This is a genomic window from Nocardia callitridis, from assembly GCF_039543305.1.
Classification (GTDB): domain Bacteria; phylum Actinomycetota; class Actinomycetes; order Mycobacteriales; family Mycobacteriaceae; genus Nocardia; species Nocardia callitridis.
The window spans coordinates 1,300,394-1,761,766 of record NZ_BAABJM010000001.1; the positions used below are offsets into that span (position 1 = coordinate 1,300,394).

Consider the following 461,373-nt stretch of genomic DNA (forward strand, 5'->3'; position numbering starts at 1 on the left):
AGGTGGCCGCGCTCGCCGAAGCCCTGCGAGGTGCGCGCACCGAGCCGATCGCACTCGGCTCGGTGAAGTCCAATATCGGGCACCTGGAAGCCGCGGCGGGCGTCACCGGGTTGATCAAGACGGCATTGTCGCTGCAACGCGGCGTACTCCCGCCGACAATCAATTTCCACACCGAGAGCCCGCTGTTGAAGCTGGCCGAGCGCGGTCTCGCGGTACCGACCGAACCGGTCGACCTGCGCTCGATCCCGGTGCACGCGCGCAGGGCCGGGGTGAGTTCCTTCGGCTTCGGCGGCACCAATGCCCATGTGGCACTGCGCGGTTTCCGCACGCGGGAACTTTCCGACGAATCGTCCCCGGTACTGATCGCCGTCACCGGCCGCGACGAGTCCCAGTTGCGCGCGCAGGCCCTGCGTTTCGCCCAGCGCCTCGACCAGGCCGCGACTGTCGTTCCGGACGTGCCCGCCTGCGCGAGAACCGAACCTGCGCCACCCACAGTGCCAATCACACGCGAGACCCCTTCCGAGCGACCGACGGAAGGGTTCGACATCGTTGCGGCACCCGACCTCGCCGCATTCGCCTCGGCCACCGCGCGTCTGCTGCCGGAAACCCATCGAGCCGCGCTCGTCGTCAGCGACCGCGCGACCGCCGTCGCGCGGTTATCCGCTCTGGCACAGGGTGATTCGTCCGCCGCGCTGATCGGACCGGTGAACGGACGGCGCCGAGGCCGCCTGCTGTTCCTCTTCTCCGGGCAGGGCGGACAGCATCCGCGCATGGGTCGTGGCCTCGCCGCACGCTACCCGGAGTTCGCCGGGGCCCTCGCTGACGCCGCCGACGCAATCGCCGCTGCGGGCGGACCCCGAGTATGGACACCGAAACACGGATTCACCCGAGCCCTTACCGCTGGTGACAATGGTGTTGCGGCAACCGATCTGGTGCAACCGGCGACCTTCGCGTTCCAGTACGCGTTGGCGCGGCTGCTCGCCACGTGGGGCGTCCATCCCGACGCCGTCGTCGGACACAGTCTCGGCGAGATCGCGGCGGCATCGGTCAGCGGCGCGCTGTCACTCGGCGACGCCGCACGCGTCGCGGTACATCGCAGTCGATGCCTGGCGACGTTGGACGGGCACGGTGCGATGGCCGTGGTCGAGGCGACACCGGAAGAAGCCAACAGCCTGGTGGAACCGATGCGCACCGAGGTCGCCGTCGCCGCGATCAACGGACCACGCTCGATCGTGGTCTCCGGTACCACCCGCTACGTCGACACGCTGGTGCGTAGGGCCAAGCGGCGCAACCTGTTCGCCACCAGGATCGCCGTGGACTTCGCCGCGCACAGTCCACAGGTCGCCGACGTTGTCGCGACATTCCTGGAGTCACTCGGTCCGATTGCCGCACGCACACCGCACACACCCGTGTACTCCACTACGATATGCGGCGCGGTGATCACCGACGCGCGCATGGATCACCGGTACTGGGCTGACAATGCTTCCAGCACAGTCGAACTGGGTGCCGCCATCGCACGCGCCGCGGACGACGGCCTGTCCACCGTGCTGGAGATCGCCCCGCACCCGGTGCTGACACCCGCCGTGCGCGAACATCCCGCCTTTCGTGCGGGCACACACGCCGTCGTCGAGCGCGAAGACGAGGTCGCCGCGCTGCTCACCTGCCTCGGACAGCTCTACACCGAAGGCAGGCCGGTCGACTGGTCGGCCCAAGGCCCGTTCAGCACCCCGCCGCGCCGGCAATGGCGCACCAGGATCTTCCCGCTCCGCACCGAAGACGAGTCGACCCACCGAGCCGTCGACCAGGCCGAATCCGGTTTTGTCACCGACGATCTCGACGACCACGTGGTGCACGGCGAAGCGATCGTGCCCGCGGTGTTCTGGCTGCGCAGGCTGCTGCACCTGGCTCGCCATCGCACGCGGCGCGCCACGATCACCGACCTCGTCGTGCACGAGCGCACCGACACCACCCTCTTGTCGGAGGTCGCCTACCACGGACACGACGGCGGTTTGCGTGCCGAGATCTCCCGAGAACAACCGGTCACCCTGGCCTCGGCACACACGGGCAACGAACCGACCACCGCCGACATCGTCGCCATGATCCGCGTGGTCGACGCGAATCGCGCCGCGCGCCACCGCATGCGGGTGATCCCCACCGCCTCGTTCTACGACGAGCTGCGCGCGCGGCTGCTGCAGTACGGGCCGCGTTTCCGCGTGCTGCGCGGCATCGCCGCCGGCGCCGATCGCGCACTCGGACTGCTCGATTCCGCCGAACTGTCGCGCACGGCCACGCTCGACGGTTGTCTGCACGTGCTGGCAGCCGCGGCCTACGACGAACTGCCCGACCACACCCTCCCGTTGCCCATCGCGATCGACCATGCCTGGCTGTCCACCGAACCCAATCGGGTTGTCGTCGAGGCACACGCGGTGATCAGGGAACGCACGGCGGCCGGGTTGATCGGTGACGTCGTGGGCACCGACCAGCACGGCGCACCGTGTCTGTCGATTTCCGGCGTGCACATTCGCTACGTCCAGGCGGACAGTCTCGCTCGGACCACGACCCTCCCCCTCGGTGCCGAGCACCGAATCGAGCCCGAGGTTCTTCGCGATACCGCGGAGCACAACGTTTTTCACGCGGAGCGATGGGAGCCCCTGCCGGTAGGTGCCGTGGCGATTCCCGCCAGTGGCGTCTCGACACACAGCCAGCGTGTCTTGGTCGTCGGCGAATCCGCTCTCGCCGTCGCCCTCGCGAGAGCCACCGACGCGACCGTGCCCACCGAACGTGTCGCGCGTGAACCGGACAGCGCGAACGCGATCGTCGCCGCTGTCCTGGCCGCACGGCCGAGCACCGCGCACGTCGCGGTGGTACTCGTGTGGCCCGACCAGAACGGTGTCCGCGAAACCGGCAGGGCGCCGGGCGAGCCAGGGCCGTTCGAACACCGCAATGGTGTCGCGACATCGGTCGGCCACGTCCTCGAACTCCTGCAGCTGCTGTATGCCGAGGACAGCGTCGCCTCGCTGACCGTCGTCCTGCCGGAACAGGCCGGACTGCAGGCGAATACCGAGCACCCCGCCGCTGTCCCGCTGGCGCTGGCCGGGCTCGTCCGCTCGCTGCAACTGGAGTCCGGGCGCGCGATCCGGCTGGTGTGGGCGGACACCGACCCGAGAAACCTGCCGACGCTGGCACAACTGATCACCACCGATCTCGGCGCGCGCATCGACGCCGACCCCGGCGGACCGGAGGAACTTCGGCTGACGGCCGGCACCGTGGCCACGCGTCGATTCCGGCTCGCGCGGCCACGCGCGACTCCTGACGTGAGCGTGGACGCCGCCGGAACCTACGTCGTCACCGGAGGACTCGGCGCGCTAGGCGCGATCGCGGTCCGGTGGTTGCTCGACGCGGGGGCACGCGACGTCGTGGTGCTCACCAGGGCACCACGGCCGGTGCCCGCGCTGCTCGACGGACTCGAGCACCGCATCGTGGTGGTCCGCTGCGATTGCGCCGACCGAGGGGATCTGACCAACGCGCTCAACGACATTCGCGAGTGCGGGTCGACGATTCGCGGCATCGTGCACGCGGCGGGCACGCTCGAGGACGCGCCCTTCGAGGCTGTCACACCCGATCAGATCGCGGGGATGTTCGCCGCCAAGCTCACCGCCGCCAGCAACCTGATCGAGCTGAGCGCCGCGGATCCGACCGATTTCGTGCTGCTGTTCTCCTCGGCCACCGGCGCGATCGGGGCACCGGGGCAGGCCGCGTATTCCGCCGCCAATGCCGCCATGGACGCGCTCGCACGGTCGACCCCTCGGCGGGTGCTCAGCGTCGGGTGGGGGGTGTGGGATACCGGCCTCGCGCAAGCGGCGGGCGGGGCCGCGCACATCCGGCGGGCGGGCATCGCCGCCTTCGATACCGGTAGGGGCGCGCTGCTGCTGTCGCGGCTGCTGCGCTTCGACGGCTCCTATGTGCTCGCACTCGACCACACACCGTCGACGGATACCTCGCCGCTGTCCACCCGGCTGACGACTTTGCTCGTCGACAACGCGGTTTCGCGGCCCGCGTCGCCCCAACCCGCGTCGCCCCAACCCGCGGCGCCCCAACCCGCGGCGCCCCAACCCAAGTCCGCAGCCCCGACGACCACGAGCCCGGTCCGCGAGTCGGCCCCTGCCACGCGCACCGAGCCGGAAGAATCACTCACCGTCACGATCCGCAGGGTGCTCGCACGCACACTCGACCTACCCGCCGAACACATCGGCCCCACCGCGGATTTCAACGAACTCGGCCTCAGCTCGCTCCTCGCGATCGAGCTGCGCCGAAACCTCGAATCCCGGCTACGCGTGCGGATCTCCACCGCCGAGCTGTTCCAGCACCCCACCATCACCGCCCTCGGCGCCGCCCTGATCGACCGCGTAACCAACAGCCGAAACCCCACGCTGCACACCGAACCCGCAACACACGCCCCCGAACCGGGCACATGAACCGGGCATATGAGCGAGCACGAACACAAACCACCGATAATCCCCGCGCCGAAAACCGCGACACCAAGACACCGGCCATGAGGACCGAAGCACCAGACCGCCGACCAAGCCGACGTCGAACGACCGAGGCGCCAGCACCCGAGCCATCGACGCAATCGTCGCCGCGCCACCAAGAATCCGAGGCACATGACCCCAAGGTCGGGAGACCTCTCCCTCGCCGAGACCGAGGCCGTGCTGCTGCGCTGCCCGGGGATCGTCGACGCCACCGTTGTCGGTATTCCCGGCCCCCGCTGCGGCGAATAGGCCACCGCCGCCGCTTCGCTCGCCGAGACCCGATACCGCACACAGCGATTCGATATGCGTCGAGGCACCAACACCAACCGATTGACCAACGCCACACATCAGCCACCAGCGAACCGACGCCGCGCCACCACGAATCCGCCATCGAAAGGCCGAGCCCGCCAACGGCCGTCGTCATTCGAGAGTCGACATCGAAGCACCGAAACTCCACCCGACCACAGAACCCCAGCGAGGCAGCGTGATACCCGTGACATCGGCACAGGACAACCGCGACGCGATGGCGCTGCGCGTGGCCGAGTGGGCGGCTACGCGGCCCGACGACGACGCGTTCACCGAGCTACGTTTCCGGCTGCGCGAACGCAGCGCACGCACCCTCAGCTATCGCCGACTACATCGGGCGGCAGGTGCCCTGGCTCAACAACTGCGCGCCGCGAGCGCGCCGGGGGACCGGGTAGCGATTCTGTGCGCACACGGCCTCGACTATCCCGTGGCCTTCCTGGCCTGCCTCTACAGCAACCGCGTCGCGGTGCCGCTGTTTCCACTGTCCGGCAGTCGGAACCGCGAGCGGCTACATACCGTGCTCGCCGACGCGCGACCGACGTTGAGCCTGCTCTCGGCGGACGACAGCGACACCGATACCGCCTTGGGCTCCGCGCTCGGCCGGGTGCTTCGCCTGCCCGTCGACCTCAACGCGTCAGCGGACGAGGCCCCCGAGCCGGTGCTCGATCCGGTGCACGGCACCCTCGCCTACCTGCAATACACCTCGGGGTCGACCAAATCGCCGAGCGGCGTCCGGGTTACCCACGACAACCTGCGCACCGCATTGGAGCAGTTGCGGGGGGCAATGCCCGCGGCCGGCGACCAACCGATCCTCACCTGGCTGCCGTTCTTCCACGACATGGGTCTGGTCTTCGGGCTCGCCCTGCCGCTGTATTCCGGGGTGCATGGACTGAGCTTGGCGCCGGTGGATTTCGTCAAACACCCGATCCGGTGGCTGCGTGCGCTCAGCGACTACCGCGCAGGGCTCAGCGGTTGCCCCAATTTTGGTCTGTCCCTTGCTGTTTCGGCCACCACGCCGGCCGAACGCGCCGATCTGGACCTGTCCGGTTTGGCCGTGCTGCTCAACGGCTCCGAGCCGGTGCGATCGGATGTCCTGGCCGAGTTCACCTCGGCCTTCGTCGGATCCGGATTCCGGCACCGGGCGCACACTCCCGGCTTCGGCCTCGCCGAGGCCACCCTCAGCGTGACCATCTGCGCCCAAGACGCCGCCCCGGTCGCCCACCGGTTCGATCGTGGTGCGCTCGCCGTCGGGCGCGTGATCGTCGACGACGCGGGGGAGGGGCGCACCTTGGTCGGTTGCGGTGCCCCCGCCGGCCAGACCGTCCGTATCGTCGACCCCGACCAACGGACCGTGCTGCCCGCCGACCGGGTCGGCGAGATCTGGGTTCGCGGCGACAATGTGTGCGACGGCTATCTCGGTAGACCCGACGCGAGCCGGACCACCTTCGCCGCCGGATTAGCGCGTGCCGAGGACGAGCGATCCGCCGCGGGCACGTGGGGGTCGGCGCGGCGGCAAAACGGCAGATCGGAGTCGCACGCTCCCACCGGCAGTCCGGTGACACCGGCACCAACCGCATGGTCGACCGACCCGATCGAAAACTCGGTGCACCCGCCGAACGACCCCTTCGACCCTGCCACGGGCGAAAAGTGGCTGCGCACCGGCGATCTCGGGTTCTGGTACGACGAGCAGCTCTACATCGCCGGGCGCCGCAAGGACATCATCGTGATCGACGGCCGCAACCATTATCCCGCCGATATCGAAGCGACCGTCGAGGAGTGCGCCGTCGAGATCCGACCCGGCCATGTCACCGCCTTCGGGCACGACGACGGGCGCCGCGAAGACCTGGTGGTGGTGGCCGAACTGGTCAGCACCACGCTGATCGACCCGACCGGCGGCATCGAATTCTCCACGCTCGCCCGCCGCATCCGCACCGCGATCGCGACCACCCACGAGGTGATGCCCGGCGCGGTAATCCTCGTCGAGCCCGGCCGAATCCCCAAGACCAGCAGCGGAAAACTGCGTCGCCGTGAATGCCGAGCACGCTACCTCGCTGGCCAACTGGCACCGATCGCGCTCATCTGAGTCGGCCCGTCGTCCGGCAGGTCTGGTCAGCCCAGTGCACACGCGATGGTGTCAGCCGTGTGTGCGAGTCGACGACTACCGCACGGACCCGACCGGAGCTCGGCGCAAGGCTGTCGCGTCCGACAGGCGGCATGCACCGAACTTGGTCCAGCGCCTTACTTCCTGAATCCGCCATCCGGCACGGGCCAATACGCGCGGTTGCCATCTGGAAGGACCACTGAATCCCAGTGCTTCGGATTCGGCATGCCCGGTCCACACTGGTTGTTGCCCTTGGTGGCGCAGTTGCTTGGTCGGGAGGCAAGTCCTGTGCCCGAACGTCATGACGTGTCCGCTACCAACGCTACTGAGCAGCCACGGCCTAGCGCGACACTGCCGGTGCGCGGGATCGATGCGGACTTCGGCTTTCCCTTCGACCGGGATTCGCGGAGACGGTGCGAATATCAGTCGTCGGTTCGGCCGAGAAGCCGATCGGTTTCCCGCCGTTCACGTTTGGTTGGCCTACCCGCGCCACGATCGCGTCGTGGCATGGCCGCCAAAATCTCCTTGGGCGGCGGGGGAGGGCTGCGGTCGATCAGACATTGCGCGGCGATCGGCGCGCCCACTCGCTTGGTGACGATCCGCTCGACAATGACGATGCGCTCGACTCCGGCCACACGAATGCGGACCTCATCGCCGGGACGCACCGGCTGTGCGGGTTTGGCTGTCGCACCATTGACGCGTACGTGCCCGCCTCGACAAGCCTCCGCCGCAGCGGATCTCGTCTTGAAAAGCCGGACTGCCCACGTCCACGAGTCGACTCGGGCGTGTGTCGCGGAATTCTGATTACCGGACGAGCCGCCACGAGATGCCGAGTTCGGCAGCGGTCACTCCATGCGACGCGCGGTCACCACGTCGTCGGATTCCAGCGAGGTGTAGGAAACCGCCTGGCCGGACTGCGGCGCGTTGAGCAGCTTGCCGTCGCCAGCGTAGATGCCGACGTGTCCACCGCCGTTGGTCACCACGATGTCACCGGCCTGCAGGTCCTGGAAGGCCACGGGAGCACCGACGTGTGACTGTTCGAAGCTGGTGCGCGGCAACTCGACACCCGCCTGACGGTAGGCCCACTGGACCAAGCCGGAGCAGTCGAAGTTGCGCGGTCCCGCGGCACCCCACGAGTACATGGCGCCGACCTTGGACTTCGCGGCATCAAGCGCGATATCGCCGGGGCCCGAATGAACGATGGGGGCGGAGGGAAGCTGAGGCGCGACGAAGCCGGGGAACAGCGGTGCGGGAGCAGGGGCAGGTCCGGCCTCGGGTGCGGGAGCCGCCTGTGGTGCGGGCATCGCCGAAACCGCGTCCTGGATCTGCTGACTCAGCTGCTGAGCCGGCTGTTCCCACTCATCTGGCACATCGACATCACCGACGCCAGGGATGTTCACGGTGGCCGCCATCGCCGGGATCGAGGGCATGGCCCCCGTCGTGGCCGCAACAGCGCCCATCACGATGACACCCTTGACGGAAGTCGGCAACCGAGATTCCCGCTGCAAGCTGTGTTTACCCACCGAGCTACGTCTCCGATCTTCGTGCTCTCCCGCCGACCGGTTCGGCTAGGGGTTCGGGCCGGGAGATCGGCCCTACCGTGCCAACCGAACTGGTCGACTCGGATTCACCCAGACAAACCTTGGTCCCCGGTGCGACTGCCAGGACGGGTAGCCCTGACGACCGCTGAGGCGGTAACTCCGTGGCGCCACTTCTCTGACGAAGCAACAGGATTCCACTAAGTCACGAGAAGATTACGACCCCTGAGCAGTGTTGTCCAGCCGAGAGAGCAGGCATTTCGCAAAAATTCAAAAAATTCCTCGCCGACCGGCCGGTCATCGCGTCACCCATCGCAGGTAACGGTCCGGTCTCAGCGCGCGGGTCGTTGGTAACGAACCAGGTGACGGCGCCGATGTTTTGGTTCGGCTCGCGCACGAGACCGGAACCGGCACGGTCGATTCCCCTCGCCGACGATGATCGCCCGCGCGAGGAGTTCCCGCGACCCGGAGCCGCCGCGAAACAGGCTCGGGGACGGTCGGCGAATCAGCGCGCGAACGATCAGCTTTCCCGGCGCGGTGGCCGACGCTCGAGTTCGCGCTCCAACTCCTCGATCCTGCGCTGTGCCTTCGCGAGGCCGACCTCGAGCCGACCGACCGCGACAACCAGCGGACCCACCGCGAGGTCGGCCACCAGTTCCGGATCGTCGTACCCGCTGTCGATCGCGACCAGGATGTTCGCGCGGATGCGGCTCGCGACGGGCGCTTCGGCAGGCACATTCCAGGACTCGACCACCTCGGTGATGGTGGCGATGGGTTCGTCGGTCATGCCCCTCCGTCTCGCGCTGCGGTCATGCGTCGGCTGCCGAAGCCGTCCTCGGGCGAGCCACGATTTCGGCGCACCGAACCGGTACCAGCGTAGAGGTTTTCGGCATGATCACCTAGCACCGCAGGCACCCGCTAGCCGCCGATAGCCGTGTCTAGCGAGTGCCGTAGACATCCTCAGATTTCTGTGCGGAAACGGGCTACCGTGTATCGGCATGGACCCCGTGCGGAATCCGTATGCTCCCGGAGCCGGACAGCGCCCACCCGAATTGGCTGGGCGCAGCAAGCAAATCGACGCGTTCGACGTGGTACTGGAACGCATCGCGCGCGGTCGTCCCGAACGCAGCGTCATGCTCACCGGGCTGCGCGGCGTCGGCAAGACGGTGCTGCTCAACCAGCTCCGCTCCGCGGCGGGCTCGCGTGACTGGGGGACAGGCAAGATCGAGGCGCGACCCGATCAGGAACTGCGCCGCCCACTGTCTTCCGCACTGCACATGGCCGTGCGCGCGATCGCCATGGCACACCGCAACCAGGAGCGCGTCGACGATTTCCTCGGCATCCTCAAGGCTTTCGCGCTGCGCGCCACCGCCGACAAGGGGATGCGCGACCGCTGGCAGCCCGGCATCGACGTCCCCGCCGTCACCGGCAGGGCCGACTCCGGCGACATCGAGATCGATCTGGTCGAGCTCTTGGTGGAGGCGGCGGCGCTGGCCAGCGATGTCGGCGTCGGCATCGCGATATTCATCGATGAGATGCAGGATCTCGGTGCCGCCGACATCTCCGCGATCTGCGGGGCATGCCATGAGCTGAGCCAGGATGCCGCGCCGCTGATTGTCGTCGGCGCGGGTCTTCCGCATCTACCCGCCGTCCTTTCTGCCTCGAAGAGCTACTCCGAACGCCTGTTCAGCTACCACCGGATCGACCGACTCGATCGCGAGTCCGCCGACCTCGCACTCCTGGCCCCCGCCGAGCGTGAAGGCGCCGGATTCACCGAGGAGGCGCTGAAGGCGCTCTACCAAAAGGCAGACGGCTACCCGTATTTCGTGCAGGCATACGGGAAAGCGACGTGGGACCAGGCGCCGGGCAGCCCGATCACCGCACAGGACGTCGAGGTCGCTTCACCGACCGCGGAGGAGGAGTTGGCGGTCGGCTTCTTCGGTTCCCGCTACGAGCGCGCGACCCCCGCCGAGCGCGAGTACATGCGCGCCATGGCGGATCTGGCGGGTGGCGACGACCCGGTAGCCACCTCCGCCGTGGCCACCGAGCTCGGCCGCAAACCCGCGTCGCTGTCACCCGCGCGCGACGGCTTGATCAAGAAGGGCCTGATCTACTCCGCGGAGCGCGGCACCATCGGCTTCACCGTCCCGCACTTCGGTCGGTATCTGCGCAGCGTCTGACGGAATCTAACGTGATCTAGCAAATATCGACGATGAGCCGATACATCCCGATCGACGGGCGCTCACAGCGATATATCGCACTCTCAGATTATTTCTAGATATACGTAGATTTTCGGATAGCACTGTTCGCGCCATCCACGGCAAGCAGCGTGGGCAACATTCGAGCAGGTCACGGGTATTGCGGGAGACGAGCCAGATCGCCAATCCTCCGGTATTGTGTGGAAGATCACGTTGTGTGGTGAGTCACACAACTCGGTGTAGTCGGAATCCGACCCGATCGGTCCCGACGAACATGGATCGCCATGCTTGTCACACGCCGAGTTCGACTGTCCGCCAGTGGAATACAGGAGGTTTGATGACACGCAGCGACATTGCGGAACTCCGCTACGCGGTAGGCCAACTTCGGCGCTCCATCGGCTCGATACGCAGCCACTACGGCGACGCCAGCATGGTGCGTCGACTCGAGAACGACCTCGAACGGCTCACGATCGACACCGACGAGCTCGAGCAGTCCCCACCACCGGAGGTGCCGCGCCGCCTCCAAGACCCCATCTACGTTCCGGACAGCAAGTCCGACGAGGCGGCATGGATGGGCGCACAGGACGAGGGGCTCGGCTTCCACTCTCGGCCGAGAACCACATAGGACTCCAGCGACAACGAGGACCTCGACCGTCAGGTCGGGGTCCTTCGCATGAGCGGACGCCATCTCCGTTTACCACAGTTCGGGTGTGCGCCAAAGTTGCCCGGGCCCCGATTTTTAGGATATCGGGTGTCCGAACTGTGTCCCAGACAATTCGATACGAGTAATCGCACTCCCCGCAGCGGTGTTCGGTGGGCATCACGACCAGCCCGGTAATCGGTCGACCCCGTGCGGCCCAGCAACTGCTACCCACCCAAATAAGCCGAGCTGCCAGCGGAAATATCAGGCACACAAGCACTCTGGCCCAACCGAGCGCCAGCCATCGTGTCCTCGGCCGAGATTCGTGGATAGCGGCACATTCACCCGATGGGCGCGCACAGTCGGCAGGGCCACCGATTCCGGGTGAATGTGTCGCACATCACTCACATTCCGGAGGGTTGGTATTCACGAGACCGCATCCAAACGATAGCGACCGTGTCGTATGGTGCTGGACATCACATTCGACTCGCGGAGGTATCGATGACCAGCCGCACAGCAGAGCAGCGAGGCATCCAGCTGTGAGTGCCGCACCGACGACCAACCCCGAAGTGCCCGAGCGGCACTCGCGAACCGGGGTATTCAGCACGACGAGGGCTCGGATCTCCGAGCGCACACTGCGCACCGACCGCTGGTGGATGCCCCCGCTGTTCACCGCCCTCGGGTTGGCCGCGTTCGTCATCTACGCGACGGTCAGATCGTATGTGCGCACGGCGTATTGGGTGCCCGACTACCACTATCTGACGCCGTTCTACTCGCCGTGCCTGAGCACCTCGTGCGTCGAGGGATCGAGCCATCTCGGCACGCCCTTCGGCGACCTGCCGGTGATTTTGCCGCTCGGATTCGTCGTGCTGCCGTTCCTGCTCGGCTTCCGGCTCACCTGCTACTACTACCGCAAGGCCTACTACCGGGCGGTGTGGTTCTCCCCACCCGCGTGCGCGGTGGCCGAACCACACGCCAAGTACACCGGCGAAACCAAACTGCCGCTGATCATCCAGAACGTGCACCGCTATTTCTTCTACGTCGCGGTCCTGGTCTCGCTGCTCAATACCTACGACGCGCTCGCGGCCTTCCACGGCAAGGGCGGCGGATTCGGTTTCGGCCTCGGCAATCTCGTGCTCTTGGTGAACGTGATCCTGCTGTGGAGCTACACCCTGTCGTGCCACTCCTGCCGCCACATCGCGGGCGGTCGACTCAAGCACTTCTCCGCACACCCCGTCCGGTACTGGCTGTGGACGCAGATCTCCAAGCTCAATACCCGGCACATGGCGCTGGCGTGGACCACGCTCGCCACGCTCGCGCTGACCGATTTCTACATCATGTTGGTGGCCAGCGGCACCATCTCGGACCTGCGCTTCATCAACTGATCCTTCGCAACCCCAGGAGTATTCGCGGCCATGCCAGAAGTGGAACGCCACACATACGACGTAGTCGTGATCGGTGCCGGTGGCGCCGGATTGCGCGCGGTGATCGAGGCACGTGAGCGCGGACTTTCGGTGGCCGTGGTGTGTAAGTCCTTGTTCGGCAAGGCACACACCGTGATGGCCGAGGGCGGCTGCGCGGCCTCCATGGGCAACGCCAACGAGAAGGACAACTGGCAGACCCACTTCAAAGACACCATGCGCGGCGGCAAGTTCCTCAACAACTGGCGGATGGCCGAGCTGCACGCCAAGGAGGCGCCGGACCGGGTCTGGGAGCTGGAAAGCTATGGCGCGCTGTTCGATCGGACCGCCGACGGCAGGATCAGCCAGCGCAACTTCGGCGGCCACACCTACCCGAGGTTGGCGCACGTCGGCGACCGTACCGGGCTGGAGATCATCCGCACCATGCAGCAGAAGATCGTTTCGCTGCAACAGGAGGACTACGCGGCCACCGGCGACTACGAGGCACGCATCAAGGTCTTCGCCGAGTGCACCATCACCGAATTACTCACCGACGAGGGCCGGATCTCCGGCGCGTTCGGGTACTGGCGCGAATCAGGTCGCCTTGTGCTGTTCGAGTCGCCCGCGGTGGTCTTGGCGACCGGGGGTATCGGCAAGTCGTACAAGGTGACCTCGAATTCCTGGGAGTACACCGGCGACGGTCACGCACTGGCGCTGCGCGCCGGTGCGACTTTGATCAACATGGAATTCCTCCAGTTCCATCCCACCGGGATGGTCTGGCCACCGAGTGTGAAAGGGATCCTGGTCACCGAGGGCGTGCGCGGTGACGGTGGGGTGCTCAAGAACACCGAGGGCAGACGGTTCATGTTCGACTACATTCCGCCGGTCTTCAAAGGGCAGTACGCCGAAACCGAGGACGAGGCCGATCAGTGGTTGCGCGACAACGATTCCGCGCGTCGCACCCCCGACCTGTTGCCGCGCGACGAGGTCGCCCGCGCGATCAACGAGGAGGTGAAGGCCGGGCGGGGCACCGAACACGGCGGCGTCTACCTCGACGTCGCCTCACGGCTGCCCACCGAGGAGATCATCCGGCGGCTGCCCTCGATGCATCATCAGTTCAAGGAACTCGCCGACGTCGATATCACCAAGGAAGCGATGGAGGTCGGCCCGACCTGCCACTACGTGATGGGTGGGATCGAGGTGGACCCGGACACCGGCGCGGCCACCGTGCCTGGGTTGTTCGCAGCGGGTGAGTGTTCCGGCGGTATGCACGGTTCCAATCGGCTCGGCGGCAACTCGCTGTCGGATCTGCTGGTGTTCGGGCGCAGGGCAGGTCTCGGCGCCTCCGCGTATGTGGAGCAGTTGCCACAGCGTCCCGCGGTGTCCGATGACGATGTGGCGCGCGCGGCGAAAGTCGCACTCGCGCCGTTCGATCCGTCCGAGGGCAGCACGGAGAACCCCTACACGCTGCACACGGACCTGCAACAGACGATGAACGACCTGGTCGGCATCATCCGCAAGGAAGCCGAGGTGCGCGAGGCGATCGCGAGACTCGATGCGCTGCGACAGCGGTTCGCGCAGGTCACCGTCGAGGGGCATCGGCAGTTCAATCCCGGTTGGCATCTCGCACTGGATCTGCAGAACATGCTGCTGGTCAGCGAGTGCGTGGCGCAGGCGGCGTTGCTGCGCACCGAGAGCAGGGGCGGGCACACCCGCGACGATCATCCCGGTATGGATGCCGACTGGCGCAACAGATTACTGGTGTGCGCGGTGGCCGAGGGGAGTGCCGGAGTATCGATCCCCAACGTCACCGTGACGCCGAAAGATCAACTTCCGATGCGGCCGGAACTGCTGGCCTTGTTCGACCTCGACGAGTTGGAGAAGTACTACACCCAGGACGAAACCGCTGGACATCCCGCCGCGGCGGGGAATTCGACAGAGCGAGAGGCGTAACGATGAGTTACGACGCCAAGTTCCGCGTGTGGCGCGGCGATATCGACGGTGGCCAATTGCAGGACTTCACGGTCGCGGTGAACGAGGGCGAGGTGGTGCTCGACATCATCCACCGATTGCAGGCGACCCAGGCTTCCGATCTCGCGGTCCGTTGGAACTGCAAGGCGGGCAAGTGCGGCTCGTGCTCCGCGGAGGTCAATGGCCGACCCCGGCTGCTGTGCATGACACGGATGTCGACGTTCACCGAGGCCGAGACCATTACAGTGACCCCGATGCGCACCTTCCCGGTAATCAGAGATCTGGTCACCGACGTGTCTTTCAACTACGAGAAGGCCAGGCAGATACCGTCTTTCACGCCGCCGAAGGGGCTCGCGCCCGGCGATTACCGTATGCAACAGGTGGACGTGCAGCGCTCCCAGGAGTTCCGCAAGTGCATCGAATGCTTCCTGTGCCAGGACACCTGCCACGTGGTCCGCGATCACGAGGACAACAAGCCCGCCTTCGCGGGGCCGCGTTTCCTGATGCGTATCGCGGAGTTGGAGATGCATCCGCTCGATGTCGTCGACCGCCGTGACCTCGCGCAAGACGAGCAAGGTTTGGGCATGTGCAACATCACGAAGTGCTGCACCGAAGTGTGCCCGGAGCACATCAAGATCACCGACAACGCGCTGATTCCGATGAAGGAGCGCGTCGCCGATCGTAAGTATGACCCGGTGGTCTGGTTGGGCAACAAGCTCTTTCGTCGCTGACTAAACGAAACATCGCCCTGGACAAGCTATTCACGAAAGAAAACGACCGGCCGGGTTCACACCCGGCCGGTTTCGCGTTATTTACAAAAACACTCAATTTGTCAAATTAATTAAGAGAATGCGCCGCTGAACACGTGGCGCTCAATGTATCTCGGGGAATCATGGCGAGTCTCGACCGAGACAGCGACACGTCGTCACAGCATCGCGACGACCCCGATGGCCACCACCAACACCAGCACACCGACGAATAGCGACGACGCTATCGAGCCGGTCAGAATGAACACACCCACCCCCGACACCGCGAAAAGCAGTGCGACGATCAGCCATTCCACCCAATCCCCGGGACGCAATTTTCGGTACCGGGAATGGGAACTCTTCAGCCCACTGTCCACAAGATGTGGTCTACCCGTAAACAACGGCGGCAAACGCGGATTCGTTGCGGAAAATGCGTCGTTTCGTGACCTAACTATCCACCCCGAGTCACACGATTCCCACGACCTGGGCTTTTGACAGATACGCACGCGCCGACGCCGTGGGCAGTACGTGCGTGCCCGCCCGACGGATCGGCGAACGGGCTCGCGCACGAATCAAGCAGGACGATCGAACTCGCCGTCCTGCACACCGGCGGTGAACGCCGCCCATTCTCCCGGCGTAAAGACGAGCACCGGCCCCTCGGGATCCTTGCCGTTGCGCAGGCCGACATGTCCGTCGGCCAGCAAGGCCACCTCGACGCTGTCGTTCTGCGCGCCGTCTGCGGCCTTACGCCAGATCGCCGCGCTCAGATCGACGTTCGCGCCACCGTTGATGCTCAAGTTGTCTCCTTCACTGAGTGATGAACTCCTTCGCCACCGCGCGCAGCAGCTGCCTGCTCGCCTGCGCGTCCAACGCGCAGTCGCGTAGCGACTCGTGCGCCCGATCGTAACGACGGACGTCCGTGCGTCTTTCGAGGTAGAGCTCCCCGCTGAGCCCCTCCGCGTACACCACCGACGGTTCGATCGGGTGCCCCTTGCTGTCGGTCCCGAACTCCAGAACGGTGAAAGGACCCGTCGATACCCCGAGCGGCACCCCGGCGGCAAACGGCAGGATACGCAGCGAAACATTATCGCGGGTACCGAAGTCCGCGAGATGTCGTAGCTGCGCCGACATCACTTTCGCGCCACCCACCACACGGCGCAGCACCGACTCGTGCAACACCACGTCGAGCAGCACCGGCGACACCTTCTTGGTGAGCATCACCTGGCGTTGCATCCGTAGGCCGACCCTGCGCTCGAGTTGCGCCTCCGAATCATCCGGGTAACCAAGGCGATTCACCGCCATGGCGTACTCCGTGGTCTGGAGAAGACCGCCGAGCGCTTCGCTCTGGTAGGAGGCGATCCGCTGCGCGCTGGCCTCGAGACCCGAGTACACGTCGAAGTTCGCCGGAATGCCGCCGCCGCTGTCGTAGGAGTGCCACCAGCTCATGGCGGGAACCTGCTGGGCGAGACCCTTCAACCCGTCCGCCAGTTCTGCGGGTATCCCGTAGATGCGACACAACTCCTGGATGTCGATGGTGCGGATACGGTCGGCCTGGCCCTTCTCCAACCGTTGCAAAGTACTTGCGCCCCACTCCATCAACCGGGAGGCCTCGGCGATGGTCAAGCCTGCCTGGGTGCGCCAATCACGCAGATACCTGCCGAGTTGCCTGCGCGGCAGGGTCGAGGAGGTGGAATCAATACCGGACGGTTTGCTGGCAACTCTCGCCGACGTCGCCGCCGGTCTCGCTGACGCTCTTGCCGAACTTTCTGACACAGCACGCTCCGTTCTGTGTTCCGTTACCACCCAGGGGCGGCCGGGAGAAAACAGCAAGCTCGGTTCCCCGGTCACTTCGCTTGGGCAGCGGGCTCTTTCGTCCACTATGGGGAATCCTCCCCTCCCAGCCGGATGTGATGCTGGGTATTCGCGCGAATTTCCTGGATCTGTTCGAAGTAGGTTGTCTCAGACATCCCCCGATGGTGTGCTGGAAGTATGCCTGAGGTCGCGAAGCGTGATCGCGCGAGACGTCTGGTCGCGCGAAGCCGCTGATGCCGCGAAACCTCCGGCTGTTCAGTAAGAGTCGCACACGCAGGAACGAGGAGTCATGGTTGTACATGTGTCGTCGTTGAGAACCAGCGACCACACCCCCCATCCGGCAGCAGACCTCACGCCGTCGAACGAACAGGTCGAGGAGCTACTACTGCGGCGCGGTGCGCACCAGCGCACCGCGCCGCAGGATCGCACCGACCGAACGGAGGCCGCGTAATGCAGATGGGACAGCGCAATACACGTATCACCGCTCTACTGACCTGCGGGGCCGATCCGGGCCCGATGACCGTCGACCAGGCTCACGCCGCCATGCAATTGCACCTCGACTGCACCGTCGATCGGTGCCGCGTGCGGCGCCGTGCCAGGGCGACCCTGGTCGACTCAGGTCGGTGCGTGCTGGATCAGCGCGCACTTCGTTGCTGAGCGACCCTGGTCGGGTCGCGGCGATATCCAATCAGTGCCACGAGTGGTCGGTCAGTGGGGTGCGCGGACCGAATTTCGGTTTGCCCGCGTACCCGCTGATCTCCAGCAGTCGCACGGCCCGATATCGATGCGGGCGCAACGGTTCCAGATAGTCGATCATTTCCTCGTCGGTCATCGGGTGGCCGAGTAGCGTCCAGCCCACGACGTCGGCGAGATGGAAATCGCCCACCGAAAGCGCGTCCGCGTCACCGAAGGCACGCTGTGCGGTCTCCGCCACGGTCCACACCCCGATGCCGGGGATCGACCGCAGCCTGCGGGCCGCCTCCGCGGGTGCCAGATCCGCGCAACGTTCCAATGCCGCCGCCGCTCGCGCGGCGCGCACAATGGTCTGCGCCCGTTGCGGTCCGACATTCGCGCGATGGAAAGTCCACGAGGGAACACGTCGCCAGGTTTCGGCGTCGGGCGCGACGAGCAGGCCCTCCGGTGCCGGCCCCGGCGCACGAGTACCGAACTGTCGCACCAGCTTTCGCCAGGACGCGCGCGCCGACACGGTGTGCACCTTCTGTTCGAGCACAGCGGGGACCAGCGCCTCGAGCACCAGCCCCGTGCGCAGCATCCGCAAGCCAGGACAGCGGCGGTGCGCCTCGCGGAGCTTGGGGTGCTCGGGGACGAAGTCCGAGATGTCCTCCTCGATACACAACATGCGTGCGAGCCCGTCGAGAAATTCCGCCGTACCCGCTCCCCACGCGGACGCCTCGATGACATGGCTGTCGACTTGGCACAGTCGGAAGGTGACGGGGCCGCTCGGCATCCGCGAGGCGTGCCACTGCGCGCCGTCGGCGGTCAGCCGATGACAGGGATCGCCAGGGCCACGGCTCAGCGGCGCGAGGGTGACGGCCAGATCGATCGGTCGACTCGTCGTGACGGTCCGCGTCGAACCGGCACGGCCAGCCCCCGACTCGACCATCACTTCGCTCATCGCCCCACATTGTGCCCTGCGCCCCGGTGGCGGCCGAGCTCGCCTCCAGCTACCCACTATTCGCATTCGATAATACGATTTCTGAATAACTCCGGGCGTATGGTGTGTAACGCCAAAAATGGCGGCTGCGATATCGATTCCGTTCGGCAAATGACGGGCAGTCGCTACACGGAGGTTTTCGATGATTACCAATCTGCTCAACCTGATCCTCAGCGCATGGGGTGGCGTCGCGGCCGGTAGCTCGGGCTACCAGATTCCGCCCGGCACCCTGCCCTTCGGCAGCTGAGCGCCTGACCCACCCGGCGCATACCTCACGTGGGAAACCCGCGCTGTCCCGCGAGAAATTGCGCTAGGTGCAGGCCGCGCCGCCCGGCGAGCTGCGCGGCCTGGGTGCGGCAGGAGAAGCCGTCGGCGAGCAGCACCGCGTCGTCCTCGGCCGCCCGCAACGCGGGCAGGATGCCATTCTCGGCCACCGATACCGAAATGTCGTAATGGCCGGATTGCATACCGAAATTTCCGGCGAGACCGCAACACCCCGTGACCTCTGTCACGGAATCTGCCATTCTGGCGAATAACTGGCGATCGGCATCGAAGCCCAGCACCGCGTGCTGATGACAATGCGGCTGAACAACAACTCGACGTGTTACCGACTCGGGCGGACGCCAATTCGGTTGCTCGGCCAAGAACTCCGCGAGCGTGCGTACCGCACGGGCGGTGGCCGCTGCCCTCGGGTCGTCGGGAAGGAGCTCGGGGAGATCGCCGCGCAGCACGGCGGTGCACGAGGGTTCCAGCCCGAGCACCACGGAGCCGCCGCGAACGTACTCGTCCAATTCCTCGACGGTGCGCCGCAATTGGGCGCGAGCGCCGTCGAGCTGGCCCGTGCTGATCCAGGTGAGCCCACAACATACGCGGCGCTCGGTGATCCGCACCAGGTACCCCAACGAGGTCAGCAGCCGCACCGCCGCGACAGCGATCTCCGGATCGAAGGTGTCGGTGAAGGTGTCGACCCACAGCACCACCGTCCGTGACCGATCCTCGGGTTCCTGACCCGGGCCAGCGGCGTCCAGATCGCGCCAGATCCGCCGGAATCGGCGACGAGCCAGCGCGGGCACCGGACGGCGCGGATCGATTCCCGCCGCGCGCAACCCGATTCGACGCAGCGGCGCGATACCGGCGAGCGCGTTCGCCACCCGAGGCATCCGGGAAGCCACGGCCAGCCAGCGGGGCAACCAGCCCAGCGAGTAATGATCGATCGGACGCGGGCGCCGCCGATAGCGCCGGTGCAGTGCCTCGGCCTTGTAGGTCGCCACGTCGACGCCCGCCGGACAATCCGAACGACACGCCTTGCACGACAGGCACAGATCCAACGATTCGGCGAGCGCGTCGGAAGAGAAGTCGAGCGCGCCGCGCGCCGCCTCCTGCAGCACCCTCGCCCTGCCACGCGTGCTGTCCTTCTCGTCCGCGGTGGCCAGATAGGACGGGCACATGAAGCCACCCGTCGCCGAGGTATCGGCGCGGCACTTCCCGACACCGACGCACCGATGCACCGCGACACCGAAATCGCCGCTGTCCTCGGCGAATGCGAATCCGCCCTCGGGCCGCACCCGTGGCAGGCCGACCAGGCGCAGATCGGCATCCACCGGACGCGGGTCGACGGCCACTCCGGGATTCAGCACGCCGTTGGGGTCGAACAATGCCTTGTAACCGGCGAATACCTCGAGGACTTCGCGGGAGTACATGACCGACAACAACTCCGAGCGCGCGCGACCATCCCCATGTTCCCCCGACAGCGAACCGTCGTGGCGCACAACCAATTCGGCGGCATCGTACAGAAAGGCACGGAACCGGCGTGGCGCGTCGGCGATCGGGAGATCCAGTCGCACATGGATGCAGCCGTCGCCGATGTGTCCGTACAGCAAACCCTCGACGCCGTGGTCGCGGGTCAACTCGCCGAAATCACGCAGATAGTCGCCGAGCCGTTGCGGGGGCACGGCCGCGTCCTCCCAGCCCGGCCACGCGGGACGACCGTCGGCGGTGCGCCCGGCAAGACCGGCGCCGTCGGCCCGGATTCGCCAGAGTGCCGCGGCGGCGACCGGATTGGTGACGATCCGAGAATCCACCGCATCCGTCGCGCGGACCAGCTGCTCGGCGACCCACACCGCCTCGGCCGCATCGACGCCCTGGGTCTCCACGAACAGCCACCCGGCGCCACGCGGCAGCTCGGGCACCACACCGTGATGGGCACGCACCACATCGACAAGCCGCGCGTCGATGCCCTCGACCGCGATCGGCGCGCTGGCCATCACCGCGGTCACGTCGTCGGCCGCGCTCGCCATGTCGGGGTAGCCGAGCACCGTGAGCACCGTCGCCTTCGGCAACGCCACGAGATCCACCGCCGCCTCCAACAGCAGCCCGCAAGTGCCCTCGGTGCCGACGAACGACTTCGCCAATGCCGACCCCCGCTCCGGCAGCAGATGTTCCAGCGCGTACCCCGAGGCCTGGCGATGGAATCGACCGAGGTCGGTACGCAGCACCGCCAGGTTCGCCGTGGTGAATTCGGGCATTCCCGGGATGGGCGCCAGCCCATCGGCGAGGACGCGCTCGACGCCCGTGCCGTCCAGAATTCGCAGCTCGCGTACGGTGTCGCCGGTGCGACCCCAGGCCACCGCGTGCGGGCCGCAGGCATTGTTGCCGATCATCCCGCCGAGTGTGCAACGGTTCTGCGTGGAAGGGTCGGGACCGAACCGCATCCCGTGCCGACCCGCGGCACGCTGTAGCCGCGACAGGACGACACCCGGCTGCACCCGCGCGGTGCCCGCCGCGCCGTCGATGTCGAGAATCCGGTTCATGTGCCTGCTGAAATCCAGGACGAGACCCGGCCCGATCGCATTGCCCGCCACCGAGGTCCCCGCACCGCGCGCGGTGACCGAAAGCCCGTTCTCGGCGGCGAAGCCCAGGGTCGCCGCGACATCGTCCTCGGTGCGCGGGAAGACCACCGCCCGCGGCGCGACGCGATAGTTGGAGGCGTCCGAGGCGTATTCCGCACGACGACGCTCGGAGGTGTCGAGAACGCCCTCGATCCGGACTGCCAGCGCCTCGACCATCGGGTCATCGGTCATTTCGCCAGCCTAGGCCGGTGTGACCCGGCGTCGTCGGCATCTACGGTGCGCGCATCGAATTTCGCTGTGCGCGGAAATTCGCCCGCCCCCCGTTCCGCGACTTGATCTCAAGTTAACTTCAGGTTTTAACGTCGGAGGCCACGGCGATCAACCGAGACCGACAGCGGCACTACCGCCGCGCCGAGGAGCCCGTAAGCAGGACACGGGAATCTGTCGGTGGTCACGGCTTGAATAGCCGAGAGCGAGAGGACAAGACGTGAGTATCGAATCCGTGGCGTGGGGCCAGATCTACCGCCAAGCGAACGCGCCGCAGGAAAAGCGCCCGTTCAATATGGCCACCGCCAAGCGCATCGGCGGGTTCGCCCGTTCACACCGGCGGCGGATCGGCATGTTCCTACTGCTGAGCGTGGTGGCCGCGCTCCTCGCGGTCGCGACGCCGGTACTGGCAGGACGGGTGGTCAACGACATCATCGGCGGGTCGGCGCCGCGCGTGGTCGTGACGGTCGCGCTGTTGATCGCGCTGCTCGCGATCCTCGACGCCGGGCTCGGCCTCGGTATCCGGTGGCTGTCCTCGCGTATCGGTGAAGGACTGATCTTCGATCTGCGCACCGCGGTGTTCGACCATGTGCAACGCATGCCGGTCGCGTTCTTCACGAGGACCCGCACCGGCGCACTGGTCAGCCGGTTGAACAACGACGTGATCGGGGCGCAGCGCGCCTTCAGCGACACACTGTCCGGCGTGGTGGCCAACCTCGTCACACTGCTGCTGACCCTGGGCGTCATGCTCGCCATCTCCTGGCAGATCACGCTGCTGGCCCTGCTGCTGCTGCCGGTGTTCGTGGTGCCAGCCCGCAGGATGGGCAACCGTTTGGCCGAATTGCAGCGCGACGCGGCCGGATTGAACGCCGCCATGAGCACGCAGATGACCGAGCGGTTCTCCGCACCCGGCGCCACCCTGGTGAAACTGTTCGGCCGCCCGCACCAGGAATCCGATGAGTTCGCGGTGCGTGCGCGCCGCGTGCGCGATATCGGGGTGCGCACGGCGATGCTGCAAACCGTCTTCGTCACCTCGCTGACCCTGGTCTCCGCACTCGCGGTCGCGCTGGTCTACGGGCTCGGCGGCTGGTACGCGCTGACCGGGCAACTGGACGCGGGTGCCGTTGTTTCACTGTCACTGCTGCTGACCAGGCTCTACACTCCGCTGACCGCGCTGGCGACCGCGCGGATGGAGGTCATGTCGGCGCTGGTCAGCTTCGAGCGGGTCTTCGAGGTGCTCGACCTGCGGCCGTTGATCGAGGAAGCGCCCGACGCGAAAGAGGTGCCAGCAGGCCCGGTCGCCGTAGAACTCGACAACGTCACCTTCGGCTACCCCTCGGCCGATCGGGTCTCCCTGGCCTCGCTGGAAGATGTCGCCACGCTCGACACCCGTGGCGGAACCGAAGTGCTGCACGGGATCTCGTTGCGGGCCGAGCCCGGTCAACTCATCGCCCTGGTCGGCTCCTCGGGTGCGGGGAAATCCACGGTGGCACAGCTGGTCTCGCGGCTCTACGACGTCGACGGCGGCGCGGTGCGGCTCAATGGCACCGACGTGCGCGAACTCAGCATGCGTTCGATCCGGGAGACGGTCGGGTTGGTCACCCAGGACGGGCACCTGTTCCACGACACCATCCGAGCCAATCTCCTGCTGGCCCAGCCGGAGGCTTCCGATGCCGACCTGTGGGACGCGTTGCGGCGGGCGCGGTTACACGATCTGGTCGATTCGCTACCCGATGCGCTGGACACCGTCGTCGGCGAACGCGGCTATCGACTCTCGGGTGGTGAACGCCAGCGGCTCACCATCGCGCGTTTGCTGCTGAAGCAGCCGAAGGTCGTGATCCTCGACGAGGCGACGGCCTCGCTCGACTCCACCTCGGAAGCCGCCGTGCAAGAAGCGCTCACGGAGGCACTGGCCGGTCGCACCGCGCTGGTGATCGCACACCGCTTGTCCACCATCCGCGCCGCCGACCAGATCCTCGTCGTCGAGGACGGGCACATCATCGAACGCGGCACGCACTCCGGGCTGCTCGCCGAAGCAGGGCGGTACGCGCAGCTCTACCGCACACAGTTCAACGAAGACCCCGACCCCGTGGCGGTATAGCAGAGTGGCGGTATAGCAGACCCCCGTGACTCGTCGCGGCGGTTCAGAATTCGCCAGCGACTCCGAAAACGGTGCGCCCCGAGTGCGCACCTTTTTGGATCGCGCGCAAGACATTCTCGGCCTCGGTGATCGGCGCGTGCTGCTCCAGCTTTGAAAGATGTTGCGGCCGTAGATCTTTACTCAACCGCGTCCACAGTTCACGGCGCTGCTCGATCGGCACGAACGCCGAGTCGATACCGAGCAGCGCGACATTACGCAGAATGAACGGCATTACCGTGGTCGACAGCTCGGATCCACCGGTGAGACCACTCACCGCGACCCCGCCGCCGTACCCGGTAGCGCTGAGAATGTAAGCCAACGAGCGACCACCGACACTGTCGACCGCGCCGGCCCACCTCGACTTGGTGAGCGGGCGCGGCCGCTCGTCAGGGTCCTCGGGGAGGCGACCGATCACCTCGCTGGCGCCGAGGGTGGTGAGGAAATCATCCGCGTCGGTCTTGCCGGTGGAGGCGACCACTTCGAAACCGAGCGAAGACAGAATGTCGACACTCACGCTGCCCACCCCACCGGTAGCGCCGGTGACCAGGATCGGACCGTCTTCCGGCACCAACCCGCGGTCGAGCAACGCCTGCACACTCAGCGCGGCCGTGAAACCGGCCGTGCCGATGACCGCGGCATGGCGCGGGCTCAAACCGTGCAACGCAACCACCCAGTCGACGGGCACTCTCGCGTACTGGGCGTAGCCGCCGTTGTGCGCGACACCGATGTCGTAGCCGTGCGCGACGACCAGGTCGCCGGGGGAGAGGTCGCCGTTGTCGGCCGACACCACCTCGCCGACGATATCGATGCCGGGAATTATCGGATAATTGCGAACCACCCCGGCCCGCGGCGTAATCGCAAGGGCGTCTTTGAAGTTGGCGCTCGAATAGTGCACCTTGATCGTCACATCGCCGGGTCCGAGGTATTCCTCGTCGACCAACTGTCGCGTGAGGACGATCCCGCTATCCGATTCGTGTGCCACCATCGCCCAGAACTCCATGCTGATCAGCATACGAGTGGGGGTGCCCGGCAGAAGAACCCGCAGATCAGGAGATTCGATCCCGGCCACGCGACCCGGTCAGGGCTCGAGCAGGTCCAGTCGCACGCCGAGTAATCGGACCGGGCGGGTCAATTCGAAGCGTTCGATCACCGCCAATGCGGTGTCCACGATCGTGGCGACATCGATGGCGGGCTGTGGCAGCTTCTGCTGTTTGCTGCGGGTATAGAAAGTGTTGGTGCGCACCGTCACCGAGACCCTGGTGGCGATCCGGTTCGCGGCCGCCATCTCCTCGGTCACCTCGGTGGCCAGCCTCGCGACCTGCGCGCGAATCTGCTCGGGTTCGGTGAGGTCGTTGGCGAAGGTCTCGGATTTACTGCGGCCCACCGGGACTCGTGGCTCGGTGCGCACCTCGGTGTCGCCCTTTCCATGACCGAGCACCCACAGATACGGCCCGGTGCTCGGCCCGAATTCGGCCGCGAGACGCTCGCGGTCGGCGGCCATCAGATCGGCGACCGTCGCTATTCCCAGGTCGGCCAGGCGCGCCGCGATGCGATTTCCGATGCCCCACAACGCATTCGTCGGCCGGTGCGCCATGACGCGCACCCAGTTCGCCGCGGTCAGCCGAAACATGCCCTCGGCGGTGGCGCCCTCGATCGGATCGGCCGAGGACTTACCGCTGGATTTCGCGAAGCCGGTCGCCAACTTGGCGGTGAGTTTATTGTCGCCGAGGCCGATCGAGCAGGACAACGCCAATTCCGCGATCGCCGCGCGAATCGCACGCGCCAAGCCCTCCGGGTCGTCGGTATCGACCGCGAGGAAGGCTTCGTCCCACCCCCACACCTCGACCCGACCGGGGAAGCGTCGTAGCACGGCCATCACTTCGTCGGAGGCTTCTTCGTAGGTGGCCATATCCAGGGGGAGGAATACACCCGCCGGACACTTGCGCTGCGCGCTGCGCAGCGCCATGCCCGCCCGCACGCCGAACGCGCGTGCCGGATAGGACGCGCAGGTGACGACCTTGCGCGCCTCGGTGGGATCGCCGTTTCCGCCAACGATCACCGGGAGGCCGCGCAGCTCGGGATGGCGGCGAAACTCCACCGCCGCCTGGAACTGGTCGAGATCGACGTGCAGCAGCCATCTGGCCATGCCTCCGTCTTACCCGCACCGGCGCGGACGCGACGGGCGTTACGGATTATCCGACCTGGTTCGAAACGTACGCTGTCCACAACGGGCCCCGGGCCGACCTGCGTCGTTCGATTGCGCGTGCGGTGCAGACAGAATTAAATTCTGTCTATGCGGATTCGGGATCGGTTACTGGCGGCAGCCGAGCGAGAATTCGCCGAACACGGCGCGCTCGAGGCAACGCTCGCGCAGATCCGTTCCGCCGCCGGAGCCAGCGTCGGCGCCCTGTACCACCACTTTCCCGACAAGGCCGACCTCTACCGCCAGGTGTGGGCGAACGCACTCGCCGACTACCAAGACCACTTCTGGGACGCGGTCGCCGACAGCGTCGGCGCCGAACAGGGCATCACGGCGGGTGTGCGCGAGCACCTGCACTGGGTCACCGAAAACCGCGACAGAGCAAGAATTCTCACCGCCGCGCGACCGCGGGGGGTGCGGGAGAACCAGGGCAATCGGGAATTCCTTACCGTCGTCGCACGCTGGTGGCGCACCCACGCCGCCTACGGCGCGGTCCGCGACCTCGGACTCGACGTCGTCTACGCCCTCTGGTTGGGCCCGGCACAGGAATACAGCAGACAGTGGCTCGTCGGCGACATACCCACCAGCCCACTCGACATCGCCGACGAACTCGCCGACGCCGCATGGCGAGCGCTCGCCTCGACACCACGACCGATCCAGACGCCATGACCGACAGACCCGAAAGGCGCGACCACATGGCCACCGAAATCACCCCGGACCTCGCCGAACAAGTGCTCGCCGCGCAACCGTTCGCCCAACACGTCGGCACGAAGATCACCGAATTCGCCGAAGGTACAGCAACACTCGTCATCCCGATTCGACCCGAACTCGGACAGCAATTCGGCTACGTGCACGGCGGCGTGCTGTCCTACGCCGCCGACAACGCCATCACCTTCGCCGCGGGCAGCCTGCTCGGCGCCAATGTGCTCACCGGCGGATTCACCATCACCTACCTGCGGCCCGCGCGCGGAACACGGCTGCGCGCGCACGCGACCGTCACCGGCTCCACTCGACGTCAAGCCGTGGTCGGCTGCCAGATCTATGCCGAAAGCGACGACGCCGAGGCGGTGCTCTGCGCGGTGGCGCAGGGCAATGCCCGCGCCGTCGAGCGCGAACTGGGATAACCACTGACGCCACGAAACGGTCACCGCACGGACAGAATTCGGTCCAGATCGTCATCGATGCCGACCCGGCCGAAGTCGAGCGCGACCGTGGTGGTGGTCTACTGAGGTAGAACAGTCGTTTGCGCCACGGCAGGCCACGGCACTACGGCAAGCCGGGGTGGGTGCGCGGCGTGGTCGACATCCCGCGTTGACGCGTTATCGATGAGGGGACGGGCCTTAGGCAACCGGTGATGCCGCCGACCAGAGCAGGTCGTCAGGAGCCACCGGACCAGGATGCCGAACGGACCGGACACCGAGAGGTGTCCGGTCCGCTGTTCGGATCGGTCAGGCCGAGAGCCTCGCGTAGTCGGCCGCCGGTTCGATGACCGGTTCGATGGCGTAGGCGAGGATATCGCCCACATCCGAGACCGGACGAACGTCCAAGGCCGCCAACACTTCCGCTGGCACGTCATCGAGATCCGGCTCGTTGCGGGCCGGGATGAACACTGTCTTCAGCCCGGCGCGCTGCGCGGCGAGCAGCTTCTGCTTCACGCCACCGATCGGCAGCACCCGACCGTTCAACGTGACCTCACCGGTCATGCCGACGTCCGCGCGGACCTGCCTGCCCAGCGCCAACGACACCAACGCGGTGATCATGGTGACGCCAGCGGAAGGACCGTCCTTCGGCACCGCACCCGCGGGGAAGTGCACGTGGATATTGCGGTCGAGCACCGACGGTTCGATGCCGATCTCCGCGAGATGCGAACGCACGTAGGTCAATGCGATCTGCGCGGACTCCTTCATCACATCACCCAGCTGGCCGGTCAGGGTCAGCGCACGCTCACCCTCGGCGGAATTCGCCTCGATGTAGAGGACGTCGCCACCGAGACCGGTCACCGCGAGACCGGTCGCCACACCGGGCACCGCGGTGCGTTCGACCGCGTCGGAGGTGAACCTCGGCCGACCCAGGTAGGACTTCAGATCGTCCACATCGATCGTGAGCGAGCCGCCCGCCGCGGTGTCGGACTCGATCAACGGCTCGTATCCCAGCGCAGCGTCGTAACCCAACTCGGTGCCGTATCCCAAGGCCGGGTCGTAACCCAGTTCGCTGAGTTTGCCCGTATCCAGGCCCGACAGCTTGGTCGCCGCCTTACGCAGCGCCTTCGCGATCAACCGTTCCAGCTGCCGCACACCGGCTTCCCTGGTGTAGTCGGCGGCGATCTCCCGCAAGGCCGCGTCGGTGACGGTGACTTCCTCGGCGGTCAACGCGTTGCGCTCCAACTGCCTCGGCACCAGGAAGTCGCGGGCGATGCCCACCTTGTCGTCCTCGGTGTAGCCGTCGACGGTGATCAGTTCCATCCGGTCCAGCAGCGGGCCGGGGATGGTGTCCATGACATTGGCCGTCGCGATGAACAACACGTCGGACAGATCCAGGTCCAGATCGAGGTAGTGATCGCGGAAGGTGTGGTTCTGCGCGGGATCGAGCACCTCGAGCAGCGCCGCCGCAGGATCGCCACGGAAATCCGCGCCGACCTTGTCGATCTCGTCCAGCAACACCACGGGATTCATCGATCCCGCTTCCTTGATCGCGCGCGCGATCCGGCCGGGCAGCGCACCCACATAGGTGCGGCGGTGACCGCGGATCTCGGCCTCGTCCCGCACACCACCCAGGGCGACGCGAACGAACTTGCGGCCCAGCGCGTTTGCCACGGACTCACCGAGCGAGGTTTTGCCGACACCGGGAGGACCGACCAGGACGAGAACCGCGCCGGAACCACGACCGCCGACCACTTCCATTCCGCGTGCGGCCCTGCGCGAGCGCACCGCGAGGTACTCGACCATCCGCTCCTTGACCTCGTCCAGGCCGTGGTGATCGGCGTCGAGCACCGCGCGGGCACCCGAAACATCGGTGTTGTCGGTGGTTTTCACCGCCCACGGCAGTTCGAGCACGGTATCGAGCCAGGTGCGAATCCAGCCGGTCTCCGGGCTCTGATCGCTGGAGCGTTCCAGCTTGTCGACCTCGCGCAGCGCGGAGGTACGGACCGATTCGGGCAGGTCGGCCTGCTCGACCCTGGTCCGGTAGTCGTCGGCGCCGTCGGGTTCGCCTTCACCGAGTTCCTTGCGGATGGCATTGAGTTGCTGGCGCAGCAGGAATTCGCGCTGGCTCTTCTCCATGCCCTCGCGGACGTCTTCGCTGATCTTCTCGCTGACCTCGGCCTCGGCGATGTGCTCCTTGGTCCACTCGATCAGCTTGGTGAGCCGTGGCAGCACGTCCGGGGTCTCGAGCAGTTCGGTCTTCTGCTCGGCCGACAGGTAGGGGGCGTAGCCCGCGGTGTCAGCGATCGCGGACGGGTCGCTGAGCTGGTTGACCGCGTCGATGACCTGCCACGCTTCCCGGCGCTGCAAGACCGAGACGATCAGCCGCTTGTACTCCGCGGCCAATTCCCTGGTGCGCCCGTCGGGTTCACCGAGCTCGACCGGTTCGGCCTCCACCCACAGCGCCGCGCCGGGCCCGGTAACGCCGTGACCGATCTTGGCGCGCCGCTCAGCCTTGAGTACCGCGGCGGCCGCACCACCGCGCATCCGTCCGACCTGCTCGATCGTGGCGACAACGCCGTAGGTCGCGTAGCCCTCGGTCAGTCGGGGAGCCAGCAGCACAGCCTCGGTGTTGGCCGCACGCGCGGCATCGATCGCGGCCTGCGCCGATTCATCCAGCTCGATGGGCACGACCATGCCGGGCAGCACGATCGGATCGGTCAGGAACAGCACAGGAAGATTCTGAGATGTGGTCACCTTTTCGGCCCTCCAAAAGTTGAGCGATGCCCAGTCAACCCCCAACCCCATCCACTTTGTTCCGACCCGGTGACGCTGTTCACCGAGGGCGAACCCGCACCAGGAAACAGGAGGTGTTTCAGCCGCGCGGCAGCACGCCAACGAGCGATGCGGTGAAGGCGACCCGCAGTGCGTCCGGTAGCTCCATGTGGAGCGCGCCGAGGGCGGGCTCGTCCGCGTAGACGGCGACGAGATTGGGCGGCGGCGGGACGTACGCCGCAAGAGCACCCGCCGAGAGCAGACTCATCAGGCAGAACAGCTGTGCGTTTTCGCCGAGCTCCGGCAGGTGACGGCACATGAGATCGGCCATGTCCGCGAGCCTCGCGAGGTAGGCGCGCTTGTATCGCTTGACCACCTCCACCGAGACGTTGCGCTCGAGGACGCCACCCTGCGCGCCGAACAGGTCGCAGAGCACAACCTCTCGCGCCAGCGACCGACTCAGGACTTCGGCCAGCTGACCGGCCCGCACGTCCTGCGCCGCCTTCGCCTCGATTTCCGAGGCCAGCTCGTCCGCGAGTTCGACCAGCCAGCTCCCCATGAAGACGTCCTGCAGTTCGAGTAGCACCGCCTCACGGGACTCGAAGTACCGCAGGACATTCGACTTGGCCAGGCCCACGCGTCGACTGAGTCCGTTGAGGCTCAGCTCGGCCACCGACATCTCGTCGAGCATCGCCGCCGCCGTATCCAGGATCGCTCGGCGACGGACCTCACGCTGCTCCTCGCTGCGTGCTCGATGAAAGCTCACGCCTTCACCCTAACTTAAAGACCACCGGTTCCTTGACAGAAGACCGACGGTCTTTTACGTTGTACCCAATAAGAGACCAGTGGTTCTTAATCAAGGAGTACGTCATGAGCGACAACTGGACCGACACGCGCATCCCCGACCAGAGCGGCCGGGTGGCGATCGTGACCGGCGCCAACACCGGGCTGGGTTTCGAGACCGCCCGAATGCTCGCCGAACGGGGGGCGACGGTGGTCATGGCCGTCCGCAACATCGAAAAGGGCAAGCAGGCGGCCGCCCGCATCACCGGCGACGTCACCGTCCAAGCGCTCGACCTGTCCTCGCGGGACTCGATCCAGTCCGCCGCAACCGATCTGCGCGCCCTACACCCGCGCATCGACCTCCTCATCAACAACGCGGGCGTGATGTACCCCCCGCGCCAGACCACCGCCGACGGCTTCGAGCTGCAGTTCGGCACCAACCATCTCGGCCACTTCGCACTGACCGGCCTACTGCTCGACCGACTGCTGCCCGTCCCAGGTTCCCGCGTCGTGACGGTCAGCAGCGTCGGCCACCGCATCCTGGCCGACATTCACTTCGACGACCTGCAGTGGAAGCACTCCTACCGGCGCGTGGCCGCCTACGGCCAGTCCAAACTCGCCAACCTGATGTTCACCTACGCCCTACAGCGCAGGCTCGCGCCACACGACACCACCATCGCGGTCGCCGCACACCCCGGTGTTTCCGACACCGAACTCGTGCGCAACATGCCCGCCGCGCTCCGAGGGCTCTTCAGCGTGGTCGCGCCACTGCTCACCCAGAAGGCCGAAATGGGCGCGCTGCCAACCCTGCGCGCCGCCACCGATCCGGCTGTCGTCGGCGGGCAGTACTACGGTCCCCGTGGCCTCGGTGAGGTCCGTGGATACCCGAAGCTGGTCACCTCCAGCACGCGCTCCCACGACGAAGCGATCCAGCAGCGCCTGTGGAGCGTCTCCGAGGAACTCACGGGCGTGACGTTCCCCTGAACCCGGCTCGCACGGTGATCAGCGGCCGGGCGCCAGAGCCGCGGACCCTTCTCGGCCGCACCCGGATTCGCCCGGTATGCCTCGCGTCGCAGGCAGCCGCCTGACCCCTCGGACAGACGAACAGGCCACTCACGACGACCGGCACAGTCGACCCCTCGAAACGGCCACTGCGGAATTCGTGGCCGCTGCGACACCATCATCGAACAAAATCACAGGTCGGGCAGTTCCGACGCCGCGGTGTAGTACACGTCCGCCCGCCGCGTTGACAGTGGCGGGCGGGCTAGGAGAATGTGGGGGTCTGGATCGCTCATACCGGTGGTTGTGCCGGGTGCCGCCGAGGGAGAACCACCGATGACGTCACTCGCCGCTGGCGTGTTCATCGACTGGGAAGACCTGACCGGGCAATCCAAATTCGTCGTCGACCTGATCACGTTCCCGATCTTCAGCGCGATCGCGGGCTGGGTGACCAACTGGACCGGCGTGCTGATGCTGTTCTGGCCGCTGCGGTTTCGTGGCTTCCGAATCCCGGGGCTCGATGTGCTGTACCCGTATTTTCCCCGGCGCGTGCAGGTGTTGCCGACATTCTCCGGTGACGGTCAGCGGCTGGGATTCCAAGGTTTCATCCCCGCGCGTGCGGAGAAGATGGCCAGCATCTGCGTGGACAAGGCGCTGATGCGCATCGGCAGTCCGAAGGACTTCATTCACGAGCTCGACCTGGACGGCATCGCCGACTACGTCGCGGTCCTCGCTCGGGGACAGGTGCGCGAGATCGTCGACGAACTGATGGAACGCGACAACCCCGATCTGTGGCGCTCGGTACCGCGTGCCGCCAAGCAGCTGATCTACCAGCGGGTGGATCGCGAACTGCCCGCGCTGTCGCGCCGGGCGTTCGAGTCGCTCGGCGACAATGTCGACCAGCTCATCGACATCAAGAGCTTCGTGATCAGGTACCTGCGGCAGAACCCGTCCATCCTCAAGGACCTGACCACCACCATCGCCGCGCCTGAGCTGCGGTTCATGGTGCGTGTCGGCCTGCTCGGCGCGCCGTTCGGCCTGCTACTGGCCCTGTATCTGCATGTGCACCACGATATTCCGGTGATCGGTTGGCTGCCCGGCTGGGTGATCGTGCTGCTCGCGGGCGCGCTGATCGGCGTGCTGGTGAACGTGATCGCGGTGAAGATGGTGTTCGAGCCCGGCGATCCGCAACCGCGCTACAAGTACCTGTGGAAGCAAGCGCTGCTGGCCAAGCGGCAACCGCAGGCGGCGGCCGATCTCGCACACATCCTGGCCTACCAGGTGCTGACACTGCCCAATCTCTCGCACGAGCTGCTGGACGGGCCCAACGGCGACAAGACCAGGCAGCTGCTGGAAAACCTGATCTCCGCGGAGATCCACCGTCAGCTCGGGCGAACCACCTCGCTGGTGCGTGCGGCGTTGGGGCGTCGCCAGTTCGAGAATCTCACGGTGGGTGCGGCCGGTGCCGCGGTGGGGCTCGCGCCGTCGTTGGTGGAGGACGAGGAGTTCACCTCCGAGCAGGCGAAAACGATCGATGAGTTCGCGGCGCGCAAGCTGAGATTCCTGACGCCGGGGGAGTTCATGGAGATGTTCTACGCCTCCGTCGAGCAGGACGCGTGGCTGTTGTACCTGCACGGTGCGGCGCTCGGTTTGTTCGTCGGGGGCGTTCATCTCGTCATCTTCGGCTGGTAGCGGCTCGAACCGACCAAAATACAAGCACACGCGCTTGCATTTTGCCGGACTCGCTGCGATGCTGAGCGACGACCAGCAGCGCAACACCTGCCGCGACGTGCAAGGGATCCGATGGCCGACCTCGAAGCGTTACTCGCCGAACTCGCCGACGAATGCGCCGATCTGGAACGACTCGTCGCGCGACTGGACGCCGAGGGAATGGCGACCCCCACACCAGCGCCGGGCTGGAGCATCGCGCACCAGATCGGCCATCTGGCATGGACCGACGAAGTCGCCACCATCGCCGCCACCGACGCCGACCGCTTCACCTCGATCGTCGGCGACGCCTTCGGCAAGGCGCTGACCTTCGTCGACGAGGCCGCCGAAGCGGCTGCCACCGCCGCACCCGAGGAACTGCTCACCCGATGGCACAACGGCCGCACGGCACTGGCGGGCGCCTTACGCGCCGTACCACCGGGCGCCAAAGTCCCCTGGTTCGGTCCGCCGATGAGCGCCGCGTCGATGGCCACCGCACGGCTGATGGAGACCTGGGCGCACGGACAGGATGTGGCCGACGCGCTCGACGTGCACCGCACACCGACCTCGCGGCTGCGCACCGTCGCCCACATCGGTGTGCGCACCAGGAATTTCGCGTACCTGGTGCGTGAAAAGCCCACGCCGAACGAAGAATTCCGGGTGGAACTCACCGCCCCCGATGGCTCGTTGTGGACCTGGGGCCCCGAAGACGCCGTCCAGCGAATCACCGCACCCGCACTGGACTTCTGCCTCCTGGTGACCCAGCGCCGCCACCCCGACGACCTCGCCGTGCGCGCGAACGGCACCGACGCGGCCGAATGGCTCACCATCGCACAGGCTTTCGCGGGTACTTCGGGCGAAGGACGCACTCCGGGACAGTTCGACCGAGCTCAATACAAGCCGTGAGCCGACGAACGCGATCCGCGACCTACGCCGGCGCCGCCGCGTAACGGAAACTCCGCGCGCTACGACGTCATGGGGGTGCGCGGTGTTCGGCGCGCAGCCGCCGAGCCTCGGCGACGCTGCTCGGCGCGCACCACGTCGACCAGACCTTATTCGCGAATTCCCGTGCGAGGGAACGGCTCCAGAACAACCGACCGGTCGGTGATCGTATCGACCGCTGACAGATCAAGCGAGGCACTCGGCCCAATAAAAAGGAAGTTTGTAGTACTTTTAGTCCAGCCGTCGAATCGGGAGAGTCGAATGGGTCGGATCACGTACGCGAACGATGTCGCAGCACCGCCCGAGATAGCCTTCGAATACACGGAAAGCCCTGCTTCAGTATCGGATTGGCTACTCGGCGTCACCGCGTTCGACGCCGAAGGGCCGCTCGAACACGGCGCGGGCGCACGCTTCATCGCCACGTTCGGACTCCTTCCCCTGCGCCCGAAAGTGACGTGCGAAATCACCAGCTATCGACGCGGGGTCGTGCTCGGGTACACCCTCCGAGGGCGCCCGAACTGCACGCTGACGGTGCGCTTCGATCCACTCGGCCATGACAGTTCGGTCATGACCATCGTGGCGGACTACCCACCGCGACACGCGGGATGGGCCGGTCGATTGCCGGGTACCGCGGTGGACGCGTTCGTCGCCTGGGCGGTGCGACGGACCGAAAACCGATTACGAAGGGAGATAGCGGAATTCCACGATACGGACCTTGTCGGTCGGATTGCGTAGGGTGCCAAGCATGATCATCGTGAGCACCGACGGGTCCTGCCTGCGTAATCCTGGCGGCGCCATCGGCTGGGCTTGGGTCAATCATCAGGGCTCCGCACGCAGCGGCGGCGCCGCGTCCGGCACCAATCAGGTCGCGGAGCTACGGGCCGTCCTCGAGGCCATCGTCGCCCACCCGGGGACCGAACCACTATTCATCGAGAGCGACTCGCTCTACGCGATCAAGTGCTCGTCGGAGTGGATCAACGGCTGGCGCACCAATGGCTGGCGTACCACCACCGGCGCCGCGGTGAAAAATGTCGAACTCATCCGTGAGATCGACACCGCGATCGTGAGCCGACCAGGGCCCGTGCGGTTCCGGTGGGTCAGAGGGCACGTCGGCAACTACTTCAACGAACAAGCCGACACGCTCGCGGGCGAGGCGGCGCGTAAGGCGGCGGTAGCCACCGAGGCCGACACCGACAGCATTCCGGTGATCAGCACCGCGAAGCCGCCGGCAGCGCCGCGCAGGGAATCCGCGGCGGCCAGCACTGGCGCCGCCGCGACAACGCCTGCGCCGCAGTCGATGACTCTGTTCTGAAATTTCCCGAATGGCCTCCGGCGGTGGACTGGGACCACCGCCGGAGGCGCACGTTCTCTCGAGTCGCCGCGATCAGTTACCCGGCGTCGGCGCGGGTGCCGGTGCACCGCCGGGAGCCGGCGCAGCGCCGCCCGGTGCCGGAGCACCGCCGGGCAGACCGCTGCCCGCGCCCTTGAGCATCGGGGAATCCAGCTTCTCCACCAACCACTTGCCGTCGATCTTCTTCAGCTGCGCGATGACCACCACGAACTGCCGTGCCGGTTCGGGCTGGGAGAAGTTCGTACGGAACTGCGTCAAGGTGACCAGCACATTCGCCGACTCCTTGTCGCCGGACTGGTAGCCGCACTGCACGTCGTCGACCCAGGACTTCACCTTGGCCTGCACCATGGCGTCCTTGAGCGCCTGGTTGGCGTCCGCGAACTCCTTCTGGAATTCACCGGTGGACCCGTCCTTGACCTTGGTGAAGTACTCGTCCAGGTTCTGCGAGTAGTCGTAGACCGACACATCGTTACCGAAAGCGCAGCCCGCGTCGGTGGCCTCGTGGATCGCGTCGAGCGAGTCGCCGCGATCCTTGCCCTGCAGGAAGAACACGACGAGCGCGGTGATCGCGGCGACCGCGACAACACCCGCGACGAACGCCGTCGCCAGTGCGCCGACCGAACGCGACTTGGCGGGGCCCGCCGCTGTCGCACCGGAGGTGCCGTTGTCGGCTGCGGCTGCCTTCTTCTCCGCGGCAGCCTGGTCTTTGTCGGCGACCTTGTCTTTGTCGGCGACCTTGGCGGTGTCGACCTTGCTGGTAGCGGCCGCACCCGCCGAAGCAGCGGACGAATCGGACTTCGCTACGGCTTCGGTCTTGTCTGCGTCGACCTTGTCGGCGTCGACCTTGCCCGCGTCAGCTTTGTCGGTGTCCGCCGTGTCAGCGTCGGCCTTGTCTGCGTCGGCGCCCCGCTGCGCGGCAGCCGTATTCTCGGCGTCGGTTTTCCCCGCCTCGGTGTTGTCCACCCCGGTCTTCTCGGCGTCCTTGGCGTCGTGGGCTTCCGTGCCGTCCTCGGCGTCCTTGCTCTTGTCGGCGTCGTCGTTAGACATCGATACAATCCTGCACTTTCCCGGCGCACGCGCACGCGCGTCGATTCGGCTGATCCGGCCCGCATTGTGAACGAACCATTCGCGAGTATGCCCCGGCCCACAGCATTGCCGCAGGGCCGGGGCTGTTACTCACTTCACCGGAGGGAGGGTCCGCTCATTCGGATCCACACCCGGCGGCATGTGCGCGCCATTGTCCGGCACGTCGGGCCTCGGCGCGTTCGCCGCGCCGCGGATCTGTTGACCGGGAGGCGGGTTGTCGCAGTAGTTCCACTTCGGAATCGTGCCGTCCTGAATGACCTCGTTGCGCACCATCGGGGTGTCGTAGGTACAGAACGGTCGCGGCCAGATATCCAACATCGCGTGGAACTCACCATCGTGCGCGGGGATACCCAGCGCCTTACCGCCCGAGGCGATCGAGGGGAACAACGCACGCAACGCGGGCAGACGCAACTGCGCCGCCTTGGTGATGGCCACGAAGTTGTTCGCCAGGTTGGTGATCGGGTCGATGTTGGAATCCACCACGTTGCCGAGGGTGTTCAACTGTCCCGGCGCCTGGTCGAGCACATTCTGCAACTCGGCGTTGGCGTTGTTGAACTGGTTGATCAACGTGCCGGAGTTGTTGGTCAAGGTGGTCAGGTCCGGCTGTGCGTTCGAGGTGGTCTGCGCGATGGTGCGCAGATTGCCGATCAGGTTCGTGGTCTGCGGCAACAACGAGTCCAACCCGGCCATCGCCAGGCTCACGCCGTTCACCAAACCACGCAGCTGATCGGGGCCACCGCTCAGCGCGGTGTCCAGCTCGTCGAGGATCACACCGAACTTGTCCGGGTCGATCTGGGCGATCAACGCACTGGAGTTGTCCAGCACCGCCGACACCGGAACCGGTGTCTTGATCTTCCCCGGATCGAACTGCACTACCGAGCCGTCGCTGAGGTAGGGACCGGCGTCGGCGGCGGGACGGAAGTCGATGTACTGCTCACCCGCACCGGACAACGCCTGCACCGCGATCGCGGTATCGACTGGAATCTTGTACCTGGTTTCGATATCGGCCTTGGCGGCAATGGCCTGGCCACCATTGGCCAGCGTGATCGAGTCGACCTTGCCGACACGGAAGCCGCGCAGGGTCACGTCGTTACCCGGCTGCAGACCGCCGGAGCGATCCAGGCTCACCGTGACGGTGTAGTGCGTGCGCAGCGGGTTCACCCGCATCACCGACACCAACAGGTACGCGCCGCCCACCACCAGCACCAGGATGAGGCCGAGGGTCGACAGCAACATCTTGCGTTGGAACAACTTCGACAGCCAGCTCATCGGCCCGCCCCTGTCACTCGGCCCTGCACGAGTTGCAGTACCTGGATGATGCTGCCCGCGAAGTCCTGCAGGTCGTTGAGATCCTGCAGGCCGCCGTGCTCGGGGTCGGTCAGCGCGCTGATATCGAGGTTCGTCGCGGTGGCGTACACCGCGAAGCTGTTGCCTCGGAAGCTCGAAGCCGCCTTCGGCGTGAGCACCTGTAGTCGATCGAGCAGCTGCCCGAACTGATCGCCGGTGGCCGCGAGCGCGTTCATCAGCTGGTGAGTGTTGTCCAACAGGTCACCCAGCTGCTGACCGGAAGTATTGGAGTAATCGCCGAGCGCGGCGCTCGTGGTGGAGAGCTTGCTCAGCAAATCACCGATGGCCTGGTTGTTCTCGGCGATGGCACCGATCATGTTCGGCAGCGTGTCGGCGACCTGGCCCAGTTCGTTGTGGCGGGTCTCGATGGTTCCCGCCAGCGTGTGGAACTGGTTGAGCACGCCGTCGATATTCGCGCTGTTCTCGTTCAAACTGCCGATCACGCCGGTCATCTCGGTGATCAGGTGGGCAAGCTGGGGGCCACGCCCGCCGACGATCGAGTCCAGCTCCGAGCCGAGCTTGCTGAGGCTGGCGATACCGCCGCCGTTGAACATCATCGACACCGAGATCAACAGCTGCTCGACCGTGGCGCCCGCCGATGTGTCCTCGAGGGTGAGCGTGTCACCGTCGTGCAGCAATTCGGTGCCCGGCTGCGTTTGCGGCTTCGACATCGCGATGAACACATCACCGAGCGGGGTGGCCTGGCGTAGTTCGGCGGTACTGCCCTTGGGCAGCTCGATGCTCTTGTCGACGGTCAGGTCGACGATCGCCTGGAAGTTCTTGGTCCTGATGTTGGAGACGACACCGACTTCCGAACCACCGATCTTCACTTTCGCCTGATCGGGCAGGTTCAACGCGTTCTCGAATACCGCGTGCAGCGTGTAGGAATCGTCGGATTGGCCAGGCTTGGGCAGTGGCAGCTTCTCCACCGTCAAGCCGCAACCGGAGGTGATACCCACACCCGCTGCGGCAGCGACGGCGATGAGCGCCCTGCGTGCCTTGATCGACATACGGTAGGTCATTTCGTCAGTCCAAGCAGCGCGGCGGTGAGCCCGTAGTCGGGCCCGAAATCGGACATGTCCCCGGTGCGGCACCCGTCGGCCTTCATCTGGACCCGCTCACAGAACACACTGATGACTTCACCCGAGAGCGCGGTGCCGATGATCGCGTGCAGTCGCACATAGCCGCCCTCCGGATTCATGATCTTCTCGACGTTCTGCAACATCATCGGCGCGACATCGGCGACCTCGGTCATGCCCCTGGAGTTGTCGCGCAACTGCTGGGTCACGTTGGTCAGCCCGTTGAGCGAGTCCTTCAACTGGTCCTGGTACTGACCGAACACCGAACTGGTGTTGTTGAGGAAGTCGTTGAGCTGATCGAGCGTCGCCTGCAGGCCGGGTGCCTGGTCGGCGAGCAGTCCGGTCATCTGGGTGGTCCGGTCGCTGAAATCGCGCACCGATTGGTCGTTTTCGGCCAGCATGCTCGTCAGCTCGTTGAGCTTGACGATGATGCTCGACACCGCGTCCTTGTTGTCGACACCGACCTTGAGCGCACCCGACAGCGCGTTGAGCGTGTCGCGGATCTTCTCGCCGTTGCCGTTCAACATCGGATACAGCGTCTTACCCGACAGCGGTCCGAGGCCGTCGGAACCCTCTTCCGGCTTCAACGCCGCGGAGAATTGATCGATGGTCTTGATCAGCGTGTCCAGCTCGACCGGCGTCTTGGTGCGCGACAACGGCAGGTGGGTGCCGTCGGTCATGGCATCGCCGCCGGTGAAGACCGGAGTGAGCTCGATGTGCCGGTTGGTCACGATCGACGGCGAGATGATCGCCGCCTGAGCGTCTTTCGGAATCTTCACACTCGGCTGCACCGAAAGATGCACCTCGATGAAGGTGCCCTTCGGGACGATCTTGTCGACCTTGCCGACATCGAGGCCGAGCACCGTCACCGGGTTGCCCTCGTAGATACCCGCGATGTTCTCGAAGTCCGCGGTGATCTGCAACGAATTGCCGATCGCGTTGTTCACCGAACTCGGGACCAGCGAACAACTCCCGACACTGAGCGCGGCCGCGCTGATCGCGAGAGTCTTCGCGATCGTCTGCCACTTGATCGGGGAGGCGCCCTTACGGAATTTGATCAGTGTCATCACTGGCACCCCTCGATCGCTTGGGCGAAGCACAACCAGTTGTCCGGGAACAGCCACGGCAGCCCGACATCACCGTATGGACCACTGCCACCCCAGGAGTTGGCGAGGTAACGCACGGTCGGCGGCATGAGCGAAAGCATCCGATCCAGGTTGTCCTTGTTCTTTTGCAGGCCCTGAGCCATGGTGTCGAGCTGGGTGATCGTGGGGCCGAGCTGATCGCCGTTCTGCGCGCCGATGTCCTGCAACTGCTTGCTCAGCGACGCGACATTGTCGAGCAACTGACGCAGCAGATCCTGGCGTTCCATCACCCGGTTGGCGATGGCCTCACCCTGGGTGATCACCAGCAGCACACTGTTGCGGTTGTCGGCGAGAATCCTGGTGACGCGGTCCAGGTCCTTGAGTAGACCGTCGACCTGATCCTTGCGCTCGTCGATGACCTTCGAGATCGCGCCGACCGAATCCAGCGCCTGGGCGACCAATTCGGGAGAATCGCCGAGCTGCTGGTTGATCGCGGTGAGCGAATCCCCCAACTGCTTGGTGTCGAGCGCCTCGAACTTCGGGGTGCCGACCTCGATCACATCGGCGAGGTTGTAAGGAACCTCGGTGTTGGACACCGGGATTCGCTTGTCCTTCAGACCCGAACCGTCGCCGGGCTGCAGGTCGACGAACCTGGCGCCCAACAGGGTCGCCATCTTGATCGAGGCGTGCGCGTCCGGACCGAGGTCGACGTCGTTGGTGACGCTCATGCTCAGCAGCACGTGGTCGCCTTCGATCTCGGCGCCGGTGACCTTGCCGACCGGCACGCCGGCGACATTCACCTTGTCGCCGACCCGCACGCCCGCGGCCTGCACGAATTCACCCTTGACGGTTTGCTCGCCGAGCCCGATGAGCTTGTAGGCACTGGACCCGACCAGCAGTACGACGATGAGCAGCGCACCGAAGAGGCCGAGCCAGAAGTTGCGGTTGTTGTTGAACCGCGATTTCAAACTAGTCATGGGCGGCACACCGCCGAGTGCGAATTGCCACCGATCTGTGAGAACAGACCGCGCGGGAACAGGATCCCGTAGAGCGACACATCGAGACCACACAGGTACGCGTTCGCGTAGCCGCCGGTGGAGGTGTGCCTACCCGCGGCCGACAACACGGTGGGGAAGTCGATCGCGGCCTGGTCCAGCTTGGCACCGTTGGCGATCAGCAGGGTCAGTGCCGCGCTGGTGGAGTTCTGGGCGACCTCCAGCTTCGGTTGGATCTGGCCGACCATGTTCACCAGAGAACTACTCGCGGTCGAGATCTGCTCCGTGGATGCGAGCAACGACTGACCCTGGTCGTACAGGCCGCCGATCAAGGCCCGGGTCTGGGTCACCAGGGTCTCCAATTCATCACCTCGTTTGGCCAACCCGGACATCACTGCCGACAGGTTGGTGATCACGTCCGACAGAATCGCGTCCCTGCGCTGGAAGTCGGTGGCCAACTGCGCCGCCTGCACGATGAACGCGCTCAGCGACACCCCGTCACCCTGCAACGCCTGGATGAAGGTCTCCGAAAGGCGGTTGACCTGTTCGGGCTGTAGTACCTGGAACAGCGGCTGGAAACCGTTGAGCAGGCCCGAGATATCGAACGACGGCTCGGTGTGCGCCAGCGGGATGGTTCCCTTGTTCTTCAGCGGCGCCGGGTTCGGCTCCGCACCGGGATCCAACGACACGTAGCGCTGGCCGATCAGGTTTTGGTAGCGAACCAGCGCCCTGGTGTCGTCGAACAGCGTCTGGTCCTGCTGCACGACGAACGTCACCGTGGCGACGGACCGGTTGCTCTCGTTGTCGCGCCCGAGCTCGATCTTGTCGACCTTGCCGACGCGAACACCCGCCATGCGTACGTCGTCGCCTTCATGGAGGCCGAGCACATCGGTGAACGTCGCCGAGTAGGACTTGGTGTCACCCTGGACGATTCGGGCCAGCGTGTTCCACACGAGCACCGTCACCAGGACCGAGACGATCGCGAAGATGCTGAATCCGATCAGCGGCTTACGAATGTTCATCGGACGGCACCCTTGTCGGATACCTGCATCGTCGCGCCCTTCATGATTGGGCCGAGCAGCAGGTACTCGGCGGTGGTCGGCTTGCGGCCGAGCAACGGGCCGATCGCGGCGTCACCCTGGTAGGAGATCGGAGCCGCAGTCGCATTCTCGGGGGCAGCACCCTCGGGAGCCGAAGCGTTGTCCTGTGCCGCAGCACCTTCGGGAGCGGGAGCCGCCGCGGGTTCCGGGGCCGGTGCCGGCGGGAACAGGCCGGGGAGCAGCCCCTGCAACGGCGGGAACAGCCCTTGCAGCGGGGTTCCCGCGAACGGCTCCGCGGGGTCGGCCGCCGCGATATCCGGGACCCTCGGCATGGTGACACCGGGGATCAACGGAAGACCGGGCATCGGCACCACCGGGGGCAGTCCCACCGCGGAGTCGACCGCGCGCGGCTTCAGCTTCTCCGGCAGCGGAGGCAGATCGTTCACCGCGGGGGCGGTGCCACAGCTCGGGCCGGCCAACTCGCCGTAACGCGGGCAGTCCTCGACTGTGTAGGGCTTGTACGGGGTGAGCGTGATGCCCGCGTCCCACACCTGCTGATTCTGCGGACCCCAGTGGAAGGTGGTGTCCATCCTGCGCACGGTCTCGTTGAGGTTCACCAGCGACGCGGTGATCGCGCTCGGGTCGGCGGCCAGCGCACCGAACATGTCGGAGGTGCCCGCGGTGACCTGCTTACCGGTATCGGGGTTACGGGCGAACAGGTCGTTGACCGTGTCCATCGTCGCCGAGGTGCCGGTGATCAACGCGACCAACTGGCTGCGCTTGTCCGCGATCGTCTGCGCGGTCTGCACGGAATTGCCGAGCACGTCCAGCAATTCGGGTGCCGACTGGTTGAGTGCCTGCACCGAGGTGGCGAAGTTGTTCAGGTCCGCGCCGAGGTCGGGGATCGAGTCGTCGACGCTCTGCAACCAACGGTCGAGCCGCTCGACCGTGGAGCCCGGCATCCTGCCGCTGCCGTCGAGCGCCTGCGAGAGGGTGCCGAGCACGCGGCCGAACTGGACCGGATCGATCTTGTCGATGATGTTGCGTGCGGTGGTGAGGGTGTCCTGCAGCGCGATCGTGCCCTGGCTGCGGTCTTCGGGAATCACCGAACCCGAGTGCACGTAGCTGTCGTCGGGACCGTTGAAGATCAACTCGACGGAGGTGACGGCGAACAGGTTGGTGGGCACCACGCGCGCGGTGACGTTCGCCGGAATGCCGCCGGCGAATTCCGGCTTCATGTCGATGTTGACCTTTTGCAGCTCGCCCTTGGCCTTCACCTCGACGTCCTTGACCGCGCCGACGAGCACGCCGCGGAACTTGACGTCGGCGTTCTCCGGCAGGCCGTCACCTGTCGTGGTGAGTTCGGCGACGACCTTCACCTTCGAGACCAAGAAGCCTTGGTAGCGCGCCATCAAGAGACCGAGCGCGAGGACGAAGACGACGAGTCCGGCCAAACCTGCCACGAGCAGCTGTCGTGTGGTGGGCCCGCGCCCACTGGGATCCATAATCATGTGCGCCTACCCCGAGATCCGAATGCCTGGGTCGACGCCCCAGATCGCCAGTGTCATGAACAGGTCGACGAAGACCACCGCGATGATCGAGGTCTTGATCGCGCGGCCGGCCGCGACGCCGACGCCTTCCGGACCACCGGAGGCGAAGTAGCCGTAGTAGCACTGGATGAACGTGGTGATCGCGACGAACAGAATCGCTTTGAGCAGCGAGTAGATCACGTCCGTCGGAACAAGGAATTGGTAGAAGTAGTGCTGGTAGGTGCCGCTCGCGGTGTCGCCGATCAGCTGCACGGTGAGGCTGCAGGAGATGTAGGCCATCATGAGGCCCAGGCAGTAGAGCGGAATGATCGCGACCACGGCGGCGAACATCCGGGTGCTGATCAGGTAGGGCAGCGGCCGGATGGCGATGGATTCCAGCGCGTCGATCTCCTCGGAGATCCGCATGGCTCCCAGCTGCGCGGTGAATCGGCAGCCCGCCTGTACCGCGAAGGCCAGCGCCGCGAGCAGCGGGCCGAGTTCACGGGTGGTACCGAATGCGGAGATCGCACCGGTGATCGGGCTCAGGCCGAGCAGGTTGAGCGAGTTATATCCCTGAATACCGACGGTCATACCGCCGAAGGCGCTGAGAATGACGACAACGCCGATGGTTCCGCCACCCACGACAAGATTACCGTTGCCCCAGGTGACGTCGGATAGTAGTCGCCACACCTCTTTCGGATAGTGCTTGAGCGCCACCGGGATCGAGCCGATCGAGCGCAACAGGAAAAACACCTGATGGCCGATCCGAGCGAGCCAATCCACTGGCGCCTTCGCTGTTTTACGGAGCTGCTGCAGCGGCCGTAGTAGCGGAGGTACATACGTTGACGACACCGGTTAGACCACCTGTGATGGGAATAGAACGTTGTACACCTGAGTGATGATCAGGTTGACGCCGAACAGCATGATCGCGGAGCTCACCACCGCGGAGTTCACCGAGTTGGCGACACCACCCGGCCCGCCTCGGGTGTTCAGGCCGGTATCGCACGCGATGATCGCGGCGAGCAGACCGAAGATCAACGACTTCACCAGCGCGACGAACAGGTCCGTCGTCACCGCGAAGGACGCGAAGGTGCCGATGTAGGAGCCGGGGGTTCCGTTCTGCGCGAAGATGTTGAAGATATAGCCGGTCAAGAAGCCGACGAAGACAACGAAACCGCACAGCAACACACTGACGAGCATCGCCGCACCCAGTCGTGGCGCGACGAGCCTGCGCATCGGGTCGACACCCATCACCTTCATGGCGTCGATTTCCTCGCGGATGGTGCGGGATCCGAGATCCGCGCATACCGCGGAGCCGACGGCGCCCGCGATCATCAGCGAGGTCACCAGTGGGGCGCCCTGCTGAATGATGCCGAGGCCGTTGGCCGCACCGATGAACGAGGTGGCACCGACCTGTTGGGCGACGGATCCGACCTGGATGGAAACGATGACGCCGATCGGAATGGCGACCATCAGGGTGGGGACGGCGGCGACACTCGCCATGAACGCGCATTGCCGAATGAACTCGCGAAACGGGAAGCGGCGACGAAAGATCGAGACGAACAACTCGGCCACGGCCGCGATACCCATCGTGATCTGTCGACCCAGCGTCTCGAAGGACGCTTTCGGGTGGCCTTCCCAGTAAGCCTTGGTCCAATCGACTGCGCCACTCAACCGTGACCCTGTGGGTGGACTCTTGGTCGACTGCACTGGCTAAACCCTCCTCGACGCCGGTTGGCTGCCCCGGCGACTCGTTTGCTTGACGCACCTTACTACGTAGTAAGCCAGAACACACCACCGACTTGTGATGACAGTCATAGCCGTTCGGGGATGTCACTGAAACGTTCGAGAGATAACGCATCGGCATTGGAGAAGGGACCAAAATCGGCAAGGTCAATGCTGGGACAAGTGACAGCTCACCTGCGTCGATCCCGCTGTGAACCACCGGCGATCGATCGGTTTATTCGGAGTGCGTTCATTCAAAACGCATGTGCGGTGAAATGGCAAACCGATGACGTCTCCAGCATCCGTCGAACAAAACTCGGACCGTCAACCAAATTTCTGATAGCGCGTCGCTATTGACCGGATTAGAGACATTAATTCATATATGTACCTAAATGAGGTTTGAATCGTGTCCCCGGTGGTCAACCGGCAAGCAGATGACGCGCCCGGCCACGTTTACTGACACGATGGGTGCGACAGATTGATATCGTGCGGGCTTCCGACGTCTGGAGGGACATGTTCAGCAAACTCGCCAAGGTGGCTCACGCCGCCTTCGCCGTGGCCTGTGGTGCGGCGCTACTCGGGACGAGCGCGGGGGCCGCGAACGCGGCTGGCCCTCCGGTCATCGGCGGCGGCAGCGGGATCGTCATCGACAACCAATTCGAGTGCACCGTCACCACCATCGGCCACGACAACGCGGGGCGACTGGTCGGACTGACCGCTGGACATTGTGGTGACCCCGGTGCCCAGGTCTACGCCGAATCCGACCGCGGCGCGGGCACGATCGGCCACTTCGTCTACTCCAACCACGACCTCGACTACGCCGTGATCGAATTCGATCCCGCCAGCGTCATCCCGGTCAACCGGGTCGGCAACGTGACCATCGCCGGAGTCGGCGGGCCGGCGAGCTTCCCCTCGATCGTCTGCAAAGAGGGCAGGACCACCGGCAACACCTGCGGCATCGCCTGGGGTGATGTGTTCCAGACCAATATCGAGACCTGGAACCAGATGTGCGTCGTCGAGGGCGATTCCGGCGCACCCGTCGTCGTCGGCAACACCTTGGTCGGCATGGTGAACGCCTACTTGGCCGTCGCCTGCTTCGGCCCCGAGGTCGGCACCAACATGAGCACGATCATGGACGACATCAATGGGCGAGGCGGCGCCGGCGCCGGATACCTCCCCATCTGACAGCGAGCACCCGAATGAGCGGGCCGACGGCAGATGCCGTCGGCCCGCTTATTTTTCGGTGTCCATCCCCGGAGAGCCCTGGAGGACTGAGCCGCTGCGGCTAGAGGTCCTGCACGCAGACCACGAAGTGGCGCTGATCGTAGACATATCCGGTGCCGCTACCGCAATCACCGACATCGGCGGTGCCGTGCTTGATATCGGTGACCTTGACGCCTTTGCCGACCGTCGCCGAGCAGTCGATCCGCTGCGGATCGTCGCCACCGACGTCCATGCAGCCCTCGACTTCCCAGTCGATATCGAGGCAGAAGGCACCCACTTCCACACCGTTGATGGTCTCGGCGTAGTAGTTGTCGGCATCGCCGATGCACTGCGAACTCTTCGGCTGCTTCTCGATCACCTTGTAGTTCGCTTCGCGGCTGCCGCATGAAGCCTTGTCGATCGTCGCATCCGTGGTGGTACCACCGAGCTTGACGCAGTCGTTGACCTCGGCCTCGAAGTCGGTCTCGCCGGGAGCCCTCGTCGTCGTGGTCGGCGCGGGCTTGCTGGTAGTCGCGAGACTGGAGGTCGGCTTAGGCGTACTGGTCGCCGACACCGCCGGAACGGTCCCGTTGTCGACGGCGGGCTGGGCGGTGCCGCTGATCGTCGAACCGCAAGCGACAGTGGTGAGCGCGGCTGCCGTCATCGCGAATGCGGCCATTGCCAGACGACCCGAGGTCAATTGACCAGGCACGTACAGTCCTCCCGAGCCGTAACGCTCCGCACTCAGGCCCCCGAGAGAATCCGAAGTTGACAAAGCTGTGCATGAGATACCTCGAAATGAATACACCATGGATCACATGCCCGTCGAGTCGGCGACGAAAATGCCCTTCCAGCAAACGAACTGGGTAGGCTGGGAACTCGGTGCGATGAGGAGCGTTTTATGAATCTGATCGGCGCAGTCCTATGTTCGGTCGCTGCTATCGGCGCGTCGGTCGCGCTCCCAGCTACCGCCTCGGCAACCAACGCGCATTGCGTCACCGACTACGGCGGCGACCTCCTGGTGCGGGAGGGGTCCACGGTGTGCCGCGCCGTCAGCGATCACGCGGGGCGCGCGCGAGCGATTGCCATCGACGGCACCGCCTACGCGAACGCGACCGGCGCGGGGACGAATACGCCGGGAGGAGCGACCGCGATCGGCATCGGCGTCAACGGCGCAGCCGCCGCGGGTGACGGTGCCGGCCTCCCGCTCGCGATCGGCATCGGGGCGGATTCGGTGGCGCTGACCGCCATCGCGGCGGATCCGGTGACATCCCCTTTCGCACTGTCGATCGCGCTCACCGGCTCCCGCGCCTCCGTTCGCACCAGTGACAACACACTGAACTGCCTGGGAGCCGCCGCGCTTGCCCTCGACCCCGGCGACGGCACGCTCGGCAGCGGCGCGGCATGCCTGGCCACACCGTTCGGCAGCTGGCGGACGCCGTGAACCCATTACGCTGATGACGGTCTGACATCCCGATATCCCGTGACACTCGGCGGTCAGGAGGTGACTCCATGGTTTCGGCTACAGCCGGAGACGACTTCACCGGCGACGACCATGCGCCGCGCGCCGCGCCCCGGGCACCGCGCGAGATGCTGCTCGACCCGCGTTTCACCCGGTTGGCCGACCAGTTCTTCGGCATCTTCCACCATCACGGTCACGGCGGCGGCGCACTCGCGCTCTACCTCGACGGACATCCCGTACTGGATATCTGGGCCGACGAGCAACGCCGCTGGGACGGCGACACCGTGGTGCTGGCGTTCTCCACCGGCAAGGGCGTCGCCTCGACCGCACTGCACCGCGTCGCCGAACGCGGACTCATCGACTACGAAGCGCCCGTCGCGCACTACTGGCCGGAATTCGCCGCCAACGGCAAGCACGACATCACCGTGCACGACGTGCTCGCCCACCGCGCCGGTCTGCACAGGGTGCGCGGCCTCGTGCCGGGCCGAGAAGGCATTCTGGATTACGAAGCCGTGGTGAGCGCGTTGGCCGCGAGCGAGCCCGACCCCCGACGCATCCACGCCTCCGGTTATCACGCGATCACCTTCGGGTGGTTGGTCGCCGAGATCGTGCGACGGGCCACCGGGAAAGAGTTCATCGAGGTCGTGCGCACGGAGATCGCCGAGCCGCTGGGCATGGACGAATTCTGGTTCCGGGTACCGGAATCCGAGCGCTCGCGGCTGGCCGCGATCACCCGCAACCTCGGCCCGCCCGGAATCCGGTGGAACACCGCGTCTTCGGTGCTCTCGCGCGTGCGTCCCATCCGTGGCCTCGCCGAAGCGGGTATGCCGGAGGGATTCGACGAACTGGTGCGCGACCCTCGAGTACACGACGCCGTGATGCCCGGCTGGAACGGCGTCTTCACCGCACGCGCGCTGGCCAGGATGTACGGCGCACTGGCCAATGACGGACTCGTGCACCCGGACAACGCTGGAGTCGGCCCGAGGTCGTCGGTTCGGCTGCTACGCCAAGAGACGATCGAGACGATCAACCGCACCCAGTTCGCGGACGGGCGCGATTACGTGCTCGGCCTGCCGCTGCGCTTTACCCTCGGCTATCACCGGCCGGTGCTGATGGCTAAACAACAGCCACGAAACGCCTTCGGCCACTACGGGGTCGGTGGTTCGGGCGCATACGCCGACCCCGAGCTCGGCATGTCCATCGCCTTCGTCACCAACCGACTCGGCAACGCGATCACCGCACTCGGCGACGCCCGGCTCGCCAAGCTGGCGGCAACGGCGACGAATACCGTCCGCCGACTGCGCGAACAGTAGCGTCGCGACGGCGGGTGGCCGCGACGAACAATCCGGCCGCGCCATTCGAGTGATCTGCGTCACCAAGATGTTTGATACCTGCCGGTAGCTACCAAGATCAGCGGGCCACCCACACCGGGAACTCGCCGGGGTGACCATCGCCTTTTCCATTTCCGACAGGCCGCTGTGACCGTCGCCACTCATCGCCGTGTCGGCGAATCACTATGGAAGACAACTAGCTTCGGCCACACCGGGACGGTAGGAATGTACGACGGGTCGGGGCCGTCGATACGGGTAGACGTTGCGCTTCGCCGTGCGCTGATTCGAGCGCAGGACCACCGGGCACAACAGGCCAACGCCGAAGCCGACAGGCCAACGCCGAACAGGTCATCGCTGGACAGGTGGAGCGCCGCTGCGCTTGGCACAGCGGAGTTCGCTCCGCGACCGAATGAGAGATGGACGAGAAGCTTATGCACGCCGCTTTGCACACCAAGTCGTCACGCGGGGACCGCGGGGACCGACAGCCCAGGCGCCTGGCTCGCCACGCCGTCATGCTGTCCGCCGCGATCGCGACGGCGGGCGCGGTCATCGTCGCGCCCGCCCACGCCGAACCGCTGCTGCCAGGCATCCCGGGAATCGACACGGGCTCCTCGTCGGCGGCCACCGACCCCGGTACCCCGCGCGCGAACTTCGCGCCGCCCTCGATCAACATCAACGACGGTGATGTCGTCGGTGTCGCACAGCCCATCATCATCACCTTCAAGGAGCCGGTGCCCGACCACGCCGCCGCCGAACAGGCCATCCACGTCACCAGCTCGAACGACGCTCCCGGCCACTTCTACTGGCGCGGCGACAAGCAGGTGCGCTGGCGGCCGAACGAATTCTGGCCGGCCAACACCGATGTTCAGGTCGAAGCGGGCGGCACGACCAGTGCCTTCCGCATCGGTGACGAGCTGATCACCACCGCCGACGACGAGACGCACACCATCACCATCACGCGCAACGGCGAGGTGGTGAAGACGATGCCGACCTCGATGGGCAAGACCAAGCACGAAACCCCCAACGGCACCTACATCGTCGGCGAGAAGTTCCGCAAGATGGTGATGGACTCCAACACCTACGGCGTCCCCGATACCGACCCCGAGGGCTACAAGCTCGACGTCGAGTACGCGACCAGGATCTCCAACAGCGGCATCTTCGTGCACGCCGCCCCGTGGTCGGTCGGCCAGCAGGGCTACTCCAACTCCAGCCACGGCTGCCTGAACGTCAGCGACGAGGACGCGCGCTGGTTCTTCGACAACACCCAGCCGGGCGACCCGGTGGTCGTGGAGAACACCCAGGGCGGGACCCTCGACGCCAGCGACGGATTGGGCGACTGGAACGACTGACCGCACCGAGGAAACGGCTGAGCGATACCAGCCGACACAAGAGCAGACGCCTGAGCGGGACCTGAATTCAGGTCCCGCTCAGGCGTTTTCGAGGTGCTATCTACCAGATCCGCACACGCTGCGCCGGTTCCAGGTACAGCTCGTCACCCGGCCGCACGTCGAACGCCTCGTGGAAGCTGTCGATATTGCGGACGACGGCGTTGCACCGGAATTCCGGCGGCGAGTGCGGGTCGGTCGCGAGCCGACGGACGGCCTCCTCGCGCCGCGCCTTCGTCCGCCACACCTGCGCCCAGCCGTAGAAGACGCGCTGTAGACCGGTCAGTCCTTCGATCACCGGCGGCTCGGCGCCGTCGAGCGAGATGCGGTAGGCGGCAAGGGCGATGGAAAGGCCGCCGAGGTCGCCGATGTTCTCGCCGATGGTGAACTCACCGTTCACGGTGTGCTCATCCGGCAGCTCCTTCGGCGAGAGCACGTCGTATTGGTCGATCAACGCCCTTGTGCGCTTACCGAATTCGGTGCGGTCGTCGTCGGTCCACCAGTCGACCATATTGCCGTCGCCGTCGTAGTTCGCGCCCTGGTCGTCGAACCCGTGGCCGATCTCGTGGCCGATCACCGCGCCGATGCCGCCGTAATTCGCGGCGTCGTCGGCGTTCATGTCGAAGAACGGCGGTTGCAGAATCGCCGCGGGGAACACGATCTCGTTCATGCCGGGGTTGTAGTAGGCGTTCACCGTCTGCGGTGTCATGAACCACTCGCCACGATCGACCGGGCCACCCAGCTTGTTCAGGTCCCGATCATGTTCGGCGGCATAACCGTTGCGGTAGTTACCCACCAGGTTGGCCGGGTGCACCACCACGGCCGAGTAGTCGCGCCAGTTATCGGGGTAGCCGATCTTCGGGGTGAACTTCTCCAGCTTCGTCAGCGCCGCCGCCTTGGTGTCGGCGCCCATCCAGTCCAGGTCGGCGATATTGCGCCGGTAGGCCTCACGCAAATTGGCGACCAGATCCACCATCCGTGCCTTCGCCTGCGGCGGGAAGTGTTCGGCCACATACAGTTTGCCGACCGCCTCGCCGAGCAGATCCTGCACCAGCGACACGCCGCGCTTCCAACGCTCCCGGTTCTCCTGCGCGCCGGTGAGCGTGCGGCCGTAGAAGTCGAAGTTCTCGGCGACCACCGCATCGGTGAGAAACGGTGCGCGCGAATGAATTACCCGCCACAGCGCCCACAACCGCCAGTCCTCCAACGACTCCGAGGCCCACACACTGGCGAAGGTACGCAGATAGTCCGGCTGGCGGACCACGATCTCGGCGAGGATCTCGGCGCCGGAGCGCTCCGCGCCCTCGGCCAGGGCATCGGCCCATGCCGCCCAGTCGAATTCGGCGTTCTCGGTGCGCAGGGCCTCGAAGGTGGTGAGGTTGTAGCTGAGCTGCGCGTCCCTGCGTCGCACCACATCCCAATGGCCCTCGGCCAGCTTGCGCTCGAGCTCGAACACTCGCTCGGCGGCTGCGGCGGGATCCTCCGGCAGCGACGGCGCGACGTGCTCGTCCTCGGCGGCGAGCGCGAACATGCGGGCGATGTGCTCGCGATACTTCGTGCGGATCTCGGCGAATTCGTCCTGCCGGAAATACGATTCGTCCGGCAGGCCGATCCCGGATTGGGTGGCGTGGGAGATGTAGCGCTGGGAATTCTTGTCGTCGGTGTCGACGTAGAAACCGACCGCGCCGCCGATGCCCGTGCGCTGCAACCGCCCGAGCAACGCGGCGAATTCGGCACGGTCGGTGACCTCGTGCACGGCGGACAACTCGGGGGCGATCGGGGTCAGCCCGGCCGAGCTCACGGTCTCGGTGTCCATGAAGCTGGTGTACAGATCACCGATCTTGCGTGCGTCGCTGCCGGGAGCCGAGCCGTCGGCCGCGGTGCGGATGATCTCCTGCACATCCAGCTCCGCCTGGTCGTACAGCGTGCGGAAGGCGCCGTCGACCGCGCGATCGGCCGGAATCTCGTAGTCGTCCAGCCATTTGCCGTTGACGTGCGCGAACAGGTCGTCCTGCGCCCGCACCCCACGATCGAGGTAGGACAGATCGATGCCGGAAGGACTGCTCAGGTCGGAAGTCACGACCTCCAGTATGCAGATCCCTCCGGCTGCCGTCTGTACACCGCCGATGACCGGGTGCGCGTCGGCCGACGAGCACCGCGGGCGGCGGCTCAGCGCGGCGCGGGCGTGACGTTGATCTTGTTATCGATCTGATCGGTCCAATCATGCTCACACTGGTCGAGCTTGGACTGATCGCTGCCCGCCTGGCGCACGCAGTCGAGGTAGTCCTTACCCCCGGAATCCTCGAAGAAGCTCCAGAACACGATCGTGATCAGCACCGCGCCCACCAAGCCGAGCACACCGAGAATCAGGCCGGTGATGGCCATCCCGGCACCGCCGGAACGCCCGGAGCGGGCGCGGATCACCGCGATCACGCCGAGGATTATCGCGAAAACACCGAACAGGTAACCGCCGATCAGGGTCCAGCAGAACAGCAGCGCGATAATGCCGAGGACCAATGCGGTGATCGCCAGCCCTTTACCCTTGGGCGATTCCTGCCAATACGCCTGCCCACCCTGCGGCGGCGGTGGATACTGCCCCTGCGGCGGCGGGGGGTACTGCCCACCCGCTGCGGGGTAGGGGTCTGGCGGCGGATACGACATGTGATTCCTCCCGGTCGGTATCGTGCCAACCGGTCTGGACGCGTGGTCCGGCCGGTCCGGCACGAAGGTCGCGTACCTGTCTATCGCACGCCCCACCTACGGATATTAATACCGATCGCCTATTGGGCACCCAGTCGTGCGTGCATCTCCCACACCAGAATCTCCGAGGGCACCCGTGCGCCGATCCGTTGCCCACCGGTCCTGGTCAGCCGCACCGCGTCGCCCTCGTACAGCGGCCCAACGCCTTCCATCTCCACCTCACCGCGTGCGACGAACACATGCAGATACGACGCGTCCGGTAACTCGAAATTCGCCTCAGGCGATCCGGACAACCGCGCCACGTGGAAGGCAGAGTGGCTGCTGTTGATGGTGATGGCCGTGCGATCGCGATAGCGTGGCAGTCCCGCGGCGACGGTCACCAGTCCGCCCCCCGCGAGCTGATCATCGATCTCCAACTGCTGATATCCGGGCGTGGCACCCGGCTCGTCGGGAACCACCCACATTTGGACGAAATGCACCGGCTCTTCGTGCTCGGGACTCGCCGAAACACCATTCGATGCCGGACCGGCGTCCAATCGCCACGAATCGTTCTTCTCCGAATGCAGAATTCCGGTGCCCGCACTCATCCGTTGCGCGAGGCCGGGATAGATGAGGCCGCTGTGACCGAGCGAATCCTGATGCACCAGGCTGCCGCCGAGCACCCAGGTAACGATCTCCATGTCCTGATGGGGATGCGTATCGAAGCCCTGGCCCGGCGACACAATATCGTCATTGTTGACCAACAACAGGCCGTGGTGAGTGTTATCCGGGTCGTAGTGTTCCCCGAAGGAGAACGAATGCTTCGAATCGAGCCAGGAGATTCGAGTTTTCATACGGTCACCCGCACGGTGGATATCGATGTGTCCAGTCGCGAGTGTGGACATCAGTGGCCCTCCTCTCTTCGACCGCGCACCGATCACCTTTCTGGCGACAAGCACCTCCATCAAGGTGCCCCACATTCCTAGTAAATTGTCCTGCACTCGGCATTTTACGCGAGCGACCGGCAGGTGAACGTAAGGCGAGGGGAAAATGACCGGTGCGCCCCACCGAGACGTCCGCACGCGTCGAGACACTCACCCTCGGCTACCGGACCGGCAGTGAGCTCCTAACTCGAAGTGTCGCAAGGGAAATCGGAGGTATCAACGGGATGCGGCCAGAGACATTCGCTCGCATCGAGCGGCAACTGCGCGCCGAGGCACAGCAGGAAGGGATCGCGCATTTCGTGATCGGGGTGGCGGTCTTCCGCGACAGCAAACTTCTCCTAGTCCGCCGGGTCCCCGACGACTATCACGGCGGCATGTTCGAACTGCCCGGTGGCGGACTCGAATCCGGGGAAACATTCGCCGAGTGCGTCGCACGGGAACTGTTCGAGGAAACCGGGTTGCGGGTACGCACCATCACCGATTACCGAGGCGGATTCGATTACGCCACGCGCACCAAGGCCAAGGTGCGCAAGTACAGCTTCGTCGTGGAAGCCGAGCCCGGCGAGATCGCGTTGGCGCCGGGGGAGCACGACGCGTACGCCTGGATCGGACCCGGTGAACTCGATGAGCTGCCGATGGCGCCGGACATGCGCAAAACGGTCAGCGCTCTGATCAGCGATACGCTCTGAAAAGCGTTGCTACCGAACCGGGTTCGCCAAAATCGGACATCTCGCCCACCGCCGTGCTTCGCGGGGGTTCCGACAACGGGCGTTCAGGAAGACCCAGTAACCTCGCCGGGTGTCCACCGGCCGTCCCGAAGATCACGCTTGCCTCGACCTGCCCCCGATCGATGAACCCACCCCCGACCATTCCGCCCCCACCAGCGCAGGGCATTCGATGAGCCACCGGCTGACCTCCTTACGCGCTGCGCTGCGCGAAAGCCCCGGCGTGCTGCGACTGGCGATCGTCCGATTCGCGGGCCAATTCGGTGACGGCATGTTCCAGGCCGCACTCTCGGGCGCGATCCTGTTCAACCCGGAACGCCAAACCGACCCCATCGACATCGCCGCAGGATTCGCGGTGCTGTTGCTGCCGTACTCACTGATCGGCCCGTACGCGGGCGCGCTACTCGATCGCTGGGACCGCCGCAGCGTCCTACTCGTCGCCAATGTGGTGCGCGCGATCTTGATCGCCGTGGCCAGCGTCGGGCTGCTCGCCGGGATCGGCGCGAAACCCCTGCTACTGCTCGCACTCGCCGTCGTCGGCATCAGCCGATTCGTCTTGGCCGGGGTCTCGGCATCGCTGCCACGAGTGCTGGCCCAGGAATGGCTCGTGCCGATGAATTCGGTGTTCGCGACCGTAGCCTCCGGGTGTGCCGGGGTCGGCGCCGCCGCCTCGGTCGCGGTGATCGGGTTGGTCGGTGCCGGTGACGCCGCTTCGGCGGCCGCGGTGGCGGTCAGCGGGATCGGCTCGATAGTCGGCGCACTGCTCGCGACACGATTCGTGCCACGGGTCCTCGGCCCAGACCTCGGCGCCGCGGCGGGACCGAGCACCGTACGCGCGATCGCCACCGGTCTGCGCACCGGTGCCACCGCCGTGTGGCGATCGGCGCACGTGAGCGCCGCCATGATCGGGATCGGCACCCACCGCATCGTTTTCGGCGTGAACACGCTGATCATGGTGTTGGTACTGCGTGAAACAGCCACCGGAGGTTCCGAACTCAGCAACGGCCTGGTCGGCTTCGGTGTCGCCATCACCGCGACCGCCTCCGGGATGCTGGTCGCGGCCGTCGTCGCGCCACTGCTCATTCCGCGACTCGGCCGACCGCGCACCGTGGTGGTCGGGCTGCTCACCGCGACGGTGGTGCAGCTGACACTGGTCACTCCCATCGCCATCGCCGAGACCGGCGCGGCGCTCGAACACGCCCACCGGCTCCTGCTGGTCGGCGCGTTCCTTTTCGGACTCGCCGGGCAGACCATCAAACTCACCGGCGATGCGACCATGCAGATCGACATCGACGACGACCGCCGAGGCCAGGTGTTCGCGTTACAGGACACCGTGTTCAACATCGCGTTCGTCTTGGCTATCGCCGTGACCGCCCTGCTGATTCCCGCCGACGGGCGCTCCTTGCCCATCGTGCTCGCCTGTGCCGCGATCTACCTCGCCGGTATCGCGGCCATCGCCGTGCGCAGCCGACTCACGGTGTGAGTGCCGCGGGATCGGTCTGCGGGGTGGACGATTTCGTGGCAGATCACGCCGTGAACCGGCTGCCGAGCACCCACGGCGGCAGCGGCCGTCGCGGCGACCCGCGTTGCCGCCGAGGTTCTTTCTCGGTACCCGGCCGCTCGCACCACCTCACCCGCCGCGATTCGATGGCCCGCACCGATTTGCGGGGCCCACCCCCGCAGCGGATTTCCGGACTCACCACTCGGCGCCGGACGACCCCGATAGGTCGTGCGCGCGGGCCACACCCGCCGCGATCGCTCCCTCGTCGAAACGACGCGCATCGCGGGTGAGCGCGTTCGCCAGATAGTCGGGTAGGTCGCTGTGGGGGATCGAATGCTCCGGTGCGGCACCGGAGTCGGCAGCGGGCGCCGCCGGATCGGCGCACGAGTCGGCGGGCAACGCCGCGTCCGGCTGCTCGGAGTCCGAGCGGACGATCCAGGCCAAACGCTCGTCGCCCGCATCGGTGGGCGAGCCGGTGATCTGGTGGTCCCAGGTGCCGAGACCCGAAGGATCGGTGAAAAAATGGTCCAACACACCATCATCGTCGAGGTCGAGTGCGGCGACATTCGCGATACCGGTGCCGCCGGAATCCCACAGCGCGTCATCGGCGCTGCCATCACCGTCGAAGTCGAGCTGTAGCGCATCGGCGATCCCCGGTGTGGCCAGCTCCAAGTCGGCGGCACCCGTCCACGTATGGACGTGGCCGTCGCCGGTGCCGAACACGTACTCGATGTCATTCATACGTGGTTGGACGCACACATCGCACCCCCGGTTCCGTTACTCGCCAGTCGGGTAGCCGCGTCCCGCGTTAGAGCAGGTGAGTCCGGTAAGTTGGTTTCGCTGCGAGTCGATTCGATGGGAGTCACACCACGACATGGGTTATCCGGCGACAGACCCCGACCCAGTCCGGGCCACGACTCGGACACGAGTACCGTTCCCGCACACACCCTGCCTGGCAACCTGATCCGGCATCGACGATGACGAACCGCGCACGTCACCGAAAGTTGCTGCTGCCAGCACTGTTCGGTGTGCTACTCACGAATGTCCCCACGCTGTCCACACCCCTGGCGCACGCCACCCAATTCCCTTGGGCGCCGCCACCGGTGAACAGCTGTGGCGAAATCGGCTACGACCCGCTCAATCGGGCCCCCGACCCGTCGCTGCCGCCGCCACCGCCGCTGCCTCCGGCGCCGCCGCAAATCGACATCCCCTACCCCGTCCCGGAATTCACGCCGGTCCCCATTCCCGACCCGCCGCAGGACAAAACGCGCGTCGCGCAGACACCGCTGCCCAGCGATCCGTGCCACAACCCGTGTCCCGACATCCGTGACAACCCGAAACCCAAGGCAGACCCCAAGCCCGAAGACGCCCCACACGGCGAAGACGCCCCCGCGCTGGAGGACGCGCCGTCCGAAGAGCCGGAGCCCGACAACGGTTCGTCGTCGGGTTCGAGCGACACACCCGATTCCGGCTCGAGCAACGGGCCGGATTCCGGCTCCTCGTCGGGCTCGAGCGACGGTCCCGATTCCGGTTCGTCCTCGGGCTCCAGCAGTGGGTCCGGCGTGCCGTTCCTGCCGCGCATCCAGTTCAACCCCGAACCGGAACCCATCCCGATCCCCGTTCCCGGCGGACCGAGCGACGAACCACAACCCGCGCCGCCCCCGGTGGTGAACCCGATCGAACCCGGCCCGCAATCGGCTCCCGTGCCACCGCCAGGAGTGCGCTCGGTGGACCTCGTCGACCAGGTCACCGGTCACGGCTCGAACAACCGCACCGACATGCGCTGGCAGGTCGACGGCACCGACCTCGGACTGATGTGGGAAACCGAACCGGGCAAGGTCGCCGTGGTCTTCGGCGACACCTTCGGCGCCGGTTCGGGTGTCGGCGGTGGTGGCGAGGACTGGCGCAGCAACATCCTCGCCTACAGCACCGATCGTGAACTGGGCGACGGGCTTTCCCTGGACACCTTCGTCCAGGACAGCCGCTGCCACGCCACCGAGATCCTCGGCAGCCGCAAGATCAAGAACTGGGAGACGACCACCATCCCCACCTCCGGGTTCGCCATCGGCGATCGGCAGTATCTGAGCTACATGTCGGTGAACCGGTGGAGCCGCGTGCCAGGCATGTGGTGGACCAATTACGGCGGGCTCGCCTACTCCGACGACGGCGGCAGCACCTGGACCAAAGATCAGCACGCCCGCTGGGAGAACTTCTTCGGGCTCGGCAAATTCCAGGTCTCGGCGATGGTGCCTCGCGGCGACTACGTCTACATGTTCGGCACACCCAACGGCCGTGTCGGCATGATCGGACTCGCGCGCGTCGCCAAAGCCGACGTGCTCAACAAGTCCGCCTATCAGTATTGGGTGGACGGCAATTGGGCACCCGCCGCCGAGAACAACGCCAGCCCCTTGGTTCTCGGGCCCGCCAGCGAGCTGTCGGTGCGCTACGACGAGGCCAATAACCAGTGGCAGATGGTCTATCTCGACGTCAGCACCAACAAGATCGTGGTCCGCAATGCGGCGAGCCCGCAGGGTAGGTGGACCGACGGCGTGCAACTCGTCTCGACCGACGACTACCCGAAGACCTACGGCGGATTCATCCACCCGTGGTCGACGGGGAAGGACCTGTACTTCACCATCTCCGAGTGGGACAGCTACAACGTGTATCTGATGCACGCACAACTGGATTCACCGAACTGACTCGGGTCCCTCGCGTACCTGTCGGTGCGCGGGGGAGCCCGTGGCTCCACCGTTTCCGCCCAGCGGAGGACTGTTACTCCGCAAACTCGGCTCGGCCGCCGGCTCAGCGGCTACCCGCCCATCAAGGAAGGGCCTCGGCCACGGCCACGGCCGGGTTTCCCGAAATCTTTCAGCGCCATCACCGACCCCGTCGTCGAACCCGTCGACTGCAACCATCTGCTCGGTGACGATGTCTTTCGTTCGCCTCGCACAGACGGCGAGGGTGTGTCCTCGTCCCACGTCAACGGATGTCTGACGAGCGTGGCGGGCCGCTCGCCACCGGCTGTCAGATCGGCGACTCTCCAACCAGCCACACTCGATCACACCGTCCAGGGTGGCGACGGGACGAAGTCGAGCCTGTTGCCGCCGATGGTGCGGACAACCTGCTCTCGAGTTGCCTACCCTGCCGGGGGCGAGTCAGGCGGTCGAGGTGACCGCGTACAAGGTGATGCGGCACCGCATGCCCGCCGAGCAGTGCGGCGCGCCGTTCGATCGAACGCCGCCGACTCACACAGGTCACCACGGAGCGGGCGGACAGCAGGGTGACCCAACTCGGATCCGGAAACCTGGCCAACGATTCGGCCAGGCGCAAGGCGTTGTCCGGTGTCGATTCGATCCGCGGAAGTGTCGCGGTACGGAGCCTGATCACGCGCTCCCGGTAGGTGTTTCAGGTGCCGAAGACGGCGGGTCGGAATCGCAGATGTTGACCAGGTCTTGCTTGGGCGATCGCCGGGACGTCGGCGGTGAGAACCACCCCGACCACCGGATACCCGCCGGTGATCGGATGGTCGGCGAGAAACACCACCGGCTGACCGCTCGGCGGAACCTGGATGGAACCGAGCGCCATACCCTCGGTCGTGAGCTCTCCGTGCCTCGCTCTGGCCAGTGGGGGACCGCGGCGTCGGTCGAGTCGGGCGCCGACGCGGTCGGTGTCGGCCGAGATCACCCAGTCGCCCTCGAAGAGCGCGGCGGCGTGCTCGAACCACGCGTCGCGGGGACCGAGCAACGCCCGTACCTCGACCCGGTCGGCGGGCAGCTCCGGAACGGGGGCCAGGTCCACGGTCGGGTAGGTGCTCGGCGCGCGCCCCACCGGCAGTTGATCACCCGGCCGCAGCGGGTCCGGCCCCAGTCCGGACAGGGTGTCCGTACTGCGAGAACCGAGCGTCGGGGGTACGGCGATTCCGCCACGCACCGCGACGTATCCGCGCAAACCGACCGGCGCCGCCGCGAGTCGAAGCACCTGTCCCGCCGCCAGTTCCAGCACGCTGGCGTGGCCGACCGGGATGCCGTCGATCGTCGCCTGCATCGGCGCGCCGGTCACCGCGACAAGCACATCCCGCAGCGCGCGCAACACCAGCCCGCCGAGCAATACCTCGATGCCCGCCGCGTCCTCGGGATTGCCGACCAACCGGTTACCGAGGCCCAGCGATGCGAGATCGGCCGCACCGGAGGGCCCGACCCCGGAATCGAACCATCCCGGCCTGCCGCGATCCTGAATGGTCGCCAGCGGCCCCACCTGCTCGACGCTGATCATCGCGGGGCCGCCACATCGAAGAACCGCACCCGCGCACCCGCACGGATCAGCGCGGGCGGATCGCGCTCGACATCCCACATGGTCGCCTCGGCGGTTCCGATCAACTGCCAACCCCCTGGCGTCGAGCGCGGATAGACCGCCGAATAACCACCCGCCAAACCGACGGCACCGGCGGGGATCGCGGTGCGCGCCGCCGCTCTGCGCGGGACCGACAGCCGCCCGTCCGGCGGCTCCAAGTATCCGAAGCCCGGCGCGAATCCCACGAACGCACAGCGCCAGATCGTGCCGGTATGCGCGGCGATCAACTCCTCGGGACCGAGGTCGAGCAGGCGCGCTGCCTCGGCGAGATCGGCGCCGTCGTAGCGCACCGGAACGGCCAGCGGCTCCTCGGCAAAATCGTTGTCCTGCAGTGTTTCACGGGAAACCGCCGCTACGCCCGACTCGGCGAGTCCACGTAACAGGCCGTCGATCTCACGACGCACCCGCTCGGACACCTTCGGCGAAAGCAAGGTCAGCAGCAAGGTATTCGCCGCGGGGAGAATATCCTGCACACCCTCGATCGGGTTGCGCCGCAACGCGTTGACCAGTCGAAGCAATGTCCCGTGCTCCCGCACATCCACCAAGAGGGCACGGTCACCCGCGTTCATGATCGAAGGTCCGGCCGCCGACGAGGTCATCGCTCGACCCCCTCGCAGCCGCCCGCGGCACGCACCAGCCTGGGCTCGGGCGAACCGCAGGAGCGAGTTGTCGACCAATGCTGTTTCAGCACAGTGTCATTCAGTGACCGCGCGGTCCCGCGTAATCCGGTGGCTCCAACGCACCGTTGCGAATAGCCGTCGCGCGACACCGGCGCGTAAGCATCGACGACGCTCGTCATCGAATCCATCTACCCGCACCCAACCTTTCGTGACGTCACGTGACCCACACTCAGCTGAACGGACGCACCTCGACACCGGCGGCAGCCAACCGTTCCCGCACCAACCGCGCCATCCGCACCGCGGCAGGCGAATCGCCATGGACACACAGGCTTTCCGCGTCGACCCGTACTCGCGCGGCATCGACGGTTCGCGCATGACCGCGCTGCGCGATCGAAACGGCCTGCGCCACCGCGTCCTCGACCGCCAACACCGCACCGGCGAGCCCGCGCGGCGCGAGCGAACCCTCGGGCGTATACGCGCGATCGGCGAACCCCTCACCGATGAAGCCGACGCCACTGGCCGCCGCCGCCTCGGCCAACTCGGTGCCCGCGGGGCCGAGCAACACCAACGTCTGGTCGAATTCCACCATCGCCGTCACCACCGCCTCCGCGACCGAACGCGTGCACGCGGCCGAATGATAAAGGGCACCATGTGGTTTCACATAGCGCACCCGATCACCCGCCGCCTTCGCGAACCCGCCGAGCGCACCGATCTGATACAGCACCTCATCACGCAATTGCGCCGGATCGACCTCGATCGCGCGCCGACCGAAACCGGCCAGATCGCGATAGCCGACGTGCGCGCCGATCCGCACCCCACGCTCGACCGCGAGTCCACAGGTACGCCGCATGATCGTCGGATCGCCCGCGTGAAACCCGCACGCGATGTTCGCGCTGGTGACGATGTCCAGCATCGCGGCATCATCACCCATCTGCCACGGCCCGAAACCCTCACCGAGATCGCTGTTGAGATCCAGCACCATCCGCGTCCTCCCAGTGCTTGTTCCGACGACACGCTTGTTCCGACGACACGAGCGCGCACTCCGGCGACCACACACGCCGTGCCGGCCTCGACCCGCACGGACAATTGTCGTCGGCGCACCCGACGCCGGACAAGGCTTCACCAGAGACAAGTCTCTCGATCTGACCGAACCGACCGCACACCGCACCCGATCGCGAACTGCCTCACAATCACGGCGACGACGCTGTCCTCGCCCGCACCGCGCCAGTAGGCTCGAACCAATCATGGCCATGTCTTTCGATCCGAAGTCCTGGTCGCCGCTACGGGCCGTCGATCTCGGCAAGCGCCTGTACGACCGGTCATGGCTGGACCAGTGGGTCGCCCTGTCCACCTCCTGGGTGGATCCGGTCGCCGATCTGGGCGCGGGCACCGTCACCGCGCTGCTGCCCGACGTCGTGATGACCGGGCTCAGCGAGGGAATCCTCAGCCGCTTCGGCGGACGCCAGATCAACGCGACCCTGCTCGAACACGAACTCGAAGCCACCCTCGACGTGCTGAAAGTGCGCAGGCGCGGCGCGCACTTCCAAACCAAGACGGTGCTGTCGCGATTGCGCTGGGACGGGCATTCGATCGAGGAGGTGACCGTCATCGCCCACGGCGTTCGCCTGATCCCCGGCGTCCCGACCAGGGTGCGCGCCGCGAGCGTCGATATCGAAGGCAGCATCACCACCGCCGCGCTGCTCGGGTGGCTCAACGCCCAACCATTGGACTGGGCCCTCGGCCTCGACCCGAGCGGACTGGTGCTGGCCAGGCACCGCACCAAACGCGTCAGCGCCCTGCTCGACGGCGCGGTCCTCGACAATCGGCTCATCCTCGACCTGCACCGCGCCAGCCGATTCGGCATCCGGCTGCCCCGGCGCATGATCGACCTACCAGCGCTGAGCCTGACCCGACTGCCCAGCGGCGCACACATCGAGCACGCCACCAGGCAGGCAGACCGTGTGCACTTCCGGGTGCGGCTACCGCAGACCGCGGGATCGTTCGACCTCACCCAGATCAGGAACGCGATCGTCGCGGGAACCCGGCTGATCGTCTTCTGACCCGCGCCTATTTCCGCGCGTTCCACCACTCCAACAGCGCGGCCTCGGCCTCGTCCCTGGTCAACGGACCACGGTCGAGCCGCAACTCCTTGAGGTAATTCCATGCCTTACCGACCGCGGGCCCCGGCGGCACACCGAGTAGTTCCATGATCGCGTTGCCATCCAGGTCGGGACGCACCTTCGCCAGATCCTCCTGCTCGCGCAGCCGGGCGATCCGGTCCTCCAACTCGTCATAGGTCGCGCGCAGGGCCGCCGCGCGACGCTTGTTTCGGGTGGTGCAATCCGCACGGACCAACTTGTGCAGGCGCGGCAACAGGTCATCGGCATCGGTGACGTAGCGACGCACCGCGGAATCCGTCCACTGCCCCTTGCCGTAGCCGTGAAAACGCAAGTGCAGGAACACCAGCCGAGCGACCTCCTCGGTGAACTGCTTCGGGAACTTCAGTGCGCGCAGCCGCCTGCGCACCATCTTCGCGCCGACCACCTCATGGTGATGGAAACTCACGCCGCCGCCCGGCTCATTGCGTTTGGTGTCGGGTTTGCCGACATCGTGCAGCAGCGCCGCCCAACGCAACACCAGGTCGGGGTCGCCGTCTTCCTGATCGATCGCCTGCTCGAGCACCGTCAGCGAATGCCAGTACACGTCCTTGTGCTGGTGATGCTCGTCGATCTCGAGCTTCATCGCGGGCACCTCGGGCAGCACCCGGTCGGCAAGACCCGTCTCGCACATGACATTGATGCCGTCGATCGGGTGCGCACCGGCGATCAGCTTGTCCAGCTCCACCCGTACGCGTTCGGCGGTGATCCGGTCGATCTGTTCGGCCATGCTCGTGATCGCCGCGCGCACCCTCGGTGCCACGTCGAATCCCAACTGCGAGACGAACCGCGCCGCACGCAACATCCGCAGCGGGTCATCGTTGAACGAATCCTCGGGCGCCGCGGGGGTATCCAGCACCCCGGCCAACAACGAGCGCATCCCGTCGAGCGGGTCGACGAACTCCAACGCGCCCTCGGCGCCGATCCGCACCGCCATCGCGTTCACCGTGAAATCGCGGCGCACCAGATCGTCGGCGAGGGTGTCGCCGAAGGTCACCTCGGGATTGCGGGAGACCCGGTCGTAATTGTCGGCGCGGAAGGTGGTGATCTCGATCTGCTGGTCGGCTTTCGAGGCGCTCACCGTTCCGAACGCCAACCCACCGGTATCCCACAGGTGATCGGCCCACCCACGCAAGATCCGCTGCACTGCCTCGGGCCGCGCGTCGGTGGTGAAATCCAGATCCGTGCCGAGACGTCCCAGCACAGCGTCGCGCACGCTGCCGCCCACGAGGTACAACTCGTGGCCTTGCGCTGCGAACAGCTCACCCAACGGCACCAACACATCCGACAATCTGCCCAACGTCACCGCCGCCCCCGCGAGCAATCGAGTCCGTCGATCCAGCTCTGTATCCGCAGTGTCCTGAGGCGAGACGTCATTGGGCGAAACCACGAATGGGCAGCCTACCGGCTGGTTTTTCGGCGTTCCCCGGCGCGCCGTCGACTACCTCGCGACGACCGTCGGAAAGTAACGGCCCCGGCACGTCAACTCCGAGGTTGAGCAGCGGTGCCGACGAGAGTGCCTCCAGCACGGCCCGCGAGGGATGCTGTCGCGGCCTGGTTTCGAACCGAGCCGAATAGTCCGCGCCGACACCGACACGCACCGCGTCTTCCGCACGGCGCGGACCGGGTGTTCTGCGCCGGGCACCGCCGGGAGGCCAACGTACCGGTCAGCTCTTCCTCACTTCCGAACAGCAGGACGCGGTGGTCACTTCACAATCAGCCACATCTGCGCCAGCCAAGTTTCCCGCTGCGCCAGCCAAGTTTCCCGCTGCACAGGCCTGTCATCGGCGCAGGTAGAACCCCTGCCACGACGTGGCACTACACGCACATCGTCATCGGCGATTTTCCACCGACCCGCGCCCGCCGAACGCAGCGAGATCGGCACGGCACGTTCACGACCCGTCGCGCACTCGCGCACCCGTTGAGTAGGCGACGAAAGAGCGGGTAACGGGTGCGCGAACACGAGACTGAAGGGGGCCGCGAACACGCGGCACCGGCCGCCGATCAACACAGTAGGATTGCTTGGTGTCTCAGGCCGATCGTGCGAACAGTCGACGCCGCCAGCCTCGGCGCCGCGGTTCGGCCTCCGGCGCGGGTAAACCCCGTATGCGCACGGTGCGCGAGACCTCCGCGGGCGGGCTCGTGGTCGACGGTCTCGACGGTCCGAAAGAGGGCCGCAGCGCCGCACTGATCGGTCGGACCGACCGGCGCGGCCGATTACTGTGGTCACTGCCGAAAGGGCATATCGAGGCGGGCGAGACCGCCGAACAAACCGCGATCCGTGAGGTCGCCGAGGAGACCGGCATCAACGGTGTCGTCGTGGACGAACTGGGGAGTATCGATTACTGGTTCGTCACCGAGGGCCGTCGGGTACACAAGACCGTGCATCATTATCTGCTGCGATGTGTCGGCGGCGAGCTTTCCGACGCCGACGTGGAAGTCACGCAGGTCGCGTGGGTCCCGTTGAGCGAATTGAACTCTCGGCTCGCCTATGCCGACGAACGGCGCCTCGCCGAGGTGGCTAACAAACTGATCGACCGGATGGAGACCGGCAAGCGATGACGCGCGGACTGTTCCGGATCATCGTGGCGGTCCTGACGATCCTCGGCTCGGTGACAACGTTTCCGTTGCTGTCCACTGCGGTGGCGGCGGCGCAACCAGCCGGGTCAGGTACCTCGTCGACGCCACAATTCTTGAAACTGTCGTTGGATTCGGTATCCCCCAACACGGTCACGACGACCAGCGATCCGGTGCTGACGGTCTCGGGCACGGTCACGAATATCGGTGACCGTGCCGTCAACGACGTCAGCATCCGGGTGCAACGAGCCGGTGCGGTGGGCAACCCCGCCGAGTTGCGTGGCGCCCTGCGCCTCGACCAGGTGAACTACGACGTGGCAACGCCATTCGAGGACATCGCCGAGCAGCTGAGTCCCGGTGAGCGCAAACAGTTCACCCTCAGTGTCGCGGTGCGCTCCGATGGCAGCGCGCCCTCGTCGCTGGAAATCGATCAGCCGGGTGTCTACCCGCTGCTGTTGAACGTCAACGGCGCACCCGAGTACGGCACGCAGGCCCGACTGGACGACGCCCGCTTCCTGCTCCCCGTTCTCGGCATTCCCCCCTCGGCCGATGTCGACCCCGCCGACCCCACCGCCCAGCCCGTAGCCGCGGCCAGCGACGCACCGGTGGCGACGACCCTGTTGTGGCCACTGGCCGACCGGCCGCGACTGGTGGCCGGGCATCCCGGCTCGGTGAAGGAGTCGGTGGAACTGACCGACGACGAACTCGCCGCCTCGCTCGGCAAGGGTGGTCGTCTCGACCAGCTGCTCAGTGCGCTGGAGGAAGCGCTCGGCGCGAGCGGCAGCCGCGATCACACACTGGCGTCGTCGGTGTGTTTGGCGATCGACCCCGACCTCCTGATGACCGTGCAGTCGATGACCAAGGGTTACCGGGTGCTCGCGAGCCCCTCCGATCCCGACGGTGCGACCAGGGAGGGCACCGGTGAACAACAGGCGCAGGCGTGGCTGGACCGTGTGCGTGCCGTCGCGGGAACGCTGTGCACGGTGGCGCTGCCGTTCGGTCAGGTAGATCTGCCCGCTTTGGCGGCGGTGAACGATCAGGCACTCACCGACCGCGCCGTGAATTCGCCCGCCGACCTGGTCGATTCGATTCTGTCGGTGCGTTCGGTACGCGGGGTGAGCCTGCCCGATTCCGGCAGCATCGACGCGGGCGCCGGAACACTGCTGCGCGACAACGGCTTCAGTACCGCCGTACTCGCCGACAATGTCACGGTGCCCGAGGGAACCTCGGGGACGTCGCAGGAACTGTTCGATGAAGACCAGAATTCCGAGGACGACACCGGCTACCACATGTCGATGGACGGCCCGACCGAACCGGCCGCGCCCGCCATGGTGCGTCTGCCCGGCGTCACCCCGACACCGCCGCCCGTCGCCGCGAACGGTCGACCCGACCCTGCCGAAGGCACGCAAACCGGCCCGGTGAACGGCACGCCGACCGCGAGCGGCGAACCGCCGACCGACCCCGCGCTGCACGCCGCGACCTTCGACATCTGGTCGGCGACAGCACTGGCCGCGATCGGCTCCAACCCGCCGACACCGTCCTTCACGCCGAACCGGGTGCGCTACGACGTCACCAACGATTCACGATCGGCACGCATGCAGGATGCGCTCGGCGCGGTGTCCTGGTCGGCACTGAACCCGCAACCGGATCGGCCGAGGTCGCTGTTGCTGGTGCCGCCGCAGCAGTGGGGTGCCAATCGCGAGGAGGCCGCCGCGCTGCTCGCGCAGCTCGAACTGCTCATGCGCAACCATCTGGCCACCCCGAAGCCGTTGCCGGAACTTCTCGCCCAGCCGGTCGACCCGCAGTCGTACGAACTCGACACGTTGCCGCAGGTGGTGCGGGACGCGGTACCCGGCCAGTTCTTGGCGCCCGTGCGCGATCAGAGTCTGCGGATCAAGGATCTGATGCGGGCACTGGTGGAGGTGCCGGAGGTCGAGCCGACCCCGCAGCAGTTCCTGGCCCCGCTGCGCGACGACCTGATTCGCGTCTTGAGCAGATCGGATCGGCGCCCCGGCGACAACACACAATCCGACACGTTCGCGCAGCGGCGACTCGATCAGACCGCGACGACCATGGAGAACCTGTATCGCTCGGTCACGGTGCTTCCGCCGGGTGGCGTGTATACCCTTGCCTCCGAACAGAGTCCGTTGCTGCTGGTCGCGCGCAACGATCTACCGGTCGCGATCAGGATCCGGTTCCGCATCGAGGCACCGGAGCAAACCAAGATCACCGACCTCGGTGAGGAGCAGTTGCCACCCCGTGGCAGCAGGTCGTTCCAGATCCCCACCGAGGTGACCGACAGCCGCAAGCTGGTCATCCCGATTTCGCTGAATACCCCCGACGGCATTCCGCTCGGCAATGCCACCTCGGTGTCGGTCCGCTCCAATGCCTACGGTCAGGCGTTGGCGATCATCACCGGCTGCGCGGGCGCATTGCTGTTCCTCCTCGCGGGACGTCGCCTGTGGCGGCGCTTCCGTGGCCGTCCCGATCCGAACGACGAGGGCTTCGACGCCGAGATCGGTCCGAGGGTCAGCAGGTATCGCCAGGCACGTAAACGCCTGCTGCGCGAAAACAAGCAGGAACAACAGTGAGCGACAAGCGCCGCCGTGGGTACCTGATGTTGGTGTCCGGCGCATCGCCGCGCCGCGGTGCGAGACAATCGCGTGCGTTGCTCGTCGAGCAGTTCGGATTCGCGCTCCGGCGAGCCCGAACGAGCGGATGAGGGACAATCACACGAGTGCCCGCATCGGCGCGGGAGCGGGTGGGGAACGTTCGGACAGATCAGGAGGCACGGTGAGCGCAACAGCGGTGGCGTCGCGCGCCGGGTCGACCGGGATTTCTGCTCCCTGCCGAGCGCAGGAGGCATGATGAGCGACGATGACTTCTCGGCGCATCGATCTGATCCAGGCGATCGACCCGACGGGCCACCGCCCCGCCGGGCACCACTCGCACCGTGGGAACGCACACCGCAGCAATCGGGGGAGGGCACGCCGATGAGCCCGGACCCGCATGATGATCGGGATCCACGTGTTCCGCGGATCAGTCACCCCGGGGGACCGAAGCCGTCGCGCCCTGCGCCGCCGACGCAGCGGCCGGAGCCAGCCCCGCCGACGCAGCGGCCGGAGCAAGCGCAGCCGTCGCGCGGTCAGCAGCCCCAGCGTCAGCCACCGCCGCATCCGGGACAACAGCAGTATCCGGCACCGCCACCGCGTCCAACGCCGCCTCGCCACACACCCGGTGAGCCACCGCGTCCGGGACCGGGGCATTCCGGTGCCATCCCGACGAGCCGACACCACCAAGAACCCGAGCCTCCCGGCGTTATCCCGGTCGACCGAGCGCGCCGTCCCGCACCGGAGCCGCCTCCGGTGAACCCGCCGCCGCCCGGCACGAACCACGCGGACCAATCCCGCCACGCACCAGGCCTTTCCGGCGAGCCCCCGACCGCTCGCCCCCGACAAGCCCCGGAGCGTCCAGCAGACCGGCCGCACCCCGCACCTGGTCAATCGGGCGCACTCCCGACAGGCCGACGCCCCGCACCCGAACCCGGTCTGCCTCCAACCGGTCGACCAAGACCCACACCCGACCAATCCGGCGCACTCCCGTCCAGCCGACGCCCCGCACCCGAACCCGGCGAGAATCCAGCCGACCGACCGGGTCCCGGCCAATCCGGCGCACTCCCAACAAGCCGACGCCCCGCACCCGAACCCGGTCTGCCTCCAACCGGTCGACCAAGACCCACACCAGACCAATCCGGCGCACTCCCGTCCAGCCGACGCCACGCACCGGACCCCGGACCGAACCCAGCCGACCGACCAGGACCGGCACCCGGCCAATCCGGCGCATTTCCCACAGGCCGACGATCCGCACCGGAACAGTCCGGTGCGGACGCGCGAGACCGCACTCGGCCAGCACCCGGCCAATCCGGCGCACACCTCGCCGCCGGTCGGCCCATCGGTACCTCGGTCGACCAGCCGCGGTTCGCGGCGGAACCTGGTGCACGCCCGACTGATCGACCACGACCGGCACCGGGTCAATCCGGCCCGCTTCCCACCGGTCGACGCCAAGCACCCGAGCCCGACGCGAACCTGGGCGAGCGACGCTCAGCGCCAGGGCAACCCGTTGGTCGTCCCGCGCCGAACCGTCAACCACCTCCGCCACCCCCTGGCCGAGAGCCAGGGCACCAGGCGCCTGCCCCTGCCGCACGCCAGGCGCCCGACGCGGTGCCGACGACGCCGACCGGGCGGCGCGGCCGTCCACCGGAGGCCGACGAGCACCGATCCAGTCGTGTGCCACCGCCCCGGTACCCCGCCCCAAAGGCGATGCCTGAGCAGTACTCGCAGCGGCGCGACGCGAATTCGGCGGTCGCCACCGCCGACGGTCCGCGCACCAAAGACTGGCCGACCACGACGAAGACCGACGAGCCGAAGAACGAGCCCAAGCAGGGCACCGCCCGACTGCTCAAGGACTCCGGCTCGATCGCCGTGGCCACGCTGATCAGCCGCATCACCGGTTTCGGCAAGCAACTCATGCTCGCCGCCGTGCTCGGCCCCGCCATCGCCAGCGCGTTCACCTCGGCGAACCTGATCCCGAACATGATCACCGAGTTGGTGCTCGGTGCCGTGCTCACCGCGATGGTCGTGCCGACGCTGGTTCGTGCGGAGAAGGAGGACGCCGACGGCGGACGAGCCTTCATCCGTCGACTCGTCACCGCGGCCTTCGTGGTCTTGGCCACCGCCACCGCGCTGGCCACGGCGTTCGCACCGCTGTTGGCCACCCATGTCTTCGTCGCCTCCGACGGCAAGGTCAACACCGCGCTCACCACCGCGCTCACCTTCTTGCTGTTACCCGCGATCCTGTTCTACGGCATGTCAGCGCTGTTCACGGCCATGCTCAACACCAGACAGAACTTCAAACCCGGCGCGTGGGCGCCGGTGTTGAACAACGTGGTCGTGCTCGTGGTGCTCGCCCTCTACGCGTTGACACCGGGCGAGATCACCCTCGACCCGGTCAAGATGAGTGATCCGAAACTGCTGGTCCTCGGCATCGGCATCACACTCGGTGTGCTCAGCCAGGCGTTGTGCCTGCTGCCCGCGATCCGGCGCGAAGGGATCGACCTGCGCCCGCTGTGGGGCATGGACACCCGGCTCAAGCAGTTCGGCGCGATGGGCGCGGCCATCATCCTGTATGTCTTGATCAGCCAGGTCGGGATGATCTTCGCCAACCACATCTCCTCCTCGGCCGACGAGGCAGGACCGGCGATCTACCAGTACGCCTGGCTGCTGCTGCAATTGCCCTACGGCGTGCTCGGTGTCACGGTCCTCACCGCGATCATGCCGAGACTCAGTCGCAATGCCGCCGACGGTGATACGCCCGCGGTGGTCGACGACCTGTCGGTGGCCACGCGACTGACGATGATCGCGCTGGTTCCTGTGGTCACCTTCCTGACCATCGCGGGCCCGCAGATCGGGCAAGCACTCTTCGGTTACGCCAAGTTCGCCGGCGACGCCGATCGACTCGGTAGCGCCGTCAGCTGGTCGGCGTTCGCGCTGATCCCGTACGCGCTCGTGCTGATTCACCTGCGTGTGTTCTATGCCAGAGAGCAGGCGTGGACACCGACCTGGATCATCCTCGGAATCACGATCGTGAAAATCCTCGTCTCGGCGCTGGCGCCGTTGCTGGCCAGCAACAGCGAACAGGTCGTCGTGATCCTCGGATTCGCCACCGGCGTCGGCTTCGCGGTCGGTGCCGCGATCGGCGGATATCTCTTGCACCGCAGCCTCGGTGACCTCCGCATGTCCAATGTCGGGCGAACCGTCACGCGGGTAGTGCTGTCCTCGCTGGCCGGTGGCGCCGTCATGTGGATCGTCGACCGGGTACTCGGGTTGGACCGTCTCACCGAGAGTTTCGGCGGCCCCGGCTCATTGATTCGCGTCGCCATCACCGGGATCGTGATGTTCGCGGTCGCGTTCGGCCTGATGCGGTTGGCCGGTATCCCGGAGATCGTCGGCATCACCGTGGCCATCTCCCGCCGCCTCGGCTGGACCCCGCCCGCACCGGATCTCGGGCTCGACGGACCCGATCTCGACGCCGAGCAGACCCAGGTTCTGCGCAGGCCGGAACCATACCTGGCCTATTCTGGGTACGACCCGTACATGGATGCCCAGACCATGGTGCTTCCGGTGATCAGAGCCGATGCCGTTGACATCACCGGCATCGGCGAGTTCCCGTACCCTGTTCGGCAGAGAAGCACAAGTGGCGAGTTCGCCGGAACGTCGACACATCAGGGCGAAGGAGGACCGAGGGTGAGCGACGACGCAGTGGGCGGCGTCCCTGCCGCCGAGCCTTCTGCGACCCCGCCGGGCGGCCTCTCCACCGACGTCGCACCCGGCGTCGGCGACGACCGTCCCGATTCCGCATACGCGAACAAGGAGACCGCCATCGGTCCATCGCCCCACAACGGGCCTTCCACGCCCGATCAGCAGGACAGCCCTGATCCACTACCCCCGCGTGATCCGGTCTACGACACCGGGATGCTCCCGATCGGCGCACCGGAAATGCCTCCCGTCGTCAACGAGCCGCAGGCCGCGCGTCCTCTTCAGCGTGGCCCCAAGCTGATTCCCGGCGCATCGGTCGCGGGCGGACGCTACCGACTGCTCGCGGGTCACGGCGGCTCGCGTGGGCTGGAATTCTGGCAGGCCCTCGACATCAAGCTCGACCGTGAGGTCGCGCTGACCTTCGTCGACGCCGATCAGAAGTCGGCGGAGAAGTCCGGTCAAGACGGGCCGCAGGCGATCTTGTCGCGCACACTGCGTCTCGGCAGGATCAATTCGCCAGGTCTGGCCCGCGTACTCGATGTGGTGCGCGGCAGCTCGGGCGGCATCGTCGTCGCGGAGTGGACGCCGGGCCGGTCGTTGCGGGAGATGGCCGAGACCGTGCCGTCGCCGATCGGTGCTGCCCGCGCGATTCGCGCGCTCGCCTCGGCGGCCGAACTGGCCCATCGTGGTGGCGGCTCATTGTCGATCGATCACCCCGACCGCATCAGAATCAGCGCGACCGGTGACGCGGTGCTCGCCTTCCCCGGCACGCTGAGCGATGCCGACGCGCAAGCCGATGTGCGTGGCCTCGGCGCCATGCTCTACGCCTTGATCACCGCGCGCTGGCCCATTCGCTCCGGTGGGGTGAGCGGTGCCGCCGCGACCGTCGGTGGCCTGCACCTCGCCGATTTCGGCACCGACGGAAGTCCGGTGGAGCCGAGACAGATTCGGCCGGAGGTGCCGTTCGAGATCTCCGCGGTCGCCGTGCGTTCGTTGGAGTCGAACAAGGGGGTACGCACCGCCGCGACGGTCCAGCATGTGCTCGAGCAGGCTTCGGTGGTCGATCAGAAGACCGATTTCATCCCCGTACTGCGGCTCGGACAGCGCCAGGGCAGCCGTGCCTACAGTCCGGACCAGGAAGATTCGCTGGCCGATCCCGAATTGATCGCCGCCGAACGCGAACGCTCGCAACGGATGATGTGGATCATGGTGGGGCTCGGCATTCTGGCCGCGCTCGTCGTGGGCATCGTGATCTGGTGGATGGTCAGTATCTTCGCGCCCGGCTCCTCCGACGCACCGCTCAACGAGCAGCGCAATATCGGATTGACCACCAACAATGTGGCGCCGGAGCAACCGCCGTCGGCCACGCCCCCGTCCCAGGCGGCGGCGCCGGGCACCGGCGTGCCGGCCGCGGTGAGCAAGGTGTCGGTGTTCTCCCCGGAGGGCACCCAGGACGGGGCCGACACCGCGGAGGACGTGCTCGACCAGGACCCGAGCACGTCCTGGCACACCGATCAGTACTTCCAGCAGTTCCCCGCGCTCAAGAAGGGGGTCGGGCTTATCGCGACGCTGGGCAGTCCGGCCAAGTTGACCAATGTGTCGATCACGTCGTCGAGTCCGGGTACCGCCGTGGAAATCCGTACGGCGCCGACGGATTCACCGTCGCTGGATCAGACGCAGTTGATCGGATCGGGCAAGTTGGGTGACGGTGTCACCGATATCGCCCTCGATTCCGACCGGACCACGCGTTACGTACTCATCTGGATCACCGAGTTGGGGAACTCGGGTGGCCAATTCGAAACCTCGATCGCCGATATCAGCGTCGACGCCGCCCAGTAGCTGGCTCCGCTCCGGTCATCTCTCGAACTCAATCACGCCTTCTATCAGGCGTTTTCCCGAACTTTTCCGGTAAACCGGACTCGGTTGCTACCGATTCGTTACGAGCGATATGATCTTCACGCGCTCTCAGCAGGGGAGCTTCCCAGGTCTGAATATTGCGATTCTGGATGCTGCGAAAGTCAGGCGATGGCCGATCGCGCTCGTCGCCGCCGTGAGCGCTGTCCAAGGGGTTGGCATTGTCCGAACTGAACGAGGATGTACATGGGGGTACAGCACGGCAGGTCGCATCCCGCGGCTCGACCGTGCCCGACGCGCCTTCCGATATCGAGCTGCTGCGCGCGCATGTCCGTGGTGAGCGGCATGCTTTCGCCGAACTGTTGCGCAGGCACAACGACCATTTGTGGCAGACGGCCTTGCGCACGTCCTACACCAGGGAGGATGCCGCCGACTCGTTGCAGGACGCACTGCTGTCGGCGCATCGACGGGCGGGTTCGTTCCGTGGCGAGGCGGAGGTGCGTAGTTGGTTGCACGCCATCGTGGTCAACGCCTGTCTCGATCGCATCCGTCGCAATAAGACTCGACGCGCTTTCTCGTTTTCCTCGGAGCATCAGCAGTCCGAGCCGAGCGAGGACCGGGACGCGATGGCGGAGTTCGAGACGTCCATGTTGATCGACGAAGCATTGTTCACCTTGCCTCCTGACCAGCGGGCGGCGCTGGTGGCGATAGATGTGGAGGGGTATAGCGTGTCCGAAGCAGCCGCGATGCTCGGCGTTCCGACCGGGACGATCAAAAGTCGGTGTGCGCGTGCGCGACAACGTCTCCAAGAACGTTTGGATTTTCTACGTGATCCGGGGAACCGGAGGTAGTTGGGGTACGTCAGTAATAGTGACGAACCACTGTGACGATGTACATGCAGCCCGGATCAAGGGGATCTCGGCCGTTCCGGAAAGCGGCGAATAGGCGCTGTCCGAATGGGAAACCCCGTGTCGAATGGGAACGCCATGCCGGATGAGAACGCGGTACGGGACAACAACGCGGTACAAGACTGCAGCGCGGTGCCACACAACACGACGGATGACAACGATGGAGGTGCGATGGCGGCTCGACCGGTACCTCAACCTCCTTTCACTCCCGAGTTTCTCGCCGATCTGCACGCGGACAATGTGGCCCCGGAGCACCGCGACGAGCTGTGGGCCGCGGTTCGGCAAGACCCGGACGCCCTGAGGTTCCTGAACTCTCTGGACGATGTGTCCGCGCGTCTGCGCGGTCTCGGCAAGGACGAGCGTCCGCTGCACACCATGCCCGACGACGTCACCGCCCGGTTGGAACAGTTCCTCGAAACCCTGGACCCTGCCGATGTCTATACCGAGGAAGATCCGGGAGACCGTGCCGTACCGCTTCTCGGTGAGCGCCGAGCCGTATCCGAATCCGGCCCGCCGCCAACGGTTTCCCCGTCCATCGAAGCGCCCGGCACTCGGCCCGATGCCGGAGCGCCCCCACCCATCTCACTCGACGCCCGTCGACGGGCTCGATGGCAGTGGTTGGCGGCTGCGGCGGCCGCCGTGGTCATCGTCGCGGGCACGGGCGTGACGTTGGCCACCCTGCGTGGCAACGACCAGAGCGAACCGACCGCCAAACCCACCGCGAGCGTCACCCAACTCGAGGGTGACGACCTCGGCTCCATGGCCATTCTCAGCGCACTCGGTCGCAATGAGGTGAGCGGCACACTCGCCGCCCCGGCAGCGCGTGAGCGGTGTGTGCAGGCCAACGGACTGCAGCGCACGGTGCTCGGCTCGAGCGACATTCGGTTCCGTGGCGAGAGCGCCGTATTGATCCTGCTCAGCGGCCCACAGACGCCACAGATCACCGCCCTGGTCGTCGGGAGAGGCTGCAGCGCAGACGATCCGCAGCACCTCGCCATCCAGGACATCGGCTGACGCGCCTCGCCAAGTCGTCTACCCGCCCGGTGGGGTTTCGTCGAGCGGGCCGCAACCGTCGCACGCCACCGGCGGCTCGAACAGTGCTGACGCGCCTACCTTCTCGAACAGCGCTGATCAACGCCGCACACTGACCACCCACCGATCGACGCGCGGCCCAGGTGCGCGCACTCGCCCGGCGTTCCCCACCGCTGGACTGTGGGGAACTCGATCCCCCGTCATTTCTCCGTCGGCACCGCACAGGAACAACTGCCATTACCCTGTTGTTGACTCACACGTCCATTTGATTTCTCCCCGGAAGGGTCACATGAGCACGCCAGTTCGCGACCTGATCATCGTCGGCTCCGGACCCGCCGGTTACACGGCGGCCGTCTACGCGGCACGCGCCGACCTCGAGCCGGTGCTATTCGAAGGAACCCAGTTCGGTGGCGCCCTGATGACCACGACCGACGTGGAGAACTTCCCCGGCTTCCGCGACGGCATCATGGGCCCGGATCTGATGGAGCAGATGCGCGACCAAGCCAAGCGCTTCGGTGCCGACATCCGCACCGAAGACGTGGAAGCCATCGACCTCAGCGGTCCGGTGAAAACCGTCACGGCGGGCGGGGAAACCTACCAGGCGAACGCTGTGATCCTCGCCATGGGATCGGCCGCGCGTTACCTCAACGTTCCCGGCGAGCAGAAGCTGCTCGGTCGCGGTGTCAGCGCCTGCGCTACCTGCGACGGGTTCTTCTTCAAGGGCCAGGACATCGTGGTGGTCGGCGGCGGCGACTCCGCCATGGAAGAGGCGACGTTCCTCACCAAGTTCGCCAACACCGTCACCATCGTGCACCGCCGCGAAGAGTTCCGCGCCTCACGCATCATGCTCGACCGCGCCAAGGCCAACGAGAAGATCAAGTTCGCACTCAACGCCGAGGTGGCCGAGGTACACGGCGATTCGACCGTCACCAGCCTCACGCTGCGTGACACGAAGACGGGGGAGACCTCCGAGCTCGCGGCAACCGGCCTTTTCGTCGCCATCGGCCACGATCCGCGCAGCGAATTGGTCCGTGGCCAAGTCGAATTGGACGACGAAGGCTACGTACGCGTAGTCGACCCCGCCACCGCGACCAATGTCGAGGGTGTCTTCGCCGCGGGCGACCTGGTCGACCACACCTATCGCCAGGCGATCACCGCCGCGGGCACCGGCTGCCGTGCCGCGCTCGACGCGCAGCACTGGCTGGCCAGCCAGGGTGACATCTCCTCGAACACCGTGGACAACGCGACCGCCGTACCGGCCACTTAATCCTTCTCTCGTTCCCTCGCTAGGAGTTCAACCATGTCCGGAAATACGGTCACCGTGACCGACGCCTCGTTCGCCGACGACGTCCTACTCAGCGAAAAGCCCGTCCTCGTCGACTTCTGGGCCGACTGGTGCGGACCGTGCAAGATGGTCGCCCCCGTCCTGGAGGAGATCGCGGGCACCCACGCGGACAAGCTCACCGTCGCGAAATTGGATGTCGACGCCAACCCCGGCACGGCCCGCGATTACGAGGTGCTTTCCCTGCCAACTATGATGCTGTTCCGCGGTGGTAAGCCGGTGAAGCAAATCGTCGGCGCCAAGGGCAAAGCCGCCCTACTGCGCGAATTGGACGGAGTAATCTGACGGCCCACCAGCCGTCAGCACCGAAAATCGCGCCCGCGCAAGACAAGTAGGAACAGGACGCCATGTCCAACCGGGCATGGCGTCCGCCACACGACAACAGAGCGTCAAAGGGCATCGCTTTCCAGCGACGCGCCGTAGGATGCCTGCACCCGGGAATGCCGAATCCCGGATCGGGTCTGCGACAATCGAGGACGCTCCGGTCGTGCGACGGTATATCCATCGCATGGGTGGGTACCCGGAATGACGGAAGGAAAGGGCTCTCACGCATGCACCGACTTCGTCACGGTGATATCGGTCCATCCGTAGCAGAGGTTCGGAGCGCCCTGGCAAGTCTTGGCTTCTTACACGCACACGTCGTGCCGGACCGCCCGGACGCGCGGGAGTACTGGAAAGACACCGCGGCCACCTTCGACCACCACTTGGATTCCGCGGTCCGCGCCTTCCAACAACATCGCGGGTTGCTCGTCGACGGAATCGTCGGTCCGGCCACCTACCGTGCGTTGAAGGAAGCCTCCTACCGCCTCGGCGCGCGCACCCTTATCTATCAGCTGTCCGCACCGCTCTACGGCGACGATGTCGCGACACTGCAACGCAAGCTGCAGGACCTCGGCTTCTACGTCCATCGGGTCGACGGCTATTTCGGGCCACACACCCATGACGGCCTGAGCGCATTCCAACGCGAGATCGGCTTGTCCGCGGACGGTATCTGCGGCCCCGACACCCTGCGCTCACTCGAACTCCTCGGCGCACGCGTTACCGGAGGCAATCCGCACCGAATCGCCGAGGAGGAAGTGGTCCATCGCGCGGGCCCGCAGCTCACCGGTAAGCGAATCGTCATCGATCCCGGCCTGGGTGGCACCGAAAAGGGACACCCGGTTCCCACTGAGTTCGGTGACGTGTACGAGTCGGAAATCCTGTGGGACTTGGCAAGCCGACTCGAGGGCCGAATGGCTGCCACCGGCATGGAGACCTTCCTTTCACGCCCATGGGGGGCCAACCCCACCGACGCGGAGCGCGCCGATACCTCGAACGCGTTCGACGCGGATCTGATGATCTCCCTACGCTGCGTGACAAACCCGAGTCCCGGCGCCAACGGCGTCGCGGGATTCTATTTCGGTAACTCGCACGGGTCGGTGTCGATGATCGGCCAAGTTCTCGCCGGCTTCATCCAGCGCGAGGTGGTGGCGCGTACCGCGCTGCAAGACTGCCGCACCCACCCGAGGACCTGGGATCTGCTACGACTGACCAAGATGCCGACCGTCCAGGTCGACATCGGTTACCTCACCAACGATTACGACGCGGTGACCCTCACCGATCCACGGATGCGCGATGTGATCGCCGAGGCCATCCTGATCTCGGTGAAACGCCTTTACCTGCTCGGTCAGGACGATCAGCCCACCGGGACGTACACCTTCGCGGAACTCCTTGCCGAAGAATTGGCAGCCGCCGACCGGATGTAGTCCGGGTCAATACTCGAGAAAGCGCTCGGCCGGACCGGCCGAGCGCTTCTTTTTATCGTCCGACCCCGACCCGAGCGGGTGGGGTCATCGAAGCGGCGGCGAGCAACTGATCCAACGCCCGTTCCACGTCTTCCTTCCAACCGTGATCGGAGTCGAGCTCCAGGCGCAACCGAGGGAACCGGTGATGTGGCGCAATCACTTCGAATCCAACGTCTTCCAAGAAGTCGGCATCGATCATGCAGGTGTCGGGGGAGCATTCGGTGCGCGGGCCAGCCGCGTTGGCGCCCTTGATAGGCGCGATGATCCGCTCCATCAGGGTCATCGAGCCGAAGCGCTCGGACAGGGCATGCGAGGGCGGATCGGTACGGACACCGAACGCCTCCAACGCGCGCACCCCTCGGCGCACCAGATCCGCCACCACGGCCTGCATCAGCTGATGCGCGATATCGGCGTGCTGGTAGGGGAATTCGGCGTGCAGGGTGGTCAGCAGGACCGCGTCCGGGCTCACCGGGGATGTGGGGAAGAGGGTGGATCGCGGTACGGCGCTCGGCGGCGAATACAACGCGCAACCGGCGACATTCCCGTCGACGTTCGCGACCTGTCCGCAGGAGCCCCACTGCAACAGCACGGTGGACAACCATGCTTCCTTCTCGAACACCGGATCGGTGAATGCCCGGGAATCCTCGGCGACGGCGGGGTCCATCTCCCAAAACACGCAACGCCGGGAATGCGACGGCAACTTGTCGAGCTCTCCGAGGGTCAGTGCTGTCACGCTGGTCGACACTGCTCTGCTCAGCCTCCAGCTATCCGATTCGTCCACGCTCATGCCGCATCACTGTTTCTTGCCTCACTCCACGTCACTGTGCTCCTGTTGGTTGGACTCGATTGGTCAGGCACACCGTCGCGGATCCGCGGAACTCGCGAACCAGCATTTCCAAGCGCTGTCACAGTGACGTTTCAGCGCCGGGTACGTGCCTATCCCCATAACGAGTTGATTTTTGCCACTTTTGTTACGCAGTGGGCTTGGTCTGCTCCATCAGGTTCACAATGCGCTCGAGGTCGTCCACCGAACCGAACTCGACGACGATCTTGCCCTTCCGCTTGCCCATGCTCACGATCACTCGAGTATCGAATGACTCGGACAACCGATCGGCAACCTTCTGAATACCGGGCGCCGTCATCGGCTTGCGTGCCGGGGGAGCGGGGGCCTGCTCCTCTTGCTCCGGCTCACGGTTCGCCAGTGTCACGGCCTCTTCCGTATTTCGCACCGAAAGTCCCTCGGCGACAATGCGCGCGGCGAGTACCTCCTGCGCATCCGCGCCCGAGTTCAGACCGAGCAGGGCACGGGCATGCCCTGCCGACAACACGCCCGCCGCGACTCGGCGCTGCACCGGGATAGGCAACTTCAGCAACCGAATCATGTTCGTCACCACGGGGCGGGAGCGGCCGAGTCGAGTCGCCAGCTCCTCATGGGTAACGTCGAATTCCTCCAGCAGCTGCTGGTAAGCGGCCGCCTCTTCGAGCGGGTTCAGCTGCACCCGATGGATGTTCTCCAGCAGTGCGTCGCGCAGCATCGACTCGTCCGCGGTCTCCCGGACGATAGCCGGAATAGCCGTGAGCCCGGCTTCCTGGCAAGCGCGCCACCGCCGCTCACCCATGACGAGCTGAAACTTTTCGACACCCGGCTCCAGCCGACGCACCACGATCGGTTGCATCAACCCGAACTCACGGATCGAATGCACCAGCTCCGCCAGCGCCTCTTCCTCGAAGACCTGGCGCGGCTGCTTCGGGTTGCGCTCGATGAGCTCGGGCGCGATCTCGCGGTAGGTCGCACCGCCTTCGGCAAGCTCGGGGTCATCTTCGGAAGGTTCAGGGATGCGGTGCAGATACGTCGAGGCCGGCTGCGGGCCAACGGGGTCCAGGCCGATCACGCTCGCCGCGGAACTACTCAGCCCCGGCGCCGCCGCCGGACCGGTCGGGATCAGCGCGGCTAGGCCACGCCCGAGTCCACCCTTTTTCGCCTGAGTCATCTGCCTACCGGCCCCTTCCTCGTTCCACCACGACCCGGATCGCGGATAACCAAGTTACTCCGCACCTTCCACTACAGCAGCCTGTTGTGACACCACAGATCGAGCCGCTATCTCGCGCCCGGCATCGAGGTAGCTCATCGCACCTCGAGAGCCTGGATCATAATCCAGCACCGTCATGCCGTAGCCCGGCGCCTCGGAAACCTTCACGCTGCGCGGGATTACCGATCGCAACACCACGTCGCCGAAGTGCCCTCGAACTTCCTCGGCGACCTGATCGGCGAGCTTGGTGCGCCCGTCGTACATCGTGAGAATCACGGTCGACACGTGAAGTTCGGGGTTGAGGTGCGCTTGCACGAGACCGATATTGCGCAGGAGCTGACCAACGCCCTCCAGTGCGTAGTACTCGCACTGGATCGGCAACAGCACTTCCTTTGCCGCCACCATGGCGTTGACCGTGAGCAAACCGAGCGAAGGGGGGCAGTCGATCATCACGTAGTCGATGTCGAATCCGGCGATATTCGCTTCCTGGATGGCGGCTTTGAGGCGACCTTCCCTGGCGACCATCGAGACGAGTTCGATCTCCGCGCCGGCCAAATCGATGGTCGCCGGAATGCACAGCAGCCGCTCGTTGTGCGGGCTGGTCTGGATGGCGTCTTGGACCGACACCTCACCAATGAGCAGCTCGTAGCTGGAAGGGACGCCCGAATAATGTTCGATCCCCAGCGCCGTGCTCGCATTGCCCTGGGGATCGAGATCGATCACAAGAACAGTCATCCCTTGATGCGCGAGGGCCGCGGCGAGATTCACCGTGGTGGTCGTCTTCCCGACGCCGCCCTTCTGGTTCGCGATCGTGATGATGCGTTGCTCACGAGGTTTGGGCACTGTCACCTTTCCTGGATGAAGGACCTGACTTGCACGCTGGGCTTCCACTGCTATCGGAGTCTCGCTGGGGGAGATGTGCCCGAACGGTGTGTTTCCGAAAGTGTCGGCGTCGAAATTGCTGGCATCCAGCATCCCCGGAACGCGCGAGGCCGTTTCCCGTGAAACATTCGCCTGACCGCTCGACATAGACAGCTCCTAACCAGAGAACTTCAACTCACGTGCTGCCCGACGAGCATCAATGCCGTGCCTGCGACAGTCGTGCCGGAGCCGGACCAGATGACTCAACCGAGTTCGCGAGGACCGATCGACCGAGCGGAGCTCTTCGTCCCTCACAAGACTCTCCGTGGCACCGCTCACGCCCGACGTCCACTAGCTTGCCAGCACTGGACGGGATAAGAAAGCTGAATCGCTGCGTAGCGCAACACGACACAAAAATCGTCGGCGATTCGCCGCGACTCGCCCATGTTTCCCGTGAAACCGTCACCCTGCGTTTCCACCAAACACCCCAGGCGTAGCGGTTTCACGGGAAACATGACCATCCGACGCATCACACCGAACCCGCACGGCAACGTCACATTCGGAAGGCAGCCTTGGGATTCGCAGCCGGACAGCGCCTTCCACGACCGCTATCGCCGACCGCCCACACGCGTCCGGAACTCACACCGTCCCGCGTCTTCGGAACCGCTCGCCCATCGTCAAGAGACGAACGGCTCCCCGCACCGGAACGTGCGGGCGGCTCATCCCCACACGCGCGGGAAGTCGTCGTAAGTACCACTGCGGGCTGTGCAGCGACCGAGGGGGAGGGTTCGCACTGCCGAATGATCAAAGCGCTGAAGATCAACGATGTTTCCCGTGAAACCGCACCCGGCAGAGTGGCGGCCGACGCAACATCTCCTCGCCCCGAACCAGACACCGCGCCCCCCAAAACATCTCGACGGCTGCCGACCTCACACCACACGCATGGCCGATGCGGACACCCGCGGCGGTGCGCCTCACAGCGCCCACCCGATGTCGCGCACCCGGAGGAACCCGACCACATCGTCCACGCCCACAGCCCGCAACACAGCCGTGTCACTCGCCGTCAGGTCCGCACCCGCAAGTTGTCCCGCAACCGCGATTCAGCTGCGAAGCGAGAAGCTGGCCGTACCGCTCAGGCGACAAGAGGCGACAGCCACCGACTCCTTACCGAGCGAAGCCATACCGACCGCGCGTGAAGCGGACTCGGAGAAACCGATTCGCATCTTTGTGAGTGCGCCGCGCGTCCGAGTGCGTGAGTGAGCCTGCGTGAGTGAGCCTGCGTGGGTGCGTGAGTGAACCGGCGTGAGTGAACCGGCGAGCGCAGCGTGCGTGCCTGTGGGTGCGTGCCTGTGGGTGCGTGCCTGTGGGTGCGTGCCTACGGGTGCGTGCCTACGGGTGCGTGCCTACGGGTGCGTGCCTACGGGTGCGTGCCTACGGGTGCGTGCCTACGGGTGCGTGCCTACGGGTGCGTGCCTACGGGTGCGTGCCTACGGGTGGGCGCGTGCGGGTGCCCCGGTGGACATGAAGTTCCGGTTGGGTCTAAGTCGTTCGCTACCGAGTTAGACCCTCGCGCGGACTGGGGTAAAGGACTCGATTACCGAACCCCCGGCGGCACGCAGACCGATACCTTGTCGCGGGTGGGCGCGTGCGGGTGGGCGCGTGCGGGTAGACATGAAGTTCCGGTCGGGTCTACGTCGTTCGCTACCGAGTTAGACCCTCGTGCGGACTGGGTAAGGACTCGATTACCGAACCCCGGCGGCACGCAGACCGATACCTTGTCGCGGCGGGGTGCGGGCGGGTGGACGCGTGGAGGGGAGCGGAGCCGAACTGAGGGGTTGTGTGTTGTGCGGCGCCCAGGTGAGGCGCAGGTGCCCGGAGTGCCGATCGCTGGCGTGTGTGAGTTCGCCGCGCAGGTCTGAATCTGTACACGGACGCAGTGCGCGACTGCCGCAGTGTTTCCCGTGAAACCGTCGACCCGGCCACGGCCTCCAACATCAGACAGACCGTCACGGCCCGGTGATGTCTAGCGTCATGGTGTGAGTCTTGACGGCCACCGACCGCCCGGCCAGGGGAGCGCGTAAAAATGCGCGCGTGAGGGGCCGCCCTCGAAGGCAGCCAACGAGTGGGAACCTGGGTGAGGCACCTGTGCCCGAAGTGTCGATCGCATGGGTGTGCGCACTCCAGCAGTCTGAATCTGTTCACGGACGCAGTGCCCGACTGCCGCAGTGTTTCCCGTGAAACCGTCGACCCGGCCACGGCCTCCAACATCAGACAGACCATCGCGGCCCGGTGATGTCTAGTGGTCCGAGTCTTGACGACTGCCACCGACCGTCCGCACGACCGTTTGCGCGACGGTCTCGAGCTCGCCGGAAGGAAAGGGACGTGTCGCGCGAGTCGGCTCCGCGCAACGGATCAGCTCGCCAACCTCTCAACGGATGAACGCCTGTGCCGATCTGCAGACACTCATGCCGGACAATGCTTTGCCCACTGTCGGTTCTCGGCGTGGAGCTCACAACGACACTGCCGCGCATCCGCTCGCCGACTGCGCCAACCACGGGCTTGTCGCGAGTTCTCGCGTACGCGTTGATGGGGGACACGCGCTCACTGTGTATGTCCCACCAAATCGACAGTCGGGATGCACCAGACGTCGCGGGTCGCTACCAACGCCCCCGACGCGGGTTCACGGTTTCCCGTGAAACATCGAAATCCACGCGGTGCGGGAGCAACACCTGCGGCACCGTCATGGATCACCTGATCTGGTTCGTCGGTAGCCCACGGCAATCGGAGACGTCCGGGCGCTAGCCAACCGACGACTGTTTAGTCGAGCACTTACACCGGGGGCATGCGGCGCGATATCGGACAAGCCCGGCACCGTCCCCTCGCCGTCAGCAACCCATCCATACACCAGAGCCATTTCGACACGTGACAGATCCCAGCGTGCGGGAGATATCCCCGGGCCTCTCCCGTGGCCAACTTCTCTGCGAACCAGGAAGGGGCGAAACCCATTCCAGACGGTTCCGTCGGACGTTCCGCTCGAACAAAGCCGAATCGCGCCCGAAGGTTGTGTCTGCGGCGAAGTCACACTTGCGCGAGCATGCGCCACCGAGCCGTTACCGCGTCAAACCGCGTCGCCAACTCCGCACTCAACCAACGAGCACTCCCTTCGAACTGACACGGCCGATCCATTGCTGGGTTCTTGCTTACGTCCACCAACGCCGCGACGCTGTTTACGGGAAACCACTAGGCGCCGCGTCGACAAGGTATCGGTCTGCGTGCCGCCGGGGGTTCGATACATCGAGTCCTTTACCCCGGTCCACACGAGGGCTCGGTAGCGAACGACTTGGACCTCGACCGGAACTCCATGTCCACCGGGGCAGCCGAACCTGCGCGTCGGGAAACTCCCACCACCGAAGGTTCACCATCTACTGCGGTCGACCGCGACGCCGCTCGATTCACATCAGCGAGCATCGATTCGCATCGGGTGGAGATGGATCGCCGATCAGACTCATCGGCTCGACTCATCCCTGGGCACTACCGAAGATCGTCAACCGCCACCGCACCACCGACAATGGCCAGTGGTCTGAGGTTGGTTGCGAACCAGGCCCCGGTGAGCGGACCTGCTCCGTGCCCAACGGGCCGCACCTCCTGAGCGACCGCAGAGAAGGCATGCGAACTATATGAAGGAGGGGAGCACCACTGATCCGCCGGGATTTCAATCAAGGTGTCACAGCGGAGCTTCGCGAAGGCCGATGGGCGTACTGGCTCACCCGTCCGTTTCATGTGAAACATCTCGGACGATCTGGCGACTTGGAACTTGGCCCGCCAGACCGCGACATCCAACATGAGCGCTCCGGATACCGGTCGCCTGCTGGACCGCGAGCCGAGTCAACTCCTGGAGCGCATCGAGCACTTCACCGCCACGGCCGACCAGCTTGGAAAGATCGCGGCCGCCGTCGATGCTCACGATCGCGCGGTCACCTTCGACGCGCCGTCGTCGGGGCCGCGTCGCCGGAAGTCGAGATCCGAGGTGTCTGCGGCGGAGTCACGCTTGCGCGAGCATGCGCCAAAAGCTGTTACCGAGTCAAAGCGCGTCGCCAACTCCACACCCCCAACGATTACTCCCTTCGAACCAACACAGCCCCATCCATTGCTGGGCATTGATCGCAGGCCAAAGGGAACTATATTTAGATCTAAATCTAAGCTAGAGGGACGGACAGAATTGGTACTCGAACCCGCCGATCCGATCGACGCTATCGCGACCGCGTGGCTGCGGGAGCGACCAGGCACCCCCATTGATTCCATCGCGATTGTCACGCGGATGTGGCGCGCGGCGAAATTGTTCGACGACGATCGGCGCCGCCTGCTGCGCGAATCGGACGCTGATCCCGCGACATTGGATCTGTTGTCGACACTGCGTCGAAGCGGGCCGCCCTACCGACTGACCACGCGAGAACTAGCGGACTCCGCACTTGTTACCGCGGGGGCGATCAGTCAACGAGTTGCCCGCGCGGAACGGCAGGGACTGGTCGCCCGGCATCCACACACGGATGGGACACGACGAGTCGACGTCGAACTCACCGAGTGCGGCCACTCGACGGTGGAGCATTTGGTGGATGCGGTCCTCGGTCGCGAGACAGATCTCCTCGGCGGACTCACCGAGCAGGAGCAACGGCAGCTCCGCCATCTGTTGCGACGACTGCTCGACGAATTGCATAGCTCCCTCGATCGACTGACGTGATTTCTGTGGTTGATTCACGTTCCCGTCCGACCCGCCAGTACCGCGGCATCCTGCCCGTCTGCCCGTCGCGGCAGCGAACGACTTCGATCCTGGACGCAGTGCGACCGAGAACAATGCCCGTTGTAGAGCACCATCAGCCCCTCGGCCAAATCGATACCGCGAGAGCGCTACTGCGGCAAACGTTCTGCGTCACTACATCAACGGCACCACGCACGCTGCGAAACAGATGCAGCGACCCGAACCAGCCGCCGAGCTATTTGGCACCGCGGGCGCGACCGCGAATCGACTCACCTCTACGCTTCGACGCCTTCACCTCGCGCCGAGCCCCTTCACGGCGTCGGTTCGGTCGCTCGGCGCGGGGGAGTCGTTCGGCACTGATCACCACCGTCGGAGTGGTGACGATCCCGGCGCCGCATTCCAGCACCTCGGCCTTGCCGGCACCGGCGCGAACGAGCGCTTCCCGGTCGCGTTCGAGTTCTTCGGCCGCGCTCGAACCTTTGAGGGCGAGCATCTGCCCATGATCGCGGAGCAGGGGCAGCGACCAGTGGACCAGTTTGGCCAGTGGCGCGACGGCGCGTGATGTCACCACGTCGGCGCCGCCTGCTTCTTTCATCACGCCGGATTGCTCCGCACGGCCTCGGACGACCGTGACATCGAGACCCGCGGACTCGATGAACTCGCTGAGGAAAATGGTGCGACGCAACAGCGGCTCCACCAAGGTGATGCGTAGGTCGGGTCGCGCGATGGCCAAGGGAATTCCTGGCAGTCCGGCGCCGCTGCCGATGTCGACCACGGATGCGTTCTCGGCGATCAGCTCACCAAGCACCGCACAGTTGAGGATGTGTCGCTCCCACAGTCGATCCAGTTCGCGCGGACCGATGAGGCCGCGCTCTACGCCCGCCGTCGCCAGTTCCGCGCAATACCGCCGCGCGAGATCGATGCGGTCGCCGAAGATCGTCGACGCGGAAGCCGGTGGTTCCAGCTCGGGAGGCAACGCACTGGCGCCCCCAAGATCTCGTTCCACGTGAAACGTCCTTCCGAACTCGATTCGATGGGGGAGTGGCGCTATTCGACATCACCGATATCGAATACGCGACAGGGCCCCCGATCCGAAGACCAGAGGCCCTATCCAACCACTATCCGGCTGCGAGCCGAAACAGGCTGCCCTACCGGGGTGAACCGTTCTACGCGGGAACTACCACCACGTGACGATTCGGCTCGGCACCTTCGCTCTCACTGCCCGCACCGTCTACCTCGGCGACCGCGTCATGCACGATCTTGCGCTCGAACGGCGTCATCGCGGGAAGCGATTCGGGCGCACCCGATTCCACCACACGCTGCGCGGCCGCCGTGCCGATCGCGCTCAGCTCTTCGCGCCGCTTGGCCCGCCAGCCCGCGACATCCAACATGAGCCTGCTCCGGATACCGGTCGCCTGCTGGACCGCGAGCCGAGTCAACTCCTGGAGCGCGTCGAGCACTTCACCGCCGCGGCCGACCAGCTTGGAAAGATCGCGGCCGCCGTCGATGCTCACGATCGCGCGGTCACCTTCGACGTCCAGGTCGATATCGCCGTCGAAGTCGAGTACGTCGAGCAACTGCTCGAGATAGTCGCCCGCGATCTCGCCCTCTTCGATGAGGGCTTCCTCGCCGTCCTCGCCCTCGTCGTCGTCCTCGCTGTCATCCGTGACGCCCTCGACGCCGTCGTCGATGACCTCATCCGTGACGGCTTCGGCTTTCGATTCCTCGTCCACCGTGGTCGTCGCCACCGTGGCGTCCCCTCCGTCGGTCTCAACAGTCATGTGCTTTTCCTTCATCTGCTCATCGCGAGCGCGGAGGCTCACTACCGAACGGTGTCGCGGTCAAAGTGGTTGCGACGGGCGTCAACGCCGGCGCTTCTGGTTCGCCTTGCCTCGATTGCCCTGCCGCTTCTGGCTGCCCGACTTGCGCTGGCCTGCGTTCTTACCGGTGTTCTTGGCGGCGCCGTTGGTGTTCTTCGCCGACCCACCGGCCGTGCCGTTCGTCGAGGGCGAGCCCGGCTCCGCGTCATCGGACGCTTCGTCGGACGCCGCCGAAGACGCCGGTTTCTTCTTCGTATTGACAGGCTTGGCGCCAGGCTTCGGCGCGTTCTGTGCCCGCTGTTCCAGCTTGACCTGCTTCTTCGCCTCTTCTTCCTTGGCGATGCGGCCGAAGACAAGATGCTGCTGACCGTAGGTCCAGAAGTTGTTGGACACCCAGTACAGCAGGATGGCGATCGGCAGGAACGGTCCACCGACCATCACACCGAGCGGGAAGACCCACAGTGCGAGCTTGTTCATCATCGCGGCCTGCGGCGCGGCGGCCGCCTCCGGCGTCTGCCTCGCGACGGACGCGCGCGCGTTGAAGTGGGTCGCGAGGCCCGCGATGATCATCAGCGGGATCGAAACCAACGCGATGTTCAGCTTGGTCGGCAGCCCACCGAAGTCGGCGAACGCCTCCAGTTGGTTGACCGGCATGGTGATGAACGCGGAGATCGGCGCACCGAAGATACGAGCGCTCAGGAAGGATTGGACGTCGTCGACACCGAAGATGTAGTTCGCGGTGTGCGCGTTCTGTTCGGACGTCATACCGAGCTGGCCGATACCGTGCCCGGTCCGGTTGAACGACCGCAGCACGTGGAACAGGCCGAGGAATACCGGAACCTGGGCCAGGATGGGCAGGCAGCCCATCACCGGATTGAAGCCGTTTTCCTTCTGCAGCTTCTGCATCTCGGTCGCCATCTTCTGACGATCGTTCTTGTACTTCTTCTGCAGCTCCTTGATTTGCGGCTGCAGCTCCTGCATCTGCCTGGTCGTGCGTACCTGCTTCACGAATGGCTTGTAGAGCACAAGGCGCAGGGTGAACACCAAGAACACCACCGCGAGTGCCCAGGCGAACCCGTTGTCCGCGCCGAACGCGAACCCGAAGACTCGGTGCCAGAACCATAAGATCCAGGACACCGGGTAATAGATGAAGTCGAGCACGGCGCTATGCACTCCCGTCGTTCGTGTCGCCGATCACCGCGCGCGGTGATCCTGTACAAGCATTCGGCCCCGACCCCGGCTCGGCCTGCGGGGTGTGTTCCCGCGGCGCCGGGTCGGTTGCTGCCTCGTCCGTTGGATCAGCGCGAAGTGTGCTCCGCTTCGGCTCTGGAACGGGGTCCCACCCACCAGGGTGCCAGGGCGCGCATTTTGCCAGTCGCACGACCGTCAGTCCGAGACCGAGAAACAGGCCTCTTGTGCGCAACGCGGTCACCGCGTATTCGCTACAGGTCGGGGTGAAACGGCAGGAAGGCAGACGTAGGGGCGACACATAGGTTCGGTACAGCTCGATCAGGAAAACCACGGACTCGGCGGGCAACCGAGTGATTCGCGTCGACACGCTCATGTTCGTCCGGCCGATCCCGCGTGTGCTTTGCGCACCGCGGCTCGCAGCTGGCGCAGAAGTTCTTCCGACGTGGCGTCGGCCGCGCCGGGAAGCGCACGAATCACCACATCGGTCTCCGGGGTCAGCTCGTCGGTCACCTGGGCGCACATATGACGCAGGCGGCGTGCCACCCGGTGTCGAATCACCGCGTGGCCCACCGCCTTGCTCACAATCAAACCGAAGCGCGGCCCACCAGTGCGGGCCAACGCGACATTCGCTGCCGGACTTTCGTTCGTATCCGAGTGCGCGTCGTACCGGTGCACGTAGATGTGCACGACAACGTCACGCCTCCCGATTCGTTGGCCGCGGCGCACCGTCCGGGAGAAGTCGGCACGATGATGCAACCGATACGGCTCAGGCAACACCCGAGCGTCCGAGAACGAAGATCAAGCAGTGAGGGACGCGCGGCCCCGACGACGGCGCGTCGAAACGATGGCGCGACCGGCGCGGGTACGCATCCGGAGACGGAAGCCGTGCACGCGCGCCCGACGACGGTTGTTCGGCTGGAACGTCCGCTTGCCCTTGGCCACGGTCAACACTCCCTCGAGTTGGTGGACACCGTACGGCGCCCGAAGTTTCGTTAGAACAGGTATTTCGCGATGATTCGCAGGTCTGGTCATCATCAGTGCGTGTCGGTCCTGGCGCACGTCGGTCTAGATCACGACCGTCGATGGGTCTACACAGGACCATCACCGCACCATGGGGTGACTGTACGAGGGTACTGACCGGCTCCGAGCAGGTCAAACTCGCCCCCTCCTGTCCGCCGGCGATCTCCGGCCGAGACGGCTAGCTCGACGGTTTGCTCGATCGCCTGGGTTTGCACCACAATGTGGAGCCTCGGCGGATCATCGGCGACACGCCGTAGACCGCGATTATCGGTGAGTTCGTCCACACCCCTGGCCACGCTCGACCTGGACGACTAGCATGCGTAACCAGAAGATTGCCACAGAACCGCAGGTCCAGGCCTCGCAGCGACTACGCGCAGGCGCGGTGGGCAGTTCCCCCAGATTTATCCACATCTGTGGATAATTGTGTGGAAAGACCCCTGGAGTGGCATATTCGTAGGGCCGACGGTGCCGACGCCGACGCCTGGAACGGGGGTCCTGGCGACGTCCGGACAGATTACGGACGTACGCAGAATCGGCGGGACTCGACCCCGAGCATGGTCGTTGTTCAGCATTCCCACCGCGTACCCCGACCGTCTGCTCCTATCGACCTACTTCTGGGGAGGAACTGCATTGGACGACGAGCAGAACGTGTTGGCGACGGTGTGGCCGGAGGTGGTCACCGAACTCACCACCGGTTCGGCCGATGGCGGGATCCCGTCGGTGACCAGAGCACAGCAGGCGTGGCTGAAGCTGGTGAAGCCGCTGACGGTAGCGCAGGGATTCGCCCTGCTCTCCGTGCCTTCGTCGTTGGCGCAGGAGGCGATCGAACGCGATCTGCGGGAACCGATCCTCCGTTCGCTGGCACGCCGGCTCGGGCCGCAGGTCGAGGGGCTCGGCGTGCGGATCGCGGCTCCCGTGACGCCCACGGTCGACCGGTCGAGCAACAATCCGAGGCACGCCAGGATGACGAGTCGGCCCGATCGCGGCCGAGAGCCCGTCCGCGAACAAGGCAACTATCCGCCGCAGGATTACGGACGCGAGGATTTCCCCCCGCCCCGCTACGCGCGCGCGCCCGATCAAACCCAGCCCGGCTACCCCGCGGCCGAGCCCGGCTATGGGGCCGGCGAGTACTCCGGGCCCGACTATTCCCGCGCCGGATACCCGCAGCAGGGTAGTTATCCACAGGCGCCTGGCTACAACCCCGCGCCCGCGTCGACGCCGAGCCCCAGCTACTCCGAAGATCGCTATTCCGATAGCTACGGTGAGGGCGCGGAGTTCACCGAGACGGCATTCTCGGATCGAGACTTCGCCGACAGCGAGTTCCCGGACGGCGAATTCCGGGACAAGGAGTATCAGCCCGCACGCGATTACCCCGCCGGGGCCGCGAGCGACGACTACCCGCGACCGGAGTTCGCGCGTGCCGAGTACCCGGCACGTGGCGATTACGGCGATTCGCCGGAGAAACCGCCGAGCAGAGACGAATCCGCCGCCGGTCAGCGCCGCGATTCCGGCCATCCACAGCGCCGTGAGCCCGGATATCCGCCCGGTCAGGAGTCACTGTTCAGCTCGGATCCGCACACCGCGCCGTTGCGCGGTCCGGTGCGCACGCCCGTCCGCGAGGCAGCATCGGCGGAGGATTCGCCGCGACGCGAAGTGGCCGATTCGGCCGAAGACGCCCCGCGTCGCGACGACGCCGCACGGGACAATCCACGCGCGGCTCCCGACGACGAGCCCGTGGTGAATCTGCGCAACTCGTGGCCGACCTATTTCGCGAAGCAGCAGCACGACACCGCTCCCGCGAACTCGGCGGCAAGCCTGAACGCCAAGTACACCTTCGAAACGTTCGTCATCGGAGCGTCCAACCGCTTCGCACATGCCGCGGCGGTCGCGATCGCGGAGGCACCCGCCCGCGCGTACAACCCGTTGTTCGTCTGGGGCGCTTCAGGATTGGGCAAGACGCACCTGCTACACGCGGCGGGTCACTACGCGCAGCGCCTCTTTCCTGGGATGCGGGTGAAGTACGTCTCCACCGAGGAGTTCACCAACGACTTCATCAACAGTCTGCGTGACGACCGGAAGGTGGCGTTCAAGCGCAGGTACCGGGAGACCGACATCTTGCTGGTCGACGACATTCAGTTCATCGAGGGCAAGGAAGGAATCCAGGAGGAGTTCTTCCACACCTTCAATACCCTGCACAACGCGAACAAGCAGATCGTGGTCTCCTCCGACCGTCCGCCCAAGCAGTTGGCGACGCTGGAGGAGCGGCTGCGTACCCGGTTCGAGTGGGGCCTGATCACCGACGTGCAGCCGCCGGAGTTGGAGACGCGGATCGCGATTCTGCGCAAGAAAGCACGGATGGATCGGCTCGATGTGCCGCATGACGTGCTGGAACTCATCGCAAGCAGGGTCGAGCGAAACATCAGGGAGTTGGAGGGCGCGCTGATCCGGGTGACGGCTTTCGCCTCGCTCAATGGGCAGCCGTTGGATCTGCCGCTGGCCGAGGTGGTGCTGCGCGACCTCATGCCGGACACCGCGACGCTCGAGATCAACGCGGCGACGATCATGGCGGTCACCGCCGAATACTTCAACACCACGCTGGAGGAGCTCACCGGCCCTGGCAAGGCGCGCCCGTTGGCGCAGGCACGCCAGATCGCGATGTATCTGTGCCGGGAACTGACCGATCTATCGCTGCCGAAGATCGGTCAGGCCTTCGGTCGTGACCACACAACGGTGATGTACGCGGAGAAGAAGGTCCGTAAGGAGATGACGGAGCGTCGCCGGGTCTATGACCAGGTGCAAGAACTAACAGCCAGAGTCAAGCAACGCTCACGCTAAAACTATCCACAGCCTGCACCGCCTCTGACCAGGGGCGGTGCTTTTTTTGGCTTGTGGATTCCTCGAGGAATCCCTGTGGAATCCTCGAGGAATCCACTGGTTTGTCCACCGGTTCATCCACAAGCTTGTGCGCAGATCGTTCATGGTCTGTTCACAGGCAGCTATCCACATCGTCCACAGGCAGACGCATGCACAGCCTGTGACCAGGGGGAGTGGTTGTTTGTGCCTGTTGATTCCTCGAGGAATCCGTGTGGAGTCCTCGAGGAAACACCGAGTTGTCCTCGAGTTAGCGCACAGGTGGAACAACTCGGCCGATCTGGTGGAACAACTCGAGGACTGCTCGAGGACAAATTTGGGATAGATCGCGGCTCTCCACAGCCGTCCACCGTTCATCCTCGAGTCACTCAGAAGTCATCCCCACGGCACCATGCATGCCGACCTGCGGATTCGCCCCCAGTCCACAGATTCCACAGCGCCTATTACTACTTCAGTTCTTCCCTTGGAAGATCTCTCTTTAAAACAGGGTGTGTGGAAAGTTCGTCGAGTCGCTTCGGCCCGAGTGCGCACCGATCCACAAGCCGCAAGGAAGCCGAGCGGGCCAGTGGCTCGAGCCCGCGCTCGCGTCCTCGACCGTCGACTCACGCGTGCTCTGCCCTGTTGGGATCGCGTTCACGCTTCACACCCCCGCTATCAGCGCGGTCCCGCGCATCGGTGATCTGACGGAGGGTCGGACTAGGCTCACGCGGCACACTGCGGGTACGGTTTGTTGTCGGTCGCCTGTGCCACACTTCGAGGCGATCGAATCCAGTACCTTTCGAGAACCCACGCTTTCGAGCACCGACGCTTTCGCACCACCTTCGGTGTGGATCACCAGTCGCCGACTGGGCGAGAATGCGTAGGCGCTTGGTCCGGCGGCTTGACACAGATCACGGAATCAGGAGAGGACAATCGGGCGATGGAGCTTGCGAGCATGAAGTTTCGGGTCGCTCGAGAAGACTTCGCGGAATCCGTTGCCTGGGTGGCGCGCAGCCTGCCGTCACGCCCTCCTGTGCCCGTACTCGGCGGTGTGTTGCTCGTGGCGGGCGAGGACGGGCTGACCGTCTCCGGCTTCGACTACGAGGTGTCCGCGCAGATGCGTGTCGCCGCCGAGGTCGCGGGCCCCGGCCAAGTTCTGGTCTCCGGTCGTCTGCTCGCGGATATCACCAAGGCGTTGTCGAACAAGCCTGTGGATGTCTCCGTCGATGGCACGCGCGTGCTGATCAGCTGCGGCAGTGCGAAATTCTCGTTGCCGACCATGCCGGTCGAGGACTATCCACAGCTGCCCGAGGTGCCGCAGCAGACCGGTGAATTGAGCGTTGACGTGTTCGCCGAGGCGGTGGGCCAGGTGGCTGTCGCCGCGGGCCGCGACGACACGTTGCCGATGCTCACCGGAATTCGGGTGGAGATCGACGGGCAGAAGGTCGTGCTCGCGGCCACCGATCGGTTCCGGCTCGCGGTGCGGCACATCGAATGGCAGCCGGCGCAGGCCGATATCGAGACTTCGGTGCTCATTCCGGCCAAGACGCTGTCGGAGTCCGCCAAGACGCTCGGGGCTTCCGATGCGCCGGTGCAGCTTTCGCTGGGGACGGGCGCGGGATCGGACGGGTTGCTCGGCCTGGTGAACGCGGGTCGGCGTACCACGACGCGGCTGCTCGACGCCGAGTTCCCGAAGTTCCGCCAGTTGCTGCCGAAGGAACACACCTCGATCGCGACCTTGCAGGTCTCGGCGCTCGCCGAGGCGATCAAGCGCGTTGCCCTCGTCGCCGAGCGTGGGGCACAGGTGCGGTTGGAATTCTCCGACGACGGCTTGCTGCTGTCGGCGGGTGGTGACGACGCCGGTCGCGCGGAGGAGTGGCTGGAAGCCGACTTCCGTGGCGAGTCGCTGACCATCGCCTTCAACCCCGGTTACCTGACCGATGGGCTTGCCGCGTTGCACGCCGACCGGGTGACCTTCGGGTTCACCACGCCGAGTAGGCCCGCGGTCTTGCTGCCCGCGGCCGAGACCGAGCCGGAGGCGTTGGATTCCGGCGCGTTCGCCGCATTGGCCAGTCCGTACATCTACCTGTTGATGCCGGTCCGGCTTCCGGGCTGATCGTCGGTGCGGGGTCGAACGGCGCACTCGGGCGTCGAACCGGCGGTGTCGGGGCGCTCGTGGATGAGTTCGCGACCTCATCGACTCGATTTGATTCACAGGTCTTCCACATGCTGTGTCAGTGCCTCCCCGCAGCGCTCTTTTTCGGAAGCACATCGGAAGAAGCCTGCATTTGTGCAGGTAGAGGCGTTATAGCGAATGTTCATTCGATCGCTGACGCTGCGTGACTTCCGCTCCTGGGAACACGCGGAACTGGAATTATCCCCAGGCCGAACGGTTTTCTTGGGATCCAACGGCAACGGGAAAACCAATCTGCTCGAAGCCGTCGGCTACCTCGCGACGCTCGGTTCGCACCGGGTTTCCAGTGACGCCCCGCTGCTGCGGATGGGGGCCGGTCGAGCGCGTATCGGCGCGACGGTGGTGAACACGGGTCGCGAGTTGCGCATCGATCTCGAGCTCAATCAGGGCGCGGCCAATCGCGGGCAGATCAATCGGTCGCCGGTGCGCAGGCCGCGCGAGCTGCTGGGCATCCTGCAGACGGTGTTGTTCGCTCCGGAGGACCTCGCGCTCGTTCGTGGCGATCCCGGCGAGCGGCGGCGCTTCATGGACGAGCTGTGCACGGCGCTGCTGCCTCGCCTTGCCGCGGTGCGCGCCGATTATGACCGGGTGCTGCGTCAACGCTCGGCATTGTTGAAATCCGCTGGTCGGCAGGCGAGGTCGCGTGCGGATCTGAGCACCCTCGACGTGTGGGACGGGCATCTGGCCGAACATGCCTCGGTGCTGCTCGCGCAGCGTTTGCGCCTGGTCCACGAGCTACATCCACACCTGGCCAGTTCGTATGCCTCGATCGCACCGGAGTCACGGCCCGCCTCGATCGCGTACCGCAGCGCGAGCCTGCCACCTGAATTTCTCGATCCCGCACGGACACCGAGTCCCGACGATGTCGAGGCGCTCGCGGAGATCATGCTGCGGGAGTTGGTCGCCGCCAGGCCGAAGGAGTTGGAGCGCGGGGTCTGTCTGGTTGGTCCGCACCGCGATGATCTCGAGCTGATGCTCGGTGCGGCACCGGCGAAGGGGTTCGCCAGCCACGGCGAATCCTGGTCGTTCGCCTTGGCTTTGCGGTTGGCCGCGTTCGAGCTGATGCGTGCCACCGGTGCGGAGCCGGTGTTGTTGCTCGATGACGTGTTCGCCGAGCTGGATCGCCGTCGGCGTGCGGCCTTGGCCGCGGTGGCGGCGGGTGCCGAGCAGGTGTTGATCACCGCGGCTGTCCCGGAGGACGTGCCAGCCGAACTCGCCGCCGCTCCGCTTCGGGTGGCGACCGTTGGCGAAGGGGACGGACGGATTTCGCAGATAGCGCCGCTCGAAGCGGGGTAAGTCTCAACCTGAGATATACACAGAAAAGGGGGGTTATCCACAGGTCCTGTGGACAAATCGATTCGCGCGGGCCGTGATTCGCCCGCCGCGTGCCGATGACGACGATCGCGTTGATGTCGGTGGCCCCTCGTAAGCTGTTGCGAGGTAAGCGTCCTCGACACCCGATGTGCCATCTGAACTGCGCCAACGCTGATTTGAGCACGGTTGTTCTTCGGTCGCCCCGCAATCTCGTTGCCCACCAAGTCGACTCGGTGCCAGACGACCAGCGGGGTGCTCGCCGCCGGAAAAATCGTGATCGATGGCGACCGCGGACCCTGATATTGTGCGTTTTCCACATGGCGCGACCCGCCTGCCGAATTCGCCCGTGTCCCCGCTGTTCCCGGAGTCGTGAGCGCCACGACGAGCAAGGAGAGGTAGCCATGAGCGATCAACCGGAGCCTCCCGCCGCCGAGGGGGCGAAGCCGGAGCTTCGCGGGGTCGATCTCGCTCGGCGTGCGCTGGAGGAGGCGCGGGCGGCGGCGAAGGCCAGCGGAAAGTCGGTGGGGCAGGGGCGATCTTCGCCGCAGCGGCGCTTGCGTTCCGGTGCGCGCAGGCGCAGCGGATGGTCGGGCCCCCGTCCGGATGAGCGTGACCCACAACCGTTGTCCCGTTTGACGGGCTCGATCGCGAAGAATCGTGGGTGGTCGACCAAGGTCGCCGAGGGCACGGTATTCGGCCGGTGGAGTGGCGTGGTCGGCGAGGACATCGCCTCGCATGCCACGCCGGTCACGCTCAAGGACGGTGTGTTGAGCATCGCCGCCGAGTCGACCGCGTGGGCGACACAGCTGCGCATGTTGCAGGGTCAGATCCTGGCGAAGATCAACGCCGCCGTCGGCCAGGGTGTGGTGACGTCGTTGAAGATCTCGGGCCCGGCGGCACCGAGTTGGCGCAAAGGCGAGCGGCATGTCCGAGGCCGGGGTCCGCGCGACACCTACGGATAGGAGTTGTGCGCGGAGACGGTGCGACCGGGATATTCGGACCGCGCCCGACGGATACCGAGTTGAGCCGTCCGTTGGTGCGATCGGCCAAGGCGGGTGCGCCGCACCGAGCTCATCGGTGCGGCGCGTGCGGAAGAACCCGCCCCGCGTCGATATCGTCGACCGGCTACGCCGAATCCGCACCCTCGGCAGGGCGAGGGCACCGTGCCTTTCGCTGGAGCAAGAAGTGGGCGACCGGACTCGGATCGATGTCATCGATGGATCTCGCTGGAGTACGGGCACGGTGTGGGATACCTCGGATCGCCGCGACGACTCGTTCGACCGTGGGTAATAGGTGCGCTTGTCCGTGCGGAAACGCAAGTGATCAACCTGGTCGCTATGTGGTACTCGGTGTTACATTGAACTCGGCTTCGCCGTTCGGGGGTATGTCGCCGGGTTCTGTCGATTCGCCCGCGTTCCACGTGAAACCGGCTGCGCGGAACCGCGCTACGCGACAACGGATTTGAAGGTCAGGCGCCGACTCGGTGCCAAAACTCCGTCGATTGAGGTTCGTTCGAATCCGAATCATGAGAGATGTGGCATCGGATCCGAACGAGTACCCGGGATAGAAGAGGTATCAATGACGATCACCACCGGCCCGTTCCCCGCGCGTCCGACCCACACGGTCCGCCGTGGCGAAGTCGAGCTCGCGGTCTTCGAGTGCGGCGATCCCGCGGCGACGCCGATCCTGCTGGCCCATGGTTGGCCCGATACCCACGTGCTGTGGAATCGTGTCGCGGCCCTGCTATCCGATCGATACCGGGTGATCGCGTTCGACAATCGTGGCGCGGGCGATAGTTCGGTGCCTACGGAGGTGGCCGCCTATCGACTCGAGGAGCTGGCCGCGGATGTTCGTGCCGTCGTCGAGGCTGTCGCGCCGGGACAGCAGGTGCATCTGGTCGGTCACGACTGGGGTGGTGTGCTGGGCTGGGAGTTGGTCGGTACGCCGGGCGCGGACTCGGTGATCGCTTCGTACACCTGTGTTTCCGGCCCGAACCTGGACTTCCTCGGTTCCTATCTGCACGGCCCGTTCTCGGCGGCTCGGTTGCGGGGTTCGCTGACGCAGATGGCCGCGTCCGCCTACACCGTCGTCTTCCAGATACCCGGCCTGCCGAATCCTGTGCTGCGCTTGTTCTCCGACCACTGGCCGCGCTTCCTTTCCTTCTTCGATGGTCTCGATCCGGCATTGGTGGAGGTAGCGCCGACGTTGCGTGCCGACATGATCAACAATTTGAAGCTCTACCGTGCGAACATCCGTGGGCGGCTGCGCCGTCCCCGTCCGCGCACGGTCGAGGTCCCGGTGCAACTCATCGTGGCCAGTGGTGACCGCGCGGTGCGTCCGGTGGTGCACGCCGAGGCCGACCGGTGGGTTTCGGACTTGACGCGCACGGGGATTCGCGCGGGTCACTGGTCGCCGATCTCGCATCCCGCCGATCTGGCGCGCCTCACCGCTGAGTTCGTCGATCGGATCGGCGACGAACCGCACCGGTGAGTCGCACCCGAAGGTCGGATCTCCCAGAAGGCATTCTCAGCACACTTCTGATGGGTCGAAACGGGCGAATGGCGGAATCGAGTCGCCGATATCCGATTTCTCGCATTCTCGGAGCCGTCAGGGGTGTCGTAGGTGCACTGTAAGTTGGGCGTACCAGTAGGATGGTGACGTAACTAGCGGCGATACCCTTCGGCGCGTTCCGCACAGACCGCGCGCGACCCCGTGAATCTCGAGTATTTCAGGACTCCGGGCTCGGCGTGTGTGTGCTCGACCGCTGCACCGAGGATCAGCAAGTAAGGAGAGCTACCGACAAGTGGCTGCCAACGACTCCAACGCATCGGGCTCGACGAACGCGAAGACAGGCAAGGGGGACTACGGTGCCTCTTCGATCACGGTTCTCGAGGGGCTCGAGGCGGTGCGCAAGCGCCCAGGTATGTACATCGGTTCCACCGGTGAGCGTGGCCTGCACCACCTGATCTGGGAAGTGGTCGACAACTCCGTCGATGAGGCGATGGCGGGCTACGCGACCAAGGTCGAAGTCACGTTGCTCGCCGACGGCGGTGTCGAGGTGGTCGACGACGGCCGTGGCATTCCCGTCGGTATGCACCAGCAGGGTGTGCCGACCATCGAGGTCGTGATGACCCAATTGCACGCGGGCGGCAAGTTCGACTCGGACTCCTACGCGGTGTCCGGCGGTCTGCACGGTGTCGGGATCTCGGTGGTGAACGCGCTGTCGTCGCGCCTGGAAGCGGAGATCGACGTCGACGGTTACCACTGGACCCAGGTCTACAAGGAAGCGACGCCGGGCAAGCTCGTACAGGGTGAGCCGACCAAGCGCACCGGTACGACCATCCGGTTCTGGGCCGACGCCGGCATCTTCGAGACGACCTCGTACACCTTCGAGACCGTGGCTCGTCGCTTGCAGGAGATGGCCTTCCTGAACAAGGGCCTCACCATCGTGCTCACCGACGAGCGGGTGAGTGGCGCCGAGGTCACCGAAGAGGTGGTCAGCGCCACCGCCGAGGTGGTTCCCAAGCCGGAGGACGCGGAGTCCGCGCCCGCTGAGCAGAAGGTGAAGACGCGCACCTATCACTATCCGGGTGGGCTGGAAGATTTCGTGCGGCACATCAACCGCACCAAGCAGCCGATCCACAACTCGGTGGTCGAGTTCACCAGCAAAGGCACCGGCCATGAGCTCGAGGTCGCGATGCAGTGGAACTCCGGGTACTCGGAGTCGGTGCACACCTTCGCCAACACCATCAACACCCACGAGGGTGGCACCCACGAAGAGGGCTTCCGCTCGGCGTTGACCACGGTGGTGAACAAGTACGCCAAGGACAAGCGGCTGCTCAAGGACAAGGACGGCAACCTCACCGGCGACGATATCCGTGAGGGTCTTGCCGCGATCGTGAGCGTGAAGGTCGGTGAGCCGCAGTTCGAGGGCCAGACCAAGACCAAGCTCGGCAACACCGAGGTGAAGTCGTTCGTGCAGAAGACCTGTAACGAGCACCTCTCGCACTGGTTCGAGGCCAACCCCGCCGACGCGAAAACCATTGTGAGCAAGGCGGTTTCTTCCGCACAGGCGCGGGTCGCCGCGCGTAAGGCGCGTGAACTGGTTCGCCGCAAGAGCGCCACCGACTTGGGTGGGCTGCCGGGCAAGCTGGCCGACTGCCGGTCCAAGGACCCGAGCAAGTCCGAGATCTACATCGTCGAGGGTGATTCCGCCGGCGGCTCGGCCAAATCCGGTCGTGACTCGATGTACCAGGCGATCCTGCCGTTGCGCGGCAAGATCATCAATGTCGAGAAGGCGCGCATCGACCGGGTGCTCAAGAACAACGAAGTGCAGTCGATCATCACGGCGTTCGGCACCGGCATTCACGACGAGTTCGACATCGCGAAGTTGCGCTACCACAAGATCGTCCTGATGGCCGACGCCGATGTCGACGGTCAGCACATCGCGACGCTGCTGCTCACCCTGCTGTTCCGATTCATGCGTCCGCTGGTGGAGCACGGGCATGTCTTCCTCGCGCAGCCGCCGCTGTACAAGCTCAAGTGGCAGCGCACCGAACCCGAGTTCGCCTACTCCGACCGCGAACGTGACGGTCTGCTCGAGGCGGGTCTCGCCGCGGGCAAGAAGATCAACAAGGACGACGGCGTGCAGCGCTACAAGGGCCTCGGCGAGATGAACGCCAAGGAACTGTGGGAGACCACCATGGACCCCACGGTGCGCGTGCTCAAGCAGGTCACCTTGGACGACGCCGCGGCCGCCGACGAGCTGTTCAGCGTGTTGATGGGCGAGGACGTGGAGGCTCGACGCAGCTTCATCACCCGTAACGCCAAGGACGTGCGCTTCCTCGACGTCTGACCCGCACGTTCCACGACGTAGACGTTTCAGCCGTGGCGCGGTCGCCGGACTACACGCACCGCGACACGGCTCCCGCTAAGGAGACTCCATGACAGACACCACGCTGCCTCCGGTCGGAGGAGAAGGCGGCGACCGGGTGGCCCCGGTCGATATCCAGCAGGAAATGCAGAACAGCTACATCGATTACGCGATGAGCGTGATCGTCGGGCGTGCGCTGCCCGAGGTGCGTGACGGCCTGAAGCCGGTGCACCGCAGGGTGCTGTACGCGATGTACGACAACGGGTACCGGCCCGACCGCGGCTATGTGAAGTCCGCGCGCCCGGTCGCCGAGACGATGGGTAACTATCACCCGCACGGCGACTCGTCGATTTACGACACCCTCGTGCGGATGGCCCAGCCGTGGACGCTGCGGTACCCGCTGGTCGACGGCCAGGGCAACTTCGGTTCCCGAGGCAACGACGGCGCTGCCGCCATGCGGTACACGGAATGTCGCCTCACGCCGCTGGCGATGGAGATGCTGCGCGAAATCGACCACGAGACGGTCGATTTCATCGCCAACTACGACGGCCGCTCGATGGAACCGACGGTGCTGCCGAGCCGGGTTCCCGCCCTGCTGATGAACGGCAGCAACGGCATCGCGGTCGGCATGGCGACCAATATTCCCCCGCACAACCTGAACGAGTTGGCCGAGGCCATCTACTGGGCCCTGGATAATTACGAGGCCGACGAGGAAGCCACGCTCGCCGCCTGCATGGAGCGGGTGAAGGGACCGGACTTCCCGACCTACGGCCTGATCGTCGGCACGCAGGGCATCCACGACGCCTACACCACCGGCCGTGGATCGATCCGCATGCGTGGCGTCGTCGAGATCGAAGAAGACAGCAAGGCCAGGACGACACTGGTCATCACCGAGCTGCCCTACCAGGTCAACACGGACAACTTCATCAACGCGATCGCCGAGCAGGTGCGTGACGGCAAGATCGCGGGTATCTCCGATATCCACGACGAGTCCTCCGACCGCGCGGGTATGCGGATCGTGGTGACGGTCAAGCGTGACGCCGTGGCCAAGGTCGTGCTGAACAATCTGTACAAGCACACGCAGTTGCAGACGAGTTTCGGTGCGAACATGCTGTCGATCGTCGACGGTGTCCCGCGCACGCTGCGACTGGATCAGATGATCCGGCTGTATGTGAATCACCAGTTGGACGTCATCGTGCGGCGCACCCGCTACCTGCTGCGCAAGGCCGAGGAGCGAGCCCACATCCTGCGCGGCCTGGTCAAGGCGCTCGACGCGCTGGACGAGGTGATCGCCCTGATCCGGCGTTCGGCCAACACCGAGACCGCGCGTACCGGTCTGATGCAGTTGCTGGAGATCGATGAGATCCAGGCGACCGCGATCCTGGACATGCAGCTGCGCCGACTTTCGGCGTTGGAGCGGCAGAAGATCGTCGACGAGTTGGCCAAGATCGAGCTCGAAATCGCCGACCTGAAGGACATTTTGGCGCGACCGGAGCGCCAGCGTGCCATCGTGCGCGACGAGTTGGCCGAGATCGTCGACAAGTACGGCGACGAGCGCCGAACCAAGATCGTCGCCGCCGATGGTGACGTGGCCGACGAGGACTTGATCGCCCGCGAAGACGTGGTCGTCACGATCACCGCGACCGGTTACGCCAAGCGCACCAAGACCGACCTGTACCGCAGCCAGAAGCGTGGCGGCAAGGGCGTGCAGGGCGCGGGGCTCAAGCAGGACGACCTGGTCAAGCACTTCTTCATTACCTCGACCCACGATTGGCTGCTGTTCTTCACCAACAAGGGCAGGGTCTACCGCGCCAAGGCCTACGAGTTGCCGGAGGCCAACCGGACCGCGCGTGGCCAGCATGTGGCCAACCTGCTCGCGTTCCAACCGGACGAGAAGATCGCCCAGATCATCAGGATCAAGGCGTACGACGACCAGCCATATCTGGTGCTCGCCACCAAGAACGGCCTGGTCAAGAAATCGAAGCTGACCGACTTCGATTCCAACCGCAGCGGCGGCATCGTCGCGGTGAATCTGCGCGACGAGGACGAACTCGTCGGCGCGGTGCTGTGCTCGTCCGAGGACGACCTGCTGTTGGTTTCGGCGCGCGGGCAGTCGATCCGATTCGCCGCGACCGACGAGGCGTTGCGTCCGATGGGACGCGCCACCTCCGGCGTGCAGGGCATGCGGTTCAATACCAGTGATGAACTGTTGTCGCTCAACGTTGTTCGCTCCGACACGTTCCTGCTTGTCGCAACCTCGGGAGGTTACGCCAAGCGGACCGCGATCGAGGAGTACACGGCGCAGGGTCGCGGTGGTAAAGGCGTATTGACCATCCAATTCGACGCGAAACGTGGCACCCTTGTCGGTGCACTCATCGTCGACGACGAGGATGAGTTGTACGCGATCACCTCCGGTGGTGGCGTGATCCGGACGGCGGCGAAGCAGGTCCGTAAGGCGGGGCGCCAGACCAAGGGCGTGCGATTGATGAACCTCGCGGATGGCGCTACGTTGCTTGCGATCGCTCGCAATGCCGACGAGCCCGAACTCATCGGTAACGATGGCGACACCGGTTCTCAGCAATAACGCAACAGCGGCGGCAACGAACGGATCTAAGGACCCCCATTGACCACTCCGAATCAGCCGAATGACGAGCGGCACCAAACGAACGGTGTGACCGAGCGGGTCGCCCCGTCGGCGATTCCGCCGCGGCCGATCCCACGCCCGAGCAACTCGGCCGACAACGGGCACGGCGGACCGCAGAGCCAACAGGGCGCGCAGGGTGGCGGACAGCCGCAAGGAAATGGTCCGCAAGGCGGTGGTTCCCAAGGCAATCCGCAGGGGAACGGTCCGCAGGGCGGACGACCGGGTAACCCGTCGAACGAACGCCACGATCAGGGCCCCGGCGACAACCACGACAGTCAGCGCCCGACTGTGTGGTCGTCGAACGAGCAGGATTCATCGGATGCGGGCCAGCAGTCCCAGCCCGGCAAGCCAGCGTCGTCGCCATACCAGGACGGCTGGTCGCAGCTTCCGCAGCGGGAGCCGCAGTCCAATCTGTACCGTCCCGGCCACAGCCCGGTGAGCGGGCGTTCCACCAGTGGTGGTGGCCTCGGCGGCGGCGCGAACGGCGGTGGTGGGGCCAACAGCGGTGGTGGGCTCAGCGGTGGTGCCAACGGTGGCGGTGGTCTCGGGGGCGCGGTGAGCAACGCGCGTACCCCCGCCGACCTCGCGGCCAAGGCGGCGCGCAAGGAGGCCGCCATGGTGAAGTCCGTCGGTATCGACGGGCCGACCCGCAGCATCGCGCGCCCCGAGCTGGTCAAGGACATGCCCGATCTCTCCGAGATTCGGCATCCGCTGCCCCAGCACCCGGAGCCGACGCACAACCAGCAGGGCCATATCTCGCCAACGGTCCCTGTCGCGGTGGCGGCGGCTGTCACCAGCGGTGAGCCCTTGCGGGCGACCGTGCAGATCCGCAGGATCGACCCGTGGTCCACGTTGAAGATCACCCTGGTGATCAGTGTGGCCATGTTCTTCGTGTGGATGCTCGCGGTGGGCCTGCTTTACATCGTGCTCGCGGGCATGGGTGTGTGGGACCGCTTGAACAGCACGTTCACCGACATGGTGGCCGGTGACGCCGGTTCGTCCGGTCTGATCACCGCGTCGACGGTGTTCGGTTACGCGGGTGTTGTCGGCCTGATCAACGTGGTCCTGTTCACCGCGCTCGGCACTGTCGGCACCTTCATCTACAACCAGTGCTGCGATCTCGTCGGTGGCATCCAGGTGACCCTGGCCGACCCGGACTAGCTCGCAGATCTCGACGAGTCCCGAGGCCACCCCTGACGCACCGAGGGGTGGCCTCGCTCGTTTCCGGGCGATTCGCGCCGAGCTGGAGCCCTTCTACCAGCCGTTTTGGTCGTAGACGGAGGTGCGGGGTAATCTTTGCTGGTCGTTGAGATCGCCACGCAGCAATGCGATGTCCGATCTCGGCAACGAATACGGGCCTATAGCTCAGGCGGTTAGAGCGCTTCGCTGATAACGAAGAGGTCGGAGGTTCAAGTCCTCCTAGGCCCACCCTTTTGGCTATATCTTTCGCGGTTCAGTGCCGAGTTCTTCTTTTTCACACAGCTTTCGGGCTGAACTTGCCATCCTACGGTCATTCGATTGCGGATAGCGGGCCTTGGCGCCGAACGCGCTCATCCCCTCTCTGGAGATTCGATACCAGTCATGCGGTGAGGCATGTTCGGTAGCGCTGCGTCGCTGTCACGCCCAGAGCCGCTCAGTCGTCCCTTGGGAGCTCTGAGAAGGCCTCGACTGGCCGGACAATTTCTTTGTATCGCGATACAACTTGCCCTCGAGGTGGATGCGGTCTACTCGCGGATCTACCGAACACCTGAGGGGTCGTTGATCTTTCGGAGGTCGGGAGCCTGGAGGCAGACAAAACTGTGCCCCGGGCGGCATGCAAGGCAGAGGCGAACCCGGGGCGTACGGATTCCACGGTACAGCGCGGCACCTCGAGCGTAAAACAATCGTGCTCATCTCGAGGTGTTCCCATGTCGACCGATATGCCCATGTGGTTTATCCAGTGTCTCGCCGCGCCGAGGCTTGCGCCTTACGTCCGCGCAGCTCAAAAGGACGGCGTGTCCGTTCAGAGCCTGTACGCGTGGAATCTCGAAGTTGCCGCGTCGTTCTACGTTCCGTTGCGCTTCCTCGAGGTCAGTATCCGCAATGCGATGCACGAACAACTCGTGGAGAACTACAGCCGACCTGATTGGTGGGAAGTCGCCCCGCTCGACAAACACAGCCGGACCATGATCGATAAAGCCGCCGCGAACGTTCGCCGTCAAGGGGGTCGGCAACCGACTACGGATCACGTCGTCGCTGCGCTGACGTTCGGGTTCTGGTTGTCCCTACTCAGCAAGCGGTACGACCGCTACCTGTGGGTGCCCGTGTTGCACAAGGCGTTTCCGTATTACCACCGTGACCGGGCAAGCTCACGAGGATTCGCGGTCCGCGGTAGCGGGGCTCAGAGATGCCTTGCTTCCCAGCCATTTCTCCGCAACGACCTCGACTCGATGACCGCGTAAGCGGGGTGTGCGAGTTCGGTTGCGGCTTCACTTGTGAAGGCACCCGGCCTTGTCGCCAGTGCGGCAGGACAGGTCCGCAACGTTTTGCCCACGACGCTTCGATTCTTCTGTTCCGCCGTTGGTGGCGGGCGTGCACTTGTCAGTGCAGGGCACGGTGCGGTCGGGATGCCATCGAGCGGACTTGTCGACCAGCGGTAACCAATCGGTGCCCGTTGTCGATTTATCAGCAACCTCTTGAAAGGGCTCTGAGATGAATAGGTTGATGGTTTCCGCCACGCGGGTGGCGGCAGCGGTGGTGTCGGTTCTCGGATTTTCGGCCGTGATCGGTGCGGGCGTGGCGCAGGCGGGGCCGGAGAACTGTGTGGTGACGAAGGGGCTGACCAGTGCGTCGGCGAGCTGTCACGATCCCGACGCGCCCGCGCGTAGGGAATACAAGGTGACGGTCGAGTGCTGGGGTTTGCATGTCATTCCGAATGCGTTCCCGTTCATGGCGATCGGGCCGTACCGGGGTGGCTGGGGCGGTTCGTTCGGGCCGACCGGTCAAGGACAGTCCTCGTGTATCACGGGCCTGGATATCGGCACCGCCACCAATGCTTGGGTCGACATCTACGTGGACGGGTAGATCGCAACGGCGACGGGTCCGTCGCGCCACGTGGCCGATCTGAGCACGTGGCGCGACCCCCGGTGATCACGCGGCGGGGAGGGCTGCGGTGATTTCTCGGACGGCGTCGGTGAGTAACGCGCAATAGGTGTCGAGGTCGGGCAGGAGGGCGGGGTCGGAGGCGGCGCTGAAGGTGCAGGTTTCCGGGGTGCCGACGAAGGATTGGGCCAGGCAGATATCGGGGTAGACCGGGGGTAGCATGCCCGCGAACCGGAAAGGTCTGCCCGACAACGACCATGGGGTATTCGGATCGCATTTGATGCTGGTGAGGGTGGTGTGTGCCAGCGCGGGCGCGGTGTCGTCGTGGGGTGGGTAGGTGCCGTAGCGGGCGCGGAAAATACGGCTGGGCAGCAGTTCGGCGTTGGCGAGGCGGTTGAGTTCCCGCGCGCTGGACGCGGAGGTTTTCCGTACGCGCAGTTCGGCGTCGACGGCCCGCACTCGTTCGGCGAGATCGGTGGTGGTGGCGGACAAGTCGACGACGTCGGAGCCGATCCGGTTGACGCCGAGCACGGTGGCCCCGGGCACCGCGATGGTGATGAAGGCGGCCAGGTCCTCGGGCACGGGGGAACCACGCTGTGCGAGATAGCGTCCCAGGGCGAAGGACACCGCGGTCAACCCGACGGCGGTGACGGTGGCCCCGGAACCCCGGAGCGAAGCCAGGTCCACGGGAACGCTCCTGACCACTCGCTCGGCGCCGACGCGCTGGTTGACGACGGTGCGGGTGCGCGGCGGGGTGTGCGGGCCGCTGTCGTCGGCCTCGCGCACGATGCGCACGTTCTCGGCGGCGACGCGCGCGTTGAACTCGCGGATCTGCCACGGCCACCGCAGCACCCCGCGCAGCGCGGTGCGCAGGAGCGGAGGGCGTGGTGTCGCTGGTCCGAGTCCCTCGATCCACAGTGGACGGTCGGCGAACAACGCCTCCGACAGCGACGTCATCGAGGGGCCCGCGATGAGCGCGTGGCTGACGAAGATCAGCACGACGGTGCCGGTACCGGTGCAGGTGGGTATGCCGGAAACGTCGGGGAATACGTGCATTTCCCAGGCGCTGACCCTGGCGTCGAGTGGGCGGGCGAGGATTTCGCCGAGTCGCTGTTGGCACTTCGCCCAGTCCAGCGCCTCGGAGTGGGTGGTGACGTGCTGGTCGATCGGACTGTTGTCGACCACCCAGAACGGGTGGCCGAGACCGTAGGGCACTTCTACGATCCTGCGGCGCAGTGGTTCGAGCAGATCGGTTCGCGCACCGAAGTATTCGGCGATATCGGCGGGTGGCATCGGCTCGGCGCTCTCGGCGGCGTTGTCGAACACCCACCACATGGGCCAATCCGTGGCGCGCCCCGCGCGCGCGAAGTAATGCCAGGCGGCGTCGTTGCCGACCAGTTGTGCGTTGTGCATCCGGCGAATCCCTCAGCCGCGTCCGAGCTTCGGCAGCCGGAAGCGGCGTCGGCCGTCGTCCTTGGCGGGTGCGCTCACGGTCGAGAGCTCCGCGTACTCGGCATCGGTGAGGGTGATCGTCGCCGCGGCGGTGTTCTCCTCGACGTGGGCGACACTGGACGTGCCGGGAATCGGCACGATCACCGGCGACCTACGCAGCAACCAGGCCAGCGCGAGCTGCGAGGGGGTGGCGTCCGCACGCGCGAAGGTGTCCAGCGGTCCGCCCGGCTTGGCGAGTTCGCCGGTGGCCATGGGGAACCAGGGAATGAAGGCGATGTTGTGTGCCTCGGCGTACTCCACCAGCGCTTCGGCGCCCCGGTTGGCGAGGTTGTACAGGTTCTGTACCGAGGCGATCTCGGTGATCTTGCGCGCCTGTTCGACCTGCTCGACGGTGACCTCGGAGAGGCCGATGTGCCGGATCTTGCCTTCGTCGCGCAGCGTGGCCAGTGCGCCGAGTTGGTCGGCGAGCGGCACCTTGGGGTCGATGCGGTGCAGTTGGTAGAGGTCGATGTGTTCGAGGCCGAGGTGACGCAGGCTCAGTTCGAGCTGCTGACGCAAATATTCTGGGCGGCCGAGCGGCAGCCATTCGCCGGGGCCCGGCCGCGACAATCCGGCTTTGGTGGCGATGACGATGTCGTCCGCGTAGGGGTGCAGTGCGCGACGCAGCAGGGTTTCGCTGACGAACGGACCGTAGGAGTCGGCGGTATCGAAGAAGGTGACACCGAGTTCGGCGGCCCGGCGCAGCACGCGCACGGCCTCGTCGGGATCCTTCGGGTCACCCCACACGCCCTCGCCGGTGAGCTGCATCGTGCCGTAACCGAGGCGGCGCACCGGGATTTCGCCGCCGAGGGCGAAGGTGCCCGACTGGGCGGCGGGTGACTCGGCTTGTGTTGTCATGTCGTCCTTCTGTGCGAGTGGCTGGTCAGCGGGTGTCCGGTTCGGGAAAGAACCCCGAGTCGACGAAGGACGCGACGTAGGCGTCGAGCGCGGCGGAACCGATTGGCGGGCACACGATCTCGGCGCCGAGCTCGGCGCGGGTCCTGGTGTCGTCGATGGGCACCGACACCCCACCGTAGTTGCCGCTGACGAGTGCGGCACGCACCAGCGAATTGTCGCCCGCGGCGTCGCGCGCCTGCGCTTCGGCGGCAAGGGTGGTGGCGATGTGGTCCAGTGGCGCGATTTCGACGGGGATGCCGTGGCGACGTAACGCTTCGAAGACCGTCCGCAGTGCGACTCGGTGGGTGTTCACCAGGTGGTAGGCCGCACCGGTGCCCGGAAGTGCGGCGAGGGCGACGAGGGCGCGCACCACGTAGGTGACCGGGACGAGCGGAATACCCGCGTCGCCGGTGTCCGGTGCGAGTCCGAGGATCGCCGCGGCGCGGATCATATTCCAGAACGAGTCGTCGGTGCTGTTCACGCCGGTGTTCGGGTCACCACAGATCAGGCCGGGACGGTAGATCGTGGTGGGGACGCCGCGTTCGGCGGCTTGGCGAACGAGGTGTTCGGCCACGGCTTTACTGGTCACGTAGCCGTTGGCGGATACGTCGTCGACGGCGACAACCGCGTCTTCGCGTCCGAGGAAATTCGGACCAGCCGACGCGGGGATCACCGCGTTGGCGGTGGAGACGAAGTGCACCGATTTGAGCGGACCGGTGGTAGCCAGCCGCAGGATCTCGGCGGTACCCAGTACGTTGGCGGCGCGCAGCCGACTGTAGGGCTCGATGTGGTTCACTCGCGCGCCGTTGTGGTGGATGGTGTCGAGGTTCTGGGCCAGTCGAGTGTAGGTCGCCTCGTCGAGTCCGAATCGTGGCGCCGCGAGGTCGCCCGCCAGCGCGATCACCCGTGCGCGCGGAAGATCCTCGGCGACACGGAATTTCTGGACGGCGCGCAGCAGGCGCTTGTGGGCGTGTTCATCGTCGTCGGCGCGAACCAGGCACCACACGCGCGCGGTGGTTGCCGCGAGCAGCTCGGCGAGCAGATGCACGCCGAGGAAACCCGTCGCGCCGGTGAGCAGCACGTTCGCCGGTTCGCCCTGGTAGGCGGGCGCGGTACCGGCGGCGTCGATGTCGGGATCGAGTAGCGCGTCCTCGGTGCGGGTGTCGGCGTCGACCACCGTGTCTGTGCCGAGGTCCACGTCGGGTTCGTCGATGCGGGCGGCGAGGCCCCGGACGGTGGGTGCGGTGAACAGCGCCGCCATCGGCACCGCGGTGCCGAGGCGGGTGGTGAGGGCGCGCTGGAGGGAGAAGGCGAGCAGCGAGGTGCCGCCGAGCTCGAAGAAGTCGTCTTCGGCGCCGACCCTGATCACGGTGAGTACGTCGGCGAATACCTCGGCGACGGCCTGTTCGGTGACGGTGGCGGGGTCGACGAAATCCCTGACCCGCAAGACCGGCCGGGGCAGGCGCGCACGGTCGAGCTTGCCGCTGTCGTTCATCGGCAGCGCATCGATCGTCGTGATGCTCGACGGCACCATGTAGGCGGGCAGTACCTGGGTGAGGGTGCTACGCAGCTGCTCGACGGGATGGTCGGTGGATTGCACCACGTAGGCGGCGAGCTGGTCGCCGGTGTCGGTCGCCGTGGCGACGACCACTGCTTGTCGCACCGAGGGTTCGGCGAGCAGGGCGGTCTCGATTTCGCCCAGTTCGATCCGGTGCCCGCGAATCTTGGCCTGGAAGTCGGTGCGGCCGAGGTATTCCAGGACGCCGTCGGTCCTGCGCCGCACCAGGTCGCCGGTGCGGTACATGCGCGCGCCTTCGGGACCGAAGGGGTCGGCGACGAACCGGTCGAACGTCAGGTCGGGTCGGCGCAGATAGCCACGGGCCAATTGGTCACCGGCCAAATACAATTCGCCCACCACGGTGGTCGGGGTGAGTCGCAGCCGGTGGTCCAGGACGTAGGTGCGGGTGTTCCATTCCGCGGTGCCGATCGGCACCGTCGTGCGGTCGGAGGGTTCGGCGCGTCGGTAGGTGACCGAGACGGCGGCTTCGGTGGGGCCGTAGAGGTTGTGCAGTGCCGCGTCGCTGCGTGCGGCGAACGCGGCGACCGTGCTGGGCGGCAATGCCTCACCGATCACGAAAACGTCGCGCAGCGTGGTCAATTGCTCGGCTTTGGCGGCGGAAAGGAAAACCTGCAGCACCGAGGGGACGAAGTCGGTGAGTGTCACCCGGTGGGTGGCGACGAGTCCGGCGATGTAGTCGGGGTCGCGTTGTCCGTCCGGTGCGGCGAGGACCAGGCGGGCTCCGGCCCAGAGCGGGACGAAGAAACCCCACAGTGATACGTCGAAGGTGGTCGCGGTCTTCTGCAGGTACACGTCCTCGGCGCGCACCGCGTACTGCTCGACCATCCACTGGGTTTGGTTGCTGATCGCGCTGTGCGAGACCAGCACGCCTTTCGGGCGCCCGGTGGACCCGGAGGTGAACAGCACGTAGGCGGGGTGGTCGCCACGCAGTGGCACGGTCAGTTCGCTCGCCTCGACCGGTTCGCGGGAGTACGCGCTCAGGTCCAGTGTCGCGAGGTCGATGATCGGCACACCCGATACCGGTCCTGGTGCACCGGCGGTGAGCACACACGTCGGCTCGGCGGTTTCGAGGACGTAGGCGATCCTGCCCACGGGGTGGCTGCGGTCCAGCGGAAGGAAGGCCGCACCGGCGGTGAGCACCGCGTACATCGCGGCAACCAGTTCCGGGGAACGTGGGATCGACAGCGCGACCACCGATTCCGGTCCGATTCCTTGGGCGATCAGGTGTCGGGCCGTGGCATTGACCTTGCCGTCGAAATCGCGGTAGGTCCATGCGGTGTCACCGTCGACGATCGCTACCGCGTCGGGTGTGGCGGTGACGGCGCGGCGGTAGCCACGCAACAGCAGATCGTCGACGACCGGACGGACCGTGCTGGACGTTTCCGACAGCAGTTGTGCGCGTTCGTCATGGTCGGTCAGGTCGACGTCGCCGACCGCGACCGTGGTGTCGCGGGCGAGGGCCGTCAGTAGTCGGACGAAGCGATCCACGAAGCGCTCGACGGTCTCGCGCTCGAAGATGTCGGCGGCGTAGGTGAGGACGCCGCCGATCCCGGTGGCCGCGCCGTTGGCGTCGTAGGTGTCGCCGAGGATCCAGTGCAGGTCGAACTGTGAGACCTCGGCGGCGAGGTTCAGGTTCGTGAGGGTGAGTCCCGGCAGTTCGAATTCCGTCGCGCCGAGATTCTGGAAGGACAAGCTGACCTGGAACAACGGATGGCGGGCGGTGGAGCGCACCGGTTTCACGGCATCGACGAGTCGTTCGAAGGGCACGTCGGCGTTGGCGAACGCGGCGAGGTCGGTTTCGCGCTGCCTGGCCAGCAGATCGGTGAACGAAGCGCTCGCGTCGTAGTGCGTGCGGAACACCAGGGTGTTGATGAACATGCCGATCAGGTCGTCGAGGTCGGCGTCGCCGCGCCCGGCGATCGGTGCGCCGATCGCGATGTCGTCGGTATTCGACAGCCGGGCCAGCAGCACCGCCAAGGCGGTGTGCACGACCATGAACAGGGTCGCGCCTTCGGCGCGCGCCAGGTCCACGAGTGCGGCGTGGGTTTCGGCTTCGATGCGCACCGGCACCTGTCCGCCGGTGTAGGAGCGTACGAGCGGACGTGATCGGTCCGAGGGCAGATCGAGTTGGTCGGGCAGTCCGGCCAGCGCGTTCTTCCAGTGGGTGAGTTGCGCGGACGCGGGGGAGTCGGGGTCGTCTTCGTCGCCGAGTACTTCGTGTTGCCAGAGGCTGTAGTCGGCGTATTGCACCGGCAGTGGTGCCCAGTCGAGGGCGGTGCCGGTGGCGCGCGCGGCGTAGGCGGTCATCAGGTCGCGGGTCACCGGGCCGAGGGAAGACCCGTCGGCCGCGATGTGGTGGACCACCATGACGAGCACGTATTCGGCTGCGGCGTCGGCTTCTGCCACGGTGTCGTGGTCCGCGTCGGCGCGGCCCGTTGTATCGATCACCGCGCTGCCGGTGCCCGCTGTACCGGTGTCGATACACAGCAGCAGTAGGCGCACCGGTACCTCACGGGTGAGGTCGAAGCTGTTCTGTGCGAAGGCGAGGATTTCCTGCTGGACCTGTGCCGGTTCGACCGCGCGCACCCGCAGTCGGGCGTCGGCGTCGGCTACGGACAGAATCTGCTGCACGGGGCCCGCGGGGTGGGTGTCGTCGGACTCGAGATCCGGGTATCGCGTGCGCAGCACTTCGTGCCGGTCGATCAGGTCGTCGACGGCCGCTACCAGTGCGTCGGTGTCCAGCGCGCCGCGCAACCGCACCGCCATCGGCACGTTGTAGGCGATCGAGGTGGGATCGAGCCGGTTGAGTAACCACACGCCGCGCTGCGCCGACGACAACGGAATGCGTTCCGGCCGTGCACGCTTGGTGAGGGCGGGGAGCGCGGCGCGGTCGGTGCACTCGTCGAGACGGTCGGCGAGTGCGGCGACGGTGGGTGCCTCGAAGAGCAGCCGTACCGGAACACGCACTCCCAGCGCGCCGCCGAGCCGTGCGGCGGCGCGGGTCGCCAGCAGGGAGTTACCGCCGAGTGCGAAGAAATCGTCGTCGGCGCCCACCGGGTCGGCGGGGGCAAGCAGGTCGGTGAATACCTGGGCGACGTTTTCCTCTTCGGGCCCGGACGGCGCGCGATATTCGGTTGTGCGCAGGCGGGGCGCGGGCAGGGCCGCGCGATCGAGCTTGCCGACCGGAGTCAGCGGGATCTCTTCGAGCACCACGACATTCGTCGGCACCATGTGTGCGGGCAGGACCTGTCGTGCTGCGGTCAGGAGTGCGTCGGGATCGACGGTGGTTTCGGGTGCGGCGTGCACGTAGGCGACCAGGATGGTCGCGCCGTTGTCCAGCGTGTGTCCCACGGTCACGGCGAAGTCGACGGTGTCGTCGGCGGCGAGGGTGGCGTCGATCTCACCGAGTTCGATGCGGAACCCGCGCACTTTGACCTGGAAATCGTTGCGACCCAGGTACTCCACCGCGCCATCGGGGCGGCGACGCACCAGATCACCGGTGCGGTAGAGCCGTCCGCCTTGGTGATCGAAGGGGTTCGCGACGAATCGGGTTGCCGTCAGCGCGCGACGTTCGTGGTAGCCGCGCGCGAGTTGTGCTCCGGTGATGTACAACTCGCCGACGGCGAGGTCGGGCACCGGCGCCAGCCGGGCATCGAGCACGTACTGCGTGATCGCGCGGATCGGCCGACCCATGGTGACGGTCGCCTCGGGGACCAACGGCTCGCTGATGTTGGTCATGATCGTGGTTTCGGTGGGGCCGTACCCGTTGTAGAACTCGCGGGTGCGGCGCCCGGAGATCGGCACGGCCCAGCGACGCACCAGATCCGGTGGGCAGGCCTCGCCACCGGCGACCACCACGCGCAGCTTGTCCAGTCCGGTCGGGTCGACCGAGGCGAGGGCGGTGGGGGTGATGAACGCGTGGGTGACGCGTTCGGTGCGCAGCAGCGCGGCCAGGTCGCCGCCACCGAAGACGCTGGGTGCGGCGACCACCATGGTGGCGGCGCCACCGACGGCCAGCAACAGTTCCAGGACCGACGCGTCGAACGAGGGTGACGCGAAATGCAGTGTCTTGGAACTGGTCGTCACGCGGTAGCGGTCGCGTTGTTCGGCACAGAAACTCGACAGTCCGGCCTGGGTGACGAGCACACCCTTGGGTTTTCCGGTGGAACCCGAGGTGTAGATGACGTAGGCGGGGTGCGTGGCGCGCAGCGGCCTGCGCAGTTCCTGGACCGTCACCGGTGTGTCGGAGTAGTCGTCGAGCAGCTGCTGGAACTCGGGGTCGTCGATGACCAACCATGCGGGGCTCACGGGCAGGTCGGCGACGGTATCGGCGACGGTGAGCCCGAGGACGGCGCGGGAGTCGGTGAGCATGTGCGCGACACGCTCGCCGGGGTAGCCGGGGTCGACCGGCACGAATCCCGCCCCGGTCTTGGCGATCGCCCACATCGCGAGAACCGACTCCGTTGACCGGCGAATACCGATGGCGACCAGGTCTTCCGGTCCGATACCGCGATCGATGAGCAGGCGGGCGATGCGGCTGGAGCGTTCGTCGAGTTCGAGGTATTCCAGTTCGGCGAGCCGTTGTTCGGCGTCGGCGAAGATTACGGCGGTGCCGTCCGGGTTCGCTTCCACCGCGTCGGCGAGCAGTTGCGGCAGCAAAGTGGTCTCGGCGGAATCGATGATTTCCGTGGGGGTGTCCGCGACGGGCAGGCTCGGTGTGGTGCGGGTTTGCGCGCGTTCGCCGTCGTCGAAGAGGTCGACCTCGCCGATGGCCAGTTGTGGTGTCGCGGCGACCTGTTCGAGGAACCGCACGAAGCGACGCGCGAACCCGGCCATGGTCGATTCGTCGAAGACATCGGTGGCGTAGGTGAATTCGACGACCACGTCGTCCGGTGTGCCGTCTTCGCGGTAACGCGGATCGACGGTCACCTGGAGGTCGAACTTCGCGAGGGTTTCGCCGGTCTCGACGCCCGCGATGGTCAGTTCCGGCAGTGCGACGGTGGGGCGCTCGGTGTTCTGGAACGAGAGCATGACCTGGAACAGCGGATGCTCGCCACCGGTGTTCGGCTGCGCGACTTGCGCGACGCGTTCGAACGGCAGGTCGGCGTTGGCGAAGGCGGACAGGTCGGTGGCGCGCACCTGGTGCACGAGTTCGGTGAACCGGGTGGTGGCATCGATGTCGGTGCGCAGGGTGACCGTGTTGACGAACATGCCCACCAGGTCGGCGAGGGCTGCGGAATCGCGTCCGGCGACCGGTGTGCCGACGGTGACGTCCGTCCCGCCGGATAGTCGGGTCAGTACCGCGGCCAGCGCGGCGTGCACGACCATGAACAGTGAGGACCGCTGCGTGCGTGCGATCTGGACCAGCTCGTCGTGCACCTGGGCTGGCAGGGTCGCCGAGGTGGTGGCACCGCGCAGGGTCGGTGTGGCGGGGCGCGGACGGTCCAGCGGTAACCGCGCGGCGCCGGCCACTCCGGCGAGCTGGGCGCGCCAGTAGGCCAACTGCGTTGCGGCGAGGGAGTTCTCGTCGCTGTCGTTGCCGATCACGCGGTGCTGCCAAAGGGCGAAGTCGGCGTACTGCACCGGCAGCGGCGCCCACTGTGGCGATGCGCCCGCGGTGCGCGCCAGGTAGGCGGTGGTGAGATCACGCGCGACCGGCGCGAACGAGACGCCGTCGGCGCTGATGTGGTGGACGACGAGCACGAAGAGGTGTTCGTTCGTATCGGGATCGGTGAACAGTCGCATCCGGACGGGCGGGTGTGTGGTGACGTCGAATCCGGTCGAGAGCAGTCGTGCGAGTTGTTCGGGGTCGACCGAGCCGGCCGCTGCTACCTGGAGTCCGTCGGGCAGGGTCTGGGCCACCGTCAGTATTTCCTGACGAGCCGCACCCTCGGTGCCGTGCGCGGGGAAGCGCGTGCGCAGTGCCTCGTGCCGTTGGAACACGTCGAGTACGGCCGCGCGCAAGGCGGCGACATCGAGGCTTCCGGTGAGGCGGATGGCGAATGGCAGGTTGTAGGAGGCGGATTCGGGGTCGATCTGGTTGAGCACCCACATGCGTTGTTGTGCTAGCGAAAGCGGGATCACTTCGGGGCGGGTGACCGGAACCAGTGCGGGACGTGGTGCGGCGGATTCAGCACCGGAGCAGATGTGGGCGGCGAGTTCGGCGACCACCGGTGCGTCGAACAGCGCACGCACCGAGACGCGGGAGTCCAGCGTCGTGCTGAGCTTGCTGACCAGTTGGGTGGCGATCAGCGAGTTGCCGCCGAGGTCGAAGAAGCTGTCGTCCAGGCCGACTCGGTCCAGGCCGAGCACCTCGGCGAACACACCGGCGACGAGCTGCTGCACCGGGGTGGCGGGCGCGCGGAACTCCCTGGCCTGGAAGGTCGGACGTGGCAGGGCTTTTCGGTCGAGCTTGCCGCTGGTGTTGAGGGGGAACTCCGACAAGGTGACCACGGCGGTGGGCACCATGTAGGCGGGCAGCGTCTCGGCCAGTGCCGAGGTCAACGCCGTGTCCTCGATCCGGTGGTGCGGTGCGGCCACCACGTAGGCGACGAGTTGGTCGCCCAGCTCCGAGGTGTACACCACGACCACGGCCTGATGCACCGAAGGCTGTGCCAGCAGCGCCGATTCGATGTCGCCCAGTTCGATACGTTGGCCGCGGAACTTCACCTGGAAGTCGGAGCGGCCGAGGTATTCCAGCACTTCGGGGTGCGCGGCATCGTCGGTGGCACGCCACAGCACCAGATCACCGGTGCGATACATCCGCTCCCCGGTTCCGAAGGGGTTGGCGACGAAGCGATCCGAGGTCAGATCGGGCCTGGTCACGTACTCGCGGGCGAGTTGCTCGCCGGCGAGATAGAGCTCACCGGTGACGCCACTCGGCACCGGCCGCAGTCGCCCGTCCAGGACGTAGACGCGAACGTTCCACTCCGGCACGCCGATCGGAATGGTGCCGGATACCTCGCCGGGGACTTTCCAGTGCGTTACCGAGACCGCCGCCTCGGTGGGTCCGTACAGGTTGTGCACAGTCGCATCGGAGATCGCGCCGAACGCGGTCACCGTCTCCGGCGGCAACGCCTCGCCGATGGCGAACACATCCCGCAGCGTCGCGATCGATGCGCGGTCGGTGTGCGCGGCGAAGACCGCGAGCATCGAGGGCACGAAATCGGTGCGGGTCACCCCCCGCTCGGCGATGGTCCGTGCCAGGTATGCCGGGTCGCGATGACCGTCGGGGGTGGCGACGACCAGTTGCGCTCCCGCGCGCAACGGCAGGAAGAAACCCCACAGCGAGACGTCGAAGGTGGTGGCGGTCTTCTGGAGGTACACGTCGTCGGGGCTGGTGGGGTATTCGGCGAGCATCCACGCCATCTGGTTGTGGATGGCGCGATGGGAGACCGAAACGCCCTTCGGACGCCCGGTGGACCCGGAGGTGAACAACACGTAGGCCGGATTGTCCGGATGGACGGGCCGCACCAGTTCATCGGAAAGCACCGGCGTCGCGCCGAATTCGTGCAACGGTTCGGTGTCGACGTACAGCACCGCGACACCGTCGGGCAGTGCGGCGTCGGCGTCGGTGGTGGTGAGTACGCAGATCGGTTGTGCCGTGTCCAGCACGTGGGCGATCCGCTCGCCGGGATGGTCGGGATCGAGTGGAACGAACGCGCCGCCCGCCGCCACGATCGCGTACATCGCGATCACCAGTTCCGGTGACCGGCGGATCGCCAGCGCTACCAGGGATTCCGCGCCGACGCCCCGCGTGATCAGCAGGCGGGTGAGGCGGTTGACCTTGTCGTCGAATTCGCGATAGGTCAGCTCGGTGCCCTCGTAGGCCACCGCCACCCGATCCTGGTGCGCGCGCACCGCGGCCCGGTAGCCGTCGAGCAGCAGTTGCGCGCCGAGCGGGTGGGCGGTGTCGTTGTGCTCGTGCAGGATTCGGTCGCGTTCGGTCGAGTCGAGGAAGATGTCGAGCGCGTCGATGCTTCGGTTCGGATGTTCCAGCAGTGCGTCCAGCACCCGGTTCATCCTGGCGTCGATCGTGGCGATCTCGGTATCGGTGAACACCTCGGCCCGGTATTTCCAGGTCAGTTCGATCGTCGACTGGGCGGTGATCAGCAGGGTCAGGGGGTAATGGGTGTCGTCCTGCATGCCGACGCCGGTCACCGAGGCGCCGTCGACATTGCTCACGGCGGCGATGGCGGCACGGTCGATGGGGTAGGACTCGAAGATGAGCAGGGTGTCGAATTGGGCTGCGGCACCTGCGGTGCGCTGGATGTCCGCGAGGCCGATGTGGTGGTGGTCGAGCAGGTCGGCCTGCTGGCGTTGGAGTTGGCGCACCATGTCGTCGGCGACCGGATGGTCGTCAAGGCGCACGCGCACCGGCAGGGTGTTGATGAACAACCCCACCATGTCTTCCACACCGGGCAGTTCGGGCGGGCGGCCGGAGACCGTCGCGCCGAATACCACGTCGTCGCGTCCGGTGAGTCGGCTCAGCGTCAGGCCCCACGCCGCCTGCGTCATCGTGTTCACGGTGACGCCGAGCGCGGCCGCGTGTTCGACGATGCGGCGGGTGCGCTCGGCGTCGATCTCGGTGACCAGCTTGCCGATTCGCGTGGATTCGGTGGCGGCGGGTCGACGGGCGAGCAGGGTGGGTTCGGTCGCACCGGACAGTGCCGTGTTCCATACCGCCAGGGAGCTGGCGTATTCGCGGCGCGACAACCAGGTCAGGAACGTGCGGTAGGAGGGGACGTTCGGTAGTGCCGAGGCGTCGCCGCGGGTGCCGTAGAGCACGAGTACGTCGCGCATCAGCAAGGGCATCGACCATCCGTCGAGCAGGATGTGGTGGGTGGTGATCACCAGGTGCCACTGTCCGCCGGTGGGTTTCGTGCCGGTGGTGTCGGGGTGCTCGAGGCGGTACAGGGTGAAACGCAGCAGCGGTGCTGTGGCGAGATCGAAGCCGCTTTCGCGTTCCGCGACAACCAGCTTGCGGAGTTCGGTGTCGCGTTCGGTCTCCGCGACCCCGGTGAGATCGACTTCCCGCCAGGGCAGTTCGACCCGATCGTGCACGATCTGTACCGGTCGTCCCTCGGCATCGGCGGCGAAGCAGACCCGCAGGTTCGGGTAGCGGTGCAGTACCGCGTCGGCCGCGGTACGCAACCGCGCGACGTCGAGGTCGCCGCCCAGGTCGACGCTGGCCTGTGTGGTGTAGAGGTCGACCGCCGCTGTGCCCTCGGCGTGCGACATGAGTGCGTGGAACAACAGTCCGGATTGCAGTGGCGAGAGCGACCACACGTCCGAGAGACCGGGGTGTTCGCTTTCCCATCGATCGATGTCGGCCTGGTTTCCCTCGACCAGTGGCAGGTCGGATGGGGTCAGTCCGCCCGCCGCCGGGTGCTGTGCGTGCTCGGCCAGCGCGTCGAGCGCGGCGACCCACCGGTCGGCGAGTTCGCGTACCTGTTCGGGGGAGAGCAGTCCGGTGGGGAAGGCGAACGACGCGCCGAGGCGAGGGCCTTCAGGGCCTTCGCCGTCGTCGGTGACGATCGCGTTGATGTCGAGCACGCCGTGCGCGGGCATTTGCGGATCCATCTGCGCGTCGAGGCGCCCCAGATCGCCGACCGGAACCCACGGTGCGGTAGCCAGTGCCGCATGTTCGGCGCCGACGGATACGCGGCCGAGGTAGTTGAACCTGATCTGCCCGAGTTCGCCGAGTTGTCCCGCGGTGTCGGGGTTCAGGTGTTGCAGCAGGCCGTACCCGATGCCCTTGTCCGGTACCGCGAGCAACTGTTCCTTCACGGATTTCACGGCGGCGGCCAGCGCGTGCCCACCCGACGACGCTTCGGCGAGATCGATGCCGGTCAGGTCGAGGCGCACCGGGTAGGCGCTGGTGAACCACCCGACGGTGCGCGAGAGGTCGGCACCGGCGATGACGGTCTCCTCGCGACCGTGCCCTTCCAACCCGACCAGCAGGGCGGCGTCGGAGGTCGGCTCGCGCCACCCGAGAACGGCAAGGGCCAGGGCGGTGAGCAGTCCGTGGTCCGCGCCGCCGCGATAGCGTTCGGGCAGGGTGGTGAGCACCGCTTCGGTGGTCGAGGCCGACAGCGTGACCTCCACCCGGTCGAGGGTGGCGAAGGTATCGGTGGCCGGATCGAACGGACGCGCCCCCAGTTGCGGATCCGCGGTCTCGGCGACCTGCTGCCAGAACGGCAGTTCGGCGCGGCGCGCGGATCCTCGGGCGGAATCGAGCAGCGCGTGGTTCCAACGCCGCAGCGACGTCCCGTTCGCGGCCAGCGAGATCGATTGCCCGGCCACCAGTTGCGACCACGCGATGGCGAGATCGGGGATGATGATGCGCCACGAGACACCGTCGACCACCAGGTGATGGGCGACGATCAGCAGCACATCGTCACGGTGACGGGATGCGGGAGTGAAGGCGAACCAGACGAATTGGAGCATCCGCCCGCTCGCCGGGTCGAGTTCGCCGAGCGCCGCGTCGTATTCGACGCTCGCGCGGCGGGAGAGTTCTTCGTCGGTGAGGTCGGCGGGCAGTTCCACGCGGCGTAGCAGGGAATCGGTGTCCGCGCTGCCACGGGGGAGTGCTTCGAAAACCCATGCGTCGGCAATCTTTTCCGACGCGGGTGACGGGTGCGCGCGCAGCCTGGTGCGCAGCGCGTCGTGGTGATCGAGTACCGCGTCGAGGGTGGCGACCAGGGTGGGTCGGTCGATGCCCTCGGGTAACCGCAGCGTCATCGACTGGGTGAACCGCTCGAAGGGCGTTCCCGCGGCGAGCAATTCGGTCATGACGGGTGTCAGCGGGATCGCGCCGATTCCGCCGCCGGGCAGCTCGGCCAGTTGGTATTGCTCGCTGTCGTCGAGGGCGGTGGCCACGGCGGCCAACCCCGCGACCGTGCGCTGATCGAAAACGTCACGCGCACTGAAAACCACGCCTTGGCGTTTCGCGCGCGACACCAGTTGGATGGAGAGGATCGAGTCACCGCCGAGTCCGAAGAAGGAATCGTCGAGGCCGACTCGTGTGGCACCGAGCACGGCGGCGAACACCTCGGCGATGATCGATTCCACTTCGGTGACAGGGGCACGGAATTCGCGCGCCTCGAGGTTCGGCGCGGGCAGCGCGGCGTGATCGAGCTTGCCCGTCGGGGTCAGCGGGAGGGCGTCCAGCGTGACGATGCTCGCCGGGATCATGTGCTCGGGGAGTCGACGGTGCAGGTAGGTGTCGAGTTCGTCGAGGTCTGGTGCCGCGGCGGTGTTCTCGTCTGTGTTGGTCGCGGCAAGCACGTAGGAGACAAGTGCCTGGACACCTGAGGGGAGGGTGCGACCGAGCGTCGCGGAGAACTCGATGCCGGGGTGTTCGGTGAGTACGGTGTCGATCTCGCCGGGTTCGATACGGAAACCGCGGATCTTCACCTGATGGTCGGAGCGGCCGTGGAATTCGAGCGTGCCCTCGCTGGTGCGGCGCACCAGGTCGCCGGTGCGGTACATCCGTGTTCCTTCGGCACCGGCGTCGGCGCCGAAGGGGTTGGCGACGAATCGTTGCGCGGTCAGCGCGTAGCGCCGCAGATACCCCTGGGCGAGGCCGGGTCCCGCGAGATACAGCTCACCGATGACTCCGGCGGGTACCGGGCGCAGGCTCGAATCCAGCACGATCGCGCCGACGCCCTTGATCGGCGCGCCGATGGTGATCGGGTCGTCGGCACGCAGTTCGGTGCTGGTGACGACGATGGTGGCTTCGGTGGGGCCGTAGGAATTGAAAATCGTGCGGTCGTCGGTGTGCCAGCGGCGCACGAGTTCGGGGCCGAGTCGGTCGGCGCCGAAGACGATGGTGCGCAACTCCGCTAGCCCGTCGGGGTCAACGCTTTCCCACGCGCCGGGCGTGATGAGCACATGGGTGACGCGCTCGCGACGCAACAGTTCGGCCAGTTCCGCGCCCGCGTACACCTGTGGCGGGGCGATCACCAGTGTCGCACCGGTGGTGAAGGCGAAAAGCAGTTCTTCCAGCGCGAAATCGAAGCTGGGCGAAATGACGTGCAGCACGCGGGAATCGGGGCCGATTCCGTACTCCCGGCCGAGCGCGGCGACAGCGGCGAGTCCCTCGTGGGTCACCACCACGCCCTTGGGCAGCCCTGTGGATCCCGAGGTGTAGATGAGGTAGGCGGGGTGCTTCTGCTGCACCTGGCGGATCCGGTCGGTGTAGGAGATCGTGTACGCGGGGCGGGTGGCGACGCGTTGCGCGCACTCGGGTGCATCGAGTTCCCACCACTGCGTGGCGGCGTCGGTGCCGAGCAGCCCTCGGAATTCGGTGGTGGTCAGGCCCAGTGCCGCACCGGAATCCGACAGAATGTGCGTGACTCGATCCTGCGGGTAGTTCGGGTCGACGGGCACGTACGCCGCACCGGTTTTGGCGATCGCCCAGACGGCGAGCACCGATTCGATGCTGCGCGCGATACCGATCGCGACCGTGTCCCCCGCGCCGATGCCGTGCGCGATGAGTTCCCTGGCCAGACGGGAGGACTGTTCGTCCAGTTCCCGGTAGGTGAGTTGGCGGGTATCGCCCGGCTTGTCCGGCTGATCAGCTCTGACAGCAACCGAATCGGCAGCCGATTCGACTGCGGAGGAGAGGAGATTTCCGAACAACACGCCGCCACGGCGACGACCCCCGCGCACCGATGCGCGTTCCCTACTCACTGTTGACATTGCCTTTCATACTGGCCACGTCGTATCAGTTGACGAAACGCGGTGCTGAATCCACCGAACGGTCCACTCGCGAGGAGAAGGCGTGGTGCAGGGCCTGCGGTACACCCTATACGTGGACGTAGCATTCGAGCTTTGTCATCTATGGGAAAGTAGTCCACGACCCCACGCCGCATCCTCGACCGTCTCCGCCAAAACCTCGACTCCCTGGAACACACCCTGGGCACCATCTGACCCGACCAAATCCCCCCGAACCCGACCGTGTAAATTGGAATCGCTCAGGGGCCTTAGCTCAATTGGCAGAGCACTGCCTTTGCAAGGCAGGGGTTAGGGGTTCGATTCCCCTAGGCTCCACTCGAAAACGCTCTCTACCTGCAATGTCGGGTGGGGGGCGTTTTTCGTTTCTCCCGGTCCTGCTGGCGGGTGGCTCGACCTCGGGTGGAATCTCGTGGTCTGCTGGCGGACGTGTTGTCGTCAACGGTCGAGCTCGGGTTCGTGGGTGCCACCGCGCGGTGTCGTCCGGCGGGCACGTTCGGTGGCGCAAGTAAGGTGAAGGTATGAAGATTCTGCTTGCGCTCGGTGTCGTTGTCCTGGTCTTCCTCGGGGTCTCCAAGCTGCGTCAGCGCAGTGACTCGGATGTGTGGCACGAGGTGACCAACCGCTGAAACCCGGTGGACTGACGTCCAATTCGGGCTGGTGGAACGGACCGCATCGTTGTCGGTGCGGTCCGTTTCCTGTCGGGTGCGCGTCAGTTTCGCAGGGGGTGCGCCTGGAAGAAGTCCCACATGACCTCGTTGGCGCTGATCGAGCGGGTGGTGTTGCCGACCAACGGTGGCGGCATGATCACCGAGGTGGAGCCCGGCCACGTGTGTCCGCCGCCGTGGACGGTGTAGAGCGCGACGGTGGCGTCCTCGGCGCACGCGTAGTCGGTGCGGGTGACATCGGGGGCGATCTGTTGTTCGCGCGGTGTCGGGTCGCATCCATTGCGTCGCGCCCATGCGGCGGCGTTGTCCGGAATGCTTTGCGGGCCAGGCCCGTTGACGGCTGGTCCGTCGTTCTGCTGTTCTACCGCCGATCCGGTGCCGTCCGGGGAGGGCAGTAGCCGCGCGTTCGGTCCTGTACCCCCGGTGTAGGCGATGATGGGGTCGTCGGTGCCGTGAAAGGCGACGACAGGGACCGGGCGGGTTGTCTGGCACCACGGAAAGTCCTGCAATCCGGCTACCGGCGCGATGGCCGCGATCCGGTCGGAGAACTGGCAGGCCAGCGAGGATGTGGTGAACGCGCCCATCGACAGGCCGGTGACGAATACCCGCGCCTGATCGACGCACAGGGTCGATTCTACGTGCGTGAGCAGCTGTTCGAGATACTCGACGTCGGCGGCGCCTTGCGCGAAATCCCATCGGGGCAGCCCTGGTTCGTTGATTTCGGGCGTGACCGTGAGAAACCCGTGCGCGGCACCGAATTCGCCGAGCGCCGCCACCGAGTGCTCGATGGCCGCCGGTTCGAGATAGCCGTGCAGATCGAGGACCACCGGCAACGGGTGGTCGGCGCCGATCGGCACGTCGAGAATGTAGCTTCCGGATTTGCCCGCGGCCGTGAACGGCACGGTTGTGTTGCCCGCTGCGGGCGTGGGTTCGCCGCAACCGGCCGACGATGTCGGTGCGGGGTCGGGTTCCTCCGCATGCGCGACACCGGTGAGCGCAGTGAGGGACACCGCCAGGGCCGCAACACCGGCCACGCGTGCCAGGTGTTCTCGCCGACGTGTCACGAGTTCAGCGTCCGCGCGCAGCCGGGACGTGAAATTTTCGATCTTGAGCATGAGAACGATGTTCTCACCGGTGGGGGTGGCGCAGGCCGGTAATGCTGGTTTCCGGAACGTAGCCGTCGAACGGGTCGCATTTTCCGTGGAGTGCTCGGATGCGGCCTCTCGGCCATTGCCACGGAGGTAGCGTTCCTACGAGCCCTACCCGACCGGGGGAGAACCGGAGGTGGACGTGCAGGTCATCGATACCCACGCTCATGTGTATCCCGCCGGATACCTGGACCGGCTCGAATCGGTCGGGATACCGGCCGCGTCGACGAAGGTCGCGCGAAATATGCAGGCGGACGACACCGCGCGCGACATGAGCGCCCGACTGGCCATGATGGACGCGGCCAGGGTGGACATCCAGGTCTTGTCGGTGAGTCCGCAGCTACCGATGGTCGATGACCGGGCAGCGGCCGCCCAGGCATGCCGTGCGGTCGATATCGAATACGCCGACATCGTCGGTGCGCACGCCGACCGTTTCTACGCCTACGGCGCCGCGCCGCTACCGCACGCCGAGGACGCCGCCGCAGAGGTCGGCTATTGTCTCGACGAGCTCGGCTTCGTCTCCGATGACCATGACCACGATCATCGGAGACGACATTTATCCGAGCGATCCACGCCTCGATCCGTTCTTCGCCGAGTTGGATCGGCGCGGTGCGGTGCTGTACATCCATCCGACCGGTTGCGGGGCTTCGAGCCCGATGATCAATGGGCAGGGTCTCGAGTGGGTGGTCGGTGCGCCGATCGAGGATAGCCTCGCGGTACTGCATCTGCTCAAAGCTGATGCGCCACGCAGGTTTCCGAACATTCGATGGCATATCGCGCACCTCGGCGGCGATCTCGCGTTCCTGGCGCGGCGAATCGAGGACAACTTCGAGGACTGGCATGCGTTCGAGTCGAGCCCGATGGCCGCGCTGCGACGAATGTGGTTCGATGCCGCGAATTTTCACGCCCCCGCGCTGCGCATGATCATGGAAACCTTCGACCCGAAGCGCATCATGTGCGGCAGCGACTATCCCTACTTTCGCGATGAGAAATACACCAGGGCTGTCGAATACATCAAGGAATCAGGCCTGCCGCCCGCACAATGCGCCGACGTGCTCGGCAACAACGCGGCCACGCTCTACCGAGCATGAGTTCTGTTCTCGCGGGCACGGTCGAACGCCGCGATGAACAAGGAAACGCAGGTTCTGGTGAGCTCGGCGGGATCGTGGCGCCTGCCGTCCATCAACCAGTGCACCAACAGATGGTTGACCCCGCCGACGAGCGCGACCGCGGTCAAACGATCGGTAGTGACCTCGACGCCCGGCGAGCGCGCGGCGGCGACGGCCGACCACGCCGCGACCACCATGTCGGTGAACTCCTGCAGCACGCCGTGCCTGCGCTGCTCCATCGCGAGGGAGACGCCGACGACCTCGATGAGCACGACGCGGGCGCGGCGGGGGTCCTTGGTGAGGTAGTCGACGAAACCGTGCAGACCCGCGTACGCGATAGCGTCGAGATCCGTCGGATTCGCCGCTGCTGCAAGGGCGGTCGCGTCGGCCGTGGCGGTGCGTAACCGATCGACGAGTGCGGTGTACAGCGCGGCGAGGCAGTCTTCTCGGTCGGTGAACGACTCGTAGAAGTAGCGCTCGGTCAAACCCGCGCGCAGGCACAGCTTCTTCACGGCGGTGGGTTGATAACCCGCGGTGCCGAATAGTTCGAGCGCGGCGGTAAGCAGTGCGCCGCGGCGTTGGCGGGTACGTTCTTCGGGAGCGAGTCCGGTGTATCGCCTGGTCAAAGCATGTCGCGTCATTGTTCTCACTCCTTCCCGCGCCCGATGAAATCGATTTTGACATGATATCGTGTCAAAAAATGGATTGGAGGGATATGCCAACTCCGCTGCATTCCCACCCTGCCATCGGGGGACGAGTCATCGCGGTCACCGGCGGCGCGCGGGGTATCGGCCGCGAGATCGCGGGACTGCTGGCCATGGCCGGTGCGCGCGTGGCCATCGGCGACAACGACCGCGACGCTGTCCGTGCCACCGCGAACGCGCTCACCGGTGCGGTCGCCCCCTTCGATCTGGACGTTACCGACACCGCGTCCTTCGCGTCCTTCCTCAACGCTGTCGAGCGGCGATGGGGGCGGGTGGATGTGCTGGTCAACAACGCGGGCGTGATGTGGGTCGGCGGATTCGACGCCGAACCCGAAACCGCGGCGGCTCGCCAGCTGGAAGTGAATCTGCACGGGGTGATTCGTGGTGTGAAGCTCGCCGGTGCCACCATGCGAGCCAGGGGTGCGGGCCACATCGTCACCGTCGCCTCGGCCGCCTCGAAACTCTCGCCTCCCGGTGAAGCTACCTACGCCGCGACGAAACACGGCGTGTACGGCTACCTGAACGCGGTGCGCGCGGAGTTGGCGGGCAGCGGTGTACAACTGTCGGTCGTCATGCCAGGTGTGGTGGATACCGAACTGGCCGCGGGTACCGCGACCGGCGCGCCGAAACTGCTGAGCCCCGAGGACGTCGCGCAGGCCGTGCTCGCCGTGATCGTGCGGCCGAGGTTCGAGGTGACGGTGCCCGGGTACGTCGGCCCGCTCACTCGCTGGGTGAACGTGCTACCGGAACGTCTGCGCGACTACGCGCTGCGCAAGATGGTCCCCGATCAGGTAGCCGCCGTCACCGGACATTCGATCCGAAACGACTATCAGGCAAGGCTTTTCCACCCTCGACCACCGAACCATCGCTAGCTCCCACCGCGGTAGGCACGCGACGCGGGGCCTGACCAGCGACGCTTGCCCCCCGACTACGCGCCGAGGCGACTACGGTGGCAGGAGTGGACTCGCTGCCCGATTTTCTGCTGACCGAGCCTGTCGTGACGACCCCGCTCGACGGCGTCGCCGCGGCGTGGACCCGGCATCGGGTGGCCGCCAACCGCTTCGGCAAGCCCGTCGACGTCGCGATCGCCGCCGGATTCGGCGCGGACCGACTGGGTTTCGCGTTCTTGTCCGGCTATCAGGAGGCCTTGCGCACCTTGATACCCGAGTTGCCCGACGACGACCTGGTGTCGTTCTGTGCGACCGAAAGCGGCGGAGCGCATCCCGCGGCGATCCATACCGGCCTCACCGAGGACGCGGGCCGATGGTGCGTCAACGGGGCGAAATCCTTCGCCACCCTGGGTTCGTCTGCGCGGATTCTCGTGGTGATCGCGAGCGCGGGGGTGTCGGCCGATGGACGAAACCGCTTGCACGCCACCATACTCAGTGCCGATGACCCGGGCGTCTTCGTCACCGACCTGCCCGCGACCGCCTTCGCTCCGGAGGTCGCGCACGCGTCGGTGACCCTGCGCGACGTGCCGGTGCGCGTGCTGCCGGGTGACGGCTACCTGGACTATCTCAAGCCGTTTCGCACCATCGAGGACATCCACGTGCTCGCCGCGACACTGGGGTGGCTGACGCGGGTGGCACGCGCGTCGCGCTGGCCGAATTCGGTGCTCGAGCGCCTACTGACCGCGGTCACGATGGTGCGCGGGCTCGACATCGACGCGCCGAGTTCGCCGGGCACCCACATCGCGTTGGGTGCGGTATTCGACCAGTTCCGTGCCTTGCTCGAGGCGCTCGGCCCGTTCTGGGCGTCGACGGATTCGGTTGTGCGACAACGGTGGGAGCGCGATCGGCCGTTGTTGGCTACGGCGGATCGGGTGCGTGCGCTTCGGTTGGCGGCGGCCTGGCGGTCGGTACTGTCGGCCGACTGAGTTTCGCCGACCCGGGCACCGCGCCGCGGTGTTCGCCAGCGCGCTGCCCTGAAGAAACATCGCCGGAACCTGCCCGGAAAATGGGGAGCGGGCCTCGGCGAAGGGGGGGAGTTAGCCGAGGCCCGCGTAGGGTCGGCCCGGGGGGGAGGGGCCGACGTGAACGATCCTACGCGATGATCGGTGATTGTGTGTGCGTGGGGACCACCACTTTTCAAGATTTCTCCCAGGCATTTTTCGGTCGCATCGTGGCCGAAGTATTCGACCGGCCGCTCCCGTCCCGCGAGCCGAACATAACGTTGGCTTGATATTTGCCAAAAACCTTGCCTGACAGGGGAAAACGTCTCGTATTGGTCATACGACCTCGTATTGGTCTCGGATCGGTAAAGGTGCCGACCGGTCGCTGTGGTCCTCGATTGGGCCGAGGCGGCGGCCGTCGGAACCCGCGCGTCGACCGATTTCACTGCGTGTCGTGCCAGGTGTGTCGCCGACCTCGGGGCGCCCGCGCCGCCGTGGCACCGCGGGCGAGGACGGCTGCCCTCGCGTGCCACCACACCGTCGAAAAATATCCGAGAATTCGTAGGGAGCGGATGTCGAGAAGGTCGGACCGGCTCCGTCCCAGGAGCACGAGCGGCCGAAGACGGCGCGCACCAGAACCGACACAGGAGCCACCACCGATGCAGCAGCACGAGATCACCGAGATCCTCCAGCGCCCGGTCAGTCAGGATTTGCTGGCCCGCGATCTGACCCGCTTGGCCTATGTCGCCAAGGACGGCACACCCCGTTCGATCCCGATCGCGTTCGCCTGGAACGGCGCGCAGATCGTCCTGTGCACCACCAAGAACGCGCCGAAGCTGCCATCCTTGCGCCATAATCCCCACGTCGCGCTGACGATCGACACGCAGGTGCATCCGCCGAAGATCCTGCTCATTCGCGGAACGGTCGAATTGGACGTCGTCGACGGAATTCCGCAGGAGTATCTCCAGATCAACGGCAGCTACCAGATGACGCCCGAGCAGCGCACGGTCTGGGAGGCGGAGGTCCGCTCGCTCTACGACGGCATGGTCAGGATCGTCGTCACTCCCACCTGGGTGAAGCTCATCGACTTCGAGACCACCCTGCCCACCGCGATCGAAGAACTGACCGCTCGGCGGGCCGCCCGAGCGTAACCGGGACCAGAATTACCGCACCCACACCAAGGAGAACACGATGACGAAGTATCTGCTGCTCAAGCACTACCGGGGCGCGCCAGCGTCGGTCAATGACGTGCGGATGGACCAGTGGGCCCCCGAGGAGGTCACCGCCCACGTGCAGTACATGGAGGACTTCGCCGCGAAACTCGAGTCCACCGGTGAATTCGTCGAGAGCCAGGCGCTCGCCCCGCAGGGGACCTTCGTCCGCTCCGACGGCGAGGGACGAGCGCCGGTCACCGACGGCCCATTCGCCGAGACCAAGGACCTGATCGCCGGGTGGATGGTGATCGACGTCGAAAACTACGAGCGCGCACTCGAACTGGCGGGCGAGCTGTCCGCGGCACCGGGCGCGGGCGGCAAGCCGGTGCAGGAGTGGCTGGAGCTGCGGCCGTTCCTGACCGAGACACACACCTGCACCGAGTGAACCCGAGCGATCGGGGCAACCCGAGTCAACAGCTGGACGCCGCGCTGCTGCGTGCGCTCGTCCCCGTGGTGATCGGCATCCTCGTCCGACGCGGTGCCGACTTCGCCTCGGCCGAGGATGCGGTGCAGGAAGCCATGATTCGTGCACTCGACACCTGGCAGGTAGACCCGCCGCGTGACCCGAAAGCCTGGCTCGTCGCGGCCGCCTGGCACAAATTTCTCGACGCCGCGCGATCCGAAACCGCACGGCGGGGAAGGGAACTCGGCGCGGACGCCGAGCCAGCCGCAGGTCAGGTGCCAGACACCGACGACTCGCTGTGGCTGTATTTCCTCTGTGTGCATCCCGCGCTGTCGCCCGGCTCCGCCGTCGCGTTGACCCTGCGCGCGGTCGGCGGCCTGACGACGCGCCAGATTGCCTCCGCCTACCTGGTGCCCGAAGCGACTATGGCGCAACGGATCAGCAGGGCCAAGCGGCGCATCGCGGGGAAGCCGCTCAACCGACCCGGCGACCTGACCACGGTGCTGCGAGTCCTCTACCTCGTCTTCAACGAGGGGTACAGCGGCGACATCGACCTGACCGCCGAAGCCATCCGCCTCACCCGTCAGCTCGCCAGTGCGACCGACGACCCCGAGGTGGCTGGACTGCTCGCGCTCATGTTGCTGCACCATGCGCGGCGCGCGTCGCGAACAGGACCGGGCGGGCGTCTCGTGCCGCTCGCCGAACAGGACCGATCTCGGTGGGACACCGGCCTTATCGCCGAAGGGATAACCCTCCTGCACGCCGCGCTCGCGCGCGACCGGCTCGGTGAGTATCAAGCGCAAGCTGCGATCGCCGCGTTGCACGCCGATGCCCCGAGCGCTGCCGAGACCGACTGGGTGCAAATCGTGGAGTGGTACGACGAACTGCTGACATGCACGGACAGTCCGGTGGTGCGACTCAACCGTGCGGTCGCGGTCGGCGAGGCCGACGGGCCGCAGGCCGGGTTGGCGGAACTGAACACGTTGGATCCTGACCTGCCCCGCTATGCGGCGGTGCATGCCTACCTGCTCGAGCGTGCCGGTGACCTCGAGCAGGCCGCGCAGCTGTACGCGGCGGCAGCGTACGCGGCAACCAGCGTGCCCGAGCGCGACCACCTCACCCGTGCGGCGGCGCGGGTTCGGCAGTCGTTGCGTTCATGACCGCTGCGGGCAACCGTGCTGTGCGCACGACCAACGGCTGGCAAACCGTGCCCTGCGGTTGTGTCTTTCCGCGCTTCGCGCGCCGTTGGGCATCCGACGAAACGAGTACCGGCGCAGCCCGATTCGAGTAGTCCGCTACCCGCGACCGCACCGTGCACTCTTCGGCATCATCGAACTCGGCCGCACCCCGATTCGGCACCCCCGAGCACCGCCGGGACCGGGGTGCGGCCCTTGTTCACGCTAGCGCCGCGAGCTGGCGCCACTTCCGTCGTCGGGCCGGAACGACCCATGGTCGGATGATTTTCGTCGCCAAAAAATACGATGCGAGCTCAGAAAATTCGGACAATACTGTTTCAAATATCGACCGGTGAACCGATATCCCGGTAGCGGCCGGTTATCGCTCGATTCCGGTCGACTCGAAGCTCGCATATCCGGCCCCGACGAACATCAGGAGAATCATGCCCGACGCAATCGTCGCAACGGGTCTGGTCAAACGCTACGGCCAGTTGATCGCGCTCGACGGTCTCGACCTGACCGTCCCCGAAGGTACCGTCACCGCGCTGCTCGGTCCCAACGGTGCAGGTAAAACCACGACGGTCCGCGTGCTCACCACCCTGCTCATCCCGGATTCCGGGAGCGCGACCGTCGCGGGAATCGACGTGCTGCGCGAACCGCAGCTGCTGCGATCCAGGATCGGTGCGTCAGGTCAATACGCCGCCGTCGATGAATATCTCACCGGTTTCGAGAACCTCGAAATGGTAGGGCGCCTGTATCACATGGGTGTGCGGCGCAGTAAAGAACGCGCACGCGAACTGCTCGACCGATTCCAGCTCAGCGCCGCGGCCGACCGTCCGGTCAAAGGATATTCCGGCGGAATGCGGCGGCGCCTGGATTTGGCGGGCGCGCTGGTGGCCAACCCGCCGGTGCTCTTTCTCGACGAACCGACCACCGGCCTGGATCCCCGCGCCAGGCTCGACCTCTGGGACGTCATCGAAGAACTCGTCGCTGGCGGCACCACCCTGCTGCTCACCACGCAGTACATGGAGGAAGCCGACCGACTCGCCGACGCCATCGCGGTGATCGACCACGGCACCGTGATCGCGCAAGGCACCTCCGACGAGCTCAAGACCCTGGTCGGTGGCGACCGCATCGAACTCACGGTCGACGACGCCGACGACCTGCCGATCGCGCAACAGGCACTGAAAGCACTGGCCGACGGCGAGATTCACCTCGAACCCACCTTGCGCAGAATCATCGTCCCCGTCTCCGACGGCGCGCAAGCCCTGGTCGAGTCGATCGGCAAACTCGCCGAACACGACGTGCGGATCCGCGACGTCGGCCTCCGGCGACCCTCACTCGACGACGTCTTCCTCACCCTCACCGGGCACGAAGCTCGAGCGCTTGCCGCCAACTCCCACACCGACGCGCTCGACGCCACGGAAGGAAAAATCCGATGACCGCGACAACAACGGCCATCATCAGGCCCTCGCTGCGCGAAAAGCTCGAGATCGTCGCCACCGACAGCACCACCATCGCCAAACGCGGAATCATCAAGATCAAACGCGTGCCCGATGTGCTGATCTTCTCGACACTCTCGCCGATCATGTTCGTGCTGCTGTTCGCCTACATCTTCGGCGCGGTGATCGACGTACCGGGACTGTCCGGCGGCTACCGCGAATTCCTGATCGCTGGCATCTTCGCGCAGACGGTCGTGTTCGGCTCGACGTTCACCGGTCTCGCACTGGCCGAGGACATGCAGAAGGGCATCATCGACCGGTTCCGCTCACTGCCGATGGCGCCGTCGTCGGTGCTGATCGGCCGCACGGTCAGCGATGTCGTGATCAACGTGGTCAGCCTCGTCGTCATGTCGTTGACCGGGCTCGCCGTGGGATGGCGCATCCGAGGGTCGTTCCTCGACGCCGTGTTGGCCTATGTGCTGTTGCTGCTGTTCGCCTACTCACTGTCCTGGGTGATGGCGGTGGTCGGCCTGTTGGTACGCACACCCGAGGTGTTCAACAACGCGAGCTTCATGGTGATCTTCCCGCTGACGTTCATCGCCAACACCTTCGTCCCCAGCGAGAAGTTGCCGACCGTGCTGCGCCAGATCGCGGAGTGGAACCCGGTCTCGGCGGTGACCCAGGCAACGCGCGACCTCTTCGGCAACACCAGCCCGCTCGCGCCACCACCCGACTCCTGGTCGATGCGCCATCCCGTCCTCACCACACTGGTCTGGGTGGTGATCATCCTGGCGGTGTTCGTGCCGCTGGCGGTGCGTCAATACAAGCGGACAGTGAGTCGGTAGGCAGGATCAGTGCGGTTTCAGCGACCGCTGTCGGCGCTGGCCAAGGGCGCTGACCCGTTGCGTGAGTAGCCGATTCGCGGTGGCTCCGGCGCTGGCGCCGGAGGCTGCGGTCGTTTACCGCGGGCGAACCAGGCAGCGCCGCCCGCCAGCGCGACGGCGGCCGCCGCGAGTAGTCGGTACCGCGAACGAGTGGATACGTGTAGGCGCCCCAAGGTCATCCGCCCATGCTGGCACAGTCGGCCGAATCGTGCAGACGGCTACGGTGGATACCGGTGGCCGACTCGCCGAGGGGCGTGCGTCGGCCGTAGTTTCGAGGAACGGATCGCGGTGTGGCAGGAACTCGCCGGGCGCCGCGACGCCGGTGGGCGGAGGAACACGTATTTGTGATGGATAACATGTCCGGCGTGACCTCACCGAATCAGACCGCCGTTGCGACGCTGCACACCAACCACGGCGACATCAGGATCTCGCTCTTCGGTAACCATGCGCCGAAAACGGTCAAGAATTTCCTCGGACTCGCGGACGGCTCCGCGCCCTACACCACCGAGAACGCGGCAGGAGGTAGCACAGGTCCGTTTTACGACGGAGCCATCTTCCACCGGGTAATGGACGGATTCATGATTCAAGGCGGTGACCCGACCGGGACAGGACGCGGCGGACCCGGCTTCGAGTTCGATGACGAATTCCACCCGGAACTGCGCTTCGATCGCGGGTACCTGCTGGCCATGGCCAATGCGGGACCGAAGACGAACGGTTCGCAGTTCTTCATCACCGTCAGCGCGCAAGCGCACCTCAACCGCAAGCACACGATCTTCGGTGAGGTGCTCGAGCCGGAATCGCGCAAAGTCGTCGACGCCATCGCGACGACAGCGACCGACCGCAACGACCGCCCGCTGGAACCCGTTGTCATCAACAAGATCACGATCGAATAAGAGGATATGAACCCGCAGCCGCCCGCACCGACGTGCGTCCGCCATCCGAATCGCCAAACCGGTCTGGCGTGCACACGGTGTGGGCGGCCAGCCTGCCCGGAATGCCTGCGACCCGCTTCGGTCGGTCAGCACTGCGTCGACTGCCTGCGTCAGGACCAGCGCGACGTGGCACCGGTACGCACCGTCGCGGGGGCGCCGACCAGCACGCGCCCGACGCCGTATGTCACCTATGTGCTGATCGCGCTGAACGTCGCGTTCTACGCCTTCACCGCGCTACAGGCGCACAACCCGGTGGACAACCAGCGTTCCTCGCTGTTTCTACGCCTGGTGTTGTACCCGCCCTACGTCGCCGACGGTGAATGGTGGCGCGTGATCGGCACGGGTTTCCTGCACTACGGGCCCTTTCATCTGCTGATCAACATGTTCGCCCTGTTTGTGATCGGCCGCGACGGCGAATTGGTGCTCGGTAGAGCGCGTTTCCTCGCGGTGTACGCGGTCTCGCTACTCGGTGGGTCGGCGGCCGTGATGGTCTTCGCGCCGGAGTCCCCGACGGCGGGTGCGTCCGGCGCGGTGTACGGGCTGTTCGGTGCGATCACCATCATCCTGCTGCGCCTGCGTCAGAACCCCACGCAGATGTTGATCCTGATCGGCATCAACGTGTTCATCAGCATCTCGCTGCCCGGTATCTCGCTGTGGGGACACCTCGGCGGCCTTGCCGCCGGCACCCTCGCGACCGTCGGCATTCTGTTCGTGCCCGCCTGGTTGCACGCGAAGACGCAGGAGAACGCCAGGGTCATCGGCTGGGTGGCGGTCGGGATCATCGCGGTGATCTCGGTGGCGGTGATCGGATCGGCCGCCGCCTCGCTCATATCGTGAGGCAGGCGGGATCGCTTCGCTTCACGTGAAACACCGCCGAAAGCGCAGCGGTTGTCGGGTGTGGCGAACGGTCGCCATCGGGACTTGGCACGGCTGGTCGTTGGGCGACGGTTCCGCCTGCGCGCGCGGCCATGCGCGATGCTCTCGGCGACCCTTCGCCTTGGGAAATTCAGGCTGTGCTCGCAGCAGGGCCGGGGCTCCGAGCAACGCACTCACGGTGACCGGTCGGGCTCGAGGCGGGGCGTGTGCGTGCTAGCTCGTTTTGTCGCGCGACAACCGCATCGCGCCGACCAGATCCTCGTACACCGCGGTGGGGTCGGCGCCCAGATCCCAACGACCGAAGATGAGCAGTCGCTCGCCCTCGTCGTCGACCACGTCGATCTCCACCATCGGCATCTTGCGCCCGAGCCGGCGGTAACCGACGATCCTGGCGCGAACGATCTGCGTGGGCACGTACTCCCTCGGCCGCAACAGGCCACGCACCACCATGCGCGGTGGTTCCCCCGCAACCACCGCAAGCCTCGGGCGTTGTCGAAATCCGAGCCCAGCCATCGCCAACAGGCCGAGCGCGGCCAGCCCGACGAGCAACCGACTCGGCCCGTCCGCGGCGAAGAAGGTCGCCACAGCCATCGCGACACCGCCCACCGCGACCGCGATCAAGGCAGGCGCCGGAGTGGACCAGGAAAGCCGGTCGGCGGGGGAATTCGGGGCGGGCAAATCAGGGTTCATGCGCGGCGATACCCACTCTTACTGGAGTTGTCCACAGGTTCATCCACAGGTGTGTATGAATGACACGTCTGTAATCCCTGGTCAGGCGGCTTCGGTCTGATCGGTCAACGCCACCGCATCGTCATGATCAGACCGATGACCATCAGACCGAAGCCGATCAGGAAATTCCATGCGTTCAGGTCGCTCAGCCAGGTGATCTTGTCGCCGGCCAGGTAGTACACCAGCAACCAGGCGAGCCCGGCCAGCATGAACCCGAGCATGACGGTGACGTACCACACCGGAGACGGGCCGAGGGCTTTCACCTTGACCGGCGTCCTGCTGGCGGGGCTGGCGCTGAAATCGGCCTTCTTGCGGACCTTCGACTTGGGCATGACGTCCTCGTATTCGGCGTTCAGGTCGGTACCGGCGGGTCGGCTGCCGCCCAGCTCGTGCGGCGGTGGCAGCGGGCTGGCGAGCTCGCCAAAGCGCCTCCGGTGTGCCTCTAGGCTAGCCCAACAGGGAATAGATGCGACGTGGTGGCGGTTGGCGACGGTAATCTCGACCCCATGCGTGTTCTCGTCGTCGACAATTACGACAGCTTCGTGTTCAACCTGGTGCAATATCTGGGCCAGCTCGGCGTGGAGGCTGTGGTCTGGCGCAACGACGACCCGAACCTCACCGACCTCGATGCCGTCGTCACCGAGTTCGACGGCATCCTGATCAGCCCCGGCCCAGGCACCCCCGACCGTGCCGGTGTCAGCATCGAGCTCGTGCACGCCTGCGCCCGCCACCGCACCCCCTTGCTCGGGGTGTGCCTCGGACACCAGGCGATCGGTGAGGCGTTCGGCGCCACCGTCATCCGTGCGTCCGAACTACTGCACGGCAAGACCAGTTCCGTCTTCCACCTCGGCACCGGCGTCCTCGCGGGCCTACCCGACCCCTTCACCGCGACCCGGTACCACTCGCTGACCGTCGCCGAAGACACCCTGCCCGAGGAACTCGAGGTACTCGGGCACACCGAGAGCGGCATCGTGATGGCCTTCCGCCACCGGGAGCTGCCCATCCACGGCGTCCAATTCCATCCCGAATCGGTACTCACCCAGGGTGGGCACCGAATGCTGGCGAACTGGCTGGCAGCCTGCGGCGAACGCCCCGCCGAGGATTTGGTGCGCACACTCGAAGCCGAGGTCGCCGCACTCGTGCCGCAATAGTCCGCGCGTCCCGGAAAAGCGCTTTTCCGTGCTTTTTCGACGCTCGGTCGAAGCGATCCTGGAATCGAGTCGGGTCAGCCACCCAGCGGTAGCACACCGATGACGATGGTGATCGTGGCGTTCCTGCCCACGGCTGATCCCGCGGACGGCTGCTGGTCGAGTACCCGTCCGACCCTGCCCGGGTCGATCGTGCCCTGCGTGGTTTGGGTGATCTGACCGGTGCTGCCGGTCCACCCCTCGGCGCGCAGCTTGTCCACCGCCTGGGCGGCCGTGAGGCCATCCAGGGAAGGCATCCTGGTCTGGTCGCCGGCGACCTGCAAGGTCACCGAGGAGCCCTTGTCGGCGTTCGAACCGCCCGCGGGGCTCGTCGCGACGACCTCACCCTTGGGCTTGGCCGAGGGAACCTCCTGGATCACGACCTTGAAACCGTTGCCCTCGATATTCGGCTGCGCGACATCCACCGTCTGGCCGACGACGTAAGGGACGCGAATGGCCTCGGGGCCGGTACCGATGGTGATCGTCACCTGACCGTTGGCATCGAGCTTGCCGCCCGGTGACGGGTTCTGGTCGGTGACCGTATCCTTCTCGGCCTCGCTCGACGGCGCGCGTTCGACGTTCGGGTTCAGCTCCAGGCCCTCGACGCTGAGCTTCTGCTGTGCCTGCTGCTGGTTGAGCCCGATCAGCTTCGGCACCTGAACCTGGGCCGGGCCGGACGACACCTGCAGCGTCACCGTGCTGCCCTTGTTGATGCTCGAGCCGCCGAGCGGCTGGGTGGCGATCACGTTGCCGGTGGGGACCTTGCTGTCGGGCTTCTCCTGCACCGCGACCGAGAAGCCGGCACCCTGCAACTGCTCCTGCGCCTGCTGGGAGGCCTTGTTCGACACATCGGGCACCTCGACCTGATCGGGTCGACTACCAGGGCCGATGAGCACCCAGAACAGGGCGAAGACCACCACGACCGCGGCGACGCCAGCGAGACCGTAATAGAGCTTGCGGCGCGGGTCCTGCTGTGGCGGCGGGTGCTGCTCGGCGGTGTCGGTATCCTCGCCGCGTTCGACCGTGCGATAGCTGCGCGGCGCCGGTTCCTCCGAACCGAGAATGGTGGTGCGGTCCTCGTCGGTCATCACCATCGGCGCGATGGGCTTCTGCCCGCCGAGCACCCTGATCAGATCGGCGCGCATATCGGCCGCGCTCTGATACCGATTCGCGGGATTCTTGCTCATCGCCTTCAACACGACCGAGTCCAGTTCCCTCGGCACGCCCGAATGCACGAGCGAAGGCAGCCTCGGGTCCTCCCGAACATGCTGGTAAGCCACCGCGACCGGCGAATCACCGGTGAAAGGCGGCTCGGCGGTGAGGATCTCGAACAGCACACAGCCGACCGAGTACACGTCCGAGCGAGCGTCGACCGTCTCACCGCGCGCCTGCTCCGGCGAAAGATATTGCGCGGTACCGATCACCGCGGCGGTCTGGGTCATCGGGTTGGCGGCGTCGGCGATCGCGCGCGCGATACCGAAATCCATCACCTTCACCGCGCCGGCCCGGTTGATCATGATGTTGGCCGGCTTCATGTCGCGGTGCACGATCCCGGCCTTATGGCTGAAATCCAGTGCCGCGCACACGTCGGCGATCACTTCCATGGCGCGCCGAGGCGGCATCGGCCCCTTGCCGCGCACAATGTCGCGCAGCGTGTCCCCGTCCACGTATTCCATGACGATGTAGGGCAGTGGGCCGCCGTCGATCTCGGCTTCACCGGTGTCGTACACCGCGACGATCGCGGGGTGATTCAGCGCGGCGGCGTTTTGCGCCTCACGCTTGAACCGCAGGTAGAACGTGGGATCCCTGGCGAGGTCGGCGCGCAGCACCTTGATCGCCACGTCTCGGCTCAGTCGCAGATCGCGTGCCTTGTGCACCTCCGACATTCCGCCGAACCCGATGATCTCGCCCAGCTCGTAGCGTTGGGAGAGATTCTTCGGGGTGGTCATCGTTGTCCTTGCGCGGAGTGTGGAGGAACGCGGGGGGTCAGCGTCGAGCCTTGGGCACCCGGAATCTCCGGCAGTTCGAACGAGGGAATCTGCGGCCGCGTGGTGACCTGCGATGTCGTCGTCCGTGTGCTACTCGGCGCGGTACTGGTCGGCGGCTCCGAGGTGGTCGTCGTCGACGGCGGCGCGGTCGTTGTCGTCGGCGCCTCGGTGGTTGTCTCCTCCTCGTAGGTGGGCTCCTGCGACACCGTCGTCGTCGTGATCGGCACGGGCGGCGGCACTACCGGTGTCGGAACAACGGAGGGGGTCGGCGGTGTCGGGCCCTTGTTGGTGTCCAAGCCGAACAGCACGAACGCCGCGATGGCCGCGAGCACCAGTGCGCCGATACCGAGACCGGCCAACCACTTCTGCGCGGGGGTGAAACGGCTGCCGTCCTGCGGCGGCTCGTCGTCATACCGCTGACCCGGCCCGGCCTGGCCCGCCACACCGCGCGGCGGGGTCGCATACCTCGGCGGCGGATTGTCGTAACCGTCGTCGTATCCCTCGTCGTAATCGTGCGAGGGCGGCGTCTGCATCGCGACCGTCGGGCCGGGGGGAATCACCCTGGTCGCGCCGGTCACCGGGACCGGGGGCGTGGCACCGCTCGGCGGCGGCGGTCGATGACCGGCGCGCACCGCCGCGACCGCGTCGGCGAACTCGCCGCCCCGCGAATACCGCAGCTGCGGTTCCTTACCCATGGTGATCTCGATGAGTTCACGCACGTTGCCCGGCAGGTTCGCCGGCATCGGCGGCGGGGTGTCGCGCACATGCTTCATCGCGACGGTGATCGCGCCGTCACCGCTGAACGGTCGTTGACCCGCGAGCGCCTCGTAACCCACAACACCGAGCGAGTAGACGTCGCTGGCCGCGGTCGCGTCCTCACCGATCGCCTGTTCCGGTGCGATGTATTGCGCCGTGCCCATCACCATGCCGGTCTTGGTGACCGGCGAGGCGTCCACGGCCTTCGCGATGCCGAAGTCGGTGATCTTCACCTGCCCGGTCGGCGTCACCAGGATGTTGCCCGGCTTGACGTCGCGGTGCACGACACCTGCCGAGTGCGCCACCTCCAGTGCGCGACCGGTCTGCTCCAGCAGATCGAGTCCCTGCACCACCGACAGTCGACCGAGCCGGTTCAGCACGGTGTTCAGCGGCTCACCCTGCACCAATTCCATGACCAGGTAGGCGGTTTCGCCGCCCTGCGGGTCGATGGTCTCGCCGTAGTCGTAGATCCCGGCGATACCGGGATGGTTCAACTGCGCGGTCGTCTTGGCCTCGGTGCGGAACCGTTGCCTGAACGTCGGGTCGGCCGAGAACTCCGACTTCAACACCTTCACCGCGACACGGCGATCAAGCCTGGTGTCCAGTGCCTCCCAGACCTGGCCCATGCCACCGGTCGCGATCAGTCGCTGTAGCCGGTATCGGTTGGCGATCATCGCCCCGTTGTTCAGCATCGAGGTCCCCGTAGCTCCACTCGCGTATCCATATCGTTCAGCCCCCTCCAAGGCCGGCGTCCAGCACAGCACGGGCCACCGGGGCGGCTACCGAGCCACCGGTTGCGGCGAGGGCCCGATTGCCGCCGTTTTCCACGATCACCGCGATGGCGATCTTGGGGTTCTGTGCCGGAGCGAAGGCGATGTACCAAGCATGCGGAGGCGTATTGCGCGGATCGTTTCCGTGCTCCGCGGTACCGGTCTTGGACGCGATCTGATTGCGAGACTGCCCACCTCCGGCGGTGTTGTTCTCCGACGCGACCATCAGGTTGGTCAGCGTTGACGCTACCTTCGCGTCCACCGCTTGCCCCACCGACACCGGCTTGGTTTTCGACAGTTCGCTCAGATCCGGCCCCTGCTGCTGATCCACCAGGTAAGGCTCCATCCGCACGCCGCCGTTGGCGACGGTCGCCGCGATCACCGCGTTGTCCAGCGGGGTCAGCGCGACGTCGCGTTGCCCGATGCTGCTCTGCGCCAGCGCGGCATTGTCCGGGATCGGTCCGACCGAGCTCTCCGCGACCTCCATCGGGATGCCGCGGTGTGGGCCGACACCGAACGCCGCCGCCATGTCCTTCAGCTTCGACGAACCCACCTTCACCCCGAGTTCGGCGAAAGCGGTGTTGCACGACAGCCGGAACGCGTCGTACAGCGAGGCGGTCGAGTTGGGCCCACAGGTGGTGCCGTTGTAGTTCTCCAGGGTGGTGTTCGTTCCCGGCAGGGTGGTGTTGGGTGCGGCGGTGAATTGGTCCTCCGGCTTGGCCGTGCCGTTGGCCAGCGCGGCGGCGGTGACCACCACCTTGAAGGTGGAGCCGGGCGGATAGGTCTGCGAGATCGCGCGATTGAGCAGGGGCTGACGCTCGTCGTCGGTCAAGCTTTCCCACGCCTGGGTGCCGCTGGCGCCGTCGTGGCCCGACAGCTGATTGGGGTCGTAGCTCGGCGTGGACACCATGGTGAGGATCTTGCCGGTGCTCGGTTCGATCGCTACGACCGAACCGGTGTAGTTCTTGCTGGTCAGTTCGTCGTAGGCGACCTGCTGCATGGTGGGGTCGAGGGTGGTGAGCACGTTGCCGCCACGCGGGTCGCGACCGGAGACCAGGTCGACGAGTCGACTGCCGAACAACTGGCTGTCGGAGCCGTTGAGCAGTGCGTCCTCGGCGCGTTCGAGCCCGGTGCTGCCGTACTGCATCGAGTAGAAGCCGGTGACGGGTGCGAAGGCCGCGGGATCGGTGGGGTAACTGCGTAGGTATTTGTAGCGGTCGTCGGTGCTGGTCGAACTGGCCAGCACGCTGCCGCCCGCGGAAATTTGGCCGCGTTGGCGCGAATACTCGTCGAGCAGCACGCGATCGTTGCGCGGGTCGCTGCGATAGTCGTCGGCCTTGATCACCTGGATGTAGGTGGCGTTGGCCAGTAGCGCGACGACCATCACCATGACCGCGATGGCTACGCGGCGCAGGGGTGTGTTCACGGCGTCGGTCCCCCTTCCGGTCGGCCCGCGTTACGGCGAAGCAGTTCGGTTTGGGCGTCCGCGATCGGTGCCTGCTCCTTTTTCCGTACCGGGGCGGGGGCGCGTGCGGCGTCGGACACTTTGATCAGCAGTGCGAGTAGGGCGTAGTTGGCCAGCAAGGACGACCCGCCGTAGGACACGAACGGTGTGGTGAGTCCGGTCAGCGGAATGAGCTTGGTGACGCCGCCGACGACGACGAACAACTGGATGGCGATGGTGAACGAAAGACCGGCTGCCAGCAGCTTTCCGAAACTGTCGCGTACGGCGAGCGCGGTGCGCAGGCCCCGCGCGATGAGCATCAGGAACAGCACCAGTACCGCGGCGAGCCCGATAAGGCCCAGTTCCTCACCGATGGTCGTGACGATGAAGTCGGTTTTCGCGAACGGCACCGTATTCGGTCGCCCGCTGCCGACGCCGGTGCCCGCGAGGCCGCCGGTGGCGAGCCCGAACAGCGATTGGGAGATCTGGTATCCGGTGTTGTTGTAGTCGTCGAACGGGTGCAACCAGGTTTCGGTGCGTACGCGGATGTGACTGAACACCTGGTAGGCGAAGAAGAACCCGAGGGCGAGTAGCCCCAGACCGATGATCAACCAGCCGACTCGTTCGGTCGCGACGTAGAGCATGACCAGGACGGTGCTGAAGATCAGCAGCGACGTACCGAGGTCCTTCTCGTAGACCAACACACCGACGCAGACGATCCAGACCACCAGGATCGGCCCCATGTCCCTGGCGCGGGGAAATTCCATGCCGAGGACGTGCTTGCCCGCGGCGGTGAACAGGTCACGGTTGGCGACCAGCACCGAGGCGAAGAAGATGATCAACAAGATCTTCGCGAACTCCGAGGGCTGAATACTGAAACCGGGTAATTTGATCCAGTTCTTGGAGTCGTTGATCTCCGAGAAACGACCAGGCAGCAACGCCGGGATCATCAGTGCGACAAGGCCGATCAGTCCGAGCGTGTAGCTGTAACGGGCCAATGTGCGATAGTCCCGCAGCACGATCAGCAGCGTCACGAAGATGATGATGCCGAGCGCGGTCCACAGCACCTGCTGGTTCGCGTCGGGGGAGGGGATGTCTTTTCCGCTGTCGATCGCCTCTTGCGCGTCAGCGAGGTCGAGTCGATGAATCAACACCAGCCCGAGACCGTTGAGCAGCGCGACGATCGGCAACAGCAGCGGGTCGGCGAACGGCGCGAATCGCCGCACGGCCAGATGCGCGACGGCCAGCAGCGCGAGGTAGGCCAGACCATATTTGGCGATGTCCCAGGTGAGTGACTGCTCCTGGCTCATCTCGACCAGGAACAACGCGATGGTCGTGATCGCCGCGGCACCCGCGAGGAGCAACAGTTCACCGTTGCGCCGAGTGCTCGGCGGCGGGGCAGGGGCGAATCCGCCTGGAGGGCTGGGGAAAGCCCCTGCGGCCGGCTGTGCCGGAGCGGACATCAGTCCGTCACCCGGCAGTTCTCCCCCGCGGTCTGGGGGGACTGGGTGGTGCTCGAAGGCGGATTCGGCGTCTTCGTCGGCGTCTTGACCTCGGTGCCCCTGGTGTCACCTTGGTCGGGCGCGGGTGAGTTGGTGGTGGTCCCCGGCACGGGCGGCGCGGGTTCGGCGGGTGGCGGCGTCGGCTCGCCCGGTGGGACGATGCCCGGCTGCGGCGCGGCGGTGGTACGGGTCTGGCAGGGCGGCAACAGCTCTCGCTGTGCCAGCACCTTCATCGAGTCCTTCGCCTTGTCCAGCGAACTCGGCGGCAGGCCGCTGTCGACCTGATCGCGACCGGTCTGCTTGAGGTCGGCCATCTTCAGTTCGGTGCACTTGGCCGGGAACTCGGCATCCGGCTCCACCAAGGTGAGGTCCCCGGTGCGCGTCACACAGCCGACGAGGTTCACGTCGTGGATCGAGTAGCCGAGAATCGAACCGGGCAGACCACGCAACACCACCACGGCGTCGTGATCGGCCCCCACGTAGTAATTGCTGCGAATCATCTTGTAACCCACCGCCAATCCGACGCAGACGGCGACGACGAGTGCCGTCGCGAGCAGGATCCAGCGCAGCTTATGGGATTTGCTCGCGGTGGGGGGCTCCGGCGCGGCGGCAGCCCGGCGCGGCGTGGTGCGCGGCGGGCGCATCGCGGCCGCGCGGCCCGCGGCGGTGTTCGGTGGCGGCGTGTCCTCGTCGACCCCGGACGCCGCGCCCGCGACGATCGGATGACTCTGGCCGTAATCCAGGTCGATGACATCGGCGACGACCACGGTGACGTTGTCGGGGCCGCCGCTGCGTAGCGCGAGTTCGATGAGCCGGTCGGCGCATTCGTCGGTGGTGCCCTCACGCATCGTGTTCTCGATGGTTTCGTCGCTCACCACATCGGAAAGACCGTCGGAGCACAGCAGATAGCGATCGCCGGCGCGCGCCTCGCGCATGATCAGCGTCGGCTCGATCTCGTTGCCGGTGAGCGCGCGCATGATCAGCGAACGCTGCGGATGAGTGTGCGCCTGCTCGGCTGTGATTCTGCCCTCATCGACCAAGGATTGGACGAACGTGTCGTCCCTGGTGATCTGGGCGAGCTCGCCGCCGCGCAGCATGTAGGCGCGCGAGTCGCCGATATGCACGAGGCCGAGTTTCTTGCCCGCGAACAGGACCGCGGTGAGCGTGGTGCCCATACCGTCGAGCTCGGGCTCTTCCTCGACCTGGTCGGCGATGGCCGCGTTGCCTTCGCGGGTCGCGCGGTCGAGTTTGCCGAGTAGGTCGTCGCCGGGCTCGTCGTCGTCGAGGTGTGCCAGCGCGGCGATCATCAGTTGCGAGGCGACTTCGCCCGCCGCGTGTCCACCCATGCCGTCGGCCAGGGCGAGCAGTCGGGCACCCGCATACACGGAGTCTTCGTTGTTGCCTCGAACGAGACCACGGTCGCTACGCGCTGCGTAGCGGAGAACAAGAGTCACGATCGCAGCTCGATCACTGTTTTGCCGACTCGGACCGGGGTACCGAGCGGAACGCGGACGGCGGTGGTGACTTTCGCGCGGTCTAGGTAAGTGCCATTCGTCGAGCCGAGGTCTTCGACGTACCAGTCGTCACCACGCGGGGAAATTCGCGCATGCCTGGTCGAGGCGTAATCGTCGGTGAGCACCAGCGTGGAGTCGTCCGCACGTCCGATCAGCACCGGTTGGGTGCTGAGCGTGATGCGGGTGCCGGCGAGTGAACCCTGAGTCACCACAAGAAATTTGGCGCCCTTCTGGCCCCGGCTGAAGGAAGGCAGCACTGCGGAACCGCGTGCGGCCCTTGGCTGTATCCGTATGCCGGATGCCGCGTAGATGTCGCTGCGCAAGGTGCGCAGCACCGCCCACACGAACAACCACAACAGCAGCAGGAACCCCGCACGGGTCAATTGCAGGATCAGTCCCTGCACGGCGTTCCACCTCCTGTTCGACCGTGTACGTCGGTGCCGTAGGTGCGGTTCGACCACCCCCACAAGCAATGCTGGCCTTGCCGACTCCGGGTCGGAGTCGTGCGTGTGTTGGCAGCATCATAAGGGTGTCGATCGACTTCGATCACGATACGACCGACGAAACCTCGGCTGTCATGTCGTGATCTGCTCCGCGAGCTTACGGGATCAGAGGATACGGATAAGGATCTCGGAATGCCCGGCACGGATGATATCTCCGTCGGCGAGCTGCCAATCCTGCACGGGTGAGCCGTTGACCAAGGTGCCGTTGGTCGAGCCGAGGTCCGAGAGCATCGCGGTCTGTCCGTCCCAACGAACTTCGATGTGTCGGCGTGACACGCCGGTGTCGGGAAGGCGGAAGTGCGCGTCCTGGCCGCGGCCGATGATGTTGCTACCTTCGCGCAGCTGGTAGGTGCGACCGCTGCCGTCATCGAGCTGGAGGGTCGCGGAGAAGGCCGAGTTGCCTTGCGGTGCAGCGCCGTATGCCTGCGCACCCGCGTAGCCCTGCTGGCCGCCCTGGGCGCCGTAACCCGGCTGCTGCGAATACGCTTGCCCGTAACCACCCTGGTCATCCGGTGCGTAGCCCCCCTGATCGGCATAGCCCTGGTCGGCGTAGCCGGGGTCGGCGTATGCCTGCTGTCCGTAGCCCTGCTGGCCGTAGCCTGGTGCTTGCTGGCCGTATGCCTGATCGGCGTAGGCCTGGTCGCCATAGCCTTGCTGATACTGGTCGCCGTACTGATCGGCGTAGCCCTGGTCGTTGTAGCCGGGGTCGGCGTATGCCTGCTGCCCGTAACCCTGGTCGGCATACTGTTGGCCGCCGTAGCCGGGGTCCGCGCCCGGCTGGCCGGGGTGCCCGGGCTGGCCGTAGCCCTGCTGGTAGTCGTACCCGTTCTGGTAGTCCCCGTACCCCTGCGCGTCTTGCGGGTAGTCACCGCCGTACGGCGCGCCGCCACGGCCGTAGTCCTCGCGGTACGCGCCGTTCTGCGGACCGCCGCGACCAGCAGGCGGTGGGGCGTACCCGCGGCTGCGTGGATCGGACTCCGCGGGCTCACGGCTCGGGTCGTAGCCTGAGTTCTGCGTCATGGGGCCAGCTCCTGGTTGCGGGTTTGCAGGTCGTTGTGGCGGTCCTGGGCGGTGATCTGGTCGAGCTGGTGTTGCTTGGCGACCCGCGTCCGGGTCGACCCGGCCGCTTGCCCTGAACTGTCCGGTGTGCAGCGTAGGGGATGCCTCGAACGCTACGTGTACTTCGCCGTAGGTCTGCCAGCCTTGTTCGCGGATGTAGTCCTGGAGGTGTTTGGCGAACGCGCGGGTGGTGATGTCGTGATCTGCGTCGAGCTCATGGTGGTCGGTCGAGCTGATGGTGATCACATAACTGTTGGGGGCCAACAGATGTCCACCATCGAGCTCCTGGATGCGATCGGCCGCTTCGCGTTGCAGCGCGGCCTCCACTTCCTGTGGCACGACGTTACCGCCGAATACCCTGGCGAACACGTCACCGACAGCACCTTGCAGACGACGCTCGAACCGCGAAACGATGCCCATCTCGGCCTCCTCTCGGTGAGCGTCACTTTCTTCTGACTTCATAACAACGACGCGCCGGTGTGGCGTGTCGTCCTTGGCGCACGGTCATTGCATGATATCCACGATCGCCCACCCTGTAACTCCTGGCGCCCCCACCAGGTTCCCCCGGCCGCTCGTATTCGCGAGTCAGGCGCGCGGCAAACCCCGCCAAAGTTCTCGCCAACGCGATTTCGTTCCACACCTCGGCCCGTGATACTGTCTTCCAGTCGCTCGGGCGAGTGGCGGAATGGCAGACGCGCTGGCTTCAGGTGCCAGTGTCCTTCGGGACGTGGGGGTTCAAGTCCCCCTTCGCCCACAGAGAGTAAACAGGACCCGCGGCCCAGAGGATAGCTCCTCCGGGCCGCGGGTTTTCTTCGTTGACAGGATCGCGCTGACGCGGCGAGCTTGACCCTGACGCCGCGTAGGGGTCGCAACCTTGTGAGATGACCAAGAACATCGCTTCCGCAGCTCGTCCCGTTCCTCCGGTCGGAGGGTTCCAGGCGATCGACGGTCGCCGCGTTTTCGTGCACCGGATGGGCGGTGGTGGACCTGTCGTCGTGTTCCTGCCGGGCGCTGGCGCGGTCGGTCTGGACTATTTCGCCGTCCAACACGAGGTTTCGCAGTTCCATACCGCGGTGGTGTACGACCGTGGCGGTAGTGGATACAGCGATCCGATCTCGCTGCCGCGCACGGGCGAGGAGGTAGCGACAGAACTGCACGAGTTGCTGCACGCGCAGCGCCTGGCCGCCCCGTACGTCCTGGTCGCGCACTCCCTCGGCGGCGGCTACGCGCATCGGTTCACCCAGTTGTATCCGCAGGAGGTGGCCGGACTGGTCTGGTTGGACGGCTTCCACCGCGATTGGGCGGACTTCATGCCCGCCGCGGCGACCCCGACCGCCGACCGGCGCTCGACGCTCGGGTCCGACCAGTTTCGGCGGCTGCGTCCAGCTTTGCGTGCGATGTTCGCCGAACTGATGGTGGACTATCCCCGGCAGCTGCGTCAGGCACTGATCGAGGCTCATGTCAGCGAGGAATGGCTTCGGGTCGCCGCCGCCGAGCGCGGCAGTCTGGTGGCCCTGGCCGACGAACTACGTGCCGGGCAGGACCTTCCTGACGTACCGATGGTCGCGCTCACCGTCGACGGCACCGACCCCGGCCCTCGGGCGCCGATACCGGAGCAGACGATCCGTGCGATGCACGAGGGCATGCGCAGGATGGCCGCGGCGATGGTGCGCACGGTGTCGTGTGGCGAACATCGGGTCGTCGCCGACGTCGGCCACAACCAATTGTGTTTCACGCGTCCCGATGCCGTTGTCCAGGCGATCCGCGACGTCGTCGACCGGGCGACTCGCGCCTAGACTCGGTCTGCCACGTTCCCAGAAGACCGGAGGCAGGACGGTGCTCACGATCGGCCAGCTCGCGGCCATCGCCCACGTGAGTGTGCGCACGGTCCGGCATTACCACCAGATCGGCCTGTTGCCCGAGCCCGAGCGTGATGCCTCCGGCTACCGTCGCTACAGCGCGCAGGCGGCGGTAGACCTCGTCCGGGTCAGGACGCTCGCCGATGCCGGGGTGCCACTTGCCCGCATCGAGATGCTGTTACACGCACAACCCACCGAATTCGCGGCGTCTGTCACCGATATCGACACCGCACTGCGGACCAAGATCGATCAGCTGGCCGAACATCGCCGCCGCATCGCCGAATTGGCCAGCGGCGAAGCACTGGTCTTGCCTCCCGAGTTGGTCGCCATGTTGGAGCGGGTGCGCAGTCTCGGAGTCAGTGAACGCACGGTTCGGCTCGAGCGCGATTGGGCGATTCTGATGCGGGCGTCGGATCCAGACGCGGTGCCGCGGTGGATAGGAGACAAGATCGCTGGCTTCGACGACCAGGACAGGATGCGTCTGTACCGCGCATTCGATCAATCGGTCGACCGGGATCCGCACGATCCACGCGTGGACCGGCTCATCGACGACCTGGAAACCTGGGAGATCGAACACGAAGGCACCGGCAGTCGCCCTGAGCGCCTTGATCCTCAGGCAATCACCGGCATGGTGCCGAATCCTCGATACCCTCGCCCGCCGCGCCGCGCGGCGCTAGCTGCCACGGATCGGCCGATTGGCTGACAACGGGTTGCACAGCGCTTGTTTCCGGGTCGATGTCTGGGCGCAGCTCATTGACCGAGAGTTTGAACGTATGTTTAATCTATTGAACACACGTTCAAAGGCGGGCGAAAGTGAGATTGGCTGGATGGCAGTTCAGAAGGTCGACTTCACCGGTGTGCAGTCGACGATGCTCGTAACCCTCTTCCTCAGGGCCTTGGACAGTCGGGAGACCCACCCTGTCCTCGGTGATCACTTCGCGGCCGAGGCCGTGGACCGGATCGACTACGACTGGGCGCGGCTCGACAAGCCGACGATCACCCGGAACCGGTTCGGACTCGCGCTGCGCGCCAAGCAGTTCGACGAGTGGACCGCGCAGTTCCTCCACCGCAATCCCGAGGCGACGGTTCTGCAACTGGCGTGTGGTCTGGACACCCGAGCCTTCCGGCTGGATCGACCGGTCGGCGTGCGGTGGTTCGACATCGACCTGTCCGATGTCGTGGCACTGCGGCGCGAGTTGTACAGCGAGACCGAGGATTATCGGATGATCGCCGCCTCGGTCACCGACGAGGCGTGGCTGACCGAAATTCCCGAGGACAAGCCGACCCTGATCCTCGCCGAGGGCCTGCTGATGTATCTGCGCGAACCCGAAGTTCGTCGGTTGTCGGCTCAGCTCACCGGTCATTTTCCTTCTGGGGAGCTGATTTTCGACGGTGTGGCACCGTGGGTCGCCACGATGACGCAGCTGCTGAAGAAGTACTTCCACCGGTGGTACGACTATCCGGCGTACTGGACCGCCACCAGGGAAGCCGAGGAGATCGAGCGGTGGGATCCGCGGCTGCGTTATCGCGACCACGTCTGCGTCGTGGGGCTTTACGAGCAGGTACCCGACCTCGCGCTGCGACGCTTCTACCGGATCGGCTCCCGGCTCCCATGGTTGCGGAACTATTTGCGCGTGTTCCGCGCCGAGTTCTGACCGAACCCTTCTTTCAGTCTTTTCCGGAGAAGACGGTGACCAAATGCGTAATGCGCCGGGCGCGCGCGAGTTTGGGGAGGTCGCTGCCGTCGGCGACGTTCTCGCCGTTGACGCCCAGGCGCGCGATGGTCTCGGCAGCCCATGCCACGTCGGTGTTTTGAGGCGACAGTTCACGGTTCACGGCGACGATGTCGTCGAGGCGCATGCAGAGCTTGCCGGTCATGCCCATGGATCGGGTGACCGCCAGCGCGGCGGAGAGGTCGGGTTCGCCGGTCAGGCAGGGGCCGTCGATCGGGCCTGGCAGGTCGGCGGCGCGACTGGCGACGACGAGTCGTCCGCGGGCATACACCAATGCTTCGGGGGTATCGCCCGCGTTGGTATCGCGCCGGAAGTCACCGGTGCCGAAGGCGATTCGGGTCGTGGCCGCTGCCGAGGCGATATCGAAAGCGAATTCGACGCCGCGCGCCGATTCGACCAGGGCGAGGATCGGGGTGCCCGGCACCTCGGCGGCCGTGCGATCGACGTGGTCCGAGGATTCGGTCTTGGCGAGCATCACGCCACGCAAGCCCGGCAGTCCGCGAATCGCCGCCAGATCGGCGGCCCAGTCTTCGGTCGTCACATTGTTGACGCGCACCCATCCGGCGCCGCCACCGGCGAGAAAACGCGTCACGTCCTCGCGAGCCTGTGCTCGCGAGGACGGTACAACGCCGTCCTCTAGATCGAGGATTAGCGCGTCGGCCGCATTCTCGGCCTCGGCGAATGCCTCTGGACGCGAGCCCGCGACCAGGAGCCAGGAGCGCGCGTGGGTGGCGGGGACCGCGGGTGCTGCGACGGCGGGTGCCGGCGAGGTGAGGGTCATCCGATTCTCGTTTCGTCTCGATCTGCTTCGTGGGGTGAGGACCGCGCTGTCCTGAATTCGAGGTGCTTGTCGGTGCGTCGATCAGTCCGCGCCGACAACGGCGGGTGTGGCCGGCGCGGACTCCACGGCGTGCGCGGTGAGCAGGCCCGCGAGTCGACGCGGGGAAAGGATGTCCTCGACCTGCGCGCGGCTGAGCAAGCCGTCCTCGACGGCGAGATCGCCGATGTAGGCGCCGGTCAGCAGCGCGCGCTTGGCGATATCGGCGCTGGCGGTATATCCGATGAACGGCGAGAGCGCGGTGACGATGCCGATCGAGCGCCGTACACCTTGCTCGAGGTGCTCGCGATTGGCGGTGATCCCGTCGACGCATTTGTCGGCCAAGGTGTCCGACGCCGCGGTCAGGTGTGTCATCGAGCGCAGCAGGCTGTAGACGATGACGGGTTCGAACGCGTTGAGTTGGAGTTGTCCACTCTCGGCGGCCATGGTGACCGTGAGGTCGTTGCCGATCACTTCGAACGCGACCTGGTTGACCAGTTCGGGGATCACCGGGTTCACCTTGCCTGGCATGATCGACGAACCCGCCTGGACCGGAGGCAGGTTGATCTCACCGAGTCCCGCGGTGGGTCCGGAGGAGGTCAACCGCAGGTCGTTGCATGTCTTGGACAGTTTCACGGCGACTCGTTTGAGGATGCCCGAGACCTGTACGAATACTCCGCAGTCCTGTGTCGCCTCGATCAGGTTGCCCGCCAAGACGATCGGTTCACCGGTCAGCTCGCGCAGATACTCGCAGGCCAGTGCCGAGTATTCGGGATGGCCGTTGATGCCGGTGCCGATGGCGGTGCCGCCGAGGTTGGATTCGAGTAGCAGGGGAACGGCTTCGGTGAGCCGGTCGCAGTCTTCGGTCAGCATGATCGCGTAGGTCGCGAATTCTTGGCCCAGCGTCATGGGGACCGCGTCTTGGAGCTGGGTACGTCCCATCTTGACGATGTCACCGAATTCGACGGACTTGCGTTCGAAGGACGCCGCGAGTCGGCGCAGTGCGCCGATCAGCTGCCGCAGGTGGGTGACCAGGGCGAGCTTGATCGCGGTCGGATACACGTCGTTGGTGGACTGGCCGAGGTTGACGTGGGCGAGCGGGCCGAGCTCGGTATAGGTGCCGCGGTCGAATCCGAGGATTTCGAGGGCGCGGTTGGCGATGACCTCGTTGGCGTTCATGTTCGATGAGGTGCCCGCGCCGCCCTGGATCGGGTCGATCGGAAACTGATCGACCAGCTGTCCTGCGCGAATCTCCTCGCACGCCGCCGCGATCGCGTCCGCGCGGCGTTGGTCGAGCAGGCCGAGGTCGCGGTTGGCCAGGCAGGCAGCGTGTTTCACCGTCGCAAGCGCGGCGATCAGTGCCGGGTACTGGCCGATGGTGGAGCCGGTGATCGCGAAATTCTCCTGAGCTCGGGCGGTGTGCACGCCGTAGTACGCCCCTGCGGGGACCGCGAGATCTCCGATCGAGTCGTGCTCGACCCGGACCGCGTCGGCTCCGGGGCGCTCGCTCAATTTTTCCAACAACGCCTGCTCCACTCTTCGACTTGACGGGCTTGGTACCGCCAATCCCATTGTCGAACAGTACACTACATCCAATATATTGGTGCGGTGAATAGTGCTGTACGGGGTACGATATCCAGTATGTTGCGCGACAATCCGGTGCAGCGGCCTCGCATGAGCGATGTCGCGTTCGAGCGGATCTGCGACGCGATCGTCACCGGTGAGCTCGCACCGGGCGCCAAGGTCAAAGACAGTGAACTGGCCGAACACCTCGGCTTGAGCCGTACTCCGGTGCGCGAGGCGCTGACCCGTTTGATCGATACGGGGCTCGTCGAGGCGAAACCCGCTTCCTTCACCCGGATCACCCTGCTCAACCGCGCCGACGTCGAAGCGACGCTCGCGGTGATGGAGGTCTTGGATCAGCTGGCGGTGAAAACGGGGGTGCCGAATCTCACCGACGACATGATCGACGTCATGCGTACCGCCAATGACGATCTCGCGCAGGCGATCAAGACCGACAATATCGGCGCCGCGCTCGCCGCCGACGACACCCTGCACGGCGTCATCGTCGAGGCGGCGGGAAACCCGTTGCTCAAGCGGCTCATTCAGCAGGTGCACCCGCAGATCCACCGGATCTACTACCGCAAGTTCTCCAGTCTGCGCGGCTGGCAGGACGCGCTCGACCACCACAACAACCTGATCGAGTTGTGCGCGAAGCGCGACAGCGAAGCGGCCGCCGAAATCTCCTCGCACCACCGACGATTCCTCGGCGGACTGATCGGTGAGCTGTTCGACATCGACGAGTCCACCACCGACGCACCGTAACTCGGCTTTCGCGAGCGATCATGACGCGCTGGCGATTCGGGTCTGTTGTCCGCGTCTCGAGCAGGCGGCGAAGCGGCGTTCGAGCCGCTCCCGGACAGTCGCGGCGCGCCCGCACCGAGCGGATCCGGGCCGACTCGCGACGAAGTCACCGCTGGCACGGGTTCATTCGAAACGCATCGCCTCCCGTGCGGACGGTATGTCTCGATCACACAGTGAGCGCTGTGAGCAACGCCAGAATCGCGGTGCGCGTGCTGGTTCCGGCTCCGCCGCGACGGAATTCGGTGGCACCTGAGCCCAAAGCATTGTCGCGGGCGCGGGTCAACGCCGTTCGGGTGTCGGGGCTGCCTACCGCTGGCTCAGGCGGTGGAAGGTCTCGACCAGCTCATGCGGTTATACCTCGGTGAGATCGGTGTCGAAGGTCCAGGACGAGGCTCCGAACGTGAAGGGCGGCACCTCCGAATTCGGGGTGTGGTTCACACGAGGTGGGAGAGGGGCGAGGTGATCCGCTGGACGATGTCGCCGGGCCAGCGGTAAGAGTGGGACAGACTGCGTTGATGGGCGAGGCCGTGCAGGCCGAGCCACAGGGCGACCGCGTCGGTGGCGGGGTCGGCGCTAGAGCAGTGTCCTTGCCGGACGCAGTCGGCGAGGCATTCGGCCAGCATGGTGACGGCTTCCTCGCCGAGCTCGGCGGAATCCTTCGCGGCGGCAACGGAATTCCATGCGGTGCCGAACATGGTGCGGTAGCGCATCGGGTGGTCTGTGGCGAAATTCAGGTACGCCGTGCAGGCGGCGTCCAGGCGGGCGTCGGGGTCCGCGCCCGCCTGATCGACCGCGGTCCGCAGTGCGCGGCAGAGTTCGGTGAACGCTTGCCGCGCGACGTCGTAGATGATGGCGGGTTGATCGAGGTAGTGCGAGTAGATCGAAGGTGCGGCGATCCCGGCCTTGCGTGCGACCGCGCGCAAGGTGACGGCTCGTTCGCCACCGTCGGCGTCGAGGAGTTCCGTTGCGGCGGCGAGGATTTCCTCGCGCAGCCGGCTTCCGGTACCGCGGGGGTTACGCCGACGGGTTGCGGTCATGACCGCGGTGCGTCCGGCACGATGACGACCTTGCCCGCGACGGTGTGGGATTCCGCGAGCGCGAGGGCGGCACCGGCCTGCGACAGCGGGAACTCCGCGGCGATCTGCGGAACCAACACACCGTCGGCGACCAGCCCGAACACCTTGGTGAGGTCTTCGCGCAGGCGCGCACGGAAAGTGTTGAGCCGGGTGCGCTTTCCCGCCCACAGGTTGTAGAAGTGGGCGCTCTTACCGTTGGGCAGGTAGTTCCATTTCGCCAGGCGCGCGAACGTGGCCAGTACCGGCAGTTGGGAGTTGCCCTCCTCGTTCTTCGTGGCCGCGGTGCCGTAGGACACCAGTGTTCCGCCCTTGCGCAGCAGCCGCCACGAGTCGACCACCCCGTCGCCGCCGACGTGGTCGAAGACCGCGTCGACACCCTTCGGCGCGATCCGCCGGATCTGCTCGTACATGTCGGGGGCGTGGTAATCGACCGGTGTGACACCCTGTTCGCGCAGTGCCTGATGGTGACGCGGGGAGGCGGTCCCGATGACGCTGATTCCGGCGTGCTGAGCCAGCTGCACCAGGATCGAGCCGACACCACCGTTGGCGCCGAGCACGACGATCGTCGAACCGGAGGCCACGGCGGCGGTCCGGTGCAGCATCTGCCATGCCGTCACGCCGTTGACCACAACGGTCTCGGCGGCCGCCGAGCCGATGCTGTCGGGCACGGCGACCAGATCCGCTGCCTCCACCAGTAGCGCGCTGGCCCATGCGCCGATCTTGGTGATCGCGGCGAACCGGTGACCGAGCAGTGCGGTGTCCACGCCGGGGCCGGTGGCGATCACAGTGCCGACGAGGTCGTAGCCGGGCACGAAGGGGAAGGGCGGCTGGTCGAAGTACTTGCCTCGGCGCATCTGCTGTTCGGCGAACGAGATTCCGGAGGCATCCATGCTGAGTACGACCTGTCCCGCGCCGGGGGCGGGCAGTTCGCGGGTGGTGACTTGAAGGCCCTCCGGTTCGACCTGCTCAGGCAGGACGATCTCGGTAACCGTGTGGGTGGCGGTGCTGTTCGTCATGATCTTTTCCGTTCTTCGAGCTGATGAGCTAACGGTTGTAACCCTACGCATGTAAGCCCACGCGGCGCAAGCCCTAACGGTTGTAAGTTTTGTTCTGTAAGGTGAGTGGCATGAAAGCCGACGGAAAACCCACCCGCACCCGCAACCCGCGAGGCGAAGGCGGTCGGCTCCGCGGCGAGATCGTTGCCGCCGCCGTCGCCCTGCTCGACGAGGCCGGCGAGCCGAGCGGCATCACGTTGCGTTCGGTCGCACGCCGCGCCGGAATCGCCGCACCCTCGATCTACCGGCACTTCCCAGACCAGCCCGCGATCATGCTCGCCCTGGTGCGCAAGACCTTCACCGAACTCGACGACCGCCTGGCCGCCGCCATGGATGCGGCCGGAGACAACCCGAAGCAGCGACTGCTGGCCGTCTGTCACAGCTACCTGGAGTTCGCTCAAACTCACCCCGGCCGCTATCGAACGATGTTCGCGGGCCTGTGGATTCCCGAATTGGGCGACAGCTCGGTGACCGAGGAGGACATGGCAACCCTCGGTGACAAAACGCTGGGACTACTCGCCGGTGCCCTCATCGACTGCGTCACCGCCGGCTACGCCACCAGCACCGACCCCGGCACCGACACGGTCGCCCTCTGGCTCGGCCTGCACGGATTCGCCCACCAGCGCGCGGTCGCCCCCTCATTCCAGTGGCCACCGGACATCGCCGACCGCATCATCACCGCGCTCGCGCACTTCACCGACAAATAGGCCGCGACGCGGTGCGGCGTCCTCTGCTGCCACGATGACGCGGCGCGCGGGTCGGCGGGAAAACGCATGGCGGCGAAGACGATCAGTCCGGTGCGGCGAGCTCAATGACCGAATCAGCCGAACGTGGGAAGTGCGCGGTGGTGGAGAACGAGCAGCCGCCGACCGCCTGTTGTGGCGCCCTATCGGTCCGGAGGAGTTGGCGCTCGTGCGGCAGTCGGGCTGGCGTTCGTGGCCACCCCATCTTCCTGGGCCGCCGATCTTCTACCCCGGGCTCAACGAGGAGTACGCGATCAAGATCGCCGAGAGCGGAACGTCGCACACAGCGGGGTGGGTTACGTGAACCGCTTTCGCGTGGAGTCGGATTCGTTCGGCGCTCCTTGGTCGGCCCGAACGAGGTTCGTGCACAAGTTCCGGTGACAAGACGCCGAACGGGCGGTCGACGCGCTCACCGCGTCGACCGCCGACAGCGCTGTTCGCTACATCTGCGCCCAGACGATCTTCGTTTGCAGGTAGGTCTCCAGGCCCGCCTTACCGGATTCGTAGCCCCATCCGGACTGCTTGTACCCGCCGAACGGCATGGAGTGGTCGAAGACCATCTGGCAGTTCAGTGAGACGGTGCCCGCTTGCAATTGCTTGGCCAGGCGGTGGGCCCGGCCGAGGTCCTTGGTCCACACCGTGGCGGCCAGGCCGTAGGTGCTGTCGTTGGCCATCGCGAGTGCCTCCTCCTCGGTGTCGAACGGCAGGATCGTGACGACGGGGCCGAAGATCTCCTCCTGGTAGAGCCGACTGGTGGCCGGGTCGACATTGGTGAGCACCGTGGGGTGCACGAAGTAGCCGCGCCGGTCGAGTCGATTACCGCCGGTGACGATCTCGACGCCGTCGGACTTGCCCTGATCGAGGTATCCGGTGACGCGGGTGAGTTGCTTGGCGCTGATGAGCGGGCCGATCATGGTGCCCTCTTCTTTCGGGCCGCCGAGCTTGAGGTTGTCGGCCAGCATCGCGATGCCCTCGACGACCCGTTCGTAGACGCCACGCTGGACGAAAATCCGGGACCCGCACACACAGGCCTGCCCCGAGTGCACGAAGCTGCCGAATCCCGCCATCGTGATGGCCATGTCGAGATCGGCGTCGTCGAAGATCACCACCGGTGATTTGCCGCCGAGTTCCAGCGTGATCTTGTTCAGGTTGCTTTCCGCCGACGCGCGCACGATTTCCCTGCCGACCTCGGTCGACCCGGTGAAGGCGACCTTCTCGACATCGGGGTGCGCGGTGATCGCCGCGCCGGTGGTGTGCCCGTAACCGGTCAGCAGGTTGACGACGCCGTCGGGCACCCCGGCTTCGCTGAGGATGCGATCGAGGACGAGTGCCGAAAGCGGCGTCTCCTCAGCGGGTTTGACGACGCTGCTGCATCCGGCGGCGAGCGCGGGGGCGAGCTTGGCACAGAAATTGAACACCGGCCCGTTCCACGGGAAGATCAATCCCACCACGCCGTAGGGCTCCTTGAGCGTGTAGGCGTGCTGATGGGATTCCACCCCGGTGAGCCCGCCGGTGTTCACGTCGTGGGCGATGCCGTCGATCTTGGTGCACCAGCCCGCGTAGTAGCGGAACCATTCGGAACCGACGGAAACGATGGTCTGCGCCTGGTTTTCCGGAATCCCCGCATTGAGTGATTCGAGTTCGGCGAGTACACCGGCGTTCTGATCGATCAGATCCGCGACCCGCCACAGCACCTTGGCTTTCTCGCTGCCCGCGAGACCCGTCCACGCACCGGACTTGAACGAGTCCTTCGCGCGCGCGACCGCCGCGTCGACGGCTTCGGGGCCGCAGTCGGTGAATTCGGTGATCTGTTCCTCGGTGACGGGGTCGACGATCGGGATCACCTCGCCGGTACCCGGGCGTTCACGGATCTCGTCCAACACAGTCTGCACCGACATGGGTATCTCTCCTCGCGTCTTCCCACCTGTTCCGATGGGCGGTCGTCAGCCGCATCTGCCGCTTCGGTCCTGGGTCCTCAGATGCGGGGAACGGTCCGAGAATATCATTCTCACTTAAAGAAAATAAGACTTCCAGGCCGACGGGACCACACCGGCCCGACAGGTCGCGGCGGTGGGTTCGTACTGTGCAGGCAGTAGCTCCGGTAGCGAGGAAGAAGGGTTGTCCCATGCTGATCGGCCTGTTCGCGGCCTTGCTCGCCTGCCTGGCCTACGGGGTGGCCTCGGTATTGCAGGCCTACGGCGCACGCCGTTCGGCCGCGGCGGCACTGGCCCGTGGCGATGGCGGCCAAACCACCGAAACCGGTGCTCCCACGGCCGGTTCCACCGTCGCCGCGGTGTTGACGGTGTGGTTCATCATCGGGACGGTCCTCGACATCGCCGGTTTCGCGGGCAACGCGGTCTCCGCGCGCTTGATCCCGCTGTTCCTCTCGCAGACGATCATGAGCGCGAACCTCATCGTCACCGCCATGCTCGGCGCTCGCGTCCTCGGAATCCGCCTGTACCGGAGGGATTGGGTGGCGATCCTCGGCGTGATCGGCGCACTGGCCGCGCTCGGTATCGCCGCGGGAAACGAGGGCGGCGGCAGCGACGACCCCGTCTTGCACTGGGGTGTGCTGCTGGTGTCGATGCTGTTGTTCGTTGTCGCCCAGTTGATCGTGCGTCGGCTCGGGTCGCGGGGTGCGGTCGCCGCCGGTCTGGCCGCGGGACTGTTGTTCGGCGCGTTGGCGATCGCGGTGCGCATCGTCGAAGGGCTGGAGCCGCTGCACCTGGCTTCGCTGCTCACCGATCCCGCCGCGTGGACGATCGCCGTCGCGGGGATCGGCGGTTTCTATCTGCACACGGTCGCGTTGCAACTCGGCTCGGTGAACGGCGCCACCGCCGCACTGGTGGTGGGGGAGACGGTGATTCCAGGAATCATCGGCGTGCTCCTGCTCGGCGATACGTCGCGGCCGGGTCTGGCCTGGCTCGCGATTCTCGGGTTCATCCTCGCCATCTGCGGCGCCGTCGCCGTCGCGGTGTTCGGCAACGCGACCTACACCGAAGAACCGGTCGAACAAGTGCCGGCCGCTCGATAAATTCGGTTGTGGCGCAAGAATAACCAACTACGATGGCGCCCGGCTTCACGACATTCCCGCAGCGCGCACGTCGGGATCCGCAGGGGTCGAGGCGCCCGTGCGGTGTCGAGAAGCGGAAATTGTCATCGATGGGACCGAGGCGGATATATGAAGAAGGCCTGCATGATCGCGGCATTGGCCGTGACTATCACCGGTTTCGCCAGCGCTACCGGCGCGGCGATCGACACGGGAAGCGCCGGTCTCGGTGCTCCCGCCCAGCAGGGCCCGCCGCCGCCACCGGACGGCCAGCAGGTCGGTGACCCGTGCACGGCGGGCGGCGGCCTCCCCGGCCACTTCGACTGGGTGCACCTGGACGACCCGGACGCGGCAGAGCACTACGGCACCGAGTGGATGTGGGTCTGCCAGGCGAACTAGCGGGTCAGCCCGGCTTCGCCGTGGCCGTTGCCGTGCAGTACTCCGGCAAGCAACGGTGCACGCGAAGCCGGACGGCCGCCCACCACGCGTGGGCCACCGCAACTATTCAGCGGCGGGTCGCAGGTCCAGCAGCTGCTCGAAGAACCCGCCGAAGTTGCCTTCGTGGTCGATCAGGTGAACCTCCAGAATCCAGTGGCAGGCGCGACCGGTGGGATCGGCGCGGCGCATCGGCGTCGTCGAGCCGGGCGCGATATACGACGTGATTTCGGTGCCGGAGATCTGCTTGTGCGGAAACTCGCCCACCAGGTGCCCCGCGATCGCGGCGGTGAAATCCCAGCCGAGTTCCCGCGCGCGACCCACCACCCAGTCGTAGAGTTGCTCGCCGGTGATATCGGGGTCGGCTTCGAAATGCTCGCGCCCCCGATGCCACAGCGGCTCCAGCGCGTCGCGGATCGCGAGCTTGGCCGGGTCGGTGCCGAGCACATAGGTGCGGCCGAAATCGGCTTCCCATTCCGCGAAGATCGGACCGAAGTCGAGGAAGCAGATATCGTCCTCGCCGAGGGTCCGGTCGGGCGGATTGGCGGCGAACGGCTCCAGCGTATTGACCCCCGACCGCACGATTCGCTTGTGCCAGAAGCGCTGTGTGCCGAACATCTCGACCGCGAGGTCACGCACCGCGTCACTCACCGACGACTCACTGCGCCCCGGCGCGATGATGCCGCGGGCGATGACCTCGTCGAACAGCGAGACCGCCTTCGCTTCGGCGTCCAGTAGCGCGGAAACCCGATCAGATTCGGCGATGCTCGGTTTGCCCATTCCTTGGACTCTAAATCACGGCCGAGTCGCGCTCGGTTCGGCCGGTATCGACCGACCTCGCCGCCAAGTGCGCGTGCCGTCGAGATTTGCGCCTCTGGTGTCACGTGCGCTGATGAACACGCGGGCGCCCGCGTGGAGACGACCCGCGACCATTCCGATGCCCCTGGTGTCACCGGTGACCCGGCCACGCTCACCACTGATATCGAAAATTCCGCATGGGTGGTCAATCGGCCACCGTGACCGGGCCGACTGCGAAATCCTCCCTGCGGGCACCGAGTGGCTGGCGGCAAGGCCGAGGGTGCCTACTTGTAGGCGGGGTACGGCTTCCCGGTGAGCACCCGTGCCAGGTGTGCGGCGTTTCTGGCCAGGGCGGCGGTGGTCGAGGCCACCGGGTCCGGTACCGAGTCGAGGTCCTTGTAGTCGGTGGAGCCCATGGCCTGATCGTTCCAATAGGTGCAGCCCTGGGCGGGAATGCTGAAACCCATGTCGTTCAAGCCCTGGAACAGGTCCGCGACGATCTTGTGCGCGCCGTCCTCATTGCCGACGACGGCGGCGGTGGCGACCTTGTCCACCAAACCCGGCCTGCCCGCGTCGTCGGTGATCGACAGTTCCGCGTCCAAGCGTTCGAGTACCCGTTGGGCCACCGAGGACATGTGGCCCAACCAGGTCGGCGTCGCGATCAGCAGAATGTCGGCCGCGACGATGCGTTCGCGAAGGGTGGGCCACTGGTCGCCCTCGCCTTCGTCGGCGGTGATGCCCGGTAGGACGTCGAAGTCGGCCACCCGCACCGTCGAGCCTTCGACCCCGTGCGTACCCAGTGCGTCGAGCACCTGTCGGGCGATGACTTCGCTGCTGGATTCGGCGGGAGATTTCTTCAAGGTGCAGATCAACGCGACAGCATTCAGTGCGACCATGGTTGTCTCCTACTCAGGGTGTCGGAACGAACGGCACGTGCGCTGACTATCCGCCGGCCGCCGCGATCTTCGAATCCGTGGCGATGGTGCGAATGAGCTTGTGGTTGGCGAACTCTCCGATGCCGAAGTGTGAGAGTTCACGGCCGAAACCGGAACGCTTCACGCCGCCGAACGGCAGTTCGGGCGCGGTCCCGGTGGGGTGGTTGATCCACACCATGCCGTTCTCCAGCCGGTCGGCCACCGCTTCCGCGGCGGCGGTGTCACCGGTGTACACGGTGGCGCCGAGTCCGTAGCTGGACGCGTTCGCCTTGTGCACGGCGTCGTCGGCGTTGTCCACCGGGTAGACCACCGCGACGGGGCCGAACAATTCCTCGTTGTAGGCACGCATGCCCGGTGCGACGTCGGTGAGCACCGTGGCCTGGAAGTAGGCGCCGGGTCGATCGACCCGGCCGCCGCCGACGACCGCGGTCGCGCCCTTGTCGAGCGCGTCGCGCACGATCTCATCGAGTTCTTCCAGCGCCTTCTGCGAGGAAAGCGGGCCAAGGGTGGTCGACTTGTCCATCGGGTCGCCCGGGCGCAGGTCGCCGAGTGCCTCGGCGAGACCCTGCACGAAATTATCGTAGAGGTCTCGGTGTACGAAGAACCGCTTCGCGGCCACACAGCTCTGCCCGGTATTGGCCATCCGGCCGGTCGCGGCACCCTCGATGAGCCTGGCGAAATCGCCCGCGTCGTCGAGGACGATGAACGGGTCGCTGCCACCGAGTTCGAGCACCGCCTTTTTCAGGTTTTTGCCCGCGCGCTCGCCGACACTGGCACCAGCGCCTTCGCTGCCGGTCAGGGAGACGCCCTTGATCTTGGGGTTGTCGACCAGCGCCGAGGTGCGCGAGCCGGAGAGGAAGAGATTGGTGTACACGCCTTCCGGTGCACCCGCGTCGGCGAACAGCTTCTCCAGCGCCAAGGCCGACTGCGGACAGTTCCCCGCGTGCTTGATCAACGTCGTGTTGCCGAGCACCAGATTCGGGCCGACGAAGCGAACCACCTGGTACAGCGGGAAGTTCCACGGCATCACTCCGAGCAGCGCACCGATGGGCGCGGTGCGCACGATGGCCGAGCCGCTCTCCACGTCGATGGTCTCGTCGGCGAGCATCGCTTCGCCGTTGTCGGCGTAGTACCGCAGAATCGAGGACGCCAGACCGACCTCCCACTTGCTCTCACCGATGAGCTTGCCCATCTCCAAGGTCAGCAACGGTGCGAGTTCGTCGGCACGATCGGCCATGAGTCGCGCGGCACGCCCGACGATCGCGGCGCGCTCGGCGACGCTGGTGGCGCTCCATGACGCATAGGCGGTGTCGGCGGCGTCGATGGCCGCGTCGATCTGCTGATCGGTGAGCTCGTCGAATTCCTTGACCGTGGAGTTGTCGGCCGGGTTGATCGTGGCAATCGGCATACGTGCCTCCTGTGATCAGTGACCCTGTGGGTCGGTGAGTGCGAGTCCTTGCTTGGCCTTGATGCGTCGACGTTCCAGGACCGCCCAGCTCACGCCGACTATCGCGCACACGGCGCCGACGATCCCCGCGATGATCGCCCAACCGGCGAACCCGTACCCGGCGGCGGTCAGTGCCAGCGCGAACGCGACGATCGCCAGGGCACACAGCACGATGCTCGGAACATTCTTGCCGTCCTGGAGCGCCTCACCGGCGTGGCTGCGCGTGGTCCTCGCGGTGTCAGGAAACTCGTCGTTGTGCTGCTGCGGCGGATAGTCGGACGCTCCGCTCGAGTGTGTCATCGCCAAACTCCTTGTCCTGCGCGTACGCGGTCGATGCGCCGTCGACGCACCTGTGCCTGACGTACTACCCGGATACAGCGAATCAATCGCTCGTCGGAGAAGTGGATCGAAACACCGCCGCCGATGCGGCTCAGCAGGCGCGCAGCCGCATCGGCGGTTGAACTTCGGGCGGTCAGACCTCTGCTGTCGTCGCACCGCGCACGTTGGGTAGACCGAGGTTGTCGCGCAACGTGTTTCCGGTGTATTCGGTGCGCAGCGCACCGCGATCCTGGAGGAGCGGGACTACCCGGTCGACGAATTCGTCGAGGCCCCAAGGCACCAGGTGGGAGCCGATGATGAAGCCGTCGGAGCCGTTGTTCTGGACGAACGCATCGATCTGCTCGGCGACCTGCGCGGGTGTGCCGACCAGGGGTCCCCGTTCGAACTGGTCGATCACCACCTCGCGGAGGGTGAGTTTCTTCGCTTCCGAGACCTGGCGCAGCCGCTCGACCGTGGCGAAGCGGTCTTGGTGCACGAACGCGCGTCCACGGATGATCGGTTCGGCGTCGGGGTCGGGGTCGATATCGGGGACGGGTCCTTCCGGGTCGTAGCCGGACAGGTCACGGTTCCAGATCTGCTCCAACAGGATGAGCGCGGTCTGGCCGGTGATCTGTTCGTCGCGGACAGCGTGGTATTTCTCGATCGCCTCGGCCTCGGTGTCGCCGAGGACGAAACTCGCCGAGGGCAGGATCTTGATGTCCTCGGCCGCGCGGCCCGCGGCGACCGCGCGCTGCTTGATGTCGTGGTAGAAGTCGGCGGCCTCGGGCAGCTTGCCGAACGGGGAGAAGATGGCGTCGGCGTTGGCGGCGGCGAACGCGCGCCCCTGCGGCGAGACACCGGCCTGGAGCACCACCGGTCGACCCTGCGGACTGCGTGGCACGGTGAATCGGCCGGAGATGTCGAACTGTTTGCCGTGGAAGGCGAAGGCTCCCGCGTCAGGGCGCGCGAGGAATCGGCCGGTCGCTGGATCGGCGACGAGATCCTCGACGTTCCACGAGTCCCAAAGCGCGCGTACGGCATTCAGGGTTTCTTCGGCGCGTACGTAGCGGTCGGCGGGGTCGAGGAAGCCGCCGCGCCGGAAGTTTCCTCCGGTGAAGGCGTCGAAGGAGGTCACCACATTCCACGCCGCCCTGCCGCCGGAGAGGTGGTCGAGGCTGGCGAAACGCCTGGCCAACTCGTAGGGCTCGTTGAAGGTGGCGTTGATCGTGCCCGCGAGTCCGAGGTGTTCGGTGACCGCGGCGAGCGAGGCCAACACGGTGAAGGTGTCGGGGCGCCCGATGATGTCCTGGTCGAAAACCTTGCCCGCGCGTTCGCGCAGTACCAGGCCCTCGGCGAGAAAGAAGAAGTCGAACTTGCCGCGCTCGGCGGTGCGCGCGGTGTGTTCGAAAGTGCCGAAGTCGATTTGGCTGCCTGCCTCGGGGTGCCACCAGGCGGTGTGCTGGTTGACGCCGCCGAGGTAGGCGCCGAGGATGACCTGCTTACGGGGAGTGCTCATGATGACCTCGCTCAGGCAGTCGCGTAGCGGTTGGGAACGTCGGTGGGCAGGCCGAGCAACGCGCGCAACGAACCGTCGGGGTAGCCGGTGCGGAAGGCGTTCGCGCGCTGCAAAGCGGGGACGAGGCGCTCGGTGATCGCGGTGAGGTCGTCGACGGCGACGCCGGGCCGTAACCGGATTCCGTCGATGCCCTGGTTCTGCCAGTGGCGCAGCAGCTCGACCAGCTCGTCGGCGCTCCCGGCGAATATCGCCGCGTCGGAGTGGAATTCGGCGCCGAAGTGTTCGTCGAGGCTGGCCAGACGCTGCTGTCCTTTCGCGCTCTCGGTGTCGAGGAAGACCACGAGATCGGCGTACACCTGGAGCGGTTCGCCGGTGCGATTCACCTGCGTCGCGGCCGCGTCGATCTGCGCGAGGATCGGGCCGGGTCCGGCTTCGCGGGTCGGGGTGATGAAGACGAGATCAGCCCCCCGCGCGGCGAATTCGTACACCAGTGGAGCGTGCGCGAGCGCGGCGATCACGGGTTGTCCCTGCGGCGGACGCGGTGTGATCGATGGTCCTCGGACGCTGAAATATTTGCCCTCGAAGTCGACGTAGTGCAGTTTGTCGCGGTCGATGAAGCGTCGGGTGGCGACATCGCGGATCTCGGCGCCGTCTTCCCAGCTGTCCCACAGTCGTCGTACCACCTCGACGGCGTCACCGGCTTCGTCGAACAGCGCGGTGAGCTGTTCGGGTGGCGTGGTGGAGTGGCCCGAGGCGGCGATCTGCTCCTGCGTGAGCCGGATCAGCTCGCGGCGACCGAAATGGCTTGCCTCGTCGACACTTCCGAAGACGCGTGCTTGCCAGCCAGCGCGCCCGCGTGAGGTGTAGTCGAGGGTCGCGATCGCCGACGAGACGTGGAACGGCTCGGTGTGGGTGGTCGTGACGGTGGGGATGAGGCCGATGTGTTCGGTGCGTGGTGCGACCCGCGCGGCGATCAGTTCGGCGTCGATCCTGGCCCTGACCTGGTCGATGGCGTCGTCGACGGGGGCATGGCGCGTAGTGGGGATGGTCAGGCTGTCTTCGATGCTCACGAAATCCAGCAGTCCGCGCTGCGCGGTGGTGACCAGATCTGTCCAGTACTCCGGGGTGAACAGTTCGGTGGGTCTCGAGTTCGGTTCCCGCCACGCGGCGGGGTGCCAACCGGCGCCGTCGAGCGCGACGCCGAGATGCAGTGGTTTCGGTGCCATCGTCTCCCGTTTCTGTGCCTGCGCGAAATGTCACGTGGTGTAACGCGGTGCGTGGGCGGGCCAGGGGTGCTCGGCGTCGGCGCACGCCGGCCGGCGCGGGCGGTTCGGACGTGGTGGCGGTGGGTGGGGTTTGATAACGCGTGGCCAGGTGGTGGACGTGGCAGTGGCCGTGTGGCACGGTTTTTCCGCGCGCGGGGTGTCAACGGTTGGGATCAGCTCGAGCCAGGAGAAATAGGGTGCGCGCGGTGGGTGTGTGCCCGTAAGTTCGGTCGGCGCAGGGGAGTTCGCGCTCGCCGTCGAGGGCGCCGCGCGTATTCCGAATTGCCGTGAGCGTAACCGGTGCGTTCCGGTCCTGTGGCTGGCTAACGTTTCGTAGTCTGCCCAGTGGATTGTGTGGAGGTGTGTGGTGACCACGGAATCGGCCGTCGATCGCGGAGTCGCTTCGGTCGCGAATGACCTGCCGCACCCGCTCGATGATCCGATTCGCACGTCGCTGCGCGGCGCGCATGCTCGGTTCGCGGTCTGGTCGGGTCGGATCGGGCGTTATGAGCCCCAGGTCGCCAAGTTCATCGGACATCCGCCGACGCTGGAGGCGCAGGACTGGGCCGACCTCGCCAGGATTCTCGGACCCGGCGGCAGTACCGCATTGCGCGGGGGCGGCTATGTCGCGCCGCGAGGTTGGCAGGTGCTCGGCGAAATGCCGACGGTGCAGCTGGAGGGCTCCGGCCTCCTGGTCGCCGAGGATCCAGGGGCGGAGGTGCTCGGCACGGCCGATGTTCCGGAAATCCTCGCACTGATCGAGCGCACACAGCCGGGACCGTTCGCGCCGCGCACCATCGAAATGGGCACCTATTTGGGCCTGCGCGTGGGTGGTCGATTGGTGGCGATGGCTGGCGAACGCATGCACCCGCCTGGTTGGACGGAGATCAGCGCGGTGTGCACCGACGCCGAATTTCGTGGCCGCGGCTTTGCCTCGCGGCTGGTCGGTGCCGTGGGAGCCGGTATTCGTGCGCGCGGCGAGACGCCGTTCCTGCATGCTCGCGCGGAAAACACCACGGCGATCAGCGTGTACGAATCGTTGGGTTTCACGGTGCGTAAGCGTTCGGTATTGACGTTGGTGCGGGCGCCGCAGGACTGATCTGCGCTCTCCGTACGAGTAACAGGCGCACGCCGATGGCTGGCCTCGTACCTATTACGTAGCGCGAAAAGGGAAGCGCGGCCTAATTCATCGACTTGGTGGCGTCTCCTGTTGCCCTAATGGGGTGGTGATTGTAATCACATAATTACTGATGCAGATAATGGAACCGGAATGTTTGATGCGTCATGTTTCCTGTGGATTTCTGTTGACAACCCCTGTGAGTGAATTGTTTTTCCGTGCCTGGCTATCTTTTGGAGAATATGTGGATAGTTTCTCAAAATGCCAGGTAATCTCCGATTGAAAGGCTGTGGAAAGCGGGTGATCATCCGGTCGTACACGGGTTTTCGCAAAGAGGCAGCTATGTTCGAGTCTCGGCTTACTTCCCCGGGATCAATGCGGTTTGCGGTGGCGGAGTTCGTGCCCGATTCATCGGCAATCCAGGTAGATGAATCCGGAACCGACCCACTACTGTCTGTTTCGCAGCCCAGTCCAAGTCGGGGCGGGCATTTTTAATGGGGAGAGGCTTCATCACATGAAGATCGGTAAATTCGGTGCCACCGCGTTCATCGCTATCGCTGCCGTGGGAATCAGCGCGGGGACCGCGAACGCTGCGCCCGAGTCGGCCAGCAAGGACGTGACGACAGCCGGCAATTACCAGGGGATCGATTACCAGTCGACGCTGGCCGACAGCACCAAGACGGTGACCACCACCGTCGAGGAGGGTCGATTCGAAATCAACGGAAACACCGCCACGCTGATTGCCGACAACGGCAGCGCGGTTACCGAAGTGCCTTTGACGTTCGAGGTTGCCGGTCGTTCCATTCCGGTTGATTCGCAGATCACCGAAGACGGGCACAGCCTGGCTCTCACGCCGAAGGTGAGCGGTGACGACATTTCCGAACTGAAGGACATCAACTCCTTCGAGAACTTCCAGGAGCAGGTGAACAAGAATCTGCTCGGCATGATCGCCGGCGGCATGATCGGTGGCTTCATCGGTGGTCTGCTCGGCTTCGGGATCTTCAGCATCGTGACCGGTCCGCTGGGCCTGGTCGGTGGCGCGCTCGCCGGCGGTGCCGCGCAGGGTGGGCAGCCCTTCATCGACGCCCTGACCGCGCTGGCGCAGGGCCAGCCCTGATCCTCGAATAGGATCCACGACCCACGCACCGACGCGGGCGCACCCGAAAGGTGCGCCCGCGTCGGTGTTCTCGTCTCTGTCGGTGTTTGGGCTGTTCAGTGATCGCCGAACCACTTCCGAACCGAACAAGAACCTGTTCTAATTCTTGCCATGCGTAGATTTGACGGCCGCCGCGTGGTGGTGACGGGAGCCGGATCGGGAATCGGGCAGGGCATCGCCATGCGGCTGCTCGACGAAGGTGCCGAATTGGTCGCCGCCGACATCAACGAAGAAGGGCTCGCGGCCACCGTCGACAAGGTGGGCGACGCCGCGGCCGACCGATTGCGCACCGTGGTCGTGAACACCGCCGACCCCGATTCGGTGCGCGCGGCGACCGCGTCGGCGCTCGAACAACTCGGCGGATTGGATGTGCTGGTGAACGCCGCGGGCGTCCTGCGGCCCGCGCACACCCACGAGTTGCCGCTCGAGGTCTGGAATCAGGTGATCGGGGTGAACCTCACCGGCACCTTCCTCATGACACAGGCCGCGTTGCCCGCGTTATTGGAAACCGGGAACGGCGTGGTGGTGAACCTGTCCTCGACCGCGGCCTTCAGCGCGGCGCCCTACCTCGCTTCCTACGCGGCGTCCAAGGGCGGCGTTACCGCGTTCACGCACGCGATCGCGCTGGAATACGCGAAGCAGGGACTGCGCGCGGTGAACATCGTGCCCGCGGGCATCGTCAGCAATATCACCACCAAGTCGATCGCCGACCAGCCGGAAGGCTTCGACCCCAGCCTGTTCGCGCGGATGATCGGCTGGTTGAACGGCGGCGCGCTCGGTCAGCCCGAGGACATCGCGGGTGTGGTCGCGATGGTCGCCTCCGACGATGGTCGGTACATGACCGGCACGGAGATCCGGGTCGACGGCGGCGCGCTGATGTGAGTCCCGAGCGGCTCGGCTAGGGCGTGGCGATCAAGAGGTGGTGTGGGATCGGCGTGTTCGGTAGCTCGCGTTGTTCGACCGCGCACCCCGCGCGTTCCAGCGCCGCGCGCACCTCGGCGACCGGACGCAGGGTGAAGCCGTATTCGGTGAACGGCGCCTTCGCCATCGCCTCCGGGTCGCCGATCCCGACGACGAGCCGCCCGCCCGGTCGCACCACTCTGGCAAGTTCGGTCGCGGCGGCGTCGAGGTCTTGCACGAAATAGACGGTGTTGACGGTGATCGCGGCGTCGAGAGCGTTGTCGGCGAGGGGTAGTTCGGTCAGTGAACCCTTGGCCAATGCTATTCGGCCCGAGGCGATCTCGGCTCCGTGGCGGGTTCGAGCTCGGTCGAGCATGTCCTCGGAGATCTCGATCCCGTGCACGGTGCCGTTTTCGCCGACTCGGTCGAGCAGCGCGGCGAGTCCGACGCCACCACCGAATCCGACGTCCGCGGCGCTCGATCCCGCCGTGAGCTGTGCCGCGTCCACCGCACCGAGTACGGCGCGTCGGTTGCCCCGGTTGAGGATGAATGCGACGCCCTTACCGAGCACGCCGCGCGGGCGACCCAGCTGACCTGCGAGAGTGGAGAGCGCACGGGCGCGGACACTTGCCATGGTGCCATCGTATCCAGCTACGACCAGAAGGACGATCGTGTCGCGTTCACCCTTGATCTTGTTGGCGGCCTGCGTGATCGCCGTACTTCCCTGCGGTGCCGCGGCGGCCACCGGTTTCGGGCCGTTGGCCGCGCCGAACCCCTACCTGGGGCCGGTCGGAACCGCGACGATGCACGGTGACGCGGGATCCTCGGACGCGACGCCGTTGCCGGGTCCCCGCTCGGCGGAGACGGTTTCGGCCTACCCACTCGCTTCCGCCTGCCCGACCTTGCTGCAAGGCCGGGACCATCTGGTGGTGGCGTTGTGCACGACGATCACTGACCGAACCCCGACCGTCCACCTGCTCGACCCCGCCGCCGAAGGCCCGTTCGCCGCGCCACTGGCGACGTTGCCGCTGACCAAGGGCAGTCTGCTCGGCGGCGTCTACGCCTACCTGGACAACGAGGATCGGTTGGTCGTCGTGGACGGCGAGAACCGGCTGCTGCGGGTGGGTCACGCCAGAGATGCCGCCGGAAAGTGGCAGCTGAGCAGCACGGTGTCCGCCGATCTCGGATCGGTGATCGCGCGGGGGGACAACGTGGCCGGTTTGGTGGCGGACTGGTCGGGTCGGGTCTGGTTCGCTACGGGCCGGGGCGTTGTCGGTGTCGTGGCTCAGGACGGTACGGCGACAACGGTGCACCTGCCAGCCGACGAGCAAGTGGCCAACAGCATTTCGGCCGCGCCGAGCGGCCGCGTGGCGATCGCGACCACGCATGCGCTCTACGAACTCGACGCCGACCCGGCTGGCGCTCCCGAGGTGTTGTGGCGCGCACCGTATGACCGTGGTTCGGCACGGAAGCCGGGCCAGTTGAGTGGGGGCACCGGGTCGACCCCCACCTACTTCGGCCCGGATACCGGCGCGGACTATCTGACGATGGTCGACAACGCCGACGGCCAGGTGAACCTGTTGGTCTTCGGTTCCGGCAGCGGCGAGCTGCTGTGCAAGACGCCGGTGCTCACCGAGGGCGGTGCGGGAAGCGAGAATTCGCCGATCGGCGTGGGTAACTCGGTCTTCGTGGCCAGTACCTACGGATATCCATATCCGGCGGTGCCGGAAGGAGCCGGTGACGCCGTGCCGTCGACCGCGCCGTTCGTCGGCGGGATGACCAGGGTCGATGTCGCCGGCTCCGGGTGTGACACGGTGTGGGACGCCAGGATTCGTAGCGCGGCGGTGCCGCACCTGTCCACGGCCGACGACCTGATCTACACGGTGACCAGGAACGGCCCCGATGCCACAACGCCACTGGACGGCTTCGAGCTGACCACCATCGATCCCGCGACGGGCGCCATCGCGTCGCGTCATCCGCTGCCGGGAACGGTGGTCGATGATCCGTTGCAGACCTCGCCGTTGCTCACCGACGATCGCCGGATCCTGCAGGGCACGGTGACCGGGGTGCTGCGCGTCGGCTGAGGGATATCGCCCGCCCGGGTGCAACCCGGCGTCGGCTCCTTCGGCGATCGCGCCAGCGGTCGTGCGATCGGCTGCCGCGTGTGCACGGTGCCGCGCCACCGTCGTCACGCCACGCGGCGGGTGTACTTCGCCGATGAAGTGTCGGGTTCAGCGGCGTCTCTCGACCGAGGACGCCGTCGGATTCGTCTAATTCTCCGTGGTGCTCGAGTAAATGAGTCGTAGATCACAGGGCCAATTTTTGTTGCGGTTGTGCTGCTGATCGGTGCGTGTGCGGGTGCACATGCACCGGGTATCTCGCAACTGGTTAATTCTGACCTTGGCAAGATGTAGGCATGTCCAACAACTGATCTACTGCTAGTTGGTCAGGTTTATTGCCTTGCAAACAAACTCCTGGTCTTTTTTGTCTATAACAACCTCTGGCTATCTAGATAACCATACGGTAAAATCCCAGCTAGATAGCACTTTTCAACACCGTTGACGGCTCTATTGTGATGACCTGGCAAATCTTTCGCGCGAGGTTTGTATTCATCCTGTGATGGATAAAGACGCCTGGTCGCGGCCGTTCACGGAAACGCGTCTTCCGCGCTGGAGGACCGCGGCGATGTCGCTGCCGGAAGTTAGCTGGAAACAGGTAAATCCGGGGTAGTCGAGAGGTTTGCTGGCGTGCTGCTTATACCGATCGATGCTGGCGAAGGTGGTTGCACAGCGATAACGATTGTGTAGAGTCAACGGTAACGCTGGCCGCAGCTGAGCACGACTCGCTGCGGCCAGCGGAACTCAAATGGGGGACTCCACACCGAAGGTCAGCGCACGATTGCGTGCCGTTGCTGCCAGCTCTCCGCATCCGGCTCACAGTGCGTGTGCTCACCGTTGTCTGTCTGAGTACCGCCTCGTACCTGCGCCTCGAGAAGATGCGCTGACGAGCGCAGGGTGCTATAGCGGCCAGTTATCACCGGACGTCGTATCGGTGCACCGACGTCGCTCCCGCTCGGCGTTGCGCCCGGCTCCGAACACATACGCCAGGAACACCGCCTCCGCGCACAGCCCGATCGCGACGCGGACCGGTGCGGGCAGCGCGCTCGGCGTGAGGAAACCTTCCAGCACGCCACTCACCGCCAACACGCCTACCAAACCGAGTGCGAGCGTCGCCGTGGCTCGCCCCTGTCCGGCCAGCGCGGCCACTCGACCGGAGCGGCCGGGGTCGATCAGGGTCCACCCCAGCTTCAGCCCGGCCCCGCCCGCCACGAATACCGCCGTGAGCTCGAGCGTGCCGTGCGGGAGGATGAATCCGAAGAACGAGTCCAGTCGACCGGCATCGGCCATCAACCCCGCGCTGACACCCAGATTGAGCGCGTTCATGAAAAGCAGATACACCGCTGGCAGCGTCAACACGCCCGTGAACAAGGCGATCGCGCACACCCACGCGTTGTTCGACCACACCTGCGCGGCGAACGCGCCGTTGGGATGCGCGCTGTAATACGTCTCGAACGCGCCGCCGGGTGCGGTCACGCCGGAATGATCCTTGGGCAGGCCGAGAAGCCCACGCGCCGAATCGAATTCGGCCACCCAATAACTCAACCCGGCCGAGATCACCAGGAACACCACCGCGACGCCGACCCACCACGGCCATACCCGGTACACGGCGGCGGGAAATCGATGCGTGAAGAACCGCCCCGCCGACCGCCACGTGTTCGAACGGGTGCCGAGCACCCGGCCACGCGCCCGCGTCAACACCGCGCCGAGAGCCCCGAGGAGCTCCTGGTCGGCGCCGTGCTGCTGCAAGAGCGCCAATTGCCGTGCGGTGCGGCGGTACAGGCCGATCAGCTCGTCCACCTCGGCGCCGCTGAGCTGACGCCGCCGCGACAGCTGATCCAGCCGGTGCCAACCCCCACGGTGGGTGTAGCTGTAGGCGTCTATGTCCATTGGTTGCCTCCCACGACCCCGATGGGAAGAATGCTATCGACATGGCTGAGTTCACAACCGGCGAGGCGGTGGCCGTCGAGCTGCCGATCGCGCGGATCCCCACCAGGGCCACCGCCTTCCTGATCGATCTGATCGTGCAGGCGGTGCTCGGTGCGGTGCTGGTCTTCGTGATCGCGACGACCCTGCTGCCACAGGGGTTGGACAAAGCCTGGACGAATGTCGCCCTGCTCGTCACGCTCGTCCTCGTACTCGCCGGATACCCCATCGCCTGCGAAACCGCGCTGCGCGGACGCACCGCCGGGAAACTCATTGTCGGGCTGCGGGTCGTGCGCGCCGACGGCGGCCCGATCGACTTCCGCCACGCACTCACCCGTGGGCTGACCGGTGCGATCGTGGACTTCTGGATGCTCGGCGGCTTCGGCATCATCGCGGTACTCACCTCCCTGTGCTCGCCCGAGGCCAGGCGCGTCGGTGACGTACTCGCGGGAACCCTCGTCGTGCACGATCGGCAGTCGCTGCCGCTGCCCGCTCTGGTCACGCCACCGCCGTGGTTGACGCAGTGGGCCGGTGGGCTGACGCTGGCTGATGTGCCCGACGACCTCGCCCGCTCGGTACGCCAATACCTCACCAGAACACCCACATTGACTCCGCGAACTCAGCACGAGCTCGGCGTCGCCTTGGTGATCGCGGTCTGCGGTGCGTTGCGGGTCGCGGCCCCGCAGGAGTACCCGCCGGTGCAGATTCTCGGTGCTGTGCTCGCGGAGCGACAGCGGCGTGCGTTGCCGCTGCCGCCACCGGTTTCTCCGGTGAACTTCGGCGCGGTTGTCGCCGGATAGCGATGCCCGAAGGACGAGCGCGGGTTGGTGAGGTCCCCCGCGCTGGCCGAAGGTACCCGATCCGGTACCGAGTTCCAGCGCCGGAGCCCGGCGAGTTGTCGGGTCTCGAAAGTCGCGGCCACTCGCGCTGCCCGACCAGCGGTTTCCGGTTGCCTCACGACGTGGCCACCGCCGTCGCTCTCACTTCGATGGCCAATTTGCCCGTTGGACATCAGAATCGGCGCGCTGCGCAGCTCGCTGACCTGCGGAGTCTCAGAACGATGGTCCGTTGGCCACCGAGTAGCCATCAATTCGAGACAGTGGCCACGAATTCCGCGACCCTGCAAGAGTTCTTCGAGCTCAACCGGGCGTCGTGAAACGCGGTGGAACTCTCAGCTGTCGAACTCGCCGCGGGCGGTTGCCGCGGTGAAGGTCGACCACTCGGCCGGAGTGAAGGTCAGTGCGGGGCCGGAGATGTTTTTCGAATCACGAACGCCGACAAGATTACTGGAGAGAAAAGCCACCTCAACACAGTTTTCGGAGGCACCGCTACGACTGCTCTTGAACCATGCGGCATCGACCAGATCGACGTTCATGCGTACTCCTTCGCGACTTTCCTGAGTAGAGCGCGGCTGTCAACGGCGTCCATGGCACTGCGCCGGAGGCTCTCGTAACTCTGATGATAGTGCTCGAGTGCGGCTGGCTTCGCGAAATACAATCCGCCCGTTGATCTTTCCGTGTAAACCACCGGCGGCTCCACCATCTGTCCCTGCTTGCTCATCCCGAACTCCATGATCACGAATGGGCCGATGGGATCAGCAACAGGAAATCCCGCACTGAACGGCAGGACCTGTACGTTCACGTTGGGTCGTGTGCTCGCCTCGGCGAGGTATCTCAGCTGTGTCGCCATAATTTTTGGGCTACCGACCAGCCCGCGAAGAACCGACTCCCGCACGATCACATCGAGTATTACCGGGTGGTGCTTGCGGGCGATTCTCAGCTGCCGACGTGTCCGCAGCTGCACTCGACGCATATGTTCCTCGGTATTGTCAGTGGGGTTGGCAGTTCTGATGAGAACGCCTGTGTAGGCGGGAGTCTGTAACAGCCCCGGCACGAATTCCGGTTCGTAGCTCGTGAGCTGCCTCGCGGATGCCTCCAACTCAACGTAGAAGTCGAAGTTCGTCGGGACCGCGTCGCCATATTCACACCACCAACTCTGCTCACTTCCCTGCGTCGCAAGACCTTTCATCGCCCGTAACTGTTCGGGGCCGAACCCATAGATCTTGCACAGCGCTTCCAGGTCGATGGTGCGGATTCGAACAGCGGTCCCCTTTTCGATCCGCTGCAACGTGCTAGCGCTGCGCTCGATCAGCTCTGCCACTTGTTGAATCGTGAAGCCGCACTCGTCGCGCCCATTCCGCAGGTACTTCCCCAACTGCCGCCGCGCCAGCGTCGACCCATCCTCCGACATGCCCGCCTCCCTTCAGGTTTCATCACCGGTGCCAGCAGACCACGCCACGACCCCGGCCGCACCACCAGCAGATTTTTTCATGCTATCGACGCATAACGCCAGGAAATAATGCATATTTCGGCGTCGCAGTACCCAGTCGGTCACCGGCACAATCCCACTCGACGTGCGAGCGACCCGCGACACTCTCCAGTTCAACCGAACTCGACGCGCGTCGATCCCCCGCACGTCAATCGCACCAAACCCGCAGGGGCCGATTCCGATCCGGCCGTCCCGCCATCCCACTGGAACCGATCGCCGCATCCACGCGTCCAGTAAGGTAGTCGGGCACGTGCCATAGGTCGTTGGGGGGTAAGTGATGGAAGTCGGACAGTCAGCCGCGAACGCGCTGTACGAACAGGCTGCCGGGGGAACATTCCGGATGGATGCCGATGCCGCCCGTCGCTGCGCTGAGGTCTACACCAGGCTTGTCGACACGACGTTGGAGCCGGAACTTGACCGAGCAACCAACCTCATGGCGCTGAAAGGTTTCGGAGGGTTCGAGTCTGCGATTGCGCTTCAGGGCGGCTTTTCCAACAAGGGGGCGGAGTTGGTGGAAGCTCTGAAGGGAATGATAGAAGCCGCACTGAAGATGGCAGCGGCCTACATGCGGGCCGGGCAGCTGATAGAAGAAGCAGACGCGCTGTCTGCGCAGTCGATAAGGATTGCTACCTCGGAGGTCCCCAAGCAATGATGCCAGCCCGCGCTCTTCTGACTGGACTACTGGCGATCACCCTTGCGGCAGTCGGAGTCGGCTGCTCGGCCAGCGAGGGCGCGCCCCAATCTGGTGAGGATGTGAGTCAGTCCGGTGAAGGCTCAACCGGCACGCAAGCGGCTAGGCCGACGATTACCGATTCGAAGTTGCAGCCCCCACCACAAGACAAGAAGTCCGCGGTCGATAGTGGCCGCCCCCCCATTGTCTTCGACCCTTGCACCTGGGTCAGCAACAGTGCGCTGCAGCGAGCGGGATTCGATCCCTCCTCGCGGCGACGATTAGACGATATAGTCGCCGAATATTCCTTTTTGACCTGCATAGTTACGTCAAAAGACCGCAAGTTGCGAATGAACTCCGGCAATGCGACCTGGGAAGAGAACCTAGCGAAGGTCGGCTCATATAGCCAGCCCACAAACATCAACGGACGCAGTGCATTACAGTTCCGCGATCCAGATGGCCTAGGAAGCTGCGAGATAGACATTCAGACGAAGGTCGGCTTCGTGCAGCTCGCCGTCGACCTCACCCGATTCGCCTCCCCGGAGGCGGACACCTGCGACGACATCCAAAACATCGCCGCGACAATCGAACCGGAAATCGGCAAGGACAACTAACCAGCCCCCACGGGGTACACCCCCCGCAAGTCATCGGGCGCGGCCCCCAGGGTTTGGTAGATCACCAGGACATGGGCGTGGTGGTTTCGGGGTGCGGCCCGCTGGGTGTCCTGGTGATCTTGGTGCTCGGGTTTGGGGTTAGAGGGTGGCGGAGCGTTTTCGTTCGAGGTATTCGTCGGCTAGGGCGTCCGGGAGGTGGGTGGGGGTGGTGGTTATTACCGCTATTGCCTTGTGGCGGAGGGAATCTTGGGCCTGGGCTCGGTCGGTGAGGATGGTTTCGGCGGCGGCCGCGGTGTAGAGGTCGTCTAGGGTTTCTCGGCGGGTGGCGGCCTCGGCGATGTCGGGGTCGGTGACCGAGACGATGAGAACGCGGTGGCGTTGTTGGAGGGCGGGGAGTGCGGGCAGGAGGTTCTCCTCGACGGTGGCGTGGTCGAGGGTGGTGAACCAGACGATCAGGCTGCCTCGGCGAGCGCGCTGGAGGGCGGCGCGCACCATGGCCGCGATGTCGGTGTCGACCAAGGTGGGGGTCAGACCCGCCATGGCGTGCATCAATTTCGTGGGCAGATTCTTTCCGCCGACTCCGCGCATCTCGGCGCGCGGCACGCTGTCGTAGGCGAGTAGGTCGACGGTGTCGCCGCCCGCCGCGGCGAGCGCACCAAGCAGCAGCGCGGCTTCGATGCTCGCGTCGAGCCTGGTGCTCGACCCGACCAAACCCGCACTGGTGCGGCCGGTGTCGAGCAGCATCAGGATGTGCCGGTTGCGTTCCGGGCGCCACGTGCGCACCAGCACATCGGTGGCGCGTGCGGTGGCGCGCCAATCGATCGCGCGGACATCGTCACCGGGGACGTACTCACGAAACGAATCGAATTCGCTGCCCTGGCCGCGACGGTCGGCGACATTGCTGCCCTCGAGGTGTCGCAGCCGCCGCACCTTCGAGCGCAACAGGCGTTCGCTGCGAAACGGCGGCAGGGCGCGCACTCGTGCGGGCACGGTGTGGCGAGTCTGCCTGCCCGCCAACCCGAGTGGGCCCACCATGCGCACGGTGACCGCACCCGCTACCCGATCGCCGCGCACTGTCGGAGTGACGCGGGTGGCCAACCGCGCCGTGGTCTTGGGTGCCAAGCGCAGTCGATGGGTGCGGTTCTCGACACCGGCGCTGTCGGGCCAGTCGTCCCACAGCGTCGCGTGCATCGTCCTGAGACCGGCATTCACCGCGACCAGTTCCACCTCGCCCGTGCGACCGAGCCGAACCGTCGTCAGTTCCGGCCGCGTCAAGGTCAATTCGGCGGCGTCACCCGCGAGCGCGGCGTCGAGGAACCCCGCGATCGCCAACACCAGCGTGGCTACGACAACGGTGAGCCACGAGGGCACCAGTACGGCCACCACCGCTGCCAGCGCCGCGAGCGCGGCGAGCCGACCCGTGACGACCACGCGCTACACCGGGGCCGGGACCGAGGCGAGGATCGAACTCATGACCCCCTCGGACGTCACGCCGTCCAATTCCGCCTCGGGTCGCAACCGCAAACGGTGCCGCAATGTCACCAGCGCCACGGCTTTCACATCGTCCGGTGTGACGAAGACGCGACCGTTCAACCACGCCAGTGCCCGCGCGGCCGCGAGCAGCGCGGTCGCGCCCCTGGTCGAGGCGCCGTGCTGGACGGCGGGGGAATTGCGCGTGGCCCGGCACACGTCGACGGTGTAGGCGAGCACTTCGGAGGCGACGGCCACCCCGCCCACCGCGGTACGAGCCGCGGCGATGTGCGCGGCCCCCGCGACGGGACGCAGCCCGGCGGCGAGCAGATCTCGTGGATCGAAACCCGACGCGTGCCGTTGCAGGACGCGGAATTCTTCCTCGCGGCCTGGGAGATGGATGTCCACCTTGAACAGGAACCGGTCGAGCTGGGCCTCCGGCAGGGGGTAGGTGCCTTCCTGTTCGATCGGGTTCTGGGTGGCCACCACGACGAACGGATCGGGCAGCGACTGCGGTTTGCCGTCGACCGAGACCTGCCGCTCCTCCATCGATTCCAGCAGCGCCGACTGGGTCTTCGGTGGTGTGCGGTTGATCTCGTCGGCGAGCAGCAGATTGGTGAACACCGGTCCTCGGCGGAAGGTGAACTCCGCGGAGTGCGGGTCGTAGACCTGTGAGCCGGTCACATCGCCCGGCATCAGGTCCGGGGTGAACTGCACCCGGCTGTGTTCGAGATCCAGTGCGGTGGCCAGCGCGCGGACCAGCAGTGTTTTCGCGACGCCTGGCACACCCTCCAGCAGCACATGCCCTCGGCACAGCAGCGCGAGAACGAGATACATGACGGCGGTGTCGTTGCCGACGACCGCCTTGCCGATCTCCGCGCGCAGCGCGCCGAACGCGGCCCGAGCCTCTTCGCCGGTGGGTGTCTTGGTCATGTCCGTGGCGTTGGTCATCGGACCTCCGATTCAATCCATTCGAGTTGCGCGGCAACAAGTTCCAGTGTTCGTTCGTCGGGAACCGCGCCGAAGAGAGCATGGCCGACCAGCTGTGGTTCGCCACCGACCCTGCTGGCGATGGCGTCGATGATCTGTTCGTTCGAGGTGTTCGCCTCGACTCCGAGGCGGGCGAAGACGCGCCGTGTCGTAGCCGCACGCAGCTTCTCCGCGATATATCCGTGATCGCCCGCCCGGCGATACATCGCGGCCTGCCCGGCGAGTAGCTCGTTGGCGGGGACCTCGACGGGGCGCGGCTCCGGCACGAATGCGCCGCGTCGGCGGCCGCGCCACCACACCACGAGCACCCCGGCGATCAGAAACTGTAGGCCGCCGAAGAAGATCGGCGCGGGCAGTCGGTCCCACAGCGCGTCGCTGCCGCTTCCCACCGACGGACGTGGTCGTGGCGGCGTGGGCAGATCGTTCGGTGGTGGCGCGGGCGCGTTCGGCGCACCGGTCGATTGCACCACGCCGTAGATCAGCAGCCCGATCAGCGCGCCGATGGCGATGGCTCCCCAAAATCGGGGGTCGCGCAACAGTTTCGGGAGTGCGGGCAGCGTGCGTGTGGTGCGCGAGGACTGTTCGACGGTCGCGGCGTCGAGCGGTTCCTCGACGGGGGGCGGCGCCTCGGTGGAGAACCGGTCGAGGTATTCGAGGGTGCGGTAGTCGTCCTCGGTGGCGTGCCGTCCGCCATAGACGACTTCGTCGAAAACCTGTGCGGTGGAGTGTAATTCCGGTGGATTGTCCAGGGCGGTGGTGACGTCGTCGGCCGTCTCGTTCGCGGTGCGTGAGCGGCGCACCTCCAACATGCCGCGTTGTTCGAGGCCGCGCAGCACGGCGCGAAAACGCTCGCGCAGGGCGCGGTCGAAATCTCGTCGACTCGCCGCGTGTTCGGCAGCCGCGAGATGCTCCTGTGCCGGCCCGAGGCGCGGGGTGGCTGGCGCGCGGTGCGCGTCGAGGTCGTCGGCGTGTTTGTGCTCCTCGCTCACCGCGCGGCTCCTGGCACGCTGATGTCGACGCCCTCGCGGCGGCAGCGTCGATCGATGTACACGACGACCCTGGTCGAGGCCTCGATCACCTCGGCGAACATCGCGATCAGCAGCACCGCGCCGGTGAGCAGCACGATGACCGGCCACCGGTGTGTTCCGGTGAGGTCGGCCAGCAGCCACGGGATCCCGATCAGCGGCACGCACAGCACAAGCAACAGCAGCCGATGGCACAACCAGAGTCCGGTGATCGCCCATTCGGTGCCCGCGACAAGCAGTGTGGAGCGCGCCACCGCCTGCGTGTGCCCCACCGACTCGGCGACAATCACCGGCACCGTGAGAAATCTCTTACTGCGCAACCACCCCAACCAGGCAGTGCCGGGGACGATCGTCACGATCAGCAGGCTCGACACGGTCAGCACCAGCACTCCGACGAGCGTGAACAAGAGTTGGAACACCAACAGCGGCCCGGCATTGGCTACGAACCCGGCCGCCGCGCCACGCCACCCGATCGACGCGCCGTTGACGCCGGCGAGCCCGAACGTGACGGTCGTCGCGCGCAACCAGAATCGCAGTATCCACGCCACCACGACCGTCGAGACGATCGCACCGAGCGCGGTCGCGCCATCCCCGCCGTCGTTCAGGTGCGACACGCCCCCGGTAATCGCGACCACCAGCACCTCACCGGCGACCAGCCCGACGAGCATTCCGCCGAGCAGCACGCGAATATTGGCCTGTATCAGGGCGAACGGGGTGTCGAGGAGTTCACGGAACGACAGTGGACGAACCGGGACCGTCGTTCCAGGCGAACCTGACACCGGACCTTCTCCCGCCCCGACGGCACCGGCCGGGTAGGCGGCTGGTTGCACGCGGCCGAGTCTAACCGGCGGCGTCCGGGTAACAAGCGGCCAACCAGTCCGCAACATCGCCGACGGCTGCCTCCACCGATGGGATCGTGGGCGCGACCCACATCCGCGACGCCGACAGCGGCTGGCCGCAACAGGGCACCGTATCCACCACAGCGTGGCCACCTGGCCACTCGACCGTGCGTCGGCGATCCACCCGCGCGTGTTGTGCCGCGACACCCCACCGGGCGACACCACGGCGTTCTTCGGCGAATGATCGGGCGCAAGGAAGGTGAGGGCGACCCCGCCGCGCAGGCCGCTGTGCCGGAGTCACAGGTGAAGCCCACCGAGCAGCCGACCGTGTCGATCGAAGGCGCTGCCCGCGCCTCCCGCACCTCGTTGTCGTTCGACGAGCTCATGGCAGCGACGCCACCGCCGTATCGGCATCCGACCCGCCACATTCGCACGAACTGGCAGCTCGGCTGTGGATGCTCGGCGCGGCGACCGCGGAGCCGGTGCAGACCTGTGCGGCGACATTGGCAAACAGCGACTTTCGTGCCGGTCGTACACACCGGCACGCGTCGGGTGCGCGCGGACCCGACCGGCTCGAGCCGTTCGAGGCAACCGTGCGACGCGCAGCGGACGGCCGAATCAACTCGGTTGTTCACCGCACGGTGAAGCGTTGCGGCTGTGATCGGCCAACTCGGTCGCGGGGGAGATCCGCTGCGGAAATCGCCGATGATGCTGTGGCGTCGACGTGGCGGAGCTTGTCACTCGTGGGCCGAGGCTTCCCCGCATGCGGTGGTGCGTGCGCTGTCGGTGCCGGGTTGTCGCACGAGGGTCGCTTCGACCGGTCGTGGTCAGGGCTGCTCGACTTCCTCGAGTACTGGTTGCTGGGGGCGGGCCAGTTGGGTCGGGGTCAAGCGTCCGCGCAGGGTCACCGATTCGCCCAGTTCCCACTGTCGCGCCTCGGCGGGGTCGGCGGCGTTCACCGTGTTCCCCGAGGTGAGCAGTAGCGAATCCGCTTTGGCCAGTTCGCACAGCCTGGCAGCCTCGTTGACGGCGTCACCGATCACCGTGAACTCGTAGCGCTGTCGCGCACCGACATTCCCCGCCACCACCCTGCCCTCGGCAACGCCGATCGCGGCGACGAAATCAGCGCCCTCGGTGTCCAGCCGGGCGCGGATCGCGCGTCCGCATGCCAAGGCGGAACCCGCGGCGTCGGGCAATGTCGCGGGCGTCCCGAAGACGGCAAGGGCCGCGTCGCCCTCGAACTTGTTGAGCAGCCCCCCGTGTCGTTCCACCTCGTCGACGACCACGCCGAAGAACCGGTTGAGGATCGCGACGATCTCGGGTGCGGGCAGGGTCGCGGCCATGGTGGTGGAGCCGACGATGTCGATGAACAGCGCGGCCGCGTTCACCTCGACACCACCGAGCACCGATTTACCGGTGAGCGCCGCATCCGCGACCTCGCGCCCGACGTGTCGGCCGAAAAGGTCTCGGATCTCCTCGCGTTCGCGTAGGCCCTCCATCATGCGGTTGAAACCGCTTTGCAGTTCACCGAGTTCGGTGCCGTCGTAGACCGCGAGTTGGAGATCGAGTTCGCCGACCTCCACCTCGCGCATGGCCCTGCGCACATCGTTGATCGGGGCGACGGTCGCCGCGAGGGTCTGTGTCATCAGCAGCAAGCCGAGCAGGAGGGTCGCGCCGCCGAGGGAGAGCACACACACCGCGAGCCGGGCCTTGGTGACGTCGTCCATGCTCAGCGCGAGAATCGCGACCACCATCAAACCCGCGACGGGCACCGCGGAACCGACCAGCCACATCAGCAACGATCGCCCGAAAACACCGATGCCGCTGCGCGAGCGCGACTCCCGGGACGAAAGCACGCGGGAGGTGACCGGTCGCAGCGCGAACTCGATGATCAGGTAGGTGCTCGCGCACACGACGACCGCGCTGAACGCGATCCCGAAGGCCACCTTGGGAATCAGCCCCGGGTCGGCCAGGCCCGCGAGCAAGGTGAGTACGAGCACGCCGCCCGACCACAGCAACGCCTGGATGCGCACCAGTCGCCACGGCACGGCGGCGGCCGCTACCTGCTGCTGCTCGGTGGGCACGGTGTCGGGGTCGATGGCCCAGCGCAGCGCGCGCAGTCCGCGCGCGGTGCCCCACCAGACGCCGATCAGCACCGCGACCGCCGCGTACACGGGCGCGGCGATGGCGTCGATCAGAATCATCTTGTCGCTGAACACCGAAGGGCCAGGCAGCACGAAACCGATCAGCGTGATCGACACGACGACACCGGTGAGGTTGGCCAGCACGATCGGCACGGTCAACAGGAATTGGATGCGTAGTCGTCGGGTGCCCGATGCTTCTTCTTCCCGTCCGAGTAGGCGTGAGCCCCATGGCGCGGCCGCGAGTGGGTCGTCGCTGTGCGGCATGCGGTGTCCGCCCTTCCGGATATGCGTTCAGTGGTGCCGGAGGAACTACAGACGGGCACCCCGAACAAGAACTACCACGCAATGGAGACTGTGACCTGTATAAGGGCGCGTCCGCTTGCTCGAACTCGGCTTCTCCGAACTCGGGGCGCCAATTTCGGTGCGCCACCGAGTCGCCGCGCGGCGACTCCGGTACGAGAGCAGGTCACCGCTTCGGGTTGATCCCCGCCGCTTCCTCCCTTTTCCTTGTGGCCCCAACGCGCTGGCGTTGCGCGTGCTGGTGATCGCGCTCGCCCTGCTGCCGATGGTGCTGCGGCGGCGGCGCGGTGGGCAGACAGCCGCACGCGCGCTACAGCTGCCACGACGGGCTGTCCGGGTTCGCTGGCGCCGCGCGGATGCCGTGATCGGTGCGAGCGCGATCGGATTCGGCACCGGTCACCGCGGTGTTGTCGACGTCGATCGCGGTCGCGAAAGCCGCCGGGTGGGGGAGAAGGTGCGCTAGCGGTTGTTCTGGTCCGAATAGTCGGCGTCCACCACGGTGGTCGCGATGTGTTCGGCGTGGTCGCCGAGCACCTGGGCGTCCACGGTGACCTTGCGGGTGCGGCGCACGGTGAAGGTGATTTCCTCGACCTCCTCGAACGCGTGCCGGGCGGTGCGCAAAGGGTGGGTGGCGGTGTCGATGGCGTTGGCCACGAACGAGGGGACCAGTGGGCGGATGAATCGGGCGGCGGTGTCGGTGAACGGCACGGTCCCGATCAGCGGAAGTTCCAGACCGCCACCGGAATCGGCGCGGGCCGGGGCGACGATCTCGGTGCTGCGCACGGAAGCGGGTAGGTGCGTGGGGGTTTCGTCGTTCGGCATGTGAGCGTCCTTCGTCGGTGTGCCGGACAGTGTCTTCGGGCCGGACGGGCGGGCGCTCGTCGGTGTCGGTTCGTTGACGCCGATCTCGATGCCACCGATGGCCGCGATGATCCTGGTGCGTTGACGTTCGCGCTCGATGGCGTTGTCCGCCTCGATCTCGAGCTTGGTCGCGGTGAGCTGTTTGGCGGCGCGCAGGTTCTCGGCCTCCGTGCGGGTGTGCACGCGTTCGAGTGCGATGGCCGTGTCGGCCTCCCATTCGGCCTGATCGAGCACTCCGCGCGCGGCGGTCTGCCGGTCGAAGGAGGTTTCGCCGCGCCACCACCGCAGCAACAGTGGAAGCAGGGCGAGCGCGATCAGCGCGACGATCACCAGCACGCGCAACGTCAGCGCACCGGAATCCTGAGCGGTGTAGTCGTTCATCGCGCGCCAGCGCGCGCCGAGGCCGCGATCGGCACTGGCGAAACTGCTGGATCGTGCTGTGGTGACGGCGTTCTCGCTGTCGGCGACGCGCTGGTCGAGCGCGGCGACGCGATCCTGCTCGGCGGCCAGGCGTGCGCGGGCGTCGTCGAGCAATTCGTTGGCGGTGCGTGCCTCGGGTCCTGCGCCGGGTACCCCGGTGATCCTGGTCTGCGGGCACTCCGGCGTCGGGTTGTATTCGCAGCGCGCGGTCACCAGCGCGTTGTCGATGTCGGCCTGTGCGGCGTCGATCGAGCGGCCGAGCGCGGCGCGCTCGGTGCGCGCGGTGTCGAGTTCGGTGCGCGCCAGGACGACGGCGGGTGCGGAATCGACCGCGCGCTGGGCCTTTTCCTCGAGTACTCGGTCGATGGAGCCGCCGAACACCACGATCGCCGCGAGTTCGGCGAGTAGCCCGCCCGCGAGCACCGCGACCGATACGCGGGCGAGCAGACCGAGACGGTCGGGTCCACCGTCGGGTCGGGTTGTCGCGATCGCACGGCCGAGGAGCGCGGCGAGCACGGCGGCGAGCACCGCACCGACGACTGTGGTGCGGACGGGCCAGCTGCCGCCCACGGCCATGGCGGTGAAAAGACCGGCCACGAGCGCGAACAACAGCACTGCCGCGCCGGTGACGACATAGCTGGTGCGTTCGTGGCGGTAGGCGACGTCGTCGGCATGGCCTCCGCCGAGCCAGGTGAGCGAGCCGGTGACGGGCAAGGGGAACTCACATCCTCTACGGCCGAGCGTTTTCGGTGCCGGTCTTCGCGGTTGCTGTCGGCATCTACGCTGGTCCTGCGTTTTCGTGGGGCAAAGTTAGTGCGGAAAACGGTGACGGATCGGTGGTCCAAGGGTGACAGGCGTAGCGGCGACACACCGAGCGGCGGCCAGTGTATGTGTCCAGCCTCACAAAGGGGTGGATACCGCATAGAACGGCTCGGTTCGGACCGCATATTCTGGCGCTGTGTGTGATTGCCGTGCGTGTCAGCCGATGACCTCGGCAGATGCGCGCGTGCATGGTGGCGATCGGGACGGCGACAGCTCTCTTGGCTACCTCGGCTGAGGGGGGCGCGGTGCCGCCGCGGGCACCGGATGCCTCGTTGGCGGTGTTGGTCGCACTGCTGGTCGCGCGCCTGGATACGGCCGATGCGGTGGCCGCGGCCAAGTGGTCGTCGGCGCGGCGCGACGGTGTGCGGCCGACAATCGACGACCCGGCGCGCGAAGCCGAGGTCTACGACGCCATGGCGCGGCTCGGGGGTGCCCGTGCGCTCTCCGAGAGTTGGCTTCGGCAGGTGTTTTTCGGTCAGATCGAGGCCAGCAAGGTCGTGCAGCGCGGGCTGATGATGCGGTGGCGGTTCGATCCGGCCCAGGCGCCGACTCGACCGCCGGACCTCGCGGCAGTGCGTCCGATGATCGATCGGGTGAATATCGAGATCGTCGATCAGTTGGCGGCACGGCGGACCGAGTTGGTCGCGGTGGACTGTCGGCAACGGTTGGCGCGCAGCGTATTCGATGCCTTCGCGTCGGGTCGGGTCGATCCGTTGCACCGGGCGGCGTTGGTGCGCGCGGTCGCGACGTTGTGCCCTGTGCGTGGCTGACTTCTCCTCGGTCTCGGCAACTGTGTTCAATCCCACTTGATGAGATTTGCTGGATGTGTGCCGAATGCCATATCAGGCAAAAGAGGCCGGACGGTCGGATCATGTTACGGGCTTGTCACACCACTGTCGTAAACGTCTCATAAGGGCTGCTACCGAGTTAGCCGCCACTGGATGGTTTGCGCGGACCCGGCGGGGGGAAATCCAGGGCGATGCAGGTGGGCGCAGGTAATCGACCGTTTCACCTGGTCGCGGACCGCTCTCGCGCGCCGGTTGTCTCGAGCTGGCATCGAGTGTCATGGCATCGCTTATGCGGTACTCGCTGCTTTACACTGGACAAAGCGAACACGTGGAGGACCGAAAATGAAAAGCCCAGCTAGAACTGTTTATTAGCACAACCTTAGTTGGTTGGGCTCCGGACCTGACTTATCGTTTGCTCTTACGCCGAACACAGAATGGACGGCGTCATCACCGCTCGGGCAGCTCCTAGCCGGTGCTCAGCGCAGCGAGCGGAAACCCGCACGGAGGTATGGACCTGCCAGGGGACTGGCGTTACCTACGGGCACCCACTACGTAACAGAAGCGGGTGGAAACAACTGGAGACGTGACTGCACGCCGAAGACCATCAGCGCGGCTGGTTTCGGAACGTACGGGCGCAGTCTTGTACGGAAGCGTTCGGCGCATTCGACGCCAAGGCCGCATCTCGGCCGTGGCGAATCCATCGATAGCCGACTTTCTTGAAGGCAGAGGCATGACGCAACTTCCTGGCCAAAGGTCACCTGGACCCACCGGTCTCTACGACCCGGCGTACGAACACGATGCCTGCGGTGTCGCGTTCGTCGTCGACATGCACGGCCGCCGCAGCCGCGACATCGTCGACAAGGCTATTACCGCCCTGTTGAACCTGGAGCACCGAGGTGCTGCCGGCGCGGAGCCCAACAGCGGCGACGGTGCGGGAATCCTGATTCAGATTCCCGACCGCTTTTTCCGCGAGGTCGTCGACTTCGAACTGCCTCCGGAAGGCTCGTATGCCTCGGGCATCGCCTTCCTCCCACAGGCGCGCAGGGAAGCCGCGCGCGCTTCCTACGGCGTGGAGAAGATCGTCAAGGAAGAGGGCCTCGTGGTCCTCGGCTGGCGTGAGGTGCCGATCGACGGATCCTCGCTCGGCGCGCTCTCGCGTGACGCGATGCCGACGTTCCGTCAATTGTTCATCGCCTCCCCCGAAGGTTCGGCCGAGCAGCTGTCGGGCATGGACCTCGAGCGCCGCGCCTACGTGGTGCGCAAGCGCATCGAGCACGAGCTCGGCAAGGCGGGCCCCGGCGAAGGCGCTGTCGGCAGGGAATCGGTGTACTTCCCGAGCCTGTCCGGCCAGACCTTCGTCTACAAGGGCATGTTCACCACGCCGCAGCTGCGCGCGTTCTACCTCGACCTGCAGGACAGCAGGGTGGAAAGCGCGCTCGGCATCGTGCACTCGCGCTTCTCCACCAACACCTTCCCGTCCTGGCCGCTGGCGCACCCGTTCCGCCGGGTCGCCCACAACGGCGAGATCAACACCGTCACCGGCAACGAGAACTGGATGCGCGCGCGTGAGGCGCTGCTGCGTTCGGACACCTTCGGTGTCGACTCGGCGGGCAACAATCGGCTCGACAAGATCTTCCCCGTCTGTACGCCGGGGGCGAGCGATACCGCGCGCTTCGACGAGGTGCTGGAACTGCTGCACCTCGGTGGCCGCAGTTTGCCCCACTCGGTGCTGATGATGATTCCCGAAGCCTGGGAACGCAACGCCACCATGGACGCACAGCGGCGCGCGTTCTACCAGTACCACGCGATGATGATGGAACCGTGGGACGGACCGGCCTCGGTCTGCTTCTCCGACGGCAACGTCGTCGGCGCGGTGCTCGACCGCAACGGCCTGCGGCCCAGCCGCATCTGGGTCACCGACGACGGTCTCGTCGTGATGGCCTCCGAGGTCGGCGTGCTCGACATCGACCCGTCCAAGGTGGTCAAGAAGGTCCGTCTGCAACCGGGACGCATGTTCCTGGTCGATACCTCGCAGGGCCGCATCGTCGGCGACGAGGAGCTCAAGTCGCAGCTCGCCGCGGAGCACCCCTACGAGGAGTGGCTCGACGACGGCCTGATCGAGCTCGCCGACCTGCCCGATCGGCCGCACGTGCACATGCCGCACGACCGGGTGCTGATCCGGCAGCAGATCTTCGGATACACCAACGAAGAGTTGAACCTGCTCATCTCGCCGATGGCCAAGACCGGTGGTGAAGCGCTCGGCTCGATGGGCACCGACACCCCGATCGCGGTGCTCTCGGCGCGTCCCCGGCTGCTGTTCGACTACTTCTCGCAGCAATTCGCGCAGGTCACCAACCCGCCGCTGGATGCGATCCGCGAAGAGGTCGTCACCAGCCTTCGGCGCGCGATCGGCCCCGAGGGCGACCTGCTGCACCCCTCGCCCGAGTCGTGCCGCCAGATCACCATCGATCAGCCGATCCTGGACAACGACGAGTTGGCCAAGCTGGTGCACATCAACGACGACGGCTCGCACCAAGGGCTGCGTTCGGTGGTCGTGCGCGGCCTGTACCCGGTCGCCAAGGGCGGCAGGGGTTTACGCGCGGCACTGGAGGCCATCAACACCCAGGTCTCGGCCGCCATCGACGGCGGAGCGCGCATCATCGTGCTGTCCGACCGTGAGTCCAACGAGAAGTTGGCGCCGATTCCCTCGCTGCTGCTGACCTCCTCGGTGCATCATCACCTGGTCAGGGAACGCACCCGCACCATGGTCGGGCTCGTCGTCGAGGCCGGTGACGCCCGCGAGGTGCACCACATGGCGCTGCTGGTCGGTTTCGGCGCGGCCGCGATCAACCCGTACATGGCCTTCGAGACGATCGAGGACATGCTCGAGCGTGGCGCGTTGCAGATGCCCGACAGCACCGGTGACCGAGGTGCGGACTATCGCACGGCCGTGGCCAACTACAACAAGGCCGCGGGCAAGGGCGTGCTCAAGGTGATGTCCAAGATGGGCATCTCCACCCTCGCCTCCTACAACGGCGCGCAGCTCTACCAGGTGATCGGCATCTCGCAGAAGCTTGCCGACGAGTACTTCACCGGCATGCGCTCGCACCTGGACGGCATCGGCCTGGAGGAGCTCGCCGACGACATCGCCGAGCGGCATCGGATCGCCTACCTGGAAAACCGCAACGAGCGCGCGCATCGCGAGCTAGAGGTCGGCGGCGAATACCAGTGGCGGCGCGAGGGTGAATACCACCTGTTCAACCCGGACACCGTGTTCAAGTTGCAGCACGCGACCCGCAGCGGGCAGTACTCGATCTTCAAGGAGTACACCAAGCTGGTCGACGACCAGTCCGAGCGCCTGGCCTCGCTGCGCGGCTTGTTCAAGTTCAAGACCAAGCAGCGCGCCTCGATCCCGATCGACGAGGTCGAGTCCGCCGCGGACATCGTGAAGCGCTTCTCCACGGGCGCGATGAGCTACGGCTCCATCTCGTCGGAGGCGCACGAGAACCTGGCGATCGCGATGAATCGTCTCGGCGGTCGCTCCAACTCCGGTGAGGGCGGCGAGAGCCCGGCCCGTTTCGAGCCGGAGGACAACGGCGACTGGCGCCGCAGTGCGATCAAGCAGGTGGCTTCGGGACGCTTCGGTGTCACCGCGCACTACCTCACCAACTGCACCGATATCCAGATCAAGATGGCTCAGGGTGCCAAGCCGGGCGAGGGCGGTCAGCTGCCAGCGCACAAGGTGTACCCGTGGGTCGCCGAGGTCAGGCACTCGACGCCCGGTGTCGGTTTGATCTCGCCGCCGCCGCACCACGACATCTACTCGATCGAGGATCTCGCCCAGCTGATCCACGATCTGAAGAACGCGAACCCGCAGGCACGCATCCACGTGAAGCTGGTCGCCGAGCCCGGTGTCGGCACGGTCGCCGCCGGTGTGTCCAAGGCGCACGCCGACGTGGTGCTGATCTCCGGCCACGACGGCGGTACCGGCGCCTCGCCGCTCACCTCGCTCAAGCACGCGGGTGGTCCGTGGGAGCTCGGCCTCGCCGAGACCCAGCAGACGCTGCTGCTCAACGGGTTGCGCGACCGGATCGTCGTGCAGGTCGACGGCCAGATGAAGACCGGACGCGACGTAATGATCGCCGCGCTGCTCGGTGCCGAGGAGTACGGTTTCGCGACCGCGCCACTGGTGGTCTCCGGCTGCATCATGATGCGGGTCTGCCACCTCGACACCTGCCCGGTGGGTATCGCCACGCAGAACCCCGTGCTGCGTGAACGTTTCAACGGCAGCCCGGAATTCGTCGAGAACTTCTTCATGTTCATCGCCGAAGAGGTCAGGGAACTGTTGGCGCAGTTGGGTTTCCGCACCCTGGACGAGGCCATCGGCCAGGTGCACCTGCTGGATACCACCAAGGCCAAGCAGCACTGGAAGGCCAGCAAGCTGGACTTGTCGCCGATCCTCGACGACGTCGAGACGGCGTTCATGTTCCAGGATCGGCGCTGCACCAAGACCCAGGACCACGGCTTGGACAAGGCGTTGGATCAGCAGTTGATCGAGCAGAGCCGCGACGCGCTCGAGCGCGGTCAGTCGGTGAAGTTCGATACCAAGATCACCAACGTCAACCGGACCGTCGGCACCATGCTCGGCCACGAGGTGACCAAGCTCTACGGTGGCGCGGGTCTGCCCGACGAGACGATCGACATCACCTTCACCGGTTCGGCGGGCAACAGCTTCGGCGCGTTCGTGCCAGCCGGTATCACCCTGCGTGTGCAGGGTGACGCGAACGACTATGTCGGCAAGGGACTTTCGGGTGGGCACCTGGTGGTGCGCCCGTCGCTCAACGCCCCGGCGGAGTTCAAGGCCGAAGAGAACATCATCGCGGGCAACGTGATCCTGTTCGGTGCCACCAGCGGCGAGGTGTTCATCAGCGGTGTGGTCGGCGAACGGTTCGCCGTACGCAACTCCGGTGCTACCGCTGTCGTCGAAGGCGTCGGCGACCACGCCTGCGAGTACATGACCGGCGGCAAGGTGGTCATTCTCGGCGAGACCGGGCGCAATTTCGGCGCCGGTATGTCGGGTGGCCTCGCGTTCGTCTACGACCCGGACGACACCTTCACCGCGCTACTCAACCCCGAGCAGGCCGGTTCTGTCGAGCAGCTCTCCGGTGACGATTTCACCTGGCTGCGCGATGTGATCGCCCAGCACAGGGAGCAAACCGGTTCGGCGGTCGCCGAACGCATTCTCGGCGACTGGTCGCAGCAGGTGAACCATTTCGTCAAGGTCATGCCGCGCGAATACAAGAAGGTTTTGCTCGCCATTTCCGAGGCGGAGAAGAGCGGCAAAGACGTCGACGAAGCGATTATGGAGGCCGCTCGTGGCTGACCCCAAGGGATTTCTGAAGCACACCTCGCGGGAATTGCCCAAGCGCAGGCCGGTACCGCTGCGTCTGATGGACTGGAAAGAGGTCTACGAAGAGGGATTCGAGCACGGCACACTGCAACGTCAGGCCAGCAGGTGCATGGACTGCGGAATCCCCTTCTGCCACAACGGCTGCCCGCTGGGCAATCTCATTCCCGAGTGGAACGACCTGGTCTACAAGGGGCAGTGGCGCGAGGGCATCGATCGTCTGCACGCCACCAACAACTTCCCGGAATTCACCGGTCGGTTGTGCCCGGCGCCGTGTGAGGCGTCGTGTGTGCTCGGGATCAATCAGGATCCGGTCACCATCAAGCAGGTCGAGGTCGAACTCATCGAGAACGCCTTCGACGAGGGCTGGGTGACCCCGGTGTACCCGACTCGCCTGACCGGCAAGAAGGTCGCCGTGATCGGTTCCGGTCCCGCCGGACTGGCCACCGCCCAGCAGTTGACGCGCGCGGGCCACACCGTGACGGTGTTCGAGCGCGCAGATCGCATCGGCGGCCTCCTGCGCTACGGCATCCCGGAATTCAAGATGGAGAAGCGCTTCATCGATCGCCGTCTCGCGCAGATGGAGGCCGAGGGCACCATCTTCAAGACCGGCGTGAACGTGGGCGTCGACATCACCGCCGAGCAGCTGCGTGAGGATTTCGACTCGGTCGTGCTCGCCGGTGGCGCGACGCTCGCGCGTGACCTGCCGATTCCCGGTCGCGATCTGGTGGGAATCCATCAGGCGATGGAGTTCCTGCCCTGGTCCAACCGGGTGCAGCTCGGTGACGACGTCACCGACTCCGATGGCCTGCCGCCGATCCACGCCAAGGACAAGAAGGTAGTCATCATCGGCGGTGGCGACACCGGCGCCGACTGCCTCGGCACCTCGCATCGGCAAGGCGCGGAAGTCATCCATCAGTTCGAGATCATGCCGCGCCCGCCCGAAGAGCGCGCCGATTCCACTCCGTGGCCGACCTATCCGCTGGTGTACCGGGTGTCCTCGGCGCACGAAGAGGGTGGCGAGCGGGTGTTCTCGGTGAACACCGAGCGTTTCATCGGCAGGACCGACGAGCAGGGCCGCGAGGTCGTCGCCGGACTGGAAGCGCACGAGGTGAAGATGGTCAACGGCCGCTTCGAGAAGGTCGAGGGCACCGAGTTCACGCTGGAGGCCGACCTCGTGCTGTTGGCGATGGGCTTCACCGGTCCTGAGAAGCGTGGCCTGCTGGAGGATCTCGGTGTCGGCTACGACCAGCGCGGGAATGTGCAGCGCAACAAGGAATTCAGCACCAACGTTCCCGGCGTTTTCGTCGCGGGCGACATGGGCCGCGGCCAGTCGCTGATCGTGTGGGCGATTTCCGAAGGGCGTGCCGCCGCGTCGGCGGTGGACAAGTACCTGGAGGGTGAGACCGCGCTGCCGGTGCCGATCGCGCCCACCACCGCACCGCAGCGCTGATTCGCCGGCGCCGGTTCGGCTGGTATCGGTCGGCTCGGCGCTGTGCCGAATCTCCTTACAGGAGCGTCGAACCTCCTTACGGGGCGTCGAATCTCCTTACGGGAGCGCGGAAACGCTCGTGGACACCGTCCACGAGCGTTTCGCATTTCGGTCCTGCGGAAATCGCGCAATCCTGGGTGTTCGAATAGCGCTCGCGCCGCTGTGGCCTTATTGTGATCAGCGGCGTCTGCTGATTGTCGGCAGGTGGGGTTGTGTGTGGTCGAGTCGGGTCGACCAGCGTTGTTCACTGTGTGTGCACCGCAACGACATCCGCCGGAGTCAGCATCAATGCGCGGAGTTGTCGCGGGTGCCCCCACGAGGGGCCACGGGTGGACTGGAGCAGTATGCAGGTGAAAAAGGTTGTCGCGGCGATCGGTGCGTCCGCGACCGTATTATCGGGCATGGTGTTCGGCGCCGGTTCCGCCGCGGCGGACCCCGGCTGCCCAAGCCTCTATGTGGTCGCGGTCCCCGGCACCTGGGAAACCGGCCACGACAAGACCCCGGAACCCGGCATGCTCGCCGGTGTTACCAGGGGACTACCGAGTTCCACCGAAGTCGACTACGTCACCTACTCCGCCACGGCCTTCCCGTGGGAAGGTGACGTTTACGGCAATTCGAAGAAGGAAGCCACCGACAACGCGCGCGGTCTGGTGGGCGCGATGGCGCAGCGCTGCGGTGCCACCAAGATCGCACTGGTCGGTTACAGCCAAGGTGCCGATGCCGCAGGCGATCTCGCCGCCGAGATCGGCACCGGCCTCGGCGTGGTGTCGCCGGATCGGATCGCCGGAGTCGGCCTCATCTCCGATCCGCGTCGTTCGCCCACCGACATTCAGGTCGGCCCGGTCGCGCCGGGCGCGGGCGCGGGTGGCGCTCGGGTCGGCGGGTTCGGCTGGGTCAGCGATCGCACCCGCACGATCTGCGCGGTCGACGATCTCTATTGCGCGACGGCGGGCGACGATTTCGTCACCAGGTTCGCCGGGTTCCTCGCGCAGGCTTCCGAGGCCAACCCCGCCAATATGTGGCGCTACCAGATCGAGATGAACAACATCGTCACCGACCTGATGGCCAATGGCGGAATCCCGTTGTTGCAGGGGCAGTTGAGCGAATCCGCGAATCAGCAGCGCGCTGAGGACCTGGAGGCGTTCTATCAGTCGCAGGCGCACACCCTGTACGGCAGCTACGGCGTCGGCGGCGGTCAGACAGCGATCTCCTGGATGCACAACTGGATCGCCGGCATGGCCTGATCGCTTCGGCATCGATCGAACGAGGCCCACTTCCGTTTCGGGAGGTGGGCCTCGTTCGTCGGCCGGGCCGTTCGGTCAGCCCGCCGAGCCGGTGGCGGGTGCGGGGATGCCGGGGATCGGCCCGGGGAAGGGATTGTTGTCCGGCGCATCGGGGCGGTGGTGCTCGCCGCGTCGGCCGTCGTGCTCGTGGTGCTCACGGTCGGGCCACTGCCCGTCGGGTCCCGGCTGCGCGATGTCGGCGGCGTTCGTCTCGGTGGCCACCTGAGCGCTGGAATCGGTGCTCGGTGTCTGCGCCGACGCGGTAGCCGCCAGCGTGCCGATCGGTGCGGCGATCAGCGCGCCGGTGACGGCCACCTGAACCATGCGGCGGCGAATCGGTGTCTTGCGGGAAGTCGAGGTTCGCAAAACGAGGTCCTTTCGTGGGAGCTGGTGGCCGCGGCAGCGGCTCACCAGACCCATCAAAGGCGCGAGCACTGAGACCGTGGTGCGACGACGCTGGCAATCGCCTGTGAGCGCGACGCCCGCTCCGACCAGCTCTGTTCGTGTCCACGCCGGTGCGACGACGACGTTGCCCGCGACAGCACACAGTACTGGGACCTCGGCGAAGACGTTGCCCGATGCCGAGGACCTCAGAGGACGGGAACCGTGCTGGAAACGTTGCGCGGCAACAGGTCCCACACATGCCCGTTCTCGTTCACCGTCGCCGCAGTCCGACGACCGGTGCGGGAGAACAGAATTCGGGTAATCGAACAGTAGTCGATCGGAAAGCTCAGCGGACGTTCCAGATCGAGCACCTTCTGGAGCAGCACATTGATCACGCCGCCGTGCGCGAACACGACCACCGAGTCGTTGGGTTCGGTGGAGGCGGCGACCTCGGTGACGGCGTCCATCACCCTGCGGGTGAAGGCACGCCCGTCCACCTCGGCCGGGAAATGCCCGGACTTGATCTGCTCGTAGGCATCGCGAAACTCGGTCTTCGCGAACTCGATCGGAATGTATGTGGTGTGCTCGCGGTCGTATTCGGCCAGGTCATCCACCACGTCCACGGGTAATCCGAGCGCATCGGCCGTCGGCTGTGCTGTCTGCAACGCTCGTAGCTGCGGGCTGCTCACCACTCGGCCGATCGGGTGCTGACGCAGCGCTGCGGGCACCCTGGCGGCCTGCTCGACCCCGACCTCGGCGAGCCCGGGATCGGCGGGACCGTCGGTGTTGTGGACGCGAAGCGGTTGGGCATGACGTACGAGGATCAACTGCACGTCGACCACTCTGCCGCATCCCGACCGGTTCGGTGCTACTTCTTTCGCTTGACCAGGAAGTAGATGCCCGCGACGATCAGCGCGACGACCAGCAGGCAGCACACGCCACCGAGGATGAACAAGCCGCCGCCGCGACGGCGTCCCTTGCCCCTTCTTCTGGCCTCGGTTTCCAGCACCGAAGCCAATGTGTCCTGGTTGAGCGCCCCACCCTGCTGCGTGAACACCGGACTGTCGGCGAATACCGTGTGCGACAACATCGCGGCGTGGTCCGAAAACAGCGTCGGATTGAGCGCAGCGTGGCTCAACAAGTCCAGATACATGAGTGACCCCTCTCGATACGTGGCATCCTCCCGGTGCCGTGGATCACCGTAACCGCTACCGCCCGCCTTCGCTGGCACACCCGGATCAGCGTGGTTTCACCAGCGGGAAGGGCAACGTTTCCCGGATGCCACGCCCGGTGATGAGCATGACGACCCGGTCGACACCGAGTCCGAGGCCACCGGTCGGCGGCATCGCGTGCTCGAGTGCCTGCAAGAAGTCCTCGTCGAGTTCCATCGCCTCGGCGTCACCGCCCGCCGCGAGCAACGACTGCTCGGTGAGCCGGCGCCGCTGTTCGATCGGATCGGTGAGTTCGCTGTAGGCCGTGCCGAGTTCGACACCCCACGCGACGAGATCCCAGCGCTCGGCGACACCGGGGATATTGCGGTGCGCCCTGGTCAACGGCGACACCGAGGTGGGGAAATCGATATAGAACGTCGGCTGCTCGGTGTGTGACTCCACCAGGTGCTCATACATTTCCAGCACCACCTGGCCCGCGTCCCAGCCGTGTTGGTAGGGCACCTCGGCGGTATCGCACAGTTCACGCAATGTCGCGAGGTCGGTGTTCGCGTCGATCTCGGTGCCGATGGCCGCCGAGATCGCGCCGTGCACGGTACGCACCGCCCACTTGCCGGAGATGTCCACCTCCCGCATCGAGCCGTCGCCGTTGGGGCGCAAGGCCACCATGGAGCCGTTGGCCGCGAGTGCCGCGTTCTGAATCAGTTCGCGACACAGATACATCATTCGCTCGTAGTCGCTGTGCGCCTCGTACGCCTCGAGAATGGTGAACTCGGGATTGTGGCTGAAATCGACGCCCTCGTTGCGGAAGGTGCGGCCGAGCTCGAACACCTTCTCCATGCCGCCGACACACAGCCGCTTCAAATACAGTTCCGGGGCGATCCGCAGGTAGAGGTCCAGATCGTAGGCGTTGATATGGGTGTGGAACGGTGCGGCATTGGCGCCGCCGTGCACCTGTTGCAGGATCGGCGTTTCCACCTCCAAATAGCCTGCGGCGGTGAGTGAATCGCGCAGCGAACGCAGGACCGCGCTGCGCTTGGCCAGCACGTCGCGGGTGTCCTGGTTGATCGCCATGTCGATGTAGCGCTGCCGTACTCGCGCCTCCGGGTCCGACAGGCCCTTCCACTTGTCCGGCAAGGGATGCAGGCATTTGCCGAGCATCCGCCAGTCGGCCGCGAGCAGCGACAGTTCACCGCGACGACTATTGCCGATCTGGCCGCTCACCTCGATGAGGTCGCCGAGGTCGAAGAATTCGCCGAATTCCGCGCTGCATTGCGCACCAACGCGATCGCGGTCGATCACCAATTGCAGGTCGTCGGACCAGTCGCGGATCACCGCGAAGATGACGCCGCCGTAGTCGCGGATACGCATCAATCGACCGCAGACGCGAACAGTGGTGCCGCGCGGCGAGTTTCGCGCTGCGGCGACGGTGTGCGTCGGAGGGTAGGCGACGGGGTAGGCCTCGACGCCGGATTCGGTGAGCTTGGCGAGCTTGTCCATCCGCACGCGTACCTGCTCTGGCCTGCGGTGCCCCGGATCGGCGACCTCGGCCCTCGTCGCGTCGGGCGGGCTGCCGTCGGCGTGCAGGCCGGTGACGTTCGCGGGCACCGAGCTGTGTAAACCCGTGTGCGTCACGGTGTCGGGAGCCTTACCGAACCTCGGGAGGAACCCTTCGGCGAGTGCGCTGGCGACCGCGGCCCTCGGCAGTTGCCTGCGCTCCTCGAACAGGAAGAACCTCGGCTCCCAGTGCGGCTGATACTTCACATTCGAGCGATACAACGCCTCCAGTTGCCACCAGCGCGAAAAGAACAGCAGCACACCGCGCCACAGGCGCAGCACTGGTCCAGCGCCGATGCGCCCGCCCTCCTCGAACACCGAACGGAACACCGCGAAGTTCAACGAAACCTTGGTGATCCCGTGCTGTTCGGAACTCAGTGCGAGTTGCGAGATCAGCAACTCCATCACGCCGTTCGGGCCGCCGGGTTCTCTGCGCATCAATTCCAACGACGCGCCGGTGCGTCCCCACGGCACCAGCGACAACATGCCGAGCACGTTCCCCTGCGGGTTGACCGCCTCCACCAGCAGGCAATCACCGTCGAGCCGGTCGCCGAGTCGACCGAGCGCCATCGAGAAACCGCGCTCGGTCTCGGTGTCGCGCCATGCCTCGGCGCGCGCGATGATCTGTGGGAACTCCTCGGCGGGAATCTCGCTGTGGCGCCGAATACGCACGCTCACACCGTGTTTGCGCAGCCGATTGGCGGCCTGGCGTACCGGTTTCATCTCCGGTCCCGCCAGCGAGAACGTCTTGGTGTCCAGGATCGCCTCGTCGCCGAGCCGCAGTGCGGAGAGCCCGGCCCTGCGGTAGGCGGTGGCGCCGAGTTCACCGGCGCCCATCACCGCTGGTGCCCAGCCGAACCGGTCGGCCATGCGCAGCCACTCGTCGATCGCCTGCGGCCACGCCTCACGAATGCCGAGGGGATCGCCGCTGGCCAGGCACACGCCGAGTTCTACGCGGAAGGTCACCGCGGCCTTGCCGCTCGGCGCGAACACCACCGCCTTGTCGCGCCGCGTCGCGAAGTAGCCGAGCGAATCCTCCACATCGGAGCGCTCCAACAGCCCGCGGATCGCGGACTCGTCGGTGCCGGTCATGGCATTGGCCGCCCGTTGCGAACGCAGCAGGATGAGCACCGCGGCGATCAGCGCGATCGCACCGAACAGGCCGAGCAGGAAATTCACGAACGGCCTTGGGTGACCGTCGAAGTGCTCGTTGTTCACCAACACCGCCGCGGTCACCCGGTAGACCGCCCAGCCGGGCCGCTGCACGCCGCGCGGCAAGGAGCCGGGGAACAACTCCACCAGGCCCCAACCGAGCAGGCAGCCGATCGCGAGGCCGCCGAACAGCACGCCGAGCGCCTTCCACCCCGCGCCACGACGCACCTTGGTGTAGAACTCGCGCCACGCCGCGATCAGCACACCGATCACCGCGAGGTGCACCACCAACGCGACGACGGCGTGCGGGTTGCCGTCCTCGGCGATATCGAGTGCGTTCGCCAGCGTGTACAGCGCCAGATAGCCGAGCAGCAGCCACCACGCGATGCGCTTGCGGCTGGCGATCGCGCCCGCGAGCAACCCGACGACCAACGCCCACATCAGGTTCGTATCCGGTGCGTCGAAGTAGTAGAGGTCGATATAGCGGCGCGGTACCTGGGTCAGATAGCGCAGGCCGGGGGAAAGACTCCACAGCAAGCACAGCGCCGCGAATACGCCGAGCGCGAGGCCCGCGAGGTGCGGTGCCTCGGCGAGACGTCCGTGACCGCGATGCGGGACCGGCGGGGTCGGCCGATCGCGCGGTGGTTCGGCAGGAGGGTGTCGCGTGGCTTGCGTGGTGGTCACCGAACAAGTGTGTACGGTCGCGCGGTCGGCGTGCTCGAACCCCTCGCGGGCATGTCTGTGGCGCCACCGGTCGAGGCGGGCAGCGGTGGTGTTCGCGCGCACAAGCCGGGGGCTGGCTACCAGCGGTTCATTCGGACACGGTAAGGATGTATGCCATGCCAGAACCAGTCGATGTGCCGATCGAAGACGAAGCCATCCGGCTCGGACAATTTCTCAAGTTGGCCAACCTGATCGAATCCGGTGCCGAAGCCAAGACCGTGATCGCCTCCGGCCTTGTCCGGGTCAACGACGAGGTGGAACTGCGGCGCGGGCGACAGTTGCAATCAGGCGATGTCGTCACGTTGGCCGGTCGCAAGGCACGTGTCACGGGGTGATGCGAACGCGTCGTGGTGATCACGCCTGAGGACGGCACCGCGAGACAGGAACCTTGCGGAAAGCGCCGGTGGTCGGCGAACAACGTCGGATACCCCGCGCGGCTGAGCCTGCTGCTGGGCTGACCGTCGAACGCGTCCACGCACACAACCTCGTCTTGGCCGAGCGGCTCCACGTGCCGGGCCACCGCGCCGACCGTCGGGCGGTTGTGCCGTCATAGGGCGCCGCCGAGCCCGGACCACGACCGAACCCGCCACCCGCACGGCCAGGCAGCCGCCATCATCACCGATACCGGCTCGTCCCCACCGGGGGCGCTCGATCTGTCCGTGCCCAACCGGCATGATCGGTGCTCGCGCCGCGCGGGTCGGTGGCACCGGGGCGAGCAGCGTGCGCTGGCGGCGCGCAGCACGATCGGTCAGCGGTGTCAGTCCTCGGCGCGCACGACGACACCGTCGGGGTCGCTATAGAGCACCTCGCCGGGAACGAAGGTGACGCCGCCGAACTCGACGGGCACGTCGCGCTCGCCGCTGCCGGTCTGCGTGCTCTTACGCGGGTTGGTGCCCAGTGCCTTGAGACCGATGTCGAGGGTGCGCAGGATCGCGGAGTCTCGGACCGCGCCGTTGACGATGACGCCCGCCCACCCGTTGTCGACGCCGCGTCCGGCGATGATGTCGCCGACCAGCGCGGTGTGCACGCTGGCGCCACCGTCGACCACCAGGACCTTGCCCGCACCTGGTTCGCCGAGGGTTTGCTTGACCAGCAGATTGTCCTGGAAGCAGCGGATGGTCGTGATGCGGCCGGAAAATGCCGCGCGGCCGCCGAATGGGATGAACTGTGTGTCACAACTGCGGATATCGGGGCCGATCTCGTCGGCGAGGTCTGCGGTGGCGACAGTATTCTGCGATTCGGTCACCACACCTATTTTGCCGCGTTTGCTCCGTGCGTGCTGCGTCGGGGCTCGCGCTGACGGTAGTTCAGCAGGTAGATGTCGCGTTCTTGGTAGGAGGTTCTGGAGTGGTCGAGCAGGGACGGATCGAGTCCGTGCTGTGCCAGTCGGAAGCGGCGCCACACATAGCTGAGTGAGACGGTGAAGACGCCGAGCGGAATGATCATCATGACGATCAGCCCGACCTTCAGCAGCATCGGTCCGGGGAAGAGCAGAACGAGCGCGAAGAAGGGGATGGCGGGTCCGAGGAAGCGCACGAGATAGCGCTGCATGGCGCCGTGTCCGACAAGGTCGTGCAGGACCCAACCGTGCAGCTCGTGGGGGAGCTGGCCGCCGAAATCGTAGAAGATCCGTTGGCGCATCGTGGGCCGTTTCATGTCTTCAGGCTATGCCTGTGACTCAGGTCACGCCACTAGCGAAAGGGGCTCGCTCAGCCCCGCCCGTGCCTGCGCTCATAGGCGAGGCGCTCGGATTCCGCGCGCGCGCTCGGGCGCCCACCGGCCAGCGCGGGATCGAGTCCGTGCTTGACCAGGCGGGCGCGCTGGAACACATACATCAGCGCCACCGTGAAGTAGATCAGCGGCAGATACAGCAGCGCCATCATCGCCAGGCCCATCCACACCGGGCCGGGTATCAGCAGAAACAGCAGCAAGACCGGGATCGCGGGCAGCAGCATCCGCATCAGGTACCGCCGCGTCGAGCCGGGGCCGGTGACATCCGCTCGGACCCACTCGCGCATCGAGTCCGGCAGCCGACGACCACAGATGTAGCCGATCTTCTGGGTAGGGCTCGGAGTACTCGACATTCCTCCAGCATCCCGGATTGTCCGATTCACCGCAGCACCGGGGTGGCTGCTGACACCGGCGTCACGCGCTGATCGCGAGCGTCGCCGCCAAACCGAACGCCACCGCCATCACCACCACCTCGATGCTCGCCCTGCGCAACGAATCCGCGGCGGTCATCCGATGGTCGGCGGCCTTGCGCACCCAGGTGCGCCGCCACCACCAACCCATGGTGAGCAACACGATCAGCACGACGGTCTTCGCGAGGAGAATCCGGCCGTAGCCGGTGGTCACGAACGGGGTGATCCCGCCGACGCGCACCACGCCGTTCACCAGACCGGTCACCGCGACGATCGCCACCAGCGGCAGCGCCACCGTCGAGTATCGCGGCAGCACCGTCGCCCACTCACCCCGCGAACGCACCACCAGCGCCAGCGCGACCAGCACGCCGAACCAGGCCGCCGCCGCCAAGGCGTGCGCGGCGGCGAGCACCGAGCCGAACGGCTGCTGTGACATATGTCCGGTGACCGGCCGCAAAGCCAAGGCGACCGCGGCGAACACCAGCACCAGGTCGGTCGACGCCGAGGCGGGTTTGCGATACGACAGCGTCGAGTAGCACGCCAGTGCGCCGACACACCCCAGAACGGCGATGCCGATCTGGCCGCCCGCGAGGTCGACCAGGTAGGTGGCGAACTCGTCGGCGGACAGCCGGGTGATCGCGACACCGACCACCTCGGCGGCCTCGAAGGCCAGTACCGCCAACTCCGTGCCCCACCAGAGTCCCGCCAGTACGGCGAGCAACCGCCATCGCGGTGTCGGCTTGGGTTGCAGGCGGGGCAGTGCGGCGAGCCCGAGCACCACCGCGCCGGTGCAGTCGGCGATCACCCGCACGATCGCCTCGGCGGGCAGGGTGACGGGAATGGTCAACGCCCACGCGAGCGCGACGCCGAGCAGACCCGCCACGGCGACCGTGGGCAGCAACCGCCACGGCGACCCGGCGTCCGGTCCCTCGGGTGCGCGACCGGACGCCGATGGCGTGGTGTTCACTGCTTCGGCTTGCGGCTCCCGGCGCCGAACAGCGCGAACGCCAGTCCGCCGCCGAAGAGCACGACGGCGCCGACGATGAAGACCCACAACGGAATTCCGCCCGAGCCGTCCTCGCCCGAGTTGGTCCCCGCCGCACCGGGTTTCGGGCCGGGTGTTCCGCTACCTTCCTTGGTGAGCGTGAAGTGTCGGGTGCCGCTCACCGGATGGCCGTCGGCGGAGGTCACCCGGTAGGCGATGGTGTATTCGCCGACCGGACCCAGCTCACCCACCTCGACGCTGACCTGATTGCCTTCGACGCTCGGTGCGCTCTTGGACCACAGGTTGCCGTCGGGGCCGACGACGGTCAGCGAGGGAAAATTCGGCTGCAACGACTCGTTGAAGCCGACGCTCACCCGCGCGGGTCCCGCGTCGACGGAGCTGCCGTCCTCGGGTGTGCTCTCGGTCGGAATGGAGTGCGCCGCAGCGGTTCCCATCGCGGTGGCGCCGAACCCCAGCATGAGCAGCCCGGTAATGAGGGCGCCGATCAGCCGCCGGTTCACGAGCGCCTGGCCCGGATGACGTTGCCGAGGCCGAGCGCCACGCCGAGCAGGCCGAGCGCGAGCCCGATGCCGCCGAGCCAGCGGGCGGTGTCGTCGCCCTCTGCTGCCTCGGTGCCCGCGGCCGGTGTCGCGATGCTGCCGTGGTGGCCTTCCGCGCCTGCCGGTGCCAGGGACAGCGTCGGGGCGGGGTGTTCGGGTTCGGTGCCGTCGGGTGGGGTCGGCTGATCCCAGTCGACGACCTTCCCGTCCGAGTAGGTCTGCTTGGCCTCGAATTCCACCGACTGCTGGGCGGGCAGCGGACCGAGTGCGACGACGAAGCGTTGGAATTGGTCGGGTCCGACACCGGGGTTGCCGGGATTCGCCGTCCAGGTGATCGCGGTGACCTCGAGCTTGTCGTTGTGTTCGGCCTTCGCCGTCCACCCCGGGATGGGTTCGGTCCGTGCGCTTTTCAGGTTCGGAATGGTGACGGTGAGCGCGACGGTGTTGGCCGTGTCCGATTCGGTGGGGACCTTGAAGGTGGCTACCGAGTAACCGTTCTGTTGGGCGTCGGGGGCCTCGACGGTGACGTGCGCTGCGGCGGTACCGCCGCCGAGCAGTACCAGTGTCGCGGCGGCGACGGACGTGCCGCAGGCACGCGAAAGAGAGCGAGTCATGAAAGAGCTTTCTTCTCCGGGTGAAACGTCTGTGGGTGCGTGGTGCTCAGGCGGGCATCGGCGGCGCGCGCGGACCGCTCGCACCGTTCGGAGAAGCGAGATAGGGAGCGTGGCGGGGATTCGACCACCGTGGCGCGCCGACGATGCTCGGTGCGTGTGGCGTACCGAGCACCGAACCGACGACGCGGGAGGCCACAGCATACAGCCGCTCGGCCAGCACGATGAGTACCGCGCAGATGAGGGTGGCGACCGTGTGCGCCACCAGCATCCATCCGGTGGGTAGCGCGGAATTCGATGCGGAATGGGTGTGACCGAGCCCGGTCAACGCGAGGTGACCGGCGAGTTGGCCGCCTGCGAGCAGCCCGACCACGGTGCAACGGCGCCGTCGCGCGAGGACGGTGTCGCCCGCGCAGCCCGCGACGACGGCGATCAGCAGAATCAGCGTCAGCTCAGCGGAACCGGGGTGTCCGCCGCCCGCCGTGCCGTGCGCGGCGACGGCGAGCGCGCTCACCATGACACCGACCAGGCCACCGCGCAGGTGGCCGGTGATCGGGCCGGGCGTCATGAGGTTGGTGTTCGGGTGGTCAGCGCACGCCGAGACGGGCGAGCACATCCGCCTCGATCCCGGAGAGCTCACTGGCGATCGAAGCGTGCACGGTGCGACGACGTTGCGGCGGCATCTGCTCGGCCGATTGCACCGCGGCACTGAGACTGTCGAGCCGCCCGCGCTGTGCGCCGATGAACTCGTGGGTCTCCGCGACCGCCTTGGCGTCTTTCGCGCCGATGCCGTCGTGGGTGTCGATCCTGTCCAGCGCGGCGGAGGTGTTGGCGATGCGCGCGCGCAGCTTGGCGCCGTGGCCGCCGAACTCGCCGAGTTGGTTGATGTCGACACCGAGGTTTTGCGCCCTGCGGTTGTCGAGTTGGCCGCGCACCAGGGTGGCGCCGCGGTAGGCCAACGGCGCGAGCACCGGGATGAGCACACGTGCGACGCCGAGGTACTTCTTGACCTGGCTCGGGCTGAACGGGTCGCGTTCCGCGCGTGCCGCGGCCTTGAGTGCCGCCTTCTCCTCGGCCTTCAAGGTCGAGATCTGCGCCTTGCCCACCTTGCGCTGGGTGCGTTCCTCGCCGCGGCGGGATTTGCGATCGTTCTTGGCGCTCAGCTTGGCCTCCAACGCGGCCTTGTGCTTGAGCGCCTTCGCCTCGGCTCGGCGGCTCGGCCGCCGCTTGCGCTTCGTGAACAACCCCATCGAAGGCCCTCCGTCCAGCTGGTTTGCCATGGCAACGCGGCGCGGGAAAACCCTTGTCCGCCCATGTCACACGGTTCGGGGTAACCCTAGCTTGTGTCGGGTGTCGCGCGCGTCGCGCATCGGTGGGTGAATCCGCGACGAACTACGGCGATTCGTGGGTTTGTCGGGGGCAGGGACCATACTGCATGCGTGGAATCGGGTAATGGTGACCGCGATGGTCGCGAACGAAACGGTCGGGAGCGCGGCGAAACCAGCGACTTCGGCGGCCGATACGGTGGCGACGACTGTGCGGAATCCGCTCGGTATCCGCGTCCCGATCTTCCCGACGACTCCGATGCGACGGCAGCCGCTGTCGGTATCGACAGTACGGGCGTGGGCCCCGGGGACGACAACGACATCGGTGCTGCCGAATTCGCCACTGTCGTCGACAGCGCAGCGGCCGACAACGCTGAGCTGGCTGACAACGTTGAGCTGCCCGACAACGTTGAGCTGCCCGACAGCACTGGGCTGGCTGACAATGTTGAGCCCCCCGACAACGTTGAGCTGGCCGACAGCGCCACCAGCGTCGAAATAACGTCGGGTGTCACCGAGACCCCGACCGCCTTCCTCGATGCCAGGGCGCTGATCGGCTGCCGCCACCGGTTGCACCTGAACGCCACGAATCCGCGCGCACTGATCGGCGTGCTCGAGGACGCCGGGGTACGGCAGCGTCGCGACGCGGCCGACGCCCACCGCTCGCGGGTGCGTGAAGCGCTGATCGCGGCCGACCCCGAAGCCTGGGTGGTGATCGACCCCAGCCTGCGGGCCAGCGAACGCGCCGAGGCGACCATGCGGGTGTGCCGGGCTGGTACGCACCATGTGTGGGGTGGGTTGCTGCCGCAGGAACCCGATACCGGCCGCCGCGGCGGCTCGGAGATCCTGCTGCGTGACCATGACCGCGGCGGCTACATCCCGGTGTTGGTGGTCAACCACAAGGTGACCGACCCGCGTCGCCCCGAGCCCGCCGATTTCCACCCGGTCACCTCCGACCCGTATCGCTGGGCACCGAAGCCGGACCCGTACCGCAAGCTGCGCCAACAGCCGCGCGACCAGCAGCGCCTCGCGCACCTGTACCGCATGCTGCAGCGGCACGGGTTGGCCAGTCCCGCGCTGGTCGGCGGGGTGATCGGCTACAGCTTCGATCGCATTCTCGTGCACGATCTCGCCGCCGCGCTCGCCGACTACGACCAGCGCTACAGCGACCGCATCGCGGTGGTGCGCGGCGAACTGCCGACCGTCCCGTCGAAGGTGCCCGAATGCCGTCAGTGCCCCTGGTGGACGCGCGGTGCCGACGGCGTGGGTTGCGAGGGATGGTTGATCGACCACCGCGATGTCAGCCTGGTCGCGCCGGGTTCGCGAGCGGAGGTGCTGCGCGGCCACGGTGTGCACACGATCGATGATCTGGCCGATTGGGTCGGCGAGGATCCCGAGGACTGGCAGCACGGCCCGTTCGACGAGGCGGTGATCACCGCGCGGGCGTGGATCGCCGGGGCGCGGATGGTGCGCAGGGTGGAGTCGGTGTCGGTGCGCCGCGCCGACGTGGAGGTGGATGTGGACCTGGAAAGCTTCCAGGAATACGGCGCCTACCTATGGGGCACCCTGCTGGACGGGGTGTATCGCCCGTTCGCCACCTGGGATCCGTTGCCGACCGAGGACGAGGGCCGCTCCTTCGGCGAGTTCTGGACCTGGCTGACGAACATCCGCGATGACGCCGTCGCCGCGGGGAAAACCTTTGCCGCGTATTGCTATTCGCGCACCGCCGAGGACAAATGGCTCTACGAGTCGGCCAAGCGCTTCGCCGGTCGTCCCGGCGTGCCGACGAAAGAGCAGGTGCGTGCGTTCGTCGACGGACCGCAGTGGGTGGATATGTTCCAGGCGGTCTCCGATCAGTTCATCTGCCCGAACGGCAAGGGCCTCAAGAAGGTGGCGCCGGTGGCGGGGTTCGCGTGGCGCGACGCCGAGGCGGGGGGCGAGGCGTCGATGAGCTGGTACCGGCTTGCCGTCGGCTACGACGCCGCACCCGACCTCGGTCAACGCACCCGCTTGCTGGAATACAACGAGGACGATGTGCGTGCCACCCAGGTGCTGCGCACGTGGATGACCGACCGCGCCGACCTCGAGGTTCCTGGCCTCGCGGATTTCGCACGTCGTAGTATCGCGACGTGACTGAGCACGTCGAACAACTCGAGTTCCAGGCAGAGACGCATCAGCTGCTCGAGCTGATGATCCATTCGGTCTACTCCAACAAGGACACGTTCCTGCGGGAGTTGATCTCGAATTCGTCTGACGCGCTGGACAAGCTGAGGTTGGAGTCTTTTCAGAACAAGGATCTGCAAGTCGACCTTTCCGATCTGCGGATCGACTTGGAGGTCGGTGGGGAACAGGAGGGTGACGAACGGACGCTAACTGTTCGCGACAACGGCATCGGTATGTCGCGTGCCGAGGTGATCGATCTGATCGGCACCTTGGCGAAATCGGGGACCGCGGAGCTGCGCAGGAAGCTCAAGGAAGCCAAGAGCGCCGAGAGTGCCGCGGATTCGGGGGAGCTGATCGGCCAGTTCGGCATCGGTTTCTACTCGACCTTCATGGTCGCCGACAAGGTGACGCTGGTCAGCAGGCGGGCGGGGGAGCAGGAGGGCACCCGCTGGGAGTCGCAGGCGGGTAGCTCGACCTACACGATCGAGACCGTCCCCGATGCGCCGCAGGGCACGTCGGTGACGCTGCATCTCAAGCCGAGCGACGAGGACGATCATCTCTTCGACTACACCAAGGAGTGGAAGCTCAGGGAGATCGTCAAGAAGTTCTCCGACTTCATCGCGTGGCCGATCCGCATGCGGGTGGAGCGCACGGTCACCGAGGGTGAGGGCGAGGACCAGAAGGAAACGACGGTCGTCGAGGACCAGACCCTCAACTCGATGAAGGCGTTGTGGACCCGACCCAAGAGCGAGGTCAGCGACGAGGAGTACAAGGAGTTCTACAAGCACGTCAGCCACGCGTGGGACGACCCGCTGGAGGTCATCCCGCTCAAGGCCGAGGGCACCTTCGAATACCAGGCGTTGCTGTTCATCCCCTCGCAGGCGCCGTTCGACCTGTTCACCCGCGAACACCAGCGTGGGGTGCAGTTGTACGTCAAGCGCGTGTTCATCATTGACAACTGCGAAGAGCTCATGCCGGAGTACCTGCGGTTCGTCAAGGGTGTCGTGGACGCGCAGGACCTGTCGTTGAATGTGTCGCGGGAGATCTTGCAGCAGGATCGCCAGATCCAGATGATCCGTAAGCGCCTGGTGCGCAAGGTCCTGTCGACGGTGAAGGACCTGCAGACCGCGTCGTTGGCGGCGGGCAGCGCAGACGCCGAGAACGCTGAGAATGCCGAGAACGCCGACGCCGCTGAGAACGCCGCGCCCAAGCAGGACAATTACCAGACCTTCTGGCGCGAATTCGGCCGTGTCCTCAAAGAAGGTCTGCTGTCGGACTTCGACAACCGCGAGACCATCCTCGAGGTCTCGTCGTTCTCCTCCACCCACTCCGACAGTGCGCTGACCACGCTCGCCGCGTACAAGGAGCGGATGCCGGAGGGTCAGGACGCGATCTACTACATGACGGGCGAGACCCGCCATCAGGTGGAGCGTTCCCCGCACCTGGAGGCCTTCAAGGCCAAGGGCCGCGAGGTGCTGATCCTGACCGACCCGGTCGACGAGATGTGGGTCGGCCAGGTGACCGAGTTCGACGGCACCCCCTTGCAGTCCATCGCCAAGGGCGAGGTCGACCTGGAGACCGAGGACGAGAAGAAGGAGTCCGAGGCGCTGCGCGAGCAGCAGGACAAGGACTTCTCCGAGGTGCTGACCTGGCTGGGTAAGTCGCTGGACGATCAGGTGAAGGAGGTGCGCCTGACCAACCGGCTCACCACCTCGCCAGCATGCCTGGTGGGCGATGTGTTCGATATGTCGCCGATGTTGGAGCGGATGTATCGCGCCTCGGGTCAGAACATGCCGGAGGCCAAGCGGATTCTGGAGCTGAACCCGACCCATCCGCTGGTCACCGGGTTGCGCGACGCGTACGCCACCGACAAGTCGGCCGCCGAGGCGGGCGAGGCCACCGAGCTGTCGGAGACCGCGCAGTTGTTGTACGGCACGGCGGTGCTCGCCGAGGGTGGCGAGCTGAAGGATCCCGCGCAGTTCGCGCAGATTCTCACCGACCGGCTCACCCGCACACTCTGAGTGATTCCGGGATGGTCGCCGATCGGCGGCCATCCCGGTTCGCAAAGCTGTTGGTGGCGGCGATATTCGCGCCAATCCGCTGCTCGAACCGAGTGCGACCGGGTTAGATGTGGACGGTCGAGAGGATCGTCAGGTGATGTCAGCAAACCCGCTCGCCGTCGCGGACGTATGGGATCTCGTCGCCGACGGATACGCCGAATTCGCGGCGAAGCTGGTGCGGCCGTTCGCCGCGCAGGCGCTCGAATTCGCCGCACTGACCCCGCGCAGCAGGGTCATCGACGTGGCGTGCGGACCAGGCACGTTGAGTTTGCTCGCCGCGCAGCGGGTCGCGCGGGTGCACGCGGTCGACTTCTCCGAGCCGATGATCGCGCAACTCGCCTACCGTGCGCGGGCCGAGGGTGTGGACAATATCGACGGTCAGGTGGCCGACGGTCAGGCGTTGCCGTTCGAGGACGGGGTCTTCGATGCCGGCTTCTCGATGTTCGGCGTGATGTTCTTTCGCGAGCGGTCGACGGGCCTCGCTGAACTCTTACGGGTACTTCGACCAGGCGCTACGGCCGTGGTGTCCAGTTGGGCGCCCGCTCTGGAGTCGCCGCTGATGCGCTTGATATCCGGCGCCGTGCATGCTGCCGATCCCTACCAGCGCGAACCCAAGCCCGATTATCTCGGCATGGAGAATCCCGATATCTTCCATTCCGAGATGCGTGCGGCGGGTTTTCGCGCGGTATCGATTCAGCGGCACACGAATTCGTTGACCTTCGACGGCGTCGACGACCTGTTCGATTCCATGATTCGCAGCAGTGCGGGATTGATGCTGCTGCGACGCAGTATCGGCGAGCGGGAATGGGCGCGGCGCGAAGAGCTGATCAAGAGGCATCTCACCGAGAGATACCACCAGAATCGGCCGCTGCCGACGGTCGCGTATTTGGGGATCGGGCAGAAACCCCTGGAATGACGCCAACCCCTGGAATGACGTCGAGGCAGCCGGGGCGATGGCGCACCCCAGACGCCGATCGCGCGCGGCCGTTATGGAAAACAGCCGCGCGCGAAGGTGTTTCGGTAGTCGCCGGTGCGGTCAGCGCGGCGCCATGCGCAGTGCGCCGTCCATGCGGAAGGTCTCGCCGTTGAGGTAGTCGTGCCCGATGATGTACTCCGCGAGCTGTGCGTACTCGTCGGGTCGGCCGAGGCGCGAGGGGAAGGGAACGCCCGCTTCCAGGCCCTTGCGGTACTCCTCGGTGACACCGGCGAGCATCGGGGTGTCGATGATGCCCGGCGCGATGGTGTTGACGCGGATACCGAACTGGGCGAGGTCACGCGCGGCGGGGACGGTCATGCCGTGCACGCCACCCTTGGAGGCCGAGTAGGCGATCTGGCCGATCTGGCCCTCGAACGCGGCGACCGACGCGGTGTTGATGACGACGCCGCGCTGGCCGTATTCGTCGACGGTGTCGGTCTTGGCGATCGCGTCGGCGGCCAGTCGCATGACGTTGAACGTGCCGAGCAGGTTCACGGTGATGACGGTGCGGAACAGTTCCAGGTCGTGCGGGCCGTTCTTGGACAGGATGCGTCCTGCCCAGCCGACACCGGCGCAGTTGACCACGATGCGCAGCGGCACACCGGAATCGGCGACCTGGGTGACGGCGGCGGCGACCTCGTCGTTGCTGGTCACGTCGGCCGGAAGGAGGGTGACCCCGGCGGGAACGTTGTCGCCGGCGCGCTCGATCGACTGGGGGACGTCGAGTCCGAAGACCGTGGCTCCCAGTTCGGCGAGACGCTTGGCGGTGGCGGCGCCGAGCCCGGAGGCGCCTCCGGTGACAATGGCGGCGGAACCCGAAATCTCCACGATGGTCCTCTCGTTCGTGACAGCCAGTTGGCCCTTTGTCAAAAGGCACCATAACGGGTCGCGTGGTGTCGTCGCCGCACGACTCCCTGCCCTTGCGTGCGGGGCGAGTGTGTACCCGCGCCCGAAGGGTGGGTCGCAGGCGGACCTCGAGCGGCGGCGACAGTGTCGCGGGCGCGTCGAACTGCGGCTTCGGGCCCTTTTCTTCCGATTGCCGACGGACCTGCTTATTTCGTAATATGAACGCCGTTCGTCAGTGCCCGCGCAGCGTAGATTACTTACGAACAAGTCTGTTCGTAAAATGGTAACGTCGTGCCGCATGAGGCTGTTCTCCGGTGGATCGGTGGCGGGCCGCAAGATTTTGATCACCGGCGCCGCGCGGGGGATCGGTGCGGCGCTGGCCCGCCGATTGCACGCGAGCGGCGCACAGGTCGCGTTGCTCGGACTGGAACCAGACCTGCTCGCCGAAGTCGCACACGAGTGTGGCGAGGCACCGTGGCGCTACTGCGATGTCGGCGATCCCGCGCAAACCGAGCGCAGCGTGCGCACCCTGATCACCGAGCTCGGTGGACTCGACGTGGTGGTCGCCAATGCTGGTATCGCCCGCCAGCTTCCCCTCATCGGCGGCGACTCCACCGTGCTGGAGGAAATGTTGGCGGTGAACGTGCTCGGCGTCTACTACACGCTGCGCGCCGCGGGACCGCATATCAGCCATCCCGGTGGCTACGCCCTGGTCATGTCGGGTCTTTCCGCCGCGGTGAACCTGCCGTTGATCGGGGCCTACAGCGCGTCCAAGGCGGCATCGGAGGCCCTGGGTAAGACGCTGCGGCACGAGATCAAACACACCGGTGCGAAGGTCGGCATCGCCTATTTCGCCGAACTCGATACCGAGATGACCACCCGCGGCTTCGGCACCGCGGCCGCGCGGCGCATCCTCGGCAGGTTGACCGTTTCCGGTCTGGCGCCGCTCGGACCCGCGATCGACGGCGTCGAGCGCGCTATCGCGCTGCGTCGTCGGCAGGTGGTTTCGCCGTGGTGGGTGGGTATGGTGCTCCCATTCCGGTGGTTCGCGCAGCGGGTGATCGACAACGCCGTCCGCACCGGAGTCCCCGACGCGTTGGCGATCGCTCGCACTGAACAGGTGGCCTTCACCACCGATCAGCCGCCGCGGCCACGCAGAATGGAGCGACAGTCCTGACCGCGAGCGAGCCCGGAGCACACGACATGACCTCACTGGCGACCGGCGTACGTCAGCTGCCCCGCGGTCGCCACGGGCTGCCGCGCGAGCAGGTGGTCGCCTCGCAACGCGATCGCATCCTGTTGGCGATGGCCGAAGCGATGACCGAGCACGGCTACGTCGGCACCTCCGTCGCGGTCATCCTCAAGGGTGCGGGGGTATCCCGCGAGACCTTCTACGAGCAATTCCGTTCCAAACAGGACTGTTTCGAGGCGGCCTACGAGCGGGCGGTGCGCTTGTTGCTCGACCGGATTCGTGCGGCGATCCCGCATTCCGCGCCTATCGAGTCCGACCGGTTGGCCGGAATTCTCGGTGCCTACTTGGAAGGGCTCGCCGCCGAACCAGCGTACGCGCGGTTGTTCCTGGTCGAGGTGTACGCGGTGGGGTCGAAGGCGGTGGTACGGCGCGCGAACCTGCAGGAATCGTTCGCCGCGATGATCGCCGAGGTGCTGGGCGCACGCACCGAGGAACAGCACTTCGCCTGCCGCACCTTGACCGCGGCGATCAGCTCGATGGTCACCGCTCGGATCGCGGTCGACGATCTGGATGGTCTGCGCGCACTGCGGGAACCGTTGCTGAATCTGGTGCGTCGTAGCGGTGCTCTTTACGGCGAAGCCGTGCGCTAGACCTGCGACGCAGCACCACGAACGCCGCACCCGCGACGGCGGGAGCCAGCACCGCCAACCCCGCGCCTGCCAGACCGCTGAGTTCGGGGTCCGCGACGGAGATCAGCGTCATCGAGCCGAAGTACAGGAACAACAGCCCCGAACCGATCCCGATGGCCCGTTCCGGCAGATGCTTGCCGACCAGGATGCCCAGCGCGATCGCCAGCGCGTCCGCGGCGACCATGCCGACCGTCGAGCCGACCCACACCCCCACCCAGTTGTGGTCGGTAGCAAGGGCGGCGGTGGCGAACATGGTGCGGTCGCCGAGTTCGGCGAGCAGAAACGCGGAGACCACGATGAAAAACGGCGCGGCCTTGGCGCGCGGTGCTTCGGGTTCGGCGTCGTCGGCACCGGTCGTGCTGAAATGCTCGCGCAATGTCCAGAGGCCGACACCGAGGAAGGTGAGCGCGGCAACGAGCGCGATCGCTCTGGTGGGCAGTGCCGAACCGAGGAAATAGCCGACCCCGACCGAGAGCACGTGCGCGGCGGCCGACGCCGTGGCGATGCCGCCGAGTACGACCCACCAGCGATAGCGCAGGGCGAAGGTCAAGGCCATCAGCTGGGATTTGTCGCCGAGTTCGGCAAGGAAAACGATGCCGATGCTCAGCATGATGGTGGCGATCATGTGCTGCACTGCTCCCGGATCTTCGGCCGCGTCGGCCGAGAAAACGGGGTGCGTCTTCGGCCGACAACGTCATGGTTGTCTCGGCCGAAGGTCTCGCCCACCGGGTGTCTCCGGTTCGTACAGCCGGGTCCGTCGCGCTGCGGCGGACCAGTATGTCGACTGTGCGATTGCGGGCTACTCCCCTTCGCTACGCACGACTTTACCTGGCAAAGCCACGTGTGCCAACCCGCGGTGCGTGAAAAGCCAATGCGCACAATAAGTTTGGGAATCCACGTGCGAAGTTTCGGTTCGCCTCACGCGGCGAGCAGCATAGCCAGAACCGCGGTATCGGGGTCGCTGATCGGATCGAGACCGACCCGGCTGACCAGGGATGTCACCGTGCCGTCCGACTCGGCTTCCGCCCACGCCGCCCGGTGTTCCAGGCCGAGATGGGGCACGCCGGGCAGCAGCACACAGCCCGAGGCGACGCCGACACATTCCGGCAGCGACGGCCGCGTTTCCGCGGGGGGATGCAGCATCAACAACGCGGCGGGCGTGTGTTCGGCGAACTTTCCCGGCGACAATGCCTGCTCGCCGAGCACCGTGCCCTCGGCGATCACCAGTCCGACGGTGTCCGGCTCCGGGTCGTCGGGGAGTTCTTCCCGCACCCCGAACACGGTCGAGGTGGTCAACAGGCCGGGCAGCGAGGCTACGCGCACCGCGAGGACGAGCACCTGGGCCCATTCCTTCGTGGTGTCGGGCCAGCGGTGGGAAATGATGAAGCCGCGCAGTGTGCCGTGCGCGTGGAACGGTGTGATGCCGATGGGATCATTGGTACGCATCCTGTGCCTCCCGTCGCGGAAGGGGAGGCGTCATCGTCCTCGACGCGGCCTCGCCCGTCCTCGAACTGTGGATTCTCGAGAATGAACCACATTCGACCTGGCACACAAGTACCAAAGAGTGCCAACACGCCCGAAACGGCCGCTGGCGGTGGGTATCCGTGGAGCGCCGAGCACGGAAAACAGCGAACCCGCGAACCGGCGACCGCACGAGGCGGTCGGGTTCGCGGGTTCGAAGAACGCCGCGCGGCTCGAACACGAGCCGCATGCGCGGAATCAGCCGAAGACGAGGCCCTTGCCCTGGCTGACCGCGCGCGCGAAGCGATCCTGCACGTCGGCCCAGTTGACGACGTTCCAGAACGCGGTGACGTAGTCGGCCTTCACGTTCTTGTACTGCAGGTAGAAGGCGTGCTCCCACATGTCGACCTGCAGCAGCGGGATGATGCCGAGCGGCACGTTGGCCTGCTGGTCGTAGAGCTGGAAGGTCAGCAGCTTCTGGCCGAGCGTGTCGTAGCCGAGCACGGCCCAGCCCGAACCCTGCAGGCCGTTGGCCGCGGCGGTGAACTGCGCGCGGAACTTGTCGAACGAACCGAACTGGTCGTCGATCGCCGAGGCGAGCTCGCCGACCGGCTTGTCGCCACCGTTGGGCGAGAGGTTCTTCCACCAGATCGAGTGGTTGACGTGCCCACCGAGGTGGAACGCGAGGTTCTTCTCGTGCAGGAAGATCGCGGCGTGGTCGCCCGCCTCACGAGCAGCTTCCAGCTTCTCGACGGTGGTGTTCACGCCCGCGACGTAGGTCGCGTGGTGCTTGGAATGATGAATCTCGTTGATCTGCCCGGAGATATGGGGCTCCAGGGCGCTGTAGTCGTAGTCCAGATCTGGCAGCGTGTACTCAGCCACGATGTCCCTTCCTAATGTCGGGCTGTGTGCGCTTCGGGAGTTCCCGAGCACACCCAACCATCATTCGTACACCCGCTCGGTACCAACCTGGCCGCGTGCCCCCGCATTCCGCCGCGGCGCTCGCCGACCTGGTCGACCCCGACGTGGCAACCGATTTCGTTCCGGCGAGTACCTCATCGGGCGCATCCGAAACCGCTGGGTATCTCCGTCGGAACGAGACTCCGTCGCCACCGGCGCGAACGGGCTCGGTAGACAGGTAACCCGCCCGCCTACATCGAACCATGTAGCGACACAGCGAACCAGTCGGCGCAACCGGCTGTGGGCGGTGTGCACTGATCGTGCACACCCCGCCCGGGTGGGCGGCCGTGGCCGAGTGCCCTACAGCGGGGGTGTGATTCCTGCGCGCGACGCACGGGGGTCTCCCGCGGCGTGCGCGTCCCACCAGCGCGTACCCCCGGTGACGAATTCGGTGAGCGGCAGCTGACGACCCTGTTCGTCGTGGATGACGATGTTGTCGAACCACACCCGCACATCGAGCTCACGGGGATCGATGCCCTCCTCCTGGGAGAACTCGAGGACGTGTGCGGAAATGTGATCGTCGAGTCTGGTGTCGAAGCTGAGCAGTTCGCCCCACAGCGACCAGCCGCTGTCGTCGAGATCGATGAATTCCCAGCCGTGCAGCCTGCCGCCGCCGAAGCTGCGGATCGACTCGTCGAGTCCGTCCAGCCGCAGCGGCAGGACCGACGGTCGCACGTCGTCCCAATTCTGTTGGCGCAGTGAGGCCGCGACCCGGCTGACGCCGGTGAAGGTGAGCTGGACCCGGAAGTCGTCGGCGGGTTCGCCGGCTTCGGGCACCGTCAGCACCTCGAGCTGCAACCGTAGTTCTGCGGCCTTCGCGTCGACGACGAGTCCGAGGCATGTCGCCTCCGACAGTGCGACGTTCAGACCGGCGGTATCCCTGTTGTCGAGTAGCCCCCTGCTCACGTTCATGCGGCCAGGCTACCGATTCGCACGGTCAGAGCCCGGTATTTGAAATTTTCGCTGGTGTCCTCGTTTCGGAGGGAACCAAACCGCGCGTGCTCACGTCCAAACAGATATCGGAACCCCACCGGCCGCCGTCGACGCGGTGCCGGATCGTTGAACGCTCAGCTGGAGCGTCCGCGCCGGAACTGTCCCGTCGAGGCGGGCAGCGGAGGCGGTTTCGTATCGGCGCGAATGACCGCTCCGGGATGACGTGGAGGGGAGTCCCGGATCGGTCGTTCGCCTCGCCGACGTGACCTGTGGATCAGCCTGTGGATTATGTGGATAACTTCAATCGTGGTATGCGACCGGCAGATTGCCGAGTCGACTGCTCACCCGGTGCTCGCGCGAAGTTGGACGGTAGAACCGCAGGTCACGGCCGCTCCGGTCGGTGCCGCCGCACCGGAGCTGCGCGGTCACCGCATACCCATGGCAGGATCGACAACCGTGACCAGTCCCCAGGTTCCTTCGGTGTCGGTGGACGACGTGCCCGCCAGTTTCGATTCCGTCCAGGTCGATTCCGACGCACCCGCCGCGCAGGGCGCGGTCCGCGCGGTCCTGCTCGACGTGCGCGAAGACGACGAATGGCAGCACGGCCACGCGCCGGGGGCGATCCACATTCCGATGGCCGACGTCCCCGCCCGCACCGACGAGTTGGATCTCGACGCCGACCTCTACGTGATCTGCCGCCAAGGTGGCCGTTCGTTGCAGGTGGTCCGTTATCTCGAACAGATCGGTGTCGAGGCGATCCAGGTCGACGGTGGCATGGTGGCATGGCAACAGGTAGGACGCCCGCTCGTCGCCGACGGCGACCACGCGGCCAAAATTTACTGAGGCCCCCGATCTCCGTCAGGCGAGGGCCGGGGAAAGCCAAGGATCGAGAGAAGCTCAGGATTGAGACCAGCAAAGTGCCCGGTATGAGTGTCAGGCACACGCAAGCCGTGAAGGAGGCCGCGTGAGCACGGTTGTCCAGCCCTGTGCGCGCTGCGGCGCGCGGTGGGCCGTGCAGAAGACACCGATGTACTGGTGCCCGCGTTGCCGCGGTGTGCTGCTCTCACCCGCTTCGATCGACGCTCCCGCCGAACGCCGCAACTACCGCTGGGTGGCACGTCGTCCTGACCAGCGGGTACGACATGCGGTGCCGCCCGCGCCGCAGGACAAGCCCGCGGCGACACCCCGCTACCACGCGACACCGCGGTGGGGGTTGCAGGATCCGCCACCACAGCAGCAGCCAGCCCCCCGTCGCCCACTCGACCGTTTCGTCGGCTGGCTGGGCACCCTGTTGGTCTGGACCGCCGCCATGTTCGGCGTCGCCGCCGTCGCGGAGTTGCTGCGTTACGGCGTCCTGCTGCGCAACCGGACCCGGCTGATCCATCCCGCGGTGCTGTTCTTCTCCGATGCGCTGGTCTTCGTTGCGGGTGTGCTGGCCCTGGTGCTCGCCTTGCTCACCGCGGTGGCCGCGGTGGGTTGGCTGATCGAAACACGGCGCGTCGCCTACGCGCACGCCGGTCGGCTCGACCCGCGTCGGGCGCGTTGGCTGATCGCCGGATGCGTTGTCCCGGTGGTGAATCTGCTGTTGCCCGGGGTTTTCCTCACCGAGTTGGTTGCCGACCGGCCGGATCCCCGGGCGCTGCGCGCGGTCCGGGTCTGGTGGGCCGCTTGGGTTTTCGGTGGCCTGCTCACGGTGGCCGCGCTGTACTGGCGCACCGCCGATTCCCTGCAGGCCAAGGCGGACGGGGTGATGTTCACCGCGTTCGCCGATCTCGTCGCCGCCGGGGTCACCGTGCTGACGCTGTGGGTCATCAGGACGGTCGAGGGCCGCGATCTGCGCGGGCGCGACCGGATCGCGCGCCGGTGGCTCAACGCCGTCGACCCGATGGTGCCGGTCATCGAACCGGTGCACCCGAGTGGGCGCGATCACCGGCGCGCCGAGGAACAGGGGGCGCGGGAATCCGGTTCCGACAACGGGGCCATCGAGCACCCGGCCACCGGTGCGGACGCGGTGGACCATGCGCATGAGGAGGTTATGGCCAAGTGAGCCAGGACAATCGCGCTCCGTTCGTCGTGGCGCACCGGGGGGCGTCGGGGGCGCGGCCCGAACACACGCTCGCCGCCTACGAATTGGCGTTGCAGGAGGGCGCGGACGGGGTGGAATGCGATGTCCGGCTCACCCGTGACGGCCATCTGGTGTGCGTGCACGACCGCACGGTCGACCGCACCTCGTCGGGTACGGGTCTGGTCAGCGAGATGTCGCTGGACGAGCTCACCGCGCTGGATTTCGGCGCCGAGGGCGCGCCGTCTTCGGTGCTCACCCTCAGTGACCTGATCAGTCTGGTGCTCGACTGGCGCAGCAGGCCGACCAAGCTGTTCATCGAGACCAAACACCCGGTCCGCTACGGCGCATTGGTGGAAAACAAGCTGCTCGCCGAATTGCAGCGCTTCGGGATCGCGGCACCCGCCTCGGCTGACCATTCGCGTGCGGTCGTGATGTCGTTCGCCGCGACGGCCGTCTGGCGCATCCGACGTGCCGCGCCGCTGCTTCCGACAGTCCTGCTCGGCGAGTCCTCGCGCTATCTCGGCGGCGGCGCGGCGACCACGGTGGGCGCCACGGCCGTCGGTCCTTCGGTGAAGACGCTGCGCGAGCACCCGGAACTCGTCGACAAGGCCGCGGCCGCGGGGCGAGCCACCTACTGCTGGACCGTCGACGAGCCCGAGGACATCCAGTTGTGCGCGGATCTCGGGGTCAGCTGGATCGCCTCCAACCATCCCGGCCGCACCAAGGCGGTCCTTGGCTCCCGCTGACTCGCCTGCCTGAGCCCTGCCATAGCGGTACCGAAACACCAGCCTGGGTGGAATACGTCCGACTCCGGTGTGACCCGAAAAATGCGGGCAGTCAGGTCAACGAGCTGCCCGGTGTCAGGTTCTCCCTACCGCGGCTGTCGAGTCGTTCCGCGAAGGAACGGTATCGAAGTGCGGCAGCCTATTCGGTGCACGTCCTTGTCCGTGACACCAGAGGCGTTCGCGACCATCGCGACCTCAGCGACCGCGCCGACAACGACGGAAAGGTCCGCACACGCGGATGATCGGTTCGTGTGTGGTCCCCTGCTCGCGAATGCCATGCATGCACACGGTATTTCGGTGATCCGGTCGAGGGTGCCGCGCGCCGAGTAGCCCGTTGGGGTTGCGGGGGTGTCGCGGCGGATAAGCTCACCAGCCGTGGGTAAGAGCAAGCGCAATAGTCCTAAGCCCGGAGGCAACCGGGCAGAGCGTCTCGCCGAGCGGCGTGCGGCGCTGGAACAGGCCGCGCAGACCAACACGCGCCCGTTCGAAGGGTTGGCCGCGGAATGCGATCTGGTCGCGCTACGGGAATTCGTGCCGTCGGCGACCGCCGAGCTGCCGTTGGTCCCCGGTGTCGCCGCCGAACGGCCGGTAGTGCTGGCCACCGTGCTGCCAGGTGCGGTGTCGGCACTGGTGCGCGCCGGTGAGCCGCCCACCGGGTACGTGGGCGTGCAGGTGCAGCATCAGGGCGCCGACCCCGGCGCCGATCTGGCCGCGGGAATCCTCTGGACCCAGTCCGCCGAGCCGGGCGATTCGTTGAGTTCGGTGGAGAGTGTCGCGGGCGGGCCGCGCCTCGCCGACGTCATCGATCCCGCTGCGGCACTGGATCTCACGGTGCACCAGGACTTCGACTGGTGGGTGCCCGAAGGGGTCGACCCCGACCCGCAGGTCGCCGCGACCATCGAACAGGCGAAGCAGGCGATCATGCCGTCGGCGCGGCTCGCACTGGGCGCCGAGACTGTTGGTGCGGCGTGGTGGGTCGACGCCGGTGACAAGGCGCATATCCGGTGGGTGCGTCCCGAGGACGAGGACGCGCTGATGCTCGCGCTGGCACGGCTGCACGCCAACGGTGGTTTGCATCTGGGCGAAGGCTCCCGGTTCGCGGGATCGTTCCGCACCCACGGCCTACTGGTCCCGGTGTTCGATCTCGACCCCGAACAGCACCCCGATGAATTGGTCGCACCGGCAATCGAATTCGATGCGCGACTGGCCGAAGCACTGGCGTCGGACGAACCGACAACAGCGGCGGAACGTCGTTCCCGTGACGGTCTGCGTTCGCGCCAAGTCACCTTGCGCTGAAGTCATTCTGTGCGCTGAATCATTTCTTCGCGTGCGAGTTGAATAGCACACTTCGACGTGAAGTCGGCTGTGTAAGAACGAAAACGAAACGGGCCCGGCTCTGGTGAGCCGGGCCCGTTTTCGGTCGAGGTGGCGCTAGACGCTGCCGCCCGCTGTCGACGGTGCACCGGAAGCGTCACTGGTTCCGCTCATTTCCCTCGCGATGAAATCTTCCAGGTCGAACAGGTTCGACCCGGCACGATCGGCGATGGTGAGCAGCGTCGTCATATTGGCGACCTCCTCCACCTGCTCCTTGAGGAACCATTGCATGAACTGTTCGCCGAGGTAATCGCCCTCTTCGCGAGCCGTGCTCGCCAGCTGAATGATCTGGTCGGTCACGGTCTTCTCCTGCGCGAGCGCCAAGGCGATCGGTTCGCGGGCATTCTCGAAGTGCGACTGCGCGCCCTCGATACCGGTCAGATCGACGCTGATATCGCGATCGAGGAAGTACTGCACGATCATCATCGCGTGGTTGCGCTCTTCCACGGCTTGCTTGTAGAAACGCTTCGCCAGCTGCGGCAGATCCGCATTGTCGAACCACACCGCGATGGCGATGTACTGATGTTCGGCATTGAATTCATGCCTGATCTGATCGTGCAGCAGGCTGTGGAATTTGCTTCGTGGGGAATCTGGATGGCTGGACATGACAGCGAGATTAGCGCTGGTCAAAGCGCTTGTCATCCAAGTGCAGCCTTATTGAAGCCAGCATTGCCTAACTTTGTTTAGGCAGTGCTGGGTTATTGAATTCGCGCCGTACCCGCCATTTTCGGGGCCGTATTGCCAGAATTATCGGCGGTTCCAGGAACGGGAAGTTCACGCGCCACGAACTCCTCGACGTCGAACAGATTGCCTTCCGAGCGATCGAGCACGGTCAACAGCGTCGACAACGACGCCACATCCTCGATCTGGCGCTCGAGGAACCACCTGATGAACTGTTCGCCCAGATAATCTCCGGAATCTCGGGCGACGCGCGCCACCCCGGAAATCTGCTCGCTGCGCGTCTGTTCGTCGGCCAGCAATACCGCGACGGCGGCGCGTGGCGAATCGAACGTGGACCGGATCTCGCCGAGTCCACCGACCGCCACCTCGTCGTCGCGATCGAGCAGGTGGCGCACCATCCGCAGGGCGCGAGCGTGCTGCTCATTGGATCGGCCGTAGCAATGCTGCGCCAACCGAGGCAGTCGCTTCGAATCGAAATACACCGCCGCGCACACGTACTGGTGCGCCGCGGTGAACCCGCGACGGATCTGCGTCTGCAACGCGGCGGTAAAGGGTTGGGCTGCTGCGTTATCCGGCATACCCCCGACGCTACCTACTTCGTCAACAGGTCGTCCGGAATTGCCTGATCCTTGGCCAACGCATCGAAGAAGGGACTGGCCTGCTCGCTGTCCCACAGCAGCACATTGCCGCTGTCGGTGTCCTCGAAGCCGCCGATCGGGACCGTGGTCGCCACGGTCTCACCCCGCATCGCCCACCCGAGCATCGCCAGGTCCCAGATGTGATCCTTCTGGTCGACCTTCAATGAGCCCGCGATATCGCGTGCCAGCGGCCACAGGGTGAACGGGTTGGCCAGAGTGCCCGCACTGGACACCTTCTTCAGCAGTGCCTCCATGAACAGGCGCTGATGATTCATCCGGTCGACGTCTGCCATGGCGGTAGCCCTGCTGCGCACGAAACCGAGCGCCTGCGGGCCGTTCAGCGTCTGGCAGCCCGCGGCGAGGTTGATCCCGGCGAGCGGGTCGTCGATCGGCTCGGGGACGCAGATATCGATACCGCCGAGGGTGTCGACCACCCCGGCGAAGCCGCCGAAGCCGATCTGCGCGTAATGGTCCAGATGCACGCCGGTCGCGTTCTCGACGGTTTGTACCAGCAGTTGTGGGCCGCCGATCGCGAACGAGGCGTTCAGCTTGTCCTTGCCCTGACCGGGGACATCGACGTAGGAGTCGCGGGGCAAGCTGACCATCGTGGTCTTGCCGCCGGAGCTGGGCACGTGCACGAGCAGGATGGTGTCGGTGCGTTCCGGGCCGACGTCGCCGCCGGTGGACAACTCCTGGGTCTGATCCTCCGACAGGTCACCTCGACCGTCGGAGCCGACCAGCAACCAGTTCGTCCCCGGCGTATCGCCGACCCGCCCGCTGTAGCCCGCCAGCGCGGGAATTCGGTGGAGCGAACGGTCCAATTGCACGACCGCGCCCACCGTGGCCAGCACCAGGACGAGTACCAACACCAGGAACCAACGGAAGGGGTGGCGCTTGCGCCGCCGACGCGGCGGCGGCTCGGGACGACGGGCCCGCGGCGGGCCGTCCTGCGGCGGGCCGGGAGGCGGGCGCCGACGCCCTGGCGGCGGTGGGTCCTCGCGGTAGGGCACCGGACGTTGTGTCGGCGCGTGCGTCGGTGGTGGCTGCTTGGGTGGCGGCGGGGGTCGCCGCGGTGGGACCTGCTGTGGGGGCGCCTGCGAATAGGCCAGCGGTGGTGCTTGCCTACCGTCGCGGCGCAGCACCTGCGTCGGTTCGATCTGGGGTGGCTGTCCACCCGGCATCGGTCGGGGGCCTTGGCGCCGCATCGGCGGCGGGCCCGGCCGACCAGGCGGCGGCGGAACCCGGCGCGCGCGCGCGTAGTGCTGGGGGTCGTCGCCGTTCATCATTGAGACTCTACTTATCGCCGGCCGCCGCGAGCGATTGCGCGGTGCGGGTACGTGGTGACGAGCGGGCGCGATGTCCCACGGTCATGACATGTTCTGTTGCTCACTGGAAATTCGTCCGCCACGGGGACTCGTTAGCACCCCGACGGGGAACAGTTGCGTCACGAAGCGGTGCGCGTCGCCGCCTGAGTCGCGTGGTGACGCTCGGGCAACCGCACAAAGTAGGGCTACCCGCAACGGCAAGTACCCGATCAAGGCAGCCAGGAAACGTGTTCGTGCAGTGCCGTATACCCGAGGTAGGCCACCGTATCGATGCAGGCGTGCGCGATGATCAACGGCCACAGCCGATTCGAACGCTGCCAATACCGTCCGAACACCACGCCCATCACCAGGTTTCCGAGCCCGCCGCCCACGCCCTGATACAGGTGGTAGCTGCCGCGCAGCAGTGCCGAGGCCGCCAGCGACGTGTTCTCCGACCAGCCGAGTTTGCGCAGCCTGGTGATCAGATAGGCGACCACCACCACCTCCTCGGCCACCGCGTTCGCCCACGCCGCCAAGATCAGCGCGGGTAGTCGCCACCAGTGATCGCCGAGCGAGGCGGGCACGATCGTCACACTCATCCCGAGCGTGTGCGCCACCAGATACAACGCCAGACCGGGCAGGCCGATCACCGCCGCGAGAACAACACCGGGTAACACATCCGAACGCCACCGCACCCGCCTGGCCAGCCCGACCATTCGCGGACCGATCTCGCTGCGCCACAACAGATACAGCGCCAACGCCGCCCACCCGGCCAGCCGCAGCACACTCAACAGCTGAAACAGCAGATCGATCGTCGACTGGGTGGCGCGCGACGGATTCAGCGCGACGGTCTGCCCGCCGATCCCTCCCGGCGCCAACGCACTCCGCACCAGCGAAAGCGCGGCCGAAAGCCCACTGAACCCGAAGGTGACCACCAGTACGACACCGATTTCGAGCTTGATCCCGAACCGCTCGCGCTCGGTCACCGCTGGCTCGGCGTCGGATTTGCCCATGCGTCGAATCTATTGCTTCGGCGTTGGCGCTCGCACAGGCGCGGCACCGCCGGTGCTGCGTGGCCGCGAGCCTGTCGGACGGTTGTCGGTCGATGAGCCGCCGCACCGAATCCCTTGCCCGGATGATCCCCGGGCAGTTCAGTGGACTGTGTCGTGAACTGTCATCGGGGTCGTCGGTCGTGCTGCGCGTCGATCTGCCGATCACCGATTTCCACATCGATGACGGCGATGGAGTCGTCGGATCTTGCTCGATTCGTCCTGGTCGGGGCGCACCGTTGGCGGGCAGGGGGACTGCCGGGCCGAGGGCAAGCGTCAGGTGCTGAGGTGTGGCCAGAAGCCCGAATCAGTCGCCGAATAGCCGCTGATCATGTTGCGGGCCGAGAGTAGCCACTGGCGGACGTAACTGACTCGGCGAGCGGGACGAGCGACTGAGTTCGCGGCTGCGGGCAATATCGCGGGCGGGCCTTCCGTCGCTGTCGAACCCACCAGGAATCGCGGGCATGTTTTGCGGAGAAAGGGTTCTGAGCGGCGGTCTCTGCCGCTCGCCTTGTGCACTGTGCCGATGCTGGCCTCGATCCAAGCATCGCCGGATCGTCGCGACCGCGTCCGGTCGAGAATCCCCAGCAGGGTCGGTTGGGCAGGTCTTTCGGAAGCGATAGCGGCCCAGGCACTTCCCGGGTAACGCTGCGTGCGGTAACGCTGTGCTGCTCAGATCCGCCGGATGCCGTTACGGAAGGGGCAGCCCACCAGGAGTCGGACAGCGCGGCCCAGTGCCTCGATATCGTCGGCGGGGGCGCTGAAGGGCAGGCGGACATCGTGGTCGCCGTCGACGCCTTCGACGCGCAGGGTGAGGCCGTAGCGGTCGATGGCCAGCGGGTGCACGGTGCCGTGTTGTAGCCGGGGTGGCAGGTGGCGAGTCAGTTGCGCGACGACGTCGGCGTGGTCGGTGTCCATGTGCTGGAGCCAGTCGGATTCCATCGCGCAGAACGGATCCGGCTCGGCAAGACGCAATTCGTCGGCGTCGACGGCCTCCGCGCCGGAGGAGTCGGCGATCACCGCGGAATCGATCACCAGGCGCAGCAGGATGGCGCCGTGGCCGACGTCGAGCAGGTCGGGGTGCGGGTTCTTCTCGGCGATCTCCCCGGCGAGATCGCGCTGATCGCATTCGGGGACCGCGCGAATCTTGCCGCGCAACCACACCAGGGCGCGCACGGATTCGCGTAGGGCCAGGGGTGCGTGATCGGTGAGTTCCAGTACCGCGGGGGAGCCGCCGACGTAGGTGTGCCTGGTCAGTACCGCGGCGATCGACGTGACCGGTACCGCGATCACCGCGTCACTGCCCCTGAGGTAATGCACGGAGGTCGGCGTCGGGTCGATACCTGGCAACGCGAGCACGGCTTGCTGCGCGTGCACACACGCGCTGCGCACCTGTTCGGCGGTGGACGGTGCGACGGTCTGGGTCGGACGCGGCATGCGAACCTCCGTGCTGATCGGGCCGGTGCCGCTTCGCGGCGGCACTACTTCGCGCGGCGGCGGGCCGCTTCTCGAATGATTAGGTTACCCTAAGCTAAGTGATGGCACGGTGATTCGCAACCGTTATCGCCAGCGTGATTCTCGAAATCCGCGAACGATGTCATGGCAGATCGGCGACGACCGCCGCCCCGCTGCCGGCTGTAGCTGAGCAACGTCCGGTCGAGCCGTCACCGCGATCGGCCACACGCCCGACGGTGCAGCACAGGCGATGTTCGCCGACGGTTCCTCAACGAGCGGTGATTTGCTGGTGGGTGCGGATGGCACACATTCGGTGGTGGCTCGTCATCTCGCTGCCGAGCACGAGATTCGGTCGAAGCGAATCGATCCCCAATGCCTCGCGCGCGAGTGCTCGACAATGGCAGGTGGGCGAAGCTGGGGAGGTCGTGGGGGTTGTTACGGTGAATTCGTGGGCGAGAACGCAGGTGTTGCGCGGGCCGCGGTCATGCTCGAGTTGAGTGTGCCCGCGCGGCGGAGTTTGGTGCTGGATCTGGTGGGGCCGATCGGATCCGGCCCGGCCGGGGTGCCGGTGCTGGATCTGGACGAGAGGGAGTCGGTCACCGAGTCCCTGCCCGGTCGACCCGACGGTGTCGAGACCGCGCGGACGCCGGGGACCGAGACCGTGTGGGCGGCCGGACCGGGGGCAGAATCGAGCTCCGCGGTCGTGTCAACCACACGTGCCGACAGCGATCCTGGCGCACGAACCGGACCCGCCGAGTCTGCCCGGGTCGAAGTGATTGCCGCTGAAGATGATTCGACGATCGCCGACTTCTTGGCCGGTATCGCGCACGCGGACACCGGATTCATCGCCCGAACCTCGTCCGGCGCACGCGCGGTCGCGATCGTGGCCGCCACCACGGCGGCACTGTGCGGCGACGACATTCGCGAGGCGCTGACCCGCCCCGACCTCGAGTTCTCGAGATCACTGCGCCCACCCGCCGTCGAAGCGGTCCGCAACGTCCTGCTCGGCATCGAAACCACGGCCCCCGACGACATCGCCCGTGCCCTCGCCGCCCTGACTCCCAAGCCCCGTTGAGTCGCTTCGGCCGTGTTCTTGCTGTCCTGTTTTCGGGTCTTGTTGAGTTGTTTCGGCCGTGTTCTTGCTGTCCTGTTTTCGGGTCTTGTTGAGTCGCTTCGGCCGTGTTCTTGCTGTCCTGTTTTCGGGTCTTGTTGAGTCGTTCCGGCCGTGTTCTTGCTGTCCTGCTTCCAGGCCCCGTTGAGTCGCTTCGGCCGTGTTCTTGCCGCCCTGCTTCCAAGCCCCGTTGAGTCGTTCCGGCCGTGTTCTTGCTGTCCTGTTTTCGGGTCTTGTTGAGTCGCTCCGGCCGTGCTCTCGCCGCCCTGCTTCCAAGCTCCGTCGAGGGCCATCCCAGCTGAATCTCGGCGCGGCTCCCGAACTCCCGGAGCCGCGCCGAGATCAACAGGCGGTCTCGATCGGCGGCCCGGGCGTGTGTCCCGGTGATCGTGAAATCCCTGGGAGTTGGTCGACCTCGGGAGATCGTTGGGTCAGCCGTGTTACTGCGCAGCAGGGACGTTTGGCGCGGCGCGAAGTGGGACGAGTGGTTGGTGTGGGTGGTGACCGACTCTCGTTGCGGTAGCGCGTCGGTAACTCTGTGAGTGCGCGGAAATTGCCTGCCGCCGCAGTGGCATCGAGGTGGCATGGCAGACGAGGCGGAACACGGTCGGGGTGACACAAGTACTGTCGTAACCGTGCCGCGTATCGCGTACTTCGGGCCGTCGGGAACCTTCACCGAGATGGCCCTCGCCGAACTGGAATCCTCGGGGGCCTTCGAAGGCCGGGTCGAGCGAATAGCCGCGCCCAGCCAAGGTGGCGCTCTCGAATTGGTCCGTTGCGGTGATACCGACGGGGCGGTGGTGCCGATCGAAAGCTCTGTCGAGGGCTCCATCTCCTCGACGCTGGACTCGCTCGCGGCCGGAGCGAGGCTGCAGATCGTGGCCGAGACCGAGTTGGCGGTCAGCTTCACGATCGTCGCCAATCCCGGCGTCGGACTGGCGGATGTACGTACTCTCGCCGCCTACCCGGTGGCGGCGGCGCAAGTACGCGAATGGGTCGCGCGCGAACTGCCCACCGCGCAGCCGTTTACCTCGGCGTCGAACGCCGCGGCCGCCGAGGACGTGGTCGCCGGGCACGCCGACGCCGCGGTCTCGACCGCACTCGCCGGTGCCCGCCTGGGTTTGACCACTCTGGCATCGGGTGTCGCCGACGTCGAGCAGGCGGTTACCCGATTCGTGCTGGTAACCCGCCCGAGGGTTGCCCCGGCGCCGACCGGTGCCGACCGCACCTCGATCGTGCTGCAATTGACCAACGAGCCGGGTTCGCTGATGCGCGCGTTCGCCGAGTTCGCCACCCGCGGAATAGATCTCACCAGAATCGAATCGCGACCCACCCGCACGGGTTTGGGAACCTACCGTTTTTATCTCGACTGTGTCGGCCACATCGATGACGCGCCGGTCGCCGAAGCACTCAAGGCACTGCATCGCACGGCGCGCATCCGGTTCCTCGGGTCGTGGGCGGCGACCTCGTCGACCGGAACACCACCGCCCTCGGACGAGGCGGGCGCGCAGTGGCTCACTCAGCTACGAAAGGGAGTGGCGGATCTATGACCGGGAAATTGATCTTGGTTCGGCATGGCGAAACCGAGGGAAATGTCGCGCAATTGCTGGACACCAAAGTGCCGGGGCTGCCGCTCACCGAGCGTGGCGCGGCGCAGGCCAAGGCGTTCGGTGAGAGCTTGTCCTCGGTGCCGGTAGCGCTGTTCTGTTCGGCGGCCCTGCGCGCACGCCAGACCGCTGGCTACATCGAGGCGGCGACCGGGGTGCCGGCGACAGTGCTGGAGAACCTGCAGGAAGTGCAGGCTGGTGACTGGGAAGGCTGGCGCGGCGCGGCGGCCCACGAGTCGTTCCAGCGGATCTACCGCGCGTGGCACGACGGTGACCTGGACGCCGAGGTGCCCGGCGGCGAGTCGGGACACGAGGTGCTCGCCCGATTCCTCCCGGCGATCGAACAGCTACGGCAGCGGTATTTGACCCCCGAAGCGATTGCGGCCCAATCGAATCCCGGTGACGTGCTGTTGGTGAATCACGGCGCGGCGATCAGATTGGTGACCAGAAATCTGGCCGACGGTGTGACCCCACCGTTCACCACCGACAACCGCTTGGACAACACCGAGACCGTCGAGCTGGTGCCACTCGCCGACGGTCGCTGGGAATGCGTCCGGTGGGGGCAACTCACCCCACCGTTCGGTACGAAGGAAGCACACACCCCCGACGACCCGATGGGGTAACTCGCGGGATCGAGACCTGCGGCGGTGGGCCGCGCGCGGTATTGGCGGAGCGCGGTGCGGGATTCCCACGTTTGATCCGTACTCTCAGCAGGATCAGGCGCGGCGGCCTTCCTGTCTGCGCCCACTGACTTTGGGGTGTCAGCTCACCCGCTGGGGCGTTCGGTCGTGCGTACGGGGCGAGTGGATGCCCGAGGCCCGGACGCCGAATGGTCAGGCGTGTACCAGCTCTGGGACCTGTCGGGCTTACCCGGATGGTCGGGTCGTTCGCCAGGATCGCTGTCAGCGCGTGTGGTTGACGCGACTGCGGAGTTCGGATTCCGCCCCCGGTCCGGCCGCCCACACGGTCTCGGTCCCCGGCGTCTGCGCGGTCTCGACACCGTCGGGTCGACCGGGCAGGGACTCGGTCGTCGCCTTCCGCCCCCGGTCCGGCCGCCCACACGGTCTCGGTCCCCGGCGTCTGCGCGGTCTCGACACCGTGGGGTCGACCGGGCAGGGACTCGGTCGTCGCCTCGGATCGGTGGAGCGGATCGGTGGAGCGTGGCGGTTTGCCCGAGCGCCGATACCGGTCGACCCGCGCCGACCGACCACCGCGCCGACCGACCACGGCGGAGCGGTGGTCGGCCTCAGGCGAGGGTGGGGTTGCGGGGGAACTCCTCGCGATCGGGGAGACCGTTGATCAGATCGAGCAGTGCGATGCGTAGGCGAGCATTGGTGCCGCTGCTGAACGACGTCCACTTGACGTCGTCGTCGGATTTGCTCGCGGTAGCGATGAATCGTCCTGCGCGCGTGTTGAAGATGGTGATGTGGTTGTCGGCGACATCGCGGGTGCCGTCGCCGTAGATCACGCCGACGATCTCGGCGTGTGAATGGCACGCCACCATCGCCGAGGCGATGGCCTGCGCGTCGTGTGCGGGGGTGCACACCTTGTTGAGCCGGCTCAGCGTCGCCGCGGCGTCTCCCGCGTCGTCGAAGATCGGCACCAATTCCTCGGTGGGTGCGTTCATGCCCATCAGTTCCAGCGGTTCCGCGGGGCCGAGTGCGCTGATCAACGGTCCGGGAAGATCTTCCCCGGCCTCATCGATCACGTACGAATGTGGGCCGCGCATGGCGGTGGTGATGATGTCGTCGCCCTTCGCCACGCACATCCTGCTCATTTGTCCTTCGACCATCAGTCGCAGCGCGACCACCCAGTGCGGGCGGTACAGCCCCCGCAGCCGGGCCTCGAGTTCCGGGTGCAGTTCGCCGCGGAACAGCAACTCGCGGTCGACGAGTTGCTCTTCCGCCGCGTTCATCGCCCGGTCGTGGTCGGTCTCGTTGTCGTAGCGCCCGATCGCGTTGAGCACGACCGGAAGCTCGTCGAGTTGCAGCTTCTCCATGAGGAACTGCATCTCGTCGAGCGAGAGAACGACCGACGCGAGCATCGAAGGTCCGGTGCCCGCTCCGAGCACCGTCACTTACCGGCGCCGGAGAAGTCGGCCCCGATCACTCCGTCGGCAGCGGAGCGGCCGTCGTTGAAGTGCTCGGTCGAACGCAAGTAGTCGTTGCCCTTGTGTTCGCCGTCGTCTTCGCCGTCGCTGCGAGCCTGGTTGCCGAGCAACGGGTTGCCGCCGGAGCCGCCGGCGGGCCGGACCGGCGCGCCACCGTTCTGGTTGACCACGACGTTCTCGGGAACCGTTGCGGTGCTCGGGTTACCACCGGACGGCGCTCCCCAACCTTCGGGGAATTTCGCCGAGCCGTTGAAGTTCGACAGGCCGCTTCCGGTGCCCATCGCCGCCGAGCGTGTCCCCGCGGCCCCCATGCCAGCCATACCGAGCCCGCCCATGCTGATCCCAGGGCTGGAAACAGCGGGGCTGCTGGTGACGGCGGAGATCGCGTTGGATCCGATGCTGCTCGCGGTGGACACGCCGCCGGTGGCGACCGTGCCCGCGACGTTCGCCGCCTGGGTGGCACCGCTCACGACCGCGGGGTTGTTCGCGATCGCACCCGCGGCACCCGCCACCGCGGAGATCGGGTTGCCGCCGAAGGCTTCCTCGACGGGACCCTGTGCGGCCGAGCCCGCGCCGTTGGCGATCGGCGGCGGCATGAGGAAGTCGGCGGGGACGGCCACCATCGCGCTGGTCGCCGCCTCGTAGGTTTCCATGACGAGGGCGGCGCGAAGATCGATCGCGGCCTTCGCGGCCTCGGCGATTTCCGCGGTGCCGTTGAGCATGCCGCCGGTGGTATGTGCCGCCACGCGCGCGGTCTCGGCCGCGGCGATCTCGGGTGGGCTAGGCATGACCAGCGAGGCGATCGTGTACGCCGTGACATTGGCGGTCGCTTTCGCGGCCAAGATCCCCGCCTGCACGCCCTGCTGCTCAGCCCACCCGGTGAAGCCGGTGAGCCGGCCGATCACCGCGAGTCCGTTGACACCCTGCATACCGACGCCGAGTTCAGCCATGACGCGGACCACCGTCGCGGTCGCGTCGACCCACGCCGCGGTGAGCAGCCCCCATGCGCCGCCTGCCGCGGCGATGGGAATCGCGTGCGCGCCGCTGTAGAGCGTGGCGCAATTCACTTCCGCTGTGCGGGGCAGCCAGACCACCCCGGTGATTCCTGCGGTCATCCTTGTATCTCCCCTTTAGTTTTCTAGGTAGGCGCGGATATCCGCAGGCTCAGCCGATGGTCCCGGTGACCGCACTGATGCCGATCGAGCGAACCACGTCTTCGCCGATATGCGTTGCCAGCTGTTGACGTAGCGTCGCCGCGGCATGGTGCAGCTCGAGAATCCCCTGGGCCACGGCGTTGTCGTGGGTGAGCGCGGCACGGTTGAAGTGCTCGGCGGCGAGGAGCGAGACCTCTTCCGCGCCGGAGGGAATGACGTGCGTCGCGGCACCGCTCAGTGCGGACGCGGCGGCGAGCCGCTCGGCGACCAGATCGAGCTCCGCCGCGGCGGCGAGGACGACTTCGGGCTGTATGGATACGTGGCCAACCATTACTCGACTCCTTCTAGTGGCAGCAGTTGGGCGGAACCACGAGAATTCCCCCTGCAAGTGATAGGACGCGACACCTCGGCGTTCGGTTCCATCAGTTCCCCTAATTTTCTTACGGTTTCACCCCAACCGCAACAGCACAGTCCTCGGCTGGGTAAAGGCTAACCCCATCCCAGCTCATGAAGGCGGTCTTCGTCAATCCCGAAATAGTGTGCTATCTCGTGGATCACGGTAATCGCCACCTGTTCCACCACCTCGTCGTCGTCGGCGCAGACCGCCAAAATGGTGTCGCGATAGATGGTTACGGTGTCGGGGAGGGCGCCCCCGTACTGGCTGTCGCGCTCGGTGAGCGCGATGCCGTGATAGAGGCCGAGCAGGTCGGGTTCCTCAGGATTGCGCGGCTCGATCAGAATCACCACGTTGTCGATAGCACGGGTGAGCTGCGAGGGGATCCGGTCGAGCGCATCGCCGACGAGCTCCTCGAATCTGGCCTCGGACATGGCGACTGGCATCGGTGTCGCTATCTTGGTTCGGGCTGCGGTGGCAGCGGTGCGGCGCCGGGCAACGGTGTTGGCGTGCTGCGCCCGCTGTGCGGCGGCGGCACCGGTGCCTGACCATTGATCAGGATTTCGCCCTTGGCCGAACCGGTGATCGGCGCGAAACCCTCTTGGTCGGCGCCCTTGCCGACCATGCAGTCCAGTTTCCTGCTTCCGGCCAGCCAGCTGCGCGCGTCCAGGTAGTCGAAGAACAGGGTGAGCGTCTTGTCCTGGATGACCTCGGGGCCACCGAGATAGTCCGAGGCGGTGCGCTGGCACTCGTCCTGCATGTACCTGTCCTGGTCGTCCTTGCTCGGCGGGCCTCCGCTGAACTGGGTGCCGAGATCGATGGTCGAGACGATCTCGACCGCGTGCTCCTGCACGCAATCGACCGGGTCGGTGGGCAGATTCTGGTTGATGCCGAGGCACACGCCCGGCTGGTAGATCTTCGACTGATCGTGTTGGGTCGCGCTGCCCGTCGTCGCGGGCGTCCCCGCGTTGGCCGACCATTGCAGCCCGCAGCGCAGCGTGCGGTCGCCGTGCTGCCAGCCGTCGGCGCTCGGATACATGAGCCCGACGACGTACCTGCCGCGCGGATCGAAGGTTCCGCCCATGTACTGCTGCACGGCGGGCACGCAGTGTTCTTCCTTCAACTCCGTCAGTCGCAACGAGTCGGGGAACGGTGAGCTCGGCCCGAATTCCTTACCGGGATACCGCGACATGTCGATATCGGCGGCGACCTCGAACATGTGCTGGGTCTCGCAGTTGACCTTCACCAGATCGGAGCGGTCCGGCTTGGTCCAGGACAGGCAGTCACCACTGGCCGCCGTGCCGAACTCCTTGTCGATGAGCGCGATTCCAGGCCCCGCGGGGCCGTGCGCCTCCAGGCCCTTGTCGTTGTTGAACCCGGTGACGAACATCGTGACCAGCGCGGCGGCCACGGCGCCGACGGCGATCGCGAGCAGACCCCAGCGCATCGTGGGTGCCGACAGGTGCAGATCGCGACCGGAACCGCCGCCGCCCGACCTGCGGCCAGCACCGGAACGCGCGGACGACGCACGGCGTGTGGACCGCCCGCGCGGGTTCCGGCCGGACGGCTGCGGGTTCTGGGGGTCATGATCGATGGACATCGCGATCCATCATGGCAGGTGTCACGCACGTGCGGCCAGGACACGGGCTGATCAGCGGTTCGCGTCGCGGCCGTGGCGTCGGTGCCGACGGCGGGCGCGCCGGGCGCCGTGCCGAAAACCGTGCGGTGCGGGCGCTTTTGGCGAGGGGACGCGACCGCGATAGCCGCGCGGTGGGCCGTGCGGGATATCGAGGTGAAATCGCAGGGGAGGGACGGTTAGTGTTGATCCCCATGATCGACCTCCGATTCCTGCGGGACAACCCTGACGTGGTCCGTGCCTCGCAGCGCGCTCGAGGCGAAGACCCCGCTCTCGTCGACACGCTGCTCGCCGCTGACGTGCGCCGTCGTTCCACGGTCGCCGCGTTCGACACGTTGCGTGCCGAGCACAAGTCGATGGGCAAGCTGGTCGGTAAGGCGAGCGCGCAAGAGCGCCCCGCTCTCCTCGCGCGTGGGCAGGAGATGTCGGTCAAGGTCAAGGAGGCCGAGGCCGAACGCAATGCCGCCGCCGCGGAACTCGACGCCGCGCACCGCGCGCTGTCGAACGTGGTGCAGGACGGCGCTCCCGCGGGCGGTGAAGCCGATTTCGTGGTGCTGGAAACCGTCGGGACGACACCGGAATTCGACTTCGAACCGAAGGATCATCTTGAGCTCGGCGAATCGCTCGGCCTGATCGACACCGAGCGTGGCGCGAAGGTCTCGGGTGCGCGCTTCTACTTCCTCACCGGTTACGGCGCGCTGCTCCAGCTGGGTCTGTTGCAATTGGCGGCGCAGAAGGCCGTGGCCAACGGGTTCACGATGATGATCCCACCGGTGCTGGTGCGCCCGGAGATCATGGCGGGTACCGGCTTCCTCGGCCAGCACGCTGACGAGGTGTATCGCCTCGCCGACGAGGACCTCTACCTGGTCGGCACCTCGGAGGTGCCGCTGGCGGGCTACCACTCGGACGAGATTCTCGATCTCGGTGCCGCCCCGAAGCGCTACGCCGGGTGGTCGACGTGTTTTCGTCGCGAAGCGGGCAGCTATGGCAAGGACACCAGGGGCATCATCCGTGTGCACCAGTTCGACAAGATCGAGATGTTCGTCTTCACCACCCCGGAGCAGGCCGACGCCGAACACCAACGCCTGTTGGCCTGGGAGCAGGAGATGCTCGCGGCGATCGAGGTGCCCTACCGGGTGATCGATGTCGCCGCAGGCGATCTCGGCAGCTCGGCGGCGCGCAAGTTCGACTGTGAGGCGTGGGTGCCGACCCAGCAGACCTACCGTGAACTCACCTCGACCTCGAACTGCACCACCTATCAGGCGCGTCGGCTCGCTGTGCGCTACCGCGACGAGAACGGAAAGCCGCAAATCGCAGCGACTTTGAACGGCACGCTCGCGACGACGCGATGGATTGTCGCGATTCTGGAAAACCATCAGCAACCCGATGGTTCGGTGCGCGTTCCCTCGGCGTTGGTCCCGTTCGTCGGCACAGAGGTGCTCACACCGCCGCAGCGGTAGCGCATCGCGGTGTCGACAGGTGAATAACTGGTGGTTCGCCATGCCCGAATCGGGGGATGTGGCAACTACCGGTGCCAGTTGTGTCTAGGCTGAGCGGGTGCGAGGAATCGGGGCGCGCGGCGATACCCGAACCCCAGGGGTGCGGGCGGCATCGGCGTTGGCGACGACAATGGTTATGGCTCGGACTACCGGAGCCTTCTATGTGATCGGCGGGCTACTCGGGCTGCTCATCATCGCGGTAGCGCCGGGTGAGCAGGGCAATCCGGTGGTCGTCAGCATCGCGGCGGTGGTCGCGCTGGTGCTGGGGATCACGCTGCTGCTGTGGGGAACTCGGCTGCCGCACGTGGTCTACCACGTGTATGTCGCGCTGGCGACCGTGTTGGTGACGGTCGCGGTATTGGAGTTCCCGAATACCGTTGGCGCGCTCACTCTCGCCACCTTCTACGCGTTCGTCGCCTGCGATGCCGCGCTGTTCTTCGCGTGGCCACCGGCGGCGGCGCACATCGCCTTCGTCGTGGTGACGTGCCTGTGGGCGTTGCCGAATCGGTCGGTCTATCCGGAATTGCCGTGGTGGTCGGGGTTGATTCCCGCGGGCTGCGCGGTCGGAATCGGTGTGGTGGTCGGCATTCTTACCAGGATGGCCTCGGAAGCCGACGTCGACGTGCTCACCGGACTGCTCAATCGTCGTGGCTTCGACCGTGCCTTGAACACCGCCATCCAGCACGCCACCCGCACCGGGAACGGGTTGGCGTTGGTCTTGGTCGATCTCGATCGGTTCCAGAAGATCAACGACCATCTCGGCCATCGCGCCGGTGACGCCGTATTACAACGAGTCACCGCGATGTGGTCGAAAATCATTACGCCCGAACAGCTGTTGGCGCGCTACGGCGGCGACTCGTTCGCGTTGCTGTTGCCCGGCAGTACCGAGCAGGCCGCGATTCTGCTCACCGAGAAGCTGCGTGCCGCGGTCGCCGCGGGGTGCTCGGCGGGCGTCACGTCCTGGCAGCAGGGCGAGTCCGGGTCGCTGCTGGTCAGCCGTGCGGATGTGGGCCTGTATCGAGCCAAGCAAGCGGGCCGCAATCGGACCGTGCTGGAGTCCGCGCGGCAGTTGCCGTTGGCGGCGGAGCTGCGCGACGCGATCGACCGCGACGCGCTCGATGTGCACTATCAGCCGATCGTCAGCCTCAGCGAGGGTGGCGGCAAGGCGGTGGGTGTCGAGGCACTGCTGCGTTGGTCGTCGAGCGCGCAGCCGGAGGTCACCACGGAGGGTTTGATCCGGGTCGCCGAGGAATACGATCTGATCTCCGATCTGGATGAGCTGGTGTTGCGCAAGGCGTGCGCCGATGCCGCCCGGTTGCAGAGCACCTTCGCCCAGCTCGCGTTGACCCTGAATGTGAATGTGAGCGGCCTCGAACTGGCCGAGACCGGCTACGCCGATCGAGTGTCCGAAATCTTGGCGAACACGGGCTGGCCGGCCCAGCAGCTGGTACTGGAGGTCACCGAGAGTGAGCTCGCCGCCGAGTCACACACCGCGATCGCGAATCTGCATGTGCTGCGGGATCGAGGCGTGCGCATCGCCATCGATGATTTCGGCACGGGGTATTCCTCGCTGAGCCGTCTGGCTACCTTGCCGAGCGACATCCTGAAGGTCGACCAGTCGTTCGTCGCCGCGATCCGCTCGGACTCGCCCGCGCCGCCGCTGCTGGGTGTGATCGCGGCGTTGAGCAGCGCGTTGGATCTTCAGGTGATCGCCGAAGGGGTGGAGACCGAGTATCAGGCCGCCGTGCTCACCGAGCTCGGGTTCGCGTTGGCGCAGGGGTATCACTACAGCGATTCGCATTCGGTGAACGATCTGATCGCCGATCTCAATCGCAATCAGGGTCGGGTCGGGCCTTCGGGGACGGCCAACGCGTTGGGGGCGTCCGACACCGATTTCGGCGATGGTGATGCGCGACCGGCCTCGAACGGGTGGGTGCCACTCGCGTAGGTGGGCGACCTCATCGAGATAGACCCTGGTGACACGCGGGGCCACCACACCGGCGGCCAGGCATGAGGAATCGAGCGGATTGCCGACCAACGTGGGTAAGCCACGGGCGCTGTGGCAGGTGGCGGACGAGGCAAATGCTGCCGGTCGATTCGGCTTGCCCGAGCGCACGCCCGCGATCATCGCCCATGCGGGACGCACTTTCCGCGGGGCATGGTCTCGGGGTCGGCGGCGAAATTCTCTTGACGACCGGGGCGGGCACGATAATCCTTGGGGCATGAGTTTGCTCATCTATGCCTGTTGATTCCTGCGTCGCCGCTCGGGCCGCGTCGGACCCCTGTCGCCACGCGCGCTCACGGTGCGTGCGGTGCTGTTCAAGGGATTGGGCGATCTCGTCCCGCTCTACGGTTTGTATGCCCTGCTCTTCGCCGATCATGGGCTGAGTACGGGGCAGATTTCCTCCCTGTTCGCCCTCTGGTCGTGCACGGCGTTCCTGCTGGAGGTTCCTTCGGGTGCGTGGGCCGATACGGTGTCGCGGCGCGGACTCCTTGTGCTCGGTGGTCTGCTTTCTACCAGCGGTTTCGCCTTGTGGACGGTGGCGCCGAGCTACCTCGGTTTCGCCGTGGGATTCGTGCTGTGGGGTATTTCGGGTGCGCTGCTGTCGGGCACCTTCGAGGCTCTGCTGTACGACGAGTTGTGTGCGAAGCCGGCAGTCGCGGTGGCTACGGCCTATCCGCGCGTGCTCGGTCACACCCGTGCCGCCGCGGAGGCGGCTGTCTTCCTCGGTATCCTGCTCGGCACGCCGCTGTATCTGTTGGGTGGATACGCCCTGGTCGGGTGGGTGAGCGTGGGATTCGGGGTGCTGCACACGCTCGCGGCGATGTCGTTGCCCAGTGCCGCGAAGGCAGTGTCGGCGCTCGACGTCGATGCGCTCGAGGAGTTGGTGGACGAGCAGCCGGTGGCCGAGGAGTCCGGCACGGCCGAGGCGGTGCGGAGTCCCGCGGCGGCAGATCGAGTAGGGGAGGTCGCCGCGTCACCTGATCGCGGGTCCGGCGCCGGGGTGTCGGAAACCGATCGAGGTTGCTCCGACGACGGCGCACTCGAAGACGGTGGATCCGCCGTCGGACGGTGCCGCGAGTTCGCGGCTCGGCAAGAGCACATCCACTACGCGGACCGAAACACAGCGACCGAATCGCTCGCCGCCGGAATGCGCCGATCAGCTCGGCGTCCGTTCGCCCGATACCTGCGCATGTTGAGAACCGGTGTGGCGGAGTCGATTCGAATTCGTGCCGTGCGCAACGGCGTGCTGCTGGCCGCGCTGCTGTCCGGGATCACCGCGTTCGACGAGTACTTCGGTCTGCTCGCGGAATCGGTGGGTGTCGCGACGGTGCTGGTCCCGTTGCTGGTCGGTGTGACGGTGTTCGGGTCGTTTGTCGGATCGCTGCTTGCCGGCCGCACCGAGGGCATGTCGGGGCGCACGATGGCGGCGATGGTCGGTGGTGGCGGTGCGCTGATGCTGGTTGGTTCGCTGGTCGCGGGGACGGCTGCGGGCAATCCGCATGCCGTATACGCCTTGGCGGGCCTCGGTTTCGTGGCCATCGGCGCCGCGTACGGGCTGGTCTACAACGCCGGTGTGGTCGCCCAAGCGCGGCTGCAAGACACGATCGAGGGCCCGGCCCGCGCGACGGTGCTTTCGGTGTCCGGCCTGCTCGGCGAGGTATTCGCGTTGGCGGTGTTCGGGTTCGTCGCCGTGGTCGGCACCTGGTGGCCCATGCCGGTGGTCGTGGCGGTACTCGCGCTATCGCTGCCGGTCATCGCTATTTTCGGTAGATCGTGGTTGCCTCCGCGTGTCGCGCCGAGCTAGGTCACGTGCGGTCCTGTTCTGGGCGGACACGTTCGGCGACCGGGGCCATGAGCGATGTGTCGTTCGCGTCCTCGCATGTCACCGGTGGACAGATCACGGTTTCGGCGCCGTATTCGCGAGCACTGACACAGGGCTTACGCCAGGGTGATCGAAGCCCAACGTGGCGACAGGGTCGCCGCGTTGGGCTACCTCAAAGGTCCACCGACGGGCCGCTTACGTCGGGTGATCGAACTCGACGCGTCGACTGTCGGCGGCCGATGACCCCGCCGCGGTATCACTCCACGGCGCGGCGCTGGCCGGGTCGGGCAGCACGGTGGGTCAGCTCACAGCTTGCGCGAGCGCAGCTCATGCCCCTTGGAGGTCTTGCAGCGGCCGGATTCCAGGTCCCACTGCCAGCCGTGCAGATTGCAGGTGAGCGTATTGCCTTCGACCACACCGAATTTCGTCAAGTCCGCCTTGAGGTGCGGGCAGCGTCGCTGAATCTCCCAGCCTTCGAGTTCGGTGGAGGCGGTGTCGTCGTGTGCCTCGGAGAACCAGCCGTCGGCATAGGCGATGCGCTCGTCGGACAGGCACTTGAAGAACGTGTACAGGAACTCGTTGTAGCCGCCGACGCGCCACGCCTGGAAGCGGGTGGACAGGAAGATCGTGTTCACCCAGTCCGGTTCATCGTCGCGCAGTACGGTGCGCACCAACTCGGGCGCGATCCGAAAGCCGTAGCGGTACTTGCCTTCTCCCTCGATCGGTGCGCGCACGGTGCGCTTGGGGAAGTCCAACACCACGGTCTCCTCGCCGAGTACGAGCCCGAGCGGGTAGCCGATGCCGTCGCAGATCAGGTCGCTTTGGGCCATGATCGGCTCGAACAGCAGTCGCAACTGCTCGAGCAGCGACTCGTCGTCGCCCGCGAGATGGTCTTCGGTCACCCGTGCCCACGAGGCCTTCTCGGCCGCGAGTTTCGGCGCGAAGCGTTGCGCCATCCGCTCGATGTATTCGGCCTTGTTGTCGTAGATCTCCGCGGGATCGGTCAGATGGGTGAGGCTCAGTTCGGCGCCGCGCACGTCCGCGACGGAGCCGGGGATCATCATGATCCCTCCGGGGTTGCCGTGGATGCTCATCTGTTCCAGGAACACCTTCTGATCAGGGAAGATGTTGCCCTCGTCACCGCGGTCGTCGTTGAGGTAGCGCAACTCGTCGTCGAGGAACACCGGCGGACCCGCCGAAGGAACCACCCAGGTCGCGCCGACCTGCTCGATGTAGCTGCGGGCCCGGTCCATGCCACGCTGACGCTTCTGCTTACCGAAGTTCGCCTTGGTGCGCTTGGGAATGTCGTAGACCATCGGGTACCAGATGGCGCCCGAGTACTGCAGCAGGTGGATGTCGATATGGCCGAACTGCTCGTGCAGTACGTCCATGTCCACCGGGCGCGCGTCGTTCATGTTGAAACAGGTGGTCGTGCCGTCGGACACGACGAGGCCGGAGTCGCCGATCGGCCCGTCGGCGGGCGCACGCAGCGCGACGATCATCACTTCCAGCTCGCCGCCCGGCCCGCTGACGGTGTGCTTGACCGAGTCCTCGGTCTCGAAGAAGTTGCTGAAACCCAGCTTCTGCAGCTCCTTGCGCAGGTCAGGCACCGGGTAGTCCGGCAGGAGCACGGTGGCGTCCTTGTTGACGTAGTTGCGCAGGTGCTCGGCGTCGAAGTGGTCGCGGTGCAGGTGCGAGACATACAGGAAGTCGCAGTTGCCGAGCTCGTCCCAGTTGAGCTGGGTGTTGTCGGGAAAAGGGAACCACGACGCGAAGTAGGCAGGGTTCACCCAGGGGTCGCAAAGGATCGTCCCGGCCGCGGTGCGGATGTGGAATCCGGCATGTCCGACGCTGGTGATCTGCACGAGTTTGCTCCTCCGGGTGGTGTTACCAGCCATTCAGGGTAGTGGGTTGCCTGGCTTACGCGGTGACCGCACCGATGCAGTAGCCCTCGGTGTCGGCGGTGACCGTGAATGTCCGATTTTGCTGGATACCTGCGGCGTTGGTCACCGGCACGTCGACCGACATGTAGTCGGCGCGCAACCACGCGGAGCGGATCTGCTGGTCGGCGAAGGCGGTGGTCCCGGTCAGCACGCCGGGGTTGGTGGCCAGCGGCGGTGGGGTGGGTTGTCCGGTGCCGGTGGGGTCCCACGCGACGGGGGTGGCCTTGCACACCAGTGGGTGCAGGATTTCGGTGTCCGAGGGGTCGAGCGGCTTGCCGATCAGCCTGGACAGGTAGCGGCGCACGGTGTGCCTGGCGTCGGCGTCGTTGTAGGCGACCTCGGCGCCCGCAGTCGCCACGCGCGGGCACGCGTATCCGGTGTCGACGGCGCTGCGCTCGGCCGTGACCGTCGTGGTGGCGCTGCGCCAGGTGACGGTGTTCTCGCTCACCACGCCGGGTTGGGCGAGCGCGGCGAGGACGACCTCCTCGTCGGCGTACATGTCCGTGACGTTCTGCGGTGCGATGTCCCAGCATTTCGCTTGCAGGTCGGTGCTCGAGCCGGTGGTCAGGTCCGTGGCCCAGCGCTGCAGCGCGGGTGCGGCCTCGGGCAGGCCGGGCACGGCGCCGACCGGTGGGGCGTCGGCGGACACCGGCGGTAGGGCGGGCTCGACGGGTTGCGGCGCGACGATCTTGCTCACCGCGCGTTCGGTCGTGGTGTGTTCGTCGCTGTGTGCGGGGGTGGAGTTGGCGTCGGGGACGCCGGAGACGGAGTCGCATCCACTGGTGAGCACCGTGCTGGCGAGCGCGAGCCCACCGAGTGCGACGCGGAAAGCACGACGCCGACTCCGCGCGGGAATCGCCCGAATGGTCCAGTCCCGCAGCAGGTGTGCGCGCGGCGGGCGACCTTCTCGATGCGTTCGGTCCCGATCGTGATCCCGCGCGGCGTTCCGGTGGTTTTCCCGCGGCTGTCGGGCGCGTTGCACGTCGACGATCCCCTTCTCTCGAGGCTTGGTGGTGAACCGTGATCGCGGTCCTGTGTCCGGTCTTGCGTGTGCGCGGGGCGGTGCCGCGCCGCCGAGGACGATCTGCGACTACGCTAGCGGAATTGTGGAACCCGTCTACCGCACGATCATCGGGCTTGCCCGTACCGTCTTCTTCGTCGAAGGTCTGAAGTTCACCGTCAAGGGCGCTGAACACATCCCCGCGCGGGGTGGTGCCGTGCTCGCGGTCAACCACACGGGCTACATGGACTTCACCTATGCCGGAATACCGGTGCGCACGCCTAAACGGTACATCCGGTTCATGGCCAAGCGCGAAGTCTTCGACAACAAGATCTCCGGCCCGATCATGCGCGCGCTCAAGCACATTCCGGTCGACAGGTCCGCGGGCGCGGACTCCTACAAGGCCGCCGTGCGGTACCTGCGCGACGGTGAGTTGGTGGGTGTCTACCCGGAGGCGACGATCAGTCGTAGCTTCGAGATCAAGGAGTTCAAGTCGGGTGCGGCGCGGATGGCGATCGAGGCCGAGGTGCCGATCATCCCGATCGTCATCTGGGGTGCGCAGCGGGTGTGGACCAAGGGGTTCCCGAAGCGGCTCGGTCGTACCAACACTCCGATCTCGCTGGCGGTCGGCGAGCCGATCAGCCCCGACGGGTCGGCCGCGGACCTGACCGCTCGCCTGCGTTCGACGATGCAGGAGCTGTTGGAAGATCTGCAACGCGATTACGTGCACGAGTCCGGCGCCTACTGGGTCCCCGCCCGGCTCGGTGGTGGTGCTCCGACGCTGGCGGAGGCGGATGCGATGGACGTCGCCGAGGCGAAGGAGAAGGCGGCGGCCAAGGCTGCCCGCCTGAGCGCGACGGGTAACGCCGTGACCACCGGCGACGACGACACTGCGGGCGATCCGACAAAGCCGTGAGACAAGACGGCCCCGAGACAAGACGGCGCTGAGACAAAGACGGCACTCAGACAAAGGCACGGCTGGGAGAATTCGATGGCGCGGGAACCGGTTTACGACGTACTCACCGGATTGGTGCGCACCGTTTTCTTCGCGCAGGGATTGCGGATCGACATCACGGGTCAGGAACACATCCCCCGTGTCGGACCCGCGGTGCTCGCCGTGAACCACACCGCCTACTTCGACTTCATGGAGGTCGGGCTGATCGGACGTCGGTCGGGCCGCAATGTGCGATACATGATGAAGGCCGAGTTGGAGCACGGCATCGTCGGCTTTCTGATGAAGCACTGCAAGGCGATCGGCGTCGACCGCGGCGCGGGCGCCGAATCCTATGGCAAGGCAGTCGATTCGCTGCGTTCCGGGGAACTGGTCGTGGTGTATCCGGAGGCCACGATCAGTCGGAGCTTCGAGATCAAGGAGTTCAAGTCGGGTGCGGCGCGGATGGCGATCGAGGCCGACGTACCGATCATCCCGGTAGCCATCTGGGGCGCGCATCGCGTGTGGACCAAGGACATCCCGAAGCGACTCGGTCGGCACCGGTACCCGATCAATATCCGGATCGGCGCACCCATTTCACCGGTCGACGATACCGATGAGCTGTCCGCGACCACGCGCGCGAGCATGATCGAGCTCCTCGCCGAGGCGCAGCGCGATTACCCGATGCCACGGGGTGCGGCGTGGGTTCCCGCGCGGCTCGGTGGGACCGCACCGACCCCGGTGCAGGCCGCGATTCTGGATCGTGAGGAACTGGCCCGGCGCAAGGCCGCGCGGGAAGCCCGCGAAGCCGACCGAGCACGGAGAGCTCGGGGCTGACGGTCTCGCCGATTCCTGTCCGAGGCACCGCTATTCGACGAGCCGTATCGGTCGGCTCAGCGGCATGCACGGGTTCGGCGGAGGGACCGCGCCGCGCAGATACGACGTTGGCGCGACACCCATCAGGGTGCGGAAGTCCGAGGTCATGTGGGATTGATCGAAATAGCCGGTCGCGGTGGCCAATTGCGCCCATGGCGTAGTGCCGACACCGGTAACGACGCGGCGAATGCGATCGATGCGCGCGAAATGCTTGGGGGAGACACCGATTCCCGTGCTGAACAGATTACGCAGCTGACGTTCGCTGACGGCGAGCTCAACGGCCAGCTCGTGCACGCTCTTGCCCAGCGGAGTGCCGGTGAGCGCGGCGACGGCGGTAGTCAGCAGTTCCCGGTGCGTGCGTTGGGTCGGTTGTTCACGAATCAGCCGAGGTAGCTGGTCTGCCAGGTAGTCGAGCGCCTTGTCGGTGGGCAGGGTGAGCAATTCGGGGGCTGCCCGGCCGAGCGGTCCCGGTAGGTCGGCGAGCCGAATGGCGCGATCGGTCAGTGCGAGGGCCGAGATACCGAGTAAGGAACGTACCGCGCCGGGAGCCACGCGGAGCCGGAGCGCACCCACCGGCTTGTCTGCTGCCGGATACGTCGCCCTCGTCTGCGGTCCGATCACCAATGCCGCACGCGGGCGGCCGTATTCGGTGCGCAGCGCGATCGTGGTCGCGGCCTGCGGGATGTGCGCCAGCGGGACGGATCGGTCGCGGGCGATCGGGATCTGTCCGGCCTCGGTGAACCATTGCCGCAGCGATTCGGGCACGGGGATCCGTTGTTCGACCAGGTCCACGGTCAGCAGCGGGGTTGCCAGCGACGTTGTGGTCACCGTTCCACTCTAGGGCGATTTCCCGCGTGGCTGTGTGCCGATATTTCCTATAGTCGCAGGCAGAAACGGCGCACCGTCGTAGCCATGATTCTTGTTACCGGTGCGACGGGCACCGTCGGAAGTGCAGTCGTTCGACAGTTGGTTCAGCGTGGCGAGCACGTGCGGGCCGTGAGCCGAAACCCCGAGCGGGCGCGGCTGCCGGAGGGCGTCGAGGTCGTTCGGGGAGACTACGACGACCGCGACTCGATCGTCGCCGCCCTGTCCGGTGTGCACGCGGCCTTCCTCGTCGGACAGCTGGGACCCGAGTACGTCGAGGGTGACCCGGTGTTGATCAACACCGCGCGCGCGGCCGGTGTCGACCGGATCGTGAAACTGTCGGCGATCGGAACCGGGGATCCGGAAGTGGGGCCGGTCAGCGAATGGCATATTCCTGGTGAGCAGGCGACCCGCGACAACGGCGGGACCATCCTGCGGCCGAGCTCGTTCGCCTCCAACACCCTGGCCTGGGCCGAAGCGATTCGCGCCGGCCGGCCGGTGCCGAATACGACCGGTTCCGGCAAGCAGGGCGTCATCGATCCGCACGACATCGCGGCCGTCGCGGTCGAGGCACTGCTCACCGCCGACCATGCTGGCCGCACCTACACCCTCACCGGACCGGAACTTCTCGGCACGCCGGAGCTGGCCGACATCCTGGCTTCGGCGCTCGGTCATGCCGTCGAGGTCGCCGAGGTGCCGGAAGCCGTCATGCGTGCGCGAATGCTCGCCTCCGGCATGTCACCGAAGTTCGCCGAAGGCGCGCTGGGCGGCAATGCCCACATCCGCAACGGCGGCAACGCGGTCCTCACCGAAGACGTCCCTACCGTCCTTGGCCGACGCGCCAGGACCTACGCCGAGTGGGTCACCGATCATCTGTCGACATTCCGCACCTCGTAACTTCGCCAGGAGCGATCGTGGCGGTCGGTACCGACTCCGATGCGGAGGGTCGCGTGCGATTCGCGTTCCGCGAGCGGCTGTCGAATTAGCCGGTGGTACTGCGGAATCCGCGAAGACGGAGGCTGTTGGTGACCACGAAGACCGACGAGAACGCCATGGCCGCGCCTGCGAGCATGGGGTTGAGCAGGCCCGCCATGGCGAGCGGGATGGTGGCGACGTTGTAGGCGAAGGCCCAGAAGAGGTTGCCCTTGATGGTGCTGAGGGTTTTGCGGGACAGGCGGATCGCGTCCACCGCGGCACGTAGATCGCCGCGGACCAGGGTGAGGTCGCTGGCCTCGATGGCGACATCGGTGCCGGTGCCCATGGCGAGGCCGAGGTCGGCGCGGGCCAGTGCGGCGGCGTCGTTGACGCCGTCGCCGACCATCGCCACCACCCGGCCTTCGGCTTGCAGGCGCTCGATCGTGGCGAGCTTGTCTTGCGGCAGGACCTCCGCGATCACCTCATCGATACCGACCTGATCAGCGATGGTGCGGGCCGCGGCGGCATTGTCGCCGGTCAGCATGATCGGGGTGAGGCCGAGACCGCGGAGCTGGGTGATCGCCTCGGCGGAACTGGCTTTCACCGTGTCGGCGACCACGAGCAGGCCGCGTGCCTTACCGTCCCAACCCACCGCCACCACGGTCTTGCCCTCGGATTCGGCGGTGCGCGCCGCTCGGTCGAGCGCGGCGTCCAGCGGCTGTGCGTGTTCGGCGAGCAGTCGGGGTCGTCCGACGAGCACCGCATGGTCGTCGAGCACACCGCGTACACCGAGGCCAGCGATATTCGCGAAGTCCACTACCGGCCGGAAGTCGGTACCGCCCTTGGTGATCGCCGCGGCGATCGGATGCTCGGACGAATGCTCCAGTGCGCGTGCGAATTCCAAGACCTGGTCGGGATCTTCGCCGTCGGCGGCGACGGTATCGAGCAGCGTCATCTTTCCCGTGGTGATCGTGCCGGTCTTGTCGAGCACCACGGTGTCGACTCGCCGCGTCGATTCCAGCACCTCGGGGCCCTTGATCAGCACACCGAGCTGTGCGCCGCGCCCGGTGCCGACCAACAACGCCGTCGGCGTGGCCAATCCGAGCGCACAGGGGCAGGCGATGATCAGCACCGCCACGGCGGCAGTGAAGGCCACGGCGACGGAATCCTCGGCGCCGAGCCAGAATCCGAGTGTCGCCACCGCGAGCGCGAGCACGATGGGCACGAAGATCCCCGAGATCCGGTCGGCCAAGCGTTGCGCACGCGCCTTCCCGGTCTGCGCGTCCTCGACCATCCTGGCCATTTGCGCGAGCTGAGTATCGGCGCCGATCCTGGTGGCGCGCACCACGACGCGTCCGCCGACGTTCACCGTCGCACCGATCACCTGATCGTCGGCGGCCACCTCCACCGGCACCGATTCGCCGGTGAGCATCGAGGCGTCCACGGCCGAGGAACCCTCGACCACCACGCCGTCGGTGGCGATCTTCTCACCGGGTCGCACCACGAAACGGTCACCGACCACCAACTGCCGCACCGGAATCCGCTGTTCGTGGCCCCCGCGCAGTACCGAAACTTCCTTGGCTCCGAGTTCGAGCAGCGCACGCAGCGCCGCACCCGCCTGGCGTTTGGCGCGTGCCTCGAAATACCGTCCGGCCAGGATGAACGTGGTGACACCCGCCGCCGCCTCGAGGTAGATATTGCCCGAGCCGTCCATGCGGGAGATGGTGAATTCGAAGGGGTGCGTCATGCCCGGCGTCCCCGCGCTTCCCCAGAACAGCGCGTACAACGACCAGCCGAACGCCGCGAGCGTGCCCATCGAGATCAGCGTGTCCATGGTCGCCGCGCCGTGGCGCAGGTTGGTCAACGCGGCGCGGTGGAATGGCAGCGCGCCCCACACCACCACCGGCGCGGCCAAGGTCAACGACAGCCACTGCCAGTTGGTGAATTGCAGTGCCGGGATCATCGCCATCGCGATCACCGGCACGCTGAGTACCAGTGAGATCAGCAGTCGGTTGCGCAGTTCGTCGGCCGGGTCGCTCGGCTCGGCTTCGTCGGCCGTCTCGGCGTCGTCGACGGGCAGTCGCGCACTGTAACCGGCCTGCTCCACCGTCGCGACCAGTTGATCCGGCGACACGTCCCCACGCACTTCGACGCGCGCCTTCTCCGTCGCGTAGTTCACCGACGCGGTAACTCCGTCGAGCTTGTTCAACTTCTTCTCGATGCGATTGGCACAGGACGCGCAGGTCATCCCCTCGATCGCCAATTCGACCTGCCCGGCAACCACCGGCCGCGTCGTCATGGTCATCGTCAGCTCCGTTCCTCGGCGACCCAGGCCCCCACCCTAGGTCCGTGATCAGCGGCCCACACCGCCACACCTGACACAACCATACCCCCCTACGGTATTAATCCAAGGATGGCCGTCGACCGAATCGAACAGATGCCGCCTCACGGCCCGCCCCCAGCCCCTGCCGCCCACAGTGGTGCCAACCCTGGCACGGTTCTCCCCAACAACCCCCGTACCCCGCCCCCGCACTCCCACCGCTCGCTCCGCCACCCAAGCCCCCCAAGATCAACAAGACGCACACAACGGACAATCCCCCCAAATCGGCAGCCCGCGCCTCGGCAGCGAATGATGAACAGGACATCACGGCGGACAATGTGCGGGGGGCGCCGCCATTGCGTCCTGTTGATCATGAAACTCGGTGGGGGGTTGGGATGGTCTGGTGGGTGAGTTTCGGTGTCGAGGTGGGGAGTCTCGGCTCAGGGGGGCGGGTCGGTGGCTGGGTGTGTCCCCGGGGAGGGGTGTTAGTCCTGAGTCGCGCACCGCGACAAGCAGTTTCGTAGGCTTGGGGTAACTCTTTGCAACGGCGGCGGGCACGCTTCCGTTGTTGAAGCGCGGGTTGCGGCGTCTAATGCGTCCATGCCCTTCTTCGGTCGAAGGCGTGCAGTGGTTACTACGGCACTGCGCTCGCGGGCGCTTCGAGCGGGTGCAAGCGAGATGGCGCGTCCTTGTTTTGCTGCCTAGTCGTGGGCGGTTTGTGCCTTGGCGGCAGGGCTCACCTCCTATCTCGGTGCGTTCGCTTGCCGGGACTACGGCGGAGAGGGGAGAGTCTGAGCTATTTCGTGGATTCTGGGGGGAAGCCGCCGGTGGCGATGGGGCCCCACTGGTGGATGTGGACGCGGATCAGTGACTTGTTCTGCTTGGCCATGGCCTCGCGATATTCGGCCCAGTCGGGGTGTTCGCCGGAGATGCAGCGGAAGTATTCGACCAGGCCGTCCGCGGCCTCGGGCATGTCTAGTACCTCGGCCTGCCCGTCGACCTGCACGTACGGGCCGTCCCACTCGTCGGATAGCACGCACAGCGACACCTTCGGGTCGCGGCGGGCATTGCGGGTCTTCGCGCGGGCAGGGTAGGTCGCGATGACGATGTGCCCCTCGGGGTCGACGCCGCAGGTGACCGGGGACGACTGCGGCGACCCGTCGGCGCGGGTGGTGATCAGCACGGCCCGATGACGCGGACGCAAGAACTCCAACAGCTCGGACAACTCGACCTTGTCGGCGGTGGCGATGCGGGGCATGGCGATCCTCTCGGGGTGGATGGTTGCTCGTCGGTACCGAACCTAGTCCGCATGCGGGTTCAGTTCGGTGCGGGCGCGTGCCCTCCGCGATGTCACTGGCAGTGCTTGGCTACGGAGCGTTGTGGGGCGCGGCCGATGACGCGGTCACCCGTCTGTTCGCCGCCTTTCCAACCATCGTGCGGCGACCTCGGATCGTGGACACGGCGGATCGCAATTGCGGTGGATATACAGGATGCCCTCGCACCACTGTTGATCCAGCAGTCCGAGGATATGGGTGTCGCGACATCCCTCGCCGATCAGCCATGCCATCGGTGCTCCACGTACAGGCGTTCGCAGGGGAGGCGGGGCAGCCCGCGAGTGTCGATAGCCGAGATCGCCACGCAACTGAGGTACTGGCGCGAAATATGCTCCAACACAAAGGCTCTCGCGGCCGACCGACACGCTGCGTAATCCAGGTGCACACCGTGGACGTCGACGTGCAGGTGCACGTCGGGTTCGGCGGGATGCGGTGACTCGGCGGATGTTTCGCGGAAGGTTCTCGGTGTCAAAACGCGCGCACCTCCGACTTATCGGCGCGATCATCGACCACGCGCACACCGGTCCACGGACACCTGCCGCCGATATCGCGGGGATGCGCGCCGATACACGAGTTCTCCAGTGGTGCCAGGTTGAGGCAGTCCCGGTCGGGGCAGCGAACTTTCGTCACATGACCGGACAGGTCGGTCACCCACTGCCCGCATCGAGACAGCGGCACCGTTGCCTGCCCAGGCCGCAGCGGGTGATCCCACTCCCGTTCTCTCATGTGACTCGTCCTTCTGATTCGGTAGGCGCTCGAAGGGCATCCGCCACACGGCGCATTGTTTCGGCGTCGGTGTTGGAAACTCGGCGAAGTAGTGCCCGCGCTTGTGTTTCGGTCATCGGTGCGGCCGGACGATCAGGCATCGCGCGCTGACCTCCTCGGGCTGCGCGGATGTATCGCGGGACCGGCGCACAATGCGCATTCGTACACGTAGCTCTCGACCATGGGATCGACCTCGGCGGTTGCGGTTTCGGGTTTTGGCGCCACCAGGAACCGGGGTGTAGTTTCACCAATCGCTGCTACGCACTCCCTTGTCGTGCTGCGACTGTTCCCGATCCGGCGGGCTGGCCCGGCCCCTGGTGACTGCTGTGACTGAAACACGTGCGCCGCAGGAATTTCCACCGAACGTGGGCCATCCGAATCGATTCACCCAATGGTCCAGCAAACTTTCTGCGCCTGCCCCACACTGGTTTTCACGCCCGAATTGCCGAAAGATCTGAAAATCCGGTTCAATGCCATCCAAAAAGAGGGGGTTTTCGTGGATCGTCCACCCATCACACTGCCGCGCCGCCAGCTGGGGCGGTACTTGCGCGATATGCGCAACGAGGTTGGTCTGAGTATTCAGCAAGTAGCTAGAGACATCGAGCGAGGTGCCGGAACGGTCCAACGCCTGGAGACCGGTGCGGCGAACCGCATCCGGCGGCACGACATCGAGGCCATGTGTCACCTCTACGACCATCCCGAGATGATAGAGACATTGATCGGCCTCGCTGAGCAGCCAGAATCTGGCGATGTGTGGTGGCCTGAATACGGCGACCTCATACCCGAGACCTTCAATATTTATGTGGGACTGGAGATCTACGCCAAGAAGTTGACAATGTATCGCCCGGATATGGTTCCGGGAATTCTTCAAACCCCTGAATACACTGCGGTTCTCGGACAGTTGTACAACAAGACGGAGTCGGCGGATCATGTGGCTCGCCGTGTCCAACTCATACGCCAACGGCAGGCGCTCATTCGTCGCCGCCGAAGTCCACTAATGGTCGACCTGATCATCGACGAGGCTGCCTTGCGACGGGAAGTCGGGGGGCCTCGGACGATGAGCAAACAACTGACATATTTGGTCGATGCGCCAACGAATGTTCAGATCCAGGTAGTTCCACAGAAGCTCGGACATCCTTTAGGAATAAGCCTTCCTCCGTTTATCGTCCTGGAATTTCCGTTGGAGGAGCCGCCCGTGGTCTACGTCGAGTCGCTGGATACGGCCATGTACCACGAGCGTCCGGGGATTGTTGCGCGCTACCGGAATGCCCATGCGGCACTGCACGATGTAGCGTTGAAAGGGGCCGATGCCAAGAGCTTCATCAGGCAGATAGCAAGGGAGTGCAACCGTGAACGTTGACTTGACCGGCGCGAAGTGGTTCAAGAGCATGCGTAGCGCCGGGGGCCATGAGTGCGTTGAAGTCGCCCACCTAGACGACGGTCACGTAGGTGTCCGTGACTCGAAAAACCCCACCGGCCCCGCCCTCGTGTTCACCCCCGACGAGTGGGACGCCTTCCTCGGCGGCGCGACCGACGGCGAGTTCAGCCGCCCCGCATAGGGTTACGAGCCGCCTCGCCGCTCAGCGGTTCGAGGCGGTCTCCTCTCCGGGTCGTCACCGGGCAAGCGCCGACACCCGGACGGACTGTGGTGCAGGCACGTTCGTGTGCGAACAACCAGCCTCTCAAGTGGTCTCTTGCTTCCCTCGATGTCCGACTCGAAGCGACTGATCCCGGAACGGTTGATCCCGAGTGCACGAGCCACCTGCGCTTGGCTGATCCGCTGACTGACCCGAATGCGGATCAGGTCGTTCAACAGGCGGCGACGCGCCTGCGTCAGCCGCATCGCGTTCTGAACATGGCTGGCACTGGTGAGGTTGAGTAACGGTCTGTTGCCACCAATAGAAGCTGATCACCTAACAGATTGAGATTAATATCCGAAAGGATATACTTTCCTCATGGCAGTGGAGCATCTTCTCCGTCAGGCCCGTGCGGCGGCAAGCCTGTCTCAGGCTGAACTGGCTGAGGCGGCCGGAACGTCTCAGCCCACGCTGTCCGCCTACGAACACGGCCAGAAGTCGCCGACGCTGGACACCGTGGCCCGGATCGTGGGTGAGGCAGGTTTCGAGCTCGCGCTCACGCCGAAAATCGAGTTCACCGAATCAGGTAATACGCGTGGCCAGCCGATCATGACTCCCGCTGTCCTTCCTCGTCTTCCCCTGGACAAGGCCTTGGCAACGATCGAACTCCCCCTGCATCTGAACTGGTCCGACAGAGGTCGTCGCTACAATCTCCGAGATCGACGTCAGCGCGCGCGAGTATACGAGATCGTGCTCCGTGAGGGCACCCCATCCGACATTCTCACGTATATCGATGGTGTTCTGCTGGTGGACATTTGGAACGAACTCGTACTTCCCCACCCGGTACGAGCAGCCTGGGAACAGACTGTCCATGAAATCGGTGATCCCGGCCGGAGCGTGGCGTGACAAACGACAGGCATCCACTCGAAGGCGTGGAACTGACGGAATTCTAGATCGAAGTAGCGCAGGCATTCTTCCAGTCGAAGAAATCGAAGGGGTTCGTCGTGTCGGGAGGTGCCGCACTCCTCGCCGCCGGACTGATCGCTCGCCCCACCGAAGACCTCGATCTATTCACCCATGAACCGACCAAATCGGTAACCATGGCGAAGGAAGCTCTGCTGGAAACCGCTGGCAGACACGGTTGGCAGGTCACAGTGATACGCGATCACTCTTCATTCTGTCGCCTGATAGTCACCGGCCGGGTCGAGGAGGTTCTCATCGACCTCGCCGTCGACTCTCCGCCGGTAACCCCACCGACAATGACGATCCTGGGTCCCACGCTCGCACCGTTGGAGTTGGCCGGTCGCAAGTTGTTGGCACTATTCGGTCGAGCAGAAGCTCGCGACTTCGCGGACGTTTATGTACTCGCCCAGCGCTTCGGCACCGAAGCACTACTCGCCCAAGCTGCTGAGCAAGATATGGGATTCGACCATGCTGTGCTGGCCGAGATGATTGCGACCCTCGATAGGTTCACCGACGATGAGATCCCCCTGCCGGACTCCGCTTTACCTGAGATGCGCACCTTTTTTGGCCAATGGGCGACTCAGATCGACCAAGACCATCCCTGACATCACCGCGGGGCGCGACATGAAGTGCGCCCGGTCGCGGGATGGCGGTACCGCGGATGCCGCGCGGAAGCGTTCAGCTGGGGTCGGAGCCCTTGATGGCGGACAGCCAGATCGTGGCTGCTGCGGCTACGCAGGTTGCGGCGATGAACGCGGGGAAACCGCCGCCGTCGATGTATACCCAGAGCAGGGCGGCGAAGGGGGCGGCGACGGTGGATTGGGCGTCCAGGAGCAAACGGCGGCGCAGGTGTACTGCGGCGAGTAGGTGTGGGCCGCAGGCGGGGCGGGACGGGTTGTCGATGAGGCGGCCGATCGGTTCCTGCTCGCGCAGCCGCCCGGACGGGTAGAGCCGCCGACCGTCGATGACGACGGCGCGGTCGGTCACCTCTGCGGTGCCCTCGGTCAGGGTGAGCAGTGCCGGATCGAAATACACCGGCAGCCAACGAGTTCGGCGGCCCTCGCCGAACTCCAACCACGACCGGCTGGTGAGCCGATGCTGCTGCCGGACCCGGGCAACCCGCACAGTCCCTGCGGTCCCCGCACCGCGAAGAGACACAAAGCTGAACGCCACGGCGAACCGATAACCCGTGTAGCCGACAATCGCCAGCGCCACCGCGCCGAGCGCGGCGACCTGATCCAGAGTGCCGAACGGCGCCAAGGCGGCACAGACCGCCAGGGCGCCGATCGTCACGCTGATCGGATAGGCCAACGGGTGGCCTGATCCGGAACTCACTTCAGGAAGCCGACTTTCGTGAAATCAGGGTCGGCGAGCCCGAAGGCGCCGAAGTTGGCGACCTCGGCGCGCGCGCCGTAGGTACTCGAAGCCTGGTGCAACGGAATCGAATAGCCCTCTTCCCAGATCATTCGATCGCACTGGTTCGCGAGGTCGATCGCCTTCTGCGGGTCGAGTTCGGAGAGGGTGCGCTCGATCAGCGCGTTCAGTTCCGGCGAGCCGATGCGCGCCTTGTTGCCCTGGAGGTTGTCCGGGTTGTATGCGTAGATCTGCGCCAATCCGGGCAATGGAATCGAGCTACCGACCCAACTGAACTGGGCGATATCGAAGTTCCCGGGATCGATCACGTTCGTGAAAAGGCCCTGGCCGGGAATGGTTTGGATTTCGAGTTTCACGCCGACCTGCGCGAGATTCTGCTGGGCGATCTGCGCGGTCTGCACCCACTGATCCTGCTGGTACATCACATCGCGCAGCACCAGTTGGCGGCCGTCCTTCTCGCGCACGTCGCCGTTGAGCTTCCAGCCGAGCGAATCCAGCATCCGCTCCGCCTCGGCGGGATCGAACGCGATGGGCTGCGCGTTGTCCTGGTAGCCCTTCTGCCCCGCGACGAAAACGTGGTTGTTCAGCGGCTTCGGGTTGTCCACGATCCCGTTCTGCCCGGCGGTGACGATGCCCTGCCGGTCGATCGCCTTCGAGATCGCGATGCGCAGCTGCGGATCTTCCAGGATCGAGCCGGGTGCGCCGTTGAACGTCAAGTGCGACCACGTCGGTTCCGGAGTCCGACGAATCTCGACACCTGGGGTATTGCGCGCCCCGGTGACGTTCTCCAGCCCGGACATGTACGCGACGTCGAGCTCATTGTTCTGGATAGCGGGCAGGACCGCCGCATTGTCCAGCACGCTGAACGTAATGGTGTCCAGTTTCGGTGTGTCGCCCCACCACTTCGGGTTGCGCCCCAGCACGATTCGGTTCTGGGCTCGGTCGATATCTTGAAGAATGAACGGCCCCGAGCTCAGTTTCAGTTCGTTGCGGTCGAGATCGTTGAACGCCTCGGGGGTAGCGGTTGTCTCCTTCTGGTAGAGCGGGCTGAAGAAACCCTTCCATTCGGCGTAGGGCTTGTCGAGGGTGACGATCGCCTGCTTGTCGTCCACACCCCGTTCGACCTTGCCGACACGCTCGAAACCGGCGGTGGAGCCGACCAGGAAGCGGGGATCTTTCCCGCTCAGCGCCGCAGCCTCCGAACGAAGGTCCTCCCAGGTGATCGGGCTACCATCGGACCAGACCGCCTTCGGATTGATCGTGTAGGTGATCTGCTGCGGGCTGGTATTCGTCAGTTGAATATCGGTGAAGTAGTTGTGATTGACGCTCAATTCGCCTGCGGCATCACTGAGGAAAGCGGACGGCATCATCGGTTCGATGACGTCACTCACGTCCGCGTTGGAGTCGATGTGCAGCACGTTGAACGTCTCCGGGAACGCCGACACCGTCAACCGCAGGTTCCCACCGTCACGCAACTCACTCGGATCATGCGGATTGATGTCGTTGACGGAGCCGATGTCGCTGGACCCGACAGGCCCGGTGGCATTGTCGGCGCAGCCGGACAGAATCAGCCCGATGGCGACGCACGGTATCGCGAATCGTGCGCCGAGCGAATGAACTCTCATCGCGGGTCCTTCCAGTAGCGGTGCGGCCCGATCGTCATTTGACGAAGCCGATCTTGGTGTAGTCGTAGGACGCCAACCCCGGCGACCCGTAGTTCGCGAGGTCGGCGCGCAAGCCATAGTTCCCTTCCGACTGGGTCAGCGGCAGGGAATGCCCTTCTTCGAACACTTTTCGGTCGACCTCGTTGGCCAGTTCGGTGGCCTTTTTCGGATCGAGCTCCGAGAGGGTGCGGTTGATGAGGTCGTTGAGTTCGGGAGAGCCGATGCGGCCGAAGTTGTTCTGGAGGTCGTCGGGGTTGTAGGCGTAGGTCTGCGGGAGGCTGCTCAGCGGGGAGGCGTCGCCTTGGAAGACGAATTGGGCGAGGTCGAAATCACCCGGCTGGATCACGTCGGTGAAGTAGCCCGCGCCCGGCTTGGTGTCGATGGTGAGTTTCACGCCGATCTGGGCGAGGTTCTGTTGCACGATCTGCGCGATCTGTACCCAGGTCGGGTCGTTGTACATCACGTCGCGGATCTCGAGTTCGCGGCCGTCCTTTTCGCGCACGTCGCCGTTGAGTTTCCAGCCGAGGGCGTCGAGTTCCTGTGCGGCGCCGTCGAGGTCGAAGGCGGGCGCGTTGTCCTGGTAGCCCTCTTGTCCTTCGAGGTAGACGTGGCTGTTGAGTGGTTTCGGCTGCTCGACCAGGCCGTTCTGGGTGGCGGTCGCGATGCCTTGCCGATCGATGGCCTTCGAAATGGCGACGCGCAGTTTCGGGTCCGACAGGATGGAGCCAGGTGCGCCGTTGAAGGTGATGTGGCGCCAACGGTTACCCGGCGCGCGACGAATGGTGAGCCCTTCGGTGCCTCGGACGGTCTTCACGTCATCGATGGTGCTGAGCAGGATCGCGTCGAGTTCGTTGTTCTGTAGCGCGCCGGTCCACGCCGAGCGGTCGAGCACGCTGTAGGTGATGGTGTCGAGTTTCGGCGTCGCGCCCCACCATTTCGGGTTGCGGTTCAGGGTGATTCGGCCCTGGCCGCGATCGGTGGATTGCACCTGGAACGGCCCCGCGGTCGGACCCATGTGGTCGACGAGGCTGGCGTTGAACGCTTCGGGGGTGTCGGTCACCGACTTGGGGAACAGTGAGCTGTTCCCGGCGAACTGGCCGCGCCATTCCGCGTAGTGCTGCTTGAAGGTGATCACGGCCTGTTTGTCGTCTACGCCGCGTTCGACCCTCTCGACCCGGTCGAAGCCGCTGGTGATGGCGATCAGATAGCGCTTGTCGGTACCGTCGAGCGCTTTGGCTTGGGAGCGGATGTCTTCCCAGGTGATCGGGGTGCCGTCGGACCACACGGCCTTCGGGTTGATCGTGTAGGTGACCTGTTGCGGCTCGGTGCCGGTGAGCTGGACATCGGTGAAGTAGTCGTGATTCACGCTCAGCTGGCCCGCCGCGTCGACGGTGAACGAGCGTGGCATCAGCGGGCGTTCGATATCGGCGATCTCGCCGTCGTTGCCGTCGTTGGACAGCGTGTTCCAGTTGGCGGGGAACGAGGTGGTCGCCAGGCGCAGGTTTCCACCGTCGCGCAGTTCGTCCGGATTCTTCGGGTTGATATCGCTGGTGGTGCCCAACGCGTTGCTCACACCCTGTGCGGACTCACTGTCATCGGCGCCGCACCCCGCGACGATCAGACACAGCGCCGTCACCGGAATGGCCCACCGGGTGGCTCGACTGGATCGTCGCATCGCGTTGCTCCCTTACTATCGGCTGACCACTGGCACGGGTACCGCATCGATCAGTGCTCGGGTGTACTCGTGTTGTGGATCGGTGAAAATCTGTTCCGCGCTACCGGATTCGACGATTTTTCCGTGGTACATCACTGCGATGTCGTGGGCGAGGTTGCGCACCACCGACAGGTCGTGGGAGACGAACAGGTAGGAGAGTCCACGTTCGGCCTGCAAGTCGCGCAACAGGTTCAGCACACCGGCCTGGATGGAAACATCCAGCGAGGACACCGGTTCGTCCAAGACCAGCAGCTCCGGGTCCAGCGCCAGGGCGCGGGCGATGCTGATGCGCTGTTTCTGGCCGCCGGAGAAGTCGGCGGGATAGCGTTCGGCGTGTTCGGGTCGCAGGCCGACGAGTTCGAGCAATCGCGGTACCCGCGCGGCGATTTCGGCCCGGGGGAGCCCGTCGATGCGCATCGGTTCGCCGAGCACGTCGAAGACGGGCAGGCGCGGGTCGAGTGCGGCAGTGGGGTCCTGGAAGACGATCTGAATCTTGCGGCGGACCTCGCGCTTGTCCGCCTTGGACATGGCGGTGACGTCGGTGCCAAGGATTTCGATGACGCCGGACTGTGGTTTGGCCAGGTCGAGAATCTCGGTGAGGGTGGTGGATTTACCGGAGCCGGATTCGCCGACCAAGGCCAGTGTGCGGCCCTTGCGCACTTCGAAGCTGATGCCGTCGACGGCGCGGACCTCGCCTTTTCGGCGTTGGAACACCACGCCCGAGGTGATCGGGAATACCTTCACCAGGTCCGCGACACGCAGTACCACCTCCGAGGACGACGCCGAGGCGACCTCCTCGGGCTCGGTGATCTCCTGCCGATAAGCCTCGAAAAGGTCCGAGGACCCTTTCTCCTCGGTGCGAATGCAGGCGGCCGAGTGCTTGGGTCCGGTCGGCTCCAATGGCGGTTCGGCGACCTGGCATTCCTCGATCGCGATCGGGCAGCGCGGCGCGAAGGAGCAGCCGGGTGGCAGGGCGTGCATGGCGGGTGGCGCGCCGACGATCGGGATCAGCGGGGCACGGGCCGGGCCGTCCATCCGGGGAATCGATCCGAGCAGACCCACCGTGTAAGGCATTCTCGGCGTAGTGAAAAGTTCGGTGGCACGCGCGGTTTCGACAATCTTTCCCGCGTACATCACCGCGATCCGGTCGGCCAACGTCGCGGCGATACCCATGTCGTGGGTGATCATGATGACCCCGGCGCCGGTGATGTCGCGCGCCTTGCGCAGCAGGTTCAGGATCTGCTTCTGCACCGTGACGTCCAGCGCGGTAGTCGGTTCGTCGCAGATGATCAGCGCGGGATCGTTGGCGATCGCCATGGCGATCACCACACGTTGGCGCATGCCGCCGGAGAACTCGTGCGGAAAAGCCTTGGCGCGCACGGCCGGTTCGGGGATACCGACCAGATCCAGCAGTTCCACCGCACGCGCGGCGGCCTCGGATTTCCCCATCTTGCCGTGCGCGAGCAGGGCTTCGGCGATCTGATCGCCCACCCGGTACACCGGGGTGAGTGCTGAAAGCGGGTCCTGGAAGACCATGCTCACCGAACTGCCGCGCAGCTTGGACAACTCCCGATCGCCGAGGCCGAGCAGTTCGCGCCCGCGCAATCGGATCGAGCCGTTGACGCGCGCTTGTTCGGGCAGCAAACCCATCACCGCGAGCGCCGAAACCGACTTACCCGAACCGGATTCACCGACAACGGCAAGCACCTCACCATCGGCGACGTGGTAATTCACGCCCCGCACCGCCTCGACCCTGCCCTCCTCGCTGGGAAAGGAGACACGCAGATCGGTGATCTCGAGCAGGGGAGCGGTGGAGTTGTTGTCGGCGGTGGCGGCCGCGGTGGTGGCCGCCGACTTCTTGGATGCGCCGGTCATGCCTGAGCCTTCTTCGTCTTCGCGACCTGCTTTTTCTTCTTCGAGCGCGCCCGCGCGGAACTCGGGTCGAACGCGTCACGCAGACCGTCGCCGACCAGGTTCGCCGACAGCACCGTGAGGATCAACAAACCACCGGCGAACAGGAACAACCACGGGTAGGTCAGCGCCGATTTGGTGCCGACCGCGATCAGCGAACCCAGCGAAACATCCGGCGGCTGCACACCGAAACCGAGGAAGCTCAACCCGGTTTCGGCCATGATCGCCGCGCCGATATTCAGCGTGGTGTCGATGATCAGGATCGAGGCGATATTCGGCACGATATGACTGACGATCACGGTCCTGGTCGGTGCGCCCATATACCGTGCGGCCTTGACGAATTCGCGTTCGCGCAGGCTCAGGGTGAGTCCGCGCACGATGCGCGCGCTGATCATCCAGCTGAATCCGCTGAGCAACAGGATGAGCAGGACGATCGAGCCGCTGCCCTTCGTTCTCGGCGCGAAGATCGCGATGATGATGAAGCTCGGCACCACCAGCAGCAGGTCGACCAGCCACATGATCGCCCGGTCGGTCCAGCCGCCGAGCAAACCGGCCACCGAACCGGCTGTCGCGGCGATCACGGTGGTGATCAGGGCGACGAAAAGACCGATCAGCAGCGACTTCTGCAGGCCGCGCAGGGTTTGAGCCAGTACGTCCTGGCCGATCTGTGTGGTGCCGAAGGGGTGTTTGCCGCTCGGCGGTTTCATCAGCGCGGTGTAATCGAGTTGCTGATAGTCGTAGGGCAGCAGTGGTGGCAGTGCGAAACTGCCGACGAACAGCAGGATCAGGATCAGTCCGCCGACCACGGCGGGCTTATTGCGCAGGAACCTGCGCCACACCAGCGCGCGGCGCCCCGACGACGCGACCTCGGGTGCGCCCTGGACGATGATCTCGGCTTCGGTCATCCCACACGCACCCTGGGGTCGAGGATCGCGTAGACGATGTCGGACAGCAGACCCGAAACCAGCACCACCACACCGGCGAATACCGTCACGGTGACCGTCACGTAGATGTCCTGGGCGTTGATCGAGTCCACCAACCATTCACCGACGCCGTGCCAGCCGAAGATCTTCTCGGTGAAGGTCGCGCCGGTGATCAATCCGCCGAGGCTGTAGGCGAACAGGGTGGCCATGGGGATCAGCGCGGTGCGCAATCCGTGCTTGTAGAGCGCCTTGCCGCGGGTGAGGCCCTTGGCGCGCGCGGTGCGGATGAAGTCGCTCTGCAACACGTCGAGCATGGCGTTGCGTTGGTAGCGGCTGTAGCTGGCCATGGCACCGAGCGCGAGGCCCGCTGTCGGCAGGATCAGGTGCTGTATCCGGTCGAGCAGTTGTGGACCGAAACCCTGGATCGCGTTGGCCGAGGTTTCCCCGGTATAGAGGAATACCTGTGATCCGGTGAGCGAATTGATCTCCAGCGCACCGTATTTCAGGAGGGTCGCGAGCAGGAACACCGGCGTACTGAGTACGAGTAGCGAGATCACCGTCGTGAAATAGTCACTGAACTTGTACTGCCTGATCGCACCCGCCGCGCCGATCAACACACCGAGCACCGTGCCGACCACCGAGCCGATGACCAACAGCCGCAGGCTCACCGCCACCCGTCGCGGCAGCTCTTCGCTCACCGGTTGCCCGGCCAGCGTCGTCCCGAAATCGCCGTGCGCGACACCGCTGACCCAGGTGAGGTAGCGCTGCGGGATCGGCTCGTTCAGGTGCAACTGCTCAGCTTTGGCGTCGATCACCGATTGCGGTGGGCGCGGATTGCGTTGTTCCAGACTGTCCAACGGCCGAAACGTCAACGACGCCAGGCTGAAGGTCAGGAACGACGCCAGCAGCAACAGCACGACATAATTGAGCGCGCGTCGTAGCAGGAAGCCGGTCATCAGTCCTCTGGTCTTTCGGCTGGCGGGCCAGCGCGGGTTGTTAGCCCACGATCATAAGGACGTACCGGGGAACGTGCTCACCACGTGGGTGTTCGGCATGTCCCCTATCCTTACGGCATCGGTCGACGTGGCTGGCGTCGGGGGAGCCTTCGGGGAGTGACGGTGAACCGTCCGTACCATCCAGGTGGCCCGTCCGCCGCAGCATCAATCGTATTCGCTTGGGGCGCAAGGCTTACCGGGTGACGGTACAGCGGTGCGAGCGATTGTCGGCGCGCGGTCGCGCAGAAGCTTCGCGCAGCGCGGTCATCGCGTCATCTGCCCGCACTACCGATATTGCCGAAATCTTCACACCTGGGTCGAGCGCGTTCGGCGACCGTGGGTTACAGCCGTTCGCGATCGTACTGTTCGGCGGACAGCGGTGGGCGGAGCACATGTGGCGGGTGGTGCCATGGCCGGCCTCGTGGCTCGTGTCAGGTCGGCGAGCGCGAATTGTCCTCAGCGATGGGGCCTCGTCTGTGGGTGGATCACGGGTTGCCGTCGAGGCATTCGAACCCACGGTGACGGTCGGTTGTCCGTCCCGAGCAGCTTGCTGCGAATTCAAGCACCTGGTAGTCGGGTGTTGGACCGCCGCGAAAGCCGGCCGATGGCGCTTCGCGTGACGGAACAGAATGACCATCGGTGCACACGCTTGCTCCTCTGGGCGATATGTCCCCTATCCTTGCGCTACCGGCGTACTCGGGTGGGGTCGGGGAGATGAGGGAGGGGATCATGAGTTATTCGCAGTATTCGGGTGGGTATCAGCCGTATCCGGTGTATTCGGGTGGGGCGCAAGGTGCTCCGGGTGGTGGGACGGCGATCACCGCGGGGGTGCTCGCGAGTATCGGTGCGGTGGCGGAGTTGCTCGGCGGCGTCGTGAACGTGGTCTTGGCGGTCGGCCTCGGCGCGCTGCTCGGATCCGAGTCCGCTGAGATCGGCGGCAATTGGTACACGCTCTTCGTCCTCGTCACCGGAGTGGTCGCCATAGTGGCGGGCATTCTGCTGGGGTGGGGAGCGATCGCGTTGTTCAACAAAAAGGCGCTCGGTCGGACACTAATCGTCGTCGGGTGCCTGCTCGTAATCGTGGCGGCGCTCGTCTCGTTCGCGTTGTCCCAAATGGTCGCGGACAGTCTGTCCGGGGTCGGTCTACTCGCCGGGGGAATCATCAGCGGGGTAGTCCTGGTCTTCCCGATCGCCACGCTCATTCTGGTGCTGCTTTCCTCGACCTCGCGATGGTTGAGCTATCGGCCCGAGTTGGGCGGTCAGCCATATCCGGGCCCGTCCGGATATCCGCAGCCGCAGGGGTACCCGCCGCCGGGAGCGCAACAAGCGCCGTCGCAATGGGGTGTGGCGGGACCGCAACAGCAATGGGGCGTGGCGGGGTCACCACCGCAACCCGGTGCCGGGCAGCAGCCGGGGCAACCAGTGCGGCCAGGCTTCGCGCAGCAGGGCGCACCGTGGCCCGCCACCCCGGAACCGTCGGCGCCGCAGCCGAACTGGAACCAGCCACCTGTCGCACCCGAAACTGTGATCGCCACGCCGGGATCGAGCTCCTCCGGCCCGCCGAACGGGACGAATGGCCTGCTGTCGAAAGCGCCGAACCTCGGCGACGGCGGCCAGGTCGGACCCACGGATCAGACCGTGTGGCGGCGCCCACCAGAGAATGGCTGAATCTTGACGAACGCCGTCATTACTGCCCCTGTTGCGGCGAGGGTGCGCGGGCGAGCATCGATATATGACCTCTCCACTGCTGCACACACTCCGTCGCGTACTCGCTGAACTGGCCTTCGGTATCCATGCTGGCAACGCGATCAGACACGGCCGCCCAGCCTCGACCCGCCGCACTCCGCCAGTCCCGTGCGACCTTTCGCGCACCGCGGCGTAATCGAAGGGCACGTCGCCGGGATGATTCCTGGAGACGCGGTCCGCGCCGGTACGCGCGTCCGGCAGGATGGAATAGGTGACGCACCAGCACCTGCCCAAGCCGAAGATGGTGGCGACCGACGTCGACGGCACCCTCATCGATCCTGCCGAGCGGGTCTCCCCGCGCACGAAAGCCGCCATCGAATCGCTGATCACCGACGGTGTGCCGTTCGTCCTCGCGACCGGTCGTCCGCCGCGCTGGGTGGACCCGATCGTCGATGACCTCGGCTACGCGCCGCTGTGTGTCTGCGGCAATGGCGCGGTGATCTACGACAGCGCCGCGGACCGCGTGCTCAGCAGCCGCACCCTCGACGTGCCGACGCTGAGCTGGCTGGCCGAACTCGCCGAGCGAACCCTGCCCGGTTGCGGCTTGGCCGCCGAACGCGTCGGAGTCAGCGCGCACGACGCGGTGACACCGCAGTTCGTCAGCTCTCCGCTCTACGAGCACGCCTGGCTCAACCCCGACGACACCGACGTCGATCGCGAGGAGGTGATCGATACCCCCGCCATCAAGCTGCTCATCCGATTAGCGGGAGCCCGCAGTTCCCAGATGCGCGCGGCGCTGGCCCCACTGATCGGCGAGCGCGCCGACATCACCTACTCCACCGAGCACGGCTTGATCGAGCTATCCGCGCCCGGCATCAACAAGGCGGCGGGGCTCACCGTGGTGGCTCAGCACCTCGGCGTCGAAGCCGCCAACATCATCGCCTTCGGCGATATGCCCAACGATGTGCCGATGCTCAGGATGGTCGGCCACGGCGTCGCGATGAGCAACGCGCACGAGGAAGCCAAGGCCGCCGCCGACGAGATCACCGAGTCCAATAGCGACGACGGCGTCGCTCGCGTACTCGAACGCTGGTGGGTCTGAACGCTTTTCGCCGCACTTGCCGCCGTACCCGCTCGGTGCGGCGATCGGCTTGGTCGCCTGGCGTCGCCTGAACACGATGGGCGCATCCGACAGGCTTGCCAGATCGTTGTCGAACTACCGGCAACAAGGTAGTGCTGACAGCCGTCGCGGCGACGGGCGCAGGCAGGTCGTCTCGGTGGAGTGTCCGCCGGGACAGCGAGCACACCGACGGGCCCCTGACCGTCCGGGGCTCGTCGGTATGCCCGTCGTTGCTCTGTCGTGTCCGTTGCTTCGGAGGTTGTACGCCTCGCGTCGTCACGATGGGCTGAGCCGCAACGATATTCGTACCAGGGGTGAGTCGGTGGTCAGTTCGCGGGTACCTGAGCGTCGGGCGCGAACTCGCCGTCCGCGCTCGGCGCGGCCTCCGGCGCCACGGCTTCGGGTGCGGGTGCGTTGTGCGGCGCGGACTCGACCCCGGGCGCCGCGGCTTCCGGTGCGGGTGCCGCTTGCGGTTCGGGCGCCGGACCAGGTCCCGCCACGATCGAAGGCCCGACAGTCTGGCGCTGCCTGCTGTAGTAGTTCTCGTTGAAGGTCTTCCACACCGTGGACACCGCGCCGGAAGCCTGATTCAGGATCAGCGAACCGTGCTCGAAATCGGCGCGCAGACCTTCGGGGACGGCGTACTGATTGGTCAGCGGCAAGCCGAGCATGCCGGAGTCCGCACCGAGTTGCAGGAACTTGTCCAACATCGCGCCGACCACCTCGACGGCCTGACCGTCGGGTGTCGAATACACGTAGCCATTGGCGAATTTGGCGTACTGCCTGCCCTCGATGGTGGGCGCCGGTTCCGACTCCGGGGCACCCAGCGGACCGTCCGCGCCGCCGGTGTCGGCCCAGTGCTTGGCGACCACGTTTTCGCGCACCATCGCGAGCACGCGGTCGGCCAGGGTGGCCAGTGCGGCGAGGTCGCGCTGCGGCGTCGCCGGTGACGGTCGATCGCCGCCGCCCGAACCCTGTGTGTTCGCGGCGATGTCGCGGATCTTGTCCATCAGCGCGTACGCGGCGTCGCCGGGGCAGGTGGTCGTGCCGACGTCACGATGGGCGAACACGATCGGCAACTGCACCGCCTCGCCCTTCGGGTGCGCGGTGAAGTCCGTGCCCTCGGAGTACATGGTGGTGGAGCCCTTGGGGTCGAGACCGGCGACCTTCGTGCGCCAACCGACGAACTCGCCGATCGACTGGAGTGCCGCGTCGGTGGGCGGCTCGGTCTCGTGGTTGCCCATCAGCGCGACACCGGAGGTGTTCTCGTTGAAGCCACCGGCGTGCGCGCCCTGCACCGGGCGGTCGAGTCCACCGAAGCGTCCCTCGAAGACCTGGCCGTACTTGTCGACGAGCGCGTTGTAGCCGATGTCGCACCAGCCCAACGTCTTCGCGTGATAGGCGTAGATCCCCCGGACGATGCCCGCCGACTCCTCTTTGCTGTAGTCGTTGCGGCCCGCGGTGTGGTGCACGGTGACGCCGCCGAGCCCGTCGTCGTAGGTGGGGTCTTCGCAGCGAATCGACTCGTCGGCACCCCACTGGGCGCGGGTGATCACCTTGGGCGCACCCGCGGCGATCGGCGCGGCGATATCGCTGAGTCCACCGTCGCTCGCGCCCTTGCCCGGATCGATCAAGACGGCGGTCAGTGGTTGGTCCTGGACCGGCGCGGTGCCTTCAGGAGTCGCGGCGGGGTCGGCATTCTCGGTGGGGGCGGCGTTCTCGCTGGGGGCGGCGAGCTGTGCTGCCGCGGGTTCGATACCGCCGGGTGGTTTCGTCGAGGCTTGCTTGCGGGTGACCAGCACCTGCACCGCGTTGGTGGCCCCGACGTAGACCGGTTCGGTGCCGTTGACGCCGCCGGGAGCGGCATTATCGGAGCGATCGGTTTCCTCCGCCTCGGCGGCGTACCACTGGCCCCAGTTACCGTCCGGCTGACGCGCCCTGACCTTCGCGTCGGTGCCCGCAAGGTCGTCGGCGGTGAACGCGACAACGCTGAAAGGTGTGTCGCGGACGAGTTCTTTCACCTGGGCGCCAACCTGATTCACGAGATTCGCTCCGATGGCACCCGGCGACAAGGCCGGGGTGTCCGGGGTGGTGCCAGGTTCGAGATGAGTGGGATCGGCGATGAAGCTGACGCTGGAACGAGCGTTATCCTGCGGCGCGACTGTGTCGGCGGCGTCGTTCTTGTCGTTTGTCGGCAGCGGTGTCGGCTGGCCGGATTGCAGCATGCGCAGATCCGACAGGTGCAGGTCGGGCAGATCGAGGCCGGTGAAATCGTGCAGCGGGAGCGTGATGTCCGGCGCGGAGCCGAGCGCCACTTCGGCGAGTTCGGTGGGTACTGCCGATTCGCTGTCGCCGGTGGGGCGAAAGTCGGGGGAGTGAGTGAGCGCCGCGAGCGGCGCCGCGACCGCCAGTGTGGTGACCACCGGGAGCACGTAGGAGCGTTTCGGTTTGCGGTACCGCACGGGGTCTCCAATCAGGTGGAACAAGCGATCGTCGGCAGAGCTAGTTGCTTCCTGATGTATCAACAGTCACAATAACCCCATCTGTCACATTGTTAAACCTCTTGTCGAGGTTTATGTGATTGCTCAAATGTAGCTCTCTGAATGCGCGCGGATGAACCCGACATGCCGTACGGGCGACGACGCGTCCGGACCTGAAAAACGCGGCAAACGGTGGGAGTGAACAGGATGCGACGCACACGGCGGAGGAAGACCGCGACCGAGGGTCGAGCGCGACTACGAACGGAGCCCGACCTATCCCGCCGCGCGCGCCACCGCCACCACCTCCGGTCAGTGCTGGTCGCCGGCGCCGCGGCCCTGCTGGTCGGCTCCGCGCTCACGCTCTCGCGACACGTCGACGACTACCGCACCGTCGCCGGTGAAGGGCACGGCCGAGGGATGAGCCAGGTCGGCGCCTTCGACGGCGCGCTGGACGGATGGAACGCCGACCGCATCCTCGATCATTACTATCCAGGCGCGACACGCGCGACGATCCCCGCGGTCCCGATCCGCGTCCGACTAGACGACCAGAACGATTCCACGCTCGACACCTACGCCGACGCAGGCGCTTTCGTCGCCGATCGCGAACTAGAGCCCGGCCAGGTCGCGCACCTCACCCCGCTGCCCGACGGCGGCGCGAACGTCGTCGTCACGGCCGGTTGTGACGGTGCTGAGGTATGGCAGGAGACGACCGAAGACCCGTGGGTGCGTCCGGTCGATCCGGGAGTCGCGCGCCCGGCCGCCGAACACCTCCACCTTTGCGGCGGTCGTGCCTATCGTGGCGCGCTCGGTGTCGCCCTAGAGGACAGCGAAGCACGCACCGTCAACGAGGTCGGCATCGAGGACTATCTGCTCGGCGTCGTCCCGGCGGAGGTGCAGGCGAACTGGGCCGACAAGGGAGCCGCCGAAGCGCTGCGAGCCCAGGCGATCGCCGCACGCTCCTACGCTTTGGCCGAAGACCGCTATCCCTATGCGCAGACCTGCGATTCCACCGACTGCCAGATGTATCCGGGCACTGAGAAAGAAGACCCGCGCGCGGCCGACGCCGTAGCGACGACGGCGGGAACCGTGCTGCTGCGCGACGGACGCGTGCTGCGTTCGGAGTACTCCTCGGCGCCCGACGGCGGACACCCCGCCGATATCAACACCTTCGAGGTCGGCCCTTCGCCGGAAGAACTCGGCGCCCTCGCGCCCGCTCCTGCCGAGCCGGAGAACCCGGATATTCCCGTCGATCCGACCGAGGTCGGTGCCGCGCCCGAAGGCGAATCGGCGATCGATGCCGAGTATCGCCGCATCGGCGGCCCGGACAGTGCCATCGGCGCTGCGACCGGTCCGGAAATGGACCTCCCGCAAGGCGCGGGCACCTACCGCAGATACGACAACGGCGTCATCATCGTCACCCCGGTCCTCGGCGCTCGCGTAGTCAACTACACCGAAATGCTCCAGCTGATACCGGATTCGAGTCAGCGGGACGACGGCGGCTCGGATGGGTCGACTACGTCGGATCCAATAAAGCCTGGACCCCAGGAGCCCGGCGCGCCCGAGCTTGTTGGTCCGTCGGCTGACGTTGTCGTGCCCGAAGCCTCCGCGCCTGTCGCGCCCGAGCCTGGTGGTCCGTGAGCCGAACCCTTCTGTACTACGGAGTCGTTCGGCGGGCGGGGGCGCCGCGCAATGTCCGCATGAGTTCTCGTCCGGCGCGTCCGAATCCCATCCCGCGCCGTATCTGGCCAATGTCGGTGTCGCGCTCGCGGCGCAACGCGGTTACCTGCGTCAACTCGAAGTGGAACTGCGCGGCACCGGCGTCTATATCGGGCTGCTCAATATCGGTGCGCTGATCGGCGACAGCAAGGCCGAGCGCATGGTCGACGAGCACCCCGAGCTGGTACCGCCGGAGCTGGAGATTGTTCGTATTTCCAACGATGAACTGGGCGAACACTACTGGCGCATGTATACCGAGCGCGACGAGATCGAAACGGATGTCGGATTTCCCGACTGAGTCGCGCCCGGGGCCGAACGGTCGCCAGTCGCATTGCGCGGCCATTCGATGGCACGGTTGTCGCAACGGGTCGCCGGACACGATCCGATGCGTCATGGTGTGGCGGTGCGAAGCGGACTGAAGTCGATGACATTTGGCGATTGCGCGCTCGCCGACCGTTCGGTTTTACCAACGCCAGGTCGGCCTTTCGCGCATATCGGCGAACATTCGGTGAAATCCCGGGGTACGCGAGGCCGAAAACGCCTGCTGAGGGCCGCGAAATCGGCAGAGCATCCGACTGCGCCGAGACCCGCCCGCGACGTCCGATACGCTGGGCACCCGTGACCGCCGCATCGTCCCCGGAACCCGCATCTTCGTCCCCGGAAAATTCCGCCAATTCCGCCTCATCGTTCGATCTGATCGTTGTCGGCTCCGGATTCTTCGGGCTGACCGTCGCCGAACGCGCCGCCACGCTGTTGGGTAAACGCGTGCTGGTGATCGAGCGTCGTCATCACCTCGGCGGCAACGCCTATTCGGAGCCGGACCCGGACACCGGGATCGAGATTCACAAATACGGCGCACACCTGTTCCACACCTCGAACAAGCGGGTGTGGGATTACGTCACACAGTTCACCGAATTCACCGGTTACCAGCACCGTGTGTTCGGCCTGCACAAGGGGCAGTCCTACCCGTTGCCGATGGGCCTGGGTCTGGTCTCGCAATTCTTCGGCCGCTATTTCACGCCGGAACAGGCGCGCGAGCTGATCGCCGAGCAGTCCGCCGAAATCGAGACCAAGGACGCGCAGAACTTCGAGGAGAAGGCGATCTCGCTGATCGGTCGCCCGCTCTACGAGGCGTTCTTCCGCGACTACACCGCCAAGCAATGGCAAACCGACCCGAAGGAACTGCCCGCGGGCAACATCACGCGCCTCCCGGTGCGCTACACCTTCGACAACCGCTACTTCAACGACACCTACGAGGGTCTGCCGCGCGAGGGTTACACGAAGTGGCTGGAGAACATGGCCGCCTCCGAACTCATCGAGGTGCGCGTGAACACCGACTGGTTCGATGTGCGCGACGAGCTGCGTGCGCAGAATCCGGACGCCCCGATCGTCTACACCGGCCCGCTCGATCGCTACTTCGACTACAGCGAGGGTGAGCTGGGTTGGCGCACCATCGATTTCGAAACCGAAGTACTGCCGACGGGTGACTTCCAGGGCACCTCGGTGATGAACTACAACGACTCCGATGTGTCGTTCACCCGCATCATCGAGCCGCGCCACTTCCACCCGGAGCGCGACTACCCGACCGACAAGACCGTGATCATGCGCGAGTACTCCCGTTTCGCGCAGTCCGGCGACGAACCGTACTACCCGATCAACACCCCGGAGGACAGGTCGAAGCTGACCGCCTACCGTGCGCTGGCCAAGAACGAAACGAAGACGGCGAACGTCATCTTCGGCGGCAGGCTCGGCACCTACCAGTACCTGGACATGCACATGGCGATCGGAAGTGCGCTGAGCACCTTCGACAATGTGCTGCGCCCCACCCTGGAGACCGGCGCGCCGCTTGCCGACGAACAAGGTGCCTGACCAGCGCACTCACCGGGGGAGCACGCACAGCGAAGCCGCAACCACAGGAAACGAATGACCTCGCAATCTACTTTGGCAGATATGACCACCGAGACCCGCGCGAAATCGCTGTTACAGCGCATCATCCTGCCCCGGCCCGGTGAGCCGCTGGATGTGCGCACGCTGTATGTCGAGGAGTCGACGACCAACGCCAAGCGCGCGCACGCCAGCACCCGCACCTCGCTGTCGGTGGGCGCGGAGTCCGAGGTGTCGTTCTGCACCTACTTCAACGCGCTGCCCGCGAGCTACTGGCGCCGCTGGAGCGTGCTGAACTCGGTGGTGCTTCGGCTGGAACTGGCCGGACACGGCCGGGTCGATGTGTACCGCTCGAAGGCCGACGGTTCGCGAATCCATGTGCAGGGCAAGGAATTCGCGGTGTCCTCCGGTGCGGAATCGGTGTCGGTGGAGTTCGAGGCCGACCTCGGCCCGTTCGAAGACGGCGGCTGGCTCTGGTTCGACATCACCACCGACACCGCGGTGACCCTGCTGCACGGTGGTTGGTACGCGCCGATCGAGGCGCCGGGTGCGGGCAGCATCGCGATCGGTATGCCGACCTTCAACCGCCCCACCGACGCGGTGAAAACCCTTGCCGCCCTTGGCTCCGACCCGCTGGTGCTGGAGAAGATCGAAGCCGTCATCATCCCGGATCAGGGGACGAGGAAGGTCGTCGACGAACCGGGATTCGCCGAGGCCGTCGTGCCGCTCGGCGACCGGCTCGTCATCCGCGACCAACCGAACCTCGGTGGCTCCGGCGGCTACAGCCGGGTCATGTACGAGGCGCTGAAGAACACCAACGCGCAGTACATCGTCTACATGGACGACGATATCGAGATCGAGCCCGACTCGATCCTGCGCGCACTGGCATTCGCACGATTCACCAAGTCGCCCATGCTCGTCGGCGGCCAGATGCTCAACCTCCAGGAACGCTCGCACCTGCACACCATGGGCGAGGTCGTCGACCGAGGCAGCTTCATGTGGACCGCGGCGCCCAACGTCGAATACGACCACGACTTCTCGCAGTACCCGCTCAAGGACCGGGAGAACTCCAAGCTGCTGCACCGGCGCATCGACGTCGACTTCAACGGCTGGTGGACCTGCGTGATCCCGCGCCAGGTCGCCGAAGAAATCGGTCAGCCGCTGCCACTGTTCCTGAAATGGGACGACACCGAATACGGTCTGCGCGCGCGCAGAGCTGGATACCCGACGGTCACCCTGCCCGGTGCCGCCGTCTGGCACATGGCGTGGAGCGACAAGGACGACGCCATCGACTGGCAGGCGTACTTCCACCTGCGTAACCGTCTCGTCGTGGCCTCGCTGCACCTGCCGGGGTCCACCCGCGCGATGATTCTGAGCACCATCAAGGCGACCCTGAAACATCTGCTCTGCCTGGAGTATTCGACGGTCGCCATCCAGAACCTCGCGATCCGCGACTTCCTCGCGGGCCCGGAGCGGCTGTTCCAGTTGCTGCCGAGCGCGCTCGGTGCGGTGCACGAGCTACGCAAGCAGTACCCGGACGCGGTGATCCTGCCCTCGTCGACGGAATTGCCGCTGGCCAGCGGCCTCGAAGTCGGCGCCGTCGGCGAACCGAAGAACCCGATCGCCAAGGTGGTACGCCTGGTCAAGGGGCTGCTGCACACCGCGCGTCCCGCCAACCCCGAGCACCATGATCGCCCGCAGCTGAACGTGCCGACGCTCGACGCGCGGTGGTTCCTGCTCTCGCAGGTCGACGGCGTCACCGTCACCACCGCCGACGGACGCGGTGTTGTCTACCGCAAGCGTGATCCGCGCCAGGCGCTCGGGCTGTTCAAGGAGGCGATGCGGTTGCGCAAGGAACTCTCGGCGCGCTTCCCGGAAATGCAGCAGCGTTACCGCGCTGCCCACCCGCGGCTCACCAGCACCGAGGCGTGGGAGCAGGCCTTCGGTATCGAGAACGAGAACGAGAGCAAGAACAAGAATAGGGACGCCGAATGAGCCTCGCCGACGACACCCGCGACACCGCACCCAGTGCCAACGGGCACGGCGGTCCGAGTTCGGCCACCGCGTCCCTGCCCGCGCCGCCACGGGAAGTCGCGATCCTCAACGCCGTGCAGTCGGCGATCGGCGACAAGCCCGCCGTGGTCTCGGCCGCACGCGGCATGTCGCACTTCGGTGAGCACGCGCTCGGCTGGGTCGGCATCGCCGCGGCGGGGTGGTTGGTCGACAAGCCGAGGCGCAGGCAGTGGGCCGGGGTCGCCGTCGGCGCCGTCGGCGCGCACGCCGCGTCGATCGTGATCAAGCGAGTGGTCCGACGGCCCCGCCCGAATCATCCATCGGTGCAGGTCAACGTCTCGACCCCGAGCAAGCTGAGCTTCCCGTCCTCGCATGCCACCTCCACAACCGCGGCGGCGGTGTTGCTCGGCAAATTGACCGGGCTACCCTTGCCAGCGATGCTCGTCCCACCGATGTTGCTTTCCCGCGTTGTTCTGGGGGTGCACTATCCCAGCGACGTGCTCGCGGGCTCCGCACTCGGGGCAGCATCCGCCGCTGTAGTCCTTACCGCCGAGAAGAGAAAGCGCTAGCCTCCTCGAACGCCGCCACACCGAAAGTGCGATCGTGACCGCAGAAGAAAGAGCCTTGGTTGAGATGAGTGAAGAGCCGACCGGCGCCGACCTGGACGAAGCCGTCGTCAAAGGTCCGCCCAAGACGCTGGCCGGTGGACTGATCAAGGCGGTACGGCCGAGGCAGTGGATCAAGAACGTGCTGGTGCTCGCCGCACCGTTGGCGGCCGGCACAGCCACCGACGCGAGCGTGCTGTGGCATGTCGCGATCGCGTTCGTGGTGTTCTGCATGGCGGCGTCGGGCATCTATCTCGTCAACGACGCGCTCGACGTGGAAGCCGACCGCGCGCATCCGACCAAGCGCAACCGGCCGATCGCCGCGGGCGTGGTCCCGGTCAACCTGGCCTACGTGCTTTCGGCGGTTCTGCTGATCGCCTCGCTGGCCATCTCGCTCGTCACCGCGTGGCAGTTGGCCGTGGTGATGGCGGTCTATATCGGTGCCCAGTTGGCCTACTGCTTCGGTCTCAAGCACCAGGCGGTGCTGGATATCTGCATCGTGTCGTCGGGGTTCCTGTTGCGCGCGATGGCCGGTGGCGTTGCCGCGCATATCGAACTGTCGCAATGGTTCCTGCTGATCATGGCGTTCGGTTCGCTGTTCATGGCGGCGGGCAAGCGCTACGCCGAATTGCAGATCGCGCTGAGCACCGGCGCCAAGATCCGTAAATCGCTCGAGTACTACACGCCGACCTACCTGCGCTTCATCTGGACGCTGGCGGCGACGGCGGTCGTGGTGTTCTACGGACTGTGGGCATTCCAGCAGGACACCGAGCGTGACACCGTGTGGTTCGCGCTATCCATGGTTCCGTTCACCGTCGCGATCCTGCGTTACGCGGTCGACGTCGATGGCGGCGAAGCCGGTGAGCCCGAAGAGATCGCGTTGGGGGACCGCGTCCTGCAGTTCCTCGCCATTGCCTGGATCGGAGCGGTAGGTGTCGCTGTCTATCTCACCTGATGAGAGGGTGGTAGCGGAAGCGGAACACACGGAACCCGACGGCGGGGAGCGAGTGCGCGATGCTCGCTTGTCGTCGCGTTTCGCGCGCTCGACTACCGCTGTTTTCGTAGGTGGGATCGCACTATCGGTGGCCTTGCTCGGCATCGGTGGGTGGCAGCGGCGCTGGATCGCCGATGACGGCCTCATCGTGTTGCGCACGGTCCGTAACTTGTTGGCGGGCAACGGCCCTGTCTTCAACGAGGGCGAGCGCGTCGAGACCAACACCAGCGCCGCGTGGACCTATATCGTCTGGTTCTTCAGCTGGCTGAGCCAGGCTCGGCTGGAGTACGTGGTGCTCACCATCACGATCGTGGTGTCGTTGGCCGCGATCGTGTTCGCGATGCTCGGTGCGGCCAGGTTGTGGGGTGGCGCGCGCTCGTCGCTGCTGTTGCCCGCCGGTGTGCTGGTGTACATCGCGGTGCCGCCCGCGCGTGACTACGTCACCTCCGGGCTGGAGAGCGGGCTGGTGATCTGCTGGCTCGGATTGCTGTGGTGGCAGCTGATTCGGTGGAGTCACGCCGAACGAGTCCGGTTGCCAGGGTTTTTCGGGCTGGTGTTCCTGGCCGGTCTGGCACCGTTGATCCGCCCGGAGATGACGCTGGTCGGTGGCCTCGCGTTGCTGATGATCTTCCTGGCGCCGCTGCCGACGACGCGGTTGCGTCCGATCGTGTTGCGCGCGTTGATCGTCGCGGTCGCCGGTGTCGTCCCGATGTGTTACCAGATCTGGCGGATGGGCTACTACGGTCTGCCGTACCCGAACACCGCGGTCGCCAAGGACGCGGGCGGGGCGAAGTGGGGTCAGGGCTTCACGTATCTGTGGAACCTGGTCGGCCCGTACTACCTGTGGGTGCCGTTGCTGGTGCTGCTGGTCGCGGGCGTGTTCGCCGCGCGGTCGGCGCGCGTCGCGAGCCGCGAGGCCGCGCGCGCGAACCCCGAAACCGAAAGCGCGGAACCGGTTTCGACGGTGCTGCGGGTGCGTACCTGGCTGCGTTCGCCGAGCGCCGTTGTCACACTTGTGCTGGTGAGCGCTGTGATCCTGGTGGTCTACGCGCTGCGCGTCGGCGGCGACTTCATGCACGGCAGGATGTTGCTTCCGCAGTTGTTCCTGCTGTTGCTGCCGGTTTCGGTCATCCCGATTCGCTTGCCACCGCACGGATTGCGTTCCTCGACGGTCACGGACTGGTCGTTCGCCGTCGTGCTGGTCGCACTGCTCGGTACGGCGGGGTGGGCGCTGTTCGCCGCGAACACCACGGCCATCAAGACCGGAACCAAGATCTCCGCCAGCGGCATCGTCGACGAGCGGATCTACTACGTCATCAATACCGGTCACGATCATCCGATCCTGGCCGAGGACTACCTCGACTACGCGCGCATCCGTCCGATGGTCGAGGACATCGCGAACAATCCGAACGGCGGATTGCTGCTGAATTCGGCCTCGTTCATGTCCTGGTATGTCGCGCCGCCGCCGCTGCCGATCCCCGACGGCGGGGCCGGGCACACGGTCTACTTCCTCAATCTCGGCATGACGAGCATGAACGTTCCGCTCAACGTGCGGGTCATCGATCAGATGGGTCTGGCCTACCCGTTGGCGGCGCACACCGACCGGCTGACCGACGGCCGCATCGGACACGACAAGAGCCTGTATCCGGACTGGGTGGTCGTGGACACCGGCATGGTCGACCGCAAGCCGTGGATGCCCTGGTACATGGACGAGAAGTGGGTGGCCCAGGCCCGCACCGCGATGTCGTGCCCGACGACGCAGGCGCTGTTGATCTCCTACCGTGACCCGCTGACCTTCGAGCGTTTTCGGCACAATCTGCGGCATGCGCTCGGATTCGCCAAGTACCGAATCGACCGGGTGCCCAAGTACGAGATCGAGCGGTGCGGCCTGGTCGACCCGTTCCCGGAACCGGTACTACCTCCGCGCTGAGTCACGCGAGTTGTGGTTTCATAGTGCCCAGGTCGTTATCATCGGGGGCGAATTGGTATCGATTTGGTAACGCCTCCTGGGTCGCGAGCGATAAGGCTACGAAACTACGGGCGTCGGTGCCGCCCATCCGAGGTCTCGGGTGGGTATCGGCGGCCATCGTGTGATGGTGGCTGCGGCCGCCGCAGGAACGAGAGGTCCAAACTGATGCGTGGCGTGTTCGGGCGTCGGAGCACACGAAGAGCCGGGTCATGGCTCAAGCGTTCCGTGCTCCTGTCTTTGGCTGTGTTGCTACCGCTCGGGGCGTCGGTGGCAGGTCCTGCCGGTACCGCCTCGGCGGCGTTCAACCCGGACGGGATCGACTTCTGGGTCGATTCCTCGATGGGGCCGATCAAGTCGCGGGTCTTCCGCGCCGCGGACGGAAATACCGATCGCGTGGTGTACGCGCTCGACGGTATGCGGGCGCGCTATGAGCTCAACGGCTGGGAGAACGACACCGAGATCGTTCGGGAGTTGACCGCGGCGAATATGAACGTCGTCATGCCGGTCGGCGGCCCTTCCAGCTTCTACGCCGACTGGAACGCACCGAGCAACTTCTTCGGCCTCGGCAGCTCGGGGTCGAGCGGTTCGTCCAGCGGCTCGGCGAACTCGGGCTCGGGTCTGTTGTCCGGCTCCGCCGGGCCCGGCAAGGAAACCACCTACAAGTGGGAGACCTTCATTACCGAGAACCTGCGTTACGCACTGCGTGACCAGCTCGGTTTCAACCCGAACGGCAACGGCGTCTTCGGCCTGTCGATGGGCGGCAGCGCGGCACTGACCCTGGCTGCGCATCACCCTGATCAGTTCCGTTACGCCGGTTCGTACTCCGGTTATCTGAACATCTCGGCGCCGGGCATGCGCGAGGCGTTGCGGGTGGCGATGCTCGACGCGGGTGGTTTCAACATCGACGCGATGGCGCCGCCGTGGGGCCCGCAGTGGTTCTACATGGATCCGTTCGTGTTCGCGCCGCAGCTCAAGGCCAACGGCACCAGGTTGTGGATCTCGGCGGGCAGTGGTCTGCCCACGGGCGTGGACGGTCCGAGCTTCGACACCGTCAACGCGATGGCGCTGGAAGCGCTCGCGCTGGCCAATACCCGTGCCTTCCAGGTGCGGATGGCCTCGCTGGGTGCCAACAATGTCACCTACGACTTCCCGGCCGCGGGTATTCACAACTGGGTGTACTGGGCCGACGAAGTGCGGCGCATGATCCCGGACATGTCGGCCAATATCGGCTGAGAATTTTCCTTGGTACGACCTTTCGGCAGTACCGACCACAATGGCCCGCACCTGAACAAGGTGCGGGCCATTGTGTGTCGCCAGGCTAGATCAGCGCGTCGGCATCGACCGCCTTCGCGCGCTTGGGCATGAAGACCATCGACACGACGGCGCCGACGATCGCGATCCCTGTGCACACCCACAGCATGGTGGTGACGCTGTCGAGGAAAGCGGCGGTCACCGAGTCGAGCAGTGCGGGTGAGTTCACCTTGTGCGCCACCGCGATGCCGTTGGCCGCGCTGCTGCGCACCGCGTCGGCCGCGACCTGCGGCAGACCGTCGGTGTGCACGGTGCCTCGGTAGGCCGCGTTGAGGATGGTGCCGAGCAATGCGACGCCGATGGTGCCTCCGACCTGTCGCATGGCCTGGATCAGCGAAGATCCCGCGCCAGCGCGGTCGGTATCGAGTTCGCCGAGTGCGGCGTTCATCGCCGACGGCATGCCGAATCCCGCTCCCGCTCCGGCGATCGCGAACCAGATGGCGACGTAGGCGTAGCTGGAGTCGACCTGGGTCATCGTGCCCATGCCGAGCCCGATCGCGAGGATGACGAAGCCGACGGCCACGGTGACGCGGGTACCCGCCGCGGTGTCCAACGGTGTCGCGAACTTCGCGCCGATCACCATGCCGCCGATGAACGGCAGCAGCTTCAGGCCGGTGCCGAGTGCGTCGGCGCCTTGGACCGCCTGGAAGAACTGCGGCATGGTGAACAGCAGCCCGAACATCGCGAAGACCGCGATGGTGATGAGGATGGTTCCCCACACGAACGACTTCGACCGCATCAGATGCGTGTCGACCAGCAGTGTCGTTGTTTTGCCACGGCTGAACCGGCCTTCGATGACGCCGAAGACGATCAGCAGGACCAGCGCGGCGAGGAGGAACGCGATCGCGCTCGCGTCGCCCCAGCCCTTTTCACCCGCGAGGGTGACGCCGTAGACGAGTGCGGCGAGTGCGGCGGAGGAGACGACGATGCCGAGGTAGTCGATCGTGGGGCGGATCGCGCTGCGTGATTCCGGAATGAGTGTCAGCACGGCGGTCACGGCGATGATCGCGACGGGGACGTTGATCCAGAAGATCGACGACCAGGAGAAGTGCTCGAGCAGCAGGCCGCCGACGATCGGTCCGAGCGGCAGCCCGATGCTGTTGGACACGACGAAGAAGTTGATCGCCTTCTTGCGTTCGGTCTCGCTGGGGAACAGCACGGCGATCAGCGACATCACCACGGGCACCAGCAGCGCCGCGCCGATGCCGAGGAACGCGCGTGCGGCGATGAGCTGGTTGGCCGAGCCCGACAGCGCGCACAGCACCGATCCGGCCCCGAACAGCGCCACGGCGATGGCAAGCATCTTCTTGCGGCCGAAACGGTCGCCGAGCAGTCCTGCGGGCAGCAGCAGCGCCGCGAGGACGAGGTTGTAGGAGTTGGCGATCCACTGGAGTTGTTCGGTCGAGGCGCCGAGGTCGACCGACAGGGTCGGCAGTGCCACGTTCAGAACGGTGGTGTCCAGGCCGACGACCAGAACCGCGAGGCACAGCGCGGCGAGTACGCCGAACCTGCGTGTTCCGGAGAGCTGGTGTGGCGGCGAGAGTTCGTCCTCGTTGGTGTCGGCTGTCGCGCCGGGGAGTGCGGCCGAGTCCGACACGGTGTCGGCCGCTTGTTCGTTCGTCATGGGCGTAGATTATTACTAACTTCTGATAGTTTCAATACTTGAGATAGGTCTCGAGTAGTCTGTCCGGCATGGCGGTACCTGAATCGCACGGCGCGCAGACCGAGCAGGAGCACGTGTTCATCGAGCGGCTCGGCAGCGTGATGGCGCAGGCCGGTGTCCCTCCGATGGCCGCACGGGTGTGGGCACGGCTGCTGGTCAGCGAGTCCGGCGTGATGACCTCCGCGGAACTCGCCGAAGCGCTAGAGGTGAGCCAGCCGTCCATCTCCGGGGCGATCCGATTCCTCAGCCAGCTGGGTTTCGTCCGTCGCGAACGCGTGCCGCGCACCCGCAAGGACCGGTATCGCATCACCGACAACGTCTGGGAGACCGTCCTCACCCTGCGCAACGAGTCGCTCGACGGCTGGAAGTCCGCGCTGCAATACGGCTCCGACAGCTACGGCGCCGACACCCAGATCGGCCGCCGTCTCGGCGACGCGGTGGACTTCTTCGACTTCGTCCAGCGCGACATGCGGGGGCTGATCGCGCGCTGGCGCGAGTACCAGCGCGCCGAACTCGGCCAAGAATCGGTCAACTGAGAGGTCCGACCCACCCCAACCCGGACTGCCGCGACCGGACAGCTGATACCGCTGGGCCGGCTCGTCGTGCCGCTCGGTGTTGTCGCATTCGTCGCGGCGCTCGCCGTTCGCTCGACGAGTCCGGTGGACCGGCACCGCCGCCGGTCCCGCTGCTTGATTGGCCGAATCGGCCGAATCGCCCGAATCGTCATCGCGGCACCGCCCCGCGCGCACGGAATCGCTTGACACGAACCCCGATCGACCGCCTCGGTAGTTGTAGTACGGGTGACTTTCCAGCAACATGGAACCGTTCGTGGGAGATTAATGCACTGAGAACATGCACACAGGTCGAAACGTCTGATTTGTCGCAGACGCTAGTGCTGGGTGCCCCATGAGGCAGCCGGTCTAGTTGCTTTCAGTTCGCTGACTGGCTATCCGGACGAAAGGTCGAGTCGAATGCGAAGTGTGCGCTGGAAACATTGGCCCGGTCGACGGGAGGATTCCGATTCCTGGGCCAGGCGATGGGTTCTCGGTGTCGCCGTCGCGCTACTGCTACCGCTCGCGACGACGATCGCCGGGCAGGGTGCGACCTCGTCGGCGGCCTACGACCCCGCCGGTTTCGACTTCATCGTCGATTCCGGAATGGGGCCCATCAAGTCCCGCGTCTGGCGCGCCGCCGACGGCAACACCAACCGCGTGGTCTACGTCCTCGACGGATTGCGCGCACCCGAGACGCTCAGCGGTTGGGAGATCGAAACAAATATCGCGGCGGTGCTGGCCAGTTGGAACATCAACGTGGTCATGCCGGTGGGCGGTATGTCGAGCTTCTACGCCGACTGGAACGCGCCGAGCGAATTCGCCGCCATCCCCGCCGGCACCGGCTCGAACTCCAGCTCCGGCGCCTTGAACGCGCTCGCCGCGGGGCCTGGCAAGAGCTACCGCTACCAGTGGGAGACATTCCTTTCCGACAACCTGCGCTGGGCGCTGGCCGATCGACTCGGCTTCAACCCCAATCGCAACGGCGTCTTCGGCCTGTCCATGGGCGGGAGTGCCTCGCTGACGCTGGCCGCCTACCACCCCGATCAGTTCAGCTTCGCCGGATCGTTCTCCGGCTACCTGAACATTTCCGCGCCGGGCATGCGCGAGGCGATCCGCACCGCGATGCTGGACGCCGGTGGCTACAACGTGGATTCCATGGCGCCGCCGTGGGGGCCACAGTGGCTGCACATGGACCCGTTCGTGTTCGCGCCCAATCTGGTCAACAACGGCACCCGATTGTGGATCGCGGCCGCGAGCGGTCTGCCGACATCGGGTGACGCGCCGGACATGAACACCGTCAACGGGATGGCGTTGGAAGCGCTCGCCCTGGCCAATACCCGAGCATTCCAGGTACGCATGATGATGTTGGGTGGCGGCAACGCCGTGTACGACTTCCCGACGTTGGGTATTCACGCCTGGAACAACTGGATGGACGAGGCGCTGAAGATGTTGCCCGATCTGTCGGCGAATATCGGCTGAATCGAGCCAACCCGGCCCGGCTCCGGCACGCACCGCCGTCGGAGCCGGGTTTTCGCTGTCTCGGCTCCGGTCGCGCCCGCCTGTCGGACAGGGGATTCGATCATTGGCTGCGTGGTCGCTGCTGAAAAATATTCGACTGCCGCGGTATTCGGATCGGCCAGTGGCGCAACGGGGAAATATCGGCTGATCCGGCGTCGGCCGGTCGATCGCGGCGAGCTATAACACCGAGTGAGCTGGCCGAATGGAAAGACCGCCGATGTTACGAAAAATGTTGGTGGGCAACATCACACGGCCGGAAATGACACGTCGTCCTGCGATTACGCACCGCCGCACCGCGATTGCCAACGGGTATCTGAAGTCGCGGGCGCGGCAAGCGAGCACGGCCGCGAGCACACTTCTCGCCAGGAGGAAGAAAAAAATCGGCCTCCGGGACGACATTGCCGCGCGAACGCGATAAAGTCTGCGCACCATCACACACGCACAGGGCGACATTCCCCGCACGAGTGCCCCGGTCTTGCTAAGGCCTCGGGTGTCGAATATCGTCCAGCGAGCGCAAGTGTGACCAGATCGTTGTGGCGCCGTTTGTTCGCACCAGAATGTCGGGATCCGGTGCGACATGACGTGCGCCTCGTTGGCAGCACGGATGTCGTAGCCCGAATCGCGGCGACGGCACCATAACAGCAGAAAGAGAGCAGGATTCATGCGTTTCGGCAGCAGGGCGGCCGCGCCGAAGAGAGTGAAGTCGGGACGGCGAGGCGCGCCTCGTGGTTGGCGTAATCGAATTCTGGCTGTCGGTGCGGCTGCGTTAGCGCTCCCGATCGCCGCAGGACTCGCGGCCCCGACCGTCGCTATGGCGACCCCGGTTCACACTCCCGTGCATCGCGCCCCAGCGGGTGGCTACGAGGACCTGATGGTCCCGTCGAGCATGGGCCCGATCAAGGTTCAGGTGCAGTGGGCAGCGCGCGGCGGCGACGCGGCGCTCTATCTGCTCGACGGCCTTCGCGCACGCGACGACCGCAACGCCTGGTCGTTCGAGACCAACGCGATGCAGCAGTTCGGCAACGACAACATCACCCTGGTGATGCCGGTCGGTGGGCAGTCGAGCTTCTACGCCGACTGGTACTCCCCGTCGAACCTCAACGGCCAGAAGACCACCTACAAGTGGGACACCTTCCTCACCCAGGAACTGCCCGCCTTCCTCGAGGGCTACGGCGTCTCGCGTACCAACAACGCGATCGCCGGTCTGTCCATGGGCGGCAGCGCGGCGCTGAGTTTGGCCGGCTTCCACCGCGATCAGTTCAAGTTCGCCGCGTCCTACTCCGGCTACCTGAACATCTCCGCGCCCGGTATGCGTGAGGCGATTCGCGTCGCGATGCTGGATGCCGGTCGCTACAACGTCGACTCGATGGCGGCGCCGTGGAGCCCGCAGTGGTTGCGTCTGGACGCCTGCGTCTTCGCGCCGCAGCTGCGTGGTCTGCCGATGTACATCTCGGCGGGTAGCGGTCTTCCGGGTGCGAACGACAACCCGAACTCCGCGATCGGCGTGTTCAACACGGGCAACGCGATGGCGCTCGAGGCGCTGTCGATGATCAACACCCGCGCCTTCCAGTTCCGGCTGAATTCGCTGGGTATCCCGGCCACCTTCGACTTCCCGTCCACGGGTACCCACTCGTGGAAGTACTGGGAGAGCCAGCTCTGGAACACGCGTCAGGGCATCCTGGACGCCACCGGGGCGTGGTGACCTCCTCGCACTGAGGAAACACAACCTGCTCAACGGATTCGGGCCGCATCCTTCGGGGTGCGGCCCGAATTGTTGTGTGCGGAGGTGTTGCTTGGGTGTTCGCGCTGCGTGTCTCCCCGGAATAGCCCCGCTACCGGGGTAGAAAGCTCTTGTGGCAGGGATCACGCGTGATAGCAGGGGGATATATCAGCGGAGCGGGCTTCGCGGACGATTCGCGCTGTTCGCTACCACGTTGCTGATTCCGCTGGCCGCCGGATTCTCGCCCCTGGCCTCGATTCCTGCTGTCGCCGAACCCGCCGCCATGTCGGCCGCGGTGCCGACGGTGCAGAAGGCGGTATGGCTCGGGGATCGCCGGGTCGCGCTGTGGGTGCAGTCGCCATCGATGGGCACACCGATCCAGGTGCAGCTGCTCCTGGCCAGGGACTGGAACGCGCGCCCGGACGCGCAATTTCCCGTGCTGTTCATGCTCGACGGCCTGCGCGCCACCGACGACGAGAGCGGATGGACCAAGGACGCGGGCGCGGCGGACTACTTCGCCGACAAGAACGTCACCGTCGTCCTGCCGATCGGCGGGCAGGCCAGCTTCTACTCCGATTGGCTCGAACCGAACAACGGCGTCAACTACAAGTGGGAGACCTTCCTGACCAAGGAACTTCCCCCGCTGCTGGAAAGCCAGTGGCGTGCCACCGAAGTGCGTGGCATGGAGGGTCTTTCGATGGGCGGCACGGCGGCGATGTTCCTGGCCGCGCGCAACCCCGATTTCGTGAAGTACGCGGGCTCCTACTCCGGCTTCCTCACCACCACCACGCTCGGTATGCCGCAGGCGATTCAGTTCGCCATGCGCGACGCGGGCGGATTCGACTCCAACGCCATGTGGGGTCCGCCGTCGGATCAGGAGTGGGAAGACCACGACCCGTTCGTGCTCGCCGACAAGCTGAAAGGCATCGCCCTCTACGTCTCCAGCGGCAGCGGCGCCGCCGGGCCGTTCGACTCGGGTGAATCCGCGGTGCCCGGCGTGAGCACCAACTACTCCGGCACCGGCCTGGAGATCCTGTCGCGCTTGAGCTCACAGAACTTCGTCGACAAACTGGGCGAGCTGGCGATCCCCGCACAGGTGAACTACCGCCCCTCCGGCACCCATTCGTGGCCGTACTGGGATTTCGAGATGCGCCAATCCTGGCCGACGGTGGCGCGGGCGCTCGGCGTGCCCACCGACAAACCCGCGTGCGCCGCCGACGGCGCGATCGGCGCGGTGGCCGCCGCCAGCGGTTGGCTCGGTGAGTGCCTCACCGGCGAGTATCAGGCGGGATCCGGTGTGGCGCAGGACTTCCACGGCGGCCGGGTGTTCTTCACGCCGGAGGGTGGCGCGCACGCGGTGGGCGGGATGATCGGCGGTGGGTACCAGGCGGCGAACGGTTTCGCCGGTGCGCTCGGACTGCCGACCGGCGACGAGGTGGCGTTGCCCGACGGCAGAGGCAGGATGCAGAGCTTCGAGAACGGTCCGCTGTATTGGACGCCGCAGACCGGTGCGCAGGCGGTGCGCGGCGCGATCGGCGAGGAGTGGGGCAGGCAGGGCTTCGAGACCGGGCCCTCGGGGTATCCGTCGGGGCCTGAGGTCACGACGCCGAACAAGAACGGCGCCGTGCAGGCCTTCGAGGGTGGGCCGTTCTATTACAGTCCCGCGCTCGGTGTGCATCGGGTGCAGGGGTTGATTCTCGGAAAGTACGCCGAGATGGGTTACGAGGACAGCTGGTTGGGTTTCCCGATCGCCGAGGAGCAGCCGTTGAAGGATTTCGGCGGGTTCTCCGCGTTCGAGAACGGCAACCTCTACTGGAGTCCGCTCTCGGGCGCGTGGGCGGTGCGCGCGGGGCCGATCATGGATGCGTGGGGTGGCGCGGGCTTCGAGGGCGGCAAGCTCGGCTACCCGATCAGCGACGAGTTTCCGATACCCGGCGGCGTGCAGCAGAACTTCCAGACCGGGTTCATCACGGTGCGTGCCGACAAGGCGGAGGTGCACGGAATCTGATTCCGGGCGGTCGGTTCCTTCGACCGGCACCTGCCTTTTCGCCGAAGACCGCTAGCCTGGTGGTCGACTCCCCCGTTGCGAATAGATCGAGGACAGAGATTCATGGTGCGGACCCGTGGAAAGGTATGCGGTGTGGTCGTGGCGATCGCCGCGACCGGATTGCTCGCCGCGTGCGGTAACAACGACTCGACCGCGTCGAGCACACCGACCTTGGCGCCGACCAGCGCGGCGCCACAGTCGCCGCTCGCACCCGACGCGGGCCTGCCGACCGGCGGATACGAGACGCCGCCTCCGGTGCCCGAGTCCGCGACACCGACCCCGGAGCTGGAACGCCCAGCCCCCGCGGAGCCGTCACCGTCGGACACCTCGAATCTTCCCGACAAGGACAAGCAGTTCCTCGACCAGCTCAGCCAGAAGGGCATCACCCCCGGCACGCCGGACATCGCGCTGAGCATCGGGCAGTACGTGTGCCAGGCCGCCGCCTCCGGTGCCTCCGATCAGGATCTGAGTACCTACGTCAGCGCCATGGCTGGCTCGGACCCGACCTTCGACCCGGCCAAGATGCCGGTCGAGCAGGCCGGGCAGATCTACATCGAGACCGCTAAGCAGTCGTACTGCCAGTGAGTGCGCGTCGAGGCTCTCGTTCCCGCCGGTCAGGACCGGCGGGATGCTTGCTGGCGGTCGTGGCCGCCGGTGTGCTGCTCATTGTCGTCGTGCTGCTGCTGTGGTATTTGCTCGCCGGCCGGCTGAAGGAGCCGGAGCAGGGCAAGCCGCCGCCGGAGCGCCCGACCTCGCAGCCGGCGAGTTGCCCTGACGTGCAGATGATCTCGGTGCCCGGCACCTGGGAATCCAACAGCAACGACGACCCGCACAACCCCTCGTCGAATCCGATCGCGTTGCTGCTCAATGTCACCAATCCGGTGAGTCAACAGTTCGACGAGTCGCGGCTGGACGTGTACACGGTCCCGTATGTCGCGCAGTTCTCCAACCCGATCGCGATTCCGCCGGACGGCCAGCAGTCCTATAACAACAGTCGTTCCGAGGGCACCGCGCGGATGATCGAGCAGATGTCCTCGCGTTATCAGGAATGTCCTTTGACCACCTATGCGATCGTCGGGTTCTCGCAGGGCGCGGTCATCGCGGGCGATGTGGTCTCGCAGATCGCCGCGGGCAAAGGCCCGGTGCCCGCCGACCTGATCCTCGGCACGACGCTGATCGCGGACGGTCGGCGGACCAATCAGCCCGGCTCCGATCAACCGAATCAGATCGGTACGCCCCCGCCGGGTGTCGGCGCCGAGGTCTCGCTCAACGGTCTCAATGTTCCCGGTATCTCGATGACCGGCCCTCGCCCCGGCGGTTTCGGTGAGCTGGCCGGCAGTACCTACACCATCTGCGCACCGGGCGATCTGATCTGTGACGCGCCTCGGGACGCGTTGAGCCCGTTCAACATTCTCGGTAGCGTCGGGCAACTGGTTCAGGCGGTCGGTAATCCGGTGCACGCCCTGTACAACGGTTTCGTCGTCGACGCGGACGGTACGACCGCCACGCAATGGACCACCAACTGGGTAGAAGGCGTCATCGAAGGTGCGCCGCATCCGGCACACCCATGAGATTTCACAGTTAGGTCGGGTGTCCGAGTTGGACTGCCACTACAAGCACAACCGAGTTCGTCGCACGCTGTAAAGTGCGCTGGTGATCGCGACACCCATGGCCGCCGCAGCACTGGCCGCCTCGGGTGTCGACGCCGAATTCCTTACAGCCAGGAGCATGAGTTCATGACAGATGCCGCCGCACCGGCCACCACGGCCAACAGTGAAGCGGATGCTGGGTTGACCGCGCTGGGCACACCGGTACGTCCCTTTCGTTTCGCGGCAGCGGGCGAGGGAAATCAGCAGGAAGGCGGCGCGCGCAAGTTCGTCGCGACTGCCCAACAGGCCGAGGAATACGGCTACGACACCTTCGCGGTGCCCGATCATCTCGGCCCGCAGATCGGTCCGATCGCCGCGCTCGGCGCGCTGACCCAGGCCACGAGCAAGATTCGGCTCGCCACCTCCGTGCTCGCCAACGGTTTCCGGCACCCGGTGGTGCTGGCCAAGGATCTCGCCACCATCGACGTGCTGTCCAAGGGGCGGCTCGAGGTGGGCCTCGGCGCCGGCTGGAAGCAGGACGAGTTCCTCGCCGCCGGTATTCCGTACGAGGCACCGAGCGTTCGGATCGAGAAGCTCGAGGAGACGCTGATCATCCTGGATACGCTGCTGCGTGGCCAGGAGTGTCACTTCGAAGGCAAGCACTTCCAGGTTCGAGGAATCAAGGGAACGCCGCGCCCTCGGCAGGGTCCGCGTCCGCCATTGTGTGCGGGCGGTGGCGGTCCGAAGATGCTTCGCCTCGCCGCCAAATACTCCGACGTCATCTCGATCGTGCCGAGGACGACGAAGGAAGGAAAGATGCGGCTGTCGGGCATCACGATGGAGAAGACCATCGAGAAGGTCGAGTGGATCCGCGAGGCCGCCGGTGACCGTTTCAACGACATCGAGTTGAACTGGACCATCACCGCCATCGTCATCACCGACGACCGGGAACAGACCGCGGAGATGGCGCTTTCGGCGCTGGACCGTGGCTTGCACCCCGATCTGGCGGTGGATACGAAGCTGACGGTCGAGGACATCCTGGATTCGCCGTATGTGGCGATCGGGAGCTTCGAGGAGATCGCCGAGAAGATGAAGCGTGTGCGTCAACTCACCTCGATGTCCTACATCGGCGTGTTCCCCACCCAGATGGACGCGTTCGCCCCGATTATTCCCCTGCTGAGAGACGAGTGAGCGGCTGTTCTCTGTAACATGACCCTGGTTTGAGTACATCTAGCCGATAGGCGGTCACCGCGCAAGACCGCATAAAACGTGCAGGCTGACTCCGCACTTGGAGCACCCGCGGCGAAAGCGAGTCGGGGCCGCACAAGTACCAGTGGCGATTCGCCGCTTGCTGCGTGTGCCTCGGAGGAGAAGAAGGAATGGAAGACACTTTCGACGACTACCTGGACGAGACCGGGAACATCCGAATTCCCGCGGATCACACCCTGGTCGATCACGTCGAGAAGCACACCCGTAACGACGCGAACACGTTGGCTTACCGCTACATCGATTACTCGCGCGAGCGCGACGGCGAGGCACATGAGCTGACCTGGCAGGAATTCGGGGTTCGGCTGCGCGCGGTGGCCGCTCGCCTCCAGCAGGTGACCAGTCCGGGCGACCGGATCGCGATCCTCGCGCCGCAGGGCTTGGACTACGTGGTTTCCTTCTTTGCCGCGATCTACGCCGGTGGCATCTCGGTGCCGCTGTTCGACCCGGACGAGCCGGGCCATACCGACCGCCTGCACGCTGTGCTCGGCGACTGCAAGCCTTCGGCCATCCTCACCGCGAGTTCGTCGGCGGCGGGCGTGCGGCAGTTCTTCCGTGCGCTTCCCGCCGCCCAGCGGCCCCGCATCATCGCCGTCGACGCGATCCCGGACACCCTGAGCGAGAAGTGGGTGCGCCCGGATATCTCGATCGACGACATCGCCTATCTGCAATACACCTCGGGTTCCACCAGAACTCCCGCCGGTGTGGAGATCACCCATCGCGCGGTCGGTACCAACCTGTTGCAGATGATCGACGCGATCAACCTGGACTGGAACTCGCGTGGCGTCACCTGGCTGCCGTTGTTCCACGACATGGGTCTGCTGACCGTGATCCTGCCAGCGGTAGGTGGCAAGTTCATTACGATCATGTCGCCGAGCGCGTTCGTCCGGCGGCCCTACCGCTGGATCAAGGAACTGGCCGCCAACTCCGACGGCGCCGGAACCTTCGCCGCCGCACCGAATTTCGCCTTCGAGCATGCTGCGGCACGCGGGTTGCCGAAGAACGGCGAGTCGCTGGATCTTTCGAACGTGATCGGCCTGATCAACGGCAGCGAACCGGTCACAACTGCCTCGATGCGCAAGTTCAACGAGGCATTCTCGCCCTACGGCCTACCCAAGACCGCGATCAAGCCGTGCTACGGCATGGCCGAGGCGACACTGTTCGTCTCCGCGACCAAGGCCGAGGACGAGGCCAAGGTGGTTTACGTCGACCGCACCGAGCTCAACGCGGGCAATATGGTGCAGGTCGACCAGAACGCCGACAATGCCATCGCCCAGGTTTCGTGTGGTTATGTGGCGCTGTCGCAGTGGGCGGCGATCGTCGATCCGGAGACGCTCGAGGACGGCGAAGGCGGGCGCGAGCAGCCCGACGGCCACGTCGGTGAGATCTGGTTGCACGGCAACAACATGGGCATCGGCTACTGGAACCGCACCGACGAGACGGCGGCGACCTTCCAGAACAAGATCACCCGCCGCCAGCCCGAGGGCAGTCACGCCGAGGGCTCCGCCGAGGACGGCAACTGGATGCGCACCGGCGACTACGGCGTGTACTTCCAGGGCGAGCTGTTCATCACCGGTCGCGTGAAGGACCTGGTGATCGTCGACGGACGCAATCACTACCCGCAGGACCTGGAGTTCTCGGCGCAGGAGGCGAGCAAGGCACTGCGTCCCGGCTTCGTCGCCGCGTTCGCGGTGCCGGCGAATCAACTTCCCGCCGAGGTGTTCGAGCAGGGCAGCCATTCCGGGCTGAAGTTCGACGCCGACGACGGCTCCGAGCAACTCGTCGTCGTCGCCGAGCGTGGGCCGGGTGCCGGTAAGGCCGACCCGCTGCCCATCGCCGACGCGGTGCGCGCGGCACTGTCGCAGCGCCACGGCGTGACCGCACGCGATGTGCTGTTGGTGCCCGCCGGTTCGATTCCGAGGACCTCCAGCGGCAAGATCGCTCGCCGCGCCTGCAAGGCCGCTTATGTCGAAGGAAGTTTGCGGGGTGGTTACACCCAGCAGGCTTTCCCCGATGCACCTGAAGAGTAATTAATTGCCCATGGCACGCCGGGACCGAACACGGACCGTGGCGACGACGCGCGGTGCGGACACTTTCTGTGCCGGGCGTCGTTTTGGCGCCTCCGCCCGAGACGTAGACAGGTAGCTTGAGGAATTGATGGCTGACAACGAGGGCTCGCCCGTCCAGACGACCGCCCCTGCCGCCGCGGCGGGGGAAGCTGACCAGGCTGCCTCGGCGATTGCCGAAACCACCGGTGGCGGTGCGGATGCCGAGGTGACCACCGTCGCCGAGCTGCGGGAATGGTTGCGGCGGTGGGTGGCCGACGCGACCGGTCTCCCGGTCGAGCAGATCACCGTCGACCGTCCGATGGAGGAGTTCGGGCTCGCGTCCCGTGACGCCATCGCACTCGGTGGTGACATCGAGGAAATGACCGGTGTGCTGTTGACGGCGACCGTCGTCTACCAGCACCCGACGATCGCCTCGCTGTCGGAGCGGGTCATCAATGGTGAGCCGGACGCGCCGGAGGATTCTTCCGACGACACGTTCTACACCAAGGGTTTCAGTCCCGACGAGGCACACGACATCGCGATCGTCGGTCTGTCCACGCGGTTGCCCGGCGCGGGGGATACGCCGGAGTCGACGTGGGAGTTCCTGATCAATGGCGGCGACGCGATTCGGGAACGGCCGGAAGGCCGGTGGAGCGAGTTCACCAGTGACCCTGAAGTCGCCCAGGCCGTTGATGAGGCGAACACCAGGGGCGGGTACCTCGATCAGAGTGTGATCAAGGGTTTCGACGCGGAATTCTTCGCGATGTCGCCCATCGAGGTCGAACGAGTCGATCCGCAGCAGCGTCTGATGATGGAGCTGACCTGGGAGGCGTTGGAGCATGCCAGGATCCCGGCGAGCGAACTCAAGGGCGGATCCGTCGGCGTCTTCATCGGATCGTCGAGTAACGAATTCCAACTGATCGCCGCGCTCGGACTGGGCGGTGAGCCTGACCCGAACGTGCCGGCCTCGGCTGAGGCGTACGCGATCATGGGCAGCGTCTCCAGCATCATCCCCAACCGGGTGTCGTATTTCTTCGACTTCCGTGGTCCGTCGGTAGCCATCGATACCGCCTGCTCGTCGACCCTTGTCTCTGTGCATCAGGCGGTGCAGTCGCTGCGCAGTGGCGACTCGGATCTGGCGCTGGCAGGCGGCGTGAACGTGCTGCTCTCGCCGATGGCATCGCTCGGTTTCGACCGAAATGGCGGAATCGCCAAAGACGGTCGGCTCAAAGCGTTCTCGTCGGACGCCGATGGTTTCGTCCGTTCCGAGGGCGCGGGTCTCGTGGTCCTCAAGCGCCTGGCCGACGCCGAACGCGACGGCGACAAGATCTACGCCGTGGTCAAGGGCTCTGCCGTCAACAATGACGGTCGCTCGAACGGCCTGCTCGCTCCCAACCCCGACGCGCAAGCCGACGTTCTGCGCCGCGCCTACCGTGACGCAGGTATCGCCCCGTCGACGGTCGACTACATCGAGGCCCACGGCACCGGGACCTTGCTCGGTGATCCGATCGAGGCGGACGCGTTGGGGCGAGTCGTCGGCCGTGGTCGCGACGCCGACAAGCCCGCACTGCTCGGTTCGGCGAAGACGAATTTCGGCCACTTGGAGTCCGGTGCGGGTGCGGCCAGCTTGGCCAAGATCATTATGGCGTTGCAGCACAACGTCTTACCGGCGAACATCAACTTCGCCGGACCCAACCCGTACATCCCTTTCGATCAGGCGCATCTGAAGGTCGTCGACCAGCCGACTGAGTTCCCGCGCTACAGCGGTACCGCGATCATCGGCGTCTCCGGCTTCGGATTCGGCGGCACCAACGCCCACATCGTGGTGCAGGAGTACGTGCCGACACCGGTGACGGCACCGAAGACCGAAGTCGCGTCCTCCGAAACCGAGGATGCGGCAGTCGATCTGGATGAGCAGGCTACCGACGTCATCGCCGAGGCGGCCGAGATCACCGAGGCCGCGCAGGCCGAACCGGTGACCGTCGACGCCGAGCCGACCGCCGTCGAACCTGAATGGACCTCGGCGCGTGCCGAACCACTGCCCGTGATCCTGGCGGTCTCGGGTTACCTGCCTTCGCGCCGTCGTCGCGCCGCCACCGAACTCGCCGACTGGCTGGAGTCCGAGGAAGGCAAAACCGCACCGCTGGCCGACGTCGCGCGCTCATTGGCCAAGCGCAGCCACTGGCGTTCGCGCGGTGTGGTGCTGGCCAAGACGCACGAAGAGGCCGTCGCGGGACTGCGCGCCATCGCGGCGGGCAAGCCCGGCCAGGGTGTGTTCACCTCGGATGCGCCCGCGGCCATGCCGCCGGTGTGGGTGTTCGCCGGGTTCGGCGCACAGCATCGCAAGATGGGTAAGCAGCTCTACCAGGAGAATTCGATCTTCGCCAGGGCCGTCGACGAGGTCGATGAGCTGGTGAACGACGAGGCCGGGTATTCGGTGCGCGAGATGATTCTCGACGACAACCAGGACTACGACGTCGGCACCTCGCAGGTCGGCATCTTCACCATCCAGCTCGGTTTGGCCGCGGTATTGCGCGCCCACGGCGCGAATCCCGCCGCGGTAGTCGGGCATTCGATGGGTGAGGCGGCGGGTGCTTACGTGTCCGGCGGTCTCCCGTTGGAAGACGCCGTGCGGGTGATCTGCGCGCGTTCGCGGCTGATGGGCGAGGGCGAGCAGATGCTCGACGAGTCCGATGTGCGCAATATGGCGTTGGTCGAATACAGCGCCGACGAGGTGGCCGCGCTGCTGCCCGAGTTCCCGGATGTCGAGGTCGCGGTGTACGCGGCGCCGACCAATACCGTCATCGGCGGGCCGGTCGACCAGGTCGCGGCGATCGTCGCGCGGGTGGAGGAAGCGGGCAAGTTCGCGCGCGTGCTGCCAACACGCGGCGCGGGCCACACCTCGCAAATGGACCCGCTGCTGGGCGAATTGGCCGCGGAACTCGCCGGTATCGAACCCACCGCGCTGAAGACCGGCCTGTACTCCACCGTGCACGCTGAGGCGTTCTTCCGTGCGGGTAGCGAGCCGATCCACGACGAGGCCTACTGGGTGAAGAACATGCGCCACAGTGTGTACTTCACGAATGCGGTGCGGCTCGCGGTGAACGCCGGCCACACCACCTTCCTCGAGTTGGCGCCGAACTCCGTCGCGCTGATGCAGGTGCTCGGCACCACGTTCGCGGCGGGCGTGCACGACGCGCAGCTCATTCCGACGCTCAAGCGCAAGGAAGACGAGTCGGCCGGTGTGGTTTCCGCGCTGGCGCAGCTCTACGTGCACGGGCACGCCGTCGACCTGCCCTCGCTGTCGGGGCCAGGTGAGTACGCGGATATTCCGCGAACCACGTTCCTGCGCAAGGAGTTCTGGCCGAAGGTCAGCGTGGCTTCCGGCGCTGGCACCGGTCGGGTGCCTGGCACCCATGTGGCGCTGCCGGACGGCAGGCACGCGTGGGAGGTGTCGGCCTCGTCGGTCACCGATCTCGCCGCGCTGGTACGGGCCGCGGCGACCCAGGTGCTCAGCGATGTGTCGCCGGGCGCGTCGATCGCGCACGCCGTCGTTCCCGCCGCTGGCACGCTCACCACCACGCTCACCCCACATCCCGGCGGTGCCTCGGTGCAGGTGCACGCCAAGGAGGGCACCGGATTCCGGCTGCTGTTCGACGCGGTGGTCACCTCGGGTGCACCCCTGCCGGAACCCGTCGTCGCGGAAGCTGCTCCGGCCGCTGCGGCGGATCAGGAAGCCGCCGCTGATCTCGAAGTGGTCGAAACCTTCGGCGACCGTTGGGATCCGAACGGTACCCAGACACTGGAAGACCGGCTCGGACTGATCGTCGCCGAGTCCATGGGTTACGCGGTCGAAGACCTGCCGATGGAAATCCCGCTGATGGAACTCGGCCTCGACTCGCTGATGGCCGTGCGCATCAAGAACCGCGTCGAGTACGAGTTCGACATCCCGCAGTTGCAGGTGCAGGCGGTGCGCGACGCGAACCTCAACGAGGTCGCCAAGGTGCTGCGCTACGCCATCGAGCACCGTGAAGAGGTGCGCGAAATCGCCGAAAGGCAAGCCGCCGGTGAGGAAATCGCCGTCGACGGTGACTTCGTGACCGCCGCGCGTGCGGCGTTGGCCGCGGGCGAGGACCCGGCCGCGGCACTCGGCGAAGCGGGTGCGCCCGTGCCGGACAAGTCGGACGAGGTTGCCGCCGAAGCGGTCTCGGCTCCCGCAGCCGAGCCGAAGGTCGCCGAGAAGCCAGCACCCAGGGCGGCGGCGCCGAAGCCCGCCGCGGCGCCCGCCGGTTTCGGTGGCGGCCAGCAGACGACGAAGGAACCCGAGGACGACGTACCGCCACGTGACGCCGCCGAACGCTTGACCTTCGCCACCTGGGCCGTGGTCACCGGAAAGTCGGCGGGCGGCATCTTCAACACCCTGCCGATCCTCGACGAGGACACCGCCGAGAAACTGGCCGAGCGCCTGACCGAACGGGTCAAGGCCGAGGTCACCGTGGACGATGTGCTCGACTGCGAGAGCATCGAACAGCTGTCGGACATCGTGCGCACCCTGCAGAACAGTGGTGCGGACGTGGACGGGTTCGTCCGGCCTTTGCGCGCGCGGCCCGACGGGTCGAATGCGGTGCCGATCTTCGTGTTCCACCCGTCGGGCGGAAACACGCTGGTCTATGAGCCGTTGCTGAAGCGTTTGCCGCAGGACGCGCCGATGTACGGCTTCGAGCGAGTCGACGGCTCGATCGAGGAGCGTGCGCGGCAGTACCTTCCCGAGCTGCGCAGGATTCAGGGCGAGGGTCCGTTCATCCTGTACGGCTGGTCATTGGGCGCGGTTCTCGCTTTGCAGGTGGCCCAGTTGCTGCGGGCAGAGGGCGCGGACGTGCGCCTGGTCGGCCTGATCGACTTGGCCATGCCCGCCGAGGACGAGGACAACAGTCGCGAAGGGCGGATGAGTCGCATTCAGCGGTTCCAGGCTTTCGCACAGAAGACCTACGGCGTCGATGGCGAACTCGCGCCCGAACAATTGGCGGAATTGGCCGATTCCTCCGACGAGGATCAGTTCAGGATCGTCTCGGATCTGATCAAGATCAGTGGCACGAAGATTCCAGGTGGCGTACTCGAGCACCAGCGCACGTCGTGGATCGAAGGCCGTGCGCTGCAACAGGTACAGCCAAGCCCCTACGACGGTGATGTGACGCTGTATCTGGCCGATCGCTACCACGACGGAATGATCGAACTGGAGCCGCGCTACGCTGATCGTCTGCCCAATGGTGGGTGGGATGAATACTTGTCGAACCTGGAGATCATGCATATTCCGGGCGACCACCTGCAGATCATCGACGAACCTCGGATCGGAAAGATCGGCGCCGATCTCACCGCGAAGCTCGCCGCGATCGATGCAGCAGCGAAAGGGGCCAAGTGAGCACTACTGCCGAGAAACTCGCCGACCTGCGCAAGCGACTGGAGTTGGCGCAGGAGCCGGCGGGGGAGGCAGCGGTAGCCAAACGGGCGAAGAAGGGAATTCCCAGCGCCCGCGATCGGATCAACATGCTGCTCGATCCCGGCACGTTTGTGGAAACCGGTGCGCTGGTGCGTAAACCGGGTAGCCCCGACGCGCTATACGGCGACGGCGTCGTGACCGGGCACGGCCTGGTCGACGGTAGGCCCGTGGCGGTGTTCTCCCACGACCAAACCGTGTACGGCGGTTCGGTGGGGGAGATGTTCGGCCGCAAGGTCGCCGGTGTGCTCGACTACGCCGCGAAGGTCGGCTGCCCGGTGGTCGGCATCAACGACTCCGGCGGCGCGCGCGTGCAAGAGGCGGTGACCTCGCTGGCCTGGTACGCCGAACTCGGTCAGCGCATCGAACCACTCTCGGGCATGGTGCCGCAGATCTCGCTGATCCTCGGCAAGTGCGCCGGCGGCGCGGTGTACGCGCCGATCAACACCGACGTGGTGGTGGCGACCGAAGAGGCGTACATGTTCGTCACCGGCCCCAAGGTGATTCGGGAGGTCACCGGCGAGGACGTGAGCCTCGAAGAGCTCGGTGGCGCGCACAGTCAGGCCGAATACGGCAATATCCACCACGTCGCCGAGAGCGAGCGCGACGCCTTCGCCTGGGTGCGCGATTACCTGAGCTTCCTGCCGACGAGCTGCCAGGAGCAGGCGCCGGTGATCAACCCCGGCCTCGAACCGGAGATCACCGACAGCGATCGGGAACTGAATTCCCTTGTCCCCGACTCCGACAACGCCGGATACGACATGCACGACATCCTGTTGCGCATCTTCGACGACGGTGGTTTCCACGAGGTCGGCGCCACCGCCGGGCGCAATATCATCACCGGTTTCGCGCGCGTCGACGGACGCAGCGTGGGGGTGGTCGCCAATCAGCCCATGGTCAACGCTGGCGCGCTGGACGCGCGCGCCTCGGACAAGGCCGCGCACTTCGTGCGCATGTGTGACGCCTTCGAGCTACCCCTGGTGTTCGTCGTCGATACACCCGGCTTCCTTCCCGGAGTCGAACAGGAGAAGATCGGCGTCATCAAGCGCGGTGGTCGGTTCCTGTTCTCCTTCGTGGAAGCGACCGTGCCGAAGGTGACCGTGGTGATCCGCAAGTCCTACGGCGGCGGTTACGCCGTGATGGGGTCCAAGCAGCTCGGCGCCGACGTGAACCTGGCGTGGCCGACCGCGCGGATCGCCGTGATGGGCGCGGAGAGCGCCGTGAGTTTGATCGGCGGCAAGCAGATCGAGGCGGCACCGGTTGATCAGCGTGGTGCCGTGCGCCAGCAGATGGTCGACTTCTACAACGCCACCGTCGCGACACCGTGGGTGGCCGCCGAACGGGGTTACGTCGACGCCGTGATCGAACCGGCGACGACGCGGCTGGAACTACGTCGCGCGCTGCACCTGCTGCGGGACAAGAAGTTGGCGCGCAGTCCGCGCAAGCACCACCTGCTTCCGCTGTAAAGAGCGAAACGCGAATCGGGCCGCGACCCCTTGGGGTGCGGCCCGATTCGGTGTATCGGTACTGCTGGTCAGACGATGGTCGCGGAGGTGAGTACCACGTCTTCGACCGGAACGTCCTGGTGTCCGCCCTTGGATCCGGTGCGCACGGCGGCGATCTTGTCGACCACGTCGCTGCCCTCGGTCACGGCGCCGAAAACGGCGTAACCCCAACCCGACTGGGTCTGGGCGGTGTGGTTGAGGAAGTCGTTGTCGGCGATATTGATGAAGAACTGCGCGCTCGCCGAGTGCGGGTCACCGGTGCGCGCCATCGCCACGGTGTACTTGTTGTTCTTCAGTCCGTTGTTCGCTTCGTTCTGGATCGGAGCGTTGGTCGGCTTCTGCTGGAGGCCCGGCTCGAACCCGCCACCCTGAACCATGAAGCCGGGGATCACGCGGTGGAACACGGTGCCGTTGTAGTGGCCGGACCGCACGTACTCCGCGAAGTTCTTCGCCGTGTTCGGCGCGTTCTGATCATCCAGTTCCAGGACGATCTGCCCGTAGTTCGTCTCGAGATTCACTTTGGTCATCCCTACACCTTTTCATGAGTGGCCTTCTCGGCCCGCACGCACAGGGGTGGTTCGAGGGTAGAAACACACCGCTCGACGCGGGACTCGCCCGGCGCGACCAACGGCCCGACATGCGGCCGGTTAACATTGCCAACCGTGCCCGACGTTGCTACCGCTGTGTTGACGAAACCGCCCGCTGACCCGGCGGTTACCCCGAAGGACTTCCGCGTCGCACGAATCGTCGCGGTGCTCGCCGGGATACTCGGTGTGCTGTTCGCGGTCGCGTCGCCGTTCCTACCCGTCAAGCAGACCACCGCGGAACTGAATTGGCCGCAGGACGGCGCGGTCGGCAACGTCCAGGCGCCGCTGATGTCGCAGGTGCCGATCGAGCTTTCGGCGAGCATCCCGTGTAATGCGCTGGCGCAACTGCCCGCCGAGGGCGGGATGCTGCTGGCGACCGCGCCGCCGCAGGGCGACCGTGCCTCGCTGGAGGCACTGTTCGTGCGGGTGTCGGATACCTCGGTGGATGTGATCGACCGCAACGCCGTGGTGGTTTCCACCGATCGCGCGCGGATGAGCGAATGCTCCAGCCTCGACATCACCTCCGATATCGACCGCACGCACGCGGTGTTCACCGGCCTCGTCCAACAGCAGCAGCCCGGCGCCGAACCGGGTGTCAGCGATCTGGTGGAGGGTCAGCTCGTCGGCGACCTGCGTCCCCAGGTGGTCGGGGTCTTCTCCGACCTGAAAGGCGCGGCACCCGAGGGACTTTCGTTCCACATGACGGTGGACTCGCGCTTCTCCTCCAGTCCCACGCTGATCAAGCTCGTCGCGATGATCGCCGCCGTCGTGTGCACCCTGATCGCGCTCGGCGCGCTGGCCAGGCTCGACGGCTCCGATGGCCGCGGCCACCGCAGGTTCCTGCCCGCCAACTGGTTGAAGCCGACCTGGGCCGACGGCGCGGTGATCGGCACGCTGGCCGTCTGGCATTTCGTCGGCGCCAACACCTCCGACGACGGCTACATCCTGAACATGATGCGGGTGGCACCGCACGCGGGATACATGGCCAACTACTTCCGCTGGTACGGCGTTCCCGAGGCGCCGTTCGGTTGGTACTACTACGTCATCCAGCTGTTCACCGAGGTCTCCACCGCCAGTGCGTGGGTGCGTATTCCCGCGCTGCTGTGCGCGATCCTGTGCTGGATGGTGATCAGCCGCGAGGTCGTTCCCCGGCTCGGCCGCGGCGTTCGCACCAACAAGGTGGCGCTGTGGACCGGCGGACTGGTGTTCCTGGCCTTCTGGCTGCCCTACGACAACGGCCTGCGTTCGGAGCCCATCGTCGCGCTCGGCGCCCTGCTCACCTGGGTATCGATCGAACGAGCCATCGCGACAGGACGACTGCTCCCCGCTGGAGTCGCGGTGATCGTCGCCGCGTTCACCCTCGCGGCCGCACCGACCGGGCTGATGTGTGTCGCCGCGCTGCTGGCCGGAATTCGGCCACTGGTGCGGATCGTCGTGCGCAGGCATCGAGAATTCGGCACCGTCGCCTTGCTCGCACCGATCGCGGCGGCCGGTGTGCTCGTGTTGACCGTTGTTTACAGCGACCAGACCTTCGCCGCCATCCAGGAAGCCAACCGGGTGCGTCAGCTCACCGGCCCCAACCTGGCCTGGTACGAGGACTACCTGCGCTACTACTACCTGTTCGTGGAGACCGTCGACGGTTCGTTGCCGCGCCGGTTCGCGTTCCTGGTGATGCTGCTGTGCCTGTTCACCACCATGCTGGTGCTGTTGCGGCGCAGGCGGATTCCCGGCCTCTCCAGCGGGCCGACCTGGCGACTGATGGGTGTCATCATCGGCACCATCTTCTTCATGATGTTCAACCCCACCAAGTGGACCCACCACTTCGGTGTGTACGCGGGCATCGCGGGTGCGTTGGCGGCGGCCACTGCCGTCGCGGTGTCGGCGAGTGCGTTGCGTGCGCGCAAGAACCGCGCGATCTTCCTCGCCGGATTGCTGTTCGTGCTGGCCATCTCCTTCTCCGGCATCAACGGTTACTGGTACGTGTCGGCGTTCGGGGTGCCGTGGTTCGACAAGCGGATCTCGCTGCACGGCGTCCAATCGAACACGGTGCTGCTGGTGTTGTTCGCGGCGTCGTTGGTGCTGGTCGCCTGGCATCTGCTGCGTGAGGGTTATGCGAAACCGCCGAGTTCGTCGAAGACGGCGCGTGGCAGGCGGATTCGCAAGTTCGCCGCGATCCCGCTGACCGTTGTCGCGGCGCTTATGGTCGCGATCGAGGTGTTTTCGCTGGTCAAGGGTGCGGTATCGCAGTATCCCGCCTATTCGTTGGCGCGGTCGAACTTCGATGCCGTCGGCGGAAGCAGCTGCGGAATGGCCAATGACATTCTGGTGGAATCGGATCCGAACGGCGGCAAGTTGGCGCCGATCATCGATCCGGCGAATCCACCGAGCGACCCGAACGACCCGCTGGCCGGCGTCGATCCCGCCGGTTTCGACGCCAACGGTGTGCCGAACGACCTGTCCGCGGACACCGTCGAGGTGAAGCCCGGTACCGGCAACACTTCCACCCAGTCGGTGGGCGCGGCCTTCGCCGATGGCCAGGCCGCGGGTACCGGAGGCGGTCAGGGTGCGCTCGGCGTCAACGGCAGCACCGTGGCATTGCCGTACGGACTCGACCCGGCGACCACGCCGGTACTCGGCAGCTACCAGAACGGCATTCAGGAGCCCGCGCACCTCACCTCCAGTTGGTATGAGTTGGCGCCGAGGTCGGCCGACAAGCCGCTGGTGGTGATCACCGCCGCCGGTCGCATCCTGTCGTTCGACGAGACCGGTGCGATGAAGTACGGCCAGTCGCTCACCGTGGATTACGGCAAGCGTCAACCCGACGGCAGCGTGCAGAAGCTGGGCACCTACCTGCCGCGCGATATCGGCCCGTTCCCGTCCTGGCGCAACCTGCGCATCCCGTTGGACGAGATTTCCCCCGACGCCGACACCGTGCGCATCGTCGCCAACGACCCGATCCTGATCGGCGACCAGTGGTTGGCCTTCACCCCGCCGCGCATGCCGAGCGTGCAGTCGCTCAACACCGTCCTCGGTTCCGAGCGCCCGATCCTGCTGGACTGGGCCGTCGGCCTCCAATTCCCTTGCCAGCGCCCGTTCGACCACAAGAACGGCGTGGCCGAGGTTCCGGAATACCGCATCCTGCCCGACCGCCCGTTGGCCGTCAGCTCCACCGACACCTGGCAGGCGGAGGAAAACGGTGGCCCCCTCGGCTTCTCCCAAATGCTCGCAAAGTCGACCACCATCCCCACCTACATGAAGAACGACTGGGCCCGCGACTGGGGCTCCCTGGAGCGCTACGACCAGTACTACCCCGACGCCACCCCCGCCAAGATCGACACCGGAACCACCAACCGCTCCGGTTTCTGGACTCCGGGGCAGCTGCGGGTGGTGCCGAGCGCCGGGTAGTAGGCGTTCCTCGGCACCGAGGGCTTCTGCGAGCGCGAATGTCGTCTGCCCTGACGGCATTCGCCGGGGCCGACCCCACCGAGGGGGCGTCGTACGGCGCAGCGCGAGAACCAAGGCTGATGCTCCGCAGGTCTTCTGAATCCGGCAAGATGAGATTGCTGAAGTGGTAGACGTGGAGTTAGCGGATTCGGCGTGGTGCCGGGCCAGGAGATCGGGGGATCTGTGGGTGCGATTGCGACGTTCGGTGCTGTGTCGCTCGATAGTGCCGACACGCGTCAGCTCGGGCGCTTCTACTGCGCGCTACTGAATTTCGAGGTGGTGCACGAATCCGACGAATTGGTGGTGCTCAGAGGGGGCGGGGTACTGCTGACCGTCGAGCGGGTGGAAGAGCATCGAGTGCCGGATTGGCCGGGAAATGAGGTACCCAAGCAGATGCACCTGGATCTGTTTGTCGACGATCTCGATGCCGCTGAGCGGGCGGCGATCGAGATCGGTGCGGTGAAGCCTGATTTTCAGCCAGCACCGCAGCGTTGGCGGGTGCTCCTCGACCCCTCGGGCCATCCGTTCTGCCTCACGATCCGCCCCTGATACCAGACGGCAGAGACCTCAGATGCCCAGAGCTGAATGGAACCGTTAAGCCTTGGGTTCCGTCAGATACTTTGTCGGAGTGGGTCGGTGGACCCGCTCGCACGTTAGAGGATTACAGGACAGTTAGGTGTACGGATGGCAGCAGAGTTCCAAGTCAACCCAGACGACGTCGACTCTGCGGCGCGTCAGCTGTGGAAGATCGCCGAAGACAACAGCCAGGCTGTCACATTCGCCCAGAAATGGCTTGAAGTCCAGAACAGTGGCGGGCTCGTCTTGACGCCAGTTCTTGATCAGTTGCAGGAGTCATGCGAGCAGCTGAAGTCCAACTACGAGCGGTTGGGCACTGTAACGGACAACTCATCCAGCGAACTCACCAACGCCGCGCGCATGTACCGGACTACCGATTCGACGAGCGCGAAGAATATGGACGTATATTACGGAAAGCTGGGGGAATGACCGCAACCTCGTATCCCGTCGAGAAGTTGTCTGAGCCAGAGTCTTTGGACCCGGTCCATGACTACGTCGAGCTAGTCATCAGCGGAAACGGCACAAGCTTGACATACCATCTCAACAACGTCATTGCGATGGCGACCAGCCCATTCGTAGATGGTGGTGGTTTCAATTGCCTGTCCACGATCACCAACAATCTTTCTGGGGATTGGGTCGGGCTGCAGAAGTCGGCGGACGCGATCCGCAAGCTCGCTGAGTACAACCGGAGCTATCACGGGTCGATCGATGGCGCGATGAGTAATGTCGAGAAATCGTGGCAGGGTAACGCGGCAGAAAGCTCACGAGCGTACTTCTCGTCGCTGACAACAGCTCTCGACGGCCAAGCTGACGCTCTGGGACAGGTTGCGGACGAAATCTCAGCGTATGCTCTCGCTTCCTATGGCATGGCTAATGGGATCGCCGACTTGGTACAGACCCTCGGTGATCTCGCCATCGAATGGGCGGTTACTCAGGCGGCGGCGGTCGCATCGGCTTCGACTGTCATCGGAGCTGGCGTGACGGCAGCACTCGAGGCGGTGGCGGCTGCACTGGCCGTCTACATGGCGACCAGAGTCGTGAAGATCCTCGGCAACCTCGGCCACATGGTGAATGCTTCCGAAGCCTTGGTAGGCATGATGTCTGGGGGGATCAATGCGGCGATGGAAGCGTCGCAGATTCCCGCGCTTCCCACCTCGTCCTACGATCACCCCGGCGTGGTCTGATGGCGAAACACGACGATGAGCCCATTCTCGACTTGGTTAGCCACGATACGGGTATCTCACGCCACCTCTCGAAGGCGTTGAAGGTTCTTGTCGACAGTCCGGGGATCGATAAGAACTTGCAGAAGCAGCTACGCGAGATCATGAACGGCCAGGGCAGCCTACGCGATTTGGCTGGCAGCGAGTCGTTTACGCGACTCAGTGAGGCGGCGATGTCCAAGCTCGCAGCGCAGACGCCGAAATCGCGGGAGGAGATGCAACGGCTTGCCCAGGCTGGAGAGCAGGTGCTCGACACATACCGCAACGAGGTTTCCAGTGTCTCGCCTCCCTTGGCTGACGGAACGGAAGCGGCTCCATCCAGTTCGTACCCGGCCCCTGCCACAACCCACGCCGCTCCTCCGCCCATACCCGCTGACCGCGCGGATTATGGAGTGATTCCTGGGACACGGAAGCCGAACCGCGAGCGGATCGTCACCTCTGAGGAACTCGATGAGGACGACTTGTACTACCGAGACCGGCGGCAAAAGGGCTGGTTGGAATGAGTAGGTGGGGGGAGATGGCCGACAGTGATCCGGGGCGTGACGGACGTTCGGGCGGGTACAACGTGCCGGTTCGACTGAGGCGCTGTCGAGAACCATTGGCACACACCAAGTTGCTGTACCAGGACCGCGCTTCGCGCAGCGTCGCGCCGCTGGAATTGGAGATCGCGCAGGATCTTCCGGATGTTTGCAGTCGGCACGGGCGTCATGCAGTGTCGCGCAAGCCGATCAGGATGTGTTTTTACGATACGAAGCAGCACCCCCGGTTTCCGCGCATGATCGTGGAGAACTGGCCTACGCGTCAGCTCTCGCCGATGTCGACGATTCTCGTTGGTTCGTGGCCGGTGTGTGATCGGTGTGGTGGGTCGAGCCGCCGCTTACGGCAAACTGCCGCGGCCCTGGGGGTGGCGATGGTCCTGAATTTGTTCACCTTGATCGCCTTACTCATCGCAGGCAGGATCGGTCTCGACGTTCATGCCGCGATCCGGCCGATGGTGTGGGCGTTTTTCCCTGGCTCGATCCCCATTGGTCTCTGTGCCGTAGCGCTCCTATTGCGTACCGGTGCTGAGCCGGTGGAGTTCCTACCTATCGATGATGAACGATGCGCCGTTGTTCGCGCTGACCGGCGTTTCGGCGACGCGGTGTTGGCGATGCCTGGATCGACCAGCGCCGACAACACCTGACCCCTGTCTTGTTCGCGTCCGCCACCCGACCGGTTCGGAATCTGTTCGTCGGCGAACTTGATGTGGATGAGCGGGTGGCGATCGAGGTCGGTGCGAGGAAACCCGCGAGTTTCACCGCCGTCGTCCTGACCCACTGCCGGATGCTATTCGCCTCGCCTGGGTCCGTATCTCTGCTGCCTCACGGTCCGCCCCTGATACGAGACCCGTCCCGCTCGATCTCGGCCACATGGTGGCCAAAAAGTAGGGCCGTCGTGGCAGTGCGCTCAGCTCTGCCGGACGGCCCGGATTTGCGTGTCGACAATCGCCGGATGCGGCTGCGCGACCACCCCCCCTTGTCGTCTTCAGATCAGGATCGCCGTCACACCTTGGCTATCATGCGCTGGCCGAGTTCGCGGCGGAGTACCTCTTGGGCGGGGAGTCGGCCGAGCACGCGTAGTACCGCGGGGCGCAGCTCGCGCTGCTCCTCCTCGGTGAGTAGACCGACGAGATCGCGAAGAGCCATATCCTCGAAAGACGTCATGCGATCCAGGGTACTGATCCATTCGTTGTGCGTCTCGGATTCGAATCATCACTGGTGGAAGCAGTTTTCATACCGGACAGCCGGTTCTGCGCTCGCGGCTGTCCGGTTGTCGATTCTGTCTACTTCGCCCGAATCGGATCGTCCTTCGCCATGCCGGAGCGCGACTGCACGGTTGCCTCGAGCGTCGCGGGACGGGCATTCGATTCATAGGGGGTGAACCGTTCGAGCGAACCCCAATCGCGACTCAGATCGTGGTCGAGGTACGTCGGGACGGTCTCGGACTCCATCAGTAGACCGGTCCAGCCGAGTGGGCCGCCGCCGACTTCGTCTTGCCACGCGTTCGACGCGTCGGAGCCGTTACGGTCGGGCAGAATCCGCCAGCGCGGTACCTCGGCGACACCGTCGTGATGGTCGAACGGCCGCTGGCACGGGAACGCCAACCCCACGTGCCAATCCAACAGCACCGGATCCTGGCGGCCCACCACCGAATCCAAGGTGGCCAACTCGGGCAGCCGCGGCGGCGTCACCGCCAACCACTGCTTCTGCGTGATGTCGTTGTCGACGGCGACCAGACGCACCGCGTTCACACCGTCGGGCAACTGGTCGAGGGGCACCCGCAGGTTGCGCCACGAGGGCGCGGGTCCGATATCGATCGGGTCCACCGAGCCCAGCGCGCGCATCGCACCATCCTGTTCGCGCACACCGTATTCCAGGTGCAATTCCTGGCCGTAGTGCACAACACCATCCGCGTCGACCGACTGGATCCTGCCCGCCGCGGTGATCACGAGCGCCTGGTAGGCCGGATCGTCGCGCACCGCGTTCAGGTCGAGTTGGTACCACTGCGAGGTGAGCGCCGCCTGCTGTTGTTCGCCGGAGCGGTAGCTGCCGAGTACCGGCGTCTTGGCCGGATCGAGGCCGAACGGCAATTTCACGGTGCTGCCGTTGATTCCGGTCTGCTCGGTGGTGCCGCCACCGGTTCCGGCGCCGGTGGTGTTGGTGGTCTTGTTCTCGTTGTCGGACTCGATGGAATTGGCGCCGCCCGCGGTGGTCTCCTCGGCGTCGGCGGTCAGATCCTTGGCCACACCGTCGGGGGTGAAGCCCTTGGACGGTGTGGCGTCCTGCTCATCCGGTGCCTGCAGTGCGTTGGCCGGATCGCCGGAGTACGGGGTGAGCAGCGAGTCGGCGGTATTCGATTCCACCAGCACGTCATTGGCCAGCCCGCAGGTATTACCGGTGAGCGATTCGAGATTCGACTTGGTGATCGAGTAGGCGGGGTACTGGGTGACCGCGCCCTTGGCCAGCGAGGCCACCTCGAAGAGAACCAGCGCGGCGGCGGCGATGGTGAGCGGCGCCGATGCCCAACGGTCGAACCGCTTGGGCGCCACGGGTTTCGTCCCTCGATACGGTTCTCGGAAATGCAGCCAGACGGCGGCGATCAACGCCAGCCCGCTGAGCCCGAGGAATGCGGTGGAAAGCCCCTTCCCCGCGAGCACCGGTGCCTTGTCCCACCACGGAATACCGAAGCTGGACACATACCACCAGCCATTGGAGCCGGTGAAGGTGATCGCGAGCAGGAAAAGTACCGCGGCACCGAACAACGCGCGATTGCGTGGTGACCGAATGCCCTCGGTGCCGACGGCCACCGCCGCGAGCGCGGCCAGCGATCCGGCCAGACCCGCGTACACACCGAAGTGGTGGGTCCACTTGGTGGGGGTGAACATCATCAACAGCAGCGAGGCGAACACGATGCCGAGAATGCGCACCGAGGGACCACGCGAGGTGCCGGGAATACGACCCTTGCGCAGCACCTGCAAAACGCAGACAAGCAGGCACAGCAGCATCACCAGCACGCCGAAGCGTCGACTCAACGACCCGTCGGGGGCGAGCATCATCAGCGAATCCCAGCGGGTGCGCTCGTCGAACCACGCCACATTGGGTCCGACGAGGGTGCGCACGCGTGTCGCTTCCAGCACGGTCGCCAGGGTCTGGTCGGCGAAAACCACCACCAGCACCAGGGTTCCGGCCGCGGCGCCGGGTGCGAGCAGCGCGGCGTAACGGAAAAGGCCCTTCGTGAACGAACTTCGTCGCGCACCCGCCTGCGCTGGTGCGCCGGTGACATCGCGAGCGCGACGAATGATGATCTGCAACACCGGCCGTGATCCGGCGATCAACGCCGCGATACAGATCAATCCGGTCGGCCCGGCCGCCAAGGAGAACGCCGCGATCAATACCGCCACCGCCGCGGGCAACAGCCGACCGGTCGCGATGGCGCGCTCGATCGAACACCAGGTGAGCAGCGCACCCGCGGCGATCAACGGTTCGGGACGCAGACCATTGTCGTAGGGCAGCCAGAAGGCGAGGAAGACCAGGCCGGCGGTCCACAACGCCACCTTGTGCCGACGCACGCGGGCGCCGAGGCGCGGCAACACCTCTCGGCTGATCACCAGCCAGCACACGATCCCGGCGATCAACGCGGGCAACCGCATCCACAGGCTGGCGTCGCTGATCTTGGTCATCCAGGCCAGCACCTCATAGGACCAACCGAACGGCGCCTCGGGCACCCCGAACCAGCGGTAATAGTTCGCCATGTAGCCGGAGTGCTCCGAGACTCGTGCCATGTTCAGGATGTAGCCGTCGTCGGAGGTGTTGGCGCCGATGACATGCCACAGCACGAGCGTGCCGAGCACGACGCCGTCGGCGGCACCGAAGCGCCACCAGTGCGCGGGCAGGAACCGACGCGGCCGCCTGCCGTCGCTGTTGTCGAGCAGGTGCAGCGCGATCAACGCGAGGATCGTGAACACCGCCGCGGCGATGATGGCGGCCAGCTTCAACACCGAAGGCGACGAGGAGAAACGCGAGTCGAGGTCGGCGTGCAACCGGGCACCCTCGAGTTGTCCCGCGTCGAGATCGGTGAACACACCGACCATTTGGGGTCGGATGTCGCGGGTGACCTCGGCACGAAACGGCGTGCCGTCCTGCCGGGTCGCGCCCTGGATCTCGGCGGTCGTCACGGCGGCGGTGGAGGAGACGGTGACTTCGCTACAACCGCCGATTTCCGCCAGCGGCGCCGAAAGCAGTGGCACATCGCGCAGCACCACCGACAGCGTGCCCTCGGTGACGGACACAACCAGGCCCTTGCTCGCCGCCGCACCCGAGGCGGTGGGCACTGTGGACAGCACGTGGTGCGCCGCGGTGTCGCCGGAGACGGGCGCGGTCTCGGCGCCGCGAATCAGCGCGCACGGCAACGTCGTATCCAGCCGCAACGGCAGATAGGACACCAGGGGAGCCTCGACACTGGTGGCCCCCGCCTGCGGCCAATCGAGCGTCGCCCTGTCCTCACGCACCGGCAGCAATGGTGTCAGGAGGGCGAGCAAGAACCCGATCAGCCCACAGACGAGGGCGATCAGGCGATTACGGGTGAACGCTCGAGTAGCTCGGTCCGGTCGCACGGACGTTGATGCTAGCCACCGTCTTCGGTCGGCCGCACGGCCCGGCACTTACCGCAACGTGTGCACATCCCACAACCACACGTCGTCGACGCGGGTCGGCACGAACCCCAGTAGCTCGGTCACCGTTGTGCGCAGGGTGTCGCCGTTCTTGGTCGCGGGCAGGACGAGCACGTCTGCCTGCCAGAACCGAAGGTCGGTCACAACCTGTTCGCGCGTGTTGGCGTCGATGCGCGGGACGAGGCCGGATTCCTGGGCGTCGACCAACAGGGACGTGGTCACCCGGTTCTGCGGGCCGTAGATCCCCTTCTGCTGGGTGCCTTCTTGATCGGGTGGTCCCGCGGGGCCGACGAAATAGCCGCCGGAGAGCGGGAATCCGAAGCCCGCGTCGATCTGCCAGTGCAGCGCCTTGGCATCGGGGGCGCGGGCGGGCGGCACCATCACCACCGAACCGTCGGTGACGTAGCGATGCACCGCGCCGCCGGAGAAGAACTCCGGGGTGGCGGCGCGCTCGGTGACCGGAAGAACCGTCGGTGTCAGTGGCAGCAGCGCGCACAACAGTGCCGCGAACCAGGCCAGCGGGCGCCAATCGTCGGCGGTCCGTTGCCAGGCCGCTACCGCGCGTTCGGTGGCCATGGCCAGTACCACCGCGATCGCGGGCACCACGGCCATGGTGAGCCTGGTCTCCAACACGGTGTTGAGTAGCGGCACGTGTTCGGCCCAGCTCCACGGCAGACCGATCACCGTCTCGCCGTGGCCGAATTTGGCTACCGGGCCGAACGACAGCACGGTGAACACCACGATGACCGCGGTAGTGGCGCGCACTACGCGTTCGCGCCACAGCAGTTTCAGCGTCACCACGAGCAGAAGCAGCAGTGGCCACCCGAAGTACGCGTTCTGCTCGGTGTCGTTGATCGCGACGTTTTCGCCCGGCGCGAATACCCCGCCCAGTGATTCGGACGGGAATTGCGCGATCGACTTGATGTCGTTGCCCATCGGCCCGTGGTCGATCTCGCGGTAGCTCTGCGGTCCGAAGAACTGCCACCACAGCGGAATCGCGGTGAGCAGCAGGGTGATCGTGGCCGCGACGGCGAGGGTGGGTGCGATGCCGCGCAGCACGCGCAGCGCCAACTTGGGTTCGCGCAGGTAATAGGCGGCGCCGAAGACGCCGAACGCCAACGCGAAGATCAGCAGCGGTTCCTCACCGAACGCGATCTGCAACGCCACCAGCAGTCCGAGGGCGACCGCGTTCAGCACGAGCCCGCGTCCTCGGTCGCCCGAACCGACCGACGCCCGCCGCGCCATCCTGATCAGCTGACCGGCGATGATCGGAAGTAGCGGCAGCATCACGAAATTCGGGTGCGCGTTGGCATGCGAGATCATGGCGGGGGCGAAGCCGCAGAGGAGCCCACCGATGGTGGCGGCGAACCGGCTGCTGGTCAGGTAGCGCGACAACAGCCAGTACCAGCCGATGGCGGTGGTGGCCAGACCGAGGGTGAGCACGAGCACGAAGGTGACGGTCGGGCCGAACAGCAGCGTGATGGGGGTGAACGGGACGCCGACACCGAACATGGCGGTGTTGGCCATCATGTTCACCCCGGCGGGGAAGTTTTGCAGCGTGCTGCCGAGCGGATTCTGTAAGTGGGCCACCGAATGCGCGGTGACGGAGAAAAACCACTCCCACATGGCCTGGTCCTGACCGCTCTTGATCAGATACCCGCTGTGTGTGTTGCGCCACAACCCGGAAAGCACCGCGACGGCGAGCAGGCCGAACCCGGTGGAGACCAGCAGATCGGTGCGGTCGAACTTCGCGCTGAGCGTGGAACGCGCGGTGCGCAGGCGCCGCTGGAGCACCCCGATAGGGCTGGATTCTCGCTCCGCGCCGCCTACCGTCGCCGACCCGTCCTGTTCGACGAGATCGACGCGTACTGCCCGTTCCACCTGTAAAACACTCCTCCGGAAGGCTGAACCAGCCGCCCAACGTACCGAACAACTCTGTGCGTGAGCTGGTAGTCCCGCCTGGCCGAGCAGTCGACACCACCTACTGAAGGTGGAGTCGACGTTTCGGGCGCCCTGAAATTAGTACCCAGAGTGTGTGTGGATCAACCGCCCGGGGTGGAGGTACATGTGGTGTGATGTGGCTCGCCGTGCTGGGGGTATGTGGTGCCGGGTGTGCCGGGTGGTGGTCCGGTAGGGCAAGTGATGTGCTTGGTGAGGGGTGTGGCGCGGGGTGGTCTGGTGATCTTGGGCTAGGGCTGGACGGTGACCAAGGTGAAGGGGCCGATGTCGGTGGTGGTGAAGTGGGGGGTGTCGAAGAGGGGCTTGGGGAAGGTGACCGTGTAGCGCTCTACGTTGGGGTCGTTGGGGTAGACGTCTCTGGCCAGGCGGAGGGTGTAGTTGTCGCCGGTGCGGCGGAAGAGGAAGGCGTCGGGGGCGCGCCAGGGGGTCTTGGTCAAGGCGTCCAAGAGCTGGTCGGGGGTCTCGAGTTTGCTCCATGACTCGATGGCCGCCGAGCGTCCGGCGAAGTCGGCAAGCGGGTTGGCGTAGTGCGAGGTCGGCGCCTGGAAGCCGAGGTAGGGGTAGAAGGACAGGAAGCTGGTGTCCGCGGTGAGGACCACCGTTTCGTCGCGTGGGCGGCCGGTTTGGGCGGTGAGTGCCGCATCGATCGCGCCGTAGTGCGAGACGGCCGAGGGGGCGCGCTTGTCGGCGCGCTCGCCGTTGCCGTCGGTGTCGGTGTAGGCGATGGTGATCTCGGGGGCGAGGACCTCCGGGATGTGCTGGGCGAACGCGAGTGCGCCGACGGTGGCCACCACGATGGCGGTGAGCCGGAAGCGGCCAGGTTCGTTGAGCGCCTGGTAGATCGCGCGTGCGCCCTCCACGAAGCCGAAGGCTCCCGCGGCGGCCAGCAGTGCGATCAGGATCGGCTCCAACCGGAACGACAGCAGGGTCGTTCCCGCCGCGGTCGCCACCATCGACAGCAGCGTCCACAGGTAGGCGGCGATGACACCGATCGCCAACGCTTGCGCGCGGCGAGAAGAGGTGGTGCGCAGCACCAACCAGAGCACGCCGATCAGGCACAGTGCGCCGCGCAGCGAGAATTCGGCCATCGGGAACGCCAGTTCCGCGCCGCCCTGCGGCAGATAGTGCAGCGCGGTACCGGAACTCGCCGCCGTCCCGCTGAGCCATTTCAGCACGAACGGACCCCAGACGAGCAGCGCGATCAGCCCGGCGACGACCCCGATCACGATCAGCCGCATCAGTACGGGCAGCGCGGCCCGCCACGGTGCCGAATCACGTTCTCCGTCAGGGAGTTTCGCGCGCGCTCGGACCGCGAGTACGGCCGCGACCACGCCCATCAGGCAGACCGCGAAGGTCGCGAGGCCGAAATACAGGGTGTAGAACGTCGCGGCGAGCCCGAGGAACAGTCCGCTGCCGAGCACCGCACCCCAACCGCGCGCGGTGCCAGCGTCCTCGCCCTGCGGACGATGCAGCGCACCCCACGACAGCACCAGCGCGGGCGGCAACAGGATCACGATGATCGAGCTGTAGGACTCCGGCGCCGCGTACGCCAGTGCCACCGCCGTGACCGCCGCCGTCACCGCGACCGCCCAGTCCGCGCGAATCAGCTTGGACCACAAGACCAGCGACACCACGGCCGCCACGGCGATCGAGGTGATCGCGTACGGCTTGAACGCCTCCCAGCCTGCCATCCCGAGCAGGTTCGCGAACCGTCCGCCGACCCAGAACCAACCCGCCGGGTAGTACGACGGCAAGTCGGCATAGGTCATGTCGTGCAGCGCGGGGGAGTCGGTGAGCCGGGTCAGGAACTCCGTACGGAACTCCTGGTCCACCGAAACGCCGTAGAGGTACAGCTTCGTCGCCGCGAGCGGCATCCCGAGGGTGAAGGTGACGAAGGTCGAAATGCCGATCCAGGACAGCAGTTTCGCCACCAACGGCCACTTGCGGGTGCGCAGCAGTCCGATCGAGACGGCCAGTAGCACCGTGGCGAGCACCTGGCCGACGGTCGTCAGCGCGCGCGTCACATTGGAGGAGTTGAACGCGGGCCACTGCACCAAGGAGAACGCGATGAGTCCCACGCCCGCGACCACTGCGGCGACTACCGCGGCGGCCACCGCCTCCCCGAGCCCCGACCCGACCTGCGCGGCCAGACGACGCCGTTTACCTGGTAGAGCGTCGACGACGACGGAACTCATCGGATCACCTCGAAATCGTTGTCGCGCAGCTGTGGTCCCGTGGTGCACCTGCGGCGCACGGAGGTCCACTCGACGGCGCCGATCTCACCCCGCGCGCGGCGATCCGCGCGTCGGCTCGGTAGCCGGTGTCCGATTACTCGCATGGCATCTCCGGGTTCACTCCAGCGGCTCGGTGATCATGGTGCGCGAGGCATGGTCGGGTATTCGCCTCGGCCGTCGTCGGTGCTCGAACGGCCTCGGCGACCGGCGATCATGCTGCCAGGTCTTGCCGATAAACGTGGAGCACGCGTCGACGGGTGGGGGTACGAAAAACCGCACCCCGTCCCCGACGCGCCGCGGCGGCGTCGGGGCAGAGGTGCGGCTCGGGCAAACTCAGAGTGGGAGTTTGCGGAAGATCGGGCGCGGAATGTGGCGCAGCACCATCATCACGAACCGGAAGATCCCCGGCGCCCAGATGAGGTCCTTACCGCGTTCGGAGGCCGCGACCGCGAGTGCGGCGACCTCTTCCTTGTCCACGGTGAACGGTGCTTCCTTGACGCCCTGGGACTTCCACGCGTTGATCGTGGTGGTGGTACGCACCTGACCGGGCCGGATCACCAACACCCTCGGCCCGTGCGGCGCGAGCGCCTCACCGAGTCCGAGATAGAAGCCGTCCAGACCGGCCTTGGTGGAGCCGTAGACGAAGTTCGAGCGACGCACGCGCTCACCCGCGGCCGAGGACATGGCGATGATCCGCCCGAAGCCCTGTGCCTTCAACTTCTCGCCGACCAGCACACCCACCGAAACGGCTGCGGTGTAATTGATCTGGGCGATCTGCACGGCCTTGCGCTGGTCCTGCCACAGCTGCTCGGCGTCGCCGAGTAGACCGAACGCGACGATGGCGACGTCGATATCGCCACCGTTGAAGGCCGCGTCGATGACCTTGGGGTGGCTGTCGGTGTCGAGCGCGTCGAAGTCGATGACCTCGACCTGCTTGGCGCCGGCCGCCTCCAGTTGCGCGACCGCGGAGTCACGCAGCGGGTCGCCGGGTAGCGCGGCGAGCACGATGCGAGCGGGGCCCTTTTTCAGGTATTCCGCGCAGATCGCGAGACCGATCTCGGAGGTCCCGCCGAGCAGCAGAATCGCCTGCGGGTTGCCAACGGCATTAATCACTTGGATGACCTCACAGTCACTGAAGCTCCAGCCTCCTAGCCATATCGGACATGAAAACACCGGTGGGATCGACACTTCGGCGGATCTTGATCCACTCGTCGATCCTCGGGTACATCTGGTGGAAGGTCTCGGCGGTGGTGCGCGAGTCCTTCGCCGTGTAGAGCCGTCCGCCGAACTTCAGCACGCGCTTGTCCAGCTCGGTGACCAGCTCGTTGAGCCCCGGCTTGATCGGGAAGTCGACGCAAATATTCCAGCCCGGCATCGGAAAGCTCAGTGGCGCGGGATTTCCCGGACCGAAGAGCTTGAAGACGTTGAGCGCCGAGAATTGCCCCGAGGCCTGGATGTCGATGATGATGCGCTTGAACTCGTCGACGGCATCGGTCGGCACCACGAACTGGTACTGCAAGAAGCCGTTGGAACCGTAGCCACGATTCCACTCCGCGATCATGTCCAGTGGGTGGTAGAACTGCGTCAGGTTCTGCACCTTGCCGGTGTAGTTGCCGCCCATCCGGTAGTACGCCTCACCGATGGACATGAGCGTGACCTTGTTCATCGTCCAGTTCGGGAAGATGTCGGGCACGGTCATCAGCTGCGGTGCGTCGAACTTCAACGGCTTGTCGCGCAAGCGCTTCGGCAGTTCGTCGAGCTTCGCCAGTCGGCCGCGGGTAATGGTGGCACGACCGAGCTTCGGCTGCGGGTTGATCACATCGAACCAGGCACTCGAGTACGTGTAGTTCGCTTCGCTGCCATCGCTGTGTGCCGCGATCGTCTCGTCGAGGGTCTCGGTCTTGAGGCCGTCGTTGAGGAAGTACGCGGTTTCGGTGGCGACCATTTCGATGGTGGCGCGCAAGATGATTCCGGTCAGGCCGTTGCCGCCGACCGTCGCCCAGAACAGCTTCGCGTTGCGCTTCGGGGTCAGGTGTTGCACCTGGCCGTCGGCGGTGAGCAGCTCGATCGAGCGCACATGATTGCCGAAACTGCCTTCGCTGTGGTGGTTCTTGCCGTGGATGTCGGAGGCGATCGCGCCACCGATCGTCACCTGGCGGGTACCGGGCAGCACCGGAACCCACAGCCCGAACGGCAAGGCCGCCTTCATCAACTGATCGAGGCTCACACCGCCGTCCACGTCGACGATGCGGGTGTCGCGGTCGATGCGATGGATGTTGTGCAACGCGGTCATGTCGACCACGAGGCCACCCGCGTTCTGCGCGTGGTCACCGTAGGAACGGCCGAGTCCACGCGCGATCACGCCGCGGCGTAGGTGCGCGGGTTTGGCGTCATTGTCCTCGGCGACCATGGCGACAGCCTTCGCGATCACCTCGGGATCGCTGGTCGAGAGAACTTCGGAAGAGGTCGGTGCGGTGCGGCCCCACCCGGTCAACCTGCGGGTACGCGTCGGCAGTGCGTTCGCGCTCCCGGCGTCGGTGCCGTCGTCGTTGACGCCGGCGTTCCCGGTTGACGTGGTGGTAGCCGGAGCTTTCGTGGACATCGGCATAGAGGCTACCGTGTTCGCTTTCCCTGGCGCGGGCGCGTGTTCCCCGCCCTTGCGCGCCATAACTCGTTGTTTGGTTACAGCTTGAAGATGACCGCGCGCTGGACGACGAAGTTGATCACCGTTGCCGTGCCCTGTGCGATCACGAAGGCCAGCGGCACTCGCCACCACTGATCGGGCAGTGAGTGGTACATGACCCAGTTGAGGCCGACCTGGACGGCGAAGGTCACCGCGTACAGCGCGACGACGGCGACGAACCTGGCTCGACTCGGCGGTGCGCGGAAGGTCCAGCGCCGATTGATCAGATACGCGGTGGTTGTTCCCGCGACGAAGCTGATCGCCTTGGCGCCGTTGACCGGCAAGCCGACCACGTTCAGCAGCAGCAGATAGAGGCCGAAGTCGACCACCGCGGACAGGCCGCCGGTGAGCGCGAACCGGATGATCTGCGTTTTCAGATCGACGTCGCTGCCGCCGGGTTCGTCGGTCAGCGGCAGCTCGGCAGGCAACGGCAGGTGTGGTTCGGCATGCACGCGAGGAAGCCTAGCCGCGTTGTCCAGTGCGCAGGCAGTCAGCGAGCTTCGGATCGCTCGGGCGGCGGTGGGGGTTTCGAGCAATCCGAGTGCGCGGGTCGTCGCGAATCCGGTCACAACCCAGAAATGGGACCTACCTGTGGGTAGGTCCCATTTCTGGAAGGTCGATCCTGCTAGCCGGGGTTTTCCGCAGGCGACGTCGATGTTCGGTCGAGAAGTCTCAGCAGGCGACGCTGGTGAGCTGGCTGCGCTTGCGCGCGATGGCCGCGCGCACCGCGGCGCCGAGCGCCACGACCGGCGGGACCCAGCGGGCCTCGTCGGGGGAAACGCCCCAGCAGGCCGACCCGGCCGAGAGGTGGGTGGGCGGCAACGGAACGCCCGCACCGTCGGTGTGCACGGTGGCACCGGCCGCGCGCAGCGCGTCCATCGCCATGGCGGCCTTGCGGACACCGGTGACCAGGTGGATTTCGCGACGCTCCGCACCAGGCAGCTCGATGACCGGCCCCGAGAGGTTGTTGGCGCGCAGGAAGCGGCGGACCTGACCGGCCAGCTCCCCGCTGACCTCGATGGCGGACAAGTCGTCATCGGTGATCAGGCAGAGACCGTTGGCCGTTTCAGCGACCGTCCATCCGCGCTGGCTGTACTCCTGCGCAGCGGCGGTCATGTCGGCCGCCGAGACGAAAGTCGGAAACGTGGTGCGCACTTGTCTTCTCCATTCCCCGGTAGATCTGGTCCTGCATTCATGGTTCGTATCGGTGGGTGCTGCCCGCCGTGTTACGTGTTCCGCCGAATTCTTCGGCGAATGTCTTCTTCGTCTCATTACCGAGCGGTCATAGCGCTCGGCTGCTAACGCGCTCACGGGCCCACTGTCGACCGCTGACCTGCTCGGACGCTGTGCCCGAGCCGGGAGGATGCTGTGGGTGATGTGCAAGCCGCATCGCGGTGTGTGCCGTGGGGTAGTGGCACGCCGCGGTCTCGGGGAGGATTCCCCCGAGAGGACGGTGCGCTGGGAGCGGTCGGCGAGCTTTCGATTCGGCGGGTGAAACCACCGCCTGCCGGAGGGATGATCCGGCCTCGCGTGAGCGGGTTGATCAAGAGTTGCACGAGTGAGCTGATCCAACGTTGCAGTGCCCGACGAACATGCCGACTCCGGTGGGAGCCGGGCGCGATCGAAGGTTAGTCATGAGCGATGAAACGAACACTACCGTCACTGCGCGCGAACGCGAGTCGGCGGATCTGCCGGAGCAAGAGGCGCCCGCGCGCCGTATCGCGGTGCGTACCGCGACGGCAAAACGGTTCTCCCGCAGTGATATAGGCCCTGACCACGACGGGGACGCGTCAACAACGCCCGAGCGAGCGGAGCCGTTCGTTCTCCAGCAGTGGGCACAATCGGCCGCGCGCGGATTACTCGATATCCGATTTCAACGCACCGCGACGAGCACGCTTCTTCCCCTCGCCTATGTACTGGGTTCGGTGTGCGCAGTGGTGCTCCCCTGCGTGCTGGTCGTGCTGGTTTGGCGCTGGTCAACGGTGTGGGGAGTGCTCGCGGCATTGGTCGCGGTGCCGCTCGGGGTGACCCTCGCGGCGGCGGTGCGGTTGACGCTGGAGTTCCTTGTGCACGCCGCACGACTGGCGAACCGGGTGGAACACATGGGTGATCTTGCCGACGATTTGTTCCACGCATTGTCGGAGGTGGCCGAACCGGTGAATCAGCTGTCGGAAGATGTTCGGGCGGTGCAATTCTGGCGTTTCCGTCGCGGCGGATCGCGCAGGTGAAAGCATGAAATCCGGTTTCGCGTAATGGGTTTGGCACTAAAATGCCATAGACCTCTCCGAGTCAAGATTTCTGGCTCCCGCGAGATCCGCTGCTGTACAGTGATGTTCGTTTAATCAATATCGTTGTCCGGTGTGTGATCTGGGGCCGTCACACCGAACTCGCGTCCTGCGCGAGCGCGGTATGCGCACGGCTGAAGGGGGGAACAAATGGCCGCATCATCGCGCGCGAACGTTGGTACGCGCGGAGGTACCGGAGCTACGATGCCGCGCCGGCAACTCGGTAGACAACTGCGCGATCTGCGTAACCGGGCCAAGATGACGACCAGGATCGCCGCCGAGCGACTGGAGTGGTCCGAGGCGAAGATCTGGCGGATCGAGACCGGCCAGACCTCACTGCGCAGCTTCGATGTCGAGGCCATGTGCAAGATCTACGGTGCGCCCGGCGACCTCGTCGCACCACTGACGGCACTGGCGAAGGAAACCAAGGCCAGGGGGTGGTGGTCGGTCTACGGCGACGTGATCGCCGACGGCTTCGAGGTCTACATCGGGTTGGAGGAGGCCGCACAGCGGCTGATCAGCTACGAGAACGAACTGATCCCCGGCCTTCTGCAAACCGAGGGCTACACCCGCGCGCTGCTCAGCGCCGCACGCCAGGAACTCTCCGCACACGAGATCGATCGTCGCGTGGAGTTCCGCAAGACCAGGCAAACGATGCTCACCCGCGACGAGGCCCCGCTGCGCCTGGACGTGGTGATCGGGGAGGAAGCGTTGGCGCGGCGGATCGGCAGCCACGAGGTCCACGTCGAGCAACTCGACCACCTGCTCGCGCTGTCCGAGGTGTCGACCGTTCGCATCCGCGTGGTGCCGACCGCCTCCGGATACCACGACGGCCTGCACGCCGACCGCTTCGTGATGCTGGAGTTCCCGCAGACCGGAACCGACGGCAAGGTCGAACCGCCGGTGGTCTATCTGGAGACCTTCACCGGATCGGTGTACCTGGACAAGGAAGCCGAAATCGCCAAGTATCGCCGGGCTTTCGAGGGCATCGAGGCGGTGGCGGTGGATGCGCGCCAGGGGATCGAGCTGGCGCGCACGCGCTCGGCCTAGCCGTCGATCGGATTCGTGACCGCGCCCGCCTCGGGGGAGAACGCGGGTGCGGCGACGTCCTTCGCGGAACGAACATAGGTCAGTGGGGTGCCGTCGCTGCCCACGCGCGGCCACTCGATCGCCAGGCGCGAATCGAACGCGTCCACGGCGTGGTCGTATTCGGGGGTGTACTCCAATGAGCACAGGTAGGTGACCGTCGAGCCGTCGGCCAGCGAGAGGATCGCGTGGCCGAGTCCTTCGGAGAGGAATACCGAACGCCGGTCCACGTCGTCGAGCAGCACGCTGTCCCAGCGACCGTAGGTGGGTGAGCCGGGCCGCAGGTCAACCACCACGTCCAGGAAAGCGCCGCGCACGCACGTCACGTACTTGGCCTGACCGGGCGGATCGTCGGTGTAATGGATACCGCGCAGCACACCGGCCGCCGACACCGAGAGGTTCACCTGCTTCAGGTCGAACGGTCGGCCGGTGGCCTTCTCGAACTCCGAGGACTTGAAGCCTTCGAGAAACATTCCACGGTCGTCCCCGAACTGCCGGGGGGTGACCATCCAGGCCCCCGGAACCGCGAGTTCCTGGAATTGCATGTTCACCAATGCCTTCCGCGTTCGATCAGGTCGACCAGGTAGGTGCCGTAACCGGAACGCACCAGGGGTTGCGCCAACGCGCACAGTTCGTCGTCGTCGATGTAACCCATCCGCCAGGCCACCTCTTCCGGAACGCCGATCTTCTGACCTTGGCGTTGTTCGATGGTGCGCACGTAGTTGCTCGCGTCCAGCAGTGAGTCGAAGGTGCCGGTGTCCAACCATGCCGTGCCACGGGCGAGGACGTCCACCTGGAGCTTGCCCTGGTCCAGATACGTCTGGTTGATGTCGCTGATCTCGTATTCGCCTCGTGCCGACGGCCGCAGTGTGCGCGCGATCTCCACCACGTCGTTGTCGTAGAAATACAGGCCGGGGATGGCGCAATTGGAACGCGGCTTCTTCGGCTTCTCCTCGATCGAGACCGCGCGGCCGTCGACGAATTCGACAACACCGTATGCGGTGGGATCGGAGACGCGGTAGGCGAAGACCGCGCCGCCGTCGAGATTGTCGAACCGATTGAGGCTGGTGCCGAGGCCTGGCCCGTGGAAGATGTTGTCGCCGAGAACCAATGCGGCCACCTCGGTGCCGATGTGCTCGGCGCCGAGCACGAACGCGCGCGCCAGGCCGTCGGGTTTCGGTTGCACCACGTAGCTGAGGGAGACGCCGAACTGGGAGCCGTCACCGAGGAGGCGTCGGAAGGATTCGGCGTCCTCGGGGGTGGTGATCACCAGGATGTCGGTGACGCCGGCCAGCATCAACGTCGACAACGGGTAATAGATCATGGGCTTGTCATAGACCGGGACAAGCTGCTTGCTCACCCCGCGCGTGATCGGGTGCAGTCGAGACCCGGTGCCACCCGCCAAGATGATTCCGCGCATGTATAGGCAGTCTAGGGCCACCGGCCGGGTTCGCTGGTGCCGAGTCCATGTGCCGTGATCGCCACAGCGGGCCCCGTCCCGCGGTATACGCGAGGCGAGGCCCGCTTCGTGGCAGGCGGCGACGGTCAGGCCGTACGCGCCCGCGGGATCTCCTCGACGCGGGTGCGCACGAAGCGTGACACCCTGGCCAGCGCCGACCTGCTTTCCGGCAGGTTGGGCGCGATGCTCATGAACGCGTGCACCTGGCCGCGCCACAGTTGCATGCTGTTGGGCACGCCCGCAGCGGTCAGCCGCTCGGTCATTTCCTCGCAGTCGTGCCGGAACAGTTCGTCCTCGGCGGCGATCAGCAGGACCGGCGGCAGTTCGGCGAGTGCGCCGTTGATCGGGGAGAGCAGGGGATCGAGGTTGCCGTCCACCTCGGCGCCGATGCGCACGACCGCGGCCAGTGCGGCGACCGTCAGGTAGGGATCGCGGGTGGCGTTGGCGTGCTCGCCTCGGGCCAGGTAGTCGAGGTCGAGCAGCGGACTGAGCCCGACCAGGCCGCCGGGGCTCGGCAGCCCGAGTTCGATTGCGCGCAGCGCGGTGGCGAAGGCCAGGTAGCCGCCGGCGGAGTCGCCAGCGAAGACGATGTGCTTCGGGTCGGCGCCGTGGCGCAACAGCCAGCGGTACGCGGTGACGCAGTCCTCGATCGACCCGGCGATATCGGCGGTGGGCAGTTGTCGATAGTCGACGTTCACCACGGGAAGGCCGGTGCGCCGAGCCAGGCTCGCGGCGACCGGGCGGTGGGTGTTCAGTCCGCAGACGGCGAACCCGCCGCCGTGCATGTACAACACCGCGCCGTGGCGCAGCGAGCGTGCGGCGCCGGAGGGGCGCAGCACTTCGAGGCCGAAATTGTCGAGGGTGACCTGTTCACGATCGACGCCTCGGGGTTGCGGGCGCAGCTTGGACAGTCCTTCGATGGCCGCGGCGCCGATCGGGATGGTCCTGCGGTTGATCGGGACGGTGCGCAACACCGGCCGCAGCACGCTGTGGCAGGTGGCAAGCAGCAGTCGCGCGGACGCGCTGGATCCGTGGGGGTTCATCACGGTGGCGGTATCGCCGGATGTGGTCGTGACCATCGCGCACCTACCTCACATCTGCGCGCCGAGCCACGACCGGATCGGGCTCCGGGCGAGCTGTCGGCGCTGACATCTCACACACTGTTTTTCGGCAGGGTGTGTCGGAATTAGTACTCACCTGTCGAATAACGCTGTTCACCCTGGATCCCCATCCGCGTTGTGCGGGAAACCACAGAACTGAACCCGTGATCAATTCGTAGGAAACAGGCGCTGTGGGCGGGCTGTGGAAAACACGAACCCCGTCCTCGCCGGGTAGGCGAGAACGGGGTTCGGTGGGTGGGCTGTTCGCCCCGCCGATTCAGCGGTCATCCACCGCCTCGCGCGGTGAATGTCTGCGCTTACTTGTCCGAGGAGGAGGGGGCGGGCGGGGTGAACGGCTGGTTGATCGTCGTGAAGTACTGGATCGCAGCACCGATCGCGACGGGGGCGGTGATGAACAGCTGACCCGCGGCGGTGCCGAGGGCGCCGATCGCGAGCACGCCACCGAGGCAGCCGATGGCGGCGGCCGGGATGAACGGGCCGAACAGGCCGATGATGGTGGCCGAGGCGACGGTGGCGCCGGCGATGCCGCCGAGCACGCAGCCGACGGCCGCGCCGCCGAGGCCACCGATCAGGGTGCCGACGGAGGCGCCGGTGCTGATGGTGTCCTTCATGCGGTTGAATGCCGCCTGCTCACGGTCGTACTCGGACTTCCACGGCGCCTTGTCCTCGAACGGGAGGGCGACGGGCTTGTAGGTCGCCTGCGCCATGTCGAGCTGCGGGGTCAGCGTGGCGGTGTGATCGGCGATATCGGCGGCGATCGGGAACTCGAAGTCGTCGATACGGAAGGTCAGCGGGGTGCCGGCCAGCGTGGTGCCGTCGACGGCCTTGATCTTGAAGACACCGTCTTCGTTGACCATCGACCCGGCATCGGTCTTGATGATGGTGCTGGTGTCGGTGTGGTCGGCGGTGAAGTTGACCGGGGCGGTGTCGGCCTCGGCCGGTGCCGCGTTGACGGTTCCGGCGGTGACGCCGAGTGCGGCGATCAGCAACGCCGAAGTTGCGGCGAATTTCCTCATCAGCATGGTGGTGCAAACCTCGATGTAGAGCGGTCGGAGGGGACCGCTCGATGCAAATGGAGAGCTGCTAACGCGTGGTGAACCGGTGCGGATCGTGAATTCAAGGACTGTTCACCGTGCTGACTTACGTAGCGTGGGTTATGGGCAAACACGCACGCCGCGTGTGGTTTTCGTCGACGCTTCGAATTCAGCTGAACCGCTGTCGAATCACGAATGAGACCAAGCTCACATATCCCAATCCTGGGAAGTCGTCGCGCCGCGGGATATTCGCCGATTCCGGCACACGGGGAGCCCTCGGGTGGCGGCTGCCTCGAGCGCTGCCGGAGTTTCGTGGGAATTCAGTCGGTCTGCGACCGGAACGGCGGCGGTCCGAAGTAAAGTCGTGGGGTGCGATTGCTCGTAACCGGCGGCGCCGGATTCATCGGCGCGAACTTTGTCCGCCACACCGTCGCCGACCGTCCTGACACCACGGTCACCGTGCTCGACGCGCTCACCTATGCGGGTAATCGAGATTCGTTGGCCGAGGTCGCCGACCGTATCGATTTCGTGCACGGTGACATCGCCGATCTGGATCTGGTCGACGAACTGGTCAGCGGGGTCGACGCGGTGGTGCATTTCGCGGCGGAATCGCATAACGACAATTCGTTGGCCGAGCCGTGGCCGTTCGTGCAGACCAATATTGTCGGCACCTACTCGCTGTTGCAGGCGGTGCGCCGTTACGACGTGCGCTACCACCATGTTTCGACCGACGAGGTGTATGGCGACCTCGAACCGGACGCGCCCGCGTTCACCGAGGATTCGCCGTACAACCCGTCGAGCCCGTATTCGGCCACCAAGGCCTCCAGTGATTTGCTGGTGCGCGCGTGGACCCGCTCGTTCGGTCTGCGCGCCACGCTGTCGAATTGCAGTAATAACTACGGCCCGTATCAGCACGTGGAGAAGTTCATTCCGCGCCAGATCACCAATCTCATCGACGGGGCGCGTCCCCGGCTCTACGGTGCGGGCGATCAGGTGCGCGACTGGATTCACGTCGACGACCACAACCGCGCGGTGTGGGATGTGCTCGAGCGAGGTCGTACCGGTCAGACCTATCTGATCGGCGCCGAGGGCGAACTGGACAACAAGACGGTGGTGCGGATGATCCTGGCCGCCTTCGGTCGCGACGAGGACGACTTCGACCACGTCACCGACCGTCCCGGCCACGACCGCCGCTACGCGATCGATGCCACCCTCCTGCGCACCGAACTCGGCTGGGCACCGCACTACCGCGACTTCGCCGCGGGTTTGGCCGCGACCGTGCGCTGGTACCGCGACAACGAATCCTGGTGGCGCCCATATAAAGCGGGCGCGGAGAGTGCCTACGCCGCGGCGGGCGAACAGACGCTGGGAAGTTAGCGCGGGCGCCTGAACCGTCGACTCGGCTCGTCCGCCGAGTGCCCGTGCACCCTTGGCGCCGAGATCCTGGCGCGCGCACGTTCGCGGTTGCCTCGTTCGGTGATGTGGCTCAACCACATTCGGACAATAGCGGCGCCACAGCGGCGCGAGCTGGCGTCGCTGGCCCGGCGTAGCTGTCGGAGGTCACCAACGCGGCGGGAGTGCCAGCCGCGACGACGTGACGCGCCTCAGCGCGCGTCGCTGCCCCGCTTCGCTGACCAACGCGGCGGGATGTGACCACCGCGACCGGACGAAGCGCCCGGCTCGCGGACCCGAACTACCGCGGACGAAGCGCCGGTCACCCGCGAGGCGAACCCGCGAGAGCCGCATTGTCGGGCGGTGCGTCAGCGAGACCGGGCCGGTTCGGAAACCGCCGTAGAAAACTTCAGCCCCACACGATGACGTAGTACTTCCACGCCGCCGCGAGCAACGCCACCACGCTCGCGCTGACGATCACGATCGCGGGGCCCCTGCCCGGTGTCTTGGCTTCGGCGTTGGTGAACCGCAACGGTACCCACCGCAGCAGCACCGCGACCCCGATGATCGCCAGCGGCACGAAGTAGCGACCCTGCACCCCGTCGATGATGTAGAAGCCGACCGGGGTGAACGACATGTACAGCGTCACATAGATCATCGCCACGCTGGCCGCGATGATCAGCGCGGTCAGCAGGGTGCGCCAACGGTCGGCGGTCACCGGGTTCATCCGGTCGGCCACCGCGAAGCTGACCGCGAAGGCGAGCAGGCACGCCAGGATGGTGATCGCGGGGACGTCGATGTAGGCGAATCCGAGTTCGCCGAAGAACTGGGTGAACCAGCGATCGTCCCGCAACGCGACGCTGTCGGCGAACACGTGCAGGAAATGCAGTGGGTCGCGCAGGATTCCGGTGAGCTGGTCGCCGGGACGCACCGACTTCCACTGATCCTGCGAGCGCATCAGGCCCATACCATCGCCGGTCGGTGCGGCGATCTTCATCCAGATACCGAAGACGGCGGCGCCGATGAGCGCGAACAGCCAGGTGATCCCCCGCCGAATCCCGGTGAACCCGAGGCGACTCGGTGGCACCAGCACGATCAGCATCGCCAACAACACGTAGGTCGGCTTGCTCACCGGCAGCAGCACGGTAGTGGCCAACAGTGCCGCGATTTCGGGGCGGCTCAGTCGCTTACCGAGGAACAGTGCCTTCACCAGCAGTGCCGACATCAAAACGGCCAACGCGTTGGTCATGGTGTCGGCGGTGACGGTTCCGGCCTGGAACACCGCGATCGGCAGGACCGCGACGGTGAACGCCAACCACTGCACCCGATATTTGCGCAGCGCGTAGAGGCCGAAACCGGCCACCAGCAGGTATCCGAGCAGACCGGCGATCCTGGTCGACAGCACAAGGCCACCTACATCCAACCCGAGCGCTTCGGCGACGCGAATGCCGATCGCCGCGGGGATGTAGGGCACAGGGGAGTAGGCGGCGGTGTTGGTGAACCACACCGGTTCGTCGAGGTCGGAGACCGGCTTCGACCCCAAGGTGTCGTAGGCGGCGCGGCTTTCGAGCATCCGGCCCGGCTCGGGTGGGTTGGTCGTGTAGTCGCGCAGCGCGTAACCCATTACCTCGGTCACGCTGGCGGGAACATCACCGCCGTAGGAGATGCCTCGGTCGTCCTCGATGCGCTGGGGCAGCAATCCTCCGTGTGAAACCTGGTAGGCGCGGCCGAACTGGGTGATCTCGTCGTGGCCCCAGAACGGCGGGGTGAGCACCGAGAAGATAGCGCCGAACACCGCGGTGAGCAGCACGAACGCGATGGTCGCCGCGCCGAATCGTTGGCTGACGCGCTGCGTGAACGACCGGCGCACCACCTGCGCGCCGCCCGCAACAGTGTCATCGGGGGCCGCGGTGTCTTCGGGGGCCTCGGCGACGAGCGTCGCGGTGGTACCGGATAGCTCCGCTCGTTCGGCCTCCTCGGCGCCAGCGAGTTCGGCTACCGAGTCACTCGAAGAGGGGACGGTGGGTTCGGCGGCGGTGTCATCGCGTGACTCGGCGGCACCGGTCGCGGCGGCCGCAATAGCCGCATCGGCGGTGTCCGCGCGCGGCCCGGTCGCGACGGCTGAATTATCCGCGTCCGCTTCACGGCTGGTCGCCGCGGTGTGTGGTGGCGTGCTGGCCTCGGGGTCGGTGAGTTCTGACGGCGCTGCGTCTGTTGCGTTGGCGTTGTGCTCGGCCGTGTCGGTCGCGGTGGGCGGACCGTCTGCGGCTGCCTCGGCGGCGTTCGCGTCGGTGTCAGTTGTTACGCCTTTGGTCGCCGCGGTCTCGGTCGCGTCGACACCTGTCGCCGCGTCGACGTTCGCTGCCGCGTCGACGGTCGCTGCCAGCTTGTTCGGCTCGGCTACGTCGCGCGTCGCGGCCCCGGTATTCGGTTGCTCGGCAATCGGATTCGTAGCCGCGCTCGATGACGCGTCGGCGGTGGGGGAGCTCGGCTGCGAATTCTCGGATTCCGGCACGGTATTCACGGACTCCGTCGCATTCGAAGTAGTAGTGCTCGATTCGTCGGCCGCCTTGCGGTCCGCCGACGTGCTCACAGGTCGGCCTCGTCCGCGCCGCCGTCACGATCGGGGCGCGAATCGTCCGTGCCGACAGGCGAATACCGCAGATAGACCAGTCGCGCCGACTCGTGCCGCGACCTGCGGATGCCATCCAGGATCAGGCCGGCGGTCCACGCGAGGCTGCCGAGCAGCAACAGGGTGAAGGCAAGGAACAGGGTGGGGAAGCGCGGCACCGTGCCGGTGTTGTAGTACTCGACCACTATCGGGATGGTCAGCACGATCGACACCAACCAGCTCAGCGTGCCGAACAAGCCGTAGAACGCGACCGGCCGTTCGTGCCTGGCCAAGCCGACGATCAACCCGAGAATCTTGAAACCGTCGTGGTAGGTGCGTAGCTTGCTTTCGCTACCTTCCGGCCGATCACGGAAACCCACCGGAACCGCAGTCCTCGGCACCCGCAGGTGCAGCGAGTGCACGGTCAGTTCGGTCTCGATCTCGAACTCGCGCGACACGGCGGGAAAGCTCTTCACGAAGCGGCGGGAGAACACGCGATAACCGCTGAGCATGTCTTCGACGTTCTCGCCGAACACCTTTCCGACCACGCCGTTGAGTACCTTGTTGCCCGACTCGTGTCCGGCGCGGTAGGCGGAATCGCTGTCATCGGGCCTGCGCACACCGAGCACGTGATCGTAGGGGCCGTCCAGCAATGTCTTGATCATCAGCGGTGCGGCCGACGCCTCGTAGGTGTCGTCACCGTCGATCATCAGGTACACGTCGGCTTCGATGTCGGCGAACGCACGCCGGACCACATTGCCCTTGCCCTTGACGTGCTCGTGTCGCACGATCGCGCCCGCGGCACGGGCCCGTTCGACGGTCTTGTCGGTGCTGAGGTTGTCGTATACGTAGACAACGATTCCTGGCACGGCGGCTTGCAGGTCGGCGACGACCTTGGCGACCGAAGCCTCTTCGTTGTGGCACGGAACCACGGCGGCAATCCGAAGGTCGGTGGCGTCCACCCGGTCAGTCCTCGCGTCGGTAATGAAACTGGGAACACGGGGAGGGTACAGGGAACACACAGCAGACTCTTAGCCGACCTCAACACTGGTGCGTCGGCGATTTGGCCGATTTTCGACCTCGAACCGGTTGGCGCTGGCTGGGGTACCGTCGGGCCGTGCCCATCAGTGAGTCGACCGAGCACGCGGAAGGGCCGATGCCGCCCGCGCGCGAATCGGTGGTCGATAAAGTCCGCGTCGCGCTGCGTCAAGGCGCGGCATTTCTCGTGGTCGGCGCGATCGGATTTCTCGTCGACGCCGGCGCCTACAACCTGTTGGTGTTCTGGAGTGGCGGTCTCGATTGGGGCGAAGGGGTGCTGTTTCACGCACCCCTGCTCGCCAAGGTCATCGCGATCGTGGTGGCGACGGTGGTCACCTACTTCGGCAACAAGTGGTGGACGTTCGCGCACAAGAAGTCCGACAACCCTGGGCGCGAATATCTGCTCTACGCGGTGTTCAATGTCATCGCGATCGGTCTACAACTCGGGTGTCTCGGTTTCTCCCGGTACATTCTCGACCTGTCGACGCCGCTGTCGGACAACATCTCCGGCACCTTGATCGGTCAGATCGTCGCCGTCGTGTTTCGCTACTGGGCCTACGACAAGTTCGTATTCGTCGGTGCGCGCGAGCCGGGCGGCACCGCCGACGAGCGGTGAATAATTCAATCCAGCGAACTATCGGCAATAGAATCGGGGCGCTATGCCCCGTCCGGTGACAAGAGAAGATTTAGAGGACCTCTCCATGGATCAGTCGGCTACCCAGGCCGTGACCGAAACCGACGGTGATTCGACGGTCGCGGCGCCCGCCGCGTTGCGCGCCGACCATCGGGCGCCTGATCGGCTGGTGCTGCAACGCGGCATCTTCACCGGCCCTTCGCCGAGGGTCAGCGACGGGCTGTACGCGGTGGTCAAGGGGAGAGCGCACTGTGACCGGCTCACGCTGCGGCTGGAAAAGGGTGCGTCCGCGCACACGAACACCTATTTCGGGCGTTTCGCGGCAAGTTACTGGCAACGCTGGACAACGGTCACCGAACTGCGGGTGAGTCTGGTCGCTGAGGTGACGAAGAAGGCGATCGTGCGCGTGGTGGCCTCCGACATCGCGGGCCACCGGCGCATCATCGAGACCGCCGAGGTGACCGAGAGCGGCAAGGTGACCTTGACCGCCCCGCTGGACCAGTACGTCGACGGTGGCGCGCTCTGGCTGGAATTCGAGGCCGTCGGCGGCGATCTCGGTATCGCCGAAGTGGTGTGGACCGCACCCGCGCCGGAGCGGATTCGTCCGGTCGCGATCGCCATCTGCACGTTCAACCGGGCCGCGGATTGCGCGGAGACGGTGGCCGCGCTGGCGTCGGATCCGACCGTACTGGAGTCGATCGACGCGGTGTACGTGGTGGATCAGGGCACCGACCTGGTCGAGGACAAGCGCCGTTACCGCGAGACCGCGCCGATTCTCGGCGACAAGCTGCGCTACATCCGGCAGCCGAATCTCGGTGGCGCCGGCGGTTTCACGCGCGGACTCTACGAGGTGTCCTCGGCCAATGCGCACGCCGACGTCATCCTGATGGACGACGACATCCTGTGCGAACCGGAAACGGTGTTGCGGCTCAACGCTTTCGCGAACCTCACCGTGGAGCCGACGCTGGTCGGTGCGCAGATGCTGTATCTGCTCAACCCCGACTACCTCAATGTCGGTGCCGAGGAAGTGCATCTGCACAAGCTGCGCCACGGGCAGAAGGTGCCGAAGTCGTTGCGCAACGTCAGCATGCTCAAGAAAAACCAGGAGCGCAGGGTCGACGCGGGCTACAACGCGTGGTGGACCTGCCTGATCCCGGCCGAGGTGGTCGCCGAGATCGGGTTGCCGATGCCGATCTTCTTCCAGTGGGACGACGTGGAATACGGCATCCGCGCTCGTGAGCACGGCTTCGTGACGGTCACTTTGCCGAACGCGGCGGTGTGGCACGCGGACTTCTACTGGAAGGATTACGACGACTGGGCGCGGTATTTCAGCACCCGCAATTCGCTCATCGTCGGCTCGCTGCACACCGACCTGGACGCCAAAGCCATTACCCGCAAGCTGTTTCGGGATCTGTCCGAACAGCTCGTCGCCATGCAGTACGGCCTGGTGCACACCACATTGCAGGGCATCGAGGATTTCCTGCGCGGCCCACAGGTGTTGCGCGACGGCGGCATCGAGGCCTTGGCCGCGGCGCGGTCGAGTCGAGCCGATTATCCGGAGACGATCAAGCATCCCGCGGCGGAGCCGACCGTGCCCTCGGGGCAGATCCACGTGCGCAGGGCGGCCGACGAACCGAGTCGGGTGCTGTTGGTGCTGATCAAGCGGGCCCTCACCCAGTGGTTCGGGCGTACCCAGCACGGCATTCATGGTGTCACCCGCGAAGACGCGCACTGGTGGCATGTGTCGCTGTTCGATCACGTGGTGGTCACCGATGCGTCGCAGTCGGGTGTGCGGGTGCGTCGTCGTGACAAGGCGCGCGCGCGTGCGTTGTTGCTGCGGATGCTGCGCGACCTACGCCGGATCCGCCGCGAGCTACCCGCCTTGCAGGAGCAGTACCGTGCGGCGGTGCCGGAACTGACCAGCCGCGCCAACTGGGAACGGCTCTACGGCATCGACTCGAAATAACCGATAGCACAACAACGACCGCGAGCCGTGCCCGTCGTGGGGGCGCGGCTCGCGGCGTGTGTGCGTCAGAGGAACAGGTCGGTGGTGAGTTCGCCGGTGCCGGGGGTGACGCGGTACTTGTCGAGATCGGTGATGCCGTGGGCGGCGAGCACGTCGTCGTCGAGGAAGAAGTTGCCGGTGGTCTCCGTGGCGGACGCGGTGAGTACCAGGTAGGCGGCGTCGGCGTAGATGTCGGGGGTGCGCGAGGTGGCGACCATTTGCTCGCCGCCGAGCAGGTTGCGCACGGCGGCGGTGGCGATGGTGGTGCGCGGCCACAGCGAGTTGACGCCGATGCCGTCACCCTTGAGTTCCTCGGCCAGACCCAGTGTGGTGAGTGACATTCCGTACTTGGCGATGGTGTAGCCCAGCGACGATCCCGCCCATTTCGGGTCGAGGTTCAGCGGCGGGGAAAGGGTGAGGATGTGCGGGTTGCGCCCGGCCGCCGCCGATGCGCGCAGGGCGGGGATCGACAGCTTCGACAGCAGGAAACTGCCTCGAGTGTTGATGTCCTGCATCAGGTCGTACTTTTTCATCGGCAGGGCGTCGGTGGGTGAGAGGTCGATCGCGGAGGCGTTGTTCACCACGAGGTCGATGCCGCCGAAGCGTTCGACGGTCGTGCGCACCGCTTCGGCGACCGAGTCGTCGATGCGCACGTCACCGACGAACGGCAATACCTGGGCACCGGCCGCTTCCAGTTCGGCGGCGGCGGTGTGAATGGTGCCGGGAAGCTTGGGGTGCGGCTGATCGGTCTTGGCGATCAGGGTGATGTTGGCGCCGTCGGCGGCCGCGCGCTTGGCGATTTCCAGGCCGATGCCTCGGCTGCCGCCCGACATGATGAGTGTCTTGCCCGCGAGCTGCTTGGTCCTCGGTTGCGTCATATGCGTGCTCCTGTCGTCGGTGCGCGAAGGCCGTGGCGTCTGCACACCCAGGGTAGACCCCGTCGGTATGCAATCAGTTGCATAGGATAGTCGAGAAAAAGGGACACCGGTAGACCGATGTCCCTCGACCTCTCGTCTAGATGAATGCGAGCGAAAAGATGTTCAGCAGAATGATCAGCGCGCACAGCGCCCAGCTGATGTAGATGAAGACGATGCCGGGGGTTTTCTGCGGACCAGGACCGATCGCGCCGTCGAGGAAGAGCACGGCGGGCGTGCGGTAGTAGAACCGGTGCGCCTGCCCATCGGCCATCGGCACGACCACCTGTGCGGGACCCATGTCGAACAACCAGGGCGTCGACACCCGGACGTGGTACTGACCCTGCCCGACCGGAATGTGGTTCGCGCCCCAGCGGGTGTTGGGCACTCGCTGACCGTTCACCTCGATCTTGGGCTTGGTCAACGCGAGCAGGAACGCCATCGGCGTGTACGAGGCGTCGATGGTGATGCCCGGCGGGTCCGGCAGTGCGGGTTGACCCTGCTGCTGGCCATAAGCACCTGGTTGCCCGTAGGGAGCATGCTGCTGTTGTCCGAAGGGCAGCGGCTGTCCGTAGGGCCCCAACTGCTGAATCGGTTGTGCGGGTTGACCGTAGGGGCCGGGCTGAGGCTGCTGGCCCGGTGGCCCGTAGGGGGCGGGCTGGCCTTGCGGCTGCGGCGGCTGCCCATACGGTTGGGGCGGCTGCCCATAGGGCTGCGGCGGTTGCCCGTACGGTTGCGGCGAAACCAGATGCGGTTGGCTCGGGTGCTGGCCGCCCGGCGGTGCGAATTGCACCGGTGCCCCCGGATTCGAATTCGGTGCTGCGCCAGGCTGTCCTGGCCATTGGCCCGGTTGTTGCTGACCCGGTTGTTGCTGTCCTGAAGGCGGGTAACCGCCGGGGAAACTCACCCCATCCCTCCCAAAAAGCGATTGTGCATGCGGCGACAGTACCGCGCCGAATTCGAATCGGCCTGTTGGGATGGTGGGCGAAATTATTGCTACGTCAGCGAAAGGTGTAGCGACGCAGTCGCTTACGTCCTATCGGTCCGGTTTGCCGAATTGTTCGTTCCGGCCAAGTGACCGCAGGCGCAGCCATTCCCGCAGGCCAGCAGGGTCGCGTCGGGTGACGAGAAAGAACCAGGAGAAGCGAATCCATTCCTGCGGAAGCAGTTTGCGCATACCCGGTTGCGCCATCAGATAACCGCGGTTGCGATAGGTGAAGTAACGCTTCGTCGGGTCGTCGGGGTACTGGGTATGCATGCGCCCGCCGAGGATCGGCTTGAATTCGGCGGCGCCATTCGGGTGCAGATAGGCCGTTTGTAGACAGGTGCCGAAGGGCAAACCCGAACGCACGAGGCGACGGTGCACCTCCACCTCGTCGCCGCGCACGAACAACCGCAGGTCGGGAACGCCGATCACATCGACCGCGCGTGCGGAGATCAGCGCACCGTTGAACAACGAGGCGATGCCGGGGAGGAAGTCCTCCTCGCCCAATTCCGAGCGCAGGCGCCGCCACACCACGCCGCGGCGCAGCGGGAACGCCAACTGGTCGGGTTCATCGATATCGCACACCACCGGCGACACCTCGGCGAGTCCATGTCGGTCGGCGCAGTTCAGCAGGGTCGACAGCACGTCGGGACCTTCGGGCCTACCGTCGTCGTCGGCCAGCCACACCCAGTCCGCGCCCGCGCTCAACGCGTGCAGCATGCCGAGCGCGAATCCGCCCGCGCCACCAAGATTGTGCGCCGACCCGAGGTAGGTGGATTCCACGGCTTGCGCACCCACCAGTTCGGCTACCTCCGGCTCGTTGCCGTTGTCGACAACGATCAGGTGATCAACCGGTCGCGATTGGGAGGCAACCACTTTCAGCGATTCGGCGAGCAATTCCCGGCGCTTGTGCGTCACGACAACCGCGACGATACGCGCGTCGGGCCCGGTATCGGTCGCCGCGGCCGACGGGGTCGCTGTCGCTGTCTGTCCGCCGGATGGGGTGGACTTCGTTTCGGCGTCGACGGTCCCGCTGTCGGAACCCGTGGGGTCCGTGTTGTCCTCGGCGTTCGCGGGCCGGGAACTTTCCGCAACCTCCGAAACCGATGCCGTGGAGTCGATCCGGGACGGTGCCCCTGTGTCGATCGGGGTGTCCTGCCCGGTCGGCTCACTCATGCCTGGTTTCGCTCCAATTCCCGTTGGGTTTCGGTGGATTCGCCCGTTTCGACCTCGGTATCCGCCGATGTCGTTTCGGCCGAGCCTGTTTCGGCCTCCGACGATTGTGCACCCTCGGCGGATTGTCCGCCGACCGCCCGTGCTTCCTCGGCCTGCTCGGCCTCCAGTTGACGCAGCGCGACCGCCACCTGCTGTCCCGCGTCGGGACCCTCGTAGGCGGTGACGACCTCTTGGATACCACCGGTGGTACGAATCTCGCCGTGGTCCACCCACATCGCGGTGTCGCAGAGCTGAGCGAGGAAATCGTTGGAGTGGCTGGCGAATACCAGGATGCCCGAGCGTGCCACCAGTTCCTGCAAACGCTTGCGCGCCTTCTTCATGAAGTCGGCGTCCACCGCGCCGAGCGCTTCGTCGAGCAAAAGGATCTCGGGATCGATAGAGGTCACCACGCCCATGGCCAAGCGAACACGCATACCGTTGGAATAGGTGCGCAGCGGCATGGACAGGTATTCGCCGAGCTCGGTGAAATCGGCGATCTCATCGATCTTCGCCAGCATTTGCTTACGGGTCTGGCCGAGGAACAGGCCGCGAATGATGATGTTCTCGTAGCCGGAGATCTCCGCGTCCATACCGACGCCGAGATCGAACACCGGCGCGACCCTGCCGCGAATGCGCGCGCTACCGCGCGAAGGCTCGTAGATCCCGGCGAGCAGACGCAACAGCGTGGACTTGCCCGCGCCATTGTGCCCGACCAGTCCGATACGGTCGCCTTCCTTCAGGGAAAGATTGATATTGCGCAGCGCCTCGACGGTCACCACATCGGAGCTGTTGCGTCCGATCGCGCCACCGGCTTTGCCGAGGAACGCTTTCTTCAACGACCGGGACTTGGCGTCGAAGATCGGAAATTCCACCCACGCGTTGTGGGTTTCGATACTCACCTGATCGGTCATGCGGGCTCAGAGCTCCTATACCCAGTACGGGACGCGTGAACGGAACTGCTTCATCGCCAGAACCGCCACGGCCCAGCCGATTACGGTGATCACGCCGACGATGACCCAGTGGCGCAGCGCCGAAGGGTCGCCGAGCAGTGGCGCGCGCACGATCTCCAGGTAGTGGAACGTGGGCACGATCTCGACGAGCCTCGTCCGTGAACTCGCGCCATCGATCTGCGATTCCAGTGCTTTCGTCGTCCACATCACCGGGGTCAGCACGAAAAGCATCAGCGTGGTGCTGCTGAGGATCGGGCCGATATCGCGGTAGCGCGTAGCGAAGATGCCGAACACGATCGACACCCACATGGCGTTGAGGAACAGCAGCGCCAACGCCGGAATGACAAGCAGCACCGACCAGTCCAACTTATGCCAGAGGGCGAACGCGAAGAACAGCAGCGCGTAGATCACCGCGTTGTGCGCGAAGAACAGGAATTGTCGCCAGACCAGCCGATAGATGTGCACGCTCAGCGCCGAAGGAAGCTGTTTGATCAGCCCCTCGTTGGCGATGAATACCTCTGAGCCCTCCTGGATGCTCGCCGCGATCACCTGCCAGACGATGAGTCCGACGGTCACATAGGGCAGGTAATCGCCCAGCGGCTGGTTCAACAGGGTCGAATACAGCAGACCCATCGCGGTCGCCTGCAACCCGGTGGCGATGGTGATCCAGAACGGGCCGAGTACCGAGCGACGGTAGCGCTGCTTGATGTCCTGCCAGCCCAGCGAAAGCCACAGTTCACGCTGCGCGAAGCCACCGGTGAAGTCGCGCATCGCGCGCCCGAAGGTCTGCGAATCCGACACGATCGACGCGGCTCCCGCGGTGGTCACCGGTGCCGAGGGCGGGGTCGACGGCTCGTCGGCGACGGTGGCCGTCTGCTCGGCGCTCATCGGTTGCTCCAGTCCCGCGTCGGCGCGTGCGGATTCGGCCGCGTCGGGATGACCGGCGGCGTCGGCCTGCTCGTCGTCGGAAGGTGGTAGTTCGGTGGAACGCGAAGGATCATCGGGATGCACTGAGCTCTCTTCAGGACGCTCCGCACTCGTGTCGGTTACCGAGTCGGGGCGAGCGGCAGCGGCGGGCACGGTGCACGACACTACCCTTGCGGATTCCCCAGGATTCGCCTGGTGCGTGCCGTACCGATCGTGCGAACAGGCAGGGACGAGCACGGGTCAATCGTTGACGCGTCCTCAGAGATACTGCCCCGAACCGCCGGTGACGTGGTCGGTACGGCCCTCACGAGGATCGACGGCGTGCAGCCCCGGCGGCAACGCTCCTTGACGCATCTGCTCCAGTTGCGCGCGTGCGGCCATCTGCTGGGCGAACAGCGCGGTCTGAATACCGTGGAACAACCCCTCCAGCCAGCCGACCAGCTGGGCCTGCGCGATCCGCAGTTCCGCGTCCGATGGCGCGGTGTCCTCGCTGAACGGCAAGGTCAGGCGTTCGAGTTCCTCGCGAAGCTCGGGTGCGAGGCCCTGCTCGAGCTCGCGCACCGACGACTTGTGGATCTCCTTGAGGCGATTGCGGCTCGCCTCGTCGAGCGGAGCGGCGCGCACCTCCTCCAACAGCTGCTTGATCATGGTGCCGATGCGCATCACCTTGGCGGGCTGCTCGACCATGTCGGCCAGCGATTCCCCGGAATCGTCGTGGTCGGCGTCGTCGTCGGTGCCCTCGGCGGTCGCGTGCTCGTCGGTCACCACCTGTCCGGCGAACGGTGTCGATGACCCGGCCTCCGCGGGAATGACCAACGGGCGACCATCGGGCCCGACAACGACGATGTGGTCCGGTGCCTCATCCGAATGCGTCATGTTCCCCATCATCTCGCGTCGCCGACGAACGCGCTAAGTGGGTGGTCGCACCGGCCCCGGTGCCATGGCACGTCGCACGGTGCCGGTCGGTGCGAAGGCCGTACACCGGCGTTCTATATTCTGTTCGCATCGTGGTTCGGATTTGTGGAAAGTCGGTCACCATGCTGAGTACCTGGTCACTGTGCGCCCGCCGGTATGCGGAGGGGAACGCGGTTACACGGGCTCGTGCGCTGCCCTTAGAGTGGCCAGCATGACTTACGACGTCGCGAGGGTTCGGGGCCTGATACCGTCCCTCGGCGACGGCTGGATTCATCTCGACCCGCAGAGCGGAATGTTGGTGCCGGACTCGGTATCTCGCGCGGTGTCGACAGCTTTCCGTACTTCCTCTTTTTCGCACGTCGGACGCAACGGTGCCGCCGTGCGCAGCGCCGCCATCCTGGACGCGGCCCGCGAGGCGGTGGCCGATCTGGTCGGCGGTGACCCCGCGGGTGTCGTGTTGGGGCCCGATCGCGCGGTCCTGCTGGCGTGGTTGGCCGAATCGTTGAGTTCTCGCCTCGGCCTCGGCACCGGCATCGTGCTGTCCCGGCTCGACGACGAAGCCAATGTGGCGCCGTGGTTGCGCATCGCCAACCGGCACGGCGCGCACGTGCGCTGGGCCGAGGTGGAGATCGAGACCTGCGAGATGCCTTCGTGGCAGTTCGAGGAGTTGATCGGCCCCACGGCCAGGCTCGTCGCGTTGACCGCGGCCTCGCCGATCGTCGGTTCCGCGCCCGGCGTGCGGGTCGCGGCCGATCGGGTGCACGAGGTCGGCGGACTGTTGGTGGCCGATGCCTTCGGTGCCTCGCCGTACGCGCTGATCGACATCGATGACCTCAACGCCGACGTGGTCGCGCTGAGCGGCCCGGCATGGGGTGGTCCGCAGATCGGTGCGCTGGTCTTCCGCGATCCGGCCTTCCTCGATCGCATTCCCTCGATGTCACTGAACCCGTACGCGAAGGGTGCCGAACGGCTCGAGGTCGGCGGGCATCAGTACGCGCTGCTGGCCGGGCTCACCACCTCGATCGACTTCCTCGCCGGACTCGATGACCGCGCCCAGGGCACCAGGCGTGAGCGGCTGGAATTGTCGATCACGTCGTTGCAGGACTACCACGATCAGCTCTTCGAGCACCTGATGGAGGTGCTCGGCAAGGTGCCCAACCTCACCGTGATCGGCCGGGCCTCCACCCGCATCCCCACCGTGAGTTTCACCGTGGCGGGGATGCAGGCGGAGAAGGTGGCCGCCAAGCTGGCCGACAATCGGATCGGCACGGTCAGCGGTGTGCACGGCGGTAGCAGGTTGCTGGACGCGCTCGGCGTCAACGACGAAGGCGGCGCCGTGACCATCGGGTTGGCGCCCTACACGACGAAATTCGAGATCGATCAGCTCGGTAGGGCACTCACCGCGTTGGATTAAGGCGCGATAGCCTCCTTTCAGCCGACGGTCAGCAGGATTTTCCCGAAGCTCGTGCCTGAGTCGAGCAGACGATGCGCCTCGGCCGCCTCGCTGATCGGGATCTCCGTCCCGATCACCGGCGCGACGGTGCCGTCGGCGACCAATGGCCACAGGTGGTGCTGGACTTCGGCGACGATCGCGGCCTTGCTCTCGATGCCGGTCGCGGGCCTGCCGCGCAGATTGGTCGCGTGAATCGTTCCCCATTTACGCAGCAACGCATTGAGATTCAACTCCCCGCTGACGCCGCCCTGCATGCCGATCACCACCAGTTGCCCGTGTGCGGCCAGCGCCTCGACATTGCGGTTCAGGTACTTGGCGCCGATATTGTCGAGGATGATGTCCGCACCGGGACCGCCTGCGCCGGAACGTTGTTCGCGCAGCACCGCGACGAAATCGTCGTCGTGATAGTTGATCAACACCTGCGCGCCGAGTTCCGCGCACCGGGTCAGCTTGTCCGCCGAACCCGCCGTCACAGCGACCCGGGCGCCGAGCGCGCGCACCACCTGGATGGCGTGCGTGCCGATTCCGCCGCTGCCGCCGTGCAGCAGCACCAACTGTCCGGGCTGTAGACCCGCGGTGAGGACCAGGTTGGACCACACCGTCGTCGCGACCTCGGGTAGTCCGGCCGCCGCGGCGAGGTCCAGTTCCGCTGGCACCGCGAGCAATTGGCCCTCGGGGACGACGACCCGTTCGGCGTATCCGCCACCGGACAGCAGTGCGCACACCCGGTCGCCGACCTGCCAGTCGCGCACACCGTCACCGAGTTCGGCGATCACGCCGGAGCACTCCAACCCGATCACCTCGCTGGCACCCTCGGGCGGCGGATAGAACCCTTGCCGCTGCATCACATCGGCGCGGTTCACCCCCGCCGCCACGACCTCGATCAGTACCTCACCGTGGCCGGGCGACGGGTCGGGCGCCTCGGCCCACTCCAGCACCTCGGGCCCGCCGAATCCGTTCAAAGTAATCGCGCGCATTGTGTCGATTCTGCCTTGCGTGCGAGCGGACGCGCAGCGTTCTAGTACCTGGTGTTGATGTGTCCCGTCGTCCAGAAGCCCGAACGCTGCTTCTGCTCGATGTCGACCTCGGCCTGCTCGGTATTCGGATCCAGCGGCGCGAACTGCTCGATCGAACCCCAGTCCCGATCCCAGTCGTTGTTCAGGTACGCGGGCAGGGTGTGCGAGGTGAACAGCAATTGGGTCCAGCCGAGCGGGCCGCCGCCGTCGTGGCCCTGCCACAGGTTGGTGATGGTGGCACCGTTGCGGTCGGGCAGCACACGGTATTTCGGCAACTCGGCCACACCGGCGCGGGCCGACATGAGGTTCTGGCAGGGGAAGTTCAGGCCGACGGCCCAGTCCAGCAGCACCGGCGTCTTCGAGCCGACCAGCTCGTTGAGCGTTTGCGTCTGCGGCACCCGAGGCGGGGTCACCGCCAGCCACTGGTCGGGGTTGGCGTCCCTGTCGGCGGCGACGACGCGCACCACGTCGGCGTCGGCGGGCAGCTGGTCCAGCGGCACCCGCACATTGCGCCACGACGGCGAGGGACCGATATCGATCGGGTCCGCGCTGCCCATCGACTCGACCTGTCCGTCGGGCCCGGCTTTGCCGTACTCCACGTGCAGGTCCTGGCCGGGGTGCACGGTGCCGTCGACGGTCACCGAACGAACCCGCCCGGCGACGGCGAGCGAGATGATCTCGCCTCGGCTACCGTTCTCGGCCTCCGGCAAGTGATACCACTCGCTGGTCAGGTCGGCGGGCGATTGCTCGCCGTAGCTGCCGAGCACCGGGGTGCTCGCGGGGTCGAGGCCGAACGGCAGTGGCACATCGCTGCCGTTGACGCCGGTACCCAGCGACGTTCCGGTGCCTGATCCCGCCGATTTCGCGGCATCACCGGGCGCGGTGGGATCGCTGGAGACGGAATTGGCGCGGCCCGTGGTGGATTCGATCTCGTCCGAGGCAAGATCCATCGCCACCCCGTTGGGCACGAACCCCACGGGGTTCGCCCCACCGAGCGCGGTCGCGACATCGCCATTCAGTGGGCGCAGCATCGAGGCGTTCGGGTCGGCTTCGACCAACACGTCGTCGGCCAAGCCGCAGCCACCGGCCACCGTGGCCGCGACATTCGACTTACCGATCGAATACGACGGGTACTGCGCGGCCGTGGATTTGACGAACGACAGCACCTCGAACAGCACCATCGCGGCCGCGACGACGGCGAGCACCGGCACCCGCGCGACCCGGTTCGAGACCGAATGCGGCTGCTTCTCCGCACCCGGCCTGATGTGGAACCACGCGGCCGCCGCGAGGGCGAGCACCACAAGACCCGACGCGAAGGTCGAGAGTCCGAAGCCCGCGATCGTCGGTGGCTTGTCCCACCACGGGATGCCCCAACTGGAGACGTACCAGTAGCCGTTGGTGCCGACGAACGACAAGGCGAGCGCGAAGAAGATCGCGGCGGCGAACAGCGCGCGGTTGCGCAACACCCACATGACCTTCGGCCCGACCGCGATCGCGGTGAGCGCCGCGACCGATCCGGCGAGCCCGGCGTACACGCCGAAGTGGTGGGTCCACTTGGTCGGGGTGAACATCATCAAGGCCATCGCGCCGAGGGTGATGCCGACGATGCGCAGCGCGGGACCGGCCGCGGTGCCGGGGATCTTGCCGCCGCGCCGCAACATGGTCAGCAGGCACACCGCGAGGCCGATCACCATCACGAAGACGCCGAAACGTCGGGTCAGCCAGCCGTCGGAATTGATTTGCAGCAGATACTGATAGCGCAGGTACTCGGAGAACCAGGGTTCACCTGGCCCGATCAGTCCGTGCACGTGGTACATCTCGAGCACCGAGGCCAGCGTCTGGTCGGCGAAGACCGCGGTGAGTACCGCGACCCCGGCGGCGAGCAGCGGCAGCAGCAGTGCGACGAAGCCGACGGTGCGTGCGCGGCGCACGATCACCTGGGTGAGCCCACGCGCGCCCGCGATGAGCGCACCGCAGCAGATCAGCCCCGATGGGCCGACGGTCAAGGTGACGGCGGCGATGATCAACGCGATGGCGGCGGGCAGCAGTCGCCGCGTGGCGATCGCGCGTTCCACCGAAACCCAGGTGAGCAGCACGCCGAGCGCTTCCATCGGCTCGGGGCGCAGACCGTTGTTGTAGGGCAACCAGAACGCGAGGAAAACCAGCGCCGCGGTCCACACGACCACCTTGTTGCGTCGGGCCGCCGACCCGAGTCGCGGGATCACCTCGCGACTGATCACCCACCAGATCAGCAGTGCGGCCGCCAGTGCGGGCAGGCGGACCCACGGGCTCGCGGTACTCACCTTCGCCATCCAGGAGATGAGGTCGTAATAGGGTGTGCCGAAGGGGGATTCGGGGACCCCGAACCAGCGGAAGAAGTTCGCCGTGTACCCGGAGCTGTGTGCGGCGCGTGCCATGCCGAGTTGGTAGCCGTCGTCGGAGGTGTTGGCGCCGATGAAGTGCCAGAGCACGAGCGTTACCGCGACGACGCCGTCCACTGGGCGCAGTCGCCACCAGCGGGCGGGCAGGAAGCGACGGATCACCCTGCCGTCGGTGCTGTCGAGGCGGTGCAGTGCCACCAGGCTGGCGAGGGTGGCGAGCAGGCAGATGATGATCGCCGCGAATTTCAGCAGGGTCGGGGTGGAGGAGAAGCGGGAGTCCACGGTGAGGTCGGCGTGCAAGCCCTGCGGTGCGGCGCCGGTGAGGTCGGTGAAGAGCCCGACCACCTGTGGGCGGTTGTCGCCGGGCAGGTCCGCGTTCGCGGTGGGCAGGCCGGTGGCGGTGACGGTGGTGTGGTCGCCGGTCAGAGTTATTGCCAACGCGCATGATTGGCCGCGCACGGTGGCGAGCGGGGTCGACCACAGCAGGTTGTTGCGCGAGACCACGTCGACGCGGCCTTCGCGCTCAGCGGTGTCGGCGACGACCTTGACGACGAATCCGTAGCGTTCGACGTCGGCCGACCGGGTCGGGATGGTCGACACCGCGATGCCTCCGGTGTCGGCGAGGGTGTCGAAGGCCGTGCACGGTAGGTCGACCGAAAGGTCGGTCGGGGCGTAGGAGACCAGCGGGGAGGTCACCGACGTCAGTGTCGGTGCCTGCGGCCAGGAGAGGCTGGCCTGGTCCTGGCGCACCGGCAGGAACGGGATCGATACCGCGGTCACGATCGCCAGGGCGGCCGCGATGATCGCCAGCAGTTTCCACGGACCGGCGGTCGAGGCGGAACGGTCCTCTGCCTGGTCGGGTGGGTCTGTCGGCGGCTGAGTCGCGGTTCGCACTGCGTCGTTACTGACGGTCACGAAGGCGGATGCTACCGCGCGTTCGATGCATCAGATCCCTCGTGTCTCGCATGCACAGCCTTTTCTAATCCGGGTCGCCGCGACCGTGGCGACGTGTGCTGTTGTCACCTGTGGTGGACGGCGGGTGCGAGGTTTGCGCAGTTCGAGGCGCATAGAATGGCGGCGTGCATCCCGAACCGAGCAGTGGCGGCGCCACCGAACCGCGGTGGCTGAACGCGGCGCAACAGCGAGCGTGGCGGGCTTACATGGACGGTCACCTGCGGTTGAACACCGCGCTGAACCGTCAGTTGCAGCGTGACAGCGACCTCAGCCTCGCCGAATACCGCATCCTGGTCTTGCTTTCCGAGGCGCAGGGGCACGCACTGCGGATGAGCGAACTAGCCGACGGCGTGCTGTCCTCGCGCAGTCGGCTCACCCACCAGATTCGTCGGCTGGAAGCCCAGCACATGGTCCGCCGTAACAGCTGCTTGGAGGACGGCCGAGGCGTCATGGCCGAGCTGACCGAAGAGGGCCTGCGCCGCCTACGTTCCGCGGCCCCCGGCCACGTCGAAGCCGTCCACCGCGCCTTCGTCGACCTGCTGACCCCCACCGAACTGGAAGTGCTCTCTACCGCCTTCGACCGCATCGACAAACAGGTCGCGGGACAGGACATCTGAGGCCCGGCCCCTTCGGCTACCATCGTGGGCACTGGAGACGTGGCAGAGCGGCCGAATGCACTCGCCTTGAAAGCGAGCGTCGTGAGAGCGACCGGGGGTTCAAATCCCTCCGTCTCCGCAACTGCAAGCCCAGTTCATGCGCGGTGTGATGACCATGACCACTCCTGCCGCCGGGCCGAACGTGAAGCGCCACATCGTCTTTCCTTCGGTCCCTGTCCGACCCGGAGACGGCACAGCTCGAACTCGCTTGGTGCGGGCGCAAGGCGGTCAGCTCAACGACCTGTTCGGTCCCGAGTTCGCCGCGCGCCACGGTGCGGCACTTCGAGACCGGCTCGCGCTCGCCTACACCGGCCGAACCTACGCGGAACACAACCCCGACGCGGCGGCGCGATACGGCGACGTGCCGATGACCGTCGTCCGTGTTCGGCCGGACGCGGTGGTCGGGAGACAGTGATCTTCGCGGCTGATGCGTGATTCGAAACCGCCACGCGGGCAAGGGAACAGGAAATTTTCCGTAGCGCAGCCAGGTGGCGGGAAGATCACGGGGGTTTCGCGCGGGATGGCGCAGGGTAGCCACGGATTGTGTGAAAGTTTGATCACACTTGGCTTATGCTTGATGTGTTCTCATCTCGTGAACCACTCGGCGCGATACCCGACCATCGGCCGATCGACTGCACTGCTTCCCTAACGCCACCGCAGACCTCGCGAATCCCGATCGTTCGCGGCTAGCGGTGGGTTCGACGCGCGAGAGGTGGTTGGAGCATGACCGATCTGGAAGAGCCCACGGCAGCGAGTACGCCGTTACGCCGTGCCGCGGCACGGTTGCGTGCGATATTGCCGCCGGGCTGGCGCGTCGAGATCGTCGACGCACCGAATCCCGTGCCCTCGGAGCAACAGCGACTTTCCGGCAGCGAATCCTTGCGTGACCGCGCGGCTGTGCTGCGCGTGGTGATGCCATGAGCGAGAGGGCACGGCGTGATCCGCCGTGCCCTCGCTAGGTTGTGGCCGCGGGTTATTCGGTCCAGCCGAGCGGCATGAGCAGTGATTTCTGCTCGCAGAACGCGTCGAGTCCTTCCGGCCCGTTCTCCCTGCCGACACCGGAATTCTTGTAACCACCGAACGGTGAGCCGGGGTCGAAGGCGTACCAATTGATCGCGTAGGTGCCGGTGCGTACGCGCGCGGCGATCGCGGCGCCGCGCTCGACATCGGCGGTCCACACCGACCCGGCGAGGCCGTATTCGGAGTCGTTGGCGATGGCGATGGCCTCGTCCTCGGTGTCGTAGGGGATCACCGAGAGTACGGGTCCGAAGATCTCCTCGCGCGCGATGGTCATCTTGTTGTCCACGTCGGCGAAGATGGTCGGTTCGAGGTACCAGCCGCGCTCGAGGCCCTCGGGTCGTCCGCCGCCGAGAACCAGGCGCGCGCCCTCGGCTTTGCCTTTCGCGATGTAGCTTTCGACGCGGTCACGCTGTTGCTCGGAGATCAGCGGGCCCAGTTGCGTTGCGGGGTCGTCGGGTTCGCCGACCTTCATCGTCTTGACGTGTTCGACCAGCGCGTCGACGATCTCGTCGTAACGTTCGCGCGGTGCGAGGATGCGGGTCTGCGCGACGCACCCCTGGCCACTGTTCATCAGACCGGAGAACGCGAGCATCGGGATTCCCGCCGCGATATCCATGTCCGGCAACAAGATCGCCGCGGATTTGCCGCCCAGTTCGAGGGAGACGCTCTTGAGCTGTCCGGTGGCGATCGCGCCGATCTTCTTGCCGACGGCGGTGCTCCCGGTGAAACTGACCTTGTCGACGTCCGGGTGCGAGACGAGATACTCCGACACCTCGGGTCCGGCGGGCAGTACCGAAAGCACCCCTTCGGGCAGTCCCGCCTCGGTACAGATGTCGGCGAGCAGATTGGCCGACAGCGGGGTGAGCGGCGCGGGCTTGAGCACGATCGAGCAACCCGCTAGCAATGCGGGGGCGAGCTTGTTCACGGCCAGGAACAGCGGCACGTTCCACGCGGTCACCGCGGCGACAACGCCGAGCGGTTCGCGCGAGACGCGGGTGGTACCGAATCCGCCGGTCCTGGTCTCCTGCCACGGGAAGGTTTCGGCCAGGCCCGCGTAACTGTCGAGCGCGGCGACCGAGGGTAGCTGGTTCAGTGTCATCGTCGCGGTCTGCGGTCCGCCGGTTTCGGCCGACAGCGTGGCGACGAGGTCGGCGGAGCGTTCCTCGATCAGCCGCGCGATTCTGGTGAGGACTTCGGCTCGTTCCCTGGGTGGGGTCGACGGCCATGGACCATGATCGAAGGCCGACCGCGCGGCGGCGATCGCGGCGTCGACGTCGGCCTTGTCCACGACGGGGACGCTGCCGACCGTTTCGAGGGTGGCGGGTGAGATGACCTGAACGCGCTCTGAGGTGGCAGGGGCGCTCCAGCGTCCGCCGATGAACAAGCTGTCGTAGTGCATAGGAACACGTTACAGTTTTTGCGCTTTCTTGTCTGTAACATGTTTCAGTTTTGCGGATCGGCGATAGCGTTGGCGGCGTGAATTCCGACTTGTCGGTTCGGTTTTCGATAGAACGCACTATTGCGTTTGGTTGCTGGACGGGGGATGCTGTATCCACTGATAGCTACTGATCAGCTCTGCTCGATTCCGAACCGACCGCGCATTGGGGAGACCGAGTCATGGCGGTGCAAGTGATCGGCCTGTCGTTGATGACCAGCGACCAGACCGAGCATCAAGCAAAGAGTGTGGGTAGTGGCGGCTGGGTGGTTTCTTTCCTACCCGGTCGAACATTGACGATCGAGCAAGCGACAGCGGCACTGCAGGCGGCCGAAGCCGCGGCTGCTGTACGGATGCTGTCGGGCCAAGTCGGCCTCACAGCGATGGAAACCGTTGGCCTCGCTATTCAAGAGTCACCCTGGGGCGAGGCCCTGTCGGGACCCAGCGGTAGACGCGGGTGGCTGCGAGGTCGACTGGAACGCGGCGCCGTGCCGAGTTGACCCCGGTCAGCTAACGGCTTTGGTAGCTACGACCACCAGGTTGCTCACCAGCAATTCCCGCAGCAACGGCACGCGGACCAGCCACCACGCCCAGCGCGGGTGGTAGCGCGGAAACACCGTGCGCACCTGTGCCGAGGTGGTCGTAGCCCAGCGCAATCCGTCGCGCGCACGCACCGCGAACAGTGATTCACCGAAGCGATTCTTCGGTTCGTGGCCGTGCGTGCGGCGGTACCGGCGCGCCGCGAATTCGCCGCCGAGGTAATGCCACGGCCCGGTCTCGTGTCCGCCGAAGGGGCCGAACCACAGCGTGTAGGACAGCACGATGAGCCCGCCCGGCTTGGTCACCCGCACCATTTCCTCGGCCATCAGCCACGGGTCGCGCACGTGTTCGGCGACATTGGACGAGAAACAGATGTCCACCGCGTCGTCACGAAACGGCAGTGCCATGCCCGAACCCCGCACCGTGCCCACGGTCGAGAGACCAGCGGCGTGCATTTCCGACGGATCGGGTTCGACGGGGATGTAGCGCGCGCCGGTCTTGGCGAACTCGTCCGCGAAATAGCCTGGGCCACCGCCGACGTCGAGAACCGTGGTGTCGGCGAGTGTGGCGCCGGTGAGGTCGGCGTAGAAGTCGGCGATCATGGCGGCGCTGTCGGACGCTATCTCGCCGTAGAAGAGCGCGGGGTCGGATTGTTCGAAACGAAAACTGCCCAGCAGGCGCAGCGATCGTCGCAGTGTCGCCCGGCGCGCGAACCGGGCTGTGCCGTTGTCGGACGCGGTTTCGGCTATGAGCACGGCGCCGAGTTTCGCACAACCGCGCGCGGGCGCGCTGCGCAGCGCTGGCGCGGATGTGCGTGGGCGAGCGGATCGATCACTATTAGGGTAGAACGCGACGTCCCACCTACCCCCTCACCGAGAGAAGCTCCATCGTGCGCGAAGTCCTCCTGCTCTGCTGGCGTGACACCGGGCACCCACAGGGCGGCGGCAGCGAGCGGTACCTGGAACGAGTCGGCACCCAGCTCGCGGCCCGCGGCGTCAAGGTCACGCTGCGTACCGCCCGCTATCGCGGCGCGCCGAGACGTGAGCATGTCGACGGGATCGATATCAGCCGCGGCGGTGGTCGCTACACGGTGTACCCGCGCGCGCTCGCCGCGATCGCCTTGGGCAGGCTCGGGCTGGGCGCATTGCGTGATGTGCGGCCCGACGCGGTGATCGACACCCAGAACGGCATCCCGTTCTTCGCGGCCGCGGTGGCCGAGGCGCCTTCGGTGGTCCTGGTGCACCACGGGCACCGCGAACAGTGGCCGGTGGCGGGTCGGGTGATCGGCAGGATCGGCTGGTGGATCGAGTCGTGGCTGTCGCCACGCGTGCACCGCGGCAATCAATATCTGACGGTTTCGCTGCCTTCGGCCGAGGAACTCACCGGTCTCGGCGTGGACGCTGCCCGCGTCGCCGTCGTGCGCAACGGTGCCGAACCTGTTCCAGTGCAAGCACGGAGGGCACCCGAAGCGCGCGAGCGCGAGGTGCCGAGGATCGTGGTGCTGTCGCGACTGGTGCCGCACAAGCAAATCGAGGACGCGCTCTCGGTGGCCGCTCGGCTGCGCACCCGCATCCCCGACCTACGCCTCGATGTGATCGGCGACGGCTGGTGGGCCGACAATCTCCGGCAATACGCCGAGGAACTCACCATCGCCGACGCGGTCACCTTCCACGGCCACGTCGACGAAACCCGGAAGCACGAACTGCTTTCCGGCGCGTGGGTGCATGTGCTGCCCTCCAGGAAAGAGGGATGGGGCCTCGCGGTGATCGAAGCCGCGCAGCACGGCGTACCGACCGTCGGCTACCGCAGCTCGCGCGGTCTCACCGATTCCATCGTCGACGGCGTCACCGGCGCACTCGTCGACGACGTCCCCCAATTGGCCGCTGCCGTAGGCGATCTCCTCGACGACCGCGCCGCACGCACAGTCATGGGTGAGAAGGCCCGCGCCCGCGCCCGCGAATTCTCCTGGGAGCAAACCGGAAACGGTGTCTACGAGGTACTCGCCGCGGCGGCACGCGGCGAACATGTCTCGGGGTTGATCGCAGCACGTCCCGCCGAGTGATCTTGCGGCGCGAACTCGCTCGAGAGCACGTCACCGACTCGGCAAGAGCCGCCAAGATCCTTGAAACGCCATCTTCGGCATCGCCATTCGATGGCTGAATTCCTTGTGCTGGTCAACGGGCTCCCTGGCTCGGGCAAGTCGACCTTGGGCCGGTCGCTGGCGCGGACTTCGGCGGAGCAGTTCCTGTCGAAGGACACCGCCAAAGAGGCCATCGCCGCTTGCGTCGACGATGGTGACCGGCTCGGTCTCGGTGGAATCGCGATGGACTCCGTGTGGGTCATGGCGGGGCTGCCTCGGGTGCCGTCGTCATCGATTCGTGGTGGTTCGAGCCGCGCGACCTGTATTTCGCTCGGACCGGAATCCAAACGGCGAAGGCGCTTCGCGCCGTAGAGATCTGGTGCGATGTTCCCGCCGAGCTAGCGAGGAAGCGTTACGCCGCCAGAAACCGCCCGGCTTTCTACGAGGATGAGCAACGACTCGCCAACGACTGGGACACTTGGGCGGCGCACGCCACACCGCTCGGACTCACAGCGATCCTCGTCGTCGATACCACCAGCCCGGTCGATTGCTCACGTCTCGCCGAGCAGATCCAACGCACAGCCAGGCCCCGTCCGGCAATATGACTGACCGGCTCAGTAATGGCTTCGCGGTGCTGTCAGGGTTGTTCGCGGGTACTCGTGCGCTTCCTGCCGGAGAGAGCGGTGATGGCGCCGCCGACGAGCAGGGCGGCCCAGAGAAGATGGGCTGCGATGGCGAGGGCGCGTTGTGTCGTGGACGAGGCGTAAGGCTGGTCGACGGGTCCGGGCACTCGGTAGAGAGTGAGGTCGGCGTCGCGGTAGATCGGGGAAAGTTCGGCCAGGGTTTTCGCGGACTCCCCGAGCGGGCCGGGAGTGCGGTGTTCCACCAAAACCCAGCCGACACCGGCATCGGCCAGCTTCCGCGCCGAATCACCGTGTAGTAGCAGGGTTTCCACTGTCTTTCCGCGCGCGCCCTCGCCAGCGACGGTGCCGCCGCGCACCGGAAGTTCACCGGTCTGCAAGACGTCACGCGGGAGCAGGCGTGGTGCGGGGTCGAGCACCGGATTCGTCGGGGTGAAATCGAACGCACGGAACATGCCCGCGGGCAGCACAGCCACATCGCCAGGTCCGTCGAACCGCGAAACGAGCTCCGACCATCCCGCCGGGTAGCGCACCGCTCGCACCTGTCCACCGACACCCCAGGCCAAGTCGATCAGCGGAAGGATCAGCAGAACGATGAAAACCGCTGCGATGGATCGCGAAACGGCAGCGCTCGGTGACCTCGCGCCGGTCGAGTGCGTGTCCGTGACCGCACTCGAACCCGCGGCGTCTGCGCTGTGGGTGTCGGCTCTGTGCGGATCGTTCGCGGACGAGCTGACCGGTGTGGTTTCGCGAGCGCTCGGTTCGGTCGCCGCGAGCGGGTCGCCGGAGGTCGGACGGTCATGGCTGGCCGATGCCTGGGCCGGCACCTGAGTAGTTCCAGGTCCAGAAACATTGCCGGTATCGACGCTTTCCGCTGTTTCGCGGTCATGGTGATCGGTCGAATATGGCGGTTCGGGTTCGGACGTATCGCCGTCCGAGTGCTGGCCGACAGCGCAACCCCGCGCGGTGTATCTGTCGATCGACGTGGCGAGTGCTCGACACCCGGCCGCCGCGCACAGCACGTAGGTGGGTAACGCGAGCGCCACATATTTCTGGGTATCGCGCAGCAGGCCCGCGCCGGGGATACGCACGATCAACCACTGCATCACCTGTGTTCCCCACGCCGTGGCACCGAATGCGGGCAGCACGATGGCGAGAACTGCCAGGACCAGCACCGCGCGACGCACCTGTACCGAGGACGGGTGGACCGAGCGCGTGAGAACCGTGCGCACCCCCGCGGCGACGATCGCGAGCAGCACCAGGGTGCCGATCAGCGCCAACGGGGTGGTCCTCGTCTGTGGCACGGCCTCGGCGTTCCATATCCCGCCGAGACCCGCGAGGCTGCCCAGAGTCGCGAGGCCGGGTTCGGCGCGCGCGGCGAAGGCGGCGATACCGGTGGGGTCGGAGGTTTCGGTGGCGGTGTCCGACAGCACGGTCGCGGTCAACCAGGGTGCCGACGCGGCCACGAGTAGCAGCGATGCCGCAGGGAGGCGGCGCAGGCCCAGTAGCGCGAGCGCGGTGATTCCCGCCAGCAGCGCGCCGGTGGGGGTGAGCCCCGCGGCGGCCAGCGCGGCGACCAATGCCGCCCAGTGTCGAGTGCGAGTGGCGGTCGCGGTGCGAATGCGATACGCCGCCACCACCGTCCATGGGAGCGCGGCGTAGCCGGTGAGCAGACTCCAATGCCCCTGCGAGAGCCGTTCGGCCACATACGGATTCCACAGCGCGACCGTGCACGCCACCAACTGTGCGCTCACCGGGGCGCCCACCAATTCACGCGCGAGCACCGCGGCGCCGTACCCCGCTGCCCACAGTGCGAGCACCAGGATCGCCTTCACCAACACGCCGCCGTCGACGATCGGTGACAGCAGCGCCAACAACCCGTCCTGCGGCACCGCGCGCGGCGCTGCGGCACCGAGCCCCAGCGCGGCATCGGTCAGGTACGAGCGCGCAGTGCTGACCGCGTCACGTACCAACAGGTATCCGTTGCCGAGCAGCGGGCCGAGAATCAGCAGCGTGAGCACACCGCTGTAGACCGAGGGAATCAGCCGAGCGCGCCGAGTCGCGGCGTCCGCGAGACGGGTCCGTTCGCTCACGGTTGTCCCACCCGCTTGCTGCACCCACTCACGAAACGCCACCCTACGGATCGTCGTTGCCCGCGAGGAATCCGACGGGGCGCGCCTGCGCGCACGACGCACGGGTGCGACGATTACGCGCGTGTCCGCTGCCCGTCGCTTCCCCGTCGTCGCGGATCTGACCCTGGTGACCACCGGTGCGATGACCGCCAACGTCGCCGGATACCTGCTGCAACTGTTGGCGGGACGGTGGCTCGGGGTCACCGGGTACAGCGAGTTCGCCAGCTTGCTCGCGGTGCAACTGCTGTGCGCGGTGCCCGCCATGGCATTGCAGAACGTGGTGGCGCGGGAGTTGGTGCGTGGCGCGGGCGTGACGGCGTTGCGCGCGCTGCGGTGGCGTTGCGCGGTGATCGTCGCGCTGGTGGCCGTGATCGCGGTGCCGGTGGTGACGTTCGCGCTGCACGTGGGTGTCGCCGCGTGTGCCGCGGCGCTCGGTGCGGCGCCCGCGCTGGTCCTGGTCTCGGGTGAGCAGGGAGTTCTGCAGGGCAGTAAGCGTTTTCGGGCTCTGGCCGTGGTGCTCGGGGTGGCGGGTGTCGCACGGGTCCTGCCAGCGCTTGTGGTGCTCGCACTCGGTGGTGGCGCGGCCATGGCGTTGCTGGCGGCGGCCGTCGGTATCGCCGCGTCCGCGTTCTTCGCACGCCGAGTCGCGGGGTCGCCACGTCCGCGAGCACGCGTCGCGACAACATCCACCAAGGACCCGAATCGCCCCGATCCGAAGCCCGCCGATGCTCTGACGGGGTCCGATGAGCCGATCAGGCTTACCGCTGATCAGGCCGGGGGCGCCGGTACAATTCCGATGGGTCGCACCGAGGATCCGACCAGCCCCGACGCGGACCAGGCGCGGCTCACTGCCGAATCCACGCGGTCGGTGACGGCGAGTGCTGCCGAGCGGGCGCGCGACTCCGCGCGAGCAGGGGGCCCGGTCGCGACCCCGGCTGCGTCGAATGAGTTGGCCGGGTCGATCGAGCTGGCCGGGTCGCCGACACCGGACAACGCGCTCGACCCAGCCTCGTCGAACGCGCGGACCGCCCAATCATCGCCCTCGTCATCGCGATCAGGACGCTCGTGGGCGGGTGTGCTCCCAGTCCTGCGGGCCGCGCAGGTCCAGGCCGCGCTGATGGCGTTGTCCTCGGCCGACCTCATCGTGGTCAGGATGGTGCTCGACGAGGTGAGCGCGAGCCGGTACGCGCTCGGCACGATCGCCGCGAAGATCGCCTTCTGGCTGCCGCAGGCGGTGGGGGTGGTGTTGTATCCGAGGATGGCGCAGCCCGCGCAATCGACGGGTGCGATCCGCTCCGCCTTGGCCGTCTTGAGCGGCGTCGGCGTGGTAGGCGTGCTCGGTGCCGCGCTCGCGGCCCCGCTAGCGCCGTTGTTCGCCGGACACGATTACGCCCCGATCCAGAACCTGTTGTGGCTGTTCGCATTCCAAGGCGCGATCCTCGCGGTACTCCAGGGCGCGCTGCTGTCGGCCATCGCGGTGGATCGCACCGCACTGGCGGCGGTGACCTGGGCAGGTCTGGGGGTCGAGGCGGTTTCGATGATCGCGTTCGCCCGGTCGGTCCCCACCCTCATCGGCACCGCCACCGCGGTCGCCGCGGTAACGACGGCGGTGGTCGCGACCATCGTCTTGCGCACCGCCGATCGCGCGGACCCGCTCGATTCGGTTGTGCCGGTGCGTAGCTAGCTGAGCGGCCGGTCGGCTGTAGTAGCGCGAAAGCAGAGCCGGCAGGTGTCGATGAGCGTGCTCGCGCGACCGGGCCATCTCGAGGCGCTACCTTATTCTGCGCTGGCAGCAGTGATCTACCACCCGTGCCGCACTCGTCGCACCGTCCGCTGGTCTCGTCACTTGGCCACCGCCTGGACCAACGCCGACCGAGGCCGATTCTCACCGATGTGGCCGAGACCAGAGAATGCCTGCCCCACTGACCCGACGTCCCTCGGAACCCCAACCCCGACCAGGCAATACACCGAAGGCGCTAACTCACCCGGTCAACATGTGGGCCGAGGACCGAATGACACAAACTCGACTTCTCGCCGGGCGGGCACCTCCGTCGCTGGTCGTGCAGCCCGGACGGCGAGTGGTGCTGACGTTGGTTTGTCTTCGCGAACAACGGCCGGATCTCATGGCGCCAACGCGACAGCGGGCATTCGAGCGGCGTGTTCCGCGGTGATCAGGTGTACCCAAAAAATACAGCTCCCCGGTCGATGTGACCGGGGAGCTGTATCCGCTTGTGGCGCAGCCGATTACTGGTTTTTCGGCAGGTTGATCTGCTGAGTCGGTGCGTCGTCCGCGGGCGGATTGTCCTTGGCGCCCTTGGTATTACCAGGCTTACCGCGCTTGATCACGGTGCCCTTCGGCGTCGTCGGCTCGTCGCCGTCTTGTCCCTCGGCGGGCTGCGGGTCGCCGCCACGCAGGCCGAGCAGGAGGCCGACGATCAGGGCGATCACACCGATGATGCCGAGGATGATCGGCAGCACGCGCCCGTAGAGCGAGAGCTTGTCGGTGTTGTCCTTCGCGATCGCCAGCTGCGACTCGATGGTCTCCTCGTTGAACACCAGGTGCGACTTCAGCGCGGTGACCTCCGGCCGATCGCCGCTGCGCGCGTAGTACATGTGCAGTTGCTCGCCACCCTTGACGATGGTGCCGGTCTGCGGCTCCACCCACACGTCGCGAGTGTTGGTGTACCAGCGGCTCATGGTGACGTCACCCTCGCCCTCGACGCCCCACTTCTCGGCGGGCAGCGTGAGCTGGTTGGTCGGTGCGGGCGCGGCCACCGCGAGGTTGGTCGCCGGGATCTCCTGTTGGAAGTGGTAGACCTTCGTGTTGTTGATCTCGGACTCCTCGACGAAGTTCATGTCGAAGGTCTTGCGCGCGTTCACATCGAAGTACGGGTAGGACTTCTGCTCGGTACCGATCGGGAACCGGTACTGCACACCCTCGTGCTGTACCGGGTCGGCGACCGGCTGCAGATCCTTGTTCACCGTCACCGCGACCGACCCGTTCGGGTTGCTCTCGACGGCCTCGCCCGACTTGCGGTCGATGGTGACACGGTCGATGTTGGCGGTGAGCACGCCGGTGTCGCCCTGCTTGTCGGTGCGCCGCAGCGTGGTACCCGCCTGAACGGTCATCTCATCGGCGTCCGAAGGATCCTCGACGGTCAGGAAGCGCTGCGAGACCAGCGGCACATTCGAATCCACCTTCGCCGACCCCTGGGGCGCGGTGAGCGACTTCGAGTCGAGCACCTGACTGTCCTCATTGGGCTGGTTCGTGGCGATCGTGGTGATCTCGAGGTCGAGGGGAGTCTTCGCCAGTTTGCCGATGGTGTAGGTCGGGATGAGCAGCGCGGCTACGATGAGCAACGCGCCGAGACCTACGAGCAGGCAGGCCACCGTCCTTCTGGTTCCGGCACTCAGTGCCATGCAAACTCTCCTCGTCGTAGAACACAAGTCGCTCGGCGAGTACGACGGGTGGCCCGCGGCACTCGTGTGCGCACAGACACTAACAGGGCAATGTCGTACCATGCGCCGTCGAGGCCGGAAACCGGACCGAAAACCACCGACGCTACACCGCGAAACGGCGCGTGGATCCGACCAACGATCCGAGCCGTCACGGCCAACGGGCAGACTGGACCCCGATGACAGCCACCGCCTCCGCACCCACCCAGGCGCCCGCAGCCGCTCGACCTCGCGCTTTCGTGCCCGCGTTGGAGGGTATGCGCGGGCTGGCCGCGCTCGGCGTGCTGCTGACTCACGTCGCGTTTCAGACCGGTGCCGCCGGCACGCCGGTGATCGGACGCGTGTGGGGTCGATTCGACATGGCCGTCGCGGTGTTCTTCGGCCTCTCGGGATTTCTGTTGTGGCGCCCACACGCGGCGTCGGCGCGCGGATACGGTGTCGCACCGAGGGTCCCGCACTACTTTCGGCATCGCGTCGCGCGCATTCTGCCCGCGTACTGGGCGGTGGTCTGCGCGGCGCTGCTTTTGCTGCCGAACGCGGCCGATACCGCGGGCTTTCGGGTGTGGGTGTCGAATCTGGCGTTGCTGCAAGTCTTCGTGCCACTGACGCTCACCGACGGCTTGACTCAGATGTGGAGCCTGTCGGTCGAGGTGGCGTTCTATCTGGTGCTTCCGTTGCTCGCCTTCGCCGTCGTGCGATTGCGTGGTCGGAACGCGCGCTGGCGGGCGCCCGCGATCATCGCGCTCGCGGTGGTGAGTTCCTGCTGGAATTTTCTTCCGGTCCCTACCCCCGATGCGATCCATTCCGACAATTGGCTGCCCGGTTATCTGCCGTGGTTCGCGGCGGGAATGTTGCTCGCGGAACTGGTGGAGCTCGCCGCTGAGCAGCGCGCGCGGGGTGTGTCACCGAAGTGGTTGCGACTACTGGGAAATCAGGCCCTCATGTGGAGTATCGCGGCGGTCGCATTCGGACTGTCCGCGACCGACCTCGGCGGCCCGGCGGGTCTCACCCACGCCGACCCGTGGCAGTACGTCGCGAAGATGGTGCTCGGCACGATCATCGGCTTCGGACTGCTCGCGCCGCTGGTACTCGACGACGCGCCGCACCGCTGGTTGGAATCGAGGGTGGCCGCCACGATCGGTCGCTGGTCTTACGGAATCTTCCTGTGGCATCTGGTGGTGCTGTCGATGGTGTTCCCGATATTCGGGATCGTTCCGTTCAACGGAAGATTCGGGTACGTGCTGGTTCTGACCGTTGTGCTGACTGTCCCGATCGCCGCGGCGAGTTATGCGTTGATCGAAGAACCCGCGCGTCAGTTCGCTCGGAGGTTCGATCGGCGAAAGGCGGATTCGGTGGTGTCGAGCTGACCTGGTGGTGGGTTCGGCGTGGCTCGGGGGCGCAGGGGGCTCGTTTGGGTGCGAAGGGTGGGGTTTCAGGGTCTGTAGGGCGGGGTGATGTGAGGTTTGGCACGGCGTAACCGGTTGTTGTCGCACGGTTTCAGGGGCCGTAAGACGGGGTGATGTGCGGGAGTGAGAACCAGCATCGCTTTGGGTGGTGGGGTGATGTGCGGGGGCGAGAACCAGCATCGCGTTAGGTGGCGGGGTGATACGCGGGGGCGAGTGCTTCCTCGCTGTGTTTTTGGCGGCTGGCGCCGCGTGGTTCGCGGCCCTGAGTCTCGCTGTTGAGTACCCGTTTCTTGCTCCTGCGTCGCCTACGAAACGGGCACTCAACAGCGAGACGGCCGCGAACTTACCGTGCCGGTCTCGCTGACGCTCGGAACACGTGTTTCGGCGGCTCGTGCGGAGGGCCGAGTTAGGTTCGGGTGGTGAGGGTTTCACCGGGTGCCCGGATGTGAAGGTGCTGTGGTGATCGTTGGGCGATCGTGAATGTGCTGTGGCGGTCTCGCTGCGCTCGGAACATGTGTTTCAGCGGCTCGTGCGGAGGGCCGAGTTGAGTTCGGGTGGTGAGGGTTTCACCGGGTGCCCGGATGTGAAGGTGCTGTGGTGATCGTCGGGCGATCGTGAATGTGCTGTGGCGGTCTCGCTGCGCTCGGAACATGTGTTTCAGCGGCTCGTGCGGAGGGCCGAGTTGAGTTCGGGTGGTGAGGGTTTCACCGGGTGCCCGGATGTGAAGGTGCTGTGGTGATCGTCGGGCGATCGTGAATGTGCTGTGGCCGTCTCGCTGCGCTCGGAACACGTGTTTCGGCGGCTCGTGAGGAGGGCTGAGTTGGGTTCGGGCGGTGGGGTTTCACCGGGTGCCAGGGGCGTGCACTACAAGATCACCAGGACATGGGTGCGGAATGCGGCGGGCGGTGGCCGTTTCACCGGGTGGCGGGGAGCGGTCGGTCTACAAGATCACCAGGGCACTGGTGTGGGTTTTGGGGAGCTGCGTGGAGGTGTGGTGGCGTTGTGGCCGTGGCCGTGTCGGTCTTGCTGGTGCTTGGGGTTAGGTGTTTGGGCGGCTTGGTGGTTGGTCGGGTTTTGTGGGGGCACCGAGTATCGCGCCGTGTTCACGGATCACTTGGTAGCTCGACGGCGGGGGAGGGCGGCGATTGTGGTGGCGGTGATGGCTATCAGGGCGGGGAGTTGGGTGTAGAGGGAGCCGCCCATGTAGCCGTCGGGGGAGCGCCAGGGGCCGGTGGAGAGGGCTGCGGCGGAGAGGGCGGTGCCGATGCCCGCGGTGGCTACCAGGGCGGTGGGGGCGATGCGGGGGGCGAAATGGGCTGCCAGTAGGCCGATTATCGCGATCGCCGCACCCGCTGCGCCCGCGATGACCGTTGCGGTGGCGACCAGGCCCAGGGCACCGAGCCATCGGGGAGCCCAGGTGGGGTGCTCAGTGCATTGGCTGTGTGGTTCACCTCGACGGGGAGTGGCGGTGTTGTGTGGGTTGCCGAGGTCCGCTGAAGTGAAGCTGCTTGCGGTTTCGCGCTCTCGGGATACGTCCGGTGGGTGGCAGTGGTCGTCAGTGGTCGAGGTGAGCCCGTACCCCTCGGAGGCGCCCTGTGGCCGAGTGCGTTCTCCGACGGGTTCGCCGGAACTGTCTGGTGTCGTGGGTATTTCGGTGGCGCTCGATAAGTGGCTGTCGTCCCCGGGGTTTGGGACGGAGCTGTCTGGTGCTGCGCGCTTCCCGGCGGGACTCGGTGGGTGGCTGTGGTCTTCCACAGGGGGGTGGGCGGTGTCTGTGGGAGGGGGGTCGTCGCGTTGCGTGTCGTTGTCTGACGAAGCCGCCTCGGTGGCACGGTCTTCGGTGCGCTCGGTGCGCTCGGTGCGGCGGCGACCGGTGCGGGGGATGGCGAGCAGGGCGAGGGGGATCAGCAGCAGCAGGCCGCCGAAGATGCTGAGGCGATACCAGCGGTCGGCGGGGAAGGACACCGTGATCGGGCCCGTGGTGTTTTCCGGGACCACCCAGGCTTGTTGCCATCCGTTGACCACCACGGGGTCGAGGGCGCGACCATCGGATGTGGTTGCCCGCCAACCGACATTGTTGCTCAGCGGCAACACCAGCAGGTCGGGACCGACGGCCTGATCGGGTGGCGGGGTAGCGGCGGGTGCGCCGAAGTCGGTGCGATCGAGGCGTAATCGGTCGACGAAGAACAATTCGGTGGGCGTGACGGTGACGTCGACGCGGCCTGGCGCCAGCAGTGTCTCGCCGTTTTCCCCGGCCCTTTCCTGGTCATTCGCGTCTGTGGGATCGGCCGCGACGTTATCGGCCGAGCCTGTGTCGCTGGTTGTTTCGGCGTCGAACGCGCCGTCGACATCAGGGGCGGAGTCGGTGTCACTGTCGGTGGTCGTCGCGCCATGGGGATTACCGGCGCTAGCACCGACGGCGCCGGTGCCGGGCGCGTCTGTCGGCGTTACCGCACTGGTCGGCTCCGTCTCGGGCAGTGCGCCGTTCGCGCAAATCCGCGCGGGAAGCGGTGCACCGGAACGGAATTGCTCGGCGGTCGCGGTCACCGCCGCACGGACGGTCTGTCCGCCGATGTCGATCGTCGGTCCCTGATCGCACCCGACGGTGATCTCGCGGTCGGCTGCGGGCGGCGGGTAGTCGGGGCCGAGTACCGACACCTCGGCCAGGCCGGGAGGTTGCGCAACGGTGAAGCCGATCTCGGTGCGGTCGAGCACCGGTTTCCAGGTGCGCAAGCTCAACTCGATGCGGTCGGTGACCCGCGGGTGCAGCGGGATGCGCACCGGTTTACCTGGTTCGCCGCGGTCGAGCGCGCGTACCTGGGGGCCGTCACCGAGATTCACCGTCACCGAGGTGGGTGCGCCCGGTATCGGACCGAGGGGTGGCGTGAGTTCGAGTCCGGTGACCGTGGTCGGTTCGGGAAGATCGAGAGTGAGTGTGGGTTTCTCGCCGGTATTCGGTGGCAAAACCGAGTCCTGCGGCGCCACCCAACTGGTGCGCGGGTCCCCATCGGTGACCGCCGGTGCGGCGCCGCGCAGCTCGCCGACATCGGCGGCACCGTGGGCGACCGGACGTGCCGGGTCGGTGAGCAGTCGTTCCAAGGCGGGTCCTTGCCTCGGTCGAACGGTGAGTTGTGGCGTCACCGAAGCCAGCTCGGGGACAGACAGCGTGCGCTCGAAGGTGCTGAGTTCCTCGGGTCCCAGCGCCAAACCCTTGGCGCAGCGCACCCGATCCGGAGCGTCGAAACAGGCGTTGCGACCGGGGAATTCCTGTCCGAGATCCCAGCCACGTGGCCGGGTGCCCGCCGCCACCGGTGGAAGTACGGTCCGGTGCCTGATGTCGAGCTTGGTCGGCGCGTCGTGCACCGCGTAGTCCTCGACCGCCAGTTCGCTGATGCCGAATTGCCCACCGGCCGTACCGCCTTCGGTGCGGATGGCGGTGATGGTCAGCCAGTCGGTGCGTCCCGGCGGCAGTGACACCGACGCGAGAGCGCCCGGCTTGGTGATTTGGGTGGACACGGTGCCATTGGCGGTGCGTACCTCGACCCATTTCACCGGGTCACCCATGGCGGCCGCGGTGGTGCGGAAACTCAGCTGGCCCACGGTGATGGGTGTGTCCAAATCCAGTCGCAGCCACTGTCCGAGCGCGTGCTCGGCGCCGTTGCTGATCCACGCCGTCGCCTGATCGCCGTCGACGACGGCGGCCGTCGAATTGCCCGGCGCGGAACCACCGAGCTGGGTGCTGTCGGCGGCGGAGCTGGACGCCGTGATTCGTGCTCCCGACCATTCACCGGTGACCAGCCCGGTCCCCGCCACCGGGTAGTCGGGAACCAGGTTTCGCGTGCGGCGCGCGTCCTGCGGCGCGCGCAGGGCGGACGCGTGATTGTCGACCCTGCCGAAATCGGACTCCCGATCCATCGGGGTGTCGGTGACCGTCACCCCACCCGTCGGCAGTCCCGCTTTCGCCGCGTCGGCGGCGAGCAGTGCGGGTGTCGCGGCCTCGGGGTTGTCGCGATGCAGGCGTTCCAGCGCTTCGGGGCCGCCCTGCACGGTCGGCACCGAATTCAACGGCACCCGGTAAGCGCCGGGAAACGAAGGGGGAGCGCCGGTTCCGGTGGCCACCTCGGTGGGCGTACCCGGGGTCGGCGTCTCGACTCGATAGATCTGCACGGCGGGATATCCGGGACGCAGATCGCCGTCGGCGACCAAACCCTTACCGAGGACCGAAGATTCGACCGGGCCACCGAATTCGGCGACCTCGGTGAGCCCTGGCGATCCCTCGATCGCCTGGTGGGCAAGCAGCGGACGGGTGGAGCGTGAGGTGACCGGATCGAGGTCGTTGCGCAACACCAGAACCCCGATGCCCTGCCCCGCCAGGGTGGCCGCGAGCCCGTCCGACGGCCGCCCGTCGGCGATGAGTCGTTGCACCGAGTCCATTGCCCGGATGGTGCCCGGCGGGTTCAGCGGGACCGCGTCGCGCACCGCCCACGGTGTCCTCGCCAGTGCTTGCAGCGGTTCGTCCCTGGTCAAGCCCCACCGTTGACTGCCGAACGGCGCCCCGGGGACGACGAGCGCGCGGGTGTCGGAAGCGTTGTCGTGCAACCAGTCCGCAGTCTGCTGCCAATACCCTGGCACCCGATCGTAGGCACCGCGCGGGGCGAGCTTGCCGGTCCACGCCAGGGAGGTGGACAGGACGAGCGCGGTCAGCACCAGCGCGCCGACGGCGACGATCTTGTTGCGCTCGGGATGGGCGAGCGCACTGCGCCACACCGGCATCGGCACCGACGCTGGCAGGGGGACCTTCGCCAGCAACTGAGCGAGTCCGAGCACCAAGGGCAGCCGGATCAACGGCTCCAACTTGTGCACATTGCGCAACGGCGCACCCGCGGAGTCGAGGAACAGCCGCACCGATTCGGCGAACGGTCCGCTCAGTTCCCCCACGTATCCCGCACAGATGCCGACCAACCCGACGCACAGGATCAACGCCAGCCGTCCGCGATACGGCATCGACCGCATCGCCAGTCCCGCCATGCCCGCCGCGGCGAGTAGACCGGTCGCCAAGACCGCCGCGGGCTGAGTGACCAGTACCGCGCCGGCGATTCGCTCCGGTGAGACGAACGGTGTCCAACTGTCGGTGCCACGCAATACTTCGGCCAGCGAAGCCCATTGCGTGGTAACACCGGAGGACTCGATGTAGTCGAGGAACGGCGGACTCACCTCGCCGAGCAACAGCAGTGGCACCACCCACCAGAAGGTGGCGAGGACGAGCAGCGGAATCCATGCCGCGGTGAAGCGCCACCATCGTCGGTTGGGGCGTAAGGCGATCAGCCACAACAGTGCTGGCAGGAACGCCGCGGCCGTCGCGACGGCGTTCACCGAACCCATGAGGGCCAGCGCGAGCGCGCTGCCCGCGGGTGATTCGGCGCCGCCACGTCGGCGCCGCTTGGCCGCCGTGCTCAACGCGGCCGGGGCAAGCAGCACCCATGGCGCGAGCATCATCGGCAGTGTCTCCGACGAGATCGAGCCGAGCGTGGTCAAAACCCGTGGGGCGAGCGCGAAGGTGAGCGCGGCGACGATTCGGGAGCCGCGTGTGCCGATGCCGAGGGTTTGGCAGAGTCGGATGAGTCCCCAGAATCCGGCGAGCAGCAGCAGCGCCCACCAGATTCGTTGTGTCACCCACGCGGGCAGGCCGAGGATGTCACCGAGGGCGAAGAACGCGCCGTGCGGAAAGAAGTACCCGTACGCCTGGTTCTGCACCTGCCCCATCGGTGCCTGGCTGCTCCACAAGTGCGCGGCGCGGCCGAGGAAGCCCAGCGGATTCTGTGCCAGATCGTATTTGGTGTCCGCGGCGGTGAGCCCTGGCGCTTGCAGAAAGGTGAGGAGAAACGCCACGAGCACACTCGCGCCGAACCAGCGCTTTCCCAGTGGTGCGGTGGCGGGATTCTCCGGCACCGCGGTCGACTCGTCGGAGTCGGCCGGGGCGGAGGAGTCGAGCGAGGGGGTCAGCGGCTGCCGTATTCGACGCCGTTGAGCAACGAGGAGTCCTTGTTGCCACTGCGGTCGATGTCAGGGCGCGAATTCTGCTGTACCGCGATGGTGACAAGGAACACCGCGATCACGCCGAGCACGGCGCCACCGACAGCACTCGCAAGGCCCGGTACGGCAAACTTCATCGCGGCACTCCAATACATTGATGCAGGCACATTCCCGGTCAACCTAGCAGCCCGCGCGCACATTCGACGCGTCGAGTCCGCCGGGTTGTCGCGGTTGGTGGAGGAAAGCAGTGGGTGCGGTGGGTTTCGCCGTGGGTTGGGGCGGATTCTTGGGTGTGGGGCGAGAAGCCGGGTGCAGTGGTGTGTGAGGGGGCGAGGCGGGTGCGGGGTGGTGTGTGAGGGCGGTACGGGTGGTGTGCGGGGGCGAGTGCTTCCTTGCTGTGTTTTTTGGCGGCTGGCGCCGCGTGGTTCGCGGCGCGAGACGGCCGCGAACTTACTGTGCCGGTCTCGCTGCGCTCGGAATAGTGGTTTGGGCGGCTCGTGGGGGTGGTTGGGTTGTGTTGGGGCGGTGGGTGTTTCGCTGGACGCTTGGGGCGTGCGACTACCAAGTGGGCAGGGCATGTGTGGCACGCGTTCAGCTGGTGCTTGGTGGCGGGCGTGACTAAGTGTGGCGTCAGGGTTGGGTGGGGATCGCGCAGTGCAGCGGGGTGAGGAGGGTGCGGAGTTTGGTGGTGGTTTCTTCTAGTTCGGTGTGGGGGGTGGAGGCGGCGACTATGCCGCCGCCCGCGTAGGCGCGCAGGGTGCGGTGGTCGGGGGAGAGTTCGGCGCTGCGGATGGCTACTACCCAGGCGCCGTCGCCGTTGGCGGTGCACCAGCCGACGGCGCCGCCGTAGAAGCCGCGGTCTTCCTCGGATTCGGCGATGACGTCCAGTGCGAGGTCGGTGGGGGTGCCGCAGACGGCGGGGGTGGGGTGTAGTCGCAGGGCGAGGTCGAGGGCGGTGGTCGAGGGGTCGCGCAGGGTGCCGGTGATCGGGGTGGCCAGGTGCCACACCTCGTGGGTGTTGATGAGTTGTGGCTCGTCGGGGATCGCCAACTCGCTGCACAGGGGAGTGAGCTGGTCGCGAATCCACTCGATCACGAAGGCGTGCTCGGCCCGATTCTTGGTGCTGGCCAACAGTTTCTCGGCCTGCGCGCCGTCGGCGTCGGGATCCGGCAATCGCGCCATGGTGCCCGCCAATGGGCGCAGCGTGACGGTGCGACCGTGCCGCGCCACCAGGACCTCCGGTGTCGCGCCGACCAGTGTCGCGCCGGTTCTGCCCGACGCGGTCAGATCGACGGTGAACACAGTGGCGTTCGGGTGCCTGGTCGACAGGTGTGCCGCGACGGTTTCGGCTTCCAACGCCGAGTCCGCTTCGACGAGCATCGAGCGCGCGGCGACCACTTTGCGTAGCGGCTGCGCGTCGTCGGAGAGCTTGGCGACGAGCGCGCGAACCCGTTCGACGTGCTCTGCGGGACTGGGTATTTCGTCGACGACCCGAATATTCGGCAGTTCAGGAAGCGCTGCCGGTCGCCACGGACCGGCCGTGTGCGCGAAGTGTTTCGGTGCGACGAGCGCCGCGGGATGTCGTGGGTCGAACGGCAGCGCGCCGACGACAACGTCGGCGTGGCCGTCGCGCAGTGCCGAGACGGCGTCCTTCGCGTCGGCGTAGTCGCCCCGACTGCCCTCGGCCCGCACGACGTTATCGGGCTGTGCGAGCAGGAATCCGTGCATGACCCTCGACCTTAAACCCCGTTGTCCACCGCACCGGCTGAGCGCGCTCGCAACCTTGGGGGCGGGCGCAGCGGGACCCGCTCGAGCTCAGGCTCGCTCCGGCGTGAGTTGGCGTCCTTGCTTTCCCGGCGGAACCAGCAGGACCGGCCGGTGGCAGTGCTTGAGGACCGCGTCGGCGACGCTGCTTCGCATGAGTGCGCGAATTCCGGTGGCGCCGCGTGTGCCCGCGACGATGATATCGACGTCGAGTTCGTCGGCGCAGTCGACGATGGCGTTCCAGATGGTCGAGGTGCATTCCGCGGTGCGCGCTTCGGCATTGAGTCCGGCGAGCTTGGCCAAGCGCAGACCTTCGGTGTTGGTGTCGCGCGCGTCGACGTAGGCGATGTCTTCGATTTCCTCATCGGGCACCCACTCGCCCTGCATGACCCCGGACAGTCCGGACAGTCGCGCCGCTTGGCGGACCATCGGTTCCCATGCGGTCAGCACGATGGCCCGGTTCGCGCTGAGGAACCGTCCGGCGTATTCGACGGCGCGTTTGGCATTCTCGGAACCGTCGTAGGCAATCAACATCAGATCGCAGGGCACGATGACCTCCTGGGGGAGACTCACGGCTACTGACCCCAGGTTACCTGCGGAAACGGCATTCCGCGCGGCGGGCGCGCCCGCCGGATCCACACCGTCACAACTGTGCACAACTTCCGCAGACCCCGCCGCCAGCGCACTCTTTCGGTGGGCCGCTCCGGTGCCTACCCCTCGGGAGTACGGTTGTTACCCATGCGCAAGACGCCCACGCTGGTCCTGGCAGTACTCGCTACGGTCGCGACCGCTTGCTCGAGCGGCGGCGGCTCCGAATCCGGGCCCGCACCAGCGGGTTCAGCGGAACCCTCCGCGGCGGCCGCGACGGCGACGCCGACCGAGTCGGACTGCGCCACCGATTATCTGGCGGGGTTGACCATGCGGCAAAAGTTGGGACAACTGCTGACCGTGGGTGTCACCGGCGTCGATGACGCGGCGAATGTGGTGGGCACCGAACAGGTGGGTGGCATCTTCATCGGTGGCTGGACCGATGAAGCGTTGCTGTCGGGAGGGCAGCTCGAGCAGATCAAACAGTCGGCCGATTCCGGACTGATGGTGACCATCGACGAGGAGGGCGGGCGCGTCTCGCGGGTCAGCGACCTCATCGGGGAGGCACCTTCGGCACGGCAGGCGGCGCAGACGATGTCGGCCGACGAGTTCTACGACGCCTCGGTGACGCGGGGGCGCGCGTTGAAGGATCTCGGTATCACCGTGGATTTCGCCCCCGACGTGGATGTGAGCGATCAGCCCGACGACTCCGTCATCGGCGACCGTTCCTTCTCCGACGACCCCGAGAAGGTCACCGAGTACGCCGACGCCCAGATCCGTGCGTTTCATGAGGTCGGTATCGGTGCGGTGATCAAGCACTTCCCTGGCCACGGTCACGGATCGGGCGATTCGCACACCGGTGGGGTCGAGACGCCGCCACTGGATCAGTTGCAGGATGTTGATCTCGAGCCGTTCCGTCAGCTCGTGGGTTCGGGTGCCGGCGTGATGGTCGGCCATCTCGATGTGCCCGGCCTGACCGAACCCGATGTGCCCGCGAGCATCAGCCCGCAGGCGATGGCGTTGCTGCGCCAGGGCAGCGGCTACAACGCCGAGCCGTTCGACGGCCCGATCTTCACCGATGACCTCGGTGGTATGGCCGCGATCAGCGACCGGTTGCCGATCCCGGATGCGGTGGAGACGGCGTTGGAGGCGGGTGCCGACAACGCGCTGTGGATTTCCTCCGACGCCGTGCCGCAGGTGTTGGATCAGCTGGAAGAGGCCGTCTCGGCTGGACGTTTGTCCAGTGCGCAGGTGGACGCATCGGTGCTGCGTATGGCCAAATTCAAGGGAGTGCCGACGGGCTGCTGAGCCCGGTAGGTAGGGGTTTGTCGGGGGTTGGTATCGCAATTGCGGCCCGCGGAACTTACCTTAGAGTAAGATATGAGCTCAACCATGTGGTAGGAGAGCGGGATGGCGGGCGGAACGAAGCGACTTCCTCGGGCGGTTCGTGAGCAGCAAATGCTCGACGCCGCAGTAGAGGTGTTCTCGCTCAAGGGCTTTCACGAAACCTCCATGGATGCCATCGCGGCCGAGGCGAAGATCTCCAAGCCCATGCTCTACCTCTACTACGGCTCCAAGGACGAGCTGTTTCGTGCCTGCATCCAACGCGAGGGTCTGCGCTTCATCGAGTCGGTCGTGCCAGCGGGCAATCCCCTGCTCTCCGCGCATGAACAGCTGCGCACCGCGCTGGAGGGTTTCCTCGGCTTCGTCGACCACAACCGTCGCTCCTGGCAGGTCCTCTATCGCCAGGCCATCGGACAGCAGACCTTCGCCTCCGAGATCGAGAACGCACGCGAACGGGTCATCGAGTTGACCGCCAAGCTGCTGGAATCCAGCGCGAAAAGCGCCGAACCGAGCACCAATTTCGACGTCGTCGCGGTCGCGGTGATCGGCGCGGGCGAGGCGATCGCCGACCGCCTCGCCAGCGGTCGCATCGAGGTCTCCGAGGCGGTCGACCTGCTCGACGATCTGGCATGGCGAGGTCTGGCGGGACGCAAGAAGGCGGAATAGTCGGACCGCACGGCCAAGTATGGGATCGACGCTGAGCGATGGCCAGCCACACGTGCGGACTATGCCTTGGAGTGCGTGCGGGCACGCAACCGCCCCCGTTGGCCCGATACGAAGACCCGGAGCCCCACATCTACGAAAAGATATGCGGCTCCGGGTGTTCCGGTATTCAGATGTCGAGCTCGGTGCTGCTCAGCGCAGGGTCCCGGTGAGGTGCGGGTAGCCCTTCTTCGGGTTGCGCAGTGCCAGATCCCATCCGCCCTCGACCTGATCGGCGTAGACGTTCACCGTGGACGGCAACAGGATCGGCTTGCCGAACTTCACCGCGTAGGTGGCCTTGCCGGGAACCCGACCCTCGACGCTGCCGAGGATCTTCGCCGCCGACCACATGCCGTGCGCGATCGGCCTAGGAAACCCGAAAGCCTTGGCGCCCAACGCGGAAACGTGGATCGGATTGCGGTCGCCCGAGGCGGCCGCGTACTGATTGATCGACTGCTGGTCGGCCCGCCAGGTACGCAGCGGTGGCGGTGGAACCTCGTCGGGCTTCGGCGGCGACTTCGGTCCACCCGACAGCGAGGTGCGCTGCTGGTGCAGGAACGTCGTGACCTGGCGCCACACCAGTTCCCTGCCGACGCTGATCTCACTGATCGCGTCGACGAGCAGGCCCTTCGGGTGCTCGCGCAGGTTCTCGATGTGCGCGTGGATATCCAGTGGCTCGGCCACCGAGATGTCCCTGGTGCGTTCGATCAGGTTCTCCGCGTGCACCGCGCCGACGGCGACAAACGGGAAATCGCGCTGCACGACCAGTGACATCACCACCGGGAAGGTGAGGATGAACGGGAAGGTCAGTGGCAGTGCGTCACCGAAGCGCAGATCGGTCGCCTTGCAGTAGGCGGCGAGCCGATCCTGATCGACGCGCACGCCGTCGACCCGCACCGCGCGATCGGGCAGGCTCGACTTGCGCGCCGAGACCAGCGGCAGCGGGAGCGCGCCCAGCGCCGCCTTCCGGTACAGCGGACCGTTCTTGGGGGGTTCGCTGAGTTTCAGCACTTCGGTCTTGTCGCTCACCGTCATGCGCCGATCAGGCTCTGTCCGCAGACCCGAACGATGTTGCCGGTCACCGCGTTCGACGCCGGGCTGGCGAAGTAGGCGATGGTCTCGGCGACGTCGACGGTCTGGCCACCCTGCAGCAGCGAGCTCATCAGTCGACCAGCTTCACGGGTGCCCACCGGGATCGCGGCGGTCATCGCGGTCTCGATGAAGCCGGGGGCGACGGCGTTGATGGTGATGCCCTTCTCGGCCAGCTTCGGCGACTCGGCGTTGACCATGCCGATGACACCGGCCTTGGAGGCGCCGTAGTTGGTCTGGCCTCGGTTGCCCGCGATGCCCGCGATGGAGGACACGTCGATCACGCGACCGCCCTCGCTGAGCGCGCCCCGCGACACCAGGCCCTCGGTAATCCGGTGCGGTGCGGCGAGATTCACGTTGATCACCGAGTTCCAGCGGCCCTCGTCCATGTTGGCGAGCAGCTTGTCCCTGGTGATGCCCGCGTTGTGGACGATGATGTCGATGCGGCCGAAGCGCTCCTGCGCGAACTCGGCCAGCTTCTCGGCGGCGTCGGGGGAGGTGACGTCGAGCGCGAGCGCGGTGCCGCCGACCTTGTTGGCGGTCTCCGAAAGGGCCTCGCCGGCGGCGGGGATATCGGCGACGATCACCTGGGCGCCGTCGCGCGCGAATACTTCGGCGATGGTCGCGCCGATGCCGCGTGCGGCACCGGTGACCACGGCGACCTTGCCGTCGAGCGGACGGTCCCAGTCGGCCGGTGCGGTGGAGTCTTCCTTGCCGACCCGGATGACCTGGCCGTCGACGAACGCCGACTTGGCCGAGAGCAGGAAGCGCAGCGTGGATTCCAGGCCGCTCGCGCCCGCGGGCGCCTCGGGGTGCAGGTACACCAGCTGGGCGGTGGCACCGCGCAGCAGCTCCTTGCCGACCGAGCGGGTGAAGCCTTCGAGCGCGCGCTGCGCGATCTGCTCGTCGACGCTCGCGGTGAGTTCGGGGGTGGTGCCGATGACCACGATGCGCGCGCTGGCGGCGAGGCTGCGCATGGCGGGCTGGAAGAATTCGAACAGCTGCGAGAGCTCTTCGACCGTGCCGATGCCCGTCGCGTCGAACACGAGGGCCCCGAAGCGTTCGTTGGCGCTCGCGGATTCGGCGAAGGTGTAGTCCGACAGCAACACTCGCACCGGCTCTGCCACGCGGCCCTTGCCGCCGAGCAGTACGGGGCCCGGCAGTGCCGGTTCGCCCGCGGCGTAGCGGCGCAGGTTCTCCGGCTTCGGCAGGCCGAGTTTGCCGACCAGGAACGCGCCGGGCGCGGAATGTGCGAACGATCCGTAGAGGTTGGGAGCACCCTTACTCTTACTGGCTGCCACTGTTCCTACCTTTTCCTAGGTGAGTGTGTTGGTCATGGTCGTCACCCCGCCGCGGTATCCGGCGCACATTTGCGGGGTACGGTATCGACAACAAACTTACTCCAGAGTAAGTTTGTTGTAAACAACCGCGACGGGCGCTGATCTGGTGCGAGCCAGGCAGGCGAGTGCCAGCACGACAGCGACCCTTCCGGCGCCGCACATCCCCCACGAGACCTGGAGACTCGAGTGACAACGAAAGCCCGTTCGGCGAAGAGCACCGCCAAACCCGGTAGGACCGCGCGCCCCGTCGCCATTGTTGGCGGCAATCGCATTCCGTTCGCTCGCTCCGACAAGGCATATGCGCATGCCTCCAATCAGGACATGTTCACCGCGGCGCTGGACGGTTTGGTCAGCCGGTTCGGCCTGCAGGGTGAGCGCCTCGGCCTGGTCGTCGGCGGCGCCGTGCTCAAGCGCGTCGGCGAGCACAGCCTGATTCGCGAGAGCGTGCTCGGCAGCACCCTGAGCCCCTACACCCCGGCCCACGACCTGCAACTGGCGTGCGGCACCGGCCTCCAGGCCCTGGCCACCGTCGGCGACGCGATCGCGCTCGGCCGTATCGAGGCGGGTGTCGGTGGCGGCTCCGACACCACCTCCGACGCGCCCATCGGGGTCAGCGAGAGCCTGCGCGAATGGCTGCTCAACGCCAACCGCGCCAAGACCAACAAGGACAGGGCCAAGCTCGTCGGTCAGCTGCGTCCCGGCATGCTCGGCATCGAGATCCCGCGCAACGCCGAACCGCGCACCGGCCTTTCGATGGGTGAGCACGCCGCGATCACGGCCAAGGAATTCGGCATCCCGCGCGAGGCGCAGGACGAACTCGCCTACCTCTCGCACAAGAACATGGCGGCGGCATACGACCGCGGGTTCTTCGACGACCTGATCACGCCGTTCCTCGGCCTGACGCGCGACGACAACCTGCGTCCGAATTCCAGCGTCGAGAAGCTGTCCACCCTGAAGCCGGTCTTCGGCGTCAAGGCGGGCGAGGCGACGATGACCGCGGGTAACTCCACCCCGCTCACCGACGGCGCCTCCACGGTCCTGCTCTCCAGTGAGGAATGGGCCGCCGAGCGCAATCTGCCGGTGCTCGCGCGCCTGGTCGACACCGAGGTCGCCGCCGTGGATTACATCCACGGCCCCGACGGCCTGCTGATGGCGCCGACCTACGCGGTGCCGCGCCTGCTCGCCCGCAACGGCCTCACCCTGCAGGACTTCGATTACTACGAGATCCACGAGGCGTTCGCCTCCGTGGTGCTCGCGACGCTGGCCGCGTGGGAAGACGACGTCTACTGCAAGGAGCGTCTCGGCCTCGACGGCGCGCTCGGCGCGATCGACCGCAGCAAGCTCAACGTCAACGGCTCCTCGCTGGCCGCGGGCCACCCGTTCGCCGCGACCGGCGGCCGTGTCGTCGCCTCCACCGCGAAGCTGCTGGCGGAGAAGGGCTCCGGCCGCGCGCTGGTGTCCATCTGCGCCGCGGGTGGCCAGGGCGTCACCGCGATCATCGAGCGGTAGTCCGGCACCGCGGTACGCATAGCCAGGAAAGGTGGCATTCGGTCGTTACGGCCGAATGCCACCTTTCGTGCGTTCCGCACACTGTCTGTCGACGCTGGCCGCGACACCCGTGAGCGGAGCGATTAGGCGAAAGTTCCTGCGCACAGCGGAGTTCGGTGTGTTATCGGTGCGAGTTACCAATCTCCGACGCCCAGCGCCGCCTAACGGTTGGCCTCCGGTAGCCGCTGATCCACCGCAGAGGTCCACGCGGTTCACGCCGAGGTAGCGCCGAGACAGAAGATCCGCGAGCATGTTCCGGCATCGGCTCGCGATTCGCCCATCGCCGTGGTCGATTCGGGCCAACTCTCAGTGCTTTCCTGAACGTGCCCCACAGCCGGTAACGTCGAGCACCGCACAGGTGCCCGGCGACATCCGTGCTCGTGATCGCAATCGGCGGCACCGTTCACCGCCGACAATTGTCGCGAATATGGGTCGTTGTCCGCTTCTTTTGCGCCCGGCGCAGATGCCCGGAAATTTTCGGCAATTCTTCGGGCGATGCGCGTGAGCGGGCACCGAAATGTCCGCACCTTGTCTGCGCGCCACGCTTGTCACGGCTGCCATCCATATGTTTACGTCACCTCATCCGCTGCGCTGCTCGCGGGTTAGTCGTTGCTTCGCCTGGAATCGCTCCCCTTGACCTGTGGTAGCTACCGATGGGAAAACCCTTGGGCTCCTGTGGATTGTGCGAATGCGGTAGTTCGAGAAGGAACTCGACACGATGAGGCGTGCGGGTGTGCTAATCCGCGCCGGAGTGCTCGCGGCGGCCGTCGCGCTCGGCGTCGGGGCCGGATTTCTCGCGCCACCCTCGGCCGAGGCCCAGGACCTCGCGCGCTATCTGGATCTGCCACTGGTCAATCGCGACGCGGCGAACGGGCCGGGCGGCGTCAATCCTGAACTGCCCTACGCCGCCGATGAACTGCGCGAGCTGCTCGACCAGGCCAGGGCCGCGGGTGTCGCGCCATCGCGGTATGCCGCGCTGCTCTACCAATACTGGCTGGTCGACGTCACCGACAAAGCGGGCATCGATCTGCGGTCGTGGGACCCGCGCGCCGGTGCGGAAGCCAACCGGGAGAACCTGGTCCGGTCCTACAGCTACTACGAGCAACTGCAACTGGCCCACCGTGAATTGCAGTGGGCCGGCATGGGCGGCCAGGTGGGGGCCGACTTCGGTGGTGGACTGTTGGATTTCGAACTGGCGGGCAATGTCTTCGGGGCGCCCGGTATCGCCGAATCCGCACGCGCCGTAGTCGGTGCGGTCGAGCAGGTGGCTGGTCCGCAGGCGGTAGCGGGCCTGCCGCGCGGACTCGCGGCACTCGCGGAGGCCGGTTCGCGAGTCACCCCCGAAGACGTGCACTACCTCATCGGGCTGATCATGGTGATGCAGAAGAACATCTTCTCCGACCTCATGCCAATGCACGATGCCTACGTCGCCGAAGGTCTTCCCGCGCTGAGGGAATTCGAGGCCGCGGGACTGTTCGGCGACGACATCATGACCGCGTGGCGCGACATCGCCTCCGGGGAGCGCGACCGCGTCGCCGACGGCAACGCCGCACTGCTTCGGCGCGAACAAGACTGGGTGATCGGCCGACAGTGGGACCAGGCCCGCGCCTACAAGGGCAGTGTCGGCGAGGCGATCACCTACGCCGTCGGTGCCGCGGGATCGCCCTCGGTCGCGGGTGTGCGACCGCCGCGCGAATTCGACCCGGTCCGCATTCCGTTCACCATGGCCGACGGTCGTCCCGCGCTGCTCACCCTGCCGCTGCCGGAGTGGAATTGGTCGGAGCTGGACCCGAGGTGGAATTACATCAGCACCGAATTGCTGCCGAAATACAAGGATCAGGTCGAAAACAACTGGCCCGCATTGGAAGCCGCGATGCGCATACCCTACGAGGTGCAGATGCAGTCCCATCGTCCGCTGCTCAACATCCCCCAGTTGTTCGCTTCCGCACTCGGTGAACTACAGGTCACACCGGTCGATGCCGCGGCGGTGAGCTGACATGCGGCGCGCGAGCCTCGTCGTCGCGGCGCTGGTTTTCCTCGTCGCTGTCGCCGGATCCGCTGCGGCGCAACCGGAACCGCCGCGCACCCCCGGCCTAGACGAAGTGTTCAACGGTTTCGCCGCGGGGCAACTGCGTGACGCACGGCCGGTTTCGCCGGATCGCCTCTTCGAGGCCCTGCAAGCCAACGACCCCTTCTATGTCGAGCCGCCGCGCTCCGGCGACGAACCGCCGGGCACCGTCCTGAAATCCAAGCGGGTCGACGTGATCTTCGGCGGCATCACCCCGCCGAACGTGGTGGCCTACAAGCTGATGTACGTCACCACCGGCATCGACGGGGTGACCCCGGTGATCAGCACCGGGATCCTGATGATTCCGAACGACGGTCAACCGTTCGCACAGAAGCGGTTGATCTCCTATCAGGAGGCCAACGACAGCGTCGGCTGGTCGTGTCACCCCAGTACCCAGTGGACCGGCGGCGACCCGCTCGACGGCGCGTCGTGGTCGGCGCTCGGCCCGCTGGCCTTGCTGTTCGGCAAGGGGCACGCGGTGATGATGTCGGATGTCGGCAACGACGCCGACCGCAGTCCGCACGGGGTGTTCGCGGGCAAGTTCGCCGGACACGCACAGCTCGACGGTGCACGCGCCGCATTGAATTTCCGCGAGGCGGGGCTGGACCCGCATGCGCAGACCGCGCTGTTCGGGATCGCGGGCGGCGGTGTCGGCGCGGCGTTCGCCGCGGAGATGCAACCCACTTACGCGCCGGAGCTCGACGTGAAATCGACGGTGCTGGAAGGCATGGTCGTCAAGCCGCGCAATTTCTTCCGAGTCGCCGACGGATCGGTGGGCTCCGGGTTCGCCTTCGCGACCTTGCTGGGTTTGGAACCGGCGTACCCCGACATGCGGTTGAACGAGAAGTTGAACCCGGTAGGACGCGGGATCGCCGACTATTTCCGCACCCAGTGTCAAACTCCCGCGTACTTCGGCATGCCGTTCGTTCCACTGCACAACCTGTTCAGCACCGGACTCGGTCCCGCCGACGAACCCGCATTCCAACACGCCTTCGACGACACCGAACTCGGCCGTTCCGGCACGCCGAGCTCAAAAGTGCTCATCGCCTCCTGTGCGCGTGACGACTCGCTGATGTCGCTGGTGCCCGCGCAGGATGCGCGAAACCTCGCCGACACCTACCAAGCAGGCGGCGCCGAGGTGACCTATCAACCCACCGATTGCAGCATGGTCCGCATGCTCACCGACCTGTACGGGTGGGGCACCGACCTGTTCGGTATGCAGACCATCTCGTGGTTGGACAGTCAGTTCACCTGAGCGAGCGCGTATTTCACGGAAAGCCCGGGTCGCACCGGAGGGCCGTGGCAGCCGAGCGTGCGCCACGGCCCTTCGGTGCCGAAGGGCTCAACCGCCGGACAACTCGTTGTGCCCACCGAACGCCTTGCGCATCGCCGAAAGCGCCTTGTCGGAGTATTCGGCCTCGCCGCGTGAGGAGAATCGAGCGAACAACGCCGCCGAGAGCACCGGCGCGGGCACACCCGTGTCGATCGCGGCGTCGATGGTCCATCGCCCCTCGCCGGAGTCCGACACCCGGCCGCTGAACGAGTCGAGGTTCGGGTCGGCGTGCAGTTCGCGCGCGGTGAGGTCCAACAACCATGAGGCGACCACCGATCCGCGCCGCCACACCTCGGTCACCTCGGGAATGTCGATGTCGTATCGGTAGTACTCGGGGTGTTCCAGCGGCGTCTCCTCCGCGGAGAACTCACCGGCGTGCGTACTGCCGAGGTTCGCTTTGTGCAGGATGTTCAGGCCCTCGGCGTAGGCGGCCATCGCGCCGTACTCGATGCCGTTGTGCACCATTTTGACGAAATGCCCCGCGCCAGCGGGACCACAATGTAGATAGCCCTGCTCGGACGCGGACGGCTCGCCGGTGCGTCCCGGCGTCCGCTCGGCGGCCTCGACACCGGGTGCGATCGACTTCAACAGTGGATCCAGATGCGCCACCTGTTCGGCTTCGCCGCCGATCATCAGGCAGAAGCCGCGCGCCAGCCCGAAGACACCGCCCGAGGTGCCGATGTCGAGGTAGTGAATGCCCTTGGGCCGCAGCTGTTCGGCGCGCTTGATGTCCTCGTGGTAGCGGCTGTTGCCGCCGTCGATGATGATGTCGCCCGGTTCGAGCAGTTCGGCGACCTCGTCGATGGCGGTACCGGTGGCACCGGCCGGGATCATCACCCACACCACGCGGGGCGTCTGCAAGGCGGCGACGAAATCGGCGAGCTCGGTGGTCGGGTGAAAGCGCTCACCCAGTTCTCGACTCAGTTCTTCGAGCGGTTCGCTGCGGCGTTCGAAGCCGACGGCGGTATGCCCGTCACCGACGACGCGGCGCACGATATTGGCGCCCATCCGGCCGAGGCCGATCATTCCCAGCTGCATTCCGTCCATCTCCCTCGTAGTTGTGCCAGCGCGTAGTGCGAGAGGTCGTGCCCGATTGTGCCGGGCCGGGCGATTGGGCAACGTTGCCGCGATCATTGTCGCCAGGCGTGTGTAACACATGACCCGTGACGCCGATATCCAAATCGGCTCCGTGTAGTTGCCAGACCCCCGACCCGGCAACTGCGCGGAGCCTTCGCATGATCTCCGGATGGTGTGTGATCTACCCGATACGTATCCCTCGACCCTGGGTGGCGCGGGTCGGACATGGTCGAATCGCGCCATTATCGTGGGGAGCGACCCGCGCGCCGCGGCGTCGTCCATTTTGCTAGGAGCGGGGAAGGAACGGTTCTTGACGAGCCACTCGAGCACCGGACCCGGTCGGCCGGAACCAGGCCGTCCCGGTCGACCCGACCCCGCAGGGGCGAACCGGCCACGTCGCGAGGAGGCCGCCACCGGCGGTGAAGTCGGGTTGCGCAGGTTCCTCGACGCCAGGAATCTCGACGCCACGAACCGATCCCCCTCGACCGAGTCGGCCGAGCCGTCGCCACCGGCATCGCGCGGGCCGCGCGATGCTCGTCGTGATGAGGCCGCGGCGGTCGGCGCCGGGTGGGATGAGCCCACGGGCGTAGTGCGATTCAACGCGGGACGGGGTGCCCCCGATGGCCAGCGTGGTCCCGGCGGGCGCGGTTTCGGTGGTGAGCGCGGTGTCCAGCGGCCGCGCCGGGCCGACGACGCACGAGGCCGGGAAAATAACGGCGACGCCGAATGGTCGGACAGCAACGCCGAATGGTCGGACACCGCGGCACAGACCGAACCACTACGGACCGAGCGGGGGCCGAGGCAACGCCCGCGACCGCCCCGCGACGGCGGCACCACACCACCGCCACCACCAAAACGCCTGAACCCCACCGTGGTTCGCCGCGTCGGCATCGCGCTCGGTGCGGTGATCGCCGTCGCCGGTCTCGCCTACGTGGTCGATGTGGTCGTCTCCTCGGGCGACACCCCGCGTGGAACACGGGTCGCGGGGATCGAGGTCGGCGGCCTGAGCACCGACGAGGCCGACAGCGTGCTCCGCGCCGAACTGGACCCACGCGTCGATCGCGAAATCGCGGTGCGCATCGGCGACTCGACCACCAAGCTCGTCCCCCGTCAGGCCGGGCTCTCGGTGGACTGGGCTGGCACCTGGGCACGCATCGGTGGGCAGCCGCTCAACCCGGTCACCCGGCTCACCTCGCTGTTCGGCACCAACGATGTCGAGGTTTCCAGCAATGTCGACGGCGCCGCGTTCGAGCAGGAATTGACCGTGCTCAGTGAGCACGACCGGCAGACGGTGGCGGGCACCATCACCTTCGAAGACGGTCGTCCGGTCCCTATCGCCCCGGTTCCCGGCCGGGTGCTCGATCTCGAATCCGCGCGAATCATGTTGATAGACAAGTGGGTCTACGGCGAACCGCTGGAGCTACCCGAGATTCCCGCGCCGGTGTCGGTGTCGGCGGAGGCGATCGACAAGGCGCTGCGCGAGATCGCCGAACCCGCGGTGAGCGCGCCGGTGACCTTCGAGGGCCGCGATGGTGCCGTGGCGACACTGCAACCCGATCAGATCGCCACCGTGCTCGGCTTCGCCCCCGACGGCAACGGCGGGCTGGCCGCACAGGTGAATCAGGAAGCCGTGACCGGGTTGCTCGCACCGCAATTGGCGGCCTCGGAGGTGGAGCCGAAGGACGCGTCGTTCACCGTCGGCGGCGGTAAACCACAGATCGCCGAGTCGGTGGTGGGGGAGAAGGTCGACTGGCCGAAGACACTGGAGCAGCTCAACGCCATGCTCGTTGGTCAGCAGCGCAGCGCGCCGGCGGTCTACGGTCGCGTGGAGCCGAAGCTCACCACCGAGGCCGCGAACAAGCTCGGCATCGTCGAGCCGATGGGGTCGTTCACCACCGGTGGCTTCTCCGGTCCGTCCGGGGTGAACATCCGTACCGTGGCGCAGAAGGTCAACGGCGCGGTCATCCAGCCGGGGGAGACGTTCTCGCTCAACGGTTTCACCGGTCCGCGCGGTGTCGAACAGGGTTATGTGGAGTCCGGCATCATCGATCACGGTCGTCCGAGCAACGCGGTCGGCGGCGGGATCAGCCAGTTCGCCACCACGCTCTACAACGCCAGCTATTTCGCTGGCCTGGAAGACGACACCCACACCGAACACAGCTATTACATCTCGCGCTACCCGGAGGCGAGGGAGGCCACCGTCTTCGACGGCGCGATCGACTTGAGTTTCAAGAACAACACCCCGAATGGCATCTACATCGAGGCCGTCGCCGACAGCTCCGAGGTGACGGTTCGGTTGTGGGGCACCAAGACCGTCGAGGTCGAATCGGTCACCGGTGAGCGCACCAAGAAGACCGAGCCGCAGGAGATCAAGCTGCCCAAGGGCAAGGACTGTGTCGCGAGCGAAGGCGCCGAGGGCTTCACCACCTCCGACACCCGCATCATCACCGATCGTGCGACCGGCCGTGAGGTCTACCGGCACACCAGGACCGTGAAATACGATCCGATCCCCAATGTGAAGTGCGAGTAGCGGACCCTCCGACCCGATCAGGTATCGGACGAATGAGAGCGGCCGGGGATTCTCCCGGCCGCTCTCATCGTTTTCGCGCAGTCGCGTGCGTGGCTACAGCGGCGTGCGCATGAGCATCACGTTGTACTGCGCGTGCTGGGTCACCATGAAGTACAGGTCGCTGCCGGTCTGGTACGGGTAGATCATCGGTGCGTACGCCGAAGGCAGGTCGCGGGTGTCGATCAGCACCCGCGGTTCACTCCACGGTCCTTGCGGGCTGTCCGCGGTACGCAGCACCACCGAGTTCGCGGGGTCGGTGGTGGTCATGACGTACTTGTGCAGGTAGTCGTTCCACATCACCGACAGTTCGCCGACACCGCCGACGATCGGCTTCGCCGCCTTGGGATCGTTGCTCTTCCATGCGCCGCCGTCCCAGTACTCGTAGGCGTCCATGTTGGTGAAGTCGGCTTCCTTCACCCGCGACACGAAACCGGGCTGTTCGCGTCCCGCGTTCGTGCCGTAGCGGTACACGTAACCGCCTTCCTTGAGATACGCGTTCTGCTGGAACTTCTCGAACCCGTTCTCGGGGGCACGCCGGGTGTCGGTGAGCTGGCCCCAGGTGTAGCCGTCGTCGCCGGAGACTGCGAGGCTGGCGTGGTTGGTGTTCCACTTGCCGTTCTCGCCCCATTCGCGCACCGACATCATGCTCATGTACTGCACGCCGTTGACCGAGATGCCCGCGGTGGGAATGTTGCTGATCTCGACGCCGGGAATCTTGGGGCTCGGCAACGGATTCGTGACCGGGTCCTTGAAGAAGATGCCCTGCGCGGGATCCTGTCCTGCGCTGTGGAACACCACATTGCTGCTCCACGCCCAGATGCTGCCGGCGAGCAGATTGGGGAAGCCCAGGCCCGCGCTGTCACCGAACGCGGTGAGCATGCGGCCGTTCCCGTCGTCCCACATGATGCCGAGGTCGGTGCCGAGCACGTTCGCGTCCTGCGTGCGGTTGGGGCTGTCCATTCCGGTCACCTGGAAGACGGCCTGCGTCGGGCCTGGAAGTCGCGGCAAGCCGTGGATACCGTTGATCGCCGGAATCGGCATCACGGCATTCGGATCGGCTGCGGCGGGTCCCGCCGCGGCCAGGGCGATGGCCGCGCCGAGCGCACTGGCTCTGGCTAGTGCGGACAGCGTTCGAGTCATCCGGACAAATCCCTTCTACTGGCGCGCGGTCTGCCCGGTCATTGTGCCTGTTCAGCTCCCATTTGTCCGCACCAGACCCTGTGCGTCGCCCCACGTTTCCTCGAGCAGGTCCGAGTCGGTGCGACGGCCGTGGTCGCTGCTGCGCCGCGCGCAGGCCCCCGCGCGCGGCTGCCCCGCTGTTGCCTCAGGTCGTACGGGCAGCCGCCGGGAGCTCAGCGCTCCCGGCGCGGTGTCTTCGAATTCGCTGTGCAACAGGATGTTCCATACCGGCACGCCAAAAGCGGTGTTCGGTGATCCGCCCGGCGCGGCAAGTGGTGCGTGCGCGCGGAAGGCGTCGGTGAGTGGGCGGGCGGATGTCGTCCGGTCGACGATGACGCGTTCGGCCATCGGCTCGAGATCGGCACGGCCGACACGAGTGTCACCGATCCCGGTGCGGTGGTCGAGGGCAGGCGCCTGCGGCACACAGAGTTTCGGCCGCCGTTGCCGACACGCGAAGGCGTGTGCGACAACAGCGGCCGATTCAGCTCACTGCGCGGTCTCGACTCAGAAGGCGGCTTCGTCGAGCTCCATGATGTCGTTGTCCAGGTTGGCGAGGATCTGACGGGTCGCGGTCAGTTCGGGAAGCACGTTGCGCGCGAAGAACTGCGCGACACCGACCTTGCCCTGATAAAACGCCTCGTCCGCGCCGGTCGCGCCATTGTCCAACGCCGCGACGGCGACCTCGGCCCCGCGCAGCAGCTGCCAGCCGATGAGCAGGTCGCCGACCGAGAGCAGGAAGCGCACCGAGCCGAGGCCCACCTTGTACAGCTCCGACGGGGTCTCCTGGGCGCCCATCAGGTGGCCGGTGAGCGTGGCGGCCATGGCCTGCACGTCCTCCAGCGCGGTGGCCAGCAGCTTGCGCTCGCCCTTGAGCCGGCCATTGCCCGCCTCGGAGTCGATCAGCTTCTGCACCTGGCCCGCGATGTGGCCGAGTGCCACGCCGCGGTCACGGGCGATCTTGCGGAAGAAGAAATCCTGCGCCTGGATCGCGGTGGTGCCTTCGTAGAGGCTGTCGATCTTCGCGTCACGGATGTACTGCTCGATCGGGTAGTCCTGCAGGAAGCCGGAGCCACCGAAGGTCTGCAACGATTCGGTCAGGTACTGGTAGGCGCGTTCGGAACCCACACCCTTGACGATCGGCAGCAGCAGGTCGTTGACGCGGGCCGCGAGATCGGCGTCGGCGCCGGAAACCTGCTCGGCGAGATCGGCGTTCTGGTGGGCCGCGGTGTAGAGATACACCGCGCGCAGGCCCTCGGCGTACGCCTTCTGGGTAGCCAGGCTGCGTCGCACATCCGGGTGGTGGGTGATGGAGACGCGCGGCGCGGCCTTGTCGGTCATCTGGGTGAGGTCGGCGCCCTGGACACGCTCCTTGGCGTAGTCGCGGGCGTTCAGGTAACCGGTCGACAGGGTGCCGATCGCCTTGGTACCCACCATCATTCGCGCGTGCTCGATGACCTCGAACATCTGCGCGATGCCGTTGTGCACCTCGCCGACGAGCCAGCCCTTGGCGGGAATGCCGTGTCCGCCGAAGGTGAGCTCACAGGTGGTGGAGGCCTTCAGACCCATCTTGTGCTCGACGTTCGTCACGAAGGCGCCGTTGCGCTCGCCGGGCGCACCGGTCTCGTGGTCGAACAGGATCTTCGGCACGAGGAACAGCGAAAGGCCCTTGGTGCCAGGCTTCGCGCCCTCGGGGCGCGCCAGCACCAGGTGCATGATGTTCGGGAACATGTCGCCGGAGTCGGCGGAGGTGATGAAGCGCTTCACACCTTCGATGTGCCAGGAGCCGTCGTCCTGCGCGATGGCCTTGGTGCGGCCGGCGCCGACGTCGGAACCCGCGTCGGGCTCGGTCAGCACCATGGTGGCGCCCCAGCCCTGGTCGGCGATGAACGTCGCCCACTTCTTCTGCTCCTCGGTGGCGAGGTTGTAGAAGATATTGGCGAAGTTGGCGCCCGCCGCGTACATGAAGGCGGCCGGCTGTGCGCCGAGGATGAGTTCGGCTATCGACCAGTACACCGCGCGCGGAACGGGAACGCCGCCCAACTCTTCGGTGACGCCGAGCCGGTCCCAGCCGCCGTCCTGAATCGTGCGGTAGCTCTTCTTGAACGCCTCGGGCATGGTGACCGAGTGCGTTTCGGGGTCGAAGACCGGGGGGTTGCGGTCGGTTTCGGCGTAGGACTCACCGAGTGGCCCTTCGGCCAGGCGCCGCACCTCGTTCAGCATTTCCTTGACGGTGTCGGTGTCCAGGTCACCGTAGGCACCGCTGTCGAGCAGGGCGCCGATGCCGAGTACCTCGAAGAGGTTGAACTCCAGGTCGCGGACATTGCTCTTGTAGTGACCCATGTCAGTACTCACTCTCCGTCGAGTTGGTGCGGTCGGTGATTCGCCGTTCCCGCCCGTCGCCCCGTCGGCGTCCGGCTAGCCCTTTCCAGCCTTCTACCCACGGGTAACTTACGGGCCATATTACCGACGGGTAATGGGCGGGCAAAGCGGTATCCGGGCAATGTGACGCGACGAACAGCCTGGCGAGCGGCGGTCGACCGATACCGACCCTCGGCGGCTACCGTTGACCACGTGCGCATCGACACGAGTGCGGGGACGGCCGAGGTCGAATTGGACCACCCCGCCGAGCCCGCTTTCCTGCTACTTCTCACCCACGGTTCCGGCGGCGGGGTAGACGCGAAAGATCTTCTCGCGGTTCGTGATTCCGCGATAGCGCTGGGTGGCGCGGTGGCGAGGGTCATCCAGCCGTACCGCGCGGCCGGTCGCCGCGCTCCCGGGTCGCCGGTGAAGCAGGACACCGCGTGGTTGGAGATCGTCGCCGCACTGCGTGCGCGCGTGGGTGCGGTGCCGCTGATCCAGGGCGGACGAAGCAACGGTGCCCGCGTCGCCTGCCGCACCGCGGTCGCGGCGTCGGCGGCCGGTGTCCTCGCCCTGTCGTTTCCGCTGCATCCGCCCGGCAAACCGGAGAAGTCGCGGCGCGCGGAACTGCTCGCCACCGAAGGAATCGAAGTGGTCGTGATCAACGGCGGCAGCGACCCGTTCGGCATCCCCGATCCGGCCGATGCCGCCCAGGTACAGGTCATCGCGGGACAGCCGCACTCGTTCCGCACCGGATTCGACGTCATCGCCGACACGGTCACACCGTGGCTGCGCACCTGGAGTGGGCGCGGAACGCGATCGGCGGGCTGAGTTCCAGCGGCCGCGAACCTTCCTGGCCGAGCCGGTATCTCGATGCCCAGCGCGGCAGGGCAGTTTGTGCGGCGGTTGTTGTCGGCGGTGCCGGTCGCCGCTTCGTCACCGTCGCCGCCCCGTTCGGTCCCCGTCCTGCGGGTATGGGGCTGTCCTGTCGCCCGCGTGGATGGCGTCGGTCGCCCTGGGGTAGGGTCGCACAGCGCGCGAGCTGTGTCGCTACCGGTGCTCATGGGTTCAGGCCGCGTGTGCGGGGGCTCGGGACGCGACGACCAGCGCGTCGATGGCGTCGCGATCCTCGGTAGGACGAAACACGCGGTCGGCGACCTCGATCCGAATACGCTGCTCGGCAATCACGGGGCCGAGGTCGGCGCGAATGTCATCGGGGGTGAACAGAATCGCCGGGTCTTGCGGGCCGCCGACGCCATCGATGCGGTTGGTGGTGTCGTGGCCGAGTACGAGCAACACCCCCTCGGGTGCGAGCGCGTCCGCCGCGCGGCGCACCAGTGCACGCCGTTCGTCGGCGGGCAGGTGCAAGAAGACCATCAGGATCAATTCATAGGGCCCCGCGATGTCGAGTTCGTTCACATCGGCGCACTGCCAGTCGATCCTGCCGCGCACCGAACGCGAGAGCCGGGAGGCGGCGGTGCGGCCCTTGTCGATCCCCACCTGTGAGTAGTCGACCGCCTGTACCTGCCAGCCGTGCGTGGCCAGCCACATCGTGTTGCGTCCCTCGCCGCAAGCCAGGTCGAGCGCGCGGTGCGATTCGGGCGCGGGTTCCTCCGGTGTGCTCGGACGCAGCGGTATCCGCCGATCCAGGCCGAAAATGTGCTCGACCACCGTGTTGTTCGGCGGTGCGCCCCACACCAACTCGCTGCGCGCGTAGCGCTCATCCCAATCGCCCGCTTCCATACCTTCGAGTGTATGGAGCATGCGCGCGGTCGGACAGCGGAAATGCGTCGATGAGCGGCGGCTCGTGTGCGCCGGGCGCGTGCCGGTAGCGGCGGTGTGAGCTTGTCATCAGCACGGACGCCGTGACTGGCGAGGGCTGGGTGGGTCGGCGGTCGATCTGTCGGTGACGCAGCAGATCCGGTGGTGGGATCGCCGACGGATTCGCAGGTGCCGGACGCGTCCACGAACCCGTCGGCGATCCACGTTCGTCTCGGACTGCCGCGCGAGGCCGTATCTATCGTTCGCGGCATGTGACTCGAGCAGAGCCGCGTCGTTGGCGGGTACGACTTGGCGGATGTGTCGTGCTGCCTCGTGCCGAACCAGCGTCGTGGGGATTGCACGACGTTCGCGGGCCGGGGCGATCCCACGTTGTTCTCGCCGTTTCGAGCTCGCGGTCGCTTCGCTGCGTGGGCGACGGTGACCCAGCGGCGCGTCATCCCGGTGCGAAAGCAGCCAACCAGCGCGGCGGTGAGGTCTCCCGAATATGCACCAGCACGTCGAACGCGTCCGCGAGCGAGTCCACCGTCATGTTCGCCTCGGCGTCGGCTTCGGGGTCGTACAGGCCGTTGATGGTGCGTGCTTTCGCCGAGCCACGCAGCCAACCGGACACGGCTTCGGTTGCCGCGCTGGATAAATCGACGTAGTAGGCGGGAAGCTCGACCGTGCCGAGCGTGGCGTCGAGCAGGTCGGGTGCGGGTGGCGGTGCGATGGCGCTGCCGAGATCGCCGTGGTGGAAGCCGATCGCCACCGATACGTACGCCGCACCGAATTCTGCCCGCAGGTACTCGCCCGCGCCACGAAACAGTGTCTGCTTCGTCGCGCCGACCCTGGCCGCGCTCGCGGCGGTGTGTCCGATGCCGTCCCAGTAGGCGATCTTGGCGCCGGTCTCGCGGTGCTGCCCGATGACGATGTCCGCGGCAGACCGTTCGTCCGCGGCGAAGCTGCCTCGGCCCGCGACGCTGTCGCGATGGAACGCGAGTACCCGCGCCGCAGCGGCGCGAACTGAGTCCTCGTGCGGTGCAAGTTGTTCGACCAGTGCCAGCGCGTCACTCGCGTGCTCGACGAACGGGCGACCTGGATGAATTCCCTGGTGGCGTTGCACGTGCTCGTCGATCTGGTGCGCGGTGCGGATGGGGAGCAGATGTGCCTCCAGTTCCGCCAGTCGATGCGGCGCGAAGTGTCGGACGTGATCGAGCACGAGGTCGTAGTCGGCGGGGCTCGCCGGTGTGGGGTTGACGCCGAAGATGGCGACCTGATCGTGTGGGTGGAGCTGGTTGAAGCCGCGAATCCAGTCCAGCGCGCCGACCATCTCGGCCGTGCGCCACGGCCGCCACGCGTCGGCGAGCAGCTGAGCCGGGTTGCCCTCGCCGGTGCGAACATAGTGGTCGAGCTGTGTGCCGGAGCGCACCGTGTCTTGGATCGCGAGGGCGCGGAATCCGTGTTCTTCGACGAGGGCGCGCAGAATGCGGTGGCGCACACCGAAAGTCTGCCGGGAAGCCCTGGTCGATTCGCCGAGTCCGACGACCGTCGCCCCGCCGAGCCGGTCGGTCAGCGTGGCGAGTTCCGTTCCGGTTCCATCGAATTCGGTGCTGTCGATGACCCGTGCGTTGTCACGCAGCCAACCGACGACGGTGGTGGGTTGTTCGGTGCTGGTCATGGTTCCCTCCGAAAAGACGACGATCCAACGCCACCGAGCCTCCTACATCAACCATTGTTGAGGTCAAGAGTGGCGTTGGATCGTCGTCTTCGCGTGGGCTCGCTAGAGCGTCGTGTGCATGAGCACCACGTTGTATTGACTGTGCACGGTGGTGAGGAAGTACAGGTCACGCCCGGTTTGGTAGGGGAAGATCGACGGCGCGTACGCCGTGGGCAACTCCCGCGTATCGATCAGCACCTCGGGCGCGCTCCACGGCCCCTCGGGTGCGGAGGCGCGCCGCAGGACCACGGAATTGAACGGATCGGTGGTCAACGAGATGTACTGCCCGAGATACTCGTTGTACTGCACCGACAGTTCCCCGACACCCGACATGATCGGCGCCGCGGCGTTCGGGTCGCCGGGTCGCCACCCGCCGCCGTCCCAGTACTCGTACGCACCGAGATTCGCGATATCGCCTTCGCGCACCCGAGCGACGAACCCGTCGTGGTTGCGGCCGGACCGGGTACCGTATTCGTAGACGTAGCCGCCGTCCTTCAGGAAGGCGTTCATCTGGAAGTTGGCGTTGCCCGCGTCGTTGGGTCGCTCAGTGTGTGGCAGTTCGGCCCAGGTCTCGCCATTGTCGCCGGAGACGGCGAGACCGGAGTAGTTCGTACTCCACTGGCCGACGTCGTCCCAACTCTTTACCGACATCAGGCTCATGTATTGCGCGCCGTTGGCCGCGATGCCCGCAGTCGGGATACGGCTGATCTCGAGAAACGGAATCTTCGGGCTGGGAATGAGATCGCGTGCCTGGCCGAAGATATCGCGAACGGCGCCGTCGAAGAAGATGCCGTTGGCCGGATCGGTGGTGTGGCTGCGCAACAGGATATTGCTGCGCCAGGCCCACGTGCTACCGGCGAGGAGATTCGGGAAACCGAATCCCGCGGAGTCGCCGAACGCGGTGAGCATCTCGCCGGCCCCGTTGTCCCACATGATGCCGAGGTCGGTGCCGAGGACGTTGTAGTTCTGTGTGCTGTTCGGGCTGGCCATGCCGGTGACCTGGAAAATGGCCTGGGTTCGGCCCGGTAGGTTGGGCAGCCCCGTGGTGCCGTTGAGCACCGGAATCGGGTTGATGGCGTTGGGGTTCGCGGTGGCCGGGGTAGTAGCCGTAAGGAGCAGGGCCGAGGCACCCGCCAGCGCGGAAAGCAGAATTGATGTGGTTCTTATCAAAATCCGTGAGCCCTCCGGTTTCGCGCCGAGAGCGATGCCGACACCATTCCCGAGACGGGAAAAGAGAATCTCGCGGTGTACTCGCACCACAATTCGACTGGCTGGCAAATCGTGAAAATGCTAGCAGCGAAAACACGGAAATCGCGGTGCGCGTGGACGGTGCTCGAACGCCCGCCCATTTCCCGGTTTACCGCGTGTCGCGGACGCCAGTACCCGCGACTATGTGGTCGGTGTCGCGATGGCTGTTCCTGGCACCGCGATGTAAACGAAACCGAAGCTGCCGGAACACTTTCCGGCGAGAACCGGGCTAACCGGTGATGTGGTCGAGCACCGCTGCCGCGCATGCCGACGGGTCATCGTAGAACGGGGTATGGCCGCTGCCGCGCAAGGTGAGATGACGGGCGCCCGGCAATGCGGCTTGCGCCCTGCGGTGTTGGGTGCGGTAGGTGAGCAGGATGTCGCGGTTGCCCCACGCGACGGTGACGGGAATGTCGGCGAGCGCGCCGGGTTCTCGCAGTTCGGCGTCGCGGAACGAGGCGAGCGCCGCGCCGAATCCCGGCGCGGCGGCGGCGACGCGTGCGGTGTCCGCCGCGATCTGCTTGCCGACGGCCCACGGTTTACCGAAGACCAGCCCGAGGAAAACGGTGCGCCCGACGGCGGTGCCGAGAATCGTCGGCAGTGTGCGATCGAGTAGCCCGGCGAGCACGACCGACTTGCCGAGCGACTGCTGACACCAGACGCGACCGGCGGTGTGCCAGAAGCCGATCGGGGAGAACGCGGTGACCGAGCGGGCGAGTCCGCGTGCGCCGAGCTGGAGCGCGATCAGCCCGCCCATCGAATTGCCGACCAGGTGAGGACGCGTAATGCCTTCGGCCGCGAGGAATTCGGCGAGCGCGTCGGTAAGTGCGTCGACGGTGGTACCGGCGAGCGGCTCGGACTCGCCGAACCCAGGTAGATCGACGGCGATCACCTCGAAGGTGGTGGCGAGGGTGTCGATGATCGGCTCCCACACCTGCCAGCGGCTGCCGATTCCGTGCACGAGCACGATCGGTTCGCCGGAACCGACGCGTCGGTGGTGCAACCTCATGGCCGCAGACAGTAACAGCAGTCGGCAGCCCTCAGTTGGTTTCGGGTGCGGGAAAATCCGGCGACCGCACCGCAATCGCCGAGGTCGGTGCCGGGAAACGGCGCGGCGCCCTACCCTGGAGGGGAGCCGGTACTTTCCGGTGCGCCCCGGCCTTATCGCGGGTACGATAAAAGGTATGGCAACGCGTAAGGTCACTCTCTCCCTGGACGAGACCGCGTGGTCGTACGCCGAACAGGCGGCGGCTCGCACCGGGATGTCGCCGTCGGCGTGGATCTCGAAGGCCGCTCGTCGGGAGGCGGTACGCACCGGATGCGGTCCGATACCGGATGTCACGGCAGAAGCTGCCGCCGATGCGGCCGAACTCGCCGCGGCCGAAAAGGCGATGCGTGCGCAGGGGTGAACTCTGGATCTACAACCCGCATGGAACACCGCGTCGTCGCACTGTCGTGCTCATCAGTAGCGATGGCATCAACGAGTCCCCTCGTCCCTGGTTGATCGCCGCCGAGGTGGTCGAGGATGATCCGCAGGACATCCTCGCCGTGCAGGTACAAAACTACGGCTGGGTGCACGGCGGCAACATCGGCCGGATCTACCGCGGGTGGTTGGCCGAGCGGATCGACCAGATGGACGACCAGACCCTGGAACACCTCGACACCGCGTTGCGCGCGGCGATGGATCTGTGACAGTCGGTGTCGCGAACCGGCCGGTGTCATCGAATGGTCTCCCCGACGGGGTAGTGCACGGGGTCGACCTCCGAACGCCCGCGCCAGCAGCGGTTTCCTCCGCTGGGAGCGATGGACTCGCGCCCTTGTGCGGCAATCGATCTCGCGTGCCACGGGCGACCGGCCTGCGTGCGCGGCCATGCGGCATTATTGTGTCGATGCCCTCGGCGTTTTGGGACGCGGTGCCAACCGGGGCTGGATCGACGGAAGTAGGACTCAGGTGCGGATTACCCTGATCGCCGCAGCGCTGCTCGCGCTGCCGGTGCTCGCGGCATGTGGCAGTGACAACGAGGCCGGTGACAAAGACGCCAAGGCGCCGGTGACCCAGGCCGACATCTCGAAGTCGTTGCAGGACAAGGGTCTGAAGAATCAAGAATTGGCGGATTGCTCGGCGAAGGTGTTCATCGATCAGGGTATTTCGCAGGACGGGTTGCGCGTCCTGATCAGCGAGAAATACGACGCCAACGCCACCGACAAGCAGAACCTCGGAATGAGTGCCGACGACGCGAGCAAGTCACGCGAAGCCAGTTCGCGCATCGCCACCGAGTGCATCAAGATGCCGGGCAGCTGATCGGCGTACGCACCCGCGCGCCCAAGGTTTGCGATCGCGCTGCGCGCAACGGGTGAATCGAGGGTCGCGGTGCGTCATGGTGGCTGCCATGACTTCCGTCGAGGCGAAATCCACCACTGACTCCGAGCTGGATGCGATCTTCCGGCCGATCTTCGACCGGATCGCCGAGGGTGCCCTCGCGCGCGAGATCGATCGGTCGCTGCCCTACGAAGAGGCTGGCTGGCTGCGCGAGGCCAAATTCGGTGCCCTGCGGGTGCCGGTCGAATTCGGTGGGTACGGCGTCACGGTGCGCCAACTGTTTCGTCTGCTCATCGAGTTGGCCGCGGCGGAATCGAATCTGCCGCAAGCGCTTCGCGTGCACTTCTCCTTCGTCGAGGATCAGCTGCTCGCCGAGCCGGGCCCGCAACGGGAGCGGTGGCTGCGCGCGCTGGCCGAGGGAACGCTGGTCGGCAACGCCATCACCGAACCGGGTGTCGGTGCGGCGGACCGGTATCAGACCGCATTGACCGCCAAGGGCGATCAGTTGGTACTCAACGGGGTCAAGTACTACAGCACCGGCTCGTTGTACGCCGACCACATCCTGGTCGCGGCCGACCGCGACGGCGAGCGGGTGAGCATTCTGGTGGACGCCGACGCCGAAGGTGTGACCCAGCACGACGATTGGGATGGCTTCGGGCAGCGTCTCACCGCCAGCGGTACCACGGAATTCGTCGATGTCCCCGTCGCGGCGGATCGGGTACTCGGCCCCGGTTACGGCGGCGCTGGCGCCACCTACGCCACCTCGTACCTGCAGCTGGTGCAGCTCGCGGTGCTGGCAGGCATCGCCCGCCGCGCCGAGCGCGACACCAGGGCGTGGGTCGCCGCACGCACCAGGGTGTATTCGCACTCGGCGGGCGCTATCCCGCGCGAGGATCCGTTGGTGCAACAGGTGATCGGACGGCTGTCGGCCGCCGCGTTCGCCGCCGAAGCCAGTGTGCTCGCGGTGGCCGACGTGCTCGATCGTGCGCTCGACAACGGCGCGAAGAACGAGGAAGACTTGGTCGCCGCCGAACTCGCGGCGACACAGGCGCAGATCTCGGTGATCGACCTCGTATTGCCCGCGACCACACAGCTTTTCGAGGTCGGCGGCGCGTCGGTGGTGTCGGAGCGGCTGCGGTTGGACCGACACTGGCGCAACGCGCGCACCATCTCGGTGCACAACCCCGTCATCCAGAAGGCCAAGGCCATCGGCGACCACCTGCTCAATGGCGCCGACCTGCCCTTCGCGTGGAACGCGGGCGAACGCAAGCCTTCGGCTTGATCGCTACCTGGTCGGGCCGCACGTCGAACGCGAGGGGATTCGACAGGCGTCGACCGTGAGAAGGAGGGGACGGCACCGGCCGCGAAGGTAATTCGTGGTCGGTGCCGTTCTTCGTCCTGTCCGTTCCCGCGCCTGAATTCGAGCCGGAGTGTGCGGGGAAGGGCAATTGATACGGGTCCGAATGAATCGTTCCGGAATCGCCCGATCAGAGCGTTACCGAATCTCCGCGACCGGCGCGCGTAGCGAATTCAAGAAAACTCCCGCAACCGATTCCAGGCCCGCCCGATCGATTTCGTCGAAACGATCGGGCCGTGGGCTGTCGATGTCGAAGACGCCGAGAAGTTGATCCTCGCGGACCAGCGGAATGACGATCTCCGAACGCGAATCGCCGTCGCAGGCGATATGCCCGGGGAAGGCGAGCACATTGGGCACGAGATGGGTTTCGCGCGTCTGTGCCGCCGCACCGCACACGCCACGGCCCAGCGCGATCCGAATACACGCCGGCTTGCCCTGGAACGGGCCGACGACGAGTTCGTGCCCGTCGTAGAAGTAGAAACCGACCCAGTTCAGATCGGGCAGCGAGTGATAGACCAGCGAGGACAGGTTCGCGGCATTGGCGACGCGGTCGCTTTCGCCCGACACGAGACCCGCCGCCTGCTCGGTGAGCTGGCGGTATTGCTCGGTGCGATCTCCGATCAAATCGGTAACGGTGAACGACATGGTCGCCAATGGTACCCCTGGGAAATATGTGCGAAGCCTATTGATTCTCGGTGATCGCAATACTCTGGACAACGCTTGTCGGACTGGAGGATTCCGGCCATGACTTCGCAGAATTCCGACTCCCGTTCCCCTCGTTCGGCCTCGGTAATCGGGGCTGGGCAGACCGGTGTCACCGCGGCACTCGGCCTGCTCGACGCCGGATTCGACGTCACGCTCTATAGCGACCGTGATCAACGCGGCTTGCGTGACGATGTCCCCGCCACCGGGACAGCACTCGAATTCGGCGAGGCCCAACAAGCCGAGGCCGCGCTCGGTTTGGATAGTTTCCAGACCAGGGCGCCACGGCAAACCGGACTCAGCGTCCGCTTCGCGGGCCCTGGCCCCGAGAATCCCGAATTGATCCAATTCGACGGAAACTTCAAGGGTTTCGTCGGTATCGCCGTTGACGCCAGGCTCAAGGCCGACGAACGCCTCACCGCGTTCAAGGAGCGCGGCGGCAACTTCGTGGTGCAGTCGGTGACGCCCGAAACGCTCGACACCATCGCCGCCGACAGCGATCTCACCCTCGTCGCCACCGGCAAGGGCGGCCTGTCGGATCTGTTCGCGGTCGACGAGTCCCGCAGCCCCTACGCCGAGCCACAGCGCAAGCTGCTCACCGTGACCGTGCGCGGACTCGGTTACGGCAAAGACGTTTTCGCCCATCGCGGCCCCGCGGGCGGCCGACACAGCCTCTTCTCCATCATCGACGACCAAGGTGAGGCGTGGTGGGGTCCGTACCTGCACAAGGACGCGGGACCGGCCTGGTCGTTCATCGGTTGGGCCAGGCCCGGTAGCGATTGGGAAACCCGTTTCGCCGCAGCGGATTCCGCGCAGTCCGCGTTGCGGATCGTGAAGGACCTCTACCGCGACTACCTCGAGTGGGACCTCCCGGAGATCCAGTCGACGACCAACATCACCGAAGACCCGCACTCCTGGTTGAAAGGTGCTGTGCGGCCGGTGGTTCGGTCCGGCGTCGGCCACACGGCGAGCGGTCACGTGGTGGCCTCGCTCGGTGACACGTCGATCGCGTTCGACCCGGTCGCCGGGCAAGGCGCGCAGAGCGGTCTGATCCAGGCGCAGCGCCTGGCCGCAGCCGCTGCCGTGCACGACGGCCCGTTCGACGAGGAGTGGATCGCCGCGCGGTACGCCGAGTTGCTCGCCGCCCGTGGCGACGCGGCCAACAAGGCCACCAGCGTGTTCCTCCGGGTCCCCGCCCTCGCTGAGATCGCGGGCGTCGCGTTCACCGCCGGCGCCGTGCACCAGGGGGTCGCCGACGCGGTGGTCAGTCTGCTGCATTTCCCGCAGGCGCTCAACGGCGTCGAGTCGCTCGAGGACCTGCACGCGCTGATCGGCCAGATCACCGGTGAGGACGCGGCCGACGTGCTGGCCAGGTTCACACCGGCGGGCAAGTTCGAACGCTCGTCCTACGCCGGTCCCGAAGCGACTTCCTGACCCGCGTCAGTCCATACCTGAGTAACCGAACAGCACCCGCGATCCGATCGCTCGGATTCAAACCCTCGTCTCGATCGGGTCGCGGTGCTGGACTGGAACTTGTTGCCGACCCCCACCGTCATGGAGCAGTGATGTCCACCGAACAGATCGCCGACCAGGTCCGGTTCGCCTACTGGGTGCCCAATGTGAGCGGCGGCCTCGTCACCAGCGATATCGAGCAACGCACCAGCTGGGATTTCGAATACAACAAGAAGCTGGCGCGAACCGCGGAGAACAACGGCTTCGAATACGCGCTGTCGCAGGTGCGCTACACCGCCTCCTACGGCGCCGAGTACCAGCACGAATCCACCTCCTTCAGCCTGGCGCTGCTCGGCGCGACCGAGCGACTGAAGGTCATCGCGGCCGTACACCCCGGCCTGTGGCACCCCGCGGTCCTCGCGAAGTTCGGCGCCACCGCCGACCACCTGTCCAACGGTCGATTCGCGATCAATGTCGTATCCGGCTGGTTCAAGGGCGAATTCACCGCCCTCGGTGAGCCGTGGTTGGAACACGACGAGCGTTACCGCCGCAGCGCCGAGTTCCTCGAGGTGATCCGCAAGATCTGGACCGAGGACGAGGTGAACTACGGCGGCGACTTCTACCGCATCCGTGATTTCACGCTGAAGCCGAAGCCACTGAACACCGCTGAGCGCCCCAATCCTGAACTGTTCCAAGGTGGTAACTCCACCGCCGCCAGGCACAACGGCGGCCGCTTCGCCGACTGGTACTTCTCCAACGGCAAGGATTTCGACGGCGTCACCGAACAGCTCGACGACCTTCGCGCGATCGCGCGCGCACACGACCGGGCGGTGAAGTTCGGTCTCAACGGCTTCATCATCGCCAGGGACACCGAGAAGGAGGCCAAGGACACCCTCCGCGAGATCATCGAGAAGGCCAACAAACCCGCGGTCGAAGGGTTCCGCGACGCCGTGCAGCAGGCCGGCGCCGCCACCGGCAACCGCACCGGCATGTGGGCCGACTCCAGCTTCGAGGATCTCGTGCAATACAACGACGGGTTCCGCAGCAAGCTGATCGGCACGCCCGAACAGATCGCCGAACGCATCGTCGCCTACAAGAAGCTGGGCGTCGACCTGATCCTCGGCGGCTTCCTGCACTTCCAGGAGGAGATCGAATACTTCGGTCAGAAGGTGCTCCCGCTGGTGCGTGAGCTGGAGGCCGCGCAGGAACCGGTCACGGCGCGTAGCTGACAACACCGCCCTTGCGCGGGAGCGCACATCCGGTGCACGGTGTCCTTTGCGGGACCGAGCGAAAGGTACATCCATGACAGTGACCGTCGTCGTCGGCAATCCGAAGCCGGCCTCGCGCACCTTGACGGCGGGCACGCTCGTCGCCAAGGGGTTGCGGCCGGAGACCGAACCCACCGTCATCGACCTCGTCTCGTTCGGTGCGGGCCTGCTCGGCTGGGGCGACCCCGCGGTGACGGAGGCGGCGCGCACCGTCGCCGCCTCCGAACTCGTGGTGTTCGCCAGCCCCACCTTCAAAGCCACCTACACCGGTTTGCTCAAGCTGTTTCTCGAACAGTTCGACGGCGGCACCGGCCTGGCCGGTGTACTGGCGGTCCCGGTGATGCTCGGCGGTGGTCCCACCCACGCCTTGGCACCCGACTTGCTGCTCAAGCCGGTGTTGGTGGAAATCGGTGCCACCGCGGCACTACCCGGCTTGTATCTGTCCGACCAGACCTTTCAGGAAGACGGGGCGATCCAGCGTTACAGCGAACGGTGGCGCGACGTCGCCCAAGCATTGGCATCAGGTACGAAGGCAGTGTGAATCATGTTTGACCTCTTCGAATTTCCCGCCGACGGAAGCGGATTACGCCGCGCCTTCGCGAACTTCCCGAGCGGTGTCGTCGCGATCTGCGCCGATGTCGACGGCACCCCGCACGGCCTCGCCGTCAGCACCTTCGTTCCGGTCTCGCTCGACCCGCCACTGGTGTCGTTCTGCGTCCAGAACTCCTCCTCGACCTGGCCGAAACTCGCCGGAGCGAGCCACCTCGGCCTGAGCCTGCTCGGCACCGACCAACAAGACGCCGCCCAAGCCCTCGGCGCCCGCAACGGCGACCGCTTCCGCGCCAGCCAACTGCACCGAGGCACCGGCGGCGCCGTCTTCCTCGACGGCGCCTCCGCCTGGATCGAAGGCGTCCCCGAGGTCACCGTCCCCGCGGGCGACCACGCCGTAGTCATCCTCCGCATCCACCGCATCGCCACCCAACCCGAGGTAGACCCCCTCGTCTTCCACGGCAGCCGCTACCGGCGTCTGCACGCGGATACGGCGGATACCTGGGAGCGCAAGGCGGGGTAGCGCATCCGACAGCGCGGCTCTTGGAGCTGAGTGCTCGTCACAACGGTTTCTTGCGTTCCGGGTCAGCTGACTCCTCGCGCCTCGATCGCGCGTCCGTCGGCCAGATGCACGACCACCTGGGGGGTCTCGTCGGTGAGGGCGCGCAGCACGACGAACACCAGGCCGTCCTCCTCGATCGTGGCGGCCTGCTGCTCCAGCGACGACGAGACCGCGACCCCGACCGCGTCCCTGGCAGCGATCCCGGTGACGGCGCACCACCCGATCGGCTCTGGGCTACCGTCCGGCAGCGGCCGAGCGTGGCTCTTCCGCGTGAGCCGCTGGATCGGCTGCTCCGCCAACGTGAATTCGTTGCGGGCACGGTTCGGCCGCCCCGACCCGATGACAATGCCCGGCGGTGTCCACACCCCATCGATGTCACGGACGAACACGACTGTCCTAGACCGCTCCCCGTAGACGAGGACAGCCACGACGTCATCGCGTTCGACAGCCGCGACCGGTGTCAGGTCCTCGTCGGCGCCGGCGAGCGCGTCCACGGCGACGGCAACGGCGGGGTGGGTCAGGGTCAGCACCGGGCCACCATAGTGTCGCTGTCGTCGGGATGCCGATCCCAGTTGCCGTGCACCGCGTTCACAATGGCGTCCGTGTGGAATCGGTACACCACGCCCGCAGTGGAACACGAGGCGTAGTACATGGTTTCGATGTCGGGATCGGTTGAGTTGTCGGTGCGTTCAGCGTGTACGTAGTGTCGTCCGTCCATGGTGTCGTACCGCCAGAGCTTCGTGGTCACCTCACGGAGGGCGGGCCGCCCGGTGCAGTGCACCTGAAACCCGAACGCGATCGGGGCGATAGCTTCGTACCCGGTCTTGTAGGGCTCGATGACGTTGATGAAGCACACGATGTCGTCGGCGCGCGCCGGTGCGGCTGTGGCCACTGGTGTCACCGCGACCAGCGCAGCGCCGAGAAGTGCTGCAACATATCTAATTCTCATTGGGATCTCCTCCCGTTCCCCCGCCCCCTCGGCGGGGACGTGTTACTCGGCGCGGGTGCGCCCGTCGGGGTCGACGTCCGTGGGGTCGAGGACGCGCCCGTCGTCGCCGACCATCGCGACCGTGCCGTCGTCGCGCCGCAACCAGCCCTGTGGCTGTTCCGGCCGGTTGTCTTCGTCCCAGGTGATGCGCCAGTCCTTCACAGGGCCGCCGATCCGTAGGCCAGCGCGCCGAGGTACTGCGGGCATCCGCCGTGTCCGGCGTGCGCGGACATCACGTAGCGCGCGTGCTCCATGCTCTCGATCTGTGGTCTGGCGGTGCAGTGGGCGGCCTGAATAGCCCAGCGGGTCAACACATTAGGGGCAGCAACAGCGTTCATCGCCGAACCTCGACCGCAGCCTTCGCGTGCCCGGTATCTACCCAGGTCCAGTAGGCGGCACGCTTGCGTTCACACGTACGGACATCGCAATTGATCAGAATTTGCATCACGCGACTGGCCTGCTCCGCGGTGAACGGAACCTCCGGTGCGGCATGACATTCGGGTTCGGCCGCGGTTCGTCGCCAGGTGAACCCGTAGGTGATGAGGTGCGGAAGGGCGACGAAAACCGTCCATAGCCCGACGAGCGTGATGACGATGACTGATACGGCGGTAGGAAGCTCGGGCATCGCGACTACCCCTCGGTGTGATGGTGGGCGTGGTAGTCACTCGGTGCCGAGGGCGAACGCCACCGACCATGAGGCACACACTCGAAGGTCGGGATGCCGAACAAGATTCGCCATCACCCGGCACCGGGTGACAGCAGCAACGCTACGAGCAGCGAAGATTCGGCTCTAGGATGTTGACCGTTGTTGGCGCAACTCGTCGAGCGCGGCTTCGATGATCGATCGTGCGCGCTGACCGTAGACGGCTTGCTTGTCGTAGTGCGCGAATACGCGTTCGTAGACCGCGATCTCGCTGGGCTGCTCGACATGCAGGATCGCCGAGTAGGTTTCGATCTCCACCTCGACGTCGTCGGTGATCCAGAACTCGCACACCGGCATGTACTGGCGCGCGGCCGTGGGGAGGACGCCGAGGCGTACGTGGGGGTAGTCCATGATCGTCAGCAAGTGGATCAGCTGCTCCTCGGCGACATCCGGGGCAGCGATCCCGGCACGTAACACGTTCTCGCACAGGATCATGTGGAACAGCCGTGCGGAGCGGATGAGCTGGGCGCGCTCCATTCTCAGTGCCACGGTTTCGTCGACATCGTCGGTCGGGTATCCCGACATCGCAGCCACATCGAGTAGGACCGATGTCGCGTACCGAGCTGTTTGGGCTGGACCCGGGACCAGGGACACCGAGAACACACGATGACGGTGGGAGCGGCGCTCCTGCTCGAGCACCTGCTGTTGATAACGCGCCGTACCGGTGCGGTGCAGTCGCCGAAGCTGCACGTACATCTTCTCGATGTCACGGGTGGCGGCCACCAGGTCGGCGAGCTGGTCGGGTGCGTCGCACACCACACACCAACGCTCCAGGTCGGCGAGTGTTGGTGTGCGGTGGCCGTTCTCGAACTTCGAGATCTTCGTGAAATGCCAGTCGGCGCGCGCCGCCAGCTCGCGCGCCGACAGCTTGGCGTCGAGGCGAATGTCACGAAGCCGATGGCCGAGCGCTTCGCGTGCGTGTTTCGCGCTGCTGCTGGTCACGCCAGGATGGGCTTGTACTCGCCGTGTGGGACGGCGAGTGACCAGACGGCCTCGAACGACTTGCGGCACAGCTCGGCGGTCGCGGGGTCGGTGGAGACCTCGTTGCCGATCCACACACCGGAACCAGCGAAGTGGTTGAACACCACCGTGGCGTCATCGAACAACCAGTAGTCAACGACGGTGAGGGCGAGACCCGTGGTGAGGTGGCGTGGCAACCACCGAACCTGTTCGCCCCCATCGGTGTTGCGGGTAGTCGCCCACTCGTAATGGATGTAGTCCGACACCGGCTCCGATACGATCCGCGCTCGACGCATCTGAACACCGCGTGCAGTTTGGCGCCGAGTCATGTCCACCCACGGCTGCCACCATTGCGCGTCTTCCTCGTCGGTGAGGAGACCGGCCCTCCAACGGTCGACCCGCTCGACCTCGTCGGGTACGACGTACACGTCGCGTAGTTCGAGGTGGACCGCCGACCTGGTCGCCGAGGCGTGCAGGTCGTCCCATTGCTGGTCAGTCAGCAACTCCATTCAGTTCATCCTTCGGTAGGTACTGTACGAGCGATTTCGGGACGCGTACGACGATCTCTCCGTCGGGAACGTCGATCTCGGCAAGTACTGCGGTGTCCTCTACCGGATACCCCTGCCAGATGTACTCCTCGTCGGTCTCCCAGAGCCTCGGCGAACCGTTCTTACCGCTACTCCCACCAAGAAAACGTAACCCCACCGCGATTTCTCCATTCGTTTCGTGGTTCAAATCGGTACACATGGCTCCGACGCGCAAGCGTCGACGCCGGTCAAAGCATCGCGCAATTCTGCTGGCCATCGGACCGGATTGGGTACTCGAGTGTGGATCCGTCCGCGCGGCCGCCCTCCAGGCGGCACTGATACAAGGGGGAGCGGCGGATTTTCCGGCTAGACGATCGCCGGTGAATGTCAAGTTTTCGTTGAGCCGATGACGGGAATCGAACCCGCGCTGTCTGCTTGGGAAGCAGAAGTTCTACCATTGAACTACATCGGCAAGTGCGCCAAGCGCTGCTGGAAAGATAGCAGAGCTGGCGCCTGTAAGACCAACTTTCCTGTTGGTGGTGCCCAGGGCGGCTATCCCCAGGTGGCCTGGTTGGGGACCGTGGAGGGGAAGATGACGAAGAAGTGGTTGCCGGGGGAGAGTTCGTTGATGTCGTGCCAGCTGCCGAAGGGGTCTTGCTGGTAGTAGCGCTCGGTGTGGGTGCCGTCGTCGTAGCAGGCGATGTTCGCGGTGCCGAACGGGCTCCAATAGACCTCGGTGCCTGGGCGGGGCGCGTCGAGGGGGCCGCGGAACAGGTGGCCGCACGGCGTGATCACTGGGTGGTAGATCGTGGGCTCGGCGGTCGCGGTGGGCGCGATGGCGGCGAGCCCGGCTACCGATATCGCGGCGGCGGCAAGTCCTCGGCGGACGATCGAACGCATGGTCTCGACTCCTCACTCGATGGAAAAGGTTGCGTCTTCGCTGTTTCGGTGATCAACCGATGTCCGTTAACGGGTCGGTTGCGACAGTGTCGCGCACCCGTGCCGCACGGTCGGCCAGTAGGGGCTGGAAGTGCCGACCTGGGCAGACGCTACGCTCATCGACGTGCTGCTTTCCGATCGTGACATCCGTGCGGAGGTCGCCGCTGGGCGTCTCGGGATCGAGCCGCTGGTCGAGTCGTTGATCCAGCCGTCCAGTGTGGACGTGCGATTGGATCGAATGTTTCGGGTGTTCAACAACACTCGCTACACCCATATCGATCCCGCGCAGCAGCAGGACGAGTTGACCAGTCCGGTCGAGCCCGCCGACGGTGAGCCCTTCGTGTTGCATCCCGGGGAGTTCGTCCTGGGGTCCACCCTCGAGGTCTGCACACTGCCGGATGATCTGGCGGGGCGACTGGAGGGGAAGTCGAGCCTGGGCAGGCTGGGATTGTTGACGCACTCGACGGCCGGGTTCATCGATCCGGGGTTCAGCGGTCACATCACGCTCGAGCTGTCGAACGTGGCGAATCTGCCGATCACGCTGTGGCCGGGAATGAAGATCGGGCAGTTGTGTCTGCTCAAGCTGACCAGCCCCGCCGAGCATCCGTACGGTTCGGCGGTCGCCGGGTCGAAGTATCAGGGGCAGCGTGGGCCGACACCCTCGAAGTCGTATCTGAATTTCACTGTTCCGACCCCGAATACCGAAGCCTTGTGACCGCTGGAATCCCTGCGGTGATTAACGGAACTGTGCGTCGGCGCTGAGGTAACTGGGTGTCGGTCGCACCGCACCGAATCGCGGTGCGACCGAATCCGGTACCACACCTGCTCTCTGTGCTGTGCTGACTCTGCTCGAGGCGCTGAACTCCGTGCGCTGAGCGGGGCACCGACCGAGTCCGCCTCAACTGTTCCAGGGGAAGCGGCGGACTCGGTCGGACGGCGGCGGGAACCGGCTGCGGCGTTCAATTCCCGTCGCCCGCACCGACCGCCAGTGCCGTGGCGATCACCACGGACAAGGGCGGAAGTGTTTCGTCGCGGCTCGGTGGAGTGACCCAGTAGCAGCCCTCCCTGGTCCAGCGGCCGAGCCCGGTGGGCAGCATCACGGCGCTGCCGATGGCGGGGACGCCGATGTCGAGCCGGTTGAGCACCTGCAAGGCATCGGCGTCGGGCCGGTTGTCCGGTCGCGCCAGGAAGCTCCACCGGATTTGCCTGGCCAGCATGGGGCCGCAGCTGCCGCGCTGTTCCATTGCGAGCCTGACCCTTTCGGCGCGTGCGGTGGGCAGGTGCACGACACAGACGCGGCTGGTGATCGGCAGCATGACGAATCCGCCACGCTCACTGACCAGCAGGCCGAACTCGTGTCGGTAGAACGCGACCCAATCCTCAACTGTCCTGAGCTTTTCCACATTCATGGCGGACTCCTTGCCTCGCACCTCAAGGGTCCCGCCGCAGCGGGTTACCGGGAAACGCCCGCACGCCCGCCTTCCACTGCCTTTCCGCTGCCCTTGTGGCTGGCGCGACCACCTTTGATACCGACCGGATTTCATTTGTGGCTTCGATCACGTATGGCTCGTACTCTGGAGGGGAGTTTCGGTCGAAAGGGGATCTGGTGGTCGGCCAGTGGTCGGGGAGAGAAGCCCGTGCCCTTCGTGATGCCAAGCGAATGAGCATCAGGCAGTTCGCCGCTCATCTCGGAGTGCACGAACGCTTGGTGTCCAAGTGGGAGGCCGGGGGCGTTCGCGTGCATCCGCGTCCGATCAATCAGGCGGCGCTCGATACTTCTCTGGCCAGGTCCGATGACGTTGTGCGCGCGCGATTCGCGGCCATGCTCGATCAAGCGGATACCGCGCGCAAGGCCGAGGGCGAGTCGGATGCCGAGCAGCCGACCGTCGGTGGATCCTCGGCACCAGGATTCGAAACACCCGCCGACACTTCGGCGCGTGCCCACTATTCCAGCGACGCGGACCTTTTGGCTCTCATCGACGCGGGTGCGCTGAGAGGTGAAGCGTTAGCGGCGATTTCGGAGAGGGATCTGATTATGGCTGCTGCCCACGAGGCGAGCGAACACGCGAGCAAGGCCGAGAGCACCAATGTGAGTGCGACCGTGCTGGAACAGCTCGATGCCGATGTCACCCGGATCGCCAACGAGTACGTGCGGATTCCACCCGCGCCGATGATGGTGGAGATGCTGCGGGTACGACGGCGGGTGTATCGGTTACTCGAGGGTCATCAGCGTCCCGCCGATACCGGTCACCTCTACCTGCTCGCGGGCAGCCTTTCTGGCCTGTTGGCGAACGCGAGCAGCGATCTCGGTCATTACGATGCGGCGGGGGAACAGGTCAGGGCCGCGTGGGCTTACGCGGAATTGTGCGAGCACAACGGGTTGCGGGCGTGGACGCGTGGCATGCACGCGCTGATCGAGTACTGGTCGGACCGTCCGCGTCGGGCGGTGGAGTTGGCGCAGAGCGGTCAGGAGTTCGCCGAATCGGCGACGGCGAAGGTCCGGTTGTTCAATATCGAGGCCAGAATCTGGTCGCAGCTCGGCAGCGGCACCGACACCGATCGGTGTATCGGCGAGGCCGACGAGGCCAGGGAGGTGGCGCGCACCGACACCTTGCACGACGAGGTCGGTGGCGTCTTCGGGTTCAACGAGGCCAAGAGTCATTACTACGCGGGCGCCACCTACATTCACCTCGGCAGGGCCGAGCCCGCACTCGCTGCCGCACAGCGCACGATCGAGTTGTATACCAGCGGCCCCTCGGAGCAGCGGTCCTACGGTGCGGAGTCGTTGGCGAGGGTGGACAGCGCCGCGGCGCACCTGATCAACGGCAGTCTCGACGGTGCGACCGAAGCGTTGGCGCCGGTACTCGCCCTCGACGAGGACAAACGCATCGCGCAGTTGGAGGAGCGGCTCACCGGTTTGCGCAGGCGGATCGCCGGTGCGCATTTCTGTGGCGCGGTGGAGGCGAGGCAACTCGATGAGCGGATCGAGGATTTCTGCGGCACGACGGCGGCCAAGAGCATCCCGCCCGGCCGTCAGGTGTGCTGATCAGCCGCGACGCCCGCGTTGATCAGGCGTGACGCCGAGCCCGAGCTGCGCGGGTCGGTGATATCAGGTTGCCCGGGATGGCACCATGGGACCGGTGAGCCCAAGTAATTCCTCCCACCGTGCGCCGCGCGTTCTGGAGCAGTCCACCAAGTTGCAGAACGTTGTCTACGAGATTCGTGGACCGGTACACGCACACGCGGCACGGCTGGAGGCCGAGGGGCATCGCATCCTGAAGCTGAATATCGGCAATCCCGCGCCGTTCGGGTTCGACGCGCCCGATGTGATCATGCGTGACATCATCGCCGCGCTCCCGGTCGCCCAGGGCTATTCGGAGTCGAAGGGTGTGCTTTCGGCGCGGCGTGCGATTGTGACCAGGTACGAGCTGGTTCCGGGTTTCCCCGAGATCGATGTCGAGAACGTGTATCTCGGCAATGGTGTCTCGGAGTTGATCACGATCACCATGCAGGCGCTGTTGAACAACGGCGACGAGGTGCTCATCCCGGCCCCGGATTACCCGTTGTGGACGGCGATGACCAGCCTGGCCGGTGGCACGCCGGTGCACTATGTGTGTGACGAGGCCAATGGCTGGCAGCCCGATATCGCCGATATCGAATCGAAGATCACCGACCGGACCAAGGCGTTGCTGGTGATCAATCCGAACAACCCGACCGGCGCGGTGTACTCGGCCGAGGTGTTGGCGCAGTTGGCGGATGTGGCGCGCAAGCATCGGCTGTTGCTGTTGGCCGACGAGATCTACGACAAGATCCTCTACGACGATGCCAAGCACGTGTCGTTGGCGACCATGGCGCCGGACCTGTTGTGTTTGACGTTCAACGGCTTGTCGAAGGCGTACCGGGTGGCGGGTTACCGCTCGGGATGGTTGGCGATCACCGGTCCGAAGGAGCACGCGTCGGGGTTCCTGGAGGGGATCGATCTGCTCGCGTCGTCGCGGTTGTGTCCGAATGTGCCCGCGCAGCACGCGATTCAGGTAGCGCTCGGTGGGCATCAGAGCATCGAGGATCTGATTCTGCCCGGTGGTCGACTACTCGAGCAGCGCGATGTGGCGTGGGAGCGGTTGAACATGATTCCCGGGGTGTCGTGTGTGAAGCCGAAGGGTGCGTTGTACGCGTTTCCTCGGCTGGATCCGAACGTGCATGAGATCGTCGACGACTCGAAGTTGGTGTTGGATCTGCTCTTGCAGGAGAAGATCCTCGTGGTGCAGGGCACGGGGTTCAACTGGCCCGCGCACGACCATCTGCGGATCGTGACGCTGCCGTGGGCTCGTGATCTCGCTGTCGCGATCGAGCGGTTCGGAAACTTCCTGGCCAGCTACCGGCAGTAGTGCGGGCAAGCACCCTCGCCGTGTCGGGTTTCTCGGTAAAAACAAACCGGATGTACGGATATACGCGACATTTGAAGACCAGCTAGCGCAAAAGAAGTACTTTTGTGTACAGTAGTGACCGGCGCTTCTGGCGCCTGATCGGGTCACCTACCCCCCTGGGTTGATTCGGTCATTCGGGTTCGGCCGCCTACCCCCCTGGGCCGCCGACCCTGCGGGCGGCGGAGACATCCCCCTGCTCTCCGCCGCCCCCTTCAAAATCTTCTCGCCCGCTCGGGCGCCCTTGTCTTCCATGTCGGTCAGCTATTCCACCAGCTCATCGCGGTGCTGGTCCCGGCCGTGCCGCTCTTGAAAACGAAATCCTTTAAGCTCGCTCCGGTGAGCGACCACCATCACCACCACGACCATTCCGAACCGCTCGCGATCGGTGCCACCGCGGCCAAGGTCGTCATCGGACTGCTGACGGTGATCGGTCTGCTCGTCATCATCGCCACCATCGTGATGTGGCCGAGCAAACAGCACGTCGACATCCCCCTGCCGATGCAGAACGCCATCGGTGGCGCGGTGCAGACCGAAACCGGCACCGTCGTGCAGCAGGACATCGGCAACTGCGGGAGTACGTCGGCGGGCAAGGTGTTCCTGCAACAACCCGAACAACCCCGCAGCAACGGCTATACCTGTCAGCGCAGCCTGATCACCATCGACTCCGGCCCGCACAAGGGCAACCGCACCCTGTTCGAAATCGCCCCCGGCCCAGGCCAACCCGACCTGCACGCCGGGGACAAGATCCGCCTGGTTCGCCAAACCGACCCCAGCGGCGCACCGCTGTACTCGTTCGACGACTACTCCCGTGGCCTGCCGTTGGCGCTGATTGTCGCGGCCTTCGTGGTGGTCATCGCGATCGTGGCGCGCTGGCGTGGGCTCCGCGCGGTGCTCGGCCTCGGGTTCGCTTTTCTCGTGCTGGTGATGTTCCTGCTGCCCGCGCTGTTGGATGGCAAACCCGCTATCCCCGTCGCGTTGGTCGCGGGCGCGCTGATCCTTTACGCGGTGCTGTATCTCGCGCACGGGGTGAATCTCCGTACCAGCTCCGCACTGCTCGGCACGCTGACTTCGATGCTGGTCGCCGCGGGATTGTCCTGGGTCGCGATCGAGATCACCCATCTGACCGGACTTTCCGAGGAGCAGAACGCCGACGTCGCCACCTACCTCGACCATGTGAGCATCACCGGGCTGCTGCTGGCCGGTTTCATCATCGGCTCACTGGGTGTGCTCAACGACGTCACGATCACCCAGGCGTCGGCGGCCTTCGAGTTGGCCGAGCTCGATGACACCGCCACCCGCCGTGAGGTTTTCACCGCCGCGATGCGCGTCGGGCGTGACCACATCGCCAGCACGGTTTACACCCTGGTGCTCGCCTACGCCGGTGGCGCGCTGCCGCTGCTGCTGTTATTCAGTGTGGCGGGACGTTCGATCAACGACGTGCTGACCGGCGACGCGGTCGCGATCGAGATCGCGCGCTCGTCTGTCGGCGGTATCGCGCTCGCGCTGTCGGTGCCATTGACCACCGCGATCGCCGTGATGCTCGCGCGCCCGTTCGGTCACGCGCCCGCCCAGGCGCCCCCGCAGCGTGCCAAGCACGGACGCTACGGCGAACGCCCGCGCGAACCGCGATCGGCACCGCAGCCGCGCCGCGCACCAGACGCGCAGCGTGGGCCTGACTTCCAGCGGGGGCCCGACGCGCAGCACGGGCCGGATGCGCGGCGCGGACCTGGCGCACAGCGTGCGCAGCGCCCACCGCGTTACCGCGAGGGGCCGCCGCGCTACGACGAAGGGCAGTAACGCGGCGAAGAACTGGACGTTGCGAGGCTCGCGTCGTGACGAAAGGTCGGCCGCACCGACAGAGACAGTGCCGCCGCGAAGGGTTGAGTCACGCAGGACAGTGCCGTCCCGGCGTCTCGACTCTGTGACGTGGCGGTCGGGGGACCTCCGAGCAGGAATCGGCTGCGCGTGGAAACGACCTCGGTGCCGTGAAAAGTCTTGCCGCGCAGGCCGAGTAGCGCTCTCTTACCGTGGCGGCGGCGGAAACGGCAGGACCACCGGCGGGATGGTGGGCACGACGATCGGCGGAAGTCCCGGCACCACAATGGTATTCGGCCCCGGCGGCGGCGGTGCTTCCTCGGGATCGTCGTCCTGTTGCACCGGTGGGGGCGCGGCCACGGACTCGTGTTCCATGGTCGGGCTCGGGGCCACCGCGATACCCGGATCGAGTGTCGTGGTGCGCGGCGGGGTGGTCGCCGGGGCCGACGGCGAACTCTCGTCGCTGTGCGAATCGCGCTCGAGCACCTGCGGTCCGTAACCGAGAGCGAGGCCGATCGCGGCGACCACGGTCAGTGCGCTGACGGTGAGCACGGCACCGCTGATCTCCCGTTTGCCCGCGTTCCTGGTCGGCGTGGTCAACCAGGACGGAGTGCGGTCGTCGTCCTCGACCTCGGTACCGGGACTCGGCGGCGGCTTCACCGGGCGCGCCAGCAGCGCCGCGCCCCGTGCTGCCACCGTCTCCGGGCTCTCCGGAACCACCACCGGGACAGCCATCCACCGTTCGAGCACCTTGGCTACCAGGGGGATCCGTGACCCGCCACCAATGGCGAGCACACCGTGCACCGGCCGATCCGAGCGCACGATCACATCACGCGCCATCCGCGCCGAGGACTCGATCGCCAACATGATCAGTGATTCGAAGTTCTCCTGCGCCAACAGCACCAGACCCTGCTCGCTCGGCAAGGCCACGGCGGTATTGGTCGAGAGTTGTTCCTTGGCTTCGCGACACAGCGCGTCCAGCGCGGCCAAGCCCTCGGAGTCGGTCGGATGCGCGATCCGCCCGGAGGCGAGCTGCTGCTCACGGATCAGTGAGTCGATGTAGTCGCCGCTGATGTCGCTGGTGCGTTCGCTGTGGCGCACTTCGCGGGTGTGCGCGTCGACGACGCTCACGGTGAGGCCGGAGGCGCCGAGGTCGTAGACCACGAGGGAGGAGATGCCGCGCACATCGCCGGTGGATTGCACGAATTCGAGGGCGGCGGTGATCTCGGGGACCAGGTCGTAGTTGGTGAGCTGCTGGCGAGCCATGCCGGCGCGAATTGTGCGCGCGTGCTGATCGCTGCGGTAGGCGATCGCGGTCGCGCCGATGCCCGGCGTGCTGGCCAGGGTGACGCCGATCGCCTCGGTGGCCAGCTCCTCCACGTTCTGTTCGCCGACCGGAATGGTCTGGATGTCGAAGGAATGCGCGGCGATGGGGCCGTGGGGGTTCGCGGCATGGGGCCGCGCCATGCGCACAGCGCCCGCCCCCACCGAAACTCCCAGTACCGAACTCATCAGCTGCCCATCTCGTTAATACTTCCACGACATGCGAGCCCGTTGTCGCTCGTGGACGCCAAGGCCCCGCTTTCGGACCCTACCCGTCGACGATAGCCAGTGCTCGAGGCAGGACGGTCGTCCGGTTAGTTGCCTCTGCCTCGCTGCGCAACTCTACGGTGTGCCGAGACCCGCGTACACCCATCCCGCGTCGGTCCAGTTGGCACGATTGAGACAGTTCCTGCCGTCGATGACCGAGCGCTTCCTGACCACGGAATGCAGTTCGGTCGGGTCGAGGGTGACGAATTCGTTCCACTCGGTGAGCACGAGCACCACATCGGCGCGCTCGCAGGCCTCGGTGACGCTGGTGGCGTAGTTGAGGGTGGGGAACACGCGACGCGAATTCTCCAGCGCCTTGGGGTCGTACACGGTCACGACCGCGCCGTGCAGTTGGATCATGCCCGCGACATTGAGCGCGGGGGAGTCACGGACGTCATCGGATTCGGGTTTGAACGCGGCGCCGAGTACCGCGACGTTCGCGCCGAGCAGCGACCCACCGCATGCGCGCGCGGCCATGTCCACGACCTTGGTACGCCGACGCATATTGATGTTGTCGACCTCGCGCAGGAACGCGACCGCGTGGTCGGCGCCGAGTTCGCCGGAGCGTGCCATGAAGGCGCGGATGTCCTTGGGTAGGCAGCCGCCGCCGAAACCGAGTCCGGCGTTGAGGAATCGGCGGCCGATGCGCTCGTCGTAGCCGAGGGCGTCGGCGAGCATGGTGACGTCGGCGCCGGTGGCCTCGCAGACCTCGGAGACCGCGTTGATGAACGAGATCTTCGTCGCGAGAAAGGCATTCGCCGAGACCTTCACCAGTTCCGCGGTGGCGAGATCGGTGAGCAGGAATGGGATTTCGGCGGCGATGATGTCGGCGTAGATCTCGCGCACCATCTGTTCGACCCACGCCGAGGCCGTGCGGTCGCCCTCGACGCCGAGCACGAGGCGGTTCGGGCGCAGGGTGTCGCGCACGGCGAACCCTTCGCGCAGGAATTCCGGGTTCCACGCCACTTCCACCTCGGCGGTGCTCAGTGCCCGTGCGCGTGCGCCGAGTGCGGTGGCCGTGCCGACCGGGACGGTCGATTTGCCGATGATCACCGAGGGGCGCTGCAAGAGGGGGGCAAGCGTATCCACCACGGCGTGTACGTATTTCAGGTCGGCGGCGTATTCGCCCTTTTTCTGCGGTGTGCCGACGCCGAGGAAGTGCACGTCGGCGTGCTCGGCGGCTTCTTCGTAGGAGGTGGTGAAGCGCAGCCTGCCCGCGTCGAGGTTGCGCCGCAGCACGTCCTCCAGTCCCGGTTCGTAGAAGGGCACTACCCCGTCGGACAGTTTCGCGACCTTGCCGGGGTCGATATCGACCCCGATGACGTCGTGTCCGAGTTCGGCCATGCACGCCGCGTGCGTGGCGCCGAGATACCCGGTTCCGAAGACTGTGCATCGCATAGTCGATTGATAATCCGCCACAATGGCCGAGCCACGTCACCGAGGCAATGGTGGCGGCAACAGTAGGTGTACATGTGGCGACACGCACACTGTAACCAGCCTGACCTGCGGCAACATTGAGAAGGCCGCAGGGCTCGTTAGCATTCTTCCGGTGCGCCGCCGCCGAGGAACCGTCACCGTGCTCGGTGTCGCGCTCGTCGTTGTCGTCTTCGTCGCGGCGCTGTGGCCGGTCTATGTGCGTCCGCGTACCGAGTCGCCCGCTGCCGCCGATGCCATTCTCGTTCTGGGCGGCGCGCACGACGGCCGTGAGGAACTGGGCCTGCGTTTGGCGCGTGCGGGTTACGCACCGCGCGTCTTGCTTTCGGACCCCTACACCAACAGTGCGTTGGTGAACCGAATCTGTCACGGCGGCTACAGCTTCGAGGTGCACTGCTTCGACCCGTCCCCGCGCACCACCAGGGGCGAGGGTCGAGAACTCGCTCGCCTGGCCACCGCGAACCAGTGGCGGCGAGTCATCGTCGTCACCTTCACCCCGCACATCTCCCGCGCCCGCTACATCCTCGGCAAGTGCTGGCAAGGCGAGCTCTTGTTCGTCGACCCCGCGCCGAATCTGTCCCCGCTACGCTGGGCCTACGACTACGCCTACCAGTCGGTGGGCTACACCAAAGCCTTCTTCCAGGATTGCTAGCAGCGTCGTACCCGGCCGTAACGGTTGTGATCCGCATCACGAACTATCGGTGTGCGTGGAGTTCCGACGCACGGGGCCAAGCAAATGGCAAGGGAGACCATCGATGGTGAATCCGACTACGGGGTTCGGCTACCACTACGGCGAGCGAGAGTTCGGGTGTCATCGGGGACGGCGTGTGGCCGCCACGCTGGGCGCGATGTTCGCGGCCTCGGCGATGGCACTGACGACGGTCGGTTGCGCGGCGGGCGAGCCGACACCTGTCGCCGACGTGACGAGCGTCGTGCCGACTGCTGCGGTGGTGAGCACCCTCGCGCCTACTTCCGATCCGGTGCCGTCATCTGTTCAGGCTCCGCCGCCCGCGCCGGTTGCGACGTCGGAACAGCAAGGGGCGGAACGTGTTCCGATGCCCAATGTGGTCTGCATGAACCTGCAGGATGCGCAAAATGCGATTCAAGCCGCCGGGGTTTGGTATTCGCGTTCTGCTGACGCGACCGGCGCGGGGCGAAGGCAGGTAGTGGACCGCAACTGGATTGTCGTCTCGCAGACACCCGAGCCGGGCGTTCCCGTCGGAGAGGGTGACGCCTTGCTCTCCGCCGTCAAAGTCGGCGAGCCGAACCCCTGCGGCTGACCTTCGCCCACTTCGCCGCTCGAGTAACTGCTGGCATATGACGTCAGTTTGACGCGGTGAGTTGAGCAGGCATACATTCTCTCTCGTGGCGGTGTTCGCCGACACGAGTGGTATTGGTGCGCACCCTCTGGGAGGGCGGATGGAATTCGGCTGGTCGTCGGAGGAATTGGCGTTTCGGGACGAGGTGCGAGAGTTTCTCGACGCGAAACTGACGCCGCCATTGCGGCGGGCGGGGCGGTTCGCCACGAGCGTCTACCCCGACCACGAGGCCAGCATGCAGTGGCAGGCCACCCTGTACGAGCGCGGATGGGCGGCGCCCGCGTGGCCGGTGGAGCATGGCGGGTGCGATTGGAACCCCATGCAGCACTACATCTTCCAACGCGAATCCACTCTCGCCGGCGCACCGACCTTGTCTCCGATGGGGATCAAGATGGTCGCACCCGCGATCATCGAGTTCGGTACTGCTGAACAGCGAAGCTTCTATCTGCCGCGCATCCTGACCGGTGAAATCTTCTTCTGCCAAGGCTATTCCGAGCCCGAAGCCGGATCCGACCTCGCCTCGCTGAGCATGTCGGCCATCGACGACGGCGCGAACCTCGTCTGCACCGGCAGCAAGATCTGGACCACCCACGCCGGCGAGGCCAACTGGATCTTCTGCCTGGTCCGCACCTCGCGCGCGGGCAAGAAGCAGCAGGGCATCACCTTTCTGCTCATCGACATGACCACGCCGGGCATCGAGATCAGGCCACTGGTGATGACCTCCGGTGAACAGGTGCAAAACCAGGTCTTCTTCGACAATGTCGTGGTTCCGAAAGCCAACGTGCTCGGCAAGATCGACGAAGGTTGGACCGTCGCGAAGTACCTGCTCGTGCACGAGCGCGGCGGCGCGATGGCCCCCTACCTCCAGGTCATGGCCCAGGATCTGGCACGGGAGGCGGCCCGTCAACCCGGCCCCGACGGCCGCTCACTGATGGACGACCCCGCCTTCGCCGCGAAACTGGCCGAGGCGCGCATTCGCACCGAGGTGCTGGAGGTCCTCGAGTTCCGGACCATCGCGGCAATGGAACGCGGCCAGAACCCCGGTGCGGCCGCCTCGATGCTGAAGATCCTCGCCACCGAATTGAGCCAAAACCTCACCGAACTGGCATTGGCGGCAGCGGGTCCGCGCGGTCGCGTCTACCAGCCGCACGCCACCATGCCCGGCGGCCCGATCGCCGAATTCACCCCGCCCGCCGACGATTACCACAGCGGCGAGCAATGGCAGGCCGTGGCGCCCCTGCGCTACTTCAACGACCGCGCCGGTTCGATCTACGCGGGCAGCAACGAGATTCAGCGAAACATCCTCGCCAAAGCATTGGGGCTCTGATGGACTTCACCCGCACCGACGAGCAGGAGCTGCTGCGCTCCGGCCTCGCGCGTTTCCTCACCACCCGCTACAACCTCGACGACAGCCGCCGCGCCGCCAAGTCCGCGGGGTGGCAGCCCGCGGTGTGGCGGGGTTTCGCCGATGAACTCGGCATCCTCGGCGCGATCCTGCCCGAACGCGTCGACGGCATGGGTGGTGGACCCGTCGAGCTGATGGTGATCGCCGAAGAACTCGGCCGCGCACTGGTGGTGGAGCCGTTCGTCGACACCGTCGTGATCGGGGGCGGGCTACTGAACCGATCCGGTGGTGACCGCGCCGACGAGATCTTGCGCGACATCGTCTCCGGCGCGGCGCGGCTCGCCTTCGCCGCGCTGGAACCCACCTCGGGCCATTGCCTGCACGACGTGTCGACCACCGCGCGCCTCGACGGCGACCACTGGGTGATCAACGGTGCCAAGACCGTCGTCACCAGCGCACCGTTGGCGACGCAACTGCTGATCACCGCGCGTACGGCCGGTCAGCGTCGCGAGCAGGCCGGAATCTCGTTGTTCGGCACCGAGTTCGACGTGCACCATCCGCCGAGCGGCATCGAGGTGCACTCCTATCGCACGATCGACGACCGGGTTGCCTCCGACCTCGTCTTCACCGATCTGCGCCTGCCCGCCGCCGCCCTGCTCGGCACCGAGGGCACCGCGTGGGTGGTGATCGAACCCACCATCGACGACGCGATCGCCGCCATTGCCGCCGAAGCTGTCGGCTGCATGCGCACCGTGCTCGGCGACACCATCGAATACGCCAAGCAGCGCCACCAATTCGGCCAGCCGATCAGCGGATTTCAAGTCTTGCAGCACCGCATGGTCGACATGTTCATGGAGTTGGAGCAGGCCGCCGCCGCGGTGCACTTGGCGATCTACGCACTGGACGCCCCGGACAAGGATCGGGCGCGCGCGGTCTCCGCCGCGAAGGTCACGGTGGCGCGCGCCGCCAAATTCATCGGCCAGAACGCGGTGCAACTACACGGCGCGATGGGGATGACCGAGGAGCTGGCGATCGGCCATTACTTCAAGCGGCTCACCGCCGTGGAGCACGAATTCGGTTCCAGCGAAAGTCATCTGGCGCGCTACGCGGAACTGACCAGAGGCTGAGAAAGCACGGAAAGCACGAAGCCGCTGTGGCGCGAAGGGAACCTTTACGCCACAGCGGCTTCTCGTGTCAGAAGCCCTGCTGTCCGCCGCCGCGGTAGGGGTTGGCGCCGGCGATGAAATCGAAATCGTCGGCCACCATCGCCGCCAGTTCCAGCAGTGCACGCCGGGTCGGTTTGCTCACCAGTTCCAGGTCGATCTCCGCGCCCTCGGCCAGGTGATCGTCGAACGGCACCACCTGCACCGCACGGGTGCGGTCGAGGAACAGTCGGCGTAGCTGATCCAGATCCACCGTGGACGCGCCGCGTCGAGACGCGTTCACCACCACGACGGTTCGTTCGACCAGCTTGTTGTAGCCGTGGTGGTCGAGCCAGTCCAGTGTCGCCGAGGCGCTGCGCGCACCGTCGATCGCCGGGGAGGTCACCAGCACCAAGGAGCTGGCCATATCGAGCACGCCGGCCATCGCGGAGTGCATCAGACCGGTACCGCAGTCGGTGAGAATAATGTTGTAGAACGACTGCAACACACCGATCGCGCGACGGTAATCGGCCTCGCTGAACGCTTCGGAGACCGCGGGATCCTGCTCGCTGGCAAGCACTTCCAGTCGGCTCGGCGCCTGCGAGGTATGCGCTCGCACATCCGAGTACCTGCTGATGTGGTGGTCTTCGAGCAGGTTGCGCACCGTCGAACGGGTCTGCCTCGGCACCCGGTGGGCCAGCGTGCCCAGGTCGGGATTGGCGTCGATCGCGATCACGCGGTCGCCACGCACCGAGGAGAACGTCGACCCGAGCCCCACGGTGGTGGTGGTCTTGCCGACACCACCTTTGAGCGAGAGGATCGCGATCCGATAGTCCCCGCGCACCGGCTGATTGACGCGTTCGATCAGGTCGCGGTGCACGATGTCGGCCGCGGACTCACCGGGATTGATGATGCCGCCGGACGCCTTGTGCACGGCCTTACGCCAGCCACCACGCGGTGACTTCCGTGCGCGCTTGAGCAAATTCAGGTCGTTGAGGCCCTGGCCGGGTCCGGGATTGGGGAACTGCTGCGGCTGGAACGGCTGCTGCTGCTGCTGCCCAGGCGGCGGCCCGCTCTGCCAACCCGACGGCGGCTGGCTCTGCTGCTGCGGTGGGGGTTGCTGCTGGTACTGCTGCGGGGGCGCCTGCTGCTGCGGCGGCTGGTTCATCGGCGGGGGCGGCGGCGCCCAACTGTAGATCGGGCCCGCCGAATCCGACTGTGGAGCAGCGGTTTCCTGCGACGGTGCTTCCTGACCGATCTCCTGCTGCGCCGCACCGTAGTGCTGGGTGGCCGCGTTCGGATCGAAAGGTTGGCCACCGGTGCTGTAGGCGTCGTTCGGGTAGCCGCCTTGGAATCCACCGGCCTGCTCGGGCGGAATCGGCTGATAACCCTGGTCTGGCGGGGGTTGCTGGTAACCCTGGTACGGCCCACCGACCTCCGGCGGTAACTGCTGCTGGAACCCACCTTGCGGCTCGGGTGCCGGCCAACCACCGGTCTGGAAGTCCTGCGCGAATCCGCCTTGCTGGGGTGCGAATTGCCCCGGCGGCGGAGGCGGCGCGTACGGGTTGAACTGTTCGGGAGGTCCCGGCGGCGCGAAACCCTCAGGCGGCGCGAAGCCCTCCGGTGGCGGAAAGCCCTCCTGCGGCGGGTTCTCCGGCGCGGGGAATTGCGTCGGCAACGGCTCCTGCGGAAAGACCGTCGTCTGATCGGGAGTCGGCTCGTCCTGCTGCGTGGTCGAACCACTCGGCGACGGTGTCACCTCGGGTTCGGTTGTCGCCTCGTTGTCGGTCGGCTCCGGTCCGTGCTCGGTGGCGGGGGACTCGGCCGACGAAGGCTCGGCTTCGGTGACGTCGCCGGTGTCTACCGAATGACTTTGCAGCCAAGGCGGAGAGGTCGGATTCTGGTCGTCTGGTGTCACAGTTCCCCCATCTGCTCGGGAGCGAGCAGAGAGCTCGGCGCTTGAGTGCGAACCAACGCTAGCACGGTGTTCGCTACCTCGTGTCGCGGTATGGGCGCGGTGGTCGGGCGGGCGATTGTCGGTCTCCGACAACAGGATCGATGCGGCCGGACGCCAAGGGTACGCAAGTACCTTCGGCGCCCGGCCTTTTCTTCGCTCGAGGTGGGGGTGGTGTTATCGGTCAGTGTGCGCGGTTGACCGCCGAAACCACCGCGCGCAGCGACGCCGTGGTGATCGAGGTCGCGATACCGACACCCCACACCACCTTGTCACCGATCGCACACTCCACGTACGCGGCGGCCTGCGCGTCATCGCCGGAGGACATCGCGTGCTCGGAGTAATCGAGCACGCGTACGTCGTAGTTGATGGTGGCCAGCGCGTCGACGAACGCGGCGAGCGGACCATTGCCCTTGCCCGTGACCTCCTGCTCGACACCGTCGACCTTGACGACCGCGTTGATCGAGTCGACGCCGCCGTCGGTCTCGGAGTTGGTCACCTTCTGCCGGATGCGTTCCAGCGGCAGTACCGGGCTCAGGTACTCCGAGGAGAACACGTCCCACATCGCCTTCGGGGTGACCTCGCCGCCCTCGCCGTCGGTGATCGACTGCACGGCCTGGGAGAACTCGATCTGCAACCGGCGCGGCAACGCCAGGCCGTGATCGGTCTTCATGATGTAGGCGACGCCGCCCTTGCCGGATTGCGAATTCACCCGGATGACCGCCTCGTAGGTGCGGCCGACATCCTTGGGGTCGATCGGCAGGTAGGGCACCTCCCAGACCACGTCGTCGATGTCGGCGCCCGCCGCGTCGGCGTTGGCCTTCATCGCGTCCAGACCCTTGTTGATGGCGTCCTGATGACTGCCGGAGAACGCGGTGTAGACCAGGTCGCCGCCGTAGGGATGGCGCTCGTGCACCGGCAACTGGTTGCAGTATTCGACGGTACGACGGATCTCGTCGATGTCGGAGAAGTTGATCTGCGGGTCGACGCCACGCGAGAACAGGTTCATGCCGAGCGTGACCAAACAGACATTTCCGGTGCGCTCGCCATTACCGAACAGGCAGCCCTCGATGCGGTCGGCCCCGGCCTGGTAACCGAGTTCGGCGGCGGCCACCGCGGTGCCACGGTCGTTGTGCGGGTGCAGCGACAGCACGATCGAATCGCGACGTGCCAGGTTGCGGCTCATCCACTCGATCGAGTCGGCGTAGACGTTCGGCGTCGCCATCTCGACGGTCGCCGGCAGGTTGATGATCATCGGGTGCTGCGGCGTCGGCGCGATGATCTCCGAGACCGCGTCGCAGACCTGCTTGGCGTATTCGAGTTCGGTGCCGGTGTAGGACTCGGGGCTGTACTCGTAGCGCCAGTTGGTGTCGGGGTAACGCTGCTGGATCTCCCGGCACAGCGCCGCGGCGTCGGTCGCGATCTTGCGGACCGCGTCGCGGTCGGCGCGGAAGACCACCTTGCGTTGCAGGATCGAGGTGGAGTTGTAGAAGTGCACGATGACGTTCTGTGCGCCGACGCAGGCCTCGAAGGTGCGCTCGATCAGTTCGGGGCGGCACTGGGTGAGCACCTGGATGCTGACGTCGTCGGGGATCGCGCCGTCTTCGATGATCTCGCGGACGAAGTCGAAGTCGGTCTGGCTGGCCGAGGGGAAGCCGACCTCGATCTCCTTGTAGCCCATGCGCACCAGCAGGTCGAACATGCGGCGCTTGCGGGCGGGGCTCATCGGATCGATGAGCGCCTGGTTGCCATCGCGCAGGTCGACGGCGCACCAGCCGGGCGCCCGATCGATGATCTTGTCCGGCCACGTGCGATCGGGCACTGTGATCGGCTCGACTTCCTCGGCGAACGGCCGGTAACGGAAGGTCGGCATCGAGGAGTCGCGCTGCGTGTTCCAGGACGGCTGGTCGGCCGGAGTGGGCTTCGCGGGCGGCGTGATGTTTCGCGGGCCGGAAATGAATGCATCGGCAGAGGTCATGACGATTTCTCCGAGGGGGTGTTTGTGTGTCCCGAAGGGGCTGGGTCCCGAGGGGGCTTGACTGGACCGGCGCGGCGAAACCCCGCGACGGGTGCCGGTCTGATCAGAGCCCGTCGCGGCGGCTGAGGAGAAGCGCCCGCTGCATGATGTCGGCAACTTTACGCGCCACCGTGTCGGTCCGAAAGCCTGGGGGGTTCATGATCGAGTCAGCCCGCGACGCAGCGCTCACGTCGCCGACGATGATCTGAACAGGCGTTCAATTCGGTTCGGTGTGTTGTCGAGGCCGAGTGGTCGGCGAATGCGGCAGGTTCTGTTTCGCAGTGCGCTCAGTCCCGACCATCGGGCCGCAAATCACATGCTCATCGGGACCCGTTGACCAGTCCATGCGGCGCACCGCCGAAATTGCGCCGGCGCCGGGCTCACCGATAAGACGACACCGGCTACCTGTGTCGACCATCGGTAACGCGGTGCGCACGAATTGTCCCGTGCCGCAGGAGGAACCACTGTCGTTCGGGGCGAATTGCGGTAGTCTGCGCTCGGCCATGCGTGATGAGGGAGGTGGCTGGTGCGCAGACGCACCTTCTTCAAGGCGGCTGGGACGGCCGCGATGCTCGGTGCGGCCGGGACGGAGCTGAGCGGTGTTCCTGCTGGCGCCGACCCGATGTGGGCGTCGCTGTTCCGCGATTGGGTGCCGGAAATCTTTGCACCCCTTGCTGATCCGCCCGAACACACCGAGGCGATCGTGATCGGTTCCGGTTTCGGTGCCGCGGTGACCGCGTTGCGTCTGGCCGAGGCCGGGGTGACCAATACCGTGCTGGAGCGTGGCTCTCGATGGCCGAACGATCCGTGGCGGGAGATCTTCACCGGCGACGATCTGCCCGACGGCCGTGGCTTCTGGCATCGCACCAGTTTCACCGGTGTCACCAAGGTGCCCATGCAGTTCGCCAGCTTCGGCGGCGTACTGGACTGCACCGAGTATCCGGGCATCGACGTGTGGCGTGCGGCCGCGGTCGGTGGCGGCTCGGTGGTGTTCACCGGCGCGATGATCGCCCCGGAACAACGCTTCTTCGACCACCTCTTCGGCGGCACCGTCGACTACGGCGAGATGGCGAATGTGTACTTCCCTCGCGTGCGAGAGATGTTGCGGCTCAACTCTATTCCCGCCGATCTCTATGCCGCGGAGCCGTTCGCGCATTCCAGGGCGTGGGACGACCAGGTCCGCAAGGCGGGGTTCCAGCCACAACCCAACGACTCGATCTTCAACTGGGACATCGTGCGCGGTGAACTCGCGGGCGCCACGAAGCCCTCGGCCACCGTTGCCCGTAGCAATCTCGGAAATTCCAACGGCGCCAAGTTCGATTTGAACCAGAACTATCTGAAGTACGCCCAGGACACCGGGAAATCAGCGATCTACTCCGGCCACCAGGTCGAGTCCATCGCACAGGAACCGGGCGGGCGATTCTCGGTCACGGTGACGAAACTCGCGCCGACCGGTGACGTGCTCGGCACCCGCACCTTGACCTGCGACCGCCTGTTCCTCGGCGCCGGTTCGATCGGCACCTCCGAGCTACTCGTTCGCGCGCAGGCCACCGGCACCCTGCCCAACCTCAACGAACACATCGGTGACGGCTGGGGCACCAACGGCGACGTGGTGCTCGCCCGAGGGGCCAGCTCGCTCGCCGGGTTCGGTCAGGGCGCGCCGAGCGCGAGCCGCATCTTCGACGAATCGGGTACTCCGCTCACCCTCGAAAGTTGGTACATCCCCGGCATTCCATTCGAGACCGGTGCGTTGGCCTCCCTCGGCATGGTGCTCGACCCGGTGCGCACCCGCTTCGGTTTCGACGCCGCGAGCAACCGCGTCGGCCTCAGTTGGTCGACGAAGGATCGCGACGACACCGTCGCCGCGGCGCGCGCGGTGGATCATCGCATCGCCGAGCGTGCCGATTCGGTCGCGGAGTACGGCGCGCTCGGCTATGACGCGAACGCGTTGTTTACCGCACATCCGCTGGGTGGCGCGGTCCTCGGCAAGGCGACCGACGGCAACGGCAGGGTGCACGGGCACCCCGGTCTCTACGTGATGGACGGCGCCGCGATTCCGGGTAGCACCGGCACGGTCAATCCGTCGCTGACGATCACCGCGTTGGCCGAGCGGAACATCGAGGCGATCGTCCGCGCCGGTCGGTGACCGAACGCGGCGTGCGTTCGTGACGGTTCGCCCGGTCCTCGATTCGCAAGTGTCAGTAATTCTCGCGGGGGGTACTACCGTCAGCGGGATCGTTCGGCGTTGAAAGGGATTCTCACGTGGCAGTTCCGACCGCTTCGGCCAGTGGCGCAGCAGCCGACCACGATCTAGCCGACGGCAACTTCCCGCGCAAGCCGCCGACCTTGTGGACCGACTTCGCCATGTTGGCGTTGGCGATCATCTCGGTCGTACTGGTCGGCTGGATCACCTTCTTCGACGTGTCCGGCCACACCTATCACACGATCATGGTGGTCGACTGGACGGTGTGCGGGGTATTCGCGCTCGAATTCCTGTGGCGCTGGCGCCGGGCCGGGTGGCCGTGGACGTTCCCCTTCGTCTACTGGTACGAGGTCCTCGGCATGATCCCGGTGACCAGCCCGATCTTCCGTGGTTTCCGGTTACTGCGCATCGTGGTGATCCTCGTGCGTCTGGCGCGGGTGGCCGATCGGGTGTTCGGTGACCGGATCACCGCGGCGTTGGTCGGTCGGTTCGTCGGCACGATCGTCGAGGTGATCAAGCGTCCGATGACCATCGCGGTGATGGACGAGGTGACCTCCGTGCTGCGCACCGGCAACTACACCCGCAACATCGCGAACGCGCTGCACGAGAACCGTGCCGAGATGGACGACATGATCGTGGACATGGTCAAGAAGGATCCCAAGGTGGGCCGGGTGCGCTATATCCCGTTCCACGACGAGATCATTCGATTGATCGCGGATACCACGTTTCGCATGGTGTTCCAGGTGCTCGACGACCCGCGCACCGACGAGTTGGTCGCCGATGTGATCAGGGAGAACGTGGATCAGATGCGTGCGGCGGTGAATTCGCGTGGCGGTCGGGCCGCGCCCTCGGCACACGGCCCGACCGCGACGTAGCCGCGCGGTCGCCGGGGGCGACTCGGTGACCGGCTGGAAACGCACCTCGTCGGCATCGATCACGGGGCGCATCGGCGCATTGTCGGGCGCCGATACCGTGGCGTCGGCGATGCCATTCGGCTATAAAATCTCGTATTGCTCGGGGTTGTCCGGCGCGGGGAACTGTTCGACGAAGGCGATGAAACTCGGCACCATTGCTTCGCTGGCTTTGCGGAGGGTGCGCTTGAGCAAGATTCCCGGCACGGGCAGCGAGATCTGGACGTCGGTGTGGTACCAGATCTCGGTGCCGTCCTCGGTTTCGGCGAGGTCGAACCAGCCGCCGCCCTTGGCGCCGCGCGAGCTGTCGACGACGGTCCAGGACGACCGGGTGGCGGTCCACTCGTATTCCAGTACCTGCAGGTCGGAGCTGCCCATGACGTCGGCTTTGACGAAGACCCTTTCCGGGCGTCCCGCTTCGTCTCTGGTGGCTACGCGCGCATCCCGGTAGGTGCTGGACCATTCCGGCAGCATTTCCACCGCGGCCAGGGCGTCCATTACGTGCGCGGGATCGAGGTCGACCACGAATCTGATGTCGGTCTTCGTGCGCATGTCCTACCTCCGGCCCCCGCGATCAAGTCGGCCGATTCTCTCCAGCGATTTCGGGTTCGTCAACCGTTGTGACGCTTGTGCGACGGAGGTTCCGGATATTTTCGGCAGACTTCCGCATCCAATCACGGATTGGAAACGGCAGCAATGACTTCCGTGCTCATAGTTTGCCGTGAAAAATCCCGGATATCGGTGACAGTGATATGTAACACAGAAATTCGGTTGCTCATTTTCCGGAATCGGTGACGCGGCGGACGGCGATCTCGATCAAGTCGTGCTGCTGGCGCTCGGTGAACACCTCGGGCAACGTGAGGCGCTCGACGATCAGCCAGTTGAGTGCCAAGTAGAGCAGCAGCACCGTGTTCTCGTCGCCGGGCAGGCCCGCCTCGAGGTGGTTGCGCACGTTGAGGTCGATGTCGGCGCGCACTCGTTCGCTCAGTACGGCGCGTAGTTCGGGTCGTCGGGTGGCCTCGAGTCGGAGTTCGAGGAGGGCGAGGTATCCGGTGCGGAACGATTCGACGCGTCCGACGGTTTCGTGCATCAGCTCGGTGATGTTCTCGCGGGTCTTCGGCCCGTCGGTCAGCTGGGTCATGGTCTCGGCGCTGGGTTGGAGTCGCTCGTAGTAGCGGCTGCCGACCTGGGTGAGCAGGTCGTCGCGGTTGGCGAAGTAGTTCGACGCGGTGCCGACTGGGACCGCGGCCTGCTTGTCGACCGCGCGGAAGGTGAGTCCGCGCGCGCCGTCCTCGGCGAGCACTTCGATCGCCGCGTCCAGTAGCGCTTGCCTGCGCTCAGGGTTTGTCCGCACTTGACACCACTCCAGTTGTAGTTCTAGCGTTTCTAATCACTACAGTCAGAGTACAACGGAAGAAGTGATATGCGAAAACTCGTCTACTACGTCGGCGTCTCGATCGACGGCTACATCGCGGGCCCGGCCAACGAGGTCGAGTTCTATCCGGTCGCCGACGAGTTGGTCGACTGGATGAAGACCACCTACCCGGAGGTCCTTCCCACGCCGATGCGACCCCACATCGGCGTTCCGTCGGACACGCCGAATCACCGCTTCGACACGGTCATCATGGGGCGCGGCACCTATCAGCCCGGACTCGATATCGGTGCCACCAGCCCGTATGCGCACCTGCGCCAGTACGTGGTCTCCCGCTCGTTCGGCAAGAGCGCCGATCCCGCCGTCGAGGTGGTCGACCACGATCCACTCGGCCTCGTACGACGCTTGAAAAGCGAAGTGGGCGGCGATATTTGGTTGGCGGGCGGCGGTAATCTCGCCGGTCAGCTACTGACGGAGATCGATGAGCTGATCATCAAGAGCTATCCGGTGGTCGCCGGTGCCGGTGTCGCGGCGTTCACCGACGGGTTCCGCCCGACCGCGTTCACCCCGACCGAACGGAAGAACTTCGCCGACGGCGTCCAGGTCAGCTGGTTCACCCGAGGATGAATCATGACAAGAACGACAGCCGCACCTGTCGGTCGGGATTGTCGACATTCAGGTCGACGAAGGCGACGGACTGCCACGTGCCCAGCGCGATACCGCCGCTGAGCACGGGCAACGTCGCGTAGGGCGCGATCATCGCTGGCATGACGTGCGAGCGCCCGTGTCCGCGCGAACCGTGCGCGTGGCGCCATCGATCGTCGGCGGGTAGCAGCTCACCCAGCGTGGCGAGCAGGTCGTCGTCGCTGCGGGCGCCCAATTCCAGCACCGCGACTCCCGCCGTCGCGTGCGGCACGAAGATATTGAGCAGCCCGTCACCTCCTTCGGCGGCCGTGCGCACGAACTCGGCGCACTGGTCGGTGATGTCCTGCACCACCTCGTGGTGTCCGGTATGTACCGCGAGCAGAGTGCTCTTCATATCGTCATCGTCCCGCAATTCGGATTCGCCGAAAGTCGGCTCCGTCGAATGGCAAGCAGCGGTAGGCTTTTGCCGAGGTCAAGAGGTGTGCCGTGCTCCAATCGTTACCGACCGGTACCCTGGATGCTTGTTAGCAGCTTGATTGTCGATCTTGGAGGACCCTGTCGTGGCTCTCGTAGTTCAGAAGTACGGAGGATCCTCGGTCGCCACCGCCGACCGGATTCGGCGCGTGGCTGAACGGATCGTGGAGACGAAGAAGGCGGGCCACGACGTGGTCGTCGTCTGCTCCGCCATGGGTGACACCACCGACGAGTTGCTCGATCTCGCCGAACAGGTTTCACCCGCTCCACCGGTCCGGGAAATGGACATGCTGCTCACCTCCGGTGAGCGCATCTCCAACGCGCTTGTGGCTATGGCTATCCACTCGCTCGGCGCCGAGGCACGCTCGTTCACCGGCTCTCAGGCCGGTGTGATCACCACCGGCGCACATGGCAAGGCGAAGATCATCGATGTGACGCCTGGTCGCCTGCGTGAGGCACTGGATGAGGGCCAGATCGTCCTGGTCGCCGGATTCCAGGGTGTCAGCCAGGACAGCAAGGACGTCACCACGCTCGGTCGTGGCGGCTCCGACACCACCGCTGTCGCGCTGGCCGCCGCGCTGGAAGCCGACGTGTGTGAGATCTACACCGATGTGGACGGGGTGTTCACCTCCGATCCACGCATCGTGTCGGACGCTCAGCAGTTGGAGCAGGTCTCCTACGAGGAGATGCTGGAACTGGCCGCCTGCGGCGCGAAGGTGCTGATGCTGCGTTGCGTCGAGTACGCGCGCCGCTACAACGTGCCTGTGCACGTGCGGTCGTCCTACACCGACAAGCAGGGCACCTACGTTTACGGATCGATGGAGGACATCCCCTTGGAACAGGCAATTCTCACGGGCGTCGCGCACGACCGCAGCGAAGCCAAGGTGACGATCATCGGGCTTCCGGACGAGCCGGGCTACGCCGCCAAGGTATTCCGTGCCGTCGCCGACGCCGAGATCAATATCGACATGGTGTTGCAGAACATCTCGAAGGTCGATACCGGCAAGACCGACATCACCTTCACCCTGCCCAAGTCCGACGGCACCCGTGCGGTCGAGATGCTCACCAAGCGGCAGTCCGAGATCGGCTTCGCGCAGATCCTCTACGACGACCACATCGGCAAGGTGTCGTTGATCGGTGCCGGTATGAAGAGCCACCCCGGCGTCACCGCCACCTTCTGTGAGGCGCTCGCCGAATCCGGTGTGAACATCGACCTCATCTCCACCTCGGAGATCAGGATCTCGGTGCTGGTGAAAGACACCGAACTCGACCAGGCGGTGCAGGTGCTGCACCGCGCCTTCGACCTCGGCGGCGACGAAGTGGCTGTCGTGCACGCCGGAACGGGGCGGTAATCACCATGGGTGTACGTGTTGGTGTGGTCGGCGCGACCGGACAGGTCGGTGCCGTCATGCGGAAACTGTTGGAAGAGCGCGATTTTCCCGCCGACGAGGTGCGATTCTTCGCGTCGGCGCGTTCGGCGGGCAAGAAGCTGCCGTGGCGCGGTGGTGAGATCGTCGTCGAGGACACCGAGACCGCGGATCCCAGCGGACTCGATATCGCGTTGTTCTCCGCGGGTGCCACCATGTCGCGGGTGCAGGCTCCTCGGTTCGCCGCGGCGGGTGTCACGGTGATCGACAATTCGTCGGCGTGGCGCAAGGACCCCGATGTGCCGTTGGTGGTGAGCGAGGTCAATCCCGAGCAGACCCGCAACCTGGCCAAGGGCATCATCGCGAACCCGAACTGCACCACCATGGCCGCGATGCCGGTGCTCAAGGCATTGCACGAGGTGGCGGGGTTGCGCAGGCTGATCGTGTCGAGCTATCAGGCGGTGTCGGGTAGTGGCCTCGCCGGTGTGGAAGAGCTGGTGTCGCAGGCGCGTGCGGTGATCGATGATGCCGAGAAGCTCACCCATGACGGCAGCGCCGTCGAGTTCCCCGCGCCGAACAAGTACGTCGCGCCGATCGCCTTCAATGTGTTGCCGCTGGCCGGTTCGCTGGTCGACGACGATTCCGGCGAAACCGACGAGGATCAGAAGCTGCGCAACGAGAGTCGCAAGATTCTCGGCTTGCCCGATCTCGCGGTGAGCGGCACGTGCGTGCGTGTCCCGGTCTTCACCGGCCACTCGCTGTCGGTGAACGCCGAGTTCGCCGAGCCGATTTCGGTCCAGCAGGCGCAAGAGATCCTGGCGAAGGCCCCCGGTGTGGAGCTCGTCGAGGTGCCCACCCCGCTCGCCGCCGCGGGCAAGGACAATTCCCTCGTCGGCCGCATTCGCCGCGACGAAGGCGTCCCCGACAACCGCGGCCTCGCGCTGTTCATCTCGGGCGACAATCTCCGAAAGGGTGCCGCCCTCAACACCATTCAGATCGCGGAGGTTCTCCTCGAGAGCCGCTGACCGGTTGCGCCGATGGGCCCCGCTCCGGGTGGAGTGGGGCCCATCGGTGTTCGCGCCCACAGCTGAGCGATCCTCGCGTGCGGTTCGCCGTCTGGGTGAGCGCAGCGGGTGGTGCCGCTGCGATTTCCGCGTGCTGCACGACAGCGCGCTTTACTGAGGGACTACGGGGATCCACTGTGTGCGCAAGCCGTCGAAGATCACCGCGAAGATGCGGCCGCGTTGCGCGGGGTCGGTGTGATGCGCTGCGGCGAAGGCGCCCTTGAGCATTCGCATCAGGTCGGCGATGTCGATGTCGGTGCGGACCGCGCCGCAATCCTGTGCGCGGGTCAGCAGCGGAGCGATCGCCGCGTGCAGTTCACCGTCCGGGCGGCCGTAGCGGGTGGTGTCGTGCCCCAGTGCGTCGGAGAGATCGCGTTTGACGGCGCCGTCGCGTTGGAGCCGGTCGAGTAGGTCGAAGAAGGCTTGGCCTGGCTCGTCGGCGTCGGCGAGTTCGCGTGCGTGACCGATCACTCGCTCGACGCGGTCCACGATCGCGGCCTCGAACAGTGCCTCCTTGGTGGGGAAATGGCGGTAAACGGTGCCCGCACCGACACCGGCTCGCCGGGCGATCTCATCCAGCGGGACCGAAATCCCCTCCTCGGCAAACGCTTCCTGCGCGGCGGCGAGCACGCGTTCGCGATTGCGGCGGGCGTCGGCGCGCAACGCGCGGGGCTCGAGGTCGGTCACGATTGTCGATTCTACCGGCGCCACCGATAAACGGGGCGCGCGTTCCGGAAATATCGGAGCGCGGCCTCGTCGCGTGCGGTCGTGCTCAGCGAATGCCGGGTGTGCGCGGGTCGGGGCCGAGGCAGACGAGGATGACGCAGCCCGGTGCGGTGTCGGCGAACGGCGCGGCGAGCGGGACGTTCAAGCAGGAGAAGACGTTGCAGCCGGGGTAGGCCGCAGGGCCGATCCCGAAGACCGCGAGCAGTAGGCCGGAGTCGATGTAGCTACCGGGATCGAGGTCCAATGGCGGTTCGACGTACGGACCGGGGTCCGGGACGGGCTGGTCGTCGAACGCGGCGAACAGCCTGCGGAAGAATTCGTGCGGCAGCTCTTTGGTATTCGCGACGATGCCGGAAAGCCCGTGGCTGCTGACGTCACCGAAGACGCCGGTCCACACCACGGTGAGGTCGAGGCTGGGAATGATGAACACGTTCTGCAAGCCCAACCCGGACATCGAATAGACATCCGGCGGAAGGAAATCCGCGGTTTCCGCGCAACCGGCACCCACCCAGAACAAATAGCCGTAGCAATCGTTCGCCGCAGACGGCGTGCGCGCCTTTCGCAAGTATTCCGACGAAACAATTCGCCGATCGCCCCACCGCCCGTCGTTGCTCACCAGCAGTCCGAGCTTGGCGAAGTCCTTCGGCGGGATCATCAGGTGCGCGTATCCGTAGGTGTGTCCCGATCGGTCACGCGCCCAGTAGTAGTCGCCGCGTTCGATGCCGAGCGGGTCGAACAGCTCGCGCTGCGCGAACTGCTGCAAGGGTTCGTCGACCGCCAGTTCCAGCACATAGGAGAGCAGGTCGACATTGCGTTGGCTGTAGCTGAATTCGGCGCCGGGCGGGTTGATCAACGGAACGCCGAGCGCCTGCACCGCACTGTTCGGGTCGAGCGGAATCACGCCGGTGATGCCCTCGGTGAGCACTCCCGTTTTCATCCCCGACGCTTCGGTAAGCAGGTTCTCCACGGTGATCGACCGGTGTTCCGCGTCTCCCAGGCCGGGTGGCAGATAGCGATCGATGGGCGCGTCGAGATCGAGTTTCCCCTCATCCCACGCCATTCCGGCCAGCACTGAGACCACACTTTTCGTGGAGCTCCAGATATTCCACGCCACATTATCGGTCTGCGCATTGGTCGGTCCCTCGCCGATCAAACAATTGTGCCGAAAAACCTGCACATTCAATCTATTTCGACCGGCCGCGAACCCCAACGCTGCCTCGAGCTTGCGCGCATCCAATCCCACCTGCTCGGGCGCGGCACGCTCCGGCTCCCGCCCGGACTGCACCGAGCACTCCACCCCCGGCGCCTCCGCCTGCGCCTGCTGCACCCCCACGCCGAATACACCCCCGGCCACCAGCGATACCGCAGCCACCCGAGCCACAACCCTACGAATACGCCCCATACGCAAAGGTTAGCGCGCAGACCGCGATTCCCCTGGTCAACGGGCAGGATGAATCGGACGCGTTATCCGATCGTGCGGCACCGGATACCGGTGTGCCCGTGCGGCACGATCCCGAGCCCGGCGTGGTCGAGTCCGCCGCGCGACTCGCAGCGCGCGCGAATGGTGCTGTGTTACGTTGTGCCACAGCTCATGTGGGAGGGCAGCAATGGATATTTTGACCATTATCAGCACGGCGTTGATCGCGGGGGCGGCCGCCGGGGGCAAGGATGCGGCGTCAGCCGCCGTTCGTGATGCGTACGGCGCGTTGCGTGATCGCCTCGGCGGCGGGAATGTCGGCGAGGTGGTCGAGGCGAACGAACTGGCACCGGGCGGCAATATCGGCGAGCTCGAAACGACGCTCGAACAGCATCTTCGGGCAAGCGACACCGAGCAACTGCGCGCCGCGGCGGAAACGTTGTTGTCGCGATTGCCTTCTGACCAAGTCGACCAGGCGCGCAATCGCGTAGATCTGAGTCACGCCAAGGGGGTCCAGATCGGTAATCACAACACCCAACACAATAGTTTCGGCTGAGACCGAGGTCTGCTGTGGCGACCGACTCGGCTGACGACGAGCGCGACGAGCACGGCCGGGCGGTGGACGCCCGCGCGGCGCGGGGTGTGCAGGTCGGCGATCACAACACCCAGGTGATCTACAGCTATCACGGGACGTGGACCGACGGTGTGGCGCCCGCGCCGTTGGTGGGTGTCGGCGGCGAGGTCGAGTCGCCCTACCGGGGGTTGGGGTGGTTCTCCGAGCGTGACGCGCCGTTCTTTTTCGGCCGCGACACCGTAATCGATGAAGTACTGCAACGCCTTTCGCTGCGGGTAGAGCAACCGGACATCCTGATGGTGTCCGGTGTGTCCGGAGCGGGAAAGTCTTCGTTGGTGCATGCCGGAGTTCTTCCGCGCGTTCGTGGACAAGGCTTGCTCGCGGCGCCGAGCGCACACTCGTGGCCACGGCTGGTCCTAACTCCCGGCCACGCCCCACTCGACGAACTAGCGTTGTCCTTCGCGCGGGTATCGGGATCGGATGCGGCGGCGGTTCGCCGTGAGCTGCGGGCGGACCCAACCGGTTTCGCGGTGCAGGCGGCTCAGGCCGCACACACGGTGCCAGCGTCGAACAACGGCCCGCGCGGCTTACTGCTTGTGGTGGATCAGTTCGAGCAAATCTTCACCCAATGCGAGGACGAGGTACAGCGCCGCGCCTTCATCACCGCGCTGCACGCGGCGGCGACAGCCGGTAACGCCGACGCGGTGGTGCTGGTCGTTCTGGTGGTCCGTGCGGATTTCGGAGACCGCTGCGCCGATTACGAACCGTTGACCGAGGCGGTTCAGCACCGCTACCTGGTGACCGCGATGACCGAGCGACAGTTGCGCATGGCGATCACCGAGCCTGCCAAGCAGGCCGGAGCGCGCGTAGACGATGATCTCGCACAGCAATTGCTGCGCGAGACCCACAGCCGCACCGAAGATTCGTCGATAACGTCGGCTGCCGGGGTGTTGCCGCTGCTGTCGTATGCCATGGACCGAACCTGGCGGCTGCGTGCCGGTGACACGCTCACCGTCGCCGATTACGACCGCAGCGGTGGGTTGGAGAAAGCGGTCGCCGAGAGCGCGCAGCGCGCCTACGAATCACTCGATGATCGTCGACGCCACCTCGCACGGCGCATCTTCACTCGGTTGGTCATCAGCGGCGCGGACGGCGTCGAAACCGCGGATCGCGTACACCGCGACACTTTGGTGTGGGAGGGCATCGACGTAGCCGATGTCGACGCGGTACTCGCAGCCTTCACCGACGAACGCCTGCTCACCGTTGGTGCGAAAACCGTGGAGATCAGTCACGAAGTGCTGCTGTCCAAGTGGCCGCTGCTGCGCGATACCTGGTTGGCCGAGACGCAGGAGAATCGTGCGGTCTGTGCGCGCGTCCGGGTTGCGGCAGCCGAGTGGGAGCGGGGTGGTCGCGACCCCGCGCATCTGTACTCCGGCAGTGTCTTGGACAACGCCGTCACGACTGCCGCCGCGGTCGCGGCAGATCCGGCACGATACCCACCGCTCGGCGTTACCGAGACGGAGTTCCTTGCCGCTGGTACGCGGGCAAGTCGTCGGCGCACCGTCCAGCGCCGAGCCGCGCTCGGGGTGCTGATCTTCCTGGTGGTAGCCCTGGCGGCCGCGGCGCTCGTCGCGGTCCGTATCGGTGTCGATTTGGCTGATCAACGCAACCAGGCCGTCGCGAGCGAGCTGGTGAGCAGCAGGGATCGTCTCGCATCCTCGGACCCGTTCGGTTCGCGCGTGTCGGCTTTGGCGGCGGGGCGCATCGACCCGAGCGCGAAAACGCGGCACGGCATGCTGACCGCTGTGGGTAATCCTGCGGTAGCCAGAATCGCTCACGACGGTTTACTGACTTCGACCGCGCTCAGCGCGGATGGCAATACTCTGGTGACGGGTGACCTGGACGGACCTGTCGAGCTGCGAGACATGGCCAGCAACCAACCGCTTGGCGAACCCTTCATCGCCCGTAATGGACCGGCGTGGTCTCTTGCGCTGAGCGCGGACGGGAGCACCCTCGCCATCGGGGGCGATGGCACCGTCGAGTTGTGGGATGTGCCAGAACACCGCCTGCTCGCCGAGCCTTTCGGCGACCACGACGGACCGGTGTGGTCGGTAGCTCTCAGTAAGGATGGCAAGACCCTCGCTACCGGCGACGATGGGTCGGTTCGTTTATGGGATGCCGAAAGCCACGAGCGCCTCGGCGAACTGCTCGCCGGTAACACCGACGGGACGAACGGCATGGCGTTCAGTCCCGATGGCACGACCTTTGCCGCCGGTGCCAGCGACGGCACGATTCACCTGTGGGACGTCGAGCACCGCACACCGGCCGATACGCCACTGGTCGGGAGTGACAAGTCGGTGCGGTCGGTGGCCTTCGGTCCCGATGGAAAAACGCTGGTCAGCAGTGGACGCGACAACGAAGCGCGGTTGTGGGATGTCAAGGGACGCAAGCTGTTGCGAGACCCGCTTAAGGCAGGGCGGCCGGTGGACTCCGTGGCGTTCAGTCCCGATGGCAAGACCGTCGCCATCGCCACCAGCGCGGGAGTCGACCAGGTGGACAGCGAGATCGTGTTGTTCGACGTGGAAAACAACCGTCAGCTCGGCAGACCACTCACCGGTCACAGCGGTGCGGTGGACACGATGACCTTTGGCCCAGACAGCAACTCGCTCGTCAGCGGCAGTGAAGACAACTCGGTCCGGGTGTGGGATGTCAGCGGTCGTAGGCCCGGTAGCGAGCAGATCATCGCCAAGGACGCGAAGGCGAGCGAGACGGCATTGAGTCGGGACAGCAGGACCCTTGCTGTCGGCGCGGGCGAGGGTGCGCTGCGGTTGTGGGATGTGGAGCACAACCGTCCTCGTGGTGAGCTGATCACCGCGTATCGGGACTTGTCGCCGCGGCCGTTGGTGTTCAGCCCAGACGGCAGGACCCTTGCTGTCGGGACCGAGGAGGGTGTGCTGCGGTTGTGGGATGTGCGGAACAACCGTCCCCGTGGAGCACCGACTACCGCGTACCGGACTCTGTCGCCGCAGCCGGTGGTATTCAGTCCCGACGGCAACACTGTCGCCATCGGGACAGCCGACGACACGGTCCAGTTGTGGGATGTGGAACATGATCAACCACGAGGCGATCCGATCACCGCCCGCAACGGCACGGTGATGTCGATTGCGTTCCACCCCAACGGAAATGTTCTCGCTATCGGCGGAGATAGTACGGTCCAGTTGTGGGATCTCGAGGCCCACGGTGCACTCGGAAAACCACTGCCCATTCACAACAGCGGATCCGTGTTTTCGATGGAGTTCAGTCCCGACGGCAAGACTCTCGCTACCGGCACTCTCAACAGCACCGTCCAGCTCTGGGATGTCGAGAACCAACGGTCGCGCGGCGAACCGCTCAACAGCAACGAAAACTTTTCCGTTGGCGTGATGGCGTTCAGCCACGACGGTGAAACCCTCGCCACCAGCACAACGGACAGAACGGTCCAGCTGTGGGACGTCGAGGGCAACGGCCCGATCGGCGAACCACTCACCAGCCCCGGAGGTCGAGTGGGGGCGGTCGCGTTCGGCCCCGAGGACGATACTTTGGTCGATGCGACCCGTGTCTCCGAGGTATCGCTGTGGGATGTGGGATTCACCGGCAACCCCGCACAATCACTGTGCGCGGTAACCCCGAATTGGTTCACCGAAGACAAATGGAACGAATACGTACCTGCCGAGCTCGCGTATCGAAAGCTGTGCTGACGAGCGATCGCAGTGCTTGCTTTCCATCCACTCTGCGACGAACATCGAAGCAGAGCAACAAGTTCGACGATCAGGTTTCCCCGGCGGGAAGCCGCACCGGCTGCCGGTTGTTCGGCCGACCCTACGTACCTGGGTGCACCGGCGACCTGTTCCGGGAGGAAGAGCGCGACTCATCAGTCGTGACGATGGCGCACGACGTGCTCCCTGTACCTGCGTGATGACCCTGTCGAGTGGGAGCGGGGGCACGGTGGTCGGTCGTGTTCCAGGTCGTGTTCCCCGCGCACGCGGAGCGGGTCCGCTTGGGCAGGCAACGACGTAAAAAACACTTGCCGCGCCCACTCGTACCGCAGAACATGTCGCGATGACCGAATCAGCGGACAGCCGCGCAGGAATCGATGCAGCCTTGGTCACGCGGCTGATCGCGTCCCAGTTTCCACGATGGAGTCACCTGCCGGTCGTGCCTGTGGCCAACGATGGTTGGGACAACCGCACCTATCGTCTCGGCGAGGAGATGACCGTCCGGCTGCCGACTGCCGCCGGTTATGCGCCCGCCGTCTCGAAGGAAGATCGTTGGTTGCCGAGACTGGCTCCCGTGCTTCCGGTTTCGGTCCCGGAAGTGCTCGCGCAGGGCGAGCCGGGTTGCGGCTATCCGTTCTCGTGGTCGGTCCGCCGTTGGATTCCCGGCGAGGCAGCCGACCGCGCCGTCATCGACAGTGCTGTCGAATTCGCCGTATCCGTCGCAGAGTTCATTCGCGCCTTGCAGTGCAGCGATACGACCGAGGCCCCGTTGGCTGGCGCGCACAGCTTCTACCGAGGCGCGGCGCTGCGCCACTACGACCAGGAAACCCGTGACTGCCTGGACGCTCTCGGTGATCGCGTCGACACCATCGCGGCGACCGCTGTCTGGGAGAACGCCCTTGCCTCTGAATGGCAGGACGACCCGGTGTGGTTCCACGGCGACATCGCGCCGGGAAACCTGCTGATCAACCATGGAAAGCTGACCGCTGTCATAGATTTCGGAACCTGCGGCGTCGGAGATCCCGCCTGCGATCTGGTGTTGGCTTGGACCGCGTTGTCAGGAGAAAGCCGCGCAGCCTTCCGACGGACGATCGACCTGGATAACGCCACCTGGGGACGCGCTCGCGGCTGGGCGCTGTGGAAAGCATTATTGATGTTGGTCGACGGTCAGCCAACCGATCCTGGCCTGCACGTACGCAATCGGCATATCGTCGACGAAATCCTCACCGATTATCAAGCCTCGAGGTAACGGCGCGAGTGCATCCTGACAGGCGGTGCGCGGGGGCAACCAGTTGACGGCCGCAGGGCGGATCTCGTAGAGGTCAATGTCTCGTAGGGTGAATGCCGACCGCAACCCGGTGCTGTACCGAGCATCGCGATTGATCGCACAGCTCGGTTCGCCGCTCGGTGCGGTCAGAGATCTATCTCGAATTGATCTCGAAGATGGGCATGTTCAAGACGGACCATGCTTTCTTGGCTGGCGATGCTCGGCGTACAGCGATAGACGCCCTCATCGAATATCTCGGCGTAATAGTGGTCGATATGGCCGTGGTAAGGCGCGAGAAAATCATGCATCGCCTCGGGCTCTTCGGGCAGATCGGCCAAAATCTGCTCGAAGACCTCCCGGTGGTAGGCCACTGCGTGGGTAGTGACCATGCCGGACGCGTGGCGCAGGAAGCTCGCCCCTGAAACTGGAGCGTCGCCGCCGATCGGGTGCGTATTGTAGAAACCGCCCAGGTAGAACAGCTTCCAGGGCACCCCCATCAACTCCTCGACACTGCGGCGCAGCACCCATTTCGTGCCGCGCAGGAACACCGCGTCGTCTTCGAAGACCAGGATGCTGTCCAGGCCGCGCCGCTGGGCCATGGCGATTGCCCGCCGGTGCGACAACGCGCAACCGAGTTGATAACGCCACGGCGTCGCCACTGCGGGCAGGCGCTGAACCCTGTCGGCGATCCCTAGCTCGGCGAAGCGTGCCGCCATTCGCGTCCAGCGCTGTGGCTGTTGGTCGGCGTTGATACAGACGAGGGCGTCGAAGGCGTCGAAGGGGTTGTTCCTGCTCGACTGCCAGTGGGCGACATGATGATCGACCCACTCCGGCCCCCGACCTTCGAGGTAGTGCTCGATGATCGGCTCGGTGGCATACCCGGCATGTTCCCAGCACAGCAGATAGGTGAACAGCAGGTCTGCTTCCCAGCCGAATGCCGAGTGATCATGATCGGGGGTGTAGCTCCACCGCAGAAACGGCAGGCAGAGCGTACGTCTGGCCCGTGCCCGGAACAGCTTGTGCAGGTACCCCGCCGGACCGGTACTCATCCCCAGCCGGGGATCGATGCCGGGCCAGCAGTCCTTGCGGCACGCGAAGACTCCGAGATCCTGCATTCCGATCTCGAAAGGCGCACCCGACAGACGATCCGAACGCGGATCCCGACCTGGAACGCCGAAAATCCCACGATGCCAGACCGGCTCCAGTTGGGTGACATCCCGCGCTTGCGGTCCGCAACTCATCGGACCCTGAAGCAGGTCCCGGCAGTCGGGATGTGCGGTGATGAACTCGCCCAAGCGGTCGAGCGCAGAGTCGTTCAGGTCAGTTCCCGGCCGCAGGCACAGCACCCAGTCGGCCCTGGCGTTGTCGAAAAGCGTGTTGGCCGCGCAAGTCCCCGGCTGCGTAGGCAGCCACCGCAGATCGCCACAATGGCCAACTCGCGGACGAGCCGAGTCGAGCAACGATCGACCGTGCTCAGGACTGGTGACGACAACGATCTCGACGTGATCGGCGCAATCCAGTGTGCTCAGAGTCGTCAGGGTCTGCTTGAGCTGAGCAGCTGTGGCGATGACGCCGACGGTGAGTAGTGGACGACCGATCGCTGCCTGCCGCGCTGCCCGGATCGGGGTACGGCTGCGCGTCGGGCTGGTCAACTGATCCATCCCCGCAGTGCGAATCGGGAGCCGGTGGGATCGCCGGGAGACGCGTTGACAGGTCGCAGATCAGCCGGCCTGGTCACCGGTCGCAATGTGGTCGGTGCGGAGGCGGGGAAGAACACGATGGTGTCGTGTTCGACGGGGCAATCTCGGTACTCGGCATCCACCACAGGCCGCCCATCGCGAACCCCGACATCGTGAATGCGCAGCTGACCACCGTAAAAGCGCCGTGGCCTCGTGTGCAGCCAGTAGACGAAACCGACTCGGCGCAGCTCATCGCGGGGTAGCGTGTGCGTGCTCAGCTGATCTCGGTCGTCGCCTGTCACCAGCTCGAAAGTAAGGCGGGGACCCGCGGGCGGTTCGACGTCCAGTAGGTCACAGACCGTATCGGTGAGATCACCGACAACAGTGGCCAGCGCGGTGATGGTCGGGGTCCTCGAGTCGCTGCGCACGGTAAGGCCGGGCCTCTCCTTCGCGCCGGCTACAGCGATCTGTGCCAGCATCCGATCCGCCGCGGCGACGCCGAGGACGTCGCGGAATCGGCACAGCGCCGAGGCCGACGTCGCTTCGGCTCGGTTCTGTTTCCGCTCGGGACTGTCGAAGACGACCGACGAAACAGCCTGCGTTACCAGTGTCTTCGGGTTACCGATGCCACCGATTCGGTCCAGGTCCGATCCCACCACTATTGCCATCAGTGCTCCACTTTCTCCTCAAAAGCCGGCGGCGACAGGTCCGGATCGTGCGTCGCTGTATGGCCCGTACCCGCCATCGGGGTGCCCGCCGAATTGGCCGTAGGGATAGGAGCCATAGGGGCCATAGGGGCCGAAGTCGTCGTAATCCCAGGTTGATCGGAAGCGTTGTGCTTCGCCAGGACCGTTGACCGGGGCCTTGGTCAGATCGTTGTTACTGGTGACCCGGACGGTACTGTCCTCGCCGCTCGCGGTCGCAGAACGAACCGCTTTCGCCGCGGAGATCACGGCAAGCGCCCCGACCAAGGCGGCGTGCCTCCTACTCAGATCACCCATTCTGTTTCTCCTTGTCATCGGAACAGACACGGCGCAACGTCGCGTTCGGAACTCACTGCGCCGACCGGACGCATCGGCTGAAGCAGTTGAAGATCAACGAATCGAGAACCGCCCCAGGTGGTCCATGAGCACGGGCACCCCCACCTACGGTGCGCAAAGCCTGTCGATGATCACACACCATCGCGAATTCACGGCTCACCGTCGAGCCGTGTCGGTGCGATCGCCGCTGCGCAGCGCGGTTGTGAGCCTCAGTGCGCGAACACCTGGAAGACAGTCCGGCTTCTCGATCACAAGCATTGCGAAAACGATTGCGAAGCAATGATTCGCGTGTCGGCGCTGTGAGATCGCGGTGTATGCGTGGCCGAACTGTCGCAGGTGGGGCGTGCGCTAGGTTCGGCTGCGAAACCCGCTGGATTACGACGAAGCCAGCCCCAGCTCACTCACCTTGACCAGCTCACCCGGACGCCGCGCAGTCTCCAAGATGAAGCGGGTCGTGCCCGCGGATGTGTCCAGCGTCGCGATCGAGTTGCCGAAATGTGGTCCGCTTTCCTTGCGCCAGCGAATCGGGTCGGGGGAGATGCCGCGTCGGTCTGCGAGTCGGCGCAGGGGGACGGCGATCGAGCGCGCCCAGGACAGGCTGAACACCGTGCGGAAGATCTTCGGTGGATCGTTGTGGACGGGTGAGCATACCAATTGCAGCACTTGGGATTTGGTGGGCGAGGGGTAGGCGGCGCGGGCGACGTAGCTGTGGTGCACGTCGCCGGACAACACGCAGATGGTGTTCGGTGCGTCGGGTGCGGTGCCGATGCGATGGATCAGGTGGGCCAACTGTTCGAACGAGGCACGGAACGCGGGCCAGTGCTCGAGATCGGCGGCCTGGCGCACTTTCTCACCGAGCCATCCTCGCCAGCCGGGGAGTCCGGCGGCACGCTCGTTGAGCGACTGAAAGTGGCTGAGCGCGTGCGGCATCAACCATGGCAGTGAGGAACCGATGAGCAGATTGTCGACCGCACCTTCGGCGTTCGCCTCGAGCCAGTCGAATTCGTCGGCGCCGATCATCAGCCGTTGACCGTCCAGAATCCGGCCGCTGCGGGTGTCGAGCACCAGCAGTCTGGTGCGCCCGAAATCGCGGCGAAAGCTCCAGCTGGTTGGTTTGCGGCCGTCGACCTCTTTGTCGGCTTGTTCGGCGAAGTTCTCCAGCAGCTCTTGGACATCGGTGCCGGCTTCGGTGACCGCGCGGTAGAGCTCGTTGTTCGCGAGTTCCTTCGGGCCGAGGTTGCCGATGTGCTGATACACCCAGTACGACGCGAGTCCCGCGCGAATACGGGCTGGCCACCACGGCTGTTCGGCCATTTGTTCGCGCCAGGTGCGCGAGGTGTTCCAGTCGTCGCGCACGTCGTGGTCGTCGAAGATCATCGAGGTAGGCACCGTCGACAGCAGCCAGCGGATCTCTGGGTCCGACCATGTCTCGTGATAGAGCTCGGCATATTCGCGGAAGGACACCACTTCGTTCTTCGGTTCCGCTTCGCCGCGTCGTGCCGCCAGCCATTCCCGAATTCGCGGGGTCGGTTCGTCGGCGTACACCTGATCGCCGAGTAGCAGCAGTGCGTCCGGCCAGTGCTGTTCGGGCAGGTCTCGCATGCGCAGCGCGTAAGCGTCCAGTGCGTCGGGTCCCGCGGTGTCCGGTTCCTTCGAGTCGGGTGTTGCCTTGGCCGCGCGGCACGATCCGAACACGATCTTCTCGACCGGTCGGGTGCGGATCCGGCACGGCGGAAAGCTCGATTCCGGTTCCGGCCACACCGTGTTTGCGTCGAGTGCCACCGCATAGGGGATGGAGCTGTCGGCTTTCAACCCCTCGATGACGACCAGTGCGAAGTGCTGCTCACCCACCCGGAACGTCCGTGCTCGTACGCCGAGTATGTCTACTTCGCACGCCTGGCTCGTTTCCACCCACACGCTCGCGGAGGTCGCGTCGACGTGTCGTAGCACCGGGCCCAGAACCAGCTCAACCATACGAAGAAGTTACTGCGTTGGCGGACAATGGAGTTGAGAAAGCCCGGTGATAGCGACCAGCGATCATCGATAAGAAACGCCGCCAAGTCCCGAAGACTTGACGGCGCTGAGTCACCGGACGTCATAGGGCATCGCGGGCTCGGGGCCGACGTCCCACAAGCGCCTCTCGGCGGGTGGTCGCTCGTAGCGACAAATGGGGTGAGGCCCGGGGCTGTCCGGACGCCGACAGGTGTTCCAACAGGGGCGGGGGTCGGGGTATTCCACGCCGCAAATGTGAGGGCGCCACTCGGTGGCGCGCTAAAACTAGATCTGTTCTATTTCTTGACTTATTCCAGAAAAGTAGCACCATGGAGGCATGCGCACCATCGGAACCGATCCCCGCGAGTGGTTGCGGGCGGCTGGGCTTCGAGTCACGGCACCGCGGATCGCCGTGCTGGAAGCGGTTGCCGCCCAGCCACATTCGGATGCCGATCGGGTGGCGGCGACGGTCAGGGAAGTCTTGGGTTCGGTGTCGACGCAGGCCGTGTACGACGTGTTGCGCGCCTGTGTGAGCGCCGGAATACTGCGCCGGATCGAGCCCGCCGGCTCGGCCGCGCTGTATGAGACCAGGACCGATGACAACCACCACCACCTGGTGTGCCGAAAGTGCGGCACGGTCGCGGATGTCGACTGTGCCGTGGGCGCGGCCCCCTGCCTTGCCCCCGAGGACGCGCGTGGATTCGCGGTCGACGAGGCCGAGGTCGTGTTCTGGGGTCTGTGCCCGACCTGCCGTTCGTCGTAGCGGCGCAACATCCTGACCGTCCGGATCAGCCCATCCGGACGTTGGTATACAGCCGAGGAGGCTTCGATATGACCAAGCCGACCACCACCAATACCGGCATCCCCGTCGAAAGCGACAACGAGTCGCTCACCGCGGGAACGCAGGGACCGATTCTGCTGCACGACCACTACCTCATCGAGAAGCTGGCCCAGTTCAACCGCGAACGCGTACCGGAGCGCATCGTGCACGCCAAGGGCGCGGGCGCCTACGGCGAATTGGTGGTGACCAACGACGTCAGCAAGTACACCAAGGCCAAGCTGTTCCAGCCGGGTGCGCGCACCGAATCGCTGGTGCGTTTCTCCACCGTCGCCGGTGAGCAGGGCAGCCCCGACACGTGGCGCGACCCACGAGGTTTCGCGGTGAAGTTCTACACCGAGGACGGCAACTACGACCTGGTCGGCAACAACACCCCGGTGTTCTTCATCAAGGACCCGATCAAGTTCCCCGACTTCATCCGTTCGCAGAAGCGCCTGCCCGGCAGCGGGCTTCGCGACCACCACATGCAGTGGGACTTCTGGACGTTGCGTCCGGAGTCCGCGCACCAGGTCACCTGGCTGATGGGTGATCGCGGTATCCCGAAGACCTACCGGCACATGAACGGTTACGGCTCGCACACCTACCAGTGGATCAACGCCGCTGGTGAGCGCTTCTGGGTGAAGTACCACTTCAAGACCGATCAGGGCATCGACTACCTGACGCAGGACGAGGCCGACCGCTTGGCGGGCGCCGACGCCGATTACCACCGCAGGGACCTCTACGACACGATCGAGCGCGGTGAATTCCCCAGCTGGACACTGCATGTGCAGGTGATGCCGGTGGCCGACGCCGAGGGCTACCGCTTCAACCCGTTCGATCTCACCAAGGTGTGGTCGCACACGGACTACCCGCTGATCGAGGTCGGCAAGTGGACCTTGAACCGTAATCCGGCGAACTACTTCGTCGACATCGAGCAGGGTGCCTTCGAACCGTCGAATCTCGTTCCCGGCATTGGTTTCTCGCCGGACAAGATGCTGCTCGGACGGGTATTCGCCTACGCGGACGCGCATCGCTACCGCATCGGTACCAACTACGCGCAGTTGCCGCCGAACGCACCGAGGGCCGCGGAGGTGAACTCCTACTCCAAGGAGGGCGCGATGCGGTATCACTACAATGCGGCGGATGTGCCGGTGTACGCGCCGAACTCGGCGGGCGGACCGCACGCGGATCCTGAGCTGGCCGGTGACGGTGGCGACTGGGCCTTCGATCCGACGATCGTGCGCGCCGGATACATCGAGCACGCCGAGGACGGCGACTTCACCCAGGCGGGCACGATGGTGCGCGAGGTGTTCGATGACGAGCAGCGTGCGCGGCTGGTGGGCAATGTCGTCGGGCATGTGCTCGACGGTGTGCGCGAGCCGGTGCTGAGCAGGGTGTTCGAGTACTGGAAGAACGTCGACCCCGAGGTGGGTAAGCGCATCGAGGAAGGTGTGCGTGCGGGGCTGGCCGACGAGTGATCCGGTAGTCGTTGGTAGATAACAGGTTTCGACAACCAGGGTGGGCGGGTGCCGATAAGGTGCTCGCCCACCCTGGTTTTCGCCGGTGAGGGTGTTTGCCGGGCGCTCGGCGGTTTGGCAGCATCATGTCATGGCTCGTAACCGTCGAGCGGTGTTCGTCACCGTTGCTCTGCTGCTCCCACTGCTCGCCGGATGCGGCGCGAGCTCCGAAGATGCCGCTACGCCAGCCGCTTCGGTGTCCGAGAAGAACACTGCCGAGAGCTCCGGTTTCGCCGACCTCGAGCAGAAATACGACGCACAGCTGGGACTGTTCGCCATCGACACCGCGAACGGGAAAACAGTGGGCAACCGAGCCGACGAACGTTTCCCGATCCTGTCCACCTTCAAGACCTTGGCGGCGGGCGCGCTGCTGAAGGCGCATCCGCTCGATACCGGATACTTCGACAAGGTCATCCATTACACCGAGCAGGACGTGGTTGCGAACTCGCCGGTGACCAGCGTCAATGTCGCGCAAGGAGTGACCGTTGCGCAGCTCGCCGAGGCCGCGATCACCCAGAGCGACAACACCGCTGGCAATCTGATGTTGCGTGAGCTCGGCGGTCCGCAGGCGCTCACGGACTTTCTACGCAGTATCGGTGATCAGGTGAGTCACCTCGATCGGTGGGAAACCGAACTCAACACCGCGATCCCCGGTGACGAGCGCGATACGTCCACGCCCACGGCGCTTGCCAGCGATTACCGCGCCCTCGTTCTCGGTGATGTGCTTGCGGCGCCGGAGCGTGAACAGCTCATCACGTGGTTGAAGGCGAACACCACGGGAGACGCGCGAATTCGGGCTGGTCTGCCCACGGATTGGGTCACCGGTGACAAGACCGGGACCGGGGATTACGGCACGGCCAACGCGGTCGCGGTCACCTGGCCGGAAGGTGGCAGGGCGCCGATCGTCATCGCGATCCAGACCCGCAAGTCCACCGAGGACGCGGAAGCGAACAATGCGTTGCTCGCTGACGCGACGAAAATCGTTGTGGAACAGCTGAAATAATCGCGCCTACGAACGGGTCCCGGCCTGCGTGCGGTAGGCGCGCAGGCCGGCGACACCGATGATCACGTCGGCGGCTATCTCGAAAAGCGCCGCGAACCACGAGAATCCGTTGACCTTCGCGGATTCCGGTGGGTTGATGAAGCTGTCGCTCAACGGCCCGAACCAATCCGGGAACAGATGCACGAGGATGAATCCCGCGGCGCTGACGAAACCGATCACGATGGCGGCGAGGGGAGCCGCGCGGTGACCCAGGAATACCAGCACGATCGTCGCGAGCGCGAGAATCATTTGTATCGTTCCCAGCGTCATCACTGTGCTGGAGACGGTGTTCATTCCCCTACGCAAATGATCGGCGCCGTGGGTTATCAGTGCCACCGCGAATAATATTGTTGCCCAGCGTAATTGGGTGAAGGCACGGTCGGTTTCTCGAAGTGGGGTCGAGTAGGTCATCATGCCTCCGATCGTCGTGGCGCCGGTGCCATCGACTACTACCTAGTGTAGTAGTCGATGCTGTCCTCGCGCTAGGGCAACGCGCCCGGAGGTCGGCGGACTCGCTAGAGCAAGCCCCACCAATAGACCAAGCAGGCTAGCGCCCAAACCACCACTGTCTCCATGCAATGCTCCCGCTCTCGACGACCCTGACTGTCGTCCCATCATCTCCCGCCCGCGCCGAACGCGCTGGCCAGTCGACTCTATCCCGTTAAAAATGGCGCATCTACCTGCGTGAATACCCTTGCAAGGTGTTCTTAAGTGCGCGCTAAGCAGGTGCTTGCATTGTTGGTGTCGGCAAGAGGAAAGCCACACCACAGCTAGGGGAGGGCAAGCCACCGTCAGGGGTGGATACGAACACGAACTGTCTCGAGGGGTGACAGCTCGACGTTCGTCGCAGTCGCCGGACCGGCCTTCGAGGGGTTGGTCGGTCCGGTGAATGTGGCGCAACCTCCTACGGCTCTTCCCGAAGCTGAACGGCGACCACGGTGCGTCGCCACTGCTGAAGGTAACCAATGGCGCGGTCGAGCTTTCCTCGGGGCTAGACACAATTGCATATTTGTCTTACCGTCATAACATGGTTGTCGATTCGTATCATGGAGCCTCGGCATCGTCGCCCGCGGCCTTCGAGCTGTGCTCCGGGGCGAGCTGGGCGGCGCCGTGGGCAATGTATGCGGCGCTGCGCGAACACGACCCGGTGCACCATGTGGTTCGCGCGGGCAAGCCGGGCCGGGACTACTGGGTGCTCGCACGCCACGAGCACGTCTACGCCGCCGCTCGCGACAGTGCCACGTACTCCTCCAGCGACGGCCTCACCGTCGAATACGGCGAGCTGGAACAGATCGGACTCACCGACAACCCGCCGCTGGTGATGCAAGATCCGCCGCAGCACACCGACTTTCGCAAACTCGTCGCTCGCGGCTTCACACCGCGACAGGTCGAGCAGGTGGAACCCGTTGTGCGCGGATTCGTGCGCGAACGTCTCGACCGGCTCGGTGAGCAAGGCGGCGGCGATATCGTCAAAGACCTGTTCAAGCCCTTGCCGAGCATGGTCGTCGCCCATTATCTCGGTGTGCCCGAACAGGATCGCGATCGCTTCGACGGCTGGACCGACGACGTCGTCGCTGGCAGCATCGACGCCACCAACACCAGGGCGCAGGCATCATCGATGCAGATGATGGGGTACTTCGCCGAGCTCATCAAGCGTAGGCGTTCCGATCCCGGCGACGACACGGTGTCGCTGCTGGTACAGGCCGGAATGGCGGCCGACGACGTGGACGTGCGCGGCCTCGTGCAGATCCTCGCCTACACCTGGACCATGGTGGCCGGTGGCAACGACACCACCACCGGACTACTCGGGGGCGCTGTGCAACTGCTGCAACAACACCCCGACCAGCGTGCGGCGCTCGCCGCCGACGCAAGCCGAATCCCCACGGCCATCGAGGAATTCGCGCGGCTGACCGCACCCGTGCAAGGTTTGGCCCGTACGACGACCCACGACGTGGAGTTGAACGGCAAGACGGTGCCGCGAGGACGCAAGGTGCTGCTGCTGTTCGGTTCCGCCAACCGCGACGAGGCCGCGTTCGGTGCCGATGCCGCCGACCTGAATATCGACCGAAACCCGCAGCGAATACTCACCTTCGGGCACGGCCCACACCACTGCCTCGGTGCCGCCGCCGCTCGCATGCAGGCGAGGGTCGCGATGGAGGAACTGCTCGACCGCTTCCCCGAATACGTCGTCGACATCGATGCGGTGGAATACGCGACAGGACCGTACGTGCGCCGCCCCATCACCGTGCCGTTCCGGTGCGCGGCATGACCGGCTGGTTGGCCGACGATCGCGCCGAACTGGCGAGTGAACGTATCCTCGACGCCGTCCGTCTGCTGTTCATGGAGCGCGGCGTGCACGGGGTGGGGATGAACGAAATCGCCGAATCCGCGGGCTGTTCCAGGGCTACGCTGTATCGGTACTTCGACAACCGTCATGCTCTGTACGTCGCGTTCGCCGGTCGAGAAGCGCGTCAGGTGATCGAACGGGTCTGGCGGGCAAGGGCGGAAGACGCCGGTCGAGACACCGGGCAGCGGTTGTTGGACACGTTGGTCGATCTGCTCGCCGAGGTGCGTAAGACTCCGCACGTCGCGGTCTGGTTCGAACCGAACAATGTGGGAATCGTTGCGCAACTGGCGAATTCATCCGAAGTTGTCGATGTTCTCGCCACCGGATTCGTCGCGGAATATCGACCGGATCTCGCTGATTCCGCGGCGCGTCGGCTGGGGCAATGGGTTGTGCGCGCGATGGTTTCGTTGCTCACCTTGCCGGGGGAAGGGGAAGACGAGGAGCGGGCGATACTCCGTGAGTTCGTGCTGCCGCTTCTGCTCGACGGAGAAGGTACTCGATAGCATCGGGCATGCCCGCTCTCGCGTACTGCACTACCGTGCGACGGGTTTCGTCGGATAGTCCGGAAGCTCGTAAGACTCTGTCCTGGTGAGCATCTTCATCATCAACGGCTTCATGACCTTGGTCGTCATGAATCGGTTGAGGGCGTGGCCCGCGCTGATGCCCAGGCTGCTCCTCGGCGTCATCGCCTTCACCCCGCCGGGCGGTAGCGTCTGCGCTTTCGCCACGAATGGCCGCAGTTGTCGGTCGTAGCGCACCAGCGCCTGCACGAGGTGGTCATGGCTCGCGGCGATTTCCCCGGCGAGCAAGTATGCGCCGATCAACGCCATCGCCGTGCCCTGCCCGGTCATCGGTGAACCGCAGTAGCCCGCGTCGCCGAGTAGAGCCACTCGACCGTGATACCAGGCGGGCATCTCGATCCTGGCCAGCTCATCGAAATAGAAGTCGGTGGCGGCGTCCATCGCCGCGACGACCTCGTGTGAGATCCAGCCGCCTTGTGCGAGGCTCTCGCGAATCAGTTGTTGCTGTGCGGGGACGTTGCGCCGGAGGGTGGGGTCGATGTCGTGACGGATGGTGATGATTGCTTTGGCGGTCGCGGGATCGGCGTCCGGGCGAATGCCGACATTGGCGCCACCGACGACCGAGTGCATCGTAAACCAGTGTGGTTCCACGGTATTGGGCATCGGGATAGTGAAGTAGGACATGTACCCGCCGAGATAGGTCGAATACTCTTCCTCCGGCCCGAAGACCAGGCGCCGCGTCGCGGAATGTAATCCGTCGGCACCGATCAGGAGATCGAACCGCTCGGTGCCCCCCGAGGCGAAGGTGACCTCGACCCCCGCTTCGTCCTGCGCGACACCGGTAATCCACTCGCCGTACCGGTAGTCGACGGCCCCGGTCTCGGTCACCGCGTCGAGCAACACCTCATTGAGATCCCCACGGGTGATCTCGATTTCGGCCACCCCACCTTTTCCGTCGAACATCTCCGCGGGCATCCGCACGACATCACGCCCCGCGCTGTCGACCATCTTCATCCCACGCTCATCGAGCTGATACCGCCGAATCCCCGGCATCAACCCCATCCGCCGCGCCACCTCCTCGCTCGGCCCCCGCAAATCCACCGCCTGCCCACCCGGCCGCGCCGCCGCCGCACGCTCCACCACGGTGACCGACGCCCCGGCCCGAATCAGCTGCAGCGCAACCGCATTACCGCCGATCCCGCCGCCGGAAACCACAACCCGCGCCTGGCTACCACTCGTCATCGCACCGACCTCCCTTGTAGAGCATTTGTCTAAGACATATGTCTAACAGATATTTGCACGAACGTCTAGTACAAATGTTCAAATCGGTGCCGACGAAGCCGCATCCGGCGTGTGAGCAGGGTTGCGGTGCGCTGTCGTTGCTGGTCCCCCGGTCAGGCTGGCGACAGCCCGCAGTTCACGGCCGTGTTGGACGCGACTGCGGTGCCGAAACTCGGCGGTGGCCGAGACCGGATACGTCCGGAACGGGTGTTAGCTGACAAAGCCTATTCCAGCCGTGGTAATCGGAGCTGGCTGCGGCGCCACGGGATCAAGGTCACCGTCCGACCAGGTCACCCGCCGGCGCGGCCGAGCCGGCGGGTGACCGCACGCCTTCGACAAAGTTGTCTACCGGGACCGCAACGCTGTCGAGCGAGGCATCATCCAGCTCAAACAGTGTCGGGCCGTGGCCACTCCCTACGACAAACTCGCAGTCCGCTACCTGGCCGTCCACAACACTTCGATACAAGCCATTGGCGCCAAGCTTTGGATTCGCGGCTACAGTCACCCGATCGGATCCGAGCGTGTCGACGAAACCGCAAGGGGTGTAACTCATATGGCTCAATCGAAACTGTCGGAATGGCTCCCGTGGCCACGGCTCCAGCCCGGTGACCGCGTCCGGCTCGTCTCGCCTGCCAGCTTCCCCGACGACATCGAGGGGATCGACTACCTGGTGCGATTGCTGAATGGCTGGGGCATGGTGGTCGACGTCGGCGAGCATGCCATGGACAGGCGCGGCTACATGGCAGGGGCCGACGAAGACCGGCTGGCCGACCTCAACGCTGCCTATAACGACCCCGGTGTGCGGGCAATCGTCACGACCAGAGGAGGGGCAGGCGCTTACCGCATCCTCGACGGCCTCGATTACACTGCGATCCGCGCCGACCCGAAACCGCTGGTCGGATTCAGCGACATCACCAACCTGCACCTGGCCATCTGGCAGCGCTGCCATGTCCCCGGTATTCACGGCTGCTTGGTGGGTGACCAGGCGATCAGCACCGCCCGCCACTTGTTGACGAGCACCGAACCCGCAGTGCTGCAACGTAACCCACGCCTGATGTCATCCGCAGCTGAGATCGAGGGTCGGGCGCGAGGATTTTTGATGGGTGGCTCGTTGGCAGCTCTGGCTGGATTGGTCGGCGCCGGGCTCCCCGATCTCACCGGTGCGATCCTGTTGATCGAAGCCGAGCGCACCATCGGCCTCGGACAAGTCGACCGACAGCTCACCCAACTGCTCCGCTCCGGCGCACTGGCAGGCATCCGCGGTGTCGCACTGGGTCGTTTCCCCGGCTTCGAAGACTACACCGACCGCGGCTGGAACCTGATCGACGTCCTCCGCGACCGCCTCACCCTCCTCGGCGTCCCTGTCCTAGGTGGCCTGGAACTCGGCCACGGCGACAACCCCTGCTCCGTAGCGCTGGGTGTTTCCGCCGAAATCGACACCGGCACCGGCACTCTGAAGCTCGATCCACCCGCACGTCCTGTATGAACGCTCCAGTTTCGACCCACCCCGCCCATCGCGCATTTAGACTGAGCACACAGGGAGCAACGAATTCAGCGCGGGTGATGTGGTGATCTTTCCCAGCCGTTCACCGGCATCCGCGGAGTAGTACGCGAGGTCGACAACCTCCGAGCCAGACTACGAATCGACTTAGCCGAAGGTCTGGTACACCGAGATGGAGGCGCACTAGTCGGCCGCCACCACACCCTCACCGCCGAGTTCGACGAAGTCGAAACGAGAAAGGCCCCGGCCGGTTGCCCGGCCGGGGCCTTTCTGTCGTCTCAACCAACGAGTCGGGGTGGCGGGATTTGAACCCACGACCTCTTCGTCCCGAACGTTGCTCCCGAGTGCTGGCTGCGATCGCTCAGTATCGCTGAGCTGCGGTGAAAGGCCGCTGAGTGCTGTCCCATTTCCGACTGTTACGGATGGTCTGCTGCCTAACTGCTGCCTGTTGAACATCTAGAGAAACCGTAATCCGGCCAGACCTGACTACGGATCAGTAAGGTCCAGTGGGCCTGGTCACTTGGGCACAAATCTGTTCCAGCACGGTACCGCTTTCCAGACGAGAGATCCCGGCTCCGAGTTGATGTGGCGTCGGCGGCTGATAGTTCAGTTGTCGGCGGCCAACCATTTAGGGCTGTACGACTGGACCACCGTGAGGACGGCACTGCCACCGTGAGATGCTGCCTCCATGATGGAACAGCTCGACGTGGAGGATTGGCTGCGAAGCCAGTGTGCAGCATACGGTTTCGGCCTCGGCGGCGCGTACCGCGTTCGCGGTGACCACGCTTGGCCACTTGTGGCGAACGATGAGGACGACCTGTCACAGCAACTCACGTCCGGGGGGCATATCCTTCCGCTCCCGAAGGAGCCTGCAGCCCTGGCAAATGTCCTTGAGGTCGGCATTGTCGGATTTCTGATGGACCGGATCGAGGCGGTTGACGGTGCCGAAGCTGAACGTGGCACGGAGCGTGGCTATCCCGACCTGGAGATAAGTGGAGAAACATTTGGAGGCGGCTTCCATGCAGTAGACATCAAGGTCGCTAGGCGGGCCGTCTCGAAGAAGGGCAACGTCTTGAACAGGACACAGAGCGCTATCACGCTCTATACGGGCAATACATACTTCCGCCATCCCTCCATGCACTTCCCTGGAACCTTTCGCCCGTTCGCCGACTACAGCTCGCACCTCGACGTTCTCGGTATCTACACCCTCAATGAAGAGACTCCCGGCCGTGTGGACGATCTCGAACTGATCGTTCAGCAGCCCTGGAAGATCGCTAGCAAGCAACGCTCTTCTACCACTCGTGAGTACATCGGTGCGGTGCAGGGTATCGACGCATTGCGCCAGGGCGAAGGGGCCTTTCAGACACCGGAAGCCTTCTACACCTATTGGCGCAAGTACAAGTTCAAGACCGCTCGAGTGGTTGAGCAGATGTTCGCCAAGAGGCTTGCCGAGGAGCCCTGACCTGTGCTGACGGCGCGCTATGTGCATCGGTGTCAGCCGCCCGTGAGAAGCTATCGGGCATGGCGAGCACACATGGGGTAGCGATCTCTCTGTTTTCCGGCGCTGGAGGGCTTGATCTGGGCGCTGAGCTTGCAGGGTTCGACGTTCGCGCCGCAGTCGAACGTCACGTAGACGCATCGATGACGATGGAGAAAAACTTCCTCAAGCTGGAATCGCCTGTGCTTCAGCAGGATATCCTTGAAACGTCCACGGCTGAGATACTGAAGGCCGCCGGGCTCCGCAAAGGGCAACGTCCCGACCTGCTTGTTGGAGGACCACCCTGCACACCGTTCTCGAAGAGCGGATTCTGGCTTGAGTGGAAGCGTTCAGGATTAGACCCCGACGCTACCCTTCTGCAGGAGTACACCCGGGTCCTGCGGGAATCCCAGCCTCGCGCCTTCGTGCTTGAGAACGTTTACGCCCTGACGTACAACAATAAGGCGAGTCGTCCTGCGTTGACACGTCTCCTTCGTGAGATCGACGAGGCGGGCTACGACTGCAACAAGGGGGTTTTGAACGCTGCTGACTACGGCGTGCCACAGGCTCGTCCGCGACTGTTCATCGTTGGCACGCCCAAAGGCAAGCCAACACCTGCGCTCCCGAACGCCACACACGGCGGCAGTTGGGAACGTCGCACGACAGGTAGTATCGACAAGCCCCATACGACGGCGGGTGAGGCGCTAGAGGGGCTGGTCACTTCGCCAGAGCGTGAGGAAGTTCTTGGCGGACAGTATGGCAAGCTGTTGGACGATATTCCGCCAGGTGGAAACTATCTCCACTACACCGAGGAAAAGGGGCATCCAAACCCGTTGTTTAAGTGGCGGAGCCGCTACTGGTCGTTCCTACTGAAGCTCGATCCCAATAAGCCATCCCCGACGATTCAGGCGCAACCTGGTCCTAACGTCGGCCCATTCCATTGGGAAAACCGTCGGCTTCGCGTTGCTGAGGTGAAGCGACTGTTCACATTCCCCGACGAGTTCGAGTTTGTGGGTAATCGAGCGAGCATCCAGTATCAACTAGGCAACTCTGTGCCGCCGTTGCTGGCCCAACGAGTGCTCGAACAAGTTCAGGCCGTGCTTCGACGGTGAGATGACCTTCTTGACGTGTCTGTCCGGGGCCAAACATCCGGGAATGAAAGCGGGGGAACGCCCTCTCGTTTTTGGTCGCAACCCAGGCGGTTGAGCGGGCAGGGTCCGGCCGATCCATTTGCGCGATTGCGGGAGGTAGGTCGGGTACGGCTCCCGTCGTGCCCACACTGCTCGATTGATGCAAGAAGCGGTCAGATAGGAATAGCCAGCGTTCTGCCACGTCGTCAGATCGGCGCCGACGTGCCGACGTGCCGGTGCGACGCCACATCAGCACCGGGGCGCGGCGCCGCGCGGCGGTGCCGGGCGGCGCACCAGCGCCGCCTCTTGATCCTGTATGGCTGAATTCGGCAACAACCCGCGCAAAGCGAGGCGCGAGGGTAGTCGGGGCAACGGCCGGTGACGTGCGCGGGACTACACGTGCTGCTTGAGTGCTTGCCGGAGTTCCGCCATGCGGGTGATCGTGGCGGCTGGTCGGAAGGGGGCGAAGCGGATGGTTTTCTCGGGGCGGTTCGCGAATGCGATTGTTCTGACCCCGGCGGCGTTGCCTGCTTGCACGTCGGTGGTGGAGTCTCCGACGAATATTGCGTCGTCAGGGGAGCAGTCGAACGTGTCTAATGGGTCGAGCAGCAAACGGGGGGCGGGTTTGAGGATCGAGGGATCGGCTGATGTTCGGGCGAAGATGCCGCTGACGTACGACCGCAGTCCGTATGCGTCGAGGTAGGCGCCGATCGCCTGAACTGAATTATTGCTTGCTACAGCGACTTTCATGCCGGGCGTCCGTGCGGCCTCGGTGATGAACTCGCTTGCGTCGGCGGTTGGTCGTGCGGAGCCGACTGCTTTGGTTTCGATTTCGGTGAACCGTTGCTCAACCTGTTCGGCGATATCGGGCCGTGATTCTGCGACGTAGCGAAGGATGTCGAAGGGGTCGGTGCTGGTGGCGACTTCGGTTGGCACAGTGCCGATTACGTCAACAAGCTCTCCGGCCGCTGCATGGTCGGGTATGCCTGAGAAGACAGCGCAGATCGGGCCGTCGAAGTCCAGGAGGACGAGTCGACGACCACGCAACAGCTCGGCCAGTGCGGTCACAGCCGGTAGTCCCTGGCTACTGAGGTCCAGATGCTGTCGAACCAGAGTTGCGATTGTTGTACGAACTGGCTGTCGTTGGAGTCGGGGTCGTTGTCGTGGGCGTGTTGGAACAGGGTGGCGTCTTTGCCCATGAGGTCCCAGATCGCCGTGGCTTCGCCGTCGAGTTTGTGTTCGCGGACGGGGTAGTAGCCGAAGAAGGCTTGTTGGCCGTTGAGGATGTAGAGCTTGAACAGGGGGACTGCGGGGTAGGAGCGGATCTGTGCTGTGGCGCTGGTGACGAGTCCGAGTTCGGCGAGTTCGTGGACGGAATCCACGATCGCGAGTGCGTGGCGCTCCATGATTTGGGTTGCGCGGCGGCGGAATGCGGGGCTGTCGGTAAGGTCGTCGGTTTTGGCGGGGGGATCGACGCGTCGGGTACGAGGAGGCGAATCGACAGGGATTCGGGCGAAGGCGTCCTTCGCGTGTCCGGTCGATCGGCTCTGCGATCGCTCCGTGCAAGGTCTCTCCGGAGAATCCGGCGAAGTCGATAATCGAGGCTATGCCATGACCTTTCGTATCGACCACGCCGACGAAATGGCAATCGACATGCAGCGCGTCGCCGCTGCCAACTCGAATCCCGTGGCCTCGACCCACTCACGGTCGCTATCAACGTCTTCGCCGAAACCGGTGCCGTCCCCACCTGGGACACCAGCGACGACTACGACGACGGCTACGACCTCGACGGGTGGGCGGCATGAGTACCAAGCCCACGGACCGCAGCAAGACCATGCGGAAGGTGAACCCCGTTGTCGCTCGCGCTGCCACGCAGACCAGAAAACCGCGAAGAACATACACGGGGCCGCTGCATCAACTGAAATCGGATCGAAAACAACCCGGATTCAAAGACCGGGTGGTCCCGTCATCGGGGACCGGTCAGATGAGAACGGCGAAGTCGAATCGGAGGTGTTCGGCGACTACGAGAAGGCTGTGAAGGCCGTTGCGCGCAACGAGCACGGTGGCGTTCGCTTCCACGACTTGCGCGATATGGCCGGTACCTGGCTGGCCGATGACGGGATGCCGCCGCACAAGATCGCTGTTGTTCTCGGGCATGAGAACGCGACTACGACCATGCAGTACTACGTGCGTCGCGTGGAGGATTGGGACGCGGTTCGTCGGACGATGGGCGACGGTGACGACGACGGCTCCGACGGCATACTCGTGAGCTGACCTTGTTGAGATGCTGCCTTTTCGCTGCTTACGAGCCTCGACCCGGCCGCATTCGTCCCCGACAACGAGTAGGGCCCCTGACTATTGATGCTAGTCAGGGGCCCTACTGTCGTCTCAACCAACGAGTCGGGGTGGCGGGATTTGAACCCACGACCTCTTCGTCCCGAACGAAGCGCGCTACCAAGCTGCGCCACACCCCGTGGATCGAACCTTTAGAAGCTTACAACAGGGTGGGGCTGGGTGTTAAACCGGCTGGTCAGCTAGTTGTCGTGGGCGCGGATGGTGGTGAAGACGCGCTTGGCGGTTTGGGGGTCTACGGCGTTGGGGACGCCGGTGTCGGCGGCGATGAGCATGACGAAATTGCCGTCGTCGTTGGGGTAAGCGACGGTGTAGATGGAGTACGCGGTGGCGCAGCCTGGCCTCGCGTTGGGGACAGTGCCCTTGGTTTCCACGAACGTGCCGTGCTGGGTGCCGTCGATCGAACTCAGTGCGGCGGGGACGCTCGGCGTGGTGGACGAGGTGGACGGGTAAGCCAACTTGGCGGTTTGCGCGCCGACTTCGGTTGCGGCGCCGGTGGAATCGAGGTTCTTCGAACCGGTGATGAAGGCGACGGTGCGGGTGGAGCCGGGGCAGTAATTCTTGCCGTCGGTGGCGTAACCCTTGCCGGAAATGGCGCGGTTCCCTTCGCCGAAGCCGCCTGCGGTGCTCGGCGGGGCAACGGCCCATCCGGCAGGAACGTCATAGGCCGCACCGCTTTCCGGGGCGAGCACCACCTGGTAGCCGGGGACCATCGGCGCCTCGGCTTTGGGGTTGCCGTGTGGGGCGGTACTCGTCGAAGGTGGCTGTGCCGGTTGGTCGGTGGCGAGTGCGCTCACCATCGAAGGGCGCGCGCCGCCGGAATCCGCGTCACCGGATTCGTGCCCGGTCAGTGCGGCGGTCGTCGCTGTCGCGGCGCCGACGACAACCAGTGCGGCGATCCCCACGACGAGCAAGGGCTTGCGCCGCACGCCGCCGGTTGCCGGATAGTGCGGTTGCGGGGCGCCCCACGGCGGCACTGGCGGGCTGCCTGGCGGTGCTTGCGCCGGGCTCCCCGACGGCGTAGGCGCAGGGCCGAGTGGTGTCGGTGCCCGCCCCTGCTCGATTTCCGGGCCGACCGCATACGGCGGCACCGCTACATCCATGGCGGACGGATCGACGCGACCACCGGGGAGGCACACGAGTTGCGGTGTGCCTGTGGCCAGCTCGGGATCATCGATGTGTTCGCGCAGATCAATACTCTGCTGCCACGGTGACGGCCGACGCTCGTCCTCGTCCGAATACGCTGGCGCATCGGGGGATTGCGGAACGGGTGCGGCAGCCCATTGCTGCGGCCATGTGCCCTGTATCCCGTCCAACTGAGCATTGCGCTCGGCGGGACGCCAAGGTGTGCTCAGCGACCGATTGGGCTCGGCCCGCTCGATCGGGACCGGCTCCACAGTGGTGAATTCCGCTGCACCGGAGGGTGGTTGCCGCAAAGGAAAAGCGTCGGGGGGTTTCGAAATCGTCGAATCGTCACGTCGATTGTCGAATCCACCCACGGCCGTCCCCTGTTTGATACACGTTTCAGGAGGTGACCTTAGCGGGCAACGGCCTCCGACGCCGAAACACCCTGCCCGCTGTCGGTAAGTGGCCGCTTCGGCGGCGCGGCGACGAGGGTGAGCAGTGTGGCCTCGGGACGGCAACAGAACCGGTACGGCGCCCACGGCGAGGTGCCGATGCCCGCGGAAACATGCAACTGGGTGTGCTCGCCCCAATTCGAAGGGCCCTTGACTCGCGAACGGTCGATACCGCAATTGGTGACCAACGCGCCGTAGCCGGGCAGGCAGAGCTGGCCGCCGTGCGTGTGTCCCGCGAGCACCAGGTCGTAACCGTCATCGGCGAACCGGTCGAGTACGCGTGGCTCCGGCGAGTGCGTCAGTCCGATCCGCAAGTCCGCCAGCGGGTTCGGCGTACCGGCGACGCTGTCGTAGCGATCGCGTTGAAGGTGTGGGTCGTCGACGCCCGCGGTGGCGATCCGAATTCCGCCGACCTCGAGGTCGCGGCGTACGTGGGTCAGATCCAACCAACCGCGCTCGGAGAAGGCCGCGCGCAGATCCTTCCACGGCAGCGGGTCACCGTAGGTGCGCCGATGATCGGTCTTGAAGTACTTCAAGGGATTCTTCGCGACCGGCGCGAAGTAGTCATTGCTGCCGAAAACGAAAAGACCTGGGCGCGAGAGTAATCCGCCGAGCGCTTGGACGACGGCGGGCACCGACTTCTGATGCGACAGATTGTCGCCGGTGTTCACCACCAGGTCCGGCTCCAGGCGCTCCAGCTCACGCAACCACTGCTGCTTGAGCTTCTGCCCCGGCATCATGTGCAGATCGCTGATGTGCAGCACCCGTAATGACGACGATCCGGACGGGAGCACCGGCATGGTGGCCTCACGCAGAACGAAGGCATTGCGTTCGACCAGCGAGGCGTAGCCGATACCGGCCACCGCGGCCCCTGCGGCCCCCAACGCGGTCGTTCGTATAGCTGTGGTCGAGATTACGGGCATTTGCCCAGCATAGGTGACCCTGTCCAGGAACGCCGAGTGTGTTTACGCACAAATGCGTCTGTGCACTCGCCTCATCGGCACAAATGTGGTGGGCGTGCCGGGGCGTAACCGCTAGCGTGAGCGGTATGTCGGAACTCAAATCGCAGCTGCGGACGGACTTGACCGCCGCGATGAAAGCCAAGGACACGCTGCGCCTTTCCACCGTGCGGATGCTGCTGGCCGCCATCCAGACCGCCGAGGTCGCCGGTTCAGAGGCGCGTGAGCTCTCCGACGCCGAGGTCATCGCGGTATTGCAAAAAGAAACCAAGAAGCGCAGCGAGTCGGCGGAGCTCTACGCCCAGGCGGGTCGCGGCGAACTGGCCGCGAACGAGCACGCCGAGGCCCGCATCATCGACGAGTACCTGCCTTCCCAGCTGAGCGAAGCCGAGGTGGCCGATCTCGCCGATACAGCCATCGCCGAGGTCGCCGAGGAAATCGGCGAACGGCCAGGCATGCGGCAGATGGGCAAGGTCATGAAGATCGCCACCGCGCTGGCCGAAGGCAAGGCTGACGGTTCGCGGATCTCGGCGGCGGTCAAGGCGAGGTTGTAGACACCGACCACACAACGCGAAGGGCCCGCGAACCGATCGGTTCGCGGGCCCTTCGCGTGTCATGCCCGCGCTAACGCGGGAACGGCAGTGGAATCGGGATCGGGATCGGCGGCAATCGCGGTGGTGGCGGCAGTCCCGGTATTCCCGGCGCGGGCGCGGCCGGTCGTGGCGCCTCCCGCTCGGAGCCGTCGCTCACGTACAGCGTGATCACCGAACCGGGGATCGCCGAGCCGTTCGGTGACGTGCCGATCGCGGTGCCCTTGGCTTCGGAGCCGGGACCGGTGGTCGCCGACACCTGGAAACCGGCACCGACCAATATCGAAGTGGCCTCGCCCTGCGATTTGCCCGCCACATCGGGGACCTGAGCGTTGTTCGATCCGCGCACGTACTTGTCGTCCAAGGGGGGCAGCGCGGCGGGTGGGTAGTTACCGGTCACCGGTTTGATGGCGTTGAACCAGCTCCGCGCCGGCTCATTACCGCCGTACAGATCGCCGTCGCCGCAGCTGCGCAGCGGGTAGGAGCAGATCTCGCCGGGCGTCGGGCTGTCGCCGTAGATGTAGTCCGCGCCCGCCAGCGAATTGGTGAAGCCGAGGAAGGCCGAGGAGCGGTGGCTCTCGGTGGTGCCGGTCTTCGCGGAGAGCGGCAGGTTCCATCCGGTCGAGCGCGCCGAGGCCGCCGCGGTGCCGCTGATGTCGTCCTTGCTCATCGCGTTGGCGAGGGTGTTCGCAAGGCCGGGATCGACGACCTGCTCACACGCCTGCTGGGTGAGCGGGACCTGCTTGCCTTCCCGGTCGAGCACCTGATCGATCGGGTTGGGCGGGCACCATTTACCGCCCGAGGCCAGCGTCGCCGCGACGTTGGACAGCTCCAACGGGTTGATCGCGACCGGGCCGAGGGTGAACGAACCGAGATTCTGCTCCTTCATCATGTCGGCCAGGCTCTGATTGCCCTGGCCCGAGGTGCCGGCCTGGGCGTAGGAGCGCATGCCGAGGCGCACTGCCATGTCCACCGTCGGCGGCACACCCACGGCCTGGATGAGTTTCACGAACGCGGTGTTCGGTGAGGTGGCCAGCGCCTCGGTCACCGACATCGATCCCTTGTAGGTGCCCGCGTTCTCCACGCAGTAGGTGGCGGCCGGACAGCCGCGCGCGCCACCGTTACCCATGCCTCTGGCCTCGAATCGCGACGGCACGTCGAGTTGGGCGTCGATGCCGAGCCCCTTCTCCATTGCCGCCGCGGTGGTGAAGATCTTGAAAATCGAGCCGGCGCCATCGCCGACCAGCGAATAGGGCTGTGGCTGAACGGTTTCGTTGGAGTCGCTGCTCAGTCCGTAGGTGCGACTGCTCGCCATCGCGACCAGCGGATGCGAGTCCTGTCCTGGCGCGACGATCGACATCACCTGCGCGATGTCGTCGAGGTTCGCGTCGGCGGTGTCGGTGATCGATCGCTTCACCGAATCCTGCACGGCAGGGTCGAGGTTGGTCTTGATCAGGTAGCCGCCCTTGTCGATCTGTTCGCGGCTGATCCCGGCGTCGGCGAGATATTGCAGCGCGTAGTCGCAGAAGAAGCCGCGATCGTTGGCCGCGATGCAGCCGCGCGGCAAGCCTTTCGGCTCCGGCAATACCTCGAGCGGTCTGGTCTTGGCCTCGCGGAACTCGGCGGCGCGGCTCGGGATGTTCTGGATCATGGTGTCCAGCACGGTGTTGCGCCTGGCCAGCACAGCCTCGGTGTTGGTGTAGGGGTTGAGCTTCGAGGAGCTCTGCACCATGCCCGCCAGCATCGCCGACTGCGACACGGTGAGGTCGGCGGCGTCGACACCGAAGTAGGTCTGCGCCGCGTCCTGGATGCCGTAGGAGGAGTTGCCGAAGGTCACGAGATTCAGGTACCTGGTGAGGATTTCGTCCTTGGACAGCTCCTTGTCCAGGGTCAGCGCCATCCGGATCTCACGGATCTTGCGTGCCGGGGTGGTCTCGATGGCCGCCCTGCGCTCGGCGTCGGTCTTCGCGACGACGAGCAGCTGAAAGTTCTTGACGTACTGCTGATCCAGGGTCGACGCGCCCTGCTGCACCTCGCCGCTGGAGGTGTTGGTGAGGAACGCGCGCAGCGTGCCCTGCCAGTCGACGCCTTGGTGTTCGGCGAAGCGACGGTCCTCGATGGACACGATCGCCAGCTTCATATCGTTGGAGATCTTCTCGCTCGGCACCTCGAAGCGCCGTTGCTCGTAGAGCCACGCGATCGGCGATCCCTTGGCGTCGACCATGGTCGATACGGCGGGCGCGGTGCCCTCCAGTAGTTCGGAGGAGACGTTGTCGACGGTGTCGGCGGCCCGGTTGGACGCGAACCCGAAACCGCCTGCCAGGGGGAACAGCAATCCGGCGACGAGCACGGCTGCCAGCACGCAGCTACCGGCCAGCTTCGCGAGCGTTCGTGTGATCGGCACGCGCCCAGAGTACGGGGTTGGGCCTGCGGTCTCTTCCGTGCGTTTGGCCGATGGTGTCGGAGCACTGGTTCGGCGGCTCTGTAGGGCGTGTCGCGGTCGGACGCACGGTGTGTCGCGGGACGGCGCGTGCGGAAAATCCTCGGCCGAGTGCGTCCGAAGTGCGATTGCAGGGACGGCCGTACCAAAAAATCTCGAGACGGTCTTGCGCTCGGGCCATACCTTTACCTAGATTGAGAACCCAGTGTGATAGAGCTAACACTCAAAGTGGAATGTGGTGCAGTTCGCAGCGGGGTTTGGGTTGCTGCGACGCTGACACGGGATTCTGGAGCGCCGTGACCGGTGTTCGGACTGCAAAGGGGCACACCAAATGCACATGACAACCCCCATCGCTCGATTGGACGTGGAGCAGGCCGAAGCAAGGATCGCCTGGGTGGCCCAGGCGCGATGCAAGGAAGTAGATCCCGACCAACTGTTCGTTCGCGGCGCCGCTCAGCGCAAAGCGGCGACCATCTGCCGCCACTGCCCGGTGCTGATGCAGTGTGGAGCCGACGCGCTCGACAACCGCGTCGAATTCGGCGTGTGGGGTGGCATGACCGAGCGGCAGCGTCGCGCATTGCTCAAGCAGCATCCCGAGGTCACCTCATGGGCCGACTTCTTCCAGGCACAGCGTCAACACCAGGTGGCGATGTAGCCGTCCGCGATATCCGGTCTCCCGGCGTCGAACGGATCAGGATTCGTCGGCGCCGGTGAGTTGATCACCCACCGCGCGCAACGCCGTCAGGTCCGAGACCTCGAACGGCAGCGCGGTGATCGGAGCCATCGGCACCCGGGGGTGCGCGCCGGTGAAGCGTTGCAGCAGGCGCTGCTCACGCTTGTTCACCACCACCCGCTGCGCATGGATTCGGAGCACCGCCGCGGTCTGCGGATCGGACTCGGCCAGCTGGTCGGCCACCGCCAGCGCGTGCCCCGCCGAGAGCGCACTCAGCACCGGATGGGTCCGATTGAGAACGAGCCCGGCCAACGGCATGCGTTCGGTGGAAAGCCGGTCGACGAAGAACGACGCCTCGCGCAGCGCGTCCGGCTCCGGCGCCGCCACCACCAGGAAATGTGTCCCCGGCTCGGACAGCATCGCGAAGGTGCGTTCCGCCCGTTCCTGAAACCCACCGAACAGCGACTCCAGCGATTGCAGGAAATTCGACGCGTCCTTGAGCATCTGCCCGCCGACGATCGTGGACACCCCGCGCACCGCCAAGCTCATCGCGCCGGTGACCAGGCGCGTGACGCCACGCCCCGGCGCCATGATCACTCGAATCATCTTGCCGTTCAGAAAGTTCCCGAGCCGCTTGGGCGCGTCGAGGAAGTCGAGGGCATTGCGCGACGGGGGAGTATCGACCACGATCAGGTCCCACTCCTTGTGTCCGGCCAGCTGACCGAGCTTCTCCATCGCCATGTATTCCTGCGTGCCGCCGAAGGAAGAGGCGACGGTTTGATAGAAGGGGTTGGCGAAAATCTGCTCGGCCTTCTCCGCGCTGGTGTGCTCGAGCACCATGTCATCGAAGGTGCGGCGCATATTGAGCATCATCGCGTGCAACTCGCCCTTGGCCGCCGGGTCGAGTGCAACCCGTTGCGGCACATTGTCCAACGCGGCGACACCCAGCGACTGAGCCAGGCGACGGGCCGGATCGATCGTGAGTACCACCACTTTGCGTCCGCGCTCGGCGGCCCGCAACGCGATGGCGGCGGCGGTCGTGGTCTTGCCGACACCGCCGGAACCACAGCAGACGACGATGCGCGCGGTGCGGTCGTCGATGATCTTCGAAATATCCAGTCGGGCCGCCGCGTTCGACCTCGCCTCACTCATCGGACTCCCTGGGTGCTCAGGTGTTCGGCCAGCTCGTAGAGCCCGCCGAGATCGATGCCGTCGGTGAGGGCGGGCAGGTACATCCGTGCGACGTCCACTTCCGCGAGTTCGTCGGCGCTGTCGTCCTGCGCGCGCAGGGTCGCGGCGTGCTCGACGGTCTCGTCGATGAGCCCGCGGAAATCCGCATCGGACACGGTGATTCCCGCGTCGACCAGGCGGGCGCGGATCGCCTCGGTATCGAGAGCGCCGTCGGCGGCGCTGTCGCGGATCTCCTGCGGCAATTGACTCTTGTTCGCCCGATTGACGATCACCGTGCCGATCCGCAGATCGGCGGCCTGCAATTCGGTGATGGCGTCGACGGTTTCCTGCACCGGCAGCGCCTCCAGCAGTGTGACCAGGTGAATCATCGTCTGATCCGAATGCAGCAGCTTCGAGACCCCTTCGGCCTGACCCGCGATCGGCCCGCCCTTGGCCACCTCGAGCATGGCTTTGGTGACGTCGAGGAACCCGGCGATCCTGCCGGTGGGTGGCGCGTCGACGACCACCTCGTCATAGCTTCGCTTGCCGGCCTTGTCGACTCGGACCGCGCACTCCTTGATCTTGCCCGTCAAGATCACATCACGCAGTCCGGGCGCGATGGTGGTGACGAACTCGATGGCACCCATCCTGCGCATCGCGCGCCCCGCGAAACCCAAGTTGTAGAACATGTCCATGTATTCGAGGAACGCGTGCTCGATATCGAGCGCCAACGCGAAAACCTCGCCGCCGCCGTCGGCGGTCGCGATCCTGGTCTCGGTGGGTGGCAGCGGCGGCAGGTCGAACAGCTGCGCGATGGACTGCCTGCTCTCCACCTCCACCAGCAGTACTCGGCGTCCGCCCGCGGCCAGCGCGAGCGCGAGCGCGGCGGCGACGGTCGACTTGCCGGTGCCTCCCTTACCGGAGACATAGTGCAAGCGGGCCTTTTCCGCACGTTGCGGCCAGCCGGCTTCCTGCCCGGGCGCAGCCGAAAGCGGCACTGCTGTTGGTACTCCCACGTTCGCGAGCCTATAGGCCGTTCTGCGATCACGTCCGAGAGATCCGGTCAGTTCGCCGGTGTCTACCCGTCGGCGTACCAGACAGTGCGGCAGCGCACTCCCGGAGGCGCTCTGGCACCACTCCCGGACCGACCGTCGCAGGTCGTGCCTATACGCTCACGTCATGAGTGATGCGACCTTGTGGGAGTACGCGACCGTTCCGCTGCTGACGCACGCGACCAAACAGATCCTCGACCAGTGGGGTGCCGACGGCTGGGAATTGGTGACGGTGCTGCCTGGCCCGACCGGCGAACAGCACGTGGCGTACCTGAAGCGGCCGAAGTAATGAGCGCCTCGACACAGTGGGAAAGCAACCTCACCCGGCTCGGGTTGACGGTGCCCCCGGTCGTCGCACCGGTGGCGGCCTACATTCCCGCGATCAAAACCGGTTCGTTGGTCTACACCTCCGGCCAGTTGCCGTTCGTCGAGGGAAAACTGACGGCGGTCGGCAAGGTCGGCGCCGAGGTGACGGTGGAGGACGCCAAGCAGGCCGCGCAGTGGTGCGCGCTCAACGCCCTGGCCGCCGTGCACGACCTGGTCGGACTCGACGAGGTGGTCCGGGTGGTCAAGGTCGTCGGATTCGTCGCCTCCGCACCGGGATTCAGCGGCCAACCGGTCGTGATCAACGGTGCGTCGGAATTCTTGGGTGAGGTTTTCGGTGCCGCGGGTGCGCACGCGCGCTCGGCGGTCGGCGTGTTCGAATTGCCCGCCGACACCCCGGTCGAGGTCGAACTGATCGTCGAGGTTCGTTAACCGCCACGGCGATAGCGCGCATGCGTCGTGGCCGTGAAGATCACAGTCGAGGACAATGTGGCATGGCACTTGAACACCCCGCCTATGGGCAACTGCGACAGGTCACCACGACCGCCTCGGTAGTGCTGGCGGACAATCCGGGACAGATGACGCTCGACGGAACCAATACCTGGATTCTGCGGGCACCGGGCCGATCGGATTGTGTGGTGATCGATCCAGGCCCCAAGGACAAGGCGCACACGGCGGCGATCGTGGCCGCGACCGGCGGCGAGATCGCGCTGACTCTGATCACCCACCATCATCACGATCACACCGGTGGGATCGATCGACTCGTCGCGCAGACCGGAACTCCGGTGCGTGCGAAGGATTCCGAATACCTGCGCGGCGGGACCGATCCGCTCGTCGACGACGAGGTGATCGAAGCGGCTGGTCTCCGGATCGACGTGCTTGCCACCCCCGGCCATACCGTCGATTCGATGAGCTTCGTGCTCGATGACGCGCTGCTCACCGGAGACACGGTCCTCGGCCGAGGTACCACCGTTCTCGAATCACGCAGCGGCGCGTTCGGTGACTATCTACGGTCGCTGGATCGGTTGGTGACGGCGGGCGCGGGCAAGGCATTACTGCCCGCGCACGGACCCGACCATCCGGACGCGGAGCCGGTTGTGCGCTACTACATCGATCATCGGCACGAGCGCCTCACCCAGGTGCGCGAGGCGCTGCGCGACCTCGGGCCGGATGCTGGCGCGATGGCCGTGGTGCGTCGTGTGTACGCGGATGTGGACAAGCGGCTCTGGCTGGCCGCGCGCAGTTCGGTGCAGGCACAACTGGATTACCTGCGCACCGAAGGCTAGATCCGGCGACTGCCGAGGAAACGACAGCACACCGGAATCAGGGAGCTCTGATTCCGGTGTGCTGCACCAAGCTCGATCGAGCGGGTGTCGGACCTACCGCGCGCGGCGGGCCAGACGCTCCGAATCCGAGATGAGCACGCTCTTGCCTTCCAGCCGCAGCCACCCGCGATGCGCGAAGTCGGCCAACGCCTTGTTCACGGTTTCCCGGGAGGCGCCGACGAGCTGAGCGATCTCCTCCTGGGTGAGATCGTGGGTGACCCGCAATGCGCCGGCCTCCTGCGTGCCGAACCGCTGCGCGAGCTGCAGCAGCGCCTTGGCGACCCGACCGGGGACATCGGTGAAGATGAGGTCGGCGAGGTTGTTGTTGGTGCGACGCAGACGACGGGCGAGCACGCGCAGCAATTGCTCGGCGATCTCCGGGCGCTGGTCGATCCACGTCTTCAGGGCCTCGCGGTCCATCGTGACGGCTCGCACCTCGGTGACCGTTGTGGCCGTCGAAGTACGCGGACCAGGGTCGAAGATCGACAGTTCGCCGAACATGTCCGATGGGCCCATGATGGTCAGCAGGTTTTCCCGACCATCTGGCGAACGACGGCCGATCTTCACCTTGCCCGAGGTGATGATGTACAGCCGGTCGCCGGGTTCGCCCTCGTTGAAGATGACATGACCGCGTGGAAAATCCACCGGCTGCAGTTGCTTGGCTAGGGCGGCCACCGCTGTGGGCTCGACGCCCTGGAAGATGCCTGCTCTGGCGAGGGCCTCGTCCACGAATGTGCTCCTTATGGGATATGGCTCTGTACTGGACCGAAAGCGACTCGGCCGACAGTGC

General features: G+C 65.9%; 375 protein-coding genes, 6 tRNA genes, 2 pseudogenes and 1 riboswitch (1 of these 384 running past the window's edge). Of the genes and pseudogenes, 188 read left to right on the forward strand and 195 right to left on the reverse strand.

Going from position 1 to position 461,373, the window contains the following annotated elements; all coding sequences use genetic code 11:
* A protein-coding gene (locus tag ABEA50_RS05575) for an SDR family NAD(P)-dependent oxidoreductase (protein ID WP_345493932.1) crosses the window boundary here: on the forward strand, positions 1-4,475 show its 3' portion. 952 nt of this gene lie to the left of the window's left edge; the window shows 4,475 of its 5,427 coding nt (coding positions 953-5,427); its start codon lies beyond the left edge, outside the window; it ends in the stop codon at positions 4,473-4,475.
* A gap of 547 nt (positions 4,476-5,022) precedes the next feature.
* Positions 5,023-6,918 (forward strand): fatty acyl-AMP ligase, encoded by a 1,896-nt coding sequence (locus ABEA50_RS05580; protein ID WP_345493933.1) that lies wholly within the window; start codon positions 5,023-5,025, stop codon positions 6,916-6,918.
* Between the two features lie 440 nt (positions 6,919-7,358).
* On the opposite strand, the gene ABEA50_RS05585 is transcribed toward ABEA50_RS05580, so the two are convergent.
* The 3 genes from ABEA50_RS05585 to ABEA50_RS05595 form a co-directional block, all read right to left on the reverse strand.
* Positions 7,359-7,778: an RNA-binding S4 domain-containing protein gene (locus ABEA50_RS05585; protein ID WP_345494674.1), complete on the reverse strand. Its 420-nt coding sequence runs from the start codon at positions 7,776-7,778 to the stop codon at positions 7,359-7,361.
* Between the two features lie 3 nt (positions 7,779-7,781).
* Positions 7,782-8,459: a C40 family peptidase gene (locus ABEA50_RS05590; RefSeq protein WP_345493934.1), complete on the reverse strand. Its 678-nt coding sequence runs from the start codon at positions 8,457-8,459 to the stop codon at positions 7,782-7,784.
* Positions 8,460-8,474: 15 nt separating this feature from the next.
* Positions 8,475-8,640: riboswitch (cyclic di-AMP (ydaO/yuaA leader) on the reverse strand.
* Positions 8,641-8,994: 354 nt separating this feature from the next.
* Positions 8,995-9,261, reverse strand: coding sequence for a hypothetical protein (locus tag ABEA50_RS05595; protein WP_345493935.1), 267 nt, complete (start codon positions 9,259-9,261; stop codon positions 8,995-8,997).
* A 211-nt stretch (positions 9,262-9,472) separates the two neighbouring features.
* Here ABEA50_RS05595 and ABEA50_RS05600 point away from each other — a divergent pair, with 211 nt between their 5' ends.
* The 5 genes from ABEA50_RS05600 (at position 9,473) to ABEA50_RS05620 (ending at position 15,414) form a co-directional block, all read left to right on the forward strand.
* Complete coding sequence (locus tag ABEA50_RS05600; RefSeq protein ID WP_345493936.1) at positions 9,473-10,654, forward strand: ATP-binding protein; 1,182 nt, start codon at positions 9,473-9,475, stop codon at positions 10,652-10,654.
* A 355-nt stretch (positions 10,655-11,009) separates the two neighbouring features.
* The gene (locus tag ABEA50_RS05605; RefSeq protein ID WP_345493937.1) at positions 11,010-11,297 is read left to right on the forward strand and encodes a hypothetical protein; all 288 of its coding nucleotides are present in this window, start codon (positions 11,010-11,012) and stop codon (positions 11,295-11,297) included.
* Positions 11,298-11,851: 554 nt separating this feature from the next.
* Positions 11,852-12,697 (forward strand): hypothetical protein, encoded by an 846-nt coding sequence (locus tag ABEA50_RS05610; RefSeq protein WP_345493938.1) that lies wholly within the window; start codon positions 11,852-11,854, stop codon positions 12,695-12,697.
* Between the two features lie 30 nt (positions 12,698-12,727).
* Positions 12,728-14,665: a fumarate reductase/succinate dehydrogenase flavoprotein subunit gene (locus tag ABEA50_RS05615; protein WP_345493939.1), complete on the forward strand. Its 1,938-nt coding sequence runs from the start codon at positions 12,728-12,730 to the stop codon at positions 14,663-14,665.
* A 2-nt stretch (positions 14,666-14,667) separates the two neighbouring features.
* Positions 14,668-15,414 (forward strand): succinate dehydrogenase/fumarate reductase iron-sulfur subunit, encoded by a 747-nt coding sequence (locus ABEA50_RS05620; RefSeq protein ID WP_345493940.1) that lies wholly within the window; start codon positions 14,668-14,670, stop codon positions 15,412-15,414.
* A gap of 194 nt (positions 15,415-15,608) precedes the next feature.
* Here ABEA50_RS05620 and ABEA50_RS05625 read toward each other — a convergent pair whose 3' ends face one another.
* From ABEA50_RS05625 to ABEA50_RS05635, 3 genes are all read right to left on the reverse strand, one after another.
* The gene (locus ABEA50_RS05625) at positions 15,609-15,806 is read right to left on the reverse strand and encodes a hypothetical protein (protein ID WP_345493941.1); all 198 of its coding nucleotides are present in this window, start codon (positions 15,804-15,806) and stop codon (positions 15,609-15,611) included.
* Between the two features lie 195 nt (positions 15,807-16,001).
* A complete protein-coding gene (locus ABEA50_RS05630; RefSeq protein WP_345493942.1) occupies positions 16,002-16,226 on the reverse strand; it encodes a DUF397 domain-containing protein in 225 nt (74 codons plus the stop codon).
* Between the two features lie 10 nt (positions 16,227-16,236).
* A complete protein-coding gene (locus ABEA50_RS05635; RefSeq protein WP_425577534.1) occupies positions 16,237-17,202 on the reverse strand; it encodes a helix-turn-helix domain-containing protein in 966 nt (321 codons plus the stop codon).
* A gap of 328 nt (positions 17,203-17,530) precedes the next feature.
* On the opposite strand from ABEA50_RS05635, the gene ABEA50_RS05640 reads away from it, so the two are divergent.
* Positions 17,531-17,692, forward strand: a complete 162-nt coding sequence (locus ABEA50_RS05640) for a hypothetical protein (protein ID WP_345493944.1) — start codon at positions 17,531-17,533, stop codon at positions 17,690-17,692.
* 237 nt (positions 17,693-17,929) lie between these two features.
* Here ABEA50_RS05640 and ABEA50_RS05645 read toward each other — a convergent pair whose 3' ends face one another.
* Positions 17,930-18,877: a DNA-3-methyladenine glycosylase family protein gene (locus ABEA50_RS05645; protein ID WP_345493945.1), complete on the reverse strand. Its 948-nt coding sequence runs from the start codon at positions 18,875-18,877 to the stop codon at positions 17,930-17,932.
* Positions 18,878-19,188: 311 nt separating this feature from the next.
* Complete coding sequence (locus tag ABEA50_RS05650; RefSeq protein ID WP_345493946.1) at positions 19,189-21,996, reverse strand: FAD-binding and (Fe-S)-binding domain-containing protein; 2,808 nt, start codon at positions 21,994-21,996, stop codon at positions 19,189-19,191.
* Between the two features lie 256 nt (positions 21,997-22,252).
* On the opposite strand from ABEA50_RS05650, the gene ABEA50_RS05655 reads away from it, so the two are divergent.
* Positions 22,253-24,133, forward strand: a complete 1,881-nt coding sequence (locus tag ABEA50_RS05655) for an ABC transporter ATP-binding protein (protein ID WP_345493947.1) — start codon at positions 22,253-22,255, stop codon at positions 24,131-24,133.
* Positions 24,134-24,176: 43 nt separating this feature from the next.
* Here the strand turns inward: ABEA50_RS05655 and ABEA50_RS05660 are convergent, their stop codons facing one another.
* Complete coding sequence (locus ABEA50_RS05660; protein WP_345493948.1) at positions 24,177-25,172, reverse strand: oxidoreductase; 996 nt, start codon at positions 25,170-25,172, stop codon at positions 24,177-24,179.
* Positions 25,173-25,250: 78 nt separating this feature from the next.
* Complete coding sequence (locus ABEA50_RS05665) at positions 25,251-26,318, reverse strand: DNA polymerase IV (RefSeq protein ID WP_345493949.1); 1,068 nt, start codon at positions 26,316-26,318, stop codon at positions 25,251-25,253.
* A 147-nt stretch (positions 26,319-26,465) separates the two neighbouring features.
* Between ABEA50_RS05665 and ABEA50_RS05670 the strand changes: the two genes are divergently transcribed.
* Positions 26,466-27,041, forward strand: a complete 576-nt coding sequence (locus ABEA50_RS05670; protein WP_345493951.1) for a TetR/AcrR family transcriptional regulator — start codon at positions 26,466-26,468, stop codon at positions 27,039-27,041.
* 26 nt (positions 27,042-27,067) lie between these two features.
* Positions 27,068-27,496, forward strand: coding sequence for a PaaI family thioesterase (locus ABEA50_RS05675; protein ID WP_345493952.1), 429 nt, complete (start codon positions 27,068-27,070; stop codon positions 27,494-27,496).
* Between the two features lie 324 nt (positions 27,497-27,820).
* On the opposite strand, the gene lon is transcribed toward ABEA50_RS05675, so the two are convergent.
* Both lon and ABEA50_RS05685 read right to left on the reverse strand, forming a co-directional pair.
* A complete protein-coding gene (gene lon / locus ABEA50_RS05680) occupies positions 27,821-30,244 on the reverse strand; it encodes an endopeptidase La (protein ID WP_425577568.1) in 2,424 nt (807 codons plus the stop codon).
* A 142-nt stretch (positions 30,245-30,386) separates the two neighbouring features.
* Positions 30,387-31,052 (reverse strand): TetR/AcrR family transcriptional regulator, encoded by a 666-nt coding sequence (locus tag ABEA50_RS05685; RefSeq protein ID WP_345493954.1) that lies wholly within the window; start codon positions 31,050-31,052, stop codon positions 30,387-30,389.
* A gap of 104 nt (positions 31,053-31,156) precedes the next feature.
* Here ABEA50_RS05685 and ABEA50_RS05690 point away from each other — a divergent pair, with 104 nt between their 5' ends.
* From ABEA50_RS05690 to ABEA50_RS05710, 5 genes are all read left to right on the forward strand, one after another.
* Positions 31,157-32,053, forward strand: coding sequence for an SDR family NAD(P)-dependent oxidoreductase (locus ABEA50_RS05690; protein WP_345493955.1), 897 nt, complete (start codon positions 31,157-31,159; stop codon positions 32,051-32,053).
* 351 nt (positions 32,054-32,404) lie between these two features.
* Positions 32,405-33,760, forward strand: a complete 1,356-nt coding sequence (locus ABEA50_RS05695; RefSeq protein WP_345493956.1) for a hypothetical protein — start codon at positions 32,405-32,407, stop codon at positions 33,758-33,760.
* Between the two features lie 111 nt (positions 33,761-33,871).
* Positions 33,872-34,681 (forward strand): TIGR03084 family metal-binding protein, encoded by an 810-nt coding sequence (locus ABEA50_RS05700; protein WP_345493957.1) that lies wholly within the window; start codon positions 33,872-33,874, stop codon positions 34,679-34,681.
* A 297-nt stretch (positions 34,682-34,978) separates the two neighbouring features.
* On the forward strand, positions 34,979-35,452 hold the full coding sequence (locus ABEA50_RS05705; protein WP_345493958.1) for an SRPBCC family protein: 474 nt from the start codon (positions 34,979-34,981) through the stop codon (positions 35,450-35,452).
* 10 nt (positions 35,453-35,462) lie between these two features.
* Positions 35,463-36,029 (forward strand): ribonuclease H family protein, encoded by a 567-nt coding sequence (locus tag ABEA50_RS05710; RefSeq protein ID WP_345493960.1) that lies wholly within the window; start codon positions 35,463-35,465, stop codon positions 36,027-36,029.
* A gap of 72 nt (positions 36,030-36,101) precedes the next feature.
* Here the strand turns inward: ABEA50_RS05710 and ABEA50_RS05715 are convergent, their stop codons facing one another.
* The 9 genes from ABEA50_RS05715 to ABEA50_RS05755 form a co-directional block, all read right to left on the reverse strand.
* On the reverse strand, positions 36,102-37,115 hold the full coding sequence (locus tag ABEA50_RS05715; protein ID WP_345493961.1) for a hypothetical protein: 1,014 nt from the start codon (positions 37,113-37,115) through the stop codon (positions 36,102-36,104).
* Between the two features lie 129 nt (positions 37,116-37,244).
* Complete coding sequence (locus ABEA50_RS05720) at positions 37,245-38,423, reverse strand: MlaD family protein (RefSeq protein WP_345493962.1); 1,179 nt, start codon at positions 38,421-38,423, stop codon at positions 37,245-37,247.
* On the reverse strand, positions 38,420-39,523 hold the full coding sequence (locus tag ABEA50_RS05725; protein ID WP_345493963.1) for an MlaD family protein: 1,104 nt from the start codon (positions 39,521-39,523) through the stop codon (positions 38,420-38,422). Before ABEA50_RS05725 ends, ABEA50_RS05720 begins: the two co-directional genes overlap by 4 nt.
* Positions 39,520-40,647 carry an MlaD family protein gene (locus ABEA50_RS05730; protein ID WP_345493964.1) on the reverse strand — a complete coding sequence of 376 codons (1,128 nt, stop codon included), beginning with the start codon at positions 40,645-40,647 and terminating at the stop codon, positions 39,520-39,522. The genes ABEA50_RS05725 and ABEA50_RS05730 overlap by 4 nt, the downstream gene beginning before the upstream one ends.
* The gene (locus ABEA50_RS05735) at positions 40,647-41,642 is read right to left on the reverse strand and encodes an MCE family protein (protein WP_345493965.1); all 996 of its coding nucleotides are present in this window, start codon (positions 41,640-41,642) and stop codon (positions 40,647-40,649) included. The genes ABEA50_RS05730 and ABEA50_RS05735 overlap by 1 nt, the downstream gene beginning before the upstream one ends.
* The gene (locus ABEA50_RS05740; protein WP_345493966.1) at positions 41,639-42,682 is read right to left on the reverse strand and encodes an MCE family protein; all 1,044 of its coding nucleotides are present in this window, start codon (positions 42,680-42,682) and stop codon (positions 41,639-41,641) included. The genes ABEA50_RS05735 and ABEA50_RS05740 overlap by 4 nt, the downstream gene beginning before the upstream one ends.
* Positions 42,679-44,211, reverse strand: coding sequence for an MCE family protein (locus tag ABEA50_RS05745; RefSeq protein ID WP_345493967.1), 1,533 nt, complete (start codon positions 44,209-44,211; stop codon positions 42,679-42,681). Before ABEA50_RS05745 ends, ABEA50_RS05740 begins: the two co-directional genes overlap by 4 nt.
* A gap of 6 nt (positions 44,212-44,217) precedes the next feature.
* Positions 44,218-45,081 (reverse strand): MlaE family ABC transporter permease, encoded by an 864-nt coding sequence (locus tag ABEA50_RS05750; protein WP_345493968.1) that lies wholly within the window; start codon positions 45,079-45,081, stop codon positions 44,218-44,220.
* Between the two features lie 3 nt (positions 45,082-45,084).
* Positions 45,085-45,903: an ABC transporter permease gene (locus ABEA50_RS05755; protein ID WP_345493969.1), complete on the reverse strand. Its 819-nt coding sequence runs from the start codon at positions 45,901-45,903 to the stop codon at positions 45,085-45,087.
* Between the two features lie 564 nt (positions 45,904-46,467).
* Between ABEA50_RS05755 and ABEA50_RS05760 the strand changes: the two genes are divergently transcribed.
* Positions 46,468-47,139: a S1 family peptidase gene (locus ABEA50_RS05760; RefSeq protein WP_345493970.1), complete on the forward strand. Its 672-nt coding sequence runs from the start codon at positions 46,468-46,470 to the stop codon at positions 47,137-47,139.
* 100 nt (positions 47,140-47,239) lie between these two features.
* Here the strand turns inward: ABEA50_RS05760 and lppU are convergent, their stop codons facing one another.
* Positions 47,240-47,869, reverse strand: a complete 630-nt coding sequence (gene lppU, locus ABEA50_RS05765) for an LppU family putative lipoprotein (RefSeq protein WP_345493971.1) — start codon at positions 47,867-47,869, stop codon at positions 47,240-47,242.
* 189 nt (positions 47,870-48,058) lie between these two features.
* On the opposite strand from lppU, the gene ABEA50_RS05770 reads away from it, so the two are divergent.
* The 3 genes from ABEA50_RS05770 (at position 48,059) to ABEA50_RS05780 (ending at position 51,299) form a co-directional block, all read left to right on the forward strand.
* Positions 48,059-48,601, forward strand: coding sequence for a DUF6764 family protein (locus tag ABEA50_RS05770; RefSeq protein WP_345493972.1), 543 nt, complete (start codon positions 48,059-48,061; stop codon positions 48,599-48,601).
* A 146-nt stretch (positions 48,602-48,747) separates the two neighbouring features.
* Complete coding sequence (locus ABEA50_RS05775; protein WP_345494676.1) at positions 48,748-49,932, forward strand: serine hydrolase domain-containing protein; 1,185 nt, start codon at positions 48,748-48,750, stop codon at positions 49,930-49,932.
* A 434-nt stretch (positions 49,933-50,366) separates the two neighbouring features.
* Positions 50,367-51,299, forward strand: a complete 933-nt coding sequence (locus ABEA50_RS05780) for a L,D-transpeptidase (RefSeq protein WP_425577535.1) — start codon at positions 50,367-50,369, stop codon at positions 51,297-51,299.
* A 100-nt stretch (positions 51,300-51,399) separates the two neighbouring features.
* Here the strand turns inward: ABEA50_RS05780 and ABEA50_RS05785 are convergent, their stop codons facing one another.
* The 3 genes from ABEA50_RS05785 to ABEA50_RS05795 form a co-directional block, all read right to left on the reverse strand.
* A complete protein-coding gene (locus ABEA50_RS05785) occupies positions 51,400-53,415 on the reverse strand; it encodes a M13 family metallopeptidase (protein WP_345493973.1) in 2,016 nt (671 codons plus the stop codon).
* Positions 53,416-53,504: 89 nt separating this feature from the next.
* Positions 53,505-53,996 carry a DUF4190 domain-containing protein gene (locus tag ABEA50_RS05790; RefSeq protein WP_345493974.1) on the reverse strand — a complete coding sequence of 164 codons (492 nt, stop codon included), beginning with the start codon at positions 53,994-53,996 and terminating at the stop codon, positions 53,505-53,507.
* Between the two features lie 119 nt (positions 53,997-54,115).
* A complete protein-coding gene (locus tag ABEA50_RS05795; RefSeq protein ID WP_345493975.1) occupies positions 54,116-54,919 on the reverse strand; it encodes a pirin family protein in 804 nt (267 codons plus the stop codon).
* A gap of 263 nt (positions 54,920-55,182) precedes the next feature.
* On the opposite strand from ABEA50_RS05795, the gene ABEA50_RS05800 reads away from it, so the two are divergent.
* Positions 55,183-55,647, forward strand: coding sequence for an NUDIX hydrolase (locus ABEA50_RS05800; protein WP_345493976.1), 465 nt, complete (start codon positions 55,183-55,185; stop codon positions 55,645-55,647).
* 208 nt (positions 55,648-55,855) lie between these two features.
* A complete protein-coding gene (locus ABEA50_RS05805) occupies positions 55,856-57,166 on the forward strand; it encodes an MFS transporter (RefSeq protein ID WP_345494678.1) in 1,311 nt (436 codons plus the stop codon).
* Between the two features lie 213 nt (positions 57,167-57,379).
* Here the strand turns inward: ABEA50_RS05805 and ABEA50_RS05810 are convergent, their stop codons facing one another.
* Positions 57,380-57,925 carry a hypothetical protein gene (locus tag ABEA50_RS05810; protein WP_345493977.1) on the reverse strand — a complete coding sequence of 182 codons (546 nt, stop codon included), beginning with the start codon at positions 57,923-57,925 and terminating at the stop codon, positions 57,380-57,382.
* Positions 57,926-58,161: 236 nt separating this feature from the next.
* Here ABEA50_RS05810 and ABEA50_RS05815 point away from each other — a divergent pair, with 236 nt between their 5' ends.
* Positions 58,162-59,883, forward strand: coding sequence for a DUF4185 domain-containing protein (locus ABEA50_RS05815; RefSeq protein WP_345493978.1), 1,722 nt, complete (start codon positions 58,162-58,164; stop codon positions 59,881-59,883).
* A gap of 706 nt (positions 59,884-60,589) precedes the next feature.
* Here the strand turns inward: ABEA50_RS05815 and ABEA50_RS05820 are convergent.
* The 3 genes from ABEA50_RS05820 to ABEA50_RS05830 form a co-directional block, all read right to left on the reverse strand.
* Entirely contained in the window at positions 60,590-61,456 is an 867-nt protein-coding gene (locus ABEA50_RS05820) for a 5-oxoprolinase subunit C family protein (protein ID WP_345493980.1), read from the reverse strand.
* Entirely contained in the window at positions 61,453-62,133 is a 681-nt protein-coding gene (locus ABEA50_RS05825; RefSeq protein WP_345493981.1) for a 5-oxoprolinase subunit B family protein, read from the reverse strand. Before ABEA50_RS05825 ends, ABEA50_RS05820 begins: the two co-directional genes overlap by 4 nt.
* Positions 62,134-62,383: 250 nt before the next feature.
* Positions 62,384-63,136 (reverse strand): LamB/YcsF family protein, encoded by a 753-nt coding sequence (locus ABEA50_RS05830; RefSeq protein WP_345493982.1) that lies wholly within the window; start codon positions 63,134-63,136, stop codon positions 62,384-62,386.
* A 268-nt stretch (positions 63,137-63,404) separates the two neighbouring features.
* On the opposite strand from ABEA50_RS05830, the gene ABEA50_RS05835 reads away from it, so the two are divergent.
* Complete coding sequence (locus ABEA50_RS05835) at positions 63,405-64,214, forward strand: hypothetical protein (protein WP_345493983.1); 810 nt, start codon at positions 63,405-63,407, stop codon at positions 64,212-64,214.
* Between the two features lie 7 nt (positions 64,215-64,221).
* Here ABEA50_RS05835 and ABEA50_RS05840 read toward each other — a convergent pair whose 3' ends face one another.
* Positions 64,222-65,700: a CCA tRNA nucleotidyltransferase gene (locus ABEA50_RS05840; RefSeq protein WP_345493984.1), complete on the reverse strand. Its 1,479-nt coding sequence runs from the start codon at positions 65,698-65,700 to the stop codon at positions 64,222-64,224.
* Complete coding sequence (locus tag ABEA50_RS05845) at positions 65,684-65,911, reverse strand: hypothetical protein (protein WP_345493985.1); 228 nt, start codon at positions 65,909-65,911, stop codon at positions 65,684-65,686. Before ABEA50_RS05845 ends, ABEA50_RS05840 begins: the two co-directional genes overlap by 17 nt.
* A gap of 421 nt (positions 65,912-66,332) precedes the next feature.
* Between ABEA50_RS05845 and ABEA50_RS05850 the strand changes: the two genes are divergently transcribed.
* The 8 genes from ABEA50_RS05850 (at position 66,333) to ABEA50_RS05885 (ending at position 80,082) form a co-directional block, all read left to right on the forward strand.
* Positions 66,333-66,872 (forward strand): NUDIX hydrolase, encoded by a 540-nt coding sequence (locus ABEA50_RS05850; RefSeq protein ID WP_425577536.1) that lies wholly within the window; start codon positions 66,333-66,335, stop codon positions 66,870-66,872.
* Positions 66,869-69,478, forward strand: coding sequence for a DUF6049 family protein (locus tag ABEA50_RS05855; RefSeq protein ID WP_345493987.1), 2,610 nt, complete (start codon positions 66,869-66,871; stop codon positions 69,476-69,478). Before ABEA50_RS05850 ends, ABEA50_RS05855 begins: the two co-directional genes overlap by 4 nt.
* Before the next feature lie 1,728 nt (positions 69,479-71,206).
* A complete protein-coding gene (locus ABEA50_RS05860; protein ID WP_345493988.1) occupies positions 71,207-75,040 on the forward strand; it encodes a murein biosynthesis integral membrane protein MurJ in 3,834 nt (1,277 codons plus the stop codon).
* Between the two features lie 302 nt (positions 75,041-75,342).
* Positions 75,343-75,906 carry an RNA polymerase sigma factor SigM gene (gene sigM, locus ABEA50_RS05865; RefSeq protein ID WP_345493989.1) on the forward strand — a complete coding sequence of 188 codons (564 nt, stop codon included), beginning with the start codon at positions 75,343-75,345 and terminating at the stop codon, positions 75,904-75,906.
* A 228-nt stretch (positions 75,907-76,134) separates the two neighbouring features.
* Positions 76,135-76,977 carry a hypothetical protein gene (locus ABEA50_RS05870; protein WP_345493990.1) on the forward strand — a complete coding sequence of 281 codons (843 nt, stop codon included), beginning with the start codon at positions 76,135-76,137 and terminating at the stop codon, positions 76,975-76,977.
* Positions 76,978-77,284: 307 nt separating this feature from the next.
* Positions 77,285-78,262 (forward strand): thioredoxin-disulfide reductase, encoded by a 978-nt coding sequence (gene trxB, locus ABEA50_RS05875; RefSeq protein WP_345493991.1) that lies wholly within the window; start codon positions 77,285-77,287, stop codon positions 78,260-78,262.
* Positions 78,263-78,295: 33 nt separating this feature from the next.
* Entirely contained in the window at positions 78,296-78,622 is a 327-nt protein-coding gene (trxA, locus tag ABEA50_RS05880; protein ID WP_345493992.1) for a thioredoxin, read from the forward strand.
* 266 nt (positions 78,623-78,888) lie between these two features.
* Positions 78,889-80,082, forward strand: a complete 1,194-nt coding sequence (locus ABEA50_RS05885) for an N-acetylmuramoyl-L-alanine amidase (RefSeq protein ID WP_345493993.1) — start codon at positions 78,889-78,891, stop codon at positions 80,080-80,082.
* Between the two features lie 52 nt (positions 80,083-80,134).
* Here the strand turns inward: ABEA50_RS05885 and ABEA50_RS05890 are convergent, their stop codons facing one another.
* The 4 genes and pseudogenes from ABEA50_RS05890 to ABEA50_RS05905 form a co-directional block, all read right to left on the reverse strand.
* Positions 80,135-80,866: a GNAT family N-acetyltransferase gene (locus ABEA50_RS05890; RefSeq protein WP_345494679.1), complete on the reverse strand. Its 732-nt coding sequence runs from the start codon at positions 80,864-80,866 to the stop codon at positions 80,135-80,137.
* A 226-nt stretch (positions 80,867-81,092) separates the two neighbouring features.
* Positions 81,093-82,112 carry a ParB/RepB/Spo0J family partition protein gene (locus ABEA50_RS05895; protein WP_345493994.1) on the reverse strand — a complete coding sequence of 340 codons (1,020 nt, stop codon included), beginning with the start codon at positions 82,110-82,112 and terminating at the stop codon, positions 81,093-81,095.
* 54 nt (positions 82,113-82,166) lie between these two features.
* Positions 82,167-83,126, reverse strand: a complete 960-nt coding sequence (locus ABEA50_RS05900) for a ParA family protein (protein ID WP_425577569.1) — start codon at positions 83,124-83,126, stop codon at positions 82,167-82,169.
* A 3,699-nt stretch (positions 83,127-86,825) separates the two neighbouring features.
* Positions 86,826-86,997 (reverse strand): annotated as a pseudogene (locus ABEA50_RS05905) (single-stranded DNA-binding protein); the annotation flags it as partial.
* Positions 86,998-87,330: 333 nt separating this feature from the next.
* Here ABEA50_RS05905 and ABEA50_RS05910 point away from each other — a divergent pair.
* Positions 87,331-87,750: a MarR family winged helix-turn-helix transcriptional regulator gene (locus tag ABEA50_RS05910; RefSeq protein WP_345494680.1), complete on the forward strand. Its 420-nt coding sequence runs from the start codon at positions 87,331-87,333 to the stop codon at positions 87,748-87,750.
* Positions 87,751-88,003: 253 nt separating this feature from the next.
* On the opposite strand, the gene rsmG is transcribed toward ABEA50_RS05910, so the two are convergent.
* From rsmG to rpmH, 6 genes are all read right to left on the reverse strand, one after another.
* Positions 88,004-88,774 carry a 16S rRNA (guanine(527)-N(7))-methyltransferase RsmG gene (rsmG, locus tag ABEA50_RS05915; RefSeq protein ID WP_345493996.1) on the reverse strand — a complete coding sequence of 257 codons (771 nt, stop codon included), beginning with the start codon at positions 88,772-88,774 and terminating at the stop codon, positions 88,004-88,006.
* 160 nt (positions 88,775-88,934) lie between these two features.
* Positions 88,935-89,549 (reverse strand): Jag family protein, encoded by a 615-nt coding sequence (locus ABEA50_RS05920; RefSeq protein ID WP_345493997.1) that lies wholly within the window; start codon positions 89,547-89,549, stop codon positions 88,935-88,937.
* An 81-nt stretch (positions 89,550-89,630) separates the two neighbouring features.
* Positions 89,631-90,749: a membrane protein insertase YidC gene (yidC, locus tag ABEA50_RS05925; RefSeq protein WP_345493998.1), complete on the reverse strand. Its 1,119-nt coding sequence runs from the start codon at positions 90,747-90,749 to the stop codon at positions 89,631-89,633.
* A gap of 4 nt (positions 90,750-90,753) precedes the next feature.
* Positions 90,754-91,152 carry a membrane protein insertion efficiency factor YidD gene (yidD, locus tag ABEA50_RS05930; RefSeq protein ID WP_345493999.1) on the reverse strand — a complete coding sequence of 133 codons (399 nt, stop codon included), beginning with the start codon at positions 91,150-91,152 and terminating at the stop codon, positions 90,754-90,756.
* Positions 91,149-91,556: a ribonuclease P protein component gene (rnpA, locus tag ABEA50_RS05935; protein ID WP_345494000.1), complete on the reverse strand. Its 408-nt coding sequence runs from the start codon at positions 91,554-91,556 to the stop codon at positions 91,149-91,151. The genes yidD and rnpA overlap by 4 nt, the downstream gene beginning before the upstream one ends.
* Positions 91,557-91,577: 21 nt before the next feature.
* Positions 91,578-91,721 carry a 50S ribosomal protein L34 gene (gene rpmH, locus ABEA50_RS05940; RefSeq protein ID WP_345494001.1) on the reverse strand — a complete coding sequence of 48 codons (144 nt, stop codon included), beginning with the start codon at positions 91,719-91,721 and terminating at the stop codon, positions 91,578-91,580.
* 750 nt (positions 91,722-92,471) lie between these two features.
* Between rpmH and dnaA the strand changes: the two genes are divergently transcribed.
* The 12 genes from dnaA to ABEA50_RS06000 all read left to right on the forward strand — a co-directional run bounded on the left by dnaA (position 92,472) and on the right by ABEA50_RS06000 (position 108,737).
* Positions 92,472-94,634, forward strand: coding sequence for a chromosomal replication initiator protein DnaA (dnaA, locus tag ABEA50_RS05945; RefSeq protein ID WP_425577570.1), 2,163 nt, complete (start codon positions 92,472-92,474; stop codon positions 94,632-94,634).
* A 955-nt stretch (positions 94,635-95,589) separates the two neighbouring features.
* On the forward strand, positions 95,590-96,765 hold the full coding sequence (gene dnaN, locus ABEA50_RS05950; RefSeq protein ID WP_345494003.1) for a DNA polymerase III subunit beta: 1,176 nt from the start codon (positions 95,590-95,592) through the stop codon (positions 96,763-96,765).
* A 198-nt stretch (positions 96,766-96,963) separates the two neighbouring features.
* The gene (recF, locus tag ABEA50_RS05955) at positions 96,964-98,139 is read left to right on the forward strand and encodes a DNA replication/repair protein RecF (protein ID WP_345494004.1); all 1,176 of its coding nucleotides are present in this window, start codon (positions 96,964-96,966) and stop codon (positions 98,137-98,139) included.
* A gap of 419 nt (positions 98,140-98,558) precedes the next feature.
* Positions 98,559-99,119 (forward strand): DUF721 family protein, encoded by a 561-nt coding sequence (locus ABEA50_RS05960; RefSeq protein ID WP_345494006.1) that lies wholly within the window; start codon positions 98,559-98,561, stop codon positions 99,117-99,119.
* Positions 99,120-99,243: 124 nt separating this feature from the next.
* Positions 99,244-99,447, forward strand: coding sequence for a hypothetical protein (locus ABEA50_RS05965; protein ID WP_345494007.1), 204 nt, complete (start codon positions 99,244-99,246; stop codon positions 99,445-99,447).
* A gap of 288 nt (positions 99,448-99,735) precedes the next feature.
* The gene (locus tag ABEA50_RS05970; protein ID WP_345494008.1) at positions 99,736-100,647 is read left to right on the forward strand and encodes an alpha/beta fold hydrolase; all 912 of its coding nucleotides are present in this window, start codon (positions 99,736-99,738) and stop codon (positions 100,645-100,647) included.
* 313 nt (positions 100,648-100,960) lie between these two features.
* Complete coding sequence (gyrB, locus tag ABEA50_RS05975) at positions 100,961-103,012, forward strand: DNA topoisomerase (ATP-hydrolyzing) subunit B (protein ID WP_345494009.1); 2,052 nt, start codon at positions 100,961-100,963, stop codon at positions 103,010-103,012.
* An 88-nt stretch (positions 103,013-103,100) separates the two neighbouring features.
* The gene (gene gyrA / locus ABEA50_RS05980; protein WP_345494010.1) at positions 103,101-105,614 is read left to right on the forward strand and encodes a DNA gyrase subunit A; all 2,514 of its coding nucleotides are present in this window, start codon (positions 103,101-103,103) and stop codon (positions 105,612-105,614) included.
* A 39-nt stretch (positions 105,615-105,653) separates the two neighbouring features.
* Positions 105,654-106,835 (forward strand): DUF3566 domain-containing protein, encoded by a 1,182-nt coding sequence (locus tag ABEA50_RS05985; RefSeq protein WP_345494011.1) that lies wholly within the window; start codon positions 105,654-105,656, stop codon positions 106,833-106,835.
* Positions 106,836-107,028: 193 nt separating this feature from the next.
* Positions 107,029-107,102 (forward strand) — tRNA-Ile (locus ABEA50_RS05990).
* 566 nt (positions 107,103-107,668) lie between these two features.
* Positions 107,669-108,115 carry a hypothetical protein gene (locus tag ABEA50_RS05995; RefSeq protein ID WP_345494012.1) on the forward strand — a complete coding sequence of 149 codons (447 nt, stop codon included), beginning with the start codon at positions 107,669-107,671 and terminating at the stop codon, positions 108,113-108,115.
* Between the two features lie 262 nt (positions 108,116-108,377).
* Positions 108,378-108,737, forward strand: a complete 360-nt coding sequence (locus ABEA50_RS06000; RefSeq protein ID WP_345494013.1) for a hypothetical protein — start codon at positions 108,378-108,380, stop codon at positions 108,735-108,737.
* A gap of 66 nt (positions 108,738-108,803) precedes the next feature.
* Here ABEA50_RS06000 and ABEA50_RS06005 read toward each other — a convergent pair whose 3' ends face one another.
* From ABEA50_RS06005 to ABEA50_RS06015, 3 genes are read right to left on the reverse strand one after another with little or no spacing between them, the layout of a single operon-like run.
* The gene (locus tag ABEA50_RS06005; protein ID WP_345494014.1) at positions 108,804-110,168 is read right to left on the reverse strand and encodes a wax ester/triacylglycerol synthase domain-containing protein; all 1,365 of its coding nucleotides are present in this window, start codon (positions 110,166-110,168) and stop codon (positions 108,804-108,806) included.
* Positions 110,169-110,180: 12 nt separating this feature from the next.
* Positions 110,181-111,104, reverse strand: coding sequence for an aldo/keto reductase (locus ABEA50_RS06010; RefSeq protein WP_345494015.1), 924 nt, complete (start codon positions 111,102-111,104; stop codon positions 110,181-110,183).
* A gap of 25 nt (positions 111,105-111,129) precedes the next feature.
* Positions 111,130-125,418, reverse strand: coding sequence for an amino acid adenylation domain-containing protein (locus ABEA50_RS06015; protein WP_425577571.1), 14,289 nt, complete (start codon positions 125,416-125,418; stop codon positions 111,130-111,132).
* A 287-nt stretch (positions 125,419-125,705) separates the two neighbouring features.
* On the opposite strand from ABEA50_RS06015, the gene ABEA50_RS06020 reads away from it, so the two are divergent.
* Positions 125,706-125,778, forward strand: a tRNA-Ala gene (locus ABEA50_RS06020).
* Positions 125,779-126,172: 394 nt separating this feature from the next.
* Here the strand turns inward: ABEA50_RS06020 and ABEA50_RS06025 are convergent.
* On the reverse strand, positions 126,173-127,243 hold the full coding sequence (locus ABEA50_RS06025) for a CE1 family esterase (RefSeq protein ID WP_345494017.1): 1,071 nt from the start codon (positions 127,241-127,243) through the stop codon (positions 126,173-126,175).
* Positions 127,244-127,412: 169 nt separating this feature from the next.
* On the opposite strand from ABEA50_RS06025, the gene ABEA50_RS06030 reads away from it, so the two are divergent.
* Together ABEA50_RS06030 and ABEA50_RS06035 are read left to right on the forward strand one after the other, a co-directional pair.
* The gene (locus tag ABEA50_RS06030) at positions 127,413-127,985 is read left to right on the forward strand and encodes an amidohydrolase family protein (RefSeq protein ID WP_345494018.1); all 573 of its coding nucleotides are present in this window, start codon (positions 127,413-127,415) and stop codon (positions 127,983-127,985) included.
* A complete protein-coding gene (locus tag ABEA50_RS06035) occupies positions 127,891-128,367 on the forward strand; it encodes an amidohydrolase family protein (protein ID WP_345494020.1) in 477 nt (158 codons plus the stop codon). Before ABEA50_RS06030 ends, ABEA50_RS06035 begins: the two co-directional genes overlap by 95 nt.
* On the opposite strand, the gene ABEA50_RS06040 is transcribed toward ABEA50_RS06035, so the two are convergent.
* Positions 128,355-129,026 (reverse strand): TetR/AcrR family transcriptional regulator, encoded by a 672-nt coding sequence (locus ABEA50_RS06040; protein ID WP_345494022.1) that lies wholly within the window; start codon positions 129,024-129,026, stop codon positions 128,355-128,357. The genes ABEA50_RS06035 and ABEA50_RS06040 overlap by 13 nt on opposite strands.
* A gap of 59 nt (positions 129,027-129,085) precedes the next feature.
* On the opposite strand from ABEA50_RS06040, the gene ABEA50_RS06045 reads away from it, so the two are divergent.
* The 9 genes from ABEA50_RS06045 to ABEA50_RS06085 all read left to right on the forward strand — a co-directional run bounded on the left by ABEA50_RS06045 (position 129,086) and on the right by ABEA50_RS06085 (position 137,867).
* Positions 129,086-129,961 carry an SDR family oxidoreductase gene (locus ABEA50_RS06045; protein ID WP_345494023.1) on the forward strand — a complete coding sequence of 292 codons (876 nt, stop codon included), beginning with the start codon at positions 129,086-129,088 and terminating at the stop codon, positions 129,959-129,961.
* A 77-nt stretch (positions 129,962-130,038) separates the two neighbouring features.
* On the forward strand, positions 130,039-130,965 hold the full coding sequence (locus ABEA50_RS06050) for an acyl-CoA dehydrogenase family protein (protein ID WP_345494024.1): 927 nt from the start codon (positions 130,039-130,041) through the stop codon (positions 130,963-130,965).
* Between the two features lie 674 nt (positions 130,966-131,639).
* Positions 131,640-132,131 (forward strand): pyridoxamine 5'-phosphate oxidase family protein, encoded by a 492-nt coding sequence (locus tag ABEA50_RS06055; protein WP_345494025.1) that lies wholly within the window; start codon positions 131,640-131,642, stop codon positions 132,129-132,131.
* 40 nt (positions 132,132-132,171) lie between these two features.
* Positions 132,172-132,579: a YciI family protein gene (locus ABEA50_RS06060; protein WP_345494026.1), complete on the forward strand. Its 408-nt coding sequence runs from the start codon at positions 132,172-132,174 to the stop codon at positions 132,577-132,579.
* Positions 132,580-132,611: 32 nt separating this feature from the next.
* Positions 132,612-133,757 (forward strand): RNA polymerase sigma factor, encoded by a 1,146-nt coding sequence (locus ABEA50_RS06065; RefSeq protein ID WP_345494681.1) that lies wholly within the window; start codon positions 132,612-132,614, stop codon positions 133,755-133,757.
* Positions 133,758-134,215: 458 nt separating this feature from the next.
* Positions 134,216-135,214: an ATP-binding cassette domain-containing protein gene (locus tag ABEA50_RS06070; RefSeq protein WP_345494027.1), complete on the forward strand. Its 999-nt coding sequence runs from the start codon at positions 134,216-134,218 to the stop codon at positions 135,212-135,214.
* Positions 135,211-136,059 carry an ABC transporter permease gene (locus ABEA50_RS06075; RefSeq protein ID WP_345494029.1) on the forward strand — a complete coding sequence of 283 codons (849 nt, stop codon included), beginning with the start codon at positions 135,211-135,213 and terminating at the stop codon, positions 136,057-136,059. Before ABEA50_RS06070 ends, ABEA50_RS06075 begins: the two co-directional genes overlap by 4 nt.
* Positions 136,060-136,463: 404 nt before the next feature.
* Entirely contained in the window at positions 136,464-136,991 is a 528-nt protein-coding gene (locus ABEA50_RS06080; protein WP_345494030.1) for a peptidylprolyl isomerase, read from the forward strand.
* Between the two features lie 6 nt (positions 136,992-136,997).
* Positions 136,998-137,867, forward strand: a complete 870-nt coding sequence (locus ABEA50_RS06085; RefSeq protein WP_345494031.1) for a rhomboid family intramembrane serine protease — start codon at positions 136,998-137,000, stop codon at positions 137,865-137,867.
* A 252-nt stretch (positions 137,868-138,119) separates the two neighbouring features.
* Here ABEA50_RS06085 and ABEA50_RS06090 read toward each other — a convergent pair whose 3' ends face one another.
* Together ABEA50_RS06090 and crgA are read right to left on the reverse strand one after the other, a co-directional pair.
* Complete coding sequence (locus tag ABEA50_RS06090) at positions 138,120-138,596, reverse strand: PH domain-containing protein (RefSeq protein ID WP_345494032.1); 477 nt, start codon at positions 138,594-138,596, stop codon at positions 138,120-138,122.
* A 104-nt stretch (positions 138,597-138,700) separates the two neighbouring features.
* Complete coding sequence (gene crgA / locus ABEA50_RS06095; RefSeq protein ID WP_345494033.1) at positions 138,701-138,967, reverse strand: cell division protein CrgA; 267 nt, start codon at positions 138,965-138,967, stop codon at positions 138,701-138,703.
* A 174-nt stretch (positions 138,968-139,141) separates the two neighbouring features.
* Here crgA and ABEA50_RS06100 point away from each other — a divergent pair, with 174 nt between their 5' ends.
* On the forward strand, positions 139,142-139,786 hold the full coding sequence (locus tag ABEA50_RS06100) for an aminodeoxychorismate/anthranilate synthase component II (RefSeq protein ID WP_345494034.1): 645 nt from the start codon (positions 139,142-139,144) through the stop codon (positions 139,784-139,786).
* 74 nt (positions 139,787-139,860) lie between these two features.
* Here the strand turns inward: ABEA50_RS06100 and pknB are convergent, their stop codons facing one another.
* The 7 genes from pknB to ABEA50_RS06135 all read right to left on the reverse strand — a co-directional run bounded on the left by pknB (position 139,861) and on the right by ABEA50_RS06135 (position 149,778).
* On the reverse strand, positions 139,861-141,771 hold the full coding sequence (gene pknB, locus ABEA50_RS06105; RefSeq protein WP_345494036.1) for a Stk1 family PASTA domain-containing Ser/Thr kinase: 1,911 nt from the start codon (positions 141,769-141,771) through the stop codon (positions 139,861-139,863).
* Entirely contained in the window at positions 141,768-143,258 is a 1,491-nt protein-coding gene (locus ABEA50_RS06110) for a protein kinase domain-containing protein (protein ID WP_345494037.1), read from the reverse strand. Before ABEA50_RS06110 ends, pknB begins: the two co-directional genes overlap by 4 nt.
* Positions 143,259-143,295: 37 nt before the next feature.
* Entirely contained in the window at positions 143,296-144,762 is a 1,467-nt protein-coding gene (locus tag ABEA50_RS06115) for a peptidoglycan D,D-transpeptidase FtsI family protein (RefSeq protein ID WP_345494039.1), read from the reverse strand.
* On the reverse strand, positions 144,759-146,243 hold the full coding sequence (locus tag ABEA50_RS06120) for an FtsW/RodA/SpoVE family cell cycle protein (protein WP_345494041.1): 1,485 nt from the start codon (positions 146,241-146,243) through the stop codon (positions 144,759-144,761). The genes ABEA50_RS06115 and ABEA50_RS06120 overlap by 4 nt, the downstream gene beginning before the upstream one ends.
* Complete coding sequence (locus ABEA50_RS06125; RefSeq protein ID WP_345494042.1) at positions 146,243-147,736, reverse strand: PP2C family protein-serine/threonine phosphatase; 1,494 nt, start codon at positions 147,734-147,736, stop codon at positions 146,243-146,245. Before ABEA50_RS06125 ends, ABEA50_RS06120 begins: the two co-directional genes overlap by 1 nt.
* The gene (locus ABEA50_RS06130; protein ID WP_345494043.1) at positions 147,733-148,200 is read right to left on the reverse strand and encodes an FHA domain-containing protein FhaB/FipA; all 468 of its coding nucleotides are present in this window, start codon (positions 148,198-148,200) and stop codon (positions 147,733-147,735) included. Before ABEA50_RS06130 ends, ABEA50_RS06125 begins: the two co-directional genes overlap by 4 nt.
* 204 nt (positions 148,201-148,404) lie before the next feature.
* Complete coding sequence (locus ABEA50_RS06135) at positions 148,405-149,778, reverse strand: FhaA domain-containing protein (protein WP_345494044.1); 1,374 nt, start codon at positions 149,776-149,778, stop codon at positions 148,405-148,407.
* Between the two features lie 251 nt (positions 149,779-150,029).
* Here ABEA50_RS06135 and ABEA50_RS06140 point away from each other — a divergent pair.
* The 4 genes from ABEA50_RS06140 (at position 150,030) to ABEA50_RS06155 (ending at position 152,872) form a co-directional block, all read left to right on the forward strand.
* Positions 150,030-150,112 (forward strand) — tRNA-Leu (locus tag ABEA50_RS06140).
* A 127-nt stretch (positions 150,113-150,239) separates the two neighbouring features.
* A complete protein-coding gene (locus tag ABEA50_RS06145) occupies positions 150,240-151,154 on the forward strand; it encodes an alpha/beta fold hydrolase (RefSeq protein WP_345494045.1) in 915 nt (304 codons plus the stop codon).
* Between the two features lie 40 nt (positions 151,155-151,194).
* A complete protein-coding gene (locus ABEA50_RS06150; protein WP_345494046.1) occupies positions 151,195-151,920 on the forward strand; it encodes a MerR family transcriptional regulator in 726 nt (241 codons plus the stop codon).
* 124 nt (positions 151,921-152,044) lie between these two features.
* On the forward strand, positions 152,045-152,872 hold the full coding sequence (locus ABEA50_RS06155) for a class I SAM-dependent methyltransferase (RefSeq protein ID WP_345494047.1): 828 nt from the start codon (positions 152,045-152,047) through the stop codon (positions 152,870-152,872).
* 13 nt (positions 152,873-152,885) lie between these two features.
* Here the strand turns inward: ABEA50_RS06155 and ABEA50_RS06160 are convergent, their stop codons facing one another.
* The gene (locus ABEA50_RS06160) at positions 152,886-153,731 is read right to left on the reverse strand and encodes an HpcH/HpaI aldolase/citrate lyase family protein (RefSeq protein WP_345494048.1); all 846 of its coding nucleotides are present in this window, start codon (positions 153,729-153,731) and stop codon (positions 152,886-152,888) included.
* Between the two features lie 81 nt (positions 153,732-153,812).
* The gene (locus ABEA50_RS06165; protein ID WP_345494049.1) at positions 153,813-155,291 is read right to left on the reverse strand and encodes an aspartate ammonia-lyase; all 1,479 of its coding nucleotides are present in this window, start codon (positions 155,289-155,291) and stop codon (positions 153,813-153,815) included.
* A gap of 150 nt (positions 155,292-155,441) precedes the next feature.
* Here ABEA50_RS06165 and ABEA50_RS06170 point away from each other — a divergent pair, with 150 nt between their 5' ends.
* Entirely contained in the window at positions 155,442-156,092 is a 651-nt protein-coding gene (locus ABEA50_RS06170; protein ID WP_345494050.1) for a GntR family transcriptional regulator, read from the forward strand.
* 473 nt (positions 156,093-156,565) lie between these two features.
* On the opposite strand, the gene ABEA50_RS06175 is transcribed toward ABEA50_RS06170, so the two are convergent.
* Both ABEA50_RS06175 and ABEA50_RS06180 read right to left on the reverse strand, forming a co-directional pair.
* Positions 156,566-157,168 (reverse strand): TetR/AcrR family transcriptional regulator, encoded by a 603-nt coding sequence (locus ABEA50_RS06175; RefSeq protein ID WP_345494051.1) that lies wholly within the window; start codon positions 157,166-157,168, stop codon positions 156,566-156,568.
* On the reverse strand, positions 157,165-158,223 hold the full coding sequence (locus tag ABEA50_RS06180) for a medium chain dehydrogenase/reductase family protein (RefSeq protein WP_345494052.1): 1,059 nt from the start codon (positions 158,221-158,223) through the stop codon (positions 157,165-157,167). The genes ABEA50_RS06175 and ABEA50_RS06180 overlap by 4 nt, the downstream gene beginning before the upstream one ends.
* A 110-nt stretch (positions 158,224-158,333) precedes the next feature.
* Between ABEA50_RS06180 and ABEA50_RS06185 the strand changes: the two genes are divergently transcribed.
* Positions 158,334-158,969, forward strand: a complete 636-nt coding sequence (locus tag ABEA50_RS06185; protein ID WP_345494053.1) for a TetR/AcrR family transcriptional regulator — start codon at positions 158,334-158,336, stop codon at positions 158,967-158,969.
* Positions 158,970-159,174: 205 nt separating this feature from the next.
* Positions 159,175-159,309, forward strand: coding sequence for a hypothetical protein (locus tag ABEA50_RS06190; RefSeq protein ID WP_345494054.1), 135 nt, complete (start codon positions 159,175-159,177; stop codon positions 159,307-159,309).
* Between the two features lie 136 nt (positions 159,310-159,445).
* Here the strand turns inward: ABEA50_RS06190 and ABEA50_RS06195 are convergent, their stop codons facing one another.
* Positions 159,446-160,903, reverse strand: coding sequence for an aldehyde dehydrogenase family protein (locus tag ABEA50_RS06195; protein ID WP_345494055.1), 1,458 nt, complete (start codon positions 160,901-160,903; stop codon positions 159,446-159,448).
* A 227-nt stretch (positions 160,904-161,130) separates the two neighbouring features.
* Here ABEA50_RS06195 and ABEA50_RS06200 point away from each other — a divergent pair, with 227 nt between their 5' ends.
* Positions 161,131-162,039: a hypothetical protein gene (locus ABEA50_RS06200; protein ID WP_345494056.1), complete on the forward strand. Its 909-nt coding sequence runs from the start codon at positions 161,131-161,133 to the stop codon at positions 162,037-162,039.
* Positions 162,040-162,186: 147 nt separating this feature from the next.
* Positions 162,187-162,453, forward strand: a complete 267-nt coding sequence (locus ABEA50_RS06205; protein ID WP_345494057.1) for a hypothetical protein — start codon at positions 162,187-162,189, stop codon at positions 162,451-162,453.
* 102 nt (positions 162,454-162,555) lie between these two features.
* Here the strand turns inward: ABEA50_RS06205 and ABEA50_RS06210 are convergent, their stop codons facing one another.
* From ABEA50_RS06210 to ABEA50_RS06235, 6 genes are all read right to left on the reverse strand, one after another.
* Positions 162,556-163,269 (reverse strand): M24 family metallopeptidase, encoded by a 714-nt coding sequence (locus ABEA50_RS06210; RefSeq protein WP_345494058.1) that lies wholly within the window; start codon positions 163,267-163,269, stop codon positions 162,556-162,558.
* 302 nt (positions 163,270-163,571) lie between these two features.
* On the reverse strand, positions 163,572-164,183 hold the full coding sequence (locus tag ABEA50_RS06215) for a flavodoxin family protein (protein ID WP_345494059.1): 612 nt from the start codon (positions 164,181-164,183) through the stop codon (positions 163,572-163,574).
* A 46-nt stretch (positions 164,184-164,229) separates the two neighbouring features.
* Positions 164,230-165,630, reverse strand: coding sequence for an NAD-dependent succinate-semialdehyde dehydrogenase (locus tag ABEA50_RS06220; protein ID WP_345494060.1), 1,401 nt, complete (start codon positions 165,628-165,630; stop codon positions 164,230-164,232).
* Positions 165,631-165,645: 15 nt separating this feature from the next.
* Complete coding sequence (locus ABEA50_RS06225) at positions 165,646-165,969, reverse strand: hypothetical protein (RefSeq protein ID WP_345494061.1); 324 nt, start codon at positions 165,967-165,969, stop codon at positions 165,646-165,648.
* A gap of 172 nt (positions 165,970-166,141) precedes the next feature.
* On the reverse strand, positions 166,142-167,503 hold the full coding sequence (locus ABEA50_RS06230) for an NtaA/DmoA family FMN-dependent monooxygenase (protein WP_345494062.1): 1,362 nt from the start codon (positions 167,501-167,503) through the stop codon (positions 166,142-166,144).
* A gap of 11 nt (positions 167,504-167,514) precedes the next feature.
* A complete protein-coding gene (locus ABEA50_RS06235) occupies positions 167,515-168,729 on the reverse strand; it encodes an LLM class flavin-dependent oxidoreductase (protein WP_345494063.1) in 1,215 nt (404 codons plus the stop codon).
* 406 nt (positions 168,730-169,135) lie between these two features.
* On the opposite strand from ABEA50_RS06235, the gene ABEA50_RS06240 reads away from it, so the two are divergent.
* From ABEA50_RS06240 to ABEA50_RS06250, 3 genes are all read left to right on the forward strand, one after another.
* Entirely contained in the window at positions 169,136-169,867 is a 732-nt protein-coding gene (locus ABEA50_RS06240; RefSeq protein WP_345494064.1) for a GNAT family N-acetyltransferase, read from the forward strand.
* A gap of 445 nt (positions 169,868-170,312) precedes the next feature.
* Positions 170,313-171,002 (forward strand): hypothetical protein, encoded by a 690-nt coding sequence (locus ABEA50_RS06245; protein ID WP_345494065.1) that lies wholly within the window; start codon positions 170,313-170,315, stop codon positions 171,000-171,002.
* A gap of 150 nt (positions 171,003-171,152) precedes the next feature.
* Positions 171,153-171,923: an SDR family NAD(P)-dependent oxidoreductase gene (locus ABEA50_RS06250; protein WP_345494066.1), complete on the forward strand. Its 771-nt coding sequence runs from the start codon at positions 171,153-171,155 to the stop codon at positions 171,921-171,923.
* A 16-nt stretch (positions 171,924-171,939) separates the two neighbouring features.
* Here ABEA50_RS06250 and ABEA50_RS06255 read toward each other — a convergent pair whose 3' ends face one another.
* Positions 171,940-172,575, reverse strand: coding sequence for a class I SAM-dependent methyltransferase (locus ABEA50_RS06255; RefSeq protein WP_345494068.1), 636 nt, complete (start codon positions 172,573-172,575; stop codon positions 171,940-171,942).
* Between ABEA50_RS06255 and ABEA50_RS06260 the strand changes: the two genes are divergently transcribed.
* Positions 172,574-174,025 carry a hypothetical protein gene (locus tag ABEA50_RS06260; protein ID WP_345494070.1) on the forward strand — a complete coding sequence of 484 codons (1,452 nt, stop codon included), beginning with the start codon at positions 172,574-172,576 and terminating at the stop codon, positions 174,023-174,025. The two genes, ABEA50_RS06255 and ABEA50_RS06260, sit on opposite strands and share 2 nt — an antisense overlap.
* Positions 174,026-174,958: 933 nt before the next feature.
* Here the strand turns inward: ABEA50_RS06260 and ABEA50_RS06265 are convergent.
* Entirely contained in the window at positions 174,959-175,948 is a 990-nt protein-coding gene (locus tag ABEA50_RS06265; protein ID WP_345494071.1) for a stage II sporulation protein M, read from the reverse strand.
* A gap of 41 nt (positions 175,949-175,989) precedes the next feature.
* On the opposite strand from ABEA50_RS06265, the gene ABEA50_RS06270 reads away from it, so the two are divergent.
* Positions 175,990-176,784 (forward strand): RDD family protein, encoded by a 795-nt coding sequence (locus ABEA50_RS06270; RefSeq protein ID WP_345494072.1) that lies wholly within the window; start codon positions 175,990-175,992, stop codon positions 176,782-176,784.
* Between the two features lie 371 nt (positions 176,785-177,155).
* Here ABEA50_RS06270 and ABEA50_RS06275 read toward each other — a convergent pair whose 3' ends face one another.
* Both ABEA50_RS06275 and ABEA50_RS06280 read right to left on the reverse strand, forming a co-directional pair.
* Entirely contained in the window at positions 177,156-177,359 is a 204-nt protein-coding gene (locus ABEA50_RS06275) for a DUF397 domain-containing protein (RefSeq protein WP_345494073.1), read from the reverse strand.
* Positions 177,356-178,234 carry a helix-turn-helix domain-containing protein gene (locus tag ABEA50_RS06280; RefSeq protein ID WP_345494074.1) on the reverse strand — a complete coding sequence of 293 codons (879 nt, stop codon included), beginning with the start codon at positions 178,232-178,234 and terminating at the stop codon, positions 177,356-177,358. Before ABEA50_RS06280 ends, ABEA50_RS06275 begins: the two co-directional genes overlap by 4 nt.
* Before the next feature lie 355 nt (positions 178,235-178,589).
* On the opposite strand from ABEA50_RS06280, the gene ABEA50_RS06285 reads away from it, so the two are divergent.
* Positions 178,590-178,964: a hypothetical protein gene (locus ABEA50_RS06285; protein ID WP_345494075.1), complete on the forward strand. Its 375-nt coding sequence runs from the start codon at positions 178,590-178,592 to the stop codon at positions 178,962-178,964.
* On the forward strand, positions 178,964-179,596 hold the full coding sequence (locus tag ABEA50_RS06290; RefSeq protein ID WP_345494682.1) for a DUF3558 domain-containing protein: 633 nt from the start codon (positions 178,964-178,966) through the stop codon (positions 179,594-179,596). Before ABEA50_RS06285 ends, ABEA50_RS06290 begins: the two co-directional genes overlap by 1 nt.
* A 138-nt stretch (positions 179,597-179,734) precedes the next feature.
* Here the strand turns inward: ABEA50_RS06290 and ABEA50_RS06295 are convergent, their stop codons facing one another.
* From ABEA50_RS06295 to ABEA50_RS06315, 5 genes are all read right to left on the reverse strand, one after another.
* Positions 179,735-181,027 (reverse strand): DUF58 domain-containing protein, encoded by a 1,293-nt coding sequence (locus tag ABEA50_RS06295; RefSeq protein WP_345494076.1) that lies wholly within the window; start codon positions 181,025-181,027, stop codon positions 179,735-179,737.
* Positions 181,028-181,030: 3 nt separating this feature from the next.
* On the reverse strand, positions 181,031-182,017 hold the full coding sequence (locus ABEA50_RS06300; protein WP_345494077.1) for an AAA family ATPase: 987 nt from the start codon (positions 182,015-182,017) through the stop codon (positions 181,031-181,033).
* The gene (locus ABEA50_RS06305; RefSeq protein WP_345494078.1) at positions 182,014-183,045 is read right to left on the reverse strand and encodes a DUF4129 domain-containing protein; all 1,032 of its coding nucleotides are present in this window, start codon (positions 183,043-183,045) and stop codon (positions 182,014-182,016) included. Before ABEA50_RS06305 ends, ABEA50_RS06300 begins: the two co-directional genes overlap by 4 nt.
* Complete coding sequence (locus ABEA50_RS06310) at positions 183,042-183,911, reverse strand: hypothetical protein (RefSeq protein WP_345494079.1); 870 nt, start codon at positions 183,909-183,911, stop codon at positions 183,042-183,044. Before ABEA50_RS06310 ends, ABEA50_RS06305 begins: the two co-directional genes overlap by 4 nt.
* A gap of 836 nt (positions 183,912-184,747) precedes the next feature.
* Positions 184,748-186,328 carry an adenylate/guanylate cyclase domain-containing protein gene (locus tag ABEA50_RS06315; protein WP_345494080.1) on the reverse strand — a complete coding sequence of 527 codons (1,581 nt, stop codon included), beginning with the start codon at positions 186,326-186,328 and terminating at the stop codon, positions 184,748-184,750.
* A gap of 265 nt (positions 186,329-186,593) precedes the next feature.
* On the opposite strand from ABEA50_RS06315, the gene ABEA50_RS06320 reads away from it, so the two are divergent.
* A complete protein-coding gene (locus ABEA50_RS06320; RefSeq protein ID WP_345494081.1) occupies positions 186,594-186,827 on the forward strand; it encodes a hypothetical protein in 234 nt (77 codons plus the stop codon).
* Here ABEA50_RS06320 and ABEA50_RS06325 read toward each other — a convergent pair.
* A complete protein-coding gene (locus ABEA50_RS06325; protein WP_345494082.1) occupies positions 186,824-188,359 on the reverse strand; it encodes a DUF4407 domain-containing protein in 1,536 nt (511 codons plus the stop codon). The two genes, ABEA50_RS06320 and ABEA50_RS06325, sit on opposite strands and share 4 nt — an antisense overlap.
* Before the next feature lie 353 nt (positions 188,360-188,712).
* On the opposite strand from ABEA50_RS06325, the gene ABEA50_RS06330 reads away from it, so the two are divergent.
* The 4 genes from ABEA50_RS06330 (at position 188,713) to ABEA50_RS06345 (ending at position 197,398) form a co-directional block, all read left to right on the forward strand.
* Positions 188,713-189,237, forward strand: a complete 525-nt coding sequence (locus tag ABEA50_RS06330; protein WP_345494083.1) for a chorismate mutase — start codon at positions 188,713-188,715, stop codon at positions 189,235-189,237.
* 748 nt (positions 189,238-189,985) lie between these two features.
* A complete protein-coding gene (gltB, locus tag ABEA50_RS06335; RefSeq protein WP_345494084.1) occupies positions 189,986-194,638 on the forward strand; it encodes a glutamate synthase large subunit in 4,653 nt (1,550 codons plus the stop codon).
* Positions 194,631-196,115 (forward strand): glutamate synthase subunit beta, encoded by a 1,485-nt coding sequence (locus ABEA50_RS06340; protein WP_345494085.1) that lies wholly within the window; start codon positions 194,631-194,633, stop codon positions 196,113-196,115. The genes gltB and ABEA50_RS06340 overlap by 8 nt, the downstream gene beginning before the upstream one ends.
* A 383-nt stretch (positions 196,116-196,498) precedes the next feature.
* Positions 196,499-197,398, forward strand: a complete 900-nt coding sequence (locus ABEA50_RS06345; RefSeq protein ID WP_345494683.1) for a cutinase family protein — start codon at positions 196,499-196,501, stop codon at positions 197,396-197,398.
* Between the two features lie 75 nt (positions 197,399-197,473).
* On the opposite strand, the gene ABEA50_RS06350 is transcribed toward ABEA50_RS06345, so the two are convergent.
* The 4 genes from ABEA50_RS06350 to lysX all read right to left on the reverse strand — a co-directional run bounded on the left by ABEA50_RS06350 (position 197,474) and on the right by lysX (position 202,383).
* Positions 197,474-197,803, reverse strand: a complete 330-nt coding sequence (locus tag ABEA50_RS06350; protein ID WP_345494086.1) for a hypothetical protein — start codon at positions 197,801-197,803, stop codon at positions 197,474-197,476.
* A gap of 224 nt (positions 197,804-198,027) precedes the next feature.
* Positions 198,028-198,654 carry a histidine phosphatase family protein gene (locus ABEA50_RS06355; RefSeq protein WP_345494087.1) on the reverse strand — a complete coding sequence of 209 codons (627 nt, stop codon included), beginning with the start codon at positions 198,652-198,654 and terminating at the stop codon, positions 198,028-198,030.
* 35 nt (positions 198,655-198,689) lie between these two features.
* A complete protein-coding gene (locus ABEA50_RS06360) occupies positions 198,690-198,974 on the reverse strand; it encodes a hypothetical protein (RefSeq protein ID WP_345494088.1) in 285 nt (94 codons plus the stop codon).
* Between the two features lie 85 nt (positions 198,975-199,059).
* Entirely contained in the window at positions 199,060-202,383 is a 3,324-nt protein-coding gene (gene lysX, locus ABEA50_RS06365; protein ID WP_345494089.1) for a bifunctional lysylphosphatidylglycerol synthetase/lysine--tRNA ligase LysX, read from the reverse strand.
* 155 nt (positions 202,384-202,538) lie between these two features.
* On the opposite strand from lysX, the gene ABEA50_RS06370 reads away from it, so the two are divergent.
* Positions 202,539-202,757, forward strand: coding sequence for an RNA-binding S4 domain-containing protein (locus tag ABEA50_RS06370; RefSeq protein ID WP_345494090.1), 219 nt, complete (start codon positions 202,539-202,541; stop codon positions 202,755-202,757).
* Positions 202,758-203,179: 422 nt separating this feature from the next.
* Here ABEA50_RS06370 and rraA read toward each other — a convergent pair whose 3' ends face one another.
* The 8 genes from rraA to ABEA50_RS06410 form a co-directional block, all read right to left on the reverse strand.
* Positions 203,180-203,668: a ribonuclease E activity regulator RraA gene (gene rraA / locus ABEA50_RS06375; protein ID WP_345494091.1), complete on the reverse strand. Its 489-nt coding sequence runs from the start codon at positions 203,666-203,668 to the stop codon at positions 203,180-203,182.
* Between the two features lie 5 nt (positions 203,669-203,673).
* Complete coding sequence (locus ABEA50_RS06380) at positions 203,674-204,078, reverse strand: DUF5313 family protein (protein ID WP_345494092.1); 405 nt, start codon at positions 204,076-204,078, stop codon at positions 203,674-203,676.
* 53 nt (positions 204,079-204,131) lie between these two features.
* Positions 204,132-204,506 carry a DUF5313 family protein gene (locus ABEA50_RS06385; RefSeq protein WP_345494093.1) on the reverse strand — a complete coding sequence of 125 codons (375 nt, stop codon included), beginning with the start codon at positions 204,504-204,506 and terminating at the stop codon, positions 204,132-204,134.
* A 61-nt stretch (positions 204,507-204,567) separates the two neighbouring features.
* Positions 204,568-205,530, reverse strand: coding sequence for a copper resistance D family protein (locus ABEA50_RS06390; RefSeq protein ID WP_345494094.1), 963 nt, complete (start codon positions 205,528-205,530; stop codon positions 204,568-204,570).
* Complete coding sequence (locus ABEA50_RS06395; RefSeq protein WP_345494685.1) at positions 205,527-206,027, reverse strand: copper resistance CopC family protein; 501 nt, start codon at positions 206,025-206,027, stop codon at positions 205,527-205,529. Before ABEA50_RS06395 ends, ABEA50_RS06390 begins: the two co-directional genes overlap by 4 nt.
* Positions 206,028-206,065: 38 nt before the next feature.
* Positions 206,066-206,722: a YcnI family copper-binding membrane protein gene (locus tag ABEA50_RS06400; protein ID WP_345494095.1), complete on the reverse strand. Its 657-nt coding sequence runs from the start codon at positions 206,720-206,722 to the stop codon at positions 206,066-206,068.
* 46 nt (positions 206,723-206,768) lie between these two features.
* Entirely contained in the window at positions 206,769-207,287 is a 519-nt protein-coding gene (locus tag ABEA50_RS06405) for a hypothetical protein (RefSeq protein WP_345494096.1), read from the reverse strand.
* Between the two features lie 19 nt (positions 207,288-207,306).
* The gene (locus tag ABEA50_RS06410; protein ID WP_345494097.1) at positions 207,307-207,969 is read right to left on the reverse strand and encodes a DUF6474 family protein; all 663 of its coding nucleotides are present in this window, start codon (positions 207,967-207,969) and stop codon (positions 207,307-207,309) included.
* Positions 207,970-208,539: 570 nt separating this feature from the next.
* Here ABEA50_RS06410 and ABEA50_RS06415 point away from each other — a divergent pair.
* From ABEA50_RS06415 to ABEA50_RS06425, 3 genes are all read left to right on the forward strand, one after another.
* A complete protein-coding gene (locus ABEA50_RS06415) occupies positions 208,540-210,174 on the forward strand; it encodes a TM0106 family RecB-like putative nuclease (protein ID WP_345494687.1) in 1,635 nt (544 codons plus the stop codon).
* Positions 210,171-212,225 carry a molecular chaperone HtpG gene (htpG, locus tag ABEA50_RS06420; RefSeq protein ID WP_345494098.1) on the forward strand — a complete coding sequence of 685 codons (2,055 nt, stop codon included), beginning with the start codon at positions 210,171-210,173 and terminating at the stop codon, positions 212,223-212,225. Before ABEA50_RS06415 ends, htpG begins: the two co-directional genes overlap by 4 nt.
* A gap of 136 nt (positions 212,226-212,361) precedes the next feature.
* A complete protein-coding gene (locus ABEA50_RS06425) occupies positions 212,362-213,180 on the forward strand; it encodes a class I SAM-dependent methyltransferase (protein WP_345494099.1) in 819 nt (272 codons plus the stop codon).
* Between the two features lie 120 nt (positions 213,181-213,300).
* Here the strand turns inward: ABEA50_RS06425 and ABEA50_RS06430 are convergent, their stop codons facing one another.
* The gene (locus ABEA50_RS06430; protein ID WP_345494100.1) at positions 213,301-214,068 is read right to left on the reverse strand and encodes an SDR family NAD(P)-dependent oxidoreductase; all 768 of its coding nucleotides are present in this window, start codon (positions 214,066-214,068) and stop codon (positions 213,301-213,303) included.
* Positions 214,069-214,384: 316 nt separating this feature from the next.
* Between ABEA50_RS06430 and ABEA50_RS06435 the strand changes: the two genes are divergently transcribed.
* Positions 214,385-215,263 (forward strand): SDR family NAD(P)-dependent oxidoreductase, encoded by an 879-nt coding sequence (locus tag ABEA50_RS06435; protein WP_345494101.1) that lies wholly within the window; start codon positions 214,385-214,387, stop codon positions 215,261-215,263.
* Positions 215,264-215,289: 26 nt separating this feature from the next.
* On the forward strand, positions 215,290-215,928 hold the full coding sequence (locus ABEA50_RS06440) for a TetR/AcrR family transcriptional regulator (RefSeq protein WP_345494102.1): 639 nt from the start codon (positions 215,290-215,292) through the stop codon (positions 215,926-215,928).
* Here the strand turns inward: ABEA50_RS06440 and ABEA50_RS06445 are convergent.
* From ABEA50_RS06445 to ABEA50_RS06460, 4 genes are all read right to left on the reverse strand, one after another.
* Entirely contained in the window at positions 215,819-216,592 is a 774-nt protein-coding gene (locus tag ABEA50_RS06445) for a TMEM165/GDT1 family protein (protein WP_345494103.1), read from the reverse strand. The genes ABEA50_RS06440 and ABEA50_RS06445 overlap by 110 nt on opposite strands.
* Positions 216,593-216,885: 293 nt before the next feature.
* A complete protein-coding gene (locus tag ABEA50_RS06450; RefSeq protein ID WP_345494105.1) occupies positions 216,886-217,413 on the reverse strand; it encodes a peptidase in 528 nt (175 codons plus the stop codon).
* A gap of 273 nt (positions 217,414-217,686) precedes the next feature.
* Entirely contained in the window at positions 217,687-218,310 is a 624-nt protein-coding gene (locus ABEA50_RS06455; RefSeq protein ID WP_345494106.1) for a superoxide dismutase, read from the reverse strand.
* A gap of 378 nt (positions 218,311-218,688) precedes the next feature.
* Positions 218,689-219,300 carry a hypothetical protein gene (locus tag ABEA50_RS06460; RefSeq protein ID WP_345494107.1) on the reverse strand — a complete coding sequence of 204 codons (612 nt, stop codon included), beginning with the start codon at positions 219,298-219,300 and terminating at the stop codon, positions 218,689-218,691.
* 477 nt (positions 219,301-219,777) lie between these two features.
* Here ABEA50_RS06460 and ABEA50_RS06465 point away from each other — a divergent pair, with 477 nt between their 5' ends.
* The 4 genes from ABEA50_RS06465 (at position 219,778) to ABEA50_RS06480 (ending at position 223,467) form a co-directional block, all read left to right on the forward strand.
* Positions 219,778-220,164: a rhodanese-like domain-containing protein gene (locus ABEA50_RS06465; protein ID WP_345494108.1), complete on the forward strand. Its 387-nt coding sequence runs from the start codon at positions 219,778-219,780 to the stop codon at positions 220,162-220,164.
* A gap of 121 nt (positions 220,165-220,285) precedes the next feature.
* Positions 220,286-221,368: a DUF4328 domain-containing protein gene (locus tag ABEA50_RS06470; RefSeq protein WP_345494109.1), complete on the forward strand. Its 1,083-nt coding sequence runs from the start codon at positions 220,286-220,288 to the stop codon at positions 221,366-221,368.
* Positions 221,365-222,132 (forward strand): glycerophosphodiester phosphodiesterase, encoded by a 768-nt coding sequence (locus ABEA50_RS06475; protein WP_345494110.1) that lies wholly within the window; start codon positions 221,365-221,367, stop codon positions 222,130-222,132. Before ABEA50_RS06470 ends, ABEA50_RS06475 begins: the two co-directional genes overlap by 4 nt.
* Positions 222,133-222,546: 414 nt before the next feature.
* The gene (locus ABEA50_RS06480) at positions 222,547-223,467 is read left to right on the forward strand and encodes a DUF5926 family protein (RefSeq protein ID WP_345494111.1); all 921 of its coding nucleotides are present in this window, start codon (positions 222,547-222,549) and stop codon (positions 223,465-223,467) included.
* Between the two features lie 135 nt (positions 223,468-223,602).
* Here the strand turns inward: ABEA50_RS06480 and ABEA50_RS06485 are convergent, their stop codons facing one another.
* From ABEA50_RS06485 to ABEA50_RS06505, 5 genes are all read right to left on the reverse strand, one after another.
* A complete protein-coding gene (locus tag ABEA50_RS06485) occupies positions 223,603-224,151 on the reverse strand; it encodes a ferritin (RefSeq protein ID WP_345494112.1) in 549 nt (182 codons plus the stop codon).
* 92 nt (positions 224,152-224,243) lie between these two features.
* A complete protein-coding gene (locus ABEA50_RS06490; RefSeq protein WP_345494113.1) occupies positions 224,244-224,804 on the reverse strand; it encodes a ferritin in 561 nt (186 codons plus the stop codon).
* A 14-nt stretch (positions 224,805-224,818) separates the two neighbouring features.
* Positions 224,819-226,147, reverse strand: coding sequence for an LCP family protein (locus ABEA50_RS06495; RefSeq protein WP_345494114.1), 1,329 nt, complete (start codon positions 226,145-226,147; stop codon positions 224,819-224,821).
* A gap of 251 nt (positions 226,148-226,398) precedes the next feature.
* Complete coding sequence (locus ABEA50_RS06500; RefSeq protein ID WP_345494115.1) at positions 226,399-227,181, reverse strand: CPBP family intramembrane glutamic endopeptidase; 783 nt, start codon at positions 227,179-227,181, stop codon at positions 226,399-226,401.
* 708 nt (positions 227,182-227,889) lie between these two features.
* Positions 227,890-228,654, reverse strand: a complete 765-nt coding sequence (locus ABEA50_RS06505; RefSeq protein WP_345494116.1) for a DUF2470 domain-containing protein — start codon at positions 228,652-228,654, stop codon at positions 227,890-227,892.
* Positions 228,655-229,120: 466 nt separating this feature from the next.
* Between ABEA50_RS06505 and ABEA50_RS06510 the strand changes: the two genes are divergently transcribed.
* From ABEA50_RS06510 to ABEA50_RS06520, 3 genes are all read left to right on the forward strand, one after another.
* Positions 229,121-229,747, forward strand: coding sequence for a hypothetical protein (locus tag ABEA50_RS06510; RefSeq protein ID WP_345494117.1), 627 nt, complete (start codon positions 229,121-229,123; stop codon positions 229,745-229,747).
* A 671-nt stretch (positions 229,748-230,418) separates the two neighbouring features.
* A complete protein-coding gene (gene pheA, locus ABEA50_RS06515; protein ID WP_345494118.1) occupies positions 230,419-231,333 on the forward strand; it encodes a prephenate dehydratase in 915 nt (304 codons plus the stop codon).
* A complete protein-coding gene (locus tag ABEA50_RS06520; protein WP_345494119.1) occupies positions 231,330-232,013 on the forward strand; it encodes a histidine phosphatase family protein in 684 nt (227 codons plus the stop codon). Before pheA ends, ABEA50_RS06520 begins: the two co-directional genes overlap by 4 nt.
* A 623-nt stretch (positions 232,014-232,636) precedes the next feature.
* Here the strand turns inward: ABEA50_RS06520 and ABEA50_RS06525 are convergent.
* The 5 genes from ABEA50_RS06525 to ABEA50_RS06545 all read right to left on the reverse strand — a co-directional run bounded on the left by ABEA50_RS06525 (position 232,637) and on the right by ABEA50_RS06545 (position 236,648).
* A complete protein-coding gene (locus tag ABEA50_RS06525; RefSeq protein ID WP_345494120.1) occupies positions 232,637-233,467 on the reverse strand; it encodes an ESX secretion-associated protein EspG in 831 nt (276 codons plus the stop codon).
* Positions 233,464-234,615 carry a PPE domain-containing protein gene (locus ABEA50_RS06530; protein WP_345494121.1) on the reverse strand — a complete coding sequence of 384 codons (1,152 nt, stop codon included), beginning with the start codon at positions 234,613-234,615 and terminating at the stop codon, positions 233,464-233,466. The genes ABEA50_RS06525 and ABEA50_RS06530 overlap by 4 nt, the downstream gene beginning before the upstream one ends.
* Before the next feature lie 49 nt (positions 234,616-234,664).
* Entirely contained in the window at positions 234,665-234,985 is a 321-nt protein-coding gene (locus tag ABEA50_RS06535) for a PE family protein (protein WP_345494122.1), read from the reverse strand.
* Positions 234,986-235,143: 158 nt separating this feature from the next.
* Entirely contained in the window at positions 235,144-235,494 is a 351-nt protein-coding gene (locus ABEA50_RS06540; protein ID WP_345494123.1) for a metallopeptidase family protein, read from the reverse strand.
* 8 nt (positions 235,495-235,502) lie between these two features.
* Positions 235,503-236,648 carry a septum formation family protein gene (locus ABEA50_RS06545; protein WP_345494124.1) on the reverse strand — a complete coding sequence of 382 codons (1,146 nt, stop codon included), beginning with the start codon at positions 236,646-236,648 and terminating at the stop codon, positions 235,503-235,505.
* Positions 236,649-236,878: 230 nt separating this feature from the next.
* On the opposite strand from ABEA50_RS06545, the gene serS reads away from it, so the two are divergent.
* From serS to ABEA50_RS06560, 3 genes are all read left to right on the forward strand, one after another.
* A complete protein-coding gene (serS, locus tag ABEA50_RS06550; protein WP_345494125.1) occupies positions 236,879-238,144 on the forward strand; it encodes a serine--tRNA ligase in 1,266 nt (421 codons plus the stop codon).
* Between the two features lie 175 nt (positions 238,145-238,319).
* Positions 238,320-240,131, forward strand: coding sequence for a putative bifunctional diguanylate cyclase/phosphodiesterase (locus ABEA50_RS06555; RefSeq protein WP_345494126.1), 1,812 nt, complete (start codon positions 238,320-238,322; stop codon positions 240,129-240,131).
* Positions 240,132-240,495: 364 nt separating this feature from the next.
* Positions 240,496-241,992 carry an MFS transporter gene (locus ABEA50_RS06560; RefSeq protein ID WP_345494128.1) on the forward strand — a complete coding sequence of 499 codons (1,497 nt, stop codon included), beginning with the start codon at positions 240,496-240,498 and terminating at the stop codon, positions 241,990-241,992.
* A gap of 323 nt (positions 241,993-242,315) precedes the next feature.
* Here the strand turns inward: ABEA50_RS06560 and ABEA50_RS06565 are convergent, their stop codons facing one another.
* Together ABEA50_RS06565 and ABEA50_RS06570 are read right to left on the reverse strand one after the other, a co-directional pair.
* A complete protein-coding gene (locus ABEA50_RS06565; RefSeq protein ID WP_345494129.1) occupies positions 242,316-243,875 on the reverse strand; it encodes a Rieske 2Fe-2S domain-containing protein in 1,560 nt (519 codons plus the stop codon).
* Between the two features lie 55 nt (positions 243,876-243,930).
* Positions 243,931-244,935 carry a hypothetical protein gene (locus tag ABEA50_RS06570; RefSeq protein ID WP_345494130.1) on the reverse strand — a complete coding sequence of 335 codons (1,005 nt, stop codon included), beginning with the start codon at positions 244,933-244,935 and terminating at the stop codon, positions 243,931-243,933.
* A 124-nt stretch (positions 244,936-245,059) separates the two neighbouring features.
* Here ABEA50_RS06570 and ABEA50_RS06575 point away from each other — a divergent pair, with 124 nt between their 5' ends.
* Together ABEA50_RS06575 and ABEA50_RS06580 are read left to right on the forward strand one after the other, a co-directional pair.
* Positions 245,060-245,869: a lysophospholipid acyltransferase family protein gene (locus ABEA50_RS06575; protein WP_345494131.1), complete on the forward strand. Its 810-nt coding sequence runs from the start codon at positions 245,060-245,062 to the stop codon at positions 245,867-245,869.
* Between the two features lie 75 nt (positions 245,870-245,944).
* Positions 245,945-246,721 (forward strand): lysophospholipid acyltransferase family protein, encoded by a 777-nt coding sequence (locus ABEA50_RS06580; protein WP_345494132.1) that lies wholly within the window; start codon positions 245,945-245,947, stop codon positions 246,719-246,721.
* Positions 246,722-246,751: 30 nt separating this feature from the next.
* Here ABEA50_RS06580 and ABEA50_RS06585 read toward each other — a convergent pair whose 3' ends face one another.
* Positions 246,752-247,588, reverse strand: coding sequence for an AraC family transcriptional regulator (locus ABEA50_RS06585; RefSeq protein WP_345494133.1), 837 nt, complete (start codon positions 247,586-247,588; stop codon positions 246,752-246,754).
* 84 nt (positions 247,589-247,672) lie between these two features.
* Here ABEA50_RS06585 and ABEA50_RS06590 point away from each other — a divergent pair, with 84 nt between their 5' ends.
* Positions 247,673-248,521, forward strand: coding sequence for an NAD(P)H-binding protein (locus ABEA50_RS06590; RefSeq protein WP_345494134.1), 849 nt, complete (start codon positions 247,673-247,675; stop codon positions 248,519-248,521).
* Between the two features lie 85 nt (positions 248,522-248,606).
* Here the strand turns inward: ABEA50_RS06590 and ABEA50_RS06595 are convergent, their stop codons facing one another.
* From ABEA50_RS06595 to ABEA50_RS06605, 3 genes are all read right to left on the reverse strand, one after another.
* Positions 248,607-250,844, reverse strand: coding sequence for a heavy metal translocating P-type ATPase (locus tag ABEA50_RS06595; RefSeq protein ID WP_345494136.1), 2,238 nt, complete (start codon positions 250,842-250,844; stop codon positions 248,607-248,609).
* 811 nt (positions 250,845-251,655) lie between these two features.
* Positions 251,656-252,117 (reverse strand): PPOX class F420-dependent oxidoreductase, encoded by a 462-nt coding sequence (locus ABEA50_RS06600; protein WP_345494137.1) that lies wholly within the window; start codon positions 252,115-252,117, stop codon positions 251,656-251,658.
* 544 nt (positions 252,118-252,661) lie between these two features.
* The gene (locus ABEA50_RS06605; RefSeq protein WP_345494138.1) at positions 252,662-252,919 is read right to left on the reverse strand and encodes a hypothetical protein; all 258 of its coding nucleotides are present in this window, start codon (positions 252,917-252,919) and stop codon (positions 252,662-252,664) included.
* Positions 252,920-253,349: 430 nt separating this feature from the next.
* Between ABEA50_RS06605 and ABEA50_RS06610 the strand changes: the two genes are divergently transcribed.
* Both ABEA50_RS06610 and ABEA50_RS06615 read left to right on the forward strand, forming a co-directional pair.
* A complete protein-coding gene (locus ABEA50_RS06610) occupies positions 253,350-254,318 on the forward strand; it encodes a helix-turn-helix domain-containing protein (RefSeq protein ID WP_345494140.1) in 969 nt (322 codons plus the stop codon).
* The gene (locus ABEA50_RS06615) at positions 254,308-254,517 is read left to right on the forward strand and encodes a DUF397 domain-containing protein (RefSeq protein WP_345494141.1); all 210 of its coding nucleotides are present in this window, start codon (positions 254,308-254,310) and stop codon (positions 254,515-254,517) included. The genes ABEA50_RS06610 and ABEA50_RS06615 overlap by 11 nt, the downstream gene beginning before the upstream one ends.
* Before the next feature lie 2 nt (positions 254,518-254,519).
* Here ABEA50_RS06615 and ABEA50_RS30900 read toward each other — a convergent pair whose 3' ends face one another.
* Complete coding sequence (locus ABEA50_RS30900) at positions 254,520-254,801, reverse strand: helix-turn-helix domain-containing protein (RefSeq protein ID WP_425577537.1); 282 nt, start codon at positions 254,799-254,801, stop codon at positions 254,520-254,522.
* A 112-nt stretch (positions 254,802-254,913) separates the two neighbouring features.
* Here ABEA50_RS30900 and ABEA50_RS06620 point away from each other — a divergent pair, with 112 nt between their 5' ends.
* Positions 254,914-255,441, forward strand: coding sequence for a helix-turn-helix domain-containing protein (locus tag ABEA50_RS06620; protein WP_345494142.1), 528 nt, complete (start codon positions 254,914-254,916; stop codon positions 255,439-255,441).
* Positions 255,442-255,488: 47 nt separating this feature from the next.
* Positions 255,489-256,103, forward strand: a complete 615-nt coding sequence (locus ABEA50_RS06625) for a nucleotidyl transferase AbiEii/AbiGii toxin family protein (protein WP_345494689.1) — start codon at positions 255,489-255,491, stop codon at positions 256,101-256,103.
* Positions 256,104-256,176: 73 nt separating this feature from the next.
* Here the strand turns inward: ABEA50_RS06625 and ABEA50_RS06630 are convergent, their stop codons facing one another.
* Genes ABEA50_RS06630 through ABEA50_RS06655 form a run of 6 tightly spaced genes read right to left on the reverse strand, consistent with a single transcriptional unit; the run spans position 256,177 to position 264,040 of the window.
* The gene (locus tag ABEA50_RS06630; RefSeq protein WP_345494143.1) at positions 256,177-256,833 is read right to left on the reverse strand and encodes a hypothetical protein; all 657 of its coding nucleotides are present in this window, start codon (positions 256,831-256,833) and stop codon (positions 256,177-256,179) included.
* Positions 256,830-258,497: an ABC transporter family substrate-binding protein gene (locus ABEA50_RS06635; protein ID WP_345494144.1), complete on the reverse strand. Its 1,668-nt coding sequence runs from the start codon at positions 258,495-258,497 to the stop codon at positions 256,830-256,832. The genes ABEA50_RS06630 and ABEA50_RS06635 overlap by 4 nt, the downstream gene beginning before the upstream one ends.
* Before the next feature lie 34 nt (positions 258,498-258,531).
* A complete protein-coding gene (locus ABEA50_RS06640; protein ID WP_345494145.1) occupies positions 258,532-260,211 on the reverse strand; it encodes an ABC transporter family substrate-binding protein in 1,680 nt (559 codons plus the stop codon).
* A 15-nt stretch (positions 260,212-260,226) separates the two neighbouring features.
* On the reverse strand, positions 260,227-262,125 hold the full coding sequence (locus ABEA50_RS06645) for an ABC transporter ATP-binding protein (RefSeq protein WP_345494146.1): 1,899 nt from the start codon (positions 262,123-262,125) through the stop codon (positions 260,227-260,229).
* Positions 262,122-263,066, reverse strand: coding sequence for an ABC transporter permease (locus ABEA50_RS06650; RefSeq protein ID WP_345494147.1), 945 nt, complete (start codon positions 263,064-263,066; stop codon positions 262,122-262,124). The genes ABEA50_RS06645 and ABEA50_RS06650 overlap by 4 nt, the downstream gene beginning before the upstream one ends.
* Positions 263,063-264,040 (reverse strand): ABC transporter permease, encoded by a 978-nt coding sequence (locus ABEA50_RS06655; RefSeq protein ID WP_345494148.1) that lies wholly within the window; start codon positions 264,038-264,040, stop codon positions 263,063-263,065. Before ABEA50_RS06655 ends, ABEA50_RS06650 begins: the two co-directional genes overlap by 4 nt.
* Before the next feature lie 768 nt (positions 264,041-264,808).
* On the opposite strand from ABEA50_RS06655, the gene ABEA50_RS06660 reads away from it, so the two are divergent.
* Positions 264,809-265,747, forward strand: a complete 939-nt coding sequence (locus ABEA50_RS06660) for a hypothetical protein (protein WP_345494149.1) — start codon at positions 264,809-264,811, stop codon at positions 265,745-265,747.
* A gap of 319 nt (positions 265,748-266,066) precedes the next feature.
* Positions 266,067-266,867: an HAD family hydrolase gene (locus ABEA50_RS06665; RefSeq protein ID WP_345494690.1), complete on the forward strand. Its 801-nt coding sequence runs from the start codon at positions 266,067-266,069 to the stop codon at positions 266,865-266,867.
* A gap of 344 nt (positions 266,868-267,211) precedes the next feature.
* Here the strand turns inward: ABEA50_RS06665 and ABEA50_RS06670 are convergent, their stop codons facing one another.
* Positions 267,212-269,347, reverse strand: coding sequence for an N-acetylmuramoyl-L-alanine amidase (locus tag ABEA50_RS06670; RefSeq protein ID WP_345494150.1), 2,136 nt, complete (start codon positions 269,345-269,347; stop codon positions 267,212-267,214).
* 330 nt (positions 269,348-269,677) lie between these two features.
* Here ABEA50_RS06670 and ABEA50_RS06675 point away from each other — a divergent pair, with 330 nt between their 5' ends.
* The 8 genes from ABEA50_RS06675 (at position 269,678) to ABEA50_RS06710 (ending at position 279,779) form a co-directional block, all read left to right on the forward strand.
* Complete coding sequence (locus ABEA50_RS06675) at positions 269,678-271,003, forward strand: SpoIID/LytB domain-containing protein (RefSeq protein ID WP_345494151.1); 1,326 nt, start codon at positions 269,678-269,680, stop codon at positions 271,001-271,003.
* Complete coding sequence (locus ABEA50_RS06680; RefSeq protein WP_345494152.1) at positions 270,993-271,379, forward strand: Rossmann-fold NAD(P)-binding domain-containing protein; 387 nt, start codon at positions 270,993-270,995, stop codon at positions 271,377-271,379. The genes ABEA50_RS06675 and ABEA50_RS06680 overlap by 11 nt, the downstream gene beginning before the upstream one ends.
* 320 nt (positions 271,380-271,699) lie before the next feature.
* Positions 271,700-272,950 carry a UDP-galactopyranose mutase gene (gene glf / locus ABEA50_RS06685; protein ID WP_425577538.1) on the forward strand — a complete coding sequence of 417 codons (1,251 nt, stop codon included), beginning with the start codon at positions 271,700-271,702 and terminating at the stop codon, positions 272,948-272,950.
* 54 nt (positions 272,951-273,004) lie between these two features.
* Complete coding sequence (locus ABEA50_RS06690; protein WP_345494153.1) at positions 273,005-274,960, forward strand: glycosyltransferase; 1,956 nt, start codon at positions 273,005-273,007, stop codon at positions 274,958-274,960.
* A complete protein-coding gene (locus tag ABEA50_RS06695; protein WP_345494154.1) occupies positions 274,957-275,547 on the forward strand; it encodes a phosphatase PAP2 family protein in 591 nt (196 codons plus the stop codon). Before ABEA50_RS06690 ends, ABEA50_RS06695 begins: the two co-directional genes overlap by 4 nt.
* Positions 275,548-275,611: 64 nt before the next feature.
* On the forward strand, positions 275,612-276,538 hold the full coding sequence (locus tag ABEA50_RS06700) for a decaprenyl-phosphate phosphoribosyltransferase (RefSeq protein ID WP_345494155.1): 927 nt from the start codon (positions 275,612-275,614) through the stop codon (positions 276,536-276,538).
* 7 nt (positions 276,539-276,545) lie between these two features.
* Positions 276,546-278,507, forward strand: a complete 1,962-nt coding sequence (zomB, locus tag ABEA50_RS06705) for a flagellar motor control protein ZomB (protein WP_425577539.1) — start codon at positions 276,546-276,548, stop codon at positions 278,505-278,507.
* Positions 278,508-278,711: 204 nt separating this feature from the next.
* Entirely contained in the window at positions 278,712-279,779 is a 1,068-nt protein-coding gene (locus tag ABEA50_RS06710; protein ID WP_345494156.1) for an alpha/beta hydrolase, read from the forward strand.
* An 85-nt stretch (positions 279,780-279,864) separates the two neighbouring features.
* Here ABEA50_RS06710 and ABEA50_RS06715 read toward each other — a convergent pair whose 3' ends face one another.
* Entirely contained in the window at positions 279,865-281,481 is a 1,617-nt protein-coding gene (locus tag ABEA50_RS06715; protein WP_345494158.1) for an MFS transporter, read from the reverse strand.
* Positions 281,482-281,549: 68 nt separating this feature from the next.
* On the opposite strand from ABEA50_RS06715, the gene ABEA50_RS06720 reads away from it, so the two are divergent.
* The 10 genes from ABEA50_RS06720 to ABEA50_RS06765 all read left to right on the forward strand — a co-directional run bounded on the left by ABEA50_RS06720 (position 281,550) and on the right by ABEA50_RS06765 (position 299,222).
* A complete protein-coding gene (locus ABEA50_RS06720) occupies positions 281,550-282,056 on the forward strand; it encodes a GbsR/MarR family transcriptional regulator (RefSeq protein ID WP_345494159.1) in 507 nt (168 codons plus the stop codon).
* Positions 282,057-282,491: 435 nt separating this feature from the next.
* Positions 282,492-283,553: an alpha/beta hydrolase gene (locus ABEA50_RS06725; RefSeq protein WP_345494160.1), complete on the forward strand. Its 1,062-nt coding sequence runs from the start codon at positions 282,492-282,494 to the stop codon at positions 283,551-283,553.
* Between the two features lie 700 nt (positions 283,554-284,253).
* Entirely contained in the window at positions 284,254-285,294 is a 1,041-nt protein-coding gene (locus ABEA50_RS06730; RefSeq protein ID WP_345494161.1) for an alpha/beta hydrolase, read from the forward strand.
* Positions 285,295-285,445: 151 nt separating this feature from the next.
* On the forward strand, positions 285,446-287,320 hold the full coding sequence (locus ABEA50_RS06735; RefSeq protein WP_425577540.1) for an alpha/beta hydrolase-fold protein: 1,875 nt from the start codon (positions 285,446-285,448) through the stop codon (positions 287,318-287,320).
* A gap of 102 nt (positions 287,321-287,422) precedes the next feature.
* Positions 287,423-287,944: a DUF732 domain-containing protein gene (locus ABEA50_RS06740; protein WP_345494162.1), complete on the forward strand. Its 522-nt coding sequence runs from the start codon at positions 287,423-287,425 to the stop codon at positions 287,942-287,944.
* The gene (locus ABEA50_RS06745) at positions 287,941-288,930 is read left to right on the forward strand and encodes a cutinase family protein (RefSeq protein WP_425577541.1); all 990 of its coding nucleotides are present in this window, start codon (positions 287,941-287,943) and stop codon (positions 288,928-288,930) included. Before ABEA50_RS06740 ends, ABEA50_RS06745 begins: the two co-directional genes overlap by 4 nt.
* A 165-nt stretch (positions 288,931-289,095) precedes the next feature.
* Complete coding sequence (locus ABEA50_RS06750) at positions 289,096-290,139, forward strand: LLM class F420-dependent oxidoreductase (RefSeq protein WP_345494164.1); 1,044 nt, start codon at positions 289,096-289,098, stop codon at positions 290,137-290,139.
* Positions 290,140-290,327: 188 nt separating this feature from the next.
* A complete protein-coding gene (gene fadD32 / locus ABEA50_RS06755) occupies positions 290,328-292,244 on the forward strand; it encodes a long-chain-fatty-acid--AMP ligase FadD32 (RefSeq protein ID WP_345494165.1) in 1,917 nt (638 codons plus the stop codon).
* Positions 292,245-292,371: 127 nt separating this feature from the next.
* A complete protein-coding gene (gene pks13, locus ABEA50_RS06760; protein ID WP_345494166.1) occupies positions 292,372-297,681 on the forward strand; it encodes a polyketide synthase Pks13 in 5,310 nt (1,769 codons plus the stop codon).
* On the forward strand, positions 297,678-299,222 hold the full coding sequence (locus tag ABEA50_RS06765) for an acyl-CoA carboxylase subunit beta (protein ID WP_345494167.1): 1,545 nt from the start codon (positions 297,678-297,680) through the stop codon (positions 299,220-299,222). Before pks13 ends, ABEA50_RS06765 begins: the two co-directional genes overlap by 4 nt.
* Positions 299,223-299,290: 68 nt before the next feature.
* Here the strand turns inward: ABEA50_RS06765 and ABEA50_RS06770 are convergent, their stop codons facing one another.
* Positions 299,291-299,788, reverse strand: a complete 498-nt coding sequence (locus tag ABEA50_RS06770) for a peptidylprolyl isomerase (RefSeq protein WP_345494168.1) — start codon at positions 299,786-299,788, stop codon at positions 299,291-299,293.
* Between the two features lie 135 nt (positions 299,789-299,923).
* Here ABEA50_RS06770 and ABEA50_RS06775 point away from each other — a divergent pair, with 135 nt between their 5' ends.
* The 6 genes from ABEA50_RS06775 to ABEA50_RS06800 all read left to right on the forward strand — a co-directional run bounded on the left by ABEA50_RS06775 (position 299,924) and on the right by ABEA50_RS06800 (position 306,271).
* The gene (locus ABEA50_RS06775) at positions 299,924-303,253 is read left to right on the forward strand and encodes an arabinosyltransferase domain-containing protein (protein WP_345494169.1); all 3,330 of its coding nucleotides are present in this window, start codon (positions 299,924-299,926) and stop codon (positions 303,251-303,253) included.
* A gap of 249 nt (positions 303,254-303,502) precedes the next feature.
* Entirely contained in the window at positions 303,503-303,841 is a 339-nt protein-coding gene (locus tag ABEA50_RS06780) for a VOC family protein (protein ID WP_345494170.1), read from the forward strand.
* Positions 303,842-303,976: 135 nt separating this feature from the next.
* On the forward strand, positions 303,977-304,297 hold the full coding sequence (locus ABEA50_RS06785) for a type VII secretion target (RefSeq protein WP_345494171.1): 321 nt from the start codon (positions 303,977-303,979) through the stop codon (positions 304,295-304,297).
* Positions 304,294-305,052, forward strand: a complete 759-nt coding sequence (locus ABEA50_RS06790; RefSeq protein WP_345494172.1) for a WXG100 family type VII secretion target — start codon at positions 304,294-304,296, stop codon at positions 305,050-305,052. The genes ABEA50_RS06785 and ABEA50_RS06790 overlap by 4 nt, the downstream gene beginning before the upstream one ends.
* Positions 305,052-305,591, forward strand: a complete 540-nt coding sequence (locus ABEA50_RS06795; RefSeq protein WP_345494173.1) for a hypothetical protein — start codon at positions 305,052-305,054, stop codon at positions 305,589-305,591. The genes ABEA50_RS06790 and ABEA50_RS06795 overlap by 1 nt, the downstream gene beginning before the upstream one ends.
* 14 nt (positions 305,592-305,605) lie before the next feature.
* A complete protein-coding gene (locus ABEA50_RS06800; protein WP_345494174.1) occupies positions 305,606-306,271 on the forward strand; it encodes a hypothetical protein in 666 nt (221 codons plus the stop codon).
* Between the two features lie 358 nt (positions 306,272-306,629).
* On the opposite strand, the gene ABEA50_RS06805 is transcribed toward ABEA50_RS06800, so the two are convergent.
* The 8 genes from ABEA50_RS06805 to ABEA50_RS06840 form a co-directional block, all read right to left on the reverse strand.
* Positions 306,630-306,791: a hypothetical protein gene (locus ABEA50_RS06805; RefSeq protein WP_345494175.1), complete on the reverse strand. Its 162-nt coding sequence runs from the start codon at positions 306,789-306,791 to the stop codon at positions 306,630-306,632.
* Positions 306,792-306,910: 119 nt separating this feature from the next.
* A complete protein-coding gene (locus tag ABEA50_RS06810; RefSeq protein ID WP_345494176.1) occupies positions 306,911-310,240 on the reverse strand; it encodes an arabinosyltransferase domain-containing protein in 3,330 nt (1,109 codons plus the stop codon).
* Between the two features lie 48 nt (positions 310,241-310,288).
* Complete coding sequence (locus tag ABEA50_RS06815; protein WP_345494177.1) at positions 310,289-312,178, reverse strand: glycosyl transferase; 1,890 nt, start codon at positions 312,176-312,178, stop codon at positions 310,289-310,291.
* A gap of 308 nt (positions 312,179-312,486) precedes the next feature.
* The gene (locus ABEA50_RS06820) at positions 312,487-314,451 is read right to left on the reverse strand and encodes a galactan 5-O-arabinofuranosyltransferase (protein ID WP_345494178.1); all 1,965 of its coding nucleotides are present in this window, start codon (positions 314,449-314,451) and stop codon (positions 312,487-312,489) included.
* Positions 314,452-314,823: 372 nt separating this feature from the next.
* Positions 314,824-315,603 carry a decaprenylphospho-beta-D-erythro-pentofuranosid-2-ulose 2-reductase gene (locus ABEA50_RS06825; RefSeq protein ID WP_345494179.1) on the reverse strand — a complete coding sequence of 260 codons (780 nt, stop codon included), beginning with the start codon at positions 315,601-315,603 and terminating at the stop codon, positions 314,824-314,826.
* A 16-nt stretch (positions 315,604-315,619) separates the two neighbouring features.
* Complete coding sequence (locus ABEA50_RS06830; protein WP_345494180.1) at positions 315,620-317,098, reverse strand: FAD-binding oxidoreductase; 1,479 nt, start codon at positions 317,096-317,098, stop codon at positions 315,620-315,622.
* Positions 317,099-317,172: 74 nt separating this feature from the next.
* Complete coding sequence (locus ABEA50_RS06835; protein WP_345494181.1) at positions 317,173-317,625, reverse strand: GtrA family protein; 453 nt, start codon at positions 317,623-317,625, stop codon at positions 317,173-317,175.
* A gap of 220 nt (positions 317,626-317,845) precedes the next feature.
* Positions 317,846-318,328, reverse strand: a complete 483-nt coding sequence (locus ABEA50_RS06840) for a hypothetical protein (RefSeq protein ID WP_345494182.1) — start codon at positions 318,326-318,328, stop codon at positions 317,846-317,848.
* A 479-nt stretch (positions 318,329-318,807) separates the two neighbouring features.
* Between ABEA50_RS06840 and ABEA50_RS06845 the strand changes: the two genes are divergently transcribed.
* Together ABEA50_RS06845 and ABEA50_RS06850 are read left to right on the forward strand one after the other, a co-directional pair.
* Entirely contained in the window at positions 318,808-319,401 is a 594-nt protein-coding gene (locus ABEA50_RS06845; RefSeq protein WP_345494183.1) for a DUF4282 domain-containing protein, read from the forward strand.
* Positions 319,402-319,662: 261 nt separating this feature from the next.
* A complete protein-coding gene (locus ABEA50_RS06850; protein WP_345494184.1) occupies positions 319,663-320,508 on the forward strand; it encodes a helix-turn-helix domain-containing protein in 846 nt (281 codons plus the stop codon).
* Here ABEA50_RS06850 and ABEA50_RS06855 read toward each other — a convergent pair.
* From ABEA50_RS06855 to ABEA50_RS06870, 4 genes are all read right to left on the reverse strand, one after another.
* On the reverse strand, positions 320,505-321,089 hold the full coding sequence (locus ABEA50_RS06855; protein WP_345494694.1) for a dTDP-4-dehydrorhamnose 3,5-epimerase family protein: 585 nt from the start codon (positions 321,087-321,089) through the stop codon (positions 320,505-320,507). The two genes, ABEA50_RS06850 and ABEA50_RS06855, sit on opposite strands and share 4 nt — an antisense overlap.
* Before the next feature lie 2 nt (positions 321,090-321,091).
* Positions 321,092-321,964: a glucose-1-phosphate thymidylyltransferase RfbA gene (gene rfbA, locus ABEA50_RS06860; RefSeq protein ID WP_345494185.1), complete on the reverse strand. Its 873-nt coding sequence runs from the start codon at positions 321,962-321,964 to the stop codon at positions 321,092-321,094.
* Positions 321,965-322,089: 125 nt separating this feature from the next.
* Entirely contained in the window at positions 322,090-323,082 is a 993-nt protein-coding gene (locus tag ABEA50_RS06865) for an alpha/beta hydrolase (RefSeq protein ID WP_345494187.1), read from the reverse strand.
* A 338-nt stretch (positions 323,083-323,420) separates the two neighbouring features.
* A complete protein-coding gene (locus tag ABEA50_RS06870; protein ID WP_345494188.1) occupies positions 323,421-324,146 on the reverse strand; it encodes a hypothetical protein in 726 nt (241 codons plus the stop codon).
* Positions 324,147-324,527: 381 nt separating this feature from the next.
* Here ABEA50_RS06870 and rfbB point away from each other — a divergent pair, with 381 nt between their 5' ends.
* A complete protein-coding gene (gene rfbB / locus ABEA50_RS06875; RefSeq protein ID WP_345494190.1) occupies positions 324,528-325,535 on the forward strand; it encodes a dTDP-glucose 4,6-dehydratase in 1,008 nt (335 codons plus the stop codon).
* Between the two features lie 424 nt (positions 325,536-325,959).
* On the opposite strand, the gene ABEA50_RS06880 is transcribed toward rfbB, so the two are convergent.
* The gene (locus tag ABEA50_RS06880; protein ID WP_345494191.1) at positions 325,960-328,143 is read right to left on the reverse strand and encodes a DUF2142 domain-containing protein; all 2,184 of its coding nucleotides are present in this window, start codon (positions 328,141-328,143) and stop codon (positions 325,960-325,962) included.
* Entirely contained in the window at positions 328,140-329,123 is a 984-nt protein-coding gene (locus ABEA50_RS06885) for a glycosyltransferase (protein WP_345494193.1), read from the reverse strand. Before ABEA50_RS06885 ends, ABEA50_RS06880 begins: the two co-directional genes overlap by 4 nt.
* 155 nt (positions 329,124-329,278) lie before the next feature.
* Here ABEA50_RS06885 and ABEA50_RS06890 point away from each other — a divergent pair, with 155 nt between their 5' ends.
* Both ABEA50_RS06890 and ABEA50_RS06895 read left to right on the forward strand, forming a co-directional pair.
* Entirely contained in the window at positions 329,279-329,815 is a 537-nt protein-coding gene (locus ABEA50_RS06890) for a GtrA family protein (RefSeq protein ID WP_345494194.1), read from the forward strand.
* 85 nt (positions 329,816-329,900) lie between these two features.
* The gene (locus ABEA50_RS06895) at positions 329,901-331,799 is read left to right on the forward strand and encodes a glycosyltransferase (protein ID WP_345494195.1); all 1,899 of its coding nucleotides are present in this window, start codon (positions 329,901-329,903) and stop codon (positions 331,797-331,799) included.
* A 65-nt stretch (positions 331,800-331,864) separates the two neighbouring features.
* Here the strand turns inward: ABEA50_RS06895 and ABEA50_RS06900 are convergent, their stop codons facing one another.
* The 6 genes and pseudogenes from ABEA50_RS06900 to ABEA50_RS06925 form a co-directional block, all read right to left on the reverse strand.
* A complete protein-coding gene (locus tag ABEA50_RS06900) occupies positions 331,865-332,716 on the reverse strand; it encodes an SDR family oxidoreductase (RefSeq protein WP_345494197.1) in 852 nt (283 codons plus the stop codon).
* Positions 332,717-332,852: 136 nt separating this feature from the next.
* A complete protein-coding gene (locus ABEA50_RS06905; RefSeq protein WP_345494198.1) occupies positions 332,853-333,545 on the reverse strand; it encodes a hypothetical protein in 693 nt (230 codons plus the stop codon).
* Positions 333,546-333,788: 243 nt separating this feature from the next.
* On the reverse strand, positions 333,789-334,670 hold the full coding sequence (gene glfT1 / locus ABEA50_RS06910) for a galactofuranosyltransferase GlfT1 (RefSeq protein ID WP_345494695.1): 882 nt from the start codon (positions 334,668-334,670) through the stop codon (positions 333,789-333,791).
* A gap of 433 nt (positions 334,671-335,103) precedes the next feature.
* A pseudogene (wzt, locus tag ABEA50_RS06915) lies at positions 335,104-335,863 on the reverse strand (galactan export ABC transporter ATP-binding subunit Wzt/RfbE); the annotation flags it as partial.
* A 15-nt stretch (positions 335,864-335,878) separates the two neighbouring features.
* The gene (gene wzm, locus ABEA50_RS06920) at positions 335,879-336,790 is read right to left on the reverse strand and encodes a galactan export ABC transporter permease subunit Wzm/RfbD (RefSeq protein ID WP_345494696.1); all 912 of its coding nucleotides are present in this window, start codon (positions 336,788-336,790) and stop codon (positions 335,879-335,881) included.
* Between the two features lie 297 nt (positions 336,791-337,087).
* Positions 337,088-337,705, reverse strand: coding sequence for a bacterial proteasome activator family protein (locus ABEA50_RS06925; RefSeq protein WP_345494199.1), 618 nt, complete (start codon positions 337,703-337,705; stop codon positions 337,088-337,090).
* Between the two features lie 250 nt (positions 337,706-337,955).
* On the opposite strand from ABEA50_RS06925, the gene ABEA50_RS06930 reads away from it, so the two are divergent.
* A complete protein-coding gene (locus tag ABEA50_RS06930) occupies positions 337,956-339,158 on the forward strand; it encodes a cysteine desulfurase-like protein (protein WP_345494200.1) in 1,203 nt (400 codons plus the stop codon).
* A 17-nt stretch (positions 339,159-339,175) separates the two neighbouring features.
* On the opposite strand, the gene ABEA50_RS06935 is transcribed toward ABEA50_RS06930, so the two are convergent.
* Positions 339,176-340,174, reverse strand: coding sequence for an NAD(P)H-quinone oxidoreductase (locus ABEA50_RS06935; RefSeq protein WP_345494201.1), 999 nt, complete (start codon positions 340,172-340,174; stop codon positions 339,176-339,178).
* Positions 340,175-340,215: 41 nt separating this feature from the next.
* Entirely contained in the window at positions 340,216-343,509 is a 3,294-nt protein-coding gene (locus ABEA50_RS06940; RefSeq protein WP_425577542.1) for an arabinosyltransferase domain-containing protein, read from the reverse strand.
* Positions 343,510-343,754: 245 nt separating this feature from the next.
* On the opposite strand from ABEA50_RS06940, the gene ABEA50_RS06945 reads away from it, so the two are divergent.
* The 4 genes from ABEA50_RS06945 to ABEA50_RS06960 all read left to right on the forward strand — a co-directional run bounded on the left by ABEA50_RS06945 (position 343,755) and on the right by ABEA50_RS06960 (position 345,125).
* A complete protein-coding gene (locus tag ABEA50_RS06945; RefSeq protein ID WP_425577572.1) occupies positions 343,755-344,165 on the forward strand; it encodes a MarR family winged helix-turn-helix transcriptional regulator in 411 nt (136 codons plus the stop codon).
* A gap of 33 nt (positions 344,166-344,198) precedes the next feature.
* Positions 344,199-344,283, forward strand: a tRNA-Ser gene (locus ABEA50_RS06950).
* 36 nt (positions 344,284-344,319) lie between these two features.
* On the forward strand, positions 344,320-344,619 hold the full coding sequence (locus tag ABEA50_RS06955) for a hypothetical protein (RefSeq protein WP_345494203.1): 300 nt from the start codon (positions 344,320-344,322) through the stop codon (positions 344,617-344,619).
* Between the two features lie 308 nt (positions 344,620-344,927).
* Positions 344,928-345,125: a hypothetical protein gene (locus tag ABEA50_RS06960; RefSeq protein WP_345494204.1), complete on the forward strand. Its 198-nt coding sequence runs from the start codon at positions 344,928-344,930 to the stop codon at positions 345,123-345,125.
* Between the two features lie 52 nt (positions 345,126-345,177).
* On the opposite strand, the gene ABEA50_RS06965 is transcribed toward ABEA50_RS06960, so the two are convergent.
* Both ABEA50_RS06965 and ABEA50_RS06970 read right to left on the reverse strand, forming a co-directional pair.
* On the reverse strand, positions 345,178-346,623 hold the full coding sequence (locus ABEA50_RS06965) for an aldehyde dehydrogenase (RefSeq protein WP_345494205.1): 1,446 nt from the start codon (positions 346,621-346,623) through the stop codon (positions 345,178-345,180).
* Positions 346,624-347,165: 542 nt separating this feature from the next.
* Positions 347,166-347,948 (reverse strand): class I SAM-dependent methyltransferase, encoded by a 783-nt coding sequence (locus tag ABEA50_RS06970; protein WP_425577573.1) that lies wholly within the window; start codon positions 347,946-347,948, stop codon positions 347,166-347,168.
* 140 nt (positions 347,949-348,088) lie between these two features.
* Between ABEA50_RS06970 and ABEA50_RS06975 the strand changes: the two genes are divergently transcribed.
* Together ABEA50_RS06975 and ABEA50_RS06980 are read left to right on the forward strand one after the other, a co-directional pair.
* Complete coding sequence (locus tag ABEA50_RS06975; RefSeq protein WP_345494207.1) at positions 348,089-349,261, forward strand: glycosyltransferase family 4 protein; 1,173 nt, start codon at positions 348,089-348,091, stop codon at positions 349,259-349,261.
* Positions 349,262-349,351: 90 nt separating this feature from the next.
* Complete coding sequence (locus ABEA50_RS06980) at positions 349,352-349,651, forward strand: AAA family ATPase (protein WP_345494208.1); 300 nt, start codon at positions 349,352-349,354, stop codon at positions 349,649-349,651.
* A gap of 265 nt (positions 349,652-349,916) precedes the next feature.
* Here ABEA50_RS06980 and ABEA50_RS06985 read toward each other — a convergent pair whose 3' ends face one another.
* Positions 349,917-352,013 (reverse strand): hypothetical protein, encoded by a 2,097-nt coding sequence (locus tag ABEA50_RS06985; RefSeq protein WP_345494209.1) that lies wholly within the window; start codon positions 352,011-352,013, stop codon positions 349,917-349,919.
* 121 nt (positions 352,014-352,134) lie between these two features.
* On the opposite strand from ABEA50_RS06985, the gene ABEA50_RS06990 reads away from it, so the two are divergent.
* Positions 352,135-353,736 (forward strand): polysaccharide biosynthesis protein, encoded by a 1,602-nt coding sequence (locus tag ABEA50_RS06990; RefSeq protein WP_345494210.1) that lies wholly within the window; start codon positions 352,135-352,137, stop codon positions 353,734-353,736.
* 560 nt (positions 353,737-354,296) lie between these two features.
* On the opposite strand, the gene ABEA50_RS06995 is transcribed toward ABEA50_RS06990, so the two are convergent.
* Positions 354,297-355,472, reverse strand: coding sequence for a PorA family protein (locus ABEA50_RS06995; RefSeq protein WP_345494211.1), 1,176 nt, complete (start codon positions 355,470-355,472; stop codon positions 354,297-354,299).
* 215 nt (positions 355,473-355,687) lie between these two features.
* On the opposite strand from ABEA50_RS06995, the gene ABEA50_RS07000 reads away from it, so the two are divergent.
* Complete coding sequence (locus ABEA50_RS07000) at positions 355,688-356,875, forward strand: acyltransferase family protein (protein ID WP_345494212.1); 1,188 nt, start codon at positions 355,688-355,690, stop codon at positions 356,873-356,875.
* 1,149 nt (positions 356,876-358,024) lie between these two features.
* Here ABEA50_RS07000 and ABEA50_RS07005 read toward each other — a convergent pair.
* The 4 genes from ABEA50_RS07005 to ABEA50_RS07020 form a co-directional block, all read right to left on the reverse strand.
* Positions 358,025-362,863, reverse strand: a complete 4,839-nt coding sequence (locus ABEA50_RS07005; protein WP_345494213.1) for an alpha-(1->3)-arabinofuranosyltransferase domain-containing protein — start codon at positions 362,861-362,863, stop codon at positions 358,025-358,027.
* Positions 362,864-362,913: 50 nt separating this feature from the next.
* On the reverse strand, positions 362,914-363,084 hold the full coding sequence (locus tag ABEA50_RS07010) for a DUF2613 domain-containing protein (RefSeq protein ID WP_345494215.1): 171 nt from the start codon (positions 363,082-363,084) through the stop codon (positions 362,914-362,916).
* A gap of 493 nt (positions 363,085-363,577) precedes the next feature.
* Entirely contained in the window at positions 363,578-364,675 is a 1,098-nt protein-coding gene (locus ABEA50_RS07015; RefSeq protein ID WP_345494217.1) for an isochorismate synthase, read from the reverse strand.
* A gap of 87 nt (positions 364,676-364,762) precedes the next feature.
* Positions 364,763-365,260 carry a universal stress protein gene (locus tag ABEA50_RS07020; RefSeq protein ID WP_345494698.1) on the reverse strand — a complete coding sequence of 166 codons (498 nt, stop codon included), beginning with the start codon at positions 365,258-365,260 and terminating at the stop codon, positions 364,763-364,765.
* Positions 365,261-365,449: 189 nt separating this feature from the next.
* On the opposite strand from ABEA50_RS07020, the gene ABEA50_RS07025 reads away from it, so the two are divergent.
* Both ABEA50_RS07025 and ABEA50_RS07030 read left to right on the forward strand, forming a co-directional pair.
* Positions 365,450-366,607 (forward strand): glycoside hydrolase family 3 N-terminal domain-containing protein, encoded by a 1,158-nt coding sequence (locus ABEA50_RS07025; protein ID WP_345494218.1) that lies wholly within the window; start codon positions 365,450-365,452, stop codon positions 366,605-366,607.
* Positions 366,608-366,709: 102 nt separating this feature from the next.
* Positions 366,710-367,309 (forward strand): TetR/AcrR family transcriptional regulator, encoded by a 600-nt coding sequence (locus ABEA50_RS07030; RefSeq protein WP_345494220.1) that lies wholly within the window; start codon positions 366,710-366,712, stop codon positions 367,307-367,309.
* Between the two features lie 189 nt (positions 367,310-367,498).
* On the opposite strand, the gene ABEA50_RS07035 is transcribed toward ABEA50_RS07030, so the two are convergent.
* Positions 367,499-368,380, reverse strand: coding sequence for a MaoC family dehydratase (locus ABEA50_RS07035; protein WP_345494221.1), 882 nt, complete (start codon positions 368,378-368,380; stop codon positions 367,499-367,501).
* Positions 368,377-369,735 (reverse strand): 3-oxoacyl-ACP reductase, encoded by a 1,359-nt coding sequence (locus ABEA50_RS07040; protein WP_345494222.1) that lies wholly within the window; start codon positions 369,733-369,735, stop codon positions 368,377-368,379. Before ABEA50_RS07040 ends, ABEA50_RS07035 begins: the two co-directional genes overlap by 4 nt.
* 225 nt (positions 369,736-369,960) lie before the next feature.
* On the opposite strand from ABEA50_RS07040, the gene ABEA50_RS07045 reads away from it, so the two are divergent.
* The 3 genes from ABEA50_RS07045 to ABEA50_RS07055 all read left to right on the forward strand — a co-directional run bounded on the left by ABEA50_RS07045 (position 369,961) and on the right by ABEA50_RS07055 (position 374,645).
* Positions 369,961-371,283, forward strand: coding sequence for an acetyl-CoA C-acetyltransferase (locus tag ABEA50_RS07045; protein ID WP_345494223.1), 1,323 nt, complete (start codon positions 369,961-369,963; stop codon positions 371,281-371,283).
* A 757-nt stretch (positions 371,284-372,040) separates the two neighbouring features.
* On the forward strand, positions 372,041-373,318 hold the full coding sequence (locus ABEA50_RS07050) for a hypothetical protein (RefSeq protein ID WP_345494224.1): 1,278 nt from the start codon (positions 372,041-372,043) through the stop codon (positions 373,316-373,318).
* A 1-nt stretch (position 373,319) separates the two neighbouring features.
* Positions 373,320-374,645: a lipase family protein gene (locus ABEA50_RS07055; RefSeq protein WP_345494226.1), complete on the forward strand. Its 1,326-nt coding sequence runs from the start codon at positions 373,320-373,322 to the stop codon at positions 374,643-374,645.
* 87 nt (positions 374,646-374,732) lie between these two features.
* Here ABEA50_RS07055 and gnd read toward each other — a convergent pair whose 3' ends face one another.
* The gene (gene gnd, locus ABEA50_RS07060; protein WP_345494699.1) at positions 374,733-375,761 is read right to left on the reverse strand and encodes a phosphogluconate dehydrogenase (NAD(+)-dependent, decarboxylating); all 1,029 of its coding nucleotides are present in this window, start codon (positions 375,759-375,761) and stop codon (positions 374,733-374,735) included.
* Between the two features lie 349 nt (positions 375,762-376,110).
* On the opposite strand from gnd, the gene ABEA50_RS07065 reads away from it, so the two are divergent.
* Positions 376,111-378,330 (forward strand): VanW family protein, encoded by a 2,220-nt coding sequence (locus tag ABEA50_RS07065; protein WP_345494227.1) that lies wholly within the window; start codon positions 376,111-376,113, stop codon positions 378,328-378,330.
* Between the two features lie 93 nt (positions 378,331-378,423).
* Here the strand turns inward: ABEA50_RS07065 and ABEA50_RS07070 are convergent, their stop codons facing one another.
* From ABEA50_RS07070 to ABEA50_RS07080, 3 genes are all read right to left on the reverse strand, one after another.
* Complete coding sequence (locus ABEA50_RS07070; protein ID WP_345494228.1) at positions 378,424-379,509, reverse strand: DUF4185 domain-containing protein; 1,086 nt, start codon at positions 379,507-379,509, stop codon at positions 378,424-378,426.
* A gap of 51 nt (positions 379,510-379,560) precedes the next feature.
* A complete protein-coding gene (locus ABEA50_RS07075; RefSeq protein WP_345494229.1) occupies positions 379,561-379,971 on the reverse strand; it encodes a hypothetical protein in 411 nt (136 codons plus the stop codon).
* Between the two features lie 81 nt (positions 379,972-380,052).
* Positions 380,053-381,888 (reverse strand): acyl-CoA dehydrogenase, encoded by a 1,836-nt coding sequence (locus ABEA50_RS07080; RefSeq protein ID WP_345494700.1) that lies wholly within the window; start codon positions 381,886-381,888, stop codon positions 380,053-380,055.
* 231 nt (positions 381,889-382,119) lie between these two features.
* Here ABEA50_RS07080 and ABEA50_RS07085 point away from each other — a divergent pair, with 231 nt between their 5' ends.
* Positions 382,120-382,737: an alpha/beta hydrolase family protein gene (locus ABEA50_RS07085; RefSeq protein ID WP_345494230.1), complete on the forward strand. Its 618-nt coding sequence runs from the start codon at positions 382,120-382,122 to the stop codon at positions 382,735-382,737.
* Between the two features lie 237 nt (positions 382,738-382,974).
* On the opposite strand, the gene ABEA50_RS07090 is transcribed toward ABEA50_RS07085, so the two are convergent.
* From ABEA50_RS07090 to ABEA50_RS07105, 4 genes are all read right to left on the reverse strand, one after another.
* Positions 382,975-383,649 carry a class I SAM-dependent methyltransferase gene (locus tag ABEA50_RS07090; protein WP_345494231.1) on the reverse strand — a complete coding sequence of 225 codons (675 nt, stop codon included), beginning with the start codon at positions 383,647-383,649 and terminating at the stop codon, positions 382,975-382,977.
* 472 nt (positions 383,650-384,121) lie between these two features.
* Positions 384,122-385,345, reverse strand: a complete 1,224-nt coding sequence (locus tag ABEA50_RS07095) for an erythromycin esterase family protein (protein ID WP_345494233.1) — start codon at positions 385,343-385,345, stop codon at positions 384,122-384,124.
* A 102-nt stretch (positions 385,346-385,447) separates the two neighbouring features.
* A complete protein-coding gene (locus ABEA50_RS07100) occupies positions 385,448-386,554 on the reverse strand; it encodes a DUF4185 domain-containing protein (protein WP_345494701.1) in 1,107 nt (368 codons plus the stop codon).
* 307 nt (positions 386,555-386,861) lie between these two features.
* A complete protein-coding gene (locus ABEA50_RS07105) occupies positions 386,862-387,641 on the reverse strand; it encodes an alpha/beta fold hydrolase (RefSeq protein ID WP_345494235.1) in 780 nt (259 codons plus the stop codon).
* 175 nt (positions 387,642-387,816) lie between these two features.
* Here ABEA50_RS07105 and ABEA50_RS07110 point away from each other — a divergent pair, with 175 nt between their 5' ends.
* From ABEA50_RS07110 to ABEA50_RS07125, 4 genes are all read left to right on the forward strand, one after another.
* Complete coding sequence (locus ABEA50_RS07110) at positions 387,817-388,041, forward strand: hypothetical protein (protein ID WP_345494236.1); 225 nt, start codon at positions 387,817-387,819, stop codon at positions 388,039-388,041.
* Positions 388,028-388,324: a hypothetical protein gene (locus tag ABEA50_RS07115; RefSeq protein ID WP_345494237.1), complete on the forward strand. Its 297-nt coding sequence runs from the start codon at positions 388,028-388,030 to the stop codon at positions 388,322-388,324. Before ABEA50_RS07110 ends, ABEA50_RS07115 begins: the two co-directional genes overlap by 14 nt.
* A 259-nt stretch (positions 388,325-388,583) precedes the next feature.
* Complete coding sequence (locus ABEA50_RS07120) at positions 388,584-388,934, forward strand: hypothetical protein (RefSeq protein WP_345494239.1); 351 nt, start codon at positions 388,584-388,586, stop codon at positions 388,932-388,934.
* A gap of 88 nt (positions 388,935-389,022) precedes the next feature.
* Positions 389,023-390,234 carry an acyl-CoA dehydrogenase family protein gene (locus ABEA50_RS07125; RefSeq protein ID WP_345494240.1) on the forward strand — a complete coding sequence of 404 codons (1,212 nt, stop codon included), beginning with the start codon at positions 389,023-389,025 and terminating at the stop codon, positions 390,232-390,234.
* 213 nt (positions 390,235-390,447) lie between these two features.
* Here ABEA50_RS07125 and ABEA50_RS07130 read toward each other — a convergent pair whose 3' ends face one another.
* Positions 390,448-390,954: a GAF domain-containing protein gene (locus ABEA50_RS07130; protein WP_345494241.1), complete on the reverse strand. Its 507-nt coding sequence runs from the start codon at positions 390,952-390,954 to the stop codon at positions 390,448-390,450.
* Positions 390,955-391,053: 99 nt separating this feature from the next.
* Here ABEA50_RS07130 and ABEA50_RS07135 point away from each other — a divergent pair, with 99 nt between their 5' ends.
* The 4 genes from ABEA50_RS07135 to ABEA50_RS07150 all read left to right on the forward strand — a co-directional run bounded on the left by ABEA50_RS07135 (position 391,054) and on the right by ABEA50_RS07150 (position 394,803).
* Positions 391,054-392,445, forward strand: coding sequence for a styrene monooxygenase/indole monooxygenase family protein (locus tag ABEA50_RS07135; RefSeq protein ID WP_345494243.1), 1,392 nt, complete (start codon positions 391,054-391,056; stop codon positions 392,443-392,445).
* A gap of 131 nt (positions 392,446-392,576) precedes the next feature.
* Complete coding sequence (gene sfnG / locus ABEA50_RS07140; RefSeq protein ID WP_345494244.1) at positions 392,577-393,692, forward strand: dimethylsulfone monooxygenase SfnG; 1,116 nt, start codon at positions 392,577-392,579, stop codon at positions 393,690-393,692.
* A 73-nt stretch (positions 393,693-393,765) separates the two neighbouring features.
* Positions 393,766-394,272, forward strand: coding sequence for an NADPH-dependent FMN reductase (locus tag ABEA50_RS07145; RefSeq protein WP_345494245.1), 507 nt, complete (start codon positions 393,766-393,768; stop codon positions 394,270-394,272).
* Positions 394,273-394,275: 3 nt separating this feature from the next.
* Complete coding sequence (locus tag ABEA50_RS07150; RefSeq protein WP_345494246.1) at positions 394,276-394,803, forward strand: flavin reductase family protein; 528 nt, start codon at positions 394,276-394,278, stop codon at positions 394,801-394,803.
* A gap of 62 nt (positions 394,804-394,865) precedes the next feature.
* Here the strand turns inward: ABEA50_RS07150 and ABEA50_RS07155 are convergent, their stop codons facing one another.
* The 10 genes from ABEA50_RS07155 to ABEA50_RS07200 form a co-directional block, all read right to left on the reverse strand.
* Positions 394,866-395,372, reverse strand: a complete 507-nt coding sequence (locus tag ABEA50_RS07155) for a hypothetical protein (RefSeq protein ID WP_345494247.1) — start codon at positions 395,370-395,372, stop codon at positions 394,866-394,868.
* Entirely contained in the window at positions 395,366-395,791 is a 426-nt protein-coding gene (locus ABEA50_RS07160; protein WP_345494248.1) for a hypothetical protein, read from the reverse strand. Before ABEA50_RS07160 ends, ABEA50_RS07155 begins: the two co-directional genes overlap by 7 nt.
* A 42-nt stretch (positions 395,792-395,833) precedes the next feature.
* Positions 395,834-395,992, reverse strand: coding sequence for a hypothetical protein (locus tag ABEA50_RS07165; RefSeq protein ID WP_345494249.1), 159 nt, complete (start codon positions 395,990-395,992; stop codon positions 395,834-395,836).
* Positions 395,989-396,168, reverse strand: a complete 180-nt coding sequence (locus tag ABEA50_RS07170) for a hypothetical protein (RefSeq protein ID WP_345494250.1) — start codon at positions 396,166-396,168, stop codon at positions 395,989-395,991. Before ABEA50_RS07170 ends, ABEA50_RS07165 begins: the two co-directional genes overlap by 4 nt.
* On the reverse strand, positions 396,165-396,455 hold the full coding sequence (locus ABEA50_RS07175) for a hypothetical protein (RefSeq protein ID WP_345494251.1): 291 nt from the start codon (positions 396,453-396,455) through the stop codon (positions 396,165-396,167). The genes ABEA50_RS07170 and ABEA50_RS07175 overlap by 4 nt, the downstream gene beginning before the upstream one ends.
* 165 nt (positions 396,456-396,620) lie before the next feature.
* Positions 396,621-397,475, reverse strand: coding sequence for a helix-turn-helix domain-containing protein (locus ABEA50_RS07180; protein ID WP_345494252.1), 855 nt, complete (start codon positions 397,473-397,475; stop codon positions 396,621-396,623).
* Complete coding sequence (locus ABEA50_RS07185; RefSeq protein ID WP_345494253.1) at positions 397,472-398,002, reverse strand: DUF6879 family protein; 531 nt, start codon at positions 398,000-398,002, stop codon at positions 397,472-397,474. The genes ABEA50_RS07180 and ABEA50_RS07185 overlap by 4 nt, the downstream gene beginning before the upstream one ends.
* Complete coding sequence (locus ABEA50_RS07190) at positions 397,986-398,240, reverse strand: hypothetical protein (RefSeq protein ID WP_345494254.1); 255 nt, start codon at positions 398,238-398,240, stop codon at positions 397,986-397,988. The genes ABEA50_RS07185 and ABEA50_RS07190 overlap by 17 nt, the downstream gene beginning before the upstream one ends.
* Positions 398,241-398,421: 181 nt before the next feature.
* Positions 398,422-398,492, reverse strand: a tRNA-Gly gene (locus ABEA50_RS07195).
* 80 nt (positions 398,493-398,572) lie between these two features.
* A complete protein-coding gene (locus ABEA50_RS07200) occupies positions 398,573-398,920 on the reverse strand; it encodes a hypothetical protein (RefSeq protein ID WP_345494255.1) in 348 nt (115 codons plus the stop codon).
* Between the two features lie 163 nt (positions 398,921-399,083).
* Between ABEA50_RS07200 and dcd the strand changes: the two genes are divergently transcribed.
* Positions 399,084-399,674, forward strand: coding sequence for a dCTP deaminase (dcd, locus tag ABEA50_RS07205; protein WP_345494702.1), 591 nt, complete (start codon positions 399,084-399,086; stop codon positions 399,672-399,674).
* Positions 399,675-399,918: 244 nt separating this feature from the next.
* Here dcd and ABEA50_RS07210 read toward each other — a convergent pair whose 3' ends face one another.
* On the reverse strand, positions 399,919-400,368 hold the full coding sequence (locus ABEA50_RS07210) for a hypothetical protein (protein WP_345494256.1): 450 nt from the start codon (positions 400,366-400,368) through the stop codon (positions 399,919-399,921).
* A gap of 251 nt (positions 400,369-400,619) precedes the next feature.
* On the opposite strand from ABEA50_RS07210, the gene ABEA50_RS07215 reads away from it, so the two are divergent.
* The 3 genes from ABEA50_RS07215 to ABEA50_RS07225 all read left to right on the forward strand — a co-directional run bounded on the left by ABEA50_RS07215 (position 400,620) and on the right by ABEA50_RS07225 (position 405,183).
* Complete coding sequence (locus ABEA50_RS07215) at positions 400,620-402,005, forward strand: helix-turn-helix domain-containing protein (protein ID WP_345494257.1); 1,386 nt, start codon at positions 400,620-400,622, stop codon at positions 402,003-402,005.
* 85 nt (positions 402,006-402,090) lie between these two features.
* Positions 402,091-403,347, forward strand: a complete 1,257-nt coding sequence (locus ABEA50_RS07220; RefSeq protein WP_345494258.1) for a pyridoxal phosphate-dependent aminotransferase — start codon at positions 402,091-402,093, stop codon at positions 403,345-403,347.
* 375 nt (positions 403,348-403,722) lie between these two features.
* Positions 403,723-405,183, forward strand: coding sequence for a YibE/F family protein (locus ABEA50_RS07225; RefSeq protein ID WP_345494259.1), 1,461 nt, complete (start codon positions 403,723-403,725; stop codon positions 405,181-405,183).
* A gap of 225 nt (positions 405,184-405,408) precedes the next feature.
* Here the strand turns inward: ABEA50_RS07225 and ABEA50_RS07230 are convergent, their stop codons facing one another.
* Together ABEA50_RS07230 and ABEA50_RS07235 are read right to left on the reverse strand one after the other, a co-directional pair.
* On the reverse strand, positions 405,409-406,713 hold the full coding sequence (locus ABEA50_RS07230; protein ID WP_345494260.1) for an Hsp70 family protein: 1,305 nt from the start codon (positions 406,711-406,713) through the stop codon (positions 405,409-405,411).
* 153 nt (positions 406,714-406,866) lie between these two features.
* On the reverse strand, positions 406,867-408,189 hold the full coding sequence (locus ABEA50_RS07235) for a UDP-glucose dehydrogenase family protein (RefSeq protein ID WP_345494261.1): 1,323 nt from the start codon (positions 408,187-408,189) through the stop codon (positions 406,867-406,869).
* A gap of 151 nt (positions 408,190-408,340) precedes the next feature.
* On the opposite strand from ABEA50_RS07235, the gene ABEA50_RS07240 reads away from it, so the two are divergent.
* From ABEA50_RS07240 to ABEA50_RS07255, 4 genes are all read left to right on the forward strand, one after another.
* Positions 408,341-408,877, forward strand: coding sequence for a YdcF family protein (locus ABEA50_RS07240; RefSeq protein ID WP_345494263.1), 537 nt, complete (start codon positions 408,341-408,343; stop codon positions 408,875-408,877).
* 103 nt (positions 408,878-408,980) lie between these two features.
* The gene (locus ABEA50_RS07245) at positions 408,981-409,505 is read left to right on the forward strand and encodes a PASTA domain-containing protein (RefSeq protein WP_345494264.1); all 525 of its coding nucleotides are present in this window, start codon (positions 408,981-408,983) and stop codon (positions 409,503-409,505) included.
* Positions 409,506-409,644: 139 nt separating this feature from the next.
* Entirely contained in the window at positions 409,645-410,871 is a 1,227-nt protein-coding gene (locus tag ABEA50_RS07250; RefSeq protein ID WP_345494266.1) for an acyl-CoA dehydrogenase family protein, read from the forward strand.
* Positions 410,871-412,016 (forward strand): acyl-CoA dehydrogenase family protein, encoded by a 1,146-nt coding sequence (locus tag ABEA50_RS07255; RefSeq protein ID WP_345494267.1) that lies wholly within the window; start codon positions 410,871-410,873, stop codon positions 412,014-412,016. The genes ABEA50_RS07250 and ABEA50_RS07255 overlap by 1 nt, the downstream gene beginning before the upstream one ends.
* A 67-nt stretch (positions 412,017-412,083) precedes the next feature.
* Here the strand turns inward: ABEA50_RS07255 and ABEA50_RS07260 are convergent, their stop codons facing one another.
* The gene (locus tag ABEA50_RS07260; RefSeq protein WP_345494268.1) at positions 412,084-413,949 is read right to left on the reverse strand and encodes a nucleotide-binding protein; all 1,866 of its coding nucleotides are present in this window, start codon (positions 413,947-413,949) and stop codon (positions 412,084-412,086) included.
* Between the two features lie 220 nt (positions 413,950-414,169).
* A complete protein-coding gene (leuA, locus tag ABEA50_RS07265) occupies positions 414,170-415,963 on the reverse strand; it encodes a 2-isopropylmalate synthase (protein ID WP_345494269.1) in 1,794 nt (597 codons plus the stop codon).
* Between the two features lie 565 nt (positions 415,964-416,528).
* Between leuA and ABEA50_RS07270 the strand changes: the two genes are divergently transcribed.
* Together ABEA50_RS07270 and ABEA50_RS07275 are read left to right on the forward strand one after the other, a co-directional pair.
* Positions 416,529-418,148, forward strand: coding sequence for a GMC oxidoreductase (locus tag ABEA50_RS07270; protein WP_345494270.1), 1,620 nt, complete (start codon positions 416,529-416,531; stop codon positions 418,146-418,148).
* A gap of 116 nt (positions 418,149-418,264) precedes the next feature.
* Positions 418,265-419,080, forward strand: a complete 816-nt coding sequence (locus tag ABEA50_RS07275) for an ion transporter (RefSeq protein WP_345494271.1) — start codon at positions 418,265-418,267, stop codon at positions 419,078-419,080.
* A gap of 120 nt (positions 419,081-419,200) precedes the next feature.
* Here the strand turns inward: ABEA50_RS07275 and ABEA50_RS07280 are convergent, their stop codons facing one another.
* Both ABEA50_RS07280 and ABEA50_RS07285 read right to left on the reverse strand, forming a co-directional pair.
* Entirely contained in the window at positions 419,201-419,668 is a 468-nt protein-coding gene (locus ABEA50_RS07280; protein ID WP_345494272.1) for an SRPBCC family protein, read from the reverse strand.
* A gap of 223 nt (positions 419,669-419,891) precedes the next feature.
* Positions 419,892-420,470, reverse strand: coding sequence for a TetR/AcrR family transcriptional regulator (locus ABEA50_RS07285; RefSeq protein WP_345494273.1), 579 nt, complete (start codon positions 420,468-420,470; stop codon positions 419,892-419,894).
* Between the two features lie 69 nt (positions 420,471-420,539).
* On the opposite strand from ABEA50_RS07285, the gene ABEA50_RS07290 reads away from it, so the two are divergent.
* Positions 420,540-421,115, forward strand: coding sequence for a dihydrofolate reductase family protein (locus ABEA50_RS07290; RefSeq protein WP_345494274.1), 576 nt, complete (start codon positions 420,540-420,542; stop codon positions 421,113-421,115).
* 1 nt (position 421,116) lies between these two features.
* On the opposite strand, the gene ABEA50_RS07295 is transcribed toward ABEA50_RS07290, so the two are convergent.
* Complete coding sequence (locus tag ABEA50_RS07295; RefSeq protein ID WP_345494275.1) at positions 421,117-421,527, reverse strand: YjbQ family protein; 411 nt, start codon at positions 421,525-421,527, stop codon at positions 421,117-421,119.
* 166 nt (positions 421,528-421,693) lie between these two features.
* Between ABEA50_RS07295 and ABEA50_RS07300 the strand changes: the two genes are divergently transcribed.
* Both ABEA50_RS07300 and ABEA50_RS07305 read left to right on the forward strand, forming a co-directional pair.
* Positions 421,694-422,959: an aspartate kinase gene (locus ABEA50_RS07300; protein ID WP_345494276.1), complete on the forward strand. Its 1,266-nt coding sequence runs from the start codon at positions 421,694-421,696 to the stop codon at positions 422,957-422,959.
* 5 nt (positions 422,960-422,964) lie between these two features.
* Positions 422,965-423,999 carry an aspartate-semialdehyde dehydrogenase gene (locus tag ABEA50_RS07305; protein ID WP_345494277.1) on the forward strand — a complete coding sequence of 345 codons (1,035 nt, stop codon included), beginning with the start codon at positions 422,965-422,967 and terminating at the stop codon, positions 423,997-423,999.
* A gap of 150 nt (positions 424,000-424,149) precedes the next feature.
* Here the strand turns inward: ABEA50_RS07305 and ABEA50_RS07310 are convergent, their stop codons facing one another.
* On the reverse strand, positions 424,150-424,725 hold the full coding sequence (locus ABEA50_RS07310; protein WP_345494279.1) for a TetR/AcrR family transcriptional regulator: 576 nt from the start codon (positions 424,723-424,725) through the stop codon (positions 424,150-424,152).
* 85 nt (positions 424,726-424,810) lie between these two features.
* A complete protein-coding gene (locus ABEA50_RS07315; protein WP_345494281.1) occupies positions 424,811-426,166 on the reverse strand; it encodes a serine hydrolase domain-containing protein in 1,356 nt (451 codons plus the stop codon).
* Between the two features lie 205 nt (positions 426,167-426,371).
* On the opposite strand from ABEA50_RS07315, the gene ABEA50_RS07320 reads away from it, so the two are divergent.
* The 3 genes from ABEA50_RS07320 (at position 426,372) to ABEA50_RS07330 (ending at position 431,759) form a co-directional block, all read left to right on the forward strand.
* Positions 426,372-426,737 (forward strand): RIP homotypic interaction motif-containing protein, encoded by a 366-nt coding sequence (locus ABEA50_RS07320; RefSeq protein WP_345494282.1) that lies wholly within the window; start codon positions 426,372-426,374, stop codon positions 426,735-426,737.
* Between the two features lie 14 nt (positions 426,738-426,751).
* Positions 426,752-430,492, forward strand: a complete 3,741-nt coding sequence (locus tag ABEA50_RS07325; protein WP_345494283.1) for an nSTAND1 domain-containing NTPase — start codon at positions 426,752-426,754, stop codon at positions 430,490-430,492.
* Positions 430,493-430,853: 361 nt separating this feature from the next.
* Positions 430,854-431,759, forward strand: coding sequence for an aminoglycoside phosphotransferase family protein (locus ABEA50_RS07330; protein ID WP_345494284.1), 906 nt, complete (start codon positions 430,854-430,856; stop codon positions 431,757-431,759).
* A 164-nt stretch (positions 431,760-431,923) separates the two neighbouring features.
* Here the strand turns inward: ABEA50_RS07330 and ABEA50_RS07335 are convergent, their stop codons facing one another.
* From ABEA50_RS07335 to ABEA50_RS07350, 4 genes are all read right to left on the reverse strand, one after another.
* Positions 431,924-433,237: a hypothetical protein gene (locus tag ABEA50_RS07335; RefSeq protein WP_345494285.1), complete on the reverse strand. Its 1,314-nt coding sequence runs from the start codon at positions 433,235-433,237 to the stop codon at positions 431,924-431,926.
* Positions 433,238-433,425: 188 nt separating this feature from the next.
* Positions 433,426-434,124, reverse strand: coding sequence for a 2OG-Fe(II) oxygenase (locus ABEA50_RS07340; RefSeq protein WP_345494286.1), 699 nt, complete (start codon positions 434,122-434,124; stop codon positions 433,426-433,428).
* A gap of 18 nt (positions 434,125-434,142) precedes the next feature.
* Positions 434,143-434,457, reverse strand: coding sequence for a hypothetical protein (locus ABEA50_RS07345; RefSeq protein ID WP_345494287.1), 315 nt, complete (start codon positions 434,455-434,457; stop codon positions 434,143-434,145).
* Between the two features lie 414 nt (positions 434,458-434,871).
* Positions 434,872-436,470 carry an alkaline phosphatase D family protein gene (locus tag ABEA50_RS07350; protein ID WP_345494288.1) on the reverse strand — a complete coding sequence of 533 codons (1,599 nt, stop codon included), beginning with the start codon at positions 436,468-436,470 and terminating at the stop codon, positions 434,872-434,874.
* Between the two features lie 355 nt (positions 436,471-436,825).
* On the opposite strand from ABEA50_RS07350, the gene ABEA50_RS07355 reads away from it, so the two are divergent.
* The 3 genes from ABEA50_RS07355 (at position 436,826) to bla (ending at position 439,825) form a co-directional block, all read left to right on the forward strand.
* Positions 436,826-437,251 carry a Fur family transcriptional regulator gene (locus ABEA50_RS07355; RefSeq protein ID WP_345494289.1) on the forward strand — a complete coding sequence of 142 codons (426 nt, stop codon included), beginning with the start codon at positions 436,826-436,828 and terminating at the stop codon, positions 437,249-437,251.
* A 68-nt stretch (positions 437,252-437,319) separates the two neighbouring features.
* On the forward strand, positions 437,320-438,783 hold the full coding sequence (locus ABEA50_RS07360; RefSeq protein WP_345494290.1) for a catalase: 1,464 nt from the start codon (positions 437,320-437,322) through the stop codon (positions 438,781-438,783).
* A 130-nt stretch (positions 438,784-438,913) separates the two neighbouring features.
* Positions 438,914-439,825 (forward strand): class A beta-lactamase, encoded by a 912-nt coding sequence (gene bla / locus ABEA50_RS07365; protein ID WP_345494291.1) that lies wholly within the window; start codon positions 438,914-438,916, stop codon positions 439,823-439,825.
* A 6-nt stretch (positions 439,826-439,831) separates the two neighbouring features.
* On the opposite strand, the gene ABEA50_RS07370 is transcribed toward bla, so the two are convergent.
* Positions 439,832-440,200 (reverse strand): hypothetical protein, encoded by a 369-nt coding sequence (locus tag ABEA50_RS07370; protein ID WP_345494292.1) that lies wholly within the window; start codon positions 440,198-440,200, stop codon positions 439,832-439,834.
* A gap of 691 nt (positions 440,201-440,891) precedes the next feature.
* Here ABEA50_RS07370 and ABEA50_RS07375 point away from each other — a divergent pair.
* Both ABEA50_RS07375 and ABEA50_RS07380 read left to right on the forward strand, forming a co-directional pair.
* Entirely contained in the window at positions 440,892-442,133 is a 1,242-nt protein-coding gene (locus tag ABEA50_RS07375) for a cytochrome P450 (protein WP_345494293.1), read from the forward strand.
* Positions 442,130-442,714 (forward strand): TetR/AcrR family transcriptional regulator, encoded by a 585-nt coding sequence (locus ABEA50_RS07380; RefSeq protein WP_345494294.1) that lies wholly within the window; start codon positions 442,130-442,132, stop codon positions 442,712-442,714. The genes ABEA50_RS07375 and ABEA50_RS07380 overlap by 4 nt, the downstream gene beginning before the upstream one ends.
* Positions 442,715-442,744: 30 nt before the next feature.
* Here the strand turns inward: ABEA50_RS07380 and ABEA50_RS07385 are convergent, their stop codons facing one another.
* On the reverse strand, positions 442,745-443,974 hold the full coding sequence (locus ABEA50_RS07385) for an FAD-dependent monooxygenase (protein WP_345494295.1): 1,230 nt from the start codon (positions 443,972-443,974) through the stop codon (positions 442,745-442,747).
* Positions 443,975-444,175: 201 nt separating this feature from the next.
* Between ABEA50_RS07385 and ABEA50_RS30905 the strand changes: the two genes are divergently transcribed.
* From ABEA50_RS30905 to ABEA50_RS07400, 4 genes are all read left to right on the forward strand, one after another.
* Positions 444,176-444,622, forward strand: coding sequence for a hypothetical protein (locus ABEA50_RS30905; protein WP_425577574.1), 447 nt, complete (start codon positions 444,176-444,178; stop codon positions 444,620-444,622).
* Positions 444,567-445,499, forward strand: a complete 933-nt coding sequence (locus tag ABEA50_RS07390) for a S66 peptidase family protein (RefSeq protein WP_345494297.1) — start codon at positions 444,567-444,569, stop codon at positions 445,497-445,499. The genes ABEA50_RS30905 and ABEA50_RS07390 overlap by 56 nt, the downstream gene beginning before the upstream one ends.
* Before the next feature lie 703 nt (positions 445,500-446,202).
* On the forward strand, positions 446,203-446,976 hold the full coding sequence (locus ABEA50_RS07395; RefSeq protein WP_345494298.1) for a type II restriction endonuclease: 774 nt from the start codon (positions 446,203-446,205) through the stop codon (positions 446,974-446,976).
* Positions 446,977-447,035: 59 nt separating this feature from the next.
* Positions 447,036-448,103, forward strand: a complete 1,068-nt coding sequence (locus ABEA50_RS07400) for a DNA cytosine methyltransferase (RefSeq protein ID WP_345494299.1) — start codon at positions 447,036-447,038, stop codon at positions 448,101-448,103.
* Positions 448,104-448,514: 411 nt separating this feature from the next.
* Here ABEA50_RS07400 and ABEA50_RS07405 read toward each other — a convergent pair whose 3' ends face one another.
* Both ABEA50_RS07405 and ABEA50_RS07410 read right to left on the reverse strand, forming a co-directional pair.
* Entirely contained in the window at positions 448,515-449,189 is a 675-nt protein-coding gene (locus tag ABEA50_RS07405; RefSeq protein ID WP_345494300.1) for an HAD family hydrolase, read from the reverse strand.
* Positions 449,186-449,527, reverse strand: coding sequence for a type 2 periplasmic-binding domain-containing protein (locus ABEA50_RS07410; RefSeq protein WP_345494302.1), 342 nt, complete (start codon positions 449,525-449,527; stop codon positions 449,186-449,188). Before ABEA50_RS07410 ends, ABEA50_RS07405 begins: the two co-directional genes overlap by 4 nt.
* 247 nt (positions 449,528-449,774) lie before the next feature.
* Here ABEA50_RS07410 and ABEA50_RS07415 point away from each other — a divergent pair, with 247 nt between their 5' ends.
* Positions 449,775-450,395 carry a site-specific integrase gene (locus ABEA50_RS07415; RefSeq protein ID WP_345494703.1) on the forward strand — a complete coding sequence of 207 codons (621 nt, stop codon included), beginning with the start codon at positions 449,775-449,777 and terminating at the stop codon, positions 450,393-450,395.
* A 126-nt stretch (positions 450,396-450,521) separates the two neighbouring features.
* Here the strand turns inward: ABEA50_RS07415 and ABEA50_RS07420 are convergent.
* The 3 genes from ABEA50_RS07420 to ABEA50_RS07430 all read right to left on the reverse strand — a co-directional run bounded on the left by ABEA50_RS07420 (position 450,522) and on the right by ABEA50_RS07430 (position 452,973).
* Positions 450,522-450,595 (reverse strand) — tRNA-Pro (locus ABEA50_RS07420).
* Between the two features lie 60 nt (positions 450,596-450,655).
* A complete protein-coding gene (locus ABEA50_RS07425; RefSeq protein ID WP_345494303.1) occupies positions 450,656-451,909 on the reverse strand; it encodes a hypothetical protein in 1,254 nt (417 codons plus the stop codon).
* Positions 451,910-452,010: 101 nt separating this feature from the next.
* A complete protein-coding gene (locus tag ABEA50_RS07430; RefSeq protein WP_345494304.1) occupies positions 452,011-452,973 on the reverse strand; it encodes a metallophosphoesterase in 963 nt (320 codons plus the stop codon).
* Between the two features lie 125 nt (positions 452,974-453,098).
* On the opposite strand from ABEA50_RS07430, the gene ABEA50_RS07435 reads away from it, so the two are divergent.
* Positions 453,099-453,563 carry a GatB/YqeY domain-containing protein gene (locus ABEA50_RS07435; RefSeq protein WP_345494306.1) on the forward strand — a complete coding sequence of 155 codons (465 nt, stop codon included), beginning with the start codon at positions 453,099-453,101 and terminating at the stop codon, positions 453,561-453,563.
* A gap of 70 nt (positions 453,564-453,633) precedes the next feature.
* On the opposite strand, the gene ABEA50_RS07440 is transcribed toward ABEA50_RS07435, so the two are convergent.
* Positions 453,634-456,003, reverse strand: coding sequence for a penicillin-binding protein (locus ABEA50_RS07440; RefSeq protein ID WP_345494308.1), 2,370 nt, complete (start codon positions 456,001-456,003; stop codon positions 453,634-453,636).
* 367 nt (positions 456,004-456,370) lie between these two features.
* Between ABEA50_RS07440 and ABEA50_RS07445 the strand changes: the two genes are divergently transcribed.
* A complete protein-coding gene (locus tag ABEA50_RS07445) occupies positions 456,371-456,694 on the forward strand; it encodes a WhiB family transcriptional regulator (protein WP_014981178.1) in 324 nt (107 codons plus the stop codon).
* 36 nt (positions 456,695-456,730) lie between these two features.
* Here the strand turns inward: ABEA50_RS07445 and ABEA50_RS07450 are convergent, their stop codons facing one another.
* Together ABEA50_RS07450 and ABEA50_RS07455 are read right to left on the reverse strand one after the other, a co-directional pair.
* Positions 456,731-457,864, reverse strand: a complete 1,134-nt coding sequence (locus ABEA50_RS07450; protein ID WP_345494309.1) for an ArsA family ATPase — start codon at positions 457,862-457,864, stop codon at positions 456,731-456,733.
* Positions 457,861-458,880, reverse strand: a complete 1,020-nt coding sequence (locus tag ABEA50_RS07455; protein WP_345494704.1) for an ArsA family ATPase — start codon at positions 458,878-458,880, stop codon at positions 457,861-457,863. Before ABEA50_RS07455 ends, ABEA50_RS07450 begins: the two co-directional genes overlap by 4 nt.
* 181 nt (positions 458,881-459,061) lie before the next feature.
* Here ABEA50_RS07455 and ABEA50_RS07460 point away from each other — a divergent pair, with 181 nt between their 5' ends.
* The 3 genes from ABEA50_RS07460 to ABEA50_RS07470 all read left to right on the forward strand — a co-directional run bounded on the left by ABEA50_RS07460 (position 459,062) and on the right by ABEA50_RS07470 (position 460,544).
* Entirely contained in the window at positions 459,062-459,223 is a 162-nt protein-coding gene (locus tag ABEA50_RS07460; protein WP_327111756.1) for a DUF4177 domain-containing protein, read from the forward strand.
* Positions 459,223-459,690 carry a RidA family protein gene (locus ABEA50_RS07465; RefSeq protein ID WP_345494310.1) on the forward strand — a complete coding sequence of 156 codons (468 nt, stop codon included), beginning with the start codon at positions 459,223-459,225 and terminating at the stop codon, positions 459,688-459,690. The genes ABEA50_RS07460 and ABEA50_RS07465 overlap by 1 nt, the downstream gene beginning before the upstream one ends.
* Positions 459,691-459,752: 62 nt before the next feature.
* Complete coding sequence (locus tag ABEA50_RS07470) at positions 459,753-460,544, forward strand: MBL fold metallo-hydrolase (protein ID WP_345494311.1); 792 nt, start codon at positions 459,753-459,755, stop codon at positions 460,542-460,544.
* Positions 460,545-460,637: 93 nt separating this feature from the next.
* Here the strand turns inward: ABEA50_RS07470 and ABEA50_RS07475 are convergent, their stop codons facing one another.
* A complete protein-coding gene (locus tag ABEA50_RS07475) occupies positions 460,638-461,312 on the reverse strand; it encodes a Crp/Fnr family transcriptional regulator (RefSeq protein WP_067870775.1) in 675 nt (224 codons plus the stop codon).
* Positions 461,313-461,373 lie beyond the last annotated feature (61 nt).

Bases quoted from the DNA above. Each gene is read 5' to 3' on its own strand.
- ABEA50_RS05595 (WP_345493935.1), bottom strand. From the start codon at position 9,261: ATGACCGACGAACCCATCGCCACCATCACCGAGGTGGTCGAGTCCTGG.
- ABEA50_RS05600 (WP_345493936.1), top strand. From the start codon at position 9,473: ATGGACCCCGTGCGGAATCCGTATGCTCCCGGAGCCGGACAGCGCCCA.
- ABEA50_RS05605 (WP_345493937.1), top strand. From the start codon at position 11,010: ATGACACGCAGCGACATTGCGGAACTCCGCTACGCGGTAGGCCAACTT.
- ABEA50_RS05615 (WP_345493939.1), top strand. From the start codon at position 12,728: ATGCCAGAAGTGGAACGCCACACATACGACGTAGTCGTGATCGGTGCC.
- ABEA50_RS05620 (WP_345493940.1), top strand. From the start codon at position 14,668: ATGAGTTACGACGCCAAGTTCCGCGTGTGGCGCGGCGATATCGACGGT.
- ABEA50_RS05640 (WP_345493944.1), top strand. From the start codon at position 17,531: ATGGTTGTACATGTGTCGTCGTTGAGAACCAGCGACCACACCCCCCAT.
- ABEA50_RS05645 (WP_345493945.1), bottom strand. From the start codon at position 18,877: ATGAGCGAAGTGATGGTCGAGTCGGGGGCTGGCCGTGCCGGTTCGACG.
- ABEA50_RS05650 (WP_345493946.1), bottom strand. From the start codon at position 21,996: ATGACCGATGACCCGATGGTCGAGGCGCTGGCAGTCCGGATCGAGGGC.
- ABEA50_RS05660 (WP_345493948.1), bottom strand. From the start codon at position 25,172: ATGGAGTTCTGGGCGATGGTGGCACACGAATCGGATAGCGGGATCGTC.
- ABEA50_RS05665 (WP_345493949.1), bottom strand. From the start codon at position 26,318: ATGGCCAGATGGCTGCTGCACGTCGATCTCGACCAGTTCCAGGCGGCG.
- ABEA50_RS05670 (WP_345493951.1), top strand. From the start codon at position 26,466: ATGCGGATTCGGGATCGGTTACTGGCGGCAGCCGAGCGAGAATTCGCC.
- ABEA50_RS05675 (WP_345493952.1), top strand. From the start codon at position 27,068: ATGGCCACCGAAATCACCCCGGACCTCGCCGAACAAGTGCTCGCCGCG.
- ABEA50_RS05690 (WP_345493955.1), top strand. From the start codon at position 31,157: ATGAGCGACAACTGGACCGACACGCGCATCCCCGACCAGAGCGGCCGG.
- ABEA50_RS05695 (WP_345493956.1), top strand. From the start codon at position 32,405: ATGACGTCACTCGCCGCTGGCGTGTTCATCGACTGGGAAGACCTGACC.
- ABEA50_RS05700 (WP_345493957.1), top strand. From the start codon at position 33,872: ATGGCCGACCTCGAAGCGTTACTCGCCGAACTCGCCGACGAATGCGCC.
- ABEA50_RS05705 (WP_345493958.1), top strand. From the start codon at position 34,979: ATGGGTCGGATCACGTACGCGAACGATGTCGCAGCACCGCCCGAGATA.
- ABEA50_RS05710 (WP_345493960.1), top strand. From the start codon at position 35,463: ATGATCATCGTGAGCACCGACGGGTCCTGCCTGCGTAATCCTGGCGGC.
- ABEA50_RS05715 (WP_345493961.1), bottom strand. From the start codon at position 37,115: ATGTCTAACGACGACGCCGACAAGAGCAAGGACGCCGAGGACGGCACG.
- ABEA50_RS05720 (WP_345493962.1), bottom strand. From the start codon at position 38,423: ATGAGCTGGCTGTCGAAGTTGTTCCAACGCAAGATGTTGCTGTCGACC.
- ABEA50_RS05725 (WP_345493963.1), bottom strand. From the start codon at position 39,523: ATGACCTACCGTATGTCGATCAAGGCACGCAGGGCGCTCATCGCCGTC.
- ABEA50_RS05730 (WP_345493964.1), bottom strand. From the start codon at position 40,647: ATGACACTGATCAAATTCCGTAAGGGCGCCTCCCCGATCAAGTGGCAG.
- ABEA50_RS05735 (WP_345493965.1), bottom strand. From the start codon at position 41,642: ATGACTAGTTTGAAATCGCGGTTCAACAACAACCGCAACTTCTGGCTC.
- ABEA50_RS05740 (WP_345493966.1), bottom strand. From the start codon at position 42,682: ATGAACATTCGTAAGCCGCTGATCGGATTCAGCATCTTCGCGATCGTC.
- ABEA50_RS05745 (WP_345493967.1), bottom strand. From the start codon at position 44,211: ATGATTATGGATCCCAGTGGGCGCGGGCCCACCACACGACAGCTGCTC.
- ABEA50_RS05760 (WP_345493970.1), top strand. From the start codon at position 46,468: ATGTTCAGCAAACTCGCCAAGGTGGCTCACGCCGCCTTCGCCGTGGCC.
- ABEA50_RS05770 (WP_345493972.1), top strand. From the start codon at position 48,059: ATGAATCTGATCGGCGCAGTCCTATGTTCGGTCGCTGCTATCGGCGCG.
- ABEA50_RS05775 (WP_345494676.1), top strand. From the start codon at position 48,748: ATGCTGCTCGACCCGCGTTTCACCCGGTTGGCCGACCAGTTCTTCGGC.
- ABEA50_RS05780 (WP_425577535.1), top strand. From the start codon at position 50,367: ATGGACGAGAAGCTTATGCACGCCGCTTTGCACACCAAGTCGTCACGC.
- ABEA50_RS05790 (WP_345493974.1), bottom strand. From the start codon at position 53,996: ATGTCGTATCCGCCGCCAGACCCCTACCCCGCAGCGGGTGGGCAGTAC.
- ABEA50_RS05795 (WP_345493975.1), bottom strand. From the start codon at position 54,919: ATGTCCACACTCGCGACTGGACACATCGATATCCACCGTGCGGGTGAC.
- ABEA50_RS05800 (WP_345493976.1), top strand. From the start codon at position 55,183: ATGCGGCCAGAGACATTCGCTCGCATCGAGCGGCAACTGCGCGCCGAG.
- ABEA50_RS05805 (WP_345494678.1), top strand. From the start codon at position 55,856: ATGAGCCACCGGCTGACCTCCTTACGCGCTGCGCTGCGCGAAAGCCCC.
- ABEA50_RS05810 (WP_345493977.1), bottom strand. From the start codon at position 57,925: ATGAATGACATCGAGTACGTGTTCGGCACCGGCGACGGCCACGTCCAT.
- ABEA50_RS05815 (WP_345493978.1), top strand. From the start codon at position 58,162: ATGACGAACCGCGCACGTCACCGAAAGTTGCTGCTGCCAGCACTGTTC.
- ABEA50_RS05820 (WP_345493980.1), bottom strand. From the start codon at position 61,456: ATGATCAGCGTCGAGCAGGTGGGGCCGCTGGCGACCATTCAGGATCGC.
- ABEA50_RS05825 (WP_345493981.1), bottom strand. From the start codon at position 62,133: ATGACCTCGTCGGCGGCCGGACCTTCGATCATGAACGCGGGTGACCGT.
- ABEA50_RS05830 (WP_345493982.1), bottom strand. From the start codon at position 63,136: ATGGTGCTGGATCTCAACAGCGATCTCGGTGAGGGTTTCGGGCCGTGG.
- ABEA50_RS05835 (WP_345493983.1), top strand. From the start codon at position 63,405: ATGTCTTTCGATCCGAAGTCCTGGTCGCCGCTACGGGCCGTCGATCTC.
- ABEA50_RS05855 (WP_345493987.1), top strand. From the start codon at position 66,869: ATGACGCGCGGACTGTTCCGGATCATCGTGGCGGTCCTGACGATCCTC.
- ABEA50_RS05860 (WP_345493988.1), top strand. From the start codon at position 71,207: ATGCCTGAGCAGTACTCGCAGCGGCGCGACGCGAATTCGGCGGTCGCC.
- ABEA50_RS05870 (WP_345493990.1), top strand. From the start codon at position 76,135: ATGGCGGCTCGACCGGTACCTCAACCTCCTTTCACTCCCGAGTTTCTC.
- trxB (WP_345493991.1), top strand. From the start codon at position 77,285: ATGAGCACGCCAGTTCGCGACCTGATCATCGTCGGCTCCGGACCCGCC.
- trxA (WP_345493992.1), top strand. From the start codon at position 78,296: ATGTCCGGAAATACGGTCACCGTGACCGACGCCTCGTTCGCCGACGAC.
- ABEA50_RS05885 (WP_345493993.1), top strand. From the start codon at position 78,889: ATGCACCGACTTCGTCACGGTGATATCGGTCCATCCGTAGCAGAGGTT.
- ABEA50_RS05895 (WP_345493994.1), bottom strand. From the start codon at position 82,112: ATGACTCAGGCGAAAAAGGGTGGACTCGGGCGTGGCCTAGCCGCGCTG.
- ABEA50_RS05900 (WP_425577569.1), bottom strand. From the start codon at position 83,126: ATGCTGGATGCCAGCAATTTCGACGCCGACACTTTCGGAAACACACCG.
- ABEA50_RS05910 (WP_345494680.1), top strand. From the start codon at position 87,331: ATGTGGCGCGCGGCGAAATTGTTCGACGACGATCGGCGCCGCCTGCTG.
- ABEA50_RS05920 (WP_345493997.1), bottom strand. From the start codon at position 89,549: ATGACTGTTGAGACCGACGGAGGGGACGCCACGGTGGCGACGACCACG.
- yidD (WP_345493999.1), bottom strand. From the start codon at position 91,152: ATGAGCGTGTCGACGCGAATCACTCGGTTGCCCGCCGAGTCCGTGGTT.
- dnaN (WP_345494003.1), top strand. From the start codon at position 95,590: ATGGAGCTTGCGAGCATGAAGTTTCGGGTCGCTCGAGAAGACTTCGCG.
- recF (WP_345494004.1), top strand. From the start codon at position 96,964: ATGTTCATTCGATCGCTGACGCTGCGTGACTTCCGCTCCTGGGAACAC.
- ABEA50_RS05960 (WP_345494006.1), top strand. From the start codon at position 98,559: ATGAGCGATCAACCGGAGCCTCCCGCCGCCGAGGGGGCGAAGCCGGAG.
- ABEA50_RS05970 (WP_345494008.1), top strand. From the start codon at position 99,736: ATGACGATCACCACCGGCCCGTTCCCCGCGCGTCCGACCCACACGGTC.
- gyrA (WP_345494010.1), top strand. From the start codon at position 103,101: ATGACAGACACCACGCTGCCTCCGGTCGGAGGAGAAGGCGGCGACCGG.
- ABEA50_RS06000 (WP_345494013.1), top strand. From the start codon at position 108,378: ATGGTTTCCGCCACGCGGGTGGCGGCAGCGGTGGTGTCGGTTCTCGGA.
- ABEA50_RS06005 (WP_345494014.1), bottom strand. From the start codon at position 110,168: ATGCACAACGCACAACTGGTCGGCAACGACGCCGCCTGGCATTACTTC.
- ABEA50_RS06010 (WP_345494015.1), bottom strand. From the start codon at position 111,104: ATGACAACACAAGCCGAGTCACCCGCCGCCCAGTCGGGCACCTTCGCC.
- ABEA50_RS06025 (WP_345494017.1), bottom strand. From the start codon at position 127,243: ATGCTCAAGATCGAAAATTTCACGTCCCGGCTGCGCGCGGACGCTGAA.
- ABEA50_RS06040 (WP_345494022.1), bottom strand. From the start codon at position 129,026: ATGACGCGACATGCTTTGACCAGGCGATACACCGGACTCGCTCCCGAA.
- ABEA50_RS06045 (WP_345494023.1), top strand. From the start codon at position 129,086: ATGGATTGGAGGGATATGCCAACTCCGCTGCATTCCCACCCTGCCATC.
- ABEA50_RS06055 (WP_345494025.1), top strand. From the start codon at position 131,640: ATGCAGCAGCACGAGATCACCGAGATCCTCCAGCGCCCGGTCAGTCAG.
- ABEA50_RS06060 (WP_345494026.1), top strand. From the start codon at position 132,172: ATGACGAAGTATCTGCTGCTCAAGCACTACCGGGGCGCGCCAGCGTCG.
- ABEA50_RS06070 (WP_345494027.1), top strand. From the start codon at position 134,216: ATGCCCGACGCAATCGTCGCAACGGGTCTGGTCAAACGCTACGGCCAG.
- ABEA50_RS06075 (WP_345494029.1), top strand. From the start codon at position 135,211: ATGACCGCGACAACAACGGCCATCATCAGGCCCTCGCTGCGCGAAAAG.
- ABEA50_RS06085 (WP_345494031.1), top strand. From the start codon at position 136,998: ATGAACCCGCAGCCGCCCGCACCGACGTGCGTCCGCCATCCGAATCGC.
- ABEA50_RS06090 (WP_345494032.1), bottom strand. From the start codon at position 138,596: ATGAACCCTGATTTGCCCGCCCCGAATTCCCCCGCCGACCGGCTTTCC.
- crgA (WP_345494033.1), bottom strand. From the start codon at position 138,967: ATGCCCAAGTCGAAGGTCCGCAAGAAGGCCGATTTCAGCGCCAGCCCC.
- ABEA50_RS06100 (WP_345494034.1), top strand. From the start codon at position 139,142: ATGCGTGTTCTCGTCGTCGACAATTACGACAGCTTCGTGTTCAACCTG.
- pknB (WP_345494036.1), bottom strand. From the start codon at position 141,771: ATGACCACCCCGAAGAATCTCTCCCAACGCTACGAGCTGGGCGAGATC.
- ABEA50_RS06110 (WP_345494037.1), bottom strand. From the start codon at position 143,258: ATGCTGAACAACGGGGCGATGATCGCCAACCGATACCGGCTACAGCGA.
- ABEA50_RS06120 (WP_345494041.1), bottom strand. From the start codon at position 146,243: ATGTCCGCTCCGGCACAGCCGGCCGCAGGGGCTTTCCCCAGCCCTCCA.
- ABEA50_RS06135 (WP_345494044.1), bottom strand. From the start codon at position 149,778: ATGGGCATCGTTTCGCGGTTCGAGCGTCGTCTGCAAGGTGCTGTCGGT.
- ABEA50_RS06145 (WP_345494045.1), top strand. From the start codon at position 150,240: ATGACCAAGAACATCGCTTCCGCAGCTCGTCCCGTTCCTCCGGTCGGA.
- ABEA50_RS06155 (WP_345494047.1), top strand. From the start codon at position 152,045: ATGGCAGTTCAGAAGGTCGACTTCACCGGTGTGCAGTCGACGATGCTC.
- ABEA50_RS06160 (WP_345494048.1), bottom strand. From the start codon at position 153,731: ATGACCCTCACCTCGCCGGCACCCGCCGTCGCAGCACCCGCGGTCCCC.
- ABEA50_RS06170 (WP_345494050.1), top strand. From the start codon at position 155,442: ATGAGCGATGTCGCGTTCGAGCGGATCTGCGACGCGATCGTCACCGGT.
- ABEA50_RS06175 (WP_345494051.1), bottom strand. From the start codon at position 157,168: ATGACCGCAACCCGTCGGCGTAACCCCCGCGGTACCGGAAGCCGGCTG.
- ABEA50_RS06180 (WP_345494052.1), bottom strand. From the start codon at position 158,223: ATGACGAACAGCACCGCCACCCACACGGTTACCGAGATCGTCCTGCCT.
- ABEA50_RS06185 (WP_345494053.1), top strand. From the start codon at position 158,334: ATGAAAGCCGACGGAAAACCCACCCGCACCCGCAACCCGCGAGGCGAA.
- ABEA50_RS06195 (WP_345494055.1), bottom strand. From the start codon at position 160,903: ATGTCGGTGCAGACTGTGTTGGACGAGATCCGTGAACGCCCGGGTACC.
- ABEA50_RS06200 (WP_345494056.1), top strand. From the start codon at position 161,131: ATGCTGATCGGCCTGTTCGCGGCCTTGCTCGCCTGCCTGGCCTACGGG.
- ABEA50_RS06205 (WP_345494057.1), top strand. From the start codon at position 162,187: ATGAAGAAGGCCTGCATGATCGCGGCATTGGCCGTGACTATCACCGGT.
- ABEA50_RS06210 (WP_345494058.1), bottom strand. From the start codon at position 163,269: ATGGGCAAACCGAGCATCGCCGAATCTGATCGGGTTTCCGCGCTACTG.
- ABEA50_RS06215 (WP_345494059.1), bottom strand. From the start codon at position 164,183: ATGGTCGCACTGAATGCTGTCGCGTTGATCTGCACCTTGAAGAAATCT.
- ABEA50_RS06220 (WP_345494060.1), bottom strand. From the start codon at position 165,630: ATGCCGATTGCCACGATCAACCCGGCCGACAACTCCACGGTCAAGGAA.
- ABEA50_RS06225 (WP_345494061.1), bottom strand. From the start codon at position 165,969: ATGACACACTCGAGCGGAGCGTCCGACTATCCGCCGCAGCAGCACAAC.
- ABEA50_RS06230 (WP_345494062.1), bottom strand. From the start codon at position 167,503: ATGAGCACTCCCCGTAAGCAGGTCATCCTCGGCGCCTACCTCGGCGGC.
- ABEA50_RS06235 (WP_345494063.1), bottom strand. From the start codon at position 168,729: ATGGCACCGAAACCACTGCATCTCGGCGTCGCGCTCGACGGCGCCGGT.
- ABEA50_RS06245 (WP_345494065.1), top strand. From the start codon at position 170,313: ATGAATCCGGAACCGACCCACTACTGTCTGTTTCGCAGCCCAGTCCAA.
- ABEA50_RS06250 (WP_345494066.1), top strand. From the start codon at position 171,153: ATGCGTAGATTTGACGGCCGCCGCGTGGTGGTGACGGGAGCCGGATCG.
- ABEA50_RS06260 (WP_345494070.1), top strand. From the start codon at position 172,574: ATGGTGCCATCGTATCCAGCTACGACCAGAAGGACGATCGTGTCGCGT.
- ABEA50_RS06255 (WP_345494068.1), bottom strand. From the start codon at position 172,575: ATGGCAAGTGTCCGCGCCCGTGCGCTCTCCACTCTCGCAGGTCAGCTG.
- ABEA50_RS06265 (WP_345494071.1), bottom strand. From the start codon at position 175,948: ATGGACATAGACGCCTACAGCTACACCCACCGTGGGGGTTGGCACCGG.
- ABEA50_RS06270 (WP_345494072.1), top strand. From the start codon at position 175,990: ATGGCTGAGTTCACAACCGGCGAGGCGGTGGCCGTCGAGCTGCCGATC.
- ABEA50_RS06275 (WP_345494073.1), bottom strand. From the start codon at position 177,359: ATGAACGTCGATCTGGTCGATGCCGCATGGTTCAAGAGCAGTCGTAGC.
- ABEA50_RS06280 (WP_345494074.1), bottom strand. From the start codon at position 178,234: ATGTCGGAGGATGGGTCGACGCTGGCGCGGCGGCAGTTGGGGAAGTAC.
- ABEA50_RS06285 (WP_345494075.1), top strand. From the start codon at position 178,590: ATGGAAGTCGGACAGTCAGCCGCGAACGCGCTGTACGAACAGGCTGCC.
- ABEA50_RS06290 (WP_345494682.1), top strand. From the start codon at position 178,964: ATGCCAGCCCGCGCTCTTCTGACTGGACTACTGGCGATCACCCTTGCG.
- ABEA50_RS06300 (WP_345494077.1), bottom strand. From the start codon at position 182,017: ATGACCAACGCCACGGACATGACCAAGACACCCACCGGCGAAGAGGCT.
- ABEA50_RS06315 (WP_345494080.1), bottom strand. From the start codon at position 186,328: ATGCCGCACAGCGACGACCCACTCGCGGCCGCGCCATGGGGCTCACGC.
- gltB (WP_345494084.1), top strand. From the start codon at position 189,986: ATGACGCAACTTCCTGGCCAAAGGTCACCTGGACCCACCGGTCTCTAC.
- ABEA50_RS06345 (WP_345494683.1), top strand. From the start codon at position 196,499: ATGCAGGTGAAAAAGGTTGTCGCGGCGATCGGTGCGTCCGCGACCGTA.
- ABEA50_RS06360 (WP_345494088.1), bottom strand. From the start codon at position 198,974: ATGTATCTGGACTTGTTGAGCCACGCTGCGCTCAATCCGACGCTGTTT.
- ABEA50_RS06370 (WP_345494090.1), top strand. From the start codon at position 202,539: ATGCCAGAACCAGTCGATGTGCCGATCGAAGACGAAGCCATCCGGCTC.
- ABEA50_RS06380 (WP_345494092.1), bottom strand. From the start codon at position 204,078: ATGAAACGGCCCACGATGCGCCAACGGATCTTCTACGATTTCGGCGGC.
- ABEA50_RS06385 (WP_345494093.1), bottom strand. From the start codon at position 204,506: ATGTCGAGTACTCCGAGCCCTACCCAGAAGATCGGCTACATCTGTGGT.
- ABEA50_RS06395 (WP_345494685.1), bottom strand. From the start codon at position 206,027: ATGCTGGGGTTCGGCGCCACCGCGATGGGAACCGCTGCGGCGCACTCC.
- ABEA50_RS06400 (WP_345494095.1), bottom strand. From the start codon at position 206,722: ATGACTCGCTCTCTTTCGCGTGCCTGCGGCACGTCCGTCGCCGCCGCG.
- ABEA50_RS06405 (WP_345494096.1), bottom strand. From the start codon at position 207,287: ATGACGCCCGGCCCGATCACCGGCCACCTGCGCGGTGGCCTGGTCGGT.
- ABEA50_RS06410 (WP_345494097.1), bottom strand. From the start codon at position 207,969: ATGGGGTTGTTCACGAAGCGCAAGCGGCGGCCGAGCCGCCGAGCCGAG.
- ABEA50_RS06425 (WP_345494099.1), top strand. From the start codon at position 212,362: ATGTCAGCAAACCCGCTCGCCGTCGCGGACGTATGGGATCTCGTCGCC.
- ABEA50_RS06435 (WP_345494101.1), top strand. From the start codon at position 214,385: ATGAGGCTGTTCTCCGGTGGATCGGTGGCGGGCCGCAAGATTTTGATC.
- ABEA50_RS06440 (WP_345494102.1), top strand. From the start codon at position 215,290: ATGACCTCACTGGCGACCGGCGTACGTCAGCTGCCCCGCGGTCGCCAC.
- ABEA50_RS06445 (WP_345494103.1), bottom strand. From the start codon at position 216,592: ATGATCGCCACCATCATGCTGAGCATCGGCATCGTTTTCCTTGCCGAA.
- ABEA50_RS06450 (WP_345494105.1), bottom strand. From the start codon at position 217,413: ATGCGTACCAATGATCCCATCGGCATCACACCGTTCCACGCGCACGGC.
- ABEA50_RS06460 (WP_345494107.1), bottom strand. From the start codon at position 219,300: ATGAACGTGAGCAGGGGGCTACTCGACAACAGGGATACCGCCGGTCTG.
- ABEA50_RS06485 (WP_345494112.1), bottom strand. From the start codon at position 224,151: ATGTCCAGCCATCCAGATTCCCCACGAAGCAAATTCCACAGCCTGCTG.
- ABEA50_RS06490 (WP_345494113.1), bottom strand. From the start codon at position 224,804: ATGCCGGATAACGCAGCAGCCCAACCCTTTACCGCCGCGTTGCAGACG.
- ABEA50_RS06495 (WP_345494114.1), bottom strand. From the start codon at position 226,147: ATGAACGGCGACGACCCCCAGCACTACGCGCGCGCGCGCCGGGTTCCG.
- ABEA50_RS06500 (WP_345494115.1), bottom strand. From the start codon at position 227,181: ATGGGCAAATCCGACGCCGAGCCAGCGGTGACCGAGCGCGAGCGGTTC.
- ABEA50_RS06505 (WP_345494116.1), bottom strand. From the start codon at position 228,654: ATGCCGCGTCCGACCCAGACCGTCGCACCGTCCACCGCCGAACAGGTG.
- ABEA50_RS06520 (WP_345494119.1), top strand. From the start codon at position 231,330: ATGACCGGGAAATTGATCTTGGTTCGGCATGGCGAAACCGAGGGAAAT.
- ABEA50_RS06530 (WP_345494121.1), bottom strand. From the start codon at position 234,615: ATGACCGCAGGAATCACCGGGGTGGTCTGGCTGCCCCGCACAGCGGAA.
- ABEA50_RS06535 (WP_345494122.1), bottom strand. From the start codon at position 234,985: ATGGTTGGCCACGTATCCATACAGCCCGAAGTCGTCCTCGCCGCCGCG.
- ABEA50_RS06540 (WP_345494123.1), bottom strand. From the start codon at position 235,494: ATGCCAGTCGCCATGTCCGAGGCCAGATTCGAGGAGCTCGTCGGCGAT.
- ABEA50_RS06545 (WP_345494124.1), bottom strand. From the start codon at position 236,648: ATGTCCATCGATCATGACCCCCAGAACCCGCAGCCGTCCGGCCGGAAC.
- serS (WP_345494125.1), top strand. From the start codon at position 236,879: ATGATCGACCTCCGATTCCTGCGGGACAACCCTGACGTGGTCCGTGCC.
- ABEA50_RS06555 (WP_345494126.1), top strand. From the start codon at position 238,320: ATGGCTCGGACTACCGGAGCCTTCTATGTGATCGGCGGGCTACTCGGG.
- ABEA50_RS06580 (WP_345494132.1), top strand. From the start codon at position 245,945: ATGGCGCGGGAACCGGTTTACGACGTACTCACCGGATTGGTGCGCACC.
- ABEA50_RS06590 (WP_345494134.1), top strand. From the start codon at position 247,673: ATGATTCTTGTTACCGGTGCGACGGGCACCGTCGGAAGTGCAGTCGTT.
- ABEA50_RS06595 (WP_345494136.1), bottom strand. From the start codon at position 250,844: ATGACCATGACGACGCGGCCGGTGGTTGCCGGGCAGGTCGAATTGGCG.
- ABEA50_RS06600 (WP_345494137.1), bottom strand. From the start codon at position 252,117: ATGCCCCGCATCGCCACCGCCGACAAGGTCGAGTTGTCCGAGCTGTTG.
- ABEA50_RS06605 (WP_345494138.1), bottom strand. From the start codon at position 252,919: ATGAGAGAACGGGAGTGGGATCACCCGCTGCGGCCTGGGCAGGCAACG.
- ABEA50_RS06610 (WP_345494140.1), top strand. From the start codon at position 253,350: ATGGTCCAGCAAACTTTCTGCGCCTGCCCCACACTGGTTTTCACGCCC.
- ABEA50_RS30900 (WP_425577537.1), bottom strand. From the start codon at position 254,801: ATGCGGCTGACGCAGGCGCGTCGCCGCCTGTTGAACGACCTGATCCGC.
- ABEA50_RS06620 (WP_345494142.1), top strand. From the start codon at position 254,914: ATGGCAGTGGAGCATCTTCTCCGTCAGGCCCGTGCGGCGGCAAGCCTG.
- ABEA50_RS06635 (WP_345494144.1), bottom strand. From the start codon at position 258,497: ATGAGAGTTCATTCGCTCGGCGCACGATTCGCGATACCGTGCGTCGCC.
- ABEA50_RS06640 (WP_345494145.1), bottom strand. From the start codon at position 260,211: ATGCGACGATCCAGTCGAGCCACCCGGTGGGCCATTCCGGTGACGGCG.
- ABEA50_RS06645 (WP_345494146.1), bottom strand. From the start codon at position 262,125: ATGACCGGCGCATCCAAGAAGTCGGCGGCCACCACCGCGGCCGCCACC.
- ABEA50_RS06650 (WP_345494147.1), bottom strand. From the start codon at position 263,066: ATGACCGAAGCCGAGATCATCGTCCAGGGCGCACCCGAGGTCGCGTCG.
- ABEA50_RS06655 (WP_345494148.1), bottom strand. From the start codon at position 264,040: ATGACCGGCTTCCTGCTACGACGCGCGCTCAATTATGTCGTGCTGTTG.
- ABEA50_RS06660 (WP_345494149.1), top strand. From the start codon at position 264,809: ATGAGTTATTCGCAGTATTCGGGTGGGTATCAGCCGTATCCGGTGTAT.
- ABEA50_RS06665 (WP_345494690.1), top strand. From the start codon at position 266,067: ATGGTGGCGACCGACGTCGACGGCACCCTCATCGATCCTGCCGAGCGG.
- ABEA50_RS06690 (WP_345494153.1), top strand. From the start codon at position 273,005: ATGACCTCGCAATCTACTTTGGCAGATATGACCACCGAGACCCGCGCG.
- ABEA50_RS06695 (WP_345494154.1), top strand. From the start codon at position 274,957: ATGAGCCTCGCCGACGACACCCGCGACACCGCACCCAGTGCCAACGGG.
- ABEA50_RS06700 (WP_345494155.1), top strand. From the start codon at position 275,612: ATGAGTGAAGAGCCGACCGGCGCCGACCTGGACGAAGCCGTCGTCAAA.
- ABEA50_RS06710 (WP_345494156.1), top strand. From the start codon at position 278,712: ATGCGTGGCGTGTTCGGGCGTCGGAGCACACGAAGAGCCGGGTCATGG.
- ABEA50_RS06715 (WP_345494158.1), bottom strand. From the start codon at position 281,481: ATGACGAACGAACAAGCGGCCGACACCGTGTCGGACTCGGCCGCACTC.
- ABEA50_RS06720 (WP_345494159.1), top strand. From the start codon at position 281,550: ATGGCGGTACCTGAATCGCACGGCGCGCAGACCGAGCAGGAGCACGTG.
- ABEA50_RS06725 (WP_345494160.1), top strand. From the start codon at position 282,492: ATGCGAAGTGTGCGCTGGAAACATTGGCCCGGTCGACGGGAGGATTCC.
- ABEA50_RS06730 (WP_345494161.1), top strand. From the start codon at position 284,254: ATGCGTTTCGGCAGCAGGGCGGCCGCGCCGAAGAGAGTGAAGTCGGGA.
- ABEA50_RS06740 (WP_345494162.1), top strand. From the start codon at position 287,423: ATGGTGCGGACCCGTGGAAAGGTATGCGGTGTGGTCGTGGCGATCGCC.
- ABEA50_RS06750 (WP_345494164.1), top strand. From the start codon at position 289,096: ATGACAGATGCCGCCGCACCGGCCACCACGGCCAACAGTGAAGCGGAT.
- fadD32 (WP_345494165.1), top strand. From the start codon at position 290,328: ATGGAAGACACTTTCGACGACTACCTGGACGAGACCGGGAACATCCGA.
- pks13 (WP_345494166.1), top strand. From the start codon at position 292,372: ATGGCTGACAACGAGGGCTCGCCCGTCCAGACGACCGCCCCTGCCGCC.
- ABEA50_RS06770 (WP_345494168.1), bottom strand. From the start codon at position 299,788: ATGACCAAAGTGAATCTCGAGACGAACTACGGGCAGATCGTCCTGGAA.
- ABEA50_RS06785 (WP_345494171.1), top strand. From the start codon at position 303,977: ATGGCAGCAGAGTTCCAAGTCAACCCAGACGACGTCGACTCTGCGGCG.
- ABEA50_RS06790 (WP_345494172.1), top strand. From the start codon at position 304,294: ATGACCGCAACCTCGTATCCCGTCGAGAAGTTGTCTGAGCCAGAGTCT.
- ABEA50_RS06795 (WP_345494173.1), top strand. From the start codon at position 305,052: ATGGCGAAACACGACGATGAGCCCATTCTCGACTTGGTTAGCCACGAT.
- ABEA50_RS06800 (WP_345494174.1), top strand. From the start codon at position 305,606: ATGGCCGACAGTGATCCGGGGCGTGACGGACGTTCGGGCGGGTACAAC.
- ABEA50_RS06805 (WP_345494175.1), bottom strand. From the start codon at position 306,791: ATGACGTCTTTCGAGGATATGGCTCTTCGCGATCTCGTCGGTCTACTC.
- ABEA50_RS06820 (WP_345494178.1), bottom strand. From the start codon at position 314,451: ATGAGTTCCGTCGTCGTCGACGCTCTACCAGGTAAACGGCGTCGTCTG.
- ABEA50_RS06830 (WP_345494180.1), bottom strand. From the start codon at position 317,098: ATGCCGATGTCCACGAAAGCTCCGGCTACCACCACGTCAACCGGGAAC.
- ABEA50_RS06845 (WP_345494183.1), top strand. From the start codon at position 318,808: ATGAGCGATGAAACGAACACTACCGTCACTGCGCGCGAACGCGAGTCG.
- ABEA50_RS06850 (WP_345494184.1), top strand. From the start codon at position 319,663: ATGCCGCGCCGGCAACTCGGTAGACAACTGCGCGATCTGCGTAACCGG.
- ABEA50_RS06855 (WP_345494694.1), bottom strand. From the start codon at position 321,089: ATGCAATTCCAGGAACTCGCGGTTCCGGGGGCCTGGATGGTCACCCCC.
- rfbA (WP_345494185.1), bottom strand. From the start codon at position 321,964: ATGCGCGGAATCATCTTGGCGGGTGGCACCGGGTCTCGACTGCACCCG.
- ABEA50_RS06865 (WP_345494187.1), bottom strand. From the start codon at position 323,082: ATGGTCACGACCACATCCGGCGATACCGCCACCGTGATGAACCCCCAC.
- ABEA50_RS06870 (WP_345494188.1), bottom strand. From the start codon at position 324,146: ATGCTGATGAGGAAATTCGCCGCAACTTCGGCGTTGCTGATCGCCGCA.
- ABEA50_RS06895 (WP_345494195.1), top strand. From the start codon at position 329,901: ATGGATCAGTCGGCTACCCAGGCCGTGACCGAAACCGACGGTGATTCG.
- ABEA50_RS06900 (WP_345494197.1), bottom strand. From the start codon at position 332,716: ATGACGCAACCGAGGACCAAGCAGCTCGCGGGCAAGACACTCATCATG.
- wzm (WP_345494696.1), bottom strand. From the start codon at position 336,790: ATGAGCGCCGAGCAGACGGCCACCGTCGCCGACGAGCCGTCGACCCCG.
- ABEA50_RS06925 (WP_345494199.1), bottom strand. From the start codon at position 337,705: ATGACGCATTCGGATGAGGCACCGGACCACATCGTCGTTGTCGGGCCC.
- ABEA50_RS06930 (WP_345494200.1), top strand. From the start codon at position 337,956: ATGACTTACGACGTCGCGAGGGTTCGGGGCCTGATACCGTCCCTCGGC.
- ABEA50_RS06935 (WP_345494201.1), bottom strand. From the start codon at position 340,174: ATGCGCGCGATTACTTTGAACGGATTCGGCGGGCCCGAGGTGCTGGAG.
- ABEA50_RS06945 (WP_425577572.1), top strand. From the start codon at position 343,755: ATGGACGGTCACCTGCGGTTGAACACCGCGCTGAACCGTCAGTTGCAG.
- ABEA50_RS06955 (WP_345494203.1), top strand. From the start codon at position 344,320: ATGACCACTCCTGCCGCCGGGCCGAACGTGAAGCGCCACATCGTCTTT.
- ABEA50_RS06960 (WP_345494204.1), top strand. From the start codon at position 344,928: ATGACCGATCTGGAAGAGCCCACGGCAGCGAGTACGCCGTTACGCCGT.
- ABEA50_RS06965 (WP_345494205.1), bottom strand. From the start codon at position 346,623: ATGCACTACGACAGCTTGTTCATCGGCGGACGCTGGAGCGCCCCTGCC.
- ABEA50_RS06980 (WP_345494208.1), top strand. From the start codon at position 349,352: ATGGCTGAATTCCTTGTGCTGGTCAACGGGCTCCCTGGCTCGGGCAAG.
- ABEA50_RS06995 (WP_345494211.1), bottom strand. From the start codon at position 355,472: ATGGCACTGAGTGCCGGAACCAGAAGGACGGTGGCCTGCCTGCTCGTA.
- ABEA50_RS07000 (WP_345494212.1), top strand. From the start codon at position 355,688: ATGACAGCCACCGCCTCCGCACCCACCCAGGCGCCCGCAGCCGCTCGA.
- ABEA50_RS07010 (WP_345494215.1), bottom strand. From the start codon at position 363,084: ATGAAGTTTGCCGTACCGGGCCTTGCGAGTGCTGTCGGTGGCGCCGTG.
- ABEA50_RS07015 (WP_345494217.1), bottom strand. From the start codon at position 364,675: ATGCACGGATTCCTGCTCGCACAGCCCGATAACGTCGTGCGGGCCGAG.
- ABEA50_RS07025 (WP_345494218.1), top strand. From the start codon at position 365,450: ATGCGCAAGACGCCCACGCTGGTCCTGGCAGTACTCGCTACGGTCGCG.
- ABEA50_RS07030 (WP_345494220.1), top strand. From the start codon at position 366,710: ATGGCGGGCGGAACGAAGCGACTTCCTCGGGCGGTTCGTGAGCAGCAA.
- ABEA50_RS07035 (WP_345494221.1), bottom strand. From the start codon at position 368,380: ATGACGGTGAGCGACAAGACCGAAGTGCTGAAACTCAGCGAACCCCCC.
- ABEA50_RS07050 (WP_345494224.1), top strand. From the start codon at position 372,041: ATGAGGCGTGCGGGTGTGCTAATCCGCGCCGGAGTGCTCGCGGCGGCC.
- ABEA50_RS07055 (WP_345494226.1), top strand. From the start codon at position 373,320: ATGCGGCGCGCGAGCCTCGTCGTCGCGGCGCTGGTTTTCCTCGTCGCT.
- gnd (WP_345494699.1), bottom strand. From the start codon at position 375,761: ATGCAGCTGGGAATGATCGGCCTCGGCCGGATGGGCGCCAATATCGTG.
- ABEA50_RS07070 (WP_345494228.1), bottom strand. From the start codon at position 379,509: ATGACTCGAACGCTGTCCGCACTAGCCAGAGCCAGTGCGCTCGGCGCG.
- ABEA50_RS07080 (WP_345494700.1), bottom strand. From the start codon at position 381,888: ATGGGTCACTACAAGAGCAATGTCCGCGACCTGGAGTTCAACCTCTTC.
- ABEA50_RS07090 (WP_345494231.1), bottom strand. From the start codon at position 383,649: ATGGAAGCGGGCGATTGGGATGAGCGCTACGCGCGCAGCGAGTTGGTG.
- ABEA50_RS07095 (WP_345494233.1), bottom strand. From the start codon at position 385,345: ATGACCAGCACCGAACAACCCACCACCGTCGTCGGTTGGCTGCGTGAC.
- ABEA50_RS07105 (WP_345494235.1), bottom strand. From the start codon at position 387,641: ATGAGGTTGCACCACCGACGCGTCGGTTCCGGCGAACCGATCGTGCTC.
- ABEA50_RS07110 (WP_345494236.1), top strand. From the start codon at position 387,817: ATGGCAACGCGTAAGGTCACTCTCTCCCTGGACGAGACCGCGTGGTCG.
- ABEA50_RS07125 (WP_345494240.1), top strand. From the start codon at position 389,023: ATGACTTCCGTCGAGGCGAAATCCACCACTGACTCCGAGCTGGATGCG.
- ABEA50_RS07130 (WP_345494241.1), bottom strand. From the start codon at position 390,954: ATGTCGTTCACCGTTACCGATTTGATCGGAGATCGCACCGAGCAATAC.
- ABEA50_RS07135 (WP_345494243.1), top strand. From the start codon at position 391,054: ATGACTTCGCAGAATTCCGACTCCCGTTCCCCTCGTTCGGCCTCGGTA.
- sfnG (WP_345494244.1), top strand. From the start codon at position 392,577: ATGTCCACCGAACAGATCGCCGACCAGGTCCGGTTCGCCTACTGGGTG.
- ABEA50_RS07145 (WP_345494245.1), top strand. From the start codon at position 393,766: ATGACAGTGACCGTCGTCGTCGGCAATCCGAAGCCGGCCTCGCGCACC.
- ABEA50_RS07150 (WP_345494246.1), top strand. From the start codon at position 394,276: ATGTTTGACCTCTTCGAATTTCCCGCCGACGGAAGCGGATTACGCCGC.
- ABEA50_RS07160 (WP_345494248.1), bottom strand. From the start codon at position 395,791: ATGAGAATTAGATATGTTGCAGCACTTCTCGGCGCTGCGCTGGTCGCG.
- ABEA50_RS07170 (WP_345494250.1), bottom strand. From the start codon at position 396,168: ATGAACGCTGTTGCTGCCCCTAATGTGTTGACCCGCTGGGCTATTCAG.
- ABEA50_RS07175 (WP_345494251.1), bottom strand. From the start codon at position 396,455: ATGCCCGAGCTTCCTACCGCCGTATCAGTCATCGTCATCACGCTCGTC.
- ABEA50_RS07185 (WP_345494253.1), bottom strand. From the start codon at position 398,002: ATGGAGTTGCTGACTGACCAGCAATGGGACGACCTGCACGCCTCGGCG.
- ABEA50_RS07190 (WP_345494254.1), bottom strand. From the start codon at position 398,240: ATGTGTACCGATTTGAACCACGAAACGAATGGAGAAATCGCGGTGGGG.
- ABEA50_RS07200 (WP_345494255.1), bottom strand. From the start codon at position 398,920: ATGCGTTCGATCGTCCGCCGAGGACTTGCCGCCGCCGCGATATCGGTA.
- ABEA50_RS07210 (WP_345494256.1), bottom strand. From the start codon at position 400,368: ATGAATGTGGAAAAGCTCAGGACAGTTGAGGATTGGGTCGCGTTCTAC.
- ABEA50_RS07215 (WP_345494257.1), top strand. From the start codon at position 400,620: ATGAGCATCAGGCAGTTCGCCGCTCATCTCGGAGTGCACGAACGCTTG.
- ABEA50_RS07220 (WP_345494258.1), top strand. From the start codon at position 402,091: ATGGGACCGGTGAGCCCAAGTAATTCCTCCCACCGTGCGCCGCGCGTT.
- ABEA50_RS07230 (WP_345494260.1), bottom strand. From the start codon at position 406,713: ATGAGTTCGGTACTGGGAGTTTCGGTGGGGGCGGGCGCTGTGCGCATG.
- ABEA50_RS07235 (WP_345494261.1), bottom strand. From the start codon at position 408,189: ATGCGATGCACAGTCTTCGGAACCGGGTATCTCGGCGCCACGCACGCG.
- ABEA50_RS07245 (WP_345494264.1), top strand. From the start codon at position 408,981: ATGGTGAATCCGACTACGGGGTTCGGCTACCACTACGGCGAGCGAGAG.
- ABEA50_RS07250 (WP_345494266.1), top strand. From the start codon at position 409,645: ATGGAATTCGGCTGGTCGTCGGAGGAATTGGCGTTTCGGGACGAGGTG.
- ABEA50_RS07255 (WP_345494267.1), top strand. From the start codon at position 410,871: ATGGACTTCACCCGCACCGACGAGCAGGAGCTGCTGCGCTCCGGCCTC.
- leuA (WP_345494269.1), bottom strand. From the start codon at position 415,963: ATGACCTCTGCCGATGCATTCATTTCCGGCCCGCGAAACATCACGCCG.
- ABEA50_RS07280 (WP_345494272.1), bottom strand. From the start codon at position 419,668: ATGCGCACGAAGACCGACATCAGATTCGTGGTCGACCTCGATCCCGCG.
- ABEA50_RS07290 (WP_345494274.1), top strand. From the start codon at position 420,540: ATGCGAAAACTCGTCTACTACGTCGGCGTCTCGATCGACGGCTACATC.
- ABEA50_RS07295 (WP_345494275.1), bottom strand. From the start codon at position 421,527: ATGAAGAGCACTCTGCTCGCGGTACATACCGGACACCACGAGGTGGTG.
- ABEA50_RS07305 (WP_345494277.1), top strand. From the start codon at position 422,965: ATGGGTGTACGTGTTGGTGTGGTCGGCGCGACCGGACAGGTCGGTGCC.
- ABEA50_RS07315 (WP_345494281.1), bottom strand. From the start codon at position 426,166: ATGGGGCGTATTCGTAGGGTTGTGGCTCGGGTGGCTGCGGTATCGCTG.
- ABEA50_RS07320 (WP_345494282.1), top strand. From the start codon at position 426,372: ATGGATATTTTGACCATTATCAGCACGGCGTTGATCGCGGGGGCGGCC.
- ABEA50_RS07330 (WP_345494284.1), top strand. From the start codon at position 430,854: ATGACCGAATCAGCGGACAGCCGCGCAGGAATCGATGCAGCCTTGGTC.
- ABEA50_RS07340 (WP_345494286.1), bottom strand. From the start codon at position 434,124: ATGGCAATAGTGGTGGGATCGGACCTGGACCGAATCGGTGGCATCGGT.
- ABEA50_RS07345 (WP_345494287.1), bottom strand. From the start codon at position 434,457: ATGGGTGATCTGAGTAGGAGGCACGCCGCCTTGGTCGGGGCGCTTGCC.
- ABEA50_RS07350 (WP_345494288.1), bottom strand. From the start codon at position 436,470: ATGGTTGAGCTGGTTCTGGGCCCGGTGCTACGACACGTCGACGCGACC.
- ABEA50_RS07355 (WP_345494289.1), top strand. From the start codon at position 436,826: ATGCGCACCATCGGAACCGATCCCCGCGAGTGGTTGCGGGCGGCTGGG.
- ABEA50_RS07360 (WP_345494290.1), top strand. From the start codon at position 437,320: ATGACCAAGCCGACCACCACCAATACCGGCATCCCCGTCGAAAGCGAC.
- bla (WP_345494291.1), top strand. From the start codon at position 438,914: ATGGCTCGTAACCGTCGAGCGGTGTTCGTCACCGTTGCTCTGCTGCTC.
- ABEA50_RS07375 (WP_345494293.1), top strand. From the start codon at position 440,892: ATGGTTGTCGATTCGTATCATGGAGCCTCGGCATCGTCGCCCGCGGCC.
- ABEA50_RS07380 (WP_345494294.1), top strand. From the start codon at position 442,130: ATGACCGGCTGGTTGGCCGACGATCGCGCCGAACTGGCGAGTGAACGT.
- ABEA50_RS07385 (WP_345494295.1), bottom strand. From the start codon at position 443,974: ATGACGAGTGGTAGCCAGGCGCGGGTTGTGGTTTCCGGCGGCGGGATC.
- ABEA50_RS07390 (WP_345494297.1), top strand. From the start codon at position 444,567: ATGGCTCAATCGAAACTGTCGGAATGGCTCCCGTGGCCACGGCTCCAG.
- ABEA50_RS07395 (WP_345494298.1), top strand. From the start codon at position 446,203: ATGATGGAACAGCTCGACGTGGAGGATTGGCTGCGAAGCCAGTGTGCA.
- ABEA50_RS07400 (WP_345494299.1), top strand. From the start codon at position 447,036: ATGGCGAGCACACATGGGGTAGCGATCTCTCTGTTTTCCGGCGCTGGA.
- ABEA50_RS07410 (WP_345494302.1), bottom strand. From the start codon at position 449,527: ATGGAGCGCCACGCACTCGCGATCGTGGATTCCGTCCACGAACTCGCC.
- ABEA50_RS07415 (WP_345494703.1), top strand. From the start codon at position 449,775: ATGCAGCGCGTCGCCGCTGCCAACTCGAATCCCGTGGCCTCGACCCAC.
- ABEA50_RS07430 (WP_345494304.1), bottom strand. From the start codon at position 452,973: ATGCCCGTAATCTCGACCACAGCTATACGAACGACCGCGTTGGGGGCC.
- ABEA50_RS07435 (WP_345494306.1), top strand. From the start codon at position 453,099: ATGTCGGAACTCAAATCGCAGCTGCGGACGGACTTGACCGCCGCGATG.
- ABEA50_RS07445 (WP_014981178.1), top strand. From the start codon at position 456,371: ATGCACATGACAACCCCCATCGCTCGATTGGACGTGGAGCAGGCCGAA.
- ABEA50_RS07450 (WP_345494309.1), bottom strand. From the start codon at position 457,864: ATGAGTGAGGCGAGGTCGAACGCGGCGGCCCGACTGGATATTTCGAAG.
- ABEA50_RS07460 (WP_327111756.1), top strand. From the start codon at position 459,062: ATGAGTGATGCGACCTTGTGGGAGTACGCGACCGTTCCGCTGCTGACG.
- ABEA50_RS07465 (WP_345494310.1), top strand. From the start codon at position 459,223: ATGAGCGCCTCGACACAGTGGGAAAGCAACCTCACCCGGCTCGGGTTG.
- ABEA50_RS07470 (WP_345494311.1), top strand. From the start codon at position 459,753: ATGGCACTTGAACACCCCGCCTATGGGCAACTGCGACAGGTCACCACG.